Annotated in this window: 422 protein-coding genes, 12 tRNA genes, 6 rRNA genes, 2 pseudogenes and 1 riboswitch (2 of these 443 only partly in view); of the genes and pseudogenes, 151 read left to right on the top strand and 291 right to left on the bottom strand. The window is 60.3% G+C overall.

Features of this window, described 5'->3' with window-relative positions; genetic code table 11:
* From AC3WOY_RS18255 to AC3WOY_RS18245, 3 genes are all read right to left on the bottom strand, one after another.
* Positions 1–427, bottom strand: the beginning of a protein-coding gene (locus tag AC3WOY_RS18255; RefSeq protein WP_492426283.1) for a sigma-54-dependent transcriptional regulator. It extends 896 nt beyond the left edge of the window; only the first 427 of its 1,323 coding nucleotides appear in the window; its start codon is at positions 425–427; the stop codon falls past the left edge of the window.
* Between the two features lie 4 nt (positions 428–431).
* Positions 432–2,255 carry a sensor histidine kinase gene (locus tag AC3WOY_RS18250; RefSeq protein ID WP_492426281.1) on the bottom strand — a complete coding sequence of 608 codons (1,824 nt, stop codon included), beginning with the start codon at positions 2,253–2,255 and terminating at the stop codon, positions 432–434.
* Between the two features lie 133 nt (positions 2,256–2,388).
* On the bottom strand, positions 2,389–3,522 hold the full coding sequence (locus AC3WOY_RS18245; protein ID WP_492426279.1) for an ABC transporter substrate-binding protein: 1,134 nt from the start codon (positions 3,520–3,522) through the stop codon (positions 2,389–2,391).
* A 292-nt stretch (positions 3,523–3,814) separates the two neighbouring features.
* Here AC3WOY_RS18245 and ffh point away from each other — a divergent pair, with 292 nt between their 5' ends.
* Positions 3,815–5,185, top strand: coding sequence for a signal recognition particle protein (gene ffh / locus AC3WOY_RS18240; RefSeq protein ID WP_492426277.1), 1,371 nt, complete (start codon positions 3,815–3,817; stop codon positions 5,183–5,185).
* A gap of 489 nt (positions 5,186–5,674) precedes the next feature.
* On the top strand, positions 5,675–6,202 hold the full coding sequence (locus AC3WOY_RS18235; RefSeq protein WP_492426275.1) for an SWIB/MDM2 domain-containing protein: 528 nt from the start codon (positions 5,675–5,677) through the stop codon (positions 6,200–6,202).
* Positions 6,203–6,277: 75 nt separating this feature from the next.
* On the opposite strand, the gene AC3WOY_RS18230 is transcribed toward AC3WOY_RS18235, so the two are convergent.
* The 4 genes from AC3WOY_RS18230 to AC3WOY_RS18215 all read right to left on the bottom strand — a co-directional run bounded on the left by AC3WOY_RS18230 (position 6,278) and on the right by AC3WOY_RS18215 (position 9,790).
* The gene (locus AC3WOY_RS18230) at positions 6,278–6,733 is read right to left on the bottom strand and encodes a tetratricopeptide repeat protein (RefSeq protein WP_492426273.1); all 456 of its coding nucleotides are present in this window, start codon (positions 6,731–6,733) and stop codon (positions 6,278–6,280) included.
* An 87-nt stretch (positions 6,734–6,820) separates the two neighbouring features.
* Positions 6,821–7,162 carry a hypothetical protein gene (locus AC3WOY_RS18225; protein ID WP_492426271.1) on the bottom strand — a complete coding sequence of 114 codons (342 nt, stop codon included), beginning with the start codon at positions 7,160–7,162 and terminating at the stop codon, positions 6,821–6,823.
* A gap of 278 nt (positions 7,163–7,440) precedes the next feature.
* The gene (locus tag AC3WOY_RS18220; protein WP_492429353.1) at positions 7,441–8,046 is read right to left on the bottom strand and encodes a lytic transglycosylase domain-containing protein; all 606 of its coding nucleotides are present in this window, start codon (positions 8,044–8,046) and stop codon (positions 7,441–7,443) included.
* Positions 8,047–8,065: 19 nt separating this feature from the next.
* Positions 8,066–9,790 carry a proline--tRNA ligase gene (locus AC3WOY_RS18215; protein ID WP_492426269.1) on the bottom strand — a complete coding sequence of 575 codons (1,725 nt, stop codon included), beginning with the start codon at positions 9,788–9,790 and terminating at the stop codon, positions 8,066–8,068.
* A gap of 199 nt (positions 9,791–9,989) precedes the next feature.
* On the opposite strand from AC3WOY_RS18215, the gene AC3WOY_RS18210 reads away from it, so the two are divergent.
* Positions 9,990–10,577: an RNA pyrophosphohydrolase gene (locus tag AC3WOY_RS18210; RefSeq protein ID WP_492426267.1), complete on the top strand. Its 588-nt coding sequence runs from the start codon at positions 9,990–9,992 to the stop codon at positions 10,575–10,577.
* Entirely contained in the window at positions 10,577–11,116 is a 540-nt protein-coding gene (locus tag AC3WOY_RS18205) for a CNP1-like family protein (protein ID WP_492426265.1), read from the top strand. The genes AC3WOY_RS18210 and AC3WOY_RS18205 overlap by 1 nt, the downstream gene beginning before the upstream one ends.
* Before the next feature lie 27 nt (positions 11,117–11,143).
* Here the strand turns inward: AC3WOY_RS18205 and proB are convergent, their stop codons facing one another.
* The 4 genes from proB to rplU form a co-directional block, all read right to left on the bottom strand.
* Positions 11,144–12,262 (bottom strand): glutamate 5-kinase, encoded by a 1,119-nt coding sequence (gene proB, locus AC3WOY_RS18200; RefSeq protein WP_492426263.1) that lies wholly within the window; start codon positions 12,260–12,262, stop codon positions 11,144–11,146.
* A gap of 50 nt (positions 12,263–12,312) precedes the next feature.
* Positions 12,313–13,422, bottom strand: a complete 1,110-nt coding sequence (obgE, locus tag AC3WOY_RS18195) for a GTPase ObgE (protein WP_492426261.1) — start codon at positions 13,420–13,422, stop codon at positions 12,313–12,315.
* 126 nt (positions 13,423–13,548) lie between these two features.
* Positions 13,549–13,806 (bottom strand): 50S ribosomal protein L27, encoded by a 258-nt coding sequence (rpmA, locus tag AC3WOY_RS18190; protein WP_492426259.1) that lies wholly within the window; start codon positions 13,804–13,806, stop codon positions 13,549–13,551.
* Positions 13,807–13,843: 37 nt separating this feature from the next.
* Complete coding sequence (gene rplU / locus AC3WOY_RS18185; protein ID WP_057290114.1) at positions 13,844–14,155, bottom strand: 50S ribosomal protein L21; 312 nt, start codon at positions 14,153–14,155, stop codon at positions 13,844–13,846.
* A gap of 279 nt (positions 14,156–14,434) precedes the next feature.
* On the opposite strand from rplU, the gene ispB reads away from it, so the two are divergent.
* The 9 genes from ispB to yacG all read left to right on the top strand — a co-directional run bounded on the left by ispB (position 14,435) and on the right by yacG (position 22,506).
* A complete protein-coding gene (gene ispB, locus AC3WOY_RS18180; RefSeq protein WP_492429352.1) occupies positions 14,435–15,385 on the top strand; it encodes an octaprenyl diphosphate synthase in 951 nt (316 codons plus the stop codon).
* A gap of 20 nt (positions 15,386–15,405) precedes the next feature.
* Positions 15,406–15,482 (top strand) — tRNA-Pro (locus AC3WOY_RS18175).
* Positions 15,483–15,531: 49 nt separating this feature from the next.
* Positions 15,532–16,797: an HlyC/CorC family transporter gene (locus AC3WOY_RS18170; protein WP_492426256.1), complete on the top strand. Its 1,266-nt coding sequence runs from the start codon at positions 15,532–15,534 to the stop codon at positions 16,795–16,797.
* Positions 16,798–17,002: 205 nt separating this feature from the next.
* The gene (gene pilB / locus AC3WOY_RS18165; RefSeq protein ID WP_492429351.1) at positions 17,003–18,691 is read left to right on the top strand and encodes a type IV-A pilus assembly ATPase PilB; all 1,689 of its coding nucleotides are present in this window, start codon (positions 17,003–17,005) and stop codon (positions 18,689–18,691) included.
* Positions 18,692–18,708: 17 nt separating this feature from the next.
* Positions 18,709–19,932, top strand: coding sequence for a type II secretion system F family protein (locus AC3WOY_RS18160; RefSeq protein WP_492426254.1), 1,224 nt, complete (start codon positions 18,709–18,711; stop codon positions 19,930–19,932).
* Positions 19,932–20,798 carry a prepilin peptidase gene (locus tag AC3WOY_RS18155; RefSeq protein WP_492426252.1) on the top strand — a complete coding sequence of 289 codons (867 nt, stop codon included), beginning with the start codon at positions 19,932–19,934 and terminating at the stop codon, positions 20,796–20,798. Before AC3WOY_RS18160 ends, AC3WOY_RS18155 begins: the two co-directional genes overlap by 1 nt.
* Before the next feature lies 1 nt (position 20,799).
* Positions 20,800–21,432 (top strand): dephospho-CoA kinase, encoded by a 633-nt coding sequence (gene coaE, locus AC3WOY_RS18150; RefSeq protein ID WP_492426250.1) that lies wholly within the window; start codon positions 20,800–20,802, stop codon positions 21,430–21,432.
* A 124-nt stretch (positions 21,433–21,556) separates the two neighbouring features.
* Positions 21,557–22,312, top strand: coding sequence for a cell division protein ZapD (zapD, locus tag AC3WOY_RS18145; RefSeq protein WP_420476135.1), 756 nt, complete (start codon positions 21,557–21,559; stop codon positions 22,310–22,312).
* A gap of 8 nt (positions 22,313–22,320) precedes the next feature.
* Positions 22,321–22,506, top strand: coding sequence for a DNA gyrase inhibitor YacG (yacG, locus tag AC3WOY_RS18140; protein WP_492426248.1), 186 nt, complete (start codon positions 22,321–22,323; stop codon positions 22,504–22,506).
* A 9-nt stretch (positions 22,507–22,515) separates the two neighbouring features.
* On the opposite strand, the gene AC3WOY_RS18135 is transcribed toward yacG, so the two are convergent.
* From AC3WOY_RS18135 to nirB, 11 genes are all read right to left on the bottom strand, one after another.
* Positions 22,516–24,072 (bottom strand): sigma 54-interacting transcriptional regulator, encoded by a 1,557-nt coding sequence (locus tag AC3WOY_RS18135; protein ID WP_492426246.1) that lies wholly within the window; start codon positions 24,070–24,072, stop codon positions 22,516–22,518.
* 96 nt (positions 24,073–24,168) lie between these two features.
* Positions 24,169–24,705, bottom strand: a complete 537-nt coding sequence (locus tag AC3WOY_RS18130) for an Rrf2 family transcriptional regulator (protein ID WP_492426244.1) — start codon at positions 24,703–24,705, stop codon at positions 24,169–24,171.
* Positions 24,702–25,997 (bottom strand): D-amino acid dehydrogenase, encoded by a 1,296-nt coding sequence (locus AC3WOY_RS18125; protein WP_492426242.1) that lies wholly within the window; start codon positions 25,995–25,997, stop codon positions 24,702–24,704. Before AC3WOY_RS18125 ends, AC3WOY_RS18130 begins: the two co-directional genes overlap by 4 nt.
* A gap of 21 nt (positions 25,998–26,018) precedes the next feature.
* Positions 26,019–27,173 (bottom strand): alanine racemase, encoded by a 1,155-nt coding sequence (gene alr, locus AC3WOY_RS18120; protein WP_492426240.1) that lies wholly within the window; start codon positions 27,171–27,173, stop codon positions 26,019–26,021.
* A 265-nt stretch (positions 27,174–27,438) separates the two neighbouring features.
* Positions 27,439–27,858 carry an NUDIX domain-containing protein gene (locus AC3WOY_RS18115; RefSeq protein WP_492426238.1) on the bottom strand — a complete coding sequence of 140 codons (420 nt, stop codon included), beginning with the start codon at positions 27,856–27,858 and terminating at the stop codon, positions 27,439–27,441.
* A 12-nt stretch (positions 27,859–27,870) separates the two neighbouring features.
* Positions 27,871–28,746 (bottom strand): ATP-binding protein, encoded by an 876-nt coding sequence (locus AC3WOY_RS18110; protein ID WP_492426236.1) that lies wholly within the window; start codon positions 28,744–28,746, stop codon positions 27,871–27,873.
* A 1-nt stretch (position 28,747) separates the two neighbouring features.
* Positions 28,748–29,986 (bottom strand): bifunctional glutamate N-acetyltransferase/amino-acid acetyltransferase ArgJ, encoded by a 1,239-nt coding sequence (argJ, locus tag AC3WOY_RS18105; protein ID WP_492426234.1) that lies wholly within the window; start codon positions 29,984–29,986, stop codon positions 28,748–28,750.
* Between the two features lie 113 nt (positions 29,987–30,099).
* Positions 30,100–32,883, bottom strand: coding sequence for a nitrate reductase (locus AC3WOY_RS18100; protein WP_492426232.1), 2,784 nt, complete (start codon positions 32,881–32,883; stop codon positions 30,100–30,102).
* On the bottom strand, positions 32,880–33,233 hold the full coding sequence (nirD, locus tag AC3WOY_RS18095) for a nitrite reductase small subunit NirD (protein ID WP_492426230.1): 354 nt from the start codon (positions 33,231–33,233) through the stop codon (positions 32,880–32,882). The genes AC3WOY_RS18100 and nirD overlap by 4 nt, the downstream gene beginning before the upstream one ends.
* A gap of 10 nt (positions 33,234–33,243) precedes the next feature.
* Positions 33,244–33,366, bottom strand: coding sequence for a hypothetical protein (locus AC3WOY_RS18090; RefSeq protein ID WP_420476146.1), 123 nt, complete (start codon positions 33,364–33,366; stop codon positions 33,244–33,246).
* 50 nt (positions 33,367–33,416) lie between these two features.
* The gene (gene nirB, locus AC3WOY_RS18085; RefSeq protein WP_492426228.1) at positions 33,417–35,855 is read right to left on the bottom strand and encodes a nitrite reductase large subunit NirB; all 2,439 of its coding nucleotides are present in this window, start codon (positions 35,853–35,855) and stop codon (positions 33,417–33,419) included.
* A gap of 270 nt (positions 35,856–36,125) precedes the next feature.
* Between nirB and AC3WOY_RS18080 the strand changes: the two genes are divergently transcribed.
* Positions 36,126–37,340 (top strand): nitrate/nitrite transporter, encoded by a 1,215-nt coding sequence (locus AC3WOY_RS18080; RefSeq protein WP_492426226.1) that lies wholly within the window; start codon positions 36,126–36,128, stop codon positions 37,338–37,340.
* Between the two features lie 88 nt (positions 37,341–37,428).
* Complete coding sequence (locus tag AC3WOY_RS18075) at positions 37,429–39,132, top strand: bifunctional protein-serine/threonine kinase/phosphatase (RefSeq protein ID WP_492426224.1); 1,704 nt, start codon at positions 37,429–37,431, stop codon at positions 39,130–39,132.
* A gap of 52 nt (positions 39,133–39,184) precedes the next feature.
* Here the strand turns inward: AC3WOY_RS18075 and AC3WOY_RS18070 are convergent, their stop codons facing one another.
* The 4 genes from AC3WOY_RS18070 to AC3WOY_RS18055 all read right to left on the bottom strand — a co-directional run bounded on the left by AC3WOY_RS18070 (position 39,185) and on the right by AC3WOY_RS18055 (position 43,076).
* The gene (locus AC3WOY_RS18070) at positions 39,185–40,000 is read right to left on the bottom strand and encodes an ABC transporter ATP-binding protein (RefSeq protein WP_492426222.1); all 816 of its coding nucleotides are present in this window, start codon (positions 39,998–40,000) and stop codon (positions 39,185–39,187) included.
* 10 nt (positions 40,001–40,010) lie between these two features.
* Positions 40,011–40,928: a nitrate ABC transporter permease gene (gene ntrB / locus AC3WOY_RS18065; protein WP_492426220.1), complete on the bottom strand. Its 918-nt coding sequence runs from the start codon at positions 40,926–40,928 to the stop codon at positions 40,011–40,013.
* Between the two features lie 9 nt (positions 40,929–40,937).
* Positions 40,938–42,125, bottom strand: coding sequence for a CmpA/NrtA family ABC transporter substrate-binding protein (locus tag AC3WOY_RS18060; RefSeq protein WP_492429350.1), 1,188 nt, complete (start codon positions 42,123–42,125; stop codon positions 40,938–40,940).
* Between the two features lie 327 nt (positions 42,126–42,452).
* Positions 42,453–43,076: an ANTAR domain-containing response regulator gene (locus AC3WOY_RS18055; protein WP_492426218.1), complete on the bottom strand. Its 624-nt coding sequence runs from the start codon at positions 43,074–43,076 to the stop codon at positions 42,453–42,455.
* Positions 43,077–43,150: 74 nt separating this feature from the next.
* On the opposite strand from AC3WOY_RS18055, the gene tsaD reads away from it, so the two are divergent.
* Entirely contained in the window at positions 43,151–44,179 is a 1,029-nt protein-coding gene (gene tsaD / locus AC3WOY_RS18050; protein WP_492426216.1) for a tRNA (adenosine(37)-N6)-threonylcarbamoyltransferase complex transferase subunit TsaD, read from the top strand.
* A gap of 1 nt (position 44,180) precedes the next feature.
* On the opposite strand, the gene plsY is transcribed toward tsaD, so the two are convergent.
* The 3 genes from plsY to AC3WOY_RS18035 all read right to left on the bottom strand — a co-directional run bounded on the left by plsY (position 44,181) and on the right by AC3WOY_RS18035 (position 52,874).
* The gene (plsY, locus tag AC3WOY_RS18045; RefSeq protein ID WP_492426214.1) at positions 44,181–44,786 is read right to left on the bottom strand and encodes a glycerol-3-phosphate 1-O-acyltransferase PlsY; all 606 of its coding nucleotides are present in this window, start codon (positions 44,784–44,786) and stop codon (positions 44,181–44,183) included.
* 33 nt (positions 44,787–44,819) lie between these two features.
* Positions 44,820–45,311, bottom strand: coding sequence for a Cys-tRNA(Pro) deacylase (gene ybaK, locus AC3WOY_RS18040; protein WP_492426212.1), 492 nt, complete (start codon positions 45,309–45,311; stop codon positions 44,820–44,822).
* A 72-nt stretch (positions 45,312–45,383) separates the two neighbouring features.
* A complete protein-coding gene (locus AC3WOY_RS18035) occupies positions 45,384–52,874 on the bottom strand; it encodes an EAL domain-containing protein (protein WP_492426210.1) in 7,491 nt (2,496 codons plus the stop codon).
* Between the two features lie 442 nt (positions 52,875–53,316).
* On the opposite strand from AC3WOY_RS18035, the gene phaP reads away from it, so the two are divergent.
* Positions 53,317–53,880: a TIGR01841 family phasin gene (gene phaP, locus AC3WOY_RS18030; RefSeq protein WP_492426208.1), complete on the top strand. Its 564-nt coding sequence runs from the start codon at positions 53,317–53,319 to the stop codon at positions 53,878–53,880.
* Positions 53,881–54,241: 361 nt separating this feature from the next.
* Here the strand turns inward: phaP and AC3WOY_RS18025 are convergent, their stop codons facing one another.
* The 10 genes from AC3WOY_RS18025 to AC3WOY_RS17980 all read right to left on the bottom strand — a co-directional run bounded on the left by AC3WOY_RS18025 (position 54,242) and on the right by AC3WOY_RS17980 (position 63,336).
* Positions 54,242–54,625 (bottom strand): YbaN family protein, encoded by a 384-nt coding sequence (locus AC3WOY_RS18025; RefSeq protein WP_492426206.1) that lies wholly within the window; start codon positions 54,623–54,625, stop codon positions 54,242–54,244.
* Between the two features lie 17 nt (positions 54,626–54,642).
* Positions 54,643–55,548 (bottom strand): site-specific tyrosine recombinase XerD, encoded by a 906-nt coding sequence (gene xerD, locus AC3WOY_RS18020; protein WP_492426204.1) that lies wholly within the window; start codon positions 55,546–55,548, stop codon positions 54,643–54,645.
* Positions 55,545–56,045, bottom strand: a complete 501-nt coding sequence (locus AC3WOY_RS18015; RefSeq protein WP_492426202.1) for a methylated-DNA--[protein]-cysteine S-methyltransferase — start codon at positions 56,043–56,045, stop codon at positions 55,545–55,547. The genes xerD and AC3WOY_RS18015 overlap by 4 nt, the downstream gene beginning before the upstream one ends.
* Before the next feature lie 114 nt (positions 56,046–56,159).
* Positions 56,160–57,659: a tripartite tricarboxylate transporter permease gene (locus AC3WOY_RS18010; RefSeq protein WP_492426200.1), complete on the bottom strand. Its 1,500-nt coding sequence runs from the start codon at positions 57,657–57,659 to the stop codon at positions 56,160–56,162.
* Positions 57,660–57,671: 12 nt separating this feature from the next.
* A complete protein-coding gene (locus AC3WOY_RS18005; protein ID WP_492426198.1) occupies positions 57,672–58,133 on the bottom strand; it encodes a tripartite tricarboxylate transporter TctB family protein in 462 nt (153 codons plus the stop codon).
* 199 nt (positions 58,134–58,332) lie between these two features.
* Positions 58,333–59,307, bottom strand: coding sequence for a tripartite tricarboxylate transporter substrate binding protein BugD (locus AC3WOY_RS18000; RefSeq protein ID WP_492426196.1), 975 nt, complete (start codon positions 59,305–59,307; stop codon positions 58,333–58,335).
* Positions 59,308–59,648: 341 nt separating this feature from the next.
* Positions 59,649–60,074 (bottom strand): universal stress protein, encoded by a 426-nt coding sequence (locus tag AC3WOY_RS17995; protein WP_492426194.1) that lies wholly within the window; start codon positions 60,072–60,074, stop codon positions 59,649–59,651.
* A 48-nt stretch (positions 60,075–60,122) separates the two neighbouring features.
* On the bottom strand, positions 60,123–60,863 hold the full coding sequence (locus tag AC3WOY_RS17990; protein ID WP_492429349.1) for a TerC family protein: 741 nt from the start codon (positions 60,861–60,863) through the stop codon (positions 60,123–60,125).
* 285 nt (positions 60,864–61,148) lie between these two features.
* Positions 61,149–62,123, bottom strand: coding sequence for a tripartite tricarboxylate transporter substrate binding protein BugE (locus AC3WOY_RS17985; RefSeq protein WP_492426191.1), 975 nt, complete (start codon positions 62,121–62,123; stop codon positions 61,149–61,151).
* A 199-nt stretch (positions 62,124–62,322) separates the two neighbouring features.
* The gene (locus tag AC3WOY_RS17980; protein ID WP_492426189.1) at positions 62,323–63,336 is read right to left on the bottom strand and encodes a TRAP transporter substrate-binding protein; all 1,014 of its coding nucleotides are present in this window, start codon (positions 63,334–63,336) and stop codon (positions 62,323–62,325) included.
* Between the two features lie 187 nt (positions 63,337–63,523).
* Between AC3WOY_RS17980 and AC3WOY_RS17975 the strand changes: the two genes are divergently transcribed.
* The 3 genes from AC3WOY_RS17975 to AC3WOY_RS17965 all read left to right on the top strand — a co-directional run bounded on the left by AC3WOY_RS17975 (position 63,524) and on the right by AC3WOY_RS17965 (position 67,229).
* Entirely contained in the window at positions 63,524–65,569 is a 2,046-nt protein-coding gene (locus AC3WOY_RS17975) for a sensor histidine kinase (RefSeq protein ID WP_492426187.1), read from the top strand.
* Between the two features lie 97 nt (positions 65,570–65,666).
* Positions 65,667–66,257, top strand: coding sequence for a response regulator transcription factor (locus AC3WOY_RS17970; protein ID WP_492426185.1), 591 nt, complete (start codon positions 65,667–65,669; stop codon positions 66,255–66,257).
* An 81-nt stretch (positions 66,258–66,338) separates the two neighbouring features.
* Positions 66,339–67,229, top strand: a complete 891-nt coding sequence (locus AC3WOY_RS17965) for an AEC family transporter (protein ID WP_492426183.1) — start codon at positions 66,339–66,341, stop codon at positions 67,227–67,229.
* Here AC3WOY_RS17965 and queG read toward each other — a convergent pair whose 3' ends face one another.
* Positions 67,230–68,315, bottom strand: coding sequence for a tRNA epoxyqueuosine(34) reductase QueG (queG, locus tag AC3WOY_RS17960; RefSeq protein WP_492426181.1), 1,086 nt, complete (start codon positions 68,313–68,315; stop codon positions 67,230–67,232).
* Between the two features lie 69 nt (positions 68,316–68,384).
* On the opposite strand from queG, the gene tsaE reads away from it, so the two are divergent.
* From tsaE to AC3WOY_RS17940, 4 genes are all read left to right on the top strand, one after another.
* Complete coding sequence (gene tsaE / locus AC3WOY_RS17955) at positions 68,385–68,870, top strand: tRNA (adenosine(37)-N6)-threonylcarbamoyltransferase complex ATPase subunit type 1 TsaE (RefSeq protein WP_492426179.1); 486 nt, start codon at positions 68,385–68,387, stop codon at positions 68,868–68,870.
* Entirely contained in the window at positions 68,834–70,159 is a 1,326-nt protein-coding gene (locus tag AC3WOY_RS17950) for an N-acetylmuramoyl-L-alanine amidase (RefSeq protein ID WP_492426177.1), read from the top strand. Before tsaE ends, AC3WOY_RS17950 begins: the two co-directional genes overlap by 37 nt.
* A 316-nt stretch (positions 70,160–70,475) precedes the next feature.
* On the top strand, positions 70,476–72,185 hold the full coding sequence (locus AC3WOY_RS17945; RefSeq protein ID WP_492426175.1) for a methyl-accepting chemotaxis protein: 1,710 nt from the start codon (positions 70,476–70,478) through the stop codon (positions 72,183–72,185).
* 144 nt (positions 72,186–72,329) lie between these two features.
* On the top strand, positions 72,330–72,830 hold the full coding sequence (locus AC3WOY_RS17940) for a chemotaxis protein CheW (RefSeq protein WP_492426173.1): 501 nt from the start codon (positions 72,330–72,332) through the stop codon (positions 72,828–72,830).
* A gap of 66 nt (positions 72,831–72,896) precedes the next feature.
* Here the strand turns inward: AC3WOY_RS17940 and AC3WOY_RS17935 are convergent, their stop codons facing one another.
* Complete coding sequence (locus AC3WOY_RS17935) at positions 72,897–73,547, bottom strand: VTT domain-containing protein (protein ID WP_492426171.1); 651 nt, start codon at positions 73,545–73,547, stop codon at positions 72,897–72,899.
* 115 nt (positions 73,548–73,662) lie between these two features.
* Between AC3WOY_RS17935 and mutL the strand changes: the two genes are divergently transcribed.
* The 11 genes and pseudogenes from mutL (at position 73,663) to AC3WOY_RS17880 (ending at position 86,387) form a co-directional block, all read left to right on the top strand.
* On the top strand, positions 73,663–75,480 hold the full coding sequence (mutL, locus tag AC3WOY_RS17930; RefSeq protein WP_492426169.1) for a DNA mismatch repair endonuclease MutL: 1,818 nt from the start codon (positions 73,663–73,665) through the stop codon (positions 75,478–75,480).
* Positions 75,481–75,489: 9 nt separating this feature from the next.
* Positions 75,490–76,437: a tRNA (adenosine(37)-N6)-dimethylallyltransferase MiaA gene (gene miaA / locus AC3WOY_RS17925; RefSeq protein ID WP_492426167.1), complete on the top strand. Its 948-nt coding sequence runs from the start codon at positions 75,490–75,492 to the stop codon at positions 76,435–76,437.
* 73 nt (positions 76,438–76,510) lie between these two features.
* Positions 76,511–76,587: transfer RNA gene (locus AC3WOY_RS17920), tRNA-Met, on the top strand.
* A gap of 165 nt (positions 76,588–76,752) precedes the next feature.
* On the top strand, positions 76,753–77,205 hold the full coding sequence (locus tag AC3WOY_RS17915) for an Arm DNA-binding domain-containing protein (RefSeq protein ID WP_492426165.1): 453 nt from the start codon (positions 76,753–76,755) through the stop codon (positions 77,203–77,205).
* 3 nt (positions 77,206–77,208) lie between these two features.
* Positions 77,209–77,747, top strand: a pseudogene (locus tag AC3WOY_RS17910) (tyrosine-type recombinase/integrase); the annotation flags it as partial.
* 150 nt (positions 77,748–77,897) lie between these two features.
* The gene (locus AC3WOY_RS17905) at positions 77,898–78,470 is read left to right on the top strand and encodes a tyrosine-type recombinase/integrase (RefSeq protein WP_492429348.1); all 573 of its coding nucleotides are present in this window, start codon (positions 77,898–77,900) and stop codon (positions 78,468–78,470) included.
* 299 nt (positions 78,471–78,769) lie between these two features.
* Positions 78,770–79,627 (top strand): WYL domain-containing protein, encoded by an 858-nt coding sequence (locus AC3WOY_RS17900; protein ID WP_492426163.1) that lies wholly within the window; start codon positions 78,770–78,772, stop codon positions 79,625–79,627.
* Positions 79,628–79,638: 11 nt separating this feature from the next.
* On the top strand, positions 79,639–81,075 hold the full coding sequence (locus tag AC3WOY_RS17895; protein ID WP_492426161.1) for a Wadjet anti-phage system protein JetA family protein: 1,437 nt from the start codon (positions 79,639–79,641) through the stop codon (positions 81,073–81,075).
* Positions 81,072–81,770 carry a DUF4194 domain-containing protein gene (locus AC3WOY_RS17890; RefSeq protein ID WP_492426159.1) on the top strand — a complete coding sequence of 233 codons (699 nt, stop codon included), beginning with the start codon at positions 81,072–81,074 and terminating at the stop codon, positions 81,768–81,770. Before AC3WOY_RS17895 ends, AC3WOY_RS17890 begins: the two co-directional genes overlap by 4 nt.
* Complete coding sequence (locus tag AC3WOY_RS17885) at positions 81,757–85,209, top strand: SbcC/MukB-like Walker B domain-containing protein (RefSeq protein ID WP_492426157.1); 3,453 nt, start codon at positions 81,757–81,759, stop codon at positions 85,207–85,209. The genes AC3WOY_RS17890 and AC3WOY_RS17885 overlap by 14 nt, the downstream gene beginning before the upstream one ends.
* Positions 85,206–86,387 (top strand): Wadjet anti-phage system protein JetD domain-containing protein, encoded by a 1,182-nt coding sequence (locus tag AC3WOY_RS17880; RefSeq protein ID WP_492426155.1) that lies wholly within the window; start codon positions 85,206–85,208, stop codon positions 86,385–86,387. Before AC3WOY_RS17885 ends, AC3WOY_RS17880 begins: the two co-directional genes overlap by 4 nt.
* A gap of 517 nt (positions 86,388–86,904) precedes the next feature.
* Here the strand turns inward: AC3WOY_RS17880 and AC3WOY_RS17875 are convergent.
* Complete coding sequence (locus AC3WOY_RS17875; RefSeq protein WP_492426153.1) at positions 86,905–88,581, bottom strand: DUF6119 family protein; 1,677 nt, start codon at positions 88,579–88,581, stop codon at positions 86,905–86,907.
* Positions 88,582–88,708: 127 nt separating this feature from the next.
* Between AC3WOY_RS17875 and AC3WOY_RS17870 the strand changes: the two genes are divergently transcribed.
* A complete protein-coding gene (locus AC3WOY_RS17870; protein WP_492426151.1) occupies positions 88,709–90,361 on the top strand; it encodes a hypothetical protein in 1,653 nt (550 codons plus the stop codon).
* 85 nt (positions 90,362–90,446) lie between these two features.
* Here AC3WOY_RS17870 and AC3WOY_RS17865 read toward each other — a convergent pair whose 3' ends face one another.
* Both AC3WOY_RS17865 and AC3WOY_RS17860 read right to left on the bottom strand, forming a co-directional pair.
* On the bottom strand, positions 90,447–91,631 hold the full coding sequence (locus AC3WOY_RS17865) for a hypothetical protein (protein ID WP_492426149.1): 1,185 nt from the start codon (positions 91,629–91,631) through the stop codon (positions 90,447–90,449).
* Between the two features lie 12 nt (positions 91,632–91,643).
* Complete coding sequence (locus tag AC3WOY_RS17860; protein WP_492426147.1) at positions 91,644–97,979, bottom strand: hypothetical protein; 6,336 nt, start codon at positions 97,977–97,979, stop codon at positions 91,644–91,646.
* 718 nt (positions 97,980–98,697) lie between these two features.
* Between AC3WOY_RS17860 and AC3WOY_RS17855 the strand changes: the two genes are divergently transcribed.
* The 3 genes from AC3WOY_RS17855 (at position 98,698) to AC3WOY_RS17845 (ending at position 102,824) form a co-directional block, all read left to right on the top strand.
* A complete protein-coding gene (locus tag AC3WOY_RS17855) occupies positions 98,698–100,401 on the top strand; it encodes a serine/threonine protein kinase (protein ID WP_492426145.1) in 1,704 nt (567 codons plus the stop codon).
* Between the two features lie 346 nt (positions 100,402–100,747).
* Entirely contained in the window at positions 100,748–101,269 is a 522-nt protein-coding gene (locus tag AC3WOY_RS17850; RefSeq protein ID WP_492426143.1) for a P-loop NTPase family protein, read from the top strand.
* A 178-nt stretch (positions 101,270–101,447) separates the two neighbouring features.
* On the top strand, positions 101,448–102,824 hold the full coding sequence (locus tag AC3WOY_RS17845) for a transposase (RefSeq protein WP_492426141.1): 1,377 nt from the start codon (positions 101,448–101,450) through the stop codon (positions 102,822–102,824).
* Positions 102,825–103,178: 354 nt separating this feature from the next.
* Here the strand turns inward: AC3WOY_RS17845 and AC3WOY_RS17840 are convergent, their stop codons facing one another.
* A complete protein-coding gene (locus tag AC3WOY_RS17840; RefSeq protein ID WP_492426139.1) occupies positions 103,179–103,400 on the bottom strand; it encodes a helix-turn-helix transcriptional regulator in 222 nt (73 codons plus the stop codon).
* A 614-nt stretch (positions 103,401–104,014) separates the two neighbouring features.
* Positions 104,015–104,722, bottom strand: coding sequence for a hypothetical protein (locus AC3WOY_RS17835; protein ID WP_492426137.1), 708 nt, complete (start codon positions 104,720–104,722; stop codon positions 104,015–104,017).
* A gap of 1,023 nt (positions 104,723–105,745) precedes the next feature.
* Here AC3WOY_RS17835 and AC3WOY_RS17830 point away from each other — a divergent pair.
* Positions 105,746–105,871 carry a hypothetical protein gene (locus AC3WOY_RS17830; RefSeq protein ID WP_492426135.1) on the top strand — a complete coding sequence of 42 codons (126 nt, stop codon included), beginning with the start codon at positions 105,746–105,748 and terminating at the stop codon, positions 105,869–105,871.
* Between the two features lie 280 nt (positions 105,872–106,151).
* Positions 106,152–107,246, top strand: coding sequence for an integrase domain-containing protein (locus AC3WOY_RS17825; RefSeq protein WP_492426133.1), 1,095 nt, complete (start codon positions 106,152–106,154; stop codon positions 107,244–107,246).
* Positions 107,247–107,377: 131 nt separating this feature from the next.
* On the opposite strand, the gene AC3WOY_RS17820 is transcribed toward AC3WOY_RS17825, so the two are convergent.
* The 16 genes from AC3WOY_RS17820 to AC3WOY_RS17745 form a co-directional block, all read right to left on the bottom strand.
* The gene (locus AC3WOY_RS17820; RefSeq protein ID WP_492426131.1) at positions 107,378–108,430 is read right to left on the bottom strand and encodes an AcrVA2 family anti-CRISPR protein; all 1,053 of its coding nucleotides are present in this window, start codon (positions 108,428–108,430) and stop codon (positions 107,378–107,380) included.
* Positions 108,431–108,693: 263 nt separating this feature from the next.
* Positions 108,694–108,909: a hypothetical protein gene (locus AC3WOY_RS17815; protein ID WP_492426129.1), complete on the bottom strand. Its 216-nt coding sequence runs from the start codon at positions 108,907–108,909 to the stop codon at positions 108,694–108,696.
* 108 nt (positions 108,910–109,017) lie between these two features.
* Complete coding sequence (locus tag AC3WOY_RS17810) at positions 109,018–109,356, bottom strand: hypothetical protein (RefSeq protein WP_492426127.1); 339 nt, start codon at positions 109,354–109,356, stop codon at positions 109,018–109,020.
* 645 nt (positions 109,357–110,001) lie between these two features.
* Positions 110,002–110,238: a hypothetical protein gene (locus AC3WOY_RS17805; protein WP_492426125.1), complete on the bottom strand. Its 237-nt coding sequence runs from the start codon at positions 110,236–110,238 to the stop codon at positions 110,002–110,004.
* A gap of 20 nt (positions 110,239–110,258) precedes the next feature.
* Positions 110,259–110,585 carry a hypothetical protein gene (locus AC3WOY_RS17800; protein ID WP_492426123.1) on the bottom strand — a complete coding sequence of 109 codons (327 nt, stop codon included), beginning with the start codon at positions 110,583–110,585 and terminating at the stop codon, positions 110,259–110,261.
* Between the two features lie 77 nt (positions 110,586–110,662).
* Positions 110,663–111,169, bottom strand: coding sequence for a hypothetical protein (locus tag AC3WOY_RS17795; protein WP_492426121.1), 507 nt, complete (start codon positions 111,167–111,169; stop codon positions 110,663–110,665).
* A gap of 889 nt (positions 111,170–112,058) precedes the next feature.
* Positions 112,059–112,952, bottom strand: a complete 894-nt coding sequence (locus AC3WOY_RS17790; RefSeq protein WP_492426119.1) for a DUF5677 domain-containing protein — start codon at positions 112,950–112,952, stop codon at positions 112,059–112,061.
* Positions 112,953–113,242: 290 nt separating this feature from the next.
* Positions 113,243–114,190 carry a COG2958 family protein gene (locus tag AC3WOY_RS17785; protein WP_492426117.1) on the bottom strand — a complete coding sequence of 316 codons (948 nt, stop codon included), beginning with the start codon at positions 114,188–114,190 and terminating at the stop codon, positions 113,243–113,245.
* A 12-nt stretch (positions 114,191–114,202) separates the two neighbouring features.
* Entirely contained in the window at positions 114,203–114,979 is a 777-nt protein-coding gene (locus tag AC3WOY_RS17780; RefSeq protein WP_492426115.1) for an SMODS domain-containing nucleotidyltransferase, read from the bottom strand.
* Between the two features lie 4 nt (positions 114,980–114,983).
* Entirely contained in the window at positions 114,984–115,505 is a 522-nt protein-coding gene (locus AC3WOY_RS17775) for an SLATT domain-containing protein (RefSeq protein WP_492426113.1), read from the bottom strand.
* Positions 115,506–115,596: 91 nt separating this feature from the next.
* Positions 115,597–118,620 carry a type I restriction endonuclease subunit R gene (locus AC3WOY_RS17770; protein ID WP_492426111.1) on the bottom strand — a complete coding sequence of 1,008 codons (3,024 nt, stop codon included), beginning with the start codon at positions 118,618–118,620 and terminating at the stop codon, positions 115,597–115,599.
* On the bottom strand, positions 118,617–119,858 hold the full coding sequence (locus tag AC3WOY_RS17765) for a restriction endonuclease subunit S (protein ID WP_492426109.1): 1,242 nt from the start codon (positions 119,856–119,858) through the stop codon (positions 118,617–118,619). The genes AC3WOY_RS17770 and AC3WOY_RS17765 overlap by 4 nt, the downstream gene beginning before the upstream one ends.
* Positions 119,855–121,495, bottom strand: coding sequence for a type I restriction-modification system subunit M (locus AC3WOY_RS17760; RefSeq protein WP_492426107.1), 1,641 nt, complete (start codon positions 121,493–121,495; stop codon positions 119,855–119,857). Before AC3WOY_RS17760 ends, AC3WOY_RS17765 begins: the two co-directional genes overlap by 4 nt.
* A gap of 15 nt (positions 121,496–121,510) precedes the next feature.
* A complete protein-coding gene (locus AC3WOY_RS17755; RefSeq protein WP_492426105.1) occupies positions 121,511–122,014 on the bottom strand; it encodes a PIN domain-containing protein in 504 nt (167 codons plus the stop codon).
* Positions 121,995–123,062, bottom strand: a complete 1,068-nt coding sequence (locus AC3WOY_RS17750) for a helix-turn-helix domain-containing protein (protein WP_492426103.1) — start codon at positions 123,060–123,062, stop codon at positions 121,995–121,997. The genes AC3WOY_RS17755 and AC3WOY_RS17750 overlap by 20 nt, the downstream gene beginning before the upstream one ends.
* A 342-nt stretch (positions 123,063–123,404) precedes the next feature.
* Entirely contained in the window at positions 123,405–123,575 is a 171-nt protein-coding gene (locus AC3WOY_RS17745) for a hypothetical protein (protein ID WP_492426101.1), read from the bottom strand.
* Between the two features lie 476 nt (positions 123,576–124,051).
* Here AC3WOY_RS17745 and AC3WOY_RS17740 point away from each other — a divergent pair, with 476 nt between their 5' ends.
* The 14 genes from AC3WOY_RS17740 to AC3WOY_RS17675 all read left to right on the top strand — a co-directional run bounded on the left by AC3WOY_RS17740 (position 124,052) and on the right by AC3WOY_RS17675 (position 136,792).
* A complete protein-coding gene (locus AC3WOY_RS17740) occupies positions 124,052–124,390 on the top strand; it encodes a hypothetical protein (RefSeq protein ID WP_492426099.1) in 339 nt (112 codons plus the stop codon).
* Positions 124,391–124,392: 2 nt separating this feature from the next.
* Positions 124,393–125,733 (top strand): tRNA (N6-isopentenyl adenosine(37)-C2)-methylthiotransferase MiaB, encoded by a 1,341-nt coding sequence (gene miaB, locus AC3WOY_RS17735; RefSeq protein ID WP_492426097.1) that lies wholly within the window; start codon positions 124,393–124,395, stop codon positions 125,731–125,733.
* Positions 125,734–125,758: 25 nt separating this feature from the next.
* Positions 125,759–126,778, top strand: coding sequence for a PhoH family protein (locus tag AC3WOY_RS17730; protein WP_492426095.1), 1,020 nt, complete (start codon positions 125,759–125,761; stop codon positions 126,776–126,778).
* Positions 126,762–127,220: an rRNA maturation RNase YbeY gene (gene ybeY / locus AC3WOY_RS17725; protein WP_492426093.1), complete on the top strand. Its 459-nt coding sequence runs from the start codon at positions 126,762–126,764 to the stop codon at positions 127,218–127,220. Before AC3WOY_RS17730 ends, ybeY begins: the two co-directional genes overlap by 17 nt.
* Before the next feature lie 87 nt (positions 127,221–127,307).
* Positions 127,308–128,192 (top strand): CorC family transporter, encoded by an 885-nt coding sequence (locus AC3WOY_RS17720; RefSeq protein WP_492426091.1) that lies wholly within the window; start codon positions 127,308–127,310, stop codon positions 128,190–128,192.
* Between the two features lie 42 nt (positions 128,193–128,234).
* The gene (lnt, locus tag AC3WOY_RS17715) at positions 128,235–129,791 is read left to right on the top strand and encodes an apolipoprotein N-acyltransferase (protein ID WP_492426089.1); all 1,557 of its coding nucleotides are present in this window, start codon (positions 128,235–128,237) and stop codon (positions 129,789–129,791) included.
* A gap of 71 nt (positions 129,792–129,862) precedes the next feature.
* Positions 129,863–130,774, top strand: a complete 912-nt coding sequence (glyQ, locus tag AC3WOY_RS17710) for a glycine--tRNA ligase subunit alpha (RefSeq protein ID WP_492426087.1) — start codon at positions 129,863–129,865, stop codon at positions 130,772–130,774.
* An 84-nt stretch (positions 130,775–130,858) separates the two neighbouring features.
* Positions 130,859–132,943: a glycine--tRNA ligase subunit beta gene (glyS, locus tag AC3WOY_RS17705; RefSeq protein WP_492426085.1), complete on the top strand. Its 2,085-nt coding sequence runs from the start codon at positions 130,859–130,861 to the stop codon at positions 132,941–132,943.
* An 18-nt stretch (positions 132,944–132,961) separates the two neighbouring features.
* Positions 132,962–133,522 carry a D-glycero-beta-D-manno-heptose 1,7-bisphosphate 7-phosphatase gene (gene gmhB, locus AC3WOY_RS17700; protein ID WP_492426083.1) on the top strand — a complete coding sequence of 187 codons (561 nt, stop codon included), beginning with the start codon at positions 132,962–132,964 and terminating at the stop codon, positions 133,520–133,522.
* A 43-nt stretch (positions 133,523–133,565) separates the two neighbouring features.
* Positions 133,566–134,351: a lysophospholipid acyltransferase family protein gene (locus AC3WOY_RS17695; RefSeq protein WP_492426081.1), complete on the top strand. Its 786-nt coding sequence runs from the start codon at positions 133,566–133,568 to the stop codon at positions 134,349–134,351.
* On the top strand, positions 134,323–135,234 hold the full coding sequence (locus AC3WOY_RS17690) for a M48 family metallopeptidase (protein ID WP_492426079.1): 912 nt from the start codon (positions 134,323–134,325) through the stop codon (positions 135,232–135,234). Before AC3WOY_RS17695 ends, AC3WOY_RS17690 begins: the two co-directional genes overlap by 29 nt.
* 12 nt (positions 135,235–135,246) lie before the next feature.
* A complete protein-coding gene (gloA, locus tag AC3WOY_RS17685) occupies positions 135,247–135,636 on the top strand; it encodes a lactoylglutathione lyase (RefSeq protein ID WP_492426077.1) in 390 nt (129 codons plus the stop codon).
* An 8-nt stretch (positions 135,637–135,644) separates the two neighbouring features.
* Positions 135,645–136,220, top strand: a complete 576-nt coding sequence (locus AC3WOY_RS17680) for a chromate transporter (protein ID WP_492426075.1) — start codon at positions 135,645–135,647, stop codon at positions 136,218–136,220.
* Positions 136,217–136,792, top strand: coding sequence for a chromate transporter (locus AC3WOY_RS17675; protein WP_492426073.1), 576 nt, complete (start codon positions 136,217–136,219; stop codon positions 136,790–136,792). The genes AC3WOY_RS17680 and AC3WOY_RS17675 overlap by 4 nt, the downstream gene beginning before the upstream one ends.
* Here AC3WOY_RS17675 and rsmA read toward each other — a convergent pair.
* The 4 genes from rsmA to AC3WOY_RS17655 are packed head-to-tail and all read right to left on the bottom strand — an operon-like array spanning position 136,789 to position 142,055.
* A complete protein-coding gene (rsmA, locus tag AC3WOY_RS17670) occupies positions 136,789–137,556 on the bottom strand; it encodes a 16S rRNA (adenine(1518)-N(6)/adenine(1519)-N(6))-dimethyltransferase RsmA (RefSeq protein WP_492426071.1) in 768 nt (255 codons plus the stop codon). The genes AC3WOY_RS17675 and rsmA overlap by 4 nt on opposite strands.
* A 4-nt stretch (positions 137,557–137,560) precedes the next feature.
* Positions 137,561–138,583, bottom strand: coding sequence for a 4-hydroxythreonine-4-phosphate dehydrogenase PdxA (gene pdxA, locus AC3WOY_RS17665; protein WP_492426069.1), 1,023 nt, complete (start codon positions 138,581–138,583; stop codon positions 137,561–137,563).
* A gap of 8 nt (positions 138,584–138,591) precedes the next feature.
* On the bottom strand, positions 138,592–139,977 hold the full coding sequence (locus AC3WOY_RS17660) for a peptidylprolyl isomerase (RefSeq protein WP_492426067.1): 1,386 nt from the start codon (positions 139,975–139,977) through the stop codon (positions 138,592–138,594).
* A 14-nt stretch (positions 139,978–139,991) separates the two neighbouring features.
* A complete protein-coding gene (locus AC3WOY_RS17655; RefSeq protein ID WP_492426065.1) occupies positions 139,992–142,055 on the bottom strand; it encodes an LPS-assembly protein LptD in 2,064 nt (687 codons plus the stop codon).
* A gap of 205 nt (positions 142,056–142,260) precedes the next feature.
* Here AC3WOY_RS17655 and AC3WOY_RS17650 point away from each other — a divergent pair, with 205 nt between their 5' ends.
* From AC3WOY_RS17650 to AC3WOY_RS17635, 4 genes are read left to right on the top strand one after another with little or no spacing between them, the layout of a single operon-like run.
* Positions 142,261–143,286, top strand: coding sequence for an aminoglycoside phosphotransferase family protein (locus AC3WOY_RS17650; protein WP_492426063.1), 1,026 nt, complete (start codon positions 142,261–142,263; stop codon positions 143,284–143,286).
* 10 nt (positions 143,287–143,296) lie between these two features.
* The gene (gene murU / locus AC3WOY_RS17645; protein ID WP_492426061.1) at positions 143,297–143,992 is read left to right on the top strand and encodes an N-acetylmuramate alpha-1-phosphate uridylyltransferase MurU; all 696 of its coding nucleotides are present in this window, start codon (positions 143,297–143,299) and stop codon (positions 143,990–143,992) included.
* Between the two features lie 9 nt (positions 143,993–144,001).
* The gene (locus AC3WOY_RS17640) at positions 144,002–145,333 is read left to right on the top strand and encodes an aminopeptidase P N-terminal domain-containing protein (protein ID WP_492426059.1); all 1,332 of its coding nucleotides are present in this window, start codon (positions 144,002–144,004) and stop codon (positions 145,331–145,333) included.
* A complete protein-coding gene (locus AC3WOY_RS17635; RefSeq protein WP_492426057.1) occupies positions 145,333–146,472 on the top strand; it encodes a UbiH/UbiF/VisC/COQ6 family ubiquinone biosynthesis hydroxylase in 1,140 nt (379 codons plus the stop codon). The genes AC3WOY_RS17640 and AC3WOY_RS17635 overlap by 1 nt, the downstream gene beginning before the upstream one ends.
* Positions 146,473–146,524: 52 nt before the next feature.
* Here the strand turns inward: AC3WOY_RS17635 and pntB are convergent, their stop codons facing one another.
* Positions 146,525–147,949, bottom strand: coding sequence for a Re/Si-specific NAD(P)(+) transhydrogenase subunit beta (pntB, locus tag AC3WOY_RS17630; RefSeq protein WP_492426055.1), 1,425 nt, complete (start codon positions 147,947–147,949; stop codon positions 146,525–146,527).
* Between the two features lie 14 nt (positions 147,950–147,963).
* On the bottom strand, positions 147,964–149,553 hold the full coding sequence (locus AC3WOY_RS17625; protein ID WP_492426053.1) for a Re/Si-specific NAD(P)(+) transhydrogenase subunit alpha: 1,590 nt from the start codon (positions 149,551–149,553) through the stop codon (positions 147,964–147,966).
* Positions 149,554–149,979: 426 nt separating this feature from the next.
* Between AC3WOY_RS17625 and AC3WOY_RS17620 the strand changes: the two genes are divergently transcribed.
* The 3 genes from AC3WOY_RS17620 to AC3WOY_RS17610 all read left to right on the top strand — a co-directional run bounded on the left by AC3WOY_RS17620 (position 149,980) and on the right by AC3WOY_RS17610 (position 153,830).
* Entirely contained in the window at positions 149,980–150,465 is a 486-nt protein-coding gene (locus AC3WOY_RS17620) for an NUDIX hydrolase (protein WP_492426051.1), read from the top strand.
* The gene (mnmA, locus tag AC3WOY_RS17615) at positions 150,458–151,558 is read left to right on the top strand and encodes a tRNA 2-thiouridine(34) synthase MnmA (protein WP_492426049.1); all 1,101 of its coding nucleotides are present in this window, start codon (positions 150,458–150,460) and stop codon (positions 151,556–151,558) included. The genes AC3WOY_RS17620 and mnmA overlap by 8 nt, the downstream gene beginning before the upstream one ends.
* A 397-nt stretch (positions 151,559–151,955) precedes the next feature.
* Positions 151,956–153,830 carry a sigma-54-dependent Fis family transcriptional regulator gene (locus AC3WOY_RS17610; RefSeq protein ID WP_492429347.1) on the top strand — a complete coding sequence of 625 codons (1,875 nt, stop codon included), beginning with the start codon at positions 151,956–151,958 and terminating at the stop codon, positions 153,828–153,830.
* A 121-nt stretch (positions 153,831–153,951) separates the two neighbouring features.
* Here AC3WOY_RS17610 and AC3WOY_RS17605 read toward each other — a convergent pair whose 3' ends face one another.
* From AC3WOY_RS17605 to pedF, 9 genes are all read right to left on the bottom strand, one after another.
* The gene (locus tag AC3WOY_RS17605) at positions 153,952–154,530 is read right to left on the bottom strand and encodes a cytochrome b (RefSeq protein WP_492426047.1); all 579 of its coding nucleotides are present in this window, start codon (positions 154,528–154,530) and stop codon (positions 153,952–153,954) included.
* A complete protein-coding gene (locus tag AC3WOY_RS17600; RefSeq protein WP_492426045.1) occupies positions 154,509–155,453 on the bottom strand; it encodes a beta-propeller fold lactonase family protein in 945 nt (314 codons plus the stop codon). The genes AC3WOY_RS17605 and AC3WOY_RS17600 overlap by 22 nt, the downstream gene beginning before the upstream one ends.
* Positions 155,454–155,488: 35 nt before the next feature.
* Complete coding sequence (locus AC3WOY_RS17595) at positions 155,489–157,579, bottom strand: TonB-dependent receptor family protein (RefSeq protein ID WP_492426043.1); 2,091 nt, start codon at positions 157,577–157,579, stop codon at positions 155,489–155,491.
* A gap of 260 nt (positions 157,580–157,839) precedes the next feature.
* Positions 157,840–159,573 (bottom strand): PQQ-dependent methanol/ethanol family dehydrogenase, encoded by a 1,734-nt coding sequence (locus AC3WOY_RS17590; protein ID WP_492429346.1) that lies wholly within the window; start codon positions 159,571–159,573, stop codon positions 157,840–157,842.
* Between the two features lie 50 nt (positions 159,574–159,623).
* Positions 159,624–160,019, bottom strand: a complete 396-nt coding sequence (locus AC3WOY_RS17585) for a DUF779 domain-containing protein (RefSeq protein WP_492426041.1) — start codon at positions 160,017–160,019, stop codon at positions 159,624–159,626.
* Between the two features lie 51 nt (positions 160,020–160,070).
* Positions 160,071–161,591: an aldehyde dehydrogenase gene (gene adh / locus AC3WOY_RS17580; RefSeq protein ID WP_492426039.1), complete on the bottom strand. Its 1,521-nt coding sequence runs from the start codon at positions 161,589–161,591 to the stop codon at positions 160,071–160,073.
* 219 nt (positions 161,592–161,810) lie between these two features.
* Positions 161,811–163,880, bottom strand: a complete 2,070-nt coding sequence (locus tag AC3WOY_RS17575) for a 4Fe-4S binding protein (protein ID WP_492426037.1) — start codon at positions 163,878–163,880, stop codon at positions 161,811–161,813.
* A complete protein-coding gene (locus AC3WOY_RS17570) occupies positions 163,877–164,698 on the bottom strand; it encodes a substrate-binding periplasmic protein (RefSeq protein WP_492426035.1) in 822 nt (273 codons plus the stop codon). Before AC3WOY_RS17570 ends, AC3WOY_RS17575 begins: the two co-directional genes overlap by 4 nt.
* Before the next feature lie 75 nt (positions 164,699–164,773).
* Positions 164,774–165,241, bottom strand: coding sequence for a cytochrome c-550 PedF (gene pedF, locus AC3WOY_RS17565; RefSeq protein WP_492426033.1), 468 nt, complete (start codon positions 165,239–165,241; stop codon positions 164,774–164,776).
* 351 nt (positions 165,242–165,592) lie between these two features.
* Between pedF and hemP the strand changes: the two genes are divergently transcribed.
* From hemP to AC3WOY_RS17545, 4 genes are all read left to right on the top strand, one after another.
* A complete protein-coding gene (gene hemP, locus AC3WOY_RS17560) occupies positions 165,593–165,769 on the top strand; it encodes a hemin uptake protein HemP (protein ID WP_492429345.1) in 177 nt (58 codons plus the stop codon).
* 45 nt (positions 165,770–165,814) lie between these two features.
* Positions 165,815–166,030, top strand: coding sequence for a (2Fe-2S)-binding protein (locus AC3WOY_RS17555; RefSeq protein WP_492426031.1), 216 nt, complete (start codon positions 165,815–165,817; stop codon positions 166,028–166,030).
* 171 nt (positions 166,031–166,201) lie between these two features.
* A complete protein-coding gene (gene bfr / locus AC3WOY_RS17550; protein ID WP_492426029.1) occupies positions 166,202–166,672 on the top strand; it encodes a bacterioferritin in 471 nt (156 codons plus the stop codon).
* 128 nt (positions 166,673–166,800) lie between these two features.
* Positions 166,801–168,225: an IS1182 family transposase gene (locus AC3WOY_RS17545; RefSeq protein WP_492421647.1), complete on the top strand. Its 1,425-nt coding sequence runs from the start codon at positions 166,801–166,803 to the stop codon at positions 168,223–168,225.
* A 120-nt stretch (positions 168,226–168,345) separates the two neighbouring features.
* On the opposite strand, the gene AC3WOY_RS17540 is transcribed toward AC3WOY_RS17545, so the two are convergent.
* Positions 168,346–168,954, bottom strand: a complete 609-nt coding sequence (locus tag AC3WOY_RS17540) for a glutathione S-transferase N-terminal domain-containing protein (RefSeq protein WP_492426027.1) — start codon at positions 168,952–168,954, stop codon at positions 168,346–168,348.
* A gap of 198 nt (positions 168,955–169,152) precedes the next feature.
* Here AC3WOY_RS17540 and purB point away from each other — a divergent pair, with 198 nt between their 5' ends.
* The 5 genes from purB (at position 169,153) to AC3WOY_RS17515 (ending at position 172,922) form a co-directional block, all read left to right on the top strand.
* The gene (gene purB, locus AC3WOY_RS17535; RefSeq protein ID WP_492426025.1) at positions 169,153–170,520 is read left to right on the top strand and encodes an adenylosuccinate lyase; all 1,368 of its coding nucleotides are present in this window, start codon (positions 169,153–169,155) and stop codon (positions 170,518–170,520) included.
* Positions 170,521–170,717: 197 nt separating this feature from the next.
* On the top strand, positions 170,718–171,242 hold the full coding sequence (locus tag AC3WOY_RS17530) for a cytochrome b (RefSeq protein WP_492426023.1): 525 nt from the start codon (positions 170,718–170,720) through the stop codon (positions 171,240–171,242).
* A 22-nt stretch (positions 171,243–171,264) separates the two neighbouring features.
* Positions 171,265–171,825 carry a YceI family protein gene (locus tag AC3WOY_RS17525; protein WP_492426021.1) on the top strand — a complete coding sequence of 187 codons (561 nt, stop codon included), beginning with the start codon at positions 171,265–171,267 and terminating at the stop codon, positions 171,823–171,825.
* Between the two features lie 21 nt (positions 171,826–171,846).
* The gene (locus AC3WOY_RS17520; RefSeq protein ID WP_492426019.1) at positions 171,847–172,413 is read left to right on the top strand and encodes a YceI family protein; all 567 of its coding nucleotides are present in this window, start codon (positions 171,847–171,849) and stop codon (positions 172,411–172,413) included.
* A gap of 59 nt (positions 172,414–172,472) precedes the next feature.
* Entirely contained in the window at positions 172,473–172,922 is a 450-nt protein-coding gene (locus AC3WOY_RS17515) for a MarR family winged helix-turn-helix transcriptional regulator (RefSeq protein ID WP_492426017.1), read from the top strand.
* A 49-nt stretch (positions 172,923–172,971) separates the two neighbouring features.
* On the opposite strand, the gene secF is transcribed toward AC3WOY_RS17515, so the two are convergent.
* The 5 genes from secF to queA form a co-directional block, all read right to left on the bottom strand.
* Entirely contained in the window at positions 172,972–173,916 is a 945-nt protein-coding gene (gene secF / locus AC3WOY_RS17510; RefSeq protein ID WP_492426015.1) for a protein translocase subunit SecF, read from the bottom strand.
* Positions 173,917–173,946: 30 nt separating this feature from the next.
* Entirely contained in the window at positions 173,947–175,806 is a 1,860-nt protein-coding gene (gene secD / locus AC3WOY_RS17505) for a protein translocase subunit SecD (RefSeq protein ID WP_492426013.1), read from the bottom strand.
* Between the two features lie 76 nt (positions 175,807–175,882).
* The gene (yajC, locus tag AC3WOY_RS17500; RefSeq protein ID WP_492429343.1) at positions 175,883–176,149 is read right to left on the bottom strand and encodes a preprotein translocase subunit YajC; all 267 of its coding nucleotides are present in this window, start codon (positions 176,147–176,149) and stop codon (positions 175,883–175,885) included.
* A gap of 203 nt (positions 176,150–176,352) precedes the next feature.
* Complete coding sequence (gene tgt, locus AC3WOY_RS17495; RefSeq protein ID WP_492426011.1) at positions 176,353–177,480, bottom strand: tRNA guanosine(34) transglycosylase Tgt; 1,128 nt, start codon at positions 177,478–177,480, stop codon at positions 176,353–176,355.
* Positions 177,474–178,499, bottom strand: coding sequence for a tRNA preQ1(34) S-adenosylmethionine ribosyltransferase-isomerase QueA (queA, locus tag AC3WOY_RS17490; protein ID WP_492426009.1), 1,026 nt, complete (start codon positions 178,497–178,499; stop codon positions 177,474–177,476). Before queA ends, tgt begins: the two co-directional genes overlap by 7 nt.
* Positions 178,500–178,612: 113 nt before the next feature.
* Between queA and recG the strand changes: the two genes are divergently transcribed.
* Positions 178,613–180,676, top strand: a complete 2,064-nt coding sequence (recG, locus tag AC3WOY_RS17485) for an ATP-dependent DNA helicase RecG (RefSeq protein WP_492426007.1) — start codon at positions 178,613–178,615, stop codon at positions 180,674–180,676.
* Between the two features lie 116 nt (positions 180,677–180,792).
* Positions 180,793–181,740, top strand: coding sequence for a hydrogen peroxide-inducible genes activator (locus AC3WOY_RS17480; protein ID WP_492426005.1), 948 nt, complete (start codon positions 180,793–180,795; stop codon positions 181,738–181,740).
* Positions 181,741–181,743: 3 nt separating this feature from the next.
* On the opposite strand, the gene AC3WOY_RS17475 is transcribed toward AC3WOY_RS17480, so the two are convergent.
* From AC3WOY_RS17475 to ugpB, 4 genes are all read right to left on the bottom strand, one after another.
* Positions 181,744–182,820: a sn-glycerol-3-phosphate import ATP-binding protein UgpC gene (locus tag AC3WOY_RS17475; protein ID WP_492426003.1), complete on the bottom strand. Its 1,077-nt coding sequence runs from the start codon at positions 182,818–182,820 to the stop codon at positions 181,744–181,746.
* Between the two features lie 94 nt (positions 182,821–182,914).
* Positions 182,915–183,766, bottom strand: coding sequence for a sn-glycerol-3-phosphate ABC transporter permease UgpE (gene ugpE, locus AC3WOY_RS17470; RefSeq protein WP_492426001.1), 852 nt, complete (start codon positions 183,764–183,766; stop codon positions 182,915–182,917).
* Positions 183,763–184,455 carry an ABC transporter permease subunit gene (locus AC3WOY_RS17465; protein ID WP_492425999.1) on the bottom strand — a complete coding sequence of 231 codons (693 nt, stop codon included), beginning with the start codon at positions 184,453–184,455 and terminating at the stop codon, positions 183,763–183,765. Before AC3WOY_RS17465 ends, ugpE begins: the two co-directional genes overlap by 4 nt.
* Before the next feature lie 48 nt (positions 184,456–184,503).
* A complete protein-coding gene (ugpB, locus tag AC3WOY_RS17460; protein ID WP_492425997.1) occupies positions 184,504–185,814 on the bottom strand; it encodes a sn-glycerol-3-phosphate ABC transporter substrate-binding protein UgpB in 1,311 nt (436 codons plus the stop codon).
* Positions 185,815–185,928: 114 nt separating this feature from the next.
* Between ugpB and ubiA the strand changes: the two genes are divergently transcribed.
* From ubiA to AC3WOY_RS17440, 4 genes are all read left to right on the top strand, one after another.
* Positions 185,929–186,783: a 4-hydroxybenzoate octaprenyltransferase gene (ubiA, locus tag AC3WOY_RS17455; protein WP_492425995.1), complete on the top strand. Its 855-nt coding sequence runs from the start codon at positions 185,929–185,931 to the stop codon at positions 186,781–186,783.
* A 78-nt stretch (positions 186,784–186,861) separates the two neighbouring features.
* On the top strand, positions 186,862–187,179 hold the full coding sequence (locus tag AC3WOY_RS17450) for an ElaB/YgaM/YqjD family protein (protein ID WP_492425993.1): 318 nt from the start codon (positions 186,862–186,864) through the stop codon (positions 187,177–187,179).
* 4 nt (positions 187,180–187,183) lie between these two features.
* On the top strand, positions 187,184–187,549 hold the full coding sequence (locus AC3WOY_RS17445; protein ID WP_492425991.1) for a phage holin family protein: 366 nt from the start codon (positions 187,184–187,186) through the stop codon (positions 187,547–187,549).
* Positions 187,546–187,851, top strand: a complete 306-nt coding sequence (locus AC3WOY_RS17440) for a YqjK family protein (protein ID WP_492425989.1) — start codon at positions 187,546–187,548, stop codon at positions 187,849–187,851. The genes AC3WOY_RS17445 and AC3WOY_RS17440 overlap by 4 nt, the downstream gene beginning before the upstream one ends.
* Here the strand turns inward: AC3WOY_RS17440 and proC are convergent, their stop codons facing one another.
* Both proC and AC3WOY_RS17430 read right to left on the bottom strand, forming a co-directional pair.
* A complete protein-coding gene (proC, locus tag AC3WOY_RS17435; RefSeq protein ID WP_492425987.1) occupies positions 187,852–188,676 on the bottom strand; it encodes a pyrroline-5-carboxylate reductase in 825 nt (274 codons plus the stop codon).
* Complete coding sequence (locus AC3WOY_RS17430) at positions 188,666–189,370, bottom strand: YggS family pyridoxal phosphate-dependent enzyme (RefSeq protein ID WP_492425985.1); 705 nt, start codon at positions 189,368–189,370, stop codon at positions 188,666–188,668. Before AC3WOY_RS17430 ends, proC begins: the two co-directional genes overlap by 11 nt.
* 85 nt (positions 189,371–189,455) lie before the next feature.
* Here AC3WOY_RS17430 and AC3WOY_RS17425 point away from each other — a divergent pair, with 85 nt between their 5' ends.
* Genes AC3WOY_RS17425 through AC3WOY_RS17415 form a run of 3 tightly spaced genes read left to right on the top strand, consistent with a single transcriptional unit; the run spans position 189,456 to position 192,133 of the window.
* Complete coding sequence (locus AC3WOY_RS17425; RefSeq protein ID WP_420476794.1) at positions 189,456–190,499, top strand: type IV pilus twitching motility protein PilT; 1,044 nt, start codon at positions 189,456–189,458, stop codon at positions 190,497–190,499.
* A 15-nt stretch (positions 190,500–190,514) separates the two neighbouring features.
* Positions 190,515–191,651, top strand: coding sequence for a PilT/PilU family type 4a pilus ATPase (locus AC3WOY_RS17420; RefSeq protein WP_492425982.1), 1,137 nt, complete (start codon positions 190,515–190,517; stop codon positions 191,649–191,651).
* Entirely contained in the window at positions 191,648–192,133 is a 486-nt protein-coding gene (locus AC3WOY_RS17415; protein WP_492425980.1) for a glutathione peroxidase, read from the top strand. The genes AC3WOY_RS17420 and AC3WOY_RS17415 overlap by 4 nt, the downstream gene beginning before the upstream one ends.
* Positions 192,134–192,160: 27 nt before the next feature.
* On the opposite strand, the gene AC3WOY_RS17410 is transcribed toward AC3WOY_RS17415, so the two are convergent.
* The 6 genes from AC3WOY_RS17410 to AC3WOY_RS17385 form a co-directional block, all read right to left on the bottom strand.
* Entirely contained in the window at positions 192,161–192,283 is a 123-nt protein-coding gene (locus AC3WOY_RS17410; RefSeq protein WP_492425978.1) for a hypothetical protein, read from the bottom strand.
* A 116-nt stretch (positions 192,284–192,399) separates the two neighbouring features.
* A complete protein-coding gene (gene glcF, locus AC3WOY_RS17405) occupies positions 192,400–193,632 on the bottom strand; it encodes a glycolate oxidase subunit GlcF (protein ID WP_492425976.1) in 1,233 nt (410 codons plus the stop codon).
* A 2-nt stretch (positions 193,633–193,634) separates the two neighbouring features.
* A complete protein-coding gene (gene glcE, locus AC3WOY_RS17400; protein ID WP_492425974.1) occupies positions 193,635–194,702 on the bottom strand; it encodes a glycolate oxidase subunit GlcE in 1,068 nt (355 codons plus the stop codon).
* Positions 194,703–194,711: 9 nt separating this feature from the next.
* Positions 194,712–196,199, bottom strand: coding sequence for an FAD-linked oxidase C-terminal domain-containing protein (locus AC3WOY_RS17395; RefSeq protein WP_492425972.1), 1,488 nt, complete (start codon positions 196,197–196,199; stop codon positions 194,712–194,714).
* Positions 196,200–196,378: 179 nt separating this feature from the next.
* Positions 196,379–197,269: a LysR substrate-binding domain-containing protein gene (locus tag AC3WOY_RS17390; RefSeq protein WP_492425970.1), complete on the bottom strand. Its 891-nt coding sequence runs from the start codon at positions 197,267–197,269 to the stop codon at positions 196,379–196,381.
* Between the two features lie 152 nt (positions 197,270–197,421).
* Positions 197,422–198,831 (bottom strand): FAD-binding oxidoreductase, encoded by a 1,410-nt coding sequence (locus AC3WOY_RS17385; RefSeq protein WP_492425968.1) that lies wholly within the window; start codon positions 198,829–198,831, stop codon positions 197,422–197,424.
* Between the two features lie 139 nt (positions 198,832–198,970).
* On the opposite strand from AC3WOY_RS17385, the gene AC3WOY_RS17380 reads away from it, so the two are divergent.
* Complete coding sequence (locus AC3WOY_RS17380) at positions 198,971–199,531, top strand: cob(I)yrinic acid a,c-diamide adenosyltransferase (protein ID WP_492425966.1); 561 nt, start codon at positions 198,971–198,973, stop codon at positions 199,529–199,531.
* 45 nt (positions 199,532–199,576) lie between these two features.
* Here AC3WOY_RS17380 and dxs read toward each other — a convergent pair whose 3' ends face one another.
* Genes dxs through AC3WOY_RS17365 form a run of 3 tightly spaced genes read right to left on the bottom strand, consistent with a single transcriptional unit; the run spans position 199,577 to position 202,597 of the window.
* Positions 199,577–201,445 (bottom strand): 1-deoxy-D-xylulose-5-phosphate synthase, encoded by a 1,869-nt coding sequence (gene dxs, locus AC3WOY_RS17375; RefSeq protein ID WP_492425964.1) that lies wholly within the window; start codon positions 201,443–201,445, stop codon positions 199,577–199,579.
* Position 201,446: 1 nt separating this feature from the next.
* Positions 201,447–202,343, bottom strand: a complete 897-nt coding sequence (locus AC3WOY_RS17370) for a polyprenyl synthetase family protein (protein WP_492425962.1) — start codon at positions 202,341–202,343, stop codon at positions 201,447–201,449.
* Positions 202,343–202,597, bottom strand: a complete 255-nt coding sequence (locus AC3WOY_RS17365) for an exodeoxyribonuclease VII small subunit (protein ID WP_492425960.1) — start codon at positions 202,595–202,597, stop codon at positions 202,343–202,345. Before AC3WOY_RS17365 ends, AC3WOY_RS17370 begins: the two co-directional genes overlap by 1 nt.
* A gap of 408 nt (positions 202,598–203,005) precedes the next feature.
* Between AC3WOY_RS17365 and AC3WOY_RS17360 the strand changes: the two genes are divergently transcribed.
* The 3 genes from AC3WOY_RS17360 to AC3WOY_RS17350 all read left to right on the top strand — a co-directional run bounded on the left by AC3WOY_RS17360 (position 203,006) and on the right by AC3WOY_RS17350 (position 206,020).
* Positions 203,006–204,106 (top strand): aromatic ring-hydroxylating oxygenase subunit alpha, encoded by a 1,101-nt coding sequence (locus AC3WOY_RS17360; protein ID WP_492425958.1) that lies wholly within the window; start codon positions 203,006–203,008, stop codon positions 204,104–204,106.
* A 115-nt stretch (positions 204,107–204,221) separates the two neighbouring features.
* Positions 204,222–205,151 (top strand): DMT family transporter, encoded by a 930-nt coding sequence (locus AC3WOY_RS17355; RefSeq protein WP_492425956.1) that lies wholly within the window; start codon positions 204,222–204,224, stop codon positions 205,149–205,151.
* A gap of 14 nt (positions 205,152–205,165) precedes the next feature.
* Positions 205,166–206,020 (top strand): sulfurtransferase, encoded by an 855-nt coding sequence (locus AC3WOY_RS17350; protein ID WP_492425954.1) that lies wholly within the window; start codon positions 205,166–205,168, stop codon positions 206,018–206,020.
* Here AC3WOY_RS17350 and AC3WOY_RS17345 read toward each other — a convergent pair whose 3' ends face one another.
* A complete protein-coding gene (locus tag AC3WOY_RS17345) occupies positions 206,021–206,704 on the bottom strand; it encodes a ZIP family metal transporter (protein WP_492429341.1) in 684 nt (227 codons plus the stop codon).
* Between the two features lie 205 nt (positions 206,705–206,909).
* Positions 206,910–209,660 carry a DNA polymerase I gene (gene polA, locus AC3WOY_RS17340; protein ID WP_492425952.1) on the bottom strand — a complete coding sequence of 917 codons (2,751 nt, stop codon included), beginning with the start codon at positions 209,658–209,660 and terminating at the stop codon, positions 206,910–206,912.
* Between polA and AC3WOY_RS17335 the strand changes: the two genes are divergently transcribed.
* The 5 genes from AC3WOY_RS17335 to AC3WOY_RS17315 all read left to right on the top strand — a co-directional run bounded on the left by AC3WOY_RS17335 (position 209,661) and on the right by AC3WOY_RS17315 (position 214,015).
* Positions 209,661–210,398 carry an LOG family protein gene (locus AC3WOY_RS17335; protein WP_492425950.1) on the top strand — a complete coding sequence of 246 codons (738 nt, stop codon included), beginning with the start codon at positions 209,661–209,663 and terminating at the stop codon, positions 210,396–210,398.
* Positions 210,399–210,485: 87 nt separating this feature from the next.
* Entirely contained in the window at positions 210,486–210,884 is a 399-nt protein-coding gene (locus AC3WOY_RS17330) for a DUF2782 domain-containing protein (protein WP_492425948.1), read from the top strand.
* A gap of 55 nt (positions 210,885–210,939) precedes the next feature.
* On the top strand, positions 210,940–211,896 hold the full coding sequence (locus tag AC3WOY_RS17325; protein WP_492425946.1) for a homoserine kinase: 957 nt from the start codon (positions 210,940–210,942) through the stop codon (positions 211,894–211,896).
* Positions 211,897–211,898: 2 nt separating this feature from the next.
* On the top strand, positions 211,899–212,684 hold the full coding sequence (locus tag AC3WOY_RS17320) for a BPSS1780 family membrane protein (protein ID WP_492425944.1): 786 nt from the start codon (positions 211,899–211,901) through the stop codon (positions 212,682–212,684).
* A 104-nt stretch (positions 212,685–212,788) separates the two neighbouring features.
* Positions 212,789–214,015, top strand: coding sequence for an HD-GYP domain-containing protein (locus tag AC3WOY_RS17315; RefSeq protein ID WP_492425942.1), 1,227 nt, complete (start codon positions 212,789–212,791; stop codon positions 214,013–214,015).
* 3 nt (positions 214,016–214,018) lie between these two features.
* Here AC3WOY_RS17315 and AC3WOY_RS17310 read toward each other — a convergent pair whose 3' ends face one another.
* From AC3WOY_RS17310 to thiC, 7 genes are all read right to left on the bottom strand, one after another.
* Positions 214,019–216,292, bottom strand: coding sequence for a UvrD-helicase domain-containing protein (locus AC3WOY_RS17310; protein WP_492425940.1), 2,274 nt, complete (start codon positions 216,290–216,292; stop codon positions 214,019–214,021).
* A 111-nt stretch (positions 216,293–216,403) separates the two neighbouring features.
* Positions 216,404–217,015, bottom strand: a complete 612-nt coding sequence (thiE, locus tag AC3WOY_RS17305; protein ID WP_492425938.1) for a thiamine phosphate synthase — start codon at positions 217,013–217,015, stop codon at positions 216,404–216,406.
* Complete coding sequence (thiD, locus tag AC3WOY_RS17300) at positions 217,012–217,803, bottom strand: bifunctional hydroxymethylpyrimidine kinase/phosphomethylpyrimidine kinase (RefSeq protein ID WP_492425936.1); 792 nt, start codon at positions 217,801–217,803, stop codon at positions 217,012–217,014. Before thiD ends, thiE begins: the two co-directional genes overlap by 4 nt.
* Positions 217,800–218,600, bottom strand: coding sequence for a thiazole synthase (locus tag AC3WOY_RS17295; protein ID WP_492425934.1), 801 nt, complete (start codon positions 218,598–218,600; stop codon positions 217,800–217,802). The genes thiD and AC3WOY_RS17295 overlap by 4 nt, the downstream gene beginning before the upstream one ends.
* 25 nt (positions 218,601–218,625) lie before the next feature.
* Positions 218,626–218,994 carry an endonuclease domain-containing protein gene (locus tag AC3WOY_RS17290; RefSeq protein WP_492425932.1) on the bottom strand — a complete coding sequence of 123 codons (369 nt, stop codon included), beginning with the start codon at positions 218,992–218,994 and terminating at the stop codon, positions 218,626–218,628.
* A gap of 58 nt (positions 218,995–219,052) precedes the next feature.
* Entirely contained in the window at positions 219,053–219,253 is a 201-nt protein-coding gene (gene thiS, locus AC3WOY_RS17285; RefSeq protein ID WP_492425930.1) for a sulfur carrier protein ThiS, read from the bottom strand.
* A gap of 3 nt (positions 219,254–219,256) precedes the next feature.
* Positions 219,257–221,170: a phosphomethylpyrimidine synthase ThiC gene (thiC, locus tag AC3WOY_RS17280; protein WP_492425928.1), complete on the bottom strand. Its 1,914-nt coding sequence runs from the start codon at positions 221,168–221,170 to the stop codon at positions 219,257–219,259.
* A 54-nt stretch (positions 221,171–221,224) separates the two neighbouring features.
* Positions 221,225–221,323: riboswitch (TPP riboswitch) on the bottom strand.
* Positions 221,324–221,445: 122 nt separating this feature from the next.
* Here thiC and AC3WOY_RS17275 point away from each other — a divergent pair.
* Entirely contained in the window at positions 221,446–224,253 is a 2,808-nt protein-coding gene (locus AC3WOY_RS17275; RefSeq protein WP_492425926.1) for a valine--tRNA ligase, read from the top strand.
* A gap of 84 nt (positions 224,254–224,337) precedes the next feature.
* The gene (locus AC3WOY_RS17270; protein ID WP_492425924.1) at positions 224,338–224,784 is read left to right on the top strand and encodes a DUF2147 domain-containing protein; all 447 of its coding nucleotides are present in this window, start codon (positions 224,338–224,340) and stop codon (positions 224,782–224,784) included.
* Between the two features lie 58 nt (positions 224,785–224,842).
* On the opposite strand, the gene AC3WOY_RS17265 is transcribed toward AC3WOY_RS17270, so the two are convergent.
* The 3 genes from AC3WOY_RS17265 to ruvA form a co-directional block, all read right to left on the bottom strand.
* The gene (locus tag AC3WOY_RS17265; RefSeq protein ID WP_492425922.1) at positions 224,843–225,673 is read right to left on the bottom strand and encodes a 2-keto-4-pentenoate hydratase; all 831 of its coding nucleotides are present in this window, start codon (positions 225,671–225,673) and stop codon (positions 224,843–224,845) included.
* Positions 225,674–225,960: 287 nt separating this feature from the next.
* Positions 225,961–227,025, bottom strand: coding sequence for a Holliday junction branch migration DNA helicase RuvB (ruvB, locus tag AC3WOY_RS17260; protein WP_492425920.1), 1,065 nt, complete (start codon positions 227,023–227,025; stop codon positions 225,961–225,963).
* Positions 227,026–227,037: 12 nt separating this feature from the next.
* On the bottom strand, positions 227,038–227,613 hold the full coding sequence (ruvA, locus tag AC3WOY_RS17255) for a Holliday junction branch migration protein RuvA (protein ID WP_492429339.1): 576 nt from the start codon (positions 227,611–227,613) through the stop codon (positions 227,038–227,040).
* Positions 227,614–227,799: 186 nt separating this feature from the next.
* On the opposite strand from ruvA, the gene AC3WOY_RS17250 reads away from it, so the two are divergent.
* Positions 227,800–228,237: a hypothetical protein gene (locus AC3WOY_RS17250; protein ID WP_492425918.1), complete on the top strand. Its 438-nt coding sequence runs from the start codon at positions 227,800–227,802 to the stop codon at positions 228,235–228,237.
* Here AC3WOY_RS17250 and ruvC read toward each other — a convergent pair.
* The 9 genes from ruvC to tyrS all read right to left on the bottom strand — a co-directional run bounded on the left by ruvC (position 228,234) and on the right by tyrS (position 235,231).
* Positions 228,234–228,776, bottom strand: a complete 543-nt coding sequence (gene ruvC, locus AC3WOY_RS17245) for a crossover junction endodeoxyribonuclease RuvC (RefSeq protein WP_492425916.1) — start codon at positions 228,774–228,776, stop codon at positions 228,234–228,236. The genes AC3WOY_RS17250 and ruvC overlap by 4 nt on opposite strands.
* A gap of 78 nt (positions 228,777–228,854) precedes the next feature.
* The gene (locus AC3WOY_RS17240; protein WP_492425914.1) at positions 228,855–229,061 is read right to left on the bottom strand and encodes a GIY-YIG nuclease family protein; all 207 of its coding nucleotides are present in this window, start codon (positions 229,059–229,061) and stop codon (positions 228,855–228,857) included.
* Positions 229,062–229,192: 131 nt separating this feature from the next.
* The gene (gene purH / locus AC3WOY_RS17235) at positions 229,193–230,758 is read right to left on the bottom strand and encodes a bifunctional phosphoribosylaminoimidazolecarboxamide formyltransferase/IMP cyclohydrolase (RefSeq protein ID WP_492425912.1); all 1,566 of its coding nucleotides are present in this window, start codon (positions 230,756–230,758) and stop codon (positions 229,193–229,195) included.
* Between the two features lie 90 nt (positions 230,759–230,848).
* Complete coding sequence (locus tag AC3WOY_RS17230) at positions 230,849–231,082, bottom strand: Fis family transcriptional regulator (RefSeq protein ID WP_088707469.1); 234 nt, start codon at positions 231,080–231,082, stop codon at positions 230,849–230,851.
* 29 nt (positions 231,083–231,111) lie between these two features.
* Positions 231,112–232,128 carry a tRNA dihydrouridine synthase DusB gene (dusB, locus tag AC3WOY_RS17225; RefSeq protein ID WP_492425910.1) on the bottom strand — a complete coding sequence of 339 codons (1,017 nt, stop codon included), beginning with the start codon at positions 232,126–232,128 and terminating at the stop codon, positions 231,112–231,114.
* 62 nt (positions 232,129–232,190) lie between these two features.
* Complete coding sequence (locus AC3WOY_RS17220; RefSeq protein ID WP_492425908.1) at positions 232,191–232,847, bottom strand: histidine phosphatase family protein; 657 nt, start codon at positions 232,845–232,847, stop codon at positions 232,191–232,193.
* A 16-nt stretch (positions 232,848–232,863) separates the two neighbouring features.
* Positions 232,864–233,499: a YbhB/YbcL family Raf kinase inhibitor-like protein gene (locus AC3WOY_RS17215; protein ID WP_492425906.1), complete on the bottom strand. Its 636-nt coding sequence runs from the start codon at positions 233,497–233,499 to the stop codon at positions 232,864–232,866.
* Between the two features lie 41 nt (positions 233,500–233,540).
* On the bottom strand, positions 233,541–233,996 hold the full coding sequence (dtd, locus tag AC3WOY_RS17210; protein WP_492425904.1) for a D-aminoacyl-tRNA deacylase: 456 nt from the start codon (positions 233,994–233,996) through the stop codon (positions 233,541–233,543).
* Positions 233,993–235,231 (bottom strand): tyrosine--tRNA ligase, encoded by a 1,239-nt coding sequence (gene tyrS, locus AC3WOY_RS17205; protein WP_492425902.1) that lies wholly within the window; start codon positions 235,229–235,231, stop codon positions 233,993–233,995. Before tyrS ends, dtd begins: the two co-directional genes overlap by 4 nt.
* Positions 235,232–235,605: 374 nt before the next feature.
* Here tyrS and AC3WOY_RS17200 point away from each other — a divergent pair, with 374 nt between their 5' ends.
* Together AC3WOY_RS17200 and AC3WOY_RS17195 are read left to right on the top strand one after the other, a co-directional pair.
* A complete protein-coding gene (locus tag AC3WOY_RS17200; RefSeq protein ID WP_492425900.1) occupies positions 235,606–236,973 on the top strand; it encodes a M23 family metallopeptidase in 1,368 nt (455 codons plus the stop codon).
* 69 nt (positions 236,974–237,042) lie between these two features.
* A complete protein-coding gene (locus tag AC3WOY_RS17195; RefSeq protein ID WP_492425898.1) occupies positions 237,043–238,167 on the top strand; it encodes an anhydro-N-acetylmuramic acid kinase in 1,125 nt (374 codons plus the stop codon).
* An 8-nt stretch (positions 238,168–238,175) separates the two neighbouring features.
* Here AC3WOY_RS17195 and AC3WOY_RS17190 read toward each other — a convergent pair whose 3' ends face one another.
* The 7 genes from AC3WOY_RS17190 to rplM all read right to left on the bottom strand — a co-directional run bounded on the left by AC3WOY_RS17190 (position 238,176) and on the right by rplM (position 242,381).
* The gene (locus AC3WOY_RS17190; RefSeq protein WP_492425896.1) at positions 238,176–238,652 is read right to left on the bottom strand and encodes a DUF4399 domain-containing protein; all 477 of its coding nucleotides are present in this window, start codon (positions 238,650–238,652) and stop codon (positions 238,176–238,178) included.
* A 145-nt stretch (positions 238,653–238,797) separates the two neighbouring features.
* A complete protein-coding gene (erpA, locus tag AC3WOY_RS17185) occupies positions 238,798–239,148 on the bottom strand; it encodes an iron-sulfur cluster insertion protein ErpA (RefSeq protein WP_492425894.1) in 351 nt (116 codons plus the stop codon).
* A gap of 51 nt (positions 239,149–239,199) precedes the next feature.
* Entirely contained in the window at positions 239,200–239,589 is a 390-nt protein-coding gene (locus AC3WOY_RS17180; RefSeq protein ID WP_492425892.1) for a bactofilin family protein, read from the bottom strand.
* A gap of 12 nt (positions 239,590–239,601) precedes the next feature.
* Positions 239,602–240,246, bottom strand: coding sequence for a DUF6776 family protein (locus AC3WOY_RS17175; protein ID WP_492425890.1), 645 nt, complete (start codon positions 240,244–240,246; stop codon positions 239,602–239,604).
* A 123-nt stretch (positions 240,247–240,369) separates the two neighbouring features.
* Positions 240,370–241,413 carry an N-acetyl-gamma-glutamyl-phosphate reductase gene (argC, locus tag AC3WOY_RS17170; protein ID WP_492425888.1) on the bottom strand — a complete coding sequence of 348 codons (1,044 nt, stop codon included), beginning with the start codon at positions 241,411–241,413 and terminating at the stop codon, positions 240,370–240,372.
* 137 nt (positions 241,414–241,550) lie between these two features.
* Positions 241,551–241,943 (bottom strand): 30S ribosomal protein S9, encoded by a 393-nt coding sequence (gene rpsI / locus AC3WOY_RS17165; protein ID WP_420476851.1) that lies wholly within the window; start codon positions 241,941–241,943, stop codon positions 241,551–241,553.
* Between the two features lie 9 nt (positions 241,944–241,952).
* Positions 241,953–242,381, bottom strand: a complete 429-nt coding sequence (gene rplM, locus AC3WOY_RS17160) for a 50S ribosomal protein L13 (protein WP_492425886.1) — start codon at positions 242,379–242,381, stop codon at positions 241,953–241,955.
* A 518-nt stretch (positions 242,382–242,899) separates the two neighbouring features.
* On the opposite strand from rplM, the gene AC3WOY_RS17155 reads away from it, so the two are divergent.
* Positions 242,900–243,352, top strand: coding sequence for an OsmC family protein (locus AC3WOY_RS17155; protein ID WP_492425884.1), 453 nt, complete (start codon positions 242,900–242,902; stop codon positions 243,350–243,352).
* Here the strand turns inward: AC3WOY_RS17155 and coq7 are convergent, their stop codons facing one another.
* A complete protein-coding gene (gene coq7, locus AC3WOY_RS17150; RefSeq protein WP_492425882.1) occupies positions 243,353–243,979 on the bottom strand; it encodes a 2-polyprenyl-3-methyl-6-methoxy-1,4-benzoquinone monooxygenase in 627 nt (208 codons plus the stop codon). It lies immediately after the preceding gene.
* 428 nt (positions 243,980–244,407) lie between these two features.
* On the opposite strand from coq7, the gene AC3WOY_RS17145 reads away from it, so the two are divergent.
* On the top strand, positions 244,408–245,409 hold the full coding sequence (locus tag AC3WOY_RS17145) for a porin (protein ID WP_492425880.1): 1,002 nt from the start codon (positions 244,408–244,410) through the stop codon (positions 245,407–245,409).
* A 422-nt stretch (positions 245,410–245,831) separates the two neighbouring features.
* Entirely contained in the window at positions 245,832–246,827 is a 996-nt protein-coding gene (locus AC3WOY_RS17140; protein WP_492425878.1) for a porin, read from the top strand.
* Positions 246,828–246,901: 74 nt separating this feature from the next.
* Here AC3WOY_RS17140 and AC3WOY_RS17135 read toward each other — a convergent pair whose 3' ends face one another.
* The 10 genes from AC3WOY_RS17135 to AC3WOY_RS17090 all read right to left on the bottom strand — a co-directional run bounded on the left by AC3WOY_RS17135 (position 246,902) and on the right by AC3WOY_RS17090 (position 257,118).
* Positions 246,902–247,735 carry a DUF3025 domain-containing protein gene (locus tag AC3WOY_RS17135; protein ID WP_492425876.1) on the bottom strand — a complete coding sequence of 278 codons (834 nt, stop codon included), beginning with the start codon at positions 247,733–247,735 and terminating at the stop codon, positions 246,902–246,904.
* Positions 247,728–248,774, bottom strand: a complete 1,047-nt coding sequence (gene pyrC / locus AC3WOY_RS17130) for a dihydroorotase (protein WP_492425874.1) — start codon at positions 248,772–248,774, stop codon at positions 247,728–247,730. The genes AC3WOY_RS17135 and pyrC overlap by 8 nt, the downstream gene beginning before the upstream one ends.
* Positions 248,775–248,887: 113 nt before the next feature.
* Complete coding sequence (locus tag AC3WOY_RS17125; RefSeq protein ID WP_492425872.1) at positions 248,888–249,616, bottom strand: amino acid ABC transporter ATP-binding protein; 729 nt, start codon at positions 249,614–249,616, stop codon at positions 248,888–248,890.
* A gap of 10 nt (positions 249,617–249,626) precedes the next feature.
* Positions 249,627–250,313, bottom strand: coding sequence for an amino acid ABC transporter permease (locus tag AC3WOY_RS17120; protein WP_492425870.1), 687 nt, complete (start codon positions 250,311–250,313; stop codon positions 249,627–249,629).
* A complete protein-coding gene (locus AC3WOY_RS17115; RefSeq protein ID WP_492425868.1) occupies positions 250,313–251,038 on the bottom strand; it encodes an amino acid ABC transporter permease in 726 nt (241 codons plus the stop codon). The genes AC3WOY_RS17120 and AC3WOY_RS17115 overlap by 1 nt, the downstream gene beginning before the upstream one ends.
* Positions 251,039–251,226: 188 nt before the next feature.
* Positions 251,227–252,123 carry a transporter substrate-binding domain-containing protein gene (locus AC3WOY_RS17110; protein WP_492425866.1) on the bottom strand — a complete coding sequence of 299 codons (897 nt, stop codon included), beginning with the start codon at positions 252,121–252,123 and terminating at the stop codon, positions 251,227–251,229.
* A gap of 174 nt (positions 252,124–252,297) precedes the next feature.
* Positions 252,298–252,666 (bottom strand): hypothetical protein, encoded by a 369-nt coding sequence (locus AC3WOY_RS17105; RefSeq protein WP_492425864.1) that lies wholly within the window; start codon positions 252,664–252,666, stop codon positions 252,298–252,300.
* A gap of 131 nt (positions 252,667–252,797) precedes the next feature.
* Positions 252,798–254,084 (bottom strand): Glu/Leu/Phe/Val family dehydrogenase, encoded by a 1,287-nt coding sequence (locus tag AC3WOY_RS17100; RefSeq protein WP_492425862.1) that lies wholly within the window; start codon positions 254,082–254,084, stop codon positions 252,798–252,800.
* 160 nt (positions 254,085–254,244) lie between these two features.
* On the bottom strand, positions 254,245–255,219 hold the full coding sequence (locus tag AC3WOY_RS17095; RefSeq protein WP_492425860.1) for a LysR family transcriptional regulator: 975 nt from the start codon (positions 255,217–255,219) through the stop codon (positions 254,245–254,247).
* Between the two features lie 39 nt (positions 255,220–255,258).
* On the bottom strand, positions 255,259–257,118 hold the full coding sequence (locus AC3WOY_RS17090) for an ABCB family ABC transporter ATP-binding protein/permease (RefSeq protein ID WP_492425858.1): 1,860 nt from the start codon (positions 257,116–257,118) through the stop codon (positions 255,259–255,261).
* A gap of 97 nt (positions 257,119–257,215) precedes the next feature.
* Between AC3WOY_RS17090 and AC3WOY_RS17085 the strand changes: the two genes are divergently transcribed.
* Both AC3WOY_RS17085 and AC3WOY_RS17080 read left to right on the top strand, forming a co-directional pair.
* Positions 257,216–257,620 carry an acyl-CoA thioesterase gene (locus AC3WOY_RS17085; RefSeq protein ID WP_492425856.1) on the top strand — a complete coding sequence of 135 codons (405 nt, stop codon included), beginning with the start codon at positions 257,216–257,218 and terminating at the stop codon, positions 257,618–257,620.
* A gap of 91 nt (positions 257,621–257,711) precedes the next feature.
* Positions 257,712–259,298 carry an alkaline phosphatase D family protein gene (locus AC3WOY_RS17080; protein WP_492425854.1) on the top strand — a complete coding sequence of 529 codons (1,587 nt, stop codon included), beginning with the start codon at positions 257,712–257,714 and terminating at the stop codon, positions 259,296–259,298.
* Positions 259,299–259,355: 57 nt separating this feature from the next.
* On the opposite strand, the gene AC3WOY_RS17075 is transcribed toward AC3WOY_RS17080, so the two are convergent.
* The 3 genes from AC3WOY_RS17075 to AC3WOY_RS17065 all read right to left on the bottom strand — a co-directional run bounded on the left by AC3WOY_RS17075 (position 259,356) and on the right by AC3WOY_RS17065 (position 264,461).
* Positions 259,356–261,038 carry a long-chain fatty acid--CoA ligase gene (locus AC3WOY_RS17075; RefSeq protein WP_492425852.1) on the bottom strand — a complete coding sequence of 561 codons (1,683 nt, stop codon included), beginning with the start codon at positions 261,036–261,038 and terminating at the stop codon, positions 259,356–259,358.
* 249 nt (positions 261,039–261,287) lie between these two features.
* A complete protein-coding gene (locus AC3WOY_RS17070; RefSeq protein WP_492425850.1) occupies positions 261,288–262,376 on the bottom strand; it encodes an aminopeptidase in 1,089 nt (362 codons plus the stop codon).
* Between the two features lie 12 nt (positions 262,377–262,388).
* Positions 262,389–264,461 carry a molybdopterin-containing oxidoreductase family protein gene (locus tag AC3WOY_RS17065; protein ID WP_492425848.1) on the bottom strand — a complete coding sequence of 691 codons (2,073 nt, stop codon included), beginning with the start codon at positions 264,459–264,461 and terminating at the stop codon, positions 262,389–262,391.
* Between the two features lie 234 nt (positions 264,462–264,695).
* On the opposite strand from AC3WOY_RS17065, the gene AC3WOY_RS17060 reads away from it, so the two are divergent.
* Both AC3WOY_RS17060 and AC3WOY_RS17055 read left to right on the top strand, forming a co-directional pair.
* On the top strand, positions 264,696–265,886 hold the full coding sequence (locus AC3WOY_RS17060; RefSeq protein WP_492425846.1) for a M20 aminoacylase family protein: 1,191 nt from the start codon (positions 264,696–264,698) through the stop codon (positions 265,884–265,886).
* Entirely contained in the window at positions 265,871–266,908 is a 1,038-nt protein-coding gene (locus AC3WOY_RS17055) for a DUF2891 domain-containing protein (protein ID WP_492425844.1), read from the top strand. Before AC3WOY_RS17060 ends, AC3WOY_RS17055 begins: the two co-directional genes overlap by 16 nt.
* On the opposite strand, the gene AC3WOY_RS17050 is transcribed toward AC3WOY_RS17055, so the two are convergent.
* The 4 genes from AC3WOY_RS17050 to AC3WOY_RS17035 form a co-directional block, all read right to left on the bottom strand.
* Positions 266,885–267,739, bottom strand: a complete 855-nt coding sequence (locus tag AC3WOY_RS17050; protein ID WP_492425842.1) for a DUF3047 domain-containing protein — start codon at positions 267,737–267,739, stop codon at positions 266,885–266,887. The two genes, AC3WOY_RS17055 and AC3WOY_RS17050, sit on opposite strands and share 24 nt — an antisense overlap.
* A gap of 27 nt (positions 267,740–267,766) precedes the next feature.
* A complete protein-coding gene (locus tag AC3WOY_RS17045; protein ID WP_492425840.1) occupies positions 267,767–269,539 on the bottom strand; it encodes an ABC transporter ATP-binding protein/permease in 1,773 nt (590 codons plus the stop codon).
* A 63-nt stretch (positions 269,540–269,602) separates the two neighbouring features.
* A complete protein-coding gene (locus AC3WOY_RS17040) occupies positions 269,603–270,595 on the bottom strand; it encodes a Bug family tripartite tricarboxylate transporter substrate binding protein (RefSeq protein WP_492425838.1) in 993 nt (330 codons plus the stop codon).
* Between the two features lie 15 nt (positions 270,596–270,610).
* The gene (locus AC3WOY_RS17035) at positions 270,611–271,522 is read right to left on the bottom strand and encodes an NAD(P)-dependent oxidoreductase (RefSeq protein ID WP_492425836.1); all 912 of its coding nucleotides are present in this window, start codon (positions 271,520–271,522) and stop codon (positions 270,611–270,613) included.
* Positions 271,523–271,587: 65 nt separating this feature from the next.
* Between AC3WOY_RS17035 and AC3WOY_RS17030 the strand changes: the two genes are divergently transcribed.
* Both AC3WOY_RS17030 and AC3WOY_RS17025 read left to right on the top strand, forming a co-directional pair.
* The gene (locus tag AC3WOY_RS17030; RefSeq protein WP_492425834.1) at positions 271,588–272,478 is read left to right on the top strand and encodes an SMP-30/gluconolactonase/LRE family protein; all 891 of its coding nucleotides are present in this window, start codon (positions 271,588–271,590) and stop codon (positions 272,476–272,478) included.
* A gap of 93 nt (positions 272,479–272,571) precedes the next feature.
* Positions 272,572–273,120 (top strand): acyloxyacyl hydrolase, encoded by a 549-nt coding sequence (locus tag AC3WOY_RS17025; RefSeq protein ID WP_492425832.1) that lies wholly within the window; start codon positions 272,572–272,574, stop codon positions 273,118–273,120.
* Between the two features lie 137 nt (positions 273,121–273,257).
* Here the strand turns inward: AC3WOY_RS17025 and rrf (AC3WOY_RS17020) are convergent.
* The 11 genes from rrf (AC3WOY_RS17020) to AC3WOY_RS16970 form a co-directional block, all read right to left on the bottom strand.
* Positions 273,258–273,370, bottom strand: a 5S ribosomal RNA gene (gene rrf / locus AC3WOY_RS17020).
* Positions 273,371–273,522: 152 nt separating this feature from the next.
* Positions 273,523–276,397, bottom strand: a 23S ribosomal RNA gene (locus tag AC3WOY_RS17015).
* A gap of 284 nt (positions 276,398–276,681) precedes the next feature.
* A tRNA-Ala gene (locus AC3WOY_RS17010) sits at positions 276,682–276,757 on the bottom strand.
* Positions 276,758–276,766: 9 nt separating this feature from the next.
* Positions 276,767–276,843 (bottom strand) — tRNA-Ile (locus AC3WOY_RS17005).
* Between the two features lie 68 nt (positions 276,844–276,911).
* A 16S ribosomal RNA gene (locus AC3WOY_RS17000) occupies positions 276,912–278,442 on the bottom strand.
* A gap of 429 nt (positions 278,443–278,871) precedes the next feature.
* Positions 278,872–278,984 (bottom strand): 5S ribosomal RNA (gene rrf / locus AC3WOY_RS16995).
* 152 nt (positions 278,985–279,136) lie between these two features.
* A 23S ribosomal RNA gene (locus tag AC3WOY_RS16990) occupies positions 279,137–282,011 on the bottom strand.
* Between the two features lie 284 nt (positions 282,012–282,295).
* A tRNA-Ala gene (locus AC3WOY_RS16985) sits at positions 282,296–282,371 on the bottom strand.
* Between the two features lie 9 nt (positions 282,372–282,380).
* A tRNA-Ile gene (locus AC3WOY_RS16980) sits at positions 282,381–282,457 on the bottom strand.
* Positions 282,458–282,525: 68 nt separating this feature from the next.
* A 16S ribosomal RNA gene (locus tag AC3WOY_RS16975) occupies positions 282,526–284,056 on the bottom strand.
* The 16S, 23S and 5S rRNA genes sit together here with 4 tRNA genes alongside, the layout of an rRNA operon.
* 552 nt (positions 284,057–284,608) lie before the next feature.
* Entirely contained in the window at positions 284,609–285,385 is a 777-nt protein-coding gene (locus tag AC3WOY_RS16970; RefSeq protein WP_492425830.1) for an enoyl-CoA hydratase, read from the bottom strand.
* Between the two features lie 214 nt (positions 285,386–285,599).
* Here AC3WOY_RS16970 and AC3WOY_RS16965 point away from each other — a divergent pair, with 214 nt between their 5' ends.
* Positions 285,600–286,091, top strand: coding sequence for a bacteriohemerythrin (locus tag AC3WOY_RS16965; RefSeq protein WP_492425828.1), 492 nt, complete (start codon positions 285,600–285,602; stop codon positions 286,089–286,091).
* Positions 286,092–286,104: 13 nt separating this feature from the next.
* Here AC3WOY_RS16965 and AC3WOY_RS16960 read toward each other — a convergent pair whose 3' ends face one another.
* The 3 genes from AC3WOY_RS16960 to apaG all read right to left on the bottom strand — a co-directional run bounded on the left by AC3WOY_RS16960 (position 286,105) and on the right by apaG (position 288,818).
* Positions 286,105–286,923 carry a substrate-binding periplasmic protein gene (locus tag AC3WOY_RS16960; protein ID WP_492425826.1) on the bottom strand — a complete coding sequence of 273 codons (819 nt, stop codon included), beginning with the start codon at positions 286,921–286,923 and terminating at the stop codon, positions 286,105–286,107.
* A 158-nt stretch (positions 286,924–287,081) separates the two neighbouring features.
* The gene (gene mltA / locus AC3WOY_RS16955) at positions 287,082–288,287 is read right to left on the bottom strand and encodes a murein transglycosylase A (RefSeq protein ID WP_492425824.1); all 1,206 of its coding nucleotides are present in this window, start codon (positions 288,285–288,287) and stop codon (positions 287,082–287,084) included.
* A gap of 156 nt (positions 288,288–288,443) precedes the next feature.
* Positions 288,444–288,818 carry a Co2+/Mg2+ efflux protein ApaG gene (gene apaG, locus AC3WOY_RS16950; protein WP_492425822.1) on the bottom strand — a complete coding sequence of 125 codons (375 nt, stop codon included), beginning with the start codon at positions 288,816–288,818 and terminating at the stop codon, positions 288,444–288,446.
* A gap of 131 nt (positions 288,819–288,949) precedes the next feature.
* Between apaG and rpe the strand changes: the two genes are divergently transcribed.
* The 6 genes from rpe (at position 288,950) to trpC (ending at position 294,435) form a co-directional block, all read left to right on the top strand.
* Positions 288,950–289,615 (top strand): ribulose-phosphate 3-epimerase, encoded by a 666-nt coding sequence (gene rpe / locus AC3WOY_RS16945; RefSeq protein ID WP_492425820.1) that lies wholly within the window; start codon positions 288,950–288,952, stop codon positions 289,613–289,615.
* Positions 289,612–290,304, top strand: coding sequence for a phosphoglycolate phosphatase (locus tag AC3WOY_RS16940; RefSeq protein WP_492425818.1), 693 nt, complete (start codon positions 289,612–289,614; stop codon positions 290,302–290,304). Before rpe ends, AC3WOY_RS16940 begins: the two co-directional genes overlap by 4 nt.
* Before the next feature lie 207 nt (positions 290,305–290,511).
* Positions 290,512–292,008 carry an anthranilate synthase component I gene (gene trpE, locus AC3WOY_RS16935; RefSeq protein ID WP_492425816.1) on the top strand — a complete coding sequence of 499 codons (1,497 nt, stop codon included), beginning with the start codon at positions 290,512–290,514 and terminating at the stop codon, positions 292,006–292,008.
* 1 nt (position 292,009) lies between these two features.
* Complete coding sequence (locus AC3WOY_RS16930) at positions 292,010–292,573, top strand: aminodeoxychorismate/anthranilate synthase component II (RefSeq protein WP_492425814.1); 564 nt, start codon at positions 292,010–292,012, stop codon at positions 292,571–292,573.
* A gap of 14 nt (positions 292,574–292,587) precedes the next feature.
* Positions 292,588–293,625 (top strand): anthranilate phosphoribosyltransferase, encoded by a 1,038-nt coding sequence (trpD, locus tag AC3WOY_RS16925; protein WP_492425812.1) that lies wholly within the window; start codon positions 292,588–292,590, stop codon positions 293,623–293,625.
* A gap of 6 nt (positions 293,626–293,631) precedes the next feature.
* On the top strand, positions 293,632–294,435 hold the full coding sequence (trpC, locus tag AC3WOY_RS16920) for an indole-3-glycerol phosphate synthase TrpC (protein ID WP_492425810.1): 804 nt from the start codon (positions 293,632–293,634) through the stop codon (positions 294,433–294,435).
* Here the strand turns inward: trpC and AC3WOY_RS16915 are convergent, their stop codons facing one another.
* The 6 genes from AC3WOY_RS16915 to AC3WOY_RS16890 form a co-directional block, all read right to left on the bottom strand.
* Entirely contained in the window at positions 294,436–296,229 is a 1,794-nt protein-coding gene (locus AC3WOY_RS16915; RefSeq protein WP_492425808.1) for a M61 family metallopeptidase, read from the bottom strand.
* A gap of 7 nt (positions 296,230–296,236) precedes the next feature.
* On the bottom strand, positions 296,237–296,695 hold the full coding sequence (locus tag AC3WOY_RS16910) for a DUF3429 domain-containing protein (protein WP_492425806.1): 459 nt from the start codon (positions 296,693–296,695) through the stop codon (positions 296,237–296,239).
* A gap of 64 nt (positions 296,696–296,759) precedes the next feature.
* Positions 296,760–297,344: a nucleotidyltransferase family protein gene (locus AC3WOY_RS16905; protein ID WP_492425804.1), complete on the bottom strand. Its 585-nt coding sequence runs from the start codon at positions 297,342–297,344 to the stop codon at positions 296,760–296,762.
* Positions 297,337–297,795, bottom strand: a complete 459-nt coding sequence (locus tag AC3WOY_RS16900) for a (2Fe-2S)-binding protein (RefSeq protein ID WP_492425802.1) — start codon at positions 297,793–297,795, stop codon at positions 297,337–297,339. The genes AC3WOY_RS16905 and AC3WOY_RS16900 overlap by 8 nt, the downstream gene beginning before the upstream one ends.
* Before the next feature lie 203 nt (positions 297,796–297,998).
* Positions 297,999–298,718, bottom strand: a complete 720-nt coding sequence (locus AC3WOY_RS16895; RefSeq protein WP_492429337.1) for a DsbC family protein — start codon at positions 298,716–298,718, stop codon at positions 297,999–298,001.
* 31 nt (positions 298,719–298,749) lie between these two features.
* The gene (locus AC3WOY_RS16890; protein WP_492425800.1) at positions 298,750–299,940 is read right to left on the bottom strand and encodes a UbiH/UbiF family hydroxylase; all 1,191 of its coding nucleotides are present in this window, start codon (positions 299,938–299,940) and stop codon (positions 298,750–298,752) included.
* A 121-nt stretch (positions 299,941–300,061) separates the two neighbouring features.
* Here AC3WOY_RS16890 and AC3WOY_RS16885 point away from each other — a divergent pair.
* The 13 genes from AC3WOY_RS16885 (at position 300,062) to AC3WOY_RS16825 (ending at position 311,974) form a co-directional block, all read left to right on the top strand.
* Positions 300,062–300,137, top strand: a tRNA-Phe gene (locus AC3WOY_RS16885).
* 160 nt (positions 300,138–300,297) lie between these two features.
* On the top strand, positions 300,298–300,978 hold the full coding sequence (locus tag AC3WOY_RS16880) for a response regulator (protein WP_492425798.1): 681 nt from the start codon (positions 300,298–300,300) through the stop codon (positions 300,976–300,978).
* Complete coding sequence (locus tag AC3WOY_RS16875) at positions 300,959–302,359, top strand: sensor histidine kinase (RefSeq protein WP_492425796.1); 1,401 nt, start codon at positions 300,959–300,961, stop codon at positions 302,357–302,359. Before AC3WOY_RS16880 ends, AC3WOY_RS16875 begins: the two co-directional genes overlap by 20 nt.
* A 163-nt stretch (positions 302,360–302,522) precedes the next feature.
* Entirely contained in the window at positions 302,523–303,221 is a 699-nt protein-coding gene (locus AC3WOY_RS16870; RefSeq protein ID WP_492425794.1) for a TerC family protein, read from the top strand.
* 31 nt (positions 303,222–303,252) lie between these two features.
* Positions 303,253–303,699 (top strand): universal stress protein, encoded by a 447-nt coding sequence (locus AC3WOY_RS16865; protein WP_492425792.1) that lies wholly within the window; start codon positions 303,253–303,255, stop codon positions 303,697–303,699.
* Positions 303,700–303,785: 86 nt separating this feature from the next.
* Positions 303,786–304,457 carry a response regulator transcription factor gene (locus AC3WOY_RS16860; protein WP_492425790.1) on the top strand — a complete coding sequence of 224 codons (672 nt, stop codon included), beginning with the start codon at positions 303,786–303,788 and terminating at the stop codon, positions 304,455–304,457.
* A gap of 135 nt (positions 304,458–304,592) precedes the next feature.
* Entirely contained in the window at positions 304,593–305,882 is a 1,290-nt protein-coding gene (gene hemA / locus AC3WOY_RS16855) for a glutamyl-tRNA reductase (protein WP_492425788.1), read from the top strand.
* Positions 305,883–305,971: 89 nt separating this feature from the next.
* Positions 305,972–307,054 carry a peptide chain release factor 1 gene (prfA, locus tag AC3WOY_RS16850; protein ID WP_492425786.1) on the top strand — a complete coding sequence of 361 codons (1,083 nt, stop codon included), beginning with the start codon at positions 305,972–305,974 and terminating at the stop codon, positions 307,052–307,054.
* Positions 307,055–307,147: 93 nt separating this feature from the next.
* Positions 307,148–307,624, top strand: a complete 477-nt coding sequence (locus AC3WOY_RS16845; protein ID WP_492425784.1) for a disulfide bond formation protein B — start codon at positions 307,148–307,150, stop codon at positions 307,622–307,624.
* Complete coding sequence (gene prmC, locus AC3WOY_RS16840) at positions 307,624–308,451, top strand: peptide chain release factor N(5)-glutamine methyltransferase (protein WP_492425782.1); 828 nt, start codon at positions 307,624–307,626, stop codon at positions 308,449–308,451. Before AC3WOY_RS16845 ends, prmC begins: the two co-directional genes overlap by 1 nt.
* Before the next feature lie 92 nt (positions 308,452–308,543).
* Positions 308,544–310,889, top strand: coding sequence for a Tex family protein (locus AC3WOY_RS16835; RefSeq protein WP_492425780.1), 2,346 nt, complete (start codon positions 308,544–308,546; stop codon positions 310,887–310,889).
* Between the two features lie 175 nt (positions 310,890–311,064).
* Positions 311,065–311,376 carry a Grx4 family monothiol glutaredoxin gene (gene grxD, locus AC3WOY_RS16830; protein WP_492425778.1) on the top strand — a complete coding sequence of 104 codons (312 nt, stop codon included), beginning with the start codon at positions 311,065–311,067 and terminating at the stop codon, positions 311,374–311,376.
* A 16-nt stretch (positions 311,377–311,392) separates the two neighbouring features.
* Positions 311,393–311,974, top strand: a complete 582-nt coding sequence (locus tag AC3WOY_RS16825; RefSeq protein ID WP_492425776.1) for a UbiX family flavin prenyltransferase — start codon at positions 311,393–311,395, stop codon at positions 311,972–311,974.
* A 57-nt stretch (positions 311,975–312,031) separates the two neighbouring features.
* On the opposite strand, the gene AC3WOY_RS16820 is transcribed toward AC3WOY_RS16825, so the two are convergent.
* The 6 genes from AC3WOY_RS16820 to petA form a co-directional block, all read right to left on the bottom strand.
* Positions 312,032–312,107 (bottom strand) — tRNA-Thr (locus tag AC3WOY_RS16820).
* A 26-nt stretch (positions 312,108–312,133) separates the two neighbouring features.
* A complete protein-coding gene (locus AC3WOY_RS16815; RefSeq protein WP_492425774.1) occupies positions 312,134–312,622 on the bottom strand; it encodes a ClpXP protease specificity-enhancing factor in 489 nt (162 codons plus the stop codon).
* Positions 312,623–312,679: 57 nt separating this feature from the next.
* Complete coding sequence (locus tag AC3WOY_RS16810) at positions 312,680–313,291, bottom strand: glutathione S-transferase N-terminal domain-containing protein (RefSeq protein ID WP_088706144.1); 612 nt, start codon at positions 313,289–313,291, stop codon at positions 312,680–312,682.
* A gap of 87 nt (positions 313,292–313,378) precedes the next feature.
* On the bottom strand, positions 313,379–314,143 hold the full coding sequence (locus AC3WOY_RS16805; RefSeq protein ID WP_492425771.1) for a cytochrome c1: 765 nt from the start codon (positions 314,141–314,143) through the stop codon (positions 313,379–313,381).
* A 23-nt stretch (positions 314,144–314,166) separates the two neighbouring features.
* The gene (locus tag AC3WOY_RS16800; RefSeq protein WP_492425769.1) at positions 314,167–315,570 is read right to left on the bottom strand and encodes a cytochrome b; all 1,404 of its coding nucleotides are present in this window, start codon (positions 315,568–315,570) and stop codon (positions 314,167–314,169) included.
* A gap of 2 nt (positions 315,571–315,572) precedes the next feature.
* A complete protein-coding gene (gene petA / locus AC3WOY_RS16795) occupies positions 315,573–316,181 on the bottom strand; it encodes a ubiquinol-cytochrome c reductase iron-sulfur subunit (RefSeq protein WP_492425767.1) in 609 nt (202 codons plus the stop codon).
* Positions 316,182–316,430: 249 nt separating this feature from the next.
* On the opposite strand from petA, the gene mscL reads away from it, so the two are divergent.
* Complete coding sequence (gene mscL, locus AC3WOY_RS16790) at positions 316,431–316,850, top strand: large conductance mechanosensitive channel protein MscL (RefSeq protein WP_492425765.1); 420 nt, start codon at positions 316,431–316,433, stop codon at positions 316,848–316,850.
* 1 nt (position 316,851) lies between these two features.
* Here the strand turns inward: mscL and AC3WOY_RS16785 are convergent, their stop codons facing one another.
* Positions 316,852–317,556 (bottom strand): response regulator, encoded by a 705-nt coding sequence (locus tag AC3WOY_RS16785; protein ID WP_492425763.1) that lies wholly within the window; start codon positions 317,554–317,556, stop codon positions 316,852–316,854.
* Between the two features lie 79 nt (positions 317,557–317,635).
* A complete protein-coding gene (locus AC3WOY_RS16780) occupies positions 317,636–318,388 on the bottom strand; it encodes a Nif3-like dinuclear metal center hexameric protein (RefSeq protein WP_492429335.1) in 753 nt (250 codons plus the stop codon).
* A 27-nt stretch (positions 318,389–318,415) separates the two neighbouring features.
* On the opposite strand from AC3WOY_RS16780, the gene AC3WOY_RS16775 reads away from it, so the two are divergent.
* Both AC3WOY_RS16775 and AC3WOY_RS16770 read left to right on the top strand, forming a co-directional pair.
* Positions 318,416–319,564, top strand: coding sequence for a Do family serine endopeptidase (locus AC3WOY_RS16775; protein ID WP_492425761.1), 1,149 nt, complete (start codon positions 318,416–318,418; stop codon positions 319,562–319,564).
* Between the two features lie 23 nt (positions 319,565–319,587).
* A complete protein-coding gene (locus tag AC3WOY_RS16770) occupies positions 319,588–320,259 on the top strand; it encodes a DUF2461 domain-containing protein (protein WP_492425759.1) in 672 nt (223 codons plus the stop codon).
* A gap of 4 nt (positions 320,260–320,263) precedes the next feature.
* Here AC3WOY_RS16770 and tatC read toward each other — a convergent pair whose 3' ends face one another.
* The 32 genes from tatC to AC3WOY_RS16610 all read right to left on the bottom strand — a co-directional run bounded on the left by tatC (position 320,264) and on the right by AC3WOY_RS16610 (position 350,294).
* The gene (gene tatC / locus AC3WOY_RS16765) at positions 320,264–321,022 is read right to left on the bottom strand and encodes a twin-arginine translocase subunit TatC (RefSeq protein ID WP_492425757.1); all 759 of its coding nucleotides are present in this window, start codon (positions 321,020–321,022) and stop codon (positions 320,264–320,266) included.
* Complete coding sequence (gene tatB / locus AC3WOY_RS16760; protein ID WP_492425755.1) at positions 321,022–321,504, bottom strand: Sec-independent protein translocase protein TatB; 483 nt, start codon at positions 321,502–321,504, stop codon at positions 321,022–321,024. Before tatB ends, tatC begins: the two co-directional genes overlap by 1 nt.
* A 61-nt stretch (positions 321,505–321,565) precedes the next feature.
* On the bottom strand, positions 321,566–321,772 hold the full coding sequence (tatA, locus tag AC3WOY_RS16755) for a Sec-independent protein translocase subunit TatA (RefSeq protein ID WP_492425753.1): 207 nt from the start codon (positions 321,770–321,772) through the stop codon (positions 321,566–321,568).
* Positions 321,773–321,823: 51 nt separating this feature from the next.
* Complete coding sequence (locus AC3WOY_RS16750) at positions 321,824–322,195, bottom strand: histidine triad nucleotide-binding protein (RefSeq protein WP_492425751.1); 372 nt, start codon at positions 322,193–322,195, stop codon at positions 321,824–321,826.
* Positions 322,196–322,236: 41 nt separating this feature from the next.
* Positions 322,237–322,578, bottom strand: a complete 342-nt coding sequence (locus AC3WOY_RS16745; RefSeq protein WP_492425749.1) for a phosphoribosyl-ATP diphosphatase — start codon at positions 322,576–322,578, stop codon at positions 322,237–322,239.
* A 27-nt stretch (positions 322,579–322,605) separates the two neighbouring features.
* Positions 322,606–323,010 (bottom strand): phosphoribosyl-AMP cyclohydrolase, encoded by a 405-nt coding sequence (gene hisI / locus AC3WOY_RS16740; RefSeq protein ID WP_492425747.1) that lies wholly within the window; start codon positions 323,008–323,010, stop codon positions 322,606–322,608.
* Positions 323,007–323,771 carry an imidazole glycerol phosphate synthase subunit HisF gene (gene hisF, locus AC3WOY_RS16735; protein WP_492425745.1) on the bottom strand — a complete coding sequence of 255 codons (765 nt, stop codon included), beginning with the start codon at positions 323,769–323,771 and terminating at the stop codon, positions 323,007–323,009. Before hisF ends, hisI begins: the two co-directional genes overlap by 4 nt.
* A 2-nt stretch (positions 323,772–323,773) precedes the next feature.
* On the bottom strand, positions 323,774–324,559 hold the full coding sequence (hisA, locus tag AC3WOY_RS16730; RefSeq protein ID WP_492425743.1) for a 1-(5-phosphoribosyl)-5-[(5-phosphoribosylamino)methylideneamino]imidazole-4-carboxamide isomerase: 786 nt from the start codon (positions 324,557–324,559) through the stop codon (positions 323,774–323,776).
* A 49-nt stretch (positions 324,560–324,608) separates the two neighbouring features.
* Positions 324,609–325,247, bottom strand: coding sequence for an imidazole glycerol phosphate synthase subunit HisH (gene hisH, locus AC3WOY_RS16725; protein ID WP_492425741.1), 639 nt, complete (start codon positions 325,245–325,247; stop codon positions 324,609–324,611).
* Positions 325,248–325,283: 36 nt separating this feature from the next.
* Positions 325,284–325,880 (bottom strand): imidazoleglycerol-phosphate dehydratase HisB, encoded by a 597-nt coding sequence (gene hisB, locus AC3WOY_RS16720; protein ID WP_325019753.1) that lies wholly within the window; start codon positions 325,878–325,880, stop codon positions 325,284–325,286.
* A gap of 20 nt (positions 325,881–325,900) precedes the next feature.
* Positions 325,901–326,989, bottom strand: a complete 1,089-nt coding sequence (gene hisC / locus AC3WOY_RS16715) for a histidinol-phosphate transaminase (RefSeq protein WP_492425738.1) — start codon at positions 326,987–326,989, stop codon at positions 325,901–325,903.
* Positions 326,990–327,001: 12 nt separating this feature from the next.
* Positions 327,002–327,778 carry a DNA-methyltransferase gene (locus tag AC3WOY_RS16710; RefSeq protein ID WP_492425736.1) on the bottom strand — a complete coding sequence of 259 codons (777 nt, stop codon included), beginning with the start codon at positions 327,776–327,778 and terminating at the stop codon, positions 327,002–327,004.
* A gap of 25 nt (positions 327,779–327,803) precedes the next feature.
* Entirely contained in the window at positions 327,804–329,117 is a 1,314-nt protein-coding gene (hisD, locus tag AC3WOY_RS16705) for a histidinol dehydrogenase (protein ID WP_492425734.1), read from the bottom strand.
* A 4-nt stretch (positions 329,118–329,121) separates the two neighbouring features.
* Complete coding sequence (gene hisG, locus AC3WOY_RS16700; RefSeq protein WP_492429333.1) at positions 329,122–329,772, bottom strand: ATP phosphoribosyltransferase; 651 nt, start codon at positions 329,770–329,772, stop codon at positions 329,122–329,124.
* Positions 329,772–331,022, bottom strand: coding sequence for a UDP-N-acetylglucosamine 1-carboxyvinyltransferase (murA, locus tag AC3WOY_RS16695; RefSeq protein WP_492425732.1), 1,251 nt, complete (start codon positions 331,020–331,022; stop codon positions 329,772–329,774). The genes hisG and murA overlap by 1 nt, the downstream gene beginning before the upstream one ends.
* Positions 331,022–331,261: a BolA family protein gene (locus tag AC3WOY_RS16690; protein ID WP_492425730.1), complete on the bottom strand. Its 240-nt coding sequence runs from the start codon at positions 331,259–331,261 to the stop codon at positions 331,022–331,024. Before AC3WOY_RS16690 ends, murA begins: the two co-directional genes overlap by 1 nt.
* Before the next feature lie 10 nt (positions 331,262–331,271).
* Positions 331,272–332,027 (bottom strand): ABC transporter permease, encoded by a 756-nt coding sequence (locus AC3WOY_RS16685; RefSeq protein ID WP_492425728.1) that lies wholly within the window; start codon positions 332,025–332,027, stop codon positions 331,272–331,274.
* On the bottom strand, positions 332,024–332,935 hold the full coding sequence (locus tag AC3WOY_RS16680) for an ABC transporter ATP-binding protein (protein WP_492425726.1): 912 nt from the start codon (positions 332,933–332,935) through the stop codon (positions 332,024–332,026). The genes AC3WOY_RS16685 and AC3WOY_RS16680 overlap by 4 nt, the downstream gene beginning before the upstream one ends.
* 123 nt (positions 332,936–333,058) lie before the next feature.
* Positions 333,059–333,346, bottom strand: a complete 288-nt coding sequence (locus AC3WOY_RS16675; protein ID WP_492425724.1) for an STAS domain-containing protein — start codon at positions 333,344–333,346, stop codon at positions 333,059–333,061.
* A complete protein-coding gene (locus tag AC3WOY_RS16670) occupies positions 333,346–333,993 on the bottom strand; it encodes an MlaC/ttg2D family ABC transporter substrate-binding protein (RefSeq protein ID WP_492425722.1) in 648 nt (215 codons plus the stop codon). Before AC3WOY_RS16670 ends, AC3WOY_RS16675 begins: the two co-directional genes overlap by 1 nt.
* Positions 333,994–334,091: 98 nt before the next feature.
* Positions 334,092–334,853 carry an MlaA family lipoprotein gene (locus AC3WOY_RS16665; protein WP_492425720.1) on the bottom strand — a complete coding sequence of 254 codons (762 nt, stop codon included), beginning with the start codon at positions 334,851–334,853 and terminating at the stop codon, positions 334,092–334,094.
* Positions 334,854–334,954: 101 nt separating this feature from the next.
* Positions 334,955–335,428 carry an outer membrane lipid asymmetry maintenance protein MlaD gene (gene mlaD / locus AC3WOY_RS16660; RefSeq protein WP_492425718.1) on the bottom strand — a complete coding sequence of 158 codons (474 nt, stop codon included), beginning with the start codon at positions 335,426–335,428 and terminating at the stop codon, positions 334,955–334,957.
* Positions 335,429–335,528: 100 nt separating this feature from the next.
* The gene (gene mlaE, locus AC3WOY_RS16655) at positions 335,529–336,305 is read right to left on the bottom strand and encodes a lipid asymmetry maintenance ABC transporter permease subunit MlaE (RefSeq protein ID WP_492425716.1); all 777 of its coding nucleotides are present in this window, start codon (positions 336,303–336,305) and stop codon (positions 335,529–335,531) included.
* The gene (locus tag AC3WOY_RS16650; RefSeq protein WP_492425714.1) at positions 336,305–337,105 is read right to left on the bottom strand and encodes an ABC transporter ATP-binding protein; all 801 of its coding nucleotides are present in this window, start codon (positions 337,103–337,105) and stop codon (positions 336,305–336,307) included. Before AC3WOY_RS16650 ends, mlaE begins: the two co-directional genes overlap by 1 nt.
* Before the next feature lie 141 nt (positions 337,106–337,246).
* A complete protein-coding gene (locus AC3WOY_RS16645) occupies positions 337,247–338,710 on the bottom strand; it encodes a glutamate synthase subunit beta (protein ID WP_492425712.1) in 1,464 nt (487 codons plus the stop codon).
* Between the two features lie 64 nt (positions 338,711–338,774).
* Positions 338,775–343,454, bottom strand: a complete 4,680-nt coding sequence (locus AC3WOY_RS16640) for a glutamate synthase-related protein (protein WP_492425710.1) — start codon at positions 343,452–343,454, stop codon at positions 338,775–338,777.
* 175 nt (positions 343,455–343,629) lie between these two features.
* The gene (locus AC3WOY_RS16635; RefSeq protein ID WP_492425708.1) at positions 343,630–344,346 is read right to left on the bottom strand and encodes a transposase; all 717 of its coding nucleotides are present in this window, start codon (positions 344,344–344,346) and stop codon (positions 343,630–343,632) included.
* A 91-nt stretch (positions 344,347–344,437) separates the two neighbouring features.
* Entirely contained in the window at positions 344,438–344,977 is a 540-nt protein-coding gene (locus AC3WOY_RS16630) for a DUF2726 domain-containing protein (protein ID WP_492425706.1), read from the bottom strand.
* Between the two features lie 127 nt (positions 344,978–345,104).
* Entirely contained in the window at positions 345,105–346,568 is a 1,464-nt protein-coding gene (locus AC3WOY_RS16625) for an HDOD domain-containing protein (RefSeq protein ID WP_492425704.1), read from the bottom strand.
* A gap of 58 nt (positions 346,569–346,626) precedes the next feature.
* The gene (locus AC3WOY_RS16620) at positions 346,627–348,285 is read right to left on the bottom strand and encodes a putative bifunctional diguanylate cyclase/phosphodiesterase (protein ID WP_492425702.1); all 1,659 of its coding nucleotides are present in this window, start codon (positions 348,283–348,285) and stop codon (positions 346,627–346,629) included.
* A 264-nt stretch (positions 348,286–348,549) separates the two neighbouring features.
* Positions 348,550–349,047 (bottom strand): single-stranded DNA-binding protein, encoded by a 498-nt coding sequence (gene ssb, locus AC3WOY_RS16615; protein ID WP_492425700.1) that lies wholly within the window; start codon positions 349,045–349,047, stop codon positions 348,550–348,552.
* A 53-nt stretch (positions 349,048–349,100) separates the two neighbouring features.
* A complete protein-coding gene (locus AC3WOY_RS16610) occupies positions 349,101–350,294 on the bottom strand; it encodes an MFS transporter (RefSeq protein WP_492425698.1) in 1,194 nt (397 codons plus the stop codon).
* A gap of 144 nt (positions 350,295–350,438) precedes the next feature.
* Between AC3WOY_RS16610 and uvrA the strand changes: the two genes are divergently transcribed.
* Positions 350,439–353,291 (top strand): excinuclease ABC subunit UvrA, encoded by a 2,853-nt coding sequence (uvrA, locus tag AC3WOY_RS16605; protein WP_492425696.1) that lies wholly within the window; start codon positions 350,439–350,441, stop codon positions 353,289–353,291.
* Between the two features lie 14 nt (positions 353,292–353,305).
* The gene (locus tag AC3WOY_RS16600) at positions 353,306–353,584 is read left to right on the top strand and encodes an acylphosphatase (protein ID WP_492425694.1); all 279 of its coding nucleotides are present in this window, start codon (positions 353,306–353,308) and stop codon (positions 353,582–353,584) included.
* Here the strand turns inward: AC3WOY_RS16600 and AC3WOY_RS16595 are convergent.
* Together AC3WOY_RS16595 and AC3WOY_RS16590 are read right to left on the bottom strand one after the other, a co-directional pair.
* On the bottom strand, positions 353,581–354,489 hold the full coding sequence (locus tag AC3WOY_RS16595) for an AEC family transporter (RefSeq protein ID WP_492425692.1): 909 nt from the start codon (positions 354,487–354,489) through the stop codon (positions 353,581–353,583). The genes AC3WOY_RS16600 and AC3WOY_RS16595 overlap by 4 nt on opposite strands.
* A gap of 130 nt (positions 354,490–354,619) precedes the next feature.
* Positions 354,620–356,605: a monovalent cation:proton antiporter family protein gene (locus tag AC3WOY_RS16590; protein ID WP_492425690.1), complete on the bottom strand. Its 1,986-nt coding sequence runs from the start codon at positions 356,603–356,605 to the stop codon at positions 354,620–354,622.
* 243 nt (positions 356,606–356,848) lie between these two features.
* On the opposite strand from AC3WOY_RS16590, the gene AC3WOY_RS16585 reads away from it, so the two are divergent.
* The 8 genes from AC3WOY_RS16585 (at position 356,849) to AC3WOY_RS16550 (ending at position 363,515) form a co-directional block, all read left to right on the top strand.
* The gene (locus tag AC3WOY_RS16585) at positions 356,849–357,877 is read left to right on the top strand and encodes a KpsF/GutQ family sugar-phosphate isomerase (RefSeq protein WP_492425688.1); all 1,029 of its coding nucleotides are present in this window, start codon (positions 356,849–356,851) and stop codon (positions 357,875–357,877) included.
* Positions 357,877–358,401 (top strand): KdsC family phosphatase, encoded by a 525-nt coding sequence (locus AC3WOY_RS16580; protein ID WP_492425686.1) that lies wholly within the window; start codon positions 357,877–357,879, stop codon positions 358,399–358,401. Before AC3WOY_RS16585 ends, AC3WOY_RS16580 begins: the two co-directional genes overlap by 1 nt.
* Positions 358,402–358,410: 9 nt before the next feature.
* Entirely contained in the window at positions 358,411–358,992 is a 582-nt protein-coding gene (lptC, locus tag AC3WOY_RS16575) for an LPS export ABC transporter periplasmic protein LptC (protein ID WP_492425684.1), read from the top strand.
* A gap of 37 nt (positions 358,993–359,029) precedes the next feature.
* On the top strand, positions 359,030–359,578 hold the full coding sequence (gene lptA / locus AC3WOY_RS16570) for a lipopolysaccharide transport periplasmic protein LptA (protein WP_492425682.1): 549 nt from the start codon (positions 359,030–359,032) through the stop codon (positions 359,576–359,578).
* A gap of 1 nt (position 359,579) precedes the next feature.
* Positions 359,580–360,320: an LPS export ABC transporter ATP-binding protein gene (lptB, locus tag AC3WOY_RS16565; protein WP_492425680.1), complete on the top strand. Its 741-nt coding sequence runs from the start codon at positions 359,580–359,582 to the stop codon at positions 360,318–360,320.
* A gap of 19 nt (positions 360,321–360,339) precedes the next feature.
* Complete coding sequence (locus tag AC3WOY_RS16560; protein WP_492425678.1) at positions 360,340–361,827, top strand: RNA polymerase factor sigma-54; 1,488 nt, start codon at positions 360,340–360,342, stop codon at positions 361,825–361,827.
* 92 nt (positions 361,828–361,919) lie between these two features.
* Positions 361,920–362,267 carry a ribosome hibernation-promoting factor, HPF/YfiA family gene (gene hpf, locus AC3WOY_RS16555; RefSeq protein WP_492425676.1) on the top strand — a complete coding sequence of 116 codons (348 nt, stop codon included), beginning with the start codon at positions 361,920–361,922 and terminating at the stop codon, positions 362,265–362,267.
* A 156-nt stretch (positions 362,268–362,423) separates the two neighbouring features.
* Positions 362,424–363,515, top strand: coding sequence for an enoyl-CoA hydratase/isomerase family protein (locus AC3WOY_RS16550; RefSeq protein ID WP_492425674.1), 1,092 nt, complete (start codon positions 362,424–362,426; stop codon positions 363,513–363,515).
* On the opposite strand, the gene AC3WOY_RS16545 is transcribed toward AC3WOY_RS16550, so the two are convergent.
* The 8 genes and pseudogenes from AC3WOY_RS16545 to AC3WOY_RS16510 form a co-directional block, all read right to left on the bottom strand.
* On the bottom strand, positions 363,512–364,666 hold the full coding sequence (locus tag AC3WOY_RS16545; RefSeq protein WP_492425672.1) for a deoxyguanosinetriphosphate triphosphohydrolase: 1,155 nt from the start codon (positions 364,664–364,666) through the stop codon (positions 363,512–363,514). The genes AC3WOY_RS16550 and AC3WOY_RS16545 overlap by 4 nt on opposite strands.
* Positions 364,667–366,327, bottom strand: a pseudogene (gene aroKB / locus AC3WOY_RS16540) (bifunctional shikimate kinase/3-dehydroquinate synthase AroKB).
* The gene (locus tag AC3WOY_RS16535) at positions 366,324–368,279 is read right to left on the bottom strand and encodes an Ig-like domain-containing protein (protein WP_492425670.1); all 1,956 of its coding nucleotides are present in this window, start codon (positions 368,277–368,279) and stop codon (positions 366,324–366,326) included. Before AC3WOY_RS16535 ends, aroKB begins: the two are co-directional and overlap by 4 nt.
* 46 nt (positions 368,280–368,325) lie before the next feature.
* Entirely contained in the window at positions 368,326–370,425 is a 2,100-nt protein-coding gene (locus AC3WOY_RS16530) for a type IV pilus secretin PilQ (protein ID WP_492429331.1), read from the bottom strand.
* Positions 370,426–370,490: 65 nt separating this feature from the next.
* Positions 370,491–371,033: a pilus assembly protein PilP gene (locus AC3WOY_RS16525; protein ID WP_492425668.1), complete on the bottom strand. Its 543-nt coding sequence runs from the start codon at positions 371,031–371,033 to the stop codon at positions 370,491–370,493.
* The gene (locus tag AC3WOY_RS16520; RefSeq protein ID WP_492425666.1) at positions 371,030–371,698 is read right to left on the bottom strand and encodes a type IV pilus inner membrane component PilO; all 669 of its coding nucleotides are present in this window, start codon (positions 371,696–371,698) and stop codon (positions 371,030–371,032) included. Before AC3WOY_RS16520 ends, AC3WOY_RS16525 begins: the two co-directional genes overlap by 4 nt.
* 15 nt (positions 371,699–371,713) lie before the next feature.
* Positions 371,714–372,316 (bottom strand): PilN domain-containing protein, encoded by a 603-nt coding sequence (locus AC3WOY_RS16515; protein WP_492425664.1) that lies wholly within the window; start codon positions 372,314–372,316, stop codon positions 371,714–371,716.
* A complete protein-coding gene (locus AC3WOY_RS16510; RefSeq protein ID WP_492425662.1) occupies positions 372,313–373,395 on the bottom strand; it encodes a pilus assembly protein PilM in 1,083 nt (360 codons plus the stop codon). The genes AC3WOY_RS16515 and AC3WOY_RS16510 overlap by 4 nt, the downstream gene beginning before the upstream one ends.
* Before the next feature lie 372 nt (positions 373,396–373,767).
* Between AC3WOY_RS16510 and AC3WOY_RS16505 the strand changes: the two genes are divergently transcribed.
* Positions 373,768–376,056, top strand: coding sequence for a penicillin-binding protein 1A (locus tag AC3WOY_RS16505; RefSeq protein ID WP_492425660.1), 2,289 nt, complete (start codon positions 373,768–373,770; stop codon positions 376,054–376,056).
* A gap of 53 nt (positions 376,057–376,109) precedes the next feature.
* Here the strand turns inward: AC3WOY_RS16505 and cyaY are convergent, their stop codons facing one another.
* Entirely contained in the window at positions 376,110–376,448 is a 339-nt protein-coding gene (gene cyaY, locus AC3WOY_RS16500; protein ID WP_492425658.1) for an iron donor protein CyaY, read from the bottom strand.
* Between the two features lie 38 nt (positions 376,449–376,486).
* Here cyaY and lptM point away from each other — a divergent pair, with 38 nt between their 5' ends.
* Positions 376,487–376,651 carry an LPS translocon maturation chaperone LptM gene (gene lptM / locus AC3WOY_RS16495; protein WP_492425656.1) on the top strand — a complete coding sequence of 55 codons (165 nt, stop codon included), beginning with the start codon at positions 376,487–376,489 and terminating at the stop codon, positions 376,649–376,651.
* Between the two features lie 15 nt (positions 376,652–376,666).
* Positions 376,667–377,950, top strand: coding sequence for a diaminopimelate decarboxylase (gene lysA, locus AC3WOY_RS16490; RefSeq protein WP_492425654.1), 1,284 nt, complete (start codon positions 376,667–376,669; stop codon positions 377,948–377,950).
* Here lysA and msrQ read toward each other — a convergent pair.
* The 8 genes from msrQ to AC3WOY_RS16450 form a co-directional block, all read right to left on the bottom strand.
* A complete protein-coding gene (msrQ, locus tag AC3WOY_RS16485) occupies positions 377,921–378,589 on the bottom strand; it encodes a protein-methionine-sulfoxide reductase heme-binding subunit MsrQ (protein ID WP_492425652.1) in 669 nt (222 codons plus the stop codon). The genes lysA and msrQ overlap by 30 nt on opposite strands.
* Entirely contained in the window at positions 378,589–379,560 is a 972-nt protein-coding gene (msrP, locus tag AC3WOY_RS16480; protein ID WP_492425650.1) for a protein-methionine-sulfoxide reductase catalytic subunit MsrP, read from the bottom strand. The genes msrQ and msrP overlap by 1 nt, the downstream gene beginning before the upstream one ends.
* Before the next feature lie 64 nt (positions 379,561–379,624).
* Entirely contained in the window at positions 379,625–380,377 is a 753-nt protein-coding gene (locus AC3WOY_RS16475) for an anti-sigma factor family protein (RefSeq protein ID WP_492425648.1), read from the bottom strand.
* A gap of 1 nt (position 380,378) precedes the next feature.
* Entirely contained in the window at positions 380,379–380,879 is a 501-nt protein-coding gene (locus tag AC3WOY_RS16470) for an RNA polymerase sigma factor (protein WP_492425646.1), read from the bottom strand.
* Between the two features lie 12 nt (positions 380,880–380,891).
* Positions 380,892–381,275 (bottom strand): COG4315 family predicted lipoprotein, encoded by a 384-nt coding sequence (locus AC3WOY_RS16465; protein ID WP_492425644.1) that lies wholly within the window; start codon positions 381,273–381,275, stop codon positions 380,892–380,894.
* An 83-nt stretch (positions 381,276–381,358) separates the two neighbouring features.
* Positions 381,359–382,510: a c-type cytochrome biogenesis protein CcsB gene (gene ccsB, locus AC3WOY_RS16460; RefSeq protein WP_492429329.1), complete on the bottom strand. Its 1,152-nt coding sequence runs from the start codon at positions 382,508–382,510 to the stop codon at positions 381,359–381,361.
* 22 nt (positions 382,511–382,532) lie between these two features.
* A complete protein-coding gene (locus tag AC3WOY_RS16455; RefSeq protein ID WP_492425642.1) occupies positions 382,533–384,626 on the bottom strand; it encodes a cytochrome c biogenesis protein ResB in 2,094 nt (697 codons plus the stop codon).
* Between the two features lie 69 nt (positions 384,627–384,695).
* Positions 384,696–385,352 (bottom strand): c-type cytochrome, encoded by a 657-nt coding sequence (locus AC3WOY_RS16450; protein WP_492425640.1) that lies wholly within the window; start codon positions 385,350–385,352, stop codon positions 384,696–384,698.
* A 158-nt stretch (positions 385,353–385,510) separates the two neighbouring features.
* Between AC3WOY_RS16450 and yihA the strand changes: the two genes are divergently transcribed.
* The 3 genes from yihA (at position 385,511) to AC3WOY_RS16435 (ending at position 388,687) form a co-directional block, all read left to right on the top strand.
* Positions 385,511–386,209, top strand: a complete 699-nt coding sequence (gene yihA / locus AC3WOY_RS16445; RefSeq protein WP_492425638.1) for a ribosome biogenesis GTP-binding protein YihA/YsxC — start codon at positions 385,511–385,513, stop codon at positions 386,207–386,209.
* Positions 386,210–386,410: 201 nt separating this feature from the next.
* Entirely contained in the window at positions 386,411–387,424 is a 1,014-nt protein-coding gene (gene hemB / locus AC3WOY_RS16440) for a porphobilinogen synthase (RefSeq protein ID WP_492425636.1), read from the top strand.
* A gap of 159 nt (positions 387,425–387,583) precedes the next feature.
* On the top strand, positions 387,584–388,687 hold the full coding sequence (locus AC3WOY_RS16435) for a magnesium transporter CorA family protein (RefSeq protein WP_492425635.1): 1,104 nt from the start codon (positions 387,584–387,586) through the stop codon (positions 388,685–388,687).
* A 29-nt stretch (positions 388,688–388,716) separates the two neighbouring features.
* Here AC3WOY_RS16435 and dsbD read toward each other — a convergent pair whose 3' ends face one another.
* The 37 genes from dsbD to rpsL all read right to left on the bottom strand — a co-directional run bounded on the left by dsbD (position 388,717) and on the right by rpsL (position 411,867).
* A complete protein-coding gene (gene dsbD, locus AC3WOY_RS16430) occupies positions 388,717–390,498 on the bottom strand; it encodes a protein-disulfide reductase DsbD (protein WP_492425634.1) in 1,782 nt (593 codons plus the stop codon).
* Entirely contained in the window at positions 390,485–390,817 is a 333-nt protein-coding gene (gene cutA, locus AC3WOY_RS16425) for a divalent-cation tolerance protein CutA (RefSeq protein ID WP_492425633.1), read from the bottom strand. The genes dsbD and cutA overlap by 14 nt, the downstream gene beginning before the upstream one ends.
* Positions 390,818–390,845: 28 nt before the next feature.
* On the bottom strand, positions 390,846–391,631 hold the full coding sequence (locus AC3WOY_RS16420) for an ABC transporter permease (RefSeq protein ID WP_492425632.1): 786 nt from the start codon (positions 391,629–391,631) through the stop codon (positions 390,846–390,848).
* Between the two features lies 1 nt (position 391,632).
* Positions 391,633–392,565: an ATP-binding cassette domain-containing protein gene (locus AC3WOY_RS16415; RefSeq protein ID WP_492425631.1), complete on the bottom strand. Its 933-nt coding sequence runs from the start codon at positions 392,563–392,565 to the stop codon at positions 391,633–391,635.
* A gap of 152 nt (positions 392,566–392,717) precedes the next feature.
* On the bottom strand, positions 392,718–393,113 hold the full coding sequence (gene rplQ, locus AC3WOY_RS16410; protein ID WP_420474776.1) for a 50S ribosomal protein L17: 396 nt from the start codon (positions 393,111–393,113) through the stop codon (positions 392,718–392,720).
* Between the two features lie 132 nt (positions 393,114–393,245).
* Entirely contained in the window at positions 393,246–394,223 is a 978-nt protein-coding gene (locus AC3WOY_RS16405; RefSeq protein WP_420474775.1) for a DNA-directed RNA polymerase subunit alpha, read from the bottom strand.
* A 103-nt stretch (positions 394,224–394,326) separates the two neighbouring features.
* A complete protein-coding gene (rpsD, locus tag AC3WOY_RS16400) occupies positions 394,327–394,950 on the bottom strand; it encodes a 30S ribosomal protein S4 (protein ID WP_492425630.1) in 624 nt (207 codons plus the stop codon).
* 160 nt (positions 394,951–395,110) lie between these two features.
* A complete protein-coding gene (gene rpsK, locus AC3WOY_RS16395) occupies positions 395,111–395,515 on the bottom strand; it encodes a 30S ribosomal protein S11 (RefSeq protein WP_324898666.1) in 405 nt (134 codons plus the stop codon).
* A gap of 42 nt (positions 395,516–395,557) precedes the next feature.
* Positions 395,558–395,923 (bottom strand): 30S ribosomal protein S13, encoded by a 366-nt coding sequence (gene rpsM, locus AC3WOY_RS16390; protein ID WP_492425629.1) that lies wholly within the window; start codon positions 395,921–395,923, stop codon positions 395,558–395,560.
* Between the two features lie 27 nt (positions 395,924–395,950).
* Complete coding sequence (rpmJ, locus tag AC3WOY_RS16385; RefSeq protein ID WP_014004415.1) at positions 395,951–396,064, bottom strand: 50S ribosomal protein L36; 114 nt, start codon at positions 396,062–396,064, stop codon at positions 395,951–395,953.
* Between the two features lie 35 nt (positions 396,065–396,099).
* Positions 396,100–396,318 (bottom strand): translation initiation factor IF-1, encoded by a 219-nt coding sequence (gene infA, locus AC3WOY_RS16380; RefSeq protein WP_005663428.1) that lies wholly within the window; start codon positions 396,316–396,318, stop codon positions 396,100–396,102.
* 25 nt (positions 396,319–396,343) lie between these two features.
* Positions 396,344–397,675 carry a preprotein translocase subunit SecY gene (secY, locus tag AC3WOY_RS16375; RefSeq protein ID WP_492425627.1) on the bottom strand — a complete coding sequence of 444 codons (1,332 nt, stop codon included), beginning with the start codon at positions 397,673–397,675 and terminating at the stop codon, positions 396,344–396,346.
* Positions 397,676–397,700: 25 nt separating this feature from the next.
* Complete coding sequence (rplO, locus tag AC3WOY_RS16370; RefSeq protein ID WP_492425625.1) at positions 397,701–398,132, bottom strand: 50S ribosomal protein L15; 432 nt, start codon at positions 398,130–398,132, stop codon at positions 397,701–397,703.
* Positions 398,133–398,159: 27 nt separating this feature from the next.
* Positions 398,160–398,339 (bottom strand): 50S ribosomal protein L30, encoded by a 180-nt coding sequence (rpmD, locus tag AC3WOY_RS16365; protein ID WP_040039196.1) that lies wholly within the window; start codon positions 398,337–398,339, stop codon positions 398,160–398,162.
* Positions 398,340–398,349: 10 nt separating this feature from the next.
* Positions 398,350–398,871 (bottom strand): 30S ribosomal protein S5, encoded by a 522-nt coding sequence (rpsE, locus tag AC3WOY_RS16360; protein ID WP_420474770.1) that lies wholly within the window; start codon positions 398,869–398,871, stop codon positions 398,350–398,352.
* A 12-nt stretch (positions 398,872–398,883) separates the two neighbouring features.
* The gene (gene rplR, locus AC3WOY_RS16355) at positions 398,884–399,246 is read right to left on the bottom strand and encodes a 50S ribosomal protein L18 (protein WP_492425622.1); all 363 of its coding nucleotides are present in this window, start codon (positions 399,244–399,246) and stop codon (positions 398,884–398,886) included.
* 12 nt (positions 399,247–399,258) lie between these two features.
* Positions 399,259–399,792, bottom strand: a complete 534-nt coding sequence (gene rplF / locus AC3WOY_RS16350) for a 50S ribosomal protein L6 (RefSeq protein WP_492425620.1) — start codon at positions 399,790–399,792, stop codon at positions 399,259–399,261.
* 10 nt (positions 399,793–399,802) lie between these two features.
* Complete coding sequence (gene rpsH, locus AC3WOY_RS16345; RefSeq protein ID WP_492425618.1) at positions 399,803–400,198, bottom strand: 30S ribosomal protein S8; 396 nt, start codon at positions 400,196–400,198, stop codon at positions 399,803–399,805.
* A gap of 14 nt (positions 400,199–400,212) precedes the next feature.
* Positions 400,213–400,518, bottom strand: coding sequence for a 30S ribosomal protein S14 (rpsN, locus tag AC3WOY_RS16340; RefSeq protein WP_420474766.1), 306 nt, complete (start codon positions 400,516–400,518; stop codon positions 400,213–400,215).
* A 7-nt stretch (positions 400,519–400,525) separates the two neighbouring features.
* Positions 400,526–401,065: a 50S ribosomal protein L5 gene (gene rplE, locus AC3WOY_RS16335; protein ID WP_331940958.1), complete on the bottom strand. Its 540-nt coding sequence runs from the start codon at positions 401,063–401,065 to the stop codon at positions 400,526–400,528.
* A gap of 6 nt (positions 401,066–401,071) precedes the next feature.
* A complete protein-coding gene (rplX, locus tag AC3WOY_RS16330; RefSeq protein ID WP_420474765.1) occupies positions 401,072–401,386 on the bottom strand; it encodes a 50S ribosomal protein L24 in 315 nt (104 codons plus the stop codon).
* Positions 401,387–401,397: 11 nt separating this feature from the next.
* A complete protein-coding gene (gene rplN, locus AC3WOY_RS16325; RefSeq protein ID WP_088710704.1) occupies positions 401,398–401,766 on the bottom strand; it encodes a 50S ribosomal protein L14 in 369 nt (122 codons plus the stop codon).
* Between the two features lie 243 nt (positions 401,767–402,009).
* Positions 402,010–402,282 carry a 30S ribosomal protein S17 gene (gene rpsQ / locus AC3WOY_RS16320; RefSeq protein WP_324898694.1) on the bottom strand — a complete coding sequence of 91 codons (273 nt, stop codon included), beginning with the start codon at positions 402,280–402,282 and terminating at the stop codon, positions 402,010–402,012.
* Positions 402,282–402,473, bottom strand: coding sequence for a 50S ribosomal protein L29 (rpmC, locus tag AC3WOY_RS16315; protein WP_088710706.1), 192 nt, complete (start codon positions 402,471–402,473; stop codon positions 402,282–402,284). The genes rpsQ and rpmC overlap by 1 nt, the downstream gene beginning before the upstream one ends.
* 12 nt (positions 402,474–402,485) lie before the next feature.
* Positions 402,486–402,905, bottom strand: a complete 420-nt coding sequence (gene rplP, locus AC3WOY_RS16310; protein WP_492425613.1) for a 50S ribosomal protein L16 — start codon at positions 402,903–402,905, stop codon at positions 402,486–402,488.
* Positions 402,906–402,907: 2 nt separating this feature from the next.
* On the bottom strand, positions 402,908–403,744 hold the full coding sequence (rpsC, locus tag AC3WOY_RS16305) for a 30S ribosomal protein S3 (RefSeq protein ID WP_492425611.1): 837 nt from the start codon (positions 403,742–403,744) through the stop codon (positions 402,908–402,910).
* 9 nt (positions 403,745–403,753) lie between these two features.
* Positions 403,754–404,086 carry a 50S ribosomal protein L22 gene (gene rplV, locus AC3WOY_RS16300; protein WP_324898701.1) on the bottom strand — a complete coding sequence of 111 codons (333 nt, stop codon included), beginning with the start codon at positions 404,084–404,086 and terminating at the stop codon, positions 403,754–403,756.
* 6 nt (positions 404,087–404,092) lie between these two features.
* Positions 404,093–404,368, bottom strand: a complete 276-nt coding sequence (gene rpsS, locus AC3WOY_RS16295) for a 30S ribosomal protein S19 (RefSeq protein ID WP_088710709.1) — start codon at positions 404,366–404,368, stop codon at positions 404,093–404,095.
* Between the two features lie 10 nt (positions 404,369–404,378).
* On the bottom strand, positions 404,379–405,206 hold the full coding sequence (rplB, locus tag AC3WOY_RS16290; RefSeq protein ID WP_420474764.1) for a 50S ribosomal protein L2: 828 nt from the start codon (positions 405,204–405,206) through the stop codon (positions 404,379–404,381).
* Positions 405,206–405,523, bottom strand: coding sequence for a 50S ribosomal protein L23 (gene rplW, locus AC3WOY_RS16285; RefSeq protein ID WP_088710711.1), 318 nt, complete (start codon positions 405,521–405,523; stop codon positions 405,206–405,208). The genes rplB and rplW overlap by 1 nt, the downstream gene beginning before the upstream one ends.
* A complete protein-coding gene (rplD, locus tag AC3WOY_RS16280; RefSeq protein WP_492425607.1) occupies positions 405,520–406,140 on the bottom strand; it encodes a 50S ribosomal protein L4 in 621 nt (206 codons plus the stop codon). Before rplD ends, rplW begins: the two co-directional genes overlap by 4 nt.
* 3 nt (positions 406,141–406,143) lie before the next feature.
* Positions 406,144–406,812 carry a 50S ribosomal protein L3 gene (rplC, locus tag AC3WOY_RS16275; RefSeq protein ID WP_492425604.1) on the bottom strand — a complete coding sequence of 223 codons (669 nt, stop codon included), beginning with the start codon at positions 406,810–406,812 and terminating at the stop codon, positions 406,144–406,146.
* A gap of 155 nt (positions 406,813–406,967) precedes the next feature.
* Positions 406,968–407,279, bottom strand: a complete 312-nt coding sequence (gene rpsJ, locus AC3WOY_RS16270; RefSeq protein ID WP_019139724.1) for a 30S ribosomal protein S10 — start codon at positions 407,277–407,279, stop codon at positions 406,968–406,970.
* An 86-nt stretch (positions 407,280–407,365) separates the two neighbouring features.
* Positions 407,366–408,556, bottom strand: coding sequence for an elongation factor Tu (gene tuf, locus AC3WOY_RS16265; RefSeq protein ID WP_492425584.1), 1,191 nt, complete (start codon positions 408,554–408,556; stop codon positions 407,366–407,368).
* Between the two features lie 79 nt (positions 408,557–408,635).
* The gene (gene fusA / locus AC3WOY_RS16260) at positions 408,636–410,738 is read right to left on the bottom strand and encodes an elongation factor G (protein WP_492425601.1); all 2,103 of its coding nucleotides are present in this window, start codon (positions 410,736–410,738) and stop codon (positions 408,636–408,638) included.
* Positions 410,739–410,862: 124 nt separating this feature from the next.
* Entirely contained in the window at positions 410,863–411,333 is a 471-nt protein-coding gene (gene rpsG, locus AC3WOY_RS16255) for a 30S ribosomal protein S7 (protein WP_088710581.1), read from the bottom strand.
* A gap of 144 nt (positions 411,334–411,477) precedes the next feature.
* The gene (gene rpsL, locus AC3WOY_RS16250) at positions 411,478–411,867 is read right to left on the bottom strand and encodes a 30S ribosomal protein S12 (protein ID WP_088710582.1); all 390 of its coding nucleotides are present in this window, start codon (positions 411,865–411,867) and stop codon (positions 411,478–411,480) included.
* Between the two features lie 409 nt (positions 411,868–412,276).
* Between rpsL and AC3WOY_RS16245 the strand changes: the two genes are divergently transcribed.
* Complete coding sequence (locus AC3WOY_RS16245; protein WP_492425598.1) at positions 412,277–414,073, top strand: phosphoethanolamine transferase; 1,797 nt, start codon at positions 412,277–412,279, stop codon at positions 414,071–414,073.
* Between the two features lie 69 nt (positions 414,074–414,142).
* Here the strand turns inward: AC3WOY_RS16245 and rpoC are convergent, their stop codons facing one another.
* The 14 genes from rpoC to AC3WOY_RS16175 all read right to left on the bottom strand — a co-directional run bounded on the left by rpoC (position 414,143) and on the right by AC3WOY_RS16175 (position 429,366).
* Positions 414,143–418,381 carry a DNA-directed RNA polymerase subunit beta' gene (gene rpoC / locus AC3WOY_RS16240; protein WP_492425596.1) on the bottom strand — a complete coding sequence of 1,413 codons (4,239 nt, stop codon included), beginning with the start codon at positions 418,379–418,381 and terminating at the stop codon, positions 414,143–414,145.
* Positions 418,382–418,582: 201 nt separating this feature from the next.
* Positions 418,583–422,689, bottom strand: coding sequence for a DNA-directed RNA polymerase subunit beta (rpoB, locus tag AC3WOY_RS16235; RefSeq protein ID WP_492425594.1), 4,107 nt, complete (start codon positions 422,687–422,689; stop codon positions 418,583–418,585).
* 271 nt (positions 422,690–422,960) lie between these two features.
* Positions 422,961–423,338, bottom strand: a complete 378-nt coding sequence (gene rplL, locus AC3WOY_RS16230; protein ID WP_420474758.1) for a 50S ribosomal protein L7/L12 — start codon at positions 423,336–423,338, stop codon at positions 422,961–422,963.
* Between the two features lie 70 nt (positions 423,339–423,408).
* Entirely contained in the window at positions 423,409–423,906 is a 498-nt protein-coding gene (rplJ, locus tag AC3WOY_RS16225) for a 50S ribosomal protein L10 (RefSeq protein WP_492425592.1), read from the bottom strand.
* 292 nt (positions 423,907–424,198) lie between these two features.
* Positions 424,199–424,894, bottom strand: coding sequence for a 50S ribosomal protein L1 (gene rplA / locus AC3WOY_RS16220; RefSeq protein WP_492425590.1), 696 nt, complete (start codon positions 424,892–424,894; stop codon positions 424,199–424,201).
* On the bottom strand, positions 424,894–425,325 hold the full coding sequence (gene rplK, locus AC3WOY_RS16215; protein ID WP_040039168.1) for a 50S ribosomal protein L11: 432 nt from the start codon (positions 425,323–425,325) through the stop codon (positions 424,894–424,896). The genes rplA and rplK overlap by 1 nt, the downstream gene beginning before the upstream one ends.
* A 157-nt stretch (positions 425,326–425,482) precedes the next feature.
* Positions 425,483–426,076: a transcription termination/antitermination protein NusG gene (nusG, locus tag AC3WOY_RS16210; protein ID WP_492425587.1), complete on the bottom strand. Its 594-nt coding sequence runs from the start codon at positions 426,074–426,076 to the stop codon at positions 425,483–425,485.
* Complete coding sequence (gene secE, locus AC3WOY_RS16205) at positions 426,076–426,459, bottom strand: preprotein translocase subunit SecE (protein WP_420474754.1); 384 nt, start codon at positions 426,457–426,459, stop codon at positions 426,076–426,078. The genes nusG and secE overlap by 1 nt, the downstream gene beginning before the upstream one ends.
* Before the next feature lie 35 nt (positions 426,460–426,494).
* Positions 426,495–426,570 (bottom strand) — tRNA-Trp (locus AC3WOY_RS16200).
* 79 nt (positions 426,571–426,649) lie between these two features.
* Positions 426,650–427,840 (bottom strand): elongation factor Tu, encoded by a 1,191-nt coding sequence (gene tuf / locus AC3WOY_RS16195; protein WP_492425584.1) that lies wholly within the window; start codon positions 427,838–427,840, stop codon positions 426,650–426,652.
* A gap of 68 nt (positions 427,841–427,908) precedes the next feature.
* A tRNA-Thr gene (locus AC3WOY_RS16190) sits at positions 427,909–427,983 on the bottom strand.
* Between the two features lie 42 nt (positions 427,984–428,025).
* Positions 428,026–428,099: transfer RNA gene (locus AC3WOY_RS16185), tRNA-Gly, on the bottom strand.
* 37 nt (positions 428,100–428,136) lie between these two features.
* Positions 428,137–428,222: transfer RNA gene (locus AC3WOY_RS16180), tRNA-Tyr, on the bottom strand.
* Between the two features lie 121 nt (positions 428,223–428,343).
* A complete protein-coding gene (locus tag AC3WOY_RS16175) occupies positions 428,344–429,366 on the bottom strand; it encodes a gamma-glutamyl-gamma-aminobutyrate hydrolase family protein (protein ID WP_492429327.1) in 1,023 nt (340 codons plus the stop codon).
* A gap of 78 nt (positions 429,367–429,444) precedes the next feature.
* On the opposite strand from AC3WOY_RS16175, the gene arsC reads away from it, so the two are divergent.
* Positions 429,445–429,801: an arsenate reductase (glutaredoxin) gene (arsC, locus tag AC3WOY_RS16170; protein WP_492425582.1), complete on the top strand. Its 357-nt coding sequence runs from the start codon at positions 429,445–429,447 to the stop codon at positions 429,799–429,801.
* A gap of 5 nt (positions 429,802–429,806) precedes the next feature.
* Here the strand turns inward: arsC and AC3WOY_RS16165 are convergent, their stop codons facing one another.
* From AC3WOY_RS16165 to AC3WOY_RS16145, 5 genes are all read right to left on the bottom strand, one after another.
* A complete protein-coding gene (locus AC3WOY_RS16165; protein ID WP_492425580.1) occupies positions 429,807–431,435 on the bottom strand; it encodes a tetratricopeptide repeat protein in 1,629 nt (542 codons plus the stop codon).
* A gap of 119 nt (positions 431,436–431,554) precedes the next feature.
* Positions 431,555–432,967, bottom strand: coding sequence for a DHA2 family efflux MFS transporter permease subunit (locus AC3WOY_RS16160; protein WP_492425578.1), 1,413 nt, complete (start codon positions 432,965–432,967; stop codon positions 431,555–431,557).
* A gap of 65 nt (positions 432,968–433,032) precedes the next feature.
* Entirely contained in the window at positions 433,033–433,248 is a 216-nt protein-coding gene (locus AC3WOY_RS16155; RefSeq protein WP_492425576.1) for a DUF2905 domain-containing protein, read from the bottom strand.
* Positions 433,249–433,270: 22 nt separating this feature from the next.
* Positions 433,271–433,465, bottom strand: coding sequence for a DUF2905 domain-containing protein (locus AC3WOY_RS16150; RefSeq protein ID WP_492425574.1), 195 nt, complete (start codon positions 433,463–433,465; stop codon positions 433,271–433,273).
* Positions 433,466–433,509: 44 nt separating this feature from the next.
* The gene (locus AC3WOY_RS16145; RefSeq protein WP_492425572.1) at positions 433,510–434,649 is read right to left on the bottom strand and encodes a class I SAM-dependent methyltransferase; all 1,140 of its coding nucleotides are present in this window, start codon (positions 434,647–434,649) and stop codon (positions 433,510–433,512) included.
* A 106-nt stretch (positions 434,650–434,755) separates the two neighbouring features.
* Here AC3WOY_RS16145 and AC3WOY_RS16140 point away from each other — a divergent pair, with 106 nt between their 5' ends.
* From AC3WOY_RS16140 to ttcA, 3 genes are read left to right on the top strand one after another with little or no spacing between them, the layout of a single operon-like run.
* A complete protein-coding gene (locus AC3WOY_RS16140; protein WP_492425570.1) occupies positions 434,756–435,523 on the top strand; it encodes an SDR family oxidoreductase in 768 nt (255 codons plus the stop codon).
* Between the two features lie 10 nt (positions 435,524–435,533).
* On the top strand, positions 435,534–435,926 hold the full coding sequence (locus AC3WOY_RS16135; RefSeq protein ID WP_492425568.1) for a dihydroneopterin aldolase: 393 nt from the start codon (positions 435,534–435,536) through the stop codon (positions 435,924–435,926).
* Between the two features lie 14 nt (positions 435,927–435,940).
* Positions 435,941–436,867 (top strand): tRNA 2-thiocytidine(32) synthetase TtcA, encoded by a 927-nt coding sequence (gene ttcA / locus AC3WOY_RS16130; RefSeq protein WP_492425566.1) that lies wholly within the window; start codon positions 435,941–435,943, stop codon positions 436,865–436,867.
* Here ttcA and AC3WOY_RS16125 read toward each other — a convergent pair.
* On the bottom strand, positions 436,864–437,742 hold the full coding sequence (locus tag AC3WOY_RS16125; protein WP_492425564.1) for a DUF6279 family lipoprotein: 879 nt from the start codon (positions 437,740–437,742) through the stop codon (positions 436,864–436,866). The genes ttcA and AC3WOY_RS16125 overlap by 4 nt on opposite strands.
* A gap of 33 nt (positions 437,743–437,775) precedes the next feature.
* On the opposite strand from AC3WOY_RS16125, the gene glmU reads away from it, so the two are divergent.
* Positions 437,776–439,134, top strand: a complete 1,359-nt coding sequence (gene glmU, locus AC3WOY_RS16120) for a bifunctional UDP-N-acetylglucosamine diphosphorylase/glucosamine-1-phosphate N-acetyltransferase GlmU (protein ID WP_492425562.1) — start codon at positions 437,776–437,778, stop codon at positions 439,132–439,134.
* Positions 439,135–439,143: 9 nt separating this feature from the next.
* Here the strand turns inward: glmU and AC3WOY_RS16115 are convergent, their stop codons facing one another.
* Positions 439,144–439,617 carry an Lrp/AsnC family transcriptional regulator gene (locus AC3WOY_RS16115; protein ID WP_492425560.1) on the bottom strand — a complete coding sequence of 158 codons (474 nt, stop codon included), beginning with the start codon at positions 439,615–439,617 and terminating at the stop codon, positions 439,144–439,146.
* Positions 439,618–439,771: 154 nt separating this feature from the next.
* Here AC3WOY_RS16115 and glmS point away from each other — a divergent pair, with 154 nt between their 5' ends.
* Positions 439,772–441,589 (top strand): glutamine--fructose-6-phosphate transaminase (isomerizing), encoded by a 1,818-nt coding sequence (gene glmS / locus AC3WOY_RS16110; protein ID WP_492425558.1) that lies wholly within the window; start codon positions 439,772–439,774, stop codon positions 441,587–441,589.
* Positions 441,590–441,625: 36 nt separating this feature from the next.
* Here the strand turns inward: glmS and AC3WOY_RS16105 are convergent, their stop codons facing one another.
* From AC3WOY_RS16105 to AC3WOY_RS16065, 9 genes are all read right to left on the bottom strand, one after another.
* Positions 441,626–442,096 carry a host attachment protein gene (locus tag AC3WOY_RS16105; protein ID WP_492425556.1) on the bottom strand — a complete coding sequence of 157 codons (471 nt, stop codon included), beginning with the start codon at positions 442,094–442,096 and terminating at the stop codon, positions 441,626–441,628.
* 138 nt (positions 442,097–442,234) lie between these two features.
* Positions 442,235–445,570, bottom strand: a complete 3,336-nt coding sequence (locus AC3WOY_RS16100; protein WP_492425554.1) for a pilus assembly protein — start codon at positions 445,568–445,570, stop codon at positions 442,235–442,237.
* Between the two features lie 16 nt (positions 445,571–445,586).
* Positions 445,587–446,156: a hypothetical protein gene (locus tag AC3WOY_RS16095; protein ID WP_492425552.1), complete on the bottom strand. Its 570-nt coding sequence runs from the start codon at positions 446,154–446,156 to the stop codon at positions 445,587–445,589.
* A complete protein-coding gene (locus AC3WOY_RS16090) occupies positions 446,153–447,238 on the bottom strand; it encodes a PilW family protein (RefSeq protein WP_492425550.1) in 1,086 nt (361 codons plus the stop codon). The genes AC3WOY_RS16095 and AC3WOY_RS16090 overlap by 4 nt, the downstream gene beginning before the upstream one ends.
* An 11-nt stretch (positions 447,239–447,249) precedes the next feature.
* Positions 447,250–447,834 carry a type IV pilus modification protein PilV gene (gene pilV, locus AC3WOY_RS16085; RefSeq protein ID WP_492425548.1) on the bottom strand — a complete coding sequence of 195 codons (585 nt, stop codon included), beginning with the start codon at positions 447,832–447,834 and terminating at the stop codon, positions 447,250–447,252.
* Entirely contained in the window at positions 447,828–448,346 is a 519-nt protein-coding gene (locus AC3WOY_RS16080) for a GspH/FimT family pseudopilin (protein ID WP_492425546.1), read from the bottom strand. The genes pilV and AC3WOY_RS16080 overlap by 7 nt, the downstream gene beginning before the upstream one ends.
* Before the next feature lie 9 nt (positions 448,347–448,355).
* On the bottom strand, positions 448,356–448,775 hold the full coding sequence (locus AC3WOY_RS16075; protein WP_492425544.1) for a type IV pilin protein: 420 nt from the start codon (positions 448,773–448,775) through the stop codon (positions 448,356–448,358).
* Between the two features lie 192 nt (positions 448,776–448,967).
* Positions 448,968–449,216, bottom strand: coding sequence for a hypothetical protein (locus AC3WOY_RS16070; protein ID WP_492425542.1), 249 nt, complete (start codon positions 449,214–449,216; stop codon positions 448,968–448,970).
* 132 nt (positions 449,217–449,348) lie between these two features.
* Positions 449,349–450,593, bottom strand: a complete 1,245-nt coding sequence (locus AC3WOY_RS16065; protein ID WP_492425540.1) for a polyhydroxyalkanoate depolymerase — start codon at positions 450,591–450,593, stop codon at positions 449,349–449,351.
* A gap of 173 nt (positions 450,594–450,766) precedes the next feature.
* On the opposite strand from AC3WOY_RS16065, the gene AC3WOY_RS16060 reads away from it, so the two are divergent.
* Positions 450,767–452,668: a potassium transporter Kup gene (locus tag AC3WOY_RS16060; RefSeq protein ID WP_492425538.1), complete on the top strand. Its 1,902-nt coding sequence runs from the start codon at positions 450,767–450,769 to the stop codon at positions 452,666–452,668.
* Between the two features lie 150 nt (positions 452,669–452,818).
* Positions 452,819–456,178 carry an EAL domain-containing protein gene (locus tag AC3WOY_RS16055; protein WP_492425536.1) on the top strand — a complete coding sequence of 1,120 codons (3,360 nt, stop codon included), beginning with the start codon at positions 452,819–452,821 and terminating at the stop codon, positions 456,176–456,178.
* Here AC3WOY_RS16055 and AC3WOY_RS16050 read toward each other — a convergent pair.
* A protein-coding gene (locus AC3WOY_RS16050; RefSeq protein WP_492425534.1) for a sensor domain-containing protein crosses the window boundary here: on the bottom strand, positions 456,162–456,923 show its 3' portion. It continues 2,163 nt past the right edge of the window; 762 of the gene's 2,925 nt are visible here — the last part of the coding sequence; its start codon lies beyond the right edge, outside the window; its stop codon occupies positions 456,162–456,164. The two genes, AC3WOY_RS16055 and AC3WOY_RS16050, sit on opposite strands and share 17 nt — an antisense overlap.

Here is a 456,923-nt window from a genome sequence, read left to right as displayed (position 1 = left end):
TCAGTGCCGGCATGTCGGGGTGTGAAGCCCATGCCGCTTTCAGGCGCCGGTTCTCCATCACCAGCCGCCGCTTTTCCTGCGCGCGCCTGACCGTTTCCAGCAGGCGTTCGGCGGCAAACGGCTTTTCAATGAAATCGTAGGCGCCGGCGCGCATGGCATCCACCGCCATGCTGACGTCGCCATGGCCGGTCACGACAATCACCGGCAGGTCGGGATCGCTGGCAACCGCATCGGCCAGCAATTCCAGGCCGGATCGCCCCGGCAGGCGCACATCGGTCACCAGCACGCCGCCGAATCCTGCATGCAGCCATGATTGCGCCAGTTCCGCACTTTCGCAGGCACGCACCTCGAATCCGCCCAGCTCGAGCGTCTGCACGGTCGCCATGCGGACCGCCTGCTCATCCTCGACCAGGACGACTTCACCCATTGTTTCATGCAGCGACAAACTTGCCTCCCTCCTGATATGACACCTCCGCGGCCGGCAGCCGCACCACGAACTCGGCGCCGCCGCCGGCATGGTTCTGCGCGGTCAACTGTCCGTTCATGGCTTGCACGATCGACGATGAAATCGCCAGTCCCAGTCCCAATCCCTTACCCGATGCCTTGGTGGTGAAGAACGGTTCGAACAAGTGCGGCGCCACCTGCTCCGGAATGCCCGCGCCGCTGTCGCGGATCCGCACCAGCGCATCCCCTCCCTCACGCTCGAGGATCACCTCGACCTTGCGTACCGGCGCCGTTTCGACGGCATCGAGCGCATTGCGCAGCAGGTTGATCAGCACCTGTTCCGTCCTCACCGCGTCGCCGGTGATTTGCGCCGGCTGCCGGATGTCGACCTCGAACTGCACGTCGTGCCGGCGAAAATCGCTTTCAAGAAGGATGGCAGACGCCTGGACGGCCTGCGCCAGGTCGACCGTCGACACCGTTTCATGGCTCTTGCGCGCAAAGCCCTTGAGCTGCCCGATGATGGCGCCCATGCGGGCGCTGGCGGCGCTGATCTGCGCGAGGTTCTCGCCCGCCTTGTCGCCTTGCCCCCTTGCAAGGAAAGTCACCGCGTTGTCAGCGAAGGCGCGTATCGCAGCCAGCGGCTGGTTCAGTTCATGCGTCACGCCGGCGGCCATCTGCCCCAGCATCGCCAGCTTGCCAGCCTGCACCAGTTCGTTCTGCGTGGTTCGCAGCAGGTGTTCGGTTTCCTTCAGTTTTGCATACTTGGATTCCAGGCGCTGGTTGGCGTCGAGCAGCTCCCGGGTACGCTGCGCGATGTTCCTGTCGAGTTCCTCCGCCGCGCGCTGGAGCGCCTGGCGCGACGCCATGCGCTCCTCCAGACGCTTGCGCCGCTGGAGCACCGCCCAATAGGAAATCCCGGCGACGGCGGCCAGCAACGCTGCCGCGAGTGCGGCCAGTGCGGCCGGCCGCTGGATGCGTGCCTGCGACGGAAACAGCATCAGCTGCCAGCCCAGACGGCCGACCGGCTTGGCAAGATGCTCGTCGAAGCCGGCCTGCTCCGCTTTCGGCAAGGTGGCGATAGGAAGGATGTTCTGTCCGGCGTACTGCAGGGTGCCGCCCAGATACTTTCTTTCCTTTTCGTCCAGGGGACGCATGCTGTGGTAACGCCACGCCATCCTGTTGCTGAGGAAGACGACGCCGCTGGCGTCGGCGAGCGCGATCGGTTCTTCGCTGCTGCGCCAGGTTTCCTCGAACTCGGACAGACTGATCTTGACGGCGATAACACCTACCGGCACGGAAGGTTTCGACGCCCCGAGCGGATAGACCGGTTGCGCGATAAAGTACCCCGGCTCGCTGGTAGTGCTGCCGATGCCGTAGAAACGCCCTGCGCGCCCTTCCATCGCATCGCGGAAATACGGTCGGAATGCAAAGTTCTTGCCGACGAAGCTGAGCGAAAGGTCCCAGTTGCTGGAAGCGAGGGTGTTGCCGCTGCGATCCATCAAGTAGATGGCGCTGACCTTGGCCTGGCGCTGGATCGATTGCAGCGTAAGGTTCAGGCGCTGGATGAGCTCGCGGTCGTCCGGGCGCACGACGGCCGCCGGCACATCAGGATGGTAGGCCAGGGTATAGGGCAGGGTTTCGAACTTTTCCAGAACCGACTCCAGATCGAGCGCGATGATTTGCAGCTGGCGGTCGCCGGCGGCGTGGATGTCCTCGCGCGCCCTGTGCGCCGCCACCAGGTAGGCTGCAAGGACGACGGCGAGCACGCAGGCTGCCGCAAGGATGAGGAGCGCAGGGCGTTTGCTGAACATTCGGTCTTCCGTGCCGTCCTCTGAAAAGGAGATGCCTGTGCCGCCGTCCGCGGAAAACGGATGGCTGTCGTTCAATACATGGAAATCGTTCGTAATATTACCCCCTGCGAACATCCATCGGTGCCGCCGTCGGTCACCGTACAAAGCGGCCGCCCTTCCCGATCATGGTCAGCTCGACGAACTCGCTGCCCGTATGGTCGTCCGGCCCGTAGGTCACGAGCAGGCCACCCAGGTCGACCTTCCGCATCGATTCCATCGCGCGAATGAAGGATTCCCTGGTCAGGTTGCGCCCCGCCCTGCGCAACCCCTCGACCAGCACCTTCGCCGCGACAAAGCCCTCCATTGCGGCATAGGAAACGGTTGCGCCGCCGGCAGCTGCGACCGACTTGAACTCCTGGCCGAGCGGAGTCGACACCAAGTGCGGCGCCGGGGTCACCTGCGACACGATCACGCCGACGCCATCGGCGCCAAGGTTCCTGACGAAGGACTGCGAGGAATTGTTCGACAAGGTCATCACCTGCATCCTGCTGCCGGCAGCGCGCAGCCGCTTGATCAATTCGGTTGTCGTAGTCGCCGAACCGACAATGATGAGCGCCTGGGGATTGGCCTGGAGCGCCGCCCGCATGGTCGCTTGGATGTCTGGCCTGGCCCGGTCGAACTTCGCGACGAGCGCCGCCCGCAGTCCGTTCGCCTTCATCGCCGCGCCGAACCCGGCCAGCGCATCCCTGCCAAAGGAGTCGTCGACATGCACGATGCCGATCTCGCGCACGCCCACCGTGGAAAAGTGCTCCACCGCCTTGATGACCTCATCCTGGTATTTCGCCCTGACATTGAACAACAGGCGGTTGACCGGCGAATGGAAGACGGCGGCGCCTGTGCTCGGCGCTACCAATGGCACACTGCCAGGGAGCAGCACTGGAAGAATGGCCTCGGTGTGCGGCGTCGCGCGATTGAGGAACATGGCAAAGACGCGTTCCTCGCGCACCAGCCTGGCGGCGTTGGCGGCAGCGATGGCCGGATCGAACCGGTCGTCCAGTGTCCGCAGCACGATCTTTCGCCCATGCACGCCACCGGTACGATTGATGGAATCGATGTACGTCCGGGCTCCCTCGTTCATCTCCTTGACTGCTCCGGCGATCTGCCCGGTCAGCGGCACGGTTTGCCCGATCAGGATCATCTTGTCGGTGACGCCGTCCTCGGCCGCGGCGCTGGTTGCTGCAGCGAAGGCAAACACAGCGATAAGCGCCTTCGTCCAGTTTTCTGCCATGAATTTTCCTCGCAAAGTAACGGTCAAATGAACCTGGCAAACTTGCATCCGGTTAAGCGGACGCATTCCATGCAGCCTCTGTGCCACCATGTCCGGTACGACCACATCACGTGAAATCGGGCCGAGACAGCTTTCTGCGGACGAAAAACCGCACACCGCGACGACGGCTTATGCGGATTTCCGCCTTGGCACTGCCGCAGGGAATGGATGCGGCATCGGGTAAAATGGAGGCTGTCCCTGCGGCCAGGCTTTCCGCACCGGCCCTCCCCCTTTTCTTGATACATCGTCATCCATGCTCGACAACCTGACACAACGACTGGCGAAAGTCGTCAAAACGATGCGCGGCGAAGCGCGCCTGACCGAGACCAACACGGCAGAAATGCTGCGCGAAGTGCGCCTGGCCCTGCTCGAGGCCGACGTCGCCCTGCCCGCCGTGCGCGAATTCATCGCCAAGGTGAAAGAAAAGGCGGTGGGCGAAGAGGTCATCGGCTCGCTCACGCCAGGACAGGCTCTGGTCGGCGTGGTTCAGCGCGAGCTGGCCTCACTGATGGGCGCCGACCTCGGTCCCGAAGCATCGCAGCTCAATTTCGCCACCCAACCGCCGGCGATCATCCTCATGGCCGGCCTGCAGGGCGCGGGCAAGACCACTACCGTCGGCAAGCTCGCAAAGTACCTGAAGGAGGAAAAAAAGAAGAAGGTGCTGACCGTTTCCGCCGACGTGTATCGCCCTGCGGCGATCGGCCAGTTGCAGACTGTCACGGGCCAGGTCGGCGCCGACTTCTTCCCCTCCTCACCCACCGACAAGCCGGTCGATATCGCGCTGGCCGCCCTCGACTACGCGAAAAGGCACTATCACGACGTGCTGATCGTCGATACTGCCGGCCGCCTGGGCATCGACGAAGTGATGATGCAGGAGATTGCCGCCCTGCATGCCGCCCTGAAACCGATCGAGACCTTGTTCGTGGTCGACGCCATGCTCGGCCAGGATGCGATCAACACCGCCAAGGCCTTCAACGACGCCCTGCCCCTCACCGGCGTGGTGCTGACCAAGCTCGACGGCGACTCACGCGGCGGCGCCGCCCTCTCGGTGCGCCACGTCACCGGCAAGCCGGTCAAGTTCGCCGGTGTGGCAGAGAAGCTGGATGGCCTGGAAGCCTTCGATCCGCAGCGCATGGCCAACCGTATCCTCGGCATGGGCGACATCCTGGCCCTGGTCGAGGAAGCGCGCAAAGGCGTCGACGTCGAGGCGGCCAAGGACCTGGCGGAGAAGATCAAGGGCGGCGGCAAGTTCGACCTGAACGACTTCAAGGCCCAGCTTTCCCAGATGAAGAAGATGGGCGGCCTCTCCGGCCTGCTCGACAAGCTGCCCGCGCAACTGCAGCAGGCGGCAGGCAATGCCGACATGGGCCAGGCCGAAAAGCAGGTGCGCCGCATGGAGGGCATCATCAATGCGATGACGCCCCAGGAGCGCGCCAAGCCGGAACTCATCAAGGCCTCGCGCAAGCGCCGCATTGCTGCCGGGGCCGGTGTCCAGGTGCAGGAAGTCAACCGCATGCTGTCCCAGTTCGAGCAGATGCAGTCGATGATGAAGAAGCTCAAGGGCGGCGGCATGATGAAGATGATGCGCAACATGAAGGGCATGCTGCCCGGCGGAATGCGCTGATCCCCCTCTGACAACCACCCTCAATGATGCCCCTGTTGACCGGGGCATCCCTTCGAGGGAGCCGACGCTCCCTCTGAAGCACCAGACTCCATCCCCAATCCCCCCTCTGCGCAGCCCCCATTGGCGCGACGAAGACAGTCCTACAAGGACTGCATGGAGCGGTGCTTCCAAAATACCCCGTCGCTCGGAGAGCCAATGCCAGCAAGGCTCTCCGGCCCATTACATTATTCGACGACATCCGCGTGAAGGCGCCTTCGATGCTCTCTCCGAGGCCTACTCGAGGCGCCAGAGGGAAGCCCCTAGAGAGGAGTCCGCATGCTCAAAGAGGGTCACTCAGCGTTTTCTCCTATGAAGATCGCGTGGCACAGAGCACACAAATTCATGCGAAAACGATCAAAAAACACTTGCATCCCTATGAAAACCGCACCACTATTACCGGTGCGTGATTTGACGCAATTTCCCAACACATTCTGTGAAGGAGGCTCGAAGATGGCAACAGCCAAGAAACCCGCGGCCAAGGCAGCCGCCAAGAAGGCAGCTCCTGCAAAGAAGGCAGCAGCTAAACCCGCAGCAAAGAAGGCCGCTCCTGCAAAGAAGGCAGCAGCCAAGCCCGTAGCAAAGAAGGCAGCTCCTGCAAAGAAGGCAGCAGCCAAGCCCGTAGCAAAGAAGGCAGCAGCAAAGCCGGCAGCAAAGAAGGCCGCTCCTGCAAAGAAGGTCGCCGCCAAGAAGCCGGCAGCCAAGAAGGTAGCAAAGCCGAAGACCCCGCGTAAGCCGAACGCAGCGTTCATGAAGCCGATGACGCCGTCCGCCACCCTGGGTGCAGTGATCGGTGCAAATCCGCTGCCGCGCACGGAAGTGACCAAGAAGGTCTGGGACTACATCAAGAAGAACAAGCTGCAGGACCAGGCTAACAAGCGCATGATCAATGCGGATGACAAGCTGAAAGCTGTGTTTGGCGGAAAGAAGCAAGTGTCGATGTTCGAAATGACCAAACTCATTTCCAATCACCTGCAATAATCTGTCTTTCCGAAGGCCAAACAAAAACGCCCGCATCGCGCGGGCGTTTTTGTTTCCGGTTCCGGGGAATCTGCCTCAAGACTTGTTCTTTGCCTTGTAGTCGGCAATCCCCCTGCCGAGCTTCTCAACCTCCTCGCAGTTCTTCCCGCAAATCTTCTCCAGCCTGGCCAAGTGCTCCTCCGCCTTCGACAACTGGTTCGTCTTCAGGTAGGCCCAGCCGATGTACTCGTTCGCCCCGCGGTGGGACGGCTCCAGCCGCAGCGCCTCGTTATAGTGGCGGAACGCATCCTCCATGCGCTCCATCTGGCGATAGGCATAGCCCAGATAGTTATGGATGTCCGGATTGCGCGGATCGCTCCTTGCAGCCCGGCCGAACGCGTCAATCGCCGCCTGCCAGTTCTTCGCCTCCACGGCCTTCTTGCCGTTTACGAAGTCAGAGTTCTGCACGTTCACCTGGGGCAGCCATTCGGTGTCGGCGGCCAGGCAGGCGAAGGGAATGGCAAGCATGCATGCGATCAGCGTCTTTTTCATCTCGGCGTCTCCTGTGGTTGGGGGATGTACCGGAATATACGCATGGCGTGGACCGATTATTCCGGCCCTGAGAATTTTTGAGAATTGTCAGTTGGGGCAGTTGGTGGTCGTCAGCGCGGCGAGCTCATTTTCGGTGATGCCGGCACCCGGCTTGCGGCCAAGTACGCAATACGTGCCGGACGGCGTCACTACCTTTGTAATCCGACGCCCGTCGCCAAGCACGAGCTCCTGCATGACTGTTTCACGAGGCAATCCGGCCGATGCAATACTCCGTTCCAGAGGAGATGTCGAAGGCTGCGAGGGCATCGGCGCACGAGAAGGGAATGCCTGACGCAGTTCCCTGTCGATGTTGCCGATATTCCGCTTGGCGGCATCGATCATTGCGTCGACGCTGGGAGAGGGGTTCTGGGGCGTTTTCGATACCTCCACGGGCGAGCCCTCCTCCCGCCGGGGACGATCATTAGCGGAGGGCGACGGTACCATGGCCAGCCTGCCCGCTTGCCTCTCTGGGCGAGCGCGGGGAACCGAGGGAGGGTCGGACGGGACGACTGGCTGCGGATTAATAAGGCGGATCACGACCGGCGGCAGCTCGACGTCCACTTGCCGAGGCCCCGGGACGAGGTACCGGGACAGGCACAAGGCCGCTAATAGATGGAGGGCGCCTGAGGTCGCGACAGCGTGCCATGCGACTCGCCCGCCACCCGCGCTCACCCCTTGAACTCCCATTGCCTCCAGGCCGACAGGACCGCGTTCGGGTATTCAGGACGCCCGCGACTGCCGTTATAGCGGCCCAGCGCGAGAAACAGGTTGCCGTTCTCCATGTCCAGGTAAAGCCTGAGGATGGAGCAGCCATAACGGAGGTTGGTCTGCATGTGGAACAGCTTGCGCCGGTCGCCGTCGCCGATCACGCGCGTCCAGAACGGCATGACCTGCATGTAGCCATGGGCGCCGACCGGCGACACGGCGTATTTGCGGAAAGCGGATTCGACCTGGATCAGGCCGAGGACAAGGGAGGGATCCAGTCCCGCCCGTTTTGCCTCATACCATGTTGTCTCGAGGAATTCGCGCCGGACCTGCCAGTCCGGCAGGCGTTTCTTCAACCGGTTGGACATTTCGCCCAGCCAGTGAAGATACTGAATGCGTTCTTCGATATTGGCAAACTGCGGCTTGGGCGGCCGGGCATCGGCAATGGCGTTGGCCAGCGCCAGCCGGACACCGTCCGCCAGCGCCTCTTCCTTCTGGTTGCCGGCCTGTGCAAAGGCGGAACACAGCAATGCGGCGGCAAGCACGCCGCCGCGAACACCCCGCAGCATCACGTCGGTACGGGTCGCCTCAGGCGGCGATGCGCGCTTTGACAAAGGCTGCCATTTCCGCCACGGCAACCGTCGTCGCGGCGGTATCGCGGCGTCCCTGGTATTCCAGCTTGCCATCCTTGAGTCCGCGATCGCCGATCACCACGCGGTGCGGCACGCCGATCAGCTCCCAGTCGGCAAACATGGCGCCCGGACGCTCGCCCCGGTCGTCCAGGACGACATCCACTCCTGCGGCAAACAACGCATCGTAGAGTTTGTCGGTTTCGGTCTTCACTGCCTCGCTGCGGTCGTAGCCCATGGGGCACAGCACCACCTCGAACGGTGCAATCGCGGTCGGCCAGATGATGCCCTTGTCGTCGAAATTCTGTTCGATGGCAGCACCGAGGATACGGGTCACGCCAATGCCGTAGCAGCCCATCTGCATGAGCGCCGGCTTGCCGGTTTCATCCAGGTAGGTCGCCTTCATATCTTCCGAGTAGCGCGTGCCGAGCTGGAACACGTGGCCCACCTCGATGCCGCGCTGGATTGCGAGCACGCCCTTGCCGTCCGGCGAAGGATCGCCTGCCACGACGTTGCGGAGATCGGCTACCACCGGCTCCGGAAGATCGCGGCCCCAGTTGGCGCCGGTGTAGTGGTAGTCCTCTTCGTTCGCACCGCAGACGAAATCGTTCATGTTGGCGACCGTGCGGTCCGCCACCACCTTGACCGGTTTCTTCGTGCCGATCGGGCCGAGGTAGCCTGGCTTGGTGCCGAAGAACTCGAGGATTTCGCTCTCGCTGGCAAAACGGAAGGTCGACAGGCCGGATACCTTGCTGACCTTGACCTCGTTCAGGTCGTGGTCGCCGCGCAGCAGGAGCAGCCAGATTTCCGTTTCCGCGCCTTCCTTGTCGACGGCGAGGACGATGGATTTCACCGTCTGCGCAAGCGGCAGGCCCAGCAGTTCCGCGACGTGTTCGCACTTGGCCTTGCCCGGCGTGGGCGTCTTGACCAGTGACTGCGCCGCGGCGCCGCGGGCGGGGGTCAAGGCGACGGCTTCCGCCGCTTCGATGTTCGCCGCAAAGTCTGAATTGGGGCAGTACACCAGTGCGTCCTCGCCGGTATCTGCGATCACGTGGAACTCGTGCGAGCCGGAGCCGCCGATTGCGCCATTGTCGGCTGCCACTGCACGGAACTGCAGACCGAAGCGGCTGAAGATGGCCACATAGGCGTCGTACATGATCTTGTACGACTTCTGCATGCCCTCGACGTCACGGTCGAAGGAATAGGCATCCTTCATCGTGAATTCACGTCCGCGCATGAGGCCGAAACGCGGGCGGCGCTCGTCGCGGAACTTGGTCTGGATATGGTAGAAGTTGATCGGGAGCTGGCGGTACGACTTGATCTCGGTGCGCACCACGTCCGTGATCACTTCCTCGGACGTCGGCTGGATCGCATAGTCCCGTCCATGGCGGTCCTTCACGCGCATCAGCTCCGGCCCCATCTTGTCCCAGCGGCCGGTTTCCTGCCACAGCTCGGCCGGCTGCACGACCGGCATCAGCAGCTCGACAGCGCCAGCCCGGTTCATTTCTTCGCGAATGATGTTTTCCACCTTGCGGATGACGCGCAGGCCCATCGGCATGTAGGTGTAGATGCCCGAGCCGAGGCGTTTGATCATCCCCGCGCGCATCATCAGTTTATGGCTGACGATTTCAGCGTCCGACGGGGCTTCCTTGAGTGTGGAAATAAAAAAACGTGATGCGCGCATGGCGGTGAATTCTTTTTAAAAAGAGAGAGTTATAATCGACTCAATTTTAAAGGATTAGCTGGCTGATGCATCCTTTCCCGACATATTTGATTCACACCGGGTCCCTTTGCGGGGCACCGGATGATGGCTGCGTGTGATCACGCGTGCAAAATTTGTAACGATGAGGATCGTCTAGCCGCAGAAAGTTTTGAGGTGCAACATGCTGGATCGTGAAGGCTTCCGCCCGAACGTCGGCATTATCCTGCTTAACGCCAATAACGAGGTGTGGTGGGGCAAGCGGGTACGGGAACATTCGTGGCAGTTCCCGCAGGGCGGCATCAAGTTCGGCGAAACACCCGAGCAGGCCATGTATCGGGAGCTGGAAGAAGAAGTCGGCCTGAAGGCCGAGCACGTCAAGATCATCGGCCGCACGCGCGACTGGCTGCGTTACGAAGTTCCCGACCGTTTCATCAAGCGTGAGGTACGCGGGCATTACCGCGGCCAGAAGCAGATCTGGTTCCTGCTGCGCATGGTCGGCCGCGACTACGACATCAACCTGCGCGGCACCGATCATCCCGAATTCGATGCATGGCGCTGGCATGATTACTGGGTGCCGCTCGACGTAGTCATCGAATTCAAGCGAGACGTGTATCAGAGGGCGCTGCAGGAACTGTCGCGCTTCCTGACCCGTCCGTCGTCGGGGGGAAATTCACAACGCAACGGTGCGCGCTACCTGAGGCAGAACCATGGCACGCGCAGCTCGACACCTGCCCAGCCTGCCGCGGCCAAACCAAAGACAGAATCCTGATGGCTGAAAAACACGCGTTCATTTATACGGCTGCGGCCGTCCTGCTGTCCCTCGCCGCGACTGCGCAAGCGCAGTCGCGATTCGAAGAAGACTTCGACGACAAGGACAAGCCCTGGCAAGAGGTTGCCGTACAAATGCCGCCGGCACCGCAACAGGTTGACCTTGTACCGTTCTACGTCAGCGCGACAGCGACCCAATCCTTCGCGATCGATACCCGGTCATTGAGCCTCGGACAGGACGGCGTTATTCGTTACACCCTGGTTGCCACCAGCGACGCGGGCGCGAAGAACGTCAGCTACGAAGGCATCCGCTGCGCGACCTACGAACGGAAGCTGTATGCGTTCGGCCGTACGGACGGCAACTGGTCGCGCTCGCGCAGGGACCAGTGGGAAAGGATTCAGTCCAACGCCGCCAATCGTCAGCATGCAGCCTTGGCGAAGGATTTCTTTTGCGTGGAAAAGACGATTGCGGGCACGGCTGAAGACATTGTCAGCCGCATTCGCCAGGGTCAAACCCTGGCACCCCAAAGCAATCGCTGAAGAGAAGCCGGACAGCGTGTCCGGCTTTCAGAGCAGAACCAGGTTGTCCCGATGGATCAGTTCAGGTTCTTCCACGAACCCGAGGATTGACAGGATTTCCGTTGATGGGCGGCGCATGATGCGACGCGCATCCGAACTCGCGTAATTGCTGATGCCGCGGGCGATGGGGCGGCCTGCTTCGTCCGTGCAGGTAATGACGTCTCCCCGCCCGAATTCTCCCGATACTTCAATGACGCCGATCGGCAGCAGGGATTTTCCTTCCGCCGTCAGTTTCTGCACCGCCCCGGCATCCAGCACCACCTTGCCAGCCGTCTGCAGATGGTCCGCCATCCACTGCTTGCGTGCGGTGAGCTGAGCGGTCTGCGCGACCAGTTGGGTGCCGATGGTTTCGCCGGCAGCAAGGCGAGTCAGGACCTGGTCTTCCCTCCCCCATGCAATGACGGTGTGCGCGCCGGATGTGGCAGCCCGGCGTGCGGCCAGGATCTTGGTCAACATGCCGCCGCGTCCGATTCCGGTGCCCGCTCCGCCTGCCATCGTTTCCAGGGCAGGGTCGCCGGCCTTCGCTTCGCCTACCAGGGTTGCCGATGGATCCTTGCGCGGATCGGCCGTGTACAACCCTTTCTGGTCGGTCAGGATGATCAGGGCATCGCCCTCGATCAGGTTGGCGACCAATGCACCGAGGGTGTCGTTGTCGCCGAACTTGATCTCGTCGGTCACAACAGTATCGTTCTCATTGATGATCGGCACGACACCCAGGCGAAGGAGGGTGAACAATGTCGAGCGTGCGTTCAGGTAGCGCTCGCGATCGGCGAGATCGGCATGGGTCAGCAGAACTTGCGCAGTGCGCAGGTTGTGCTGGCGGAAGCTGGTTTCATAGATCTGCGCGAGGCCCATCTGACCGACAGCGGCACATGCCTGCAGTTCGTGCACCTCTGTCGGACGCTTGTCGAAGCCGAGCCGCTGCATGCCCTCGGCGATCGCACCGGAACTCACGAGCACGACCTGCTTGCCGAGCGAACGGAGATGCGCAATCTGTTCAGCCCACTTCGCAATAGCGGCGTTGTCCAGCCCCTTGCCGTCGTTGGTCACGAGGGAGGAGCCGACCTTGATGATGAGGCGCTTGGCCTTTTGGATGACGGAATTCATTGTTCTTTATCTGAAACCGCCATCATGCCAGAGGATGGCGCGACCTGTTGTTATTCCATGACCTTGAAACGCGGATCGTCGGGATCGATCGACACGATGCCGCGCGCCTCTTCCGCCATCTTTGTTTCTTCCGCGCGATATTCCTGCGTGCGCTTCTCGGCGAGATACTCGTAGATCGCGATAATCAGGTCTTCACAACCTTCCCGCGTCAGGGCGGAGATCTCGAAGACCGGCCCTTTCCAGCCGAAGCGCTTGACGAAATCCTTGACGCGCTTCTTGCGCTCGTCTTCCGGCACCACGTCCAGCTTGTTCAGGACCAGCCAGCGCGGCTTCTCGTAGAGCGATTCGTCGTACTTCTTGAGTTCCTTGACGATCGCCTTCGCCTCTTTCACCGGATCGACCTTGTCGTCAAAGGGCGCAATGTCGACGATGTGCAGGAGCACGCGGGTGCGCTGCAGGTGGCGCAGGAACTGGTGCCCCAGGCCGGCACCTTCGGCGGCGCCTTCGATCAGGCCGGGGATGTCGGCGATGACGAAGCTCTTCTCGTGGCTCACGCGCACGACGCCGAGGTTCGGGTGCAGCGTGGTGAACGGATAATCGGCGATCTTCGGGCGCGCGTTGGAAACGGCCGTGATGAACGTCGACTTGCCCGCATTCGGCATGCCGAGCAGGCCGACATCCGCCAGCACCTTCAGCTCCAGCTTCAGCTCGCGACGCTCGCCAGGCTTGCCGTCCGTCCTCTGGCGCGGCGCGCGGTTGGTGGACGACTTGAAATGGATGTTGCCCCAGCCGCCCTCGCCGCCCTTGGCCAGCATCACGCGCTGACCGTGCTCGGTCAGGTCGGCAAGGATTTCGCCGGTATTCAAATCGCTGATCAGTGTGCCGACCGGCATGCGCAGTTCGATATCGTCCGCGCCCTTGCCGTAGCAGTCGGAGCCACGGCCATTCTCGCCGCCGCGCGCCTTGTGCAGCTTGGAATAGCGATAGTCCACCAGGGTGTTGATGTTACGGTCGGCAGTCGCCCAGATGCTGCCGCCCTTGCCGCCGTCTCCACCATCCGGGCCGCCGAACGGCCGGAATTTTTCGCGGCAAAACGACGCGACGCCGTTACCGCCGTCACCAGCAATCACTTCAATTTTTGCTTCGTCGATGAACTTCATGTTTTGCCGCCGAAAATGGCGCTTAAAAGAGATGGATAAATATGATGCTACAAACTAAAAAGGCCCTACCATCGGCAGAGCCTTTTAGTCGAAGGCTTTCGCCTTTGCTGCGATCTCAGTCCTGCATCAGGCCGGAACGACGATCACGGTGTGACGCTGTTGCGGGCCTTTGGTGGTGAACTGCACCTTGCCGTCGATCAGGGCGAACAGGGTGTGGTCCTTGCCCATGCCGACGTTTTCACCAGCGTGCACGCGGGTGCCGCGTTGACGAATGATGATGCCGCCTGCATTGATTGCCTGGCCGCCGTAAACCTTGACGCCCAGTCGTTTCGACTCGGAATCGCGACCGTTGCGCGTAGTGCCGCCGCCTTTTTTGTGTGCCATTTCAGACTCCTTGGTATCCGGTTTGTTCGATCAGGAATTAAGCGTTGATCGAAACGATTTGCAATTCGGTGTAGTTTTGGCGATGGCCTTGACGCTTCTGGTAGTGCTTGCGGCGGCGCATCTTGAAAATTTTCACCTTATCGTGGCGACCGTGCGCCACTACCGTAGCCTGGACCTTGGCACCTTCGACCAGCGGGGCACCAAACTTGATGGTGTCACCAGCGCCCACTGCGAGCACTTGATCGAGAGTGATTTCGGAACCAATGTCAGCCGGTATCTGTTCTACTTTGAGTTTTTCGCCAGCAGCAACCTTGTACTGTTTGCCACCGGTTTTTATGACCGCGTACATGTGAAACCTCATCAAATGATTATGAATGAACTTTTCTCCCCGGCCCGCCCAAAAACCAGCTAGCGGAATCGGGAAAACCTCCAATTATACATGAACTTAGCTTCGGGGTCAAAACCTGATTTCAGGCACTCGAGAGGCTGCGCGAAGGGCGTTGACTGAACGGCAATTACCATATCCATGACAGAAGCGGGGGATTGTCAGCGTATAATTCACGAAATTCACGTTTTTCGCAGGTTTACCTTGTCTGCCGCCCTCCAACCCACTTCCCAGACCAACATCATTCAGCCCATCGGCACCGACATGGAAGCCGTTAATGCGGTCATCCGTCGCCAGCTGTATTCGGACGTCCCCCTGGTCAACCAGATCGCCGAATACATCATCAGCGCCGGGGGCAAGCGGATCCGGCCGGTCCTGGTCCTTCTGGTGGCTAATGCCTATGGCTACAAGGGCACGCACCATCACGACCTGGCAGCGGTAGTGGAGTTCATCCATACCGCGACCCTGCTGCACGACGACGTCGTGGACGAATCCTCGCTGCGCCGTGGACGCAAGACGGCAAACGCACTGTTCGGCAACGCAGCCTCGGTCCTCGTCGGCGACTTCGTCTATTCGCGCGCCTTTCAGATGATGGTCGCGGTGAAGAACATGCGCGTGATGCAAATCCTCGCCGACGCCACCAACGTCATCGCTGAAGGCGAGGTCTTGCAACTCCTGAACATGCACGACCCGGACGTGACCGAAGAACGCTACCTGCAGGTAATCCGCTCCAAGACGGCGAAGCTATTCGAGGCCGCCGCACAGTTGGGCGCATTGATCGCCGGCGCTTCCGACGATGCAATCGAAGCTGCCGCCGAATTTGGGCGCTCGATCGGCACCGCATTCCAGCTTGTCGATGACGTGCTCGATTACTCCGGCAATGCGGCCGACATCGGCAAGAATGTTGGCGACGATCTTCGGGAAGGCAAGCCGACACTGCCGCTGATTTACCTGATGCAGAACGGCACGCCAACGCAGCGCGACCTGGTTCGCGCCTGCATCGAGAACGGCGACGAGCAGCATTTCGATGAAATCCTGAACGCAATTACCAACTCGGGCGCACTGGAATACACCATGCAGGCAGCCGAAAAAGCGTCCGAACGCGCAGCCAATGCAATTTCCTCGATGCCGCATAGCCTTTTCAAGGATTCTCTGCTACAATTATGCGCTTTCGCGGTTCATCGGAATCATTGATCGTCCGTTGACACAGCAATCGGGGTGTAGCTTAGCCTGGTAGAGCGCTACGTTCGGGACGTAGAGGCCGGAGGTTCGAATCCTCTCACCCCGACCAATTTTGCATATGCAAACTTCCTGTATGCAGATTTCCTTACGGTGACCCTTTGGATGCCGTTCCCATATGGGCCCAGATTCTCGGGCTCGTCTTACTGTTACTGATCTCAGGTTTTTTTTCAATCTCGGAAACGGCGATGATGGCCTTGAGCCGTTACCGCATCCGGCATCTTGCCTCTGCGGGAAATCGCCGTGCTGCGCTTGTGCTTTCCCTGCTTGAGCAAACCGAACGCCTCCTCGGCGTCATCCTGCTTGGCAATAACATGGCCAACACGGCAACTTCCGCGCTGGCTGCGACGTTTGCGATCCACTACTTCGGCGAAAGCCAGTACGCGCTCGCCATTGCCTCAACGGCAGTAGCATTCGCCATCATCATCTTTGCAGAACTGACCCCGAAGGTCATCGGCGCGACCTATCCCGAACGCATCGCCATGCTGATCGCGCCGGTGCTGCGCCTGCTGACGGTCGTGATGAGCCCGCTGGTATGGCTGACCAACCTGCTTGTCAGGCGCTTGCTCCGCCTGCTGCGCGTGCCGGAAAAGCCTGCCGAGAACGCCATTTCCGCCGAAGAGCTGCGTACCATCGTCCTGGAAGGCGGCAACTTCATCCCGCAAAAGCACAAGAGCATCCTGCTGAACCTGTTCGGACTGGAACAGATTTCGGTGGAAGATGTGATGACGCCCCGCTCGCAGATCGAGGCACTCAACCTTGCCGTGCCCGTGGAAGAAATCGTGCGCCAGTTGACCACCTGCTACCACAACAAGCTGCCCGTGTACGAAGGCGAGATCAATCGCATCGTCGGCATTCTGCATGTGCGTAAAGCGATGGCGCTCTTCAATCATGAGGAGGCGTTGACGGTCGAGCATTTCCGGGGACTGCTGACGCCGCCCTATTACATCCCGGAAGACACAGGGGTCTTCACACAACTTCAGTATTTCCAGGAAAACCACGAACGTCTCGGCATCATCGTCGATGAGTACGGCGAAGTGCAGGGACTGGTGACGCTGGAAGACATCATCGAAGAAATGATCGGCGAGTTCACCACATCCATGCCGGGCGCGTCGCGTGCAGATTCATTTGGATGGAATGAGGATGGGGAATGCCTGCTTGAAGGCGCAACGCCGCTGCGCGAGATCAACAAACACCTCGGATTGGCCCTCCCCCTCGACGGCCCGAAGACACTCAACGGTTTGCTGCTGGAAGAACTGCGCGACATCCCGGAAGCCAATGTGAGCGTGAAACTGGAGGGATGCGTGGTCGAAACCATCCAGTCGCAAAATCAGGCAATCAAGGTCGTGAAAGTCATCCGAATCTGATACGACTATTACATACTGTTACAGCTTTTAGCCGAGAGCGTTTCCGTGGCGTCACACTCGTGCGCAATGATGATAACTGTTTGTCACAATATCTTTACAAATCAGATGCCTATAGGCATTATCTAACGCAACTTGGACGATTGTGACCCAAAATCCGGCTTACTAAATGGCGGCGGTTCTCCCCAATCAGGCGACTAGTTCGATGATGTCTGGCCTTGCACGCGCGTTGGTGCAAGCCGGGCGCCTGTCCGCCCAGCAAGCGGAGGCGCTTCACAAACAGTCTCAGGCCGACAAGAGTCCCTTCATCGATGTACTGCTCGGCAGCGCCAGCATCGATTCCCGTTCGCTCGCGGCTTTTTGCTCGGAGACCTTTGGTTATCCGATCATCGATTTTTCGGCGTACAACCTCAGCTACCTGCCCGAAAACATCATCGATGCGAAGCTGATGCAGAAGGAGCGCGTCATCGCGCTCGCCAAACGGGGAAACAAGGTATCGGTGGCGATCTCCGATCCGACCAATACCCACACGCTGGACCAAATCAAGTTCCAGACCGAGATGACGGTCGAACCGGTAATCGTCGAACATCCGGTCCTGCTGCAACTGATTGAAAAGCTGAGTCAGAGCGCTGAACAGCATCTCGACGAACTGATCGGCGATGACTCCGATATCGACTTCGGCGACGAGGAAGCGGCGGCCGCACCACAGGCGGATGCGGGCAGCGACATCGACGACGCGCCGGTGGTCCGCTTCCTGCAAAAGATCCTGCTCGATGCGATCAACATGGGTGCGTCGGACCTCCATTTCGAGCCGTTCGAAAAGTTTTACCGCATTCGTTTCCGCATCGACGGCGTGCTGCGTGAAATCGCCCAGCCGCCGCTGGCCATCAAGGAAAAGCTAGCCTCGCGCATCAAGGTGATCTCCAAGCTGGACATCTCCGAAAAGCGCGTGCCGCAGGACGGCCGCATGAAGCTGGTCGTGTCCAAGAACAAAGCCATCGATTTCCGCGTCAGCACCCTGCCCACCCTGTTCGGCGAAAAGATCGTGATGCGTATTCTCGATCCGTCACAGGCACAGATGGGCATCGATGCGCTAGGCTACGATCCGGACCAGAAGGAACTGCTGCTCAAGGCCATCGAACGCCCTTACGGCATGGTGCTGGTGACCGGTCCGACCGGCTCGGGCAAGACGGTGTCGCTCTATACCTGCCTGAACATTCTGAACAAGCCCGGCATCAATATTTCGACCGCGGAAGACCCCGCCGAAATCAACCTGCCGGGCGTCAACCAGGTGAACGTGAACGATCGCGCGGGCCTGACCTTCGCGGCCGCGCTGAAGGCATTCCTGCGCCAGGATCCGGACATCATCATGGTGGGTGAAATCCGCGATCTCGAAACAGCGGATATCGCGATCAAGGCCGCGCAGACCGGCCACATGGTGTTCTCGACGCTGCACACGAATGATGCGCCGTCAACACTCACACGTCTGATGAACATGGGCGTTGCGCCCTTCAACATCGCGTCATCGGTCATCCTGATTACCGCGCAGCGCCTCGCCCGGCGCCTGTGCACCTGCAAGCAACCCACGGTCGTTCCGGACGAGGCACTGCTCGAAGCGGGATTCAAGGAAGAAGAGCTGGACGGCACCTGGATGCCGTACAAGCCGGTCGGCTGCGACCGCTGCAACGGCAGCGGATACAAGGGGCGCGTCGGTATCTACCAGATCATGCCGATCTCGGAAGAGATTGAACGCATCATCCTTGCCCATGGAACAGCCCTGGAGATCGAGCACCAGGCCAAGGTCGAAGGCGTAAAGACGCTGCGCGAGGCAGGCCTGGTCAAGGTCAAGTCGGGGTTGACGAGCCTTGAGGAAGTGCTCGGCTGTACCAATGCATAATTTGTTAGGGGTAGAACATGGCAACTGGTGCCAGTAAGACCGCAGGCGCAAAAGAACTTATCTACACCTGGGAAGGCAAGGACAAGGCCGGAAAGGCTGTCAAGGGAGAACTCCGGGCTGGCAGCAAAACCATTGTCAATGTGACGCTCCGGAAGCAGGGAATCCTGGTCACGAAGGTCAAGAAGAAGTCGTTCAGTACCAGCAAAAAGATTACGGACAAGGACATCACGCTGTTTACACGGCAGCTCGCGACCATGATGAAAGCCGGCGTTCCGCTGCTGCAGTCCTTCGACATCGTCGGCAAGGGGCACGCCAATCCATCCGTGTCAAAGTTGTTGCAGGACATCAAAACGGACATCGAAACCGGCAGCAGCTTGAACCAGGCATTCCGCAAGTACCCGATATACTTCGACAGCCTTTTCTGCAACCTCGTCGCCGCCGGCGAACAGGCAGGTATTCTCGAAAGCCTGCTCGACCGCCTTGCCATTTACAAGGAAAAGACTCAGGCAATCAAGGGCAAGATCAAATCGGCATTGTTCTATCCGATCTCGATTCTCGTCGTGGCATTCGTTGTGACTTCCGTGATCATGATCTGGGTCGTGCCTGCGTTCAAGGAAGTCTTTACAAGTTTTGGTGCGGATTTGCCGGCCCCCACGCTCATGGTGATGGCGATCTCCGATATCTTTGTCGCCTACTGGTACATCATCTTTGGTGGCCTGTTTGCCGCTCTGTACCTCTTTTTCCAGTCATGGAAGCGTTCGGCAAAGGTACAGCGGGTCATGGACAAGGTGCTGTTGCAGGCGCCGATTTTCGGTGCAGTCATTCGCAAGGCAACGATAGCGCGCTGGACGCGAACCCTCGCCACGATGTTTGCTGCCGGCGTTCCCCTTGTCGAATCGCTCGATTCTGTAGGGGGCGCATCCGGCAACATTCTGTACATTGAGGCGACGAAAAAGATCCAGACCGAGGTCAGCACCGGCACCAGCCTCACAAGTGCGATGATCAACTCAAACGTGTTCCCGAACATGGTTACCCAGATGGTCGCCATCGGCGAGGAATCAGGCGCTCTCGACCAGATGCTCGGAAAAGTCGCCGATTTCTACGAAGCAGAGGTTGACGAGGCTGTTGCATCTCTTTCCAGCCTAATGGAACCGCTCATTATGGCGATCCTCGGCGTGCTAATCGGTGGCCTGGTGGTTGCCATGTACCTGCCAATCTTCAAGCTTGGAGCCGTTGTCTGATGCTCGACCTGATTATCTCTGCTCCACCCGCAAGCGTTTTTCCGGCGGCCGTCGCCGCCGTCTTCGGGCTGATGATCGGCAGCTTCCTGAACGTCGTGATCCATCGGCTGCCCAGGATGATGCAACGTGAGTCGGACAACTATGTCGCGCATGAAAGCGGCAAGGAATTACCGCATACGGACCGCTACAACCTGATGGTGCCGCGTTCCGCCTGCCCGCATTGCGGACACCGGATCACGGCCCTGGAAAATATCCCGGTCATCAGCTACCTCCTCCTTGGCGGGAAATGCCGCAAGTGCAAGACCCCGATCTCGATCCGTTATCCGCTGGTCGAACTGCTGACGGGGATCCTCTCTGCCATCCTGGTCTGGCGCTTCGGCAGCGGCATGGCAGGACTGGCAACGCTGCTGTTCGCCTACCTGCTGATCGCCATGACATTCATCGATGCGGACACGCAATTGCTGCCGGACGACCTGACCCTGCCGATGCTGTGGTGCGGCCTGCTGGTCAATCTGAACGGCACCTTCGTTCCGCTGCAGGAAGCCGTCATCGGCGCGGCGGCCGGCTACCTCAGCCTGTGGGCCGTCTACTGGCTGTTCAAGCTTGCGACCGGCAAGGAAGGCATGGGCTACGGCGATTTCAAGCTTCTTGCCGCCTTGGGCGCGTGGCTGGGATGGAAGATGCTGCCGATTATCATCCTGCTGTCCTCGGTCGTCGGAGCAGTGGTCGGCATCTCGCTCATCCTGCTGTCGCGGCTGGGCCGGCACAACCCCATCCCGTTCGGTCCCTACCTGGCGGCCGCCGGCGTGATCGCCCTGTTCTACGGCAAACCGCTGGCACAGACCTATCTCGGGTTCGCGGTCTAGCATGACGGCCTCCACGGGCGGCATCCGCAAGTTCTCCGTCGGGCTTACAGGTGGGATCGGGAGCGGGAAGACAACCGTTGCCGACATGCTGGCCGCCCGCGGTGCAGCCGTCGTCGACACCGACCAGATTGCCCACGCGCTGACCGCTCCCGGCGGCCTGGCCATTCCCGAAATCCGAGCGCAATTCGGCGATGCCTTCCTCACGCCGGAAGGTGCCATGGACCGGGCGAAGATGCGTGCCTATGTGTTCGCCGAACCCGCAGCAAAAGCGCGCCTCGAGGCGATCCTGCACCCCCTGATCCGCATCGAAACCGAAAGGGCCGCCGAGGCCGCCAATGGCGCCTACGTCGTATTTGCCGTCCCTCTGCTTGTCGAGTCCGGCTCCTGGAAACAGCGTGTCACCCGCGTGCTGGTGGTCGATTGCGCCGAAGAGACGCAGGTCCGCCGCGTGATGAGCCGAAGCGGACTGCCCGAAACGCAGATCCGTGCCATCATGGCTGCGCAGGCATCGCGCAGCGACCGCCTCGCGGCGGCTGATGACGTGATCGACAATGATGGGGACGTCATGACGCTCGTGCCGCAAGTCGATAAATTCCACGCACTGTATACTTCCCTGGCGGCGGCAAGCGAGTGACGCGACTGCAATGTCCGTCCCGTGGATGATTTGCTTGACCTGCAATATTTGTATTTTTTTATGGGTTCGTTCAGAATCACGTAATTATTTCCAGCCCAACCTTTATTGCTAAAGGGACGCCATTTTGATCATCTACGAATACCCATTCAATGAGCGTATTCGCACTCTGCTGCGGCTGGAAGACCTTTACGAGAAGTTCATCTTTTTCCTGCACCAGGAGCATCCGCAGCAACACCATGTTGCGCTCGCCACGATCTTTGAAATGCTCGAAGTCGCGGGCCGTGCCGACCTGAAATCGGATCTGTTGCAGGAACTCGAACGCCAGAAGCAGACCCTGCTCGGTTTCAAGTCGAATCCCAACGTGGCTTCCGAACGCCTCGACGAAGTGCTGTCCGACGTGGACCGCAGCCTGGTGGCGCTCATGGGTTCCCAGGGCAAGACCGGGCAGAACATCCGCGACAACGAGTGGCTGATGAGTATCCGCGGCCGGACCATCATTCCCGGCGGCGCCTGCGAATTCGACCTGCCCTCGTACTATGCGTGGCAGCAGCGCTCGCCGCAGCAGCGCTTCAACGACATTTCCGGCTGGTTTGCGCCGCTGGTGCCGCTGTTCGATGCGATCAGCGTGGTGCTGCGCCTGTTGCGCGAATCCGGCCGCTCCACCAAGACCATTGCGCAGGCCGGCAGCTACCAGCAGATGCTGCAGGGCAAGGTGTACCAGATGCTTCGCCTGGGCATCGACGATGCGCTGGGGGCGATCCCGGAAATTTCCGCCAACAAGTACATGCTGTGGGTGCGCTTCACCTCGCAGGACGGTGACATGAAGCCGAAATCGTTCGAGAACGATGTACCATTCGAACTGGCCCTGTGTAATTTCTGAGGTGTGTGATGCCAACCGTGGTTGATTGCCCCACTTGCGGCAAGAAGGTCGAGTGGACCGAGGCAAGCAAATACCGTCCGTTCTGCTCTGAACGGTGCAAACAGATCGACCTGGGCGCGTGGGCGGAAGAGAAATACAGCATCCCCGCCGTCAATCCGCCCAAAGAGCTCGACGACGGCGACCTGCCGCACTGATCTTCCAGCTTACCGGGACGAACCCGGAATCCCGTACTTCCGCAGCTTGTTCGCAATCATCGAATGCGAGGTTTTCAGCCGCGCAGCGAGCTTGCGGCTTGAGGGATATTGCGGATAGAGGCGCTCAAGGAAGGCGCGCTCGAAGGACTCCATCGAGCTGTCCCAGTCCTGTCCGTCATGGCCGTTGACGGCCGCCTCCGCTGTCATGATGCTTCCTTCGGCAAGGTCGAGGTCGGCGGCGTCGAGGACTCGCTTGTCGCTCATTGTGATGGCGCGGAACACCACGTTCTGCAGCTGCCGCACATTGCCCGGCCAATGGTTGGCCACCAATGCAGCGCAGGCCTCGGCGCTCAACCGGCAGATCGGTTTCTGTGCCTGCGCACAGGCGCGCTCGATAAAGTGCCGTGCCAGCAGCAGGATGTCGTCCGGACGCTCGCGCAGGGCCGGCACTTCCAGGTGCAGCACATTGAGACGGTAGAACAGGTCTTCGCGGAAGGCGCCCTCCGTCACCATTTTGGAAAGGTTACGATGCGTGGCGCTGATGATGCGCACGTTGACCTTGATTTCCCGGTCACTGCCGATACGGCGGAACTTGCCGTCATTCAGGAAGCGCAGCAGCTTGGCCTGCAGGTAAAGCGACATTTCGCCGATTTCATCGAGGAAAACCGTGCCGCCGTCTGCCATTTCGATCAGGCCGGGTTTGCCGCCGCGCTGCGCGCCCGTGAATGCCCCGGACACGTAGCCGAACAGTTCACTCTCCGCCAGGCTCTCCGGAAGAGCGGCACAGTTGAGCGCGAGGAAAGGCGCGCTGTTGCGCGGGCTTGCGGCATGGCAGGCCTGGGCGACAAGTTCCTTGCCGGTGCCGGTTTCGCCGGCGATCAGGAGCGGTGCATCGACAATCGCCACCCGGGCGGCGCGCGCCTTCAAGGCTCGAATCGGTTCGGACTCTCCAATAATCGCGTCGAAACCGCCGCCGCCGTGCTGGAGGGCGTGGAGACGGCCACCGAGGCGGCGCGGTGCGTGCAGCGTGATCACGCCGCCGATGGTCTGTCCGATGGCGGAATTGATCGGCTCCGAGACGGGCGTGACTTCAAGCAGGAAAGGCTGGCCCTGCAGGCGCACCTCGCGTGACGGCGCCTGGAAGCCGGTTTCCAGCAATTCCGACTGCAGGCTGGTTTCACCGAAGAGTTCATGCAGGGACTTGCCATTCAACTCGCTCTCGCTCATATCGGCGACTGCCGCTGCGGCGGCATTGGCGGCCACGATCCTGCCATCCGCATTCACCGCCATGACCGGATCGGCCAGCGCGGCCATGAGTGTGTCGAGATGCAGGCGGCGGCGGGCGCCAGGCAGCACATCGACCACCTTGACGTCGAGCACGCCGGCAACGCACATGAAATCGGCGCGCAGCGATGGCAACAGGTTTTCGGTCAGCTGGGGGATGTCGATGAAGACGTCGGAGGAGTCGACCTCCACCGCGACCACATTCATGTTGCGGCGCGCGAGCACGGCAAGGATTTCGTGCGCAATGCCTACGCGGTCGGCAAACTGAACATCGATACGCATGGTCGGTGGTACTCGTTTCTCGGGAAGCCAATAGACGCGGAGCCCCTCCGGGCTCCATCCACGACCACTTTACCCGCGCGACCGGCGGGCGACAAGTCAGACCGGTTCGGCGATATAGGACCGGGTGGAATATGGGAAGGGGTGCAGGCCGCCGGTGGAACGCAAGGCCTTCAGCCGGCCGAGGTCGAAGGCCTGCAGGTGCTGCAGCACGACCTGGTTGATGGACATGGTGGCCTGCATCAGCAGCAGGTCAACGCTTTGCTGTGCGGCCGAGCGGATTTCGTCCGCAGCCGGCTCGGCCTTTTTGCGCCGGGACTCCTCGGCGGCACCCGCCACGCTGCGAAATACGTCAGCCAGCGTGATGGTGCCCAAGGGAGACGCGCAATACCAAGCATCACGCGTCTTTTCGTCACGGCTGAGCAGGCCGGAATGGTGCAGGCTGCCCAGCAGTGCGCGTACCGAGCGCGCGCTTTGCCCGAGGGATTCCGCCAGCGCCGCCGTCGTTACCGCCCTTGGATTGGCGATGACGATGCGGGCCAGCAGCTCGATGGCCATGGAAAATCGTGCATGCAGCTGCTGGTCGCCGAAAATGAACTCCGGGATGCCAGGCGTCTCCATGGCGCGGGCGTTCATGCACGTGCCTCTTGCGGGACGGCAATCAGACGGTTGGCCTTGCCGTAGCGGTCCATGAACAATCCCTGCGTGTCGATTTCCGGCCGCTTGCCGGATACCAGGTCGGCCAGCACACGGCCCGCGCCACAGGCCATGGTCCAGCCGAGCGTGCCGTGGCCGGTGTTGAGGAAGAGGTTGCCATACGGCGTCGGCCCCATGACCGGCGTGCCGTCCGGCGTCATCGGACGCAGGCCGCACCAGAATTCTGCCTTCGCCACGTCACCGCCCTTCGGGAACAGATCGACCACCGAGTGCTCCAGCGTTTCGCGTCGGGCGTTGCGCAGCGTGAGGTCGTAGCCGGAGATTTCCGCGGTGCCGCCAACGCGGATGCGGTCGCCGAGACGGGTGATCGCGACCTTGTAGGTTTCGTCCATGATGGTCGATTCCGGCGCATGCTTCGCGTCATGGATAGGCACCGTGATCGAGTAGCCCTTGATCGGGTACACCGGGATGCGGATGCCGACGTCGCGCAGCAGCAGCGGCGAATAGCTGCCCAGTGCCAGCACATAGCTGTCGGCCTTCAGGTCACCTTCCGAGGTGCGGATGCCGGTGATCTTGCGTTCGTCGGCGAGCAGGCGCTGGATCGACACGCCGTACTTGAACGTCACGCCGGCCTGCTCGGCCATGGCGGCGAGCTGCTGGGTGAACTTGAAGCAGTCGCCGGTTTCGTCGTTCGGCAGGCGCAGCGCACCGACGAACTTTTCGCGCACATGGGCGAGTGCCGGTTCGACACGGACGCAGCCGGCCGGATCGAGGACTTCATACGGGACGCCGTAGCGTTGCAGGACGGCGATGTCGCTCGCGGACGCGTCCAGCTGTTTCTGGGTACGGAACAGTTGCAGCGTGCCTTGCGTGCGATGGTCGTAGCTGATACCGGTCGAATCGCGCAGCGCGATCAGGCAGTCGCGGCTGTATTCGGCCAGCCGGACCATGCGGCCCTTGTTGGTTTCATAGCGCGACGCCGTGCAATTGAGCAGCATCTGGAACACCCAGCGCCACATATCGGGATCGGTCCCCGGACGGATCACCAGCGGACTGTGGCGCATCAGCAGCCACTTCATCGCCTTGACCGGGATGCCGGGCGCAGCCCAGGGCGCGGAATAGCCGGGAGAGACTTCACCGGCGTTGGCATAGCTGGTCTCCAGGCCGGCCGCCGGCTGGCGGTCGATCACGGTGACCTCGTGGCCCTGCTGTGCCAGGTAATAGGCCGATGCGGTACCGATAACGCCGCTTCCCAATACGATTACTTTCACGATAGTCCCTCTGTCAGGTGGTCAGTTGCTGAATTCGGTTGCTTCCGGCTGCTGCGATGCGCGCGGAGTGTGCGAGTCGGCGTAGTCCCGGTGATAACGGGCGCCGAGGCTGGTCAGGATTTCGTAGCCGATGGTTCCCGCGAGGGCAGCAACGTCGTCCACCGGCTGCGCAGCGGAAATGAGGTCGACGAACGCGCCGGCATGCACGCGCTCAGGAGAAACGTCGGTCACGTCAAGCGCAAGGGTATCCATCGACACGTTGCCGACGAGCGGCACGCGGACGCCGCCGACCTGCGCGAAGCCGCGCCCGCTCAGGCTGCGCAGCCACCCATCCGCATATCCCGTAGCGATCGTTGCGATCCTGCGCCGCCCTGCTGCCCGGTACGTGCCGCCATAGCCCACGCAATCGCCGCGCTCGATGACGCGCGTCTGGATTACCCTCGCCTGCAGCGTCACGACGGGTTGCATCGGGTTGGATGCGCCATGTACAGGCGCAATCCCGTAAAGTGCTGCGCCGGGGCGGACGAGGTCGCCATGGTATGCATGGCCGAGAAAGATTCCCGACGAATTGGCAAAACTCGTGCGGCATTGCGGGAGCTTTTTCCGCAGTGCCTGAAATGTTTCCAGCTGCGCGGCATTCATCGGATGGTCCTGCCGCTCGGCACAGGCGAGGTGGCTCATCAGGTAGCGCAGGTCGATGCCGCGCAGGAAATCCGGGTCGTACAGCCAGTTCTCGACTTCCTGGGGCGACAGCCCGAGGCGCGACATGCCGGTGTCGAGCTGGACAACCGCGGGCAGGCGCCGGGCGACAATGCGGGCGGCCTGCCGCCAGCCGGCGACCTGCGATGCACTGTTCAGGACGGGAATCAGGCGATGCTCGACGAACTCGAGTTCGGTATCGGGCAGCGGACCGTGCAGCACGAAGATGTCCACGGAGGCGGGAAGGTGCGCACGCAGTGCGATGCCTTCGTCAAGATGGGCCACAAAGAAGTGGCGGCAGTCTTCCGCTGCGAGTGCCTTGGCAACGGGAATGGCACCGAGGCCGTAGGCGTCGGCCTTGACGGCGGCGCCGCAGCTTGCGCCGGCGAGCCGGGAACGCAGGAAGCGATAGTTGGCGCGGACCGCGCCCAGGTCGATGGTAAGTACCGCTCCGGCTTGTTTTTCCCGATCCGCCATTGTCCCCTCGTTGCGTGTCATCGACCGGAGGTGGGCCTGTACCGGTCATGTTTCGTAACGGTTCAGCAACTGGCGTGCCAGAATAATTAATTCAATTAATTCAAGGAGTTAACGGTATTTTGGCCAATATTGCGCATGGCTCAGGTGTACAAAAAAATGTACAGCCAATACTTGCGCGCAGATTAAGCCATTGAAATAAAAGAGAATTTTTAACTAAAAATACACTGTACAAAAATTTGTACAGTGTATTCAAATAAATACAGCCTCAGCAACCCGGCTTGCTGTAGCGCACTCGGTCCAGCCATTCAATCAGGGGAATGGTCGCCGGCAACAGCGGCTCGACGCCGAGCGTCCCCTGCCACGCGAAAGCCTGCCCTTCCAGGCTTTGCGGTTCGCCTGCCCATTCGCGGCTGATGTAGAAATGCAGGCGTACATGCGCATGGGGATAGACGTGCTCGACGCCGCACCACGGTTCGGCGGAGAGCACCCGGACGCCAAGCTCCTCGACGAATTCGCGCTTGAGCGCATCGAGGATATCCTCGCCCCGCTCCACCTTGCCACCGGGGAATTCCCAGTAGCCGGCATAGGGTTTGCCGTCGGGGCGCTGGCCGAGCAGCACGTCGCCGTTCGGTTTCATGAGGATGCCGACGGCGACGTCGATGGGTGTTGCAGTGGTTTTTGACATGCGGAGAAAGCCTTATTGCCGGATCTTGCCGGCATGGTCCTTGGCGAACTGCCATGCCACGCGGCCGGAGCGCGAGCCGCGCTGCAATGCCCAGCGCAATGCATCGGCACGCGCGTCCTCGATCTGCTGCGCGTTGCAGCCGAAGTGGCGCAGCCAGTGTCCCACGATGTCGAGGTAGTCGTCCTGCTTGAACGGATAGAAGGACACCCACAGTCCGAAGCGTTCGGACAGCGAGATCTTTTCCTCAACCGTTTCACCCGGGTGCAGGTCGCCGTCCTCTGTGTGCACGTAGGTCGCGTTGTCCGACATGCGCTCAGGCATGAGGTGACGGCGGTTGGACGTTGCGTAGATCAGCACATTGTCCGACTGCGCGGTCAGGCCGCCGTCGAGCGCTACCTTCAGCGCCTTGTAGCCGCCCTCGCCTTCCTCGAAGGACAGGTCGTCGCAAAAGATGACGAAGCGTTCGGGGCGTCCCGCGACGAGATCGACGATGTCGGGCAGGTCGCACAGGTCGTCCTTGTCCACTTCGATCAGGCGCAAGCCCTGGGACGCATACTGGTTCAGGCAGGCCTTGATCAGGGACGACTTGCCGGTGCCGCGCGCACCGGTCAGCAGCACGTTGTTGGCCGGGCGGCCTTCGACGAACTGCTTCGTGTTCTGCTCGATCTGCTGTTTCTGCGGCTCGATGTTGTGCAGGTCGGAAAAGGCGATGCGCGACATATGTGCGACCGGCTGCAGGTAGCCGCGGCTGCCCTTGCCGCCCGGCTTGCGCCAGCGGAAGGCGTTCGAGGCGTCCCAATCCACATTGCGCGCGGCATGGGGCAGGAAGGCTTCGATGCGCGTCAGCAGTGCTTCCGCGCGCTCGAGGAATTGATCGAGTTGCGTCATGTCAGGAACGGTAGTCGGCGTTGATGCTCACGTACTCGTGCGAGAAGTCGCAGGTCCAGATCGTGGCCGAGGCATTGCCGCGAGCCAGTTTCACGCGGATCGTGATTTCGCTCTGCTTCATCACGCGCTGGCCGTCTTCTTCCTTGTAGTCGGGATTGCGGCCGCCGTTCTTCGCCACCCAGACATCGTCAAGGTAGAGGTTGATCTTGCTGACATCCAGGTCGTCGATGCCGGCATAGCCGATCGCGGCCAGGATGCGGCCCAGATTGGGATCGGAGGCATAGAAGGCGGTCTTCACCAGCGGCGAGTGGCCGATGGAGTAGGCGATCTGGCGGCACTCTTCGACCGAGGTGCCGTCTTCCACCGTGATGGTCATGAACTTGGTGGCGCCCTCGCCGTCGCGCACGATCATCTGCGCCAGTTCCTGCGAGATCGCGGTGACGGCGGCGGCCAGCTCGGCGTATTCCAGCGAGGCGATGTCGTTCACTTCCAGCTGGCCCGCGCCGGTCGCGATCACCATGAAGGAGTCATTGGTCGACGTGTCGCCGTCGATGGTGATGCAGTTGAAGGATTTGTCGGCAGCCGCCTTCACCATGTGGTCGAGCACCGGCTGGGCGACCCTGGCATCCATCGCGAGGTAGCCGAGCATGGTGGCCATGTTCGGCTTGATCATGCCCGCGCCCTTGCTGATGCCGCTCAAGGTGACCTGCTTGCCGGCGATCGTCACCGTGCGCGAGGCGGCCTTCGGCTGCGTGTCGGTGGTCATGATCGCTTCCGCGGCGTTGTACCAATTATCGGCCTTGAGGTTGGCGATGGCGTTCGGCAGGCCGGCCTTGATGCGGTCGACCGGCAGCGGCTCGAGGATGACGCCGGTCGAGAACGGCAGGATCTGCGACGGTGCGCAGCCCAGCAGGGCGGCGAGCGCCTCGCAGGTCGCATTGGCGTTGGCCAGGCCGGATTCGCCCGTGCCGGCGTTCGCGTTGCCGGTGTTGATGACCAGCGCCTGGATCGGCGTGCCCGACATGCGAACACCTTCCAGATGCGCCTTGCAAACCTGGACCGGCGCCGCGCAGAAGCGGTTTTTGGTGAACACGCCCGATACGGTGGCGGTCGGCGCCAGCTTCATGACCAGCAAGTCCTTGCGGTTGGCTTTGCGGATGCCTGCTTCTGCAAAACCCAGTTCGATCCCTGCGACGGGTTTCAGGTTGGCGGCGATGGGAAGGGGGAGATTGACGGCCATGGCGTTCGGGTGCGTTGAGTGACGGAAAAGTGGGAACGCTATTTTAAACCCTCACGGGAGGCCGCGCTCCGTTGCGAGGACGGCAACGGAGCGGGAAGCTTTGGTGGCAGGATTCAGGCCGCAGCCTTAGCCGATGGCGTCTGGTGCAGGATGATCTTCTTCAGCTCCGGCACGCAGGAACCGCAATTGGTGCCGCATTTGAGCTGTCCCTGCAGGGTAGCCAGGACACCGTCCGGCGTCCCCTGGTTGATCCAGTCATGCTTCACCAGCGCCTCGTTGATTTCCGCCTCGGCAATGTTGAAGCAGTTGCAGACGATCCTGCCGCGCGCCTTGAAGCCCTGCGGCGCCTTGGTCGATGGCATCAGCAGGAGACGGCCGAGGGCGGCCACCGGTTGTTCGCCTTCCAGGTATTCCTTCAGCCAGTGCTCGGCCGACGTATCGCCGGCGAGCGATACCGCCGCCAGCTTGCCGTCGCTCACGCGGATATGGCGCGCATTGCCGCGACGGACATCGTCGTAGCGCAATACTTCCGCGCCGGAGATGCCGAACTGCGTTTCGATCTCCAGCACCAGTGCCGGATCGGCCGGATAGTCGTCCGCCGCACGGAAGAAAACGCCCACCTTGTCGCGCCCGAACAGGGTGCAGGATGCATAGCTGAAGCGCCGCATGAACGGCCGCAGCGCGGACTGGAGCGCGAGCGCCTTGTCCTGGTCGATCCAGCCGAACACGAGGAAGCGCCACGGCAGCTCCGCCTTCAGGATCTTGACGGCGGCATGCTTCAGTTCCGGTTGCTTGGAACTCGGGCAGAACGCCGGCAGGGTCAGCGCGTTGACGCCGAAGGTGCCGTTGCCGTCGCTGCCCCGGCCCGATACGTATTCCTCGCCCCAGTGCATGCCGATGAAGGCTTGCCCGGCGCGGATGTCGTCGCTCGCCACCGCGGGCAGGATCTGCGAACCCCGCTTGCTGGTCACGTGCACCAGGTCGCCGTTGGCGATCATGCGGCGGTCCATGTCGGCCTTCGACAACATGACCGCCGGTTCGGCGGCGTGCGAGAACAATTGCGCCACCGTGCCGGTGCGGCTCATGCCATGCCACTGGTCGCGCTGGCGCCCCGTGGTCAGGCGGAACGGGAAGCGCGCATCGACCGGTTCGGCGACCGGCTTGTAGACGGTGTTGACAAACTTCGCCTTGCCGCTGGCCGTCGGGAACACGCCGTCTTCGTACAGGCGCTTCTTGCCTTCGGCCGCGCCCTCCGGGAAGGGCCATTGTTGCGGCCCCTGCTCTTCCAGGATCTTGTATGAAAGGCCGGTGATGTCGAGGTCGCGGCCGCGGGTGGATTCGCGGTGCTCGTTCCAGATCTCTTCGGCGTTGGCGTAGGGGAAGATCGTCTTTTCCTTGCCCATCAGCGTTTCCAGCCGGCGGGCAAAGTCGATCACGATTTCCCAGTCGTGACGCGTCTCGGCAGGCTTGGGCAGGACAGGTTTGAAGCGCGTGATGCGGCGCTCGGAATTCGTGACCGTGCCTTCCTTTTCGCCCCATGTCGTGGCAGGCAACAGCACGTCCGCGTAATCGACGGTGACGGTGGTCTTGTAGGCTTCCTGCACGATCACCAGCTCCGCCTTTTCCAGCGCCTCGCGCACCAGCTTCTGGTCGGGCAGCGACTGTGCGGGGTTGGTGCAGGCAATCCACAGGATCTTGATTTCGCCGCTGCGCACCGCCTCGAACATCTCGACCGCCGTCTTGCCAGGCTTTGCCGGCACGTCCTCGACGCCCCACAGGCGCGCGATTTCCGCACGGTGTTCCGCATTGGCCATGTCTCGGTGGGCGGACAGCAGGTTTGCCAGTCCGCCGACTTCGCGCCCGCCCATCGCGTTGGGCTGTCCCGTCAGCGAAAACGGCCCTGCGCCCGGCTTGCCGATCTGGTGCGTCGCGAGGTGGAGGTTGATCAGTGCCGCATTCTTGGCGGTGCCGGAAGTCGATTGGTTCAGGCCCTGGCAATAGAGCGAGAGCGATGCCTTGGACTTGCCGAACCAGCGGGCGGCCGTCGCCAGGTCTTCCTCGGAAATGCCGCAGGTTTCGGCGACGAACTGCGGTGTGTAGTCGCGCACGGTGCGCTTCAGCTCGTCGAAGCCCTCGGTATGCGCGTTGATATAGTCATCGTCGATCCAGCCTTCCCATAGGCAGATGTGCAGCATGCCGTTGAACAGCGCGACATCCGTGCCGGGCAGGATGGGCAGGTACAGGTCGGCGTCTCGGGCCGTATCGGTCCGCCTCGGGTCGGCGACAATCATCTTCAGCGCACGGTTTGCCTTGCGCGCCGCTTCGATCCGCCGATAGATGATGGGATGCGCGTAGGCCGTGTTCGAGCCGACGATGAAGATCACTTCGGCGTGGTCGAAGTCTTCATAGCAGGCAGGCGGCGCATCGGCGCCCAGCGTCTGCTTGTAGCCGGCCACCGCGCTCGACATGCACAGGCGCGAATTGGTGTCGATGTTGTTGGTGCCGGCCAGGCCCTTGGAAAGCTTGTTGAAGACGTAATAGTCTTCCGTCAGCAACTGGCCGGAAATGTAGAAGCCGACGCTGTCCGGCCCGTGGTCGCGGATGGTGCTGGCAAATTTCCTCGCCATGAAATCCAGCGTATCGTTCCAGGATGCCTTGTCGCGTCCGCCATCGCGCGAGACGCGCATTTCGGGATACAGGGCGCGAGCCTGCTGCTGCAACACCGGGTTGGCAGTCAGGTGCAGCGTGCTGCCCTTCGTGCACAACCGTCCGAAATTGGCGGGATGGTCCGGATCGCCGCGGACGCCGGTGATCTTTTCGCCATCGCTCTCGACGATGACGCCGCAGCCGACGCCGCAGTAACAGCAGGTGGCTTTCGTTTCGCGTGATGCACTCATTCGGCCTTGACCTCGATCGCCAGGGAACTCAATTCTTCAGCGTCGAGGAAGACCTTGCCGTCTTCCACCTTGACGCTGAACCTTTGCGTGCAGCCTTCATCCGGCGTCACCGCGCAACCGGAGTCGAGCTGGATGTTCCAGTTGTGCAGCGGACAGGCAACGCGCTCGCCGAATACGATCCCTTGCGACAGCGGGCCGCCCTTGTGCGGGCACTTGTCGAGCAAGGCAAAAATCTTGTCTTCGCTGTTGCGGAAAATCGCCACATCAGGCTTCGCTGCCCGATTGACGACCCGTGCGCCGAGCACGGGGATGTCTGCGACGTTGCAGACGGCTTTCCATTGTTGCGGCATGTGCTTTCCCTTATTTGAGTTGGACGATGTGCACGGGAGCAGCCCGGTCGAACGATCCATGGAGCATGCAGGTGCCGAGGATGGCGGAAGTGGCCGCAACGGCCAGCACGATGGCTGCAAGATAGATGGTCATGGTCGTTCCTTTCAAAGAAATCAATCGGAACCGTCCGGCGGATTGGTTCGTTACACGCTCAACGGTTCGAACTGGCGCACGTCAACCTGAGCCTTTTCCTGTTCATGCCAGGGGTCCGGCTCGCCGTCGAGCGAGAACAGCAACCGCTCGTACAGTGCCTTGCGGTTTTCCTCGTCCTCCAGCACTTTCTTCTTCACATGGTCGAGGCCTACACGTCCAATATAGTGCACGGTGCGCTCGAGGTACCAGCCTTCTTCCCGGTAGAGCTGCAGGAAGGCGCCGGAATACTCCAGCACTTCCTCGTGCGTCTTCACCTTGGCGAAGAAGTGCGCCACCTCGGTCTTGATGCCGCCGTTGCCGCCGACATAGATCTCCCAGCCGGAATCGACGCCGATCACGCCCACGTCCTTGATGCCGGATTCGGCACAGTTGCGCGGGCAGCCGGAGACGGCGATCTTCACCTTGTGCGGCGCATACATTTTCCACATCGCGCGCTCGAGCTGCTTGCCCATCTCGGTGGAATCCTGCGTACCGAAGCGGCACCATTCCGAACCGACGCAGGTTTTCACGGTGCGCAGCGCCTTGGCGTAGGCATGGCCGCTGGGCATGTCGAGTTCTTTCCAGACGGCGGGCAAGTCTTCCTTCTTCACACCCAGCAGGTCGATCCGCTGGCCGCCAGTCACCTTGACCGTCGGGATCTGGAACTTGTCGACGACGTCGGCGATCCGGCGCAAATCTTTTGCGGTAGTCTCGCCGCCCCACATGCGCGGGATGACCGAGTAGGTGCCGTCCTTCTGGATGTTGGCATGCGCGCGCTCGTTGATGAAGCGCGATTGCGGATCGTCCTTCGCCTCGTGCGGCCAGGTGGAGATCAGGTAGTAGTTCAGCGCCGGACGGCATGTCGAGCAGCCGTTCGGGGTGCGCCATTCCATGAACTTCATGGTGCCGGCGATCGTCAGCAGCTTGTTGACCTTGATCGCGTCGCGCACTTCCTGGTGCGAATGGTCGGTGCAGGCACAAACCGGTTTCGCCTTGCTCGACGTGGAATAGTCGCCCCCGGCGGTCGCCATCAGGATCTGTTCGACAAGGCCGGTGCAGGAGCCGCAGGAGGCGGATGCCTTCGTATGCTTGCGCACGTCTTCCAGGGTGAACAGGCCCTTTTCCTTGATCGACTTGACGATGGTGCCCTTGCACACGCCGTTGCAGCCGCAGACCTCGGCGTCGTCCGGCATCGCTGCCGCGCGGGTGAAGCCTTCGTGGCCGGTATCACCCGGGCGACCGGTATTCGATTCGCCGAACATCAGCGTGTCGCGCATTTCGGTGATGTCCCTGCCTTCGCGCAGCAGCTTGAAGTACCAGGTGCCGTCGACGGTATCGCCGTACAGGCAGGCGCCGACCAGCTTATTGTCCTTGATGACCAGTTTCTTGTACACGCCGCCGATCGGGTCGGACAGAACGATTTCTTCCGTTCCTTCGCCGCCCATGAATTCACCGGCGGAGAACAGGTCGATCCCGGTAACCTTCAGCTTGGTCGAGGTCACGGACCCCTGGTAACGCCCGATGCCGAAATTGGCGAGATGGTTGGCGCACACTTTCGCCATCTCGAAAAGCGGCGCGACAAGACCGTACGCCGTGCCGCGGTGATTCACGCACTCGCCCACGGCATAGATGCGCGGGTCATAGGTCTGCATGGTGTCGTTGACAACAATGCCGCGATTGCAGAACAGACCGGCCGATTCGGCGAGCGTCGTGTTCGGGCGGATGCCGACCGCCATGACCACCAGTTCGGCGGAAACTTCGAGGCCGTCGGTGAAGCGGATGGCTTTCACATTGCCGTTTTCGTCGCCGACGATTTCCTTTGTGTTTTTATCAAGAAGGAACTTCAGGCCGCGGTCTTCCAGCGATTTTTGCAGCAGCTTGCCGGCGGTCGGGTCGAGCTGGCGCTCCATCAGCCAGGCCGGCAGGTGCACGACGGTGACGTCCATGCCGCGCAGCTTGAGGCCGTTGGCCGCTTCCAGGCCGAGCAGGCCGCCGCCGATGACGACGGCGTGCTTGTGCACCTTGGCGGCGTCGATCATCGCGTTGGTGTCCTGGATGTCGCGGTAGGAGATCACGCCCTTCAGTTCCTTGCCGGGCACGGGCAGGAGGAAGGGATTGGAACCGGTGGCCAGCAGCAGGCGGTCATATTCCGCAGTGGTGCCGTCTTCTGCGATGACCTGGCGCTTGACGCGGTCGATCTTCGCGATTTTCTTGCCGAGGTGGAGAGTAATGTTGTTTTCCGCATACCAGTCGACATCGTTGAGCATGATGTCCTTGATGGTCTGCTCCCCGGCGAGCACCGGCGACAGAAGGATGCGGTTGTAGTTGGCGTAGGGCTCGGCGCCGAATACGGTGATGTCGTAGATGTCCGGGGCGATCTTGATCAGCTCTTCGAGCGTGCGCACACCGGCCATACCGTTACCAACCATGACTAATTTCAGCTTCTTCATTAAAGCTCCTCCTCCACTCCGCTTCGCCATTGAAGCTACAAAAATGATCCTGGGAGTTTCTTAGCAAGAGCGGTGCCAATGCGGAATTCGGGTAAACGCACCGGGATGAAGAGAAAAGCGCACCGTTGCAGTGCAACATCTTCACATCGCTCGTGCAGGGAGCACGTTCGATATCTTCATGCCCTATTAATAGCGAGTTGACGCACGAAAACGCGTGGCACGGCGATTGCATAGTGCACACCAATTCCAACTTCGGTGCAAAGGCGCATCATGAAAACGACGTCGTTTTGGAAGGCGGGTCATACGCCGACCTTGCTTGCTTCCTTTTTCTATTTCGACCTGAGCTTTATGGTCTGGGTACTGCTCGGGCCGCTCGCCGTGCAAATCTCGAAAGATCTTGCTCTTACACCTGCCCAGAAGGGCCTGATGGTCGCGACCCCCCTTCTCGCAGGCGCGTTGCTGCGCATTGTGATGGGCGTGCTGGTCGATCACCTGAAACCCAAGAAGGCCGGTGCTATCGGCCAGGTCGTCGTGATTGCAGGCCTTACGTGGGCATGGCTGGGACAGCTGAACAGCTATGAAAGCATGCTCACGCTCGGCATCCTGCTTGGCGTTGCCGGCGCAGCATTTGCCGTTGCGCTGCCGCTCGCATCCCGCTGGTATCCGCCCGAGCACCAGGGTACGGCGCTCGGCATTGCCGGCGCAGGCAATTCCGGCACCGCTTTCGCCGCCCTGTTTGCACCGTCACTCGCCATCGCCTTCGGCTGGCAGAACGTTTTCGGCTGGTGCCTGATTCCGCTTGGCGTAGCCTTTATCGTGTACATGATCTTTGCGAAAGACTCGCCCACCGCCCCGCCGCCCAAGGCAATGGTCGAATACCTGCATGTGCTCAAGGACAAGGATGCTTGGTGGTTCATGTTCTTCTACAGCGTAACCTTCGGCGGCTTCTCCGGCCTGGCTTCGTCGCTGACGATCTACTTCAACAGCCAGTACGGCCTGTCCCCGGTGACAGCAGGCTACTTCACTGCCGCCTGCGTGTTTGCCGGTTCGCTGGTGCGCCCTGTAGGGGGGATCGTTGCCGACCGCATCGGCGGCATCAAGACGCTGTCGCTGATGTATGTGCTGGCCGCCCTGTTCCTGTTCATCGCCAGCACCGGGCTGCAATCCTATGAACTCGCCCTGGTCGTATTCGTGCTTGCCATGCTGTCGCTCGGCACGGGCAACGGCGCGGTGTTCCAGCTGGTTCCGCAGCGCTTCCGCAAGGAGATCGGCGTGATGACCGGCCTGGTCGGCATGGCCGGCGGCATTGGCGGCTTCTACCTCGCATCCAGCCTTGGCTATTCGAAGCAGATTACCGGCAGCTACCAGCTCGGCCTGACCCTGTTCGCTTCGCTGGCCATATTGGCCCTCGTGGGACTCACCGCGGTCAAGGGGCGCTGGCGTACGACCTGGGGCAGTGCTGCGATGACAACAGCGAAGATTTAACCCCGGAATTTGAGTAACATGGACGGCGGGAGCGGCGAATGCAGTTCGCCGCTCCCGCCGTTTTTTATCGCCTACACCAGACTCCATCATGCCCCTTTCCGTCAGCATCGGACACAGCACGCTCGCAGGCCTGCGCGAGAGAAACGAGGATTTCGTCGGCATGGTCACGCCGAACGAGCCCGAACTGTCGACCAAGGGCCTGATCGCGGCCATCGCCGACGGCGTTTCCGGCAACGAAGGCGGCCGCGAAGCATCCGAGTACACGGTGCGCGGCCTGCTCACGGATTACTACGCCACGCCCGATACCTGGCCCGTGACGCAGGCGCTCGACAAGGTCATCAAGGCCATCAACAGCTGGGTGCAGAAACAGGGATCGGTGCGGCCGGAACTGGCCGGGATGGCGACCACGCTGACCACGGTCGTCCTGCGCGGCAATTGCTATTACTTTTCGCACGTGGGAGACACGCGGCTGTACCTTTTGCGTGGCGGTGCGCTTACCCGTCTGACGACCGACCATGTGTGGGACCGCCCCGAGATGCAGCATGTCCTTACGCGTGCGATCGGCCTCGATACCCGCCTCGCGATCGACCACGGCATGGGGGAGCTGCGCGAGCGGGATGTGCTGCTGCTGGCATCGGACGGTGTGTGGTCGAGCATGACGGAGTACGACATCACCCATGCGCTGGCGGACGTGGCAATGGGAAGCTGGGATGCGGCATCCTGCGCCGACGCGCTGGTCAAGGCGGCGCTGGCGTCCGGCTCGACCGACAATTGCAGCGCGCTCGTGCTGCGCGTCGACAGCCTGCCGGAAGAGAACCTGCGCGACGCGCTATCCGTCTCCGCGCAGTTGCCGGTTCCGCCGAAACTGAAACCGGGACAGACCATCGACGGATACACCGTCGAAACCGTGATCCACAGTTCGCAGGCCACCCTGCTGTATCGCGTGCTCGATCCCAAGACGCAGCGTCAGCTCGTCCTGAAGACCTTGCATCCGGACCGTGCGGGCGATCCGCACGAGCGATCCGCCTTCGCCCATGAGGAGTGGCTGGCCAAGCGGGTCGTCGCCCGCTTCTTCCCGCAGGTGATCACGCCCGAGCAGAAGAACTATCTGTATTACCTGACCACCTGGCATGAAGGCGAAACACTGCAGCAGAAGCTGGATGCAGGCGCGCATTTCACGGCGCCCGAGACGGTCGCGATCGGCGAGAAGCTGGTGCGCGCCCTCGGCGCCCTGCACCGGCGCAGCATCATCCACCGAGATATCAAGCCGGGCAACGTCCACCTGGGAACGGATGGCGAATTGCGCCTGCTGGATCTTGGCGTCGCCATGTCCGGCCTGGAAGATGAGGTGCCGCTGAATGCACCGCAGGCCGGGACACCGTCTTTCCTGGCCCCCGAGCAGTTCGAGAACGCGCCGCCCTCACGCCAGACCGATGTGTATGCCGCCGGCGTGACGCTGTACCTGATGCTGACCCGTCACTATCCGTACGGCGAGATCGAACCCTTCCAGCGCCCCCGTTTCGTCGAACCGGTGCTGCCGAGCAGGTATCGCCCGGAAATTCCCTTGTGGCTCGAGAACGTGCTCCTGCGCGCGGTGGCCCGCGATCCTGCCGACCGCTTCGAAACCGCGGAGGAATTCCTGCTCGCGCTCGAACGCGGCGCCAGCAACCCCGTTCCGCCGCGGACGCCGGCGCCGCTGGCCAAACGCGATCCGGTGGCGCTGTGGCGTGCAATGGCGACCATCTCGATTGTGATCAACCTGCTCCTGCTTTATCTCGTCGTGGCACGATAAAAGACAACGGGGGCCGAAGCCCCCGCCGTCCTTCCACCCTCGTCATACCCTGTCAGGCAGCTTCCTTCATCGCCGCAGGATGTGCCTGGCGGTGATACAGGAATTCCAGCACCGCGCTGCGGTACTCGATGTACAGCGGATCGTGCGCCAGCGCCACACGGTCGCGCGGACGGTCGAGGCGCACATGAACGATGTCGCCGATGGTCGCGGCCGGGCCGTTCGTCATCATCACGATACGGTCCGACAGCAGCACGGCCTCGTCCACATCGTGCGTCACCATGACCACCGTGGATTCCGTCTTGGCAACGATCTTCAGCAACTCATCCTGCAGGTGGGCGCGGGTCAGCGCGTCCAGCGCGCCGAACGGCTCGTCCATCAGCAGCACCTTCGGCTCCATCGACAGCGCGCGTGCGATGCCGACGCGTTGCTTCATGCCGCCGGAAATTTCATGCGGGCGCTTCTGCTCGGCGTGCGTCAATCCGACGAGGGCGAGCGCGGCCTTGGTGCGCTCCTTCAGCTTAGCCTTGCTTTCGGTCGCGCCGAAGACGCGCTCCACCGCCAGATAGACGTTTTCATGGCAGGTCAGCCAGGGCAGCAGCGAATGGTTCTGGAACACCACCGCGCGCTCCGGCCCCGGACCGGCGATCTCGCGATTGGCGCACAGCAGGGTGCCGTCGGTCGCGGTGAGCAGGCCGGCGATCAGGTTCAGCAGCGTCGACTTGCCGCAGCCGGAGTGGCCGATCAGCGTGACGAACTCGCCCTTCTTCACGTTCAGGTTGATGTCGCGCAGTGCGTGGAAGGTGCCCTTGTTGGTGTGGAACACCATTTCCGCTTTCTGGATTTCGATGAACTTGCTTGTGTTGTCCATGATGCGCTCCTTAATTGCGGACTTCTTCGTAGGTGAATGCCTTGGCAATCGCGACCAGCGTCTGTTCCAGCAGCAGGCCGACGACACCGATCACGACGATGGCGATGATGATGTGCGGCACGTTCAGGTTGTTCCATTCGTCCCACACCCAGAAGCCGATACCCACGCCACCGGTCAGCATTTCGGCCGCAACGATCACCAGCCATGCAGTGCCGATCGCCAGGCGCACGCCGGTCAGCATGTAGGGCAGCACCGACGGGAACAGGATCTTGGTTACGATCTTCCACTCGGACAGGTTCAGCACCTTGGCGACGTTCATGTAGTCCTGCGGCACGCGCTGTACGCCGACGGCGGTGTTGATGATCATCGGCCAGATCGAGCAGATGAAGATCGCCCAGATCGCCGCCGGATTGGCGGCCTTGAACACCAGCAGGCCGATCGGCAGCCACGCGAGCGGTGATACCGGCTTCAGCAGGCTGATGATAGGGTTGAACATGCCCGACAGGAACTTGAAGCGGCCGATCATGAAGCCGAGCGGGATGCCGACCAGCGCCGCCATGCCGAAGCCGGTGCCGACGCGCTTGAGCGAGGACCAGAGGTTCCAGCCGATGCCCTGGTCGTTCGGCCCCTTCTGGTAGAACGGGTCGGAGAACAGCTTGATCGCGTGCTCCAGCGTCACCATCGGCGACGGAAAGCCGGTGCTCTTGGCGGCGACGATTTCCCATACGAGGACCAGCAGGGCCAGGCCGAGGATAGGCGGCAGGACTGCGAGGAAGAAGGGCTTCAACGAAACTTTCTTCTCGCTTGCAATCGCCGCAACGGGCTTTGCTTCCTTCTTGGCTTCTGCGTGTGCGTTCATTTTCTTGGGAGGAGATTCGGAGACCGGCTCGACCGGCTTGTTCAATACGTTGTCCATGACTGCGCTCATGATGCCCTCTTAAGCTTTGATCTTGAATGAACCCGCGTACACCTTCGGGTTCTTGCCGTCCCACACCACGCCGTCGATAAACTTGGAGGTGCGCATCGGATCCTTCGGCACGCTGACCTTGGCCATGTTGGCGGCGTCCTTGTACAGGTCGATCTGGTTGATCTGCTTGGCGACAGCCAGGTAATCGACGTCTTCCTTGAGCAACCCCCAGCGGCGGTGCTGCGTCAGGAACCACATGCCGTCCGACAGGTACGGGAAGTTCACGTAGCCGTCATTGAAGAACTTCATGTGGTTCGGGTCGTCCCATGTCTTGCCCATTCCGTTCTGGTAGCGGCCGAGGATGCGCTGGTTGATTGCATCGACGCTGGTGTTAACGTAGGACTTGTCGGCGACGGTTTCCGCCATCTTCAGCTTGTTCTGCAGGCCGGCGTCGATCCACTTGCTGGCTTCCAGCACGGCCGCGGTCATCGCCCGCGCAGTGTTCGGATACTTCTTTACCCATTCTGCGGTCGTGCCAAGGATCTTTTCAGGATGATCCTTCCAGATGTCCTGCGTGGTGACGCCGGTGATGCCGATGCCGTCCATGATTGCGCGGTGCCCCCAGGGTTCGCCTACGCAGTAGCCGTCCATATTGCCGACACGCATATTGGCAACCATCTGCGGCGGCGGCACGGTGATGATCTTCGCATCCTTCATGGGGTCGATACCGTGCGCCGCGAGCCAGTAGTACAACCACATCGCATGCGTGCCGGTCGGGAAGGTCTGCGCGAAGGTGTATTCGCGCTTCTCGGTCTGCATCAGCTTGGCCAGCGACGCGCCATCGACCGCGCCCTTGTCGGCCAGCTTCTTGGACAGCGTGATCGCCTGCCCGTTGTGGTTCAGGTTCATCAGCATGGCCATGTCCTTCTTGGGACCGGAGAGGCCGAGATGAACGCCATACACCAGGCCGTACAGCACATGGGCCGCGTCGAGTTCGCCGTTGACCAGCTTGTCGCGCACTGCCGCCCACGACGCTTCCTTGGTCGGTGTGATCTTGATGCCGTATTTCTTGTCGATGCCCAGTACGGACGCCATGACTACCGAAGCGCAGTCGGTCAGCGGAATGAAGCCGACTTTGACTTCTTCTTTCTCTGGCTTGTCGGAGCCGGCCGCCCATGCGCCTTGCGTGGCCAATCCTCCAAAGGCGCCCGCAGTCATTGCGGCACCTGCCTTGATCAGGCTGCGACGAGTCAGGTTCGTTTTGGATGCTTTTATAGTCATGATGTCCTCATGAGTGATTTCGAAACTGGCAAAAAGAAAGGCGTCCGTCACCACGAGTCGAGACTCGCGTGAACGGACGCCTTTGTCCAAACCATCCTCACCAACATTGGTCAGGACGGGGTATTCAATCGGTGCGCCGCCATTGGCGCTTGATCCCTAATTGCAAGTGGTGTGCCAACGTTTGTCAGCCAGTTTCCTACAGATTTGATCCAGATTAAGAGGGATCTACGCACTCATTTCGTGCACTGCATTAAAACAGGGCGCTCAGATGAGCAGATCGGCGACGTCGAGCATGCGCTGCGCCACTTCGGACAGTTTGAGGTTCTTGTCCATGGCGAGGCGGCGCAGTTTCTTGTATGCCTCGTCCTCGGTGCAATGATGGCGCTCCATGAGCAAGCCCTTGGCGCGCTCGATGACTTTACGTTCGGCCAGCTTGAGCTTGGTTTCGGAGAGTTCGTGGCGCAGTTTCTGGTCGACTTCGAAGCGGGCGATGGCCACGTCGAGCACCGCCTTGACCCTGTCCGCAGAGAGGCCTGCCACGACGTAGGCGGAGACGCCGGCCTCGATCGCCGCATGCATCTTTTCCCTGTCGTTGTCTTCGGTGAAGCAGACGATGGGGCGGCGCTCGTTGGCCGTGGCGGACACCACCTTTTTCAGGGCGGCGTCTGACTGTTCGTCGACGATGATCACGTCGGGCTGAAGCTGCGCGATCTGCTCTTCCAGGTCGGCGTCCGGCGGCAGCGCCGCGAGGATGTTGTAGCCGCTTTCGAGCAGGCCGATGCGGATCGCACGGGCACGCTCGGCCTGCAGTTGCGTCGCCCTGTCCGCCCCTTCCGGGACGACGAGGGAGTTGATGACAACGATCTTGAGTTGTTTGGAGTCGTTCATGGTATGAGAACCTCTGTGCGCTAATCCTATAAAATAGGGCTTTGCAAGAAGCTTGCCATCCATCCTCCCATCCCATGCTTGTCCTCGGCGTCGAATCCTCCTGTGACGAAACCGGCCTGGCGTTGTACGACACACAACGCGGCCTCCTTGCGCACGCCCTGCATTCGCAGGTCGCGATGCATGAGGAATACGGCGGCGTCGTGCCGGAACTGGCATCGCGCGACCATATCCGGCGCGCGATTCCATTGCTGGAACAGGTATTGGCAAAAGCGGAAGTCACGCGGCCGGCTATCGATGCGATAGCGTATACACAAGGACCGGGACTGGCCGGCGCGCTGCTGGTCGGCGCTTCGATTGCCTGCGGGCTGGGGCTGGCCATTGATCGGCCGGTGCTCGGGGTTCATCACCTCGAAGGCCACCTGCTCTCCCCGCTGCTGTCGAGCGATCCGCCTGCCTTCCCGTTTGTTGCCTTGTTGATCTCGGGCGGCCACACGCAACTGATGCGCGTGGACGGCGTCGGCCAGTACACACTGCTCGGCGAAACGATGGATGACGCCGCGGGTGAAGCTTTTGACAAGTCGGCCAAGCTGCTCGGCCTCGGCTATCCCGGCGGACCGGCGATCTCGCGCCTAGCCGAATTCGGCGATCCCGGCACTTACAAGCTGCCGCGGCCGATGCTGCACTCCAAGGATCTCAACTTCAGCTTCTCCGGCCTGAAAACGGCCGTCCTGACGCTGGTGAAGAACCATGTGGCCAATATCTGCGAACAGGACAAGGCGAACATCGCACGCGCCTTCGTCGACGCAATCGTCGACGTGCTGGTGGCGAAATGCCTGTCGGCGCTGAAGGAAACGGGCCTGAAGCGGCTTGTGATCGCCGGCGGCGTCGGCGCCAACCAGCAGTTGCGGGAAGCATTGAACGCGACTGCGCAGAAACGGCGCTTCCGCGTGTTCTATCCCGAACTGGAGTTTTGCACCGACAACGGCGCGATGATCGCGTTTGCGGGGGCCATGCGCCTGCAGATCAATCCGCAGGCGGCCAAGCGCGATTATGCGTTCAATGTTCGCCCGCGCTGGCCGCTGGACGAACTGCGGGTCGTGTAGCTTACTTCTTCTTGCTGCCGATCCGGCTTTCCTTGCCGGCCAGCAGGTTGGCGATGTTCTGGCGGTGGCGGTAGATCAGCAAGGCACTCATCACACCGACTGCCAGCAGTTGGGCGTTCACGCCAAACAGCAGACCGTAATAGAACGGCGCAAAGATGCTTGCCACCAGCGCAGCCAGCGAGGAATAACGGAAGGCATAGGCAATTACCAGCCAGGTCACCAGCGTCGCGAGTCCGAGCCAGCCGTTCAGGCCAAGCAGCACACCCAGCGCGGTCGCCACGCCCTTGCCGCCGACAAAGCGGAAGAACACCGGCCACAGGTGGCCAAGGAACACCGCCACCGCCACCAGCGCAATCCCGGTATCGCCCACGCCATACTGCTCGCCAAAACGCATCGCCAGCCAGACCGCCAGCCAGCCCTTGAAACCATCGCCCAGCAGCGTCAGCGCCGCCGCTGCCTTGTTGCCGCTGCGCAGGACATTGGTCGCGCCCGGATTCTTCGACCCGTAGGTGCGCGGGTCCGCCAGGCCGAACAGGCCGCTGACGACGACAGCGAACGAAATGGAGCCGATCAGGTAGGCGGCGATGGCAAACAGCACTGTGGACATTCTCTCCCTTTCAGATGGATGGGTGCGCGGCGCTCACTCGTCGAGCGCGCAATTGACCGTTTTGACCGGCAGGACATTGGCGAGGACTTTCGGGTCGATGCCGACCAGGTAGCCGCGCCTTCCGCCGTTGATGTAAATCTTGTCGAGCGCAAGGATGCTTTCCTCGACATAGACGGGCATGGCCTTGCGGGTGCCGAACGGCGAGGTGCCGCCGACCAGGAAGCCCGAATGGCGGTTCGCGACCTCGGGCTTGCAGGGCTCGACCGACTTGCAGCCGATCTGGCGCGCCAGGTTCTTGGTCGATACCTTGCGGTCGCCGTGCATCAGCACGACCAGGGGCTTGGCCGCTTCGTCCTGCATGATCAGCGTCTTGACCACATGGTGCTCGTCCACGCCCAGCTCGCGTGAGGATACGGCGGTGCCGCCGTGCTCCTCATACGTGTAGGGATGCTCGGTGAACGCGACGCCCTGCTTGCGCAGGAATTGCGTGGCCGGCGTTTCGGAAACGTGTTCTTTCTTTGCCATGGCGGGTGCCAAAAAAATTTGGCCACAATTATGCAGCAAGAACCGCGATTTTCGACCTTCCTTGCGCTTTTGTCATGCCGCTGAGAGGAGCGGCTGGCGGCGCAACAGTTCGCAGAAAGCGGCCGGCGGCACCGGCTTGCTGTAGTAATAGCCCTGTGCGAACACGCACTGCCGCGCACGCAGGAAGGCAGCCTGGTCGGCCGTCTCTACACCTTCCGCGATCACTTTCAGGTTCAGGCTGTGCGCCATCGCGATGATGGCGTTGGTGATTGCGGCGTCGTGCTGCGCCTGACCGATGCCGCGCACGAAGGACTGGTCGATCTTGAGCGCGTGGATGGGGAAACGTTTCAGGTAGGACAGGCTGGAGTAGCCGGTACCGAAGTCGTCCACCCACAACTGCACACCCATTTCGCTGAGCTGCGTGAGCGGCACCAGGTTTTCCTCGCTCGGATGCATCAGGAAGTTTTCCGTGATTTCCAGTTCCAGCGCGGAGGCCGGTATGCCCGTTTCGAGCAGGATACGCTCGACGCAGCCGACAAAATCCGGCTGCAGCAACTGCCGCGCAGACAGGTTCACGGCGATGCACAGGTCCGAGTGCCCCGCATCGCGCCAGCGCCGCAATTGCAGGCATGCCTCGCGCAGCACCCATTCGCCGATCTGCGTGATCAGACCCGTTTCCTCCGCAATCGGAATGAATTCCGCAGGAGGAATGAATCCGCGGTCCGGCTGCAGCCAGCGCAGCAGGGCTTCCGCGGAGACGATCTTGCCGCGCTCCATGTCGACCTGGGGCTGGTAGTGCAGGCTGAACTCGCCGCGCGCGATGGCCTGGCGCAACTGGTTGGCGATCGCGAGACGATACTGCGCCGCCACGTTCAGGCTTTGCATGAAGAACTGGTAGTTGCCGCGCCCCTTTCCCTTGGCATGGTACATGGCGGTATCCGCCGCGCGCATGAGCGTGTCGGCGTCCTCGCCGTCCTCCGGATAGAGGCTGATGCCGATGCTGCAACCGGCGTGCAGCTCGTGGCTGTTGACGTAGAAAGTGCTCCTGAGCTCGTCGAGGATTTTCTGCGCCACCGAGGCCGCGGCGTGGTCATCGTCGATGGACGGCAGCACCAGCACGAATTCGTCGCCTCCCAGGCGGGAAAGCGTATCGCCGCGGCGCAGGCACAGCTGCAAGCGTGCGGCAACCATCTGCAGCAACTGGTCGCCGACCTGATGGCCGAGCGAATCGTTGATGTGCTTGAAATCGTCCAGGTCGATGAACATGACGGCAACCGACTTCGAAATGCGCTGCGACTGCGCAACCGCCTGCCGCAGCCGGTCCAGCAGCAGGGCACGGTTCGGCAGGCCCGTCAGCGTATCGTGGTGTGCCATGTAGCTGATGCGGTGTTCGGCCTGCTTGCGCTCGATCGCGATGCCGGCAATGCGCGCGGCAAAATCGGCCAGCCGCAGTTCCGCCGGCGTCGGCGTGCGCACCTCGCGGTAGTGCATCGCGAACGTCCCCAGCACACTGCCCTGCTGCGACAGGATCGGCGTCGACCAGCATGCGCGCAGCCCATGCTGCAAGGCCGTTTGCCGGCAGTTCTGCCATAAGGGGTCATGTTCGATGTCGTTGACGACGACTCTCCGGCCGAGATGCATGGCAGTACCGCAGGAGCCGGCCGCCGGCCCGATGCGCACCTCTTCAAGAAGTTCAACGTAGGTGACCGGCAAGCTCGATACGGCACCGGCGCGCATACGCTGGCCGTCTTCAGCGAGCAGCATGACCGATCCGACCATGCCTTCGGACTGCGATTCGATCACGCCGACGAGACAGGTCAGCACATCATGCAGCGATGCGCCGGTGGCGATCATTTCCAGTACGCGGGCCTGGCCGACGTTCAGCGCCTCGGCCTGCTTCTGTTCGCTGATCTCCTTGCCGGTGCCGCGGTAGCCGCGGAACACGCCGTCATCGTCGAACAGCGGTTCGCCGCTGATGCTGAACCAGTGCCATCGGCCGTCCTCCGCATGCACCTTGTATTCGAGTTCGCGGAACGGCAGGTGTGCCTTGAGTATGCGCACATGCTCTTCCCAGGTTTGCGGATTGAGCGCCCCTTCATCAATCGCAAGCTCGCGCCGGGTCTTGCCGATCAGGTGCTCCGGCACCATGCCGCCAACGCGGCCGACGCCCTCCGACATCACGGTAAACCGGAAGTTCTCGTCCTGCTCCCAGTACCAGTCGGAGGACAGGTCGGTCAGGCTCCTGAATCGCTCCTCGCTCCTGATCAGTGCCTGCTCGGCGCGCTTGCGCTGGATGAATTGTCCGATCTGGCTGCCGATGATCTGCATCATGCCGATCATTTCCTCATCGGGCATCCGCGTTTCCCGGCTGAAGAAGGCCATGACACCGACGGCCTTGCCGGCCAGCAGTACCGGCACCGCAAAACTGCCATGCAAGCCAATCTGCGCTGCTTCACGCGGACGCCGGAATGCCGGCTCCGTCGTCACGTCCGGCACCCAGAGCGGTTTCTGCGAACGGACAATCAATGCGGGAAGCCCCGTGGACACGGACACGGCATTCTTCCTCGCCACTGCCACGAACTCGGTCGGCGCCACCGCGGGCGACTCCCACGCCTGCATCAGACGGAAGCTATCGGCTTTCTCATCGACATCCCACAGCTCGCCGATCTCCCAGCCGAAGTTTTGGCAGATGGCTTCAAGCAGCGGCAATGCCGCGTGCGTCAGCGACGTGGCATCGGCCAGCACGCGCGTGACCGCGAACTGGACTGCCTGGCGCTGCTCCGCGCGCCGCCGGTGCGTGATGTCGCGAATGTTGCACTGGATGACGCGCGCATCCTCGACCTGGTATGCGCTGCTGACAAATTCGACGACGAGCTCGTGCCCGTCGCGCGTCTGCAACGGCAGCGAATCGTGCCGTACCAGATCCTGTTCCTGCAACTCGTCGAAAAGCGCGTTGCATTCCGACCGGTTCCTGAAGGGCATCACGTCGCGGATGCACTTGCCGACGAATTCGTCATGGCGATAGCCAAGCATTTGAAGCAGGCAGGTATTCACGTCCGTCACCACGCCTGTCTCGGAATGCAGCAGCAGGATGCCGTCTTTCGCGGTCTCGAACAGCCGGCGGTAATGCGCTTCGGACAGCTGGAGTTCGCGTTCGATCCTGCGGCGCTCGGCATTCTCCTCTTCAAGGTCAGTGTAGAGCCGGGCGTTTTCGAGCGAGATGGCCGCCTGCGATGAAAGCAGCTCCAGCACACCGAGCGCATCGGCAGAGAATGCGCCGGCAATGAGGTTGTTTTCCAGATACAGCAGGCCGACCAGCTCCGCCTGCCGGAAGATCGGCTGACACAGGACTGACTTGAGGTGATGCGATGAAATATAGGGATCGTTGGAGAACCTGGCATCCGCCGCTGCGCTTTCGAGCAAGACTTTCTGGCGCGTACGCCAGACATAGTTGATCAGGGTAACAGGCAGTAACTGCGTCGACGCCGGTCGGAGCGAATTGAGACGACGCGCCTGCACCACCCCGTGCTCGTCCAGCACCGCTTCCGCCTCGATCGCCAGGTCGCCGCCATGCTGGAGGATCACATAGCCCTTCTGCGCGCCCGCCTGTTCGATCACGACCTGGAGCAGCTTCGACAACAGCCGGTCGAAGGCAATCTCGCCGGACAGCGCCTGCGATGCCTTGATGACGGCAAGCGCGTCCAGCTGCAAGGTGCCGCGCGGCAGGGATTCGTCGACGGCCACGGGGTCACTTCCCTGCAATTGCGGATACAGCGATTCGAGCTGGCGCACTTTCCCGGCGGCGCCCCAGCGCGCGTAGCAGGCATGCGCATGCCGCAGATAGGCGTCGGCGCTGCGCCCGGACCCGCGTGTACGGTAAAAATGCGCCGCCAGTTCATTGGCCAGCGCCTCGTCCTGCACGAATCCATGCAGCGCAGCGAGACGGATGGCCTGTTCGTAGCGTTGCATGGCGTCGAGGTCACGGCCTTCGATGCGTGCCATCTCCGCCGCCACCATTGCATATCGGTGCAGGAAGTTCTGCGGACAGTTTTTCGCCCACTGGCGCAAGCGTTTCTGATGCTCCTTCAGGGTAACGGAAAACTCCAGCTGCCGGTCCGCATCGACCTGGGTATAGATCGCGGTGAACGTCAGTGCCTGATAAAAGGTGCAGCTGGCCTCGATCGGCATCGACGTCATCACGTCCTGCATCTTCATGGCCAGCCTGGACGCATCGAGGGCATCGCCGTAGCGCCGGTACAGATAGCTCGCGATAAGCTTCATGACGTGGTAAAAGGCTGTGCCGGAGCGGAACCGCGTCCGCTCGAAAGATTGCAGGCACTCGGCCTCGTCGAAGCTGCCGTCGCTGAATCCTGCCTGCTCGCTCGTCGCCCCCTTCATGCTGGCAATGAACTGTTGCACGAGCCGGATGGCGCGCCATGCGGCATCGTTGTGACTTTGCTGCGCGAAGGCGGCGTAACCCTGCAATGCCTTCGACACTTTATCCAGGGCCTCCCCCTTCTCGATCATCTGCCAGGGTGTCCGGTACGAGGAATACCCCGCCCAGACGAGGTCGCCGACCTCGAGACAGGCGCGGAATCCCTCTTCCATGAGGAGGATGTTATCGGCGAAGGGCTTGTGCCAGAAGTTGAGGTAGTTGCCGTGCAGGAAAAGCAACGCGCCCCGCATGCGCACATCATTGAACTTTTCGTTCAGGCGCAGGCCCAGCTCGGAGAACGCATATCCGGATGCAAGATCGCCGAGCCGCGACGCGAGGATCATCCCGTAGCCGCTGTAGGCCACGCAGGATTTTGCTGTGTTTCCATATTCCAGCGACAGGTTCACCGCCTTGAATATAAGCAGCGGATAGAGCCTGTTGCGTGCGACGAAGGCACATGGAAGCATCTCCATCAGCAAGGCAATGATGGCCATCGCGGCCTCGTTCCCGGCAGACGGAAGGTCGAACAGGTCGGCCGGCGAACGTCCTGCCAGTCCGGCAGCGATGCGCTCACGCTCCTTGTCTTCCAGAGCGGCAATATCCGCGTCGTCCGACGGAATGACAAGGCCGAACAGTTGCAATCCGGCGCATCCCGCCTCCACCGCTTCGTCGAAACGGCCCGCTGTCTGGCACAGGCTCATGCGCAGTCCGTATACGCGCGCCCTGTCGAGCGGAGAAGAAACGCGCTGCAGGAGGAGTCCGAACAGTTCTTCAGCCCGCTCGCCATCTCCGCTCAGGTATTCGCATTCGGCAAGCTCGAAATGGAAGTCGAAAGCGCGTGCCGGGTCCGTCGCCCAGATCTCCGCCGGCAAGAGCGCGGCCGCATGCCGCAGATAATTGCGTGCGGCGGCATAGGCGATCGCCGATTTGGCCTTGCGCCCGGCGAGCCGGTTGAGCCGGCAAAGCAGTTCCCGTTCAGCGGCATCATGAATCGCATCCGGACACTGGTTGAACTGGTTGACCACATCGAACACCTGCTCCTCGGCCTGTTCCCGCGTGAAGGCGGAAATGCAGGCACGTCCGATCCGCAGGTGGAGTGCACCGCGCTCGCCTGCGTCAATCATCGAGTACGCAGCTTCCTGCACCCGGTCGTGCAGAAACTTGTAGTCGTCCCCGACACGCAGGACCAATCCCGCACGCATCGGTTCCGCAAGCACTGCCGGCAAGTCCTGTACGGCGCATTCGAGCGCTGCCGCCAGCAAGTTGGCGGCAGCACGCGTACCGAGGCAGGCAAAGCGTTGCAATGCTTGCTGCGCCTCAGGCGACATCCGCATCAGCTTGCCGATCATGAACTCGGCCACGTTATCCGTAAAACCATAGGCCTCGATGCGCGGCATATCCCAGCGCCAGGCCGACAGGCTCCGGTCGAACTCGATCAGGTGCTGCTCGTGCAATGCAGAGAGGAACTGGATGGCGAAGAAGGGATTGCCCCCGGTCTTTTCGCTGATCAGCCGTGCCAGCGGCAGCGTGTCCTTTTCGTCGCGGTGCAGCGCGTCCGCCAACAGCGCATTGATCGCCTGGTCAGGAAGCGCTTCCAGGACAATCTCGGTCACCGGCGCGCGCCCTCGGCGCAATGCATCGATACTCAGGCGGAAGGGATGCGATGCGCTCACCTCGCTGCTGCGGTAGGCGCAAACCGGCATGAAATAGCGCATGTCCGGATGCAGCAGCAGGCTCTCCAGCAGCGCGAGGCTGGCGGGATCGGCCCACTGGAGGTCGTCCAGGAACAAAACCAATGGGTGTTCCTGCCGCGCGAATACGCCGATGAACTGGCGGAAGACGATACCGAAGCGATTTCGCGCTTCCGTGGCAGGAAGCTCGGGCACAGGCTGCTGGGCGCCGGTGATCAGCTCCACCGGCGGAATGACATCGACGATCAGTTGCCCGTTGACGCCAAGCGCCTCCTGCAGTCTGCGCCTCCATTGACCGATGCGCTCCTCGCTTTGGGCAAGCAGTTCCAGCACCAGCGCAGCAAACGCCTGGACGATCGTGGAGTAAGGGATATCGCGCTTGTACTGGTCGAACTTGCCCGACGCGAAAAGCGCCTGCTCGCGGGCGATCGGTTTGTACAACTCGTTCACGAGCGCGGATTTTCCGATGCCCGAGTAACCGGTGACCAGCACCAGTTCCGGGCGTCCTTCGCCGGCCACCCGCTCGAACGCCTGGCGCAGCAACACGATCTCCTGGTCGCGGCCATACAGTTTCTGCGGCAGCTGGAAGTGCGACGGCACATCATGCCGGGCCAGGACAAAGGACCCGATGCTGCCATGTTCGGCCCATTGGCGGCCGCATTCCTGCAGGTCGTGCAGGAGTCCCTCCGCACTCTGGTACCGCTCTTCGGGCTCCTTGGCCAGAAGTTTCATGACGATTGCCGACAGGGCGGGCGGCAGGAGAAGATGCATGTCCGCCGGCGGCGTCGGTATGCGCGCGATATGGCAGTAAATCCAGCCCATTGCGTCGCCGGCATCGAAGGGCAGCCGCCCGGTGAGCATCTGGTAGAAAATGATGCCGAGGGCGTAAAGGTCGGTGCGCCGGTCCGGCACACGGTTCATGCGTCCGGTCTGCTCCGGCGCCATGCTGGCTTGCGGCACATCGGCATCCATGGCCGCATTCTGCTGCTGGCCGGGCAAGCTCTCGGCCAGGCCCAAGCCTGCAAGGCATGCCGCTCCGGTCGCTTCGTCCACGAAGATGCAGCCCGGCTCCAGCGCCTTGTGCATGATGCTACGCGCGTGCAGGTGGGCGACCGCTGCCGCCACGCCGGAGGCAATGGCAATGAAACGCTGCGGCTCCATGGGACTTCCGACCAGCTCGGATAGCAGTTCGCCGCGAGGCTCCTCGAGCATCAGGGCCGGACGCCCTTCGCACGTGTCGAGAGCAACCGGTCTGGCGACGAATGGAGAATCGATTGACTTGCCAAGTGCGAGTGCCTTCCGCAGCCAGTCTACGTGGCGGGATCCATAATGCTCCGGGGCGAGATGCATGAGAACTGCGCGTCCGTCATCCGCGCGCTGCCCCCGGCACAGAATCCCCATGCTGCCGACGTGCAGGATCTTGCTTACCGAATACATCCTGTCCCCGATAGTGCGCGGCTCTCCCATCTCGGGGTATTGCGCGCGTTTTCTTAAGCAGTCAACCCAGCTCGACCGATCCTGTTTCCATTTTGAAAGGCTCTTTTAACCAGCCTAATGGAGTATTTCTTCGGATACAAGTGCCAGCACGCACATCACTGCCCTTTGGAATGCACTCTCTATTGCCGAAATGCCAAGAGCTTCGGTGCGGCTTTTTATTTGAGCAGGCTCAACAGGATATTGAATAGTCGCTTGCGGAGGCTCCAGATTTCGGTGCGTGTGGTAAATAGGGCAAGGAATTCCAAAGCAGCTTGCACGAAAGTTTTTTGTGCGACGCACAAAAAACGCTTGACTTTGAAAATCCCATCCATAAAATAGGAATTGTTGCGGCGCACAATAACGTAGCCGTCCCTAATTCCCGCCAACTCTCAAGGAGCGAACCATGTTTACCATTCCCGAACAGTTTTCCAATGCTGCCAAAGCCAATTTCGAAGCACAGCTGTCCCTGATCACCAACCTGACCAGCAAGGCATTTGAAAGCGTCGAAAAGGTCGTCGACCTGAACCTGAATGTTGCGAAGGCTTCCCTCGAAGATTCTTCCATCGCAGCCCGCCAGTTGCTGAGCGCAAAGGACCCGCAAGAATTCTTCTCGCTGTCCGCCGCCCAGGCGCAGCCCGCTGCAGCCAAGGCAATCGCCTACGGCCGTCATCTCGCCGGCATCGCGACCAGCGCACAAGCTGAACTGACCCGCGCTACCGAAGAGCAGATCGCTGAAACCGGCCGCAAGATGACGGCGCTGGTGGAAGACGTGTCCAAGAACGCGCCGGCAGGTTCGGAAAACGTCATCGCCATCGTCAAGTCCGCGATCGGCAATGCCAACGCCGGTTACGAGCAGTTCAACAAGACTGCCAAGCAGGCTGCGGAAGTCATCGAAGCCAACGTGAATTCGGCCGTCAACCAGTTCACGCAAGCTGCGGAAAAGACCACCAGCCGCGCACGCAAGTAATCCTGCGCAGGTGCAGAAAGGAAAACGGGCCGTCGGCCCGTTTTTTTTTGCAGTTCAGCATCCCATCACAATGCTGTGCGATAGGACGCATCCTTTGAATTAGGTCAGTCCTGGCATGTCGTCGTCAATCTGGAAGACCGGGGCGCATGCTGTGCAATGGAAGTCAGATGTGCGTCACCAGATATGTAGCAGCGAAGGTAGCGGCAACGAGAAGAATATAAGAAATCGTACGCAAGCTTTCCATGGCAGTCATCCGGAAAAATTCACCACCCGACCAATGTACCAACATCCGCACAGGGCCAAATTGAGATAAAGCAATGGTTTCCTGCCCTGATTCTCTTTGCAGGAAAAATGCGCCGCCCTACTCCCTGTCCTGAACCGATTCCGTCACCTCCAGCGTTTTCATTCGCAGGATCATGATCGTGACGCCGACAGCAATTGCAAGCAGCATGCCTCTGAGCAGAACTGGCTTGACGAGGTAGATCGAGTAGATCATGGACGGCCACAGAAGCACGAGGCTGACCACTTTTGCACGCAGCGGCAGTGCACGCTTGTCCTCAAAATTGCGGAGATATTCGCCGAATATCGGATGATTCCGCAGCCATCGATGCATGCGGTCCGAACTGCGCACAAAGCATGCGGATGCAAGCAGGAGGAAAGGCGTAGTCGGCAGCAGCGGCAGGAATACGCCAAGAACCGCCAGTACGACGGCAATGCATCCGATGACGTTGAGCAGGATCTTCATATTGCCCCCGCAGACCGCTATCCGCGCGGATGGTGCGCCGCATGCAGTTTCTTCAGGCGTTCGCGCGCGACATGCGTGTAGATCTGCGTCGTCGAAATGTCCGCATGCCCCAGCAATAGTTGTACGACCCGCAGGTCGGCGCCATGGTTGAGCAGATGGGTGGCAAACGCGTGTCTCAGCGTGTGTGGTGACAAGGGAGCATTGATCGCAGCGCGAAGCGCATGCTTCTTGATGAGCGTCCAGAACATCTGGCGCGTCATGGCAGCTCCGCGCGCGGTAACAAACAGCGCATCATCCATCTGTCCGTTAAGGATCGCAGGCCGCCCCTCCTTCAGGTAACGCTCGATCCATGCACGCGCTTCTTCGCCAAACGGCACGAGACGTGTCTTGCTGCCCTTTCCGGTAATCCGGAGGACGCCCTCGTTCATGCCGACTTCGATAGTCTTGAGCAAAACCAGTTCCGACACCCGCAGTCCGCTTGCATACATCAGTTCGAGCATGGTCCGGTCGCGCAAACCCAGCGGAGTGTTTACATCGGGCGCAGCGAGCAGCGTCTCAACCTGCGCCTCCGACAGCGTCTTCGGATAGCGCGGGGGCTGCTTGGCCGACTTGATCTTGAGGCATGGGTCGGCACTGACCCGATTCTGCCGTAATGCAAACTGGTAAAAGCGCTTCAATACGGCAAGCCGCCTGTTCGCCGAAGTGGCCTTGGTTTCGGCATGCCTTGCTGCAAAATACGCATTGATGTCGGAATCGGCCGCCGCATACAGGCTCTTTCCCCTTTCCGCATCCAGCCAGGCGGCAAACAGGATCATGTCGCGCCGATAGGCATCGAGCGTATTCCTGGCCAAGCCGTCTTCCAGCCATAACGTATCGCAAAACTCGTCAATGGAAGCCTGGCTTGCAGTCGACACTTCTGTCATCGATAGCCCTTGACGCCCTCATGGGCAAGCAGCCATCGCTTGACGCCAATATGGAAGCCGGTTTCGTCGTCATGATTGGAAAAGCCGCCGAGGCCGCCTGAAGCTGTGACACGATGGCAGGGAATAATGAGCGGAAACCAGTTCGCCCCACATGCTTGTCCAACGGCACGCGGCGCCGAGCGGATCAGCTTCGCCACTTGTCCGTAGGTCAACACCTCCCCGCGAGGAATTCCCGAGATGGTTTCCCACACGCGACGCTGGAATGCGGTGCCAACTTCGGCCAGCGGGAGGTCGAACCGAAAATCCGCATCCTCCAGATATCGTTCAACCTGCCGGGCAATACGCTCTGACAACGCGTCCGCAGGCTCCTTTTCATTAAAGCTGCGAGGAAGATATACCAGTTCGCGTAACACGCCCGCGTCCGTGCGAATACCGACCGCACCAAAGGGAGCCTCGACAATGGCGGAAAACAAGTGGCTGTTCAGCTGTGAATGCATGGCGTTAGGATAAATCAAAATCCCTGACGTTTCCGCATCTGGGTGCTGAACAAGCCGCAAAGAAAATCGGCGTGTCCGTTTCCGGAACACGCCGATTGACGGGATGCTATCGAACTACTCTTCGAACGCTTCCTCGCGCTTCTTGCGCAGGTTCGGGCTGAGCACGACGATCATCGCCAACGCTGCGAGCACCAGCATGGTTGCCGAGATCGGCCGCTGCAGGAAGACCATCGGATCGCTGCGCGACAGCAGCAGCGCGCGGCGCAGGTACTCTTCCATCATCGGGCCGATGATGAAGCCCAGCAGCATCGGTGCCGGTTCCATTTCCAGCTTCGAGCAGATGTAGCCGAACAGGCCGAACAACGCCATCAGGTACACGTCGAACTCGCTGTTGTTCAGGCTGAACACGCCGATGGCGCAGAACACCAGGATGCCCGGGAACAGGAAGTGGTACGGCACCATGATCATGCGCACCCACAGGCCGATCATCGGCAGGTTCAGCACGATCAGGAAGAAGTTGCCGATCCACATCGAAGCGATGATGCCCCAGAACAAGGCCGGCTGCTCGGTCACCACCGCCGGTCCCGGCTGGATGCCCTGGATGATCATCGCGCCGATCATCAGCGCCATCACCGGGTTGGACGGAATGCCCAGGGTCAGCATCGGGATGAACGAAGTCTGCGCGCCGGCATTGTTGGCGGCTTCCGGCGCGGCCACGCCTTCGATGGCGCCCTTGCCGAAATTGGCCGCGTTCTTCGAGACCTTCTTTTCGATTGAGTAGGACACAAACGAAGCCAGCATCGCACCGCCGCCGGGCAGGATGCCCAGCACCGAGCCCAGGCCGGTGCCGCGCAGGATCGGCGCGACGATTCGCTTGAGGTCATCCTTGGTCGGCATCAGGCCGGTCACCTTCTTCATCACCAGCGAGCGCGATTCCTCATGCTCGAGGTTGGAGATGATTTCGCCCAGGCCGAACATGCCCATGGCCACCACCACGAAGTTGATGCCATCGGCCAGTTGCGGCAGGTCGAAGGTGTAGCGCGGCGTGCCGGAATTGACGTCGGTGCCGACCAGGCCCAGCAAGAGGCCGAGCACGATCATGCCGATGGCGCGCAGCAGCGAACCATGGGCCAGCACGACCGAAGCGACCAGGCCCAGCACCATCAGCGAAAAGTATTCAGCCGGGCCGAAGGTCAACGCCAAGTCGGCCAGCGGCGGCGCAAACAGGGCCAGCAGCACGGTGGCAACGGTGCCGGCGAAGAAGGAACCGATGGCAGCGGTGGCCAGCGCCTTGCCGGCATGGCCGTTCTTTGCCATCTGGTGCCCGTCAAGCGCGGTCACCACCGAGGATGATTCACCGGGCAGGTTAACCAGGATAGCAGTGGTGGAACCGCCGTACTGGGCGCCGTAATAGATGCCAGCCAGCATGATCAGCGAAGAAACCGGCGGCAGCGAGAAGGTGGCCGGCAACAGCATCGCGATGGTGGCGACCGGGCCGAGGCCGGGCAGCACGCCGATGGCGGTGCCGAGGAAGACGCCGATCAGGCAATACAACAGGTTGGACAGTGTGAGGGCGGTTTCGAAGCCGAGCGCCAGGTTGCTGAGAATTTCCATGACGTCTTCCCCTTAGAAACCGAGCCAGGGCCCGAACATGGGCATCGGCAAGCCGAGCGCCTTGACGAAAATCAGCACGCAGAACACCGCGAGTCCGACCGCAACCGCCAGGAAGGGGGCAACCTTGAACTTGATGCTCGCGTATCCGCTGATCATCACCACCATGATGACGCTGATTGCCAAGCCGGCGCCACGTACCAGGACGCCGAATACGGCGACCGACAGCATGACCAGGAGGATTTCACGAACGGCGAAACGCCCTACCGCGCCGCCGGATTTGACCATGGACCGGATAATCCCGATCGAACCGATCAGGGCAAGCAATCCACCGAGAATGGTCGGGAAATAAGCAGGTCCCATTCTCCCGGCAGAACCCATCGAGTAATCGCGCCCGATGATGACGGCAGCGAGGCCGAAGATGACAAATATGACCCCGGACCAGAAATCCTTGGGATCGCGAATGAACGATGGCAAAGCGAATCTCCTTCAACTTATTGGATCGATGGGAGTAATGCCTTCCTTATCACCGCAGTAACTGCCCGGAGTGAGTGGATGGCATCTTATCCCATTTTTGCAGCCGCGGGATTTGGATCCTGTTAGGCTGCGACGCACCGGGGAACAGTTTCCCCCGATGCGCCAGCTACAGCAATAGTTACTAAAAAATTTGAATCGATTAGTCAGCGTACACACCGGCCTTCTTGATGATCGGGCTCCACTTGTCGATTTCAGCCTTCAGGAAGGTCCGATGCACATCCGGAGTTGCACGGGACTCGGCGACCGGCTCCGTACCCAACTCGGCGAAGCGCTGCTTGACGTTCGAATCCTTGAGTGCCGCCTGGAGTGCCTTGGAGAGCGAATCGACGACCGGCTTCGGGGTGCCCTTCGGTGCGTACAGGCCATGCCACACGGCTACTTCAAAGTTCTGCAGGCCGGCCTCATGGAGGGTCGGCAGGTCGTTAAGCGACGGCACGCGCGACTTGGTCGTCACGCCGTAGGCCTTGATCTTGCCGCTCTTGATCTGGCTGGTGGTATTGGTGGTCTGGTCGCACATGAAGTCCACCTGACCGCCCAGAAGATCATTCATTGCCGGGCCGGTACCCTTGTACGGGACAGTGGTGATATCAGTGTCGATAGCACTCATGAAGAGCATGCCGCACAGGTGCGAGGCGGAACCCACGCCGGCGTTGGCATAGGTGACCTTGGTCTTGTTTGCCTTGACGTAGGCGAGAAGTTCCTTGAAGTCCTTCGCCGGGAAGTCCTTGCGTGCAACAAAGGTCATCGGCACATCGGTAATCAGGCCGACGGGCTCGAAACTGTCGATCGCGCTGTAGGTCAGCTTGCGATAAAGAGCGGGCGCAGTGGATTGGCCGATATGATGCAGCAGCAGGGTGTAGCCGTCCGGATCAGCCTTGGCAACACGCGCAGCACCGATCGTTCCGCCAGCGCCGCCAACGTTCTCGATGATCACCTGCTGGCCGAGCGTCTTGCTCATCGACTGGCCGACGAGGCGGGCAACGGTGTCGGTCGGACCGCCAGCAGCGAACGGAACGATCACGGTGATCGTCTTGGTGGGATAGGATTGTGCATATGCAGCAGTACTGGCAACCAGTGCGAGACCTGCGACAAAGCGCAATGACTTGATATTCATGAGCGTCACTCCTCCAATAATTAATATTTGACACACAAACATGGCGCCGGTGGAAAACCGGCCAGGAGATGCATTTGATGCGCACAGATCGACAGCAGCAAGTGTGCCTCCATGCACCATTATTGCCAGTAGCAATTCCATAAACAATTGTGGAAAGCCGCAGTGAAAATGCCTTTAATGCAAGGAAAAACCGCGCTTTGGCAAAAGGGTGAAAACAACTGGATTGCCAAAGAGGCAAGGGATAAATCGCGGGGGATTTACTGTGCGACCAGTTGGTGCGATAGGACGAATCTGCCGACTGCGAAACCGGCCGCATCGCGTGCGGCCGTAATGGAAACAGCTTACTTGACGAGCAGCACCGGCACCTCGGCCAGGTGAATGATCTTGGTTGCGACCGAACCCACCAGCAAACTCGATATGCCGGACAGTCCCCGGGTTCCGATGACAATTTCATCGCACCCCTGCTCTTTCGCAAAACGCGTGATCACTTCCGCCGGCTCACCGACAAACAAATGCACCTCGCAGGGAACGCCTGCCGCATCCAATTGCTCGCGGGCAGAAGCCAGTACCTTCATGCCCTCATCCTGGTGGTATTGCTTGATCTGAGCCGCTTCGACAAAGGCAGCAACGCTTCCGTGCAGTGGGTACTGCACATTCACCAGATGGACCTGATATCCATCCTTGGCTGCGCCTGCGCGCTTGGCCACATGCGCCGCCGCATGCAATGCACTTTCGGACCCGTCAACCGCCAGTAGTAGTTTCAGCATCGCTCTTCTCCGAGATGAGATTTATCAGTATGGTTGAATGGCATCGCATTACTGTGCGCCGCTGCCTTCGGATTTCTCGCCAGCCAGATCTTCAAGCGGCCCCTTGGCCCTTGCCTCTGTCCGCGCTGCGAGAAGCTTGCCGATGATGACCACGAAAACGGCGCCCACGACCGGACCAATCCACTTCGATGCAGGGAGCACCGATTCAAACCAGCTGCCTACGGCCACGTCGCTCACCGCCATGCCGCCCGCAATCCAGCCCAGCAAGGCGCCGCCGGCAACGATCACGATCGGGAAACGATCCATCAGGCGAATCACGAGTTGGCTGCCGAGCATGATGATTGGAATGCTGAGGAGCAGGCCGAAAACGATCAGGAACATGCTGTCTTTTGCCGCACCGGCAATCGCAATCACATTGTCCAGGCTCATGACGGCATCTGCCACGATAATGGTCTTGATGGCCGCTACCAGCGTGGCGCCCGCTTCAATGTTATGTCCACCCTCATCATCTTCGGGCAACAGCAGTTTCACACCAATCCACAGCAGCAGCGCTGCACCAACCAGCTTCAGGTAGGGAACTGCCAGCAGGGTGACAGCAAAGAAGATCAATACGACGCGCAGGCCAATCGCACCGGCCATGCCCCACAGGATACCCAACTTGCGCTGGTGGTCAGGCAGGCGTCGGCAGGCAAGGCCGATCACAACTGCATTATCGCCACCCAGCACGACGTCAATGGCGACGATCTGCATGAGCGCGATCCAGAACTGTGGATTAGAGAAGTCCATAATGATCCCAATAGGCTAGATTTGTTGAACACGGGAGGTCGGGGAGCAGAGAAGCCGCATCGGCACCTGCATGCGCGGCCGAACGGGCCCGAAAAACGCGCAACACTGGATATTGCCAACCGAACAAGCAGTTTTCAATCGAAAAAACCGAAGGAATACTGCGGTTCAGATTTGAAATTATTGCCTGCTTGTCCATGATTCTCAAGGGTGGATAATCACATTGGACAAAAAAGCCGCCGCTGCATGTTCTGCGAGGCGGCGGCCCGGGTACGATCAAAGCGGTATTAATCAGACACCGTCGAACTTGATGCCCTGTTTGGTGACGACGTTTTTCATCTTGTCGAGTTCAGCCTTGATCTCGGCGGCATGTTCCGCCGGTGTATTGCCTACCGGCTCTGCACCCTGCTGCTTCAGGCGATCCTTGACTTCCGGCATGTTCAACACCTTCACGGCCGCCGCATTGATCTTCTTGATGATGTCCTCAGGCGTCTTCGGCGGCGCGACAAGTCCGTACCACGCGGGATCGTTCACCTGCTTCAGGCCGAGTTCAGCAAAGGTCGGCACATTCGGCAGGGCATCCAGGCGCTTGTTCCACGCGATTGCGAGGGGTCGCAGCTTGCCGGCCTGGATATGCGACATCGACGAGGGCAGGTTGTCGAACATCATGTCGACCTGGCCGCCCAGGAGGTCGTTCAGTGCCGGGCCGGCACCGCGGTAGGGGATATGCAGGATAAAGGTTCCAGTCGATGCCTTGAACTGCTCGCCCACCATATGCTGGATGCTGCAGGTACCTGAGGTGGCGTAGTTCAGCTTGCCGGGGCTCTTTTTCACCTGATCGAGAAACTGCTTGAAATCCTGTGCGGGAAACTTGGCATTCACGGTCAGCACATTAGGCGTACGCGCCATGTTGGTGATCGGCGCAAAACCGGTGATCGGGTCGTAACCCAGCTTGGGGTTGCAGGCCGCGTTGACGGCGTGCGTGGAAACGGTCGATACGCCGATGGTATAGCCGTCCGGGGCCGCCTTGGAAATGGCTGATGCGCCGATGCTGCCGCCACCACCGCCGCGGTTTTCCACTACGACGGCCTGGCCGAGTTCCTTGCCTAGCTTGTCGGCAACAATGCGCGCGACGATGTCGGTCGTGCCGCCAGGGGCAAACGGAACAATGAGGGTAATGGGTTTGCTGGGGAAATTATCTGCGTACGCCGAGGCCGCAAAGGCAAAACCGGATACGAGTGCACACGCCAGCTTGTTCAACTTCATGTCTTATCTCCTCAACTTATTGGATTAAGGACGGCATCCATGCCGTCAGTGTAATGATGCTGATTCCTTCTTGCATTCTCCGTGCCAATGCAGCCAAAAAATGCAAAACGTTGATTTCATGCTGATTTTTGCAGAAATTCGTCTCTTGGGCGTGTGAAAAGCCAGAATCCGCAATTCGGACGTTCCGGATTTTCGCGTCTTATCTGCTGGAATACGCCGATGCTTCGCGATACACCTCGGCGAGCAGATCCTTGCCAATGCGCGGCTCCATTTCCTTGTGTACGCTGACCAGCGCACGTCGCCACTCTTCCCGTTCCTTTTCGGACAGGACATAAATCGAGGTCTTGCCGGATTTGCGAATCGCCTCCATGGCGTCCTCGTTCTCCTTCTGCGCGATGGCGTTGGCGTATTTTGTCGCCTCCTTCATTGCGCCCTCGAGGGCCGTGCGGATCCCGGATGGAAGCCCATCCCAGAATTTCTTGTTGACGATGACGGCGTACCCGAGGTAGCCATGATTGGAGACTGTGAGATGGCGCTGCAATTCATGCATGCGCTGCGTGTAGAAATTGGATGGCGGGTTTTCCGTCCCGTCGACCACGCCGCTCTGCAGCGCCTGGTAGACCTCATTGAAAGAAAGCGCTTGCGGACTGGCGCCCAGGGCACGCATCTGGGCGTCGAGAACTTTCGACGGCTGGATGCGCATTTTCATCCCCTTGAAATCGGCGGGCACCCTGAGCGGCTTGTTCGAGGACATGACCTTGAATCCGTTGTCCCAGAAAGCAAGGCCGGTGATCCCCTTTGACTCCAGCTTCTTCAGCAACCCCTGCCCGACCGGCCCTTCCGTGACCCGGTAAAGCACTTCCTTGGTCGGGAATATGTACGGCAGGTCGAATACTTCGAACTCGCGCACGCCGAGCGGACCGAACTTGGCGAGTGACGGAGCAAGCATCTGGACGGCACCCAGTTGCAAGGCCTCCAGCTCCTCCTTGTCCTTGTAGAGCTGGTTGTTGGGATATACGTCAATGCGGACCCGACCGCCGGTTGCTTTTTCCGCAAGCTGCTTGAACCGTTCAGCGGCCTTGCCCTTGGGGGTATCGCTGGCGACAACGTGGCTGAACTTGATGACGATCTGCACCTGCGCCGGTGCCTGCGCCTGTGTACAGTAACTTGCAAGAACTGCGGGAACTGCGAGAAACCATGCGGCCAGTTTCATGTGAATTCCGTGCTCAAGAGGGGGATAGACTTCTGGTTGGAACATTGTCATTGTGCTGATTGGCGGCTACAACTGTGGATAACCACAATCGAGAACCGGCAGCGTCGATTGACAGTCGGCTACACTGGAGCCTTGGCAATGTAGCCGGCAGCCTTTCCGGCCAGCGCCTACGCTAACTCGCCTGATCATGCTTAACAAACAACTTGCATCGCTGTTCAGCCTCGGATTCCCCGGCCGCAGGCGCATCTGGCACTGGCTGGTACCGATGCTGCTGGTATTGCTGTTCGTCTCGACCATGCTGTGGCTGCCATGGCAGGCGCAGCAGATGGAGGCGAACGAGCGCCAGGAACAGCTGATCGCCGACACCCTGTGGGTGGAACAGACCATCCGCTTCCAGCTGGACCGCAACGAAGACAGCATCCGGCTGATCGGTAACGAAATCAGTACCGGCTACCTGTCGGGCAAGCGCCTGCAGGAGCGCATGGCAATCCTGATTCGCAACAATCGCGAACTGAACCGCATCGTCTGGTTCGACCCGCTCGGCAAGACGGTGGTGTCGACCGACGATTCGTCCGTGGCGCTGACGGACCTTTCATCGAGTTCCCGCATCACAGCCGAGCGAGCACGCGCCACCAAGACGCCGCAGTACAGCCAGCCCGCGCCGCCGCCCGGCCTGAACGGCCCGATGCTGATGGATTACCATGTGCCTCTCTACTTGGGCGAACAGTACCTCGGCAGCCTCGTGGCAAGCTATTCCGTCACCAGCATCCTGGATGAAATGGTGCCATGGTGGTTCGCGCAGGATAACGAGATCGTGCTTACCGATGGCGACGACAACGTCATTGCGCGGCGCGCGGCGGGCGGCCCCGGACGAAACGTTTACACGCACAGCCGCGCGCTGGAAGTGCCTTACGCCAGCCTCACATTGCGCACCAACAGCGTCAAGAACGCACCGAAACTACTCCCCAACCTTCTGGTCGGCTCGGTCATTGCCCTTTCGGTCGGACTGATCTGGAGCCTGATCGCGCTGTGGCGCGACATCAACCGCCGGCTTGCGGCGGAGGGGGCGCTACGGCAGCAGGTAGTGTTTCGTACCGCCATGGAAAATTCGCTCATGACCGGCCTGCGGGCGCGCGACCTGGAGGGACGCATTACCTACGTCAACCCGGCGTTCTGCGACATGGTCGGCATCCCGGCCGAGGAACTGATCGGCAAGGCGCCGCCGATGCCTTACTGGGCGCCGGAAGCGATGGATGAGTACAAGCAGCGTTTCACCCAGGTGCTGGCTGGAACGGTGACCCCGCAATTCGAAACCATTTTCCAGCGGTCGAACGGGGAGCGCTTCCCGGTGCTGATCTTCGAATCGCCGCTGGTGGATGACAGCGGCAAGCAGACCGGATGGATGGGCTCCATCCTCGACATTTCCGACCGCAAGCGGGTGGAAGACCTGAACCGGCGCCAGCAGGAAAAGCTGCAGGCCAGCGCACGCCTGGCCACGATGGGTGAAATCGCATCCACCCTGGCGCACGAACTCAACCAGCCCCTGGCGGCAATCTCGAGCTATACGACCGGGGCCTTGAACCTGATCGAAAACAGCGCGGCAAAGGGTATCCGGTTCGATCCCGAAGTCCTCAAGCCGGCGCTGGAAAGGGCCAGCACCCAGGCGCAGCGGGCCGGACACATCATCCGCAGCGTCCATACCTTTGTGAAACGGCGCGAGCCGAGCCGCGAACCGATCGCCGTGCAATCGCTGATCGACAGCGTGATTCCCCTCGTGGAGCTACAGGCACGTCAGTTCTTCGTGGCAATACAGGTGAACGTTGCGCCGCATCTGCCCGCTGTCCTGGCCGATCGTGTCATGCTCGAGCAAGTGCTTCTCAACCTGACCCGTAACGCGATCGAAGCGATGCAGGACGTGGATCCCGAGCGCCGCATCCTGCGCATCGCCGCAGAACAGGATATCGACTCCGGCGCGCAGCATAGCGTAGTGATTTCCGTCATCGACCAGGGACACGGCATTCCGCAGGAAGTGGCGGAGCGGCTGTTCTCGCCCTTCTTTTCCACCAAGGCAGAGGGGATGGGCATGGGCCTGAACATTTGCAGGACAACCGTGGAGTTCCATGGCGGAACGCTGGTACACGCGAATAATCCCGCAGGCGGAACCATATTCCGGTTCTCGCTGCCGGTTCTGGCGGAAACTGTGGCTGAAGCCGCACCAGCGGAGCTCAAATAAGCTCAACGGAACAGCGTGAACTGGCTTTGCCGCACGACAACTCACTATAATGCAAACAAAACGGGCGGCTGCACACGTCCGGGGACGAGGAGACAGCATGCTGCACATCGTTGATGACGAAGAGGTAATACGCGATTCGCTCACGTGGCTCGCGCGTTCACGCGCCATCGAAACCAGTGTTTACGAAAGTGGTACCGCCTTCATGACGGCCCTGGAAGCGGAAAAGGACTTTGACCCGCAAGGCGAATGCATCCTGCTCGATGTGCGCATGCCGGACATGAGCGGCGCTGCTTTGTTCGACATCCTGTCCACGCGCGGCCTGACACGGCGCCTGCCGGTGATTTTCCTGACCGGGCACGGCGATGTGCCCATGGCGGTGGATACCCTCAAGAGGGGGGCGTTCGATTTCTTCGAGAAACCGTTCAACGACAACAACCTGATGGACCGTGTCGAGGAAGCTCTGGCAGCATCTCGCGACGCCGGCGCCGCAGCGGAAGTGCATACGCGCCTCGCGACGCTTTCCATTCGGGAGCGGGAAGTGCTCGACCTCATTCTTGCCGGCAAAATGAACAAGGTGATTGCCGACGAGCTCGGTATCAGCATGCGCACGGTGGAAGTGCATCGCGCGCACATCTTCGACAAGATGAATGTGAAAACCGCCGTGGAGCTGGCAAGGCTGCTGAAGTAACGCATCAGCAATTCCCGGACGGCGCGAAGACGGAATACTCGGTAAGATTGCCTGTTCTTCACCGAAATCCCGCCCCGTTCCATGTCGATCGCCACTATCCTCTTCCCCGACTTCGCCCTGATCCTGCTCGGCTTCCTGCTGATGCGCTTCACGGATTGGGGGCAGCAATTCTGGAGCGGGCTCGAAAAGCTGATCTACTACTTCCTTTTCCCGGCACTTCTGTTTTACACCACGTCCCGCACGCCTTTCGACTTCGGCACGACGGGGAAAATGCTGCAGGTGGCGCTGATCGGCGTAGCGTGCGGCATCGCGCTCGGCTGGCTGGCGAAACCGCTTTTCCGCAGCCCGCACATGATGTTCGAATCGGGCGTCCAGACTGCTTTCCGCTTCAACTCCTACATTGCGCTTGCGATCGCATCCCGGCTCTCGGGAGAGGAAGGGACCTCCCTGATGGCGCTGATCATCGGTTTTGCCGTCCCGATCTGCAACATGGCCGCGGTACACGCGCTCGTCCATCGCGGAGGCGGCCTGCTGCAGGAATTGGCGAAAAATCCGCTCCTGATGGCAACTGCGGCGGGCATGACCTTCAACCTGTTGGGCCTGCAAGTTCCGGAAGTGATCGGCGCCACGCTGTCGCGGATGTCGAATGCCTCCATCGCCGTCGGCCTGCTGACGGTCGGCGCCGGACTGCGCTTGTCGGGATTGCATGAAGCGAAAGGCCTGGCGATCTACTTTCTCGCGGTGAAGCTCCTGGCACTGCCGGCGATCGGGTACGTTCTCGGCCGCTGGATGAACCTGCCCCCTCTGCAGTTGCAGATCGCAGTCGCCTTCTGCGCCCTCCCGACCGCATCCAGTGCCTATGTGCTGGCTGCGCGCATGGGCGGCAATGGCCCGTTCGTGGCATTCCTGATATCCGCGGGAACCGTTCTTTCCGTATTTACCATCCCGGTCTGGCTGGCACTGGCGCAGTGATCACCGGTGCCGCGCAAGAGCCCATTCGACATGCTCGCGCACCAGCTCCGATGGGTGCGTTAATCGCGCAGACAGCGCTGCGACGATCGCCGCATCCCCCGGGCACTGCAGGGCAGCGTTGCCCAGGCCGACCGCCAGGTTGCGCAACCAGCGCTCATGCCCGATGCGGCGGATCGGGCTTCCCTCCAGGCGCTGGTTGAAATCGCCCTCGTCCCAGGCAAACAGGTCCACCATGGCCGCGTTGTCCAGTCCGTTGCGGACATCGAAGTCCGGCAGCGTCGAACGCTGGGCGAACTTGTTCCACGGACATGCGATCTGGCAATCGTCGCAGCCGTACACGCGGTTGCCGATCAGCGGGCGCAGCTCGACCGGGATGCTGCCCTTCAGCTCGATCGTCAGATAGGAAATACAGCGCCGCGCGTCGAGCTTGTAAGGCGCAAGGATCGCCTGCGTCGGGCAAACGTCGATGCAGGCCCGGCATTGTCCGCAGTGCGACTCGCCCGGCGGATCGACCGGCAGGGGCAGGTCGGTGAACAACTCGCCGAGGAAGAACATCGAGCCGGCTTCCCGGTTGAGCAACAGGGTGTGCTTGCCGCGCCAGCCGATGCCGGATTTTTCCGCCAGGGCTTCCTCCATCACCGGCGCCGAATCCGTGAACACGCGGTAACCGAATTCGCCAACCTCCGCCCGAATCCGGTCGGCCAGTTGCTGGAGCCGGGCACGCAACACCTTGTGATAGTCGCGGCCGCGCGCGTAGATCGAAATCACGGCTTGCTGCGGGTCGCGTGCGCGACGCTCCTCCGCTTCGCGCCAGTCGGCGGCGCCCTCTCGCGGAAGATAGTTCATGCGCGCGGTGATGACGCGAACAGTTCCCGGCACCAGTTCGGCCGGACGAGCGCGCTTCATCCCGTGCGCTGCCATATAATCCATCTCGCCGTGGAAACCGGCATCCAGCCATGCCCGCAGACCGGCTTCGGCGTGCCGCAGGTCGACATCGGCGATGCCGATCTCGGCAAAGCCGAGCTCTCGCCCCCATGCCTTGATGGCCAGTGCGAGGGCGGACAGATTGTTATCGAAAGCAGTCATGACAGGCGGGATTTCCCCGGCAATACGGGAAACGGTCGAGAAAAAACACCAAAGAAGCCATTTTACGAGATGCAGCACTTCCAGACTCATTTGCATGACGAAGCCGGCACAGCGGCGCTCGGCGCCGCGCTCGCGCGCGCACTGGCGCCGGGCCTGACGATCTACCTGCACGGCGACCTCGGGGCGGGGAAAACGGCGCTGACCCGTGCCATGCTGCACGCGGCCGGCCATGAAGGGCACGTGAAGAGCCCGACCTACACCTTGGCGGAGCCGTATACGGTCAGGGTTGGCGGGCATCCGGTAGAGATCATCCATTTTGACCTCTACCGCCTTGCCAGTCCTGAGGAATTCCTCGACGCCGGCTTCCGCGAGCATTTCAACGAAAACACTATCTGTATCGTCGAATGGCCGGAAAAAGCCGCCGGGGTGTTGCCCGCGCCAGACATAAAAGTGCTTTTGAGCATCTCCGGGGTCGGTCGTGATATAGAATTGCAAGGGTTGACCGACCAGGGTAGTCAATGCCTCGACCGTCTGAAATTCGCGCCAAATCTGTGACCTCAGGAACCCGCCGTACCATACTAAAAGCCGGCGGCACCCTCCTTCTCTCCGTTTTTGCCCCCTTGCCATCCCACGCGGCCCAGATACTGGCCGTGCGCGTCTGGCCGGCCGAAGACTACACCCGCGTCACGCTGGAAAACGACACCAACCTGAAAACCAGCCATTTCATCGTCAAGGACCCGGAACGGCTGGTGGTCGATATCGAGGGCCTCGAGCTCAACCCGACCCTGAAGGAGCTGGTGGCGAAGATCCAGCCGAACGATCCGTATATCAAACAGGTCCGCGTCGGGCAGAACCGTCCTAACGTGGTGCGCCTGGTGTTCGACCTCAAGGAAGAGGTCAACCCGCAGGTGTTCACGCTCGCGCCTATCGGCGAATACCGCCACCGCCTGATTTTCGACCTGTACCCAGTCAACCCGCCAGACCCCATCCTTGCGCTGATCCAGAAAGGCGAGTGGAACAAGCCTGCGGATATCAAGCCGCCTGTGGCCGAAGTCAAGCCCGAACTGCCGCCCGTCCAGCCTGAAGTGCAAACGGCAAAGGCCGAGGCCAGGGAAGACAAGGTGCCGGCGCTCACGCGCATGATCACCATCGCACTCGACCCCGGGCACGGCGGCGAAGATCCGGGCGCCATCGGTCGCGCAGGCAGCCGAGAGAAGGACGTCGTCCTCGCGATTGCAAAACGCCTCAAGGGCAAGATCGAGAGCCAACCCAACATGCGCGTGATGCTGACGCGCGACGGCGACTATTTCGTGCCGCTCCATGTGCGTGTGCAGAAGGCGCGCAAGGTGCAGGCCGACCTGTTCGTTTCGATCCACGCCGATGCATGGATCGAGGCGACCGCGCGCGGTTCTTCCGTGTTCGTCCTGTCCGAAAAAGGGGCATCATCCACCGCCGCCCGCTGGCTCGCCAACAAGGAAAACGCGGCGGACCTGATCGGTGGCGTCAACATCAAGTCGCACGACCGCCAGCTCGCACATGTACTGCTCGACCTGTCCACGACCGCACAAATCAACGACAGCCTGAAAGTCGGCAAGGCCGTTCTGAACGAAATCGGCGGCATCAACCGCCTCCACAAGAATGCGGTCGAACAGGCAGGCTTTGCCGTTCTCAAGGCCCCGGACATTCCGAGCATCCTTATCGAAACCGCATTCATTTCCAATCCCGAAGAAGAAGCCAAGTTGACCGACGATGCCTACCAGGACCAGATGGCCGACGCCGTCCTGAAGGGCATCAGGAAATACTTTGCGAAGAATCCCCCCCTCGCGAAGAATCGCATGACCTGAGTTGGCGCCAGCGCAATACGCCCAGCTTGCGCGCCTGTCGAACCGGTGCGAGGAAGACTGGCACGGCAATTCAATAAGTATTAATACGAAGGTGATCGCGCCCATGAACTGCGTTTTAATATAGATTAAAAGCAACAACGTACCGTCAGAGTACGAAGCGAACGAAGCATCAGACTTCAAGAAGAGACAACGTTGCGCACGGTTTTTGCATTGCACAAATTGCTCGTGCGCATATTCCCGCAGGCCTGCTTGCCAGCCTTATCCTGCAGCGCGTCAGAAACATCCGCAGTACATTCCCGTCAATCGGGGGGGACACATGAAAATTCGCAATCTGAACATCGGTACGCGCCTGGGCTTCGGCTTCGGCCTGGTATTGGTACTCCTGGTCGTCCTGGCAATCGCCAGTCTTTCGCGCATGTCGACCATCCATCTCAGCCTGGAAAAGGTCATCAACGAGAACAATGTCGTCATCAAGGAATTGAACGACATGCGCCAGGCCGTCATGCTGGTTGCCGTCGCGGTTCGCAATGCGTCGGTAATGACCAACGAGGATGAGGTCAACGCCGAGATCAAACAGATCAATGTCGCCAACGCGGAGTATCAGGAAAGCGCGACGGCACTTGGCAAGCTGATCACGGATGCATCCGGCAAGGCCGCGCTGGCGAAGATCGCCACCGCTCAGGCCGCGACCGCCCCCGGCGTGGAGAAGGCGACGATGCTCGCGAAGAAGCAGGGGGACGTGATTCCCGTCCTGCTCAGCAGCGTGGTACCGCACCAGCGCACCTGGCTTGAAGCCATCGATGAAATGATCGCGCAGCAACAGAAACTGGCCATGGCGACATCGGCCGAAGCGGACAGCATTTATGACAACGCCCGTCTCCTTACGATCGCGCTGGCAGGCGTGGCGCTGGCCGTTGGTGCGTTTGTCGCCTGGTATGTCACCCGCAGCATTACCGGGCCTCTACAGGATGCCGTGCATGTCGCCCGCCGTGTGGCGGACGGCGACCTGACGACAAGGGTGGTCGCCGAATCGCAGGATGAAACCGGCCAGTTGCTGGCGGCCTTGCGCGACATGAATGAAAGCCTTGTCCGCATCGTCGGCGAAGTCCGCGCAGGCACCGACACGATCACCATTGCATCAAATGAAATCGCGCACGGCAACATGGACCTTTCTGCTCGCACCGAGGACCAGGCCAGCTCGCTGCAAATGACCGCATCCTCCATGGAGGAACTGACATCGACCGTGAAGCACAATGCCGACAACGCAGCACAAGCCAACAAGCTTGCCGTGACGGCCTCGGAAGTGGCAGTCAAGGGTGGCACCGTGGTGTCGCAGGTCGTCGAGACCATGGGTTCGATCAATGAGTCGGCGAAGAAGATCGTCGACATCATCGGCGTCATCGACGGCATCGCCTTCCAGACCAATATCCTTGCCCTGAATGCCGCAGTGGAAGCGGCCCGCGCGGGCGAACAGGGACGCGGTTTTGCGGTGGTGGCGTCGGAAGTGCGCAACCTGGCCCAGCGCTCCGCCGCGGCCGCAAAGGAAATCAAGGCGCTGATCAGCGACTCCGTCGAGAAAGTGGGCGTCGGCGCCAAGCTGGTCGACCAGGCCGGGACGACCATGGACGAGGTCGTCTCCAGCGTTCGCCACGTCACGGACATCATCAGCGAGATTGCTGCCGCCAGCAACGAACAGACAGCAGGCATCGAACAGATCAACCAGGCCATCATCCAGATGGATAATGTCACCCAGCAGAATGCCGCCCTGGTGGAGGAGGCTGCCGCCGCAGCAGGCTCCATGCAGGAACAGGCACGCAACCTGTCGACAGTCGTCAGCGTGTTCAAACTCCACGACAGTCAGGCGCCAATGGCGCAGGCTCCCTTGAGGCAGGTGGTCCAACCGAAGCCGTCCGCCTTGCCAAAAGCAAAGACGCCTGAGCTTGCGGTCCGTGCATCGCGCGCCAAAATCCTGCCTCCGCACACCGTCAAGGCCGGACCGGATGGCGCAGACTGGGAAGAGTTTTAGTCGAAACGCCGGACACCTTTTACCGCAGTGCGGTATCGCAAACTGTGCGAGAGTCTGCTACTCTTTATTGCAATTGGGAAATCTCCTATCTCGCCTGGCAGCGCATAAGATGCGCCAGGGAGCTTGTTGAAAGGGACAAGGATCATGATGCAGACAACTGCCGCCACGGCATCGGAAACAGCCGACGATATTGCAGCACGTGAATTTCTAGCCTTCACGCTGGGCAAGGAAGAGTACGGAATCCATATCCTGAAGGTGCAGGAACTGCGCGGATACGAAGAGCCGACACGGATCGCGAACGCGCCCGACTTCATCAAGGGTGTCGTCAACCTGCGCGGCATCATCGTGCCGATCGTCGACATGCGCATCAAGTTCAATCTTGGTACGCCTACCTACGACCAATTCACGGTCGTCATCATCCTCAACATCAATGGCCGGGTTGTGGGTATGGTGGTGGACAGCGTGTCCGACGTAATCACGCTGTCCCCGGACCAGGTCAAGCCGGCGCCCGAAATGGGGACCGCGCTCAACACGGATTACCTGATCGGTCTCGGCACCGTCGACCAGCGCATGCTGATCCTGGTCGATATCGACAAGCTGATGTCGAGTGCGGAAATGGGCCTGATCGACAACATCGCCAAGTAAGCAGCTGAAAACGCTCAAAAAAAAGAAGCCGCGGAAGCGGCTTTCTTTTTTTCTGCATGAGCAATCCTAGCGTCGGCTTCCCGCCAGCTTTTGATATACCTTCCACAAACCGCCCAGAGCCACCGGGATCACCGCAGCTCCCACGCCGACAATGACAATCGTGTTGAGGTGGTTGCGGATGAAGGGGATGTTACCGAAGAAATAACCCGCCACGACCAGGCCGACAACCCAGATCAAGGCGCCAACAATATTGAAAAACTGGAATTTGGCGAACGTCATTGCCGACACACCGGCGACAAACGGCGCAAAGGTGCGCACGACAGGGACGAAACGCGCAAGGATGATGGTCTTTCCGCCGTGATTCTCATAGAACGCATGCGTCTTCCTCAAGGCATCCTTGTCCAGCCAGCGGTAGTCATGCGTAAAGACCTTCTGTCCGATCGCGCGCCCGATCCAGTAATTCACCGTATTCCCGGTGACCGCGGCAATCACCAGCAGTGTCATCAGCACCCACTCGTTCATTGCCCCCGTCGCGCAGAATGCACCTGCAATGAACAACAGGGAGTCCCCCGGCAGGAACGGCAGCACGACCAATCCCGTTTCGCAAAACACGATCGCGAACAGCACCACATACACCATCGTGCCGTACTCGGCGATGAAGGTGCCGAGGTATTTGTCGACATGCAGGATCATGTCGAAGAATTGCAGGAAATCCATACGTGCTCCACTTTCTGACCGGCGAATCATACACCACGGTTTTTCCCTGGATTAAGAGGTGGAACAAACATTTACAGCGCCGTGGCCCCCTGGTCCCCGGCGTTATAATTCCCGCATGAACGCTCCACACATCCCGCCGCGCCCGATCCAGGCGCTTCCCGACCACCTGATTTCCCAGATTGCCGCCGGCGAAGTCGTCGACAGGCCATCGGCTGTCGTCAAGGAATTACTGGAAAACGCGCTGGATGCCGGCGCCACGCAGATCACCGTCCGGCTTGAGGAAGGCGGCGTCAAGCGCATTGCCATCACCGACAATGGCCGGGGTATCCCGCCCGAGCAGATGCCGCTGGCCCTCGCGCGCCACGCGACGTCCAAGATCGCCTCGCTCGACGATCTCGAAAATGTCGGAACGCTCGGTTTCCGGGGCGAAGCCCTTGCGTCCATCGCATCGGTGGCGCAACTGACGCTGACCTCGCGCACGGCGCAGGAACCCCACGCCTGGGAGATCTCCGGCAGCCACACGGAACAGGTCACCCCCTCCTCCGGTGCGCCTGGAACAACGATCGATGTGCGCGACCTGTATTTCAATACCCCGGCCCGACGCAAGTTCCTCAAATCCGAACAGACCGAATTCGGCCATTGTGCCGAAGTAGTACGGCGCATTGCGCTGTCACGCCCGGACGTCGCCTTCTCGTTGACGCACAACGGCAAGACGATCGACCACTGGAATGTCAGCGCGGTGGACAAGCGCAGCGCGCATATCCTCGGCAATGAATTCGCTGGCGCCCGGATGGCGCTGGACGAGTCGGCTGGCCCGTTGCGGCTGCACGGCTTTGTCGGCCTGCCGACGGCGTCGAGAGCACGCGCGGATGCACAATATTTCTATGTCAATGGCCGCTTCGTGCGCGACAAGCTGTTGACGCATGCGGTACGCGCCGCCTATCAGGATGTGTTGCACGGTGATCGCTACCCGTCGTACGTGCTCGGTCTCGACCTCGATCCGGCGCTTGTGGATGTGAACGTCCACCCCTCCAAGATCGAGGTGCGCTTCCGCGACAGCCGCGCCGTGCACCAGTTTGTCTTCCATGCGATCAGCCGCACGCTGGCACAGACTGCCCCAAGCACTGTCGATGAAGCAGCGGCGCCAGTGGTATCGTCCTCCGCCGCCTTGCCCTGGATACGCGAGCAGCGGCAATCCTCGTTCGGCATGCAGTTCTCTTCCGGCATGGGCGTTGCGCAAACGACCGCAGACTACGGCGCGCTGTTTACGTCCTCCTCGTCCGCTCCGCTCCCGGCATTGCAGCAACCGCTGGCTACTGCACCGTCGCCGCAACCCTTGCCCGACGACGAGTTCCCCCTCGGCTTCGCTCTCGCGCAGTTGCACGGGATTTACGTACTCGCCCAGAACCGGAAAGGACTGGTGCTGGTAGACATGCATGCGGCGCATGAACGCATCCTGTATGAACAACTGAAGAACGCACTGGATGCGGATGCACTGCAAGTGCAACCACTGCTGATCCCCGTCACCTTCCATGCCGACCCGGTCGAGGTCGGCACCGTCGAAGAAAACCAGGATGCACTGAAATCGCTCGGCTTCGACATCAGCGCCCTGTCCCCGACCACGCTGGCGGTGCGAGCCATTCCGGCATTGCTGAAGAATGCGGATGCGCAGAGCCTGGCGCGGGATGTGCTGCGCGACCTGCGGGAATTTGGCGGTTCGCGCGTCCTGCTGGAACGCCGCAATGAAATGCTGGGAACGCTGGCCTGCCATACCGCGGTGCGCGCCAACCGGGCACTGACCTTGCCCGAAATGAACGCCTTGCTTCGCCAGATGGAAGCCACCGAACGCGCCGACCAGTGCAACCACGGCCGTCCGACCTGGGTGCAGCTTGCGCTTGGCGACCTCGACAAGCTGTTCCTGCGCGGGCAATAGATTGTGAGCATGCCGGCAAAGCCGCTCGCCGTGGCGATCATGGGTCCGACCGCGTCGGGCAAGACCGCCGCCGCACTGGAAATCGCGCGCCATATCCCGTCCGAAATCATTTCGGTAGATTCCGCCCTGGTCTACCGCGGCATGGACATCGGCACGGCCAAGCCGTCGCCGGAAGAACGTGCGGCCGCACCGCATCACCTGATCGACATCCTCGACCCGCTCGATGCCTATTCGGCCATGCAATTCAGGCAGGACGCGCTGCAGCTGGTGGGTGACATCGTACGACGCGGTCGCCTGCCGCTGCTGGTAGGTGGAACCATGCTGTATTTCAAGGTGCTGCGCGACGGGCTGGACGCGTTGCCGGAAGCCGATCCGGAGATTCGCGCCCGCCTCGACGCCGAAGCCGCCGCGATCGGCGTGCCTGGCTTGCACGCACGGCTGGCGGCAGTCGACCCCGAAACGGCCTCACGCCTCAAGCCCAACGATTCGCAACGCATCCAGCGTGCGCTGGAGATCCACGAGCTGACCGGACGCCCCATGTCGCAGTTGCTGTCCGGCGCATCGAAGGAACCGCTGCCCTTCGAACTGCTGCCGATCTCGCTGGAGCCGTCGGACCGCAGCGTGCTGCACGCACGGATTGCGGCACGCTTTGACGCAATGCTGGCCGGAGGCAGCCTGCTTGACGAAGTAACAAGGCTGCGCGCGCGTGGCGACCTGCACCTCGGTTTGCCGTCCATGCGCTGCGTGGGCTACCGCCAGGCATGGGAATTCCTCGACGGCACCGTGGACCATGCAACCATGCGCGACAAGGGAATCGCCGCTACCAGGCAGCTTGCGAAAAGGCAGCTGACCTGGCTGCGCGCCATGCCGGAACGGGTCGTCGTCGATTGCCTTGCCCCGGATGCGGCGGCACAGGTACTGCACCTTGTAAATAAGGCAGATACCGCCCTGGGTTAAATTTTTTCTGCCGGCAACGCGCAGGGATGTTGACAAGCGTTACGGGCCACGACATAATCTAGGGCTCTTTTCTGGTGATATAGCTCAGCTGGTTAGAGCACAGCACTCATAATGCTGGGGTCGGTGGTTCAAGTCCACCTATCACCACCAATACCATGTCCCAGGACATCCTGGAACAGCCAAAAACCCGCTTCTAGCCCAGTGCTGATGCGGGTTTTTCGTTTTCTGGTGCCTTTTGGCATCCGTTGACATCCCAAATCTGTGTTGGTACTTTTGCTGATACGCGCCGGCTCATCCAGATGAGATACCAGCAAAATGCCGAAACTCGCCATCCCCCTGACTGATGAGCAGATTGCTGGGCTTGCGCCGAGGGACCGCGCATACAAGATAAGCGACGGGCACGGCCTCTACCTGTTGGTGGAACCGACGGGCAAAAAACGCTGGCGAATGGATTTTCGTCTGCGCGCCAGGAAAAACACGCTTGCGTTTGGCATTTATCCCGACCTGTCGCTGGCGGACGCACGGCAGCAGTGCATCGATGCACACCGACTCATTCGCGATGGCATCGACCCGGTCGAATGGAAACGGCAACAGCGCCGGCAAGCGCAGGCCGCCACGCCAACCACGCGCAAATTCCGTCTGTCCATGAATGACCAGGGCGGCATGGTCATCGAAAGCCGATCCCATCGTATGGCATTGACCGCGCCACAAGTCGCCGCCCTGCGCGCCTTCTTGATCGCAACCGGCGACGAGACCCAAGGAGAATAAGCCTTGCCAAAACTCGCCACGCCACTCACCGACATCCAGCCACGTACCGCCAAGCGCAAAGACAAACCCTACAAGCTGGCCGATGGCGGCGGCCTGTATTTGCTGGTCAACCCGGACGGCTCAAAATATTGGCGCATGGTTATCGTTTCGGCGGCGTCCAGCGATTGCTTGCGTTTGGCAAGTACCCGGAAATTTCCCTGGCCGACGCCAGGAAAGCACGCGCGGCCGCCCGCGCCAAGATCAATGCCGGCATCGATCCGGCACAAGCCCGGCGCATCGAAAAGCGCCAAAGGGCGATCGAGGCCGCCAATACGTTCGAGGCCATCGCCCGCGAATGGCACCAGCACAAGGCCGACTCGTGGCAGCCCCGGACGTCCACCAATGTCCTGTACCGGCTGGAAAAGGATGTGCTCCCCCTGATCGGCAAGTACCCCATCAAGGAACTCAAGGCCCCCATCATTCTCGACATGCTGCGGCAGATCGAACGGCGCGGCGCAGTCGAGATGGCGAGACGGCAGGCGCAGGTATGCGGACAGATATTCCGCTACGCCGTCGCCACGGGCGTGGCCGAATACGACCCGGTGCCCAGCCTGCGCGGCGCGCTGCGGCCAACGCCAAGAGGACATCACGCGGCGATCACGCCGGATGAGCTGCCGGAATTCCTCCGCATCCTGGCAAAGAACGAAGTCCATATGTCGCCCCCGACCCGGATACTCACGCGCCTGATGCTGCTGGTGTTTGTGCGCACCAGCGAACTGACCGAAACGCCTTGGAGCGAAATCGACCTCGACAATGAAGTATGGGTGATCCCCTGGCATCGCATGAAGATGGGGAAGCGCAAGATCAACCCGCGCAAGGTCGACCATCATGTGTTCCTGCCGCGCCAGGGCTGGGCGCTGCTGCGAGAACTGCATGCGGTTACGGGCGGCGGCAAATATCTTTTTCCGAACCGTAATGACCATGAACGACCCGCCAGCAACTGGGGGATATTGGCGGCGCTAAAGCGCATGGGATACAGCGGCAGGATGACCGGACACGGCTTCCGTTCATTGGCGATGGGCGTGATCAAGGAGCGGCTTGGCTACCGCCATGAAGTAGTGGACCGGCAACTTTCGCACCAGTCCGGCGACACCTACGGCGAGGCGTACGATCGCGCCGAATTCAAGGAAGAGCGCAAGAAAATGATGCAGCAATATGCAGACTACCTGGATGCTATTGCAAGTGACCAGGCAGCTACCCGCGGACGCCAATCCATTACGACTTAACCGATGGCAGAAAGCAGCCTGTCCAGGTTGCTGGTCGAACGACTGCTATGTTTGCCAGCGGACGTTCGCGAAGACTTGCTAGTAGGTAGCAACCGGCCACAGAAGCGGTCTTAGGCAGATGACTTCTTTTGGAAAACATCTCTTCCAGACAGATATGTCGCATCGGTGTAGACCGGAGTGGGGTTCTTGGTTTGCAAGGCCTTGCGTCAAGCAGCGCGCTTCACTTCAGTAGGTATACATTTCAATATCATATATTTTAATATATGATATATCTTTCTATACCATCAATGCCGAATGCGATGAGTCTGGCCAATTTTCTCGAAAAAAACCGCTATAAGGTCATGCGTCGCATGGCTCTGTGGGAGGGGCGCCTGAGCCGAGGTCGGTTGATGGACGTCCTCGGTCTAAGCGGCATACGGGTGAGCCAGCTCCTCAGGGAAGTCCGCGAAGAAACTCCCGACTGGTTCGAATGGGACAGCAAAAGCAAGTCTTACTTTGTCACCCCCGCCGCCTACAAGAAGGCCCAGGTTGAGCTCAAGACTGGTACATCCGATCTGAGCCTAGCGGCCTACCTGGCAGAGGCGGACATTCATGCGGACCTCGCCCCGGGTGCCGGCCCGGTTACCGTGGCCCCTTGGAGCTTCTCCCAGGTCAACCCCAATACCTTCTCCCGCATCCGCCTGGCTATCGAACAGGGCACGCGACTGAGGCTGGAGTACCGCTCCATGCGCACCCCCGAGCCGCACCCGCGGAACGTGGAGCCGCACAGCCTGGTCCAGGCCGGCCGGCGCTGGCATATGCGTGGCTACTGCCTGGAAACCGGTGACTTCCGGGACTTCGTGCTGGGGCGTATTGCAAAGCTCACCATGCTGGACCAGAAGGCCGAGTCCACGGTCGCAGGAGACGCCAAATGGAACGCTGTGGTGAAAGTGTGCATCCAGGCGCATCCCAAGCTGACGCCCGGCCAGCAGGACCTGATTCGCAGCGAATATTTCGACGGGACCACGGCGCGCGTGCACAGCTGCCGCGGCGCCCTGCTGCCCTACCTGGTCCAGGAGCTGCGACTGGCCCTGGACGTAACCAAGGAATTGCCGCCTGAGTACCAGCTGGCGGTGGAGAACGTCGAGGAGGTGCGCAAATGGTTGTTCCCAGAGTAACCCCCGCTTCCATGGCGCTCTTCCAGCGCATCCCGGAACACCTGTTCGGTCCGCTGGCATCGCAGAACCGTCACGGGTACTGGGCGTTACTGTGCCATCTGCACCGTCGGCGATTCGGTCCCGACGCGCCTCTGCCGCCCAGCTATGGATTCCTGCAGCGCGAGATCACCCAGGAGATCGAAGACCACCTAAAGTATGCCGACGAATGGCAGCCGGAATCCGGCGACCAGCACGACACGCCACTAAACATTCGTGCCATTGGCATCTTCAACCGCTTGCTCGACGCGGGCTGGTTCCGCCTGGAGAAGTACGGTATCGAAAAAGTCGTCAGCATGGCGCCGTCCGTGGGCCAGTTGCTGACGCAGCTGATCAACTTTGCCGAGACGGGCCCGGTCTTCGTGTCGGGCAAGATCCGCTCGATCGACGCCGCCGTGGCGCAAGTACACAAGGGCGTTGCCAGCGGCGACCTGCTGCGTGAGGCGGCTGAACAGTGTCGCAACCTGTTGGTCTACATCCGGAACACCGGCACCAACGTGCGCGACCTCATGGCGGCCGTAGGCGCACAGCCCACCACCGCCCAATATGTCCGGACCTTCTTCCAGGACTACATCCAGCAGGTTTTCATCGGCGACTACCAGGAACTGCGCACGCGGGAGCATCCGCTGTCGAAGCGCCAGCAGATCCTGGACGCCGTCGCAGACATAGACACAGAGCCTGACCACCGTAGCCGTTTGCTGGACTGGTACGTGAACCGCCTTTGCAGCGGGGACGATAAAAAAGGACAAGCTGCGTTCCAGCGCGACCTGCAGCGCCTCTACGAACTCAACCGGATCGAGGAGTACCTGGAGCGCCTGGACGAAGAAATCCGCAGTGCCAACAGGCGCGCGCTGGCCTTCCTGGAATACAAGCTGCGCGCAATTCGCCCCATCGACAATCTGCTTCGTCACACCATGGACCGATTGATCGCCAATCCCGACCTCGATGTTGCGCCTGTGTTCCCCCCAGATACCCTGATGGGTGGCGGCCGCCTAGCGCAACCACGCAAGGATGTGCCGCGGCTGGCGCCGACGCCTTTGCGCCAGGTAATCATCTCCGACCGCACGCGCGCAATTGGGAATCTGGTGCGACGTGCCCAGGAGCGCCGGTCCATCACACCGATGAAGCTGCGTGCCTATGCAGAGAAAGCGCTGCAAGACACAGCCGCCACCAGCAGTGACGTCCTGCCTTGCGGCTCAATTGAAGACTTGCGTGCATTCCAGGCCCTGACCAGCGTGGCCATGGCGACCAACTCCCAGATCGTTAGGCTGAAAATGGAGGGCCGGGCGTCTGCCCCGGGCATAGAGCTGCGCTACACCAGCGACGAAACCGCCGAACATCCGTATTTGAGCGGCAAACCATTCACTCTGAGCTGGCGCAAACGCCGGACCAAAAACAGGGAGACCAAATGAGCAATCAACGGGATTGGGAGGATCTGGCCAGCCGGCTGGATGGTATCTATACCGTCGAAGACTTTGAGACCGCCGCCTACCGGCTGGTGGCCGAACAGGTGATCTACCACTCCGACCGCAACAGCCGAGTGACTTATGCCATTCTGGACCTCTACGAGCGCGAGTTCGTCAAGGTCCTGGCTCCATTTGGGGTGTCCTTGTCGATCAACCGGCAACTGCGATACGTCACGGCCCTGCCGCGGCATGCCAAGGCCGGTACCGCGACCGTGGCTCAGACGCTGTTTGCCCTGGTGCTGCGCGGCCTTTATGACGAAGGCGTGCGCGCCGGAGGGCTCACCGAAGACGGCGAGGTCTTGTGCGACTACATCGAACTGCAGGAGAAGTTTCATCTCATGACTGGGCGCGACCTGCCTACGCGCGGTGAGCTCGACACGTTGCTGCGCGCCGCCAAGCGTTGGGGCATCGCTCGACGCCTGGAAGAGGATGACAGCGGCCATCTGGCCCCCATTCAAGAGTTGGCGAATGGCGGCGTGGCCATCCGCCCGGCCATCGTCGACGTGCTGGGGGAGACCGCCTTAATACGGCTAGCACAGTGGGGAACAGCCAGGGATGAGGCGAACGCAGATGATGCGGCCGGCGCCGGCAAGTCTGTGGCGATCGAAGACAACCAGGAGATGAACGATGAAGCGGCTTGAGAGCGTCAAACTGGTGCAGTTCCTGCTGTACGAGCAGCAGGAATTCTGTCTGGAAGAGATCACGGGTCTGTTCGGTCGCAACGGCAGCGGAAAGAGTTCGGCACTCGATGCCGTGCAGATCGCCATGATGGGGGCTAACAAAAACCTGATGCATTTCAATGCCCAGGCCGATTCCAAGTCGCACCAGAGCCGCACCTTGCGATCCTACTGCCTCGGACAGTACGGCGACACCATTGAACAGTGCGCGCGGTCGCAGGCCACCACCTACATCACTCTGGTCTGGCGCGACACCGAGACCAATGAGCCGGTTTCCATGGGCGTGTGCATAGAGGCCTCACTTGGCAATGAGGTGGAGAAGGTGCTGGGGCGCTACGTCATTCGCGGCGTGGAACTGTCCATGTCCGATCACCTGCAGATGGTAGACGGGGCAACCATGCCGCTGCCGTGGAGCAGCTTTCGACACCGATTGCTGGAGCGGTCCAAGGTTACCGGTGAGGACCCTTTGTTCGATGACGGCGCAAGCTATGTCAAACAGGTGCTGTTCATGCTGCGTGGCAAGGCTGGCCCGGCGTCGTACGACGCATTTGCGCGGGCCTTCCGCTTCGCGCTGCGCATGAGTTTCTCCAAATCAGTGGATCAGATTGTTCGCCAGGATGTCCTGGAGGACCGGCCTACCAACATCGCCAAGTTCAAGCAGCTGGTGGAGACCTTCAAGCGGATCAACCAGCTGGTCGAAGGCGTCGAGCACAAGATCGCGCAGGGCTTGGAGGTGACCAAGAACTTTGACGCAGCACTGGTCGAAGCCCGGAAATCCGCCACCTGGGCCGGTCTGCAGGCATCCGCAGCGTACGAGCTAAGCAATGCAGCCTATGAGAAGCTAACTGCCGAGAAGTTTGAGCAGGAAGAAGTGGTCGCAATGTGCAATCAGGCCAGCGAAACCGCCGATAGAGCGTTGGAGGCCTGGAATCGCGAAGTCGAGCAGGCAAGCGCACTTCAGCTTGCCCATGCCGACCATGCCGAAAATGCGGGAGCGCAACAGGCCCTGACGCAGGCGCAGGAAAAGACCACCCGTCGGGAAGCTGACCTAAAGCGAGAGTTGCACACCTTCCAGCAGCTGCTTCAAAACGCTTGCTCCAATGATCTGCTGGCCCAGTGGCAGCCCGCGCTTGCGCTGGCCGCCCAGCAGCTTGGCGAGTTCTCGTGGGAGCAGAACCAGGTCGACCAGAATGGGCTGGCGCAGATCATCCGGGGCCTGACGGAGACCCTGAAGGCTGCGGCCAAACACTTGGAGGCAGAGCATGACGCAGTCAAGGAGCAGATCCGGCTCGCGACGGAGCGGCTCAAGACCATCGGATTAGGCATGGACCGCGCCAGCACTAACCGTGCGCAGGTCAGTGAACCGACGGCCCGGCTAATGCATGAGTTCTCGGATCACGGACTGCATCCCACCCCCGCCTGCGATCTGGTGAAGGTGACCGACCCGCAATGGCAACCGGCCATCGAAGCCTATCTGGGCAGGAATGTGGAGGCAATCCTGTTGCGGGACAAATACGAAGAGGACAAAGCGTTCGACATCTATCGATCCTTGCAGGGCAAGCGGACCATCTATGGCGTCAAGATCGTTCGTTCGGACAAAGCACGGCCTGGACAAAGCCAGCCGCCCGCCGACGCGGTGGCCAGCCTGATACAGGGCAGCAATCAGGTCGCAGTGGCCTACCTTCGTGGCAAGCTGGGCAACCTCAAGCGCGCGAACACTGCCCAAGAGGCACTGCGGGGCGAACGTACGCTGACCTTGGACGGAATGCTGGTGGGTCCCGGTGACTTCGAGCGGTTGAGGCTGGTGCCGGAAGCGGATTTGCAGATCGGCACTGGCGCCAAAGGCCAGGTCGATGGACTCAGGGCTGAGTCCCGTGACTTAAACAGGAAGGTTGTCGATCTTCAGACACGCGAAGGGTCCATCAACCGCATCCGACAGGCGGTACAAAGTTTGTCTTCGCCAGAGACCTTGCGCCTTCTGCTTGGCTTCGCGGCCCAGCTGGGTGAGGCGCTCACCGAAAAGGAGCTCGCCAACCAGCGCATCACAGGTAGCACCAGTGCCGAATACCAAGCTATCTGCGCAAAGCTACTTGCGCTGCAGGAGCGCAAACCACAGCTTGATGCTGATGCCCGAAGCGCCCGGGATGCCGTTGTTCGGTCTCAGACAGTCCTGGACAGATTGACCAAAGAATGCGAGGCCAAGATGCAGGAGCTCCAGAACAAGCGATCAGCCCACGAGACTATCCGCGGTCATGCCGACTATGACCCGGGCTACGCGTCGGATCGCTGGGACTCTCTACTGGAGCAATTCGGCGAGAACTACCAGGGCATGGCGGACCACTGCGAAATCCAATCCAAGCGCTGCAACACAGCCATGCTGCGCCACCTGGGCCCGGCACAGACGCTTCTGGGGACCTTCTTGACTGACCACCGCGAAGCAGTCAGCGATGAGGTGACGGCCGACTGGCGCAAGGCCAAGGCCTGGATGGAGCAGCAAATCACCAGGCTGCAGAACACGGAGCTGCCGCAGTACAAGGAGCAAGCGCAGGAAGCCTACGTGGCGTCGCAGAACACCTTCCGGCAAGACGTGGCTCTGGCCCTGCATGCCAACCTCAAGTACCAGACCACAACTTTCAAGCGCTTGAACGATGCGCTCAAGGCCTCCCCCGCCTTTACCAACGGGGAGCGATACCAATTCCAGGCCAAAGTCCGCCCGGCCTTGTTGCCGTTAAAGAAGTTCATTGAGAACATCGCCGACTTCGGGGCCGAAGGCGGACTGTTTGGCGAGCCCGGATCCATCCCTCCTCAGTTCGAGGAGCTGCTGCGAGAGAAGACCACCACGGGCAATGCGGCGGTCAAGAGTCCACTGGATGACTATCGGGAGTTCTTCGAATTCGACATAGAGATTGAAACCGACGATCCAGTCACGGGCGTCACCAAGACCATCGGGCATTTGAGCAAGCGCATTGGGCCCGGTTCCGGGGGTGAGCACCGGGCGCCGCTGTACGTAATTGCTGGCGCGGCCCTATCGTCCGCCTACCGTATGGACGAAAACAACCAGGACGGTTTGCGGCTCATCCTCCTGGACGAAGCCTTCGACAAGATGGACACGCCCAACATCGTGGCCACCATGCGCTACCTCGAAAAACTCGGACTGCAAGTGCTGCTGGCTAGCCCGGGCGAGAACCTGCCTACGCTGACCGCCTTTCTGCACCGTTACTTCGAGATCATGAAGGACGAAACCCGCCACGTGATCCAAGTGGAGGAACGCCGGGTCAGCGAAGCCATGCGGGAGCAGTTCCGAGAGGACATGTGGGAGTACCACCCTGAACTTCTGGAAGCGGAGCTGCTGGCTGTCCGTCAGGAGCCTATTGCTCGACCTGCTGCAGCCGCCACACCATGAGCGCAGACACCATCGCCAGGGATTTGTTAGCCAAGCTACTGGATGCGGGCAACAAATACGCCGCCGGCGCACGTGCGCGTGCACCCGCACTGACAGCCGCGCATTTGAAGCCCTATAGCGGGCTGCGGAGCCGGCAGCACAAACAGGAATGCGATGAGACGTTTCTGGCCGCGCGCGACGCTGGGGCCGTCACTTTGCAGCGTGACAAGCTGAACCCTAAAGATGGCCTGTTTGAGCGTATTGATCTGGTGGACGTACAGGCGCTGGCCAGATTTTTGGGGCGAAGTACCTATGCCGACCAGCTGACTCAGACCATTGGGCAGTTGGAGTCATTGAAAGCGGAGTTCCCAGTGATCCTGGAGGTAATTGGACGCTGGCGCGGCATGGCCAAGGTGCGCGGGCTGAGCCCGCAGGACGCGGGCGCCTGGATCGATGCAGCCAAGATCATCCGGGCCTGCGCAGCGCGCAGCCAGGACGCGATTGCCGCCCCGGTGCGTGAATTCAGCGCGCGACTGTTTCTGGACAGCAAGCGGATTGAGGCGCTCACACCCCAGCTCGACATCCTGCTGAGTGGCAGCATTGAGGACAGCCCAAGGACTGCGGCCCAGGTCTGGCAGGAGCTGGGCTTGTTCCGGGAAGAGCATCCAGTGCTGTTGGCCGGCCACGTGCACATCGCGCGGGATCGCTCCACCGGTTTGATTGACACGCCCTACATGGGCCTACCAGCGGCAACCATTCAGGGGGTGATCAGCAAGGTCCTTGAAGTCATCACCATCGAGAACAAGACCACGTTTCACAGCGCGGCTAAACGCCGGCAAGACGACAAGGTGCTTCTGATCTACACAGCGGGCATGCCTTCACCGGCCTGGCGGGCAATGTACGGGCGTCTGCTGGGGAGCCTGCCGCCGACCACGCCGATAAATCACTGGGGTGACGTTGATGAGGGGGGATTTCGGATCGCCTCCACGATCGCAGCCGTAGCTAGGACGGCGGGTTTTGCCGTGCAGCCCTACGGTATGTCGCCAGCGGATGTGCCCTTGGAAATGCGGGTTAAGGCCTCAGCACGGACCTTGGAGCGTATTCACCACTTCGCTTGTGCAGCAGGATGGTCCGAATTGGGACAGGCGATGCGTGAAGCCAAGTTCGTCGCCGAGCAGGAGGCGCTGGAACGGGAGTGATAAATGGCGCAACGTGGAATGTCATTCCGTCCTCGTGCTTTTGGAGGTGTGCAATCCGGCTGACCATCGTAGCCGCTTGCTGCACCAATCCTGGATATCAGCAATATGGCGCTAATTTCGATGGTCACTATGGCTGAAATGGGTGCTCCAGGTCACGGCAAAAACTCGAAGGTCTGGAACGCAGCCTATAGCCGTCGGTCTCGTCTGAAGACAAATAGGCTCGGTGGCCAAAAGCCGCCATACAGAGCACGATGTTCCTGCTCCATAGCGGCCATTCAATACGAGCCTGGCAGATCGATGGGGGACGATACTCCACGGCCGCCCTTATTCAGCACATGCGCGTACACCATGGTGGTCGACACATCGGCATGCCCAAGTAATCCGGTGAACTATTTCGGTAAAAGGATGTGCTCTACGAATCTCCGCTAAAGAGGCTGCGGTTACGGATCTGTTGCGCGTAGAACGTAATCCCAACATGATTGATGCGGATGCGGTGCAGTCCCGGCTTTAGAGACTCCTATCGCTTCTCGATCAGGTGCAGCTCAACGTGGTAGCCCATCAAGCTGATGCGATCAGCTGCAGCGCGCAACGCGACCTTGCTGAAGAACGGCAGATCCAATGTGCCTGAGCGTGCCCCCTTTTTCTTCAGTACGCCGAACACCACCGTCCATTCCGCCGGCACAATACGAGCTGCCGTAGGCAACAGGGCGACAAAGCCGCTGCGGCTAAATTCGGTTTCACGCTGGCCGGCTACCTTGCGAAACTTGGTGCGAACGATGCTATCGCGTCGCAGCGCTTCGGCTGAGACTAGGCCTTGGTTGAAGAGATGGCTGAGCGGGGCCGAGGAAGCAGAGTCCTTCAAGTGGATCAGCTGTTTGCTGTGCGAGACGAAGTCGCAGGCTTCCAAGTTGGCGTAGCTGACGCCGGCTGGATTGATCTTGGTCTTGTCGATGCACAGCAGATGGGGATAGGCTGCTGTGCACAGTTCGGCGATCAGTGCCTGCTCATTGGCTGCGCTTGACGCCGACAGAAATGGCGTCTTTTTCAGGTTCAGATAATATTGTTGGATATCCTGGTAGTAGACGCTGCTGACCTCGTACCACTGGCCGTCAAACAACACGTACTGGTTATTATTGTGCTGGGTCTCGAAGACCATGCAATCGTAGACCCTCATCTGGCCGAACGGTGCAGTAGGGTCGTTGCTGTGGCTGCAAACCAAGTGGGTTCGGATGTCGTTGATGTCGAAGCCGGCAGCAAAGCTACCGGCATTCAGTTCTGCGATATAGTCTTCGATTGCCAACGTGTCAAACTGTTGTTTGCTGCGCGGCATACGTGCTCCACGGTAGGACAGTTGCGAACCCGGGCCGGTCGGCAGAATGTCAGGTACGGCCAGGTGCAGCTCGGATGCTGCGCCTGCCGCCATGCTGGTCAATTCACTCACCAGCAAGGCATCAAGGGTATCGGTCAGCGTGCCTTTGTGGAGCGGCTTGATCTGGTCGATAAAGCCGAAATCCGTCTTGTAGTCGACAGCGTTATACAAGTCGAGTAACTGGTTGCACAACATAGGCAGGTCGGCAAAGGCCAGCTTTTTACGAATCTGCAGGGCGTCTTTGCCCGAGACTGCTTTGGCGATGTTACGGTCGTTGGGCGTGCCCGAGGCCAGACGCAGCAGTTCGCGGTTGGTGTCCAAGCCAAAGTCCTTGAGATCGCTATCGCGGCTGGCCTGGGTACGGCGTTGCATCACTGTGGAATCCAGGCTGGCGCTATCCAATACGCGCAGGTCTTTGCGCGAGACGCTGTTCAGCACGACGCGCATGCCGAACTGGCGCTCGACGAAATCATGCTCGATGGCGTGGTGGCCTTGGCCGAAGCAAAAGGCAAACAGGCGGCGTGCACTTGCCGGACCGGCTTCAAGCAGCAAGACCGCTGACGAGTGCTGGCTGTGGAGCAGTGGCTTGATGCCGGGTGCGCCGCGTTCGAGGAACTCAGCCCAGTCGGGCGTTTCTTGTGCCGTTGCGTGGTAGTACAGCTGGCCAATTGGGCTGGGGTGAATGAGCAGACCGTGGCCGGGTTTCAGCGCGTCAGTTGCCTGCACGCCAGAGCGCAGCAGACGCACAGACAGATCAGTAGTGGCGGGAAACAGGGCGCTGCCGGACAGCGCAGCGGGTAGTGCGGGGATCGCTATCGTAGTCATTGTGCTCCTTATTGTGGTCGTTAGTTGGTTGCGGCCAAAGTTTGGTGTGGAGCAACTGTATCCCTTCCTCAATTTTTGTTATAGGAGTACTATCGGAGTTCCTTTTTTTCAGGTATGTAATGAGCCCATGACAAGTCCGTTGGGCCTCCTATTCGGCCGTCTGGCCTATTTGTTGCCTCCGATGTTGGCCGAAGATGACGTGATGCAGGATGTGTCACGTAGCGCCTTGGCGACGGGCTTGATGGATGTGACGACGCTAGCGCAAGCTGAGGCAACGCTGGCAGTGGTTGAACGCCTGTTCTGTGCGCTGGCACTGCTGCATGAGGGGAGTTCAGCTCAAGGGCAATGGCGCTTCAATTCCTATTCGGCCTGGCTAATGGCGCGCTCGCTGCTGGAAACGTTGGCCACCGATCATCACACTCTGCTTGATCCGGGCTATTGGAGCCAGTTGCCGGCTGACATCGAGGTAGAGGAACAGCGCGCACTGCTAAGTCGGCTGGAAAATGGCCGGGTTACGTATCACCCAACCAACGCCGCGCGGCCGATCCGTTTTGTGTATGTCGCTTGGGCAGTGATACGGCTGGGCGACGACTTCCTGCTATACGCTAGGGAGGACAAGGTACGCCCGGATGCGCGCGGACATTTCGGTTTACCTGGGGGGCGCTTCAAACTAAGCGATGTGCCGCTGACAGATCGGCCGGCAACAGCCGAGCATGATTTCGCGTATGGGATCGGCCATTGGCCGATGGCGCACTTGCAGCGCTCGCTGTACCGTGAACTACGGGAGGAGTTGGAGCTGTCGGAGCGGGACCATTACAGTCTCGGGCCTGCCATCGATATCGCACCCTACAGTAGGATTGAAGGCGCGCGGAATCACCATGCCTATACCGAGTATCGCATGCGCTTGTTTCCACTCCAGCTGAATACTCATGGTGCGTTAAAGCTTTTCGAGCGCCTGCATCGCAGCCCGGAATTGTTTGCTCGGTTCACGGCGGCCGAATTGGGGACGGAGCGCAATGCCCGTGGTCAGCGGGCTTTTGTCACTGCGCTGGTGGAGCATTTTGGCCCTGAGCTCAAAGAACTCGTAGCGTTGCCGCAGGCGATAGAGGAGACCTATCTGCTGAATACCCCACATATAGGTGTCGATATCCCGTTAACAACGGAGCAGCCGATCACCAGCGGCCGTAGCGGAAAACCGCTGAAGGAGCATGCAGCACGTTTGACGGAGGCTGAGCTTCGCTGGCTTTGGGCGCTCGCCTGGCACGCGAAATCGTTGCCGCTCGCGGGTGCGGATAATATTGGCTTGCTGCCCTTGGGATGGGTTCGGATTGATGACATGGCCGTGCTGCTAAGTCTGCGGGACAAGCTGGATACCAGCGGCCTGCAACTGGTGGAGATTGAGGACGGCCGGTACGCGCGAATGTCTATTAATCCTCGAATGGTGTACTTTGATCCTGAATTTTTCCGCTATCGTCTGCATGGCGATGCAGTTAAAGGGAGCCTGGAACTGTTCTCAGTCGAGACTCGCACGCCGCTGGGTATACTCAGGCATGATTCGGTTTTCATTGAGTTAAACACCACGCTGGCCGGCGAGTTGCGCCATCTGGATGGAGTGGAGCTGCTTGCCGACAATACGCAAAGTTCCGAGCATCTTCGCCGCATGCTGGATGCGGCGATGAGCGATGCGACGAAGAATATGGGCGTCCGCCAGTTGATCGCACATGTGGATAAAGCTCGCCAATACCGGAGACTGTTGATCAGGAGAGATGACAATAATTGACAACGCGTGGCTGCAATTCGTGCCTTACGAAGTTGGTGTCTTGAAAATCGTAGTGGTACGTAATCCGGTAAGCGACATCGAATCGTTACCTTCCGAACCGTTCCTGGCAACTACAAAATTCGTTCCAGACAGTAAGGACGTCGCCGGCGTCAAGCGGTTTCATGTGCGCAAGGTGGTTCCGCGCTTCCTTCAGTGCATGAAGAAGCCGATAAAGCCCGTCGGGCATTCTGGGCAAGCGGTGTTTCCCGAAAATCCACAGAATCTTCCCTGGTTCAATGGCCGTGTATTGGTTGCCGTCCTCTTCAACCAAACGCTCCCATTCGTTCGTCGCATTAGCGGAGATCCATTGGCCGACGTGGCGCGTGAATTCCAGCAATGTCGGGAGCAATGACGTTACCTGCTCCTGCCAGATCAGCCGTTCTTCGTACTTGCGTGCCGCGCTCGGGGCGATGCTTTCCCATGGAATTTGCGGGCCTCGATCGAGCGTCATTCCAACCAGTTCGCCGCGTTCCCATCGCTGCCAGTATGCCTCCGGCACGTTCCACCTGTTTTCCGTGCGGGGCAATTCCATGTCATGGGGCAGACATTGTCCGTCTTTCTGCAGAGAGCCAAAAAACCCGGATCGCAGCCCCGCCAGTTGTCGCGGCGCCTCGGCGCAAATCTCCTTCAGAAGGAAGGGATCGCCGTTTGCAGCCCCGGTGTAACTCGAAATCTGCCACGCCCTGATAAGAGGATTGGTCGACTCACTTTCGAGCCAGGCAATGGCAAGACCTCGCATATCCTCCCAGCGCAGTGCGTTCCAGAGGTAGCGGTGCTTCACTGCAGGGGAATTCTTTGTGACAGGAATACGTTGGCCGTGGCAAAACACGATCAGTGGACGAAGGCTGCCCTGTTCCGAGCATTTTTCGTACAGGCGCTCGACTCTGCCAAAGAGTTTGATCCATGGCTGCGATGGTTCCTTGTCAAACGCCACTGATAACACAGCTGCCCTGCGCGAAATGAGCGATCCTTCGAGTGCTTCTTCAAGGCTGGTAGCGCTATCGTTCAGCTCGCGCTGAAAACTCTGTTCCGGCCTTGCGTCAGCCTGGTCAAGGAATACGGTGTTGACGCCCTCCCCGCGACGGCGGCTGATAGCGGCAACCAGCTCGGCTTCCCAATCTTGGCCGCGCGCGATCGGCGGCAGGTGGAAAAACACTACCTTGCCGCCGCGCAGATCGGTAACCGTATGCTCCGCGACACCGACAATCGAGGGCGCTGATGATATTTCCATCGTGCCTTTCCGCTAACAGCCGATAAAACAGTTTTTCGCCACGACAGAGGGCACCATGAATTCGTCGGCAGAATGCGACGTACCACGGAGCAGGCCGAGATGCGTCATCCACTGGATGAAGACATCTGTTGCCATATCCACACCCAGGTCGCCGAAAATCTCCCGCCACTGGTCGACGTCCAGTTCGGCCACGACGACGCTCATGGCGGCGCGGTTTGCCGTGTATAGGCCAGTCTTCTTGTCCTGTTCCAGCACCAGCGGGAACATGGCGTCGGTGACGCACCGCAACGCCTCGGGCATTTCGGTAATGCCGAACAGTTCGTGCACGTCGCTAGCCTCGATCCCGGTAAGCTTTTCCTCCAGCACCGGCAAGGCGGCGTCGGCACTGGTGATATCGCGCGTGCGGCATTCGCTGATCAAGTCCTCGATCAGGAAATGGAAGCCGCCCGTCTTGTCCAAAATCTCGCTGCTATACTGTTTCGCTTTGTTGCGGATTCCGGCCACTTCCAGCGCTTTCCAGACCGCCCCGTCACTCCAAGGCTGCAGGACGAGCTCACTGAACATGCTGGCACGCAGTTCCGCATGGGCGCGGCGCTCAGCTTGCGGGCTGCGTTCGGCGTGCACGCGCCGCTCCACCAACCAGGCCCAAAGCGCACTTGGCCCAGCCGTCAGGAACACTCGCCCCTTGGAGTTCTTACTGCAGGCGTTCTTGCAGTGGAACTGAATTTCCCGGACCACATCATTGAGTGGCATTTCGGTGGTCAAAAGTTCAGCCGGCGCGTTGATAAAGAAGTGCTTGCGCTCGCGGGGGCGGAAGAATTTCACCACTTCCGTGGAGAAGCGCTCCACATTGCCCATGAACTGCTCGCCCACTTCCTTGCGCGACCAGGCGTCCTGACCTTCCCCCAACCCTTTGGCAACACGCGAAATGTTGTCATCGGCTTTAGTCACGCCCAGAGCACGGCTGCCGAACACGAGCGTCACGCCGAAAGCTTCGGCGCGGCTAAACATTTCTGCTTCCTGTCCCATGCTGAATGCGCTGAAGTGCGCTCCCTTGCCTCCCTGGTAGTGATGGAACTCGCGCGGATTGGCCTTGCGGCGGGATTGCTGCGCGATCAGGCGCTCCATTTCGTGCTCGATGACGTCTCGGTTGCCCAGCAAGCGCAGCAGGTTCGGGCTACGCAGTTGATAGGTCCGGCTGCCGTCGGTGTCAGTACGTACTAGCACGCCAAGGCCTTCCATCTCCTCCAGCAGAGAGCGGATGCTCGCCAGGTCCATCGCCGCGAATTCCGCACCCCACCAGTAGGCGCCCAGTTTCCGGAACTCCGACTCGCTACGTGCATCGGTCGGATTGCCGCTCAAGACTAGTGCGTAGACCAGCACCTTGTACCGGTCATCGAGGTCCAGCGTCCAGTCGAACCGATCGCGGATATCCTCGGTGAGTTCGGGGTTGCGTTCCACCTCGCGCAGATCCTCGCGGGTGATCACGCGGACCGCGCCGCCGACCTTCTTCTGGCGCGTTGCCTTCTCGTAATACCGCGACAGCAGGCGGTGGCAGAAAATCTGCATCAGGCCGGGGTGGTAATTCACGGTCGACATGATCCGCAGCACCAGCTCCGGGCTCTCGAATTCGAAGCCGAGCGCCCGCATCGGGTTGACGACCAGCCGTTGCGCTGCTTCAGGCGGCAGCGGGCTGATGACGATCTCGCGACCAAGCTGAGCAAACGGATGGTTCTTCCAGCGCTGAAACTGTTGCACCGATTGCAAACCGGCGAATACGGCCTTGAACTGGCGGTTGGTATCGACCATCAAGCCGCGGATTGTCTTGATCAAGCCGAAGTCGTGCTGCGCATCGAGATTGATCAGATCGTCAGCCTCGTCTAGCAGAAGTGTCAGGCTCAACGAAGGGTTCTTCGCAAACGCTTCCTTGATCGCCTGCGTCACAGCGGCCTCGAGGCGGTGGCTCCCCTTGGCCACGGTCGAACGCAAATCAGCGAATTCGGCGAGCGTGACCTCGTTGGCAACATATTCCCAGAACATGCTGCGCACCTTTTCGTAGGCTTCCGTGCCGGCGCCCAGATCGTCGATGTCGCGGTACAGAATGAAACGGTGCGACTTCGGATCATGGTGCTTGTTCACCAGGTGGCGCAGCGTGGCTGATTTGCCGAGCTGGCGACCGCCGAACACAATGCAGGCGCCGTCCTTATCGAGCAGGCTGTTGACTTCCTTCTCCCTGCCCACAAACGTTTCTTCCGGCACATTCTCGCCCTTCATCTGATAGGGCTGGCAGTAGGCAAACGGCAATGTGACGTCGAACAAGGTCTGCTGGCGATTTGCGCGGCTCAGGATGAAGAGCAGGTTGACGAGGTCCACCATGAGCAATTGCATCTGGTCCTGCGCGCAGAGTGCACGCAGACGATGGCGCATGAGGGTCGAAATCGGGTGTAGCGACAGCACGAGCAGTGGCGACCGCTTCAGGCCCAGCTGCCCAACCAGTTCCCGGATCTCGTCCTCAGTGTACTTGCGGGTCAAGAGCAGAACCGTCAATTTCCGCTTCAATTCCGACCCGAACGCCGGCACCGGGCATGTGGGGTTAAAGCGCAGCGCGACATCGACTACGCGGTAGTCATTTCCACGTTGCCGAATTTTTACCTCGCCTACGGTTTCGACGCCGAGAGCGGCCACGATCAGAGGGACCAGCGTCGGCGTCGAGTCGGAAGCGGAACCTTCGCGCGCACGCTGGATTCCTTCCAGAGTCTTGGCAGCGGAGTCGCGCTGTGGCTTCTCAAGGATGTTATAGGGGAGCCCGAACGCTGGCTTACAGTCCTTGATGCTCTTGATCAGATCGTCAAGACGCAGGTCTGCCAGTTGCAGTGCTTCGGTGATTTGCGCTTCAGCCGCTTCAAACTCGCGGACGATGGGACACCCGCTTACTTGTGTCTGCGCCAGACGGCGATGTGCACGCTGGGCGTTTTCCGCCTGATGGATAATTTCGGCAGCGGCAACCTGGTCGCCGGCATCCGTGCTGGCCGAAAAATGCCGGACGAAATACTCCCTGTCTTCTTGCCCCTCTGGTGTTTCGGGGAATGCGTTCGCGATCTCGATACTGCGCTGCTGCATCTTCAGTTGCGATGCTTCCTTGATGCGGTCGGTAAAAGCGGCCACTTCACCGATCTTCGCAATCACTTCGAGCATGCGAGGCTCGTCGGCAGAGCGAATGCTGGTGAGCATTGCGCGAGCAGACATCAGCTTGCCGAGGATTCCAGAGCGTGTAACGTGCTGCGCGGTTTTGCCCGCTTCACCGTTACCGTCCTTCGCGGTGTCCGCTTTCTCGAATTCGGTCAGCTCGCCGAGGAGATAGGCGTCCTCGACGCGCGTCTCGAGGTCGTAGATCTGGAACAGCAAATCGCTGCTGGTTTTCTCCAGCATTTCGTCGAATTCGTCTCGCGCAGGTTCCGGTAAGCTAAAAGTGTCGATAAGGTACTTTGCCCGCACGAACTCGCTGCGGCGCAATGCTTCTTCGAAGGCCAATTCCGGATTGGGTTTCAGTCCGTACTGGAGCATGTTGACGAGATCGTCTTCAGCACCAACCACCGGCATGAAGTCGTCATCCAGGCGTACACCCGGATGCGGCGCGAGCATGGTGTAGATATCGCGTTCCACTTGCAGCGGCTCGCCGGCGAGGACGTTGCTGATGCGCTTGACGGTAAACGAAGCCGATTGCAATGCAGCGTCCATCATCGCGTTACCGCGCCCCACGTTGCCCTGAATCTCGGCGATTACGGCAGGGGCAGCCTTGCGGACATAGGTGCGCAACGCTTCAATTTCCTTGCGCCGAAAATTGTCCACGGTTCCGCTCGATTCTTCGGTCAGTTCGACCCACCGACGAGCAAGGCCCAGCGTGGTGTTGACGTAGCGCATGAACTTGGCGCGGGCCGGGCCGATCATCGGCGGACAACGTCCGGGCACGAGGCCTGGTGCCAGCTCGTAGCTCTCAGCCAGCAGATCGGGAGATATGGTTTCGAGAAGGTTCTTCGCTTCCTGAATCCGATTGCGCTCGTTGCCGGTGACAATGGCGTGCAAGCTGGCAAGTGGCATGCCGTCCCGATAAATGGCATGAATCAGGCATTCCCCCGGCCAGAACGCCATTTTGGAGACGCGTGCCTTATGCAGTTCGTTTGCGGATTCGGCCGCCAGTTCTTCCAGTTCTTTGGAATGATCGGTCGACGCGCCAGCGAGCATGACGTCGGACGGCGTCAGGTAAATGGCCTTGTTCATACCCAGATCGACCAGCGCGGTGAGCAGCTCATCGAACTTGGGCAGACCAGTCTCTGCCTGCTCGCGTAGCGCGTAGATACTTGCCGGCTTGTCCGCACAGAACAAAATGGGCGCCATCAGCGCTCCGGCGACCAGTACGCGGTTATGTGAGGCATCCGGGAACTCCTGTGCCAATGCCGACAAGCTGCTACCGAGTTCGCCACCGATGAACCCGCCCGGCAAGATCCGGTTGCCGAAGACGTAAGCAGTGAAGGCCTCATGGCTCCATTCCGGTTCATTGTTCCGGTGCGCCAACCAGGACAACCAAAATGCGACATCGTAACGACCTTCATCGCATGCGCTAAAGCATCCTTCGAGCGCTGAAACTGCGGGTTCGCCCAATGCGGGCAAAGCAGTATGTGGTTCTGCCGGACCGGCTGATTCGGGTTCAACGGCGAGGATCGGCTGAGTTGTGACGGCAGTTTCCACCGGCGCCACCGGCGTCTCCACGACAGTGGCAAGCGCTACCTCGTCGGTTGTTTCTGGCGACGCTGCCGCCTCCGCGTCCTGGTGCGGTGCCGCCGTCGCCGCCGCGGGTGTCATCGCCTCACTCGGGGCCTCTTCTGCTGCTACCGGAACGCTCTTTTTCGACTCTGCGACCAAGCCCGTCAATGACTCTTTCGGCAAGGCGGTTATTGTGGCAGTCACATCGTGGGTATTCCCCGGGCTGAGAATCGGGGTTACCGGAGTCGGTGCAGGCAGCTTGCCAAAGACGGTCGTGAGTGCGTCGCGCAAAGCGCCCGCTGCCACCTCTACCCTTTTCGGCTTTGCGTCTTCAGCCAGTGCGGTGGAAGGTCCAATCAGGGTGGGCTCATCGGTGGACTGTTCCTCTCCTTTGTCAGTAACCGGCGTGGACAGAATGGGAGGCTCAGCGGCAAGATCGAAATCGTCGTGTGACGTTGCCTGCGCCCGCTGGACCAGGGCTATGATGTATTGCGTATAGTTCCACTCTTCCGGAGCGTCCGGGATCGGTATCTTGGGTTGCGACGGAATCTCAAGGAGTTCCGCCATAGCCGTTTCAACGCCGGTTTTGGCCGTCTCTGCCTGAGAGATGAGTTCAGTCATCTTGGCGTATTGCCGCGCTGCCGTCGCTTCTTTAATCTGGGCCTGCACCTGCTTTTCCGCTTTGATCGCGGTAACAACTTTGCTGAGAGCGCCAGAAATCTGCTCCACTGCGCCTACTGCCAATGCCATCGCGTCGGAGTTCACTTCAACGAGCGAGTTGATGAACCAGTCGATTCGTTCGGCAAAGTCGGCGGCGCGGAGGCACGCGGTGATGTAGGAGAGTCCCTTGCGAATATCCTCGGTGCGGTCAAATTTCGCCAAGTACCCTAGTCCGACAAGGATCTTTGCGACGGCTTCGATTACCACGTTACTGTCATCGATCATTGCCTGTCTCGACAACGTTGAGAGATCATGAATCATTTGCTGAATGTCGCTGTACGCATCAGCCCCCTTTCCGGCAGACGCATAGGACGCGACCAGGTTGTCATCGAAAACGATGCCAAAGACACGGTCGTAAGCATCTTCCTCCCAACCGATAGGGGCGTCATTGTTGTCGTCAGGCCGATTAATTAAAGGTGCAAACCACTCGTAGCAGGTAATGAAGTCTTCGGCGCCAGGGATGTTGCGGAGATGCTGGCAAAGCCTGAGTGGACGTGCGTCGTTGCTGACGCTCTGGACATCATTGGAGATGTCATTCAGGGTTTTTTCTTCCCCTGTTGCGACCAACTCCATTCCGCGCTGGTACCAGCGCAGGGTCACAAAATATTTGAAGAGATTTTTGTCTTGATGGTTGCGCTCGCGATTGCGCGGATCGAAGGTCGTGGACTGAACAAACGCATGAAATTTTGCGAACGCCAGTGGATCGCTCAGTTTCTCGAAAAGCTGCGCGGTCAGTGTCACCGGGTCTTTCGACCATTCTCCCTCTGGCGGTTCCCAGAGCTTTTTTAGCCCGCTGCTTAACTTGTTGATGTGTTGCTGCTCCCAGCCCATTACTCGGCGGAAGATATCGGCGTTCATCATGGTCATTGTTATCCGGTCCCTGATTCGATATGGCGAGACGAAGAGCTATCATCTCATGCTGTTGCATTTCGGTAATATGTGAGTAGATCAAAAAAAATCGAACTACGGCCCCGGGGCTTCCCCGTATCTCATATTCATGGGATGTTCCACGGAAAGATGGGCGCGAGCCTGTCGAAAACTGTATCAAGGATGGGAGAGGGTCTCCTGAAGTCAGCTTGCAGAGGCAGGCTTCAAACCGCCCGGTGCTGCTGCGGTTGATTAAGGTCGTGCGAGACAAGAAGTATTGCCGCATCCTTGATGTGATCACAGTTTTGCAGATGGATGCGACATAACGTGTCGCTGAACCGCCCCGGCTTTTAAGGAGGCCGCTTTGGGTCGACTTCTCCAGATCCGGACTTGCGGGTGAACGTCTGCAACCTGGTGCGAAGTGGCCGGCGGCGGGAGCACAGCCAACCGGCGAGACCGGCCAAGAGCGGTCGTCGGACGCGGCCGAGCGACGACTGCGCGACTGGCGCCTTCGGCGCCTGCACCAGTCGATCGGGCACACGTTTTCAAGCGGCCTCAAAGCCATGGCTGGCCGCTCGCAATAACCAACGGCTCCGACTTATCAGCACGGTCTTCACTATTCAGCCGGCGTGAATGCACAGTCGAACACGCTGGTCTAAACCATCGAAATGCATCAAAATCGGCGAAATTACAACGTAGCTGAAAATAGCCGCAAAACATGACTGAAACGCGATCATCATGGGTAGATGACCAAACGTGGAAAACTCGTTGGGAGAAGCTTGAGGAACTGGATGGCGGCGGACAAGGTGAAGCGTATCGCGCGCAACGCCGGTCCGACGGAAGAATCGGATTCCTCAAAATCATCAAATCGAAGAATGTCGCTGAACGTCGAGCTCGCTTTTTCCGCGAGGCGACCGCCTATGACAGCTTTGGCATCGACGGCATTCCGAGGCTTATAGAAAGCAACGCGCATCGACACTCAGATGACAGCGTCACTCCCTTCATCGTAACCGAGTTCATCGAGGGGACCACGCTACGGTCGTGGCGCGAGTCGCAGGCTTCGGTATCAATCGAAACCGCGGTGACGATCACATCGCGCCTTCTCGATATCTTACAGGCCTGCCATGCGCAGGGGTGTGTCCATCGTGACGTCAAGCCCGATAACATCATCCTCGAAGGTGGCGCTGTGTCACGCGTCTGGCTGCTCGATTTCGGGATCAGCTATCACAATCTTGCTGACATCGACTTCCAGACCGAGCACTGGCAAGAGGTCGGCAACCGGTTTCTCCGGCTTCCCGAATTGTCAGCCGGGAGCGTATCGAAACAGGATCCCAGATCGGACATATGCTTTGCTGCGGGCATCCTCTTCTATCTGCTGACTGGCGACCACCCTGATGTGCTTGAAGACAGCGAAGGCCGATTACCGCACCAGCGAGCTAGGGCGATGGCACAGCTTCAACAGAGCGCATCAGCCCGACTGGCCCGGCTCCTCAATCTTTTTGATGAAGCATTTACCACCCGCATGGTGAACCGCTTCGCCAGCGTGCAAGCGATGCGCGAACGAATGGACAGAATGATGCAAGATCAATTACCACCCGGCTCGTCAGTGGACGAGGACCTAGCTGCGCTCCGAGAAGTACTTGTTACCAATGCCAGTCGTCGCCTGACCGAAACGATCGGGAAGTTCAATGCCGCGTTGAGTAACGTGCAGCAGGTCTTCAATCAGGTGCAGCAGTCTATCGGCGGCAGTTTGTCGATCAGTCAGACCGGCTGGGCCGTCACCGGCGAAAGTGGTCAGAACACATTGTACTGGTCGCACCAAGGATCAACCGATCGCGTGTTATCGGTCACCTATGAGGTCTTGCCCGCTGGAGAAGAGCTTCTACTTCGACTGTCGGGCGAGACTGTCTATCGCACCGAACTTGCGGAGCCCGTCTATGACGATAAATTCCAGAACGCGGTCCAGACCTGGCTGGTTGCAAGGCTCCGCACCGCCCTCACTGACCCCAATGCACTTCCATCTGAGGCAGACCTGTTCCGCGAGACCAAGCCGTTCGGATCGCTCGAAGCGGCCGCAGAGGAAGCCATGCGGCGCAATCGCGCTATTCTGGCCTTTGTCTATGATCCGACTATGCCGGAACGCGGCAAGCTGCGATGGGCACTCAATTACTTCTTGGAAAACCGCCGCACGCGCGACATCATGAATGAGACTTTCGTCACGGCGCTTGTGCCCCTCTCGGCCCTCTCTGCCATCTCCAATATCTTGGAGCAGCAATCGATGGAGCGATCACGCTGGGTGGTTTTGGACCAGCACCTTTGCCCGCTGAAGCAGCAGGTCATCCAAGCCAATCCGCAAGAGGCTGAGCGGATCGTGGGCGAGCTGGCCGATCACTACGGAGCCGGATCCGGAACGTCGACTTGATCTAGCGGAGACGGACTGTTTAGCGCCGCCTCGACGAGCTTCGCAACCTACTGCATGGTGAAGCGGTCGATCGACTGGCAGCGGCCTGCAAAAAGGGATGCCCAAGCATGGTTGCAAGCGCTCATCGACGTCTGACAATCGAAAGGGTGGTTAAGGCTCGTTCTCGTTGATTCGGCGCACTTCCGGGAATGACTCGAACCTGCTGTAAAGCAGCCAGCTGCCGCGGAGTCCAGCTCGCCTGTGCGCTGCCATGTTCAGATATTATGCACCGCCAATCCCCTTGGTATTGCTTTGACAACACGCCCATGGCAGCATCCCGTCCGTACACCCAATCCTTGTACGTCAAATGAAGATCGTCATTATTGGAAACAGTGGGAGTGGCAAGACTTGGCTCGCGAGCGCCATATCGAACGCGGTGGCTGCGCCCGTAATACATCTTGATGACATCTTCTGGGAGCCTGGCGGGTTCGATCAAAAACGCGCTAGCGAGACAATCAATGTCCTCATTGTGAAGGCGAAGGAAAAAGAGCGCTGGATCGTTGAAGGCGTTTTTGGCGAACTGGCGCAACCGTTTTTGCAGGATGCCGACCAATTGATTTGGCTGGACATGAAATGGACGGTTTGCCGAGAACGTCTGAATAACCGGGGCTCTGAAAGCAAGATGCACTTGGAGCGCGAACAGTCGGAAGACGGCTTGCGGCGACTCCTTGTATGGGCAGAAAAATATTATGAGCGCACTGACATGCGCTCTTACCAAGGCCATACGGCGATGTTTAATGCATTTAGTGGAGTGCGCCTTCGACTGCAGTCCGAACAAGATGTCGTCGGTTATGTCCGTGACATTGCGAACAGTGATCTAAATCCTTGAACACGGACCTTCGCAGGCGGGTTCCGCCTGTTGTTTCGGGCCGTCTTCGGGAATGTTGAACGTCAGCTTTCGGATTTTCCGAACGACAGCTTAGGGTCGATTCTGTTGAAAAACTCATCTTGACCTTCGTTTGAGGCGTCATATTGTGACGAGATGGCATGCCTTTGCGGAGGCCATCATGATGGGACGGAAACTTGTTCCGAGGGAACGCACTGAGATCATCAATCTTGAGGAGTTCGTGCCGCAGGATCATCTTTTAAGGGCGATCGATCGCTATCTCGATCTGGCGGAATTTCGCACGCACCTCAAACCCTTCTACAGCCATACCGGACGGCCGTCAGTTGATCCAGAACTGATCATCCGCATGCTTATTATTGGCTACTGCTACGGCATTCGCTCTGAGAGAAGATTGTGCGAAGAAGTCCACCTGAACCTGGCATACCGCTGGTTTTGCCACCTCGGCATCCATGATCGCGTTCCGGATCATTCCACCTTCTCCAAGAACCGGCATGGCCGCTTCCGAGACAGCGATGCCTTCCGCGAGTTGTTCGAATCTGTGCTGCGCCGGTGTATCGTCGAAGGTCTGGTTGGCGGCGAGGGATTTGCTACTGACGCGAGCATCGTCAAGGCAGATGCTCAGCGTCAGCGCGCAGTGCCCGGCACGCAGCACATTGCGTGGGGCGATCCGAACCAGGAAACCCGTCCGGTAAGGGAATATCTGGCGGCACTCGATGCAGCCAATCCTGCCGCTCCACCCAAGTATGTCTCCCTGACCGATCCTGCGGCATCCTGGTCAGCCGCTTCAGGGCCGGCGTTCTTTGCCTACTCCACCAACTACCTGATTGACGTGAAGGCCGGCATCATTGTCGATGTCGAACCATCGCCCTCGAATCATGCGGCAGAGTCGCAGGCGACACGGACCATGATTGATCGAGTGGAGCAGCGCCAGCATCTTAAGCCGCAGCGCCTCATTGGCGATACCGCCTATGGCACGGCAACCATGTTGGGATGGCTGGTCAAGCACAAGGGCATTGAGCCGCATGTGTCTGTCTGGGATAAGAGCGAACGCACGGACGGCACCTTTGCGATTAGTGCATTCGTCTGGAATGAGCAGGCTAATGAGTATCGCTGTCCTGCCGGACACGCATTGCGCAGCCAATGGCGGGCTTTTACCAGCCCGCGCTCCCACATTACCAAAGCGGGCACGATTAACTATCATGCAAGCCAGTGGGATTGCCAGCAGTGCAGCCTGAAAGCGCAATGTTGTCCGAATACGCCAACCCGCAAAATTGCGCGCAGCATTCATGAGGATGCACGCGATGTCGCTCGCCACATCATGGATACACCGGAATATTGGCAGTCGCGTCGTCAGCGCAAGAAAGTGGAAGTGCTGTTCGCGCATCTCAAGCGCATCCTGAAACTGGACCGCCTAAGATTACGAGGGCCATCCGGTGCACATGACGAGTTCTTACTAGCAGCCACGGCGCAGAATCTAAGGCGCATGGCAAAACGGCTTTGCCCAGGGAGCCTCAACTCGGCCGAATCTGCCACATAAGCCCGCAGCGAAAACACCTTGGCGCGCTTATGCAAAACCTCGAATCCGTCATATCGAATTAGGATTCGACACTACAGCAGGTTGCTTATCGACTATTTCAACAGAATCGGTCGGGTCCTGCCGATCATGCGTGAAACCTGAACGTCCGGTAACAGTTTTCGGCTGCCGGTCGAAACCAACAGCAATGCAGCGATCGCGGATATATCGACAAGCCGTCCCAAATGATCACCGCGTTGGACATTCTGGCGCATTCATTGGCGTCGAATGACGAGCCGGCGACCCGCTTCGGTAGCGGTGATAACCGTGCGCACGCATCCTGTATGGATAGGCAGGATGTGCGCGCATTTCACGACTTCATCTTTTTTCGGCACGGCTCGCCTTCACACGAGCCTCTGCCCATGCCGCGATCTCGCTTCGTATCCATGCAGACGAGCGGGTCGACAATTTCACCGGTGCCGGGAACTCCCCCTTCTTGATCGCAGCATAGATACTGCTTCTGGACTTTCCACACAGTGCCAGTACCTCCGGCAATCGCATGAAGCGGATTTCCTGCCGTGATGCCGATTCAGTTTCCATGTTTTTCTCCTTTCGATTTCAAATTAGATTAAATGAATGAATTGCGATATCAAGGGTGCACGTCGCTTGCCGCAAAGCGCTTGCAACCGCACGCCAACACCTTTCAAAACGGGATGCGTTGCGGCCGGATAAAACGTTCCTCAAGACACCGGGATGCACGGCGCAACGCGTCTGCGGGCCGTATCTCAGAATTGGAAACAGTTGGCACAGGCGGCGACTGTCGCGGAACGCGAACGCCAGTTCAAATGCATGAATGCGGCCACGCCAATGCCGATCGTCAGGTACTTTGGCCTGAAAAATACACGTAGCGCCGAACGCGATACTGTGAGAGGCAGCCGTGATGCCTGCTCCCCTACGCGAACAGGGGACGCCCGTATGACAATTGCACGCTGAACGTGCCTGTCATTTCTTCGTCTCTGCACGGGGATCTGGACTTCCCCGTGCCATGCATTGCCCTCCCCTCTCGGGGCGAGCTCGTGCCAACAGGGTTGACAACGTATGTCTTACGATGGGTGTTTTCACGGGCTGGCTTTACCGCCTGCGGCGGAGGGGACGCCAGCTCCCCGGGACTCTGGCGAGAAATGCGCGGCTAGCCGATCCCCGGATCGGTAAGTTCATCCGGGTGTCGCGCCCATCGCTGAAAAGATTGGTCCTTCCGTCACACGGTCTCCGTGACTGGCATCCGACATGTCGCGACTGCGTCGCCGCAGACTGCTCGGCCACCTGGCGTAATCCTGCGCGGTGCATATCGCTTTCCGCTCGGTTTCCCATGCCAGCACGGTACCGGCAATCTGCAGAACTGCCCGCTTGAAATGTTTCTTGCGCCGGTCGAGTGTCTTGCCGCCGAGGAGATTGACGGCCGCCAGCGTTTCCAGCATCACCATCAGTTGATCGATCGTCAGCACGAGCTTCAGATAACGCACTCCGACGCTTGAGATCACTTGTGCGCGGACCACGATGGGCTCGTCCGCGTATTCGACCATTCGCGCCACGCCGTTCTCCTCGCACAGCTTCCCTGCTGCCGCGATTTCCCGCTCCGCCTGATCCATGCATTGGGAGATGCTTTTCCGGATGTCCTGCTCGACGCTGTCGAGCACTTCCTGCGGAAACTGCTGGCGCGCCTGCGCCAGCATGATGAACATGTTCGCCTGAAAGCTGTTGAAGCTGCGCGCGAACACGCGCTTGATCTCCGGGCTGCGCAGTACGACCTCGAACGGGACATGACTGCCTTCATAACGGGTCAGGCGCGACTTTGCAATCTTCGCCAGCATCCGGGCGTTGAAGTCGTCCGGATCGTATTCGATTACCGTGCTGTATGCCATCTTCAATTCCCCCACTTGTATGCGCGCCAATGGATGTTCCCGGTAGCCCGAGGAACAGACTATATGCGCTGACGTTATTCCGACCGAACGGCTTGATCCAGTTGAATTAATGCGGTTCAGGGCGGGATTTCGGCATCAGCCACGCAGTTGCCGCCATACGCGACGGCCAGCGATGTCCCGGGATGGCTCGGACGGTTCAACTGCGTTTTCCGTTCACCCAATGACGCCTCGGGTATGACTGGAAAGCTGCTGTAGAACCACCAGGGTAATGCTGAAGAACGACTGACGAACATCCCGGCACCTGCCCTTCACAAACTCGCACCCGGCAACCTCTGCGTAACCACTGAGGAACGACGCACACGCGATCTTTTCTCGCCAGACCGCGTAGCGCAGAACCAGAGGACAGCCTTCGTCCCGGCCGGTCAGGTGCCGGCGCGGCGTGGCGGCCGACCAGGATTTTTCAGACATCACGTCGGCCACCAATTAGACCGTCATCCGGCGCTATTTCGCGTGGCGCATCAAGTCGCCGTCTTGACAGGGGCGCGCCTTTTTCACACACTGATCATGCACTTCGCGCTCATCGCGAGCGCACCCTCCATCGCGGAGGACCCGAGTCGAACTCGGGCGTTTCGGTCGTTACCCGAACCAACCATTACCCGGCGCGCTGTAATCAGCCGCCCATGGTGTTCCCATAGAAGTTCGGCGCGTTTTCGCCCTCCCCGGCGAAGGTTTGTCGCGTCGCCAACGTAGCCTCTTCACGGGCGAAGCAAGCGTGACGCCCGTGAGGGATCCGGCGTGCTCTCATTGGACGCCTTCAGATCAACACGGATTGACTTGTGTCGTGCCGACGGCCAGAGCGCATCTGCGCTTTAGCCTGACAAGTAGCCCTCGCAGGCGCCAACGCGTGTCCCGCGAGTGGCATCGGATATGGTGTGATGAACGATCCATATCCCTGTGCTGGCGCATCAACGCATTCGATGCGCCATTTTCTCTCTTGCCTGTTTCTTTGGAGTGCGCCTACGCATGGCATCTGCCCTGCGTGTTCGGCGTTGCGTCGCCCTTGAGGCGGCGCGCGCCGTCCTCAGCATTCACCCGATCGGCGGCCTGCTCATGGGGCCGATGGATGCTTTCGGAAAGGAGACCATATGAAAGCCATGAATTGTTTTACCCGGGTACGTGCCCGGGTGTCGCAGTGGCGCATTGACGCGCCCTGCGCCCGCCCTCGCGGCGGGGCCACGCACATCGGCGAAATCCGCTTGCGTGCTCACATGCATATTTTGAAGACCACTTCCATCCACGTTTCAGCGGCAACCGGGCCGGCGCTGAAACGACCTTGCGGCCCGCGCTCGGCAGCCGTTTCGGTCCGGGATTGCCGTGCGTGAATGAAAGGACCGCTTGATCAACGCTCACGTCACGTCAAGGAACCATCATGAGCAACAATCCCGATTGGAAAGCCAAGCTGCAAGCAATCATCGATATGCACAATCACCGACATGCAAAGCGGGCCAAGGATGTCTCGCACCGAACGCAGGCCGCGCGGGCGGAAGCCCTGTTCGTCCTGTTCAAGTTGTGGCGCGCACTCGGTTTTGAGCTCGATCCCAACAAACTCGACGGCACGCACGTCAAGTACATGTTCTGGTACCTGACCTGCGATCCCCGCATCAAGGCGCTGTGCGACCGTCGCCACGTGCCGATGCTGCCCAAACCTCACAGCGCGGCGTACCTGCAATTCCTGGCCAGCACGCTGCGCACATTTTCCGAATGGATCGGCAAATCCGGCCTGGTCTTGCCGCCCGAGCGCTACGGGATCGATCCCGCCCTGTTCGCGCGCACCTATGTCGCCCAGCAGGACAAGAGCTGGACCGCGCACGATGTCGATATCCCGCAGATGCTCGCGCGCGTGGCGCGCATCGACGAGCGCGTGGCCATCATGCTGGAACTGGTGTGGCGATTCGGCCTGCGCCGCAAGGAGGCGGTGATGTTCCAGCCGCATCTGGCGGTGGTGCCGGCGGGCCTCGTGCCCGTTGACGGACCGATGGCCGAGCACTACATCGCCTGCCTGTCGATCGAGCGCGGCACCAAGGGCGGACGCCTGCGCCTGGTTCCGCTGGTGTCCGATGCACAACGCGACGTGATCGAACGCGCCAAGCGTTTTGCGCCGTATCCAACGTCGTATCTGGGCCATCCCGGCAAGACGCTGCTGCAAGCGCTGGATCGGTACAAGAATGTGTTGAGCCAGGCCGGCATCACGAAGAAGGAACTGGGCATCACCGGGCATGGCTTGCGCCATCAGTTCGCCGGCGACAGGTATTTCGATCTGGCGAAAGTGGCGTGCCCGGTGCGCGGCGGCGACCCGCTGCAGGATCCGGAATTGACACAGCGTGTGCTGCAAGCTGTTTCGCAGCAGCTCGGGCACGACAGGCCGGCCATCAGTCAGGCGTATTGTGGTTCGTTCGCCGGGACCGGCAAGGGCGCCACGTCGCCATCTGCCGCAGACGCAACTCCGCAAAACCCAGGTCAGTGAATGGAAAAAGACCCCGGCAATATCGGAGGGACACCCAGGCGATCAGCACATACAAGAGCAGGCGCGATGAAGATGATTGTCGCCTGGGTCAAGGCGGTTCCATACTGCTCAGAACGAAAGTGCCCTCATCGTCAATGCACGACGATTCCCTTGCCCGGTTCGCAATGCAGGGTTGTCGCAGTCGCCGCATGTTCAGTAGCCGGCCCGACGATCACGTGATCGTAGAGCTTGCTGAGCTGTCGCCGTTTCTTTGCACGCTCGCCTGGCTTTTCCCTGGCCAGTTGCTGCAATGCTTCCGTGTGATGTAGTTGCGGTGTGAGTCGCGCTGCCTTGATCCCCATATAAATGAAAAGCCTGGCCAGGAACACAGCTTGCTGGAAAACCGCATACTGGGAGTGTCCCTCGTCACTTTCGTTATCCGGCGCATGGTAGCCGGCCAGGGCCGTCTCCAGCACCTCCTTCAAGCAATGCGATTCGTCGCCGATGTCGAAATGGAAATGCGTCGCTGTGATGGCACCGGTATGCGTAGGTCCGTTCAAAACGTGAATGGAAATGGTGCGCAGGTCTGACTTGGTCTGATCGGGGTAGACTTCAAAGCAGTAACATCCTGAGATGTCAGTGCTCTGATACAGGTCACCAAAAAATTTGGCCAGCGATGCCCCAAACGGGACATAAATTGCCGGACAAGGTGGTTTGAACATCGCCACCGGAATGTCATCCCCGATGCCGGCATGCGCCAGCAACGCGCCCAATTCGGGCGTCGGGACAACAATAGCACCGCGGCGTGCCTCAAAGGCAATGGCCGCCGCTTGGGCGAGCAGGGCATGACAAGGAACTACCCCCTCTTCCGGTAACGCCATGCCCACATCTGCCGCGATCTCCAGAAATGGGGTCTGCAGTGCATCGCCCATGGCGAGTGTCAGACGGGTGATGGTCTTGCTCGTGTCGCCGATCCACGCGACAGCTGCCGGTGCACTATGGTTGAGCAGACGCGTCCAGCGCGCCAAGACCCCGGCGTTGCGAAAGGCAACCGGTACCGGCAAATCGGCGTGGCGCGCGACTTCCATCTCTCCCGCACTCACATAATCATAAGTTTGCAGGAACTTCTCGAGGTATCGATGCCGTTCCTTGGCTTTGGTCGGTACGGTCAACGCAATCAATTCGGGAATAAAGGGTGCGTCCATGATGTCCTTTCCAATCAAGGGGTGGGGATAACCTGGAAAGAATCGCTTGGTGCACTGCATGTTGTCGACTCGGAATGGCCTGTCTGTTTAGGGGCTTTCGAAATCAATGTCGCTTTTCTTGTAAATGCTTGGGCGATTTCAAGGGCACGTCCATCCGATATCTAAAGAAATACGCGCGACGCAGTTATCCATATGAAACCGGCACGGTCTTACGCATCCCCTTCACGCTTACTAACGCACAAATTCCGACATGCCATCGTCCATCACTCATCGCCAAGGCAGCGGGCGCGTTCCTTGTCGATCAGCCAGTGGAGGAACCGTGTGTCCTCCGATACACCCCAGTAATAGCGCTTGCAGCGCGCAATGTAGGCATCGAGATCGTCGATGGTCTTCACATCGTCCGGCGCAAAACCGGTGATTTGCGTGAAGCGCGCGACTTCGCGTGCGGTCAGCCGGATATGGTTTCCAAGACGGATCATGGCGTGACTGCTCTCTCCTTTTTTGCACCGCGTGTGCGGACCGATGACGAATGACGGTACATCGCCGACCACGCGTGACACAGGTTCATGCCGGCTTGCCGGTCAAGTTCAAATGTGCATCGATCTTGTCAGCGAAACCCTCGGGGTCGTTGCGGTTACGTTCGATTTCGTCCAGCACCTGATGCCGGCCGCTGCAGCGAGCACCTGTTCCGCACCGGCCGTCAATGCCAGGTCCGGACGTGCCTGGACAATCGCGCGATCGGTGTCGTCGAACGGCCCGCTCTCCGTGACGCCGCGTTCGGACAGGCCTTTTGCTACGCGATAGTCGGCGACCAGCCTTGCCGGCGCCTTGATTCCGGTGCCAGACGCAATGCGCATCAGCCCTTCCCCGGGCAGCGTGGCGACGACGGGAAGTGTGTCCCGAAGGGCGTCAAGGGCGTGTTTCATGCAGAGGCTCCTGTGCAATGCGCGTGATCTCGCCTAACCAGCATCGCGCGGGAACCCGTTCGTTCAAGTCCGCATTCCGCCCCTGTTTCGTCGGGCAAGCTGGGAGCCGGCAAACGGCTGCTTCGCCGCTGCACGGACCGCCCGATACTGTCTCTTACTCGCCTGGACCGATTTCCTTCGACGGACGAGCCGTTTCCGGCATGCTCGGCCATGTCATGCGTTTGAGGGTGGAGGCGTTCGGCAATTGCCGTCAGGCGACGACACGACCTGATGCCATGGGCGCGATCTGCACGTTCCGTGTGTGCGGACACGCCTTGGGATGGTTGAACTGACACTGGAGAGCGACTGGGGAACAACTGGGCACGTACCGGGTTCGCGCATTTTCCGGGTACTCACACCCGGGAATGACTGCAGTGTGACTTGCACGCCGTATTTTCCGCCTGGTCCGCACCGCGCAGAACCAGAGGTAAACCTTCGGCCCGGCAGGTCAAGTCCTGGTGCAGCGCGGCGACCGGCTATGCGTTTTTAGACTTCACGCCGGTCACCATTTAGACATTTTGCAAGCGCGGGTCTGGCGCTGGCTGAAATTTCGTGAGATGAACGTACGCGCATCCTGCTCACAAAACCGGCGCCATCAGATATCCGCTAGTCCCGCCTGTTGCGTCGGGCGACATCCCGGCTTCCGCTCCCCGGACGCTGCACCTCCCGCAACGCGCGCTGTATGACTGCTTTACACCGGTGCCGGACGACGTAACGGACCATCACTGCCGTCAGCAAGTACGCCAAGGTGGCCGGCGGCTGGATCAGCAGGCCGACGCCCCCCAGCCAGCTTGCGAGTGCGATCAGCAATGCCGATGGCACCCACAGATCATACAGTCGCAACAGCGGGGATCATGGCCCGGCTACCTCTGTGTACGTCCTGCCAGGCGCAATTCCACCTCGATCTTGTCGACCAGGCCTTCCGGGTCATGGCAATAGCGGCCGATCTGGTCCAGCGCTTCATGCCGGCAATGTGCTTGCGTCGTCCAGTCGGGGCCCCAGCGCATTGCCGCATAACGGGCATAGCAGCCCCGGTCAATGCCGAGCGCGGCGGCGGCCTCAAGCACGTATTCGGCGCTCTGACTGTCCTGCTGGTGCGCACCGCCATCCTGCTGCAAGAAAACAGGACTCTGCCGTGCGATGGTGACGACAATGGATGCTTGTTGCATCACGGTGATCGAGAATTTCATGGTGCAGCTCCAGAACCATGCGAAAGATGTCCCAGCGTCCCACGCGAATTGGCATCTTCAAGTCCTCGCTAGTCGGGCTACCTGCGCGTGACCGAAGCGCACGCCTTACCCGCGCGTTGCGCATGCCGCAATGCATGTCCGGTGGTTGCCCCATGCCATAGTCGGATCACGCCGCGAAGCATTGGCACGATGAGGAAATACAACAGCGACGCCGCTAGGAAGAGCCGCAGCCCGGGTTCACCGCGCCAGGCCGAGAGTACGGCCAGCAGCACCGGCGGTGCCAGCAAATCGCGCAATCGCCACAAGGGTGGCGGATCGGCGCGCACATAGTTGACACTCTTCCCGGTCGACCAGTTGATGAGACCGCGTACACGGTCGGTGCCGACGAGCAACGTGATGTCGTGCCCGCGCCGCGCCGGCATGGTCCGGGTATGGATGATGAACTGGTGTTCGCCTCCGGCGGCGTCGCGCAGCCACAACTCGTAACGTTCGGTCGGACCGAGGCGGCCGCGCCAGTACAGGTGGACGTTGGTGTGGCGGCGCAGGTCGACCACGCGGCCGCGCATTTCATGCAGGACTGGCATCGCGGATTCCTCCACCGGACGATGAGGATCAGCGTTCCACAGCTTTTGCCACTGTCAAGCGCGCAGACGGCCTGCCCACGATCGCGGCTGAACTCGCCTGCAGCAATGTCCATATTGGAGGGCAACGAAAAACACCCCTACCAACGGCCGCGCCGGCACTTCCGACAGGCACGTTTTCTGGGAAATGCTGTCATTTTCGACGCGCGGTCCGTATAAAGACGTCCCGGATCAGTTACCGGCGACGTACCTACGACGTACCTGCGACGTACCTTTGCCAGGGCGATGCGCGTGCCGTACGCCTGATCCGTCGCGGTCGACGTACCTGCGACGTACCTGCGACGTCATCCCTTGCGTTTTCAGCGCGATCCACACGGCACCGTAGAACCAGAGGTAAGCCTGCGCCCCTGCAAGGCCAATCCCGGCGCGGGGCGGCGACGGGCCTGGCCTTTTTTAGACATCAGGTTGGCCACCATTTAGACAATTTTCAAGCGCTTCGGATCGGACGCACACAACTCCGCACGATTGAGAGACGAGCGAGCGCTCCATTCACAAACTCCCCCATACAACTCGTGCTCGTTGGGCGATCATGAAAATACCAAGGAAAAGGAATGACAGCGGTCCGCCTTACACCGCCGCAGGTATGGAACAAAGTGGAACCAGTTTCTGCGCTCCCCCCCCGGCGGGAATGACGATGGGGCAAAGTTCTTCTACTGAGCTCAGTAAATGCGTCGTGGAAAGACGGTTATTCGTCATAACCATGCAAGCGATTGCAGTGTTCGATAAGACATCCGAGAAAATTCGAGACACCGTTCAGGTACTCGTGTATTTTGCTGTCACGGCTCTAAATCTTTTGTAGGCAGTACGATAGCTTGGTTTCTCGCGCCAGCTTTCAACGTTCGCCGCTAACAGCGGAGAATTTTTTTTCGTCAATGGCGGAGCCCACTATTCGAGTATCTTCATCATGCTGAACAATGATCGAATTGACCGTAGATACCATTCTTAGTAGATCCTGAGCAGAGTCATTGTCTTGTAGTTTGACGGCAAGCCGATACAGTGCTTCCAAAAACAAACCGAGGCAAGTCGCGGCTAAATAGACAGCAAACGATCGTTTCTCGGCGAAATACACCTTAAATGCATCGTCTTGTGCTTCGGCCTTGAACGAGCTAAAAACTGTTGAATTAAAAATGTCTTCTGGGAACCCGTGAATTGCATCCGATGCTGTGGAAAATGCAGTTCGATAAAATGATTCCGCGCCTACCGCTTTGAACCGGTCTGCTGCATTTGGCCATGTCGGTAGGTCGTTGAATTGGTTGGCTGGCCCAAATCGATTTTTCCAATAATTAAGGACTTTCAACTTCTTTTGGGCCGCATCAATCGCGGTCTCTCGTTTCTTCTCTATCGAGTGCTTTAGCCACGATTCGGCATTCCGTGTTGTTGTCGATAGATAGTGGCGTAGGAGCGATTTTGCTCGTTCGTCGGTTTCTTCACCTACCACGTACATGAGATTGACAGCTTTCTCGATTGCAACGCGAGAGAGCGCCTCGACTGAACATAATCTGTCGCATTCTAGGGCCTCCACCAAGGTCTCATTGAGATCGCGAAGTGCATATAAACTGAAATCAACGTTGACGCGTGAAAAGTGCGGTAGTACGTTGACATTAGGCGTTAACTTCTCTGCTACTTGTCGAAGGTCAGATACCAACTGGCGAAGTACAGGAATATGCGTGACATGATGGTCAAAAACGCCGCGTACGTCCCAGAAGGAATGTCTCTTGGATTGCATTCGGAATCACGTTTCTTATTGAAGTTGAAAGCAAAAGAACAGCTTGACGGTCATATGAAGAAGTTACTCGGCGATCTTGAAGGTTGCGCCAACGAGACGGGCCAATAACCAAGCTCAGAAAAGAGTCAGTCGGTAGTTTCAGTAAGGAGTGATGCCAATGGAGCCGGCCATATTTGGTACCGTGGGAATAATGTGCCGATTTGAGGTTCTGTGCGATGCCGATGTAGTTTTGCGCAGTTCAGCGGGGCGAGCAGCGTATTGATGTCACCTGCCATCTCGAGTAGCGTTCCTCAGTCCGTCGTCTCGGGCACATCCCAATCCGCCAGCCTTGCTTCGCCGGTCTGGTAGAACTGCTTTACCAGCTTCACGTACTCCAGAAAGTCCCGGTTCTCGGTTGCCAGTCGGTTGGCCATGTCCCAATCGATCTCGTCCCTTTCGCGGGCTGGAATCAAGACCTGACTTTCAGCCGGGCTGTCGGCATCTAACTTAATCAGACCGATGCCGTGCGCCGCAAACAGCATCCGCAGTTCCTTGAGTGTGTCCTGCCCCTCGATCTCAGCTGCCACCAAATAGCCAAAATTGGCCCACGATGAGTTGGAGACCGCCTGGAAGAAGCACTCACGCACGTTCGACCGGTTGATCAACAACTTGGCCTCAAACGACCACAGCTTGGTACGTTTATCGGAATACTGATTTACGCAGTCCCGAACTTCCTGGTGCCATTCCGCACCCAAGTCCTCCATTCCGACCACATCCGGGTACAGCCAGCGATTGCCGTTAGGCCCTCGTTTATTCGATGAGCGCTTTTCGTCGATGCGCTTCGAATAGACACCAAACTCCTCCCACAGGTACAGCGAAAGCTGCGGGTACAGCGCGTGCTCGCCGAGCTTGACATCGTTAGTGTCAGCCGTGGGTGTGGCAAGTACGCCCTCAGCCGCTGCCACCTCGGCAATGTCGGATTTCTCAGAGTAGTAGTACTTGCGTGGGCGCCCCTCGGTCGTTTTCAGCTCTGGATGCCGCTTCTGCAAACGCGGACGCTGCGAGCTGATTTCTGCGACCAGTTGCTGCACCAAATCACCATCGGTTTTGATGTAATCGCCCCGACTATTGGATTTTTTCTCCTGACACTCGGCAGGATAGGTGCTAAAAATCCACTCGGCAATCTGCCGCGCAGTCAGCTTCTCTTCCGGCCGCGCCTTCAAGTAGCCAAGTACGGCCTTCGACAGATTCAATGCCATAGAAATTTTCCCTCAGAGCCTGAACAACTTCTTGATCTCGTTCTCTGCCGTTACCGACATCTCATCCTTCTCGTACTGCCTGACATTGGCTACGATATCTTTTGCACGCTTGATTTTATTGTTCACCCACTGCGAGTACGAAGAGCTGGTATTCAGGTTTTCGATGACCGCAAGGAAGTAGTCCTTCTGATTCGCCAGAAACCAGTAGCTCAGGCCGCAGATCCATTTCTCCATCTCGAAGGATTGAAACGGGAATCCTGCGGTTGCATTCCAATACTTAAACAGTCGAATGGTTGGCTTGATCAGCGATTTGTGTTCCTTGTTTTTCGCTTCCAGCGTGGCGTTGAAGTCGTTCGGATTCGTGGTCATCCAACCACCCGATCCATTGGGAATCTGAAGCTCGCCGAGCCAAGTTTTCGTTGCGGGAACCAAGTCGAACTTGATGTGGTTCAGTTCGAGAACGATAGTCGGACTGGACTGGTAGATTTCCGATGAGCCGTACCGCTTTTCGACGAAGGCCTTCAATCGATTCAGGTACGTCTGCGGCGTGGCGCTAATGTCGCTGAAGACAACCATGTAGTCAATGTCAGACTTCTCGTCCATGGAGCGAGGCAAGATCGTGCCCCGTGTTGATGACCCAAATCGGAAATGCTGCGCGATTGCGCTGCTGTCAAAGTGCAACGCCATCCGGGATTGCAGCGTTGTGATCGAGGTTGCAATTGACGACTGCTCGGTTACAGAAAGCACGGCACTGCTGGCCATGTTCGTCAGAAAACTCAATACCGACATCCCGTCAGCCCTCCCTGTCCACTTTGTGGGATGCTTCGCCTTCTTCGATTCCTTTGCGCGCAGCGACAAACGCTCGACGTGGAATGCTGGGGCTCTTCAAGTTCAACTCATTGCGCTTCGCCGAAAGTGCCTTCATTCTTTCGAGAAGCTCGTCCAGTCGATCTGACTGAAGCAGTTCGATCTCCCGGAAAAACCGAGCATCGTTCCGAAGGGCGAGGAACTGGCCAGCAGCGGTTCGGTGCATTGCCGCGCGCTCGTTGGGCTTGAGAAAAGTCATCAACCCAGTGAGCAACGATGCCAAAAGGGTGAAAGCTGTCGCCCATTCAGGTTGGCTCTTGATCAGCGTCGCTCCTGCGACCACTCCGAGAACGGTTGCAGGGACGCCTAGCCAGTAGTTGCGGCGCACCCACGTATCCTCGGCATTGAAATGTCCCTTACTGGAATAGGTAGCATCTTCTTCCAGTCGCTCGGCCTCTCTGCGCAATGCGGAGATCCTACCTTGGTCGGTTGTGGCGGCTCCGTTCATTGCGCGTTCTCCCATTCAATTTTTGTCACGCCGACGCTCCTGTCTGTGGCTGACATGCTGACACAGCGCAATTTATGATTCTCCACAACCATCAGGCCAACCCGAAATAACGCTCGAAGAACGCGGTGAGCTTGTCCAGGACAGTTTTCTTCTTCTCCGAATGGCCGTTGTTTTTCGAGAATCTTGAGACGGGCGGTAGAACCTTCGTAATGGCCGTGCCGGCGGTCGGGATCACTCCATCGCGGAATGCGTTGTCGACAAAAGCCTTTGTCTCATCGGCATTGAGGCCCTCATCGGCGATGATTTGATCGAGTTCTTCAGCCTTTCTGGCCGTAATGAAAGCGAGCCATTCCGCATCCACCTTGGCGGCAGTGGAGACTGAATCCACAAACTCCTCGATAAGGTCTTTCTTATTCCGCAGCGACGGGCTGGCATTGACCGCGCGCTCGATGGTCGAGCGGATTTCCTTGTCTGTACCGCCGCCTTTCGCCTTCAGGTACTTCTCGACCAGCATCAGGATGTAATCGACGTTGATCTCAACCTGCTTGATCAGTTCAATCTCGAATACCACATCGTCGTTGATGGCCTCCTTCTCTGCGTCCGACGCGCTGCGGAATTCGGCGTACAGGTTCAGGTATAGACTCTGGTAATCCTGGAAATCGCGCTCGCTCAGGATTTCGTTGCCCGCGAAATCGTCGAAGGCCGTGAGAATGTTCTTCAGCCGAAGAATTGCGCCAAAGAGCTTGATGAACGCCTTTTGCGCAGCCTCACCGATAATCGCCTTGTCGAGAGGGAAAGTCGCAACGAGTTCCTCGACCCGCTTCCGGTACTCCTCGTAATATTCGGTATAAGGTTTCAGCAGCACGATGCCCTTGGCATCCTTGTTACCGAACAGGGCCAAGGCATCGTTGGTTTCCTCTTCGAGATCGCGAAAGGAAACGATATTGCCGTAGGTCTTGACCGAATTCAGAATGCGATTGGTGCGCGAGTAGGCCTGGATCAGCCCGTGAGCGCGCAGGTTCTTGTCCACCCATAGAGTGTTGAGGGTGGTCGCGTCGAAGCCGGTCAGGAACATATTCACCACGATCGCTAGATCCAGCTCGCGCTTCTTCAGACGCAGCGATAAATCCTTGTAGTAATTCTGGAATTTATCGGCGGATGTATCGAAGCTGGTGCCGAACAGGGCGTTGTAATCCTTGATGGCGGCATCCAGAAAATCGCGCGAACTTTGATCCAGCCCTTCCGTCTCGAACTCCTCCTCGCCCAGCAATCCGTCGGATTCGTCCTCGTTGGCGGCAAAACTGTAAATCAGGCCGATTTTGAGGCGTTGCTCGGGCGGCAGTTCTTTCTGCTGGCCGGTGAATTCGGTGTAATAACGTTTGGCCGCTTCGATGGACGCCGTGGCGAACAACGAGTTGAACCCGGCCAATCGCTTGCCGTCGTGACGGTAGCTGGCGCTGCGCTTGGTTTTCTGATCGAAGTGCTCGCGGATATAACCCACAACTTGCGAAATGCGTTCCGGTGCCAGCAATGCCCGCTCCGTGTCGATGGCCGACACCTTCTTGTCCTTGATACTCGACGATGCCTTGATCGTGTTGATGTAGTCGATGCGGAAGGGAAGCACATTCTTGTCGTTGATGGCATCGACAATGGTGTAGATATGCAGCTTGTCGCCAAAGGCCTGCTCCGTCGTGCGTCGCAGCGGATTACCGCTACTGCCCGCGTTGCCGGCGAAGATCGGCGTACCGGTGAACCCGAACAGATGATAGCGCTTGAAGACCCTGGTGATCTCGGTGTGCATGTCGCCAAACTGGCTACGATGACATTCGTCAAAAATCACGACCACATGCTGGCCGTAAACGGGGTGCTTCTTGTTCTTGGCGACGAAGCGGCTGAGCTTCTGGATAGTGGTGATGATGATGCGGGCGTTCGGGTCTTCCAGTTGCCTTTGCAGCACGGCCGTCGAGGTATTGGAGTTAGCCGCGCCTTTTTCGAAACGTTCGTATTCGCGCATGGTCTGGTAGTCCAGATCCTTGCGGTCCACCACAAATAACACCTTGTCGATGTCCTCCAGCCCGCGCGCCAGTTGTGCCGCCTTAAAACTGGTTAGCGTCTTGCCGCTGCCGGTTGTATGCCAGATGTAACCACCGGCAGCGATGGTGCCTAGTTGCCGGTGGTTTGTGGCCGTGGCGATGCGTTGCAGGATACGTTCAGCAGCGGCGATTTGATAGGGCCGCATGACTAGCAACTTGCGATCCACGTCGAACACGCAATATCGGGTCAGGATGTTCAGCAACGTGTGCTTGGCGAAGAAGGTCTTAGTGAAGTCAGCCAGCTCGGTGATGGGCCGGTTCTTCGCATCTGCCCACCAGCTAGTGAACGAAAAGCTGTTGGAAGTTTTCTGGCGGGAGCGTTTGCTTCGCTGTTCCGCCAGATGGCCGTCGCGCACCGTATTGCTGTAATACTTGGTGAGCGTACCGTTGCTGATGATGAACAACTGCGCGTATTCGAACAAGCCGCAGCCGGCCCAGAAGCTGTCGCGCTGGTAGCGGTTGATCTGGTTGAAGGCCTCGCGGATGTCGACGCCACGGCGCTTGAGTTCCACGTGCACCATCGGCAGGCCATTGACCAGCACCGTCACGTCATACCGGTTGGCGCGTGCGCCCTCCACTTCATACTGATTGATGACTTGCAGGCTGTTGTTATGAATGTTCCGCTTGTCGATCAGGTAGATGTTCTTTGTGCTGCCATCGTCGCGCTTGAGCACCTGGATATGATCTTCCTGAAGGCGCGCTGTTTTCTCGATGATGCCGTCGTTGGCACCGGTAATGCAAGTGCTGAAAAAGCGCTCCCATTCGGCGTCGGAAAACTGAATCTTGTTAAGTTTCTCTAACTGGCCACGCAGATTGGCAATCAGCTCGGCTTCACTGGTAATAGAGAGATATTCGTAAGCCTGGGCCTGCAGTTGCTTGATGAACGCCTTTTCCAGCTCGGCCTCGCTCTGGTAGCAGGCTTCCCGCACGCCCTGGAATTCGGGCACAAACTCGGCAACGACAGTGCTCTCGTTAGAGAGCGCGATCGGCTCATAGCGATACGGCATGATGTCTTCGCTCATGCGATTTCCCTGAATGTGAGCAACCGATTGCGGTAGTGCTCGTATTGTTGGCGGCGGGCCGCCAGTTCCGCAGGCAGGCCCATGGTAAGGTCGTTTACCAAGGCATCGAATTTGTCGAGGATGGCGACGATGCGTTCTTGTTCTTCGAGGTGTGGGACTGGGATAGCAAGCTTGCCGAGATTTTCACCAGACAGACGTTTGACCTTTGCTCGCGCCACGAACTTGTTTTTCTCTGCGTGGAAGGCAGTGGTCTGGAAGTAATAGGAGACGAACTTCGGATTTAGCGAGTGACGGAATGCGAAGCAGTCATCGTGAATAGCCACTTCGCCGTCGCCAAGCCATGCCACGGCTTTTCCGACATCCTCGACCGTCTCTCCGACTCCGGCGATCACAAGGTCGCCCGGCTTCGCGAAGCGCAGGGTCGATGCCATGTCCGCGCGAACATGCGAAACTGTCGTCGTTGTGGCAGTGCCGTACTGCGTGTAGATGTCGCCATAGTGAATACAGGCAACGCCCTCGGGATCGAAGTCGTTTTTGGTGAAGCGGCGCCCGCGAAAGAACTCCCCGACCTCTGCCATAGTGGCCCAGCTAACATCCTGATCACCGAAGGCGAGCAGCGCCTCGCGGTAGTACTGGTACTGGCGCCGACGCGCCTCCAGCTCCGCCTCCAGCTCCGCTTCCAGCTTGGTGAAAGTGTCAAGCACATTCACGATTTCGCGTTGCACTTCGAGCGGAGGAATGGGGATGCGAACTTTCAAGAATCGTTTCTTGGATATATTGAATCGCGTCACCCCACTTGCACTCAGGACTATTTGTTGCCGAACGGCGTCACTGCGGAATACATACTTCGAGAATCCGGGGAGTAGTAATGTCCTATCTTTGAATCGGTATCCGAAACAGAAGCTGTTCAGATACATAGTTTCCTTCGGTTTTTCAACGACTACTGATGACATTCCGACTTCTTCAGGCGTTTCCGATGAACCCGTGAACAGAACATCACCAAGTTCCAGAAAGTTTTGACTTTCCCCTGTCTGTATACGAACGAAGTCATTTGCCTCAATATCCACGGCAAGATTGTTGAATATGTTCTTGTAGGAGACAAAGCGTGCATTGCCATTACTGAAATCGGCTTTGCTCTTTCCTGTAAGTCCGCCATAGGTCGAACCCAATTCGTCGAGGCTTTTGAATTCGATCACCCTTGGGCAATGTTCGGCCATCAACTCATCAATCCGGCTCACGCCTCTTCTCCTTCCAGATCAGCCACGATGGCATCGATCTGTTTTCTGAGTTCCAATTGCCGTCCCACAATGCGGGCAATCTCGGCATTGAGCGCCTGGATGTCCACCGCCTCGCTGTTATCCTGCTGTTCGACATACGACGAGGCGGCAATGTTGTAGCCGTTCTCCGCGATCTCGCCGTTGTCCACCAACCGCGCGAAGTGGTCGATGTCCTTGCGCCCGATGTAAGCGTCCAAGATCTTCTGCAGATGGACATCCTGCAGTTTATTCTTGTTGCCATTGCGCACGAATTCGGCGGAAGCATCGATGAACAGCGTCGCATTGTCGCGCTTGGATTTCTTGAGTACGATGATGCAGGTCGCGATCGTGGTGCCGAAGAAGAGATCAGGTGGCAACTGAATGACGGCATCGACGTAGTTGTTGTCGATCAGGTATTGGCGGATTTTCTGCTCCGCACCGCCTCGATAGAGTACGCCGGGAAATTCGACAATCGCCGCCGTACCATTCACCGCGAGCCAGCTCAGAATGTGCATGGTGAAGGCGAGGTCGGCCTTGCTCTTGGGTGCCAGCACGCCAGCGGGCGCGAAGCGCGGGTCGTTAATGAGCAACGGGTTGGCGTCACCCTCCCATCTGATCGAGTACGGCGGGTTGGAGACAATGGCTTCGAAGGGTTCATCGTCCCAGTGGGCAGGGTCGGTGAGCGTGTCGCCGTGGGCGATGTTGAACTTTTCGTAGTTCACGTCGTGCAGGAACATGTTTATCCGGCACAGGTTGTAGGTGGTCAGGTTGATCTCTTGACCGAAGAAGCCTTGGCGCACCTTGTCGTGGCCCAACACCTTGACGAACTTGAGCAGAAGCGAGCCGGAGCCGCAGGCCGGGTCATACACCTTATTGACTTCGGTTTTGCCGACTACGGTAATGCGGGCGAGCAGTTCGGAGACTTCCTGCGGGGTGTAAAACTCCCCACCGGACTTGCCGGCGGTCGAGGCGTACATCTGCATCAGGTACTCGTAGGCATCGCCGAATAGGTCGATGGTATTGTCCGAAAAGCTTCCGGATTCGCTGCTCAAGGGAAGATCACCAATGGCATCGAGCAGTTTAACCAGCTTTTCGTTGCGCTTGGCCACCGTGGGTCCGAGCTTGCTGCTATTGACGTCGAGATCGTCGAACAGGCCCTTGAAGTCGTCCTCGCTGTCCGCGCCGATAGCCGAGCGTTCGATGTCGGCAAACACCTGGCTGAGAGTTTCGTTGAGGTTGGGATCAAGGCGGGCACGGCTCCGGACGTTCTGGAACAGATGCGAGGGCAGGATGTAGAACCCCTTTTCCTTCACAGTCTCCTCGCGGCCAAATTCGGCATCGTCATCGTTGAACGTCGCGTAGTCGAAGTCTGCATTGCCCGCTTTGCGTTCCAGCTTGTTCAGATAGTCGGTAAGGTTCTCCGAGATAAAGCGGTAGAACAACATACCGAGGACATAGCTTTTGAAGTCCCATCCATCCACGCTGCCGCGCAGGTCATTGGCGATACGCCAGATGGTCTTGTGGAGCTCTGCTCGCTCGGTTTCCTTACGACGACCGCGGACTTCTGCCTCAAGGCGATTGTCCTCTCCATTTTTCATTGCCATTTCGATTTTGGCCATACTCTTTCTCGTTTGTTACGTCTTTGGGTGCGCCGCTGCATCGAGCGCTGCCAACAATTGTTCAGCCACGTCCCACGGCAATCGCCTGCCATTGAGACGCATTTTATTCAGCGCGGCCCTGGCGACCGCGACCGTGATACGCTGCTCGCGAACCATCTCGCCGATCAGCCAGATTGTGCCTTTCACCTCGACCTGCTCGGCTTCCGCCGCTTGTCTCAATGCGGCATCGCCTGTCAGCAGCGGGCACTTCTCGGCTTCCGCCAAGGCCAGTGCCAACAAGTCGTTACGCCCCGGCCTGGCGTAGGTCTGCGCCAGGGACTGCACTCGCTCGACGCTTTGCGCCGACAGCGTACGTATGTGCAGGCCCATGTCCCGCAAATGGGCGTGCTGATCTTCTAATTCCTCGTAATACAGTACGTCGGGAACGGCAAACCGGTACCCAAGACTGAACATAGGTGCAATCAGATCGCCAACCTCGACATCCATCAGAATGTTGGCATCACTGATCAACAGCAGCATCGCCGCCCTCCATCGAGCGGACACGCCGAAACTGTTGTAGTGGCATGTTCATGAGTTCCGCCGCCTTCGACTCGCCGATGTAATCCTCGGCGAGCGCGTGGAACACCAACTGCTCGAAGATGTGTGCCTTTTCCGAAGGATAGGGGTGACCTGGTTCCTTCCAATACCAGCCTTTGAAGCGGAACAGCTTGGCCTGTTCGTCACGATAGGCCGGCGAGATGATGCCGAGATCCCGGGCACGATAGAGAATGCCTCCCATCGACAAGCCGAACTCTTCCTTCAGCAACCCCAGCTCTTTGAGTTCGATCGCATTACGATGCTTGCCCAGCTCCTGCAGAACCGAGGCACGCGGGAACAGGAAAGCGCCGGCGAAGCGATTGCACGCCAATTCCTCATCCATGTCTTCAGGAAGATGACCTTCAAGCATCAAATGGCCCAGCTCGTGTGCGAGCGTAAAACGCTGACGATCCCCTGGCCAATGGCGACCCACGACCACGATCGGCATGTCATTGACGCGTGCGGCGAGGCCGTCAAATTTGTTCTCAGCGTCCGCCTCGATCATGAAGACACGGATGCCATTGGTCTCCAGAACATCAATCAGATCCGGGATCGGATCAAAGCCAAGGTTCCAGGACTCACGCACGCGCTCGGCAATGTCTTCAATCTGATCCATCGACGTGATCGATACCGGCAGCCCGTCCACGGGCGCGAAAGCCTTGACTGGCGGCTGCGGGAAAAGGTTTTCCAGTTCAATGCGTCGTTCGATGTGGTCAATTACCTCATGCGTGATCGCATCCAAACGCTTCTTGGGCAAAGAGCTGCGCTTGCGGTATTCGATGCCGTCGAGTGCGGCCGCTTCCGGCCGGAAGAAGTATTCGGTGCGTACGTGGAGTGCACGTGACAGTCCGAGTAGAACATCGCTCGATGGCGTCGCAAGTCCATCCTCGTATTTCTTGATGGCTGCATGCGTCACTCCGACCTGGGCACCAAGGTCACGTAGCGATAGACCAGCCGCCTTGCGAGCCCGATAAAGTCGTTGTCCGATCATGTCAGGTCTCTCTGTTGAGGTTTACATTTTCTTTAATTATAGTTGGTTTTGTAAACCAAGGTCCAGCGCATCATTGGACTCGCGTTGCGCTTTGGCAGACGAAGTTTCCTGAATGATACTTTTAGATTGGTTCAATATGGCAACAAAGCACTTCATCGAAGGTCTCACCTAGCGATTCGTCGGCGCGAAGTGCCAATGGGCGGGCCGACGCTCCGTCAAGCCGCGACTGTCCCTGCAGGCAGCACCCAGCGACCGTCTTACCCTCGGGCGATGACCGGAGCGGAACGTAATCGATGCAACATTGAACTGCTCGCCTGCGACCTCGGTTTTGGCCATTTTGCCCTACGTTACCTGCAACAGAGCCGCGACTTCCCCGGTGACTTCCCCGGTGACTTCCCCGGTGACTTCCCCGGTGACTTCCCCGGTGACTTCCCCGGTGACTTCCCCGGTGACTTCCCTGGTAACTTCCGCGGTGACATCCGTGGTGACATCCGTGGTCCACTGTTTCGCCATCGTAATCGAGTCACCCAAGTTCAGGGAAAGTTGAATGCCGTCAGGATTCTGAGCGGCGAAATGCCGCCACAGAAGCACCAATAGGTACAGAAGCGGAGGCGGACCGCAAACCTCTTTGACGGTATCAGTGACGGCATTTCTGATTTTCAAAAACCGTAGACCGTTCATCCATGCGGGTTTTCACGGATTGTTCAAGTCCACCTATCACCAAATACCGATGGGTTACGGGTTCGCTCGTAACCCATTTTGTTTTGGGCGAAAGGAAAGAAACGGGCTCTTGCAGAGCGATCTCGCCTTTCCCTCTCCACAAGGGGAAAGGAGGCCGAGTGGTATAATTCGCGCGCCCCCGGTGCACAATTTTCAATGTACGCGGGCCTCGCGCCTGCGGGACGCTCCGGAACCGGTTCCACCATGCGTCCCAGCGGATTCCAATCTTGTTCGCTGCTGCGCAGCGTTTCGACGAAACGGGGTATGAGATGTGGCGTCGACCCTTCCTCACCATTTGCCTATCCGCCGTGCTGTCCATTCCCGCGATGGCGTTCGAACGCCCCTTCCCGGCGCCGACCAAGCGCGGACAGCTGACTCCCGGCGCGTACCCGGAAGTCGCCATTGACGGCAAGCTGCGCAGGTTGGCCCCCGGCGCGCGCATCTGGAACGAGAACAACCTGATCGAGATGCCCGCCGCAGTGCGCGGCTCGGACCTGGTAGTCAACTACACGGAAGACAACCACAGCGAAATCGACCGCATCTGGATATTGACGCCGGAAGAGGCTCGTCAGCCGGTAGCGAAGCAAATCAATCCATTGCAACAATAGCCATGCCGAAAAAAGTATTCATCAAGACCTTCGGCTGCCAGATGAACGAGTACGACTCGGACAAGATGGCAGATGTCCTCAACGTATCCGAAGGTCTGGTCAAGACCGACACGCCGGAAGACGCCGACGTCATCCTGCTCAATACCTGCTCCGTGCGCGAGAAGGCACAGGAGAAGGTCTTTTCCGATCTCGGACGCCTGCGCGAGCTGAAGCTGGCCAGGCCGGATCTCGTCATCGGCGTCGGCGGTTGCGTAGCGTCCCAGGAGGGAGAAGCGATCATCAAGCGCGCGCCCTACGTGGACGTCGTGTTCGGCCCGCAGACGCTGCATCGCCTGCCCGATCTCATCAGCAAGCGTCGCGAAAGCGGCCGCTCGCAGGTCGACATCAGCTTCCCGGAAATCGAGAAGTTCGACCACCTGCCGCCAGCCAAGGTGGAAGGCGGCGTGGCTAACGTGTCGATCATGGAAGGCTGCAGCAAGTACTGCAGCTATTGCGTCGTGCCCTACACGCGTGGCGAGGAAGTGTCGCGCCGCTTCGATGACGTGCTGGCCGAGGTGGCGCTCATCGCTGACCAGGGCGTCAAGGAAATCACCCTGCTCGGCCAGAACGTGAACGCGTATCGCGGCGAAATGGCCGATGGCGAAATCGCCGACTTCGCGCTGCTGATCGAATATGTGGCCGAGATTCCCGGCATCGAGCGCATCCGCTTCGTCACCAGCCACCCGAAGGAATTCACGCAGCGGCTGATCGACACCTACGCCAAGGTGCCGAAGCTGGCGAACCACTTGTACCTGCCGGCGCAGCACGGCTCCGACCGCATCCTGATGGCGATGAAGCGCGGCTATACGGCGCTGGAGTACAAATCGGTGATCCGCCGCATGCGCGAAGTGCGGCCCGACATCTGCATCTCGAGCGACTTCATTGTCGGCTTCCCGGGAGAAACCGAAGCAGACTTCGAAGCGCTGATGAAATTCATCGGGGACGTCGGCTTCGACCGCAGCTTCAGCTTCCTGTTCAGCCCGCGGCCCGGCACGCCCGCCGCCAACCTGCACGACGACACGCCGTACGACGTCAAGCTGAAGCGCCTGCTGCGCCTGCAATCGACCATCGAAGAAAATGCGCGCCGCATCAACGACAGCATGGTCGGCAGCGTGCAGCGCATCATCGTTGAAGGCCCCACCACCAAGAATCCGAACGAACTCCAGGGACGCAGCGAAAACAATCGCGTGGTGAATTTCGACGGCGGCCCCAACGGCAAGCGCCTGATCGGCCAGATGATCGACGTCAACATCGTGCATGCCTATCCGCATTCGCTGCGCGGAGAACTAGTCATCAAACAGTGAATCTCAGCGAAACCGACAATTCATTTTGAAAACAAAAATTCCTGCTCAACCGCAACACTTCATCCCTGATCCGCTCGATAACAAGCGGCTCGCGCACCTGTGCGGGCCAATGGATGAAAACCTCCGCCAGATTTCCGCCGCACTCGACGTCACCATCTTCCGCCGCGGCGAAAAGTTCATCGTCAGCGGCGCCAATTCCCAGCGCGCACTGGACCTGCTGGAAAATTTCTACCAGATTGCCGACAAGGTGATCTCTGTCGAGGACATCCAGCTCGCCTTGGTCGAGCAGCGCGCCGTCACGCAGGTCAACGGCGAAGCGAAGGAAGAAAGCGACGAAGACGACGAGGAAGCCATTCCTGTCCTGAAGACGCGCCGCCACGACTTGCGCGGACGTACGCCGCACCAGAGTCAGTACATCAGGGCCATCCTCGAACACGATGTCACCTTCGGTGTCGGCCCCGCCGGTACAGGCAAGACTTATCTCGCCGTCGCTTGCGCGGTCGACGCGCTCGAGCGGGACGCCGTCAAGCGCATCGTGCTCACCCGCCCGGCCGTCGAAGCGGGCGAACGTCTCGGCTTCCTGCCAGGCGACCTGGCGCAGAAGGTCGATCCTTATCTGCGTCCGCTTTACGATGCTCTATATGACCTGCTCGGCTTCGACCGTGTGCAGAAACTGTTCGAGAAACAGGCGATCGAGATTGCGCCGCTTGCCTATATGCGCGGCCGCACGCTGAACCATTCGTTCATCATCCTCGACGAAGCGCAGAACACGACGCCGGAACAGATGAAGATGTTCCTGACCCGCATCGGTTTCGGCAGCAAGGCCGTCGTTACCGGCGACGTGACGCAGATCGACTTGCAGCGTACGCAGAAAAGCGGCCTGGTCGATGCCGTGCAGATCCTGCGCAATGTGCGCGGTATCGCCTTCACTCATTTCACCAGCGCCGACGTCGTCCGCCACCCCCTGGTTGCACGCATCGTCGACGCCTATGACGCATCCGGATCCGCCAAGAGCGCCGCCGCACGACATGCCGCAAAAAAATAAACTCACCCTGTCCGTCCAGTATCCCGATCCCCGCCTGAAAGAATCCATTCCGCGCAGCAAGCTGCGCCAGTGGATACAGGCGGCCCTGTTCGCCCCCGCGGAACTGACGATTCGGTTTGTCGACGCCGAGGAAGGCCGAGCGCTCAACCGCGAATACCGCGGCAAGGATTACGCCACCAATGTGCTGACGTTTGCCTATACCGAAGACGAGGAAAGCGAAGTCACCCAGGCGGACATCATCCTCTGCACCGACGTCCTGCAGCGCGAGGCGGATGAACAGAAGAAAACGGTGGAAGCGCATGCCGCTCACCTCGTAGTGCACGGCGTCCTGCACGCCCAGGGCTACGACCACGAAACCGACGAGGAAGCGGCGGAAATGGAAGCGCTGGAAGTTGAAATTCTTGCAAGCCTTGGCGAGGCAAATCCTTACGCGGAAAGTTAGACTTTTAACATGTTGCGCCCGGACTTCTGGGTTCGGGCCGGCATTTGTTGTATGCTTATATCCACTCCAACAACGGCTTCCCGCCATATGCAAGATCACCCTAGTGGTGCCAAATTCATTGACACCAAGCCGCAGCGTTCCCTCTTCGAGCGCCTGACCGCGCTGATTTCCCCTGAGCCTGAAAATCGCGAAGAACTCCTGAAGATCCTGCAGGAGGCGCATGAGCGCAACCTGATCGACGCCGATGCGCTGTCGATGATCGAAGGCGTGTTCCAGGTTTCCGACCTCTCGGCCCGCGACATCATGGTGCCGCGCCCGCAGATGGACGTCATCGACATCAACAAGCCGATTGAGGAATGGATGCCGCTGGTGCTGCAGACCGCGCACTCGCGCTTTCCCGCCGTGGACGGCGACCGCGACAGGGTGGTCGGCATCTTGCTGGCGAAGGACCTGCTGCGTTACTACGCGGAAGAATCGTTCGAGGTGCGCGACATGCTGCGCCCGGCCGTGTTCATTCCCGAATCCAAGCAGCTCAACGTGCTGCTGCGCGACTTCCGCGCCAACCGCAACCATATGGCCATCGTGGTCGACGAATACGGCGGCGTCGCCGGCCTGCTCACGATTGAAGACGTGCTGGAGCAGATCGTCGGCGACATCGAGGATGAATACGATTACGACGAGGAAGAAGACAACATCCTCCCGGTCAACGATGGTGCGCACGGATTGCGCTGGCGCGTGAAGGCGCTGACCGAGATCGAACAGTTCAACGAAGCCCTTGGCACCGCCTTTTCCGATGAGGATGTCGACACCATCGGCGGACTCGTTGCCAACCACCTCGGCCGTGTGCCGCGCAAGGCTGACGTGTTCGACATCGACAACGTGCGCTTCGAAGTCCTCCGAGCCGATGCACGCCAGGTTCATGTGCTGCTGGTGCAGAAACTGCAGGAGCCTGGCCTCGTCGCCGCGTCCTGAAACACCGCGATCCACTAAACAAGAACAACCACCGTCCACCGCGTGAAATTCAGCCTTCCGACGACTTCCCGATCGCCGCTGGTCTACTTTGTTGCCCTCATCGCGGGCGCGCTCAATGTATTCGCATTCGCCCCTTTCGGGCTGTGGCCGATCCAGATCGCAACGCTTGCGCTGCTGTTCTGGCTGATGGGGCGGGAAACCGGCTTTTCCCACGGAGCACTCCTCGGTTGGGCGTACGGGATGGGCTGGATCGTGGCCGGGGTGCACTGGCTGTACATCAGCATGCATCGTTATGGCGGCCTGCCGGGATGGATGGCGGTCGTGGCGGTAGTCCTGCTCGGCGCCGTGCTATCGGTCTTCACCGCGCTCGGCACCGGCACTGTCGCAGAGGCAAGCAAGCGATGGAAAATCGCGCCGCCGGCCTTCCTGCTGCTGGTCATGCCGGGCGCGTGGACACTGGTTGAATGGACGCGCGGCTGGATTTTCACCGGCTTTCCCTGGGTCAGTTCTGGTTATGCGCATACCGGCAGTCCGCTCGCGGGTTACGCGCCGGTTATTGGCGTGTATGGAATCGCGCTGGTGTCCGCTGTCATTGCCGGCTGCCTTGCGCTGCTTCCCTCGAAGAAAATCACGGTTGCACTTGCAGCGGCCCTGATCGCAGGCGGATTGGGCCTGCGCGGAATCGACTGGACGCAGGCGCATGGCAATCCGGTCACGGTCCGACTCCTCCAGGGAAACGTCCCGCAGGAAATGAAGTTCATGCCGGGCCAGATTGAAGCTGCGCTCTCCCTGTATCACGGGATGATCGTGGAAAAGCCGGCGGACCTGATCGCGACGCCAGAGACCGCGATCCCTCTTCTCTCGACCCAGTTACCTCCGGATTACCTGCAACTGCTCGGGGATTTCTCGACCCTGTCGAAAAGCCATCTCGTCCTTGGCATTCCCGTGAGTGACAGTCCTCGGCGCTATGCCAACAGCGTGCTTGGCATTGCACCCGGCGTCTCCGGCATGTACCGCTACGACAAGCACCACCTCGTCCCCTTCGGCGAATTCATCCCGCCGGGGTTTCGCTGGTTCGTGGAAATGATGAAGATTCCGCTGGGCGATTTCAGCCGCGGAGGCCTGCTGCAGGCACCGTTCAGCGTGCGCGACCAGTGGGTACTGCCAAACATCTGCTACGAAGATTTGTTTGGCGAAGAAATCGCCGCACAGCTCGCCGCCAGCCGCGGAGGCAAGATCGCTGAAGCCACGATCCTGCTCAACGTATCCAATATCGCCTGGTTCGGCGATTCCATCGCACTGCCCCAGCACCTGCAGATCTCGCAGATGCGTTCCATCGAAACCGGCCGGCCGATGCTGCGCGCCACCAATACCGGGGTGACGGCGGTCATTGGTCCGAAGGGCGAGGTGGCCGCCCAGTTGCCGCCTTTCGAGAAGGGCGTGCTGTCGGCTTCCGTCCAGGGATTTCGCGGCCTGACGCCGTATAGCCTGTATGGCAACACCCCGGCCGTCGGGCTCGCCTTCCTGCTGCTTTTTGCCGCCGGGATTTTGGTCTTAACCAGGCGCAACATTCCGCATAACCCCCTCGAAACCCGCTAAAATCTAGGGCTTTAGCGATTTTCCGTCATTCATCCTCAGCCCGCCCGACTGGCGGCGAAGGCAATCCTACGATGCTCACATTTCAACAAGTCATCCTGAAGCTGCAAGAGTACTGGGACGCGCAAGGCTGCGCCCTGCTCCAGCCCTACGACATGGAAGTCGGCGCCGGCACGTCGCATACCGCGACCTTCCTGCGCGCGATCGGCCCGGAGCCGTGGCGCGCCGCCTATGTGCAGCCGTCTCGCCGCCCGAAAGACGGCCGCTACGGCGAGAACCCGAACCGCATGCAGCACTACTACCAGTACCAGGTAGTGCTCAAGCCGGCGCCGGAAAACATCCTCGACCTCTACCTCGGTTCGCTGGAAGCGCTGGGCCTGAACCTGAAGCAGAACGACGTGCGCTTCGTCGAGGACGACTGGGAAAACCCGACGCTGGGCGCCTGGGGCCTCGGCTGGGAAGTGTGGCTCAACGGCATGGAAGTGACGCAGTTCACCTACTTCCAGCAGGTCGGCGGCCTCGACTGCAAGCCGGTGCTGGGCGAGATCACCTACGGCATCGAACGCCTTGCCATGTACCTGCAGGGCGTGGAAAACGTGTACGACCTCGTCTGGACCGAGTGGGAAGAGCATGGCGTAACCAAGCGCCTGACCTACGGCGACGTGTTCCACCAGAATGAAGTCGAGCAGTCGACCTTCAACTTCGAGCATTCGAACACCGAATTCCTGTTCTCGCTGTTCGGCAATTACGAAGCCGAAGCCAAGCGCCTGATGGAAGTGCCGCTGGCCCTGCCGGCGTACGAAATGATCCTGAAGGCGGCGCACACCTTCAACCTGCTCGACGCACGCGGCGCGATTTCCGTCACCGAGCGTGCCGCCTACATCGGCCGCATCCGCAACCTGTCGCGCGCGGTGGCGCAGGCGTACTTCGAATCGCGCGAGAAGCTGGGCTTCCCGATGTGCGGCGATTCCCGCCAGGCTGCTTGAACGAGACGCATTGACCGAAACCCATCCCCACCCCGGCCCTCCCCTTGAAGGGGAGGGTGAGAACGGGAAAAGCGCAGAATAAATATGAACCAGACACTGCTAGTCGAACTGCTCACCGAAGAACTGCCGCCGAAGGCGCTGGCCAAACTGGGCGAGGCATTTGCCGCCGGCATTTTCAACGGCCTGAAGTCCCGCGACTTCGTCGAAGCCGATTCCGTTGCGACCGCGTTTGCCTCGCCGCGCCGCCTCGCCGTCTCGATCACGAAGGTGCGCGCCACTTCGCCGGACAAATCGATCCGCGAAAAAGTGCTGCCGGTTACCGTCGCGCTCGACAAGGAAGGCCACCCGACACCGCCGCTGGCGAAGAAACTCGCCGCGCTCGGCTTCCCCGACCTCAAGCTGACCGACCTGGAACGCGCGTCCGACGGCAAGGCCGAGAGCTTCTTCTACACCTACACTGCACCGGGTTCCACACTGCATACCGGCCTGCAGGCAGCGCTCGAAGATACGATCACCAAACTGCCTATCCCGAAGCTGATGAGCTACCAGCGCCCGGATGGCTCGACGGTGCAATTCGTTCGCCCTGCACACAAGCTGATCGCGCTGCACGGCACCGATGTCGTGCCGGTCGCGCTGCTCGGATTGTCCGCCGGCCGCAGCACCCTGGGTCACCGCTTCCTGTCGCCTGGCGAACTCGCAATCACCAGCGCGGAAAGCTATGCCGCGACGCTGGAAGTGCAAGGCAAGGTCATCCCGTCCGTGAGCGACCGCAAGGAACGCATCCGCGCGTCCCTGCTCGACAAGGCGCAGCACGACAAGGTGCTGATGCCGGAAAGCCTGCTTGACGAAGTCACCGCGCTGGTCGAATGGCCGGTGGTCTACGAATGCAAGTTCGAGGATTCCTTCCTGGCGGTTCCGCAGGAATGCCTGATCCTCACCATGCAGACCAACCAGAAATATTTCGCGCTGACCGATGCCAACGGCAAGCTGCGCTCGCGCTTCCTGATCGTATCGAACCTGGAAACCGCCGATCCACAACACATCATCGGCGGCAACGAGCGCGTGGTGCGTCCGCGCCTGTCCGATGCGAAGTTCTTCTTCGAGCAGGACAAGAAAAAGAAACTGGCAGACCGCATCCCGGGCCTGGCCAATGTCGTGTACCACAACAAGCTTGGCACCCAGGGGCAGCGCACGGAACGCATCAAGACGCTGGCCGGCAAGATCGCGAAGGCACTGAACGCCGACGTGGCGCTGGCCGAACGCGGCGCACTGCTGGCGAAGGCCGACCTGCTGACCGACATGGTCGGCGAGTTCCCGGAACTGCAAGGCATCATGGGCACCTACTATGCGCGCCACGACGGCGAACATGACGAAGTCGCCCGCGCCGCATCCGAACACTACCAGCCGCGCTTCGCCGGCGATGCCCTGCCGGAGACGCAAACCGGCACCGCCGTCGCCCTCGCCGACAAGCTGGAAACCCTGGTCGGCATCTGGGGCATCGGCCTGCAGCCGACCGGCGACAAGGATCCGTTCGCATTGCGCCGCCATGCGCTCGGCGTACTGCGCATGCTGGTCGAGAAACGCCTGCCGCTGTCGCTTCAGTCCGTGCTGAACGACACGGCGCAACTGTTTGCCGGCAATGCCAATTTCAAGGACTCCACCGCGGAAGTCACCGAGTTCATGCTCGACCGCCTGCGCGGTCTGCTGCGTGACCGCGGCTACGCCCAGGGCGCGATCGAAGCGGTGGTCGCGCAGAACCCCGACCGCCTCGACAACATCATCGAGCGCCTGGATGCGGTGAAAGCCTTCGCCGCGCTGCCGGAGGCCGAATCGCTGGCCGCCGCCAACAAGCGCATCACCAACATTCTCAAGAAGACGGAAGTCGGTGCGGCGAAGATCAGCAAGGACCTGCTGAAGGAACAGGCAGAGGAAAGCCTGTACACCGCGATGACGGAACTCAAGCCCAAGGTCGACGCTGCATTCGCCAATGGTGATTTCACCGGCACGCTGAAGACGCTGGCGCACATCCGCGACAGCGTGGATGCCTTCTTCAATGACGTGATGGTGATGGCCGAGGACGAGCAGTTGCGCAACAACCGCCTCGCCCTGCTGTCCGACCTGCACGGCATGATGAACCGCGTGGCGGACATTTCGAAACTGGCGGCGTAAGCACGGAAGCAGGCGCGCATGAAACTGATCATCCTCGACCGAGACGGCGTCATCAACCACGACTCCGACCACTTCATCAAGTCGCCGGACGAATGGGTCCCCATTCCCGGCTCGCTCGAGGCGATCGCCCGCCTGCACCAGGCCGGCTACCGTGTCGTCGTCTGCACCAACCAGTCAGGCATCGCGCGCGGCCTGTTCAACATTGTCACGCTCAATGCGATCCACCAGAAGCTGCATGCCGCGGTGCGCATGGTCGGCGGCGAAATCGACGCCATCTTTTTCTGCCCGCATGCCGCAGACGACAACTGCGAATGCCGCAAGCCCAAGCCCGGCATGCTGCAGGAAATCGCCAAGCGCTTCGATGTCAGCCTCAAGGGCGTGCCGACCATCGGCGACTCCCTGCGCGACCTGCAGGCGGGCTTCGTGCTCGGCTGCACACCATACCTGGTCCAGACCGGCAAGGGCGAGAAAACACACGCCAAGGGCGGACTGCCGCCTGGGACAACCGTATATCCGAATCTGGCCGCCGTCGTCGACCAGCTATTGAAGTCAACGGCGGACGTCCCCGCCGCCGCATAACACATACATCCGCCGGGCCTCCTCCGGCGCTCCTGGAGATCTGATGTCTAGTTTTAATTTGTTCCTGCGTTCGCTCGTGTTCACGCTCCTCATGATCCTCGCGACGCTGATCTGGGCGCCCATGTGTTTCTTGTTCGCGCCACTGCCTTACAACAAGCGCTATCACCTGACTTCGTACTGGAACCGGTTCGTGATCTGGGCCGGCAAAGTCATCTGCGGCATGCGCTACCAGTTCAAGGGTTACGAGAATCTGCCGGATGCACCTGTCATCCTCCTGTCCAAACACCAGTCCGCATGGGAAACGATCTTCTATCTCTATGCGATGCCGCGTCCGCTGGTCTACGTGTTCAAGAAGGAACTGCTGTACATCCCGTTCTTCGGCTGGGGCATCGCGCTGCTGCGCATGATCCCGATCGACCGGCAGAAGGGCAAGGACGCTTTCGCGCAAGTTGTCGAACACGGACGCCGCCGGCTGGCGGACGGGCAGTGGGTCATCATGTTCCCCGAAGGCACGCGCTCGTTCGTCGGCAAGAAGGGCAAGTACAAGGCCGGCGGCACGCGTCTCGCCGTCGAAACGAATACCGTTGTCGTGCCGATCGCGATGAATGCAGGCGAGTGCTGGCCGAAGAATTCTTTCATCAAGAAGCCGGGACTGATCACCGTTTCCATCGGCAAGCCGATCTCCCCGGAGGGCAAGACTTCTGCTGAGTTACTGCAACAAGTTGAAAATTGGATAGAATCGGAGATGCGAGTCATTTCCTCGCCCGGCATTTATTCAAAAGACAACCTCCCCGAATCCCTTGAAGCTGCTACGCCAGACTCCGCCTGACCCTTCACAGCTCTCGCTGCAGCTCGACTTTTTCACTCCGGATTTCTCGGCACAACCTGCCATCGATCACCCCGCCCCGGCGCAAACACCGGGAGCGGCAGCGGTGCCGCAGGAAGCCTTTCCCGCTCCGACTCCCCCAACACGCGGCGTGCTTCCGACTGGACGCCGCCGCGTGCAGGTGCGCGACCATCTCCTCGAATACCGCCTGGTGCGTTCAAAGCGGCGCTCGATCGGTTTCCTGATCGACGAGGACGGCCTGCGCATCACGGCGCCGAAGTGGGTCACGATTGCCGAGATCGAAAATGCGATCCGCGAGAAGCAGCGATGGATCTTTAGCAAACTCTCGGAGCGCCGTGAACGCTCGGCCCGCCGCTTGCAGCCGCACATGCAATGGTGCGACGGGGCAACGCTGCCCTATCTCGGCAATGACGTCACCCTGCGCATCCTCGCCGGGCAGGCGTCGGGAATCACCTATGACGCGGAAACCCGCGAGCTGACCGTGAGCCTGCCGCCGGACGCCGGCGAACAACAGCTCAAAGACCGTGTCCAAGGATGGCTGCAACTGGAAGCCAAACGCATCTTCGCGGAGCGCCTCCCGGTGTATGCGGAAAAACTCGGCGTTACTTACCAATCCTTTTCCCTGTCATCGGCCACGACGCAATGGGGCTCGTGCACGGTGGAAGGCAGGATCAGGCTCAACTGGCGGCTGATCCATTTCGCCATGCCGATGATCGATTACGTGATCGCGCACGAGCTGTCCCATTTGCGCGAGATGAACCACAGTCCGCGCTTCTGGGCGACGGTGCAGTCGATCTTCCCGGAATTCGAAATGGCCAAGCGCGCGCTGCGCGAAAGCGGACCGGATACGCTGCCAATCTTCTGAACAGGAATACACATGCGCATTCTTCACACCATGCTGCGGGTCGGCGACCTGCAACGTTCCATCGACTTTTACACCAAGGTGCTCGGCATGAACCTGCTGCGCACGACCGACCGCCCGGAGCAGAAGTACACCCTGGCCTTTGTCGGCTACGGCACCAATCCCGATCACGCCGAACTCGAACTGACCTACAACTACGGCGTCGACAAGTACGACATGGGTTCCGCTTACGGCCATATCGCCATCAGCGTCGAGGATGCCTACAAGACCTGCGAGCAGGTCAAGGCGGCCGGCGGCAACGTGACGCGTGAAGCAGGTCCGGTCAAGGGCGGCTCGACGGTCATCGCCTTCGTGCAGGACCCGGACGGCTACAAGATCGAACTGATCGAGCGCAAGGGCGCGTAACGCGAAGGATGGAGTCAATCCCTACGCAAGACCGGCCGCAACCGCAGTCACTGTCCGACCTTTACATTTCATTCACGCTGCTGGCGCTGCAAGGTTTCGGCGGCGTGCTCGCCATCGTGCAGCATGAACTGGTCGAGAAAAAGCGCTGGATGACGCGCGAGGAATTCGTCGAGGAATGGGCGGTCGCGCAGATCATGCCCGGCCCCAATGTCGTTAACCTCTCGCTGATGATCGGCGCGCGCTATTTCGGCTTGCCGGGGGCGCTGGCCGCGCTGGCCGGCATGCTGACACTGCCGCTGGTGATCGTGCTGCTGCTGACCTTCTGCTACGCGCAGTTCGCCGATCACCCCGGCCTGGCGGGCGCCCTGCGCGGCATGGGTGCGGTTGCAGCGGGCCTCATCACCGCGGCGGGCCTGCGGCTGCTTTCCACGCTGAAGACCTATCCGCTCGGACTGCCGATCGGCATTGCCTTCGCCGTCGCCTGCTTCATTGCCATCGCCCTGCTGCGCTGGCCGCTGCTCTATGTGCTGCCCAGCCTCGGCGTCGCTGCATGCCTCCTCACCTACAGGAAGCTGAAACCATGAGCGGCATATCCCTCCAGTGGGCCGACTGGCTGCAGCTCTTCATGCAGTACCTGATGCTGTCCCTGCTGTCCGTTGGTGGCGCGATCACGACCGCCCCCGAGATGCACCGCTACCTCGTGGATGAGACGCGATGGCTGAGCGAGCAGCAGTTCACTGCGTCCATCGCCATCGCACAGGCAGCGCCCGGGCCCAACATTCTCTTTGTCGCGTTGATGGGATGGCATGTCGGCATCAATACCGGAAGCATCGTGATGGGCCTGTTCGGCGTCATGGTCACGATGGTGGGCATCATGTTGCCGAGTACTACGCTGACTTATCTTGCCGCCCAATGGGGGCATCGCAACCGCAATTTGCGCGGCGTAAGGGCATTCAAGCAGGGCATGGGGCCGATCGTGATTGCGCTGCTGATTGCGACTGGATGGGTGCTGACGAGCGCCCACAACGATGCGGCGAAAGACTGGCCGCTCTGGCTGCTGACCGCCGCCTCCGCGCTCGTCATCTGGCGTACGCGGCTGCACCTGCTCTGGATGCTGGGCGCGGGCGCGCTGCTGGGGTGGTTCGGCCTTGTCTAGAGACGATTGGCGAGGGCCACGAACTGCTCCACCGGCACCGCTTCCGGCCGCGCCTGCGGATCGATGCCGGCGTCAACGAGATCATTCTCGGTGAACATGCCTGCCACACAATTCCGGATCACCTTGCGGCGCTGGGAAAACGCCTTCGTCACGACCTGCTCCAGCTTCGCGACGTCGCATTCCAGCGGCTGCGCCAGCGGAATCATCCGCACGATGGCCGAATCCACCTGAGGCGGCGGATCGAAGGCCGACGGCGGCACCACGAACAGCAATTCCATGTAGTAGCGCCATTGCAGCATCACGGACAGACGGCCATAGGCCTTGCTGCCGGGTTCGGCGGCCATGCGCTCGACGACTTCCTTCTGCAGCATGAAATGCTGGTCATGCACGCGCGGCGCAATCTCGGCAAGGTGGAACAGCAAGGGACTGGAGATGTTGTACGGCAGGTTGCCCACCACGCGCAGCTTCTGCCCCTCCGGCACGGGAATCGATGCAAAGTCGAATTGCAGCGCATCGCCTTCATGGATCACCAGCCGGGCCGGATCAAACTTCTTCTTGAGGCGCGCAACGAGATCGCGATCGAGTTCGACAACATGGAGCCGGTCCAGCGATTCCAGCAGCAGACTGGTCATCGCCGCGAGGCCGGGGCCGATCTCGACCATCGCATCGTCCTTGCGCGGATCGATGGCGCGGATGATGTCGTGCAATACCGTCTGGTCGGTCAGGAAGTTCTGGCCGAAGCGTTTGCGTGGGATGTGTTTCATGAGGCTAATTCTGTTGAGATGCGGTTGCCATCTGTGCAGCCACCCTGACTGCCTCGATCATGCTGCCGTGGTCCGCCTTGCCAAGGCCGGCGGCGGCGAGATCGAGCGCGGTGCCGTGATCCACGGAAGTACGGATGATCGGCAGGCCGAGCGTGATGTTGATGCCGCGGCCAAAGCTGGCGTGCTTCAGCACCGGCAAGCCCTGGTCGTGGTACATGGCCAGCACGCAGTCCGCGTTTTCGAGGTATTTGGGCTGGAACAGGGTATCGGCCGGATACGGTCCGGTCGCGTCTATCCCCCTTTCCTGCGCCGCCTGGAGTACAGGCGTGATCACCTCGATCTCTTCGCGTCCGAGGTAGCCGCCCTCGCCCGCATGCGGGTTCAGGCCGGTGACGAGGATGCGCGGTTTCGGCAGGCCGAACTTGCGTTGCAGGTCTGCATGGACGATGTCGATGGTTCGCGACAGGCTGTCGAAGGTAATCGCCGCAGGCACATCCTTCAACGGGAGATGCGTGGTCGCCAGTGCCACGCGCAGCATCGGCCTGCCCCCGGCCAGCATCATGACAACCTGCGCGGTCTGCGTCTTCTCGGCGAGGTATTCGGTATGGCCGGTGAACGCAACGCCGGCGTCATTGATCGTGCTTTTCTGCAGCGGCGCCGTGACGATCGCATCGAACTGCTTCTGCATTGCGTAACGGATCGCCACATCGAGCGTCTGCAGGACGGCACGGCCGTTGCGCGCGTCGAGCTTGCCCGGGACGGCAGGCTCGGCCAGCGGACAATCGATGACGTGGATTTGCCCCACCGGCAGGTGCGGCAATCCGCTGTTGCGGAAGGCGAGCGTGGAAATCGCCACGAGACGGATCTGCGGATCGATGTCGGATGCTGTCATCGACAGCAGCGCGGCATCGCCGATCAGGACGGCGCGCACCTCGTTGCGCAGCTCCCAGGCGGCGCGAATCGAAATTTCAGGGCCGATCCCTGCGGGCTCGCCGCAGGTAATGGCAATGGTCGGCCGCTTGTCCATGATCAATCTCAGCGCGCTTCCGCGTTTTCAAAACGGTACTCGACGTAAGCGCGGTCGCGCAGCTGGCGCAGCCAGTCCTGCGATGCCTCGTCCAGCTTGCGCTCGCGGATTGCCTGGCGCGCGATCAGGCGCTGGCGCTCCTGGGAAACGTCATCCTTCTTGCGTTCCAGCACCTGGATCAGGTGATAGCCGAACGGCGACTCGATCGGCTCGCTGATTTCGCCCGGCTTCAGCGCATCCATCGCACGCTCGAATTCCGGCACCGTATCGCCCGGATAAATCCAGCCGAGGTCGCCGCCACGCGAGGCGGACAGGTCATTGGAGAACAATTTGGCCAGATCCTCGAACTTGGCCGCATTGTTGTCGAGGCGCTGCTTCAGTTCGACCAGCTTGCGCTTGGCATCGGCCGGCGAGACGATCTGGTTCACCTTGATCAGGATGTGGCGCGCGCGCGTCTGCTGTACGGAATTGCCTGCTGCCTTGACAACGCTGGCGCTGCGCTTGCCGTTAAGCTTGAGGATGTGAAAGCCGTTCGGGCTCTTGACGATCTGGGACACCTCGCCCTGCTTGAGGCCTTCGGTCGCGCTGACGAACAACTGAGGCAGGCGGTCCTGGTTGCGCCAGCCGAGGTCGCCGCCGGTCAGCGCATCCGTCGCATCGGAATAGGTGGCGGCAATCTTGGCGAAATCGCCGCCCGTTTTCACCTGCTGCAGCACTTCCTCGGCACGCTTGCGGCGCTCGGCGATCTGTTCCGCCGTTGCGTTTTCCGGCGTGCGGACCAGGATGTGTGACAGCAGGAATTCCTGTCCCTGCGGCGCTCCCTGCTCGGCGAGGTAGTTGTCGACTTCGGATTCGGTGATCTGGATCTTGTTGTCCACCTCGCGCTCGCGCAGGCGCTGCATCATGATCTCCTCGCGGATTTCTTCGCGGAAGCGCGTGAAGGGCGTGCCTTCGCGTTCCAGCGTGGTGCGGAACTCTTGCAGCGACATGCGGTTCTGTTCAGCGATGCGTGCCACGGCGCGGTCGAGCATGATGTCGTCGACGCGAATGCCGTATTCCTTCGCCAGTTGCAATTGTGCGCGGTCGATGATCATCCGCTCCAGGAGTTGACGCTGGAACTCGGCGGGCGGCGGCAACGCGATACCCTGGTTCTTCATGCGGCGCTCCACGAGGCGCAGGCGTTCGACCAGTTCCTGGCGCGTGATCACCTCGTTGTTGACGACGGCGATGATCGAGTCGGCGAGATAGACGCGCGGCGCGGCTTGCGGGGCTCCCGGTTTGACCTGTGCGGCAGCATCTTGCTGCAAGCCTGCACCCACGCAAAGGACCGCGGCAGCAATCGCAATACCACGGACCGGAAATTGTGCAATTCGCATGATCTGAAAAGTCTTCATGGATGAACGTTCATTTATGGTTGATTCACCAGCTGGTAGCCGGGAATGTTGGCGCGCAGCGCGTCGATCGGGTTCGATCCCAGGCGCGTCAGGCCATTGAGTTCGAGCTGGAAAAAGATGGCCGAGTTGGTCTGCCCGGTTGCCGTCGGCGTACGCTGGCCGACGATGCGAAACACCCAGCAGTCCGCCTTGTATTCCATGCCCAGCAAACCTTCCGCGACCTTGCTGTCGGGCAGCGAGTAGTTTACACGCGCCACGCCGTACCAGCGTTCCGCGAGCGGCCACTGTCCCGACACATCGACCTGCTCCAGGTTGTTCACGCGGGCGCGGCGGTATTGCAGGTTGAGCACGCGCTTGGGCGCCGGCTGCCAGCGCACACCGTAATTGGCGCGGCTCATGGCGTCGAGGGTCTGGCTGTATTGCACATTGCCTTCGACGCTGAAAGTCGGAGTCAGCTGGCCGTAGGCCGATACAAGCAGGTCCGAACGGCTCTCGTTGCGCGCCCCGCCCAGGGTCACGCGCTGCTCGGTGAAATAGAAGCGCTGACCGAGCGCAAAGCGCATGCGTTCGGCACCGGTCGGCTCGATGTAGCGGGAGATGACGGCAGCCGTCACCTGGTTGGCGTCGCTGATGCGGTCGTTGCCGACGAAGCGGTTCTCGCTGAACAGCTGCGCGAAGCTCAGGTCGGCTTCGGCGGTGTCGAAATTCGGGAAAGCCGACTGGTCCTTGTACGGCGTGTAGACATAAAACAGGCGCGGTTCCAGCGTCTGCGTCATGGTGTTGCCGAAGAACTGGGACTCGCGCTCGAACACCAGTCCGCTGTCGAGTGACAGCGTCGGCAACGTGCGCGAGAGATTGCTGGTCGCGACCGGGACGTTGTTATCCAAGTTGTATTTCGTCGTATGCAGCGACAGCCTGGGCGTGATGAAGTAGCCCGGCTTGATGATCGGATAGGCGATGCGCGGATTGACAAGGAAGCGGTCGCCACGCAGGAAGCTGGGATGCCAGAAGCGGGTAAGCTCCGAATCGACGTCCCAGTCGAAGCCGTTGACGTCCTGCTTGCCCGCGTGGAAGGATATCTGCGGCAAGCGGTCGTAAGGGCGCACGATGGGCACCAGCGGATCCTGCAGCACCTGGTAATTCGATGTGCGTGCCGATGCCTGCCACAACGGATTGGCGTAACTGAGCGCCATGTCGCGCAGCAGGAGGCGTTGCTTGGCCTCGGTAATGGTGCGCGAGAAGTCGGTCGGGTAATCGTCATCCGACGCGCTGTTGATATTCCAAGAGTAGACCAGACCCGGCGCCAGGAACTGCGTGTGCGTGGACGAGATCGCATAGCGGTCGGTCCTGGTCTGCTGGTCGTCGGGCAGGGCCTCGACACGCGTCTGCCCCCAGTAGCTTTCGCCGAGGTAGCGCGCCTCGGCGCCGAGCTGCAAGCCGCGCCGCGCATACAGCTTCGGATACAGCGTCAGGTCGCGGTTCGGCGCGATGTTGAAATAGTACGGAACGGTGATTTCAAGGCCGCCGCGGTTGGTCGTGCCGATGGTCGGCGGAAGCACGCCTGTCTTGCGCGCGTCCGACAGCGGAAAGGACATCGCCGGTGCGGCAAGGATGGGGACGCCCTTGAAATAGACAAGCGTACGGTGGGCAATGCCCTCGTCGCGTGCGTTGTCCAGGTCGAGCCTGCCCGATTTCAGGTACCAGTCCGGGTCGGGTCCTTCGCAGGTGCTGTACGAACCCTCATGCACCGTGGCTTGATCTTCCCCCAGGAAGTCGATGCGGTCCGCCCGCCCCTGCGCGTTGTTGCGCTCGAGATGATAGGTGGGCTTGAGGACGTAGCCTTCGCTGGCTTCGATCTTCAGCCGCAACTCTTCGCCCGTATAGGTATCGCCGAAGCGGCGCATGCGGATGTTGCCATGCGCTTCGACCTCGTCCTCCACGATGCGGTAGGTCGCCTTGTCCGCATTGACGGTTGTCGGGCCACGGATGATTTCGACGTCCCGCTCGAGGACGATTTCACGATCCGGCCTGCCGCTCATCTGCTCGGCGCTGATGGTCGCGGGAAGGTCCTTTTCCACGACGTTTCCGTCCCTCGCCGCCTGCGCCAAGACAGCGGGCGGCAATGCCATGACGGCAATGGCGGCAAGGATGCGGAGGCGAAGTTGTGAAGGGGGAAATGCGGGAAACCGGGTCATGAAAAGAAAGGTCGGCTGGCGCTTTTTTAGGTTTAATCCCTTATTATATGGGAACTCACCTCCCGCAAACCTTACCCCAGGTAGTTTCATGTCTTTTAATACCGGTTCCGATCTTCGTCTCGCACAATTGAAGGAATGGCTGGCCACCCTGTCGGCTGAAAAAGTATTGCCCGAATCCATCAGGCCGGCATCGGCCGACGCCAGCTTCCGCCGTTATTTCCGCGTCGATTCGCCGGACGGCACCACCTACATCGCCATGGACGCGCCCCCTCCGCAGGAGGACGTGCGCCCTTTCATCCACGTCGCCGAAGTGTTCGGCGAGGCCGGGGCATCCGTGCCCAAGGTGCTGGAGAAGGACGTCGAGCGCGGTTTCCTGCTGCTGTCCGACCTCGGCACGACAACCTACCTGCACCAGTTGAACCATGATACCGCGCACAAGCTCTATCTCGATGCGATCGACGCGCTGGTGCTGATCCAGGCGCAGAGCAAGCCCGGCGTGTTTCCGGAATACGACCGCGCGCTGCTGCACAGGGAGTTGATGCTGTTCCCGGATTGGTACATCGGCAAGCATCTCGGCATCACGATGACGGAGAAGCAGACGGCGCTGCTGAACAGCGTTTTCGAGACGCTGCTGGCGAACAACCTCGCCCAGCCGCAGGTGTACGTACATCGCGACTACCACTCGCGCAACCTGATGGTGACCGAGCGCGGCAACCCCGGCATCCTCGACTTCCAGGATGCGGTGTACGGCCCGATCACCTACGACCTCGTGTCCCTGCTGCGTGACGCCTACATCCAGTGGGACGAAGAAATGGTGCTCGACTGGGCGATCCGTTACTGGGAACGCGCCCGCCGCGCCGGCCTGCCGGTGTCGCACGACGTGGACGCGTTCTATCGCGACTTCGAATTCATGGGCCTGCAGCGCCACCTGAAAGTGCTCGGCATCTTCGCGCGGCTGTATCACCGCGACGGCAAGGATGGCTACCTGAAGGACCTGCCGCTGGTGATGGAATACACGCGCAAGGCGGCCGGCCGCTACAAGGCGCTTGCTCCGCTGATCGTCCTGCTGGATGAACTGGAAGCCAAGGGTCCGTCGGTCGGCTTCACCTTCTGAGGACTGCACAATGAAAGCGATGATTTTCGCCGCCGGACGCGGCGAGCGGATGCGCCCCCTCACGGACAACTGCCCCAAGCCCCTGCTGAAGGTGCGCGGCCGGCCGCTGATCGTGTGGCACATCCTGAACCTGGTCCGCGCCGGCATCAAGGATATCGTGATCAACCATGCGCATCTCGGCCACATGATCGAGGAAACGCTCGGCGACGGTTCGCAGTTCGGCGCGCGCATTGCCTACTCGGCCGAAGGGACGGCGCTGGAAACCGCGGGCGGCGTCGCCAAGGCGCGCCACCTGCTTGGCGAAGAACCGTTCGTCGCGATCGCAGCGGACATCTATTGCCCGCATTTCGATTTCGAGCAGGTCAAGGACGCGCTGCAGGACAACGACATGTGGGGCAATCCGCATCCGCACGACAAGCGCGATGTGGCATGGCTCTACCTGGTAAAGAATCCGCCGCATCACCCGAAAGGCGATTTCGCCCTGCACAGTTTCTCGGTGGCGAACGAAGGCGAACCGCGCTACACCTTCTCCGGCATCGGCGTCTATCGCACCGAGATCTTCGACTCGGTCAAGGCCGGCGAATCGGCGCAGATCGCCCCCATCCTGCGCGAATATGCGGCACGCGGGCAGGTTGGCGGCGAAGTATTCCGTGGCGACTGGACGGATGTCGGCACCCCGGAGCGTCTCGCACAACTGAACGGATAAGGAGTGTCGATGAAGTCCTATGCAGCCCGGCGCGCCGCCCTGATGGCGCAGATGAAGGCAAAAGGCGGCGGCGTGGCGATCATCCCCACCGCGCCCGAAGTCATGCGCAACCGCGATGCCGACTATCCATACCGGCACGACAGCTATTTCTACTACCTGTCCGGCTTCACCGAACCGGAGGCGGTGATCGTGCTGGTTGCAGGAAAAACCGACCAGGCCATCCTCTTCTGCCGCGAGAAAAACCTCGAACGCGAAATCTGGGACGGCTACCGCTTCGGCCCGGAAGCCGCGCGCGAAACCTTCGGTTTCGATGTCGCCCACCCCGTTGCCACCCTCGACGCCGAAATGCCGAAGCTGCTGGCTGATGCACCTGCCCTGTTCTACGCGCTGGGCAGCGACAGCAAGCTCGACATGCAGGTGAAGGACTGGCTGCAAGGCGTGCGCATGCAGGCGCGTGCGGGCGTCACCGCGCCGTCGATCGTGCATGACGTGCATGTGCTGCTCGACGAGATGCGCCTCTACAAGGATGCCGAGGAAGTGGCCATCATGAAGCGCGCCGCGGCGATTTCCGCCGGCGCGCATCGCCGTGCGATGCAAACAGCCCGCCCCGGCCTGCGCGAATATCACGTCGAAGCGGAATTGCTGCATGAATTCCGCCGGCACGGCTCGCAATTTCCGGCCTATGGCTCCATCGTTGCAACCGGCGCGAACGCTTGCGTGCTGCATTACCGCGCCAGCGAAGCCGAGATCAAGGACGGCGACCTGATCCTGATCGATGCCGGCTGCGAACTCGACAGCTATGCGTCGGACATCACCCGCACCTTCCCTGCGAACGGCAAGTTCAGCGGTCCGCAGAAAGCCTTGTATGAAATCGTGCTGGCCGCGCAGTACGCTGCCATTGCCGAAACCAAGCCCGGCAAGCGTTTCATCGACGGCCATGACGCCGCGGTGCGCGTGCTGGCGCAGGGCATGCTCGACACTGGCCTGCTCGACAAGAACAAGGTCGGCACGCTGGACGACGTGATCGAGAAAGGCGCCTTCCGTCAGTTCTACATGCACCGCACCGGCCATTGGCTGGGGATGGATGTGCACGACGTCGGCGAATACCGGGAGCTGAACGGCGCCAGCGAAGAAAAGCCGTGGCGCACGCTGCAGCCCGGCATGATGCTCACCATCGAGCCCGGCATCTATGTCCGTCCTGAACCCGGCGTTCCGGAGGCGTTCTGGAACATCGGCATCCGCATCGAGGACGATGCGCTGGTGACGGAGAGCGGTTGCGAGATCATCACCGAGGCGGCGCCCAAGACTGTTGCCGATATCGAAGCCGTCATGAAACAGTGATGGCGCAGACCGATTTCGACATTGCCATCTGCGGGGCCGGACCGGTCGGCCTGGCGCTGGCGCTGCTGCTGGTCAAGCGCGGCGCGGATGCATCGCGCATCGCGCTCATCGACGCCAAGCCGCTGGAGCAGGTCAACAAGGATCCGCGTTCGCTGGCGCTTTCCTACGGCAGTACACAGGTCCTGGAAGACATCGGCGCATGGCCGGTTGCCTCCGATCCTATCCACGACATCCATGTGTCGCGGCGCGGCCATTTCGGCCGTACCGTCATCGACCGCGAAGAGTATGGCGTGCCGGCGCTCGGCTATGTGACCCGCTATGGCGCCATCGTGACCGCGCTGGCGGCGGCCGCCCGCCAGACGGCCGTCACGATGTTGCGCCCCGCTCATGTCACCTCCTCCATGGAGCGCGACGACGCCGTCGAAATCCGGTTCGGCGACGGAAAATCGATCACCGCGGGCATCATGGTACAGGCCGAAGGCGGCGTGTTTTCGGAGCAGGATGCGAAGGCGGTGCGCCGCGATTACGAGCAGACGGCGATCATTGCACACGTGACGACGAGCGCGCCGGTTCCGTATCGTGCGTTCGAGCGATTCACCGAAGAAGGCCCGCTCGCGCTGCTGCCGCAGGACGACGGCTACGCGCTGGTCTGGTGCGCCCGTCCGGGGACGGCGTCGCGGTTGTTCGCACTTCCCGACGCGGACTTTCTCGCCGAACTGGGCACGACCTTCGGCACGCGCGTCGGACGGTTCACGAGTGCGACCCCGCGCATCACTTACCCGCTCGGCCTGAACGCCCATGCCGTTGCATCCATGCGTACCGTCGCCATCGGCAACGCCGCGCAGACCCTGCATCCGGTTGCCGGCCAGGGACTCAACCTCGGGCTGCGGGACGCCGCCGTGCTGGCGCGCATGCTGGCACGCGCACCGGTTCCCGACAACCTGCTGCGGTTCGTGAAGGAAAGGCAGACGGACCGTAAGGTCACGATCTCCCTCACCGACACGCTGGCGCGTGTGTTCGCCAGCGCGCCGGACGGTGCATTGACGCAATCGGCGCTCGGATTCTCCCTCGCGCTCGTCGACACCATCCCCCGCGCCAAACGATTGCTGGCCGAGCAGTTCATGTTCGGCGTGCGATAGAAATGAAAAAGCCGCGCACTGCGCGGCTTTTTCATTATTGCAATGCCCTGGATCAGGCAGTCTTCAACGCCACCAGCACTTCGTCCAGCATCTTCTTTGCATCGCCGAACAGCATGCGGTTGTTGTCCTTGTAGAACAGCGGATTGTCGACGCCAGCGTAGCCGGAAGCCATGCTGCGCTTCATCACGATGGAGGTCTTCGCCTTCCAGACTTCCAGCACCGGCATGCCGGCGATCGGACTGGTCGGGTCTTCCATTGCAGCCGGATTCACGATGTCGTTGGCGCCGATCACCATCGCGACGTCGGTGTCCGAGAAATCATCGTTGATCTCGTCCATTTCCATCACGATGTCGTACGGCACCTTGGCTTCCGCCAGCAACACGTTCATGTGGCCCGGCATGCGGCCCGCGACCGGGTGGATGCCGAAACGCACGTTGACGCCCTTCTCGCGCAGGTGCTTGGTGATTTCATACACCGTGTGCTGCGCCTGCGCCACAGCCATGCCGTAGCCCGGAACGATGATCACGTTCTTGGCTTCGCGCAGCAGTTCGCCGGTTTCCAGGGCGGACACCGGAACGACTTCACCTTGCGGTTCCGCCGCCGCGCCGCCGGCTGCCGCCGGCTTGCCGCCTTCGGAGCCGAAGCCGCCTGCGATCACGCTGATGAAGTTGCGGTTCATCGCGCGGCACATGATGTACGACAGGATCGCACCGCTCGAACCGACCAGCGCGCCGGTCACGATCAGCAGGTCGTTCGACAGCATGAAGCCGGTTGCCGCCGCCGCCCAGCCCGAGTAGCTGTTGAGCATGGACACCACCACCGGCATGTCCGCGCCGCCGATCGCCATCACCATGTGGATGCCGAACAGCAGGGCGATCACTGTCATCACGATCAGCGGGGTCATGCCTTCATTGATCGAATGCGCCTTCAGGAACTGCGCGCCGAAATAGATGACGATCAGCAGGCCGGCCAGGTTGAGCCAGTGACGCGCCGGCAGCAGCAGCGGCTTGCCGCCGATGCGGCCGGACAGCTTGCCGAAGGCGATGATGGAGCCCGAGAAGGTCACCGCGCCGATCAGGATGCCGATATAGATTTCCACTTCGTGGATGGCCTTTTCCGCTCCGGTGAAATTGGCCGACGCCGCCGGATCGATGTAGCTGGCATAGCCGACCAGCGTTGCCGCCAGGCCGACCAGGCTGTGCATCAAGGCGACCAGTTCCGGCATCTGGGTCATCTGCACGACGCGGGCGGCGTACAGGCCGATCGCGCCGCCGACCACCATCGCGCCGATGATCCAGGGGATGCCGATCGAGGTGACATGAGGCCCGAAAACGGTGGCCAGCACGGCGATCGCCATGCCGATCATGCCGTAGACATTGCCGCGCCGCGCCGTTTCCGGATGCGACAGGCCGCCCAGGCTCAGGATGAAGAGGATGGTCGCACCGAGGTAAGCGACGATTGTGAGACTTTCCGACATTATTATCGCCTCCCTTATTTGCGGAACATCGCCAGCATGCGGCGGGTCACGGCGAATCCGCCGAACATGTTGATCGTGGTGAGCACGATGCCGATCACGGCCAGCCAGCGGATCCAGTCACCCGGACGTTCGACGCCTGCAGTGATCGGCGGCGCGATCTGCACCAGCGCGCCGATGGCGATGATGCTGGAGATCGCATTGGTCACGCTCATCAGCGGCGTATGCAGCGAAGGCATCACGTTCCACACCACCATGTAGCCGACGAAGCAGGCCAGCACGAACACCGTGAAGTGGCCGAGGAAGGCCGCCGGTGCGTAGGCGCCGATGAACCAGAACAAGGCTGCCGCGACACCGAACATGATCGCGGCCTTGGTGCCGGAAGCGGGTTCGCCGCCGCCGCCGTGGCCGTGTCCCTTCGCCGGTGCGGCAACCGCCGGCTTGGCCGCGGGCTTGGCCGGCGCAGCCGGTTGCTTGGGCGCCGGCGCGGGCCATGTAACCTCGCCGTCCTTGATAACGGTAAGGCCGCGAATGGCGTCGTCTTCCATATTGACGTTGACGATGCCATCCTTGGTCTTGCACAGTTCCTCGGTCAGGCGCAGCAGGTTGTTCGAATACAGCGTCGAAGATTGCTTTGACAGGCGGCTGACCAGATCGGTGTAGCCGACGATGGTCACGCCATGCTTCACCACCGCCTGGCCGGGTTCGGTCAGTTCGCAGTTGCCGCCCTGCTCGGCCGCCATGTCGACGATGACGCTGCCCGGCTTCATGGACTTCACCATGTCGGCGGTGATCAGCTTGGGCGCCGGCTTGCCGGGGATCAGGGCGGTCGTGATGATGACGTCCACTTCCCTGGCCTGCTTGGCATACATCTCGCGCTGGGCTTGCTGAAAGCCCTCGCTCATGACCTTGGCGTAGCCGCCGCCGCCGGAGCCTTCTTCCTCGTAATCGACCTTGACGAATTCGCCGCCCAGCGACACGACCTGGTCGGCCACTTCGGCGCGGGTATCGTTGGCGCGCACGATTGCGCCCAGACCGGCAGCGGTGCCGATGGCCGCCAGACCGGCGACACCTGCGCCGGCGACGAAGACCTTGGCCGGCGGAATCTTGCCGGCGGCCGTCACCTGGCCGTTGAAGAATCGGCCGAAGGCGTTGGCCGCCTCGATCACGGCGCGATAGCCGGCAACGCCGGCCTGCGAGGTCAACGCATCCATCTTCTGGGCGCGGCTCAGCGTGCGTGGCAGCGAGTCGATGGCCAGCACGGTCGCCTTCCTGGCCGCCAACTGTTTCATCAGTTCAGGGTTCTGCGCCGGCCAGATGAAGGAAATCAGCGTGCCGCCTTCGCGCATCAGGCCGACTTCCTCGGGGCTGGGCGGGCGCACCTTGAAGACGATGTCGGACGTGGCCCACAGCCCGGCCGCACTGTCGACGATGCCTGCGCCGGCGGCGCGATAGGTGTCATCGCTGAAATTGGCGGCGTCGCCCGCACCGGTTTCGACCTGGACCGAAAATCCCAGCTTGACGAGCTTTTCGACCACATCGGGCACCGTCGCGACGCGCTTCTCGCCCGGGAAGACTTCCCGTGGTACTCCTATCATTAGAGGCATACGTTGTTCCCCTTGCTTATGGTTGTAGATTGGGTTGGACAGCTCATGGGACAGCCTCACCTGCCCCATTTCTGATTCATTTTCGGCAACAGAACATCTCGCGGCCGCGTACCGGCCGGCCGCGCGCGATTGCCGCTCATTGGTATTCTTACACCGATCTTACACGCAAAAGAAAAATTAGCACAACCGTTCTTTTTTGTTTCTTCTCGACGGGGCACTCTAAACCTTCCCATTCCTCTGCTTTTCAGCACATTCCTCCGTGCGAAATGACGAAAATTAAATGTAGCGGCTTTTTATGACAGAACGAAGAATGCGCTTCGTAAGAGTTGCGCGAAATCAAGATTCCACCCCTCATACATCCGATCATTCCTGTTTTCGCCGGTGGTTGCCATGCACGGTACAATGGCGGCCTCTTAAGGGAAACATATGTCTGAAGTCTGGAAACCCTCTGTCACCGTTGCTGCCATCATTGAACACAACGGCCGTTTTTTGCTGGTCGAGGAAGAAACCAGCGACGGCATCCGTTTCAATCAACCCGCAGGGCACCTCGATCCGAACGAATCCCTGGCTGAAGCCGTTGCACGCGAAACGCTGGAAGAATCGGCCCACGATTTCACCCCGACCGGCCTGGTCGGCGTCTACATGTCGCGCTACGTCTCGTCCCGCACCGGCAAGGAAGTCACCTACCTGCGCTTCGCCTTTTGCGGCGATCTTGGCGCACAGCATGACCGCGAGCTCGACGAAGGCATTTTGCGTGCCATCTGGATGACGCGCGACGAACTGCTCGCCTGCCAGGAAAAGCATCGCAGCCCCCTCGTTCTCCAGTGCATCGACGACTACCTCGCCGGACAGCGCATGCCGCTGTCGGTGATCTATACCCATCCCAGCGTCATCGGGGCAGTGAATGTCTAACAAGCGTGTAGTGATTGGCATGTCGGGCGGCGTCGACTCTTCCGTCTCGGCATGGCTGCTGAAGGAACAGGGCTACGAAGTGATCGGCCTGTTCATGAAGAACTGGGAAGACGACGACGATTCCGAATACTGTTCCACGCGCCAGGACTGGATCGACGCGGCCAGCGTGGCCGACGTGGTCGGCGTGGACATCGAGGCGGTGAACTTCGCCGCGGAATACAAGGACCGCGTGTTCGCCGAATTCCTGCGCGAATACCAGGCCGGCCGCACACCAAACCCGGATGTGCTGTGCAATGCCGAAATCAAGTTCAAGGCCTTCCTTGACCATGCGATGAAGCTGGGCGCGGATCTGATCGCGACGGGCCATTATGCGCGCGTGCGCCAGGCGGAATCCGGCAAATTCGAACTGCTGAAGGCGCTGGACCATACCAAGGACCAGAGCTACTTCCTGCACAGGCTGAACCAGGCCCAGCTGTCGAAGACGCTGTTCCCGCTGGGCGAAATCCCGAAGACGGAAGTGCGCGTGATCGCCGAGAAGATCGGACTGCCCAATGCGAAGAAGAAGGATTCGACCGGCATCTGCTTTATCGGCGAGCGCCCGTTCCGCGAGTTCCTGAACCGCTACCTGTCCTACAAGCCGGGGCCGATGAAAACACCGGACGGCAAGACGGTCGGCGAACATGTCGGCCTGAGCTTCTACACACTCGGCCAGCGCAAGGGCATCGGCCTCGGCGGCATGAAGTCCTACCAGAACGCCGACGGCAACAGCGACGCCTGGTACGTGGCACGAAAGGACGTGGAAAACAATGCCTTGTACGTTGTGCAAGGACACGACCATCCCTGGCTGCTGTCGTCGTCGCTGGCGGCGGGACAGGCAAGCTGGATTGCCGGCGAACCACCGTCCCTGGCCTCGCTCTCGGCGAAAACACGCTATCGCCAGGCGGACGTTCCCTGCGCCTTCACGGCAGAGGGCGCCGATCGCTTTTCCCTCACCTTCCCCGATGCGCAGTGGGCGGTGACCCCCGGCCAGTCGGCGGTGCTGTACGACGGCGAAGTATGCCTCGGCGGCGGCATTATCGACGCCAACGCATAACAGTTAGCACACACTCCCTCGCTTTCCCAGCGCAGCCATCCCCTCTTTGCAAAAGCCGTTTCCTTTCCGGGGAAGGAACGACTTTTGCACGTAGTCTCCCTCATAAATACAAACAGGACAGTGCTGTTCCCCTGCGTAAACCGTGTGCAAGAAGCATCGCCGCACGAGTCAAACGGGGTATGATGGGCCACATCCGCAGACAACTATAAAAAGCGCGCGGATCGCAGCCCTGTGACACAGTCGCTCTGCCCCAGAACGACACACCTGTCACAAAATGAGACAGCCCTGCGAGCAATACATATAACTTGCCGCAAAGGAGACGACGGTGGTACACGGAAAAGCAGACATGCCGGCTGCAGCCGGTTCGGGCATTGCGCCCGGCGCTTTGCAATTTGGCATGCTTCATGCTGACGAGCGCGGGACCATGGTAGAAAAATCGCACCAGCGCTCAGCCGCCCACGGCCTCGGCACCGCCGACAATCCCGACTTCGCCCCGCTCAACCGATCCGACCTGTCGCTCGTCATCGAGCAGAACCAGGCATTGCACAAGTACGCGCTGCCGGTCATGGAGACGCTGTACGAGCAGATCGTCAATACGCACAACATGGTCATCCTGACGAATGCCCAGGGCGTGATCATGCATACGCTCGGAGATGACGACTTCCTCGAAAAAGCCAACCGGGTGGCGCTCACGCCGGGCGTTGCCTGGTCGGAACAGCGCCGCGGCACCAATGCGATCGGCACCGCGATCGTCGAAGGCACACCGACGCTGGTGCATGCCACCGAACATTACCTGCATGCGAACCATATCCTCACATGCTCCGCCGCGCCCATCTTCGATCCGCGCGGCGCGGTCATCGGCGTGCTGGACGTGACGGGCGACTGCAACAGCTTCCACCGCCACACCATGGCGCTGGTGCGCATGTCGGCGCAGATGATCGAGAACCAGCTGTTTGCCGCCGCCTACCAGGACGGCATCACGCTCCACTTCCACAGCCGGCCGGAGTTCATCGGCACGCTGATGGAGGGCATCGTTTCCTTTACGCCTGGCGGACGTTTCATCGCGGCCAACCGCAGCGCGATGTTCCAGCTCGGACTGGCGCCGAATGCGTTGAGCACGCATACCCTGAACTCGCTGTTCGGACTGGGCGTGTCCGCCCTCTTCGACCACTACCGCACCGCCACGCCGGAACTGCTGCACATGTGCCTGCCGAGCGGCGTGCGCGTCTATGCGCGCGCCTCGGTGCGCCTCTCCAGCAGCATGATCTGCGGTGCCGATATCGTGCCGTCGCCCCGTCCGGCGCCCGAGAGCGAAGCGAACCACAGGCTCTCCAGCCTGCGCTACCTCAACACCGGCGATCCGCAGGTAGCAGCTCTCATCGCCAAGGTCACCAAGGTCAATGGCAAGGACATTCCCATCCTGATCAACGGCGAAACGGGCACCGGCAAGGAGCTCCTGGCGCAGGCCATCCACAACGATTCCCCGCGCGCGGGCAGCCCCTTCGTTGCCGTGAATTGCGCGTCGATCCCGGAAACCCTGATCGAGTCCGAACTGTTCGGCTACGAGGATGGCGCCTTCACCGGCGCGCGCAAGAAAGGCAGCATCGGCCGCATCCTGCAGGCCAATGGCGGCACGCTCTTCCTCGACGAGATCGGCGACATGCCGCTGAACCTGCAGGCACGCCTGCTGCGCGTATTGCAGGAACGCATGGTGACGCCGCTGGGCAGCGCGAAGTCGATTCCGGTCAATGTAAATGTGATCTGCGCGACCCACCGCAACCTGCGCGACATGATCGCCAAGGGCGAGTTCCGCGAAGACCTCTACTACCGCCTCAACGGCCTGGTCGTGAAACTGCCGCCGTTGCGCGAGCGGACCGACTTCGAGACCGTGGTGAACAAGCTGCTGTCCTGCGAAGGAAAGGGCATGCGCTACACCGTCGCACCGGATGTGATGCAGATGTTCAAGCAACACAACTGGCCGGGCAATTTCCGGCAGCTGACCAACCTGCTGCGCACGGCAATGGTCATGACCGGTGACGATGGTGAAATCCGCATGGAACACCTGCCGGATGACTTCCTCGACGATGTGAAGAACATGGGCAGCAGGGAAGAGTCACCGGCAGCCGTCGATACCGTTCCTGCGAACGCGACGCTGGAAGATGTGGAACTCAACATGATCCAGAAGGCCTTGCAGGCGCATGGCGGGAATGTGTCCGCCGCCGCAAGGGCGCTGGGGATTTCGCGGAATACGATTTACCGGAAGCTGGGTTGATTTCCTGAGCGCGGGCGCAGTCTTTCCCTAGTCGCCAATCTCTTCCCCTTCGTCCCCGCGAAGGCGGGGATGACAGGGGAAAGGGAATGATCTTTTGATCCATTCCCCCCGCATTCAACCATTACGGCAGCATCCGCCGAAGCGACCCCGCCCCCGATTTCGCCAGATGCAGCACCACCGCCAGCAGGTGCACCGCCACCAGCACGCACAGCAGCCAGACAAACGCCACATGCATGGTCCGGAAGAAGGCCTGCACCGCCGGGTTCTCCCAGCCCAACTGCGGCAGCGCATAGCCAAAGAACTTCACCGGATACTTGCCGAAATTCGATCCGACAAACCCGGACAGCGGGATCATCACCATGCACGCATACAGGAGCCGGTGAACCATGGCCGCAGCCCTTTCCTGCACGGCAGACGTGTGCAGCGCAGCCGGCGGCTTCGTCCGCGCACGCCACCAGAGCCGCACTGCAATCAGCATCAGTGCAATCACCCCAAACGACTTGTGCAGCCCGTAGAAATACGCCACCTCCGGCGTGCGCTTCGGCAGCTCGACCATGTACAGGCCGACCGCGACCTGCCCGACGAGCAGCACTGCCATTGCCCAGTGCAGCACGATCGCCGGCAAGGAATAACGTTCCGGCTTCGCCGCCTCGTTCCGTGACGCCAGCGCGTCCAGGCTTATTGAATGACTACGCCCCATGGCAGTTCTCCCACAGTGATTTCCTTGATGACCTGGCGCGCCGCGGTGTCGATCACCGAGACGGAGCCTGACCGGCCGTTGGCGACGTACAGTTTCTTGCCGTCGGGCGTGATCGCCATGTTCCAGGGGCGCTTGCCCACCGGGATCTTCGCGGTCACCTTGTTCTCGGCGACGTCGATCACGCTCACCGTCGCATCCTTGCCGTTGGTGACATACACGGTGCGGCCGTCGGGATGCACGGTAACGCCGTTGGAGAAATTGCCCGAGGGGATGCTCGCAATGACCTTCTGCGTCTTGGTATCGATCGCATAGACCGTACCGGCGATTTCCGCGGCAACATAGGCGCGGCTGCCGTCGGGAAGGAAGCCGATGCCGCGCGGTCGCATGCCCACCTTGATCGCGTTCACCTGCTTGCGCTGCTCGACATCGACGATGTCGACCATGTCCGCATCTTCCGCGCTGACGTACACCCACTTGCCGTCGGGGCTGAAGTTGGCGTGCTCGGGATTCTTGCCCTTGGTCGTCACGTTGAAGACGATCTTGTGCGTGGCCGGGGAGACGAAGTTGATGCTGTTGCTGACTTCGCTGGCCACCGCTACCCAATCGCCCTTGGGTGAAATGCCCACGCCTTCTGGCGATTCCTGCAGCTTGACGCGCTCGGCGACCTTGCGTTGCGCGAGGTCGACCACGAGGAGGGAGTTGGTGGATTCGTCGCTCACATACAGTGTCTTGCCGCCGTGGCCGACGACAATGCCGCGCGGCCGTCCGCCGGTTTCAATGGATGCGACGACGCTGTCGTTTTCCACGTCGATGACGGATACGGTGCCGGATTTTTCATTCGGCACATAGGCATAGGGCGCAGCCCAGGCAGTGCCGGCGCCCAGCAGGGCCGCAAGCAATACGGGGTGGTTGAATGGTTTCATCTTGTCTCCTTGCTTGTAATAAGGCGAAGTGCGTGCTACAGGGCCGCGCGCAAGCCGACGAACAGACGGCGGCCTGCGGCGGGTTCGAAGAAGCGGCGGTTGCCGTCATTGACGATCACGGAGCCGGCGTAATTGCGGTCGAAGATGTTGTCCAGGCGAGCGAAGAGGTACCACTTCGTCGCCCCGGTCCGGAACTCCTGCCCTGCGCGCAGGTTGAATACGGCGTAACCCGGCGCAGCATCGCTGTTCAGGTCATCCGCATAGACCTTGCTTTCCGTGCGCATTTCCACGGCCGTCGTCAGCCCCGGCGCGGGACGGTACTCGACCTGAGCGAACAGGCTGTGCTTCGGTGCGCCGGGCAGGCGGTTGCCTGCGGCGACGACGCTGCCGGAACCGGTCGTGAAGCGTTCGCGGAAACGCGCATCGAGCAGCGTGTAGGCAAGCTGCGTCGAGACGGCGCCCGACGTCATCCGCCAGCTTGCTTCAATGCCTCGGCGTTCCACCTTGTCGACATTCTGGAAGATCGAACGGCCATTCTCCGTCGTCAGCTGCGCGATCTCGTCGCGGCTGCGTGCATTGAACAGCGCGAGGTCGAGCGTATGGTCGCCGCGCTTCCACTTCATGCCGATCTCGCCCTGCAGGCTGCGCGAGGGTTGCAGGCCGAGGTTGGGACCGGTGCCACCGGGGCGGTAGGCGGACTCGTTGATCGTCGGCGTTTCGAATCCCCGGCCGAGATTGCCATAGATGTTCAGGTCCTCGTTCGCGAACCAGACGAGGCCCAGCACCGGGCTGGTATTGTGGTATTCCACGCTGCCGCTGTCATTCGGGCTGGCGGCGGTGATGTGGAGGTCGTCCACCGCAAGACGCACGCGACTTGCGCGCAGCCCCACAGTACCCTTCCATTGCGGCGCAAACATCCAGTCGACCTGTCCGAACACGTCGACGTTGCGCGCGGTATCCGTTTCGTTGCGCCGCAATGCGCCGGCCGTGCCATTGTTGTTGACGAAGCCGCGGCGCAGCTGTTCCAGCTCGTCCGCTTCGACGCCGACCGTCCAGTTGACCGGCATGCCGTTCACCTTGGTCGCATGCGTCCAGTTCATCCCGACACCGTAGAAATCGTTGTCGAGATCCACTACGCCGCCTGCCGAGTTGGCCGCGCTGCCGGTGAACGACAGCGTCTGCATCACCTTGCGTACCCCGGTGTAGGCGCGCGCATTCAGCGTGTTGCTGCTGTCGATCTTGTGTTCCACCACGAGTCCGGCCTGGCGCTGTTCGATGGTCTTGCGGGTGTCGAAGGTCAAGGCTACAGGGGCGACCTGACGGGGATTCTGTTCGAACTGCGCATGCGTCAAACCAAGCGGGTCCTGCGACAGCGGCTGGTCGAACAGATTGATCAGCCCGATCACCGTCGTCGAAGAGGATGGCCGCCACTTCAGCTTGCCGTTGAGTTGCGTGCGCTCCGCCGCACTGTGGTCGCGATAGCCATCGGTGCGGTAATGGGAAACATCCAGCAGCCCGCCGAATTCGCCGGTGCCGCGCGCCACCGTGAAACCCGCCTGGCGCTGTCCGTAGCTGCCCGCCCCGAGCGAGGCGCTGGCATATGACTCCTCGGGCGACAACGGCGGATCGGCGGTGAAGACGTTGACGACGCCGCCAGCGGCATTTCCGTAGAGCTGTGCGAGCGGGCCGCGCAGGACTTCGATGCGGCGCGCCGATTGCAGCGTGGCCGTCGCTGCCTGCCCCTGCCCGTCCGGCATGGTGGCGGGAATGCCGTCGATCAGGAGGCGCACGCCGCGCACGCCGAAGGTCGACCGCGTGCCGAAACCGCGCACCGACAGCTGCAAGTCCTGCGCGAAGTTCTGCCGGTCCCGGATCTGGATGCCGGGCGCGGCATTCAACAGCTCGGACATGTTCACCAGGGGCGACGGCGTGCGCAGCGGATCGACCTGCACGGCATCGATGGAGGCAGCGGCGTCGAAGCGCTTCTGCTCGGTGCGGTTCGCCGAGACGACGACGGGATCGAGCTGTTTTTCCTGCTGTGCGATAGCGTCATGGCAAAGCATCAGGAGCGGATTGGCCGACAGTGCAGCGACGATCGTGTGGCGGATGAAAAGCGGTTTTTGCATGGTGTGCCTCGAATGGATGGGGCGTCGTTGCCCTGCTTTCGGTTTTGCAAGTAGCGTGCCACTGGCTTGAACCGCCGTTGACTATGCCATGCGCTCCACGCTGCTGCATTTAGCAACATCATTGTTCCGTTTTGTGGCGTTCCATCCGAGGACAGCGCGCCGCAAACAAAAAAGGCCGGCGGTTTTCACCGCCGGCCAACACATCTCACCGGGTACAGGACAGGAGGCGTACAGGTTAGTGAGAATGAGGAGACATGACGTTAGATGGAAGACAGCTTGAACACCCAGACGGAACCGCCCTGCTCGAGGAAGTTCACGCGCTTGGCGACCTCGCCGCCCCACAGAGGCACCGCACCGCCCCAGCCGGAGACGACGGCGACGTACTGCGTGCCGCCTTCCTGCCAGGTGACCGGCGGCGGCGCCACGCCGGATCCGGTCTGGAACTTCCACAGTTCCTTGCCGGTCTTGGCATCCAGCGCCTTCAGGAAGCCTTCGGGCGTGCCATAGAACACCAGGTTGCCGGCGGTGGTCATCGCGCCACCCCACAATGGCGCGTTGTTCTTCGCTTCCCACACGATCTTGCCGCTCTTCGGATCGATCGCGCGCAGCACACCGATGTATTCCTCGTGCAGCGGCTTGATGGTGAAGCCGGCGCCAAGGTAGGCCGCGCCCTTCTTGTAGCTGATCGGCTCGTTCCAGATATCCATGCCCCATTCGTTGGCAGGCACGTAGAACAGGCCGGTCTTCGGGCTGTAGGCCATCGGCTGCTGGTTCTTGCCGCCGAGGAAGGACGGTGCGGAGAAGATCGTTTCGCCCTTCTTGCCGTCCGCGCCCTTGGTCGGATCGCCGGGACGGCCCTTCGGCGTGTAGTTGGGGCGGCCGGTCTTCAGGTCAATGTCGGTGGCCCAGGTGATCTTCTTGACGAAGGGGAAGGCATTCTCCAGCTTGCCGTTCTTCGCATCGATCACGTAGAAGAAGCCGTTGCGGTCGGCCTTGCCGCCGAGGCGCTTGCCGCCCTGGTCATAAGTGATGAACTCGTTGACGCCGTCAAAGTCCCAGCCGTCGTTCGGCGTGGTCTGGTAATGCCACTTGATCTGGCCGGTGGTGACATCGACTGCCACGGTGGAAGCGGAGTACAGGTTGTCGCCGGGACGCAGGTGGCTGTTCCAGGGCGCCGGGTTGCCCGTGCCGAAGTAGGCAAGGCCGGTCGACGGATCATAGGTGCCGCCGAGCCAGGTTGCCGCGCCGCCCGTCTTCCAGAGCTCGCCCGGCCAGGTCTTGCCGGCGGTGCCCGAAATGCCGTTTTCAACCTGCTTGCCGTCCTTGTCGTACTTGTAGCCCATGTGGCCCTCGACGGTCGGACGTACCCATACCAGTTGCCCGGTGCGCGGATCGCGTGCCTCGATGCGGCCGACAATGCCGAACTCGCCGCCCGACACGCCGGTCAGCAGCAGCCCCTTGGCGATCAGCGGTGCAGCGGTATTGGAATAGCCGGCGGCATAATCGTCGATCTTTTCTTTCCAGACCACGTCGCCGGTCTTCTGGTCGAGTGCGACCAGTTGCGCATCGAGCGTGCTGAAGATGACCAGGTTCTCGAACAAGGCGGCGCCGCGGTTGACCACGTCGCAGCAGGGCATGATGGCGTCGGGCAGGCGGTGCTCATACTTCCAGAGCTTGTCGCCGGTTTTCGCATCCAGCGCATAAATGCGCGAATACGATGCCGTCACGAACATGCGTCCCTCGTGGATCAGCGGCTGCGACTCCTGGCCGCGCTGCTTTTCGCCGCCGAAGGAGAAGGACCATGCCGGCACCAGCTTCGACACGGTCTTGGCATTGATCTGCGTCAGCGGGGAAAAGCGCTGGCCTTGCTGGCCCATGCCCCAGGACAGCACGTCGTTGGTGGACTTGGCATCGGCTTCGATCATGGCGTCGGTCACACCCGCCGCTTGGGCGCCGGCGGCGCCGGCCATGGCTGCCAGCAGCGACAGCCTCATCAGGTTGGTTTTCATTGCTCCTCCGTTTTTTCTTGAATGAATGGTTGCGGTCAGACTTTTGCCGACTCTCGCGCAGCCTGCCGCGCAAGCTGGTCGCACTCCTCGTCGGTGAACAGGCGCGAACGTGTCAGGAAGCGTTTTCCGGTGCCGTTCTCCAGCGAAAACATGCCGCCCATGCCGTCCACCACATCAATGATCAGCTGCGTGTGCTGCCAGTACTCGAACTGGTCGCGCCCGATGTAGAACGGCGCGCCGTGCAGCGCACCGAGCCAGACGTCGGTCGGGCTGATGTTGAAATCGCCCAGCGGGTAACACATCGGCGAGCTGCCGTCGCAGCAGCCGCCGGACTGGAAAAACATCAGCGGACCGTAACGCTGCGTGAGGGTATCGATCAATTGCGTCGCGGCCTCGGTGGCGACCACTCGTGGTGGAAGCGTGTATGCCATGTCTGTTCCTTTGTTGCTGCGGCGGTGCGGATGCACCGCCGTTTGCTGCTATCAGAAGAAGCCGAGCGCCTTCGGGCTGTAGCTCACCAGCAGGTTCTTGGTCTGCTGATAGTGCTCGAGCATCATCTTGTGGGTTTCGCGGCCGATGCCCGACTGCTTGTAGCCGCCGAATGCGGCGTGTGCCGGATACAGGTGGTAGCAGTTGGTCCACACGCGGCCGGCCTGGATGTTGCGGCCCATGCGGAAGGCACGGGAGCCGTCGCGCGTCCACACGCCGGCGCCGAGGCCGTACAGCGTGTCGTTGGCGATTTCCAGTGCGTGCTCTTCATCCTTGAAGGTGGTGACCGATACGACCGGGCCGAAGATTTCTTCCTGGAAGATGCGCATCTTGTTGTGGCCGGCGAAGATGGTCGGCTTGACATAGAAGCCGCTCTGGAGGTCGCCGCCGAGCTGGTTGCGCTCGCCGCCGATCAGCACCTTCGCGCCTTCCTGGCGGCCGATGTCGAGGTAGGACAGGATCTTTTCCATCTGTTCCTGCGACGCCTGGGCGCCGATCATGGTGCTGCTGTCGAGCGGGCTGCCCTGCTTGATGGCGGCGACGCGCTTGACGGCACGCTCCATGAACTTGTCGTAGATCGATTCCTGCACCAGCACACGGGACGGGCAGGTACAGACTTCGCCCTGGTTCAGCGCGAACATCGCGAAGCCTTCCAGGCACTTGTCGAAGTAGTCGTCGTCCTTCTCCATCACGTCGGCAAAGAAGATGTTGGGCGACTTGCCGCCGAGTTCCAGCGTGACGGGGATGATGTTCTGTGCGGCGTATTGCATGATCAGGCGGCCGGTGCCGGTCTCGCCGGTGAAAGCGATCTTGGCGATGCGCTTGCTGGTGGCCAGCGGCTTGCCTGCTTCGAGGCCGAAACCGTTGACGACGTTGATCACGCCCGGGGGCAGCAGGTCGGCGATCAGTTCCATCAGGACCATGATGGAGGCCGGGGTCTGCTCCGCCGGCTTGAGGACGACGCAGTTGCCTGCGGCCAGTGCCGGGGCCAGCTTCCACACCGCCATCAGGATCGGGAAGTTCCACGGGATGATCTGGCCGACGACGCCCAGCGGCTCATGGAAGTGGTAGGCATAGGTTTCGGAGTCGATCGGCGCGATGGAGCCTTCCTGTGCGCGGATGCAACCGGCGAAATAGCGGAAGTGGTCGATGGCCAGCGGGATGTCGGCAGCCATGGTTTCGCGGATCGGCTTGCCGTTGTCGATGGTTTCCGCGGTTGCCAGCAATTGCAGGTTGGCTTCCATGCGGTCGGCGATCTTGTTCAGGATGTTGGCGCGCTCGGTGGGAGAGGTCTTGCCCCATGCCTTTTTCGCTGCGTGGGCAGCGTCGAGCGCGGTCTCGATGTCTTCTTCGGTGGAACGAGCGACTTCGCAGAATGCCTGGCCGATGACCGGGCTGATGTTCTGGAAGTATTCACCCTTGGCCGGCGCAACGAATTTGCCGCCGATGAAATTGTCATAGCGCTGCTTGAATGGATTCTTGATGCCGAGCTTGGTGATGTCTGCGAGATTCATGCCGTCCTCCGATTGTGATTGTGGAAGTTGTGTGATCCGGCGCTCTTTGCCGGGACACATGACACTTCGCAATTGGCGTGCCATGCATGGAAAGCCCTGGATACCCGTGGAAATGGCGGGAATTCGACTTCGGAGATACATGCTGCTGTCACGTTTTTGAGCAATCCGGATCCGACTGTCACACTCTGCATCACAGTTGCTGTCCGCAAACCCGCCGGATCAAGCAGCCTTGACCGGAATGACGACGCGCCGCTTCTTCTCGAGGATCAGCGGCGCGCATCGCGCGTCGCTGCGATAGATCACGACACAATCCATGCACTGGAAACATTCGTCATAGCGGATCGCCCCGCCAGGCTCGATAGCCGTGTAGTCGCAACGATGGCGGCAGGTCTGGCAGGGTTTGCCGCATTGCGTGCGGCGCGGCAGCCAGTCGAACAGCCGAACGCGTCCGAACAGGGCAAGGCCGGCGCCCAGCGGGCAGAGATAGCGGCAAAAGAACTTGTACCAGACGGCGCTGGCGGCAAGCAGGGCCGCAGCGTACAGGACATAGGGCCAGTGGCGCTGGAAGCCGAGCGTGATCGCGGTCTTGAAGGGCTCGACTTCGACAAGGAATCCGCTGGCGCTGTCCGACACAAACACGCTGCAGACAAGGATGGCGAGCACCGCATATTTCACATTCCGCAGACTGGCGTCCGTCCGCCGCCGCAGGCGTACTTGCGGAAGCCGCGCCCACTGCCCGAGTTTTCCCGCCAGCTCCTGCAGGGCGCCGAACGGGCACAGCCATCCGCAAAATGTGCCGCGCCCCCACGCGAAAAGCGACACGCCCACGGCGGCCCAGACGAGGATGGATACCGGGTCATACAGCAGGAACGCAAGGCTGCTGCCCTCCTTCACGGCGTGGATGACGCCGGTAAGCGTGACGATGGACAGCTGGCCCTGCGCGTACCAGCCGATGAAGAACAGCGTAAACGCCAGGTATCCGATGCGGAACAAGGCAAAGCTGCGCGCGTCAGCGGCAAGGAGGGATGGCTTGGACAAGGCGGCAAAGAGAAGGACAAGCGCCGCAGCCAGAACAGCGAGCTCCGGCCAACGCTGCTTCCATGCGGGCATCCAGGATTTCTCCTCGCCGGCAGGCACTGTGATGAAGCGCTCGGGCAATCGGTAGGAGAAACGGAAGTCGCGCACAAAACGTTCCGGATAGATCATCCCCTTGAGCCGAGTGACGTACAGGGCAAGATCCAGCGGCTGCGCAGGGTCCAGGCCGGCCTGTGCAATCACGCGGAAGACCTTCACCTGATCCTGCGTGTTGCCATCCGCCAGCCGCAGTTCAAGGTTCAGGTCCCGCATTTCGATGGGAAGTCCGCCTTGCATCAACGTAAACCTGTCCGGCGGCGTGCCGGCGACGAATCGATCCGACACGGGCGCGTAGCGGCCGCGCCACCGCACCAGCAAGGCATGATCGCCCTCCTCCAGCCGTGCCGACAGGCGCGACCAGCTCTGCGCGTCCAAAAGGCTGCGCCCAATGGACGGGACGGATACGAGGGCGACCTGCATGTCGGCGAACGCATCATCCGGCCTTTGCAACGCAAGCTCGTCCAGCCCGGCGCCATCGGTGCCGGCGAACGCCTTCTCCACGTCGGCATTGCGCAACACGAAGGACCGGAGCAGGCCCTCCGCCTGCAAGTCCTCGATACTGATCGTCTCCAGCACATCCGGACGGACGCGCGCGATCCGGTCCGGGTCCTGCGCTGCCGAAAAGCCGAGTTTTTTGCGCGCGACCTTCAGCGCCGCGGACAACAGGGTCTGGTTGACGATGCGTACCGACGCGGTGGCCTTCGCCACGCCATCGATATGCACATTGGTGCCATCCTTGTTGACGGCAGAGTCGATCACGACATTCTGCTTGAGCGACAGACCCTGGTATTGACTGACGAACTTGTGAAGCGGCGCTTCGCCCAGACCGTCGAGAAACACAGGTTCGTGCTGGGACACGACCTGCACGTCGAGGAAAGTCCCCTGCGCATCGATCGCGATGAGCAGGTTGACCGGCACGCCGGCAAAGCCGGGCACGGAGACGAAGTCGATGGACTCGAAGAGATAGCCGACCAGGTCCGTCGCCGGGCCGTTCTGCTTGTATACAGGCCAAACCGGTACTGCCTCGTCCTTCTGCCCGATCTTCCATGGCGCGGGGTAAGTCTTTTCCAGTGCCTCGCGCGTGAGTACGCCGGCACTGCATGGCAGCAGGATGCAAAGCAGCAGGCCGGCGATCAGTCGTCGGAGCGTCGTCACGGCTTGGCCGGGGTGACTCCGTGTTTCGCAAAGATCTTCGCCAGCTCGCCGGAGGCTTCAAGCTCGTTGGCCGCCGCCTGCAAGGCCTTCGCCAGTTCCTCATTGTCTTTCTTGACCGCCATGCCGACCACCCACCCTTGGCGCGGAAGCCGCGGGAAGGACAAATCGCTGAGCGGAAAGTTGGCATCGCCTTTCACCGCCCCTTCGATCTCGGACTGGTTGGCGAACACGGCGTCGAGTTCTCCGGCCTTGAACGCAGCGAGCGCGGCAGCGGCGGTGTCATAAATCTTCACGCTGTCGCGCACCTTGCCATCCTGCTCTCCCAGCAGGAGGACAGCGGCGATCGACACCTTCTCGACACCGACCTTCTTCCCCTGGAGGCAATCCACTGACTCGCAGGACGGAATTTTGCGCACGTCGCGCACCAGGCGCACGCGATCCCGGTAGTACGGGGCGAAGATCGACACCCGCTTGTTCTCGGCCATCAGTTGCCTGTCGACCGGGACATGCATCATCACGTCAGCCGGCCCGTAGCCGAGGTAATGCCCCTTCCACACCATGTTGCGCAGGTCGTCGTTGAGGTTTTCTCCTGCTTCAAAGGGAAGCAAACTTACCTGCACGCCCAGCTTCGCGGCCAGCGCCTTGGCCAGGTCGACGTCGATCCCTCCCTCCTGCGACGAGAAGGGCTGCATGTCCTTGTACACCGCGACCTTGAGGACGCCGGATTGCCTGACCTTGTCGAGGTCCGCATGGGCGGACGGGATTGCGAGTGCGAATGCGAGCAGCAGCGCCGCCCGGAAGAAAGGGATATATGCCACGACGGTCTCCGTTATCGTTATGGGAATGCTTGTCGCGCCGGATGCAGCGGCCACCGGACCGCTGCCCCGGTGTTGTTACTTCACTTCACGGCGCGTATCGAGATAAGCGCGGATCGACCACATGGCTTCCTGGCTCAGCGTGCCTTCGAAAGGCGGCATGTAGACGGCGCCGTTGCGTACCTTGCCGCGGCGGGCCGAGGTCAGGTAGTACTGGTCCACGTCCTTGATGCAGGCCTGCTTCTTGGTTTCGATCTTTTGGTTCGCGCAATCCTTGTCGAGCTTGCGCAAGTCGGGCGCGATGCCGCCGGAGACAGCTTCGATGCCATGGCAGCGCGCACAGTTCTGGTTATAGGCAGAGCTGCCGATGCGGACCGCTTCGGTATTGCCCCTGAACGGATTCTCGTCGCGCCATTGGTCGCCCAGCTGCGGGAGCGATTTTGTATCGACGGCCTGCGGCGTGACGTCCCCGTGTGCGAACACAGCGGACGCCTGGAACGAAAGGGCGAGCAGCAAAGCGGCGGTGCGGATGGATGAAGCTTTCATGTTGTCTCCTTGGCTTATTGAGAAATTGCGTTTCCCCATAAGCGCAAAGAGCATGCCAATCTCGCGCCTACAGGCTTCGTAGGCGCGCGTCTTACGTATTTGCCCGGATCCGGCGTCGATGCCGGCGACGGGTGTCGCCGATCTCCGCCCCAGCCTGATCCAATTTGAGACACCACTGTTAAAAGCTGGCGCAACTGTCCGCCTTCGGTTTTCTACATTTGCCAGTGTGACAAGAAAAACATGCCACATACATGCGAAATCCCTTGCATTCCCTATCGCCTTGGTGAATAATCTAAATGAGAATTGTTCGTATTTACAAAAGGATCAATAATGGCCGGGACGATGCAGCACATGAAGGACGAGGACGGCAGGCCGCAAGCCAGTTCCGCCGCGCACGCTGCATCGCAGACGCCGCGCATCAAGAGTGAAGACCTCTTCCAGCAGCAGCGTGAAATCGAAATCGATCATCAGGGCCGGATCTACCGCCTGCGGCTGACCCAGATGAACAAGCTGATCCTGACCGCCTGACCGGCAACGACCGATTCGCTACATCAACCTTACGAAAGCAGTGCCATGATCGTCTGTGTCTGCAACAACATCTCCGAACGCCAGATCCGCCGCGCGGTGGATGCCGGCCATACGACCATGCCGCAACTGCGCGAAGAACTCGGCGTCGGCACCTGCTGCGGCAAGTGCCACTCCTGCGCCAAGACCGTGCTGCGCGAATACCTTGAAGACGGCGTGCGCGAGCCGCAGCCGATGATGTTCCAGGCCGCATTCGCCGCCTGATCTTTTCCCCCTCCCGCCAGTCCTTTCCCTCGCGCATCGGTTCGCCGATGCGAATGATTCGCGCTAACAAACCGCAGTGCCGCCATGGCAAACGCACCAGCGTGCGTTATCATTTCGCCATGCACCTGGCGCCGTTGCGCGCCGCTTTTCCACTTCACTGCAGAGGGCTCCATGAAAGGCGATCCGAACATCATCCGGCTGCTCAATGCGCAGCTCACCAACGAACTGACTGCGATCAACCAGTACTTCCTGCATGCGCGGATGTACCGGCATTGGGGCCTCAAGAAGATCGGCAAGAAGGAGTACGACGAATCGATCGAGGAAATGAAGCATGCCGACCGCCTGATCGACCGCATCCTCATGCTCGAAGGCCTGCCGAACCTGCAGGCGCTGAACAAGCTGCTGATCGGTGAAAACACGCAGGAGATGCTGGAATGCGACCTGAAGCTGGAACAGGCCGCGCACCAGACGCTGAAGGATGGCATCCAAGCCTGCGAAGCCGCCGGCGATTACGTGTCGCGGGATCTGCTGGAAGACATCCTCGAGGAAACCGAAGAGCATATCGACTGGATCGAGACGCAACTGGAACTGATCAACAAGGTCGGCATCCAGAATTTCCTGCAATCGCAGATGGACGATTGAGCGCACCGGCGGAAACGAAAAAGGGCAGCCAAGCAGGCTGTGTAAAAAGTCCTTGTAGCCGGTAAACCAAAGCAATCAATCCCCGTCCAATGTGAATTGGACGGGGATTTTGTTTTTGGGAGTCAGGCATGGGACATCGTGGCGGAGAGAGCCGGGATCAGGCAGTGTTGTTTCCAGTGAAGTTGGACGAGCTGATCGAGGAGGACGCGATGGCTCGGGTCATTGACGCCTGGGTGAACGCGCTCGATCTGCGAACACTGGGTTTTGGCAAAGCCCATGCGGGCATACTGGGGCGGCCGCCGTATGACCCGGGCGATTTGCTCAAGCTGTATCTGTGCGGCTATCTGAATGGCATCCGGTCATCGCGCGCGCTCGAGCGGGAATGCCGGCGCAATGTCGAATGCATGTGGCTGCTGGGACGACTGGTGCCGGACCACAAGACGATTGCCGATTTCCGGCGACACAACAGCGAGGCGTTGGTGGCAAGCTGCGCTGCGTTTGTGCAGTTTGTGAGGCGCGCCGGGCTGGTGGGCGGCACAGTGGTGGCCATTGACGGCAGCAAGGTTCAAGCCGTCGCCTCGCGCAAGGCGGTTGGCAAGGCGGCCGATCTGGAGCGCCAACAGCAGCGACTGGCGAGCGAAGTAGCGCACTATCTGGAGCAGCTGGAAGCCGCAGACCGGCAAGAGGAGCAAGGCAGCCCCGGCGCCGGCGCGTTCAGGCGGGCGCTCAAGCGCTTACGCGAGCGTCAGGATGAAGTGGGCGCAGAAGTGGCCCGGCTAGCCAAAGGCAAGGCCACATCGAGCGTGCTGACGGAGCCGCAGGCGCGCGCGATGAAATCGCTGCATGGGGCACCGGGCTACAACCTGCAAACAGCAGTCGACACCGACAGCCATCTGATCGTGCATCATGAAGTGTGCAATGACACGTCGGATGTGGGGCAACTGATGCCGATGGCGCAAGGCGTCGCCCAGGTGCTCCAGACCCAGCCTGAAGTAGTCGCCGACGCTGGTTACGCCAATGGCGAGCATTTGCAGGCGCTGCAGGACATGGGGATGACCGGCTATGTGGCGCCATCCCACACGCCGAACAATCAAGGTGATGGCACGCTGTACGACAAGGCGATGTTTCGCTACGACGCCAGTAGGGACTGTTTTACTTGCCCGGCCAACAAGATCCTCAGGCGCAAACAGGTGTGCCGCCAGGACAAGTCGGTGATCTATGCGGCCTCCCCGGATGACTGCGCCAATTGTCCGCACAAGGGGAAATGCACCGTCAGCAGCCGGCGCCTGGTCAGCCGTCACTGGCACGAAGAGGCTGTACAGGCCAATGCGGTACGCGTGGCAGCGGCGCCGCACATGATGGCCCTGCGACGCCAGACCGTCGAACACCCATTTGGGACCATCAAGCAGCAAATTCTGCGCAATGCCCGGTTGTTACTGCGCGGGTTAAAGGGAGCTCGCGCCGAATTGAGCCTGGCTGTAATGGCTTATAACCTCAAGCGCGTGGTGCACATGATCGGAAGTCAAACACTCACGAAGACACTGCGGGCCTGAGCCCGATTTCTACTTCAAAAAACAAATTGCCCCGCCAAAGCGGGGCAATTTGTTGAGTGCCAACGTCAGACTTTTTACACAGCCTGCAAGGCTACCCTTTTCATTTGATGCGTCGCGCTCTTATTGCGGCAGCGTATCCTTGAACGACTGGCGTTCCGACAGCTTGTCGAACAGCTTGCCGAGGTTGGGATGGTCGCTGCGCCAGTCGATCTCGGGGAACCGGAACGACAGCCAGCCGAGCGCGCAGCCGACGGACACATCGGCCAGCGTGTAATGGTTGCCGCTGCAGAATGCGGTGTCCTTGAGGCCGGCAGACATCGCCTTCAGGCCGTTGTTGACCTTGTCCATCTGTCGCTTGATCCACTCGGGGCTCTGCTGCACTTCCGGACGCTGGGTGCGTTCCAGGCGAATCGCCACGCCGGCGTCGAGCACGCCATCGGCCAGTGCCTCCCAGCATTTGACTTCGGCGCGCTCGCGGCCGTTGGGCGGGATCAACTTGCCCACCGGCGTCAGCGTGTCGAGGTACTCGACGATCACGCGCGAATCGAACATGGCGCCGCCATCTTCCATGATCAGGCACGGCACCTTGCCGAGCGGGTTGAACTGCATGATCGTGGTGTCGGCAGCCCAGACGTTTTCCAGGACCAGCTCATAGTCGAGCTTCTTTTCCGCCATCACGACGCGGACTTTGCGGACATACGGGCTGGCGAGAGAACCGATGAGTTTCATAGATGCGTATCGTAAGAATTGGTCTGGATTATAACATTGAGGAAGCGCACGATAAGGCGAGCCGGCGTCGTGGCGCAGCTCGCCGGACAGGCGATTTTGCGCGCGGAGCAAATGGTAAAATGACGGATTACCCCGGTTTTGCGCACGGTTTCCCGCACTTTGCGCAGCTTTTCATTTCATTCTCCGCATTTTCATATCATGTCGCTTTCCGCTCTCTCCGCCCTTTCACCGTTGGATGGCCGCTACGCCGCCAAGACCGACAAGCTGCGTCCCCTGCTTTCCGAAGCGGGTTTCATGCACCACCGCGTGAAAGTGGAGATCGCCTGGCTGCAGGCGCTCTCCAGCGCCGGCTTTGCGGAAATCAAGCCGTTCTCGCCGACAGCCAGCGCATTGCTGGACACGCTGGCGAATGAATTCACCGAAGCCGATGCCGAGCGCATCAAGGCGATCGAAGCCGTCACCAACCATGACGTGAAGGCGGTCGAATACTGGCTCAAGGAAAAGGTCAAGGACGTGCCGGAACTGGTAGCCGCCTCCGAGTTCATCCATTTCGCCTGCACCTCGGAAGACATCAACAATACCTCGCACGGCATGATGCTCAAGGCCGCGCGCAACGACGTGCTGCTGCCGGCGCTGCGCAACGTGATCGCCCGCCTGACCGAGATCGCGCACGACAACGCGGCGCTGCCGATGCTGTCGCGCACCCACGGCCAGCCGGCCAGCCCGACCACGCTGGGCAAGGAAATCGCCAACGTCGTCGCACGTCTGAAGCGCGCCGAGAAGCGCATCGCCGACGTCGAAATCCTCGGCAAGATGAACGGCGCCGTGGGCAACTACAACGCCCACCTGTCCGCCTATCCGGCATTCGACTGGGAATCCTTCTCGAAGAACGTGATCGAGCAGCGCCTCGGCCTGACCTTCAACCCGTACACCATCCAGATCGAGCCGCACGACTACATGGCAGAACTGTTCGACGCCGTCGCCCGCGCCAACACCATCCTGCTCGACCTGAACCGCGACATCTGGGGTTACATCTCCCTCGGCTACTTCAAGCAGAAGACCAAGGCCGGCGAAATCGGCTCCTCCACCATGCCGCACAAGGTCAACCCGATCGACTTCGAAAACTCCGAAGGCAACCTCGGCCTGGCCAACGCCGTGCTGAAACACCTGTCCGAGAAGCTGCCGGTGTCCCGCTGGCAGCGCGACCTGACCGACTCGACTGTGCTGCGCAACATCGGCGTGGCCTTCGGCTACGCAATACTGGCCTACGACAGCTGCCTGCGCGGCCTGAACAAGCTGGAAGTGAACCCGGCGCGCCTGGCGGAAGACCTCGACGCCACATGGGAAGTGCTGGCCGAGCCGGTACAGACCGTGATGCGCCGCTACGGCATCGAGAATCCGTACGAGCAGCTGAAGGAACTCACCCGCGGCAAGGGCATCTCGAAGGAAGCCCTGCGCGAGTTCGTCAACGGCCTCGCCATTCCGCAAGACGCCAAGGACCTGCTCCTGGCAATGACGCCGGCCAGCTACACCGGCCGCGCCGAAAAGCTCGCACGCGAGATCTGATCCTTCTTCACGGGGCGCCGGCGGCGCTCCGCCCTCTCCTTCCGTCTGCGGAATAAAACCCGCTCCCCAACCGTTTACATATCCGCACGGCCATACCCGCTATGGCCGTATTGCCACAGCCTTGCTTGGCAACACTGGTACATTTTTGCTGATATGATATTCGTCCTAATTAAAACTAATTGACAAATAGCAATTCCATGCATCGATATTCGCTTCCGGCGATCCTCCTGCACTGGATCACCGCGCTCCTGATCGTCTGTGCGTTCGGGCTCGGGCTGGTGATGGTGGACATTCCGGGCATCACGCCGACCAAGCTGAAGTACTTTTCCTGGCACAAGTGGCTGGGCGTGACGGTGCTCGGGATTACCTGCCTCCGCGTGCTGTGGCGCCTTACGCATGCCGCGCCGCCGCTGCCGGCATCCATGCCGGCCTGGCAGGTCCGGGCGGCGCACGCGCTGCATGTGCTGCTGTATCTCCTGATTTTCGCGGTGCCGGTTTCCGGCTATTTCTACAGCCTTGCCGCCGGCGTTCCGGTGGTGTATCTCGGCATCATTCCGCTGCCCGTGCTGATCGAGGCCAACGAGGTATGGAAGCCGATCCTCAAGCAAGTCCATTACGCGCTGAACATGACCCTGCTCACCTGCGTCGTGCTGCATGTCGGCGCCGCCGTGAAGCATCTCCTGATTGACCGCGACGGGGTTTTCCGTCGCATGCTGCCCTGATATCCGAGCACAGGAATCGACCATGAAGCCCTACGCCATTCTTCGCAACACCACTATCCTTGCGCTTGCGGTCGCGCTGCCGGCGCTTGCCGCGCAACTCAAGACCGACCCCGCGAAAAGCACCGTCTCCGCCGTGTTCAAGCAGATGAACGTCCCGGTGGAAGGCAAGTTCAAGCGGTTCAACGCGCAGATCGACTATAACGGCGCCAAGCCAGAAACCTCGAAGGCATCGATGGAAATCGACGTCGCCAGCTTCGACCTCGGCGACGCCGAGTTCAACAGGGAAGCGCAAAAAAAGGATTGGTTCAACGGCACGCAATTCCCGAAGGCGACCTTCGTGTCGAGCGCGCTCAAGCCGGCCGCCGGGGGCAAGCTCGACGTCAGCGGCAAGCTGACCATCAAGGGCAAGACGGCGGACGTCGCCTTCCCGCTCACGGTCAAGCAGGAAGGTGCAACACAGGTTTTCGAAGGCGCGCTGCCGATCAAGCGGCTGGCCTTCAACATCGGCGAAGGCGAGTGGAAGGACACGAGCATGGTCGCCGATGAAGTAGTGATCAAGTTCCGCGTCGTCGCGACGCAATAAATAACCCTGGGAGAATATTCAATGCAGATCAAGCACCTCATCGCCGCCGTTCTCGCTGTCAGCGCAGGTTCCGCCTTCGCGCAGACCTACAACATCGAACCGAACCACACCTATCCGAGCTTCGAAGCCGATCACCTCGGCATCTCGGTCTGGCGCGGCAAGTTCACCAAGACCAGCGGCGTGGTGAAACTGGACCGTGCGGCCAGGACCGGCACGATGGATATCACCATCGACGCCAGCACCATCGACTTCGGCCACGCCAAGATGAACGAGCATGCCAAGTCGAAGGACATGTTCAACGTCGAGCAATTCCCGGCCATCACCTACAAGGGCAAGTCGGTGAAGTTCGACGGCGACAAGCCGGTGTCCGTGGAAGGCGAGCTGACCATGCTCGGCGTCACCAAGCCGGTGAACCTGTCGATCGGCAAGTTCAAGTGCATCGAGCATCCGATGTTCAAGCGCGAAGTGTGCGGCGCGGACGCTACGGGGGAATTCAAGCGCACCGATTTCGGCCTGAGCTACGGCACGCCGCGCTTCGCGCCGGAAGTGAAGCTGGCAATCCAGGTTGAAGCGCTGAAGGCGGACTGATCGCCCAGCCAATCCAACAAGCCGGCCACTTCCAGGCCGGCTTTTTTATTGAGCCCATCATGAAGAGAGAGCGTTACCTGCGCAGCATCCGCCTGCTGGCCGAGTGCTACCACACGTTCGAGCACATTTCGTCCACCCACATCCGCACCCTCGACCTTACGCCGCCGCAGTTCGACATCGTCGCGACGCTGGGCAATACCGAGGGAATGTCGTTCAAGGAACTGGGCGAGAAGACGCTGATCACCAAGGGCACACTGACCGGGGTGGTGGACCGGCTGGAGGCGAAGGGGATGGTGTGCAGGATCGCCGATGCCAACGACAGGCGCAGCACCATCGTGCGGCTGACGGAGAAAGGCGAGCAGGAATTCCTCCGTGTTTTCCCGCCCCAGATCAAGCTGTGCAAAGAGCCGTTCCTGGCGTACGGTGAGGAGGATTTTTCCGCGCTCGAGCGGGAACTGGCCAAGCTCAAGCAGCATCTGGATGCGGCAGCGCGGCGCATGAAGAAGTGACGAAAAAAAACCGGCACGAGAGCCGGTTTTTTTTCATTAGACAGGAGAGTCAGACCACGGCGCCGTCGGTCTCGTCCTTTTCCTTGACCGGCTTGATCAGGTCTTCGCGGGTCACGCCCAGCCACATGGCAACGGCGGCGGCAACGAACACCGACGAATAGATGCCGAACAGAATACCGATCGTCAGCGCCAGCGCGAAGTAATGCAGCGTCGGGCCGCCGAATACCAGCATCGACATGACCATGATCTGCGTCGAACCGTGGGTGATGATGGTACGGGAGATCGTGCTGGTGATCGCATGGTTCATCACGTCCGCCGTGTCCATCTTGCCGTAGCGGCGGTCACGGAAGGTTTCGCGCACGCGGTCGAAGATAACCACGGACTCGTTCACCGAATAGCCGAGGATCGCGAGCACTGCCGCCAGCACCGTCAGCGAAAATTCCCACTGGAAGAAGGCGAAGAAGCCGAGGATGATGATCACGTCGTGCAGGTTCGCGATGATGGCTGCGACGGCGAATTTCCACTCGAAGCGGACGGCGAGGTAGATCACGATGCCGAAGATCACCATCGCCAGCGCAGTCAGGCCATCCTGCGCCAGTTCATCGCCGACCTGCGGGCCGACGAATTCGACGCGCTGCAGCTTGACCGCCTCATCCTGCGCCTTGAGCGTGGCCATGACCTTTTCGCTCTGCTGGGCGGAAGAAACGTCCTTGCGCGCCGGCAGGCGAATCATCACGTCCTGCGCCGTACCGAAGCTCTGCACCTGGGTGTCGGTGTAGCCCAGCCCTTCGACGGCCTTTCGGATGCCTTCCAGGTCGGCAGGCTTGGTGTAGGTCACTTCGATAACCGTACCGCCGGTGAATTCGATCGACAGGTGCAATCCCTTGTAGAACAGGAAAAACACGGCCGCCACGAAGGTCAGCGCCGACACCACGTTGAAGATCAACGCGTGGCGCATGAAGGGGATGTCCCTCTTGATGCGGAATAATTCCATTACATTCCTTTCGTTTGCCCGCTGTGGTCGTCAGGCGTTCGGTTTCCAGACCTGGCCGATCGACACGCTGGTCAGTTTCTTCTTGCGTCCATACCACATGTTGGCAAGGCCGCGCGACACAAAGACCGACGAGAAGATCGAGGTCAGGATGCCCAGGCAGTGCACCACGGCAAAGCCGCGGATGGCGCCCGAACCGAAGATCAGCAGCGCCAGGCCGGCGATCATCGTCGTCACGTTGGAGTCGAGAATCGTGGCCCATGCGCGGTCGAAACCGGCCGCAATGGCCGCCTGCGGCGAATTCCCCGCACGCAACTCCTCGCGGATGCGTTCGTTGATCAGCACGTTGGCGTCAATTGCCATACCGAGCGTGAACGCGATAGCGGCCATGCCGGGCAAGGTCAGCGTCGCCTGCAGCGTGGACAGCACCGCGATCAGCAACAGCAGGTTGACCGCCAGCGCAAACACGCTGAAGAAGCCGAACAGGTGGTAATAGATGACCATGAAGACGGCGATCGCCGCGAAGCCGTACAGCGTCGAGTTGAAGCCCTTCTGGATGTTGTCGGCGCCGAGCTGCGGGCCGATGGTGCGTTCCTCGATGATTTCCATCGGCGCCGCCAGCGAACCGGCGCGCAGTAGCAGCGCGAGGTCGTTGGCCGCTTCGGCGGAGCCCATGCCGGTGATCTGGAAACGGGAACCGAGTTCGTCGCGGATGGTGGCAACGGTCAGGACTTCGCCGCGGTTCTTTTCGAACAGCACGATGGCCATCAGCTTGCCGATCTTTTCCCGCGTCGCTTCGCGCATGCGGCGGCCGCCATCGCCGTTCAGGTCGATGCTGACGGCAGGCTGCTGGTTCTGGTCGAAGCTTGCGGAGGCGCTGGAAATGTAGTCGCCGGTGATGATCGGATCCTTGAACAGCACGACAGGCGCACCCTTGCCGACCTTGAACAGTTCGGAGCCGAAAGGCACAGCCGCGGTTTCTTCAGTGCCGCGCATGACGCTTTCATCCACCATCCGCACTTCCAGCGTGGCGGTGCGGCCGATGATGTCCTTGGCGCGCGACACGTCCTGCACGCCGGGCAGCTGCACCACGATGCGGTCGGCGCCCTGGCGCTGGATCACAGGCTCGGCCACGCCGAGTTCGTTCACGCGCTTGGACAGGGTGCTGATGTTCTGCTGGACGGCTTCTTCCACCGTCTGCTTGAGTGCTTCCGGCTTGTAGCTGGCGACCAGGGTGAGGTCGGTGCCGTTGGTGCCTTCCTGGAATACCAGCTCGGCCAGCTGCGACGCGAGCACTTCACGTGCCTTGGCGCGGGTCTCGGGTTCGCGGAACTTGATCTCGATGGCATCGCCCGCGCGGCCGATACCGGCATGGCGCACGTTCTTGTCGCGCAGCAGGCTGCGGACGCTGGACTGCAGGCCTTGCAGGCGCTTGTTCAGCACGCCCTTGGTATCCACCTGCATCAGGAAGTGCACGCCGCCGCGCAGGTCGAGGCCGAGGTACATCGGCAGCGCGCCGATGCGCTGCAGCCATTGCGGGGTGTTCGGCATCAGGTTGAACGCGACGATATAGGTCGGGTCTGCCGGATCGGTATTCAGTTCCTTCTCCAGCAGGGTCTTGGCCTTGAACTGGGTGTCGGTGTCGCGGAAGCGCGCGCGCACCGAGCCCTGGTTGCCGCTGACGTCGAAGGACATCCCTTCCGGCTTGATGCCGTTCCTGGTCAGCGCCTCTTCCACACGGGAAGTCGCGGACATGTCGACCTTCACGGTGGCCTTCGCACTGCTGACCTGGACGGCCGGCGATTCGCCGAAGAAATTGGGGATCGTGTACAGCACGCCGAACAGCAGCGCGATGCCGATCAGAATGTATTTCCAGAGGGGATAACGATTCATAGGGATTCAAGTTCCGGGGTGAACGGGCGATATGCCCGGGGAAGCATGCCGCCCTGCAAGGCGGCACGTCGTCCCTTTACAGCGACTTGATCGTGCCCTTCGGCAACAGCGTCGCGATCGCGGCCTTCTGCGTCACGATTTCGGTGCCTTCGGCGACTTCCAGCGTCACGTAGGCGTCGGTCACCTTGGTCACCTTGCCGAGGATGCCGCCGGCGGTCACGACTTCATCTCCCTTGGCCAGCGCCTCCATCATGGACTTCTGCTCTTTCTGGCGCTTCATCTGGGGACGGATCATCAGGAAGTACAGCACGATGAACATCAGGATGATGGGCAGGAAGCTCATGAAGCTGCTTTCCGGGCCAGCGGCCGCGGCTTGCGCGTATGCGTTGGAAATGAACACGTATTACTCCTTACTATGGGATGGATCAACCCGGCATTTTAGCATTGGCCGCCGGGTTTTCCGGGATCGTCGAATTGACCCGGGAACTAGGTGAATTCGGCACGAAATGCGCCGGTTCGGGAGACGAACCGGCGGAAGCGGGAAGCTCAGATGCCGCGGGCGCGGTCCGACTGGAACTGCACGACAAAGGCCTGGAAACGGTCGGCGTCGATGGCCGCACGCATCTCGCGCATCAGCTGCAGGTAGTAGTGCAGGTTGTGGATGGTGTTGAGGCGCGCGCCGAGGATCTCGCCGGCCCGGTGCAGGTGGTACAGGTAGGCGCGCGAGAAATTGCGGCAGGTATAGCATTCGCAGGTTTCGTCGAGCGGCTTGTCGTCGTCCTTATAGCGCGCATTCTTGATCTTCAGGTCGCCGAAGCGGGTGAACAGCCAGCCGTTGCGGGCATTGCGGGTGGGCATCACGCAGTCGAACATGTCGACGCCGTTCGCCACGCCCGCCACCAGGTCTTCCGGCGTGCCGACACCCATCAGGTAGTGCGGTTTGTCGGCCGGCAGGCGCGGGCCGACGTGCTCCAGCACGCGCATCATGTCTTCCTTCGGCTCGCCGACCGAGAGGCCGCCGATCGCGTAACCTTCGAAGCCAACCTCCTGCAATCCGGCCAGCGATTCGTCCCGCAGGTGCTCGAACATGCCGCCCTGCACGATGCCGAACAGCGCATTGGGATTTTCTCCCTTGTCGAACTCGTCGCGCGAGCGTTTTGCCCAGCGCAGGGACATGCGCATGGATTTTCCCGCTTCCGCTTCGGTCGCCGGACGGCCGTCGATTTCATACGGCGTGCACTCGTCGAACTGCATCACGATGTCGGAATTGAGCACGCGCTGGATCTGCATCGAGATTTCGGGCGAGAGGAAGAGCTTGTCGCCGTTGATGGGCGAGGCGAACTTGACGCCCTCTTCCGTGATCTTGCGCATCGCGCCCAGCGAGAACACCTGGAAGCCGCCCGAATCGGTGAGGATGGGCTTGGTCCAGCCGATGAAGCGGTGCAGGCCATCGAACTTGCCGACCACGTCCAGCCCGGGACGCAGCCACAGGTGGAAGGTATTGCCGAGGATGATCTGGGCGCCGACTTCATGCAATTCTTCCGGCGACATCGCCTTGACGGAACCATAGGTGCCGACCGGCATGAAGATGGGAGTCTCGACCACGCCGTGGTTGAGCGTCAGGCGGCCGCGACGGGCCTTGCCGTCGGTCTTGAGGAGTTTGAAGTTCAGCATTCTTTGTTTCTTGTGAGGAGCATGGCGTCGCCATAACTGAAGAAGCGGTAGCGCTTCTCGATGGCGTGCGCGTAGGCATTACGGATCTGCTGGTAGCCGGCGAAAGCCGATACCAGCATCAACAGTGTCGATTTCGGCAGGTGGAAGTTGGTGATCATGCGATCAACAGTCTTGAACGCGTAGCCCGGCGTGATGAACAGGTTGGTATCCGCGCTGCCCGCCACGAGTTCACCGGATTGCGACGCGGATTCCAGCGCGCGCATGCTGGTGGTGCCGACTGCCACGACCTTGCGTCCGTCGGCATGTGCCGCCCGCACCGCATCGACCGTCTCCTGCGGGATCGTGTACCACTCGCTGTGCATCTTGTGCTCGGCGAGGTTCTCGGTGCGCACCGGCTGGAAGGTGCCGGCGCCGACATGCAGCGTCACATAGGCAAACCGCACGCCCTTGTCGCGCAGCTTGTCCAGCAAGGGCTGGTCGAAATGCAGGCCTGCCGTCGGCGCAGCAACCGCGCCCGGTTCCTTCGCGTAGACGGTCTGGTAACGCTTCTCGTCGAATTCGTCGGCGCTGTGCTCGATATACGGCGGCAGCGGCAGGCGGCCATGCGCCTCGATCAGGTCGAACACATCGGCGGGAAATTGCAGCGTAAAGAACTCGCCCGCGCGCTCTCCCACCGTCACGTCGAAGGCATCGGCCAGGCGGATCGTGCTGCCGGCCTTGGGCGACTTCGATGCGCGCACCTGCGCCAGCACGTGGCGCGTATCGAGCACGCGTTCTACCAGCACCTCGACCTTGCCGCCGCTGTCTTTTGCGCCGAAGAAGCGCGCCTTCAGCACGCGCGTGTTGTTGAAGACCAGCAGGTCGCCGGGCGAAAGCAAATCGATGATCTCCGCGAACGAGCGGTCGATCAGCGTGTCACCGTCCACATGCAACAGCCGCGACGCGCTGCGCTCGGGCAGTGGCAATTGCGCAATCAGTTCCTGCGGCAGGTGAAAATCAAAGTCGGAAAGCGAATACATGCGTCAGAATGGCACGGAACGGCGTTGAAGTCGGCATCTGCGCTTGACAGAATTGCCATACAATCTTCAACCGAGATAAAACCCGCTATTTTACGCCCTGCAGCACGAATCACATGCCCGCCCCGAAGCGAAAATCCGCCGCACAGGAAAAAGCCAACACAACCGCCGCCAAACTGGCGCGGCTCGGGCTGCGCACCGACATGGACCTGGCGCTGCACCTGCCGCTGCGCTATGAGGATGAGACCCAGGTGCTGCCGATCAAGGAAGCAGGCTTCATGGGTGGCACGTCGGCGCAGGTCGAAGGCGTGGTGACGAATTGCGATATCCAGTACCGCCCCCGCCGCCAGCTGGTGGTGACCATCGCCGACGACACCGGCCAACTCGTGATGCGCTTCCTGAATTTCTACGGCAGCCAGGTCAAGCAGCTTGCTGCCGGCACGCGCGTGCGGGCACGCGGTGAAGTGCGGCACGGCTTCTTCGGCGCGGAGATGGTCCATCCCACGTACAAGGTAGTGGAAGAAGGCGCCCCGCTGCCGGACGCATTGACCCCCGTATACCCGGCGGGCGAAGGCCTGTCCCAAGCCTACCTGCGCAAGGCGATCGCCAATGCCCTGACCCGCGTCGACTGGCGCGACACGCTCTCGCCCGCGCTGCTTGCGGAACTGAAGCTGCAGCCCTTCGAGCCGTCGGTCCGCCTGCTGCACAACCCGCCGCCGGATGTCAGCGAGCACGCGCTGCTGGACCGTTCGCATCCCGCGTGGGTACGCATGAAGTTCGACGAACTGCTGGCGCAGCAGCTGTCCCTGAAACGGGCACAGGCCGCGCGCCGCGCCAAGGGCGCCGCCGCGCTCCCGGTCATCGGTGAGCTATCCCGCTCCCTGATGCAGGCCCTGCCCTTCACGCTGACCGGCGCGCAGCAGCGCGTGCTGGCGGAAATCCGCGCCGACCTGCGCGAGTCCTTCCCGATGCAGCGCCTGCTGCAAGGCGATGTCGGCAGCGGCAAGACCGTCGTTGCCGCGCTGGCCGCCGCCCAGGCAATCGACAGCGGCTTCCAGGCCGCCCTGATGGCGCCCACCGAAATCCTGGCCGAACAGCATTTCCGCAAGATCGCGCAATGGATGGAACCGCTGGGCGTGAAAGTCGCCTGGCTGACCGGCAGCCTGAAGAAGAAGGAAAAGCTGGAAGCGCAGGGCCGCGTGGAGTCAGGCGACGCGCAACTGGTGATCGGCACGCATGCGCTGATCCAGGAAGGGGTGGAATTCGCGAAACTGGGTCTCGTCATCGTCGACGAGCAGCACCGTTTCGGCGTCGGCCAGCGGCTGGCGTTGCGCAACAAGGGGCTGGATGCGGACACCGTGCCGCACCAGTTGATGATGTCGGCCACGCCCATTCCGCGCACGCTGGCCATGACGTATTACGCCGACCTTGAAGTGTCGGTGATCGATGAACTGCCGCCCGGCCGCACGCCCATCGTCACCCGCATCGTGGACCAGAACCGGCGCGACCAGGTCATCGAACGCGTCCACGCCGCCGCGCAGGAAGGCCGGCAGGTGTACTGGGTCTGCCCGCTGATCGAGGAATCCGAGGCGCTGCAATTGCAGACCGCCACCGACACCCACGCGACACTGGCCGCCGAGCTGGCCGACCTGCGCGTCGGCCTCGTGCACGGCCGCATGAAACCGGCCGAGAAACAGATCGTGATGGATGCCTTCTCGCGCGGCGAAGTGCACGTGCTCGTCGCCACGACCGTCATTGAAGTCGGCGTGGACGTGCCAAATGCCTCCCTGATGGTGATCGAACACGCCGAGCGATTCGGCCTGTCGCAATTGCACCAGTTGCGCGGCCGCGTCGGACGGGGTTCTGCCGCCAGCGTCTGCCTGCTGCTGTACCAGAGCCCGCTCGGCCCGGTGGCGAAGCAGCGCCTGATGACCATGCGCGAGACGACGGACGGCTTCGAAATCGCCCGCCGCGACCTCGAAATCCGCGGTCCGGGCGAATTCCTCGGGGCACGGCAGTCAGGCCAGGCCATGCTGCGCTTTGCCGACCTGCAGACCGACCAGTGGCTGGTGGAAAAGGCACGGGACCTTGCCCAGACCTTGCTCCGGGACGACCTTGCGACGGTCGAGGCCCATCTGGCCCGCTGGCTGGGCGGACGCGAAGAATTCCTGAAGGTTTAGTCCGCCTCCCCGCATTGCCGCATGCAATCCTTTGCTTTTTGGCATAGTCTTTATACTATGATCATTACCGGCAGCGACCAGACCTTGTCCTACACAGAAGAGGCGAGCGTACCCTTATGACACTTACCGAACTCAAATACATCGTTGCGGTCGCGCGGGAAAAGCACTTCGGGCATGCCGCCGAGGCCTGTTTCGTCGCCCAGCCCACCCTCTCCGTCGCGATCAAGAAACTCGAGGACGAACTCGGCGTCGTGATCTTCGAACGCGGCGGCACCGAGATTTCCATGACGCCGCTGGGCTCCCAGATCGTCGCCCAGGCCGAACGCGTGCTGGAGCAAACGGCCGCCATCAAGGAAATCGCCAAGCAGAACAAGGACCCCCTCGCCGGCCCGCTGCGCCTCGGGGTGATCTATACCATCGCGCCCTACCTGCTGCCGCCACTGGTCAAGACCATGATCGAGCGCGTGCCGCAGATGCCGCTGGTGCTGCAGGAAAATTTCACCACGCGCCTGATCGAACTGCTGCGCCAGGGCGAACTGGACGCCGCCATCATGGCCCTGCCGTTCGCCGACCAGGGGCTGGTTGTGCAACCGCTGTATGACGAACCCTTTGTCGTGGCGCTGCCCAAGCACCATCCCTGGGCCGACCGGTCGACGATCAAGGCGGAAGACCTGAAATCGGAAACCATGCTCCTGCTGGGCAACGGCCATTGCTTCCGCGACCAGGTATTGGAAGTGTGTCCGGAAATGTCACGCTTTTCGACCAGCGGCGACGGCATTGCCCGCACCTTCGAAGGCTCGTCGCTGGAAACCATTCGCCACATGGTCGCCTCGGGGATCGGCATTACCGTCCTTCCCAAGGCATCGGTGCCCGACATGCAATCGCGCGACGGCATGCTGCGCTACGTCCCGTTCGCCGAGCCGAGCCCGTCGCGCCGCGTCGTCATCGCCTGGCGCAAGAGCTTTACCCGCCGACCCGCCATCGAGGCCATCCGCGACGCCGTCCTGTCCTGCGACCTGCATGGGGCGACCATGCTGCAGGAGGCCGAAACCGCCGAAGCCTGAAGTTCAGGCTTCCAGCCGGTGCGTCGTCTTCGGGTCGAACCAGTGCACGGCCGTGGCGTCGTAACCGGCCTGGAGCGTCTCGCCGACTTGGGCATGTACGTTGGACGGCGCCCGGAGGACAAGCGGCAGTCCGCCCGCCGTGCCATGGACGAGCACGTCCGCCCCGAGCGCCTCCACCATCTCCACCTGAAAACTCAATCCCGGCTTCCCGAGCTGCATGTGTTCCGGCCGGATGCCGAGGATGCACTCCCGGTTCTGCATTGACCCCGCCGGCACCGGCAAGGCGGCACTTGCACCGTTCCCCAGCTCGAACCACGCTCCGTCGCTGCTGACCTTGCCCGGCAACAGGTTCATCGGCGGCGATCCGATGAACCCGGCGACAAAGGTCGTGGCCGGCCTGCCGTAAACCTCCGCAGGCGTGCCGATCTGCTCCGCGCGTCCCGCATTCATCACGATCATGCGCTGGCCCAGCGTCATGGCCTCGACCTGGTCATGCGTCACATAGAGGCTGGTGGTGCCGAGCGCGCGATGCAGTTTCTGGATTTCCAGCCGCATCTGCACGCGCAACTTGGCGTCGAGGTTGGACAAGGGCTCGTCGAACAGGAACACCGCCGGTTCGCGCACGATCGCCCGCCCCATTGCCACGCGCTGCCGCTGGCCGCCGGAGAGCTGGCGCGGTGTGCGGTCGAGCAGCGCGCCCAGTTCCAGGATCTTCGCTGCCTTCTGCACGCGGCTGTCGATATCGGCCTTTGAAAAGCGCCGGATCTTCAATCCGTAGGCCATGTTCTCGTACACGCTCATGTGCGGATACAGCGCGTAATTCTGGAACACCATCGCGATGTCGCGGTCTTTCGGTTCCAGTTCGTTGACGACGCGGTCGCCAATGACGATATCGCCGCCGGTAATTTCCTCCAGCCCGGCCACCATGCGCAGCAGTGTCGACTTGCCGCAGCCCGACGGACCGACCATGACGATGAATTCGCCGTCGGCGATATCGATCGAGATGCCATGGATGACCTCGACTGCCTTGGCGCCTTTGCCGTAGGTCTTGGTAATGTTTTTCAGGTGGACTTGTGCCATATGCCTAACAACTCATTAAACGCCACTGGATCCCGGCCTGCGCCGGGATGACGGCACTGTTTCCAATCGCGCTTTGCGCTCTTGGACATTGCCGTCACTTTTCCGAATCAACCAATCCCTTGACGAACCACTTCTGCATGATCACCACGACTAGCCCCGGCGGCAGCATGGCCAGGATGAGCGTTGCCATCACCATGTTCCATTCGGGTGCCGCGTCGCCGCCGGCAATCATCGTCTTGATGCCAATGCCGATCGGATACATGCCCTGCTCCGTCGCCACCAGCAGCGGCCAGAGATACTGGTTCCAGCCATAGATGAACATGATGACGAACAACGCAATCACATTGGTGCGCGACAGCGGCCACAAGACATCCCTGAAGAAGCGCAGCGGCCCCGCGCCGTCGATGCGCGCCGCCTCGGCCAGCTCGTCCGGGACGGTGAGAAAGAACTGCCGGAACAGAAAGGTCGCCGTCGCCGACGCGATCAGCGGAACGGTCAAGCCTGCGTAACTGTTGAGCATGCGCAGGTCGGAGACGACCTGGTAGGTTGGCGTGATGCGCACTTCCACCGGCAGCATCAGGGTGATGAAGATCATCCAGAAAAACATCGACCGCCCCGGGAATCGGAAGTACACGATGGCGAAGGCGGACAGCATCGAGATAGAAATTTTTCCTATCGCAATCACGAGCGCCGATACCAGGCTGACCCACATCATGCGTCCGACAGGTGGCGCCGTGATATAGCCGGATGCGCCTTCGACAATGACAGCGGAGTAATTGGCGAGGAACCGGTCTCCCGGCACCAGCGACAACGGCGCCATTGCCGCCTGCTCGGCAGTTTGCGTGCTGGCGACAAAAGCGACGTAAATCGGGAAAGCAACGATGGCGACGCCGAGTATCAGCACAAGGTGACTGATGAAATCAAGGACAGGGCGACGTTCGATCATGAGTACTGCACCTTCCGTTCAACATACTTGAACTGCAGCACCGTCAGCGTGATCACGATGGCCATCAGCACCACCGACTGCGCCGCCGCGCTGCCAAGATCGCCGCCCTTGAAGCCGTCATGGAACACCTTGTACACCAGGATCTCGGTCTCCTTGCCCGGGCCGCCGTGCGTCGTGGCCTCGATGATCGCGAAGGTGTCGAAGAAGGAGTACACGATGTTGATCACCAGCAGAAAGAAGGTCGTCGGCGACAGCAGCGGAAAGACGATGGTGAAGAAGCGCCGCACCGGCCCCGCGCCATCGATTGCCGCCGCTTCGATCAGCGATTTCGGAATCGCCTGCAGGCCCGCGAGGAAGAACAGGAAGGTCTTGTAGATCGCCGCCCCCTTGACGACGCGGTCGGCAAACACGGCCAGGACCAGCGACAGCGACAGCCCGATGCAGGCGACCAGCACGGAGAACATGGCCGTGGTCTTGAAGGACTCGAGGTAATTCCCGTCGTTGAACAGGTCGCGGAAGTTGTCGAACCAGACGAACTCGGAGGACACGCCGAACGCGTCCTGCATCAGCACCGACTGGTACAGCGCCTGGGCGGCCGGCCAGAAGAAGAACAGCAGGGTGATGAGGATCTGGGGCGCCACCAGTGCATAGGGCAGCCAGGCGGACCTGAAGCGCGCGCGTTTTTCCATTGCTCTCCGGACGGGACGGGATCCGCAGGACGGATCCCGCTGATCGCCTTACTTGTTGGTCTTCTCGAAGCGCACCAGCAGCTCGTTGCCGCGCTTGACGGCGGTATCGAGCGCCTCTTTGGCTGTCTTCTTGCCGTTCCAGACCTGCTCCAGTTCCTCGTCGACGATGGTACGGATCTGCACGAAGCTGCCGAGGCGGATGCCGCGCGACTTCGCCGTGGTCTTGACGATCATCTGCTGCACCGGCACTTGCGGTCCCGGCGACTTCTCGTAGAAGCCCGACTGCTTGGTCAGCTCGTACGCCGCGGTGGTAATCGGCAGGTAGCCGGTCTCCTGGTGCCATTTGGCCTGCACTTCCGGCTGCGACAGGAACTTGAAGAACTTCGCGACCGCCTTGTATTCGTCCGTCTTCTTGCCGCTCATCACCCACAACGACGCGCCGCCGATGATGGTGTTCTGCGGGGCGCCCTGCACTTCGCTGTAGTACGGCAGGGGCGACACGGCGAACTTGAACTTCGCATTCTTGTTGATGTTGGCGTAGGCCGAACTGGACGAGGTCAGCATCGCGCATTCGCCCGAATAGAACTTGGCTTCCGGCTCGTTCTTGCGGCCGGCATAGGTGAAGTAGCCCTGCTTTGCCCAGTTCGACAGGTTCTCGATGTGCTTGACGTGCAGCGGGCTGTTGAACGACAGCCGTGCATCCAGTCCGCCGAAGCCATTGTTCTTCGTCGCGAACTCGACGTTATGCCAGGCCGAGAAATTCTCCAGGTGCACCCAGGACTGCCAGCCGGTCGTATAGGCGCACTTCTCGCCGCTGGCCTTGAGCTTGGCGGCGGCGGACAGCACTTCCTGCCAGGTGGACGGCGCCTTGTTCGGGTCCAGTCCTGCCTTGGCGAACATGTCCTTGTTGTAATAGAAGACGGTGGTCGAGCTGTTGAACGGGAAGGACACCATGTCGCCCTTGGGCGAGGTGTAATAGCCGGCGACGGCGGGAACGTACACGGATGGGTCGAACTTCTCGCCGGCGGTCTTCATCACTTCGGTGACCGGCACGATTGCGCCCTTCGAGTACATCATGGTGGCGGTGCCGACCTCGAACACCTGCAGGATGTGCGGCGCGTTGCCCGCGCGGTAGGCGGCGATCGCGGCGGCCATCGCCTCGTCGTAGCTGCCCTTGAAGACCGGATTGACCTTGTATTCCGACTGGCTCTTGTTGAACTGGTCCGCGAGGTTGTTGACCCGTTCGCCGAGCGCGCCCTGCATGGAATGCCACCAGCTGATCTCGGTGGCGGCATGGGCAGTGGCGCCGGCCATGGCAAACATTCCCGCGGCAAAAAGCGGTTTCAATGCATATCGCATGGTTGTCTCCGTCCAAAATTTGTATGCTAGTCATCTCATGTGACCGTTGCATTACGATAACTTAAACCTTGTGCATGCCGCTTATAATTCGATTTTGCAGCGCAAAAACCGACCATGAACCGACTCGCCCTGTACGCCCGACTGATCCGCATCGACAAACCCATCGGCATCCTGCTCCTGCTGTGGCCGACCCTCTCGGCCCTCTGGCTGGCGTCGAACGGACATCCGGACTGGAAGCTGGTCGCCATTTTCACGGTCGGCACCATCCTCATGCGCTCGGCCGGCTGCGCGATCAATGACTTCGCCGATCGCGACTTCGACAAGCATGTCAAACGGACGGCGGAAAGGCCTTTGACCAGCGGCAAGATCGCCGCGTGGGAAGCGGTCATGGTGGCGGTGGTGCTGTCACTGGTTTCGTTCGCGCTGATCCTGCCGCTGAACACGCTGACCAAGCAACTGTCCGTGGCGGCGGTCCTGATCGCGGGCAGCTATCCGTACTTCAAGCGTTTCTTTGCCATTCCGCAGGCCTACCTGGGCATCGCCTTCGGCTTCGGCATCCCGATGGCCTTCGCCGCCGTGCAGGACACGGTGCCCGCCGCCGCCTGGATGCTGCTCATCGCCAATGTCTTCTGGGCCGTGGCGTACGACACCGAATATGCAATGGTCGACCGCGACGATGACTTGAAGATCGGCATCAAGACCTCCGCCATCACCTTCGGCCGCTTCGACGTCATGGCCGTCATGGTGTGCTACGCCGTGGCCTTTGTCATCATCCTCGTGGTCGGACTGGAATACGGCCTGCACGCGTGGTTCGTTGCCGGCATCCTCGTCGCGATCGGCTGTGCCGCCTACCACTACGTCCTGATCCGGGGCCGCGACCGCATGCGCTGCTTCACCGCCTTCCGCCACAACAACTGGCTCGGCGCGGCGATCTTTGGCGGCATTGCGCTCGACTACGCATTGCGATAGCGGGTTTGACCCCTCGCAAGATGCCGCTCGTCCTGTTGCTTACACTCAAAGTCGGTCTGACTAACACAGGAGTGCACGATGGAGACGATTGGATTGGGTGGCGATATCCGCGACCGCTTGCTTGAAGACCTGCGGCTGGTGATCAAGGATGCCGAAGACCTGCTTCGCAGCAGCGGGCAGCAACTGGATGATGGTTACCGCGTCGCGCGCGCACGGTTCGAATCGACGCTGAGTGATGCGAGGAGCAGCCTGTCCGGCCTGGAAGAGCGTGTCGCCGAAGGCGCGCGCGACGCGCTCGACACGACGCAGCAGTATGTGAAGGAAAATCCCTGGCAGGCCGTCGGCATCGGCGCACTGACCGGGCTGGCCATCGGCCTGCTGATCGGGCGCCGCTAAGCGCATGATGATCGCGGAATCCGCGTCGCGCCTCGCGGCGACCTTGCTTGCCATCGTCCAGAACCGGGTCGAACTGGCCTCCACGGAGCTTGAGGAAGAGTCGCTGCGCTATTTCTCCTGCCTCATGCTGTCGCTGGCGGCGATGTTCTGTCTGGGCATCGCGGTCGTGCTCGGCGTCATGCTTGCCGTCGTCCTGTACTGGGACTCGCATCGTGTCGCCATCCTGGCTGGTCTGATTGCGCTTTTCGGCGGTACGTCGGTGGCGATTGCGCTGCGGGTGCGGCGGCAGTACCGGTCGAAGCCGCGCTTGCTGGGGCATACGATGTCGGAGCTGTCGCGGGATTCCGAACTCTTGCAGCCGCGCGCATGAAGACGCGCGCGGAATTCCTGGCGTGGAAACGGCGGCAGTTGCTGGCCGAGAGCGGCGCGCTCCGCAGCGAGCTTGAACAGCAATTGCGCCCCTGGACCTACCGGCTTGAATCGCTGGAATCGGGTCTGCGCATCGTCGCGCGCATCCGCCAGCATCCGGGATGGATTGCCGGCGCGGCGGCGGCAATCCTGCTGTTGACGCCGCGCCGCCTGTCGTCGCTTTTCCGGCTCGGCGTATCCGGACTGCGTTCATGGCAGTCCATCGCGCCGACAGTAATGGCGATGATCGCGCGCCTGCGCTGATCAATCCTTGCCGAATTCCTCGCCCAGTTCCTTGCCGCGCGCTGCGGCCGCCTTCAGCGCCTTGACGATGGCCTCCTTCACGCCGCTGGCATCCATGCTGGTCAAGGCCGCATAGGTCGTGCCGCCTTTGGAAGTCACGCGCTCGCGCAGCACCGACACCGGATCGGTCGAGTTCGCGGCAAGCTGGGCTGCGCCGACAAAGGTCTCGATGGCGAGCTGGTTGCCCTGCTCCGCGGTCAATCCCATTTCCTGCGCGGCCTGCTGCATCGCTTCAATGAAATAGAACACATAGGCGGGACCGCTGCCGGATACCGCCGTCACAGGATCGATCAAGGACTCGTCGTCGAGCCAGACGGTCGCACCCACCGCACGCATGATGGAATCGGCGGCATCGCGCAGCTCCTTCGACACGCCGGACGTCGCCACCATGCCGGTGATGCCCTTGCCGATCAGCGCCGGGGTGTTGGGCATGGTGCGTACGATGACATCGTGGCCGCCGAGCCAGCGCGACAGGTCGACCGCGCGGATGCCCGCCGCGATCGACAGGACGAGTTGTCTGGAGACGTGCGGGCGCAACTGCTGCACCACGCCCTTCATCTGCTGCGGCTTCACCGAGAGCACGATGACGTCGCACTTCGCCAGCGCCGCATCGATCTGCTGCGCGGAGGTCACGCCGAACTGCGACTGCAATTTCTGCAATGCGTCCGCGTTCGGATCGACCACATGGATATTCGCGCCCGCGGTCAGTTTGCCGGCCAGTCCGCCAATCAGTGCCGACGCCATGTTGCCGCCGCCGATGAAGCCGATTTTCAAGTTATTTTGCATACGTCCTCTGTCCAAAAATAGCCGTCCCCACACGCACGATCGTCGCGCCTTCCGCGATCGCCGCATCCATATCCGCCGACATGCCCATCGAGAGCGTGTCCAGCGCCAATCCTTCCTCGTTCAGTTGGTCGAACAGCTGCCGCAGTTTCCGGAACGGCTCGCGCTGACGCTCGGCATCGTCAGCCGGTTCGGGAATCGCCATCAGCCCACGCAGCTTCAGGTTCGGCAGCCCGATGATCGCTTTCGCCACTGCCGCGACGTCGTGCGGCGCGACGCCGCTCTTGGTGTCCTCGCCGCTGATATTCACCTGCAGGCAGATGTTCAAGGCCGGCAAGTGCGCCGGGCGCTGCTCCGACAGTCGATGCGCGATCTTTTCCCGGTCGACCGAATGCACCCAGTCGAAATGCTCGGCAATCGGTCTTGTCTTGTTGCTCTGTATCGGACCGATGAAGTGCCATTCAAGCTTCAGGTCCGGACGGGACGCATGGATCGATGCCATCTTGTCCACGGCTTCCTGCAAGTAGTTCTCTCCGAATGCGCGCTGGCCGGCAGCGGCGGCGTCGACGACGGCATCGGCCCCGAAGGTCTTTGACACGGCGAGAAGCTGCACGGTTTGGGGATCACGCAACGCTGCGCGCGCCCCGGCCGCGATACGGTCCCGCACGGCTTGCAAGTTGTGGGAAATTGGAGACATAATCAATTTACTCAAGGCAATGCCGATGCCCGTGACCGGCATTGCTTATTTACTTACGGCATCCTCGCCGGCCCTGGGATTATAAATGGACATTTCCGAACTCCTCGCCTTCGCAGTCAAGAATAACGCGTCCGACTTGCACCTGTCGGCCGGCCTGCCGCCGATGATCCGCGTGCACGGCGACGTGCGCCGCATCAACCTGCCGCCGCTGGAGCATCGCGATGTGCACGGCATGATCTATGACATCATGAACGACGGCCAGCGCAAGGCGTATGAGGAAGTGCTCGAGTGCGACTTTTCCTTCGCCATTCCCGGCTTGGCCCGTTTCCGCGTTAACGCCTACAACCAGGACCGTGGCGCGGCGGCTGTGCTGCGTACCATTCCGTCCAAGGTGCTGACGCTGGAGCAATTGCACTGCCCCAAGATCTTCGCCGACCTCGCGATGAAGCCGCGCGGACTGGTGCTGGTCACCGGCCCCACCGGCTCGGGCAAATCGACCACGCTGGCGGCGATGATCAACCACCTGAACGAGAACGAATACGGCCACATCCTGACCGTCGAGGACCCGATCGAATTCGTGCACGAATCCAAGAAGTGCCTGATCAACCAGCGCGAAGTCGGCCCGCATACCATGTCCTTCCAGAACGCGTTGCGCTCCGCACTGCGTGAAGATCCGGACGCCATTCTCGTCGGCGAATTGCGCGACCTCGAAACCATCCGCCTCGCGCTGACTGCCGCGGAAACCGGCCACCTCGTGTTCGGCACCCTGCACACCTCGTCCGCCGCCAAGACCATCGACCGTATCGTCGACGTGTTCCCGGCGGAAGAAAAGGAAATGGTCCGCGCGATGCTGTCCGAATCGCTGCAGGCTGTGATTTCGCAGACGCTGCTAAAAACCAAGGACGGTGGCGGCCGCGTCGCCGCGCACGAGATCATGCTGGGTACACCCGCTATTCGAAACCTCATTCGCGAAGCGAAGGTCGCGCAAATGTATTCCGCCATCCAGACCGGCAGCAACATCGGCATGCAGACGCTGGACCAGAACCTCACGGACCTGGTGCGCCGCAATGTCATTTCCTCCGCCGCCGCACGCGCCGCAGCCAAGACGCCGGAAAATTTTCCCGGCTAACGCAAAGGATCAATCATGGAACGCGAACAGGCCACGAAATTCATGCACGACCTGCTGAGGCTGATGCTCAGCAAGAACGGCTCCGACCTTTTCATCACCGCAGAATTCCCGCCGGCATTCAAGATCGACGGCAAGATGACGCCGGTGTCGAACCAGCCGTTGACGTCCACGCACACCGTCGAACTGGCGCGCGCGATCATGAACGACAAGCAGGCCGCTGAATTCGAGGCGACCAAGGAATGCAATTTCGCCATCAGCCCCGGCGGCCTTGGCCGTTTCCGTGTGTCTGCATTCGTGCAGCAGGGCAAGGTGGGCATGGTGCTGCGTACCATCACCACCACCATCCCGAAGCTGGAAGACCTCGGTGTGCCGGAAGTGCTGAAGGAAGTCGCGATGACCAAGCGCGGCCTGGTGATCATGGTGGGCGCGACCGGCTCCGGTAAATCGACCACGCTGGCGGGGATGGTCGGCTATCGCAACGAGAACAGCTACGGCCACATCATCACCATCGAGGACCCGGTCGAATACGTGCATCCGCACAAGAACTGCATCATCACCCAGCGCGAAGTGGGCGTCGACACAGCGGACTGGTTCGCGGCACTGAAGAACACGCTGCGCCAGGCGCCGGACGTGATCCTGATCGGCGAAATCCGCGACCGCGAAACGATGGACTATGCGGTGGCGTTCGCCGAAACCGGCCACCTCTGCCTTGCCACCATGCACGCCAACAGCTCCAACCAGGCACTGGACCGCATCATCAACTTCTTCCCCGAAGAGCGGCGCGCGCAACTTTTGATGGATTTGTCGCTCAATCTGAAAGCGATGGTTTCGCAGCGCCTCGTCCCGCTGAAGGACACCAAGGGCCGTTGCGCGGCGGTGGAAGTGATGCTGAACTCGCCGCTGATTTCCGACCTGATCTTCAAGGGCGAAGTGCACGAGATCAAGGAAATCATGAAGAAGTCGCGCGAACTGGGCATGCAGACGTTCGACCAGGCGCTGTTCGACCTGTACGAACTGGGCAAGATTTCCTACGAGGATGCGCTGCGCAACGCCGACTCGGTCAATGACCTGCGCCTGGCAATCAAGCTCAACAGCAAGGAAGCGCAAGGCCGCGACCTGAGCAAGGGCACGGAACACCTGGGGATTGTATGACAACCGTTTACGATTTCAGGGCCAAGGGCCTGGACGGCAAGGATATCAACCTGAAGCAGTTCAAGGGCAAGGTGCTCCTGATCGTGAACACGGCCAGCGAATGCGGCTACACGCCCCAGTACAAGGGGCTGGAAGCCGTCTACGAACAGTTCAAGGACAAGGGCGTGGAAGTGCTGGGCTTCCCCTGCAACCAGTTCGGCGCGCAGGAGCCGGGGAGCAACGCGGAGATCGGCGCCTTTTGCGAACGCAATTACGGCGTCACCTTTCCCCTCTTCGACAAGATCGACGTGAACGGCGATGCCGCGCATCCGCTGTTCAAGCACCTCAAGAGCGAGGCCCCCGGGCTCATGGGCACCGAAGCGATCAAATGGAATTTCACCAAGTTCCTGGTTCGCAAGGACGGGCACGTGTACAAGCGTTACGCGCCGCAGACCGAGCCGAAGGAACTGATGAAGGATATCGAGAAGCTGCTGGCGGAGTGATCCGCCCAGCCAACTGCCTTACTCCGCTTACTCCGGTTGTGCGCGGCGGGCGCCGGGCAGGATCCTGTCCTTCATGACGAGATAGGCAACTGCTTCGACAACGCCGACAGCAACGACAGCAAACAGGACGACATAGGGTACGGCGGACATGATGCTCTTCCTTTCAGTGGTTCAATCTTTGTTGAACCCAGTATAGGGAGGCACCAGTTATAGATCCAATTCCGATTTCCGATAAGACCTATTCACGCCGCTGATACCGCAATCCGCTACGCGGCTTTCGATAACGCCCTGTCAATAAGTTCGATCCAGTGCGTGACCGGCGTGTCCGTTCCCGATTGCAGGTGCGTCTGGCAACCGATGTTCGCCGAGACGATGACATCCGGTTTTGTCGCCTGCAGGTTTGCCAGCTTGTTATCGCGCAGCTTGTACGACAGCTCGGGCTGCAGCACCGAGTAGGTACCGGCCGAGCCGCAGCAGAGATGGCTGTCGGCGCACAATTGCACATCGACGCCGGCGGCGCGCAGCACCCCCTCCACCTTGCCGCGGATCTGCTGGCCGTGCTGCAGCGTGCACGGCGGATGGTAGGCGACGCGCTCCTTGATCTTGCCCTGCAGCTTCTTCGCCAGATCCGCCTCGAAGGCGGGCAGGATTTCGCTCACGTCCTTCGTGAGTTCCGAAATGCGCCTGGCCTTCTCCGCGTAGTTCGCGTCGTTGGCCAGCAGGTGGCCGTATTCCTTGACGGTCACGCCGCAGCCGGACGCGTTCATCACGATCGCTTCCACGCCGGACTCCACATAGGGCCACCAGGCATCGATGTTGTTGCGCATGTCGTCCAGGCCGCCATCCTGGTCGTTCATGTGGTAACGGATGGCGCCGCAGCAGCCTGCCTTCGGCGCGACGACCAGTTGCACGCCGAGCGCGTCCAGCACGCGGGCGGTGGCCGTATTGATGTTGGGCGACATGGACGGCTGCACGCAGCCTTCCAGCAGCAGCATCTTGCGGACGTGCTGGGTGGAAGGCCATGCGCCGGCGTTCTGTTTCGCGGGCACCTTGTTCTTCAGCACTTGCGGCAGCAACGGGCGCACCAGCTGTCCTGCCGCCATCGCCGGCTGAAAGAGCCACTTGCGCGGCAGCGCCTCCTTCAGGGCGGTACGCACGATACGCTGCGACAGCGGCCGTTCCACCTGCTGCTCCACGATCTTGCGGCCGATGTCGACCAGGCGGCCGTACTGCACGCCCGACGGGCAGGTCGACTCGCAGTTGCGGCAGGTCAGGCAGCGATCCAGGTGGGTCATGGTCTTGAAGGTCGCCTTCTTGCCTTCGAGCACCTGCTTCATCAGGTAGATGCGTCCGCGCGGGCCGTCGAGCTCGTCGCCGAGCAGCTGGTAAGTCGGGCAGGTGGCGGTGCAGAAGCCGCAGTGCACGCACTTGCGCAGGATGGCATCGGCCTCTTCGCCTTCCGGCGTGTTCTTGATGAAATCAGCGAGATTGGTTTGCATGCTTAGAGATCGGTGTACATCCGTCCCGGATTGAAGATGCCGGACGGATCGAATGCGTTCTTGAGATTGCGGTGGATGGCGGCGACGGCCGGCGCGAGCGGATGGAACACGCCGGCGCTCTTGTCGCTACCGCGGAACAGGGTAGCGTGACCGCCGGCCTTTTCCACGACAGCGCGGATCGTCCCGGCGTCAACTTCGGTACGCAGCCAGCGCTGTGCGCCGCCCCACTCCACCAGTTGCTCGCCTTCCAGCGCCAGCGGCGGTGTCACCGGCGGCACAGACAGGCGCCAGAGCGAGGCAGGCGCCGTCGGCGCGGCAAAGAATTCATTTCCGTGGTTGCGCAGCTCTTTCCAGAAAGCTTCGGCCTGCGGTTCTTCCTCGCCGCCCATTTTCTGCATCGCCGCCTTCACGGCTGCGACAGCGCCGGACAGCCGCACGATGAGTGTGCCGCCATGCCAAGCGCTGGCGGAAATCGGCAGTGGCTGCCCGCCCCAGTTGTTGAGGCGCTCGATCGCTTCCTTCTGGCCGAGTTCGAAACGCAGCGTGGTTTCCATGAAGGGTTTCGGCAGGACCTTGAGCGACACGTCCACAATCAGGCCGAGCGTGCCAAGCGAGCCGGTCAGCAGACGCGAGACGTCGTAGCCGGCCACGTTCTTCATCACTTGCCCGCCGAAGCGGAGCACGTCCCCCTTGCCATCGAGCAAAGTCGCGCCAAGCACGAAATCGCGCACCGCGCCCACTGCTTGTCGCCGCGGTCCCGAGAGCCCCCCGGCAACAACGCCGCCGATGGTCGACGCCGGACCGAAGTGCGGCGGCTCGAAGGCGAGCATCTGGTTGCGCTCGTCCAGCGCCGCTTCGATCTCGGACAACGGCGTGCCGCAGCGGGCGACGATGACGAGTTCGGTCGGTTCGTAGGCGACGATGCCCGTATGGGCGCGGGTATCGAGGACCTCTCCCTGAAGCGACTGGCCGTACCAGTCCTTGGTGCCGCCGCCGCGGAGCCGCAGCGGGGTCTTGTCGACGGTCGCCGCGGTGATTCTGTCGCGGAATTGTTCCAGTACCTGTTCCATTCCAAACCCTTAAAAGCGCGGCAGGTGTGCGAACTTCATCTGTCCGCCCGTCACGCGCATCTTGCCGTTCTCTGCGCAGCGGTTGAGTGTGGGGATGGCCTTGTCCGGATTGAGCAGGAAGGCCGTGTCGAAGGCGCGCTTCACCGCGCGGAAGGCTTCCAGTTCCTGCGGCGCGAACTGCACGCACATGGAATTGATCTTCTCGATGCCCACGCCGTGTTCGCCGGTGATGGTGCCGCCGACCTTCACGCACAGTTCCAGGATGTCGGCGCCGAAGGCTTCCGCCCGCTCGAATTCGCCCGGCTTGTTGGCATCGAACAGGATCAGCGGATGGAGGTTGCCGTCGCCGGCATGGAATACGTTGGCGCAGCGCAGGCCGTGCTTCGTTTCCATCTCGGTGATGCTGGTCAGCACATGCGCGAGGTGCTTGCGCGGAATGGTGCCGTCCATGCAGTAGTAATCGGGAGAAATGCGCCCCGCCGCCGGGAAGGCATTCTTGCGGCCGGACCAGAATCGCAGGCGCTCGGCCTCGTCCTGCGACACCGCGATGGCAGTGGCGCCGGAGGATTTCAGCACCTCGCTCATGCGGCCGATTTCTTCCTCAACCTCTTCGGGAATGCCGTCGGATTCGCACAGCAGGATGGCTTCGGCATTGATGTCGTAGCCGGCCTTCACGAAGGGCTCGACCATGCGCGACGACGTCTTGTCCATCATCTCGAGGCCGGCCGGGATGATGCCGGCGGCAATCACTTCCGCGACCGCGTCGCCGCCCTTCACCACGTCGTCGAAGGAGGCCATGATCACGCGTGCGAGTTGCGGCTTCGGCACCAGCTTGACCGTGACTTCGGTGACGACGCCCAGCATGCCTTCCGAACCGATGAATACCGCGAGCAGGTCGAGGCCGGGCGCATCCAGCGCCTCGCTGCCGAGTTCGACCACGTCGCCGTCGATGGTCACCATGCGTACGCGCAACACGTTGTGCACGGTGAGTCCGTATTTCAGGCAATGCACGCCGCCGGAGTTTTCCGCTACGTTGCCGCCGATCGTGCAGGCAATCTGGGACGACGGGTCGGGTGCGTAGTACAGGCCATGCTTGCCCGCCGCATCCGAAATCGCAAGATTGCGCACGCCGGGCTGGACCACCGCGGTGCGCGAATAGGGGTCCATCTTCAGGATGCGGTTGAAGCGCGCGGTGGACAGCACGACGCCGTCGGCGATCGGCATGGCGCCGCCGGACAGGCCCGTTCCCGCGCCGCGCGGCACGATGGGCACGTTCAACTCGCGGCAGGTCTTCAGGATGCCGATCACCTGCTCTTCGGTCTGCGGCAGCACCACGACCATCGGCAGCTGGCGATACGCAGCCAGCCCGTCGCATTCATAGGGGCGCGTGTCTTCTTCGTTAAACAAAACACAACCCTCGGGCAGGACCCGGCGCAAGGCGGCGACCACTTCGCGCTGGCGCTCGAGGGTGAATTGGTTTTCGGAGGGGGCGTTCATAGGCGGTTCCAGGCTCGTTCAGCTAGCACGAAGAGTGTAGCGAAAAGCGCGCCTCCGGGTGAGAAAGCAGGCGTGAATTCTTTTCACGGCTGGAGAGATGAGGAATCGCGCAGGCGCCAAGGTGCAATGACGAACAGGCCGGGCGCGACGTGAATAGTTTTCAAGCGGCCGGCAAGGCCCTACAACTTGCCGATGGTCCCCATCAGCCATTCCACGAAGGCATTGACCTCGGGCCGGTCGCGCGCGGCCTTTTCGTAGACCACGTAGTAGCCGTGAGGCGGCGACTTCAGTTGCACGTTGGGGAAGAGGTGCACGATCTCGCCGGAAGCGATCATGTCCTGCACGAAATGCTTGCGGCTCAAGCCGACGCCGTGTCCATACCGTACGGCCTCAAGCAGGAGTCCGAGATCATCGACACGCAGTCCCGTCGACGGCTCCGGCCAATCCAGCCCCGCCACCTCGAACCACGGCTGCCACGGCTCCAGGGCCGAGCGCAGCAATGTCGCCTTCTGCAGGTCGGCCGGCGACTTCAGTCCGCCGATCTTTTCCAGGTACTTCGGGGTGGCGACAGCAAAGGTGGGCTCCTCGTACAGTTTCTCCGTGACGAGGTCGGGATACTTGCCTGCGCCGAAGCGTACCTCGACGTCGCTCTCCGACAGGCTGAGGTCATAGAGCGGCACCGAGAGGAACAACTCGATCACGGTATCCGGATACTGCGCCGTGAAGTCCGCCAGGCGCGGCACCAGCAGGCAGCGCGCAAATGTCGGCGGCACGGTCACCTTCACCCGCGGCTGCGCCGGGGCGCTGCGATGCGGCAGCGGGAAATCCGTCAGCGTCCGCAAGGCTGCCTTCACCACATCCAGGTAACGCCGCCCGAACTCCGACAGGGTGACGGTACGCCCATCCCGCAGGAACAGCCGCTCCCCGACAAAATCCTCCAGCAACCGGATCCGGTGCGACAACGCCGAAGGCGTGATGCACAATTCGTCGGCAGCGACAGCAAAGGAACCGTGACGGGCGGCCGCTTCAAATGCGGACAGAGCGTGAACCGGCGGGAGGCGGGTGGCCATAGAGAATCGATCCTAGAACGGAGAGCCGACGATTCGGCCCGAAAACCGTAGCGAGCGGCGCAAGGTCGAATCGAGAAGCGCAGCCGTACTGGGGTACGGCGAGCATCGCAGGTTCGAGATTGCGCTGCGCAGTAGGTTTGCGGGCTGAATCACTACCAGTGGAGGATTTTACCGGGGTTCATTATGTTTTTGGGGTCAAATGCGTGCTTCAACACCCGCATCGTCTCGATTGCCCCCTCCCCGTGCTCCTGCACGAGGAAATCCATCTTGTGCATCCCCACGCCATGCTCACCGGTGCAGGTGCCGTCCATGGAAATCGCCCGCGCCACGATGCGCGAATTGATGCTCTCCGCCTTCGCCACATCCGCCTCGTTTTGCGGATCGACCATCATGAGCACATGGAAATTGCCGTCGCCGACGTGCCCGACAATGCCGTAGATCATGTCATTCTTTTCACAATCGGCCTGCGTGTCGAGAATGCATTCGGCCAGGCGCGAGATCGGCACGCAACTGTCGGTCGTGATCGCGCGTGCGCCGGGGCGCATCTGCAGCATCGCAAAATAGGCATTGTGCCGGGCCGCCCACAGCCTGGTCCGGTCTTCCGGCCGCGTCGCCCATTCGAAGCCGACCGCATTGTGCTCGGCGGCAATCTCCTGCACCACCTGCGCCTGTTCCTGGACGCCGTTCTCGCTGCCGTGGAATTCGAACAGCAGTAGCGGCTTTTCCGGCAGGCTCATCTTGTCGTAGGCGTTGATCGAACGGACGCAGTTTTCATCGAGGAATTCCACCCGCGCAACCGGCACACCCATCTGGATGGTCTGGATCACCGCATTGACCGCATCCGCGGTGCTGGGGAACGAGCACACGGCCGCCGACACCGCCTCGGGCTGGGGATAGAGCCTGACCGTGACCTCGGTGATGATGCCGAGCGTGCCTTCGCTGCCGACAAAGATACGTGTCAGGTCGTAGCCGGCGGAGGACTTTTTCGCACGCGTTCCGGTCTTGATGATGCGTCCGTCCGACGTCACGACGGTCAGCGCCAGCACGTTTTCCCGCATGGTGCCGTAGCGCACGGCATTGGTGCCGGAGGCTCGCGTCGCGGCCATGCCGCCAAGCGACGCATCGGCGCCGGGATCGATCGGAAAGAACAGTCCGGTATCGCGGATTTCCTGGTTGAGTTGCTTGCGTGTCACGCCGGCCTGCACCGTCGCAGTCTGGTCTTCCGCATGCACGGCCAGCACCTTGTTCATCTGCGACAGGTCGATCGTCACGCCGCCGCGCAGAGCAAGGATGTGGCCTTCCAGCGAGGTGCCGGTGCCGTAGGGAATGATCGGGATTTCATGCGCGCTGCACAGCTTGACCACCTCTGCCACTTCCTCGGTCGTCTGCGCAAAGACAACGGCATCCGGCAGCATCGGATCATAGGAAGACTCGTCCCGACCGTGGTGCTCGCGCATGGCCTGCGCAGTGGAAACGCGGTCTTCGAACATGGACTGAAGCGCGGTCAGCAATTCGGCAGGCAGGGGCTTTTTGAGCGCCGCCAGTTGTGCGGGGTGGTTCATGTTGTCTCCGTTATCGCGGGGCATCTGGTTGTCATTTGATTCTACTCCGATGCCAAAAACACGCCTATTGGCGCCCGGATGACAGCGAAAGCAGTGTTTTTGCCGTATCCTCGCGTTTTCCCCTTTGCTTGGAAATGCCATGGGCAACAGACTTTCGAAAATCGCGACACGTACCGGAGACAACGGAACGACCGGACTCGGCGACGGCACTCGCGTCACCAAGGACAGCCTGCGCGTGCATGCGATGGGCGACGTGGACGAACTTAATTCCCACATCGGACTATTGCTGTGCGAAGAACTGCCGCCGGCCTTGCGCGACGAACTCTTCTCGATCCAGCACGACCTGTTCGACCTCGGCGGCGAGCTGTGCATCCCCGGCTATACGCTGATCACGGATGTGCATGTCGCGCGGCTGGATGCTCTGCTGGAAAAATACAATGCCGACCTGCCGCCGCTCAAGGATTTCATCCTGCCGGCCGGTTCGCGCGGCGCAGCGCTTGCACATGTATGCCGGACCATCTGCCGCCGTGCCGAGCGCGCGGTGGTTACCCTGGGCAACAGCGAAACGCTCAATGCCAATCCGAGGCAGTACCTGAACCGGCTGTCCGACCTGCTGTTCGTGCTGTCGCGCGTGCTGAACCGGTTTGCCGGCGGCAGCGATGTGTTGTGGGAGAAAGACAGGAAGCGCGACGTCGAATGACGAAAGCGCACACGAAAAAGCGACGCAGGTGCGTCGCTTTTTTCATCAGAGGTTGTTGACGACCAGTCTCGGCTCGCCCTTGTCGAAGCGCTTCCGGATCGAAGCAGCGATGCCGTTCCCGTCAAGTCCGCAACTCGCGAGCAACTGTGCCGCGTCGCCGTGATCAATGAACCGGTCGGGCAGGCCGAGGTGCAGCACCGGTTTCACGATGCCTGCTTCGGCCAGCGCCTCCGACACGGCGGAACCGGCGCCACCCATGATGCATCCTTCCTCGACCGTCACGAGCGCATCGTGCGTCTGCGCGAGCTGCTTGATCAGCTCGACGTCGAGCGGCTTGATGAAGCGCATGTTGGCCACCGTGGCATTGAGCGACTCCGCCGCAACCAGGCTCGGCGCGAGCATGGTGCCGAAGGCGAGAATCGCAATGCCCGTCCCTTCCCGGCGGATCTCGCCCTTGCCGAGCGGGATGGTCTTCAGGTCTTTTTCGATCGCTGCGCCGATACCCGCGCCGCGCGGATAGCGCACCGCAGCCGGCCCCTTGAACTGGTAGGCGGTCGACAGCATATGGCGGCACTCGTTTTCATCGGATGCCGCCATGACCACCATGTTGGGGATGCAGCGCAGGAACGCGATGTCGTAATTGCCCGCGTGCGTCGCGCCATCGGCGCCGACAAGGCCGGCGCGGTCGAGCGCGAAAGTCACATCCAGGTTCTGCAGCGCCACGTCGTGGATCAGCTGGTCGTAGCCGCGTTGCAGGAAGGTCGAGTAGATCGCCACCACCGGCTTGAGCCCTTCGCAGGCAAGGCCGGCGGCAAAGGTCACCGCATGCTGCTCGGCGATGCCGACGTCGTAGTAGCGATTCGGGAAACGCTGTTCGAACTGCACCATGCCGGAGCCTTCGCGCATGGCGGGCGTGATGCCGACCAGTTTCTCGTCCTGCTCAGCCATGTCGCACAGCCAGTCGCCGAACACCTGGGTGTAGGTCATCTTGGTCGCGGTTGCGGGCTTGATGCCTTCGGCGGGATTGAACTTGCCGGGACCGTGGTACAGCACCGGATCGGCTTCGGCCAGCTTGTAACCCTGGCCCTTCTTCGTCACGACGTGTAGGAACTGCGGGCCCTTCAGGTTCTTGAGGTTCTGCAGGGTCGGGACCAGCGACTCGAGGTCGTGACCGTCGATCGGGCCGATATAGTTGAAACCGAATTCTTCAAACATCGTCGCGGGCATCACCATGCCCTTGGCGTGTTCCTCGAAGCGCTTGGCCAGTTCCAGCATCGGGCCCGGCAGGACCTGCTTGCCGACATTCCTCGCCGCGGCGTAGAACTTGCCCGACATCAGGCGCGCGAGGTAGCGGTTGAGCGCTCCTACGGGCGGAGAGATCGACATGTCGTTGTCGTTCAGGATCACCAGCAGGTTGATGTCGTTGAATACACCGGCATTGTTGAGCGCCTCGAAGGCCATGCCGGCGGTCATTGCGCCATCGCCGATCACGGCGATCGAGTGACGGTTCTCGCCCTTGGAGCGGGCAGCCAGCGCCATGCCCAGCGCAGCGGAAATCGAGGTGGAGGAATGCGCGGTGCCGAAGGTGTCGTATTCGCTCTCGTCGCGCTTCGGGAAACCGGAGATGCCGTTCAGCTGGCGCAGCGTATTCATTTGGTCGCGGCGGCCGGTGAGGATCTTGTGCGGATAGGTCTGGTGCCCCACGTCCCACACGATGCGGTCTTCCGGCGTGTTGAACACGTAATGCAGCGCAATGGTCAGTTCCACCGTACCGAGGTTCGATGACAGGTGGCCGCCCGTCTTGGACACCGAGTCGAGCACGAAGGCGCGTAATTCGTCCGCCAGCGGCTTGAGCTGCATGCGCGGCAGCTTGCGCAGGTCCGCGGGTCCGTTGATGCTCTTCAACAAATCCATACTATGCTTTCCGTTGCACGATCAGGTCCGCGAGTTCGCGGAGGCGTCGTGCATTATCTCCGAACGGCGCGAGCGCGCGATGCGCGTCGTTCCGCAGTTTTTCCGCCAGCGCCCGGGATTCCTCCAGGCCGAGAATCGATACGTAAGTGGGCTTGTTGTCCGCCGCATCCTTGCCCGCGGTTTTGCCGAGGGTGGCCGAATCGGCCGTCGCATCGAGGACATCATCCACTACCTGGAAGGCCAACCCGATCGCCGCTGAATACGCATCCAGTGCTTCGGCCTCATCCGCCGTGAGCCGCTTTCCGGCCAGCGCCCCCAGCAGCACGGATGCGCGCAACAGCGCGCCCGTTTTCAGGCGGTGCATGTTCTCCAGTTCGCCCAGCGACAGCGACACGCCGACGCTGTCCAAGTCGATCGCCTGGCCGCCGCACATGCCCGTCGAGCCGGATGCGCGCGCCAGCAGGCGCAGCATGTCCAGCCTGCGCGCGGCATCGGCGGTCTCGCCTTCGGACAGCACGATGAACGCTTGCGATTGCAGCGCATCGCCGACCAGCAGCGCGGTCGCTTCGTCATACTTCACGTGCACCGTCGGCTTGCCACGGCGGAGCGCATCATCGTCCATGCAGGGCATGTCGTCGTGCACGAGCGAGTACGCGTGGATCATTTCCACCGCCGCACCCGCGCGCGCCAGCACAGCCCGATCGGCGTCGAACACCTCGCCGGCGGCAAACACCAGCAGGGGCCGCACGCGCTTGCCGCCATCGAGGGCAGCGTAGCGCATCGCCTCGTGCAGGCGCGAAGGAATGTGCGACGACGGCGGCAGGAACGAAGCCAGCGCGTCTTCCATCGTGGACTGGACGTCCTTCATCCAGTCCTGAAAACCCAGGGCAACTGTCATTATTCGTCCGCCTCGGGTGCGGAATCGGTGGTGAACGGCTTGAGCATGTCGCCTTCGAGTACTTTCACCTGGCTGTCGACCTTGTCGAGCTGCCCTGCACAATATTTGACCAGTTCGGAGCCGCGCTTGTAGGCGGCCACCGACGCTTCCAGCGGCAATTCACCGGCCTCCATCTGGGCGACAAGCTGCTCCAGTTCGGCCATCGCATCCTCGAAGGATGCGGGCTCGCCCGCCGGCGATGATTTCTTTGACATGGTGGACAAAAGTTAAGTGTAGCCCGATATTTTAGAACAAACCACCTCATGCAGTTGAGGCGCAGAAACGGAGAATTGCCCATCCGGTGCGAAAATGCGCCGTTTCTGCGCAAGATCAATCCTGATTCTGTCGAGAACGACGCCAGGCCTGCGCGAACATGGCACGCCAGCTTTCACGATCGGGAGAATTTTTCAGAAGAATTCGTTGCGAATTATTGCATTTTTAATAACCGACTCTTACTTTCGGTCCATCTTTTTTGCCAAATGGAACACGTGCGGCAGGGATTTGCGAGGCCCCTGAGGTATAATTCACGGTTCTGTCCAAAATTTCCGTTTCATCTTATTTGAATACTGGTTTTTGCGGATTCTTTCTCTCTTAGGTTGGTGCAAATTAATTTGGGGGTGGGGATGTCCGATTTGGCTTCTGTCGCCAAGCTCGCGCAGTCCAACGCGCAACTTCCGGTCAACGTCTACTTCGACGACGCGCTGTTACAGCAGGAAATCAAACAACTTTTTCATCAAGGGCCTCGTTACGTCGGCCATGAGCTCATGGTGCCCAACGCGGGCGACTATGCCACGCTGCCATGGGAAAACGAGGGCCGCATGCTGGTGCGCGGACCGCAGGGCATCGAACTGCTCTCCAACGTGTGCCGCCACCGCCAGGCCAAGATGCTCGACGGCCGGGGCAATGCGAACAATATCGTGTGCCCGCTCCATCGCTGGACCTACGATCTCAAGGGCGAGCTGATCGGTGCGCCGCACTTCGGCGAGACGCCCTGCTCCAACCTGTCGAAGACGCCGCTGCAGAACTGGAACGGCTTGCTGTTCGAGCAGAACGGCGTCGATATCGCAGCGGTGATGGCCAAGCTGGGCGTCACGAAGGACCTCGACTTCTCCGGCTACATGCTGGACCACGTCGAGGTGCACGACTGCGACTACAACTGGAAGACCTTCATCGAGGTCTACCTCGAGGATTACCACGTCGAACCCTTCCATCCCGGCCTGGGCAATTTCGTCACCTGCGACGACCTGCGCTGGGAGTTCGGCGCCAACTACAGCGTGCAGACCGTGGGCATCAACAGCGGCCTTTCGAAGTTCGGCTCGCCGAAGTACCGCAAGTGGCAGGAACAGGTCATGAAGTTCCGCAACGGCGTGGTGCCGCCGTACGGTGCGATCTGGCTCACGCTCTACCCGAACATCATGGTCGAGTGGTATCCGCATGTGCTGGTCGTGTCCACGGTGTGGCCGAACGGTACGCAGAAGACCACCAACGTTGTCGAGTTCTACTACCCCGAGGAAATCGTGCTGTTCGAGCGCGAATTCGTCGAGGCGGAACGCGCAGCCTACATGGAGACCTGCATCGAGGATGACGAGATCGGTATCCGCATGGATGCCGGCCGCCGCATCCTGCTCGACCGCGGCCAGAACGAGGTCGGTCCATACCAGTCGCCGATGGAAGACGGCATGCAGCACTTCCACGAGTGGTACCGCGCACGGATCTCCGTGTAATCGACTCCCGGGCGATGCGCCGCATCGCCCGCCTTCCTGCCTGCTCGGCGAATTCGGCGTATTATCGAGGGCTTCCTCGATCCTCCTCACGCAGTTCACCTGTCGGCACGCCCCCATGCAATCGCTCTGGATGTTGTTTGCAAGCTTCGTTTTTTCCATCATGGGCGTGTGCGTGAAGATCGCGTCGCAAACCTATTCCATTTCCGAAATCGTGATGTATCGGGGACTGGTCGGCACCGTCTTCCTCGGAGGGCTGATCATCGTCCGCGGCGGCACCTTCCGCACCGCGCTGCCCTGGCACCATGTCTGGCGCGGCGCCGTCGGCGTAACTGCGCTCTGGATGTGGTTCTATTCGATCGGAAAACTGCCGATCGCCACCGGCATGACGCTCAACTACATGTCGCCGATCTGGATTGCGGCCATTCTCTTCACTGCAGGATGGTGGCGAGGACAGAACAGGTTCGAGTGGGGCCTGGCGGCTGCCATCCTGTTCAGCTTCATCGGCGTCACCATGCTGCTGCAACCATCCTTCCAGGCCGACCAGTGGTTCGCCGGACTTGTCGGCCTCGCGTCGGGCATATTGTCGGCGCTCGCCTACCTGCAGGTGAAAAAACTGGGACAGATGGGAGAACCGGAATACCGCGTGGTCTTCTATTTTTCCGTGACCGGCCTCCTTGCCGGGCTGGCCGGTGCTTTCATCCCCGGAGGCAAGGGCATCGAACTGACTGCGCACAGCATGCAGGGCATCGCGCTGCTGCTGTCGATCGGCGTCACGGCGACCGTGGCGCAAATGGCAATGACGCGCGCTTACCGACTCGGCAAGACTCTCGTCACGGCCAACCTGCAGTACACCGGGATTGTATTCTCGAGCATCTGGGGTATCCTGATATGGGGCGATGTGCTGACGTGGACGGGATGGATTGGAATTTCGGTCATCCTGGCCAGCGGCCTCGCCGCCACCTATTACAATGCACGCAAAACTGCGGCACCGTCCACAAGCAGGTCGGTTGCGGACGCGAACGATCCGATAGCGACCGAAGTCTAGGAAACCAGGGGACCATGTATTACACCACGTTGATATCTGCCGAAGACCTTGCACGCCATGTCCATGACGCTGACTGGGTTGTGCTCGACTGCCGCCATGACCTGACCGCGCCCGATGCCAGCAGGACGGCCTACGAAAGCGGCCATATTCCCGGCGCACAGTTTGCCGGTATCGACGACGACCTGTCCGACAAGAGCCCGGGACCGCACGGCGAATTCCGCGGACGCCACCCCCTTCCCGAACGCAATGCCTTCGTCGAAACGCTTCGCCGCTGGGGTGTCAACCATGGCTCCCAGGTCGTCGCATACGATGCGCACGGCGGGATGTTCGCGGCGCGCCTGTGGTGGATGCTGCGCTGGACGGGACATGAAGCGGTGGCCGTCCTCGACGGTGGAATGCAGGCATGGCAGGCGCTGGGGCTGCCGCTGGCAACCACGCCGGTGTCACGCCCGCGCGGCAATGCGGAACCGCACTATCCGCTTGTATCGACAGTGAGTGCCGACGACGTGCTGGCCAACTTGAACAACCCGGTCTACACCCTCATCGACGCGCGCGCGCCTGACCGCTTCCGCGGCGAAAACGAAACACTGGATCCGGTCGGCGGCCACATTCCCGGCGCGAAGAACCGCTTCTTCAAGGACAACCTGCAGTCCGACGGACGCTTCAAGGCGGCCGGCCAGTTGCGCGACGATTTCGGCATGCTGTCGATCGCGCCCGAGAAAACCATCATGCAATGCGGCTCCGGCGTAACGGCCTGCCACAATCTGCTGGCCATGGAAATCGCCGGACTCAGGGGCGCCGTCCTCTATCCGGGCTCCTGGAGCGAATGGTGCTCGGATCCGGCCAGGCCGGTGGCGACAGGTAACTGATCAATGGCCGTGCGTCTGGCCGGTCAGGAACAGCACGATCAGCACGCCGACGGCAATCAGCACGACTTGTGGAATGGTTTCGCGCAGGGTTGCGCGGCGCTGCATTTGCGGCATCAGGTCGCTGACAGCGATGTAGATGAAGCCCGAAGAGGCAAAGACCAGCACGAAGGGAATCAGGTCAGTCGCGCGGTCGAGGGCGAGATAACCGACTACCCCGCCGAGCACCGCCATCAAACTGCATAGCAGGTTGTAAACGTACGCGCGCGTCCTGCTGAATCCCGCATTGAGCAGTACGATGAAGTCGCCGATCTCCTGGGGGATCTCGTGCGCGACGATCGCCAGCGCGGTAATCAGTCCAAGCCCCGGATCGGCAAGGAAAGCCGCGGCAATCAGGATGCCGTCGGTGAAGTTGTGCAGCCCGTCCCCCACCAGGATCATCCACCCGGCCTTGCCGGCCTCGTGCGCATCATGTCCATGCTCATGCCCGTGGCCGTCGCCTTCGTAATGATGCGAATGGCGCAGGATCGCCATTTTCTCCAGCAGGAAGAATCCGAGCAGGCCGGCGAGCAGCGTCGCGAACAGTGCATGCGCATCGGCGTCCGACTCGAATGCCTCGGGCAGCGCATGCAGCAGCGACGTCGAGAGCAGAATGCCGACCGACAGGCTGACCATGCGTTCGACCATTTTCGACAGGAGCGAAAACGAGAACACCGCCGCTGCGGTAATGCTCAGGACACCGGCGAGCGTCGTGGCAAGCAGGATGGAAAACAGCGGGGAGTCGATTTTGGGGCCTCGGCTAAAATGCAACAAAGTTGCAAATTAAAGCACAGACTGGCTTTTTCGGCAAACTCCCGCAGTGCAACTCACCCGCCCCGGAGGCCTTGCGGCGTCAATGCGCCTCATCCCAGTTCCTGCCGACACCCACTTCGGCAATCAGCGGAACCTTGAGCTTGCCGACACGGCTCATCAGCTCGGGAAGCTTCTGTTGAATAGTCGACAATTCCGATTCGCGCACTTCGAGCACCAATTCGTCGTGCACCTGCATCACCATCTTCGACTCCAGCCGCTCCGCTTCCAGCCAGTCCTGCACGGCGATCATGGACAGCTTGATGAGGTCGGCTGCCGTTCCCTGCATCGGCGCATTGATCGCCGCGCGCTCCGCTGCCTGGCGGCGCGGTCCATTCGGAGAATTGATTTCCGCAAGCCAGAGCCGGCGGCCGAACACGGTCTGCACATAGCCGTGGGCCTTGGCCTGGGTGCGCGTATCGGCCATGTACTGTGCGACCGACGGGTAACGCTGGAAATACTTGTCGATGTACATCTGCGCGGCCGAACGCTCGATGCCGAGGTTGCTCGCGAGGCCGAAGGCGCTCATGCCGTAGATCAGGCCGAAGTTGATCACCTTCGCGTAGCGGCGCTGCTCGCTCGTCACGTCAGCAGGCGCCGCGCCGAAAATTTCGGCAGCCGTGGCGCGATGGATGTCCTCGCCTTCCGCGAAGGCGCGCAGCAGGTTCTCGTCGCCCGAGATGTGCGCCATGATGCGCAGCTCGATCTGCGAATAGTCCGCCGAGACGATGACGCTACCGGGCGGCGCAATGAACGCCTCGCGGATACGCCTGCCTTCGGCAGTGCGCACCGGGATGTTCTGCAGGTTGGGATCATTAGAGGCGAGACGCCCGGTGACGGCGACGGCCTGTGCGTAATTGGTGTGCACCCGGCCGGTATCCGGGTTGACCATTTTCGGAAGCTTGTCGGTATAAGTCGACTTCAGCTTCGAGAGGCCGCGGTAGTCGAGCAGGACTTTCGGCAGCGGATAGTTTTCCGCAAGCTTCTGCAGCACCTCTTCGTCGGTCGATGGCGAACCCGATGGCGTTTTCTTCACGACCGGCAGCTGCAGCTTGTCGAAGAAAATCTCGCCGATCTGCTTCGGTGAGTTGAGGTTGAAAGGCTGGCCGGCAAGCTCGTATGCCTGCTTTTCCATCTCGAGGATGCGCAGGCCGAGTTCATGCGACTGGGTCGACAGCAATTCCTTGTCGATCAACACTCCGTTACGCTCGATCTTCTGCAACACGACGGAAGTCGGCACCTCGATCTTTTCGTAGATGTACTTCAGCCCTTCATCCTGATTGACGCGCGGCCACATGGCATTGTGCAGTTGCAGCGTGATGTCCGCGTCCTCGGCCGCGTACTCGGTCGCACGATCGATGGCGACCTCGTCGAAGCAGATCTGCGAGGCGCCCTTGCCGCACACTTCCTCGAACGTGATCGTCTTGCGGTTCAGGTGGCGCATGGCCATGCTGTCCATGTCGTGGCTCTTGTGCGACTCGAAGACATAGGACTCGAGCAGCGTATCGTGTTCGATGCCGCGCAGGCGAACGCCGTGGTTTGCAAAAATATGGCTGTCGTACTTGAGGTTCTGCCCGACCTTGCGCTTGCCGGCATCTTCCAGCCAGGGCTTGAGCTTTTCCAGCACGCGTTCGCGCGAGAGCTGCGCCGGCGCGTCCTGATAGTGATGGGCGACCGGAATGTAGGCGGCGACGCCGGGATTGCAGCATAACGAGATACCGACGAGCTGCGCGCGCATCGGCTCGAGCGACGTCGTTTCGGTATCGACAGAGGTCAGCGCGGCGGCATTGATCGTCTCGATCCAGCGGTCGAGCTGCGCTTCGGTCAACACTGTTTCGTATTCCGTCTTCTCCGGCGCGGCGGGCGCATCGAACAGGCTGCCCTGCGGCTCCGCGCTTTCCTGCGCCGCAGCCGGACGCGCCGGTACGGCGTCGTCGCCGGCCAGTTCGCGCAGCCAGGTCTTGAAGCCGTAGCGCTTGAAGAAGTCGATCATCGCGTCCTTGTCCATCGGCTTCGCGACGAGCGATTCGGGGATGGACACCATGTGCCTGGCGAGGTCGCAATCGTTCTTGATGGTGATGAGCTTGCGTCCTGTCGGCAGCCAGTCGAGTGCGCGGCGCAGGTTCTCGCCGACGGCACCGCCTACACTTGCAGCCTGGGCAATGATGTTGTCGAGCGTTCCATACTGGGTGAGCCATTTGACCGCGGTCTTCGGACCAACCTTGTCCACGCCGGGAACGTTGTCCACCGTGTCGCCGATGAGCGTGAGGTAATCGACGATGCGCTCCGGCGGCACGCCGAACTTGGCAGTCACGCCGGCAATGTCGAGCTTCTCGTTGGTCATCGTATTGATCAGGGTGACATGTTCATTCACCAACTGCGCCATGTCCTTGTCGCCCGTCGAGATGACGGCTTCCATCCCGTGCTCGACCGCTTGCGTTGCCAGCGTGCCGATGACGTCGTCGGCTTCGATGCCCTCCACCATCAGAATCGGCCAGCCCATTGCACGCACCGCTTCATGGATCGGTTCGATCTGCCGCGCGAGGTCTTCGGGCATCGACGGACGCTGCGCTTTGTACTCCGGATACAGGTCGTCGCGGAAGGTTTTTCCTTTTGCGTCGAACACGCATGCGATGTATGCTGCAGAGTAATCGTTACGGAGTTTACGCAGCATGTTGATCATGCCGTAGATCGCTCCTGTCGGCGCACCTTCGGCATTGCGCAGGTCAGGCATTGCATGGAAGGCGCGGTACAGGTAGCTGGAACCGTCAACTAACAACAGGGTTTTATTCATATGGTGTCAAAGGGAAAAAACGTGCCCCGTCTGCGGCAGATCGCGGACCTCAATCGCGCGACCGCGAAGAAGGCGCGCGAGTCGTGGCATATGCTCACGATTATGGCAGAGTTTATCGAGTCGACCGAACGCCTTGCCGAGTTGCGTCCGGCGGTATCGATCTTCGGCTCGGCACGCACCAGGCCGGACGATCCGTACTACCAGATGACCATCGACATCGCGCGCCGGCTGTCCGACGCCGGCCTCGCGGTCATCTCCGGCGGCGGCCCGGGCATCATGGAGGCGGCCAACAAGGGTGCCTTCGAAGGCGCGTCCTCCTCGGTCGGCCTGAACATCGAACTGCCGCATGAACAGACAAGCAATTCATGGCAGGACATCTCGATCAGCTTCCGTCACTTCTTCGCGCGCAAGGTGGCCTTCGTCAAGTATGCGGACGCATACGTCGTGATGCCCGGCGGCTTCGGCACGCTGGATGAATTCACCGAAGTGCTGACGCTGATCCAGACCGGCAAGTCGCGCCGCATCCCGGTCATCCTGGTCGGCACCACTTTCTGGGGCGGGCTGCTTGACTGGTTCAAGGACAGGCTGGTCGCGGACGGAATGATCGCTCCGCAGGACATGAACCTGATTCAGTTGATCGACGAGCCGGCCAACGTCGTCGAGGCGATTTTTGCCTTCTACGAAGCGCACCACGAACTCCTGTCCGAAGACAGCAAGGAACCCGGCGCTTATCTCTGACGGAAGGAAAGGGGTGGTTTGCTAGAATATTGCCTTGAGGCTTGATTGCTTTCGGGCCAAGGCATTCCAACAACCCCCTACCCTATCATGTGCATAAACAAGGCATGGCGCCTCATCATTGCAGGCATTGCCATCCAGGCAATCTCCCTGGCTGCCTCGGCCCAGCAGCCCCCGAAACTGGAAAAACTGGAAGAAGGCGAAGCCCCGGCAGTCACCATCCGCAAGCCGGACCAGAAAAGCAGGATCCAGGAAAAGCGCGCACCCGGCGGCAAGGTCACCGAAGTCAAGGTCACCACCGGCGGCAGCTCGTATGTGGTAAAACCGAACGAACCTGCCGGCAGCGCTCAGCCGGGCGATCTGCAGAGTAATACAATTCGTCCTGCGCAGTGGGAAGTGAAGGAATTCGACCTCGGCAGGCCGAAGACGAAGGAGCAGGAAGAAGCGCAAGCCGCCGACGTCCCTGCGCCGCCTCCCGCAAAGAAATAATCCGCGTACGAGACGGCACGCGTCCCGATTTTCGACAATTTAATCAATTCGACTCATGGCAGTATTCACCCCGGTCAGCCTGGATGACCTCAACCAGTGGCTCATGCAGTTTTCCCTCGGCAAACCGCTTGCGGTCAAGGGCATTTCATCCGGCATTGAAAACAGCAATTTCTTCCTGACGACCGAAACGGGCGAGTATGTCCTGACGATCTTCGAAAAGCTGACATTCGAGCAACTGCCGTTCTACCTGGAACTGATGCGCCACCTCGCCGACCGCGGCGTGCTGGTGCCGGCGCCGATGGCCAACCGCAACGGCGACATCCTGCATGCGCTGCACGGCAAGCCGGCAGCCATCGTGACCAAGCTGGAAGGGACTTCGCAACTGGATCCGAAGCCGGTGCACTGCGCCGCCGTCGGCGCCATGCTTGCAAAAATGCACCTCGCCGGACAGGATTTCCCGATCCAGCAGCCCAACCTGCGCGGACTGGAATGGTGGCGCGAGACGACACCGGTCGTCATGCCCTACCTGCCGGAAGAAGCGCAGCACCTGCTCCGTGCGGAAATCCATACCCAGGAAGCATTCGCCGCATCGGCCATCTATCACCAGTTGCCCCGAGGTCCGGTGCATGCCGACCTGTTCCGCAACAACGTGATGTTCGACGGCGAGCGCCTGACCGGCTTCTTCGATTTTTACTTCGCCGGTTGCGATACCTGGATCTTTGACGTCGCGGTGACGGTCAACGACTGGTGCATCAATTTGCAGACGGGCGAACTCGACGCGGCCCGCGTGCGCGCGATGCTCGACGCCTACCATGGCGTGCGGCCTTTCACGCTCGCCGAAAAGGCGGCATGGCGCCCCACGCTGCAGGCCGGTGCATTGCGCTTCTGGCTGTCGCGCCTGTATGACTTCTACATGCCGCGCGAGGCGGAAATGCTGACGCCGCACGATCCGACGCATTTCGAACGCATCCTGCGCGAACGCATCAACAAACCGGTTCCGGATTTATTCTGACGATGGACAAACTGCCCGCAATAGCCGGCTGGAACTGGGTCAAGGAAGGGTTCTCGCTGTTCCGCAAGCAACCGGCCGAAATTTCCACACTGTTCCTGGCCTACATGTTCCTGATGATGGCCATCGGCTTCCTGCCCCTCCTCGGACAGGTCTTGCCCCTGGTGCTCATCCCGGTGTTCTCCATGGCCTTCATGCAGGCCTGCCTGCAGATCGAACAAGGCAAGAAGGTGTATCCGAACCTGTTGCTGGCCGGCTTCCGCTCGCCTGCGGTGAAGCGCCTGCTCCAGCTCGGCGTCCTGTACCTGGTTGCCGCGGTCATCGCCGTCGCCGCGTCGGCGATTGTGGATGGCGGCGCGTTCTGGGAAATCATGTCGGGCCAGAAGAACCTGGACACGGACACCATCCGCGGCTCCAACCTGTCGCTTGCCATGATGTTCTCGGCGGCCGTCTATACCCCTGCAGCGATGGCGTTCTGGTATGCCGCGCCCCTGATCGCCTGGCAGGACATGGGCGTCGGCAAGGCCATTTTCTACAGCTTCTTTGCCGTCAAGCGCTCCGGCATGGCGTTCCTGGTATATGGCCTGTCGTGGATCCTGATCGGCGTGATCCTGCCCGCGGTGCTCAGCAGCATCGTGGCACTGGTCGTCGGCAAGGCGTTCGCGGTCATGGTGGTGCTGCTGACCGTATCGCTTGTGCTGACGGTCGTCATGTACTGCTCCTTCTACCCCACCTATACGCACGTCTTCGGGCGTCCGGAATCCCAGGCGGTGTCATCCATGCAGCAATAGAAAGTGCGCCGCAGGGCGCACTTTTGCACACCGACAACAAACCTCCTATACTCGCTGGATGCCGTCGCCCGGCTATCTGCAGGCGGCGCTAACCGGAGGCGTGGATGATCAAGAAAATCAGCGTTCGCCAGTTGAAGGTCGGCATGTTCGTGCACGACTTCAGTTGCCATTGGATAGACCATCCGTTCGCACGCAACCGCCTCCTGATCGCTTCCGATAACGAAATCCGGAAAATCGTCGAGGCCGGTATCCACGAGCTGTACATCGATACCGAAAAGGGCCTGGATGTTGCCGATGCGCCCACTGCGGAGCAAGCACAGAAAGCGCTCGAAAAGGAACTCGTCGCCATCGCCTCCCGCCAGCCAGCGACCATGGCACGCGTCACGCTGGCCGAAGAAATGAACCGGGCGAAACAGGTCAAGAACCAGGCGCACCAGCTGGTGCGCAGCGTGATGAGCGACGCGCGCCTGGGCAAGGCGATCGAGCTGGACCAGGTCGAACCGGTGGTGCAGAACATCACCGAATCGATCCTGCGCAACCCGGGCGCCCTGACCGGACTGCTGCGCATCAAGAACAAGGACGATTACACCTTCCTGCATTCGGTCAGCGTATGCACCCTGCTGGTGGCCTTTTGCCGCTCGGCCGGCGTCGATCCCGAATTGACACGCCAGGCCGGACTGGGCGGGCTGCTGCACGATACCGGCAAGGCACTGGTCCCGGACGAGGTGCTGAACAAGCCCGGCCGGCTGACCGAGGAAGAATTCGAGATCATCCGCAAGCACCCGAAGGATGGCTATGACATCCTGCTGAAGACGCCGGGTGTGGGCGAGGTCCCGCTCGACATCACCCTGCACCACCACGAGAGGATGGACGGCAGCGGCTATCCGGACAAGCTGCCCGGCGACAAGATCAGCACGGTCGCGCAAATGGCGGCCATCGTCGACGTGTACGACGCGATCACCGCTGATCGCTGCTACCACAAGGGCATGTCGGCGGCGGAAGCGCTGCGCAAGATTTTCGAGTGGAGCAAGTTCCACTTCAACCCGCAGCATGTGCAGAGTTTCATGCGCTGCGTGGGCATCTATCCGGTGGGTACGCTGGTGCTGCTGGAGTCTGGCCGGCTCGGCGTGGTGATCGAGCCGCACGAGACGAACCTGCTGGCGCCGAAGGTCAGGGCCTTCTTCAGCGCCAAGTCCAACACTTACATCAAACCGGTCGACGTGGACCTGTCAAAACCGCTCGGCATGGGCGGCGGCGACAAGATCCTGAGCCACGAGTCGCGCGAAAAATGGCGCGTCGATCCGATGAAGTTTTTCGACTTTGCCCAGTAGGGGTCAGTTCACGCGTTCCAGCTTCGCGATATTCAGGTCCAGCAGCTTCATGCCGTGGCGGCCGAAATTGATGTGCGCGCGCGTATTGGTGCCGCTGCCCTCGATGTTCACGATCACGCCTTCGCCGAACTTCTGGTGCGCCACCGATTCGCCGATGCGCCAGCCGGAATCCTTGCGGCTGAAGGTCTGCGCGATCTTGTTGGCGCCGGCTTCCGGTGCATCGTCCCAGGCCGACTTGCGCGTGTTGCCGAACCATTGCGGCTGCACTTTCGGGGACAGCCACTTGATCGCCTCTTCAGGCAGCTCGTCGAGGAAACGCGATTTCATGTTGTAGCGGGTCTGGCCGTGCAGCATGCGCGTCTGCGAGAAGCTCATGTAGAGCCGCTTCTTGGCGCGCGTGATGGCGACGTACATCAGGCGCCGCTCCTCTTCCAGCCCGCCCTCTTCCTGCGCGCTGTTCTCGTGCGGGAACAGTCCTTCCTCCAGGCCGGTGATGAACACGGCGTCGAACTCCAGTCCCTTGGCGGAATGCACCGTCATCAGCTGCAAGGCATCCTGCCCCGCCTGCGCCTGGTTGTCGCCCGCTTCCAGGGAGGCGTGCGAGAGGAATGCCGACAGCGGCGACATTACGGTGGGCAGCGGCGCGTCTGCATCCAGCACTTCATCGCCGTTTGGCAAAGGCATGCCGGCAGAAGCCTGTGTCTTCGGGCCAAGCAAGGCCGGCTGGTCGATGCCGAAGCCCTCTTCCGACACGAACAGCATGGCGGCGCTGACCAGCTGCTCCAGGTTCTCGATGCGGTCGGCGCCTTCCTTCTCCGTTTGGTAGTGCGTGATCAGCGTGCTCATGTCGAGCATCACCTGCACCATTTCCTGCAGCGGCAGGTTCTGCGTCTCGAAGCGCATGCCCTCCACCAGCTTCACGAAGGAACCGAGCGAGGTGCCCGCCTTGCCGGTCACATAGGGCACCGCCGCGTACAGTGAGATGCCGTACTGGCGCGCCGCATCCTGCAATTGTTCGAGCGAGCGGGCGCCAATGCCGCGCGTGGGGAAATTCACGACACGCAGGAAGGCGGAATCGTTGTGCGGATTGTCCATCAACTGCAGGTAGGCAATCGCATGCTTGATCTCGGCGCGCTCGAAGAAGCGCTGGCCGCCGTACACACGGTAGGGAATGCCGGCGGTGAATAGCGCATGCTCGATCACGCGCGACTGCGCATTCGAGCGATACAGGATGGCGATCTCGCTGCGCGCCGCGCCCTCGTTGATCAGACTCTTCGCCTCTTCGATCACCCATTGCGCTTCCTGGATGTCGCTGGTGGCTTCATAGATGCGCAGCTGCTCGCCGTGACCGGCGTCGGTGCGCAGGTTCTTGCCAAGCCGCTTGCTGTTGTTGGCGATCAGGATATTCGCCGCATCGAGGATGTGCCCGTGCGAGCGATAGTTTTGCTCCAGCTTGATCAGGTTCTGCACGCGGAACTCGCGCTCGAAAGCAACCATGTTGCCCACGTTCGCACCGCGGAAGGCGTAGATGCTCTGGTCGTCGTCCCCCACTGCGAACACCGCATTGTGCTCGCCGGCCATCAGCTTGAGCCAGGCGTACTGCAGGTTGTTGGTATCCTGGAACTCGTCGACGAGGATGTGCTTGAAGCGCGCCTGGTAATGCTCGCGCAGGGGCTGGTTGCGCGTCAGGAGTTCATAGGTGCGCAGCAGGAGTTCCGCAAAATCCACCACGCCTTCGCGCTGGCATTGCTGGTCGTAGACTTCGTAGAGTTCGACAAAGCGGCGGTTGTAATCGTCGTTCGCTTCGACGTCCTTCGCGCGCAGCCCCTGTTCCTTCGCATTGTTGATGAAGTACATCAGGTTGCGCGGCGGGTATTTTTCATCGTCCACATTCAGTGACTTCAGCAAGCGCTTGATGGCAGAAAGCTGGTCGGCGGAATCGAGGATCTGGAAGGTCTGCGGCAGTCCTGCGTCACGGTAATGCGCACGCAGCAAGCGGTTGCACAAGCCGTGGAAGGTGCCGATCCACATGCCGCGCGTATTGATCGGCAGCATCGCGGACAGGCGCGACATCATCTCCTTCGCAGCCTTGTTCGTAAACGTCACTGCCAGCACCCCTGCCGGCGATACCTGGCCGGTCTGGATCAGCCACGCGATCCGCGTCGTGAGCACACGCGTTTTGCCTGAGCCTGCGCCGGCGAGAATCAGTGCGGATTGGTTGGGGAGGGTGACCGCGGCAAGCTGTTCCGCGTTGAGGTTGTGGAGGAGATTTTGCATCCCGTGATTATAGCGGCGCAGGCCTCCGGATTGAGGGCAAGTTGGCGCTTGCCGAACGCACAACTATTGCCCATTCATCATCGGAATTCCCCTTTCGGGATATTGCGGCGGTTACGCAGCAAACAGCCTGGCGAAACCGCGTGCGGCGCTTTCCGGGTCATCCGTCATGTAAATGCTGCTGATCACGGCGACCATGTCCGTACCCTGTTGCACGAGCGGCGCTGAATTCTCCTGCGTCATCCCGCCGATCACGACATTGGGCAACGGAATTTCCTTCTTTGCCTGCGCGACGATTTCCGGCGGCGTTGACACTTCGTACTTCTTCACGCGCGACGGATAGAAGCCGCCGAACGCAACATAACTGGCGCCGGCCGCATGGGCGTCGCGCGCGAGCTGCAAGCTGCCGTAGCAGGACGACCCAACGATTTTCGCAGGACCGACCGCCGCGCGCACCTGGGCGACCGCCGCATCGGTACCGCCGACATGGATGCCGTCCGCATCCAGTGCCAGGGCCAGTTCCACGAAGTCATTGATGATGAACGGACGGCCATAGCGACGGCACAAGGCCTGCAGTTGCGCAGCCTGCTCGCGCCGCAGTTCGGGCGATGCGGTCTTGTGCCTGTACTGCACGATCGATGCGCCGCCGCGCAATCCGGCTTCCGTGACATCAAGCATCTTTTGCGTATCGTCCCAGTCCGGGGTAACAAGATACAGGCCTTTCATGGATTTTCCTCGATGGTGGTGCAGCGATTGGGGATCTGCTGCCCGCCTGCAATCGCATAGGCGGATTGCAGGGATTGATGACAATAGGCTTGCGCCTCTTCGACGGCTTCCACCAGCGTCTTGCCGCAGGCCAGCAAGGCGGCAATCGCGGAAGCCAGGGTGCAACCCGTTCCATGGAATCCGCCGGGGAGGCGCGGCCAGGTCCAGGTGCATTTATTCTCACGCGTGAACAGTCGGTTCACGATATCGGGACCGGTGCCATGTCCGCCCTTGATCAGCACGTTCGGGCAGTACTGGAGCAGGTTTTCCACCTGCGCGTCCATGCTCTGGTTGCCGCCGCATAGCGCCGCCGCTTCCGGCAGATTCGGCGTCACGAGCGTGGCGAACGGCAGCAGGGTCATGACGGCAAACGCCGGGTTGTCCTCGGAGAGCTTGTCGCCATGCCCGCTGGCGAGCACCGTGTCTAGCACGACATGCAGGCCGGGGTTGCGTTCCTTCATCCCGCGTAGCATGTCGGCGATGGCTTCCGCATTGGCGCGATTGCCGACGATACCGATCTTGACCGCAGCGATGTCGATCTTGTCGACCAGCGCCTGCGCCTGCTGCTGTACCAGCGCCGCCGGCACCGGATGCACTTTGAACACCCGGTCGTTATCCTGCACTGTCAGTGCAGTGACGGACGTCAGCGGATGCGCGCCGAGGGCGGCGATCACCGGGACGTCCGCCTGCAATCCTGCCCCGCCGCTCGGATCCGAGCCGGCGAAGACGAGGACGCTGGGGCGCATCATGTTGCGCGTCCCTCCATCGGGGAGGATGGCGAAGCGGCGAACTTCTTCGGAATGCGGCCGGCGAGATAGGCATCGCGGCCAGCCTCGACGGCCAGCTTCATCGCGCGCGCCATCCGGATCGGGTCCTTCGCCCCCGCGATGGCGGTATTCATCAGCACGCCGTCACAGCCGAGTTCCATCGCAATCGCCGCATCCGATGCCGTGCCCACGCCAGCATCGACCAGCACCGGCACCTTGGCCTGCTGGATGATGAGCGACAGGTTCCACGGATTGAGGATGCCCATGCCGGAACCGATCAGCGATGCCAGCGGCATGACCGCGCAGCAGCCGATCTCTTCCAGCATCTTTGCCTGGATCGGGTCGTCGCTGCAGTAGACCATCACGTCGAAACCATCCTTGACCAGGGTCTCGGCGGCCTTCAAGGTTTCCGGCATATTGGGGAACAGGGTCTTCTCGTCGCCCAGCACTTCCAGCTTGACCAGCTTGTGGCCGTTCAGCAGTTCGCGTGCGAGCTGCAGCGTGTAGACCGCGTCCTTGGCGTTGTAGCAGCCGGCGGTGTTGGGAAGGATGGTGTACTTCGTCGGTGGCACCACGTCCAGCAGGCTGGGTGCGTTCGGGTCCTGGCCGATGTTCACGCGGCGGATCGCCACGGTGATGATGTCGGCGCCGCTGGCTTCGGTTGCCAGGCGAGTCTGCTCGAGGTCCTTGTACTTGCCGCTGCCGACCAGCAGGCGGGAATTGTAGGTCTTGCCGGCAATGGTCAGGCCGGTGTCTTGGGTGTTTTGTTGTGTGTTCATGAGAGCTCCGTACACTCCCTCCCCTTCAAGGGGAGGGTGGGGGTGGGGATGGGGTTAAAGCATCCCAGATCGTTTGTACAACAGCGTCCGTTTCATCGAGTACTTCGTTGTTCCAGAAGCGGAGCACTGTGAATCCTGCAGCAGCCAATCTCGACGTTCGTTTCTCGTCATAGGAAGCATTCTCCATATGCTGAGAGCCGTCAATTTCTACGACCAGTCCTCGCTCAAGACAGACAAAATCCAGAACGAAATTCTCGAAAGGGTGTTGACGGCGGAATTTCACGCCAAGCTGCTTGCCTCGCAAACGTTGCCACAATCTCCGCTCCGCATCGGTTTGCGATTTGCGCAATTCCTTCGCTGCAGGTTTTGCAAAATCGTTGGTTTGGCCTTGCAACTGAAACCCATCCCCACCCTAACCCTCCCCTTGAAGGGGAGGGGACTTCCTTTATTAATTAACCGCCGCCGATCGCCTTGACGATGTCAACACGATCGCTCGGCTGCAGCACGCGCTCGGCCCATTTGCTTCGCGGCACCACTTCCCGGTTGATCGCCACCGCCAGCGACTTGTTCGCCAGGTCGAGGGAGGCGATCAGGTCCTGAACGTTCAGGTTCTCTTCAACCGGGTGCGGCGCACCGTTCAGTTCGATTTCCATGGCTTACTGCTTGCGATAGAGTTCCGCGCCGGTTTTCACGAACTCGACGGCCTTCACTTCCATGCCCTTCTTCAGCGCTTCGTCATCGGTGATGCCCTGCGAAGCGGCGAAGTCGCGCACGTCCTGCGTGATCTTCATCGAGCAGAAATGCGGACCGCACATCGAGCAGAAGTGCGCCACCTTGGCGGAATCCTTCGGCAGCGTCTCGTCGTGGAACTCGCGTGCCTTGTCCGGATCGAGACCAAGGTTGAACTGGTCTTCCCAGCGGAACTCGAAGCGCGCCTTGGACAGCGCGTTGTCGCGGATCTGCGCTCCGGGATGCCCCTTGGCGAGATCAGCGGCGTGGGCAGCGAGCTTGTAGGTGATGATGCCTTCCTTGACGTCGGCCTTGTTCGGCAGGCCAAGGTGCTCCTTCGGCGTCACATAGCAGAGCATCGCCGTACCGTACCATCCGATCATCGCGGCGCCGATGCCGGAAGTGATGTGGTCGTAGCCGGGAGCGATATCGGTGGTCAAGGGGCCAAGCGTGTAGAACGGCGCTTCCGCACAGTCCTTCAGCTGCAGGTCCATGTTTTCCTTGATCAGGTGCATCGGCACGTGGCCGGGACCTTCGATCATCACCTGCACGTCGTGCTTCCAGGCGATCTGGGTCAGTTCGCCCAAGGTCTTCAGCTCACCGAGCTGGGCTTCGTCGTTGGCGTCGTAAATCGAGCCGGGACGCAGGCCGTCGCCAAGCGAGAACGCGACGTCATACTGCTTCATGATTTCGCAGATCTCTTCGAAATGCGTGTACAGGAAGGATTCCTTGTGATGCGCGAGGCACCACTTCGCCATGATCGAACCGCCGCGCGACACGATGCCGGTCATGCGCTTGGCCGTCAGCGGCACGTATTGCAGGCGCACGCCCGCGTGGATGGTGAAGTAGTCGACGCCCTGCTCCGCCTGCTCGATCAGCGTGTCGCGGAAGATTTCCCAGGTCAGGTCCTCGGCCTTGCCGTTGACCTTTTCCAGCGCCTGGTAGATCGGCACCGTACCGATCGGCACGGGCGAATTGCGGATGATCCATTCGCGGGTTTCGTGGATGTGCTTGCCGGTGGACAGGTCCATCACGGTGTCGCCGCCCCAGCGGATCGCCCAGGTCATCTTTTCGACTTCCTCGCCGATGGACGAGGTGACGGCGGAATTGCCGATATTGGCGTTGATCTTGACCAGGAAGTTGCGGCCGATGATCATCGGCTCGGATTCCGGGTGGTTGATGTTGTTGGGGATGATCGCGCGGCCGCAGGCGATTTCGGAGCGCACGAATTCCGGCGTGATTTCAGCGGGAATCGCGGCGCCGAACGACTGGCCCGGATGCTGGCGGCCCATCAGGTCGGCCAGCTTCTGGCCCATGGGGCCGGAGGCCTTCAGGCCTTCGAGGTATTCCTTGCGGCGCAGGTTTTCGCGAATGGCGATGTATTCCATTTCCGGCGTGATGATGCCCTGGCGCGCGTAGTGCATTTGCGTCACGTTCTTGCCGGCCTTGGCGCGGCGCGGCTTGCGGTGCAGGTTGAAACGCAGTTCGGCCAGCTTGGGGTCGTTCAGGCGCTCGACGCCGTACTGCGAGCTCGGTCCGTCCAGCTCTTCGGTATCGCCGCGCTCGGCGATCCAGGCGGCGCGCAGTGCGGCGAGGCCGGAGCGGATGTCGATCTTGACGTTCGGGTCGGTGTACGGGCCGGAGGTGTCGTAGACGTAGATCGGCGGGTTCTTTTCCGCGCCCATGGAGGCCGGTGTGTCGGCCTGGCTGATTTCACGCATCGGAACGCGGATATCCGGGCGCGAGCCTTCGACGTAGATCTTGCGGGAATTCGGCAGCGGCTGGATCGCGGCTTCGTCCACCTTGGCGGTGGCGGCGAGGAATTGCGGATTGGCGTTCATGGTGCTCCTTTGCAAAGAGGGTATGCGAAGGAGCGGCGGAAAAAGGATGGACTGCAGGCTTTCCGGATGCTTCCCTTCGCTGGCATTACCCAGATCAGGTTCGAGGGTGTTTCTCACCCGGTCGAATGGCGACCAGGACCCCTAGCGTCGTACCGCACGGCCTCCGTTAGACGGAAGCCTCTAAAACGGCGATGGCGGAATTATACGCCGATCCCTGCCAATGTCAGCCGTTCCCTCCCGTATAATGCATAGTTTCGCAAAAACATATTGAAATCATGGAATTAGCCAAGTCTTTCGAGCCCGCCGACATTGAAAAATTCTGGCGTACCGAATGGGAACAGCGCGGTTACTTCACCGCCAGCACCGAACCGGGCAAGCAGTCCTTCAGCATCCAGTTGCCGCCGCCCAACGTGACCGGCACGCTGCACATGGGCCATGCCTTCAACCAGACCGTGATGGATGGCCTGACGCGCTACTACCGCATGCGCGGCCACAACACCGCCTGGATTCCCGGCACCGACCACGCCGGCATCGCCACCCAGATCGTGGTGGAACGCCAGCTCGACGCACAGAACATTTCCCGCCACGACCTCGGCCGCGAAAAATTCCTCGAAAAGGTCTGGGAGTGGAAGGAGCATTCCGGTTCCACCATCACCGGCCAGATGCGCCGCATGGGTGCCTCCACTGACTGGACGCGCGAATACTTCACCATGGACGAGAAGATGTCCAAGGCCGTGACCGAAGTCTTCGTGCGCCTGTACGAGCAGGGCCTGATCTATCGCGGCAAGCGCCTGGTGAACTGGGACCCGAAACTGCACACCGCCGTGTCCGACCTCGAGGTCGTCTCCGAGGAAGAAGACGGCTTCATGTGGCACATCCGCTATCCGCTCGCAGACGGCAGCGGCCACATCACGGTAGCCACCACCCGTCCGGAAACCATGCTCGGCGACGTCGCGGTCGCCGTCGATCCGACCGATGAACGCTACCAGCACCTGGTCGGCAAGATGCTGACGCTGCCGCTGACCGGCCGCGACATTCCGATCATTGCCGACGACTATGTGGACAAGGAATTCGGCACCGGCTGCGTGAAGATCACGCCGGCCCACGATTTCAACGACTATGCGGTCGGCCAGCGCCACCGCCTCGCGCAGATCAACATCTTCACGCTCGACGCCAAGATCAACGACAACGCGCCGGCCGAATACACAGGCATGGACCGCTACGCGGCACGCAAGAAGATCGTTGCCGACCTCGAAGCCAAGGGCTTGCTGGAATCGGTCAAGCCGCACAAGCTGATGGTGCCACGCGGCGACCGCACCGGCGTCGTGATCGAGCCGATGCTGACCGACCAGTGGTTCGTCGCGATGAGCGTGCCGGCACCCGACGGCACGCACTTCCCCGGCAAGTCGATCGCCCAGGTGGCGCTCGAAAAGGTGGCCGACGGCGACATCAAGTTCATCCCGGAAAACTGGACCACCACCTACAACCAGTGGCTCAACAACATCCAGGACTGGTGCATCTCGCGTCAGCTGTGGTGGGGCCACCAGATCCCGGCGTGGTACGACGAGGACGGCAACATCTACGTCGCGCGCAACGAAGAAGAAGCGAAGGCCAAGGCCGGCGGCAAGGCGCTGACGCGCGAGTCCGACGTGCTCGACACCTGGTTCTCGTCCGCGCTGGTGCCCTTCTCCTCGCTCGGCTGGCCGGAAGAGACGCCGGACTACAAGATGTTCCTGCCGTCGTCGGTGCTGGTCACCGGCTTCGACATCATCTTCTTCTGGGTGGCGCGCATGGTCATGATGACCACGCACTTCACCGGCAAGGTGCCGTTCGACACGGTGTACGTGCACGGCCTGGTGCGCGACGCCAGCGGCCAGAAGATGTCCAAGTCCAAGGGCAACACGTTGGACCCGATCGACCTGATCGACGGCATCGACGTCGAGTCGCTGGTCGCCAAGCGTACCACCGGCCTGATGAACCCGAAGCAGGCGGAAAGCATCGCCAAGGCGACGCGCAAGGAATTCCCGAACGGCATTCCAGGCTTCGGCACCGACGCGCTGCGCTTCACGATGGCGAGCTATGCCTCGCTCGGCCGCAACATCAACTTCGACCTGAACCGCTGCGAAGGCTATCGCAACTTCTGCAACAAGCTGTGGAACGCGACGCGCTTCGTGCTGATGAACACCGAAGGCCAGGACTGCGGCTTCGATCCCGCCACCTGCGGTCCCGACATGCGCGACTTCTCGCAGGCCGACCGCTGGATCGTGTCGCTGCTGCAGCGTACCGAGGCGGAAGTGGAGAAGGGTTTCGCCGACTACCGCTTCGACAACATCGCCTCCGCGATCTACAAGTTCGTCTGGGACGAGTACTGCGACTGGTACCTCGAAGTCGCCAAGGTGCAGATCCAGAACGGCACCGAAGCGCAACAGCGCGCCACCCGCCGCACCCTGCTGCGCGTACTGGAAACCGTGCTACGCCTGGCGCATCCGGTCATTCCTTTCATCACCGAGCAGCTGTGGCAGAAGATCGCGCCGATGACAGGTCAGGCACTGAATCCGGCCGGCGACTCCATCATGGTCCAGTCCTATCCGCGACCGAACCTGGAGAAGCTGGACGAGCAGGCCGAAGCCTGGATGGCGCAGCTCAAGTCCATGACCGACGCCTGCCGCAACCTGCGCGGCGAGATGCAACTGTCCCCGGCGCAGCGCGTGCCGCTGTTCATCGAGGCCGGCGACAAGGCGCAAGCCGAGTCCTTCGGCCGCTACCTGCAAGCATTGGCCAAGCTGTCCGACGTGCAGATCGTCGACAGCCTGCCGGAATCCCCGGCACCGGTGTCCGTGGTCGGCACGGTCAAGCTGATGCTGAAGGTCGAGATCGATGTCGCCGCAGAGAAGGAGCGCCTCTCCAAGGAAATCACCCGTCTCGAAGGCGAAATCGCGAAGGCCAACGCAAAACTCGGCAACGAAAGCTTCGTCGCCCGTGCACCGGCGCAAGTCGTGGCACAGGAGAAAGAGCGTCTGTTGACCTTCGGAGCCACACTCGAGAAACTGCGCGAGCAATTTGATAAATTGCAAAAGAGCTAATTGCGGCTCGGTCGAAACTTCTGGACAGTTCGGACCGGGTCGCCCCGGTTCGAACAGATTACCCAATCCCCAGGAGACAAAACGATGAGACGATTAGTGACCCTTTCCCTGGCGGCCAGCGCGCTGGTCGCTGCAAGCGCGATGGCGCAGGATGCCACCCCGATCGGCGTCTGGAAAACCATCGACGACGAAACCGGCAAGCCGAAATCGCTGGTCCGCATCACCGAAAGCAACGGTGAATTGCGCGGCAAGATCGAGAAGCTGTTCCGCGATGCCGGCGAAGACCCGAATCCCAAGTGCGAAAAGTGCGAGGGCACCCTGAAGGACCAGCCCGTCATCGGCATGACCATCATCACCGGCATGAAGAAGGACGGCAGCGAGTACAACGGCGGTCACATCCTCGATCCGAACAACGGCAAGGTCTACAGGAGCAAGCTGACTGTCGTCGAAGGCGGCAAGAAGCTCGATGTGCGCGGTTACATTGGCGTGCCGATGCTGGGCCGTACGCAGACCTGGCTGCGCCAGGAGTAATCCGGCCGCACAAAACAAAAAAGGCGCCATCCGCGCCTTTTTTATTGATCCAACCGACTCAAACGAACGATATCGTCAGCCCCGGCAGCGAAATGCCGGAGAACGCCGACGTCCATGTCTCGCCCGGCTTGATCGGGCATACGTCCGTCCATGTGCCGGTCGTGACGATTTCGCCCTTCGCCAGCTGCGGGAACTGCGGCTGGATCTTCAGCAACTGGTGCAGGTGCCAGAGCGCGTGCATCGGACTGCCCAACACGTCGCTGCCGAAACCGGCAGAGCGCAATTCATCGCCGCAGGACAGCGACAGGCTCGCATGCGGCAACACTTCGGCGAGGCTGCGGCGGCTTGCGGCCGACAGCATCTTCGGCTCGCCGACAATCAGCGAACCATGCAGACCGAATGCCGCGATCGAATCCGCCATCTCGAACTTCCATTCCGGGAAGGGGCAGACCACGATTTCGAAGGCATGCGCCATCCATTCGATGCATTCCGCGAGTTCTTCCAGCGTAGCGTCGGGGGACGGCGTCCGGTTGAGCTTGAACACAAGCTCCGGCCCGATGCGCGGCTGGAGTGCACCATCGAGGCTTTGAATACCGCGATTGTCTTCCGTGAATCGGACAGTTGCGTCGAAAATCGGGGTCCAGATCGGCGTGCGGATCGGCTCGGATACGCCGTACTTCGGCCAGATCTTGCGGTTGGTGAATCCAACCTTGCGCCCGACCATGGTTTCGCCTTGCGCCGTGCGGATGTCGATCATGCTCCGCGCGATGTCGTATCCGTCGGCCACCGAAAGCGGCCCGTTCGCGGACAGCGGCGGGATCAATTGCACCTGCGCTCGCGCGTCAAGCAGCTGGTGCGCGTAGCGGTTGGCTTGCGTGGACATGAGCATGATGACGGGGACTCGAAAAGAAGGGGCGCAGACCTCGGCAGTTCTGCGGCTCGCCGTGTACTTTACGCAGGCGGCAGGCCGCGGGATTGCGGAGAGTCAAACAAAAAAGCGCGACCGTGCTTAAAAGAAGCATTATAGGAGCATCTTTGTCGTTTTCTTGATAAGTAAATGCAAGTACCGTAGTTTTACGGATGACAACAAGACAACTTTTCGCAAAAAAGGTTGCGAATGTTATTTTATTTGCAACGAAAGATGCCAGGCCATCAGCCAGCACCTAGTGGACCAGCTCAGCCCGGCGGCTGTTCCCACAAATCGCCGATGGCGCCGGTGCGGGGAGCGGTAAGGCCGAAATGCGTATACGCGGTGGGCGTGGCGATACGTCCGCGCGGCGTGCGCTGGAGGAAACCTTGCTGGATCAGGTAGGGTTCCAGCACGTCCTCGATGGTGTCGCGCTCCTCGCCGATTGCAGCGGCAAGGTTGTCGAGGCCGACAGGGCCGCCATTGAACTTGAACAGCACCGCTTCGAGCAGCTTGCGGTCCATGACATCGAATCCGACAGGGTCGACATCCAGCATCTTCAGCGCGGCATCCGCGATCGCCTTGGTGATCTCGCCGTTGCCCTTCACTTCCGCATAATCGCGCACGCGGCGCAGCAGACGATTGGCGATTCGCGGCGTACCGCGGCTGCGCTTGGCGATTTCCAGCGCGCCTTCGTCGACGATCTTTGCGTTCAGCAGTGACGCACTGCGCATCACGATCTTCGCCAGTTCCTGCGGCGTATAAAACTCGAGGCGGGCAACGATGCCGAACCGGTCGCGCAGCGGATTGGTCAGCATGCCGGCGCGCGTCGTGGCGCCGACCAGCGTGAAAGGCTGCAGGTCGAGGCGCACCGAGCGCGCGGCAGGACCTTCGCCGATCATGATGTCGATCTGGTAGTCCTCGAGCGCGGGATACAGGATCTCTTCCACCACCGGCGACAGGCGGTGGATCTCGTCGATGAACAGCACGTCGTTCGGCTCGAGATTGGTGAGCAGCGCCGCGAGGTCGCCTGCGCGCTCCAGCACCGGACCGGAAGTCTGGCGCAAGTTCACGCCCATCTCGCGCGCAATGATGTGTGCCAGCGTCGTCTTGCCCAGGCCGGGCGGACCGAACAGCAGCGTATGGTCCAGCGCCTCTTTCCGCTGGCGGGCGGCAGTGATGAAGATTTCCAGCTGGCCGTGGATCTTCTCCTGCCCGACGTATTCGTCGAGCTGCTTGGGGCGCAGCGCGCGTTCGATCGCCTCTTCATTGGGCGACGCGGGTGTGGCCGAGATGATGCGCTGTTCGCTGAAATTGTCGGTCTGAATGCTCATTGCTTTGCTTCCTTACTTCGACAGTGCCTTCAGTGCCAGCTTGATGCCGTCCGAGACGCTGGTCCCCGCCGGCACCTGCTTCAGCGCCAGCGCAGCCTCCTTGTCGGAATACCCCAGCGCCAGCAGCGCATTGAGGATGTCGGAGGTCGCATCATTATGCGCCGTACCCGCAGGCGCGCCCAGATCGGCGCCGAGCTTGCCCTTCAGTTCGAGCAACAGGCGCTCCGCCGTCTTCTTGCCGATACCCGGAATGCGGGTGAGCCTGCCGGCTTCCTGCAAGGTGATCGCCTGCGCCAGATCGGCCACCGACATGCCCGAGAGGATAGAAAGGGCCGTACGTGCGCCAATGCCGGAAATCTTGATCAGTTGCTTGAATACATTGCGCTCCTCCACCGTGCCGAAACCGTACAGCAGGTGAGCATCCTCGCGCACCGCAAGATGCGTCAGCAGAACCACCTTTTCTCCCATGCCGGGCAGGTTGTAGAAGGTGCTCATCGGGACATCGATCTCATAGCCGACACCGTTGCAATCGATCAGCAATTGAGGCGGGTTTTTCTCAAGCAGGATTCCGGAAAGACGGCCTATCATGATGAATAAAGACAAGAAAAGTTAGCTGCATCATACAGGACATTGCAGGCTCGCCGGCGCAGGATTTTTTCCCATGAAAGAGGCTCTAAAGAACCATTTCGCTGCCGACACGGCGTGCCTCGCGGAACGCCGCAAGGGCAGCACGCGTGGAGTATGAGAGAGATGCGCAATCGGTTGCACCTGTTCATGAACAACCGCCTTGTACAGCGCCCGCTGTTCTGGCTGGGCACAGTCCTGGGCGTCATCTGGGCCTCACCGCTTACTGTCTTCGGACTGCTGCTGGCGGCGCCGGTGATCCTCTACCGCGGCAAGATGCAGGTTGTTCGCGGCCACACCTTCGCCATCCTCGCGCGCGGCCCGTTTGCCGATGCCATGTTGAGCCGGCATCCTTTCGGCGTGATGAATGCGATGGCCCTCGGTCATGTGGTGATCGCGATGCACGACGGATTGTCATCGCGCGTGCTGGTCCATGAACTGGCGCATGTGCGGCAGGCTGCATGGTGGGGGCCCATATTTCCCTTCGCCTACCTCGCCTCCAGCGCCTGGGCGGTAATACGCGGAAAGGACGCCTACTGGCACAACCGCTTCGAGATTGCGGCGCGCAAGGCGGAGAAGCACTTCTAGCCGATCAAGCGTCCGCGTCGTACCCGCACGCCCTTCTTCGTCAATGTCGGTGCAATGTCCCCGAGGGCAGACAGGGCTTCCGCGCTGTGCGCATGGCAGATGGCGACGCCCAGTGCGTCGGCGGCATCGGTGCCCGGCGTCCCCGACAGCATCAGCAACCGCTGCACCATGTCCTGCATCTGGTGCTTTTGCGCCTGTCCGTGTCCCACGACCGCTTTCTTGATCTGCAGCGCGGTGTACTCGGCCACCGCAAGGTCGGCGCTGACCAGCGCGCAGATCGCCGCGCCCCGCGCCTGTCCAAGCAGGAGCGTGGATTGCGGGTTCACGTTCACGAAGACTTTTTCGATGGCGGCGCAGTCGGGGGAATAGGTGCGGATGATTTCCGACACGCCCGACAGGATCACCTTCAGCCGCTGCGGCAGGTCGGCATCCGGGGTTTTGATGGTGCCGGACGCGATGTAGCCGAGCTTGTTGCCCTGCTTGTTGATGAGACCGAAGCCGGTGGTGCGCAGGCCTGGGTCGATGCCGAGGATTTTCATTGGTTACACGATACTGGCATACAGGTCATTCCAGTATGGGTTCGTCTCTTCGATCAGTTCGATTTTCCATGCGCGCTTTCATTCCTTGAGTTGCTTTTCGCGCGCGATAGCTGATTCTATCGAATCGGACTGCTCGAACCAAACCAGTTTGTCGACGTTGTAGCGTGCGGTGAAGCCCTTTACAAGCTTGGTCTTGTGCTCGTAGACGCGCTTCACCAAATCGCTGGTTACACCGACGTACAAGGTTCCGTTTCTTGCGCTCGCCAGCATGTAAACGTATGCCAAGTCCAACTCGCTCCAACCGATCACCGTCATCCCGGCAAAAGCCGGGATCCAGCGTCTTTCAACCAGCGCTTAACGCCACTGGATTCCGGCTTTCGCCGGAATGACGGCTAAGTACAAACGCAGTCAGCCACTTAATGACGGAAGTGGCGCGTTCCGGTGAACAGCATCACCACGCCGCGCTCGTCCGCTGCGTCGATCACTTCCTGGTCGCGCATCGAGCCACCCGGATGAATCACGCAGGTTGCGCCTGCATCGACCACGACGTCGAGACCATCGCGGAACGGGAAGAAGGCATCCGACGCCACGGCGGAACCTGCGAGAGTCAGACCGGCATTCTGCGCCTTGATGGAGGCAATGCGCGCGGAATCCACGCGGCTCATCTGGCCAGCACCGACGCCGAGCGTCATGCCGTTGCCGCAGAAAACGATCGCATTCGACTTCACGAACTTGGCGACGCGCCATGCAAACATCAGGTCCTGCATCTGCTGCGGGGTCGGCTGCTTCTTGGTCACGACCTTCAGTTCTGCCACGGCGACGTTCTTGGCATCAGGCGATTGCAGCAGCAAACCGCCGCCCACGCGCTTGAGGTCATAGGCATTGACGACATTACCCAGCGGGATTTCGAGCAGGCGGACATTCTGCTTCGCTGCGAAGATCTGCTTCGCTTCGGCAGTAAACGACGGGGCGATCAGCACTTCGACAAACTGCTTGGCCACCGCTTCCGCTGCCTTGCCGTCCAGCTCGCGGTTGAAGGCGATGATGCCGCCGAATGCCGAGGTCGGGTCGGTCTGGAATGCCTTGCTGTACGCGTCCAGCGGATTCGCGCCGATGGCAACACCGCACGGGTTCGCATGCTTGATGATCACGCACGCGGTTTCATCGAAGGTCTTCACGCATTCCCACGCTGCATCCGCGTCGGCGATGTTGTTGTAAGAGAGTTCCTTGCCCTGCAGTTGCTTGTAGTTCGCGAGCGAACCTGCGACCGGCGCGAGGTCGCGGTAGAACGCCGCGCTCTGGTGCGGGTTTTCGCCGTAGCGCATTTCCTGGACTTTTTCGAAATGCAGGTTGAGCGTCTGCGGGTAGGCGCTGCGGGTCGCATGCTGCTTGTCTTCGCCGAGCGCGGTCAGGTAGTTGGTGATCGCGCCGTCGTACTGCGCGGTATGCGCGAACACCTTCTTCGCCAGCGCGAACTTGGTGTCGTAGCCGACATCGCCCTTGCCGGCCTTCATTTCATCCAGCACGCGGCTGTAATCGGCCGGATCGCAGATCACGACCACATCCTTGTGGTTCTTCGCGGAGGAGCGCAGCATGGTCGGCCCCCCGATGTCGATGTTCTCGATCGCGTCTTCCAGCGAGCACTGGTCCTTGGCCACGGTCTGCTGGAACGGGTACAGGTTCACCACCACCATGTCGATCGTCGGGATGCCGTGCTTCTCGAGCGCGGCGACATGCTCGGGCAGGTCGCGGCGGGCGAGGATGCCGCCATGCACTTTCGGATGCAGGGTCTTCACTCGGCCATCGAGCATTTCGGGGAAGCCGGTGTAGTCAGCGACTTCCGTCACCTTCACGCCGTTGTCCGCCAGCAGTTTGGCAGTACCGCCGGTAGACAGGATATTGACGCCCATGGCAGCGAGGGCCTTGGCGAAATCGAGGACACCGGTCTTGTCGGAGACCGAGATAAGCGCTTGTTTGATCATGATGATGGACTAGCTAAAAGTGATGAATAACGAAAAAACAGTGCGGACCTCCCGGCGCGCACTGTTTTTGCGTTATCGATCACGGCAAGATCAGAGCAGCCCGTGCTGCTGCAGTTTCTTGCGCAAGGTATTGCGATTGATGCCCAGCATTTCCGCTGCCAGCGACTGATTGCCGTCGGCACGCGCCATCACCACTTCCAGGATCGGTTTCTCAACGGTAAAGACGACCATTTCATAGACGTTTGAAGGCTGCTGTTCGCCGAGGTCCCTGAAGTACTTCTCAAGGCTTTTCTTGACGACGTCCTGGATATTGTCTTTGCTCATTGCTTGGGGATGGGTGTTTTTATAGTAGGTCAGGCAGCCAGCTTTTCCGCGGCAAGGCCGTATTGTAACCGTTCGCCGAGCGCAAATTGCGATTCGAAGAAGGTATCGACGGCTGCAAGTTGTTCTTCGCAACTTTCCAGACGGTTCATGCGTTGGCGGAATTCCTCGCCACCTTGCAGGTCGCGCACGTACCACCCGATATGCTTGCGCGCGGTACGCAATCCCATGTACTCGCCATAGAACGCGTAGTGCGCTTGTAAGTGCTCGCTCATCAAGGTGCGGACCTCGCTGACGAGGGGCGCGGGAAGGTATTCTCCAGTGCGCAGGAAGTGGTCGATCTCGCGGAAGATCCAGGGGCGGCCCTGTGCCGCACGCCCGATCATCACCGCGTCGGCACCGGTCACCTGCAACACATGCTTCGCTTTCTCCGGCGTAGTAATGTCGCCGTTGGCGACGAGCGGAATCGATACCGCCGCCTTCACTGCGGCAATCGTGTCGTATTCCGCATCACCGCTGTAGCCGTCGGCACGAGTGCGTCCGTGCAGGGTCAGCATTGCAATGCCGGCCTGTTCGGCCATGCGTGCGATGGTCAGCGCATTCTTGTTTTCGCGGTTCCAGCCGGTGCGGAATTTCAGCGTCACGGGCACATCGACAGCGGAGACGACTGCGTCGAGGATCTCGCCTACCAGCTTTTCATTCTGCAGTAGTGCCGAGCCGCACCAGCTATTGCAGACTTTCTTGACTGGACATCCCATGTTGATGTCGATGATTTGCGCGCCACGGTCGACGTTGAATTTTGCGCACGTCGCCAGGACCGCCGGATCGGCACCGGCGATCTGCACTGCCTTCGGCTCCATCTCGCCATCGTGGTTGGTGCGGCGCGCCGTCTTTTCGCTGGCCCACAGACGCGGATCGGAAGCAGCCATCTCGGAAACCGCATAGCCAGCGCCCAACTGCTTGCATAGCTGCCGGAATGGCCGGTCCGTCACTCCCGCCATGGGGGCGACGAAAACGTTATTGCGCAGGATGTGCGAGCCGATCTTCACGTGAATGGGAGGTATTGCGCGGGGAAACCGTTATTTTAGCCGGTCTGGGGCCGGACGGGCATTCAGGTCCGGTCGAGTTCGTCGAGGGCATCCTCCTCGAGCTCCTGCAAGTGGGTGACGTCACCCCAATGGACGATCTTCAAGGCAGACCCGTCCCAGGAAAACCGGTTGACGCTTGCATTGAAAATATCGAAATCGCGGGCATGCGAAAAACCCAGTCCTTGCGCCGCACGGTAGGCGCACTCAAGCACGCCGCCATGCGCGACCATGGCGACGCGGCGGTATGTGTTCTCCATGACGATGCGCGTAATGGCAGCGACCACGCGTTGCGAAAATTCACGCAAGGTTTCCGCAACATGCACGCCTTCCGGAAAACGCGCATCGATATCGCGCGCCTGCCATGCCTTGTATGCATCGGGATAACGCTGGCTGATTTCCCCATACAGCATGCCTTCGAAAGCACCATAGCAACGCTCGCGCAGGCCCCGGTCAAGCTGAATCTGCATGCCGCGCGGCGCAGCGATCGCTTGAGCGGTCTGGCGCGCGCGCTGCAGGTCGCTGGAAAAAATCGCGTCCAGCGACTCCTCCCGCAAGGCTCGGCCAAGCGCAGCTGCCTGGCGCTCGCCTTCCTCGTTCAGGGGAATATCGAGATGCCCTTGCAGCCGCCGCTTGGCGTTCCACGCAGTTTCGCCGTGGCGGATCAACAGGATTTCAGTCACACATGCTCCATTTTTCTCATCCCTGCAGTTTCGGGTTGAGGGTATAGGTTCCGGTTATTTTTGCTTCCGCGAGGACATGCCCCTTCAGCGCGTCGCGCACCGCCTGGCCGGTGAACCTGCCCTCGACGGCGAGGCCTTCAACATTTAGCGCATACAGCGTGAATACATAGTGGTGCACGATGGAATCATTCCACGGAGGGCACGGGCCGTCGTAGCCGAAATAGTCACCCGACATGTCCTTGTCGCCGGCGAACCAACCGGTGTAATCATTGATGCCATGGCGGCCGGGCAAGCCGCCGCTAATCGCAGGGCCGGGCTTGCCGCGTGCGCTGACTTCCTTGCTGTACTGGCCTGCAGCAATCGAATTCAGGTTCGGAGGCAGGTCGACCATCACCCAATGAAAAAAATCCACGCGCGGCAAATCCGCCGGCACGGTCTTGCCATCCTGGTTCACATCGTCGCCGCGCGACGGCACGTCATAGTCGTGGCAAACCAGCGCGAAGGACTTTGTGCCGGCTGGCACCTCGCTCCAGGCGAGATGCGGATTCTTGTTGGAAGACAGCGCGACATGCGTCTTCGGGTCGATCACGCAAAATGCAAACTCGCCGGGAATGACACCACCATCCTTGAATGAATCGCTCCAGAGTTTCATCGAGGCCTCCTTATTGGTTGGGTTGTGATGCGTATTGTGCTTCAGGACAGGTTTTGCGGTTTGATCTGCAACCAGAAGGTGACAGGGCCGTCATTGGTCAGAGAAACCTGCATGTCGGCGCCGAATTCACCTGTCTCCACGGTTGCATGCCTTGCCCGCGCTTTCTCCACGAAATAGTCGAACAGTCTTTTCCCTTCCGCAGGCGGCGCGGCCGGCGTAAAGGAAGGCCGCGTTCCCGACTGCGTATCCGCCGCGAGCGTGAACTGCGGCACCAGCAGCAGGCCGCCCTGTACGTCGGTGACGCTGCGATTCATTTTCCCCGCATCATCCGAAAACACGCGATACGAGAGCAGCTTCGCGAGCAAGGCGTCCGCCTCCTTCTCGGTATCGTTGCGTTCGGCGCAAAGCAGCACCATCAGCCCTTGCCTGATCGCACCGACGGCGGTGCCGCCGACAACGACATTCGCCTCGCGCACACGCTGCAACAGCGCAATCATGCGAGCGTGACGCGCGCGAACTTGCGCTTGCCGACCTGCAGCACGAAGGTGCTGGCTTCGACTTTCAATGCCTTGTCGCTCACCGTCTCGCCATCGATGCGCACGCCGCCCTGCTCCACCATGCGCAACGCCTCGGACGAAGATGCGCACAGGTTTGCCTGCTTGAGCAGCTGGCCAATGCCGATCGGCGCGCCGCTGATGCTGACTTCCGGAATGTCGTCCGGAATGCCGCCCTTGGCGCGGTTGTTGAAGTCTGCCAGCGCATCTTCGGCCGCCTTGTGCGAATGGAAGCGCGTGACGATTTCCTGCGCGAACATCACCTTGATGTCGCGCGGGTTGCGGCCGCCTTCGACATCCTTCTTGAACTGCTCGATTTCGGCGATGGAGCGGAACGACAGCAGGTCGTAGTAACGCCACATCATGGTGTCCGAGATACTCATCAGCTTGGCGAACATCGTGTTACCCGGTTCGGTAATGCCGACGTAGTTGCCCTTGGATTTCGACATCTTTTCGACGCCATCCAGGCCTTCCAGCAAGGGCATGGTCAGGATGCACTGCGGTTCCTGTCCGTAATCCTTCTGCAGCTCGCGCCCGACGAGCAGGTTGAATTTCTGGTCGGTACCTCCGAGCTCCAAATCGGACTGCAGTGCGACGGAATCGTAGCCTTGCATCAACGGGTAGAGGAATTCATGCACCGAAATGGGGGTGCCGGCTTTGAAACGCTTTGTAAAATCGTCACGTTCCAGCATGCGCGCAACGGTATATTTTGCTGCGAGCTGAATCATGCCGCGCGCGCCCAGCGGATCGCACCATTCGGAGTTGTAACGGATCTCGGTACGCGCCGGATCGAGCACCAGGCTGGCCTGGGCAAAGTAGGTCTTGGCGTTTTCCTCGATCTGCTCCTTGGTCAGCGGCGGACGCGTTGCGTTGCGGCCGGATGGATCGCCAATCATCGAGGTGAAATCGCCGATCAGGAAGATCACGTTGTGGCCCAGATTTTGCAACTGCCGCATCTTGTTCAGCACGACGGTATGGCCGAGGTGCAGGTCCGGTGCGGTCGGGTCGAGACCGAGCTTGATGCGCAGCGGCTTGCCGGTTTTCTCGGAGCGCGCCAGTTTTTGCGCAAATTCGGCTTCGATCAGCAGTTCATCAACACCGCGTTTGGTCACTGCCAGGGCTTCCAGCACGGAGTCCGACAAAGGCAGCGACTCGACCGGCTTATTGTTCGTTTGCAAATTCTGGGAGTCGTTCATGGGCTGAGGAAAATTAAGGAATGGCGGTGAAAATTCAATACCATGTGTTTGGTATAATTGCTGCTCATTTTCAACCTTGCAGCAGAGCAACATAGCAGCAAATCGAAAAAGCGGAGTTTGCAACGCGGCACCGCAACCTGTCTGGGACCTTTGTGCAGCCATCCGATTCCACGGCAGCACCCCAAACCGGCTTGTCCGCAATGACTACTTGCAAGCTCACGGGCATTTTCAGAAAACATGTCGATCGCCTTATGGCCGGTGACAGAAGCGTTTTTGTGCGCTCATCACCGCAGCAACCTGGCTGATCCGCCTTCTGGCAGCGCCCTCGGTCAAAACAGCAGATTTTAACTTATTGCATGCTCACTACAGACAAAATCCTGAAACTGGGCTCGAGCAGCAAGCAACTCTTCGCATCGTCGCGCAAAACGCGCGTCGTCTACGCGTCCGCGATCTTCCTCGCCGTCATTGCATTTGGCGCCGCTGGCGTCGCGCCGATGGCGCCGGACGCAGCCGACCTCCCGGTGAAGTCGATCGTCGAAGAACTTGCCATACCCAGCCTGTCGGAGCAGATCGCCAAGCTGCAGTCCGACGACCAGTTTTACCTCCGCGAAGAAAAAGTCCGCCCGGGCGATACGCTGGCAACCCTGCTTTCCCGCCTTGGCGTCCACGACGATGCAGCCGCGAATTTCATCAAGGCCGACCATGTCGCCTACGGCGTCCTCAAGCTCAAGGCCGGCCGCCGCGTCCAGGCGCAGACCAACAGCGAAGGACAGCTCCAGCGCCTGACCGCGGTGCTGAGCGAAGGCAGCGGCCAGCCAGTCCGCAACCTCGTCATCACCCGTGAAGCAAACGGTTTCACCGCTGCCGAAAACTCCGCCGCGGTCGAACGCCGCATCGAAATGCGCACCGGGGAAATCCGCTCCTCCCTGTTTGCAGCCACCGATGCCGCGCAGATCCCGGACCATGTCGCGATGCAGATTGTTGACATGTTTTCCACGAACATCGACTTCGCGTCGGACCTTCGCCGCGGCGACCGGTTCAATGTTGTCTACGAAACATTCTGGCAAAACGGCGAAATCATCCGCACCGGCCGCGTGCTGGCCGGCGAGTTCGTCAACGGCGCCAACAAGTACCAGTCGGTGTGGTTTGATGAACCGGGCAACAAGCAGGGTGGCGGCTATTACACCTTCGACGGCAAGGCCCTCAAGAAAGCCTTCCTGAAGTCGCCGCTGGAATTCAGCCGCGTCTCGTCGGGCTTCTCGATGCGCGTGCACCCGATTTCCGGCAAATGGAAGCAACATAAAGGTGTCGATTTCGCTGCCGCGACCGGCACGCCGATTCGTGCCGCCGGCGACGGCGTGATCGATTTCGTCGGCACCCAGGGCGGCTACGGCAATGTGGTGGTAATCAAGCACTGGAACAACTATTCGACCGCCTACGCCCACATGAGCCGCTTTGCGGCCGGCATGCGCAAAGGCACGAAAGTCAACCAGGGCGAAGTCATCGGCTACGTCGGCAGCACCGGCTGGTCCACCGGACCGCACCTGCACTATGAATTCCGCGTCAACAACGAACCGCGCGATCCGATGTCGATCAACATCCCGAACGCCCAGCCGCTCGCGGGGGCCGACCTGCAGCGCTTCAAGTCGGTCGCAGACGACATGCGCCATCGCTTTGCACTGCTGAACCCGCAAGACAACAGCATCAAGCTGGCGTCGAAGTAATTCGGACTGCCGCATCATCAAACCGTTCAAGGGCCGGTACAATCCGGTGAACCCTTGAACGGTTTTTTTATGCCAGATCTCCAGACCAAGCGTTATATCGGACTGATGTCCGGCACCAGCCTCGATGGCGTCGACGGCGTACTGGCCGGTTTTTCGGCCGATGGGTCGATCAGGACGATCGCTACCGCCTACCTGCCCTTTCACCCCGCCCTTCGGAATGACCTGCTTCGCCTGCAGGCCCCCACCGACAACGAGATCCACGTCGAAGCACTGGCCGCCAACGGACTGGCGCAGGTGTACGCCGAGTGCGTGTCGAAGCTCCTCGCCGAGTCAGGCATCCCGCAAGGAGAGGTGGAAGCAATTGGCGCCCACGGCCAGACCATCCGCCACCGCCCGGAACTTGGCTACACATGGCAGACCGGCAATCCGGCGCTGCTGGCGGAACTGTCCGGCATCGACGTCATTGCGGATTTCCGCCGCCGCGACATTGCCGCCGGCGGCCAGGGTGCGCCGCTCGTGCCGGCCTTCCATCAGGCGGTGTTCGGCAATGAAGCCGAAACCCGCGTCGTCGCCAATATCGGCGGCATCGGCAATATCAGCGTGCTCGACCGCGGGCAGACCACCTTCGGCTTCGACACCGGCCCGGGCAATGTGTTAATGGATGCCTGGATCGGAGAACATGAAGACAAGGCCTACGACGCCAACGGGGCATGGGCCGCAAGCGGCAATGAAATTCCCGCCCTGCTTGCCAACCTGATGGCCGAGCCCTATATCGCGCTGCCGCCCCCCAAAAGCACGGGGCGCGACTTGTTCCACGCAGACTGGCTGAAGCACAAACTGACGGGCCACACATCTGCACATCCGGCAGATGTGCAAGCCACCCTTGCCGCATTTACGGCTGAGACATTGGCAGATGCAGTGGCCAGGCATGCCCCGAGAGCGACTGCCGTTTACGTGTGCGGTGGCGGCGCCTACAACGGACACCTGCTGCAACGCCTTCGTCAATCGCTGCAACACCGCCATCATCCGGCACAAGTGCAATCGACCGATGCACTGGGCATCTCGCCCAATCATGTGGAGGCCCTTGCATTCGCCTGGCTGGCGGAACGTTTCGTCGAGCGCAAGGCGGGCAACCTGCCCGCCGTGACAGGGGCCAGGGGATCGCGCATCCTCGGCGCGCTGTACCCGGCCTGACCGGCGGTTTACTGCTTTTTGCCGAGATCGTTGCGTGCGATCACTTCGACAGTGATTTCCTTGCTGGAAATGTAATAAGGCTTGTGCTCGGCGTCAGCAAAGAGGAGTCGCAAGGTGTGCTTCCCGGGCGGCAGGTCCAGCGTGGCTTCCGTTTCGCCCTTGGCATAGTGGCGATACTTGTCCGTGAAGGGAATCGGCTTGATCAGCATCTCGTTGGTGAGCTTCTGGTTGATCAGCAGATGATGATGGCCGGTGTTTTCCATGCGAATGCCGGCGGGTGCGATTCCCATGCCGACAAGCCCGAATGCAATCCGGAACGGGGAACTAACCTTGTCGCCATCACGCAGATTCACGAAATAGACCGCCTTGGCCTCGGTCACGTAGGGACGGGTGCGTTCGGCGGCGGAATTCGACGAGCAGATGTCCGCTTCAGGCGTTGCCGCTTCCTTCGCCGCAGATGCAGGAAAACTGGCTGCAAACAGCACTAAAAGTGCGTATCGGAGGAGAACCTGCATGATCGGGAGATAGCGAAAGAAAACGGAACATTATATTCCCCCACATTTCATGCAGAATCCGGAAACAAAAAAAGCGCAGGAATAAGCTGCGCTTTTTTGACCTGGGACAAGCTTGTCAGGCGGTGAACGACGATCCGCAGCCGCAAGTCGTGGTGGCGTTGGGATTCTTGATCACGAACTGCGCACCTTCGAGGTCGTCCTTGTAATCGATTTCCGCGCCGACCAGGTACTGGTAGCTCATCGAGTCGATCAGCAACTGGACACCGTTCTTGGTCATCGTCGTATCGTCTTCGTTGACAATTTCATCGAAGGTGAAACCGTACTGGAAACCGGAGCACCCGCCGCCCTGCACGAACACACGGAGTTTCAGGTCGGGATTGCCTTCCTCCTCGATCAGTTGCGCCACCTTCGAGGCAGCACTGTCGGTAAAGACGATCGGATCGGGCATTTCGGTCACTGCATTCATTTCAAGCTCCTGCTAATTTCTAATGGCTTAATTATAGACGCTTGACGGAGATCACGTATTCGACAGCGCGAGTTTCAACACCGGCTCGCCGACCTGATCGTGTGTAAGCTTTCCTGCCACCAATGCACCTGTATGCATTTCCAGCGCCTTGTAGTTCACATCTCCAGTTATGCGGGCGCGTGGCTGCAATTCAAGGAGTTCCGAAGAATAAACCGGACCGACGATCTCGCCGTTGACAACGACGTGCGCCGCACGCACTTCGCCTTCCACCCTGGCGTGCTCGGAAATGACGAGCATGCAGGGCTCGTCCCCTTCGGCGACGACATTCCCCTTGACCTGCCCGTCGATGCGCAAACCGCCCTGGAAACGCACATTACCCTCAATCCTGGTCGAAATCCCGATGAGGCTGTCGATCGTGCCCTTGTTCTTGCGGCCTAACATGCTGGCTCTCCTTTACAAATTCGCGGCTTGTTGTGCGCGGACCTGGCCATTTTCGAGTACGCGTGCCTGGACCTGTTTGGTCGCAGCGCCTTCCGGCAGGGTGAGAACCCCTTCGACACGCTGGTAATGCATGAAGCTGAGTTTGAACTTATCCTGGTCGGCAGGGACTGCCGGGAAGGTCATCATAGCACTTTTGCCGTCCTGCAGAGTTGTCACCATGAGTTGCAAACTGCCAACGAAACGGCGATCTCCCTTGCCGCCTTGCATGATGAGCAAGCGATAACGAAGCTGGTTTGGCGCAACGTGATCTATCTTCAGGCGCCGGATCGAGACACCCACCGGCCCGGTGGCGTTGGGTAGGAGACTTTCAAAAAATGCAAGATCTTCCTTCAGGCGCGTATTCTCGGCCTCCAGCATCTTTACCTGTGCCGCGAGCTGCTTTTGGGCAGAGCGCTCGATATTGAGCTGGCTTTCGGCGGCGTTCGAGGTCGTGGAGAGTTGGTCGCGCTCCACGGTGATCTGCTCGAGCCGCTCCTTGAGCTCGACGAGTTGCGCGCGCGCATTGTCGGGATTGACGGGCAAGAACTGGCCGGTACCATAAAACCACATTGCAGCAGCGCCGGCGATCGCTGCGACGAGGACAATCAGGATACGCATCGGCCATGGCGTCCGCGTCCTAATTGTCATCCTTGGCGACGACACGGACATGCGCCGCCGCCAGAGCCGTAACTTCATTGAATTGAAAAACGACGTCGATTGGGTCATGCAGAATCCGGTTGCTTAGGGCAATACCGGAATGTGCATCAAACCTGCCGTTTCATCAATACCGAACATGATGTTCATGCACTGCACGCCCTGCCCTGCCGCGCCCTTGACCAGGTTGTCCTCGACCACGAGGATCACCAGCAGGTCGCCGCCATCGGGACGATGGACGGCGATGCGCAGCTTGTTCGACGCGCGCACCGAACGTGTTTCGGGATGGCTGCCGGCGGGCATGACGTCGACGAACTTTTCGCCCTTGAAGTGGTTTTCATACAACGCCTGGAAATCGGTGTCGCGCGCCTCGGGCAGGATGGTCGCGTACAGCGTCGAGTGAATCCCGCGGATCATCGGCACCAGGTGCGGCACAAACGTCAGGCCGATCTTGCGATCTGCAATCGCCTGCAGGCCCTGGGTGGTTTCCGGAAGATGGCGATGCCCCTTCACGCCATACGCCTTGAAGTTATCCGCCGCTTCAGCGAGCAGCGTGTGCACTTCCGCCTTGCGGCCTGCGCCGGAGACGCCGGACGTGCAGTCGGCAATCAGGTTCGACTCATTCACCAGCGGCTTGCCCTGCGCGAGCAAGGGGGCATAGCCGAGCTGCATCGAGGTCGGATAGCAACCGGGCAGGCCGATCACGCGGGCTTTCTTGATCGCTTCGCGATTCACCTCAGGCAGGCCGTACACCGCTTCCTCAAGGATATCGGTGCAGGAGTGCGGCATGCCATACCACTTCTCGAATACCGCCGGATCCTTCAGGCGAAAATCCGCGGCGAGGTCGATCACTTTCACGCCGGCTGCGAGCAGCTCGCGCGCCTGCGCCATCGCCACGCCATGCGGCGTCGCGAAGAACACGACGTCACACTCGGTCAGCTTCGCCTTTTCGGGAGTGGAGAACGCCAGATCGACGTAGCCGCGCAAGGAAGGATACATGTCGGCGACCGGCATGCCATCTTCCTTGCGGGACGTGATGGCGGTGAGTTGTACATGGGGATGCGCAGCCAGGAGACGGAGCAATTCCACGCCCGTGTACCCTGTGCCGCCGACGATGCCGACCTTGATCATGATTTTTCCTTGCCGAAGTGATTGAACCTGAATCCAAAATTTTAACAGCGGCGCCCCGCATATCGCTGCGGCGCACCAGAAAACAAAAAGCCGCCAGGCGCAAACCTGGCGGCTTTTCGATGTTCTGAAAACGCAGATTAGCGCTTGGAGAACTGCTTCGCGCGGCGTGCTTTGCGCAGACCGACTTTCTTACGTTCGACTTCACGTGCATCACGGGTGACGAAGCCAGCCTTGGACAGTTCTGCCTTCAGGCCTGCATCGTAGTCGATCAGCGCACGGGTGATGCCGTGGCGAACCGCACCTGCCTGGCCGGACTCGCCGCCGCCATGCACGTTAACCAGGATGTCGAAACGCTCGACATTGCCAGTCAGTTCCAGCGGCTGACGGATGACCATCAGACCGGTTTCGCGGGAAAAGTATTCCGCTGCCGGCTTGCCGTTGACAACGATATTGCCGCTGCCTGCCTTGATGAAAACGCGAGCCACTGCACTCTTGCGACGGCCGGTTCCGTAGTTGTAGTTACCGATCATGTCCGTTCCTTAGATTTCGAGTGCCTTGGGTTGCTGGGCGGCGTGCGGATGGTTGCCATCTGCGTACACCTTCAGCTTCTTGATCATTGCGTAGCCGAGCGGGCCCTTGGGCAGCATGCCCTTGACGGCCTTCTCGAGCGCGCGGCCCGGAAAACGCTGTTGCATTTTCAGGAAATTCGTTTCGTAGATACCGCCCGGATAGGTCGAGTGACGGTAGTAGGTCTTGTCCAGAGCCTTGTTGCCGGTCACGCGCAGCTTGCCTGCGTTGATGACGACGATGAAGTCGCCCGTGTCGACGTGGGGAGTGAACTCAGGTTTGTGTTTGCCGCGCAGACGGAGTGCCACTTCGCTGGCGACACGTCCGAGAACTTTGTCCGTAGCGTCAATCACGAACCACTCGCGCTTCACCTCATGGGCTTTGGCGGAAAAGGTCTTCATGATGATGTCCTAAATTAAAAAATACTCGCTCAAATTAGCGGCGGTTCCGCTTGTGAATCCAGCGGACTCAACCTTGTTATCTTTTCCTGAGCGAACGGAAAGCCTTAAATTTTAGCCTTTTCAAGGACTTGGCGTCAATTCGAATCTTCGCATCGCACCCGCCAGGCGAAAAAAAAACCCGACGCGGCTACGCATCGGGTTTGAATCCACACCAAAGGAAGAGGGTGGAGGAGACATCTTTTGGCCGCCTCGCGCTCGCGAGAAATTAACGACCAGCAACTAAATTCTAGTCAATTTTATTGTGCAATGCAAGATGAAATCCCAAGGAAACGATTTCCACGAGCAAGAAATTCCAAGAAAAACCTATTTAAATTCAAAGAACTACGCACATTTCCATGATGCCGCCTTTCTGATCAAGGTATGCACTTCTGCCGCAGGCTCGCATCCGCGATCTGTTGCCAGACCAGCCATTTTCAAACCAGTTACAATGAGCGCCTTCAGAATCAAGCGAGAACATCATGGAATGCACTGTACGTTGGACCGGTCTTTCCGGCATGACCTTTGTGGCAGAAACGGGATCGGGCCATGTCGTCGCGATGGACGGCGCCCCTGAAGGCGGCGGCCGCAATTTAGCGCCACGGCCGATGGAAGTAGTCCTGGCGGGCACCGGCGGCTGCACCGCCTATGATGTCGTACTGATCCTCCGGAAGAGCCAGCAGGACGTGCGCGGATGCGACGTTACGCTGAAGTCGGAGCGCGCGGAGAAGGATCCCAAGGTTTTCACCAAGGTCCATTTCCATTTCACGGTACGCGGGCGCAACCTCAAGCCGAGCCTTGTCGAGCGTGCGATCAAGCTGTCCCATGAAAAGTACTGCTCAGCGTCGATCATGCTCGAGAAGACCGCAGAGATGACGCACTCTTTCGAGATCGTGGATGATCTCGCAGACAACACAAGCGTGACGGGACAGTAACTATATATAGTAAGCAGTCGTGGTCATGACCTTGGCCATGGCGCGCATTGCCGCCTGCACCGGTGCGGGCGTCGCCGCCGCCCCCATCGCCTGGGCTGCCGCACCGTGCTCAACCTCATCCACGCGCATCTGCTCCACGATAGCCCGCGACTTTTCATCGGATGGGGGCAGGAGGGCGAGGTGGCTCGCCAAGTGCGCCTCCACCTGCCGCTCGGTTTCCACGACGAAGCCAAGGCTCTGCGCATCGCCGATGCGCGCGGCCACGGCGCCGAGCGCATAGGCACCCGCATACCAGAACGGGTTGAGCAGGCTCACGCGGGATCCCAGTTCCTGCAGTCGCTGCGCGGTCCAGGCAAGATGATCTTCTTCCTCACGTCCTGCCTGGTGAAACTGGCGCTTCAATTCATCGCTTCTTGAAAATGCGCCCTGCGCATCGTAAAGCGCCTGCGCGCACACCTCGCCTACATGGTTGACGCGCATCAGGCCGGCACTGCGGCGCCGCTCCGCTTCATCGAGCCGCCCATCCGCGATTTTTGCCGCGGGATTAGGACGGGAGGCAGAGGCAACGCCTGACACCACGCGGACGACCTTGTCCATGCCGGAAATAAACTCATCGATATTCCACATCAGTTGATCCCTGTCCCTAAAGAATCGGCACACTGCAAAAAGCGCGAAACAAAAACAAAAAAGCCCAAATACCAACAAATTGAAATTCAAAAGTTTGCCAGCAACACCGTGCAAAATTTTGCCAAGACAATACCTGTAGTAAAAAATTTACAAAACAAAAACAGAATTACCGTCCAAGCCCACCTTTTATTGCCCTAACAACATTAATTTTCATCTCGATGTTGTTACAAAGCCACATGATCGGCGGCGATGTCTCAGAATCACCAAATTCTCTTTGCCCAAAATGGGGACATTTGATGAAATCGCTAATAGCTTCTTGACCAAAGCGTTCGGAAGTGTCGGCGGGGACGTTACCACTAGTGGCTTCGCTGAGTGCATTAATAGGCAATTCAAAAAAATTTTAGCACGCCAACCCTTGGAGATAATTAATGAAGAAATCGCTTCTCGCACTGGCAGTTCTGGGTGCATTTGCAGGTGCAGCACAAGCTCAATCCAACGTGACCATCTACGGTTCGTTCGATGGCGGCGTCCGTCACACCACCAACGTGAATGCAGCCGGCGACAACAACCTGACCATGGGCTCGAACGGTACGTACAACTCGAACCGTATCGGCTTCAAAGGCGTTGAAGACCTCGGCGGTGGCCTGAATGCCCACTTCACGCTGGAATCCGGCTTCAACACCGGCACCGGCGCACTCGACGCAGCGAACACCCTGTTCAACCGTACCGCTGCTGTCGGTCTGGGCGGTGCCTGGGGCTCCCTGGACTTCGGCCGTCAGTACACGGTTCCGTTCAAGACCATCGCTGCCTACGATCCGTTCGGCTACAAGTATCCTGGCATCGCTGACGCTGTTGCTTCGAGCGCCGGCGTTCGTTACAACAACGATGTCCAGTACATCGGTACCTTCGGTGCGGTGACGGTTCGCGCTGAATACGCACTGGGCGAAGTCCCCGGCGACACCGGCGCCAGCTCCGCGAAGTCCATCGGCGGCACCTTTGCATCCGGCCCGCTGTCTGTCGGCGGCGCATACAACCAGCGTGAAAACGCAACGGGTACGCTCGACACCGACTACTGGACCCTCGGCGCAGCCTACAAGTTCGGCCCGGCTCGTGTAACCGCAGGCTACGTGAACCAAGAGGCTGAGGCAGCTGCAGGCGCGGATGCCAAGACCCGCTGGATGTGGGCTGGTGTCAACTATGCAGTTTCCCCGGCTGTTGAGCTGACTGGCGCGTTCTACAAGACCAAGCTGAGCGGTGCGACCACTGGCGACAAGGACAACCTGATGCTCGGCGCAACCTACGCTCTGTCCAAGCGCACCAACCTGTACGGCCTGATCACGAACAAGAAGTTTGACGGTGCCGCCACTGCTCTGTCTGCTGGCAACCGCCGCCAGCGCGACATCGCTGTTGGTGTGAACCACCTGTTCTAATCGGGTTGCGCGGCCAGCGGCTGGCCGCCAATTCAATTGGGTATGAAACGGGCTCGAAAGAGCCCGTTTTTTTATTGCCCGCCGATTAAAGCGGCAGGCAATACCTGCCGTTATTGCGCAGCCATGCGATTATCCTGCGGCTCCTTGCAGCTTCCGAATATTTGCACCATTTAGGTGCAAATCATTATCACTGCGCCATTGCTCATGCGCCACTTCGTTGCAAGAACACCACAGAAGCGCCTAGAAGCAGCTGCAAAACCGAAATTCTCTTTGTGGTCAGTCCCGATATTTGATGAAATATCCACCAGCTACCCGGTTAAATAAATGATCAGGAAGCTTCCTTCGGCAGGGACGTTCTCACTAGTGGCCTTGTCGAACGCACTACAAAAATCTTAGCTCGATAAACCTTTGGGGATTATTCAATGAAAAAATCGCTTCTCGCGCTCGCAGTTCTGGGTGCCTTCGCAGGCGCAGCTTCCGCACAAACCAACGTCACCATCTACGGTGTTGCTGACGTCGGTATCGCACGCACTGACACGAACGCACCGGGCACCGAGGCAACCTGGAGCCTGAACAGCGGCATCCAGTCCGGCAGCCGCATCGGCTTCAAGGGCACGGAAGATCTGGGCGGTGGTCTGTCCGCAATCTTCCAACTGGAAAACGGCTTTGCAATCGACACCGGCGCCCTGGGCACCGCTAACACCCTGTTCAACCGTCAGGCTTTCGTTGGCCTGAAGGGCGGCTTCGGTGCTGTGACCTTCGGTCGTCAGTACTCCCCGTTCCACATCGCTGTGGACACCATCGACCCGTTTGAAACCGGTCTGGCAGGCGACGCTTCCGGCCCGTTCGGCACGCTGGCCGGCTACCCGATCCGCGTTAGCAACGCTATCGCTTACTCCGCTCCGGCAATGGGCGGCATCTCCGCTTCCGCCATCTATGGCCTGGGCGAAGTTGCTGGCAGCCAAGGCGCTGGCCGTCAACTCGGCGTCGGCGCTGGCTATGCTAACGGCCCGCTGAATGTTCAGTTCGCGTACCACGCTTCCGACCTGCGCGCTACCGCAGCTGCAGCTGATGCAGACAACACCAAGCTGTTCCTGGGCGCGAAGTTCAACTTCGGCGTTGCAAACCTGCACGCAGCATTCGGCAACAGCGAAGCTGAAACCGCAGCCGGCTCCACCAAGGCTCGCAACTACCTGCTCGGCGTTTCCGCTCCGGTTGGCGCTGGCACCGTTCTGGCTTCCTGGAACCGTACCGACTTCCGCACCGCAAATGCTGAGGCAGACCTGTTCGCGATCGGCTACACCCACGCACTGTCGAAGCGTACCAACCTGTACACCTCCTACGGCCGTCTGGATCAAGACGCAGTTGTGGGCGCAGACGCAAACGTGTTCAACGTTGGTATCCGCCACAAGTTCTAATCAACCGCGGGCGTAAGCCTGCCTTGATTTGAATGCAGTATCGAAAAGGCACCTTCGGGTGCCTTTTCTTTTTATCAGCCTCGTTCCTGCCGTTTTGGCCGGAAGACGGATGTGTCGGCATAAAAGGCGGCATCCTGCCCTTCCTGCCATCCGGGCACGCCAAGGATAGGCAAGGGCGTGAAATCCGCGCTGGCCAGCCCTTTTTGAAGTTGTGTGGAAACGATGACGTCCAGGCGGGCCATCCTTTCCGCCGCCGGCAGCTCGAAGAATGAAGCGTCGACCAGCACCGGCCATGCGTGTGCGGTAATTGCCTTGTACGGGCGCACAAGTTTTTCCATCAGCGCGTGGCCGAACAGGCACACGTCGCAGTCACGCCAGAAGGTATCCCGACACTCCATGAACGCCTCAGTCCACCGATGCGCGCGGAGCGCGTCCAGCAGGCTTGGGTTGCTGGTGACAAGCAGGGCGGCATTCTCATCGAAGAGCGTCGCCGCATCGCGCACCCTGCCCCTTACCTTGCCCCCTTGCGACGTACCCTGGTCCTGAGCACGCGCAATTTCGGCCGCCTGCAGTGCATTGAGCTGAACCTTGATCTTTGGAAAAGTGAGCCAGACGAGGGCGTTGAAGAAGTCGTGCAGATTGTCGCGCGTCGGTACACCGCCGCTGGCACTGATGAACGCCTCATAGGCCATGCCGTCCGGCAGGCTGGCTTGGGGAACGAAGCGGACCGGTTTGCCGAGGTGATTGCGAAGACCGGCGCGCTGTGCTGCCTGGTTCAGAGCTTCTCGCCAGCCTTCGGCCTGCAGGAGTGGTTGCGCCGCTTCCCAAATGTTCCCCAGCCAGGGGCGCCGCCAATCGATCTCTGCGAGGAATGGCGCCCCTTCAACGGAGCCGACAACGTCAGGCAAGCTTCCAGCCAATCGGCTCGCCGCCATTCAGCGGCACGACGGTCGTTTCGCCCATCGGCACTTCCGTGGGGAGAGTCCAGGTTTCACGATGCAGCGTAATGGTGCCGTTGTTGCGCGGCAGGCCGTAGAAGGCCGGACCATTAACGCTGGCGAAGGCTTCCAGCTTGTCCAGCGCGCCGGCTGCGTCGAATGCCTGGGCATACAGCTCCATCGCATGCAAGGCGGTGTAGCAGCCGGCGCATCCGCAGGCGTGCTCCTTGAGACCCTTAGGATGCGGCGCGGAGTCGGTGCCGAGGAAGAATTTCGCGCTGCCGGAGGTAGCCGCACGCACCAGCGCCTGACGGTGCTCTTCACGCTTGAGGACCGGCAGGCAGTAGTAATGGGGGCGGATGCCGCCCTTGAAGATTTCATTGCGGTTATACAGCAGGTGGTGCGCGGTGATCGTCGCACCGACCGGCCCGTCGGCGTCGGTCACGTACTGGGCGGCATCCTTGGTGGTGATGTGCTCGAACACCACCTTCAGCGCAGGCATGTCACGGCGGAGGGGTTCCATTACCTTGTCGATGAAGACGGCTTCACGATCGAAGATATCGACCGCCGGGTCTGTCACTTCGCCATGCACGAGGAAAGGCATGCCGACTTCCTGCATGACTTCGAGCGCTTTGTGGCATTTCGACAATTGCGTTACGCCGGCGTCGGAATTGGTCGTCGCGCCGGCGGGATACAGCTTTACCGCATGCACAAAGCCGCTATCCTTGGCGCGGCGGATTTCATCGGGCGGCGTGTTGTCCGTGAGATACAGCGTCATCAAGGGTTCGAACGCCATGCCGGCAGGCAGCGCGGCCAGGATGCGGTCACGATAGGCGGAGGCCTGGGCCGTCGTCGTGACCGGCGGCTTGAGGTTCGGCATGACGATCGCGCGGGCAAACTGGCGCGCGCTATGAGGCAAAACGCTGGCCATTGCCGCGCCATCGCGCAGATGCAAATGCCAATCGTCGGGACGAGTGAGGGAGATGCTGGAAATGATTTGGGTAGGCATGGCGGTACTTTCTTGAGAGTGCCGTTATTTTACCCGCCGCGCACGCCCCATCGGGCACAAAAAAGCCGTTTCGGCCGGACGGCGGAAACGGCTTCGGGGCTGCGATGAAGGTGTCAGTGCGTAATGATCTTCGCCAGGAAATCCCGCGCACGGTCGGAGCGCGGCGAGCCGAAGAACTCGTCCTTGGTGCAATCCTCGACGATGAATCCCTTGTCCATGAAGACCACGCGGTTGGCGACCTTGCGGGCAAAGCCCATTTCGTGGGTCACCACCATCATCGTCATGCCTTCCTGCGCGAGGCCAACCATGACGTCGAGCACTTCATTGATCATTTCCGGGTCGAGTGCCGAGGTCGGTTCGTCGAACAGCATCGCGATCGGGTCCATCGACAGCGCGCGGGCGATTGCCACACGCTGCTGCTGGCCGCCGGACAACTGGCCGGGAAATTTGTCCTTTTGCGCGATCAGGCCGACGCGGTCAAGATACTTCAGTCCCTTCTCGGCCGCCTCTTCCTCGCTGCGTCCCAGCACCTTGACCTGGGCCAGCGTCAGGTTCTTGCGGATCGTCAGGTGCGGGAACAGTTCGAAATTCTGGAACACCATGCCGATGTTCGAGCGCAGTTTCGGCAGGTCGGTCTTCGGATCGCCGACGGACACGTTGTTGACCAGAATCTCGCCCTTCTGGAACGGTTCCAGTCCGTTGACCGTCTTGATGAGGGTCGATTTTCCGGAGCCGGACGGGCCGCAGACCACCATCACGTCACCCTTGGCAACGCGGGTCGTACAGTCGGTCAGTACCTGGAAGCTTCCATACCATTTGCTGACATTTTTGATTTCAATCATTTCGTTATCCTTAGCGAATGATGGCGATACGCTTCTGCAGGCGCTTGACCAGCGTGGACAGCATGAAGCAGAGTGCGAAATAAACGATGGCGACGAACAGGTACATCTCGACCACGCGGCTGTCGCGCTGCGCGATCTTGACCGATGCACCGACAAAGTCCGTGACGTTGAGCAGCGATACCAGCGACACGTCCTGGAACAGCACGATGGTCTGTGTCAGGAGAATCGGCAGCATGTTGCGGAATGCCTGCGGCAGGATCACCAGCTGCATCGACTGGCGATACGTGAGTCCCAGCGCATAGCCGGCGTAGACCTGTCCCTTCGGGATACTCTGGATACCGGCACGCATGATCTCGCAGAAATACGCTGCTTCGAACATGATGAAGGTGATGTATGCCGAACGGTCAGCGCCGAGCTGGATCGGCCGCTCCGAACCGGTAATCGCCTGCAGCACCACCGGCACCAGGAAGTAGAACCAGAAGATCACCAGCAGCAGCGGGATCGAACGCATCAGGTTCACGTAACCGGCGGCCAGCATCGAGAGCGGCTTGAAGGCCGACAGGCGCGCCATGGCGAGCAAGGTACCGAAAATTGTTCCACCGATAGCGGCTACCACCGTCAGCTGCAGGGTGTATTGCAGGCCGGTCAGCAGGTAGGGCCAGGTGCGTACTACGACGTCAAAATCGAGATCACCCATTATTTGCCTCCTGCGATGTAACCGGGCACGGCGACCTTGCGCTCGATGAATGCCATCACGCGATTCGCCGTCATTGCGATCACGACGTAAATCAGCGTCGTTGCGGCGAAGACTTCGAAGTACCGGAAGGTCATCTCGCCCATTTCACGCGTACGGAAGAAGAGTTCGACGAGGCCGATGGAATACGCCACCGCGGTATTCTTGATCAGATTCATCACCTCCGACGTGAGCGGCGGGATGATGATGCGATAGGCCATCGGCAGCAGCACGTAGCGGTAAGTCTGGATCTGCGTGAGCCCCAGTGCATAGCCGGCATTGCGCTGCCCGCGCGACAACGACTGGATGCCGGAACGCACCTGCTCCGCGATACGCGACGAGGTAAAGAAGCCCAGGCAAACGACGGCCGTGACGAACTGATGTTCAGTCGGATCCAGCGTCACTACCCATGCCTTGACCGCCGGAATGATGCCTGGAATAACGAAGTACCAGACGAAAAACTGGACGATCAGCGGAATGTTGCGGAACAGCTCGACATATGCGTTGCCGAGCTTGACCAGCCATGGCTTGTCCGTGGTGCGCGCCACGCCGATGATCGAACCGAGTACGAATGCCATGATCCAGGCGAGTGCCGCGGTGGACAGCGTCCAGCCCAGGCCGGAAAGCAGCATCTCGATCCAGGTTCCGTCGCCGTCAGGCACCTGCTCGAAAAAAATCCCCAAATTCATTATTGTTTCTCCCAGCTTGCGCAGCTTTGCGCCGCACAATGGGCCGGCGCGTTTGCCCCGGCCCCAAATCGAAGTTTCTGCGCAGGTCAACTTGCGCAGAAAATTAAGCAGCTTCAGCTGCGGCCGCAGCTAAAAAAAAGCCGGAATGGCGATGACGCCCGTCCGGCCCTGCTTCTCATGCGAAGCGATTACTGAACGCCCTTGTCGTTCGGGTTCTTGAATGCCTCGCGGATTGCCGGGGTCATCGGGAAGTTGATGTTGATGCCCTTCGGCGGAACCGGGCTCTGGAACCACTTGAAGTAGATCTTCTCGATCTCGCCCGACTTCATCACGCCGCCGACGGTCTTGTCGACCAGCGCCTTGAACTGCGGGTCATCCTTGCGCAGCATCATGCTGTACGGTTCCTGGCGCAGCGATTCCTGGATGATCTTGAAGTCGCTCGGGTTGCGCGAGTTGGCGATCTGGCCAGCCAGCAGGATGTCGTCCATCACGAAGGCTTGCGAACGGTCGTCGGCCATCAGCAGGAAGGATTCCGCATGGTCCTTGCCGTAGATTTCCTTGACATCGACGGCCTTGGTCTTTTCGTAGGCCTTGAGCAGCGGAACCGAGGTGGTGCCGGACGTGGTGGAGATCGTCTTGCCGCCGAGGTCGGCCAGCGAGTTGATATTGGACGTCTTCTTGACCGCCGCGGTCACGTTGACCACGAAGTAGGTCGGGCCGAAGGCGACTTGCTGCTGGCGCACGACGGAATTGGTGGTGGAACCGCACTCCAGGTCGATGGTGCCATTCTGCAGCAGCGGGATACGGTTGCTGGACGTCACCGGCTGCAGGTTCACCTTCAGGTTGGGCAGCTTGAGTTCCGTCTTCACCGCGTCGACGATCTTCATGCACAGGTCCATGGCATAGCCGATGGGCTGCTGCTTGTCGTCGAGGTAAGAGAACGGTACGGAAGACTCGCGGTGACCAACGGTAATGGTGCCGGTATCCTTGATCTTCTTCAGCGTTCCGGTCAGGTCTTGCGCTTGAGCCGTGCCGGCGATTGCTCCGGTGGCGATCAGGACGGTGATGAGCTTCGATAGTTTCATATTGTCTCCAGGAAAATGTTGCGAGGCCTAGTGTACCAAAAGGAATGCTTTAAAAGCTGACTAGAAGGCATTCCCCAAGCCGGCTTTCAAAGTGAATCCCTTCATTGCGAAAAACGTGCCTTAGCGACGTCACGTTGACTGCCTGCGATTCGCATCACGATGGTGCGCGAACCCTTACGTGGTACTACGCACCCGCACCCTGCACTGACGACCATGCCGGGAACGGGATTCTTGAACCAAGTGCGGAACTGCTGTAGATCTGCCCTTCGTTGACCGCCGCCCCGTATCGCGATCGATCAGGGCCTGGAAGGGAGCGATGTCCTTGCGCGGCTGGATGGCGTAAGGCTCGGCGGAGAAAGCATCGCCTGCCGCGACGAAGCCATTGGAATTCTGCGCATGGGCACGCAGACCAAACAATAGCACGTCATTCGGCGGAAATGCTTCGGCTTGTTGTTGCCGTGCACGCGGGAAGCTGCTCTGGCGCTTCGCTGCACGCGAGGGTGACGCCCCGCCTTTCGGGGCTGCCGGGGATAAGGCATGCATAAGGTCTCCTGCTCATGCTGTGCTGCAACCAAGCGCCGCCTGCTTGTATTGTATTTGTGGCGGCAGCTTGTTTTCCATGCGGCGGGTCCGTTGCCCGCCGCTCTTTTCTTACTATAGTCCTTCGGGCGCGATCAGGGATAGAGGCCGCGCATCTCGCGCGCCTGCAGGACCCGGGTACATGCCACGATGAACGCGGCCGTGCGCAGCGATACTTTCTTTTCCTCGGCGAGCTGCCAGACGGCGGTGAAAGCTTCGCGCATGATGCGCGTGAGCCGCTGGTTGATCTCGTCTTCGGTCCAGAAGAAGCTCGAAAAATCCTGCACCCATTCGAAGTAGCTCACCGTCACACCGCCCGCGTTGGCGATAACGTCGGGCACGACCAGAACGCCTTTTTCGTGCAGGATGTCGTCCGCCGCCGGTGTCGTCGGGCCGTTGGCACCTTCAAGGATGATCTTCGCGCGGATCTTGTCGGCATTGGCCTCGGTGATCTGCTGCTCGAGCGCGGCCGGGATCAGGATGTCGCAATCCACTTCCCAGAAACTGCCGCGATCGGAAATGGCTTCCGCTCCGCCGAACCCGGCGACGCTGCCGTGCTGCTTCACATGCGCCTGTAATGCGGCGACGTCGATACCGGTGTCGCGCACGATAGTGCCGATGTGGTCCTGGACAGCAACGACCTTGGCGCCCGCCTCCGCGAACAGGCGCGCCGCGATGCCGCCCACGTTACCGAAGCCCTGCACGGCGATACGCGCACCCTTGATATCCAGCCCGCGCTTTGCCGCCGCTTCGCAGCCGACAACGTACACGCCGCGGCCGGTCGCCTCGTGGCGTCCCAGGCTGCCGCCGAGGGAAATCGGCTTGCCGGTGACGACGCCGGTGGCGGTGCTGCCCTGGTTCATGGAGTAGGTATCCATCATCCACGCCATCACCTTCTCGTTGGTGTTGACGTCCGGCGCCGGGATATCCTTGTTGGGGCCGATGATGATGTTGATTTCGCTGGTGTAGCGGCGCGTCATGCGCTGCAGTTCGCCGGTCGACAAGGTGCGCGGATCGACGCGGATGCCGCCCTTGGCGCCGCCGTACGGCACGTTGACCGCGGCGTTCTTGACCGTCATCCAGGCGGACAATGCCATCACTTCCGACAGCGTCACATCCTGGTGGAAACGCACACCGCCCTTGCCCGGGCCGCGCGACGTATTGTGCTGGACACGGTAGCCTTCGAAATGCGCGATGGTGCCGTCGTCGCGCTCGATGGGCACGTCGACGATCAGGATGCGCTTCGGGCGCTTCAGGGTTTCGACCCAGCGTGCGAGGGTGCCGAGGTGCGGCGTGACGCGGTCGATCTGTTCGAGGTAAACGCCCCAGGGGCCGATTTCGTGCGGTGTCAGGTAAGACGGCACTTCGTGTTTGCTGGACATGCTGCCACTGCTCCTTGTAGGTTCAGTCGCCCTCATCGGATATCGATAGGTGCGATACGAATGGCATGCTATTGCAACGCGTTGCAGCAAATCCAATGCTTTGTGCGCATGTAACTATGCATGAAATGCATAGTTTAAACATATCGGGAAATGGAGGGGATCAGGCGCCTGCGCGGCTCGTGCTGCGCTTGCGCGCCCGTGCTTTTGCCTGCGCCTGGCTGCGCTGCACGAGATAATCCCACAGGCGCGAAACGACCGGCTTGCCCGGGCGCTGCGCGGTCGGACGCTCGCGGTAGAGGCGGATTTCCATGTTGACCTCCCACTCTGCGTTTCCGCCGTCGGCGCGTGCAAGCTGCTTCTGCTTGAGCTCGCGCGTGACGGCCGATTCCGGCAGGAACACGACGCCATGGCCCTCGAGCGCCATCATTTTGAGGCCTTCTGCCATGTCGGTCTCGTAGCGTTTTTCGAGGTGCAGCGGACGCTTGGCATCGGTGAGGATCAGCTCGACCATGCGGCCGAGATAGGCGTTGCTTGTGTAGGACAGGAAAGGCAGCGGCGACTTCGCGCTGCCGGGCAGGGAAAACTCCGGTGTACCGCTGCGGTCGCAACGTGCATAGGCCCGCAAGGCTTCGTTGCCAAGGGTAAGCATCTCGTAGCGGCTGGCATCGAGCTGCACCGGCTGGCGCGGATGGTGGTAGCACAGCAGGAGGTCGCAGCCACCCTCCACCATCGTCATCACCGCATCATGCACGTTCAGCGCGATCAGGCGTGTACGGAGCGTGCCGAAGCCCTGCTCCAGCTCCGTCATCCACTTGGGCATGAAGGTGAGCGAGAGCGTGTGCGGCACGGCAAAGTCGACGGTGGTTTGCGCGGTGGGGCGCTTGCCACGCAGGAGTGCGCGCGCGTTGTTGATCTGGCCCAGCATTTCCAGCGCCTGCTCGTAGAACACTTCCCCCGCAGGCGTCAGCCGGGTCGGATAGGAGGTGCGGTCGATCAGGTCGGCGCCCAGCCATGCTTCCAGCGACTGGATGCGGCGCGAAAATGCCGGCTGCGTCACATGGCGCAACTCGGCCGACCGGCTGAAGCTGCGGGTCTCGGCCAATGAGATGAAGTCTTCCAGCCACTTGGTTTCCATGGCGCTATGTTAGTCGCGTTCGGCGGCGAAGCAAAGCGCTTACGCGACCGCCGGCTCCTCCCCGAGCGGATCGGAACGCGGTGAAGAGGATTGCACCTCCTGGCGGGCCTGCTGACGCTCCCACATCTGGGCATATGCGCCGCCGGCAGCGAGCAGCTGCGCATGGGTGCCGCGCTCGATGATGCGGCCATGGTCAAGCACGAGGATCTGCGCCGCATCAGCAATGGTCGACAGGCGGTGCGCGATCACCAGCGTAGTCCGGTTCTTCGCGATTTCCTTCAGCTGTGCCTGGATGGCCTGTTCCGATTTCGAATCGAGCGCGGAAGTCGCCTCGTCGAAAATCAGGATGGCCGGGTTCTTGAGCAGCGTGCGCGCAATGGCGACACGCTGTTTCTCGCCGCCCGACAACTTCAGGCCGCGTTCTCCGACCATGCTGGCATAGCCGTCGGGAAGGCTTTCGATGAAATCGTGGATGTACGCCGCCTTGGCCGCGGCAACGATCTCGGCCTTGCTCGCATCCGGCTTGCCGTAGGCAATGTTGTACTCGATCGTGTCGTTGAACAGCACGGTGTCCTGGGGCACGATGCCGATTGACTTGCGTAGCGATACTTGCGTCACTGCACGCAGGTCCTGGCCGTCGATGGTAATGCTGCCCTTGTTGATGTCGTAGAAGCGGAACAGCAAACGCGACAGAGTCGACTTGCCCGATCCGCTGTGGCCGACCACCGCTGTCGTCGTGCCGGCGGGAATCGTGAAATCGACGTCGAAGAGAATCTGCCGCTTGGTCTCGTAACTGAAATCGACATGCGAGAAGCTCACCTCCGCCCCCTTGATGTCGAGCGGTTTCGCATCCGGGCTGTCGGCGACTTCCTTGTGCTGGTCGAGCAGCGTGAAGAGCCGTTCCATGTCGGCCAGGCTTTGCTTGATCTCGCGATAAATCACGCCGAGGAAATTCAGCGGAATGTAGAGCTGGATCATGAAGGCATTGACCAGCACCAGGTCGCCGAGCGTCATCGTGCCGTCGATCACGCCTTGGGTCGCGCGCCACAGGATCAGCGTCACGGCGACGGCGATGATGAGGGATTGGCCGGTATTCAGGAGCGACAGGGACGTCTGCGACTTCACGGCGGCCGTTTCCCAGTTCTGCAGGCTCTTGTCGTAACGGCGGGCCTCGTAATCTTCGTTACCGAAGTACTTCACCGTTTCATAGTTGATGAGCGAGTCGATCGCACGCGTGTTCGCCTTGGAATCGAGGTCGTTCATGGTCCGGCGGAATGCGGTGCGCCATTCGGTGACGGCAACGGTATAGGCGATGTAGACAATGAGCGCGCCGAAGGTGATGACCGCGAACCAGATGTCGTAGTGCAGCACCAGGTAGCCGATCACCAGCGAAATTTCGACCAGCGTGGGGAGGATGCTGTACAGCGTATAGGACACCAGCGAGGAGATGCCGCGCGTGCCGCGCTCGATGTCGCGCGTCATGCCGCCGGTCTGACGGTTGAGATGGAAGCGCAGCGACAGCGCATGCAGATGCCGGAATACCTTCAGCGCAACGGTACGCACCGCACTCTGCGTCACCTTGGCGAACACGAATTCGCGCAGCTCGGTAAACATCGTCGTACACAAGCGCAATATGCCGTACGCGATCAGGATGCCGACCGGCAAGACCAGCAATGCGCGGGGATTGTCCGGGCTGATCGTCATGTGGTCGACCAGCGCCTTGAGCACGATCGGCACGCCGACGTTCGCCAGCTTGGCGCCGACCAGGAAAGTCAGGGCCAGCAACATGCGCCACTTGTAGGCCCAGAGATAGGGAAACAATGTCTTGAGCGTCACCCAATCATTGCGTGTTCCCTGGTTGGCTGGCGGCTCGGGTGATGATACGGGATGACGTCTCATGAAAAATGATCAAGAAGTTTGGTTTATGCTGTTGCTTTAACGATTGTAGCCCAGCCCGTTTTTCGGGGCGGCTACCCGCAACAGAGAGGAGAAGAAAATGACTGACCACCAAACCACCCTGCCTACAGGGAAGGTACCGCAACTGCGCGTGATGCCGATGCCCGCCGATGCCAATGTGCACGGCGATGTCTTCGGCGGATGGATCATGGCGCAGGTTGACATCGCCGGCGCGCTGCCGGCAGTGCGCCGCGCCAACGGTCGCGTGGCGACGGTGGCCGTGAACTCCTTCGTATTCAAGCAGCCGGTGTTCGTGGGCGACCTGCTTTCCTTCTATGCGGAAGTCGTCAAGGTGGGCAACACATCGATTACGGTGAACGTCGAGGTCTACGCGGAACGCAACCGCCTGCAGGTGGAAACCGTGAAGGTGACCGAAGCTACATTGACCTACGTCGCGACCGACGAGGAGCGCAAGCCCCGGCAACTGCCGCCGTTGCAAGCATGACCGGCAACAACAGTTTTCGTTCCTGATTTGACTGGCAACCACCGGAACGGTTCATGCCCATGCATGCACCGTTTCCGCGCCTCACTTCGACATGCATCCTGACCGCAGAAGCTTTCTCGCCCTCTCGGCGCGGCTCCTTTCACTGGCCGCGCTCTCGTCGGCATTTCCCTCAGGCGCGGCCACCCGCATCAACGCCTACCCGTTCAGCCTGGGCGTCGCGTCAGGGTCGCCCAGGCCGGACAGCGTGGTTCTCTGGACCCGCATACTGCCCGACCCGCTCGATGCACAGTCCTCGGGGCAAAAGCCGTATTCGGTGCAATGGGAGATCGCGGAGGACGAGGCCTTTCGTCAGGTCGCAGCAAAGGGCAACGCAACAGCGCTGCCCGAACTGGCGCATAGTATCCACGTCGATGCGGCCGGCTTGCATCCTGACCGCTGGTATTGGTACCGCTTCATGCTCGGCGATGCGGTGAGCCCGGTCGGCCGTACCCGCACCGCACCGGCAGCAGACACCATGCCCGCCTCGCTGCGCCTTGCTTTTGCCTCCTGCCAGCACTGGGAGTTCGGCCAGTACGCTGCACACCGGCACATCGCGGCCGAAGCTCCCGATCTTGTCGCCTTCCTCGGTGATTACATTTACGAGTGGGGCGCGTACGAACTCACCCACCCTGCTTCGCCACGCCGGCGCAGCAACGAGTCGATCACGCTGGCGGATTATCGCGCACGCTACGCACAGTACAAGTCCGATCCCCATCTGCAGGCATCGCACCTTGCCGCGCCATGGATCGTGACCTGGGACGATCATGAAGTGGCGAACGACTACGCAGCCGACCGCGACGAGCGGCTCGATACGAATTTCCTCGCGCGCCGGGCGGCAGCCTACCAGGCCTTCTACGAACACATGCCGGTCCGGCTCTCCGCACTCCCCGAAGGTCCGCAGCGATTTGCCCACCTGCGGATTTACGACCGCGTCGACTGGGGGCGCCTGGCGCGCTTCCATGTGCTGGACGACCGCCAGTACCGCTCCTACCACGCATGCCAGCGTGCGGATCGTGGCGGATCGGCGTCCGTGACAACAGCTTGCACCGAACTTGCCGATCCCGCCCGCACACTGCTCGGACAGGAACAGGAAGCGTGGCTGATGGAAGGGTTTGCCTCGTCGGCGGCACGGTGGAACATCCTCGCGCAGCAGACATTCATGGCGCAGGCCTCGCAGGTCCCGGTGATCAACGAGGGAGACGGCCGTTTCTGGAACGATGGCTGGGATGGCTATCCCGCCGCACGCAAACGCCTGCTCGATGGGCTGGCCAGGCACGAGGTCGCCAATCCGGTCGTCATATCGGGCGATGTGCACACCTTTTATGCAGCCGACGTCAGGGCCGACTTTTCCAGGAATGCCTCGGCCGGCAATCCGGTGATCGCTACCGAGTTCTGCGGCACCTCGGTAACGTCCAGTTCGCGTCCCCAGTCACGCATCGACCAGTACGTCGCGCAGAATCCGCACATCAAGTACGGCCGCAGCGACCGGCGCGGATACGCGATGATGGAAGTGAAACCGTCAGGGGCAACGGTGCGGTTCCAGGCGCTGGATGATGTCCGGCTGGCGGACTCGGGCGCCTCGACCGCCGCAAGTTTTGTCGTCGAAAACGGCCGGCCCGGCGTCAACCGCAACGGCTGAGCAGACGAAAAAAAACCGCCTGGCGCGCAGGCGGTTTCTGTCGGAAGGAACGCCTGATCAGGCGGCCTTCTTCTCGTCGCGCAGTTCGCGGCGCAGGATCTTGCCGACGTTGGTCTTCGGCAGCTCGTCGCGGAACTCGATGTACTTCGGTTTCTTGTAGCCGGTGAACTGCTCCTTGCAGTAGTTCATCAGCTGGTCGACCGTCAGCGACGGATCCTTGCGAACCACGAACAGCTTCACGGCTTCGCCCGAGTTGGCATCCGGCACGCCGATGCATGCGCACTCCAGCACGCCCGGATGGGCCGCCACGACGCCCTCGATCTCGTTCGGATACACATTGAAGCCCGACACCAGGATCATGTCTTTCTTGCGGTCGACAATGCGCACATAGCCACGCTCATCCATGATACCGACGTCGCCCGACTTGAAGTAGCCGTCCGGCGTCATGACCTTGGCGGTCTCGTCAGGACGGTTCCAGTAACCCACCATGACCTGCGGGCCGCGGATGCCGATTTCGCCGGGCTGGCCGAGCGGAACAGGCTTGCCGTCGTCGTCGAGGATCGCGATGTCGGTGGACGGGATCGGCAGACCGATCGCGCCGGAGAATTCGGTCGCGGTTGCCGGGTTGATGGTGGCCGACGGCGAGGTCTCGGACAAGCCGTAGCCTTCCACGATCGGGCAGCCGGTAACCTTCAGCCACTTGTCCGCCACCGCCTTCTGCACTGCCATGCCGCCGCCGTTGCAGATCTTCAGGCTGGAGAAGTCGAGCTTGCAGAAGTCGGCATTGTTGAGCAGGCCGTTATAGAGCGTGTTCACCGCAGGCAGCAGGTTGAACTTGTACTTGCCGAGTTCCTTCACGAAGCCGGGAATGTCGCGCGGATTCGGGATCAGGATGTTCATGGCGCCCCAGCGCGTGCCCATCAGGCAGCAGGCTGTCAACGCGAAGATGTGGTACAGCGGCAGCGCGCAGACGATGGTCAGCGGGTCGATCTTCGGCTCTGCCTTCAGCGCCGGCTGCGCCCATGCGTCGTTCTGCAGCACGTTGGCAATGATATTGGCATGCGTCAGCGTCGCGCCCTTCGAGACGCCCGTGGTGCCGCCGGTGTACTGCAGGAAGGCGATGTCTTCGTGCCTGAGGTCGACCGGCTTGAGCGCACTGCGCGCGCCTTCCGACAGGGCCTGCTTGAAGCGGGTCGCATTCGGCAGGGAGAAAGCAGGCACCATCTTCTTCACGTTGCGCACGACGAAGTTGACGATCATGCCCTTCACGCCGCCCAGCATCTCACCCATGCTGGCCACGACGACATGCTTGACCTTGGTTTTGCCGATCACCTGCTCCAGCGTGTGGGCGAAGTTCTCGAGGATGATGATGGCTTCCGCACCCGAATCGTTGAGCTGATGCTCGAGCTCGCGCGGGGTGTAGAGCGGATTGACGTTGACGACGGTGTACCCGGCGCGCAGGACGCCGGCGATGGCGATCGGATACTGCAGCACGTTCGGCATCATGATGGCGACGCGCGCGCCCTTCTTCAGGCCGCGGCCCTGCAGCCATGCGCCGAGCTGCTTGGAATACTGGTCGACGTCCGCGTACGTCAGGAACTTGTCCATGCAGACATAGGCGTTGCGTGACGCGAACTTGCGGAAGGATTCTTCCAGCAGGTGCACCAGCGAGCGGTACTGGGTGTAGTCGATCTCGGACGGAACGCCCTCGGGATAGGACTTCAGCCAAATTTTTTCCATTGTCTGCCTCTTGTCTTGATTGGTGGGATGGTTCGGCCCGTCGAAATAATCGAACGACCGGTTTTTTTTATCATCTTAGATGCTATCGGGGGCTGCGATTGCTGGCAAGTCTTTTACACAAGATCAGAATGGTTTTTCTATAAATTGCGCATTGCAACGCAGCAAAGAATTGACGGCACAGCGCCAAAAATGACAACGCGACCACCAAGGGTCGCGTTGTCATTTTTCCGGTAAACCGTCCATCGAGAATTATTGTGCCTGCTCCGCTGTGTGGATATTTTCAGCAGTCAGCGGCGTCACGTTGCCGAACTGCGCCAATTGGCGATGGCGTTCGTCCTTGTCCAGCGTTGCAAGCTGCCGGACCGCTTCATAGAACTTGTCCATGGTTTTCTGCTTGGCCAGCATGGCTTTGAACCCGGGGACGAAGTCGTGATACGTCGCGATGGCCGACAGATGGGCATTGGAGAGCGGCTCGGCGAACCAGCGGTCATAGCCGGCGTAGCCGCCCCACGACTCCTTCAGCACCAGGTACTCGTCCTTCAGCGACTTGAAGATCGACGCCTTTTCCTGGCGCTTCTCGTCATCGCTGACATCGCGCTCGTAATTTTCCTGCAGCTGCTTGCGATGCTTCATCAGCAGGGCAAGGAAGTCGCGCTTGCGGCCTTCGTACGCCGCGTAGGCCTTGCGCGTTTTCTCGTCGCCGTAGACAGCCATCCAGCGCTCGACGCCGGCTTCTTCCACGGCCACCGCAAACGACTCGTTGAAGCGCGAATCGCCCGGCACGTACACGACCTGGTGCGCGAGTTCATGGAACACGAGGCGCGCGAGTTCGCCGTCCGGGTACTGGATGAAGGTGGAGAGCACCGGATCCTTGAACCAGCCGAGGGTCGAGTAGGCCGGTACGCCGGAGACTTCCACGTCGTACTTTTCCGCGCGCAGCTCGGCCGCATAGGCCTGTGCGTCTTCCTTGCTGTAATAGCCGCGGTAGTTCACGCAGCCGGCGACCGGGAAACACCATTGCAAGGGCTTCAACGACAACTCGGGCGTCGCGACAATGTTCCACATCACGAAGGGACGCTTGAGGTCGGCGTAGGTGGTGAAGGTGTCATTATCCGGCAGGGCCAACTCGCGCGCGGCGAACTGGCGGATCTGCTTGACGCGGGTGAGCTTGCCCTTGAGCTTGTCCTCGACATCCGGGCTGGAGAGCCAGTCGTCGATCGGGCGCGCCTCGGAAAGCAGCGACAGTTGCCCTTGCGCGGCCTGCACGAAATACCCCAGTTGCGCGCATCCCGCAACCAGTCCAGCCACACCGCAAAAGATCAACGCCCGCCACTTCATCTTCATTCCTGCCTACGCTTTTTCCACCTGCACCAGGACGTCATAGAACGTTGGCGCCTTGCCCATGTCGGTCAGCTGCTGGCTGGTGACTTCATTGGCGTTCTTGCCATCGGCGGCAAACTTCTTCCACCAGATCGACAAGCCTACCACCAGCCCGCGCCGTGCTTTGTCTGTCACGCGGACCTTGGCGACGTAGGAACCCCGGTCGTTGAAAATCCTGACCATATTTCCGTCTTCGATGCCGCGTGCAGTCGCGTCGGAAGGATGCATGTCGAGATGCGGTTCGCCTTCCGTATCGCGCAGACTCTGCACATTGACGAATGTGCTGTTGAGAAAGTTCCTTGCCGGCGGAGAAATCATGGCGAGGGGATATTTTTTTCCCAACTCCGGATTGCTGGCCACGGATTCGTACGGCGGGATATACGTAGGCAAAGGATCAAGGCCGGCTGCCTTCATCTGCTCGGAATAGAACTCGCACTTGCCGGAGGGCGTGGGGAATCCGCCGTTGGCAAAGGGCGCGTCGGGCGCGTTGAGCTTCTGCCATCCCTTTCGCTTGAGCGAATCCCAGTCGAAATGCACGGCGCGTACGTCGCTGCGCTTGAAGGCCTGCGCTGCGATGTCGTCATCGCTCTCGCGGAAGCAGGGATCGTCGAAACCCATGCGCGCGGCAAGCAGGCGGAAGACTTCGGTATTCGGCTTGGCTTCACCCAAGGGCGCGACGGCGGCATTGTTGGCCATCATGTAGAGATGGCCATAAGTGGAATGGATATCGACGTGTTCGAGCTGCGTGGTCGCCGGCAGGAGGATGTCGGCGTAATCCGCAGTATCCGTCTGAAAATGCTCGAGCACGACCGTGAACAGGTCCTCGCGCGCGAATCCCAGCGCGACTTTCTGCGATTCCGGCGCCACCGCGACAGGATTCGAGTTGTACACGACCAGCGCCTCGATCTTCGGCCCGAATTCCTGTGAGCTTTCACGCAGCAGGTCGTCGCCGATAGTACTCATGTTGATGGTGCGCGGTTGCCGTTGCAGCAAGTCGGGGCGCTGCAATGCCTGCGGATTCTTCGGGAAGGTGTCGGACGACGATAGCTGGATGCCGCCCGCCGCATGCCGCCATGTCCCGGCCAGCGCCGGCAGGCAGGCAATGTTGCGCACCGCCATGCCGCCGCCATGGACGCGCTGCACGCCGTAATTGACGCGAATGGCCACCGGCTCTCCGCGCTGTGCGGTTCCACCGTATTCGCGCGCCAGCTGCACCACTTCCTCGACCGTGATGCCGCAGGTTTGCGCCGTCCTTTCCGGGGTCCACTCCGCCGCACGTTCCTTCAGCTGTTCGAAGCCGAAGGCATGCTGTTCGATGTACGCCTTGTCGAGCAGTTCTTCGGCGATCATTACGTTCATCATGCCGAGGGCAAGGGCGGCGTCGGTGCCGGGCAGCAGCGCGATGTGCTGGTGGCACTTTTCCGCCGTGAGCGAGCGGTAGGGATCGATCGCGATCAGCCTCGCCCCGCGCCGCTTCGCCTCCTGTGCGCGCATCCAGAAGTGCAGGTTGGAGGCAATCGGGTTGCCGCCCCAGATCAGGATCAACTTGGCATTCTGGAATTGCTCGACGTCAGTGCCGATGCGCGCGCCGATCGTGTACTTGTACCCTTCCCCGCCGGCGGACGCGCAAATGGTGCGGTCGAGCAGTGACGCCCCCAGTTTGTGGAAAAAGCGCGCCGCCATCGACTCGCCCTGCACCAGGCCCATGGTACCTGCGTAACTGTATGGCACGATCGCCTGCGGATTGCGCGCTGCTATGTCGGCCAGGCGGGAGGCAATCGTCTCGATCGCCTCGTCCCAGGTAATGCGCTCAAAACGCCCCTCCCCCTTCCTTCCGACGCGTTTCATCGGGTGCAGCAAGCGGTCCTTGTGGTACGTCCGCTCGGTGTACTTCGACACCTTCGTGCACAGCACGCCGGCAGTGGTGGGATGATCGGGATCGCCCTTCACCTGGACGGCAACGCCGTCTTCCACGGTGACGAGGAGCGCGCAGGTATCGGGACAATCATGGGGACAGGTGGCGCGGACAATTGAAGTGGTCATAACACATCCGAAAAGCCGCCGGACGCTCGCTTGTGGCAAGTGTCCGGCGCGATAAAAAATGGGCAGGGGCCGCTCGCGTGCACCGCAGCATAATTCCATGCCGCAGCGGCGTTTGCAGTAGTTAAAATATACCCTCTCGGCCTAAGCGTAATATACCTATATCGCAGGCCGCTCGCATGCCGCAAAGCAATAATCGCTTTATCACATCCCCGGCATGCGCTCCCGGAGGCAAACATGAAGTTGATCGACCCGATTCTCGAATTCCAATCCGAACTGCGCCAGATCCGACGCGATATCCACGCGCATCCGGAGCTCTGTTTCGAAGAGCGGCGCACCGCTGAACTCGTCGCGCAAAAACTGGCCGGCTGGGGCATTCCCGTCATTCGCGGCATGGGCACGACCGGCGTCGTCGGCATTATCAGGAATGGCACCAGTCACCGCGCCGTCGGCCTGCGCGCCGACATGGACGCCCTGCCCGTGCAGGAAATCAACACCTTCCCGCATGCCTCGCGCCACGCCGGCAAGATGCATGCATGCGGACACGACGGACATGTCGCCATGCTGCTCGGCGCGGCACGTTACCTGTCGCAGCATCGCAATTTCGACGGCACCGTGTACCTGATCTTCCAACCCGCGGAAGAAGGCGGCGGCGGCGCACGGCGCATGATGGAAGACGGCCTGTTCAGGGAATGTCCGATGGAAGCCGTGTTCGGCATGCACAACTGGCCCGGCGTTCCCGTCGGTACCTTCGGCGTGACCGCCGGGCCGATGATGGCTTCGTCGAATGAATTCGAAGTCATCGTCAAGGGCAAGGGCGCGCATGCCGCGCAACCGCACAAGGGCATCGATCCGATCATGGTGGCGGTACAGATCGCGCAAAGCTGGCAAACCATCGTCACGCGCAACAGGAACCCGCTCGATGCGGCCGTGCTGTCGATCACGCAGATCCACGCCGGCAGCGCCACCAACATCATCCCCGACGAAGCGATGCTGGTCGGCACGGTTCGCACCTTTACCACGCCCACGCTGGACCTGATGGAGCAGCGCATGCAGGCGATCGCCGAACATACCGCGGCGGCCTTCGACGCCACGGTGGATTTCCGTTTCAAGCGCAATTATCCGCCTTTGGTGAACCATGCGAAGGAAACGGCGTTCGCCGTCGATGTCATGCGATCCATCGTCGGCTCGGACAGGGTCGACGCGCAAGTAGAGCCGACCATGGGCGCGGAAGATTTCGCGTTCATGCTGCAGGAAAAGCCGGGCTGCTACGTCTTCATTGGCAACGGCGAAGGTGCCCACCGCGACAGCGGCCACGGACTGGGCCCCTGCAACCTGCACAACCCGAGTTACGACTTCAACGACGACCTGCTGCCCATCGGGGCGACCTACTGGGTGCGTCTGGCCGAGGCGTGGCTGGCAAAGTGACCACCGCACAGGAACGCCATTCCTTGCAGCGATACGCGTCGCCATTCGCACGCGTCGCCCTTGAAAATGTCCTGCGCGAATATCCTAACAAACCGGATCATCTCCTGACCGGCAGCGCCGACCTGCGCAGTCCGCGCGAGTTGCACCCGGCTTTCTATGGCAGCTACGACTGGCACTCGAGCGTGCACATGCATTGGCTGCTGGCGCGTCTGCTGCGCGAGATGCCCGAACTGCCCGAGCGTGCGCAGGTGCAGGATGTTTTCGACCGGCACTTCAGCCCGGAAAATATCGCCATGGAAACGTCCTATTTGCGGCATCCGGCACGCCGCACTTTCGAACGCCCCTACGGCTGGGCCTGGCTGCTGAAGCTGCAGGCAGAGCTGCATATGCTCGCGTCCACCGAGGGCGTCGCGGCCAGATGGCGTGACAATCTTCAGCCGCTTGCCGAAGCCGTTGTCGACAGCTATCAGGAATTCCTGCCCCTGGCGCAATATCCCGTGCGCGCCGGCACGCACGCCAACAGCGCCTTCGGACTGTTGCTGGCGCTCGATTACGCGGAAACCGTCCAGCACCTGGCCCTGCGTCGCCTGATTTCCGCCAAGGCGAGTGCCTGGTTCGGCCGCGACCGACGTTATCCCGCCGCCTATGAACCGGGCGGCGACGATTTCCTGTCAGCAGGATTGGTGGAAGCTGCACTCATGCTGCGGCTGGTCGACGGCTGCAGCTATGCGGATTGGTGGGAGCTGTTCTGCCCGACGCAGAGCGACCTGGCGACCTGGCTGCTGCCGGTGCAGGTGACCGACCGCAGCGATCCCAAGCTGGCTCACCTGGACGGCGTGAACCTGTCACGCGCATGGTGCTGGAAGAGGATACGCCCGCAACTGGATGCTGCCTTGCGTGCAAAAGTCGACACAGCCATCGATGTGCATCTCGATGCCGCGCTGCCCGGCACCGTCAGCGGCGACTACGCCGGCACGCACTGGCTGGCAAGTTTCGCCTTACTTGCGCTGACTGAGGGATAAGGACGGCTGCGCCGCGCCCGGACCGGAATGATGCGCAAAGCGTTCGCGCAGCAGCTGGATATCGCCATACCACGCTTCCGCCGATTCACCGGTGTTGTCGGTGTCGGTGAGCACGCCCACGCCGATCAGGCGTCCCGGCTTTTCGCCGAATGCCTTCTCGTAATCCTCGACGATATTGCGCGCGAAGTTGCGCCACTCGCCGATCCCATCCGATCCGCTTTCAGCGACCATCATCTTGATGCGGCTGGTATAGGTGCTGCCGATCACCGTACCGGTCGGTTTGTTGTTTTCCCAGATGTACATCAGCGTCGCATACGGGAATTCGTAGCCCGTCATCACGCGCGCCGTCTCGAACAGCACCTGGTCGGTAAAAGGCATGGTGTCCTTGTCGCCATCGAAGCCAAGGATGACGCGCACGGGCGAATCCTCGGTCGCGCGCTTGGTGTTGTCCGCCGAATTGACGAGGCTGGTGATCTGCCAGCTCCAGTGCAGCCACGGCTGTTGCTGCGCGTTGATGTCGACCTTGTGCATGAGCCCGGACGACGCGCTGTCGGCGCGCGCATGCAGGACCGTCGTGCTGTCCTTGTTCACCAGCTCGTAAAGAGTCTGCTTCTTGTTTCGCAGCAGGATCATCGGCTCCCAGCCTTGCGGCAGGCCGCCGGTGGGATTTGACGAGAAAACGGAGAGTGTCGTATCCGCCTGAGCACGGACCGCAGGAGCATCCGGCTTCACGGATTCCTGTTGCGAAGCGCAGCCAGCGAGGGACAACAGCATTCCGAGCGGAATGACGAAGCGTTTCATGTCGATCCAATCCAGTGTTGCGATCGACATGACCGGCATGTGCGTCGCGCCGCCCGATTACGGGCTGGGGAGTTGAGATGCTCGAATTGTATAGCGTGACATCCCCGTAGCGTGCGCTAACCTGTCCAAAACCGGCGATTCATGGACAAACTGCCAACGAATCCCGTGATATTTGGCCACCGCCTCGCGGTGGGCGATGCTCACCAGTGCCGCTTCCGGCAACTCGCGCAGGATGGCCTCGTACAGCGCGGCTTCGGAATCCGGATCAAGCGCGCTGGTCGCCTCGTCGAGGAACAGCGCATCCGGCCGCATGAGCAGCGCGCGCACAAACGCCAGCCGCTGCTGTTCGCCGGGAGACAGGCGCTGGCTCCAGTTATCGGCTTCATCCAGCTTTTCCACCAGGTGCGGCAGCATGCACAGCTCCAGGTAATGCCCTATCGCACGGTCCTTGTATGCGTGCTCTTCGGCCGGATAGGCGATTGCCGCACGCAGGGTGCCGATAGGCAGATAACTCTTCTGGGGCAGGAAAAGCAGCCTGGCCTGGTTCGGAATCTCGACGCTTCCCGCACCATAAGGCCAGATCCCGGCCAGTGCCCGGAACAAGGTCGATTTTCCGCAGCCGGAAGGCCCGGTGACGAGAATGCGCTGCCCCACCCGCACCTCGCCGGAAATCGGCGCGGTGAGCGGTGTGCCTGCCGGCAGATGCAAGGCGACCCCGTCAAGCAGGATGGCACCGACATTGTTGCGTGCCACGCCAATACCCGCACTTTGCATGCGGGCGGACGTGACGGCGGCATGGAATCCGGCAAGACGATTGACGCTGGCCTTCCAGCTCGCCAGCGAGCTGAAGGCGTTGATGAACCAGGAAAGCGCCTCCTGCACATGCCCGAAGGCTGAACTGATCTGCATCAGCCCGCCCAAGGTGATCGCCCCCGAAAAGTAGCGCGGCGCCCCGACAAGGAACGGAAAGATGATGGCGAACTGCGCATAGAAATTGGATGCCACGTTGAGCCGCTTGGTCGTGCGCATGATTTCCCACCAGTTGCGGCGGATTCTTTCAAAGCGCCCATCCAGCTGCGACTGCTCCTGCACTTCGCCGCGGTACAGCGCAACGGCCTCCGCATATTCACGGATACGCACAAGGCCAAAGCGGAAGTCCGCCTCATACCGCTGCTGGTTGAAGTTCTGCAGTACCAGCGGTTTGCCGATCACCCACACCAGCATGGAACCGATGAGCGCGTATGCCACCGCGAACCAGACCATGTATCCGGGAACGGTGACTTCCTGCGCGCCGAGCATGAACGACAACGGCCCGCTCACCGACCACAGGATACCGACGAAGGACACCAGCGTCACGACCGCGGACAACAGCCCGAGCGACAGGGTCAGCGTGCCGCTGGTCAGGAAGTTCAGGTCTTCCGCAATCCGCTGGTCCGGGTTGTCCGCGCTGCGCGTCTGTTCGATCCGGTAATACGCCTGGTTGGCCAGCCACTCATCAAGATACTGCCGCGTCATCCAGGCACGCCAGCGCATTTCCAGCGCCTGGGTCAGGTAGACGCGGTAGATCGCCACCGCGATGTAAATGAAAGCGAGGTAGGAAAATCGCCAGAGCTGTTCCTTGAACGCGTCGTACTCCTTGTTTTCCAGCGCATTATAGAAGTCGCGGTTCCATGCGTTGAAAAGCACATCGAGATACACCATGCCCAGCGCGAGGGCGATCACTGCAGCAAGCAGTCCGCGCGCGCGCCACTTTTCCTCTGAACTCCAGTACGGTTTGATGAGATGCCATACCGCGCGCCAGTCGGTGCGCACATGAACATTGGCTGTCATAGAAATAGGTATTCGGGAAATGCCGGCGATGGCCACCAATGCATCGCCGGCAGGAATGCAGGATCAGTCGACCTTCGCGCCTGAGTCCTTGACGACCTTGGCCCATTTCCGGGTTTCGGCCTGGATGTGGGCGGCGAATTGCTCGGGTGTGTTCCCGACCGGATCCGCGCCCTGCGCAACAAGCTTTTCCTTGACGGCTGGACTGGACAGCGCCTTGGCAATTTCCTGCTGCAGCTTGTTGACGATATCCGGCGGCGTGCCGGCTGGAGCCAGGATGCCAAACCAGGAGCTCGCCTCAAAGCCTGCAAGGTCTCCGCCCGCCTGAGCGATCGGCGGAACGTCGGGCAGTGCCGGCGACGGCTTCGCGCTCGTCAGACCCAGCGCCTTCAGCCGTCCGGCCTTGATGTACGGCATCGCCGACGGCAGGTTGTCGAACATCAGGTCGGCCTGCCCCCCAAGCAGGTCCGTGATCGCCGGAGCTGACCCGCGGTAAGGGATGTGCACCATGAAGGTCTTCGTCTGCGTTTTGAAAAGTTCGCCGGCGAGATGGATGGACGTGCCGTTACCGCTCGATGCCATGTTCAGGCGCCCGGGATGGGCCTTCACATAGTCGACGAAGCTCTTTACATCGGTGATCTTGTTTTTCTCTGCAAGCGCCGCATTCAAGACGAGGACGTTCGGCACAGCTGCGACCAGCGTCACCGGTGCAAAATCCTTGACCGGATCGAAGGACAGCTTCGAATACAGCGACTGGTTGATCGAATGCGTCCCCACCGTTCCCATCAGCAGGGTGTATCCGTCCGGCGGCGATTTCGCCACGATTTCCGAGCCGATGTTGCCGCCGGCTCCCGGCCGGTTATCGATGATGACCTGTTGTCCCCATGCTTTCGACAGCTCGCCTCCCACCGCGCGCGCAAGGATGTCTGTCGTACCGCCCGGGGGAAATGGCACAACGAGTTTGATCGGCTTGCTCGGATAAGCCTGGGCCAGGACAGCGCCGCTGCCCGCTACGGCGACTGCGGCGGCAACAATGGAAAACCAGTGTTTCAACTTCATCGCATCTCCTTCGTCTCATGGTAGTTTGTCCGGAGCATCGCCGACACGCTTGCCGGGATTGAGGCGTTCCAGTGCAAGCAGGGCAGCTGATTGATCCGCGTTGGGTACTGCATCCAGAATACTGCGATAAGTCTGCGTAACAAGTTCGGCAACGGGCAGCGTTACCCCGGCCGCGGCCGCAGCGACCAGGACATTGTCGAGATCCTTCGCCTGGCTCTTCACCTGTCCACCGGGAAGAAAATTTCGATCGAGCATGCGCTGGCCATGCACCTCGAGAATCCGGCTTTCCGCAAAGCCCCCGCGGAGTGCGGTGCGCACTGCGGCGGGGTCTGCACCTCCGGCCTGCGCCAGGAGCAATGCTTCGGCCACGATGCACAACGTGCCGCCAACGATCAGCTGATTGCACAATTTGGCAACCTGCCCGCTCCCAGCAGGCCCGACCAGCGTCGGCCGCCCCATTACATTCAGCACAGGCTCCGCACAAGCAAAGTCTTCCGAATCGCCACCCGCCATAATGGCAAGCGTCCCGGCCTCGGCCCCCAGCACGCCGCCCGATACCGGCGCATCAATAAAGTGGAGCCCGAATCCTTTCAAATATGCATGAAACTCCTGCGCTTCCGATTGCCGCGTCGAACTCATGTCGATGACCATAGTCCCAGGTCGCATCGCAGGTGCAGAGGCCTGCAGCACATCGCGGACAATCGGCCCGGCTTCCAGCATCGTGATCACGATATCCGCCTGCTTTACAGCATCAGAAACCCGCTCTTCCACGACTGCGTTCATTGCCTCGAGCGGCATTGCCTTTGCTCGCGTACGATTCCATGCGACCAATGGAAATCCAGCCTGCAACAATCGTGTCGCCATCGGCTTCCCCATCAGCCCGATACCCAAAAATGCGATGGTCGGCAGCGTAGCATTCGCGCTCAAGTCGGTCTCCTGTTGATTCAGTTTGTCGGATAATGATGCATCATCATCTCAAAAAACCAACTTTCATGCCCGCAATCGACATACAGGTGGTTCCGGATTCATGCGTGCTGCTTGGCGAATGTCCGTTATGGCATCCGGAAGAACAGGCGCTGTACTGGATCGACATCGCTGGCCTTGCCGTGCATCGGTTTGATCCTGCAAGTAAAGCACGCGCGTCCTGGCCCCTGCCCTCCGAACCCGGATGCATTGCATGGAGCATTGGCGGCGGACTTGTTGTCGCAATGCGCTCCGGAATCGCCATGCTCGACACGCGCAACGGTGATTTGCGCCGTATCGTCGATGCACCTTACGACGCGTCGCGTATCCGCTTCAACGACGGGCGATGCGATGCTGCAGGGCGTCTCTGGATAGGCACGCTCTCCGATGACCGCAGCCAGGCGCTGGGGGCACTGTATTGCCTCGAACGAGGCATCATCCGCAAGGTCGGCAATCCTGTAACAGTCTCGAATGGCCTCGCATTCGGGATCGATAACCGCAAGATCTATCACGCAGACACGACTGCACACCGGATTTCTGTGTACGACTACGACCTTGCTTCCGGCTCTCTGGACGGCGGCCGTCTTTTCAAGCAATTCCCTGATGTCCGGGATGAAAATTATGGCGGCCGTCCCGACGGCGCGGCGGTGGACAATGGGGATTCCTACTGGTGCGCGATGTATGAAGGGAGCAAATTATTGTGCATTTCCCCCAAAGGAGACATCCTGCAAGATATCGCGCTTCCCGTTACTTGTCCCACGATGCCCGCCTTCGGTGGCGCGGATTTGCGAACGATATATATCACGACAGTAAGGCATAAGCGCACGGACATCGAGTTGAATGCCCGCCCGTTTTCTGGATACGTGTTATCTCTTCAGGTCGACATTCCTGGCCGCGCGGAACATGCGTATATCCCATAAGGCCAGTATTTAAATTGCCATCCGGACAAATTTCGGTTTTTGCGTAAAATAGAAACTTGTCATTTCTGACTTCAATGCGAAAGGGAATAACGGATGAATGCAATCCGCACAAGCACTACGGCACTTGTTATCGGCTGCTTGCTTACCACGCTCTCTCCGGCAAGCCTTGCTGCGGACTCTATATCCGTTGAATTTGGAACTGGCGACAAGACAAAAATGGTGCGCCTCGGCGCCCAATGGAAGTGGAACTCGACGTGGTGGAACACTAACGGAACGCATATTGGCGGTTATTGGGAACTGACAGCAGCCCATTGGAGAGGCAATCGATTCCAGAACATCCCCGGCAATACGCAAAATATTACTGCAGTAGGCATCACGCCAGTTTTCCGCTTCCAGAACAACAGCTTGAAGGGTTTTTACGCTGAAGCCGGCATCGGTGCCCACCTGCTATCCGAGCTCTACGATAACAACAACAAGCAGCTTTCGACACGCTTCCAGTTCGGCGACCACATCGGCATCGGGTATGTCTTTACCAACAATGCCGATGTCAGCCTGAAGATTCAGCATTTCTCGAACGGAAGCATAAAGAAACCAAACGATGGCGTGAACTTCGCTGTCGTGCGAGTCAGCTATCCGTTTTAGGTAGCCGATCGACATCTGCGGGGATCGCTGCACTCCCCCTCGTCGCCATCTGCCACCTGCCGGCACAGTCACGATTCTGCCGGTGCAAAGCAAAAAGCCCCGCCTTCGTTCGAAGGAGGGGCTCATGCGAATAACAAGCCTGACGATTACCTACTTTCACACTGGTTGCAGCACTATCATCGGCGCGACGTCGTTTCACGGTCCTGTTCGGGATGGGAAGGGGTGGGACCAACGCGCTATGGTCATCAGGCATAACTTGTAGCGTTGCATGTATTGCCGTTGCTGCTGGCGGATACAAACAACTCAATCTGGGAAGAAGCAGTAGTTAGGGGTACTACAAATTGGCGGGTGTGATTGAACAGTCATTCACACGCTTACTTGCCTATACCTTGCTAAGGTTATAGGGACAAGCCGCACGGGCAATTAGTATCAGTTAGCTTAACGCATTACTGCGCTTCCACACCTGACCTATCAACGTCCTGGTCTCGAACGACCCTTTAGGGAGATCAAGTCTCCGGGAAGTCTCATCTTGAGGCAAGTTTCCCGCTTAGATGCTTTCAGCGGTTATCTCTTCCGAACTTAGCTACCCGGCAATGCCACTGGCGTGACAACCGGTACACCAGAGGTTCGTCCACTCCGGTCCTCTCGTACTAGGAGCAGCCCCCCTCAAACTTCCAACGCCCACGGCAGATAGGGACCAAACTGTCTCACGACGTTTTAAACCCAGCTCACGTACCACTTTAAATGGCGAACAGCCATACCCTTGGGACCGGCTACAGCCCCAGGATGTGATGAGCCGACATCGAGGTGCCAAACTCCCCCGTCGATATGAACTCTTGGGAGGAATCAGCCTGTTATCCCCAGAGTACCTTTTATCCGTTGAGCGATGGCCCTTCCATACAGAACCACCGGATCACTATGTCCTACTTTCGTACCTGCTCGACTTGTCAGTCTCGCAGTTAAGCACGCTTATGCCATTGCACTATTAGCACGATGTCCGACCGTACCTAGCGTACCTTCGAACTCCTCCGTTACACTTTGGGAGGAGACCGCCCCAGTCAAACTGCCTACCATGCACTGTCCCCGATCCGGATAACGGACCAAGGTTAGAACCTCAAACAAACCAGGGTGGTATTTCAAGGTTGGCTCCACGGCAACTGGCGTCACCGCTTCAAAGCCTCCCACCTATCCTACACAGATTGGTTCAAAGTCCAATGCAAAGCTACAGTAAAGGTTCATGGGGTCTTTCCGTCTAGCCGCGGGTAGATTGCATCATCACAAACACTTCAACTTCGCTGAGTCTCGGGAGGAGACAGTGTGGCCATCGTTACGCCATTCGTGCAGGTCGGAACTTACCCGACAAGGAATTTCGCTACCTTAGGACCGTTATAGTTACGGCCGCCGTTTACTGGGACTTCAATCAAGAGCTTGCACCCCATCATTTAATCTTCCAGCACCGGGCAGGCGTCACACCCTATACGTCCACTTTCGTGTTTGCAGAGTGCTGTGTTTTTATTAAACAGTCGCAGCCACCAGTTTATTGCAACCCCTTCACCCTCCTGGCGCAGGCCAGTCAAGCTACAAGGGCGTACCTTATCCCGAAGTTACGGTACCAATTTGCCGAGTTCCTTCTCCCGAGTTCTCTCAAGCGCCTTAGAATACTCATCTCGCCCACCTGTGTCGGTTTGCGGTACGGTCTCGTTAGACTGAAGCTTAGAGGCTTTTCTTGGAACCACTTCCGATTGCTTCGCGGCATAAAGCCGCTCGTCCCAACCCCTTGAATTACGCGCCCGGATTTGCCTAAGCGCCTTCTTTGAGTTAGGAACCGGGACATCCAACACCCGGACAACCTTCCGCGATCCGTCCCCCCATCGCATCTAACGACGGTGCAGGAATATTAACCTGCTTCCCATCAGCTACGCATCTCTGCCTCGCCTTAGGGGCCGACTCACCCTGCTCCGATGAACGTTGAACAGGAAACCTTGGGCTTACGGCGTGCGGGCCTTTCACCCGCATTATCGCTACTCATGTCAGCATTCGCACTTCTGATACCTCCAGCATCCTTTACAAGACACCTTCGCAGGCTTACAGAACGCTCTCCTACCATATGCTTACGCATATCCGCAGCTTCGGTGACTGGCTTAGCCCCGTTACATCTTCCGCGCAGGACGACTCGATCAGTGAGCTATTACGCTTTCTTTAAAGGATGGCTGCTTCTAAGCCAACCTCCTGACTGTTTTAGCCTTCCCACTTCGTTTTCCACTTAGCCAATCTTTGGGACCTTAGCTGGCGGTCTGGGTTGTTTCCCTCTTGACGTCGGACGTTAGCACCCGGCGTCTGTCTCCCAAGCTCGCACTCATCGGTATTCGGAGTTTGCAATGGTTTGGTAAGTCGCGATGACCCCCTAGCCATAACAGTGCTCTACCCCCGATGGTGATACTTGAGGCACTACCTAAATAGTTTTCGGAGAGAACCAGCTATTTCCAAGTTTGTTTAGCCTTTCACCCCTACCCACAGCTCATCCCCTAACTTTTCAACGTTAGTGGGTTCGGACCTCCAGTACCTGTTACGGCACCTTCATCCTGGCCATGGGTAGATCACTTGGTTTCGGGTCTACACCCAGCGACTGAACGCCCTATTCGGACTCGATTTCTCTACGGCTTCCCTATGCGGTTAACCTTGCCACTGAATGTAAGTCGCTGACCCATTATACAAAAGGTACGCAGTCACCCCTTGCGAGGCTCCTACTGTTTGTATGCACACGGTTTCAGGTTCTATTTCACTCCCCTTCCGGGGTTCTTTTCGCCTTTCCCTCACGGTACTGGTTCACTATCGGTCGATATCGAGTATTTAGCCTTGGAGGATGGTCCCCCCATGTTCAGACAGGGTTTCACGTGCCCCGCCCTACTTGTCGCAAGCTTAGTTCCACACCAGGGATTTCGTGTAAGGGGCTATCACCCTCTATGGCCGCACTTTCCAGAGCGTTCCACTATCGCTGATGCTAAATCTTGCAGGCTGTTCCCATTTCGCTCGCCACTACTTTGGGAATCTCGGTTGATTTCTTTTCCTGCAGCTACTTAGATGTTTCAGTTCGCCGCGTTCGCTTCCACACACCTATGTATTCAGTGTGGGATGACCCAAAGGGCCGGGTTTCCCCATTCGGAAATCTGCGGATCAAAGTGTGTTTGCTCACTCCCCGCAGCTTATCGCAAGCTACTACGTCCTTCATCGCCTGATATCGCCAAGGCATCCACCATGTGCACTTATTCGCTTGTCCCTATAACGTTAGCTTCTCTTGCGAGAAACGCTATAGAGCTTGAGTTTGCGTGCCGTATTCCAGACTACTCGCATTGCTGCGAGAACTCTTTCATACATATGATTGATACAATCACAACCCACCAGTCGCAACCAACACGTCATCACAACGCATCAGCTACAACTGATAAATTCTTTACTACTTCTTCCAGATTGTTAAAGAACAAAACAGCCTATTGATCGTAAAAGATCAAACCTAAATCTCGTCGCCTGCGCTGTGCACGCGATGACTTAGGTTTGATGTTTTGGTGGAGGTTGACGGGATCGAACCGACGACCCCCTGCTTGCAAAGCAGGTGCTCTCCCAGCTGAGCTAAACCCCCGAAACTTGATGGTGGGTCTAGTTGGGCTCGAACCAACGACCCCCGCGTTATCAACACGGTGCTCTAACCAGCTGAGCTACAGACCCATTTGTTGCTGTTCTGTTTTACTAACACACCGATAAGTGTGAACGCTTGATTTGGATGCGAACTCTAGAAAGGAGGTGATCCAGCCGCACCTTCCGATACGGCTACCTTGTTACGACTTCACCCCAGTCACGAATCCTACCGTGGTAAGCGCCCTCCTTGCGGTTAGGCTACCTACTTCTGGTAAAACCCGCTCCCATGGTGTGACGGGCGGTGTGTACAAGACCCGGGAACGTATTCACCGCGACATGCTGATCCGCGATTACTAGCGATTCCAACTTCATGCAGTCGAGTTGCAGACTACAATCCGGACTACGATACACTTTCTGGGATTAGCTCCCCCTCGCGGGTTGGCGGCCCTCTGTATGTACCATTGTATGACGTGTGAAGCCCTACCCATAAGGGCCATGAGGACTTGACGTCATCCCCACCTTCCTCCGGTTTGTCACCGGCAGTCTCATTAGAGTGCCCTTTCGTAGCAACTAATGACAAGGGTTGCGCTCGTTGCGGGACTTAACCCAACATCTCACGACACGAGCTGACGACAGCCATGCAGCACCTGTGCGCCGGTTCTCTTTCGAGCACTCCCAGATCTCTCCAGGATTCCGACCATGTCAAGGGTAGGTAAGGTTTTTCGCGTTGCATCGAATTAATCCACATCATCCACCGCTTGTGCGGGTCCCCGTCAATTCCTTTGAGTTTTAATCTTGCGACCGTACTCCCCAGGCGGTCAACTTCACGCGTTAGCTGCGTTACCAAGTCAATTAAGACCCGACAACTAGTTGACATCGTTTAGGGCGTGGACTACCAGGGTATCTAATCCTGTTTGCTCCCCACGCTTTCGTGCATGAGCGTCAGTGTTATCCCAGGGGGCTGCCTTCGCCATCGGTATTCCTCCACATATCTACGCATTTCACTGCTACACGTGGAATTCTACCCCCCTCTGACACACTCTAGCCGTGCAGTCACAAATGCAGTTCCCAGGTTAAGCCCGGGGATTTCACATCTGTCTTGCACAACCGCCTGCGCACGCTTTACGCCCAGTAATTCCGATTAACGCTTGCACCCTACGTATTACCGCGGCTGCTGGCACGTAGTTAGCCGGTGCTTATTCTTCCGGTACCGTCATCCACCCAGGGTATTAGCCCAGGCGATTTCTTTCCGAACAAAAGTGCTTTACAACCCGAAGGCCTTCTTCACACACGCGGCATTGCTGGATCAGGGTTGCCCCCATTGTCCAAAATTCCCCACTGCTGCCTCCCGTAGGAGTCTGGGCCGTGTCTCAGTCCCAGTGTGGCTGGTCGTCCTCTCAGACCAGCTACTGATCGTCGCCTTGGTAGGCTTTTACCCCACCAACTAGCTAATCAGATATCGGCCGCTCCAGGAGCATGAGGTCTTGCGATCCCCCACTTTCATCCGTAGATCGTATGCGGTATTAGCTAGTCTTTCGACTAGTTATCCCCCACTCCAGGGCACGTTCCGATATATTACTCACCCGTTCGCCACTCGCCGCCAGGATTGCTCCCGCGCTGCCGTTCGACTTGCATGTGTAAGGCATGCCGCCAGCGTTCAATCTGAGCCAGGATCAAACTCTTCAGTTCAATCTCTGTTGTGGCATTGCTGCCAGGTTCCGAAGAACCGTCGCTCACTCAAAATACTGACAGGTATGTTCTTGCGAACTTACCTATATTTTTTTGTGAGCACTTAATGTTTTAAGTTCTACGCTGAGTCACCCCAGCGCCGCACTTCCACCAAGCGCCCACACTTATCGGCTGTTATTTTTTAAAGAACTTACTCCGCCAGGCACCCTGTCGAGCACCTCGCCGCGAATCGTTTTGTTCGTCAGCAGCAGAGAAACGAGATTATTAAGCACTTTCAGTTTCGCGTCAATACCTTTGTTTTAAAAGTTTTGACGCCGCTTCTTGTTAGCTCATCACCTCAATGCACTACGTTATAGATCATTGAAATTATGGGCTGACACTTAAAGCAAAAGGCCCTAGCGATTAGGCTAGGGCCTTTGCGAATAACAAGCCTGACGATTACCTACTTTCACACTGGTTGCAGCACTATCATCGGCGCGACGTCGTTTCACGGTCCTGTTCGGGATGGGAAGGGGTGGGACCAACGCGCTATGGTCATCAGGCATAACTTGTAGCGTTGCATGTATTGCCGTTGCTGCTGGCGGATACAAACAACTCAATCTGGGAAGAAGCAGTAGTTAGGGGTACTACAAATTGGCGGGTGTGATTGAACAGTCATTCACACGCTTACTTGCCTATACCTTGCTAAGGTTATAGGGACAAGCCGCACGGGCAATTAGTATCAGTTAGCTTAACGCATTACTGCGCTTCCACACCTGACCTATCAACGTCCTGGTCTCGAACGACCCTTTAGGGAGATCAAGTCTCCGGGAAGTCTCATCTTGAGGCAAGTTTCCCGCTTAGATGCTTTCAGCGGTTATCTCTTCCGAACTTAGCTACCCGGCAATGCCACTGGCGTGACAACCGGTACACCAGAGGTTCGTCCACTCCGGTCCTCTCGTACTAGGAGCAGCCCCCCTCAAACTTCCAACGCCCACGGCAGATAGGGACCAAACTGTCTCACGACGTTTTAAACCCAGCTCACGTACCACTTTAAATGGCGAACAGCCATACCCTTGGGACCGGCTACAGCCCCAGGATGTGATGAGCCGACATCGAGGTGCCAAACTCCCCCGTCGATATGAACTCTTGGGAGGAATCAGCCTGTTATCCCCAGAGTACCTTTTATCCGTTGAGCGATGGCCCTTCCATACAGAACCACCGGATCACTATGTCCTACTTTCGTACCTGCTCGACTTGTCAGTCTCGCAGTTAAGCACGCTTATGCCATTGCACTATTAGCACGATGTCCGACCGTACCTAGCGTACCTTCGAACTCCTCCGTTACACTTTGGGAGGAGACCGCCCCAGTCAAACTGCCTACCATGCACTGTCCCCGATCCGGATAACGGACCAAGGTTAGAACCTCAAACAAACCAGGGTGGTATTTCAAGGTTGGCTCCACGGCAACTGGCGTCACCGCTTCAAAGCCTCCCACCTATCCTACACAGATTGGTTCAAAGTCCAATGCAAAGCTACAGTAAAGGTTCATGGGGTCTTTCCGTCTAGCCGCGGGTAGATTGCATCATCACAAACACTTCAACTTCGCTGAGTCTCGGGAGGAGACAGTGTGGCCATCGTTACGCCATTCGTGCAGGTCGGAACTTACCCGACAAGGAATTTCGCTACCTTAGGACCGTTATAGTTACGGCCGCCGTTTACTGGGACTTCAATCAAGAGCTTGCACCCCATCATTTAATCTTCCAGCACCGGGCAGGCGTCACACCCTATACGTCCACTTTCGTGTTTGCAGAGTGCTGTGTTTTTATTAAACAGTCGCAGCCACCAGTTTATTGCAACCCCTTCACCCTCCTGGCGCAGGCCAGTCAAGCTACAAGGGCGTACCTTATCCCGAAGTTACGGTACCAATTTGCCGAGTTCCTTCTCCCGAGTTCTCTCAAGCGCCTTAGAATACTCATCTCGCCCACCTGTGTCGGTTTGCGGTACGGTCTCGTTAGACTGAAGCTTAGAGGCTTTTCTTGGAACCACTTCCGATTGCTTCGCGGCATAAAGCCGCTCGTCCCAACCCCTTGAATTACGCGCCCGGATTTGCCTAAGCGCCTTCTTTGAGTTAGGAACCGGGACATCCAACACCCGGACAACCTTCCGCGATCCGTCCCCCCATCGCATCTAACGACGGTGCAGGAATATTAACCTGCTTCCCATCAGCTACGCATCTCTGCCTCGCCTTAGGGGCCGACTCACCCTGCTCCGATGAACGTTGAACAGGAAACCTTGGGCTTACGGCGTGCGGGCCTTTCACCCGCATTATCGCTACTCATGTCAGCATTCGCACTTCTGATACCTCCAGCATCCTTTACAAGACACCTTCGCAGGCTTACAGAACGCTCTCCTACCATATGCTTACGCATATCCGCAGCTTCGGTGACTGGCTTAGCCCCGTTACATCTTCCGCGCAGGACGACTCGATCAGTGAGCTATTACGCTTTCTTTAAAGGATGGCTGCTTCTAAGCCAACCTCCTGACTGTTTTAGCCTTCCCACTTCGTTTTCCACTTAGCCAATCTTTGGGACCTTAGCTGGCGGTCTGGGTTGTTTCCCTCTTGACGTCGGACGTTAGCACCCGGCGTCTGTCTCCCAAGCTCGCACTCATCGGTATTCGGAGTTTGCAATGGTTTGGTAAGTCGCGATGACCCCCTAGCCATAACAGTGCTCTACCCCCGATGGTGATACTTGAGGCACTACCTAAATAGTTTTCGGAGAGAACCAGCTATTTCCAAGTTTGTTTAGCCTTTCACCCCTACCCACAGCTCATCCCCTAACTTTTCAACGTTAGTGGGTTCGGACCTCCAGTACCTGTTACGGCACCTTCATCCTGGCCATGGGTAGATCACTTGGTTTCGGGTCTACACCCAGCGACTGAACGCCCTATTCGGACTCGATTTCTCTACGGCTTCCCTATGCGGTTAACCTTGCCACTGAATGTAAGTCGCTGACCCATTATACAAAAGGTACGCAGTCACCCCTTGCGAGGCTCCTACTGTTTGTATGCACACGGTTTCAGGTTCTATTTCACTCCCCTTCCGGGGTTCTTTTCGCCTTTCCCTCACGGTACTGGTTCACTATCGGTCGATATCGAGTATTTAGCCTTGGAGGATGGTCCCCCCATGTTCAGACAGGGTTTCACGTGCCCCGCCCTACTTGTCGCAAGCTTAGTTCCACACCAGGGATTTCGTGTAAGGGGCTATCACCCTCTATGGCCGCACTTTCCAGAGCGTTCCACTATCGCTGATGCTAAATCTTGCAGGCTGTTCCCATTTCGCTCGCCACTACTTTGGGAATCTCGGTTGATTTCTTTTCCTGCAGCTACTTAGATGTTTCAGTTCGCCGCGTTCGCTTCCACACACCTATGTATTCAGTGTGGGATGACCCAAAGGGCCGGGTTTCCCCATTCGGAAATCTGCGGATCAAAGTGTGTTTGCTCACTCCCCGCAGCTTATCGCAAGCTACTACGTCCTTCATCGCCTGATATCGCCAAGGCATCCACCATGTGCACTTATTCGCTTGTCCCTATAACGTTAGCTTCTCTTGCGAGAAACGCTATAGAGCTTGAGTTTGCGTGCCGTATTCCAGACTACTCGCATTGCTGCGAGAACTCTTTCATACATATGATTGATACAATCACAACCCACCAGTCGCAACCAACACGTCATCACAACGCATCAGCTACAACTGATAAATTCTTTACTACTTCTTCCAGATTGTTAAAGAACAAAACAGCCTATTGATCGTAAAAGATCAAACCTAAATCTCGTCGCCTGCGCTGTGCACGCGATGACTTAGGTTTGATGTTTTGGTGGAGGTTGACGGGATCGAACCGACGACCCCCTGCTTGCAAAGCAGGTGCTCTCCCAGCTGAGCTAAACCCCCGAAACTTGATGGTGGGTCTAGTTGGGCTCGAACCAACGACCCCCGCGTTATCAACACGGTGCTCTAACCAGCTGAGCTACAGACCCATTTGTTGCTGTTCTGTTTTACTAACACACCGATAAGTGTGAACGCTTGATTTGGATGCGAACTCTAGAAAGGAGGTGATCCAGCCGCACCTTCCGATACGGCTACCTTGTTACGACTTCACCCCAGTCACGAATCCTACCGTGGTAAGCGCCCTCCTTGCGGTTAGGCTACCTACTTCTGGTAAAACCCGCTCCCATGGTGTGACGGGCGGTGTGTACAAGACCCGGGAACGTATTCACCGCGACATGCTGATCCGCGATTACTAGCGATTCCAACTTCATGCAGTCGAGTTGCAGACTACAATCCGGACTACGATACACTTTCTGGGATTAGCTCCCCCTCGCGGGTTGGCGGCCCTCTGTATGTACCATTGTATGACGTGTGAAGCCCTACCCATAAGGGCCATGAGGACTTGACGTCATCCCCACCTTCCTCCGGTTTGTCACCGGCAGTCTCATTAGAGTGCCCTTTCGTAGCAACTAATGACAAGGGTTGCGCTCGTTGCGGGACTTAACCCAACATCTCACGACACGAGCTGACGACAGCCATGCAGCACCTGTGCGCCGGTTCTCTTTCGAGCACTCCCAGATCTCTCCAGGATTCCGACCATGTCAAGGGTAGGTAAGGTTTTTCGCGTTGCATCGAATTAATCCACATCATCCACCGCTTGTGCGGGTCCCCGTCAATTCCTTTGAGTTTTAATCTTGCGACCGTACTCCCCAGGCGGTCAACTTCACGCGTTAGCTGCGTTACCAAGTCAATTAAGACCCGACAACTAGTTGACATCGTTTAGGGCGTGGACTACCAGGGTATCTAATCCTGTTTGCTCCCCACGCTTTCGTGCATGAGCGTCAGTGTTATCCCAGGGGGCTGCCTTCGCCATCGGTATTCCTCCACATATCTACGCATTTCACTGCTACACGTGGAATTCTACCCCCCTCTGACACACTCTAGCCGTGCAGTCACAAATGCAGTTCCCAGGTTAAGCCCGGGGATTTCACATCTGTCTTGCACAACCGCCTGCGCACGCTTTACGCCCAGTAATTCCGATTAACGCTTGCACCCTACGTATTACCGCGGCTGCTGGCACGTAGTTAGCCGGTGCTTATTCTTCCGGTACCGTCATCCACCCAGGGTATTAGCCCAGGCGATTTCTTTCCGAACAAAAGTGCTTTACAACCCGAAGGCCTTCTTCACACACGCGGCATTGCTGGATCAGGGTTGCCCCCATTGTCCAAAATTCCCCACTGCTGCCTCCCGTAGGAGTCTGGGCCGTGTCTCAGTCCCAGTGTGGCTGGTCGTCCTCTCAGACCAGCTACTGATCGTCGCCTTGGTAGGCTTTTACCCCACCAACTAGCTAATCAGATATCGGCCGCTCCAGGAGCATGAGGTCTTGCGATCCCCCACTTTCATCCGTAGATCGTATGCGGTATTAGCTAGTCTTTCGACTAGTTATCCCCCACTCCAGGGCACGTTCCGATATATTACTCACCCGTTCGCCACTCGCCGCCAGGATTGCTCCCGCGCTGCCGTTCGACTTGCATGTGTAAGGCATGCCGCCAGCGTTCAATCTGAGCCAGGATCAAACTCTTCAGTTCAATCTCTGTTGTGGCATTGCTGCCAGGTTCCGAAGAACCGTCGCTCACTCAAAATACTGACAGGTATGTTCTTGCGAACTTACCTATATTTTTTTGTGAGCACTTAATGTTTTAAGTTCTACGCTGAGTCACCCCAGCGCCGCACTTCCACCAAGCGCCCACACTTATCGGCTGTTATTTTTTAAAGAACTTACTCCGCCAGGCACCCTGTCGAGCACCTCGCCGCGAATCGTTTTGTTCGTCAGCAGCAGAGAAACGAGATTATGAAGCACTTTCAGTTTCGCGTCAAGCATTTTTAATTTAACTTGTTCGCGTAACTACTTCTTTTTGCTCAACTTTTCAGTCTTGCAAATGCGCCGTCGAATCGTTTTGTTCGTCAGCAGCAAAGAGATGGGATTATGCGGCGATTTCCAAATATCGTCAACTACCTTGCTTCGAATATCTGAAAAACTTTTCCCCGCCGACACCACTCATTACTCTCCCGCCACACTTCGTTGCACAAGCGGGTTACCACTTTTTCCTGCATCGTTTTGCGACGGGAGGCGCACTATATCAAAGGTTGCGGAAGGCTGGCAAGCGCTTCTCGATAAAAGCCTTCATTCCTTCCTTTTGATCTTCGGTCGCGAAGGTGCTGTGGAACAGGCGGCGTTCATATTGCACACCTTCGTTCAGCGTGGTTTCGTACGCACGGTTGATGCTTTCCTTGACCATCATGACGATGGGGAGCGACATGCCGGCAATCGTGGCGGCAGCGGAAACCGCCTCTTCCATCAGCTTGTCTGCGGGGACGACGCGCGAAACAAGGCCGGCCCTCTCCGCCTCTGCCGCATCCATCATGCGGCCGGTAAGGCACATGTCCATTGCCTTGGCCTTGGAGACGGCACGAGGCAGCCGTTGCGTGCCGCCGGCGCCGGGAATGGTGCCCAGCTTGATTTCCGGCTGGCCGAACTTGGCAGTTTCGGCCGCGATGATGAAGTCGCACATCATTGCCAATTCACAGCCGCCGCCAAGGGCGTAGCCAGCAACGGCAGCAATGACGGGTTTGCGGATTCGACGGATCTGCTCCCAGTTACGGGTGATGTACTCCCCTTTATATACGTCCATGAACGTATAACCGGCCATGGCGCCGATATCCGCACCGGCGGCAAATGCTTTTTCGCTGCCGGTAATGATGATGCAGCCGATGCTATCGTCGGCATCGAATGCCGTCAGCGCGGTGCCAAGTTCGTCCATCAGCTTGTCGTTCAGCGCGTTCAGCGCCTTGGGACGATTGAGCTGAATGACTCCTACCTTTTCACGGGTTTCAACCACGATATTTTCATAGTTCATTTTTATGGGCTCCTGGACAAAAAGGGGTGGGCGCAATTGTACCCCTCCTGCTTCGAAACCTCCTCGATACATCTAAACCGGCGAGTATGGACTGCGCCCCTTTGAGGCAAGTCAAAGGTCGGCAGTCGTGAGGAAGTAGCATGAACTTGCGGCAAGAGATCTCACCGTAGCCCCGCTCCTCTTCATACCCCCTCTTTAAAAGGAAAGGTCGCCAATGATTCCTTCGAAACCAGCTGGCTCCTCTGATTTCCGCAGCGCAGATTGCCATGGGCTGACAGTTGGAACGTGTTTGCCTTCCGCTTGGGTTTCAGACATTTCTTCGGGTGTACCGGCCATGGATCGACTGCATCACGGCCTTTTCAGTGCGCTGGACAAACTGTCGGGCAGCGAGGATGCGGATTTCTGCACGGAATTCGCTGCATTTGTCCAGCAGGTGGAGCGCGCATTCCGCAAAGAGGAAGCGTGGATGGATGAACTGGATTTCCCTGAAATGGCCGCGCATCAGGAGCAACACGCACGGGTACTTGGAGCGCTTCACCACATCCACGCGCAAGTCATGGGTGGGGATGTGGGCATAGGAAGGCATGTTGCCGACGATTTGTTGCCGCAGTGGCTGCTGCTCCATATATCGACGATGGATACGCCCTTTGCACTGGCCATGCAGCTTGCACGAAGCGAAGGCGCGCTATTCCTTCAGCCTTTGTAAATAACACGACCCTTCATCGATCGCCGAGCGGGTCGTACCACAGTTCCTTGCGCGCCAGAGGCGTCTCCTGGGAAAGGTGGGGATTCGGTATCCGGAAGATCCTCCGATGGCGGAGGTTCGCGCGCTCGATCAGGGGTTCCTTGTACTTTTTGAAGAGGATGTCGAAGGTGCCGTCCTTGATCATCAGGTTCAGCCCCCGCTCGACGCGCGCGGCAAGTCTTTCCCCTTCTTGGCCCCGCTGCAGGAAGAAGTAGCGTGTCGTTGGGAAATATAGAAGCAGGCCCTCCTCTACCTTCATGGTCGGCAACAATTCCTTGCGCTCTTCGTATTCCCGATAGGCTTCATCGACACTGCGCGAAAAGAAATCGAACCTGTTTGCCACCAGCATCCGGAAGAGTCCCTCGTAGCTCTCGCCGGTGACCACGTTGAACCCGTTGTCGCGAAAGACCTTCGTATCCGTCCATGTCGGGAACGATCCGACGCTTAGCTTGCGCAGGTCATCCAGCGTACGGACCGAGGCAAAGCGCCATTGGTCGTCGCCCCGGATCAGGAACACGCGATAGCTGATCAATCCCTTGTCCAGCGGAATACGTACAGGGAGCATGCGTGTTTCATGCTCGATAGCGGTCGAACGGGCAAAGATATTGACCTTGCCCGATCCGGAATGAATTTCTTCCGCGGCGCGCGCTTGGGACATTCCCACTTCGGATGAGCGAAGCTCGTAGGGGCCGTACTCTGCGCGCGTTTTTTCCAACGCCAGTCGCAGCAGGTCGTAGTCATACATGTACTGACTATCGACGGACGATACCGACTTTGGGTATACATAGACCATGGGAGCCGCTACCACGGTCCCACAATACAAGAAGAAAACAGCGCAAATCTGCAACAGGCGGCGAATAGACATTCCAGGGATGAATATTAATATCCGGCGAAAAAGTTGCCGTATTTACCATCATATCCCGTGTCGCACTGGTTTCCAGAAGAAAATCGTTATCTAACTGCTACCGGAGGTGGAACAAGCCTGGGCATCAGGATCCAGAGCTGGCCGCGCTGCTTCATCTTGCCCGCCTTTTCGCCGGCGTCAGCGCCAAATCCCCAGAAAAAATCCGCCCGTACCGGGTTCCTGATGGCGCCGCCAGTGTCCTGCGCGAGCATGAGGCGCTGCAACGCAATTTCTTTCCCCGGCTGTGTCGTAGACAGAAATACCGGCACACCGAGCGGAATGAACTGAGGATCGACCGCAATCGATCGCTGGGGCGTCAAAGGTACGCCAAGCGCACCTTTTGGGCCCTTGTTGGGATCGGCCAGCTTTTCTTCCTTGAAGAATACATAGCTGGGGTTGGCATTGAGCAACTCTTGCTGGCGCGCGGGGTTGGAGGCAAACCAGGCCTTGATCGACTGTGCGGACGCCTGATCAAGCGTCATTTCGCCTTTGTCGACAAGGTAGCGGCCGATCGATTTGTACGGATGGCCGTTCTGGTCAGCGTAGGCTACCCGGACGGTCTCCTTGGTGTCGGCCAGTTGCACGCGCCCGGAGCCCTGCACCTGGAGGAAGAATGCTTCCACGGCATCGTCAACCCAGACAAGCTCCTTTCCGGCAAGCATATTCGATTGCATCATTTCGCCGCGCGACAAGTAGGGAATGACCTTGTTGCCGACGACGCGTCCGCGCAGGCGCATGTTCTTCAATTCAGGATAGACAGAAGAAAGATCGATCGTCAGCAAGTCTTCGGGGGCGCGGTGCAGGGGGATCTGGTAAGGGCCGCCGCGTTTGCGCGCTCCGCGCAGCAGCGGTTCGTAGTAACCGGTCACGAGTCCCGTATCTGACCCGTCCTGATTGAAGATCTGGTAGGGGATGAAAAACGATTCGAAGAAGGTGCGTACCGCCTTTTCGCTTCGCGCGTCGACGTCGGACGCCACCTGGCAGGGCTCTTTCCAGTCAGGCTTGCGCACCAGGACTTCGCACGACGTGAGGAAAGCCTGCCATGCCTCGCGCAAGTTATCCTTGTCCCAACCCGGAAGCGCGGCGAATGTCGTTGCCCGGAACAGTTCTTTCGGCGCCTCGACTGGTTTCACCGGCTGCACCGGTTCAGGCATGACCGGCGGCTTGGCCGGCGGTGCGGGGGGAAGCGAGGTACATGCGGCAGTGAGTACTGCGGCAGCGGATGCGAGTAAACTTGTGCGGATGACTGACATGAGGAAAAGCGAATATGTGGCTGTTGATGCTTGAAGCGGGAATTGCTCTGTTCCTGCTGGTTTTTATTGTCTGGTGGACCATGCCTTCGAGCAAGAATAAGGACCAGGCAAATCCACAGAAACCCTTACCGCCAAAGGATGATGCGCAACCTTAATTCAATGCAGCGTGCGGGGCAATGACAGGATGAATTCCGGGATGACGGCCTCGAATTGCTCGCCATCCTCCGCCACGCAGAAGTATGCGCCCTTCATCGAGCCTTGCGGCGTAGCGAGCGCGGTGCCGCTGGTGTACTCGAACTGTTCTCCAGGCTGCAGCAGGGGTTGGTGGCCGACGACGCCAAGCCCCCTCACCTCTTCTACATGGTTGTTTGCGTCCACGATGGTCCAGTGACGCGAAATCAGCTGGGCGGCGACCTTTCCCGTGTTCTTGATGGTAATCGTGTAGGCGAAAACGTAATTTCCGCGGTCCGGTTCGGATTGCTCCTCCAGGTACTGGGTTTTCACGGACACGCTAAATTCGTAGGCAGCCATTCGGGTTCCTTGTTGTTCTTGCCATATTGCGAGAGCGACCAGGTGATTGCACCTGAAAACTTACGTGATTGCAATACTTCCGTGCGCAGTCGAACAGGTAAAATAGCGCATCCATTCCAACATTGCTTGTCATGCCTACCTATCGTATCGCTCCCAGCATCCTTTCCGCCGATTTTGCCCGCCTGGGCGAAGAAGTCCGCAACGTTGTCGCGGCCGGCGCCGACATCATCCACTTTGACGTGATGGACAACCATTACGTGCCGAACCTGACCGTCGGCCCGCTCGTCTGCGAAGCCATCCGCCCGCATGTACAGGTTCCGATCGACGTGCATCTGATGGTCAAGCCTGTGGATCGCATCATTCCGGACTTTGCCAAGGCTGGCGCGAATATCATTACCTTCCATCCGGAAGGATCGGAGCATATCGACCGCTCACTGCAACTCATTCGCGACAACGGCTGCAAGGCGGGGCTGGTGTTCAATCCCGCGACGCCGCTGCATTACCTCGACCATGTAATGGACAAGCTGGACATGATCCTGATCATGTCAGTCAACCCTGGCTTTGGCGGTCAATCCTTTATTCCTGAAGCGCTGAAGAAGATCGCCGCCGTGCGCAAGCGCATTGACGAATCCGGCCGCGACATCATGCTCGAGGTGGATGGCGGCATCAAGATCGAGAACATTGCGGCGGCGGCACGCGCGGGCGCCGATACCTTCGTGGCCGGTTCGGCGATTTTCGGCAAGCCGGATTACAAGGCGGTGATCGACGCCATGCGCGAGCAACTGGCGCAGGCATGAACGCACCGGAACGCATTGCGCTGACCGGGATTCGCGCTGCCATCGTCGACCTCGATGGAACGATGGTGCATACCGCGCCGGATTTCCATGTCGCGATCACCCGCATGCGCAGCGACCTCGGCCTGTCGCCGATTGACATCGAAACCATCACGCATTTCGTGGGGAAAGGCACCGAGAACCTCATGCGTCGCGTGCTCGCGGTCGACTACGGCCCGGACGATGTGGAGCGGCATTTCGAAGCGGCGCTGGCTTCGTACATGAAGCACTACGTCGCGATCAATGGCGAATATTCGAGCGTCTACCCGGGTGTTCGCGAAGGTCTGGATGCCTTGCGCGCCAAGAGCATCCGCCTCGCCTGCGTGACCAACAAGCCGATCGGATTCGCCGTGCCGCTGCTGGAAAAAGCCGGGCTTCGCGACTATTTCGAGATTGTGTATGGTGGCGATTCGCTCCCCAGGAAGAAGCCCGATCCCCTGCCCCTGCTCACCGTGTGCGAAGATTTCAAATTGCAGCCGGCCGAGGTGGTGGCCATCGGCGATTCCTCCAACGATGCGCAAGCCGCCCGTGCAGCAGGCTGCCGGGTGCTGAATGTGCCCTACGGCTACAACCATGGTGAATCTATACACGACGTCGATTCCGATGGTATAGTCTCCACGCTGCTTGACGCAGCACATCTTGTTTCCGCATAAATCCATCGACATGTTTCTCGACAAAAAACGTGACGTGACTGCAGTGGGCCGCTATGAGGCCTGGCTGTGGCGACGCTGGCAATCCTGGACTGAATAAGCCCACATTGCCGCTGACCGCATTTGTCCCGCATTTGCCTGGTTAGCAACGTTTTTTGACAATCCCCCCGCTATTGGCCTCCCGTTCTACAATAGCGCCCGGAGAGAAACATGACCGAACTCGAATTCAAATCGCTGGCCGCGCAGGGCTACAACCGCATTCCGCTGATCGCTGAAGCCTTCGCGGACCTCGAAACGCCGCTCACGCTGTACCTGAAGCTGGCGCAACCCCACAACACCGGAAAGAACACCTTCCTGCTCGAATCCGTCGTCGGCGGCGAGCGTTTCGGACGCTATTCCTTCATCGGCCTGCCGGCTTCGACGCTCATGCGCAGCTACGGCACGAAGACGGAAGTCGTGAAGAACGGCGCCGTGGTCGAGACGCACGAAGGCAATCCGCTCGAATTCATCGCCGAGTTCCAGTCCCGCTACAAGGCGGCGCTGCGTCCTGGCATGCCCCGTTTCTGCGGCGGCCTGGCCGGCTATTTCGGCTATGACACGGTACGGCATATCGAAAAGCGCCTGGCGCACTCGACGCCGCACGACGACCTCGGCCTGCCGGACATCCAGCTGCTGGTGACGGAAGAACTGGCGGTCATCGACAACCTGTCCGGCAAGCTGTACCTGATTGTCTATGCGGACCCGACCCAGTCCGAGGCGTACTCGAAGGCCCGCCAGCGGCTGAAGGACCTGCGCGCCATGCTGCGCCGGGCGGTCGATGTGCCTGTCACGTCGGCATCGGTGCGCACCGACACCATCCGCGAATTCGACAAGGCCGATTATCTGAAGGCGGTCGAGAAGGCGAAGGAATACATCATGGCGGGCGACCTGATGCAGGTGCAGGTGGGCCAGCGGCTGAAGAAATCGTATGTGGATTCGCCGCTGTCGCTCTACCGTGCGCTGCGCTCGCTGAATCCATCGCCTTACATGTACTTTTACAACTTCGGCGACATGCAGATTGTCGGCGCGTCGCCGGAAATCCTGGTGCGCAACGAGCAGACCAACGAAGGCAAGCGGAAAGTCACGATCCGCCCGCTGGCCGGCACCCGCCCCCGCGGCGCCACGCCGGAGAAGGATGCGCAACTGGCCAAGGAACTACTGGCCGATCCCAAGGAAATCGCGGAACACGTGATGCTGATCGACCTGGCCCGCAACGACATCGGCCGTATCGCGGAAACCGGCAGCGTCAAGGTGACCGACAAGCTGGTGATCGAAAAGTATTCCCACGTGCAGCACATCGTGTCGAATGTCGAAGGCACGCTCAAGCCTGATCTGTCGAACCTCGACGTGCTCAAGGCCACCTTCCCCGCCGGCACGCTGTCGGGGGCGCCGAAGGTGCGCGCCATGGAAATCATCGATGAACTCGAGCCGATCAAGCGCGGTATCTATGGCGGCGCATGCGGTTACCTGTCATTCGGCGGCGAAATGGATCTCGCCATCGCCATCCGTACCGGCGTAATCAAGGACGGCATGCTGCACGTGCAGGCCGCGGCAGGCGTGGTTGCCGATTCGATACCCGAGATGGAATGGCAGGAAACGGAAAACAAGGCGCGCGCGGTACTGCGCGCGGCCGAGCAGGTGCAAGACGGACTGGATGGGGAGCTGTGACATGTTGCTGATGATCGATAACTACGACTCCTTCACCTATAACCTGGTCCAGTATTTTGGCGAGCTCGGTGAAGACGTGCGGACTTTCCGCAATGACGAAATCACGCTGGAACAGATCGCGGCGATGAAACCGGACCGCATCTGCATTTCGCCCGGGCCCTGCACGCCGCATGAAGCAGGCGTGTCCGTGCCGCTGCTGAAGGAATTCGCGGGCAAGGTGCCGATCCTCGGCGTCTGCCTCGGCCACCAGAGCATCGGTGCCGCATTTGGCGGCAACGTGATCCGCGCCAAGCAGGTCATGCATGGCAAGACCTCCGTCATTACCCACACTGGCGTGGGCGTATTCAAGGACCTGCCCAGCCCGTACACCATCATCCGTTATCACTCGCTGGCGATCGAGCGCGAGACGCTGCCGGATTGCCTGGAAGTGACGGCATGGACCGACGACGGCGAGATCATGGGCGTGCGCCACAAGGAGTTCAAGGTGGAAGGCGTGCAGTTCCATCCGGAATCCATCCTGTCCGAACACGGCCACGCGCTGCTGAAGAACTTCCTGAATACCTGACACGGAGCCACGCAATGCCGATAACGCCGCAAGAAGCGCTGTTGCGCTGCATTGAACACCGCGAGATCTTCCACGACGAAATGTTGTCGCTGTTCCGCAAAATCATGGGCGGCGAGATGTCGCCGGTGATGATCGCGGCGCTCACGATGGGCCTGCGCGTGAAGAAGGAAACCATCGGCGAGATTGCCGCCGCGGCGCAGGTGATGCGCGAATTCGCAACGAAGGTGCCGCTGGACGATACCAGCAACCTGCTGGACATCGTCGGCACCGGCGGCGACGGCGCCCATACGTTCAACATTTCCACGGCGACGATGTTCGTGGTGGCTGCGGCAGGCGTGCGCGTGGCCAAGCATGGCGGCCGCAGCGTGTCCTCGTCGTCCGGCAGCGCGGATGTGCTGGAGGCCCTCGGCGCCAACATCAACCTGAAACCGGAGCAGGTTGCGCAATCCATCGAGCAGACCGGCATCGGTTTCATGTTCGCGCCGAACCATCATGCAGCCATGAAACACGCCGCGCCGGTACGCAAGGAACTCGGTGTGCGGACCATCTTCAACATTCTCGGGCCGTTGACCAACCCTGCAGGTGCGCCGAATATCCTGATGGGTGTATTCCATCCTGACCTCGTCGGCATCCAGGTGCGCGTGCTGCAGCGACTCGGCGCAAAGCACGCCCTGGTGGTCTGGGGCCGAGACAACATGGATGAAGTCTCCCTCGGCGCAGCAACGATGGTCGGCGAACTGGTGAATGGTGAAATCCGCGAATACGAAATCCACCCGGAAGATTTCGGCCTGCAGATGGTCGCCAGCCGCAACCTGAAAGTATCCGGCGCGGAAGAATCGAAGCAGAAAATCTTCGAGGCGCTCGACAATACTCCCGGGCCGGTACGTGACATCGTCGTGCTCAACGCCGGCACCGCGCTCTATGCGGGCGGCGCCGTGAAGTCGATCGGCGATGGCCTGATGAAGGCGCGTGAAGTGCTCGCCTCCGGTGCGGCCCGTTCGAAGCTGAACCAATTTGTGAAAGCGACGCAGCAGCTCGGCGCCGCGAACTGATTCATCATGTCTGATATCCTCAAGAAAATCCTCGACGTCAAGGCGGATGAAGTCGCTGCGGCGAAAAAGCACCGCGACCTGGCGAGCCTGCGCCGTGATGTGGAGAGCAATACCGAAGCGCGCAAGGACCTGCGCGGCTTTGAAGCGAGCCTGCGCTCGAAGATCAAGTCGGGTCACGCCGGTGTGATTGCTGAAGTGAAGAAGGCCTCGCCGTCGAAAGGCGTGCTGCGTCCCGATTTCCACCCGGCCGATATCGCCGCGAGCTATGCAAAACACGGCGCTGCCTGCCTGTCTGTCCTGACCGACGTGCAATTCTTCCAGGGCGCGCCGGAGTACCTGCGGCAGGCCCGCGCAGCGTGCGAACTGCCGGTGCTGCGCAAGGATTTCATGATCGACGTGTACCAGGTGTACGAAGCGCGCTCCTGGGGCGCGGACTGCATCCTGCTGATCGTATCAGCGCTCGATCACGGCCTGATGGCCGAGCTCGAAGCCTGCGCGCACGAACTCGGCATGGGCGTGCTGGTCGAGGTGCATGACGGCGACGAACTGACCGCCGCATTGAAGCTGAAGACGGCAATGGTCGGCATCAACAACCGCAACCTGCGCACCTTCGAAACCTCCCTGCAGACCACGATCGGCCTGCTGCCGCGCATCCCGGCGGACAAGATGGTCGTTACCGAGTCGGGCATCCTCGCGCCTGACGACGTGAAGAAGATGCGCGACGCCGACGTGCATGCCTTCCTCGTTGGCGAAGCCTTCATGCGCGCGCCCGATCCGGGCGTGGAACTGAACCGGCTGTTCGCCGGCTGATCAGTCTGCCGTTCCCAGCCAGGCGGCGCGCACGCGCGCTGCCGCCGCCGGCTTTTCCAGCGCCTTCAGCTCCACCTGCGGCGCATCGTCAGGCGCAAGCGCCGCCGTGAAAACCATCAGTTCATCGCGGCGGAACACATGCAGCACGACTTCATCCCCTGCCTTGTAGCGTGCCAGCAGCCCGTCGAGATTGGTCGCCGTCACGCGCAATCCATCCACGGCGACAAGGATGTCGCCGGCCGACACGCCTGCCGCATGCGCCGGGCCGCCCTCGTACACATTGGCGAGTTTGCAGTCGTTGCCCTCGCGTGAAGTGCGAACGCCGAGTGCGGGCTTCCGGGTTTTCCGGTTGTCCGCCAGTTCGACGCCGAAGGGGGCAAGCAGCTTGCCGAGCGGCAGGTCCTCAGTGCCACGCACATAGCGATCGAAGAATCGCTTGAGCCTGAGTCCGGTCACTTCGTCGAACAGCGCCTCGGCATCCGCTTCCGACACGCCGATCCCCTCGCCTTCGTAGAAATCGCGGCCGTAGCGATCCCACAGGGCGCGCATTACATCGTCGAGGGATTTCCTGCCCTTCGTTTCGGCGCGTATCGTCAGGTCCAGCGCAAGGCCGACATGCGAACCTTTTGCGTAATAGCTGACGATCGCGTTCGGAGAATTCTCGTCCTGCCGATAATACTTGGTCCACGCATCGAAACTCGATTCGGCGACGCTCTGCTTGGCACGTCCGCTGCCGCGCAATACGCTGTTGACCGACTTGGCCACGAGTTTGAGATAGGCGGCTTCATCGATCAGCCCGCTGCGCACGAGCATGAGGTCGTCGTAGTAGCTGGTGAATCCCTCGAAGAGCCAGAGCAGCGTCGTGTAGCCCTCGGCGCGCAGGTCGTACGGCGCGAACACGTCGGGCTTGATGCGCTTGACGTTCCAGGTATGGAAATACTCGTGGCTGCACAACCCGAGATAGGTGCGGTAGCCTTCGCTCATCTCCTTCTGGCCCTTGACCGGCAGGTCGTTGCGCGAGCAGATCAGCGCCGTCGACGCGCGATGCTCGAGGCCGCCGTATCCATCGCCGACGGCCAGCGTCATGAACACGTAGCGGTCCATGGGCGCGCGCCGTGTCTTCGGCTCGAACAGGGCGATCTGCGCTTCGCATACCTTCCTGAGATCGTTGACGAGGCGGGCCATGTCCAGGTTGGGGACACGGCCGGTAATGACAATGTCGTGCGCCACGCCGTGCGCCTTGAATGTCGCCAGCTCGAACGTCCCCATTTCAACCGGCGAATCGATCAGCTCGTCGTAATCAGTCGCGATGTAGGTGCCGAAGCCATAGCGGCGCGCTTTCAGTTCTGGCAGCGCCGTTGCTACGCGCCATGCCTTGTAGAGGTCGCCTTCGGGTCGCTTGATGTCGACCACGTGCGGCAACTGTTCCTGACTTGCCACGGCCAGGAAGACGCTGGTGCCGTTGAAGAAACCGTGCGTCTGGTCGAGGTGGGCGGCGCGGACGGAGAGGTCCCATGCATAGACTTCATAGGTCAGCGTGAGCTTCTTCCCGCAGGGTGCGGCCTGCCAGGTGTGCTTGTCCAGCTTGTTCAGCGCGACGGGCTTGCCTCCCGACTGCGCGGTGAGGCGCACGATGTTGCGCGCGAATTCCCGGATCATGTAGCTGCCGGGAATCCACGCCGGCAGCGTGAACACCTGTCCGTCAACGGCAGGATCCTGCACGGTAAGCGTCACCTCGAACAGGTGGGCTGCGGGGTCCTTGGGGACGATGTTGTAGTGAACGGCGTTTTTCATGCGACTCCTATCCTCTGACGTTGGCGGCGATAACGGACAATGCGAGCGCGGCGACCACCGCGCAAGTCAGCCTGAAGCGTAAGTGCAGGAACCAGTCCGGCATGCGGTACCAGGCAAGCAGATGCTTGTCGACCCGGTAGGCGATGATGAATCCGGCCATCAGCACGGCGAATCCGAAGCCGCCCATGAGCGTGGCCGACCAGGCGAGTAGCGGCGGCAATACGCTCCAGACAAATGCCTTGCGGGTTTGTTCCTCCGACAATCCTGTCGACAGGATGGCGGCGCTCATGTGCATGCCGCCGAGGAAGGAAAGGATGGCAATGCCATACGCAAGCTGGCCGCGGATGAAGTAGCCCAGCCAGTCGGGCGGCACCATCCAGCAGGCGACCATGAGGAGCAGGAAGGGCATCGTGCCGGCGATACCGAGCAGGTGGGCGAAGTGTTTGTTCAGGAATTGGCTGTTCATGCGGAGGACGGTTGGAGCGCAGAAGGCGACAGCCGCATAGTGTAGCCGGATTGTTCGCTGCGGCTCAATTCCGGGCGAGCAGGTCCGGCGGCGTATCGATGTCTTGCAGGATGCCCGGGTCATCGACGGCGATCGCCGTCACCGGATGCGCCTGAAGCAGCCTGCGGGCGCCTTCGTCACCGCACAACTGCAGCAGTTCGTCGAGGTGCATGCGGCCAAATGCGACCGGGTTGCCCCGCCTGCCGCCGATCGTGGGCGCGGCAATGCCGGCACCCGCCGCCACCGCTGCAGCAAGCGCCGCGGCTGTCGCCGGCTGAACAAACGGCATGTCGGCCAATGCGATGACCCAGCCCCGCGCCATCCGCTTGCACGACAAGGCATGCACAAGCGAGGCGGCCATGCCTTCGTCCGCATGGTCGCAGACGGTTACCTCGCACCCGGCTCCATTCAGTTTTGCAGCGAGCTTGTCATTGCCGGGACGGACAACCGCGAGGACGGATGGCAGTGCCGCAAGCAGGTTGCGCGCGGCGGCAACGGCGACCTCTTCACCGTCTGCGAGCGGCTGCAGCAGCTTGTTGCGCTGCCCGGTGGCGTCGAAGCGCGCGCCGCGACCGGCTGCGAGCAGGATACCGACGAGTGCGTCAGACAAGGCTTTTCGCTGCGTCCTTGATCGCAGTCCGGATGCGCTGGTAGGTACCGCAACGGCAGATGTTGCCGCTCATGGCCGCATCGATGTCCGCGTCGGTCGGCGCCCTGTTGATTCGCAGAAGCGCGGTGGCCGTCATCACCTGCCCGCTCTGGCAATAGCCGCACTGCGGGACATCATGCTTGACCCATGCGTCCTGCACAGCCTTGCCGACGCGATCGGACTCCATGGCTTCGATGGTCGTGATCTTCTTGCCGGCGACGCTGGCAATCGGCGTCACGCAGGAACGGATCGGCTGGCCGTCGAGGTGCACCGTGCAGGCGCCGCAGAGCGCCGCGCCGCAGCCGAACTTCGTGCCGGTCATGCCGAGGTTGTCGCGCAGCGCCCAGAGCACTGGTGTCGAAGGATCGGCGTCCACCTGGACGTCGCGGCCGTTGATGTTGAGTGTGACCATGGTTCTCCTTTTATGCGTTGACGTTCACCACCAGCCTGCCGCGCACCTTTCCTTCGATGATGTCCCGTGCCGTCTTCTTTCTTGTTGAGCAGGATCGCGTTGAACATCGCTCGCCTCCTTGATGGGCTGCGGACATATTGTGATGTAAAAAATGGCGCGCCTCTTGCGAGTGCGCGCCATTCGAAGGATTCCTCTACTGCGTCTTACTTGATGGAAGCAAGCTTGGCCTCCAGCGCCTTCTGGTCGACCGCGCCGGGAATGCGCGTGCCATCGGTGAAGAAGACGGTCGGGGTGCCGGTCACCTTCATCTTCTGGCCAAGGGCGAGGATCTTGTCGTTGGGCGCGGTGCAGTTGGCCGGCGCCGCCTCGGGCTGTTTGCCTTTCAGCATCCAGTCATCCCAGGCCTTGACGCGATCGGTGGAGCACCAGATGTTGCGCGACTTGACCGTGGAATCCTCGGACAGGATGTTGTACATGAAGGTGTAGACCGTCACGTTGTCCATCTCGTTGAGGGTCTGGCGGAAGCGCTTGCAGTAGCCGCAGTTCGGGTCCTCGAAGACCGCGATCACGCGCTTGCCGTTGCCCTTGACCATCTTCAGCGCGGAATCGAGCGGCAGGTCGGAGAACTTGATCTTGTTGATCTCGTCCAGGCGGGCCTTGGTGTGGTCCTGGAAGGTCTTGGTATCGACGATGCGGCCGATGAACAGGAAGTCCCCTTTGGCGTCGGTGTAGAAGATGTCGCCCGCGACGCGCACCTCGTACAAGCCTCCGAACGGAGTCTTGGTGACGCTCTCGATCTTCGCGCCGTCACCAAGACGGGGCTCGATCGCCTTGCGGATCGCGGCCTCCTGTGCCGATTGTGCCACTGCGGTACCGGCAGCGAGGGTGAATGCAGCGAGTGCCGCGAATTGTTTCAGTTTCATCATGGTGTCGGGGATACCCTTTGGAGAGTCTTTATGACCGCTTTCCCAATGCATGGGAAATCAGCGCTCGTTTTATGACAGGCAATTTGTTGACAAAGTTCAAGCCCAGGTTGCGCGCAATCCGGACCGGCTCGAAGTCGGCGGAAAACAGTCGCTCCAGTCCATCGGTCGCCAGTTGCATGAGGAAGATGTCTTCCTTGCGCGCCCGGGCATAACGGCCCAGCACCCGTTCATCGCCGCAATCCCGATGCGATTCACGCTCCGAAACAGCCTTGATGAGCGCCTCGACATCGGCAAAGCCGAGGTTCATGCCATGGCCGGCCAGCGGATGCACGACATGGGCGGCATCACCGATAAGCGCCACGCGGGGCGCAACAATCGCATGCGGCCGCATCAGGGTCAGGGGGAAGGCCTTGACCAGTTCAGGCTGCACCGGACGCAGTTGTCCAAGCTGGCCGCCGGAAAGCGTCGTCAGGCGTTCGGCCAATTGGGTGAGCGATTCTCCCAGCAAGGTCTGTGCGAGCGCTTCGGGCGCCGACCAGACCAGCGAAACGCGCTGCCCCGGCAACGGCAGCAATGCGACGATGCCTTCGCTGGAAGTGAACCACTGGAAGGCCGTACCGTGGTGCGGCTTGTCGCATTCGAAATTGGTGACGATGGCGCGCTGGCCGTACGAACGGTAATCGATGCCGATATCGCATTGCCCGCGCACCCAGGACTGGGCGCCGTCGGCGCCGACCACGAGCGAGGCTTCCAGCACATCGCCGTTGTCGAGGCGGACGCTGGCGCCCTGCAGATCGGTTCGCAGTTCAACCGCTCGTCCGGTGACGACCCGGAGGTTGGGCGCGAACTTGAGGGCGGCATCGAGTGCGGAGCCGAGGTTGCTGTCCTCGACGATCCAGGCCAATGCGCCAGTGCGTGCGCCATAGGCGTCGAAGGTAAGGTTGCCGGCCTGCGCGCCGTCGCCCTTGACGTCCATGGCATCGACCGCCGCAACGCGGGATGCGTCCAGCGCCTGCCAGACCTTAAGGGAGGTGAGCAGGTCGTGCGCAACGTGGTTCAGGGCATAGACACGGACGTCCCAGCTTGCCTGGCCGGAGCCAGGACGGCTTTCCGGCGGACTGAGCAGCGTCACCGACAAGCCGGCTTGGGCGAAGCCAAGCGCAGCGGCCTTGCCGACAGCGCCGTTTCCGATGACACAGATATTGCTTTGGATTTGCATGAAGCAGGCACCCGGAAGTGACAAAAACAGTAGATTCCGGGGTCATTATAGCGGTTCAAAAAAGTCCCGGCTGCAAAAAGGTCTTGCATATTCCGATAGCTTTGCTATACTTGCGCGCCTTGGCCTGGTAGCTCAGTTGGTAGAGCAGAGGATTGAAAATCCTTGTGTCGGTGGTTCGATTCCGCCCCGGGCCACCAAGAAAAATCAAGGGCTTACAGCGAATTCGTTGTAAGCCCTTTTGTTTTTCCGTCCACGCCGATTTCTGCAAGCATTCCCCCCGCATTGACCGGAAAGGCTGAATAGTCAGTTAGAATCCCCGGCATTGCCCTCCCCCGAGCAATCGGATACCCCAACACAATGCGAATTCTCCTAGTCGAGGATGACGAGACCCTCGCCGACGCCCTGTACCGCGCGTTCGTGCAATCGGCTTATGCGGTGGATCTTGTCGCCAACGGCGACCAGGCCGACAAGGCGCTGACCATCCACACCTATGACCTGGTCGTGCTCGACATCGGCCTGCCCGGGATGAGCGGCTTCGATATCGTCCGGCGCCTGCGCTCTCGCAAGTCAGGTGTGCCGGTCCTGATCCTTACCGCGCTCGACGCGCTCAGTGACCGCGTGCGCGGGCTGGATCTCGGCGCCGACGACTATCTCACCAAACCTTTCGACCTGCCCGAACTGGAAGCACGGGTGCGCGCCCTGCTGCGCCGGGGGCATGGCAATTCCACGCCCGACCTGGTCCACGGCAAGCTGCGGCTGGATACCGCAGGCCGCCGCCTGTACCACGACAACCAGCCAATCGAACTGTCCGCGCGCGAGCTCGCGCTGTTCGAACTGCTGCTGATGAAGGAAGGCCGCGTAGTCAGCAAGGAGCAGATGGTCAACCATCTCTATGGCTGGGGCGACGATGTCGGCCCCAATGCGATGGAAGTCTACGTCTACCGCGTGCGCAAGAAGCTCGAGACGTACGGTTGCCGCATCCGCACGATTCGCGGCATGGGATACCTGCTGGAACACGATGACAGTGCGGCTGACTGATTCCACCCTGCGGCGAACGCTGCTTGCATGGCTGCTGGGGCCGCTCGTCGTTCTGCTGCTGCTCGATGTCGCCGTTACCTATTCCTCTTCAGTCCGGTACTCGAACCAGGCATACGACCGCGCGCTGCATGAAATCGCCCGCGAGGTATGCCTGCACGTGCGCTACGACGGCGACCGGCCTCGCCTGGAGATGCCTCCCGGCACCGAACGGCTGCTGATGGTCGACCAGGACGACCGGATCTTCTACAAGGTCGTGGCGGAGGACGGCAGTCTCGTCGGCGGCGATCCCAGCGTGCCGGCACCGCAGAAGCTGTACGACGGCAGGCCGGCGTTCTACGACGACATGCTGGGCAACGAACGCGTACGGATGGTTGCCGCCCACATGAAATGCGACGAAAAGGGAAAGCACGGGAGCGTGCTGGTGCAAGCGGCCGAAACCCTGAACAAGCGCAGCCGCCTCGCCGGCGATATCCGCGCCAGCGTCTTCATTCCCCAGCTGCTCCTGATTGCGCTGGCGGCGATCGTCGTGTACTACGGCGTCGCGCGCAGCCTGCATCCGCTGCAGTTGCTCAAGCGCGCCGTGTCCGACCGCTCCCACCTCGACCTCAGCCCGATTCCGACTACCGGCGTCCCCGGGGAGGTGAGACCGCTGGTAGAGGAAGTGAACGAGCTGATGCTGCGGCTCGGCACGACGCTGAATTTCCAGAACCGCTTCATCGCCGACGCGGCTCACCAGCTCAAGACTCCGGTGGCCGGCATCAAGGCGCAGATCGAAGTCGCCCTGCGGGAGCAGAATCTCGGCGAAATGCAGCGCTCCCTGGCACAGCTCTACATGAGCGCCGACCGCCTGTCTCACCTGGTCGGACAACTGCTGTCGCTGGCCCGCAATGAACCGGGCGCGGTCGAGGCCCTCGCCCTGCAGCGCCTGGACCTGAACGCACTGGCGCTCGATGTGACCATGGAGTGGGTGCCGGAAGCCTTGAAACGCAATGTCGACCTGGGCTTCGAAGGCGACCAGGCGATCATGATCAAAGGCGATCCGCACCGCCTGCGCGAGCTGATCAACAACCTGATCGACAATGCGGTGCGCTATAGCCAGGACGGCGGACATGTGACGGTACGCGTCGGCCGCGAAGAACAGCCGCAGCTTTCCATCAGCGACGATGGCCCGAAGATTCCGGTGGAAGAGCGGCAGCGGATTTTCGAACGCTTCCATCGCCTGCTCGGCACCCACACCGATGGCAGCGGCCTCGGTCTGGCCATCGTCAGCGAAATCGCTTCCCTGCACAAGGCGCGGATCACGCTGGAAGAAGATGCCGACGGCATCGGCAACACATTCACGGTCGAATTCCCGAACCCGGACAGCCCTCCGCCGGATTGAAAAAGCACGTCCTTTCACCGACTTCCTCCGCTGTAAGCTTCGTGAAAGGATCGGTTCAGCCTGGCGTAAGGAAGCAGACAGGGAGGAGACAGGCCCTCTCCTTATCCTTGTTGACAGTCGAAGACAGCTGGTCTTCATCGGTCATCATAAACAAGGAGATATCATGTCGTTCCTCACGAGCCCGGAATTCTGGGTAGCCCTTTCGCAAATCATCCTGATCAACATCGTCCTCAGCGGCGACAATGCGGTCGTCATCGCGCTCGCGTCCCGCTCGCTGCCGCCCAAGCAGCAGAAGATGGCGATCATGTGCGGCAGTGTCGGCGCGATCGTCCTGCGGATCGTGCTGACGTTCTTCGCGGTCTACCTGTTGTCCCTGCCCTACCTGAAACTCGCCGGCGCCGTCCTGTTGCTGTGGATCGGCGTGAACCTGCTCAAGGGCGAAGATGAAGAAGAAGAGCTCGAAGGGCACTCGAACCTGGCCGCCGCCATCAAGACCATCGTGATCGCCGACCTGGTCATGAGCCTGGACAACGTGATCGGTGTGGCGGCAGCGGCCAAGGGCAATGTCGTCCTGCTGGTCGTCGGTCTTGCCGTCAGCATTCCGCTCATCATCTACGGCAGCACGCTGATCCTGAAATTGATGAACCGCTTCCCGGTCATCATCACCATCGGCGCCGCCCTCCTTGGCTGGGTCGCAGGCGAAATGGCATTCTCCGACCCGGCGGTCAAGGCCTTTGCCGAAGCCAACCACAACCTGCACCTGGTTCCGCCGGTCGCCTGCGCCCTGCTGGTGATCGCGGTTGGCAAATGGCTGCAAAGCCGGGCCCCCAGTTCTTCCGAGCCGCTCGAACAACTGAACTAAGCGAGCATCCGTCCAATTACAGGGAGAAAACATGGGGCTGAAACAGGTGCTGATCCCGGTCACCCTCCACACGACCGAGCGGCAGCTTCAAAGCGCACTGGCCGAGGCGATCGTCATTTACCGGATGGACCCGGACGTGCGCGTGCACTTGCTGAACGTTCAAGTGCCTGTGTCGCGCCATGTATCCGACTTTTTCGACAGCGCGGAACTGCGCCGCATCCATATGGAAACCGGTATGGAGGAACTGACCGAAGCAAGGTCGCTGCTGGATGCTGCGGCCGTTCCCTACAAGGTGCACATCGAGATCGGTCGCACGGCGGAAACCATTGTACGGGTCGCGCAGGAGTTCAACTGCAGCAAGATTCTCATGGGGCACGCTACGCAGCCGGGACTGCCGGAAAGGATCTTTGGAACCGTCGTGAGCCAGGTGCGGCACCTGCTCCAGCCCGCCTCCAACTGCCAGGTCATCGGCTCCTGACGAAACCAATTCCACCGCCCGCGGCATTATCCTCGCCAGCAAGGCGCCCGGATACGCTACCATCCTGATCCATGCGAATAACCGTCATGGATCAGGACAAGGACCTGGCTGAAGCGATCTGCACAATTCTTCGCGCCAGTGGTCACCTCCCCTCACAGGCTACCGATGCCGCAGCGCTGCTGGAACAGCTTCACCATGGAGACACGGATCTGCTGGTCCTCGACGCCGCTTCACATCCCGCTACGGTAAAAAAACTGGTCCATGCCGCAAGGCACTCTTCGCAATCCATCCCTGTCCTGCTGCTCAGCTCCCGTTCCGCGGAGGATGAGCTCATGACCGCGCTGGAGGCAGGCGCCAGCGATTACCTGGTCAAGCCCGTTCGGCACGGTGAGCTTGCCCTGCGCATCCAGGTGCTGCTCAGGCGCGCCTACCCGGACCGGCATGCCGGCGAGTCGCTGCGCTTCGATGCGTATGCCTTCGACACCGCGTCGGCGCGCGTCATGAGGGAGGGCAAGACCGTTGAAGTGACGCAGAAGGAATTCGACCTCGCACTGCTGTTCTTTCGCCATCTCGGCCGTCCGCTGTCGCGCGCTTACATCCGTGAAGCGATCTGGCCAGGGGAATCGGAACTGCCGTCTCGCACGCTGGACACCCACGTATCTCGCGTGCGCAGCAAACTCGGCCTGCGTCCTGAAAACGGCTACCGGCTGGCACCGGTCTACAGTTTCGGCTATCAGCTGGAGCAGTTGTCCGCGTGAACGAAGCCTGCACCGGCACTGTCCTACACATGTCGCTTCGCGCACAGATAGCGTTTTATCAACAAAAATCCCTCAACTTATGCTAGGACGCAACAAGCTATAATAGAGGGTCAGGAATTCCCGCACTTAATCCGAATGCAGCTTCTAGCCGTCGGTCTCAACCACACCACAGCGCCCGTCTCGCTGCGCGAAAAAGTCGCCTTCCCTGCCGATACGATCGGCGAGGCAGTCGCTTCCGCGCGCGCCTGGTTCGGTCGCGCCACTGCCTCCGGGACCTCTGACGAGGCTGCAATCCTGTCGACCTGCAACCGCACCGAACTGTACGCGGCCAGTCATATTCCCGGCGGCGTCGATGCCGCGATCGACACGACGGCGCGCTTCCTCGCGGAATACCACAAGCTGTCGTACGCGGAACTGCGCCCCTACCTGTACACCCTGCCGCAGGACAATGCGGTGCGCCACGCCTTCCGCGTCGCCTCCGGCCTGGATTCGATGGTGCTCGGCGAAGCACAGATCCTCGGCCAGATGAAGGATGCCGTTCGCCGCGCTGAAGCCGCAGGCGGACTCGGCACCTATCTGCACCAGATGTTCCAGCGCACCTTTGCCGTGGCAAAGGAAGTGCGCACCACGACCGAGATCGGCGCGCACAGCGTATCGATGGCTGCAGCGGCTGTCCGCCTGTCGCAGCGCATTTTCGACAAAATCTCCGAGCAGAATGTCCTGTTCATCGGCGCCGGCGAAATGATCGAACTGTGCGCGACGCACTTCGCTGCGCAGAACCCGAAATCGCTGACCGTTGCCAACCGCACCATGGAGCGCGGCGAAGCGCTGGCCCACCGCTTCAGCGGCAAGGCAATCCGCCTGGCCGACCTGCCGGACCAGCTGTCGCGCTTTGATATTGTCGTTTCCAGTACCGCATCCTCGCTGCCGATCATCGGCCTGGGCATGGTGGAACGCGCGATCAAGGCGCGCCGCCACAAGCCGATGTTCATGGTCGACCTCGCAGTGCCGCGCGATATCGAATCCGAAGTCGGCCGTCTCGACGATGTCTTCCTGTACACCGTCGATGACCTCGGCTCCGCAGTGCAGACCGGCATCGAGAACCGCCAGGCCGCCGTCGCGCAGGCCGAGGCCATCATCGAGACGCGCGTGCAATCCTTCATGCACTGGATCGAGAGCCGCGCCGTCGTTCCGGTCATCCGCGAACTGCACGACAACAGCGAAGCCATGCGCATCGCCGAGCTCGAGCGCGCAAAGAAACTCCTGGCCAAGGGCGAGGACATCGACGCCGTGCTTGAAGCACTCTCCAAGGGCATCACCGCCAAGTTCCTGCACGGCCCGCAACAGGCGCTGCACAATGCGCAAGGCGACGAACGCGCACGCCTGGCGGCCCTCCTCCCGCAGCTCTTCCGCACCAAGCGCTAGCTGCCGCCCACCTCCGGGGACTGCCCGCAGTCCCCGCCCGCGCGCCGCATCCATGCGGCGCTCCGAAGACTTCACGACCGCATAACGCCATGAAACCATCAATGCTTGCCAAGCTCGACCAGCTTGCCGAACGGCTGGAAGAACTCAACAACCTGCTGATGCAGGAAGGCGCGACGAACGACATGGACCAGTACCGCAAGCTGACGCGCGAGCACGCCGAACTGGGTCCGCTGGTGGCGCTGTACAAGGATTACAAGCAGGCGCATGAGGACATCGGGACTGCAAACGAGATGCTCGCCGATCCCGACATGAAGGATCTCGCTCAGGAAGAAATCGCGGCGGCGAAGGCCCGCATCGAAGAGCTGGAAGCAGAACTGCAAAAGATGCTGCTGCCGAAGGATCCCAACGACGAGCGCAACATCTACCTCGAAATCCGCGCCGGCACCGGCGGCGATGAAGCGGCGCTGTTCGCCGGCGACCTGCTGCGCATGTACACCCGCTATGCCGAGCGCAACCGCTGGCAGGTGGAGATGGTGTCGGAATCGCCGTCGGAAATCGGCGGCTACAAGGAAGTCATCGTGCGCATCATCGGACACGGCGCTTACTCGCGCCTGAAGTTCGAATCGGGCGGCCATCGCGTGCAGCGGGTGCCGGCGACAGAGACCCAGGGCCGCATCCACACCTCCGCCTGCACGGTGGCGGTGATGCCGGAAGCCGACGAGGTCGAAGATGTCGACATCAATCCGGCGGACATCCGCATCGACACCTACCGCGCCTCGGGCGCGGGCGGCCAGCACATCAACAAGACAGACTCGGCGGTGCGCATCACGCACATCCCGACCGGCATCGTGGTCGAATGCCAGGACGACCGCAGCCAGCACAAGAACAAGGCCTCGGCATTGAAGGTGCTTGCAGCGCGTATCAAGGACGTGCAATTGCGCGAGCAGCAAGCCAAGGAAGCAGCGACCCGCAAGTCGCTGATCGGCTCCGGCGACCGCAGCGAACGCATCCGCACCTACAACTTCCCCCAAGGCCGGATGACGGACCACCGCATCAACCTGACGCTGTACAAGCTGGATTTCATCATGGACGGCGACCTGGTAGAACTCACGAACTCGCTGCTTGCCGAACATCAGGCAGAATTGCTGGCGGCGCTCGCCGACGAGGCATAATTGCGGGCGGCGGCAGGAAGGACACTGTTGCCATTCCGGAACTTTCTTCGCCGTCACGACTCTGAAAGCATTTCCACCTTACAACAAAGACCCATGAAAACATCCAAACCGGTGCTGATTGCAATTGGCTTCATCGCCCTCGGGCTGGTCGGTTTTGCGCTCTACTTGCAGCATGTAAAGGGCCAGATGCCCTGCCCGCTGTGCGTGATCCAGCGTTACATGTTCATCCTGCTTGCCCTCGTGTGCTTCGTCTTCGCCGCCTTGCCGCGCGGCGCCACCAAGGCCGGCGCCAGCCTCGGCGCACTTGCTGCATTGGGCGGCGCGGGCGTGGCCGGCTGGCATGTGTGGGTGAAGGCCCACCCGAGCGTCTCCTGCGGCATCGACCCGCTTGAAACCGCGCTCAACCGCTATCCGACGGCGGAACTGCTGCCTTTCGTGTTCAAGGCGGACGGCTTGTGCTCCGCGGAATATCCGAACATCCTCGGCCTGTCCAATCCGCAGTGGTCGCTGATCTGGTTCCTGGCCTTTGCCCTGGTCCTGATCTGGGCCGCGCTGCGCCGTAGCCGCTGATGCAGGGTTTTACCATCGCGACCGGCACGACCGTCTCCAGCCTGTTGCGGCAGCCGCCGCTCGATGCGCTGGAAGCACGCATCCTGCTCTCCCATGCGCTGCAACTGTCGCGCGTGCAGCTCATCACCCAATCGGAAAGGACGCTCACCGAGCAGGAATGCACCGCCGTCGCGACGCTGTTCAACCGGCGGCTGCAAGGCGAACCGGTCGCCTATATCCTCGGTGAACGCGAATTCTTTGGGCTCCCGCTGCATGCCAGTCCGGATGTCCTGATTCCCCGCCCCGAAACCGAATTGCTTGTTGAACTGGCACTCGACCGATTGCCGGACAAGGCGCGCGTGCTCGACATGGGCACCGGCTCCGGCGCGATTGCGATTGCCATTTCGCATACCCGTGCCGATGCAATCGTCGCCGCCCTCGATGCCAGTGAAGCTGCCCTCGCCGTCGCCCGCCGCAATGCCGAGCGCCATCACGCGGCGGTACGGCTGGTCCACAGCGACTGGTACAGCGCACTTGGCGGTGAGCAATTCGACATGATCGTGTCCAATCCGCCCTACATCGAGGCCGGAGACCCACACCTGTCGCAGGGCGACCTGCGCTTCGAACCCGTCGATGCGCTGACCGACCACGGCGATGGCTTGACCGCCATTCGCTCCATCGTGGAAGGAACAGCATCCCACCTCGTGTCCGGCGGCTGGCTCCTGATGGAACACGGCTACGACCAGGCCGCCAAGGTACGCGAATTGCTGATCCGGCAAGGTTTCCGCGACGTGCAAAGCTGGCAGGACCTGGCCGGCATCGAACGCGTGACGGGAGGCGTGCGATAGTGCGTCAATCCTCGCTTTTTTGACTGTCAAGACTGGCGCAAACGCCCAATTTGCGTATCATCACCCGCTTGTTTTTACCTTTCTGATTCTCCATGCTGCCATCCATCGAACAACGTCTCGCCCTTGAACTCGCCGCCAAGCCGGCGCAAGTCGCCGCTGCCATCGCCCTGCTGGATGAAGGCGCCACGGTTCCCTTCATTGCACGTTACCGCAAGGAAGCCACGGGCGGTCTGGACGATACGCAACTGCGCCTGCTGGAAGAGCGCCTGCGCTACCTGCGCGAGCTCGAAGACCGCCGCGCGGCGATCATCGCCTCGATCGAGGAGCAGGGAAAGATGACGCCGGAACTGCTCGATGCCGTCACCCATGCCGAGGACAAGACCCGCCTCGAAGACTTGTACCTGCCGTACAAACCCAAGCGCCGCACCAAGGCCCAGATCGCAGCCGAAGCCGGCCTGACTGAACTGGCCGACACGCTGCTCGCCAACCCGGCGCTGAACCCGGAAGAGGAAGCCGCCAAGTACATCAAGCCGGCCTTCACGACCGACAACGGCGACAATCCCGGCGTGCCGGATGCGAAGGCGGCACTGGACGGTGCCCGCCAGATCCTGATGGAGCGCTTCGCCGAAGACGCGACGCTGCTGCAATCCCTGCGCGAGTACCTGACCGACCACGGCGTCGTCGAATCCAAGGTGGTCGAGGGCAAGGAAGACGCCGGCGCCAAGTTTGCCGACTACTTCGATTACTCCGAAACGATTGGCACCATCCCGTCGCATCGTGCGCTGGCCCTGTTCCGCGGCCGCCGCGAAGAAATCCTGAACGTTTCCCTGCGCCTCGACAGCGAGGAGGAAAAGCCGAAGTGGGATGCCCCCCACAATCCCTGCGAGAGCCGCATCGCTGCCCGTTTCGGCGTCAGCAGCAAGGGGCGCCCTGCCGACAAATGGCTGGCCGACACGGTGCGCTGGGCATGGCGCGTGAAGGTGTTCATGCACCTCGAAACCGAACTGATGACCAGCCTACGCGAGCGCGCAGAAATCGAGGCGATCAACGTTTTCGCACGCAACCTGAAGGACTTGCTGCTGGCCGCGCCCGCCGGCCCCCGCGCCACCATGGGCCTGGACCCGGGCCTGCGTACCGGCGTCAAGGTCGCCGTGGTCGATGCCACAGGCAAGGTGGTCGACACCGCCACCATTTACCCGCATCAGCCGCGCAATGACTGGGAAGGCTCGCTCCATACGCTGGCACTGCTCGCGCGCAAGCACAACGTCGCGCTGATCTCGATCGGCAACGGCACCGCGTCGCGTGAAACCGACAAGCTGGCGCAAGACCTGATCAAGCAGCAGCCGGAACTGAAACTCACCAAGATCGTCGTGTCCGAAGCCGGCGCATCCGTGTATTCGGCATCCGAATTCGCGTCGCGCGAACTGCCTGAGCTCGACGTATCGCTGCGCGGCGCCGTTTCCATCGCCCGCCGCCTGCAGGATCCGCTGGCCGAGCTGGTGAAGATCGATCCGAAGTCGATCGGTGTCGGCCAGTACCAGCACGACGTCAGCCAGTCGCAGCTCGCGCGTTCGCTGGATGCCGTGGTGGAAGACTGCGTGAACGCGGTCGGCGTGGACGTAAACACCGCTTCCGCACCGCTGCTGGCCCGTGTATCCGGCCTGAATGCAAGCGTGGCGCAGAGCATCGTCAACTACCGCGACATGAAGGGCATGTTCGCCTCGCGCGCCGCGCTGCTGTCGGTACCGCGCCTGGGCGAAAAAACCTTTGAACAGGCAGCCGGCTTCCTGCGCATCATGAACGGCGACAATCCTCTGGACGCTTCCGCGGTCCACCCGGAATCCTATCCGGTCGTCGAGAAGATCCTGGCCGACATCAAGAAGGATGTGAAAGGCGTCATCGGCGACGCGAAGCTGCTGAAGTCGGTCATGCCATCGAAGTATGCGGACGAAAAGTTCGGCGTGCCGACCATCACCGATATCCTGAAGGAACTGGAAAAGCCCGGCCGCGACCCGCGTCCCGAATTCACCACCGCGACCTTCAAGGACGGCGTCGAGGACATCAAGGACTTGCGTCCGGACATGATCCTCGAAGGTGTGGTCACCAATGTCGCGGCGTTCGGCGCCTTCGTCGATATCGGCGTGCACCAGGATGGCCTCGTGCATATCTCCGCACTGTCGAACACTTTCGTCCGCGATCCGCACACGGTCGTCAAGGCCGGCCAGGTGGTCAAGGTAAAGGTGCTGGAAGTGGATGAAAAGCGCCGTCGCATCGCCCTCACCATGCGCCTGAACGACACGGCGCCGGCACCCGGCGCCCGCCCGGAACAGCGCGGCGACCGCAACGATGCGCGCCGCCTGTCGCAGCACCAGCAGCGCGCTCCGCAGCCGGCGGTGAACAACGCAATGGCAGCGGCATTCGCCAAGCTGAAAGGCTGACGCTCCCTTTCCGTAATGAACAGGCGGGACCCGTCCGTCACGGGATCCCGTCTTTTATTTTTTCGGCAAGTTTACGCCGCTTGTCCCTGCAATTTCTCCAGACTTCGCGGCATCGCACCACCCTTTTTCATATAATGGTGGAATTCCCCATTTTTTTAGGCGTAGAGGTAAAACCATGAGCGATGTACAAGCCTGGATCAAAGAAACCGTCACTTCCCACCCCGTCGTGCTGTTCATGAAGGGCACGGCGCAGTTTCCGCAGTGCGGCTTTTCCGGCCGCGCGGTGCAGATCCTGAATGCGTGCGGCATCGAGAACATCACCACCGTCAACGTGCTGGAAGATGCGGAAGTCCGCCAGGGCATCAAGGAGTACTCCAACTGGCCGACCATTCCGCAGCTCTTCGTCAAGGGCGAGTTCATCGGCGGCTCCGACATCATGACGGAGATGTACGAGTCGGGCGAGCTGCAGAACCTGCTGAAGGCCTGAGGCGTCCCCCTTCCCAATGCCTGGCCAGCGCCTGATCGTCGCCATCACCGGAGCAACCGGTGCGATCTACGGCGTGCGCCTGCTGCAGGTGTTGCGCGAGACACCCGGCATTGAAACCCACCTGATGATTTCTGATGCAGGCGTACTGAACCTGCATCAGGAACTCGACCTCGGGCGCAAGGAAGTCGAAGCACTGGCGCATGTCGTGCATAACGTGCGTGACGTGGGCGCGTCGATTGCCAGCGGTTCGTTCCAGTCCGACGGCATGGTCATCGCGCCCTGCTCCATGAAGACGCTTGCCGCTGTAGCGCACGGCCTGTCGGACAACCTGATCTCCCGCGCCGCGGATGTCATCCTCAAGGAAAGGCGCCGCCTGGTTCTGATGGTCCGCGAGACGCCCTTCAATCTGGCCCATCTCCGCAACATGACCGCCGTCACCGAAATGGGCGGCATCATCTTTCCCCCGCTGCCCGGCTTCTACCAGCGCCCGAAGACGATCGAGGAGATGGTGGACCACACCGTTGGCCGCGTACTCGACCTGTTCGCCATCCCCCACACACTGACGCCACGCTGGAACGGGCTGAAGGGCGAAACCTGAGGCAGGCGTGAATGCAAAAAAAAGCCCACGGTCATCGCTGACCGTGGGCTTTTTCATTGGTGCCGGCTGCAGGACTCGAACCCGCCACCTGATGATTACAAATCAACTGCTCTACCAGATGAGCTAAGCCGGCGTAACTTGAAAGTCCCGTATTGTACTTTATTTGATTCGGGTTAGTGTCGGACGCCCGCCTTTTTTTGGCGGACCGCCATTGTCATCGGGACCTCCCTCGGATTCGGTTTCCGAGGCACTGTCCTGCTGTGAGGGAACAGCGGCGAGCGCGGGGCCGCCATGCTTCTCCTCACTGCTCTCATCTTCCTGCTCTTCGGATGCCGCTGGCGTCACTTCAAACGCCATGCCCTGTCCGTTTTCACGAGCATAGATCGCAACGACATTGTCGACCGGAATCGATATCTCGCGCGACACGCCGCCGAAGCGTGCGTGGAAGTTGACGAAATCGTTGTCCATCTTCAATCCGCTGGTCGCGGTAAAGCTGATGTTCAGGACGATCTCTCCATTCTTCACGAACTCGCGCGGCACGAGCGTGCGGTTATCGACCGCGGCGGCAAGATAAGGCGTGTAGCCGTTGTCCGTACACCATTCGTAAATGGCGCGCAGCAGGTAGGGCTTGGTCGAGATTTCAGACATGATTTCCGGTCTTTGGGCAACGCGGCGCCAACGCATCGCGCCGGCGCCCTGCTCGTCTTAACGACGCATGACCTTTTCGGACGGCGTCAGTGCTTCGATGTAGGCGGGGCGGGAGAAAATCCGTTCCGCATATTTCATCAGAGGCGCGGCCGTCTTCGATAGTTCGATGCCATAGTGATCCAGGCGCCAGAGCAACGGGGCAATCGCCACGTCGAGCATGGAAAACTCGTCGCCAAGCATGTATTTGTTCTTGATGAACAACGGCGCCAGCGTCGTCAGGCGGTCACGGATTTCTGCGCGGGCCTTTTCATGCGCTTTTTCCGAACCCTTGGACTTGTCGTTCTCCAGGGTGTGGACGTGGACAAACAATTCCTTTTCGAAATTGAACAGCATCAGGCGCGCGCGCGCGCGCATGAGCGGGTCGGCCGGCATCAGTTGCGGATGCGGGAAGCGCTCATCGATGTACTCATTGATGATGTTCGATTCGTACAGGATAAGGTCGCGCTCGACCAGGATGGGAACCTGGCCGTAGGGGTTCATTACCGAGATATCTTCCGGCTTGTTGAACAGGTCGACGTCACGGATTTCGAAGTCCATGCCCTTCTCGAACAGCACGAGACGGCAGCGTTGGGAAAATGGGCAGGTCGTGCCCGAGTAGAGAACCATCATGTTGTAGTTCCTTAGAAACAAAAGGGTGAGACGTCGTACGGCTCACCCTAAAACAATTGCCCGCACCTTGCGATGCGGGCAGAGACTTTACTTGATTTCTTTCCAGTACGACTTGTTCAGCAACCAGGCAAGAACCATGAAGAAGCTGAGGAACAGCAGCACGATGACGCCGAGGCGCTTGCGTTTGTTCTGTGCCGGTTCTCCCATCCACTCGAGGTAGGCGACCAGGTCGGCCGTTGCGCTGTCAAAGTCGGTCGCGGACAGCTTGCCCGGCTTGACCTGCTCGAAACCGGCAAACTTGTGCACGGTCTTGCTGGCGTCGTGCGGATCCTTCTCTTCGGCGAACTTCGCAGCGCGAACACCTTGCAGTTCCCACATCACGTGCGGCATGCCGACGTTCGGGAATACAAGATTGTTCCAGCCGGTCGGACGGGTATCGTCCTTGTAGAACGTACGCAGGTAGGTGTACAGCCAGTCCGGACCGGAGCCTTCACCCGATGCTTTCGCACGCGCGATGACCGACAGGTCCGGCGGCACTGCGCCGAACCATTCCTTTGCGTCCTTGGCAGCCATCGACACCTTCATCAGGTCGCCGACCTTGTCGCCGGTGAACAGCAGGTTGTTCCTGATCTGCTCTTCAGTCAGGCCGATATCGGTCAGGCGGTTGTAGCGCATGGCCGACGCAGAGTGGCAGTTCAGGCAGTAGTTGACGAACAGCTTGGCGCCGTTTTGCAGCGCGGCCAGGTCCTTGGTGCGGTTTGGAGCCTGATCCAGCGGGAAAGTCGCTTCACTGGCGAACGTAACCGCCGGAACGAGTGCCAGGACCGCAATCAGTTTTTTCAACAAGTTCATGGTTCTTATATCCCTTTTGCGGCTTAGTGCGGGTGGAACGTGACACGGTCGGGCGCGGCCTTGAACTGGCCCATCTTGCTCCACCACGGCATCAGCAGGAAGAAGCCGAAGTAGATGAAGGTGCAGATCTGGGCAACGAGGGTGCCCACCGCAGTCGGCGGTTGCACGCCGAGGTAGCCGAGGATCACGAACGCGACACCGAACACCAGATAGACGTAGCCGTGGGCAGCCGGACGATAGCGGATCGACTTGACCGGGGAATGATCAAGCCACGGGAGGCCGGCCAGGATCATTACGGACACGCCCATCAGCACAACGCCCCAGAACTTCGCATCGAACACGAACATGCCGATCAGCGCGGCAACGCCGACGATCAGGATGCCGAGCTTGGTCGAACCGTTCAGCTTCGACTTCAGCATGACCAGCGCGAGGTACGCTGCCAGGCCGATTGCCAGGTACAGCATGAACTCGGAGGTCGTTGCACGCAGGATCGAGTAGAACGGCGTGAAGTACCAGACCGGTGCGATGTGCGGCGGGGTCTTCAGCGGGTCAGCCGGGATGAAGTTGTTGTACTCGAGGAAGTAACCACCCATTTCCGGTGCGAAGAACACGATGGCGCTGAACACGATCAGGAAGACCGCGGCACAGAACACGTCGTGCACCGTGTAGTACGGATGGAACGGGATGCCGTCGAGCGGAACGCCGTTGGAGTCGGTCTTTTCCTTGATTTCCACGCCGTCCGGGTTGTTGGAACCCACTTCGTGCAGCGCAACGATGTGCGCAACGACCAGGCCCAGCAGCACCAGCGGGATGGCGATCACGTGGAAGGAGAAGAAGCGGTTCAGCGTTGCATCGGAAACGACGTAGTCACCGCGGATCCACAGCGACAGGTCCGGGCCGATGAACGGAATCGCGCCGAACAGGTTCACGATCACCTGTGCGCCCCAGTAGGACATCTGGCCCCAGGGGAGCAGGTAGCCGAAGAAGGCTTCTGCCATCAGGCACAGGAAGATGCCGACGCCGAACAGCCAAACCAGCTCGCGGGGCTTGCGGTAGGAACCGTAGAGCAGGCCGCGCAGCATGTGCAGGTAGACGACGATGAAGAAGGCGGATGCGCCGGTGGAGTGCATGTAGCGCACCAGCCAGCCCCAAGGCACGTCGCGCATGATGTACTCGACGGAAGCGAACGCGAGGTTGGCGTCCGGCTTGTAGTGCATCACGAGGAAGATGCCGGTCACGATCTGGATCACCAGCACCAGCAGTGCGAGCGAACCGAAGGCATACCAGTAGTTGAAGTTCTTCGGCGCGTAGTACTCGGACAGGTGCGCCTTCCAGGTCGAGGTGACCGGGAAGCGGGCATCGAACCAGTTCAGGGTCTTGGCGGACAGCGGAGCGTCAGCGGGAAGCTTTTTTTCTTGGAATGCCATGGTTATGCTTCACCTTTCTCATCTTTGCCGATGATCAGCTTGGTATCGCTGAGGTACATGTGCGGCGGAATCTCGAGGTTGTCCGGTGCCGGCTTGTTCTTGAACACGCGGCCGGCGAGGTCGAACGTGGAACCGTGGCACGGGCAAAGGAAACCGCCCTGCCAGTCGTCCGGCAGAGACGGCTGTGCGCCCGGCTGCAGCTTGGTGGTCGGGGAGCAGCCGAGGTGGGAGCAGATACCGACGGCAACCAGGATCTCCGGCTTGCGCGAACGATAGGCGTTGCGTGCGTATTCCGGGGTCAGTTCGTTCGGGTTGCGTTCGGACTTGGGGTCGGCAACCTGGCCGTCGGTCTTCTTCAGCGACTCGACCATTTCCGGCGAACGCTTCAGGATCCAGACCGGCTTGCCGCGCCATTCGACGGTCTTCAATTCACCCGGCGCGAGGCCGGCAATGTCAACTTCAACCGGAGCGCCGGCGGCCTTGGCCCGCTCGGACGGCTGGAAGGTCGACACAAAGGCCCCCGCTGTGGCCAGGCCAGCCACACCGCCCGCCGCACACGTCGCGACGAGCAAGCCACGTCGACCGGAATCGACCTGCTTTTCGTTACTCATACCAACCCCAATCAGTGAAAAAGCGAAAATCTGTAGGAAAGTTCAGCAACCTTAGATTATAGCTGACGGGACATTTGAATTAAAGTGAATATGAAAGACTTTGCGCGGCTTTCGGGAACTTTTTCATGCAATTTCGTACACTCGCGCAAGCATAGCGGCAAAAGTCGTCCAAAGTCTGTCATAGTCGCAGGAGCCCACGCCATCCAAGTGCGGCAATTGCGTTTTTAACAACAATAAAGGGGTAATTCGATGGGAATGATGCAGGAATTCAAGGCGTTTGCCATCAAGGGGAATGTGATCGATCTTGCGATCGGCGTGATTATCGGCGCCGCCTTTTCGAAGATTGTAGACTCGATGGTCCAGGACCTGATCATGCCGGTGGCAGGCAAGCTGTTGGGCGGACTGGATTTCACCAACTACTACCTGCCACTCAACAACCAGGGGACACACCTGGCACTGGCCGAGGCAAAGAAGGCGGGTGCAGTGTTCGCCTATGGCAGCTTCATCACGATCCTGTTGAACTTCATTATCCTGGCCTTCATCATCTTCCAGATGGTACGCGCACTGAACAAGGCGAAGAAGGAAGAGCCGGCCCCCGCAGCCGAGCCGGCTCCCACGCCGGAAGAAGTTGTGCTCCTGCGCGAAATCCGGGATTCGCTGAAGAAGTAAGCTAGCGCTTCGCGAGCGGCCGGCCGATCTGCAGCAGGCCGCGGCGATGCGCTTCGTACACCGCCTCGCCGCGAGAATGGACGGCCAGCTTGCCGTAGATATTTTTGATGTGGGTTTGCACCGTGCCGACAGAGACGGAAAGCGTCTTTGCCACGTCGCCGTAGCTTTCGCCCTGCGCGATCAGATCAAGGATGGCGGCTTCACGCTTCGTCAGTGTCGTGGCATCGCCGTTCTGGGCGGTTTGCGTTGCTGCCGGCTTCTTCCCATCCCTCACCTTTGCCAGCACCATCCGCGCAATCGCCGGACTCATCGGCGCTCCGCCTGCACGAAGGTCGAGTACCGCACGGGCAATGTCCATCTTGCCGGCATCCTTGAGCACGTAGCCCGAAGCGCCAGCCTCGATGCAGGCAAGCACATTAGCCTCGTCGCTCATCATGGTCACCACCATGATGTCCGTATCGGGATAACGACGTGTGCAAGCATGGATGATGTCGATTCCGGAACCGTCAGGCAAGCCGAGATCGGTCATCAGGACGTCGGGCGCCCCTGACTCCAGCCAGGCAAGTGCCGGCTGGACGCTGTCGAAGGCGTCCAGCAGCTTCAGGCCGGGATCGGATTCAATGGCCAGGCATAGCGTTTTCCGTGTTACGGCATCGTCTTCGACGATCAGCACTCCCACTGGAGTGCGCGGTGTTTCTTGGAGCATATTCATTCCCTCACTGCCAGTAATGATACATTGTCCATCGTGCATTGAGGAAAAATGACCGACTCTTGGTAGACACGTTCTATACAGGGTTGGCGATATCGATAAAGCGGTGCTCGATGTCGAATTGTTGCGCCAGGTGGTTCCCCAAGGCTTGCACTCCGAATCGCTCCGTCGCATGGTGCCCGCACGCAAGGTAGGCTACCCCCGCTTCGCGCGCCAGGTGGACGGTGGGTTCAGACACCTCTCCGCTGAGATAAACGGACGCACCCGCGGCAATGGCGTCCCCGAACATGTTTTGGGCCGCCCCCGTGCACCAGCCTATGCGCGCCACCGGCTGCTCGGGATCTCCGATGAGCAGCGAAGCGCGGCCCAGACGCTCCTCAACCACTTGCGCAAGCCTGCCCACCGTCGTCACTGCAGCATCGGCAGGCACGCCGAGCCAGCCGAGGTCGTTTTCGCCAAACCGGCCATCCGGAACCAGGCCGAGTTGGCGGGCCAGTTGCACGTTATTGCCGAATTCAGGATGCATGTCCAATGGAAGATGATAGGCGAACAGATTGATGTCCTGCCCCAGGAGCAGCTTCAGGCGCCGGTGCTTCGGTCCGATCACGCGCGCGTCCTCACCGCGCCAGAAGTAGCCGTGATGAACCAGGACGGCGTCGGCATCCGCATCGGCTGCGGCCTCCAGCAGGGCGAGGCTGGCAGTAACGCCGGTAACGAGTTTCTTGATGACGGGACGCCCTTCCACCTGCAGGCCGTTTGGGCAATAGTCGCGAAAGCGGTTAATATCGAGCGTTTGCTCGAGATATCTGGCAAATTCTTCCCTGTTTATTGATCCACGGCTCATTTCTTCACCTCTATGCAACGTCTCTGGCTTCTGTTTGCGCAAACCGTCACGGTCGGTCTGGCGATCTGGTTCATTGTAGCGACCTTGAAGCCGGAATGGGCCGCCAGCGGCCGCCCCTCACGCGTTGCATCGTCCGTGCCGATGATGGAGGCGCCCGCCTCGGCCAGCCCAGGGCAAAGTTCGTATCGTGATGCGGCAAGGCTCGCGATGCCGGCCGTCGTGAACATCTTCACGACCAAAGGTGCTCGCCAGCCGAAGACGCCGTTCATGGATGATCCGCTGTTCCGCCGCTTCTTCGGCGAGCAGGAGGACCGCCAGTTCAGTCTGGGTTCCGGCGTCGTGGTCAGCCCCGAAGGTTACATCCTGACCAACAACCACGTGATCGAGACGGCGGACGAAATCGAGATTGCACTGGCGGATGGACGCAAGGCGGTAGCGAAAGTGGTCGGCACGGATCCGGAAACGGACCTCGCGGTGGTCAAGATCAATCTCCAGAACCTCCCTGCCATTACGCTGGGACACGCGGACCAGGCCAAGGTCGGCGACGTGGTGCTCGCCATCGGCAACCCGTTCGGGGTCGGCCAGACGGTGACCATGGGGATCATTTCGGCACTGGGGCGCAATCATCTCGGCATCAATACCTTCGAGAATTTCATCCAGACGGATGCGGCGATCAATCCGGGCAATTCGGGCGGCGCGCTGATCGATGCAAACGGCAACCTGCTTGGCATCAATACCGCAATCTATTCGCGCAGCGGAGGTTCGCTTGGCATCGGCTTCGCCATCCCGGTCACTACGGTGAAGTCGGTGATGGAATCGATCATCAGCACCGGACAGGTGGTGCGCGGCTGGATCGGCGTGGAACCGCAGGACATCACGCCGGAACTCGCGGAGAGCTTCGGACTCGCGAAAAAATCCGGCGCCATCATCGCCGGTGTCCTGAAGGGCGGTCCGGCGGACAAGGCCGGCATGCGTCCCGGGGACATCCTTGTGGCAGTGGAAGGCAAGCCGGTCAGCGATACGACCGACATGCTGAACCTGATCGCCCAGCTCACGCCGGGCAACAAGGCGAAAATGACTTTGCTGCGCAAGGGCCAGGAAGCGAGTGTCGATGTGATTGTCGGCAAGCGCCCGCGCCCCCGCCGGGAAGACCAGGAATAACTGTCGAGAGCGAGGTTGATCGCATGCATACACGCGACCTGATCCAGTTTCTGTCCGAGCTGTCGGAGAACAACAATCGCGCGTGGTTCGTGATGAACAAGCCGCGCTACGACATCCTGCGCGCCGAGTTCCTCGAACTGGTCACGCAGCTCATCGCCGATATCAGCAAGTTCGATCCGGCGGTGGCCGGTTGCAATCCGAAAAAGGCCCTGTTCCGCATCAACCGCGACATGCGCTTTTCGAAAGACAAGAGCCCCTACAAGACGACCTTTTCCGCGGCGATCACCGCGAGCGGACTGAAGAAGCCCAGCCAGGGTGGTGGCCCCGCCTACTACTTCCATATCGATGCGAATGGAATGCTGCTCGTGGCGGGCGGTGAGTACAGGCCTCCGTCGGGGCGGCTGAAAACGATTCGCGACCATGTGGTCGCGGATGCCTCCGGGTTTGGCAAGGTTCTGAAAAACAAGAAGCTGAAGGAACGCTTCGGCGATCTTCAGGACGAGGGCAAGCTGGTGCGCCCGCCAAAAGGATTCGATGCCGATGCGCCGCACATCGAATACATCAAGATGAAGAGCTTTATCGTCTGGACGGAAACTGGCATCAAGAAAAAGATTCCGACGGATCTCGGCAAGGAAGTGGCTGCCGGATTCAAAGATGCATATCCACTGGTTGCCTGGCTACGCCAGGCAAAATAAGGGATCAGGCCGTCTCTTCCGGGGCCTGCGTCGCGCGGGCAAATATCGGCGCGACAAGCAGGCCCAGCTCGTACAACAAGCACAGCGGAATCGCCAGCAGCAGCTGGCTGACCACGTCGGGTGGCGTGACGATCGCGGCAATGACAAAGGCGGCGACGATCATGTAGGGGCGGAATTCCTTCAGCTTTTCCACCGACACGATTCCCATCCGCACCAGCACAATCACCACAATCGGCACCTCGAACGTGATGCCGAACGCAATGAACATCGTCATCACGAAGCCGAAATAGCTTTCGATATCCGGCGCCACCGCCACTGAGGCCGGAGCGAATTCGTTGACGAACTTGAACACGGTGCCGAACACGAAGTAGTAGCAGAACGCCACGCCGGCCAGGAAAAGCAGGGAAGACGAAACCACCAGCGGCGCGACGAGCTTCTTCTCGTGCTCGTACAGGCCGGGCGCAACGAAGGCCCATGCCTGGTAAAGCACGACAGGCAAGGCAATCAGGAAGGCCACCAGCAAGGTTACCTTCACCGGAATCAGGAACGGGGTGATGACGCCGGTGGCAATCATCTTGCTCCCCACGGGGAGCGCGGACATCATCGGCTGCGCCAGCAGATCGTAAATCTTGCCCGCGAACGGCATCAGCCCCAGGAACACGACAATGACGGCCACCAGCGCCTTCATGAGGCGGTTGCGCAGCTCCACGAGGTGCGAGACGAAGGTTTCTCCCGGAGGAGTCGAGTTTTGGTCGTCGGTCATCAGTGGAAGGATGCGGGTGTCTTGCGGGCGCCTGCGGGCCGGTATTTCGCGACGCGCGCGGCGCCGGAAATCACGCGGGTCCTGCGGCCGCTCTGTTTTTTGTACCAGGAGGGAATCGCGGAGGTGCGGGCCAGTTTCTTCTTGCGGAAGTCCTTGGCCTTGACCGCCATCTGGTTGGGCTCTTCAGGTTCGAGCAGCGGATTGCGCAGGGCTTCCTGCACGTCGGATTCCAGCTCCGCGAAGTTCGAGGCGATGGACTGCTCGACATCGCTGGCGGCCTCCTGCACATCCTTGTGCATCTTGCGCAGCTCCTCCAGCTCGATCTCGCGGCTGACTTCGGCCTTGACGTCGCTGATATAGCGCTGTGCACGGCCGAACAGGGTACCCGCCATGCGCGCCACCTTGGGCAGGCGCTCGGGGCCGACAACGACCAGCGCAACGACGCCGATCAATGCGAGTTTGGAAAGACCGAGATCAATCATGACGAAAAGGCAAGTGCCGGTGCGTGCACGGCGTCAGGGATGCAATGCGAAACCGCGTGCATCAGCTCTTCTTTTCCTTTGCGTCGACATCGATGGTCGCCTTGTCGGTCGCGGTGGCGGACTTGTCTTCCTCGCCCTTGACGCCGTCCTTGAAGCCCTTGACGGCCTTGCCGAGGTCAGAACCGATATTGCCGATCTTCTTGGTACCGAAGATCAATACGACCACAACCAGCACGATCAACCAGTGCCAAATGCTAAACGAACCCATTACTTTCTCCTAAGCGGACGCTTGCGTCCTTCAAACAAATAAACTGCCGGCTTACCGCTGCCCGCGCCATGGACGAGGACCGCCGATGACATGCAAATGGAGATGGTACACCTCCTGACCGCCATCCGGTCCGGTATTGAACAGCGTCTTGAAACCGCCGCTGCCCGCACCACCATCCACCGAGGTGTAACCGCATCCCTGCTCCTGCGCCAGTTTCGGTGCAAGGAGCATCATCTTGCTCAACAGGGCCGCATGACTGTCATTGCAATCCGACAGTGAAGGGATATGTTGTTTCGGTACGATCAAGACATGTACCGGCGCAGCAGGATTGATGTCATGAAAGGCGATGAGATCGTCGTCTTCATACACGGTCTTTGACGGAATCTGCTTGGAAGCGATTTTGCAGAAGATGCAGTTTGTCATGGCTTTCCCGTTGATGGATCAAAGAATTTTCATCAATCTGGTCAATCAGGCTGACGGCTCGCCTTTTCCTCGATACCAGAGAGTCCTTCCCGCCGGGCAAGTTCCCTCAGAACATCTTCCGGCGTCAAATTGAATTGTGCCAGCATGACCATGGAATGGAACCAGAGGTCGGCGCATTCGTAGAGGACCTTGGATTTGTCGCCGCTGGCGCGCGCATCTTTCGCGGCCATGACGGTTTCTGTCGCCTCTTCGCCGATCTTCTTCAGGATGGCGTCGTCACCCTTGCTGAACAGACGGGCAACATAGGACTTGTCAGGGTCGCCACCGTTGGCGGGTTTGCGGGACTCGATGACGTCGGCCAGGCGTTTCAGGATTTCACTCATGGGGTGGTCGGGCGAGGCCCGCCGTGTTTATTTGTAGATGCTTTCCGGGTCCTTGAGAACCGGGTTGACGGCTTGCCAGTCGCCCTTGTCGCCGCTGCCCTCGAACTTCTGGAAGAAGCAGGAATGCCGCCCGGTGTGGCAGGCGATGCCGCCGGTCTGCTCGACCTTCAGCAGGACGACGTCCTCGTCGCAATCGAGGCGGATCTCATGCACTTTCTGGATGTGGCCGGACTCTTCGCCCTTGTGCCACAGCTTCTTGCGGGAGCGGCTCCAGTAGACAGCCTCGCCGAGCTCCACCGTCTTCGCAAGCGCGTCGCGGTTCATCCAGGCGAACATCAGGACATCGTTGCTGCCGACTTCCTGGGCGATCACCGGCACCAGGCCGTGCTCGTCCCATTTCACCTTGTTCAGCCATTTGGCACTGATGCTCATGCAAGCCTCATCGGAATACCTTGCCCGGACATGAACTGCTTGGCTTCCTGCACCGTGTGCTGGCCGTAATGGAAGATGCTTGCGGCAAGCACGGCGTCAGCCTTGCCGAGCTTGACGCCGTCCGCGAGGTCCTGCAATCCCCCGACACCACCGGAAGCGATGACAGGAATCGACACGGCATCGGAGACAGCGCGGGTCAATGCAAGGTCGAAGCCGCTCTTGGTGCCGTCGCGGTCCATGCTGGTGAGCAGGATTTCGCCGACGCCAATGCTTTCCATTTTCTTAGCCCATTCGACTACGTCGAGGCCGGTCGGCTTGCGGCCGCCGTGGGTGAAGACTTCCCATTTGCCTTCGCCGCTCTTCTTGGCATCGATCGCCACGACGATGCATTGCGAACCGAACTTGTGCGCGGCTTCCTGCACCATCTGCGGATTGGCCACGGCAGTGCTGTTGACGCTGATCTTGTCGGCGCCGGCATTAAGCAGGCGGCGCACGTCGTCGACGGTGCGCACGCCACCGCCAACGGTCAGCGGAATGAAGACCTGGGAGGCGACATCTTCGATGATGTGCAGGATCAGGTCGCGGTTGTCGGAGGTCGCGGTGATGTCGAGGAAGGTGATTTCGTCCGCGCCCTGCTCGTCATAGCGGCGCGCGATCTCGACCGGGTCGCCGGCGTCGCGCAGCTCGACGAAGTTGACGCCCTTGACGACGCGGCCATTGGTCACGTCGAGGCAAGGGATGATGCGTTTTGCCAAAGTCATGCTTACTCTTCTTCCGCCTCTTCGAGGCCGCTGAGCTCGTCAGCGCGTTGTTGCGCGGCACGCAGGTCGAGCGTGCCTTCGTAGATGGAGCGGCCGCAGATCACGCCTTCGATGCCTTCGTCCTGCACTGCGCACAGGGATTCCACGTCCTTGATGTTGTGCACGCCGCCGGAGGCGATGATGGGGATCTGGACAGCTTGCGCCAGCTTGACGGTGGCGTCGATGTTCACGCCGGCCATCATGCCGTCGCGACCGATGTCGGTGTAGACGATGGCTTCGCAGCCGTAGTCTTCGAACTTCTTCGCGAGGTCGATTACTTCGTGGCCGGAGAGCTTGCTCCAGCCGTCGGTGGCGACCTTGCCGTCCTTGGCGTCAAGGCCGACGATGATCTGCCCCGGAAAGGCGCTGCAGGCATCGTGCAGGAAACCGGGATTCTTCACGGCAGCCGTGCCGATGATGATGTAGGACAGGCCGTCGTCGAGGAAGCGTTCGATGGTGTCGAGGTCGCGGATGCCGCCGCCGAGCTGCACGGGGATTTCGTCGACGTCGTTTTCGAGCGCGTAATCGCGGACTGCCTGGATGATGGCCTTGACCGCAGGTTCGTTCTTGGGCTTGCCGGCGAACGCGCCGTTCAGGTCCACCAGATGCAATCGTCGTGCGCCTTGGGCGAGCCAATGTCGTGCCATCTGTCCCGGATCATCCGAGAACACGGTGGCTTGGTCCATATCGCCTTGTTTCAGGCGCACGCAATGACCGTCCTTGAGGTCGATGGCAGGTATGAGCAGCATGGCTACATTAGGTGGGTGTGGTTGTGGTCAAGGGGTTGAACAATAACGACTATGGATTCCAGTCTACAAAGTTCTTGTACAGGCGCAATCCCGCCGCCGCACTTTTTTCCGGGTGAAACTGGGTAGCAAATATATTGTCTTTTGCCACGGCGCACGCGAAAGGGGCGCCGTAGATGGTTTCGCCGGCCACGTTTGCCGGGTCGGCGGGAACTGCGTAATAGCTGTGCACGAAGTAGAAGTAGCTGTTGTCAGCAATGCCATTCCACAACGGGTGGGACAATGTCTGTTTCACACGGTTCCAGCCCATCTGGGGCACCTTGAAGCGCGAACCGTCCTCTTGCACCAGTCCGTCGAGACGGAAACGCACGACCTTGCCGGGCAGCAAACCGATGCCGGGGGTATCGCCTTCTTCACTCCAGTCGAACAGTAACTGCTCACCTACGCATACGCCGAGCATCGGCTTGGTGCGCGTCGCTTCCACAACGGCATCCTGCAGGCCGGATTCGCGCAGGCAGCGCATGCAGTCGGGCATCGCGCCCTGCCCCGGCAAAACGAGCCGGTCGGCAGATTTGATGTCGGCCAGTTCGCCGGAAATGCGCACATCCGCTTCCGGCGCGACATGCCGCAGAGCCTGCGCGACGGAACGCAGGTTGCCCATGCCGTAATCCACTACAACAATCTTTTTCATGTCAGAGGGGGTTGTCAGTCCGCGAAGCCGTCGCGGTTAAAGACTGCCTTTCGTCGAAGGAATCGTTCCTGCAGCACGCGGATCGAGTTCGGCGGCCATGCGCAGCGCGCGGCCGAATGCCTTGAACACGGTTTCGCACTGGTGGTGTGCGTTCTCGCCGCGCAGGTTATCGATATGCAGGGACACCAGGGCATGGTTGACGAAGCCCTGGAAGAATTCATGGGTCAGGTCCACGTCGAAGGCACCGATCATCGAACGCTTGAAGGGGACGTGGAATTCCAGGCCGGGACGGCCGGAGAAGTCGACGACAACGCGCGACAGCGCCTCGTCGAGGGGTACATAGGCATGGCCGTAACGGCGGATGCCCTTCTTGTCGCCGATGGCCTTGGCGAAAGCCTGGCCAAGCGTAATGCCGACGTCTTCGACGGTATGGTGGGCGTCGATATGCAGATCGCCTTTCGCTTCGATGTCGAGGTCGATCAGGCCATGGCGGGCGATCTGGTCGAGCATGTGGTCGAGGAAAGGCACGCCGGTGTTCAGCTTTTGCTGGCCGGTGCCGTCGAGGTTGATCGCAACGCGGATCTGCGTTTCGTTGGTATTGCGAGTGACCTCGGCAATGCGTGACGTGGACATGTTAATGGGGACTACCAAAGTTACGAAGCAAGCGATGCCTTCATGGCATCGAGGAATATCCGGTTCTCTTCCGGAGTGCTGACTGTCACCCGAAGGCAGTTTTCCAGCAATGGATGCATTTTACCGACATTTTTGATCAAAACCTTACGATCCAATAATGCAGAAAATACACCGTCGGCCGAAATCGCCGGATTTTTCACGCGGATGAGCAGGAAATTCGCTGCCGAGGGGAAAACCTCGACGCCTTGCAGGGCCGCCAGATCCGCGATCAGCTTGGTCCGCTCCCAGCGCAGCGAGGTCGCCTGGGCATCCAGCACATCGACGTGATCGAGCACGAATTCGGCTGCCGCCTGGGTCAGCACATTCACATTGTACGGCGGGCGCACTTTGTCGAACTCGGCCAGCAGCGCGCCGCTGCAGGACATGTAACCCAGGCGAATCCCCGCGAGGCCGAGCTTGGACACGGTGCGCATGACGACGAGATTGTCGAAATCCGGCAGGCGCGGCATGAAAGTCGCCTGTGCGAAAGGCTGGTACGCCTCATCCACGATCACCACGCCCGAATCGCCAACCGCACGGATGATCTCGACCATATCGTCGGCATCGAACAGGTTGCCCGTCGGATTGTTGGGGTACGCCAGATAAGTGATCGCTGGCTTATGTTCCTCGATCGCTGCAAGCATGGCAGCCTTGTCCAGGGTGAAGTCCGGCTTGAGCGGAACGCCGACGAATTCCATGCCCGCGAACTTGGCGGACATGGAATACATGACGAATCCCGGAGTCGGCGCCAGCACTTTTGCCCCCGGCTTGGCGCAGGCGACCGAGACAATGGTAATGAGTTCGTCGGAGCCGTTGCCGAGGATGACATCGAAGCCGGCGGGCACGCCCAGCTGTGTGCAGATCTTCGCCTTGAGCTCGGTATAGGACGGCACCGGATAGCGGTTCAGCGCCACATCGGACAGGCGGCGGCCGAGTTCTTCCCGCAGCGTTTCCGGCAGGACGTAGGGATTCTCCATCGCGTCCAGCTTCACGAAGCCGCCGGCGTCCGGCACATGGTAGGCGGAAAGCGCGCGGACTTCGGGACGGATGATGTTTTCGATCAGGGACATGGTGTTCTGCTTTCAGGCTGCTTCGGGCTCGGGCTTGTCGACCTCGGCCAGACGGTTTTCGATCAATGCACAGTAATCCGGATTCAGTTCGAATCCGACGAAATTCCTGCCGCTGCGCTTCGCCGCGACGGCGGTCGTGCCGCTGCCCATGAAAGGATCCAGCACGACACCATCCGGCGGGCAGGATGCCTTGAGCATGCGCTCGACGATCTCCAGCGGCTTCTGCGTGGGATGGTCGGCGCGCTCGCGGTGTTCTCGGTGCAGGCGGGACACGCTCCACACATCCTTCGGGTTGTAGCCGATTTCCAGCCATTTCGCGCCGACAAAGATCGAGCGGGAACGCGCCTTCTTGGTCTCGGCGTCATACGGGATACGCACCGCGTCGAGGTCGAAATAGTAGTCTTTCGCCTTCGCGAAAAAGCCGATGGTGTCGTGCACCGACGAAAACTTGCGGGTGCTGCCCCCCATCGACGGCACGCGGCGGTCCCAGATGATTTCGTTGACCATCGTCATGCGCTTTTTCAGCATGACGAAGATTTCCGGCGAGTAGCGCCACGTCAGGAAGATGTACAGGCTGCCATTGGGCTTGAGCTTGGGCAGCGCCGCATCGACCCATTGTTCGGTCCAGCGCAGGTAGGCTTCGGCGTCGAGCTTGTCGGAGTCGTTGCCGTAGTCCTTGCCGAGTCCGTAAGGTGGATCGGCGATCAGCAGGTCAATGCTGCCGTCGGGAATGCGGGCAAAGCCCTGCAACGCATCTTCACAGAAGACACGATTGAGCCAGGACGTCACAACTGCACCCGCAAGCCGAGGGCTTTCATTTCAGGCGGTACTCGGCAGAACCTGCATGTGCCTGCAGGCCTTCGCCATAGGCGAGTTCGGCGGCGACCTTGCCGAGCGTACGGGCACCGGCCTCGCTCACGTGGATGATGCTGGAGCGCTTCTGGAAATCGTAGACACCCAGCGGTGACGAGAAGCGCGCGGTGCGGGAAGTCGGCAGCACGTGGTTCGGGCCGGCGCAGTAATCGCCCAGCGATTCGGAGGAGAAGCGGCCGAGGAACATCGCGCCGGCATGGCGGATCTTGTCGGCCCACTGTTGCGGATTCTCGGTGGAGATCTCGAGATGCTCCGCGGCGATCATGTTGGCGATCTCGCAGGCTTCTTCCATGTCGCGCACCTTGACCATGGCGCCGCGATTGACCAGCGAGGTGCGGATCACGTCCTTGCGCGGCATGGCATCGAGCTGGCGGTTGATGCTGGCTTCGACCTTCTCGATGTACGCGGCATCCGGGCAGACGAGGATGGACTGCGCAAGTTCGTCGTGCTCGGCCTGCGAGAACAGGTCCATGGCGATCCAGTCGGGATCGGTCGTGCCGTCGCAGACCACGAGGATTTCGGACGGGCCGGCGATCATGTCGATGCCGACGATGCCGAACACGCGGCGCTTGGCAGCGGCGACGTAGGCATTGCCGGGGCCGACGATCTTGTCGACCTGGGGAATCGTTGCGGTGCCGTATGCGAGTGCGCCGACTGCCTGCGCACCGCCGATGGTGAATACGCGATCGACGCCGGCAATTGCCGCGGCGGCCAGCACCAGCTCGTTCTTCACGCCACCGGGGGTGGGAACGACCATGATGACTTCCTGCACGCCGGCGACCTTGGCCGGGATCGCATTCATCAGCACGGACGAGGGATAGGCCGCCTTGCCGCCCGGGACATAGATGCCGACGCGGTCGAGCGGCGTTACCTTCTGGCCGAGGACAGTGCCGTCGGCTTCGGTGTAGGTGAAGCCGTCGCCGCCGGTTTCTGCCTTCTGGCGCTCGTGGTAGGCGCGCACGCGATCGGCTGCAATTTGCAGAGCGTTGCGACGTTCTGGACTTAGGCTTTCGAGGGCGCGCTGCAGTTCGGGCTTGCCGATTTCGAGGCTTGCCACATCGGTTGCACTGAGCTTGTCGAACCGGTTGGTGTATTCGATCACAGCAGCATCGCCGCGCGCCTTCACGTCCGCGAGGATTTGTGCGGCTGCGCGGTCGATTGCCTCGTCTTCGCTCGCTTCGAACGCGAGCACGGCGGAGAGCTGCGCCTTGAAGTCCGGCTGGGTGGAATCGAGTTTGCGAATCTGGATGGTCATGGCCTTATTCCGCTTTCGATGCCTTTTCGAAGGCTTCCAGGATGGGCTGCAGGCGTTCGCGCTTGAGCTTGAGCGCAGCCTGGTTCACGACGAGGCGCGAGGAGATGTCCATGATGTGCTCGACTTCGACCAGGTTGTTCGCGCGCAGCGTGCTGCCGGTGCTGACAAGGTCGACGATGGCATCGGACAGGCCGACCAGCGGGCCGAGCTCCATCGAGCCGTACAGCTTGATCAGGTCGACGTGTACGCCCTTGGCGGCGAAATGCTCGCGTGCGCACTTCACGTACTTCGTCACCACACGCAAACGCGCGCCCTGGCGGACGGCATTGGCGTAATCGAAACCGGAGGGTACGGCGACCGAGAGGCGGCATTTCGCGATGTTCAGGTCGATCGGCTGGTAAAGTCCTTCGCCGCCATGCTCGAGCAGCACATCCTTGCCGGCAACGCCGAAGTCGGCCGCGCCATACTGGACGTAGGTCGGCACGTCAGAGGCGCGCACGATGATGACGCGCACAGCCGGATCGTTGGTCGGCAGGATCAGCTTGCGCGACTTTTCCGGATCTTCGGTGACGGTAATGCCGGCTGCCTGCAGCAGCGGCATCGTCTCTTCGAAAATGCGGCCCTTGGACAGCGCGAGGGTCAGTTGCTGGCTCATCATTTCACCCGCTGGATGTTGGCGCCGACGGCGGAGAGCTTGGCTTCCATGCGGTCGTAGCCGCGGTCGAGGTGATAGATGCGATCGACCAGCGTCTGGCCTTGCGCGGCCAGCGCGGCGATCACCAGCGATGCCGATGCGCGCAGGTCGGTTGCCATCACCGGCGCACCGACGAGCTTGTCCACGCCCTGCACCACCGCGGTGTGCCCGTCGATATCGATTGACGCGCCGAGGCGGTTCAGCTCCTGCACGTGCATGAAGCGGTTTTCAAAGATGGTTTCCGTTACGCGGCTGCTGCCGTCGGCGATACAGTTGAGCGCCATGAACTGCGCCTGCATGTCGGTGGGGAAGCCGGGGTATTCGGTCGTGCGGAAGCTGACTGCCTTCGGACGTGCCGCCATCTGGACGCGGATCCAGTCCGGGCCCGTGGTCAGGATGGCGCCTGCTTCGCGCAGCTTGTCGAGGGCGACGTCGAGGATGTCGCTGCGGGTGTTCTTCAGCGTGACATCACCACCGGCTGCCGCAACGGCGCAGAGGAAGGTGCCGGTCTCGATGCGGTCCGGGATCACGTTATGGGAAGCGCCATGCAGCTTGTCGACACCCTGGACCACGAGGCGGTCGGTACCGATGCCTTCGATCTTCGCGCCCATCTGCACCAGCAGGTTGGCGAGGTCGGTCACTTCCGGTTCGCGCGCAGCATTTTCCAGGACGGTTTCGCCTTCGGCCAGCACTGCGGCCATCAGCAGGTTCTCGGTGCCGGTCACGGTGATCATGTCGGTGACGATGCGCGTGCCCTTGAGCTTCTTCGCCTTGGCATGAATGTAGCCTGCCTCGATGGCGATATCGGCGCCCATGGCCTGCAAGCCCTTGATGTGCTGGTCGACGGGACGCGAACCGATCGCGCATCCGCCCGGCAGGGACACCTTGGCCTCGCCGAAGCGCGCAACCAGCGGGCCGAGCACGAGGATGGACGCGCGCATGGTTTTCACCAACTCATACGGAGCCTCGAGTTTTTCGATGGCACCGCCGTTGAGCGACATGCGGTCGCCGTCCTGCTCGACGCGCAGGCCCATCTGGCGCAGCAGCTTGAGCATGGTGTTGACGTCCTGCAGGTGCGGGACGTTGGACAGCTGCACGGTGTCGGCGGTGAGCAGGCCGGCACACAGGATGGGCAGGGCCGCATTCTTGGCACCGGAGATATTGATTTCACCCGACAGGCGATTGCCGCCGGTAATAAGCAGTTTGTCCATTACTGTTGCTGGAATTCTTCAGGGGTCAGGGTTTTCATCGACAGCGCGTGGATTTCCTGGCGCATGCGATCGCCGAGTGCGGCGTACACGAGCTGATGGCGCTGGATGGGACGCTTGCCTGCAAAAGCCGGCGATACGATCACCGCGCTGAAATGTTGGCCGTCGCCTTCAACGTCGAGATGGGTACATTCAAGGCCGGCGGAGATATAGCTTTTGACAAGCTCGGGAGTGGGAAGCATGGTTCTACCTTTAGTGGCGCAGTTTGTAACCGCTCTTCAGCAGGCGGATGGCAAAGCCTGCGAGCAGAAGGAAAAATACGCTGACGATGATGAAACTGGTCGATGGGTCAACGTCGGACTGGCCGAAAAAGCCATGACGGAAGCCATCAATCATATAAAAAAACGGGTTGAAGTGCGACACCGTTTGCCAGAACGCGGGCAGCGAGTGGATCGAGTAGAACACGCCGGACAGGAAAGTCGCAGGCATGATCAGGAAGTTCTGGAAGGCGGCGAGCTGGTCGAATTTTTCCGCCCAGATACCGGCGATCAGCCCCATGGTGCCAAGGATAGCCGCGCCCAGCAGGGCAAAGATGACAATCCACCACGGCGCGTGGAACGAAATATCCGCCACCCACGCTGTTACAGCGAACACGCCAGTTCCCACTGCAAGGCCGCGCACGACCGAAGCGAGCACATACGCACCAAACAATTCCCAGTGCGAAAGCGGCGGCAGCAGCACGAACACGAGGTTGCCGGTGATTTTGGACTGGATCAGCGAAGATGAGCTGTTGGCGAACGCATTCTGCAGCACGCTCATCATCACCAGGCCGGGGATCAGGAACGAGGTGTAGCGCACGTCCGGGTAGACCTGCACATGATCTTCCAGCACGTGGCCGAAAATCAGCAGGTACAGCATCGCGGTCAGGATCGGCGCAGTGATGGTCTGCATCGCCACCTTCCAGAAGCGCAGCACTTCCTTGTAGAGCAATGTGCGGAAACCGGTCATTTCTCGCCCTCCATGATCTGGATGAACACGTCTTCCAGGTCGGCCTGCTGCAGCTGCATGTCTTCGATCACCGCGCCGGCCTCGCGCAGGCGGGCGAGGATCGGTTCGACTTCCGTGTATTCGTTGACGCGCAAGGTGTACTTGTTGCCTGCAATGAGCTCGTCGGGGTGCGAAACCAGGGGCTTGAGGCCGTCAGGCAGCGCGCCTTTCGCGAGCCGGACAACCAGCTGCGAACCGGAAATGCGCTTGATCAGCGCGGAGGTGGAATCGAGTGCCACCACCTTGCCGGCCTTCAGCATCGCAATGCGGTTGCAGAGCGCCTGCGCTTCTTCGAGATAGTGCGTGGTCAGCACGATGGTGTGTCCCTCGCGATTGAGGCGCGCGATGAACTTCCACAGCGTCTGGCGCAATTCAACATCGACGCCGGCGGTCGGCTCGTCCAGCACGATGACCGGCGGCTTGTGGACCAGCGCCTGGGCGACCAGGACGCGGCGCTTCATGCCGCCGGACAGCGCGCGCATGTTGGTGTCGGCCTTGTTCGTCAGGTCGAGGTTGGCCATCACCTCGTCGATCCACTTGTCGTTGTTCTTCAGGCCGAAATAGCCGGATTGCATGCGCAATGTTTCGCGCACGGTGAAGAACGGGTCGAACACAAGTTCCTGCGGAACGACGCCCAGACGCTTGCGTGCCTCGCGATAATCGCGCACGACATCGTGACCATGGATGGAAACGCTGCCGGAATCAGCGCGGTTGAGGCCGGCGACGATCGAGATCAGGGTTGTCTTTCCGGCGCCGTTCGGGCCGAGCAGTCCAAAAAATTCACCCTGTTCGATGGACAGCGTCACGCCGCCAAGCGCCTGCAGCGACTTGTAGCGTTTTTCGACATTGACGATTTGGAGAGCAGCCATGCTGGCTTGATTTTCCTGAAGGGCTGGCGACGGATCGCGGAAAGGTGCGATGCGAGCGGCGAAACCCTTGATTATATTGGATTTCCCGGCAGGAAGCCGGATCTGGAGACTGACCTGTCGGGGTCAATGATGCGGAAGGTCTGCGCGGGGTGAAGTATGGAGCAGCTCGTCCACGTCATACAAGTGGACCAGGCTTTGGAGATTGGCGGGAAGATTGCTGAATACCAGCGATTTGCCGTTGCTGCGCGCCGCCCGTTGCCAGGCCAGCATGGTGGCAACGGCGGCGGAATCGACCACGGTCAGCTCGCCGAGGTCGATCTGCGTCTGCCCGTCGGCGATCGCGCGTAATCCGGCGTCAAGCACGGATTTCGCATTGTGCACGGTCAGTGTCAGGGCGGGACGGTAGGTCATCAGGACTTGGCGGTCTTGGCCGCACTGGCGGCGAGGCGCTTGTTGCGGTCGGACAGGGTCTTGATCAGGCCGTCGATGCCGCCCTTGCTGATTTCCGCCGCAAAGTTGCCTTTGTAGGTCTCGACCAGCCATGCGCCCAGGACGTTGACGTCGTAAATCTTCCAGCCGGAAGGCGATTTTTCCAGGCGATAGTTGAGCTGGATGGGATCCCCGCCACGCGGTTGCAGGACCTGCGAGCGCACTTCAACTTCGGTATCGCCGGCGTCGCCCCGCATCGGTTTGAACTCGAGCTTCTGGTCCTTGACCTGCGAAATGGCGCCAGAATAGGTATAGACCAGCAGGGTGCGGAATTCATTGGTCAACTGCTTCTGCTGCTCGGGGCTCGCTTCACGCCAGAATCGGCCGGCGGCCAGTGCGGTCATGCGCTGGAAGTCGACATGCGGCAGGATCTTGGCTTCGACGAGTTCGAGCACACGCTTCTGGTTGCCCGACTGGATATCCTTGTCGCTCTTGGCGGTCTCGAGCACTTCCTGGCTGATGCGCTTGACCAGGGCATCCGGGGCTTCCTGCGCCACTGCTGCCGGCGCAAACGCCAGGCCTGCGAGCGCAAGACCGGCAACTGCAAACAATTTCTTGAAAACGTTCATATCTTCCTGGGTAGTAAAGGCGGACTGGCTGAGTGTCCGTGACAGGTCGGTACAGCCCGATAACCGGTATCGTACCAAACGGCGGCAAAACGGGTCGGCTATTGCTTTGATTCCTTTTCAACAACCTTGTCGCTTGTTGCGCCAGTACCGTTTTGTTCCACTTTGACAACCGCTCCTTGAGCAGGTTCCACATTTGTTGCCATAACACCATTCTCCGCTGCAGCGGCATTGTTGGCAGCGGAATCGCCGCTGGCCTCGCTCGGCCCGACGTCGAACTCGTACGCGCTGCTCGGCGGATCGCCATCGTAGACTTTGCTCTGGCGGCGCTGCAAATAAGCGTCACGCACGAACTCATAGCGGTCAAGCGCAGCCTCTTCGATCAGGTTGGATGCGTCAAGCACGGCAGCGCGCAGATCGACGGCGCGCACGACCGAGCCGATGTTGCGCGTGTGCGCCGGACGGATGTGGTGCCACGGATCGGCCTCGATATCGACCGGCAGGACAGCAACGTCGCGCAACGTAGACGAACCCAGGATCGGGAGCACGACGTAGGGGCCAGACCTGATGCCCCATTTGCCGAGCGTCTGGCCGAAATCTTCCTTGTGCTTCTGCAGCCCCGCTTCCGAGCCGATATCCAGCAAACCGCCGAGCCCGAAGGTGGTGTTGAAGGTAAAGCGCATGACGTCCGACAAGCCGTCCGCCATCTTGCCCTGCAACAGATTATTGACCGCCGTCCAGCCGTCCTCCAGGTTGCCAAAGAAGTTGCCGATTCCGATCTGCACGAAATCGGGCAAGGTCTTGTACATCTGCGCCGCCGGCTTCACTGCGGCCTGATCCACCACGTCATTGAACTGGAACATGGCGCGGTTGAATTTTTCGAACGGGTCCTGGGGATGCGTGGTGGCGCAGCCTGTCAAGGCAAGCGCCGCCGTCAGCATCAAGATTCGTAACGCAGGGCCCATTATTTCTCGCCTTCCTTTCCTTCGGCTGCTTTGCTGTACAAGAATTGACTGATGAGGCTTTCCAGCACCACGGCGGATTGCGTCATCTTGATGCGATCGCCGGCTGCGAGGTTATTCGTATCGCCACCGGCTTCAAGACCAATGTATTGTTCGCCAAGCAGACCGGATGTCAGGATCTTGGCGGACGTGTCCTTGGGGAATTTGTAACCGGTTTCCAGCTCGAGCGTCACGACGGCCTGGTAAGACTTGTCGTCGAACGAGATATTTCCCACGCGGCCAACCACCACGCCCGCACTCTTGACCGGCGCGCGCGGCTTCAGCCCGCCGATATTGTCGAACTTGGTAATGACCGGATACGTTTTCTCGAAGGACAGTGAACTCATGTTCCCCGCCTTCATCGCCAGGAAAAACAGGGCGGCCGCGCCAAGCAGCACGAACAAGCCCACCCATAAGTCTAGAGATTTTCTTTGCATGACCCAATACCCTAAATATAGGATGCGGAACCGCTTTGCGGTGCCGTAAAACGAATAACCTTATTGCGCATGTGTCCTTTCGGCATGTCCTCGCCCTGCTTCAGTTGAACATCAGCGCAGTGAGCAGGAAGTCCAGCCACAACACGGACAGCGACGCGATCACGACTGTGCGCGTTGTCGCCCGTGCGACACCTTCCGGCGTCGGCTGCGCCTCATATCCCTGGAAGAGGGCTGTGAAGGTGACTGCAAATCCGAAAACGATGCTCTTGATGACACCGTTGGCAATGTCCTTCCAGACGTCCACACCTGCCTGCATTTGCGACCAGAACGAGCCTTCGTCGACGCCGATCATCAGGACGCCGACGACGTACCCGCCGAGCACGCCTACCGCGCTGAAAATCGACGCCAGCACCGGCATGGCAATCACGCCCGCCCAGAAACGCGGCGCGATCACGCGCTCCAGCGGATTGACCGCCATCATTTCCATCGCCGCCAATTGCTCGCCGGCCTTCATCAGGCCGATTTCCGCCGTGAGGGAAGTCCCCGCGCGGCCTGCAAACAGCAAGGCGGTGACCACGGGGCCCAGTTCGCGTGTCAGCGACAATGCCACCAGAAGGCCGAGCGCCTCTTCCGAGCCGTAGCGGTTCAGGGTGTAATAGCCTTGCAGGCCGAGCACAAAACCGACGAACAGGCCCGAAACCGCAATGATCACCAGCGAATAGTTGCCGATGAAATGAATCTGGTCGGTCACCAGGCGCGGGCGGCGCAACACCCCGCCGGATGAAGCCAGGATTGCAAAAAAGGCACGCGTCGCAAAACCGACGTTGACGACTGATTCTTGCACCCAGCGTCCAAGGGAAGCGATGGCGCCGATCATTACTGCACCTCCCGGAACAGGTCTTCCTCGAGCGAGCGCCCCGGATAATGGAAAGGCACCGGACCATCCGCTTCCGCGTGCACAAACTGTTTCACGTACGGGTCCTCGGACGCCAGCATCTCTTGCGGCGTGCCATGCGCAACGATTTTCCCTTGCGACAGGAAGTACACGTGGTCCGCGATGAGGAAGGTCTCGTGCACATCGTGCGACACGACGATCGAGGTGGAACCGAGCGCATCGTTCAGGCGGCGGATCAGGTTTGCGGCAACGCCCATCGAAATCGGATCGAGGCCCGCGAACGGCTCGTCGTACATGATGAGTTGCGGATCCAGCGCGATCGCCCGCGCAAGCGCAACGCGGCGCGCCATGCCGCCCGAGATTTCGGACGGTTTCAGATAGGCGGCATTGCGCAAACCAACCGCATGCAATTTCATCAACACCAGGTCGCGGATCAGTTCTTCCGGCAGGCGGGTGTGCTCGCGCAGGGGAAACGCGACGTTCTCGTACACCGTGAGGTCGGTGAACAGCGCGCCATGCTGGAAAAGCATGCCCATGCGGCGGCGCATTTCATACATCAGTTTCGAGTCGCGCGCGTTGACGGTCTGTCCATCAAACCGGATGCTGCCCTTCTGCGCCTCCAGCTGGCCGCCGATCAGGCGCAGGATGGTCGTTTTGCCCGAGCCGGAGCCGCCCATGACCGCCACCACCTTCCCGCGCGGGAAGTCCATCCGGAGACCGGAGAGAATGGAGCGTGTTCCATAGGAAAAATGCAGGTCGTGGATTTCGACGAGGTTAGGCACAACGATTTATTTGACTCAAAAGTTAGATTGTAGTGCAAAACGTTCATCCGGGCCGGAATGTCCGCCCGGAATGCATGTTGAAAAACGACAAAACCCGCCTGACCTTGCGGCCTGGCGGGTTTTCTGCGCAATCGAGAGAAATCAGCGCGGGAGGACCGAGGACCCCATCAGGAATTCGTCCACGGCACGTGCGCACTGGCGGCCTTCGCGGATCGCCCACACCACCAGGGACTGGCCTCGGCGCATGTCGCCCGCAGCGAACACCTTGTCGACCGAGGTCTTGTAGCAGCCTTCTCCGTCAGTGGTTGCCTTGGCGTTGCCCCGTACATCCTTGTCAACGCCGAAGGCATCCAGCACCTGCTGCACCGGCGATACGAAGCCCATGGCCAGCAGGACCAGGTCGGCCTTGAGTTCGAACTCGGAGTTCGGCACTTCGACCATCTTGCCATCCTTCCATTCGACGCGGGCAGCGATCAGCTTCTCGACCTTGCCGTTCTTGCCTTCGAGGCGCTTGGTCGCCACAGCCCAGTCACGCTCGCAGCCTTCCTCATGCGAGGAAGAGGTGCGCAGCTTGGTAGGCCAGTACGGCCAGACCAGCGGCTTGTTTTCCTGCTCCGGCGGCTGCGGCAGCAGTTCGAACTGGACGACAGAAGCCGCGCCATGACGGTTGGAGGTGCCCACGCAGTCGGAACCGGTATCGCCGCCACCGATGACGATGACGTGCTTGCCGGTTGCCATGATCTGGTCCTTCACCTTGTCGCCGGCGTTGACCTTGTTCTGCAGAGGCAGGAATTCCATCGCAAAGTGCACGCCCTTCAGCTCGCGGCCGGGAACCGGCAGGTCGCGCGGCTGCTCGGCGCCGCCGGTGATGATCACCGCGTCGAAATCCTTCTTCAACTGATCGGGGGAAATCGTTTCCTTCGCCCAGTTGTAGACGTTCGGCGTGAAGTCCTTGCCAACGAAGACGCCGGTGCGGAAGGTCACGCCTTCAGCCTTCATCTGCTCGACACGGCGGTCGATGTGCGACTTTTCCATCTTGAAGTCGGGAATGCCGTAGCGCAGCAGGCCGCCGACGCGGTCATTCTTCTCGAACAGGGTCACATCATGGCCGGCGCGCGCAAGCTGCTGCGCCGCTGCCATGCCTGCGGGGCCTGCGCCGACCACGGCAACTTTCTTGCCGGTCTTGGTCGCGGGCACTTGCGGCTTGACCCAGCCGTTTTCCCAGCCCTTGTCGATGATGAAGTGCTCGATCGACTTGATGCCTACCGGGTCGCTGTTGATGCCGAGCGTGCAGGCAGCTTCGCAGGGTGCCGGACAGATGCGGCCGGTGAACTCGGGGAAGTTGTTGGTGGAGTGCAGGTTGTCCAGCGCTTCCTTGTAGTTGCCGTGATAAACGAGGTCATTCCAGTCCGGAATGATGTTGTTGACCGGGCAGCCGTTATTGCAGAAGGGGATGCCGCAGTCCATGCAACGCGCGCCTTGTACCTTGGCGTCGGCGTCGGACAGGTGCATCACGAATTCCTTGTAATGCTTCTTGCGCAGTTGGGGTGCTTCGCTCGCCTCTTGCAGGCGTTGGTATTCCAGAAAGCCGGTTACTTTTCCCATTTTTTACTCACAATCTTGGCAGCAGGGGTCGCTTGCGGGATCCCTGCTGCCTTGGTTTTATCAATTAGGCTGCGATCTTTTCCTTGGACTGCTTCGCTGCATTCAGCTCGCCCAGTGCCCGCTTGTACTCGGTCGGGAACACCTTCACGAACTTGCTGCGTGCATTCGCCCAATCATCCAGCAGGTTACGCGCGCGCGTGCTGCCGGTGTACTTGAAGTGGCGTTCGATCAGCCCCTTCAGGATCGCTTCGTCAGTCTGGCCTTCGCCGCCACGGGTGGTGGCGTGCCAGATGGCCCGATCGATCTTCGCTTCCTGGTCTGCGCTGGCGAGAACCGGATCAAGTGCGACCATCGCCATGTTGCACTTCTTCGCGAAGTCGCCGTCCGGGTCGTACACATAGGCGATACCGCCCGACATGCCTGCCGCAAAGTTGCGGCCGGTGGCGCCGAGAACGACGACAGTGCCGCCGGTCATGTATTCGCAACCGTGGTCGCCCGTGCCTTCTACGACGGTGATCGCGCCGGAGTTGCGCACCGCGAAGCGCTCGCCCGCCACGCCGTTGAAGAAGGCCTCACCGGAAATCGCGCCGTACAGCACGGTGTTGCCGATGATGATGTTGTCGACCGCCCAACCGCGGAACTCGGTGTTCGGACGCACGATGATGCGGCCGCCCGACAAGCCTTTGCCGACGTAGTCGTTGCCCTCGCCAACCAGGTCCAGCGTGATGCCGTGCGCCAGGAACGCGCCGGCCGACTGACCCGCGGTGCCTTGCAGCTGGATGTGGATGGTGTCATCCGGCAGGCCTTCGTGGCCGTACTTCTTCGCGACCTCACCCGACAGCATGGTGCCGACGGTGCGGTTGAGGTTCTTGACCGGGGAGATGAAGGACACCTTCTCGCCCTTGTCCAGTGCCGCCTTCGCCTGTGCAATCAGCTTGTGGTCCAGTGCCTTTTCGAGGCCGTGGTCCTGCTCTTCCACCTGGAAGCGCGGCTCGGAAGCCGGGACTTCGGGCTGGTAGAAGATCTTGCTGAAGTCGAGGCCCTTCGCCTTCCAGTGCGAAATCGCCTTGGACTTGTCGAGCAGGTCGGAGCGGCCGATCAGTTCGTTGAAGGTGCGAATGCCGAGTTGCGCCATGATCTGGCGGACTTCTTCAGCGACGAAGAAGAAGTAGTTCACGACATGTTCCGGCTTGCCGGAGAACTTGGCGCGCAGCACCGGGTCCTGGGTCGCAACGCCGACCGGGCAGGTATTGAGGTGGCACTTGCGCATCATGATGCAGCCTTCGACGACCAGCGGAGCGGTGGCGAAACCGAATTCGTCCGCGCCCAGCATCGCGCCGATGACGACGTCGCGGCCGGTCTTGATCTGGCCGTCGGTCTGCACGCGGATACGGCTGCGCAGACGGTTCAGCACCAGGGTCTGCTGGGTTTCGGCCAGGCCGAGTTCCCACGGCGAACCGGCGTGTTTGATGGAGGACAGCGGCGATGCGCCGGTGCCGCCGTCGTGGCCGGCGATCACGACGTGATCGGCCTTGGCCTTGGCAACGCCCGCGGCAACCGTGCCGACGCCGACTTCGGACACCAGCTTGACCGAGATCGAAGCCTTGGGATTGGCGTTCTTCAGGTCATGGATCAGCTGTGCCAGGTCTTCGATCGAGTAGATGTCGTGGTGCGGCGGCGGGGAGATCAGGCCGACGCCCGGCACGGAGAAACGCAGCTTCGCGATGTACTCGGATACCTTGTGACCCGGCAGCTGGCCGCCTTCGCCCGGCTTCGCGCCCTGCGCCATCTTGATCTGGATCTGGTCGGCGGAGGTCAGATACTCGGTGGTCACACCGAAGCGGCCCGAAGCCACCTGCTTGATCTTGGAACGCAGCGAATCGCCGGCCAACAGCGGCAGGTCGACTTCGACACGGTCCTTGCCGATCACGGATGCGAGCGTCTCGCCCTTCTTGATCGGGATGCCCTTCAGTTCCTGGCGGTAGCGGTTTTCGTCCTCGCCGCCCTCACCGGTGTTCGACTTGCCGCCGATGCGGTTCATCGCGATGGCCAGGGTGGCGTGCGCTTCGGTCGAGATCGAGCCGAGCGACATCGCGCCGGTGGCGAAGCGCTTGACGATTTCCTTCGCCGGTTCGACTTCGTCGATCGGGATCGCCTTGGACGGGTCGATCTTGAATTCGAACAGGCCGCGCAGCGTCATGTGGCGCTTGGACTGGTCGTTGATGATCTGTGCGTACTCTTTGTACGTGTTGAAGTTGTTCGAACGGGTCGAATGCTGCAGCTTGGCGATCGCATCCGGCGTCCACATGTGGTCTTCGCCGCGGACACGGAAGGCGTACTCGCCGCCCGCATCGAGCGCGTTGGCCAGAACCGGGTCCTCGCTGAATGCCAGCTTGTGCAGGCGCAAGGCTTCTTCGGCGATTTCGAACACGCCGATGCCCTCGACGTTGGACGCCGTGCCCTTGAAGTACTTGTCGACCAGCGCCTTGTTCAGGCCGATGGCTTCGAAGATCTGCGCGCCGCAGTAGGACATGTAGGTCGAGATGCCCATCTTGGACATGACCTTCATCAGGCCCTTGCCGATCGCCTTCTGGAAGTTGTAGATCGCCTTTTCAGCGGACAGGTCGCCCGGCAGGCCCTTTGCCATTTCGACCAGCGTGTCCATTGCAAGGTACGGATGGACAGCTTCCGCGCCGTAGCCGGCGAGCAGTGCGAAGTGGTGCGTTTCGCGTGCGGAACCGGTTTCGACGACCAGGCCGGTCGACGTGCGCAGGCCCTTGCTCACGAGGTGCAGGTGAATGGCGGAAGTCGCCAGCAGTGCCGGAATCGCTACCTGGTCCGCATCGAACTTGCGGTCGGAGATGATCAGGATGTTGTGGCCGGACTTGACGGCGTCAACAGCCTTCGCGCACAGCGACGCCAGGCGCGCTTCGATGCCTTCCTTGCCCCAAGCGACCGGATAGCAGATGTTCAGTTCGTACGACTTGAACTTGTTGCCAGTGTGCTTGCTGATGTTGCGCAGCTTCGCCATGTCGGCGTAGTCGAGCACGGGCTGCGACACTTCAAGACGCATCGGCGGGTTGATGTTGTTGGTGTCGAGCAGGTTCGGACGCGGGCCGATGAAGGACACCAGCGACATGACCATCGCTTCGCGGATCGGATCGATCGGCGGGTTGGTCACCTGGGCGAACAACTGCTTGAAGTAGTTGTACAGCGGCTTGTTCTTGTTGGACATGACAGCCAGCGGCGAGTCGTTGCCCATGGAGCCAATGGCTTCCTCGCCACCCGCTGCCATCGGCGCCATCAGGAACTTGATGTCTTCCTGGGTATAGCCGAATACTTGCTGGCGGTCCAGCAGCGGCAGCGCAGACTTCGGCTCTTCCGCTTCCTTCTCGAGTTCGTCGAGCTTGATGCGGACGGAGTCGATCCACTGCTTGTAAGGCTTGGCGTTGGCGTAGGTGTCCTTCAGTTCCTTGTCATCGATGATGCGGCCAGCGTCGAGGTCGATCAGGAACATCTTGCCCGGCTGCAGGCGCCACTTCTTGATGATCTTGGATTCCGGAATCGGCAGCACGCCGGACTCGGAGGCCATGACGACGAGGTCGTCATCGGTCTGGATATAACGTGCCGGACGCAGGCCGTTACGGTCGAGGGTACCGCCAATGTGACGGCCGTCGGTGAAGGCCATGGCGGCGGGGCCGTCCCACGGCTCCATCATCGCGGCGTGGTATTCGTAGAAGGCGCGACGGTTGTCGTCCATCAGCGTGTGGTTTTCCCACGCTTCCGGAATCATCATCATCATTGCTTGCGCAAGCGGGTAGCCGGCCATGAGCAGCAGCTCGAGCGCATTGTCGAAGCAGGCGGTGTCGGACTGGCCTTCATAAATCAGCGGGAACAGCTTCTGCAGGTCGTCGCCCAGCACGGCGGACTTCATCACGCCTTCGCGGGCGCGCATCCAGTTGAAGTTGCCTTTGACGGTGTTGATTTCGCCGTTGTGCGCGATCAGGCGGTACGGGTGGGCCAGCGGCCATTCCGGGAAGGTGTTGGTGGAGAAGCGCTGGTGCACGAGCGCCAGTGCGGATACGCAGCGCGGATCCTGCAGGTCCTTGTAGTACACGCCGACCTGGTCTGCGAGCAGCAGACCCTTGTAAACAATGGTGCGTGCCGACATGGACGGCACGAAGAATTCCTTGCCGTGCAGGAGGTTCAGCGCCTGGATGGCGTGACCGGAGGACTTGCGGATCACGTACAGCTTGCGCTCCAGCGCATCGGTGACCATGATGTCCGGGCCGCGGCCGATGAAAATCTGGCGGATGACCGGCTCTTTGGCGCGGACGGTAGGCGACATCGGCATGTCGAAATCGACCGGCACGTCGCGCCAGCCCAGAACGACCTGGCCTTCAGCCAGGACTGCGCGCTCGATTTCCTGTTCGCATGCGATGCGGGAAGCGTTTTCCTTCGGCAGGAAGACCATGCCGACGCCATATTCGCCAGGCGGCGGGAGGGCAACGCCCTGCTTCGCCATTTCTTCACGATAGTACTGGTCCGGGATCTGGATCAGGATACCGGCACCGTCGCCCATCAGCTTGTCGGCGCCGACCGCACCCCGGTGGTCGAGGTTTTTCAGGATCAGCAGGCCCTGCTCGACGATCGAGTGGCTTTTCTTGCCTTTGATGTGGGCGATGAAACCGACGCCGCAGGCGTCGTGCTCGTTGATGGGATCGTAAAGACCTTGCGCGTGCATAAGCGTTCTCCGCTACTTTGGTGATATCGAGCTAGAAGGATAGTGCAGTGCAATACTTAGTTCAACTTAAATAAATAGGGTCGGAGTTAATTTAATACGCGCACAGTTTTCGTGCATTATTAATTGGGGACAGAGTAAAAAAGGGCGAAAGAGCACGTGCCCAATCATGTGATTCTTAAAGGGAAGAAGCGGGCTTGGCACCGTCCCGCCCCTTGTGGGGCCGCCCACGCTTCCCTGGAGCGACGCGACGGTTAACCTGTTTGGCGAGGGCCTCCTTGAAGCGATCGGACCCAAGCGGCCACCCCTTGAGGGTGGCCTGCGTCAGCGCCTCGGCCTCGCGCTGGCTGATGCCGAGATCCAGCAAGGCCTTGTAGTTTGCCTCCCGGTCAAAGGGGGTGTTACCCAGCGCCCAGAACACCGGATGGTCGGTAATGAGCGGGTCGGGCTTGACGCCGATATGATGGGAAATACTCGACCAGGGATACTCCTCTGCCGAGGAAACCAGTCCGGCGCGGGCCGGGTGCGATTCAATGTACCGGCTGCACAAAAGAAAATATTGCTCGGATTCGATGACCGTTGCACGGTAACGCCCCTGCCACAGCGTACCGCTCCGCCTGTATTTTCCGTTGAAGTAAGGCACGTAATGGCGCCCGACCCACTGCATCATCTTTCCAAGCCCCGCCTCATCTGCGGGCGTTACAAGCAAATGGAGATGGTTAGGCATCAGGACATAGGCATGTATAGCGACCTTGTACTGCCTGGATGCTTCTTTCAGCCAGCCGAGGAAGGCTGTGTAATCATCCGGCTCCCGGAAGACAGCCTGCCTGTCATTCCCGCTCTGGATGATGTGGTGTGGCTGGTTTGGAACGACAAGTCGCGGAAGTCTGGCCATGTTGGTATCGTCAGTGCGCCGGCTCGACCGCCGGCGGCAAGGGCGATTTTATCCTGCGGCACGGCTACCCGCAGAATTGCGAGGTGCCAAATCAGATATGGGCATTGACAGTATTGCGCCACGGGGATTTGCGAAACTCCAGCTCCCCTTCTGGATCCAGATGTTGGCGCGAAGCAGACCTTGCCGACCTGCGATCGAAGATGCTCGCCCGGATCTTGCCTTCGGACGGCAGACGCTTTGCCTGAAAGCGCACTGTCCGGATTCCCGCACTGGCGAAGCAAGCCTCACGCGCCCGCTCGAGCCGGGCCGGGCGGGCGCGGTGCGCCAATTCCACGACGGCCAGCAGGTCCATGTCCTGGTCGAAGACGGCGTACCCTACGCGCTTGCCTCCCAGCGCACTGATCGCACGCTGTCGCACTTTCCCCATGCCGGCCGGTTCGATCAGGGCGGATGCGGCAACCTGCGGACAGACATGACACTCGGGAAGGGCTTGGCACAGCCTGAAATAGAGATCCCTCTCCCTGCCCGTCAGAACGGTCTTTTTTCGATAGCGCGCGGGCTTCACCCGCGTCATTGCAAACCACCCGAGCAAGCCGGCGAGAATGATCGCTACGAAAACAAATGTCTCCATGTTATGTATCCCTTTGTTTTCAAAAGGACAATAACTTTACCATTTGTTAACATTTTTGCAGCAAAAATTTGCAAATCCGGTAACGCCTCACTGGAAGGTTTGCGCTATCGCAAATATCTGGGGGAACTCAAAAGATTTTCCGAGCCCATGCCGGCTCATTCTGGCGGCGCTGTTCAATCATGCGCGTCACCAGCGTCCTGATTTCATTGAGCGGTCCGATCTCGGCCTGTTCAATGCGCGCCGGAGGGGTGCTGTGATCCCAATCCCCATAGATGAAGCCGACCGGATGACGGTTGACCGTCAGCGGCAACACCGTGAAGCTGCGCACCGTCGGCAGGGCTTCCTTCCACCACCGCGGCACCTTGCTGACGAACGCCGGGTCGAGTGCATTTTCGACAAAGATCATCTTGTCGTTGGCAAGCGACGCGTGGAAGACATCCGGCTGGTAAGCATCGCTGAACACAAGGCGCGGAAGCAGTTCCTGACCACCTTCGCCAAGGCACATGTGTGCGGCATAGGTGGAATGCTCCGTGTCGCGCAGAAAGGCGACGACCCGCGTAAAGGCAAGTCCCTGATAGACGGTCTCGAGCGCCATGGACATGAACTGGCTTGCGGTCGCGCTCTGCAGGACGCCGTGCATGTCGGCGACGCCGCGCGTGAGGATGCTCGCCGCGTCGGCGGGCTTGCCGGCAACTGCCGGCTGCGCTGCAGCCCTGCCCCCCGCACGTTTGGCGGGCTTGATCGTCACAATGTCTTCTTCGGCGGCAGTCTGCTGCGCAGTTTCCACGGCCGAGACGAGCTGCGCCGTTTCGAGACCCAGCATGTCGGCATAGCTTCCGGCGAGGCGCGTCAGCGTCGCATGGCCCGCCTCGCCTTCATCGCATAACGCGTCGGCGCAACGAGAGGACAGCGTGGAAACGGCAGCAAGCCAGTCCTTGTGATCCAGAGGCTCGCCGACAGGTTTCGGCGGCATATCCTTGAGGGTATCGACAAGCCCGGCCGGCAGGCCCCATTGCTGGGCAGCCAGGCGGCCGACCTCATCGAGGCCGACACCCAGCACATCGAGCGCGGCCCGGTTTTCGTCCATCCCCTTGCCTGCGGCATCGGACTTGATGCGCAGCCAGTACTCCGTCAGGTAGAACGTGACGAGCATGCGCCCCAGGGAATGCAGCATCGAACAGACAACAGCCTCCTCGACGTCGCGCGAACTCGTCGTCGACACCACCTGACGCGCGATGTGTCCGGCCATCACGGACTTCTCGAGTTCGGCGCGCGCCAACGCGGATTCGCCCGAGGCTGCTGTCAGGCCATCCACCAGCTTCAATCCCAGTGCGAGATGGCCGATGGCTTCTGTGCCCAGGACAATGACGGCCTTGGACACGGTGTTGATTCCCTGCCCGAACACCGAATACATCGCACTGTTGGCAAGCCGCAGAACCTTTTGCGTGAGCGCCGGATCCTGCAGCACCGTCCTGGTCATGTTGAACTCGCGGTCGTCGTCGCCGCGCATGGCGCCGATGATGGCAGTGACGACCTTGGAGAAGCCAGGCAGGTCGCCGCGCTGGCGCACCCGCGCCCAGATGAGTTCCATTGTTTTTTCAGGGGAGACCAAGGCGGCCTGGGGAAGTGCTGTCATTCGCTCTGTTCCGCTATTTCATTGCAACGGCTTGCTGGACAACAGGCCGTCCACTCTTGAGAATTTCGATCGCGTGTTCCGGCAGCAGGGGCCGCCCGGTGAGGTACCCCTGAATCATGCCGCATCCATGGGCGGCGAGGAATTTCAACTGTTCCTCGTTTTCGACACCTTCGGCGACGGTAGTCAGGTTCAGGTGGTTCGCCAGGCTGAGCACGACATTGCAGATGGCAACGTCCTTGACCGATGCAGGCAAGTCCTTGATGAAGGCGCGATCGATCTTCAGTGTGGCGATCGGGAAGCGCTTCAGGTAGGCCAGCGACGAATACCCGGTTCCGAAGTCGTCGATGGCAATCCGGACATTTCTCGTTGCCATGGCATTCAGCAGTGATTCGGCATGCTCGGGATCCGACATGAGGATGCCTTCAGTGATCTCCAGGAGAAGCTGCTGGCCATCCAGTCCGGACAATCGCATCGCCTCGTCCACCACATCGAGAAACTGATCATTGCGGAACTGGCGCGGACTGACGTTGACCGACACGTAGAGCGGCCGGCCCGCAGCCTCCTCGAAGCGCTTGATCTGGACACAGGCAGCCTTGAGCGCCCAGGCGCCCAGCAGGTTGATCAACCCGTTGCTCTCGGCCATGGGGATGAATTGCGCCGGCGACACCATGCCCTGCTCGGCCCGCCCCCATCGCATCAATGCTTCGAACCCGACGATCTGGCGCGTCCGCGCATCGACGATGGGTTGGTAATGCAAGAGGAACTCGCCGTCGCGCACCGCCTGGAACATGGCAGCTTCCATGGACACGTCGTGCTCGGGCTGCGTGAATTTCTCATGGCTGTAGACGACGCACCGCGCCTTGCCGGTTTCCTTGGCGCGGTACATGGCGGTGTCCGCATGGGCCAGCAGCTTGACTTCGCTGTCACCGTGCTCGGGAAACACCGCGGCGCCGATCGACGTGCCCACATAAAGGATGTGGCCCTGGATATCGAACGGCAGCTGCATCGTCGAGATCATGCGGCGCGCAATGGCCTGGATTTCGGTTTCGGAAACGGCTCCGGGCAGCACTGCGACAAATTCGTCGCCGCCGACACGGGCGAGGGTATCGACATTGCGCAGCGTTTCGGAAAGGCGCATTGCCGCGACGCGCAGCAAGGCATCGCCGACCGGGTGGCCCAATGCGTCGTTGACTTTCTTGAATCCGTCGAGGTCGAGCGCAAGCACGGAAAACCCGCGCCCTGTACGCCGCGCCTGGGCAATCGCCATGCGGATGCGATCGGAAAGGAGGGAACGGTTCGGCAAACCCGTGAGCGCGTCGTGGGTGGCCATGTGGCGCAAGCGCTCTTCCGTCGCCTGCTGGCTGGAGATGTCGCGCCCGACTGCCAGAAGTTCGGTTTCGCCATTGGCCGAGGTGAACGCGGAAACCTGCAATTCGATCCAGATCACGCCGTGTACGGTCTGGATCCGCACATTCGACTTGCTCGGCATGCTTGCTTGGGCCGCCTGCGAAATCAGGATTGCGACGGCCGGCCGGTCCGTCGGCTCGACCAGGTCGGCCAACTGGCGGCCGGTCATATCCAGGCCACCGGTCAATTCGGCGGCTCGCCGGCTCGCATACACGACAGAGCCTTCCGCATTCAGACGGAACACGGCATCGCCGGCTGCCTCCATGAGGCTTTCCAACGGGTTTTTGGCTAATGCATCTGGCCGGTCACGACGAATGGAAAACATTGGCAGAGACTGATGTTGGAAAAGACCACGGACGCCTGGATGTCAGCGTCGACCATTGGTTGGTTGATCTTAACAAATTGTAGAGAAGAAAATAAATCGCAGTAGAAATCTTATGGCAGAAAATGCAGAAAAAGTCACAAACACATATTCAAGAAGCAAAAAACCCCGCGCATGGCGGGGTTGACTGGTTGCCTCAGGCGGACATCAGAACGGGATATCGTCGTCCATGTCGCTGAAATTAGGCGCCGGACGTGAGGCGGGACGCGCTGCGCCGCCACCGCCACCGCCACCCGAGCTTTGACGCGGTGCCGGCGCGCTGCCGTAGTCGTCGTCCATCGAACCGCCGCCGCCACCGCCACCCATGCCTTGGCGGCTGCCCAGCATCTGCATCGTGTCGGCAATGATTTCGGTGGTGTAACGCTCCACGCCATCCTTGTCCGTCCACTTGCGTGTCTGCAGGCGGCCTTCAACGTAGACCTGCGAACCCTTCTTCAGGTACTGGCCGGCGATTTCGGCAAGCTTGCGATAGAAAGTGATTCGATGCCATTCGGTCAATTCTTTCTTCTCGCCCGAGTTCTTGTCTTTCCAGCTTTCGGTTGTCGCAACCGCGACGTTGGTGACCGCCTCGCCGTTCGGCATGTAGCGCGTTTCCGGGTCGCGTCCCAGATTGCCGACAATGATGACTTTGTTAACGGATGCCATAAATTTCTCCTAAAGCTGAATCAAACAAACGAGTTGTATACGGGTAAAAAGGATCAGGCGGCGGCAGTCGCCGCCCCTCGACGCGGTAGGTTCTTCATGCCGGCGGCAATTATAAGCCAGGCAACTGTAAGCACTGCGCACAATACAAACACTGACGGCGCCCCGGCATGCTGCTGCAGCCAGCCTCCCAAAGCTCCGCCGCAAAACAGGCCAAGCGCCTGCAAGGTGTTGTACACACCCAGTGCCGCGCCTTTCGCGGCCGGCGGCGCAATGCGGGAAACCAGCGATGGCTGGCAGGCTTCCAGTATGTTGAAGGAGATGAAGAACATCAGCAACAGGAGAATCAGGATGGCAGACGGCATCGTCGGCCGGGACAGGAACATCCAGAGCCCAGCCTGCACAATTGCCATCAGCCCGATTGCGCCGAGGAACACCTGCTTCATCATGCCGCGCTTTTCGCCCGCGAGCAGCGGCGGCATCATCACGGCAAACGAAATCAGGACGATCGGCAGGTAAACCTTCCAGTGCGTGGAAAGCGGCAGGTCCGCATATTGCACCAGAGCCGAAGGCACGATCACGAACATTGCCATCTGCGTCACATGCAAGGCGAACACACCGTAATTCAGGCGCATCAGTTCACGGTTGGCGAGCACTTCAGAAAACGGCACAGCCTTGACCGGCGGCTTGGGCGGCGCGGGCGGCACGACGTACAACACGACCAGGATGGCCAGCGTGGACAGGATACCGGTCAGCGCAAACAGACCTTCCATCCCGACCAGCCTGTACATGGCCGGCGCGGCGACGAGCGAAATGGCGAAGGTCAGGCCGATCGATCCGCCCACCATGGCCATGGCCTTGGTCCGGTGTTCGTCCCGCGTCGAGTCGGCGATGAAGGCCGTGACTGCAGCCGAGATTGCACCGGCGCCCTGGATGGCGCGGCCGATAATGACCCAGGTCAGGTTGCTGGCGGCTGCGGCGATAAAGGAGCCGATGGCAAACAGGATCAGGCCGATGATGATGACCCGCTTGCGCCCGTACTTGTCCGACGCCGCCCCGAACGGAATCTGGCCGAACGACTGGGTCAGCCCGTAAATCCCCATTGCCAGTCCGACCATGGTGGCGCTGTCACCGCCCGGCAGCGACTTTGCATGGACGGCAAACACGGGAAGGATCAGGAACATGCCGAGCATGCGCAGCGCGAAGATCGACGCGAGGGATGCGCTGGCCCGGATTTCCAGGCGCGACATGCGCGGGCTCGGTTCGGCGGAGGGAATCGATGACATCAGGCAGAAAGACAGAGTGAATCGGGCGGATACGGCAGGCCCCAAAACCCGTTATAGTATCAGGTTGACCCGTATACAGCCCAGTTGGGCGCAAGTTGAAAGCAGTTCATGGAAGAAATAAGAATTCGCGGCGCTCGCACGCACAACCTGAAGAACATCAATCTGGAATTGCCTCGCAACCAATTGATCGTCATTACCGGGCTTTCCGGCTCGGGAAAGTCTTCACTGGCATTCGATACCCTGTATGCGGAAGGCCAGCGCCGTTACGTCGAATCGCTGTCGGCCTATGCGCGCCAGTTCCTGCAATTGATGGAAAAGCCGGACGTGGACCTGATCGAAGGCCTGTCCCCGGCAATCTCGATCGAGCAGAAGGCGACCTCGCACAACCCGCGCTCCACCGTCGGCACCGTCACCGAGATCCACGACTACCTGCGCCTGCTGTACGCTCGCGTGGGCACGCCCTATTGCCCCGACCATCCAGAGAATCCGCTGGCGGCGCAATCGGTGTCGCAGATGGTGGATGCCGTGCTTGCCATGCCGGAAGACACCAAGCTGATGATCCTCGCGCCCGTGGTCGCCAACCGCAAGGGCGAGCACGTCGACCTGTTCGAGGAAATGCAGGCGCAAGGCTTCGTGCGCTTCCGCATCCAGAGCGGCACGCACGCGGCGCGCATTTACGAAGTCGATGACCTGCCCAAGCTGAAGAAGACCGAGAAGCACACTATCGATGTCGTCGTCGACCGCCTGAAGATCAAGGCAGACGTGAAGCAGCGCCTCGCCGAGAGCTTCGAGACCGCCCTGCGCCTGGCGGAAGGCCGCGCAATCGCGCTCGAGATGGACAACGGCAAGGAGCACCTGTTTTCCAACAAGTTCGCCTGCCCGACCTGCGGCTACTCGCTGCAGGAGCTGGAACCGCGCCTGTTCTCGTTCAACAATCCGATGGGCGCCTGCCCGGAATGCGACGGTCTCGGCCATATCGAATTCTTCGACCCGAAGCGCATCGTTGCCTTCCCCAACCTCTCGCTCGCCAGCGGCGCGATCAAGGGCTGGGACCGGCGCAACCAGTTCTATTTCCAGATGCTGTCGAATATCGCCGAGCACTACGGCTTCGACATCGACATGCCGTTCGAGAAGCTGCCCGAATCCGCGCAGCAGGCCGTGCTGTACGGCTCCGGCCGGCAGACGATTCCGTTCACGTATATCAACGAACGCGGCCGCACGGTGGTGCGCGAGCATACCTTCGAAGGCGTGGTGAACAACCTGCAGCGCCGCTATCGCGAAACCGATTCGATCGCGGTGAAGGAAGAGCTCGCAAAGTTCATCAACCAGAAGGAATGCCCGACCTGCAAGGGCGCGCGCCTGCGCGTGGAAGCGCGCTACGTGAAGGTCGGCACCGGCAAGCAGGAACGCTCCATCCATGAAGTGGCGATTACGCCGCTGCGCGACACGCTCGAATTCTTCGAAAAGCTGAAACTGACCGGCGCAAAGAAGGAAATCGCCGACCGCATCATCAAGGAGATCGTGTCGCGCCTGAAGTTCCTGAACAACGTGGGCCTCGATTACCTGTCGCTGGAACGCAGCGCGGACACGCTTTCGGGCGGCGAAGCGCAGCGCATCCGCCTCGCCTCGCAGATCGGCTCCGGCCTGACGGGCGTCATGTATGTGCTGGACGAGCCCTCCATCGGTTTGCACCAGCGCGACAACGACCGCCTGATCAATACCCTCAAGCACCTGCGCGACATCGGCAACAGCGTGCTCGTGGTCGAGCACGATGAAGACGCAATCCGTTGCGCCGACTACATTGTCGACATGGGCGTGGGCGCCGGCGTGCATGGCGGCGAAGTGATCGCCAAGGGGCCGCTCAACGACATCCTCAAGAACAAGAAATCGCTGACGGCGAAATACCTGAACGGAACACTGGCCATCCATGTCCCGAAGAAGCGTACCGCTGCCGATCTGGAGCGTCAGCTCGTCATCAGCGGCGCGTCGGGCAACAACCTGAAGAACGTGAAGCTGGAACTGCCGGTCGGCCTGCTGACCTGCGTCACCGGCGTGTCCGGATCGGGCAAGTCGACGCTGGTCAACGACACGCTGTACCACGCTGCCGCACGCCACCTGTACGGCTCGCAGACCGAACCTTCGGCCTATGAAACGATCAGCGGACTGGAGCATTTCGACAAGGTCATTTCCGTCGACCAGGCGCCGATCGGCCGCACGCCGCGCTCGAATCCGGCCACCTATACCGGCGTGTTCACGCCGATCCGGGACCTGTTTTCCGAGGTGCCGTCAGCCAAGGAGCGCGGATACAGCGCGGGCCGCTTCTCGTTCAACGTCAAGGGCGGCCGCTGCGAAGCCTGCCAGGGCGACGGTGTGCTCAAGGTGGAGATGCACTTCCTGCCCGATGTGTACGTGCCCTGCGACGTCTGCCACGGCAAACGCTACAACCGCGAAACGCTGGAAGTCCAGTACAAGGGCAAGAACATCCATGAAGTACTGGAAATGACCGTCGAGGAAGCGCACGAGTTCTTCAAGCCGGTGCCGGTCGTGGCGCGCAAGCTGCAAACACTGCTCGATGTCGGCCTCGGCTACATCAGGCTGGGACAGAGTGCGACCACGCTCTCGGGCGGCGAGGCGCAGCGCGTGAAGCTGTCGCTCGAATTGTCCAAGCGCGACACCGGGCGCACGCTCTACATCCTCGACGAACCGACCACAGGCCTGCACTTCCACGACATCGACCTGCTGCTGAAGGTGATCCACCGCCTGCGCGACCAGGGCAATACGGTGGTGATCATCGAACACAACCTCGACGTGATCAAGACGGCGGACTGGATCGTCGACCTCGGGCCGGAAGGCGGCGCGGGCGGCGGCCGGATCATTGCGGCGGGCTCCCCGGAAGATGTGGCAAAGAATGCGGCGAGCGTGACGGGCAAGTATCTCGCGCCGATGCTCAAGAAAAAGTAAGGCCAGGAGGAACCATGGCGACCCACCTGCATATCGTCGGACTTGTACAAGGCGTAGGTTATCGCGCGTCCTTCGAAGCGCAGGCGCGCGCCCTTGGCCTGGCAGGTTGGGTACGCAACCGCGCGGATGGATCGGTGGAAGCGATGGTTCAGGGCGCGCCGGACGCCGTGAAAAAGATCGTCGCCTGGTCGAAGCGCGGTCCCTCTGCTGCCAGTGTGAAGGAAGTCGTCGTCAGTGACGCTGAAGACGCATCGCTGTCTTCGGGCCGTTTCGACGTGCGTCCGACCGCTTAACGCGGCAATCCCATCCAGAGGCCGAGCGGCACGAACGCCAGCGCGGCGAGATTCCCAAGCAGCACGATGGAAGCCACCTTGTCCGGTTCCTGCTTGTACTGCTCGGCCACCATGAAGCAGAACACCGCCGGCGGCAGCGAAGCGAACAGGTACATCTGTCCGCGCTGCGCCTCGGTCAGGTTCAGCACGCCATCCAGCAGCCAGGCGACGATCAGGCCCGCGACCGGGCAGACCACCGCGCCGACCAGTCCGATGTGCCAGCTCTTGAAATTGACATCGAGCATGCGCACGCCAAGCGCAAACAGCATGATCGGAATGCACGAGTCGCCCAGCATCTTCAGCGCCATCATCAGCGGCACGGGCAGCGCGATCTTGAAGATGGCGAACAACATGCCGATCACCATCGAAAGCATCATCGGGCTGACGAGGAATTTCCACATCGGCGTGTGATAGCTGCGCCCGCTTTCGATGATCTTGATGCCGACGGAGAAATAGATCAGGTTGCACGCCATGAACAAGGCCACGGCGGCGGACAGCCCCGAGGTGCCGAAGGCCAGCACCGCGAGCGGCAGCCCCATGTTCCCGCAATTGTTGTACATCATCGGCGGGATGAAGGTGCGCACGTCGTAGCCGAGCAGGCGCGCCACGGGCCAGGCGATCAATCCCGATCCCAGCGCGATCAGCACACCGGCCAGGATCAGCATGCCGTTGTGCACCAGGTCGAAGTCCTTTGCCGCCAGCGCGGTAAAAACCAGAAGCGGGCACAGCACATCCATGCTCACGCGGTTGACCGATGCCATGTCGTTGCGGACCCGCTCGCCCCTGATCCGCGCATATCCATATCCCACCGCGATGATGATGAAGACCGGCAGGATGATGCCGAGGATGCGCTCAAACACTTGCATGGCGAGATTCTTTCGGAAAGGGCAAAGGCTATCCAGGCATTGTAGCGAGATATGCAGGATCGCGTTTCTACGCGACAATGATCGACATAAGGCCCGGTGCCTGCCGGCGGACGGACTCCGTGCTCACGGTTTACTTGAGCAGGCGTTCCTCGGCACGCGCCACACCTTCTGTCGTGCCGCGCAACACGATGATGTCGGCAGCATGCAAAACCGTCTCCGGCTTGACATCGATCCGGTTCTTGCCTCGCCGCACGATCGTCACTTCAGCGCCGGCGTCAGCGAGCCTGAGCGCGGACAGCGGCTTTCCGATGGCGTTCGCCCCTTCGGGCAGCGTCACGGAATGCAGGCGCACATGCAGGTGCTCCGCATCTTCAGGCGCATCGCTGGCGCCATGGAAATAGCCGCGCAAGGAGGCGTAGCGTTCATCGCGAGCCGCCTGCACGCGATGCACCACGCGGCGTAGCGGCACACCCAGCATCACGAGCGCATGGGAGGCCAGCATGAGGCTGCCTTCAATGGCTTCCGGGACGACTTCGGCGGCACCGGCTTCGCGCAGCTTGTCGAGATCCGAATCGTCGTGGCTGCGCACGATTACCGGCAATGCGGGCGCCAGTTCGTGCGCGAAGTGCAGCACCTTCAATGCCGAAGGTGTGCTGGCATAGGTCACGACCAGCGCAGCCGCGCGATGGATACCGGCCGCAACCAGGCTTTCCCGGCGTGCGGCATCCCCGAAGGAGACGTTTGCGCCGGCCGCCTGCGCCTCGCGGACGCGGTCGGGATCGAGGTCGAGCGCGTGATATGCAATGCCCTCCTCTTCCAGCAATTTCGCGAGGCTTTGTCCGGAACGCCCGAAGCCGGCAATCAGCACGTGCTTCTGCGTGCTCATGGTGCGCGTCGCGATTTGGGTCAACGCGAGGGACTGCATCATCCATTCATTCGCCGACAGTTTCATGACGATGGCGTCGGATTTGGCGATGATGAACGGCGCCACCAGCATGGACAGCACCATCGATGCCAGGATGAGCTGGATCAGCAGCGGATCCATCAGATGCAGGCCGCCGGCCTGGTTCAGCAGCACAAAGCCGAATTCGCCTGCCTGGGCGAGGCCGAGGCCGGTTCGCAACGCCGTACCCGTCGAAGCGCCGGTCATCCTTGTCAGCGCGGCAATCAGGCCGAACTTCAGCAGCACGGGCCCGGTCAGCAGCAACAGCACCAGCCACCAATTTTCGAGCACCAGCCGGACATTGAGCAGCATGCCGACCGTAATGAAGAACAGGCCCAGCAGGACGTCGCGGAAAGGCTTGATGTCCTCCTCCACCTGATGCCTGTATTCCGTTTCGGAGATGAGCATGCCGGCAACAAAGGCGCCCAGCGCGAGCGACAGCCCGGCCTTTTCGGTAATCCATGCCGCCCCGAGCGTGATGAGCAGCAGGTTGAGCATGAACAGTTCCTGCGACCGTCGCTTGACCACAACATGGAACCAGCTGCGCATCAGGCGCTGTCCGATCACGAGCAGGAGCACGAGCACGATGCCTGCCTTCATGGCCGCAAGCGCCAGCGTCGGAAGCAGGTCGCTGGTGTTCTTGGCCAGCGCGGGCACGAGGATCAGCAGCGGCACCACGGCCAGATCCTGGAACAGCAGGATGCCGAAAATCTGGCGGCCATGCGGACTGTCCAGCTCCAGGCGCTCTGTCAGCAACTTGGACACGATGGCGGTAGAGGACATGGCGAGCGCCCCACCAAGCGCGAACGCCGCGCGCCAGCTGATATCGACGAGCTGCGGAAGGAAATGCGCCATCAGCCAGCCGAACAGCATGGTCGCCGCAATCGTCAGCAGCACTTGCGCCATGCCGAGCCCGAACACCGTGCGCCGCATGGATACAAGTTTCGGCAGAGAGAATTCCAGCCCGATCGAAAACATCAGGAACACGACACCGAACTCGGCCAGTACATGCGTGGTCGCGCTCTGTTCCGCCATGCCGAAGCCGAACGGGCCGATCACGATGCCGACGACAAGGTAGCCCAGCATCGGCGGCAGATGCAGCATGCGGAACGCCACCACACCGAGCACGGCGGCGCTCAGCAGGATCAGCGTAAGTTCGAGGGCCGAAAACATGAATTGTTATTCAATTGGTCGAGTCTGGTGCAAGGCAGGCCCCATCCGCGCGCGCCCGGCAATGCGGTGTAGCGACAACGGCTGGACCGTTCCGCAGTCCGACCACCTCACTTGCCCGATTGCACGATTGCTTTAAGAATGAAGGACTTACGAAACGAAAACAGCCATTGACGGCCCTCAAAGTCAAATTTTTTGTTATGACTGGCAGATTTTTTGCTTTCGTAATTCGTTTATACTTCCGGCATGAGTGTAACCGATGCAAAAACCTTGCCGAAAGACTTCGACGCGAAAAATGCGCTGCGTGCGCTCGAGCTCGCCCGCGAGACGATCCAGATCGAAGCCGACGCCCTGCTTGCGTTGAAGAGCAGGCTCTCGGACAGCCCCGACGACAGCTTTGCCCGAGCCATGGGACTGCTGATGCAATGCACGGGACGCGTCGTCGTCTCCGGTATCGGCAAATCCGGGCATATCGCCCGCAAGATCGCGGCCACGCTTGCCTCCACCGGGACGCCGGCGCTGTTCGTGCACGCCGCGGAAGCCTTGCACGGCGACCTCGGCATGATTACCGAGAACGATGCCGTCATCGCGATTTCGTACTCGGGCGAAGCCGCCGAGTTCGTTTCCATCATCCCCATCATCAAGCGCATGGGCGCCAAGCTGATCGCCATTACCGGCAATGACGCTTCCCGCCTGGCGCAGCTCGCCGACGTCCATCTCAACGTCCGCGTAGACAAGGAAGCCTGCCCGCTCAACCTGGCGCCGACCGCCAGCACGACCGCGACGCTGGCACTGGGCGACGCGCTCGCCGTGGCCCTGCTCGACGCCAGGGGCTTCCGCGAAGAGGATTTCGCGCGTTCGCACCCCGGCGGCGCGCTTGGCCGCCGCCTGCTGACCCATGTGCGGGATGTCATGCGCAGCGGCGCTGCGGTTCCCATGGTCAAGCCGGACGTATCCTTGCCGGCCGCCCTGCTCGAAATCACCCGCAAAGGCATGGCAATGACCGCCGTGGTGGACGATGCCGGACGCGCCATCGGCATCTTCACCGACGGCGACCTGCGCCGCCTGATCGAAAACGTCCAGGATTTCGGCAAGCTGAAAATGTCCGATGTCATGCATGCCAATCCGCGTACCATCCTCCCCGACCAGCTCGCAGTCGAGGCAGTCGAGCTGATGGAACATTTCCGGATCAACCAGTTGCTGGTGGCCGATGCCGACGGCAAGCTGGTCGGCGCGCTGCACATCCACGACCTGACCCGCGCAAAGGTGATCTGATGCAAGACATACTGGCAAGGGCAGCGCAGGTCCGGCTCATGATTTTCGATGTCGACGGCATCCTCACCGACGGCAGCCTGCATTACGCGCCGGACGGCGAAATGATCAAGACATTCAACGTGCTGGACGGGCACGGCATCAAGCTGCTGCAGCAATCGGGCGTGGCCACGGCGATCATCAGCGCGCGCAAGTCCGCCATCGTCGCCAAGCGCGCGGCGGATCTCGGCGTGCAGCACCTGTATCAAGGCGTGCATGACAAACTGGAGGCCTTCGAGGAACTGCTCGCCAGGACCGGCATCGCCAGGGGAGCATGCGGCTTCGTCGGCGATGATGTGATCGACCTGCCCATCCTGCTGCGCGTCGGATTTGCGGCCAGCGTTCCGAACGGACATGGCGAAGTGAAATCGCGGGTGCATTACGTGACCAAGGCCAGCGGCGGCCAAGGCGCGGCGCGCGAACTGTGCGACCTGATCCTGCGCGCCCAAGGCAATTACGAGGCGGCGCTGGCGCCTTACCTGAAGTAGGGATCGATCATGCGGCCATGGCGCATCCGGTTGTTCATGACGCTCGCGCCGCTGGTTGTGCTGGCGCTGGCAAGTTTCTGGCTGTATGAAGTCATGCGCCGCGCGACGGACACGGTTGTTCCGAATCCGGAACGCAATGAGCCGGATTTCTACGTTGAAAAGTTCAGCTACGTGAAGTTGTCGAAGACAGGTTCTGCGCAATACCACTTTGCCGGCGAAAGGCTCACGCACAATCCGCAGGATGACTCGTACGATATCGTCAATCCTGTCGTAAGCAATATCAGCAATGCGGATGCGCCAATGACGATCCGGGCCGAGCGTGCGCGCGTCAACAGCGACAACAGCCAGGTGCACCTTTACCAGAACGTGCGCATGGACCGGCCGGCGTCGGCAACGGCAGAACCGATCCGCATCCGTACCGAGTACATGCTGGTGCTTCCGGACGACGATGCCATGAAGACCGACAAGCCGGTCGAAATCACGACGGATCGCGCAAAGCTGACGGGCACAGGCATGGTGGCAAACAATGCAACGCGGGAGTTCAACCTGACGAGCAATGTTCATGGCACGTATCAAGCCCGCGTACGCTGATTCGGTATAACTTGATGCATCCTATTCGAGATCTTTCATGAAACATTTTTTCTTGTTGCTGTTGACGCTGTTCGCGATGGTCGCAGGCAATGCGCACGCGGAAAAAGCCGACTCCGACAAGCCGACCAATGTCGAGGCCGACCAGATGGCCTACGACGACATCAAGCAGGTCAACACCTTCACCGGCAACGTGATCCTGACGCGCGGCACGCTGATCATGCGCGCGCACAAACTGGTGGTGTCGCAAGATTCCGCCGGCTACCAGTTCGCGACGCTGCTTGCGCCGCCCGGCGGCCTGGCCACCTTCCGCCAGAAGCGCGACGCCGGCCCGAACCAGTGGATCGAAGGACAAGCAGAACGCATCGAATACGACGGCAAATCCGAGATGGTGAAACTGTTCTCGAAGGCAAAAATGCGCCGCCTCGAAGGCAACAAACCGACCGACGAAGTCGAAGGCGAATTCATTTCCTACGACAGCCGCGCAGAATTTTTCACTGTGAACAATACAGCGACCGGTGCGAACAAGCCCGGCGGCGGCCGCATCAAGGCCATCATCCAGCCACGCTCCGAATCGAAGGACAAATGAGATGACGAGTACGCTGGTAGTCAACGGTCTGCAAAAGAGCTACGGCACGCGCCAGGTGGTGCGCGATGTCTCGCTGCAGGTGGCGAGCGGCGAAGTGGTCGGCCTGCTCGGCCCGAACGGCGCCGGCAAGACGACATCGTTCTACATGATTGTCGGACTGGTGCCTTCGGATGCCGGGGACATCGATCTCAATGGCGTGGCGATTTCCCGCCTGCCCATCCACCGTCGCGCCACGCTTGGCTTGTCCTACCTGCCGCAGGAGGCATCGGTCTTCCGCAAGCTCAGCGTCGAGGACAATATCCGCGCAGTGCTGGAACTGCAACGCATCGACGACAAGCCTCTTGCCAAGGCTGAAATCGAAAAGCGGCTGAATACGCTCCTTGCCGAATTGCAGATCGAGCGCCTGCGCGAAAACCAGGCACTCTCGCTCTCGGGCGGCGAACGCCGGCGCGTCGAAATCGCGCGCGCCCTCGCGACCAACCCGCGTTTCGTGCTGCTCGACGAACCGTTCGCGGGTGTCGATCCGATCGCGGTCATCGAGATCCAGCGTATCGTACGCTTCCTCAAGGAGCGTGGCATCGGCGTGCTGATCACAGATCATAATGTGCGGGAGACCTTGGGCATCTGCGACAGAGCCTATATCATCAACCAGGGCTCTGTCCTGGCAAGCGGCCGTCCTGACGACATCATTGCGAACGAGTCGGTGCGGCGCGTGTATTTGGGTGAACACTTCCGGATGTGATGGAAGAAGACCAGAACGTATGAAACAGACACTCCAACTTCGAATCTCGCAACATCTGGCGCTGACGCCCCAGTTGCAACAGTCGATCCGCCTGTTGCAACTGTCGACGCTCGAGCTGCACCAGGAGCTGGAACAGATCCTCTCGGACAACCCGATGCTGGAACGCGTCGACGACCCGCTCGACCATTCCGTCCGCCTGCTCGCGGATGGGGCGATCAGCGCGCCGGCAAGCGCGAATGGCACCACGCCGGAAGCGCCCGCAGCCGAAAGCAGCGCCCCCGCTTCTTCCGAAGAGCCCGAGGGCGGCTTTGAAGGCGGCGAAGGTTCGGATGCCGGCTCGGGCGACAGCGACTGGAGTTTCGACGATGTCGCACGCACCTCCAAGGCACCGGAAGACGACGACGCACGCCCTCAGCTCGAGGCGCATGAAGTCACCCTGCGTGAACATCTGCTGGAGCAGATGCGCGTCACCGTGCGCGAGCATCGCGACCGCGCCCTCGTCGAACTGATCATCGACGCGCTCAACGACAACGGCTACCTTGACGAACCGATCGAAGAAATCCATGCACGCCTGCCGGAAGAACTCGGGATCGAACTCGAGGAACTCGCCGTCGCACTGAAACTCGTGCAGAGCTTCGAGCCCGCGGGCGTCGGCGCGCGCAACGCCTCCGAGTGCCTCGCGATCCAGATCCGCCGCTTCCCGAAGATTCCGCTTGTGACGCGTCGCCGCGCACTGGAGATCGTCGAGAACCATCTTGCGCTGTTCGCGCAGCGCGACTTCAACAAGCTGAAGAAGGCGCTCGACTGCGACGAAGAAGACCTGCGCGAAGCGCAACATGTGATCCGCCAGTGCAATCCGCACCCCGGCGCCCTGTTCGCCTCGGATGCCTCCGACTACGTCGTCCCCGACGTCATTGTCAAGAAAACAAAGAACGGCTGGCAGGTATTCCTCAACCATGACGTCATGCCGCGCCTGCGCGTGAACGCCCTCTACGCCAACATCCTCAAGCAAAGCAAGGGTGAGGGGTCGCTTACTTCGCAGCTGCAGGAAGCCAAATGGCTGATCAAGAACATGCGCCAGCGTTTCGACACGATCCTGCGCGTGGCGCAGGCGATTGTCGACCGTCAACGCAATTTCTTCTCCCACGGCGCGGTCGCCATGCGCCCTCTTGTCTTGCGTGAAATTGCTGATACACTGGGTTTACACGAAAGTACTATTTCTCGTGTGACAACTCAAAAGTACATGCTGACCCCCCACGGCATGTTCGAGTTGAAGTACTTCTTCGGCAGCCACGTCGCCACAGAAGCGGGGGGCGAAGCTTCATCGACGGCGATCCGCGCGCTGATCAAACAATTGATAGGAGCAGAAGACCCCAAGAATCCATTCTCAGACAGCAAAATTGCGGATATGTTGGGGGAGCAAGGCATGGTCGTGGCACGACGCACCGTCGCGAAGTATCGCGAAGCTTTGAAAATCCCTCCAGTCAATCTGCGCAAATCCCTGTAGCTTTCATGTTGTAGTGTAGTTGCTGTGTTCGGCGTAGCTCGACTACGCGGGCACGTGCGAACCTCCAGCGACGCCATCCATAGGAGCGCTGTATGAATCTCACAATCAGTGGACATCACCTCGAACTGACACCGGCCATTCGTGAATACACGGAAAACAAGCTGGAACGCATCATCCGCCATTTCGACCATGTCATTGATATCGCAGTCATCTTGGGTGTGGAAAAACCTTCAGAAAAGGAAAAGAGACAGAGAGCAGAAGTGAATCTGCGACTACGTGGCAATGTCATTCATGTCGAGAGTTTTGCGGAAGACCTGTATGCAGCCATTGACACACTGATTGACAAACTGGACCGTCAGGTACTGAAGTACAAGACAAAGATCCAGGACCACCAGCACGAATCCTTCAAGCGCATGCCGGACACTTCGGCCGCTACGTGACATCTACCCGGCCCTTCAGGGCCAGTACTATCAAGGGCGCATCGAATGCGCCCTTTTTATTTACTGTTCGCCGCCAAGGATGAATGTCGGGCACGCGACTGCGGCGTTCAGGCAATGCCGATACAATAATCCGCTTTCCGCACACATTTGCCGGCCATGACTGAATTCGTCCAGACCCATATCAAGAACAACATCGGCTTCATCACACTTGATCGTCCGAAAGCCTTGAACTCCCTTTCGCTCGACATGGTGCGTGCGCTGACGGCGGCCCTGCTCTCGTGGCGCAATGACCGCGAGGTGCGTGCCGTCGTGATCCGAAGCAGCAGCGAGCGCGCATTTTGCGCAGGCGGTGACATCCGCTTCTTCTACGATGCAGGACGCGCGACACCGCAAGGCGGAAGCGCGCTGCTGGAAGACTTCTTCACCGAAGAGTACGCACTGAATCACCTCATCCACTTCTATCCCAAACCCTATGTCGCCATCATGGATGGCATCGTGATGGGGGGCGGGATGGGCGTTGCACAAGGCGGAGAATCCAACCGCATGCGCATCGTCACGGACCGCACGAAGATGGCCATGCCCGAGGTGAACATCGGCCTGTTCCCCGATGTGGGCGGCGGATATTTCCTGTCCCGCATAGCAGGCGAAATCGGGACTTACCTCGGTGTCACGGGCGAGATCATCGGCGCCGCCGATGCGCTGTATGCCGGCCTCGCCGACGTGTTCGTGCCCGCCGCCGAACTTGCCGCGCTCTCCGCCATGCTCGAGTCGGCAGATTCCTCCAGGTTGCCGCACGCCATTCGTGAATTCGCGTCGCGATTCGCATCGCAGGTTGATCCGGCGACGAGCGTGCTCGCCGCCGAACGCGACGCAATCGATCGGCATTTCGCGCATGACGATGTGCTGTCGATTGCGGACTCTCTCGGGAAGGACGACAGCGCATTCGCACGAAAAACGGTCGACACCATGAACAAGCGCTCACCGCTGATGATGTGCGTGACCTTGTCGCAGCTGCGACGTGGGAGAACGATGGGGGTTGCGGACAACCTGCGCATGGAGCGCACGATGGTGCGCCGCAGTTTTGAAAACGGAGAAGTGCTGGAAGGCATCCGGTCGGTGGTCATCGACAAGGACAATGCGCCCAAGTGGTCACCGGCGCAACTGGCCGATGTCGGCGAGGAGATGATCGAGCGTTTCTTTGAACCGGCCTGGCCGGCGCATGCGCATCCGCTGCGCGCGCTTGACTAGATTTCTTCGACGGTGAACAACCGGCGAAACTCGCGCATCGCGTAACGGTCCGTCATGCCCGCAATATAGTCGGCAACCTTGCGCGCCTGCGCACGTACCTGGTCTGCAGTCGCACCGTCGCGCAGGCCGGTCTGGTAATCCGGGGGCAGCAGGCGTGGTTCACGCATGAACGCTTCGAACAGTTCGCGAATGATGCGCCGCGCCTTGCTGGTCATGCGGTTGACCTGATAGTGCTGGTACAGGTTGTGGCGCAGGAAGCGCTTCAACTGTGCGGCCTCCCTGTTCATCTCTGCGGAGAACGCGATCATGGGAGGAGCATTGCGCACGTCATCGACCGACTTCGGTTGCGCAGCATCAATGCGTGCGCGTGAGGTATCGATCAGGTCGACAATCAAAGCGTTGATCATGCGCCGGATCGTCTCATGGATGGCTCGGCGCCCGGTAATGCCGGGATAGGTGCGCTCCACTTCCGTTCTGTGCCGCGCATAGAAATCCACCTCGTCCAGCTGCGCAGTAGTCAGCAGGCCGGAACGCAAACCGTCATCAATGTCGTGGTTGTTGTAGGCGATCTCGTCGGCGAGGTTTGCCAGCTGCGCCTCCAGCGTCGGCTGCTTCTTGTCGAGGAAGCGCTGGCCGATATCGCCCAGCATCTGTGCGTTGGAAGACGCGCAGTGCTTGAGGATGCCTTCACGCGTTTCGAACATCAGGTTCAGGCCATCGAACGCGCCATAGTGCTCCTCGAGCTTGTCGACGACGCGCAGACTTTGCAGGTTATGTTCAAAGCCGCCATATTCCTTCATGCAGGCGTCCAGCGCCTCCTGTCCCGCATGGCCGAAGGGGGTATGACCAAGGTCGTGCGCAAGTGAAATCGCCTCGACCAGGTCTTCATTGAGGCGCAGGTTGTGTGCAATCGAACGTGCAATCTGCGCCACTTCGATGCTGTGCGTCAGGCGGGTGCGGAAGAGATCACCCTCGTGGTTGACGAATACCTGAGTCTTGTATTCGAGCCGGCGGAATGCGGTCGAGTGGATGATGCGGTCACGGTCGCGCTGGAACTCCGTGCGGGAAGCCGGGGCCGGTTCCGCGAAACGCCTCCCCCGCGATGCCGCGGATCGTGCGGCATAAGGTGCGAGGTTGGCTTCGAAGTCCATTTACCGGACGCAGGCTTTCAGGGTTTCAACCAAGGTTTCCTGCGGCACCGGCATGATGACCGATGTGCCGAGGGGCTTGAGGAGGATGAACTTGATCTGCCCGCCCTCGTTCTTCTTGTCCACCTGCATCAGCTCAAGCCAGCGTTCAATGCCGAGATCCGGCGCGACAACCGGCAGCCGCGCGGCCTTCACCAGCGCCGTCAACCGGGATGCAGTGGCAGCATCGATGAACCCGAGGCGATGGGACAAGTCGGCGGCCATCACCATGCCGCATCCGACCGCCTCACCGTGCAGCCATTCGCCATATCCCATGCCAGCCTCGATCGCGTGGCCGAATGTATGGCCGAAGTTGAGGATCGCACGCAGCCCGCCTTCACGTTCATCCTGGCGCACGACATCCGCCTTGATCTCGCAGGATCGTTGGATGGAATACGCCAATGCTTCAGGGTCACGTTCCACCAGCTTCCCGATATTCGCCTCGATCCAGTCGAAGAATGCAGGATCGATGATCGCGCCGTGCTTGATCACCTCCGCCAGTCCGGCAGACAGTTCGCGGTCCGGAAGCGTGTTCAGGGTCGACGTATCCGCAATCACCGCTTGCGGCTGGTAGAACGCGCCGATCATGTTCTTGCCGAGCGGGTGATTGATACCGGTCTTGCCGCCGACGGAGGAATCGACTTGCGCCAGCAGCGTCGTCGGCACCTGGATAAACGGCACGCCGCGCATGTAAGTCGCTGCGGCAAACCCGGTCATGTCACCGATTACGCCGCCGCCCAGGGCAACCAGGGTCGTCTTGCGGTCGCACTTCTGCTCCAGCAGCACGTCGAACACACGCATGAGACTGCCCCAGTTTTTCTCCTCTTCACCGTCCGGCAGCACAACCGTCGTGACCTGTTTGCCGGCGCCTTCGAGAATGCCAACCAGGCGATCGAGGTAAAGGGGACCGACGGTGGTGTTCGTGACAACCGCCACTCGCTTGCCGGCAATGTGCCGTGTGACCAAGGCAGGATCGGCCAACAAGGATTGACCGATCGCAATGGGGTAACTGCGATCACCCAGGTCGACTTGCAAGGTGATCGGCGATGAATGCTGCGCGCTCATAGATTTCAGGAAGTCTGGTTCGGCTTGTCGTTCCCTGGCGAGGCCTTCTGCGCCATTTCCAATTGGGAAACGATGGTTTGCACCAGAGATTGTACGTTAGGACGGCCGGTTTCGATGACAAAGTCGGCAACTTCCAGGTAAAGCGGCTCGCGTTCGCGTGAAAGCTGCTCGAGGCGGCCACGGGGATCGGCCGTCTGCAATAAGGGCCGGTTCTTGTCGTGGCTGGTGCGCTGGAGGATGCTGTTGATGCTGGCCCGCAGGTATATCACGGTGCCGCGTGTCTTGAGGTATTCGCGGTTTTCCGGTTTCAGGATAGCACCGCCGCCGGTTGCCAGGACAAGGTCGGATTGCGAGGTCAGGTCGCGAATTACTTCCGATTCACGTTGACGGAAACCCGCTTCCCCTTCGATTTCAAAGATCAAAGGAATCGAGGCGCCTGTGCGCGCCTCGATTTCATGGTCCGAATCGATGAACCGTTTGTTAAGTTTCTTGGCCAGGGCGCGACCGACTGTCGTCTTGCCGGCGCCCATGAGGCCTACTAAGAAAATATTGGTAGTCAATCTGGCGAATTGCAATCGTTCGTTCCATAAGGGCTAATGGCCAATGTACCCCTTATCAAGCTCGGAGGCGCAATGCTCTGATCGGTCAAATCCGAAGCAGCGACAGGCAAAGTGAATATTGGTGTCGTGTATGTACCTTCCGTGCCTGCCGCAGTGCCATTAATGGTCAGGCGCACATTGGTCCAATTGCCGCGGTCTTGCGGATACAGGATCGATATTTGCGTGATGCCCGAGGAGTCGGTTTTACCACTCGACGTCGTACTGAACGGCAGTCCGGGTTCCAAGCTGTTATTGCCATTCCGATCCTCAAGCGGGGCAAGCACGCCATCACGGTTGCTATCTTCATTTGTACAGGTGTAGTTAATGACGCGCACCCAGCCATTTGCCGGCGTGGAAGAGTCAGAATCAAACACGTAATAACCTTTGATGTAGGAATCAGCATCAAGTGTAGCAGTGACCGTAACTTCAGGAACCGGATTCCCACCTGCATCGGTTACAAATACAGTGTAGTCCTTACGGTACGTCGAGTTTGTAGGTTCCACAATGGTATTACCTGTACCGGTCGTAATGAACAGTGATCTCCGGGCAACTGTCAAGTTTGCGGTCGCCGTCTTGGATGTCCCTTGGATACGAGCCTGAATCTGCACACCATTCGTCGCGGTCGTTGCCGGGCCTGCGGCGAACGTTACCTTCGCAGTGCCATCGCTTCCGGTAGTGACGACCGATGGATTGGAAAGCGTACCGCCGCTCTGGTCGGACGCAATGGAAAATTCAACCACTGCGCCTTTCACCAGATTGTTGTTCACTGTGCCATCCCTGACAACAACAGTTAACACACTCACATTGCTTTGCCCGGTTCCGCTAGGGCTTACTACTGCAGGGTCGGGTTGCATGCTAATCGTTGCTGATCCTGTCAGAGACGCAACAAACTCAAGGCTAGCTTGAGCGGTGGGGCCGCTAACAACGGTCGCCGAGATTGTTGCAATACCAACCGTGTCGGATTTGATGTAGACGTCTTGGGAGTTTCCCGAATTCACCGGGATACTGCTGCTTCCCAACGCTGTGCTGCAAACACTGTCAGTGTAAATCAAGCCGCGCGACGCGCTAATGTTGATTGTGCCGTTCTGTCCGACTCCGGCATTCTCGTACCGCGCGCTTATCTTTGTACACGCTCCCACGTTTGCCTCAGACACCGCAGTGGATACCCTCAGGCTGATGGAATTGACGTTGTAGGCATAAGTAAAGCTGTGTCCTTGCGAGGTTGCCGTTAATGTATCGCTGCCAGCCTGTGTGCCTGTCACTGTAACGACAACCTGTCCTTGCGCGTTCGTCAATGGCAAGCCGCCCGAAGTGCCGCCCGAAGTTTTTATCGCGACGGCATTGCCTTTTGCCGACGTAATAGAAACAGGCACTGCGGGAATCGCCGTTCCAGCCTGATCACGGACAGTAATTGCGAAATCTCCTGTACTCCCTGATGTCACAGTTGCGGGGCCGGTAATCGCCACTGCGGTACCAACTACATTAACCGTACCAGTCGCAGTAATGTTCCCCGCCTTCGCCGTCACCGTAATATTTCGATTGGTATGATCCCCAGACGTGGTAAGTGTCGCTGTCGCTTTGCCGTTTGAATCGGTGTTTGCAGCAACGCCAGTAAGCGCACCGGAGCTGGCTGTAAACGTTACCGGTACAGAAGCAATGGCATTGTTATTTGCATTCTTCACGAGAGCTGTAACCGTAACCTCAGTGCCCGCGACACCAGAAGACGGTAGTTCGGTACTGCTGAACAGCAATGAAATAGACGACGGCGTGGTAGCGGTCGACCCGCTGGAGCCAGAAACTGTACCCGCCGAACCGCCGCCACCACCGCATGCCACGAGCGTCACTGCCATCAAGCCGCCTGCTGCAAATTGCACAAACTTTTGGACCGAGGTCCCGATATCCCCTAATTTCATAAGCCCTACCCTTAACGTTATTCGAATTCTTGCTTATTGCTCTTGGTTAGCGTGCTACCACGCGGTCGGCAACTATTTTAGGTGTAATGAAAATCAAAAGCTCCGTCTTGTCATTGGTACGTCCCTGCGTCTTGAACAGATGGCCGACAACAGGAATGTCGCCAAACACCGGCACCTTCGATACCTGCTCACGCTCGACTTGCTGGAAAATACCACCGAGGACAACCGTTCCGCCATTTTCCACAAGCACCTGCGTCTTCACGTGCTTGGTATCGATCGCAAAACCTGCCCGGGTTTCGACACCAACACTGTCTTTGTTGACGTCGACGTCGAGGATGACGTTTCCGTCCGGTGTAATTTGGGGCGTAACTTCAAGCTTGAGGTTCGCCTTGCGGAACATGATCGACGTAGCTCCGCTCGAGGTAGCAACCTGATACGGGAGTTCCGTACCCTGTTCGATTACGGCCTTTAACTGGTCAGCTGTAACGACGCGCGGGCTGGAAATGATCTTGCCTTTGCCGTCCGCTTCCAGTGCGGAAAGCTCGAGGTTCAGGAAACGGTTCGCGGCAGCCGAAAACAGGCTGACAGCCAGCGTTCCCGGAGCTATGCCATTGATGCCGGCAGCCGGAAGATTGATGAACTGGCTGTTGTTGTATCCGCTGTCTTCTTCCTCGACCTGTCCCGTCTGCTCGCCGACGCCCGTCAGGTTGCCGGTGACGGCCATCCTTGCATTGCTTCTGCGCGAAATCTGCCAACCGGTATCGCCGCCACGCAGCGTGCGCAAGTCGGTGAAGCCGAGCTTTGCGCCCAAGTTCTTGCTGAACTTGTCGTCAGCCTCGACGATTCTCGCTTCAATCAGGACCTGCTTCGAAGCGATATCGGTCTTCTGGACAAGTTTGCGGATTTCCTCAAGCTTGGATGCGATGTCCGTCACGAACAGCTGGTTCGTGCGCGGGTCGATGACCGCGCTACCCCGCTTGGAAAGAATACTCTTCTTGGAATCCGTCCCCTCGACACCGAGCACCTGCTTGAAGGACTCGGCCTTCTGGTAATTCAGCTGGAAGGTTTCCGTCTTGAGCGGCTCCAGTTCGGCAATCTGGGCCTTCTGTTCCAGCTCAAGCTTCTCCTTCGTCAATAGCTCGTCCTTGGGCGCGATCCACAGCACGGAGCCGTTCTTGCGCATGTCCAGGCCCTTCGCCTGCATGACGATGTCGAGCGCTTGGTCCCAAGGCACATCTTTCAGGCGCAAGGTGACATTGCCGCTCACCGTGTCGCTGGTGATGATGTTCAAGCCGGTGAAATCCGCAATCACCTGGAGAACAGCGCGGACTTCGACGTTCTGGAAATTGAGCGACAGGCGTTCGCCACGATATCCCTGCGTCCCCTGGACCAGCTTGTTGGGATCTTCCTTGATGGGTTTGACCTCGACCACCAGCTGGGTATCGCTCTGGTACGCACTGTGCTCCCACAGCCCCTTGGGCTCGATGACCATGCGGACATTTTCGCCTTGCGGGGATGTCGTGATGGTCTGCACCGGCGTGCCGAAATCGGCAACGTCAAGACGGCGGCGCAATACTTCGGGCAATCCGGTCTTCACAAAATCAACAACGATCGATTGTCCTTGCTGGCGCACATCGACTGCCACCTGATTGCTGGGCAGGTCGACGACAATGCGGCCTTCTCCGAGTACGCCCCTCCTGAAATCGATATCGCGCAACACCTGCTTGACCGGGACAGCCGGAGCGGTCGCAACCGGAACGCCGGCAGCATTCACCCCCGACGCGATCCCGCCGGAGCCGTCGATGGTGACAATGACAATGTCGCCTTCCACGACGGTCGCATAGTTGAGCGGCCGCAGCAGGTTAAAGACAATGCGCGAACGCTCGCCTGCCTGTACAACATTCACGCTCCGCACGTCGCCCAACCCGATGTCCTGGGATATCTTCCCGGTTGCATTCGATGTACCGGAAAAATCGAGGGCGATTCGCGCCGGGTTGGTAATGGAAAAGCCGATCGGCGACTTGGCCAGCGGCTTCTTCAGCTTCACCTTCACGATGACGTTGGCGCCCTGCTGATTGGCGCCGATCGATTCGATCGCGTTTTCCTGCGCGTAGGCAATGCAGCAGGCGAGCGACAAGCCTGCCATCACGAGTCGACGCAACACACTGCGCACGTCGGCACCAAAGCCTCTTAGGTATGTATGTGCGGCCATCATTTCTTATTCTCCTGCAACTCTAACTTGGCTTTGCGTTCGGTCCACTCGCCCGCGGCATCCCGCACGATCTCCTTGATCTCGACTTCCGTGTCGGTAATCCTGGTGATCATGCCGAAGTTCTGGCCGACATAGTTGCCGACCTTTGCTTGAAACACTACCTTGTCCACCTGCAGGAGAGCGTAGCTCAATCCTGGCTTCTCCAATGTGCCGACCATCTTGATGCTGTCGAGCGGATAACTCTCCAATGGCTCTTTCCGGCGTTCGAGATCGGGTTTGAGGCCGCCGCCGGTATTCGCTTGCAGCTTGGCCAAGGCGACCGAGAGCTTTGCCGGATTGTACGGGTCGAACTCGTCCTTGCCGCTATAGGAAAATGGCACGAATTTTTTCGGCTCGGATATCTTCGGCACGGACACGGGCGTCTGCGACCGCACTTCCTTCATCCAGTCCTTCACTTCCTGCAAACCGCCGTCCCCGCATCCCGCGAGCACGCTCAAGGCCGCCAGCGAGACGGCCGTCATCAAGGCGCGTGGAATCATCATTTCTTCGCCCCTTTCGCCTTCTTGGCCTTTTCCTCAGCCACCTTGCGCTGTGCGGCGACTTCATCCTTGTCCAGGTAGCGGAAGGTCTTCGCGACGGCTTCGAGCGTCAGGGTGCCGTCCTTGCCTGTGACAAGGTTCAGGTTGTTCAAGGTAACAATCCGCGGCAGGTTGGCAATGTCGCTGGTAAAGGCGCCGATGTCGTGATAACTGCCGGTCACCTTGATGTCGATCGGCAGCTCCGCGTAGTAGTCCTTGACGACGACCTGTCCGGGCTTGAACAGCTCGAACTGGAGGCCGCGTCCAAGTCCGGCCTGGTTGATGTCGGAAAGCAGCGCATCCATCTCGGCCTTGCTGGGCAATTGCTTCTCCAGCGTGGAAACGTACTCGTTCACCTGGTCCCGCTGCTTGCGCAGTCCCTCCAGGTTGATCGCCTGCCGCACCTTGGTCTTGTACTCTTCGCGCAGCTTGACTTCTTCCTGCTCGCCAAGCTCGAGTTCGTCCTGCTGGCCGCTAAGGTAAAGGAACCACCCGAGCACAATGACGCCCACGAGGGTGCCGAACGCGCACAGCAGTTGCGGAATGATGGGCCACTGTCCCGGGTCGCGTCCGTTGAGGCCGCGGAACTGGCTGGCTATCGTATCCCCGATTTTCTTTAGATCTGCCATAGTGCGTCTTTCCTGTCAGGGCTGCTTCTTCGGGGGAGTTGCGGCGGCCTGTTCCTTTTCGCGCGGGCGCTTGATGCCGACGTTCACCGTGAAGTCGAATACCTTCTTGGCGTCCCTGCCCTGGCCAAGGTTGGCCAAGCGGATTTCGATCAGGTCCGGACGTTCCAGCCACGGGGAATTGTTGCCGAGGTTGCGCAGCAGTTCCGATACGCGCTCGTTGGACTGCGCGTAGCCGCTGACTGCGACGCGTTGATTGTCCTGCTTGAACGCGCGCAGGTAAATGCCTTCCGGAACCTGCTTGACCAGCTCGTCCATCAGGTAGACCGGCTGGTTGCGGTCGCTCTGCAAGTCTTCCACGGCCTGCTGACGCGCCTGCAAGGCTTCGATTTCCTGCTTGAGCGTTGCGATTTCCTTGATCTCGGCGTCCAGCTTGGCGTTCTCCGTCTTGATGAAGCTGTTCCGCTGGTTCTGGTTGGCAATCTTGGCGCCGATGAAGGCTGCGTACGCGACGGAGATTGCAAGGCCCATCGCCGACGCCAGGACAAGCAAGCGCACAAAGGCAATTTTCCGCTGCTTGCGCTTTTCCTCGCGATGAGGGAGAAGGTTGATACGAATCATTCTTCAAACCTCCGCATCGCCAGGCCGCAAGCAACCAGATACGCCGGCGCTTCGGCACGCAACTGCTTTTCACGGATGGTCGACGCGAGCTGCATTCCCTTGAAGGGGCTGACAACAGAAGTCGACACCTTGGCCCGCTCGGCGACGATCTCAACCAGCCCGGGAATGGCTGCACAACCTCCCGCCAGGAAAATCTGGTCGATGTGCGTGTAGGGGGTGGACGTGAAGAAGAACTGGATGGCGCGCGTCACTTCAAGTGCAGCGTTTTCCAGGAAGGGTTCTATCAGTTCCCGGTCATAGCCGTCGGGCAGGTCGCCGGAGCGCTTCTTGGATTCGGCGTCTTCGAATGACAATCCATAGGCGCGTACGATGTCCTGCGTCAGCTGGTTGCCGCCAAAGGGTTGCTCGCGCTCGTAGATGGTTTGTCCGTCCTGCAGCACGGACACATGCGTTGCCTGCGCGCCGATCTGGAACAGGGCGACAATCTGCCCCTGCCCGCCTTTCGGCAGTTGCGCCGTAATCCTGTCCACTGCGGTGCGTGCCGCATACGATTCGATGTCCATGACAACTGGCTTGAGGCCGGCGGCTTCAGCCACGGCGACCCGGTCTTCCACCTTTTCCTTGCGCGTTGCGGCGATCAGGACCTCGACGTCGTCCGGCGAATTCTGCGCCAGGCCGATCACGCAGAAATCGAGGCTGACCTCTTCGAGGGCAAACGGAATGTACTGGTTGGCCTCGCTCTCGACCTGGACTTCGAGCTGGTCTTCCGACAGGCCGGCGGGCAGGATGATTTTCTTGGTGATGACCGATGCAGGTGGCATGCCGAGCGCCACGTGCTTGGCCTTGGTGCCGCTTTTTTTCCAGACACGGCGAACCGCCTCGGACACCTGTTCGATGTTTTCGATGTTGCCGTCCACGACGGCGCCGCGCGGCAAGGGTTCATTCGCGATGCGTTCCAGCCGATATTCGCTCTTGCCCGTTTCAGACAGTTCGACGAGTTTGACGCCCGAGGTACTGATATCCAGCCCGATCAACGGTGGATTCTTCTTGCCGAGTAACGATCCGAGATCAATGGCCAAGGGTTTTACTCCCCGAAAATGTGGCTTATTGCGTGAACGCACCACTTATTTATATGTCGAAGCAACGGATATAGTGGTACTTCAACAAAAAATCCGTTTAAAAACCAATATTTAGGTGATATATATCCAACGTTACATTAAATCCTAGCAATAAGCTTCGAGCGATGTAAAGCGATTTCCGTACAGGAATTTGTAACCAGTTGCCAAAAGCCGACGCGTTGCGGTGAGAAACATTGAAATTCTACTAATATCCGATAATGTTGCCCACCGTTATAATCCAGAAGTCCAATTTTCTCCTTCTCATCCCCCCGCATGTCCAGCAATAAACCTGAAGGTGACGCCCCCAAAGAAGCGTCGAAGCCCCGCTTTTCCATGCTTACGCGCCTCATCCTCGGCCTGTTCGGAGCAGTAGTCGGTCTTGCCGTCATCGGCGTATTGATCATCTGCTTCGCGCTGGCCATGGCCTACCCGAACCTGCCGGCACTGGATACCCTGACCGATTACCGGCCGAAAATCCCGCTGCGGATCTATTCCGCCGATAACGTGCTGATCGGCGAGTTCGGCGAGGAGCGCCGCAATCTGGTGCGGATCAAGGATGTGCCGGACATCATGAAAAAGGCCGTCCTGGCCATCGAGGATGACCGTTTCTACGACCACAGCGGCGTCGATTACCTCGGCATCATGCGGGCGGCCATCCACAACCTGACCAACAGCTCGAGACAGGGCGCGTCGACCATTACGCAGCAGGTCGCCCGCAATTTCTTCCTGTCCAGCGAACAGACCCTCAAGCGCAAGATCTACGAGATGCTGCTGGCCTGGAAGATCGAGCAGAACCTGTCGAAGGACCAGATCCTTGAGGTGTACATGAACCAGATCTACCTGGGACAGCGCGCCTACGGATTCTCGTCCGCGGCGCAGATCTACTTCGGCAAGAAGCTCGCGGACATCACGGTGGCCGAAGCCGCGATGCTGGCCGGCCTGCCGAAAGCGCCGTCGGCCTACAACCCGGTGGCCAATCCGAAGCGGGCACGCATCCGCCAGCAGTACATCCTGCAGCGCATGCTCCAGCTGGGCTACATCACGGATGCCCAGTACGAAGCGGCCAAGGACCAGGCCCTGAAAATCAAGACCAACAGCAGCGAGTTCGGCGTCCATGCCGAATACGTCGCCGAAATGACGCGCCAGCTGGTCTACGACCAGTTCAAGGATGAAACGTATACACGCGGCCTGAACGTCTACACGACGATCACCAAGGCCGACCAGGATGCGGCCTACCTGGCGCTGCGGCGCGGCGTAATGGACTACGAGAAGCGCCACGGCTATCGCGGCCCGGAAGGCTACATGGAGATTCCGGCATCGAAGGAAGAGGCGGACCACGCCATCGAAGTCGAGCTGGCCGAGCATCCCGACAGCGACGACATCGTCGCGGCCGTGGTCCTGGAAGCTTCGCCCAAGAGCGTGAAGGCTGTGCTCTCGTCGGGCGAAGAAATCACCATTACCGGACCTGGACTCAGCTTCGCAACCAATTTGTTGAGCGACAAGGCGCCGCCGGCCAAGAAAGTGCGCCGTGGTGCCATCGTACGTGTGACCCAGGATAACAATGCCTGGACGATCACCCAGATGCCTGAAGTGGAATCAGCATTTGTCGCGGCCAATACCGAAGACGGCGCCATTCGCGCGCTGGTCGGGGGCTTCGACTTCAACCGCAACAAGTTCAACCATGTCACGCAGGCATGGCGTCAGCCGGGTTCCTCGTTCAAGCCGTTCATCTATTCGGCTTCGCTCGAAAAGGGTATGTCGCCATCCACGATCATCGCCGACTCTCCGATCAGCTTCGACGCGGGCCAGACCGGCGGGCAAGCATGGGAACCAAAGAACTACGACGGCAAATACGAAGGCCCGATGCCGATGCGCAAGGGCCTGGCCAAGTCGAAGAACATGGTGTCGATCCGCATCCTGCACAAGATCGGCGCGAAGTACGGCCAGGAGTATGCGACCCGCTTCGGCTTCGAGGCAGAGAAGAATCCGCCCTACCTGACGCTGGCGCTAGGTGCTGGAGCGGTAACGCCGTTGCAGATGGCGGGTGCATATGCCGTGTTCGCCAACGGTGGCTACCGAGTCAGCCCGTATATCATCTCCAAGGTAACAGATACGACCGGCCGGGTCCTGTCCACCGCCGCCCCCGACCGCGCCGGCGAAGAGCAGAACCGGGTGATCGACGTGCGCAACGCCTTCCTGATGGACAGCATGATGAAGGACGTGGTCAAGCAAGGGACGGCGACGCGCGCCCTGGCGATGAAACGGCCGGATATCGCCGGCAAGACCGGCACCACGAACGACTCGATCGACGCGTGGTTTGCCGGCTACCAGCCGAAGATCGTGGCGGTGGCGTGGATCGGCTTCGACCAGCCGAAAAACCTCGGCAACAAGGAAACCGGCGGCGGACTCGCCCTGCCGATCTGGATCAGTTACATGAGCAAGGCGCTCAAGGATGTACCGGTCGAGGAACGGCCGGTTCCGGAAGGGGTCATCCAGTCCGGCGGGGAATACTATTACATCGAAAATCCGCCAGGCACCGGCGTCCGTAGTCTCGGGCTTGGCAACAGCATGGGAACGGAAGAAGAGAAAGGGAAGGACGATGTGAAGAACGAGCTGTTCTGACCATACGCCTCATTCAGTCCGGGCCGGAATCTCCCAAAGGGATTCCGGCTTTTTTATCCGTTCTCGCTCAACGACACGGCAACACCGCCCTGCTCCGTCACCATCGTCGACAGCGAGGCGAACATTTCGGACTGATCGCGCGTGTTTCGCCACTGCCCGTCGACCCGCTTGTAATGGAAACCGCCCGAACGCGCCGCAACCCACATCTCCTGCATCGGCGCCTGGCTGTTGACGATGATTTTCGAGCCGTTGTCGACGAATTCGATCTCGAGCACATTGCCGCTGCGGCTGCACTCGACGTCCAGGTCAATCTCGTTCGCGGCGCGCTCCAATGCTGCCTCGATGGCGCCCAGCGTCTCGTCCGCCAGCGCCAGGAATTCGGATTCAGTCATGCTACACTCCATGGGTTCCCAAAACCGTGATTCTAATCGTGAAGTCAGTTCTTGACCTGTCGCGTGTTGCCGGTCTGTCCATGGCAATCCTGCTTGCCGGATGCGGCCAGAAAGGCCCGCTCTACCTGCCCGCCAAACAGCCCGCGGCAACACCCGCTCCGCCGGCGGCGCCTGCACAAGGCACGGCGCCCGCTTCCAAATAGTTGTCTGCTCATACCATGCCCCACTTTTCCTACAAGAACGGCGCGCTTTACGCCGAAAACGTTCCGCTGACCGAGATTGCCCGCCAGTTCGGCAGCCCGACCTACGTCTATTCCAAGGCGGCGCTGGTCGAGAATTTCTCCGCCTACTCGAATGCCTGCCGTGAAAACCGGCGCGACGAAAGCACGGCGCTGGTCTGCTATTCGGTCAAGTCGAATTCCAATCTGGCGGTGCTGGACCTGCTGAGCAAGCTCGGCTCCGGTTTCGATATCGTGTCCGGCGGCGAACTACTGCGCGTGATCGCGGCGGGCGGCGATCCGAGCAAGGTCATCTTCTCCGGCGTGGGCAAGACCCACGAGGAAATGAAGCTGGCGCTGTCGCACGACATCCTGTGCTTCAACGTCGAATCGACCGCCGAACTGCATCGCCTGAATGAAGTGGCGGGCGAGATGGGCAAGCAGGCGCCGGTTTCGCTGCGCGTCAATCCCAACGTCGACGCGAAGACGCATCCCTACATTTCCACCGGCCTGAAGGAAAATAAGTTCGGCATCGCCTATGACGAGGCGCTGACCGCTTACCGTACCGCGGCGACGCTGCCGCATATCCGCGTCGCCGGCATCGACTGCCATATCGGTTCGCAACTGCTGGACGACGCCCCGCTGCTCGAAGCGCTCGACCGCCTGATCGAGCTGGTTGATCGCCTGACGCAAGAAGGCATCGTGCTGCACCATCTGGACATCGGCGGCGGCATCGGCATCACCTACGACAAGGACAAGCCGGTGGCGATCGGCGATTACCTCGGCCGCCTGTTCGCGAAGATCGACAAGTGGCGCCTGCACCAGTACAAGGGCAAACCGATCCAGGTGATGTTCGAACCCGGCCGCTCCATCGTCGGCAATGCCGGCCTGCTGCTTACGGAAGTCGAATACCTGAAGCATGGCGCGGCGAAGAACTTCGCCATCGTCAATGCGGCCATGAACGACCTGATGCGCCCGGCGATGTACGAGGCATGGCATGGCGTGCAACCGGTCGTGCAGCGCGTGGGGACACAGAAGACCTACGATATCGTCGGCCCCGTGTGCGAGTCGGGCGACTGGCTGGCGCGCGAACGCGCGCTGGCGATCGAGCAAGGCGACCTGCTGGCGATCATGTCGGCCGGCGCGTACGGCATGACGATGTCGTCCAACTACAATACGCGCGGCCGCGCGGCTGAAGTGATGGTCGACGGCGACCAGGTACATCTGATCCGCCGCCGCGAAACGCCGGGCGAGCTATTTGCGCTCGAGACGCTGCTCCCGTAATCCGCATCCCGGCGCCAGGCTCGTCCGGCGCCGCTCCAGCTGCGGCTGGATCACATTCCACCACAGTCGCACGAGCAACAGCACAGCGACGATGCTTCCGAACAGGATAGGCTGGGCAAAGTCGTTCTTGCCCGCCTTCATCCACCAGAAATGCAGGATGCCCAGCGGCGCGATCAGGTAGACCAGCCTGTGCAGCCACTGCCAGCGCTTGCCGCCTAGCCGTTTCACCATCCCGTTCGTACTCGTTACTGCCAATGGAATGAGCAGCACGAAAGCCGTGAATCCCACCGTGATGAAGGGCCGTTTCACCACGTCCTTCAACATCTCATTGATATCGAAGAAATGGTCGAACCAGAGGAAGGTGGCGAAGTGCAGCGTCGCGTAGAAAAACGCGAACAGCCCGAGCATGCGCCGCAACCTGATCAGCCAGTGCATCCCCGTCAGTTTCCGCAGCGGTGTCACGCTCAGGGTCAAGCACAGGAAGTACAAGGTCCAGTCGCCGGTATTGCGCGTGATGAATTCGATGGGGTTCGCTCCCAGGCGGTCGGTGAACGCGAACAGCACCAGCCGTGCAAAGGGAAGCAGCGAAGCCGCGAACAATACAGTCTTCGCGAACGTGATTTGTCTCGACGTGATCATCAGTAGAGCTTCTTCAGGTCCATGCCGGAGTACAGCGATGCCACGTCGCTGTAGCCATTGAACATCAGCGTCTTGCGCTTGCGCGTGAGAAAGCCATCCTCGCCGATGCGCCGTTCGGTCGCCTGCGACCAGCGCGGGTGATCGACCTCGGGATTGACGTTGGAATAGAAGCCGTATTCCTGCGGTGCCGAAATATTCCACGCGGTTTTCGGCTGGTCCTTCACGAAGCGGATCTTGACGATGGACTTGGCCGACTTAAAACCATACTTCCATGGCACGACAATGCGCACCGGCGCGCCGTTCTGGTTCGGCAGGACTTCGCCGTACATGCCGAGCGTCAGCAGGGTCAGCGGGTGGCTGGCCTCGTCGAGACGCAAGCCTTCCACATAGGGCCATTCGAGCACCGGGCTGCGCAGGCCGGGCATCTGCTTGCGGTCGGCGAGCGTGACGAACTCGACATACTTTGCATTCCCGGTCGGCTCTACCCGCTTGATGATTTCCGAAAACGAGTAGCCTATCCAGGGAATCACCATCGACCAGCCCTCAACGCACCGCAGGCGGTAGATACGCTCTTCCAGTGGCGCCAGCCTGAGCAGGCTGTCGATGTCGAGCGTCATCGGCTTCTTGACCTCGCCCTCGATGGCGACCGTCCAGGGGCGCGTGAGCAGCGATCCTGCTGCACGGACAGGATCGTCCTTCTCGGTGCCGAATTCGTAGAAGTTGTTATAGCTCGTCGCATCCTTGTAGGATGTCGGCTTGTCCATCACGACGAAGGCTGAATTCTGTTTCGCCGGAAGCTTCGGTCCGGTCTGGGCGAACGCCTCCTGCACAAGCAGGCTGGGCGCGGCCGCGGCAATCGAGCCGAGGGCAAGCTGCTTGATGAAGCTGCGGCGCGCTTCGAATACGTGGCGCGGTGTAATTTCGGACGGAAAAGGAATATCCAGTCCGTTGGCATTGCGCTTGATTAACATGAATTCCCCGCAAGAGTGATGTCACTGCTTGGTCTGCGCTGATCGGGAAAACCTTACATCAATTTCACGGACGGCGCAGTTGGGCATCCACCGCCCTGGCGACTTCCATCATGCGGTTCTTGCCCACGCCGCCGGAAAGGGCATAACCGTAGTCCCGGTCTACCCAGTAGAAGACACTGTTGCCGTTTTGTTCCAGCACCTGGAAGCGAGTGTCGCCGGAATCGCGGCCCGTGCGCCGCACCACAAGCGTCAGCCGTTCGCCGTCGGAAGATTCGTACATCAATTGCGCCAGCGGCCCTTCGTCGCCCGGCAACAGGCGGCCGCCAAGCAGCGCGAATCCGTGCGCATGCAACGCCGGCGCGCGGATCGGCGCATCCAGGCGTTTGGACAGCCAGGCGACGAGATGCGCTTCCTGCTCCGCCGGCACCTCGACCGGGTGCCGCTTTTCACTGGCGTACAACAGGTGGGCGCGCAGGGCGCGCTCGGCGAATACCGCCGGCCCCGGCGACGGTTGCATCATGTCGCGCGCAGCCCAACCGGCGACAAGGCCGATAGCAAGGGCAGCGACACTGGCCGCCCATGCAAGGGGCAAGGGTTTGCGTCGTAAGGCAGCGGCCATGCGCATGGGAACCGGCTCGTTGAGCACCGTATCGTAGGCCTCATGCAACAAATGGTTTTGCAGGCGCAGATCCTGGACGAGCGCGGCCGCTTCCGGTTGCACCGCGAGAAACGCCTCGACCTGCGCGCGCCTTTCGGCGTCGAGCTGGTTGTCGACGTAGGCATGCAGGTCCTGTTCGCTGATCGGTTCGTTCTTCATGTCACTTGATCCGTGAAAGCCGCGCGGCGCCGGCAACGGACGCGCCGGAGAGCAAGGCGCGCAATTGATCCCGCGCGCGCGACAGGCGCGACATCACGGTTCCGAGCGGGATATCCAGCACTGCCGCAGCCTCCTGGTAGGAGAGCTGCTCCAGCCCGATGAGGACGATGACGGCACGGTGCTCGGGCGTCAGCCTTGCCAGGGCTCGCTGCATGTCGATCTGCATCGGCAAGTCCGGTGTCACGGCCGGCTCCGGCACGTCGCTGTCGTCGGGCACCTGCTTGCCGCGGCGCGCAACGTCGTTCAGGAACAGTCGGTACAGGATGGTAAACAGCCATGACGTCATGCTGCTGTCGAAGCGGTACTGCCAGCGCCGTTGCAACGCACGTTCCAGCGTGTCCTGGACCAGGTCGTCCGACCAGGCCGGATCGTGCGTCAGCGCGCGCGCATACCGCCGCAAGCGGGGAATGTGCTGCGCGAGCTGGTCGGCGAAATCGGCCATGGCGGAAAAAAGTTACGGCTGGGCTACACGCCACACATTGTTCACCCCGTCGCCGGTCTTGTCACCTGGTTTCTGGTCCTTGATCCAGAGGTAGAGCGGCTTGCCCTTGTAAGCCCATTGCTTGCCGCCATCGTCGCGCGTGACGATGCTGTAGTCGCCTGCGGCCTTGTCGCCCTCCTTGACCATCAGCGGCGGCCAGTTGACGGCGCACTGGCCGTTGCAGACGCTCTTCCCGCTGCCGGCAGCATCCTTGTCGAAGGTGTAGAGGGTCATGCCGGCGCTATTGGTCAGCATGCCGTCCTTGGCGGTGGCCGGCATCTGGGCAGTCGACATGCCGGCGCAGCCGATCAAGCCGAGCGCCAGGAGGGGCGCGGCAAACAGGGGGGAGAGTTTCATGGAATCCTCGCTTGGCTGGTTAGTGCGCTGCACGTGCAGCACATGCGGTTAACCGTCGGCAGCGAGGATTTATTCCAACCGATTTAAAGCTGGCCGTAGGAGTGCAGGCCGGAAAGGAACATGTTGACGCCAAGGAAGGCAAACGTCGTGACCAGCAGACCCACCAGTGCCCACCATGCGGCGACTTGCCCGCGCAGGCCTTTCATCAGGCGCATGTGCAGCCAGGCAGCGTAATTGAGCCAGACGATCAGCGCCCAGGTTTCCTTCGGATCCCAGGACCAGTAACCGCCCCAGGCTTCCGCCGCCCACAGCGCGCCGAGGATGGTGGCGATGGTGAAGAAGGCGAAGCCGACCGCGATTGCCTTGTACATCACGTCATCCAGCAATTCGAGCGCGGGCAGGCGATCGACGAGGAAGCCTTTCAGCTTGAGCAGATAGGCGACCGCCACCATCGCCGCAAGCGCGAAGGTGCCGTAGCCGACGAAATTGGCCGGGACGTGGATCTTCATCCACCAGCTTTGCAGGGCCGGCACCAGCGGCTGGATCTCGGCCGCATCGCGGCTCACCGTGTACCAGAGCAGGAAGCCGACCGCAGCCGAGATGATCAGCAGCACGAAGGGCCCCAGCTGGCGCGTCGCGTAATGCTCTTCGTAATACAGGTAGAACAGCGCGGTAATCAGGCAGAACAGGATAAAGACTTCATACAGGTTCGACACCGGGATATGCCCGACGTCGGGACCGACAAGGTAGGACTCGTACCAGCGCACCAGCATGCCGGTGAAGCCGAGCACCACCGCCGCCCATGACAGCTTGCTGCCGACCGCGCCGCCGAAATCGGATCGCATCGCAAGACCGCCCCAGTAGAACAGCGTCGACAGGAAAAAGAGCGTGCTCATCCACAGGATCGCCGACTGGCTGGACAAGCCGTACTTGAGGAAGAACTTCGTGTTGGCCGCATCGAGGGCGCTGCCATAGAGCGAAATCGAGGCCAGCGACAGCGCCGCCAGCACGGCCATCAGCCAGCGCACCTGCTTCCACTGCCAGCCGAGCCACGCGAACGTTGGCGCGGACAGCAGCAGGATGCCTTTTTCGTACACGTCCATGTACTCGCCGAAGCGGTTGAGCGCGAACAACGCGCCGGCGAGCAGGGCTGCGCCATACAGCCAGTCGATCATCGTCAGGCGCTTGAAGTAGCCCGGGCGGGGACGGTAGGTTTGCGATTGTGCCAGTTCCATCATTTTCTCCAACAGCGCGCGTCTATTTCTGGACTTGCGCTTTCAATGCTTCGAATTCCTTTTCGAAGTCGAGCGTCTTGCGCTGCGTGCTCATGGCCATCAGCGCATGCGTGCGGCCTTCCGCATCCGGCTTCAGCCAGATCCACAGGCGGCGCTCGCGAATGTAAAACATCGCGAACACGCCGAGCACCAGCAGCAGGCAGCCAAGGTACACCACATTCTTGCCCGGCGAGCGCGTCACTTGCAGCACGGAAGCTTTGACTTCCTCGAACTCCTGCAGTTGCAGGTAGACCGGCGCGCCGTAGAAGTTGGCGTCGGACATGGCATTCATGGCGAGCTGCAGGAAACGCTGGTGCTTTTCGTCCACCTCGACCGGCTTGAGCCCGCCTTTCTCGCGCGCGGCCTGCCACAACTCCCAGAGTGTACCGTTGAGGATCTTCATGAAGATCTCGGCCGCCTTCTGCTGCTCCGCCTGCGGGACCTGTTCGAGGAATTTCGTCACGGCGACGTAGCCGGCTTCCCTGCCGTCGCCGGCAAAGATTTCCAGGCCGCGCAAGGCGGAAGCCCGCAGCTGGTCGCGCAGCGCCTCCTTTCCCTGCGGCATGGCCTGCATGGCATATCGCTGCGCCGCCGCCTCGCGCAAGGCGGGAACGTACAGTGCGGCGCGCAGGCGCACCCATTCATCCACCGAGTCCTTGTCGTCCGCGGGAATGCGCAGGTAGCGGAATTGCTCGCTTGGCGTATCACGCATGCCAGTGAGGAACACATAATCCCCCTCAAGCAGGACCGGTTGCATGTAATTATGGAATTCACGCGCCTGGCCAGTCTTGTCACGCAGCTTGTATTGCACGCTCGGGCCGACGTTCTTCAAATCCTTGTTGTCCGCATTCTTTGCCGCCGAGCCGAGCTGCCTGTCCAGGCCGGCGGCGAATTTTTCGTTGAAGCTCTTGCTTGCGTCCACAGCACGCAGGTCCTGCCCGCCCTGCGCCATGTTCTCGACGTTGAATGCCCGGAAGCCCGACCATTCAATCGTGTACTCCGCCGCTTTCTCATTACCCAGCGGCGTCGAGCCGCCGACCTCGCCTGCCAGCTGGAACGGCGTGTCCTGTGCGCCGGCCATCGGATAAGCGGCCAGCTTGAGCTTGCTGCCGCCGTCGTCGAAGCTCGACTGGTAGACGGCAATGCCTTTGTAGATCAGCGGCTGGTTCACCTTGATCGTCGCCTCGAAGGTCTTGCCGGTCTCGCTGTCGCGCACCACGACATCGCTGGCAAAAAGTTTGGGCATGCCCGTCGAGTAATGCTCGATGATGAATTTCTTCAACTGGATGGAGAACGGTAACTCCTGCACCAGAACGCCGGTCTGTTGCGGAATCATCGCGGTATTGCTGGTGGCACCTTCCGGAATGAAGGTGTTGGCACGGAAGGTCGGGTTGCCGATTCCCAGCCTGTGCTGCTGAGGAATTTCCGAGATCAGGCCCGAACCGGCATAAGGCACCTTGCCATGGAACCATTGCTGGAAACGGATCGGCAGGTCCGAATCGAGCAACCCGCCGATGCAGATGATGACGATCGCGCTGTGCGCGAGGATGTAGCCCCACTTGTTGGCGGCGCCGTGCTTGGCAGCGATCAGCATGCCGTTTTCCTTGGGCACGGTCAGCGATTTGTAGTCGCTGTCGCCGATGCGCAACGCCAGTTCGCGTGCCATCGCATCCATCGGCTTCGAGGAACTCCACTCCACCTTGTGATGGAAATTGCGCAAAGACTGTTCGCGCACATTCTCGCGCCAGCTGCGCATGTCGCGCAGCATCTTCGGCGTGTTGCGCACGATGCACAGCGTGGTCGACACGACCAGGAAGGCCATGATCAGCAGGAACCACCACGCGGAGTAGACCGCATACAGGCCCAGCTTGTTGAATATCTCGAACCAGAACGGGCCGAACTGGTTGACGTAGTTAGGCATCGGCTCGTTCTGCTTGAGGACGGTACCGATGACCGATGCAATCGCAATCAGCGTCAGCAGGCTGATCGCAAAACGCATCGACGAAACCAGTTCGACCGCGTCCGCCAGCCAGCGGCGTTCGGTCTTCAGTTGCAATCCGGATGTATTTACATTCATGAATCTGCGCCTGGAAATGAAAAGGGGGTGGCATCTGCCACCCCCTCCATGTATTTGTTGCTGCTGGTCTTACTTCAGGCCGGCGATGTAGTCGGAAACCGCCTGGATTTCATCGTCGGACATGCGCTTGGTGATCGTCGTCATCTGCACGCTGTTCTTGCGTGCCCCCTGGCGGAATGCGGTCAGCTGGGCCGTGGTGTAGTCCTGGTGCTGGCCGGCCAGGCGCGCGAATTGCGCCGGGATGCCCGCGCCGCTGGCGCCGTGGCAGCCTGCGCATGCCGGAACGTTCTTCTCGGCGATGCCTGCACGGTAGATCTTCTTGCCGGCTTCAACGGTGTCCTTGTTCTTTGCTGCGCCCGGCTTGGATTCCTGCTTGTCGAGGTAGGCAGCCACGTTCTTCATGTCCTGTTCCGACATGCCCTTGGCGATGCCACCCATGATCGGGTTGTTTCGCTGGCCGGACTTGAAGTCGACGAGCTGCTTGGTGACGTATTCCGCGTGCTGGGCACCCAGTTTCGGATTTTGCGTAATGGTGGAATTGCCTGCTGCGCCGTGGCAGCCGACACAGGCGATCACGCCGCGGGCAGCGTCGCCGCTGTTGTACAGCTGTTCACCCTTGGCGGCGTCGGCCGCGGGCGCCTTTTTCTCTTCTGCATAAGCGATCGAGGAAACCGCCAGCATCGCGACAAACAAGGACTTCACAAACGGGGAAAACACACGGTTCATTCACACACCCTGAGGACTTGGATATTTTAAAATTCTGGCCAACGGCAGAGGTCAAAGCTAATGCGTTGTGCTTTTGCGGCGCAACAACACAATAACCCCTTATTGTACAATAGCTTTCGAGCATTTCCCTCTACTTTTGCTGCATTTCCCCCCTCTATATGTCCCTACTTTGGCAAGCCCGCTTTTTCACTACGGTGAACCACCTTCGCGATTTGCCAAAAACGCAAGTCCCCGAAATCGCTTTCGCCGGCCGCTCGAATGCAGGCAAGTCGACTGCGATCAACCTGCTGTGCAACCAGAAACGGCTCGCTTTTGCATCCAAGACGCCGGGCCGCACGCAGCACATCAACTATTTCTCCATCGGCGGCGCCCATGTCGGGCAGCACCGCAAGGATCCGACCAAGGTCGATGAAATCCGGGCACTGCTGGTCGACCTGCCAGGCTACGGCTATGCCGAGGTTCCCGGCGAGGCGAAGAACCACTGGAACGAATTACTCGGAACCTACATCCAACGCCGCGAACAGCTCGCCGGACTGGTGCTGATCATGGACGCGCGCCGCCCGTTCACGGAACTCGATGTGCAAATGCTGGAGTGGTTTGCCCCGAGCGGCAAGCCGGTCCATTGCCTGTTGACCAAGGCCGACAAGCTGAACCGCAACGAGTCCACGAATGCCCTGCGGCAAGCGAAGACCGTGCTGCAAAGCTATGTGGACGAGCAAGGCCAGCCCTTCCCCTTTACCGTACAGTTGTTCTCGGCCTTGAAACGGATCGGCCTGGAAGAAGCAAATGACAGGATTCTTGATCTGCTTGCCTTGACCGACGAGGCCGGCAGTGGGGATGATAGCGATCAACCATAAAGATCGCGGGCAAAAAAAACCCTGGAGAAAGGGGAAGATCTCCAGGGTAGTAACGCCATATCGCTAATGCCACGATAGGCCCCGCTCAGGGAGGAGAAGCGGGAGGTGAATGATCACCTATCGCTAAGAGTAGCCGCCCCACGAAAAGTTTCAGGAATTTATACAATTTAACGATCGCGTCCCCATTTTCCATACATTGCCATGTCACAGACCCTGCCGCCGAACCATTTTCCCGCCGTCCGCATGCGCCGCATGCGCAAGGATGCCTTCTCCCGCGCGATGATGCGCGAGCACGTGATCACGACGTCCGACCTGATCTATCCGGTCTTCATCCTCGATGGGAAGAACCAGCGGGAGAAGGTCGCGTCGATGCCGGGCGTGGAACGCCTGTCGGTCGACCTGCTGCTGGGCGTCGCCGAGGAATGCGTGGCGCTCGGCATCCCGGTCATGGCGTTGTTCCCCGTGATTAATTCTTCGCTGAAGACCCCAGACGGCATTGAAGCCGTGAACCCGGATGGTCTGGTGCCGCGCGCCGTGCGCGAGCTCAAGCAGCGCTTTCCCGAGCTGGGCATCCTGACCGACGTCGCGCTTGACCCGTACACCAGCCATGGCCAGGACGGCGTCATCAACGCCGACGGCTATGTGCTCAACGACGAAACCAGCGCCATCCTGACCAGGCAGGCGCTCACGCAGGCAGAAGCCGGCGTGGACATCGTGGCGCCCTCCGACATGATGGACGGCCGCATCGGCGCCATCCGCGCAGCCCTGGAATCGCGCCATTTCATCCACACACGGATCATGGCGTACTCGGCGAAATACGCGTCCGCCTTCTACGGTCCGTTCCGCGACGCGGTCGGCTCCGCAGGAAACCTTGGCAAAAGCGACAAGAGCACCTACCAGATGGACCCTGCCAACAGCAACGAAGCGCTGCGCGAAGTTGCGCTCGACCTGGCCGAAGGCGCCGACATGGTGATGGTCAAGCCCGGCATGCCCTACCTGGACATCGTGCGCCGCGTGAAGGACGAGTTCAAGGTCCCGACTTTCGCCTACCAGGTCAGCGGCGAGTACGCGATGATCAAGGCCGCCGCGCAGAACGGCTGGATCGACCACGACAAGACGATGATGGAAGCCATGCTATCGTTCAAGCGCGCCGGCGCCGACGGCGTGCTGACCTACTTTGCGCGCGACATCGCACGCCGCCTCAAGCAGATCTGATCCCCTCCGCATCGCGCCGGCTTCGTCATGAGCCGGCGCGCCCTTACCGGTCACGCACCGCGACTCTGCCGATTGCCATACCGCTCTTCGTTTTCGCACGCAGCATCCGGTTCTGGCCTGTTATGCTTCCGATGCCCGCCAAAACTCTGCCATCTCGACATGGATATCTTTCACGTCAATAGCAATCACGTCGCCCAGCTTGAACAGATCGACGCAGGACTGCCGCCGCACGGCTTCCTGTGGATCGATGCCACCCACGATGAAGTCGCCGCCGATCCTGCGACATGGCGCGAAACGATTGCAAAGGCAACGGGAACACAGATCTACGACCCTCACATGACGGACGTGATCAACCTCAGCCATCCGTCGTATTTCGACTCGACGCAAGACTACGCGATGGTGGTGTTTCGCAAGCTGGCGCTCGACGGCACGGGCATACCTGCCGAGTCCGATGATGCCGCCGGCACGGAGGCAAAACGGAAGATACCGCCCGCGTTGACCAAACTCGCCACCAAGCCGGTCGCCTTCCTGCTGATGGAACGCGCACTGGTGACCGTACACATGGCAAACAGCCGCACGATCGAAGCAACCCGCACCCGCCTCCTCGAAATCAAGAACAAGCGGGATGGCGGCCCGCACACCGTACGCCCGCCGGCCTCGCCAGAGGAACTGATGCTCCGGCTGCTCAATGCGATGGTTGACCAGTATCTTGCGCTGCGCCAGCCCCTTACCGCGCAGATCGATCGCTGGCAGCGCGCGCTGCTCAATCCCCGCAGCCCGTTCAATGACTGGAATGCCTTGCTCGACGCGCGCATCGAGCTGCGCAAGCTCGACCATTTATGCGAGGGACAACGCGACGCGATACAGGAATTGCGCGACTACCTGGTCGACACGATGGACAGCTCGCACAATAGCCGCACCAAGGACTTGATGCTGGTGCGCATCAACGACGTAATGGAACACATTACGCGCGTACTCAACCACGCGCAGCGCCTGGAATCGACCATCGAGTCCGCGGTGCAAATCCACTTCTCCGCCATGGCGCACCGGACCAGCGAAATCATGCGCACGCTGACCGTGATCACGGCGCTGTTCATGCCGCTGACGCTGATCACCGGCATTTTCGGCATGAACTTCGCTGCCATGCCCTTGCTGAAAGATGACTTGGGATTCTGGATCGCGATGGGGATGATGGCGGCCATCGTCGTCGTGCTGCTTGTCTTTTTCTGGCGCAAGCGCTACCTCGAAGACAACGACCGATAAAAAAAGCGCCCGGTGCCGGGCGCTTTTTGTCAGAAGCTGGAGACCAGCGACAGAGAGTTCAGGAACTTCTCCGCATTCTGGTAACCGATCACGCGCCCTCCCTGAATCTCGCGCCCCTGCTTGTCGAAGAAGATAATGCCTGGCGGGCCGAACAGCTTGAACCGCTTGAGCAGCTCCTTGTCGTCCGCATTGTTGGCGGTGACATCGGCCTGCAGCAGGACCATGTTCGCGAACTGGGCCTGCACGCGCTTGTCCGAGAAGGTCAGTTTCTCCATCTCGATGCAGGACACGCACCAGTCTGCATAAAAATCGAGCATGACAGTCTTGCCGGCGGACCGGGCAATCACCGCATCCAGTTCCGCCACCGATTTGACACGCTTGAATTCCGTCTTGTGAACGCCACCGTTCAAGTGCGCAATCGGCGCCAGCGGATCGCGTCCGCCTGTTGCCGCACCGGCAAGCTGCACCAGCCCGAATGCCGCGAAAACCAGTCCCGCCACCTTGGCCAGGTTCCCCCCCTTCCAGAGCAGGTAGCCGCCGTAACCAATCCCCAGCGCCGCCCAGCCCACCATTGGCACCCAGCCGGGAATCACCGGCGTGACGATCCAGATGGCCAGGCCCAGCATCAGGACGCCGAAGAAGAATTTCACCGAATCCATCCACGCGCCAGCACGCGGCAACAAGGCACCGGCGGACACCCCTACCAGCAGAAGAGGCACACTCATGCCGACCGCCATGGCGAACAGTGCACTGCCGCCGATCAGCACGTCTCTGGTCTGGCTGATGTAAAGCAGCGCGCCGGCAAGCGGTGCCGCGACGCACGGCCCGACAATCAGGGCCGAAATGGCGCCCATGGCAAACACGCCCGCCATTTTGCCCGCCGACTGGCGGCCGGATGCGTCCGCCAGTTTGGCCTGGAGGGATGCCGGCACCTGGAGCTGGTACACACCGAACATGGATAGTGAAAGGATGGCCATCAGCACGGCAAATGCTCCCAGCACCCACGGATTCTGCAATGCGGCCGCCAGCCCCTCGCCCGCCAGTCCGGCAGCCACGCCGAGCGCGGTGTACACCAGCGCCATGCCGAGCGAATACGCCGCCGACAAGGTGAAGCCCCGGCCTCGGCTGACGCCCGTGCCTTCGCCAACGATGATTGAAGAGAGGATCGGCACCATCGGCAGCACGCATGGCGTAAACGACAGGCCAATGCCGAGCAGCAGGAACAGCGGCAGGATCACGAGCAGCTTGCCGCTTTGGAGAGACGCTTCGATCCTCCCCATCTCCGTATCCGGGGATGACAACTGCCCCCCTGCGGAACTCGTTCCTGCCATCGATATCGCCGGAGCGCTTCCGTCAATCGAAAGCCTGACCACCGATTCCATCGGCGGGTAGCACAGGCCCTTGTCCGCACATCCCTGGCCGGTCGACTTGAGCGTGAAGGCGCCGCCCGCCGTCACCGGAATGGTGATGGCGATAGTCTTCCTGTAGGATTCGACATCCTTCTGGAAAGTCTCGTCGAACTTCACCTTTCCCGGCGGAAGCAGCGGCTCGCCGAGCGTTGCCCCTTCCGCCTTGAACTTGAACGCCTCGCGGTACATGTAATAGCCGTCGGCGATCCTGTAGGTGACTTCGGCGGTTTTTTCATCAATCATGCGCGCCGAGAACTTGAACGCAATCTCAGGTTCGAGAAAATCGTCGGCAGCGTGAGAAAGCGGCGCAAGCAAGACCAAGGCGACAAATAGCAGGCCCGTGGCCATCCAGCCAACGGACGAAAGCAGCGCGTGCGAACGGTAAGACTTAAACATCCACATCCTTTTTTGTTTCCGAAACAACCCAGTTCAAGTAAGCCGGCAGTCCCGCCGCCACCGGCATGGCAATGATTTCGGGCACATCATAGGGATGCGCCTTCCTGATCGCTGCTTCCAGCGCAGCATACCTGTCCTGTGTGCTCTTGATCAGCAGCGTCACCTCGACAGTCTCCTCGACCTTGCCCTCCCACTGGTAGATCGAGCGGACAGCGGGCAACACATTGACGCAAGCTGCAAGCCTGTCGCCGACTACCCTGCGCGCCATCGTGTGGGCAGTCACTTCATCGGGAACATTCGTCAGGACAAGCAATACATCCTGCATAGTCGAATCCTGTCTTCAAAACTGACATTCATTTCAGCAGCCGGCGACGCGTCAGGACGGTCGCCGCATAGAACCCGCCTGCACAATAAGCAACCAGGATCATGATATCCACCCATGGCATACGCGGCCACTCCCCGAGAACCAACGGCCGGATCAGGCTGACAGCCGCACCCAACGGCAGGATCTTGGCAACGACCTGCAGCCAGCCGGGAAGCTGCGTAGTCGGATAATACACCCCCGAGAGAAACACCATCGGCGTCAGCACGAGCGTGAAGTAATACGTAAAAAAATCATACCCGCGGGCGAGCGCATTGATGATCAAACCTATCGATGCAAAAGTCATGCCGATAAGAAACAACAATGGCGGCACGATGAGGACAGTAGGATGCAATCCGATGCCAAGCATGAAAATGACGATCAGGATGGCGACACCGGAAAACATTGACTTGGTCGCCGCCCATAGCATTTCGGCAAGCACCACGTCGTCCAGAGCCAGCGGCGCGTTGAGCAGCGCATCCCATGTCTTCTGCACATGCATACGGGAAAAGGCCGAATACAAGGCCTCGAACGACGCCGCCATCATCACGGACATGCAGATGGATCCGGATGCCAGGAAATGGATATAGGGAATCCCGTTAATGCTATGCAAAAGGCTCCCCAGGCCATACCCGAACGCGACCAGCGTAATGAGCGGATCGGCGATATTACCAAGGATGCTAGCTCCCGCCAGCTTTCTCCAGACGAGGAAATTGCGGCGCCAGATCGGGAAGAAACGGAATGAAAACGCCGGCAAGGCGAAGACGGCAGCACTCATCTCAATCCCTCATTTCCCTTCCGGTCAGCTTCAAGAACAAGTCCTCCAGATTCGCGGGCCGGTGAAGATAACGCACGCCTTCCGTCGTGTGCAGGCTTGCCAGCAATGACTGCGCATCGTTGGTATAGCAGAAGACCGTCTCCCCGCTGACTTCGATGCGCGCCGCCTTCGCACGTCCTTCCCTCTCGCCCCAGGCCACGGCATTGTCGCCATACACTTCGACCACTTCCGCCTCGATATGTTGCCCGATGAGATCGCGCGGCGACCCCTCCGCAATCATCTGGCCGTGATCGATGACCGCAAGCCGGTCGCACAGGCGCTCGGCCTCATCCATGAAATGCGTGGTCAGGACGATCGTCTTGCCCTCATTCAGGAGCGTCTTCAGCCGATCCCAGATCATGTGCCGCGCCTGTGGATCCAGTCCGGTGGTCGGTTCGTCCATAAAGATCAGGTCCGGATCGTTCACAAGCGAGCGCGCGAGCGTCAGGCGACGCTTCATGCCCCCCGACAGTTCGATGATGTGCGCATCCTTCTTGGCTGTCAGGCTGGCGAATTCCAGCAGCTTCGGGATGCGAGCCTTGATTTCCTGGTCACTGATACCGAAGTAGCGCCCGAACACCAGCAGGTTTTCCTCAACGGTGAAATCGGGATCGAGATTGTCCGCCTGCGGCACAACCCCCACCCGCAACCGGGCCGGTCGAGCATCTTGCGGGATGCTCCGCCCCACCAGTCGGATCTCGCCACTATCAGGAGCCGTCAGGCCCAGGCACAGCCTGAGCGTAGTCGTCTTGCCGGCGCCGTTCGGCCCCAGCAATCCATAGCATTCGCCGCGTCGCAGACTGAACGACAATCCATCCACAACCACGCTCTTCGATTCGCCGTTGCCATACGACTTGCGCAGGTTAGCCACAGAGAGAATGTCGAATTCACTCATCCCGAAACGGTACCTCAGCCCAAAAGAAGACATCTTGCCACAAACGAAAAGTCAGCACCGGCGCTGCTGAACAAGATTGAACAAGGCATCAGCCGGTAAAAACAAAAAAGCCAGGCAATGCCTGGCTTTTTTTGCGATTGACGCGATCCCAATTACTCGGCGCTCGGCACTTCTGCCTCATCGCTGATTTCCGGACGGTCGACCAGCTCGACAAATGCCATCGGCGCATTGTCGCCCTGACGGAAACCCATTTTCAGGATACGCAGATAGCCGCCGTTGCGGGCTGCATAGCGCGGGCCGATTTCAGCGAACAGCTTGACCACGATTTCGCGGTCGCGCAGACGGTTGAAAGCCAGGCGCTTGTTGGACAGGCTGTCGGTCTTGCCCAGGGTGATGATAGGCTCGACGACGCGGCGCAGTTCCTTCGCCTTCGGCAGCGTGGTCTTGATGGCTTCGTGGCGCAGCAGGGAAACGGTCATGTTGCGCAGCATCGCGAGGCGGTGCGACGAAGTACGATTCAGTTTACGGAGGCCGTGACGGTGACGCATGGTAGTTCCTTTCAGTTTGAGTTTGAATCCAGCTCTTCTATCGATCGGCACAGGCCGATCGCGGGCCGGTAAGTCTTGTTGTTACGATACTGCTTGATATGGGAAGGAGCGGCCGCAGCCGCTCCAACCGAATTACTTCTCCAGGCCAGCCGGCGGCCAGTTCTCGAGCTTCATGCCCAGGGTCAGACCACGGGATGCCAGCACTTCCTTGATTTCGTTCAGGGACTTGCGACCCAGGTTCGGGGTCTTGAGCAGTTCGTTTTCGCTGCGCTGGATCAGGTCGCCGATGTAGTAAATGTTCTCGGCCTTCAGGCAGTTTGCGGAACGGACGGTGAGTTCGAGGTCGTCGACCGGACGCAGCAGGATCGGATCAACAGCCGGAGCACGCGACGGTGCTTCCGCGGTTGCTTCCGTGCCTTCCAGTGCAGCGAACACGTTCAGCTGGTCAACCAGCACGCGTGCGGACTGGCGGATCGCCTCTTCCGGCGAAATCACGCCGTTGGTTTCGATGTTCATGACCAGCTTATCGAGGTCGGTACGCTGTTCCACACGAGCGGACTCGACAGCATAGGAGACGCGACGAACCGGCGAGAACGATGCATCCAGAATGATGCGGCCGATGGTCTTGTTCGCGTCTTCCGACAGGCGGCGAACGTTGCCCGGCACATAGCCGCGGCCCTTTTCAACCTTGATCTGCATGTCCAGCTTGCCACCAGCGGTCAGGTGCGCAATCACGTGATCCGGATTGATCAGCTCAACGTCGTGCGGGAGATCGATATCCGATGCCATTACCGCGCCTTCGCCTTCCTTCTTCAGGGTCAGCGTAACTTCATCGCGGTTGTGCAGCTTGAACACCACACCCTTGAGATTCAGCAGCATGTCGACGACGTCTTCCTGCACACCGTCCAGCGACGAATACTCGTGCACGACACCGGCGATCGTCACTTCGGTCGGCGCATAGCCAACCATCGACGACAGCAGGACGCGGCGCAGCGCGTTGCCGAGCGTATGGCCGTAGCCGCGTTCGAACGGCTCCATCACCACTTTTGCTTGGCCGGCAGCAAGTGCCTCAACTTCGATAATACGGGGTTTCAACAGACTGTTTTGCATGAAATGTCCTTTTCAATACCCTCGGCTCGTTACACCGATAAGGCTGATGGCATTACAAAGAAACCCGCCCTGCCAGATGACAGGGCGGGCGAAGAAAAGCGAATTAACGCGAGTAAAGTTCGACGATCAGCGATTCGTTGACGTCGTTGGCGATCTCGGTGCGATCCGGCATGGACTTGAAGGTGCCTTCCATCTTCTTGGCATCAACAGCGACCCAGGACGGCATGCCGCTCTGCTCTGCCAGGGACAGTGCCTCGACGATACGAGCCTGTTTCTTGGCCTTTTCACGCACAGCAACGACGTCGCCCGGCTTGACCAGATAGGAAGCGATGTTGACGACGGTGCCGTTGACGGTCAGCGCCTTGTGGCTGACCAACTGGCGTGCCTCAGAACGGGTAGAGCCAAAGCCCATGCGGTATGCGACGTTGTCCAGACGGGATTCGAGCAGCTTCAGCAGGTTCTCGCCGGTATTGCCTTTGCGGCGGTCTGCCTCGGCAAAGTAACGACGGAACTGGCGCTCAAGAATACCGTACATACGCTTGACCTTCTGCTTTTCGCGCAGCTGGTTGCCGTAGTCGGAGGTACGCGCACCGGAAGTGCGGCCATGCTGGCCCGGCTTGGAGTCCAGCTTGCACTTGGAGTCCAGCGAACGACGCGCGCTCTTCAGGAACAGGTCGGTGCCTTCACGGCGGGAGAGTTTTGCTTTCGGTCCGATATAACGTGCCACGTTGATTTCCTTTTATTGAATGACGCCCCGACCAGTTCATTTCAGCGAAACAAGCTGCCAGGCGCTAGTCTGATCTGCCTGCAATCAGACGGTGGTCTTAAGTACAAAGCCCGCCATAGTATATGGCGGGCAGCTTTACTGCAACTACAGCGTCGAGCAATTAGATGCGACGGCGCTTCGGCGGACGGCAGCCGTTGTGCGGAACCGGCGTCACATCCTGGATTTGGGTAATCTTGATACCGAGGCTGTTCAGCGCGCGAACTGCAGACTCGCGACCCGGGCCCGGGCCCTTAATGCGAACTTCCAGATTCTTCACGCCGCACTCGATGGCAACCTTGCCTGCCGCTTCGGCCGCAACCTGCGCTGCGAACGGGGTCGACTTACGCGAACCCTTGAAGCCAGCACCACCGGAAGTTGCCCACGACAGAGCGTTGCCCTGGCGGTCGGTAATGGTGATGATGGTGTTGTTGAAGGACGCGTGGATATGCGCGATGCCTTCGGCAACGTTCTTTTTAACTTTCTTACGCACGCGTGCTGCTGCGGCGTTATTCGGGGCTTTTGCCATGTTGATTTCCTTGAATCCGACTACGAGTCAAACTGCGCTGGATTACTTCTTCAGCGACTGCGCTGCCTTGCGCGGACCCTTGCGGGTGCGGGCGTTGGTGCGGGTACGCTGGCCACGGACCGGCAGACCCTTGCGATGGCGCAGGCCACGATAGCAACCCAAGTCCATCAGACGCTTGATGCTCATCGAGACTTCACGACGCAGGTCACCTTCAACGACGAACTTGCCTACTTCGTCGCGCAGCTTTTCCAGCTCGTTATCGTCCAGATCCTTGACCTTCTTGGTGGTCGGGACACCCGTCTTTTCGCAGATGTCTTCCGCGCGCGGACGGCCAATACCATAAATCGCTGTCAAGCCGATAACGGTGTGTTGGTGATTGGGGATATTCACCCCTGCAATACGTGCCATTCGTTATTCCTCGATCAATAACGTTAATTAACCTTGGCGCTGCTTGTGACGCGGTTCGGTGCAGATGACACGAACAACGCCCTTGCGCTTGATGATCTTACAGTTGCGGCAGATCCGCTTGACTGATGCGAGCACTTTCATTTTTGCCCTCTTTCTAGCTTTTGGTTACTTGTTACTTACTTCGTACGGAACACAATCCGTGCCCGGCTCAAATCATAGGGCGTCAATTCCACCGTGACCTTATCGCCAGGCAGGATGCGGATATAGTTCATCCGCATCTTGCCGGAAATATGTCCGAGGACAACGTGCCCGTTTTCCAACTTGACTCGAAATGTTGCATTCGGAAGATTCTCGAGAATCTCACCCTGCATCTGAATTACGTCGTCTTTTGCCATTCGCTCTGTCGCCTTGGGCTTCCGATCACCGCGTCGGCATGCCGCCCTTGAAATTCGCTTTACGAAGCAGTGATTCGTATTGCTGCGACATCACGTAATTCTGAACCTGCGCCATGAAGTCCATCGTCACCACAACGATAATCAGCAGCGACGTACCGCCAAAGTAGAACGGCACCTTCCAGCGAGCGATCAGGAATTCCGGCAGCAAGCACACCAGCGTGATGTACACCGCACCCACCAGCGTCAGACGCATCAGGATCTTGTCGATGTAACGTGCCGTCTGGTCGCCCGGACGAATACCCGGAACAAACGCACCACTCTTCTTCAAATTGTCTGCGGTCTCTTTGCTATTGAATACCAGAGCGGTATAGAAAAAGCAAAAGAACACAATCGCACCTGCATACAGCAACGCGTGAATCGGTTCACCCGGAGCCAGCGATGCCGCCAGGTCCTTGAGGAAACGAACAAAAGGATTGCTCGTATCACCCGTTGTAAACCAGCTCGTGATCGTCGCCGGAAACAGAATGATCGACGATGCGAAAATCGGCGGGATCACACCGGCCATATTCAACTTCAGTGGCAGGTGACTGCTTTGACCACCGTAAATCTTGTTACCAACCTGGCGCTTCGCGTAATTAACCAGGATCTTGCGCTGGCCACGTTCAATGAACACGACCAAGAACGTCACGGCCGCCACGATCACACAGATCAGAATTGCCGACAGTGCATTCATCGATCCGGTACGTACCAACTCGAAGAGTCCGCCGATTGCACTCGGCAAGCCCGCCGCGATACCAGCGAAGATGATGATCGAGATACCATTCCCCAATCCGCGCTCGGTGATCTGTTCACCCAGCCACATCAGGAACATCGTACCCGTCACCAGCGTCACTACAGTGGTGAAGCGGAAAGCCAGACCCGGATCAATCACGAGACCTGCCTGCGACTCCAGCGCGACTGCAATTCCAAGCGCCTGGAACGTTGCCAGTACCAGCGTCCCATAACGCGTGTACTGCGTAATCTTGCGACGGCCGGCTTCGCCTTCCTTCTTCAGTGCCTCCAGTTGCGGCGACACGATCGACATCAGCTGCATAATGATCGATGCCGAGATGTACGGCATGATACCCAGCGCGAAGATCGTGAAGCGCGACAGCGCACCGCCGGAGAACATGTTGAACATCCCGAGGATGCCACCCTGATTCTGCCGGAACAGCTCTGCCAGCTGATCGGGATCAATCCCCGGAACGGGAATGTGAGCGCCGATACGATAAACAACTAACGCAGCAAGCAGGAACCAGAGTCGTCCCCACGGAAAACCGCTTGCTGCACTTTTTGCGAGTTGCGGTGTCGTCGCCAATTATTGCTCCGAACTAACCGGCTGCTTAAGCAACCGTACCACCAGCAGCTTCAATGGCAGCCTTGGCACCCTTGGTCGCGATCAAACCCGTGACCGTGACTTTCTTGCTGATCTCGCCGGCCTTGATGATGCGCACGACGCGAGCCAGCTCGGAAACCAGACCTGCCTGCTTCAGTGCCAGCATGTCGATCTCTGCGACGGGCAGCTTTTCCAGGTCGCCCAAGCGCACTTCAGCCTTGAACGGCGTTGCCAGCGACTTGAAGCCGCGCTTCGGCAGACGACGCTGCAGAGGCATCTGACCGCCTTCGAAACCGACCTTGTGGAAACCGCCGGAACGCGATTTTTGACCCTTGTGGCCGCGGCCGGCAGTCTTGCCCAGGCCCGAACCGATACCGCGACCGACGCGACGCTTAGCGTGCTTGGCGCCGTCAGCCGGTTGAATGTTGTTCAATTCCATGATTTGCTCCGTTCGCAAGCCGTCGGCTTACGACACCACTTTCACGAGATACGAAACCTTGTTGATCATGCCGCGGACTGCCGGCGTGTCTTGCAGCTCCGAAACCGAATTCACACGACGCAGGCCGAGGCCGCGTACGGTGGCGCGATGGTCCTGGCGAGTGCCGATCAAGCCTTTGACCAGTTTCACTTTGATTGTGTTTGCCATTCGGATCACCTTAACCCAGAATTTCTTCAACGGACTTGCCACGCTTGGCAGCAATTTCCGACGGGGTGTTCATGTTTGCCAGACCGTTCAACGTGGCGCGAACCATGTTATACGGGTTGGTCGAGCCGTAGGACTTTGCCACGACGTTGGTCACGCCCATCACTTCGAAGATCGCGCGCATCGGGCCGCCGGCGATAACACCGGTACCATCCTTAGCCGGCGAAATCATCACGGTAGACGCGCCATGCTTGCCGGTCACGGTATGCTGCAACGTGCCGTTCTTGAGCGTTACCTTGATCATCTTGCGGCGGGCTTCTTCCATTGCCTTCTGCACAGCAACCGGCACTTCCTTCGACTTGCCCTTGCCCATGCCGATACGGCCATCGCCGTCACCGACCACGGTCAGCGCTGCGAAACCCATGATACGGCCGCCCTTGACCACTTTGGTCACGCGGTTGACCGCAATCATCTTTTCCCGCATGCCGTCGTCGCGCTCTTCGCCTTGCTGCGTCTTTGCTTGCATTTTTGCCATGACGATTCTTCCTTAGAACTTCAGACCGGCTTCACGTGCCGCATCCGCCACGGCCTTGACACGGCCGTGATAGCGGAAACCGGAACGATCGAACGCAACTTCGGAGATACCGGCCTTCAGGGCCTTCTCTGCGACGCGTTTGCCAACCAGGGCAGCCGCTGCGGCGTTACCGCCCTTGCCCGACTTGCCAGCCAATTCCTGACGCACTTCCGCTTCCAGCGTGGAGGCAGATGCCAGAACCGTGGCGTCCGGACCAATGATGTTTGCGTAAATGTGCAGGTTGGTGCGATGCACGGCCAGGCGATTTACCTTCAACTCTGCGATCTTCGCGCGAGTTTGGCGTGCGCGGCGCAGACGTGATTGTTTCTTGTCCATCGTCAACCCCTATTACTTCTTCTTGGTTTCTTTGATCACTACCACTTCGTCCACATAGCGGACGCCCTTGCCCTTGTACGGCTCCGGGCTGCGGTAGGCGCGGATTTCGGCAGCGGTCTGACCGACCTTCTGCTTGTCGACACCCTTGATCACGATTTCGGTCTGCGACGGCGTTTCAACCTTCACACCGGCGGGCATCTGGTGCACGACCGGGTGGGAGAAACCGAGCGACAGGTTCAGCTTGTCGCCTTGAGCCTGAGCACGATAACCCACGCCAACCAGCGAAAGTTTGCGCTCGAAGCCCTTGGTCACGCCATTGACCATATTGTTCACGAGTGCACGCAGGGTGCCCGACATTGCGTTGGCTTCGCGGCTGTCATTAGCCGGCGAAAACTTCAGCGTGCCGTTGTCGTTTTCAATCTTGACCAGGCCGTTCAGGGACTGGCTCAGCGTGCCCAGCGGGCCCTTCACAGTGATTTGCTCTGCAGCGATGGACGCTTCCGCGCCCTTCGGCAGTGCAATCGGCATTTTACCTACACGAGACATCTTGCACTCCTTAGGCCACGTAGCAAATGACTTCGCCACCGACACCGGTCGCGCGCGCTTTGCGGTCTGTCATCACACCCTTCGGCGTGGAGACAATCGCCACACCAAGGCCGTTCATCACTTGCGGAATATCATCCTTGCCCTTGTAAATACGCAGGCCGGGGCGGGATACGCGCTCGAGACGCTCGATAACCGGACGGCCGGCATAGTACTTCAGGCCGATCTTCAGTTCTGCCTTGCCGTCTGCTTCGGAAACTGCGTAATCTTCGATGTAACCCTCGTCCTTCAGGACGTTGGCAATCGCCACCTTGACTTTGGACGACGGCATTGCAACCGTGGTCTTCTGCACACCTTGGGCGTTGCGGATACGGGTCAGCATATCGGCGATAGGATCGCTCATACTCATTGCTTGTTCTCCTATTACCAGCTAGCTTTGGTTACACCCGGAATCTCGCCGCGCATGGCGATTTCACGGATCTTGATACGGGCCAAACCGAACTTGCGGAAAGTGCCGCGGGGACGACCGGTCAGAGCGCAACGATTGCGCTGACGGGTCGGATTCGCGTTGCGCGGCAGCGCCTGAAGCTTCAGGCGCGCTTCATAGCGCTCTTCTTCCGATTTCGATTGATCGTCGATGATTGCCTTCAACTCGGCACGCTTGCCTGCATACTTCTTTACCAGGGCAGCGCGCTTTTGTTCACGGTTAATCAGTGCCAGTTTTGCCATGGCAGCCTCAGTTTCTGAACGGGAATTTAAATGCGGCGAGGAGCGCTTTCGCTTCGTCGTCGGTCTTCGCAGTCGTGGTGATGCTGATGTTCATGCCACGCAGCGCGTCGATCTTGTCGTACTCAATTTCGGGAAAAATGATCTGCTCTTTCACACCGATGTTGTAGTTGCCACGACCGTCGAACGCACGACCGGACACGCCACGGAAGTCACGGACGCGCGGCAGCGCGACGGTGATCAGGCGATCCAAGAATTCGTACATGCGCGCACCACGGAGGGTCACCATGCAACCGATCGGATAGCCTTCGCGAATCTTGAAGCCTGCGATCGCCTTGCGAGCCTTGGTCACAACCGGCTTCTGGCCAGCGATCTTGGTCAGGTCGCCGACAGCGTGCTCGATGATCTTCTTGTCCGCAACCGCTTCCGACAGACCCATGTTCAGGGTAATCTTGGTCAGGCGCGGGACTTCCATCACCGACTTGTAACCAAACTTGCTGGTCAGGTCGGAGACGACTTTATCTTTATAGAATTGTTGGAGACGGGCCATGATGTCTTACACCTTAACGACTTCGCCGCTGGACTTGTAGACGCGAACCTTCTTGCCGTCCACGATCTTGAAGCCCACGCTATCTGCCTTGCCAGTCGCCGCATTGAACAATGCAACGTTGGAGACGTGAATTGGCATCAGCTTGTCAACGATGCCGCCAGTAGCACCGGTCATCGGGTTCGGGCGAACGGCCTTCTTGGCAACATTCACACCCTCGACAACCACGTAATCAGCGCTGACGCGCTGCTTGACCAGGCCACGCTTGCCCTTATCCTTACCGGTCAGGACGATGACTTCGTCATTCTTCCGAATCTTATCCACGACTGGACTCCTTACAGAACTTCAGGCGCGAGCGACACGATCTTCATGAAGCGCTCGGTACGCAGCTCGCGCGTCACCGGCCCGAAAATACGGGTGCCGATCGGCTCAAGCTTATTATTCAGCAACACTGCAGCGTTGCCATCGAACTTGACCAGCGAGCCATCCTGACGACGCACGCCCTTAGCGGTACGAACGACGACAGCGTTGTAAATCTCGCCCTTTTTCACGCGACCACGCGGAGCAGCGTCTTTTACCGTCACCTTGATGACGTCGCCGATGCTGGCGTAACGGCGCTTGGAACCACCCAGCACCTTAATGCACAGGACTTCACGCGCACCCGTGTTGTCGGCCACTTCGAGCCGGCTTTCAGTTTGAATCATAGTATTTTCTTTCCCAACTTAATCCGCTCATCCGCCCAACGCGGGATCGCGGTCAGTCTTGGTCCTGTCAGCCGACCTTGCTAAGCCGAGCCGATTAGGTGGACGGTTACAAAAACTACTGCTGCGCAATTACCAACTGCGCGAATCTTTCGAACTGCAGGGCACTGCAAATGGCCTCGTTAATACTTAACAAGAACCAAGCCCAGCATTATGACACCAAAATGCCGGGCCCGCAACTACTATTTAGACGATTTGCGCGGTCTGGACCACACGGGTCACCGACCAGGCCTTCGTCTTGGAAATCGGGCGACCTTCCGTGATTTCCACGGTATCGCCTTCTTTCACCTGGTTGGTTTCGTCGTGAGCATGGTACTTGTTCGACTTCACGACGATCTTGCCGTACAGCGGGTGCTTGACGCGGCGCTCAACGAGCACGGTCACGGTCTTGTCCATCTTGTCGGACACAACCTTGCCAATCAGGGTGCGCTTGAGCGACTGTTTCACTTGATCGTTCATTATTTGGCGTCCTTCTGATTCATGACCGTCTTCACGCGCGCGATGTCGCGGCGCACCTTCTTGAGTTGCGCGGTGTTGTTCAGTTGCTGCGTTGCGACTTGCATACGCAGGCTGAATTGCGCCTTGAGCAACTCGTTCAGCTCTTTTTGCAGAGCCGCCTGATCCTTGCCGCGGAGTTCAGATGCTTTCATGTTTCACTCCTATTATTGGCCGACTTGGCGCAGAACGAAGGTCGTTGCCAGCGGAAGCTTGGCAGCTGCCAGGCGGAACGCCTCGCGAGCCAACGATTCATCAACACCATCCATCTCGTACAACACCTTGCCCGGCTGGATTTCGGCCACGTAGTACTCCGGGTTACCCTTACCGTTACCCATACGGACTTCGGCGGGCTTCTGGGAGATCGGCTTGTCCGGGAAAACGCGGATCCAGATACGGCCGCCGCGCTTGATGTGACGCGTCATTGCACGACGTGCCGCTTCAATCTGGCGGGCCGTGATACGGCCGCGACCGACCGCCTTCAGGCCAAATTCGCCGAACGAGACGGCAGTGCCGCGCTCGTGCGAAATGCCCTTGTTGCGGCCTTTTTGCTCTTTACGATACTTCCTGCGTGCTGGTTGCAGCATGGTTATTCTCCTGCTTTCTCAGCCGGTGCAGCGCCGTCAGCCTTCTTCGGGGCACGAACACGCTTCGCAGCCGGAGTAGTGGCTGAAGTTCCTTCGGAACCCTCAGCCTTCTTGGCGCGCGGACGGCCGCCCGGTTTGCCATCGTCACGACGCGGGCCGCGACGCTTCTTGTCGTCTTCAACCGGTGCCTCGATGGTCGGTGCTTCGCCGCTTGCCAGACGATCGCCCTTGTAGACCCAGACCTTGATACCGATGATGCCGTAGGTCGTTTCCGCTTCGCCAAAACCGTAGTCGATGTCGGCACGCAGGGTGTGCAGGGGCACACGGCCTTCGCGATACCACTCTTTACGAGCGATTTCGATGCCGTTCAGACGACCAGACGACATGATCTTGATGCCCTGGGCGCCGAGACGCATGGCGTTCTGCATCGCGCGCTTCATTGCGCGGCGGAACATGATGCGCTTTTCGAGCTGCTGGGCGATCGAGTCAGCGATCAGCTGAGCGTCGACTTCCGGCTTGCGGATTTCTTCGATATTGACGTGAACCGGCACGCCCATCATCTTGGTCAGGTCGGACTTCAGGACTTCGATGTCCTCGCCCTTCTTGCCAATCACAACGCCCGGACGGGAGCTGAAAATGGTGATGCGTGCGTTCTTCGCCGGACGCTCGATAACGATGCGGCCAACCGAAGCGTTCTTCAGTTTCTTCTTCAGGTAGGTGCGGACGGTCAGGTCTTCGTTGAGCATGGAGGCAAAGTTGCCATTGCCAGCATACCAACGGGAACCCCAGTTACGCGTAACCGAAAGACGGAAACCGGTCGGATGAATTTTCTGTCCCATCGTGACTCCTTAGTTACCGACAGTCACGTAGATGTGACAGGTTTGCTTCGAGATGCGATCGCCACGACCCTTTGCGCGTGCAATGAAGCGCTTCAGGAAAGCGCCACGTTCGACGTAGATCGTCTTGACGCGCAGTTCGTCGATGTCAGCACCATCATTGTGTTCGGCGTTCGCGATTGCGGACTCGAGCACACCTTTGATGATCGCAGCACCTTTTTTCGGGCTGAAGGCCAGGATATTCAGTGCCTGGTCAACCTTCTTGCCACGAATCATGTCTGCAACAAGGCGGCCCTTCTGTTCCGACAGGCGTGCGCCACGGAGAATAGCTTTAGTTTCCATCATCGCACCTTATTTCTTGGCCTTCTTGTCGGCGGCGTGACCCTTGAACGTACGGGTCAGCGCGAATTCGCCGAGCTTGTGACCAACCATGTTTTCAGACACATAGACCGGCACGTGCTGCTTGCCGTTATGCACCGCGATCGTCAGGCCAATGAAATCCGGCATGATCGTCGAACGACGGGACCAAGTCTTGATCGGCTTCTTGTCTTTCGACGCTTGCGCAGCTTCGACCTTCTTGATCAGGTGGGCGTCACAGAACGGCCCTTTTTTCAATGAACGTGTCATGTGTTACCCCTTATTTCTTGCCACGGCGCGAGACGATCATCGAAGTCGTGCGCTTGTTGCGACGCGTCTTCTTGCCCTTGGTCTGCTGGCCCCACGGCGATACCGGGTGACGGCCTGCAGAAGTGCGGCCTTCGCCACCACCGTGCGGGTGGTCGATCGGGTTCATGACGACGCCACGAACCGTCGGGCGGATACCGCGCCAACGCGTTGCACCGGCCTTGCCGATCTTGCGCAGGTTGTGCTCACCGTTACCGACTTCGCCAACCGTTGCGCGGCACTCGATGTGCACGCGGCGGACTTCGCCGGAACGCAGGCGAACCTGGGCGTAAGTGCCTTCGCGGGCCATCAGGACGACGCCTGCACCTGCGGTACGCGCCATCTGCGCGCCCTTGCCAGGCAGCATTTCGACGCAGTGCATCGTGGTGCCGACCGGGATGTTGCGGATCGGGAGGCAGTTACCGGCCTTGATCGGCGCTTCGGAGCCATTCATCAGCTGATCGCCGACAGCAACGCCCTTCGGGGCGATGATGTACTTGCGCTCGCCGTCGGCGTAGCACAGCAGGGCGATATGCGCGGTACGGTTCGGGTCGTATTCGATACGCTCGACCTTGGCCGGAATGCCATCCTTGTTGCGACGGAAGTCGACAACGCGGTAATGCTGCTTGTGGCCACCGCCGATGTGGCGGGTGGTGATGCGACCGTTGTTGTTACGACCAGCGGTCTTGGACTTCTTCTCGACGAGGGCGTCAAACGGGCGGCCTTTGTACAGGTCGGGATTGACGACCTTGACCATGCCACGGCGACCGGCCGACGTCGGTTTCATTTTCACGAGTGCCATTATTTAGCCTCCTCGGTGAAGTTGATTTCCTGGCCGGGCTTCAGGCAGACATATGCCTGACGCGTATGGTTGCGGCGGCCAGTGAAACGACCGGAGCGCTTTTGCTTGCCCTGGCGGTTCACGACTTGCACCGAATCCACTTGCACCTTGAACAGCAACTCGACAGCCGCCTTGATTTCCGGCTTGGTTGCGTCCGGAGCGACGCGGAAAACAACTTGTTCATTACGTTCTGCGACGAAGGTGGCCTTCTCCGAAATTACCGGAGCCAGCAGCACTTTCATCAGGCGCTCTTCGCTGTGCTTAACGACTGCGTTCATGCCAGCATCTCCTCAATCTTGGCCAACGCCGGCTTGGTGATCAGAACCTTCTTGAAGAACACCAGCGAAACGGGATCGGCATGACGCGGCTCGACGACCAGCACGTTCGGCAGATTGCGCGAAGCGAGCAGCAGGTTTTCGTCGAGGTTGTCGGTAATTACCAGCACGGAGTCCAGACCCATGCCCTTGAGCTTTTGCGCGAGCAGCTTGGTCTTCGGCGCATCAACCGACAGGCCTTCAATAACCGACAGGCGGTCTTCGCGAGCCAGCTGGGAGAGGATCGAGCAGACACCTGCGCGATACATCTTCTTGTTGACCTTGTGCGAGAAGTTCTCGTCGGGGCTGTTCGGGAAGATGCGACCACCACCACGCCACAGCGGCGAGGACGACATACCGGCACGAGCGCGGCCCGTACCCTTTTGACGCCACGGCTTCTTGGTCGTGTGACTGACTTCTTCACGGTCTTTTTGCTTGCGGTTGCCGCTGCGAGCGTTTGCCTGGTAGGCAACCACGACCTGGTGAATCAGCGCTTCGTTGTAGTCACGGCCGAAAATGGTATCCGGCGCAGCGACGTTGGAAGCAGCTTGACCCTGGTCATTCAGGAGCTTGAGTTCCATCGATTAGGCTCCCTTCTTTGCTTTGACTTTGACAGCGGGACGAACGATCACTTCACCGTTCTTGGCACCCGGCACCGCACCCTTGACCAGCAACAGCTGGCGCTCAGCGTCAACGCGAGCGATTTCGAGGTTTTGCACGGTGGTGGTAACGTCACCCATGTGACCGGTCATGCGCTTACCCGGGAAAACGCGACCCGGATCCTGCGCCATACCGATGGAACCCGGCACGTTGTGCGAACGGGAGTTACCGTGGGTTGCGCGACCGGAACCGAAGTTGTAGCGCTTGATCGTACCGGCGTAGCCCTTACCGATCGACACGCCTTGCACGTCGACCTTCTGGCCAGCTTCGAACATGGTGACGGCGATGGTGTCGCCGGCCTTCAGTTCGGCAGCTTTCGCTGCATCGATACGGAATTCTTTGAGGACGGTACCAGCTTCAACACCTGCTTTTGCGAGGTGACCGGCTGCCGCTTTATTAACGCGGGAAGCACGGCGCTGACCGAAGGTGACCTGAACAGAGGTGTAGCCGTCTGTTTCGTCGGTTTTGATTTGCGTCACGCGGTTGTTCGACACGTCCAGCACGGTAACAGGAATCGTATCCCCGTCATCCGTGAAGATGCGCATCATACCAACCTTGCGACCAACAAGGCCTAGGCTCATTGTTTTCTCCATTCCCGCCTGCGATTGGGCGGGGCTGATGTTTGTACTACAAAAACGTATTGGCACGGATTGCCGCGCCAATACCGAAGCCGAGCATTATAACCCGCATTTTTTCATTCCACAATCCACCAAATCGGAAAATTGTGGTATGTGCGGGGTTACAACGATTACTGCAGTTTGATTTCGACGTCCACGCCAGCCGGCAGGTCCAGCTTCATCAGGGCGTCAACCGTCTTGTCGGTCGGGTCGACGATGTCCATCAGGCGCTGGTGGGTGCGGATTTCGAACTGGTCGCGCGAAGTCTTGTTGACGTGCGGCGAACGCAGAATGTCGAAACGCTGGATGCGGGTCGGCAGCGGAACCGGGCCCTTGACCACTGCGCCGGTACGCTTCGCGGTGTCGACGATTTCCAGTGCGGACTGGTCGATCAGGCGATAGTCGAATGCCTTCAGGCGGATGCGGATTTTCTGGTTTTGCATGGTTTTGTCCTTAAAAGAGCGAGCCGCGGGCGAGTGCTCACCCGCGGCAGTATTTAGTCAAAGAGCGGTTAAATCCTGCAACCAAATTACTCGATGATCTTGGCAACGACGCCGGCGCCGACGGTACGGCCGCCTTCGCGGATTGCGAAGCGCAGACCCTCTTCCATCGCGATCGGGTTGATCAGCTTCACAGTGATCGACACGTTGTCGCCCGGCATGACCATCTCTTTGCCTGCCGGCAGTTCGATCGCGCCGGTCACGTCCGTGGTACGGAAGTAGAACTGCGGACGGTAGTTGTTGAAGAACGGGGTGTGACGACCGCCTTCATCCTTCGACAGAACGTAGATCTCGCCCGTGAAGTGGCTGTGCGGCTTGATCGAACCCGGCTTGGCCAGAACCTGGCCACGCTCAACGTCTTCACGCTTGGTACCGCGCAGCAGCACGCCGACGTTGTCGCCCGCTTGACCCTGGTCCAGCAGCTTGCGGAACATTTCCACGCCGGTGCAGGTGGTCTTCTGGGTGTCGCGGATGCCGACGATTTCGATTTCTTCGCCGACCTTGATGATGCCGCGCTCGACGCGACCGGTCACCACGGTGCCGCGGCCAGAGATCGAGAACACGTCTTCCACCGGCATCAGGAAGGCGCCGTCAATGGCACGCTCCGGCGTCGGGATGTAGGTGTCCAGCGCTTCGGCCAGCTTCATGATCGCGCCTTCGCCCAGGTCGCCCTTGTCGCCTTCCAGCGCCAGCTTGGCCGAACCGCGCACGATCGGCAGATCGTCGCCAGGGAATTCGTACTTGGACAGGAGCTCGCGCACTTCCATTTCGACCAGCTCGAGCAGCTCGGCGTCGTCGACCATGTCGCACTTGTTCAGGAACACGATGATGTACGGCACACCGACCTGGCGGGCCAGCAGGATGTGTTCGCGGGTCTGCGGCATCGGGCCGTCAGCAGCGGAGCACACCAGGATCGCGCCGTCCATCTGCGCTGCGCCGGTAATCATGTTCTTGACGTAGTCGGCGTGGCCGGGGCAGTCAACGTGGGCGTAGTGGCGGTTGGCGGTCTCGTACTCGACGTGCGCGGTGTTGATGGTAATGCCGCGTGCCTTTTCTTCCGGCGCCGCATCGATTTCGTCGTACTTCTTCGCTTCGCCGCCGAACTTGGCCGACAGCACCGTCGCGATTGCCGCGGTCAGCGTGGTCTTGCCATGGTCAACGTGACCGATCGTGCCTACATTCACGTGCGGCTTGGTCCGCTCAAACTTGCCTTTTGCCATTTTAGATATCCTTCAAAAAGAACGATTTATTGAGTTTTCGATTCGGTCTCCGGCGCTGGCCGGAGACCGCATTGCCTTATTACTTGGCCTTGGCGTTGATGACGGCGTCAGCAACGTTCTTCGGCGCTTCGGAGTAGTGCTTGAATTCCATCGTGTACGTCGCACGACCCTGGGTCAGCGAACGCAGCGTGGTGGAATAGCCGAACATTTCCGACAGCGGGACTTCGGCGCGAATGATCTTGCCGCCGCCCGGGATGTCGTCCATGCCCTGGATCATGCCGCGACGGGAGGACAGGTCGCCCATCACGTCGCCCATCTTCTCTTCCGGCGTTTCAACTTCGACGGCCATCATCGGCTCGAGCAGAACCGGGTTAGCCTTGCGGCAGCCATCCTTGAACGCCATCGAACCGGCCATACGGAACGCGTTTTCGTTCGAGTCCACGTCGTGGTAGGAACCGAAGATCAGCGTAACCTTGACGTCAACGACCGGATAGCCGGCCATCACGCCCGTCGGGAGGGTGTCGATAATGCCCTTCTCGACTGCCGGGATGTATTCGCGAGGAACGACACCGCCCTTGATGGCGTCGACGAACTCGAAGCCCTTGCCCGGCTCTTGCGGTTCGATCTTCAGAACGACGTGACCGTACTGACCACGGCCGCCGGACTGCTTGACGAACTTGCCTTCGATTTCTTCGCAAGTCTTGCGGATGGTTTCGCGGTACGCAACCTGCGGCTTGCCGACGGTTGCTTCGACGTTGAACTCGCGCTTCATGCGGTCGACGAGAATTTCCAGGTGCAGTTCGCCCATACCGGAAATAATGGTCTGGCCGGATTCTTCGTCGGTCTTCACGCGGAACGACGGATCTTCCTGCGACAGGCGATTGAGCGCGATGCCCATCTTTTCCTGGTCAGCCTTGGTCTTCGGCTCGACAGCCTGCGAAATCACCGGCTCCGGGAACACCATGCGCTCGAGGGTGATGATCGCTTCCGGATCGCACAGGGTTTCACCGGTGGTCGCTTCCTTCAGGCCCACTGCAGCAGCGATGTCGCCTGCACGGACTTCCTTGATTTCTTCACGCTGGTTGGCGTGCATCTGCAGCAGACGGCCGATACGCTCCTTCTTGCCCTTGACCGGGTTGAAGACGGTGTCGCCGGAGTTCACGACGCCAGAATACACACGGAAGAAGATCAGCTGGCCGACGAACGGGTCAGTCATGATCTTGAATGCCAGTGCGGAGAACTTCTCGCCGTCGTCTGCCTTGCGCTCTGCCGGCTCGTCGTTTTCGTCCGTGCCCTTGACCGGCGGAATATCGGTCGGCGCCGGCAGGTATTCGATCACGGCGTCGAGCATGGCCTGCACGCCCTTGTTCTTGAACGCGGTGCCGCACATCATCGGGACGATTTCGCCGGCGATGGTACGGGTACGGATTGCCTTCTTGATTTCGGCTTCGGTCAGGTCTCCCTCTTCGAGGTACTTGTTCATCAGTTCCTCGGTGGCTTCGGCAGCAGCCTCAACCATCTTTTCGCGCCATTCGTTCGCCGCATCCTTCAGGTTGTCCGGAATGTCGCGATAGTCGAACTTCATGCCCTGGGAAGCGTCGTCCCAGTAAATCGCCTTCATCTTGACGAGGTCGATCACGCCTTCGAAGTTTTCTTCCGCGCCGATCGGCACCTGGATGGGCACCGGGTTCGCCTTCAGGCGAGTGCGCATCTGGTCATAGACCTTGAAGAAGTTTGCGCCGGTACGGTCCATCTTGTTGACGAATGCCAGACGCGGCACGCCGTACTTGTTGGCCTGACGCCAAACGGTTTCGGATTGCGGCTGCACGCCACCCACTGCGCAGTACACCATGCAAGCGCCGTCCAGGACGCGCATGGAACGCTCCACCTCGATGGTGAAGTCCACGTGACCCGGAGTGTCGATGATGTTGATGCGGTGCTCGGGGAAGTTGTTTGCCATGCCCTTCCAGAAGCAGGTCGTCGCAGCGGAAGTAATGGTAATGCCGCGCTCTTGTTCCTGCTCCATCCAGTCCATGGTCGCAGCGCCGTCGTGCACTTCGCCGATCTTGTGGTTAACACCGGTGTAGTACAGGATACGCTCGGTAGTCGTTGTCTTACCGGCATCGATGTGAGCGGAAATACCGATATTGCGGTAGCGCTCGATGGGGGTCTTGCGAGCCATATTCAATCCTAAGTCTTTTAATGGTCGAAAACCGGGCGCCGCTTTTTGTCAAAGATGCACCCGGTTTGGACCGTTTTACATTGCAGTGCCTTCAACGATGCGAAGGCGACTATTCAAACTACTATTAGAAACGGAAGTGGGAGAACGCCTTGTTGGCTTCTGCCATGCGGTGCACTTCGTCACGCTTCTTCATCGCACCGCCGCGGCCTTCCGCGGCTTCCATCAGCTCACCGCCCAGACGCTGCGGCATGGACTTTTCGCTGCGCTTGTTGGCAGCTTCGCGCAGCCAGCGCATGGACAGCGCCATACGGCGAACCGGGCGAACTTCGACCGGCACCTGGTAGTTAGCGCCGCCGACACGGCGGGACTTGACTTCGACCATCGGCTTGCAGTTGTTGATTGCAGCGGTGAAGACTTCCAGCGGATCCTTGCCGGACTTGGTCTTGATGTGGTCAAACGCACCGTAGATGATGTTTTCGGCGACCGATTTTTTACCGGACAGCATCAGGACGTTGACGAACTTCGCTACTTCAACATTGCCGAACTTCGGATCCGGCAGAATTTCCCGCTTGGGGACTTCACGACGACGTGGCATTTCGATTCCTTTCACTCTTCAGTTGAGCGTCGGCACAGAGTGATTTGCCGCTCGCTCGCGGATGGCCATCAGAACCATCCACTTACTCGACCCGTTCGGGGCCGACTCACAATCCGCGCGGTGAAGCACCTGCGGAAAACCTGATTACTTCTTGGCTGCGCCAGCCTTTGCACGCTTCGCACCGTACTTCGAACGCGCTTGCTTACGATCCTTGACGCCCTGGGTATCCAGTGCACCGCGAACCATGTGGTAACGCACACCCGGCAAATCCTTCACACGACCGCCGCGGATCAGCACGACGCTGTGCTCTTGCAGGTTGTGGCCCTCACCGCCGATATACGAAATGACTTCGAAACCGTTGGTCAGGCGCACCTTGGCGACCTTACGAAGCGCCGAGTTCGGCTTCTTCGGGGTCGTGGTGTAAACACGGGTGCAAACACCGCGCTTCTGCGGGCTGTTTTCCAGCGCCGGCGATTTGCTCTTGGCGTGTGCGGAGACACGCGGCTGGCGAATCAGTTGATTGATGGTTGGCATCGGTCTTTAATCCAACAAAATAACTGCGTTAATAAAAATACAGTCCCGAAATCGATTGTCCGGGACCAGGAGGAAAACTGTGCGATGGACACTTGATCCAGCGCCTCGATTCAGACGAGGGATAAGCGTTACAGAAGGCGGGAATTCAGACCAAAGAACGCTTAGACCATGGAAAGCCTAAAATCGAGAACTCGCGAGTATATCCCTGTTGCTGTGCTTCGTCAATCGAAGCGTCGGATGGAAATGTTTGTGGATATGCGGGTGACCACAGCCCCCCTGTCAGGGTAGATCATTGTAAGCAAGCATTTACACACTCAGAAGATGTTCACTTTCTGTAGCGATATATGGTTTCCGGACATAAACTTGAGCTCAGCGAAACCTTTCGCCGTCCTTTTGCCTCCGGAAAGCCATGCGCTCGCTGCTGCGCCCTCCCGCTCTGTTTGTTATTTTTACCTACCTGGCGCTATCGGCGATTCCATTTGCGCCGCTGCTCTTCGGTCGGTCCGTGGAGGGCATCGGTCGCATCTTGTCCGTTGAATTCGCTGCATGGCTGACGATGTGGGCGGCTTTCGCACGCCCTGCTCGGTTTCACTGGCTTCTTCTTCCGGCATTCCTTCTCCTGCCCGTCGAACTGTATCTGCAAGCCTTCTATAACCAAGGCGTGTCGGCACACCATCTCGGCATCATCGCGGAGACAAGCCCGCGCGAGTCACTCGAGTTTTTGGGCAGCAAGGTGTGGCTGCTTCTCGCTGCATTCGGCACTGTCGTCACATGGTGGGCATGGAGTTGGAAAGCCACCTTCCGCGCCCAAGCGCTGAATTGGGCTGACGACTCGCGATGGGTCACGATTGCACTGCTTTCCATCGCGCTCGGGGTGTGGATGTACGGCGACCATTTCGGGGTCGAGCAAGACACCAGTTCGGAGGTTGCCAAGGCTTCAGCCGGATCTTCTTCGGCCTCGCACTCCTCGGCGCTTCCCAAACTGCCTGCCTGGCTGGAAGTGCCGTTTGATGCGCAGGTGTTTGGGAAGTCGTGGCCCTTTGGCCTGGCAATGCGCGGACATGAGTTCTGGAAGGAGCGGCGCTATCTGGCCGAACTGTCGCGCCGAAGCGGGGCTTTTTCCTTCGGCGCACAACAGGCGACGCCTGGCGACACGCCTCAAGTGGTGGTCATGGTCATTGGCGAGTCGTCACGTTACGATCGCTGGAGCCTGAACGGATACAAGCGCGAAACAAACCCGTTGCTGAAGAAGGAAACAAACCTTGTCAGCCTGTCAAATGTCGTGACAGCCGTCTCTGCCACACGGCTGTCTGTTCCGGTACTCGTCTCGCGCAAGCCGGCGAGGCTGAGTTTGCAGGCGGGATTTGCGGAAAAGTCGTTTCTTACCGCGTTCAAGGAGGCAGGATTCAAGACGTGGTGGCTATCGAACCAGATGACGTTCGGGCAGTTCGACACGCCGGTGTCGGTGTTCGCGAAGGAAGCGGATGTCACGCAATTCCTCAACCTCGGTGGCTTTTCGGCACATTCTAGCTTCGATGATGTCCTGCTGGCGCCCCTGCAGGCAGCGATACAGGATCCCTCGCCGAGGAAGCTGATCGTGCTCCATACCCTTGGAAATCACTGGAACTACAGCCACCGCCACCCAAAGGAGTACGACAAATGGCAGCCGTCGCTCTTTGGCGTGGTCAACCCTGCTTACAGCGATCGGGCGATCAAGGAGCAGTTAAACAACAGTTATGACAATTCGATCCTCTACACCGACTGGTTTCTGTCGGAAGTCATCCACACACTGAAGTCATCTCCGCTGATGGGCTTGATGATGTACGTGTCAGACCATGGACAAACGCTATATGACGGCAACTGTGGATACGCATTCCACGGGCACAACACGCAGTTCGAGTTCCATGTGCCGGCGCTGGTCTGGTACTCCGACCTGTACCGCGCCACTCACCCTGCGAAGGTCAATCAGCTTCTGCGCAACAAGCGGGCGAAGCTGGCGACGGAAAACGTGTTCCATAGTCTGGTCGACATGGCAGATATCCGCTACGAAGGCGAGCAACTGGAGCGCAGCTTCGTCAGCAAGCACTTCAAGCAGCACAAGCGCTATGTCGACAGTTATGGCTGGACCGATTACGACAATGCGATATTCAAGGGGGATTGCCGCGAAGTGATCGACAAAGGCAAACCGCTCGCTCAGGAAAAGTAACGATGCCGGAAACAAAAACGGCACCAAGGTTTCCCCTGGTGCCGTTTTGTTTTATCGACTGAAGATCGATCAGCCTTCGTCGCCTTCCGGAGCGCCGTGGCTGCCGGCAGTTGCTTCCTCGGTCTCGGCCGCACGGGCCTGTTCCTCGGCTTGCAGCAGCGCGGTGCGCTCTTCGGCTTCCCAGGTTTCCTTTTCCTTGCGGGCACGGTGGTAAGCCAGACCGGTACCAGCCGGGATCAGGCGGCCGACGATGACGTTTTCCTTCAGACCGCGCAGGCCGTCCTTCTTGCCCATGATCGCGGCTTCGGTAAGCACGCGAGTGGTTTCCTGGAACGACGCTGCGGAAATGAACGAATCCGTAGACAGCGATGCCTTGGTAATACCGAGCAGCACGTTCTCGTACGTTGCCGGACGCTTGTTCTCGGCAATGACGCGATCGTTTTCGTCCAGCAGTTCCGAACGCTCGACCTGCTCGCCCGGGATGTAGGACGTATCGCCTGCATCGACAACCTGTACGCGGCGCAGCATCTGGCGGACGATCACTTCAATGTGCTTGTCGTTGATCTTCACGCCCTGCAGACGGTACACGTCCTGCACTTCGTCGACGATGTAGCGGGCCAGCGCTTCGATACCCAGGAGGCGCAGGATGTCTTGCGGGTCGGCCGGGCCGTCCACGATCATTTCACCCTTGTTCACCACTTGGCCGTCGTGCACCAGCACTTGCTTGTCCTTGGTAATCAGGAACTCGTGCTTGTTGCCGTCCATGTCGGTGATTTCCAGACGCTGCTTGCCCTTGGTCTCTTTACCGAATGCGACCGTACCGGTGACTTCCGCCAGCATGCCGGCATCCTTCGGCGAACGCGCTTCGAACAGTTCGGCAACGCGCGGCAGACCACCGGTAATGTCACGGGTCTTTTGCGATTCGGTCGGGATACGTGCAAGCACTTCACCCACCGACACTTGCTGACCGTCTTTCACGGTAATCAGCGCGCCGACCTGGAAGCCGATCGTCACGGCGTGTTCGGTGCCGGCAATCTTCACTTCCTCACCCTTTTCGTTCAGCAGTTTCACCTGCGGACGAACCACCTTGCTGGAGGAGCCGCGACGCTTGGCGTCGATGACCACCAGGGTGGACAGGCCGGTCACTTCGTCGATCTGCTTCGCAACGGTCACGCCTTCTTCAACGTTCTCGAACTTCACGGTACCGGAGTACTCGGTAATGATCGGACGGGTCAGTGGATCCCAGGTTGCCAGCGCAGTACCGGCCTTGATGGTCAGACCATCCTTGACCAGCAGGGTTGCGCCGTACGGCACCTTGTGACGCTCGCGCTCACGGCCGTGGTCGTCGGTGATCAGCACTTCGCCGGAACGGGAAATGACGATCTGCTCGCCCTTGCCGTTGGTGACGTAGCGCATGGTCGCGGTGAAGCGCACCGTACCGTTCGACTTGGCTTCCACGGAGGATGCAACCGCTGCACGCGATGCCGCACCACCGATGTGGAAAGTACGCATCGTGAGCTGGGTACCCGGTTCACCGATCGACTGCGCTGCCACCACACCGACTGCTTCGCCGGCGTTGACCAGCATGCCGCGGCCGAGGTCGCGGCCGTAGCACTTGGCGCACAGACCGTAGCGAGTGTCGCAGGTCAGCGGCGTGCGGACCTTCACTTCGTCGATGCCGAGGCGTTCGATTTCTTCGACGGCGTCTTCATCCAGCAACGTGCCGGCTTCGAACAGGGTTTCCTGGGTTTCCGGATTGATCACGTCATTGGCAGCGACGCGGCCGAGGATACGGTCGCGCAGCGCTTCGATGACTTCACCACCTTCGACCAGCGCCTTCATCGATGCGCCGTTGGCAGTGCCGCAATCGTCTTCGATCACAACCAGATCCTGGGTCACGTCGACCAGACGGCGGGTCAGGTAACCGGAGTTCGCGGTCTTCAGCGCGGTATCGGCCAGACCCTTACGGGCGCCGTGCGTCGAGATGAAGTACTGCAACACGTTCAGGCCTTCGCGGAAGTTCGCGGTAATCGGCGTTTCGATAATGGAGCCGTCCGGCTTCGCCATCAGGCCGCGCATACCGGCCAGCTGGCGGATCTGCGCAGCGGAACCGCGGGCGCCCGAGTCGGCCATCATGTAAATCGCGTTGAACGATTCCTGGGTGCCCTTGGTGCCGTCGCGCTTGACGACGTCTTCGACCTTGAGCTGTTCCATCATGGCCTTGCCGACTTCGTCACCGGCCTTGCCCCAGATGTCCACGACCTTGTTGTAGCGCTCACCCGCGGTGACCAGACCGGACGCGTACTGCTGTTCGATCTGCTTCACCTCGTGCTCGGCCTGGGCAATGAGGGTGACCTTCTGCGGCGGCACCAGCATGTCGTCCACGCAGATGGAGATACCGGCGCGGGTCGCGAGGCGGAAGCCCGACTGCATCAGCTGGTCGGCGAACACTACGGTGGCGCGCAGGCCGCACTTGCGGAAGGACGTGTTGATCAGCTTCGAGATTTCCTTCTTCTTCAGGGCGCGGTTCAGCACGGTGAACGGCAGGCCCTTCGGCAGGATTTCCGACAGGATGGCGCGACCGACGGTGGTCTCGTAACGCTTCACCGTTTGCACGAATTCGCCAGTCGCCGGATCTTTCGGGAACTCGACGATACGAACGGTGATGCGGGTTGTCAGCTCGACTTCCTTGTTGTCGTACGCGCGGATGACTTCCGACACGTCACGGAGCATCATGCCTTCGCCCTTGCCGTTGATCTTTTCACGGGTGGCGTAGTACAGACCCAGCACGATATCCTGCGACGGCACGATCGACGGTTCGCCGTTCGACGGGAACAGGATGTTGTTGGAGGCCAGCATCAGGGTGCGGGCTTCCATCTGTGCTTCGATCGACAGCGGAACGTGGACAGCCATCTGGTCGCCGTCGAAGTCGGCGTTGAACGCCGCGCAGACGAGCGGGTGCAGCTGGATTGCCTTGCCTTCGATCAGGACTGGCTCGAACGCCTGGATGCCGAGTCGGTGCAGCGTCGGTGCGCGGTTCAGCAGGACCGGATGCTCGCGGATGACTTCTTCCAGGATGTCCCACACCACAGGCTCTTGCATCTCGACCAGCTTCTTCGCAGCCTTGATGGTCGTTGCCAGACCCATCAGTTCCAGCTTGTTGAAGATGAAGGGCTTGAACAGTTCGAGCGCCATCAGCTTCGGCAGACCGCACTGGTGCAGCTTGAGCTGCGGGCCCACCACGATGACCGAACGGCCGGAGTAGTCGACGCGCTTGCCCAGCAGGTTCTGACGGAAGCGACCGCCCTTGCCCTTGATCATTTCAGCCAGCGACTTCAGCGGACGCTTGTTGGCGCCGGTCATGGCCTTGCCGCGGCGGCCGTTGTCGAGCAGCGAGTCGACGGCTTCCTGCAGCATGCGCTTTTCGTTGCGCGTAATGATTTCCGGAGCGCGCAGTTCCATCAGGCGCTTCAGGCGGTTGTTACGGTTGATCACGCGGCGATACAGGTCGTTCAGGTCGGAGGTCGCGAAGCGGCCGCCGTCCAGCGGAACCAGCGGACGCAGTTCCGGCGGCAGCACCGGCAGCACTTCCATGATCATCCAGTCCGGCTTGATGCCGGAACGCTGGAATGCCTCGAGCACTTTCAGGCGCTTGGCGTACTTCTTGATCTTGGCTTCGGACTTGGAATCCTTCAGTTCCTGGCGCAGCGTTTCCACGTCGCGGTCGATGTCGATCGAGCGCAGCAGTTCGCGGATACCTTCGGCGCCCATGAACGCGACGAAGTCGTCGCCGTACTCTTCGTACTTGGCGGCGTAATCGTCTTCCGACATGATCTGGCACTTCTTCAGCGGAGTCATGCCGGGATCAGTCACGACATATGCTTCAAAGTACAGGACGCGCTCGATGTCGCGCAGCGTCATGTCGAGCACCATGCCCAAGCGGGACGGCAGCGACTTCAGGAACCAGATGTGCGCGGTCGGCGAGGCCAGTTCGATGTGGCCCATGCGCTCGCGGCGCACCTTGGCCAGCGTGACTTCGACGCCGCACTTTTCGCAGATGACGCCACGGTGCTTCAGGCGCTTGTACTTGCCGCACAGGCACTCGTAATCCTTGATCGGGCCGAAAATCTTGGCGCAGAACAGGCCGTCACGCTCCGGCTTGAACGTACGATAGTTGATGGTTTCCGGCTTCTTGACTTCACCGTAGGACCAGGAACGGATTTTTTCGGGCGATGCGAGGCCGATCTTGATCGCATCGAATTGTTCGCTTTGCTGTACTTGCTTGAATAGATCGAGCAGTGCTTTCATTTCTCTCACTCCAGTGTGGTGTGAATGACGCTTGGCAGCGCGGTGTGAACTTGGTGAATCGCCATTACCCTGATCGCACCGCCGGGAGAGCCTTCCCCCACTACAGGGAGAAAGTTCCGACGATACCGGGAACGTTTACCGCATTCCCACGCTGCCGAAATCTGTTTGCCCACCGACGCAAGTCGGTAGGCACTTCCTTCCTTAGTCCCTCTCGAGATCGATGTCGATACCCAGCGAGCGGATTTCCTTCACCAGCACGTTGAAGGATTCCGGCATGCCGGCGTCGATAACGTGATCGCCCTTGACCAGGTTCTCGTACACCTTGGTACGGCCTGTGACGTCGTCCGACTTGACGGTGAGCATTTCCTGCAGCACGTAGGATGCGCCGTAGGCTTCCAGTGCCCAGACTTCCATCTCGCCGAAACGCTGGCCGCCGAACTGCGCCTTGCCGCCCAGCGGCTGCTGGGTAACGAGCGAGTACGGACCGGTGGAGCGCGCGTGCATCTTGTCGTCGACCAGGTGGTGCAGTTTCAGCACGTGCATGTAGCCGACGGTGACGGTGCGCTCGAAGGCTTCGCCGGTACGGCCATCGTACATCGTGACCTGGTTCTTCGACGGCGTCATGCCGAGGTTCTTCGCAATGTCATCCGGATAGGCGAGGTCGAGCATGCGACGGATTTCGTCTTCGTGCGCGCCGTCGAACACCGGGGTCGCGAACGGCACACCGTGCTTCAGGTTGTTCGCCAGTGCCAAGATCTCGTCGTCGCTGAAGCTGTCGAGGTCTTCGGACTTGCCGGACTCGTTGTAGATCGTGGTCAGGAACTTGCGCAGTTCAGCGGCCTTCGCCTGCTGCTGCAGCATCTCGCCGATGCGCAGGCCCAAGCCCTTGGAGGCCCAGCCCAGGTGCACTTCGAGAACCTGACCGACGTTCATACGCGACGGAACGCCCAGCGGGTTCAGCACGATGTCGGCCGGCGTACCGTCTGCCATGTACGGCATGTCTTCCACCGGAACGATGCGCGAAACCACACCCTTGTTACCGTGACGGCCTGCCATCTTGTCGCCAGGCTGCAGGCGACGCTTCACAGCGAGGTACACCTTGACCATCTTCTGGACGCCCGGCGGCAGTTCGTCGCCCTGGGTCAGCTTCTTGCGCTTCTCTTCGAAGGCGAGGTCGAACTGGTGACGCTTCTCGGCGATGGATTCCTTGATCGCTTCGAGTGCGGCAGCGAGGTCGTCATCAGCCGGACGGATGTCGAACCAGTGGTACTTGTCCAGATCGTCCAGGTATTCCTTGGTCAGAGCGGTGCCCTTGACGAGCTTCTTCGGACCGCCGTTGACGACTTTGCCGATCAGCATCTTCTCGAGACGCTGGAAGGCATCGCCTTCCACGATACGCAGCTGGTCGTTCAGATCCAGGCGATAGCGCTTCAGTTCATCGTCGATGATCTGCTGAGCGCGCTTGTCGCGGGGGATGCCTTCACGGGTAAACACCTGCACGTCGATGACGGTGCCGACCATGCCGGACGGCACGCGCAGCGAGGTGTCCTTCACGTCGGAAGCCTTTTCGCCGAAGATCGCGCGCAGCAGCTTCTCTTCCGGCGTCAGCTGGGTTTCGCCCTTCGGCGTCACCTTACCGACCAGCACGTCGCCGGCTTCGACTTCCGCACCGATGTACACGATGCCGGATTCGTCGAGGCGGGCCAGCTGGTTTTCAGCCAGGTTCGAGATGTCGCGGGTGATTTCTTCCGCGCCAAGCTTGGTGTCACGGGCAACGACGGACAGTTCTTCGATGTGGATCGAGGTGTAACGGTCGTCCGCAACTACGCGCTCCGAGATCAGGATCGAGTCCTCGAAGTTGTAGCCGTTCCACGGCATGAACGCCACCAGCATGTTCTGGCCGAGCGCGAGTTCGCCGAGGTCGGTCGATGCGCCGTCAGCGATCACGTCATGCTTGGCAACACGATCGCCAACCTTCACGATCGGACGCTGGTTGATGTTGGTGTTCTGGTTGGAACGGGTGTACTTGATCAGGTTGTAGATGTCCACACCGACTTCGCCCGCTGCCGCTTCGTTGTCGTTCACACGAATCACGACACGGCCTGCATCGACGTAGTCAACCACGCCGCCACGCAGTGCCTGCACGGTGGTGCCGGAGTCGACTGCCACGGTGCGCTCGATGCCGGTACCGACGAATGCCTTTTCCGGACGCAAGCAGGGAACCGCCTGGCGTTGCATGTTGGCACCCATCAATGCGCGGTTCGCGTCATCGTGCTCGAGGAACGGAATCAACGAAGCTGCGACCGACACGACCTGGCCCGGCGCCACGTCCATGTACTGGACGCGTTCCGGCGACACTAGGATGGTTTCGCCAGCCTGACGTGCGGATACCAACTCATCGGACAGCTTTCCTTCCGGACTGATGGTCGCGTTCGCCTGGGCGATCACATAGCGGCCTTCTTCAATCGCGGACAGGTAATCGATCTGGTTGGTAACGCCGCTGTTATCGACCTTGCGGTACGGCGTTTCGAGGAAGCCGTATTCGTTCAGGCGGGCATACAGCGCCAGCGAGTTGATCAGACCGATGTTCGGACCTTCCGGCGTTTCGATCGGGCACACGCGGCCGTAGTGGGTCGGGTGCACGTCGCGGACTTCAAAGCCTGCTCGCTCGCGGGTCAGGCCGCCCGGGCCGAGTGCCGAGACGCGGCGCTTGTGGGTGATTTCCGACAGCGGGTTGGTCTGGTCCATGAACTGCGACAGCTGGGACGAACCGAAGAACTCACGGATGGCTGCCGAGATCGGCTTGGAGTTGATCAGGTCGTGCGGCATCAGGTTGTCGGCTTCCGCCTGGCCCAGACGCTCCTTCACGGCGCGCTCGACACGGACGAGGCCTGCGCGGAACTGGTTCTCGGCCAGTTCGCCGACGCAACGCACACGACGGTTGCCGAGGTGGTCGATATCGTCCACTTCGCCACGACCGTTGCGCAGTTCAACCAGGATCTTGATGACTGCGAGGATATCTTCGTTCGACAGCGTCATCGTGCCGGTCAGTTCATCACGGCCGATGCGGCGGTTGAACTTCATGCGGCCGACAGCCGACAGGTCGTAACGCTCTTCGCTGTAGAACAGACCGTTGAACAGGGCCTCGACCGATTCTTCGGTCGGCGGCTCGCCGGGGCGCATCATGCGATAGATCGCAACGCGTGCGGCCATCTGGTCGACGGTGTCGTCCATGCGCAGGGTCTGCGAGATGTACGCGCCCTGGTCGAGGTCGTTGGTGTACAGCGTCTGGATATCGCTGACGCCGGCATCGCGCAGGCGAGCCAGTGCTTCTTCCGTCAGTTCATCGTTGGCGTTGGCAATCACTTCGCCGGTTTCGGCGTCGACGATGTTCTTCGCCAGCACACGACCGAGCAGGTAGTCTTCCGGCACGGAGATGTGCTTGATGCCTGCGCCTTCGATTTCGCGCACGTGCTTGGCGTTGATACGCTTGTCCTTGGCGACGATGACCTTGCCGGACTTGTCGGTGATGTCGAAACGTGCGACTTCACCGCGCAGACGCTCGGAGACGAACTCCATCTCGCCGCCTTCCGCACGGAGAGTGAAGTTGTCGAACACGAAGAAGTTCGCGAGGATCTGCTCCGGCGTCATGCCGATGGCCTTCAGCAGGATCGTGACCGGCATCTTGCGGCGGCGGTCAACGCGGAAGAACAGAATATCCTTCGGGTCGAATTCGAAGTCGAGCCAGGAGCCGCGGTAAGGAATGATGCGCGCGGAGAACAGCAGCTTGCCGGACGAATGCGTCTTGCCGCGGTCATGCTCGAAGAACACACCCGGCGAACGGTGCAGCTGCGACACGATCACGCGCTCGGTACCGTTGATGACGAATGAACCATTCGCAGTCATGAGCGGGAGTTCGCCCATGTACACTTCCTGTTCCTTCATTTCCTTCACGACGGGCTTGGTCGGCGATTCCTTGTCCAGGATGACCAGGCGCACCTTCGCGCGCAGGGGCGACGCAAACGTCAGTCCACGCTGTTGGCACTCTTTTACGTCAAACGGAGGATCACCCAACACATACGACAGAAACTCTAGCCGTGCGAAACCGTTGTGGGATACGATGGGAAAAATCGAGGTGAAGGCGGATTGCAAGCCCTCGTTCTTGCGTTGCTGTGCTACTTTATCGGCCTGCAGGAAGCTCGTATACGACTCGAGCTGGGTCGCCAGCAGGAACGGAACGTTGTGGACGTTAGCGCGCTTCGCGAAGGACTTGCGAATGCGCTTCTTCTCAGTAAATGAGTAGTGCATGGACACTCCGTGAGTGACAGGAAGGATGGAGAATTCAGGACTCGCTGGTGACACTCATGTCACCCCTTGCAATCTGCGAAACCTCAAGTCTCGGTCCTTCGGACCTAACTAGACTACTTTCTGCGCCGATTTCTCCGACTGGCATACCCGCATAGGGAAAAAGGCTAACCAAAATTACAAAACGACAAAGGAGCCAAAGCCGAACCCTTCCTTTCGGAAAGAGTTCTGAGCTTTGACTCCGGCGATACAAACTCGCCCTGGCAAGCCGAAATTACTTGAGGTCGGCCTTGGCGCCAGCTTCTTCCAGCTTCTTCTTGGCAGCTTCTGCATCTGCCTTGGCGATGCCTTCCTTGACCGGCTTCGGTGCACCGTCAACCAGGTCCTTGGCTTCCTTCAGGCCCAGGCCGGTAATTTCACGGACTGCCTTGATGACGCCAACCTTGTTCGCGCCCACTTCGGACAGAACAACGGTGAACTCGGTCTGCTCTTCAGCAGCCGGAGCAGCAGCGCCGCCGCCAGCCGGGCCTGCGACTGCCATTGCAGCTGCGGACACGCCAAACTTTTCTTCAAAAGCCTTGACCAGGTCGTTCAGGTCCATCACGGACATCTGACCTACTGCTTCAAGGATATCTTCTTTGCTGATTGCCATTTGAAACTCCTAAATTTTGATTCGGTAATTACATCTGATCGGTATTGACGCGAAAAGGGTCGAGGGCGGATTACGCCGCTTCGGATTCCTTCTTGGCTGCGAGAGCAGCCAGCGCGCGGGCAAAGCCGGAAACCGGAGCCTGCATCACACCCAGCAACTGGGAGATGAGGACTTCGCGGCTCGGAATGCTTGCCAATGCAGTCACACCCGCTTTGTCGAGCGACTTGCCTGCATAGTTACCTGCCCTGATAACCAGTTTGTCGTTACCCTTGGAAAAGTCGTGAACGACTTTCGCTGCGGCAACGGCGTCTTCGGAGATCGAGTAGATCAACGGACCGGTCATTTCAGAGGCGAGGCTGGCAAACGGCGTGCCTTCGACGGCGCGACGTGCGAGCGTGTTTTTCAACACGCGCATGTACACACCCTGGGCACGCGCTTTGGCGCGCAGTTGCGTCAAGGAACCAACCTGGATGCCACGGTATTCGGCCACGACGATAGTCTGCGCAGTTGCTACCTTTGCGGAGACTTCGGCGACGACGGCCTTCTTGTCATTCAGATTGAGACTCAAGATCAACCTCCAAAAGTGATGCTCGACGAAATGTCTTGCATCGGTTCGAACACGGCGTCCGAAGTTCAGGAGTTCAGGCTAGCGAACTAGCTTTGAGACTACAAAACTTTTCGGGTTCACCATCTGCGTTGGGTATCGGCGCTTGCGCTGCCGCTGTTTAACTTCGCGCACTGCCTGCATGCACTAGGCCCAACGGTCTTTGACAATCCGGCCCCTCTTCAAACCTGCCGAAGCGGGACCAGCCCAAAGATGCGCCCCGCGCGATACTGCTGCGCGAGGACTTGATTCTTACTTAAGCAGCCAGGCTGGACTGGTCTACACGGACGCCTGCGCCCATGGTCGACGAGATTGCAACCTTGCGCAGGTACACACCCTTGCTGGTTGCCGGCTTGGCCTTGTTCAGTGCGTCGATCAGAGCCATCAGGTTGGTCTTCAGATCAGCGTCGCTGAACGACTTGCGACCGATGGTCGCGTGAATGATGCCTGCCTTGTCGGTACGGTACTGGACCTGACCTGCCTTGGCGTTCTTGACCGCAGTCGCAACGTCCGGGGTCACGGTGCCGACCTTCGGGTTCGGCATCATGCCGCGCGGGCCGAGGATCTGACCGAGGGTACCGACGATACGCATGGTATCCGGCGATGCGATAACGATGTCGAACGGCATGTCGCCGGCCTTGATACGCTCTGCCAGGTCGTCCATACCAACGATGTCAGCACCGGCCGCCTTGGCAGCTTCAGCCTTGTCGCCGGAAGCGAACACGGCGACGCGAACGGTCTTGCCGGTGCCTGCGGGCAGAACGACGGAACCGCGAACAACCTGGTCCGACTTCTTGGCGTCAACGCCCAGTTGCACTGCGACGTCGATGGATTCATTGAACTTGGCGGTGGCGCACTCTTTGATCAGGGAAACTGCCTGGTCAAAAGGATACTGCTTGGTGCGGTCAACTTTTGCCTTGATTTCTTTTGCGCGCTTGGACAGCTTAGCCATTACAGACCCTCCACCGTGATACCCATGGAACGAGCGGAACCGGCGATCGTGCGCACGGCTGCGTCCATGTCAGCTGCCGTGAGATCCGGCATCTTGGTTGTTGCGATTTCTTCCGCTTGCTTGCGGGTGATCTTGCCGACCTTGTCGGTATGCGGCTTGGCCGAACCCTTCTGGATGCCAGCAGCCTTCTTGATCAGGATCGTTGCCGGCGGGGTCTTCATCACGAAGGTGAAGGACTTGTCCGCGAAGGCGGTGATCACAACCGGAATCGGCAGACCCGGCTCGACGCCTTGCGTCTGGGCGTTGAAGGCCTTGCAGAATTCCATGATGTTCAGACCGCGCTGACCCAGGGCCGGGCCAATCGGGGGGGACGGGTTTGCTTTACCAGCCGGCACTTGCAGCTTGATAAAACCGATGATTTTCTTTGCCATGATGGCTCCTACGTTGATTGAGTGTTAGCGCCTGTTCGCCCGCCTTGCGGCCGACTATTGAGGCTCCTCCAGGTACTACTTTCCGGGATTCCACAGGCCATCAGGCGTGCGACGCTCCAAGGGGCGTGTGCTGCGAATCTTTTAAAGGACGGCAGGCTTAAACCTTCTCGACCTGGCCAAATTCCAGTTCGACCGGCGTGGCGCGGCCGAAGATGGTGACGGAGACGCGTACGCGCGACTTCTCGTAGTTGACTTCTTCAACGTTGCCGTTGAAGTCAGTGAATGGACCATCCTTGATGCGGACCAGCTCGCCCACTTCGTACAGGACCTTGGGACGCGGCTTTTCCACACCTTCCTGCATCTGGTGCAGGATCTTGTCGACTTCGTGCGGCGGAATCGGGGTCGGCTTGTTGGACTTGCCGCCGATAAAGCCGGTGACCTTGCTGGTGTTCTTGACCAGGTGCCAAGTCTCGTCGGTCATTTCCATCTCGACCAGCACGTAGCCCGGGAAGAAACGGCGCTCGGTGACGGACTTCTGGCCGTTCTTGACTTCGATGACCTCTTCGGTCGGCACCAGAATCTGGCCGAACTTGTCCTGCATGCCGGCACGCTCGATGCGCTCCGTCAAAGCACGTTGCACGCTCTTCTCCATGCCGGAGTAGGCGTGCACCACGTACCAACGCTTGTTGCCGGCCGAGGATTGAGCTGCGACCGGGGCGCCAGTTGCGCCGTCTTGCGTGTTCTCGCTCATTACTTTTTCCAGCCCAGGATCAGGTCGTACAACACAAATTCAAGAAGCTTGTCGGTGCCCCACAGGAAGATCGCCATGACCAGCACAAAGCCGAAAACGACCGCAGTAATCTGCATCGCCTCCTTGCGCGTGGGCCAGACGACTTTCTTTGCTTCGCGGATGGATTCCTTCGAAAAACCGAGGAAATCACGGCCAGGCTGGGAAGTCCATGCGACGGCAATCGCGACGAGCAAACCAGCAACCAGCGCAGCGGCGCGCACGATGGTCGGCTTGTCGGACAAGAAATAAAAACCGACAACACCGGCAACAACGGCACAAATAGCAAGAGCGACCTTTACCTTGTCGCTCGATGTGTTGACGGTTTCTACCGGTTGGTTAGACATACTTGTTTCTTTCGGTGCCCTGCACCTGAATCAGGTGGCAGGGGCAGAGGGAATCGAACCCCCAACCTTCGGTTTTGGAGACCGACGCTCTGCCAATTGAGCTATACCCCTACGCGAAAACTTCGCTTGAATTGACAACGCCGCGGCGCCGGGAGATCTGCCCGACAGCCGCAGCGCAGCGATTCATGGATTACTCGATGATCTTGGCAACGACGCCGGCGCCGACGGTACGGCCGCCTTCGCGGATTGCGAAGCGCAGACCTTCTTCCATCGCGATCGGGTTGATCAGCTTCACAGTGATCGACACGTTGTCGCCCGGCATGACCATCTCTTTGCCTGCCGGCAGTTCGATCGCGCCGGTCACGTCCGTGGTACGGAAGTAGAACTGCGGACGGTAGTTGTTGAAGAACGGGGTGTGACGACCGCCTTCATCCTTCGACAGAACGTAGATCTCGCCCGTGAAGTGGCTGTGCGGCTTGATCGAACCCGGCTTGGCCAGAACCTGGCCACGCTCGACGTCTTCACGCTTGGTACCGCGCAGCAGCACGCCGACGTTGTCGCCCGCTTGACCCTGGTCCAGCAGCTTGCGGAACATTTCCACGCCGGTGCAGGTGGTCTTCTGGGTGTCGCGGATGCCGACGATTTCGATTTCTTCGCCAACCTTGATGATGCCGCGCTCGACGCGACCGGTCACCACGGTGCCGCGGCCGGAGATCGAGAACACGTCTTCCACCGGCATCAGGAAGGCGCCGTCAATGGCACGCTCCGGCGTCGGGATGTAGGTGTCCAGCGCTTCGGCCAGCTTCATGATCGCGCCTTCGCCCAGGTCGCCCTTGTCGCCTTCCAGCGCCAGCTTGGCCGAACCGCGCACGATCGGCAGATCGTCGCCAGGGAATTCGTACTTGGACAGGAGCTCGCGCACTTCCATTTCGACCAGCTCGAGCAGCTCGGCGTCGTCGACCATGTCGCACTTGTTCAGGAACACGATGATGTACGGCACACCGACCTGGCGGGCCAGCAGGATGTGTTCGCGGGTCTGCGGCATCGGGCCGTCAGCAGCGGAGCACACCAGGATCGCGCCGTCCATCTGCGCTGCGCCGGTAATCATGTTCTTGACGTAGTCGGCGTGGCCGGGGCAGTCAACGTGGGCGTAGTGGCGGTTGGCGGTCTCGTACTCGACGTGCGCGGTGTTGATGGTAATGCCGCGTGCCTTTTCTTCCGGCGCCGCATCGATTTCGTCGTACTTCTTCGCTTCGCCGCCGAACTTGGCCGACAGCACCGTCGCGATTGCCGCGGTCAGCGTGGTCTTGCCATGGTCAACGTGACCGATCGTGCCTACATTCACGTGCGGTTTGGTCCGCTCAAACTTGCCTTTTGCCATTTTCGACTCCTAACGTTTTGATGGGAATGTCCAGGCACGAGCCCGACTGCTTGCCATTTCAAGAAAACTGGTGCCCTTGACGTGGATTGAACACGTGGCCTCTCCCTTACCAAGGGAGTGCTCTACCACTGAGCTACAAGGGCATCTTTGCCGTCCGCACTGAACTGCTGCGTCCAGCCAAAAACTGGAGCGGGTGAAGGGAATCGAACCCTCGTCGTAAGCTTGGAAGGCTTCAGCTCTACCATTGAGCTACACCCGCAAGGACCTTCAACCGCAATACTCACCTGCTTAGACACTGGTGGAGGGGGCTGGATTCGAACCAGCGTACTCGTAAGAGGGCAGATTTACAGTCTGCTGCCATTAACCACTCGGCCACCCCTCCGCAGGGAACCTCAAACTATAGTAGAGACCCCCGGGGGCTGTCAACCAAAAAATCTGGTCGCGAAGTAATTTTTGCATTTTCCAGCTGAAAAACCGGCTTGGGAATGTGGTTTTCCGGCAGATCAGAATCTGGTTTCCCGTGCCGCTGCAAGGAACTCATCCAGGATTGGCGTGCAATCGAGCAACTCCGAACTGCCGCCTCGATGGAATTCCGGATGCCACTGCAGCCCCATCACGAAGCGAGCCTTCCGGTATCGGACCGCCTCGACAATGTTGTCCTTGCCAGAAATGGCCTCGACAACGAGATCGCGGCCGAGATCCTTCACCGCCTGATGGTGGATGGAGTTCACGAGGGCCTCAGGCTTGGCAGGGAAAAGCCCGGCAAGTGCCGATCCCTGCTGAAAATGGATTACGTGGTAGTGACTGTCGTACAGGTCGCTTACGTGCTGGATCGCGGTGGGGACGTCCGATGCGATGTCCTGGTAGAGCGTTCCGCCGAACGCGACGTTGATCAGTTGGCAGCCGCGGCAGATGCCGAGAACCGGTTTGCCGGCCTCAATGAATTCGTGCAGGAGTTCCAGTTCATACATGTCGCGCGCGCGATCCCCGCTCCACTCCGGCCGCGTCGCCGCTTCAGAATAGGTCTGCGGGGAAACATCCGCACCTCCCTGCAGGACGAGCCCATCCAGATGCTTGGCGTAGTCGCGCAATCGGATGTTGCTCGGGTGGAGAAGGCCGCTGTTATTGACGGTCGGAATCATGAATACCATGACGTCGCGTGACATGACCCATTGCGCGATCGATTCCTCGAGGTATTGCAGGGTCTTGCTGCGCAATCCCTTGGCACCGGCTTCCGGATGGAAAATCCTGGCCGAGATGCCAATCTTCAGGGTGCGTTGGGTGATGCGGCGGAGGATGCGATCGGACAGGGCGCGCACACGCGCGCCAATGATCCGTTGCGTCTGCATCCACGGAGAATCCTGCCGCCGGAATTGGCGCAGTCGGTCGAGTGCCGGATCATGAGGCGATGCGGTCTCGGAAGAGGCTGAAGAACCGGTTGCTGCTTGCGTGGTGTTCTTTTCTGGCATGGGGTTGATTGGCAAGGCGGGTAACACTCTGACCGTGCTGTTGCATGGCAGGTTCATCGCCGCCCTGCCGAGCGGGCACACGTTCGGCATGTACAGGATTACAATCGCCTCCTTCTCTTTACGGCAATGACACTCATGATCACGATTTATCACAACCCGCGCTGCTCGAAGTCGCGTGAAGCGCTGGCCCTTGTGGATGCATTCGCCACGCGCAAGCAGATTCCGGTCAATGTGGTGGAGTACCTGAAGTCACCTCCCAATCTTGCGCAGCTCGAGGAGTTGCAGGCCATGCTGGGATGTGCAGCATCCGACATGACGCGGAGCAATGAAGATGAGTTTGCCGCGCTCGGCCTGACGCAAGCCGCTGATGCCGATTTGCTGCGGGCAATCGCCGCGCATCCCAAGCTGTTGCAACGGCCGATCGTGGTGTTCGGTGGGCGGGCTGTCATTGGCAGGCCGCCTGAGCTGGTTTCCAGCCTGCTGGAAGGTTGAGTCACCTAGCTGGCGCTGGGCGGCTTGATTCCGTATTTCTTCAGGATGCTTTGGTAGAGGTCGGATAGCGGCACCAGGCGGGGGTTATTGGGATCGAGCCGGCGAGCGGCTTCGATGTAGACTTTGACCTGGTCACCCAGCTTGCCTTCCCAGCCGACGTTTTCCAGATATTTAAGGACGGCGACGGCGGCGTTGAAGACGACCTGCGGATTTTGCGGCAGCTTGTGGACAGCCGCAGTCATGAGCTGCACTGCACCCTGGTAGTCGCCCTGGCGCGCCTTTTCCGCACCGCCGGACACGAGGTCGACCACGTGGCGGCGGCTTTCCTTGGCCACGGTTTCGGCCAGATCTTTCTTGCCGGCCTTTTCGAACACGCTCATGGCCTTGGCCATGGCCGCGTCGTTGGAGGCATTGCTCATGACGTCGCGCATGACTTCCGCGGCGCCGTTGTCGAGGGATTGTTCGAGGCAATTCCTGGCCAGTTCCATCTTCAGATCGTTGGAAATGCCGACTGCATCGCGGCATGCCGCGACGGCTGCACTGAGTTCCTCTGCAGCCTTGTCATCGTTGCCCAGTTCCTTCTGCACCAGTGCGGACGACAAGGCCCGGCAGGCGGGTGTCTTTTCCAGGTTGCCGAGCGATTTTTCCATGTCCCTGATCACGGAGGACGCCTGCTGGGTGTCCCCCTTCTTTACGAGCGTTCGCACCAGCCGGACATGATCTTCCGGATCGCGGAATTCCGAGTACTTGGCCTTGGTCACGACCTTCTGGAAGGATTTTTCCGCTGTTTCGACGTCGCCGGTTTCCAGTGCGACATCGCCGAGCTTGCGCAGGCGGCGCACGGCGTGCGGCGAGATGGCGACGGCGTCGGCGAGAATCTCCTTTGCCTGCGGCAGCTGATCCATCGCCTCGTGCGTCTTGGCGAGCCAGTCGTAGGCATCCATATACCTGCTGTTTTCCTCGACCAGCGTTTGCAGCAAGGCCTCGGCCTCACCGAACTCGCCTTGCATGAAGAGGGTTTTGGCGAGGCCCAGCCTGGCCCAGGCGACGGCCTTGGTCTGCAACAGTTCCTGGTAAATCTTCTCCGCCTCGGCTGCCTCGCCAAGGATGACGTGCAGCTCGGCACGCAGGCGCATGAAGTCGATCGCCCACTTGGGATACTTGCCCTCGCCTATCCTGCAGATGTCGATGGCTTCGAGCAGGTTGCCGTGCTCCATGAGATGGTAGGCGGGCAGGAAGGCCGTGCGCTTTTCGATGGCGCGTGCGATCCGGTCCATGAGTGTGTCGGCGGTGAACGGCTTGAGGATGTAGTCGGTCGGGGCAAGTTCGGCGGCGCTCACGACCTTTTCATAGGCACGCTCGGCGGTGACGATGATGAAAACCGTCCACAGCGGAATCAGCTTGTTGTGGCGCAGGTCTTCGAGCAGTTGCTGGCCGTCCTGGCCGTCGCCGAGATCGTATTCGCACAGGATGAGGTCGTAGGACTTGCCCTTGAGCGGGCGGATTGCGGTGCCGGAGCTGACGGCATGGTCGATCTTCGTGATGCCGCACAGGTTGAGCATGTTGTGCATGCTGGCGCGCATTCCCGAGTGCGGCTCGACGATCATTGCGGTCAAACTACGAAGCGAAGTCATTTATCCCGGTTCCGTGCAGCGCCAACTGAGGTATGCGGGCCGGCTTTCCCCGACCCAAGAATGCCAAAATACCACTGTCGGGGAGAAAAGCAAACCTGTCCGGCGCTGGCGCTTCGCGTTTACCGCTCGGGCGAACGCATCCGGATCGCCGCCAGCACGGCCAGCGCGCAGAACAGCGCAACCAGGAAGAAGGTTTCGTTGAATGCCTTGAGGCTGGCATCAGGGTGCGGCACGGCTGCGCCTTGGTAAACCGCCAGCCGCCACTCGAGAACGATGCCCACCAGGCTGACGCCGATCGCACCGCCGAGCTGGCGAAGGAAATTGATGATGCTCGCCCCCTGCGCGATCATGCCCGTCTCCAGTCCGCGCATGGCGCCGAGGCTGAGCGATGGCAGGACGAATCCGAGGCCGATGCGCCCGATGATCGCCCACGCCATGAACGTTGTGTAGCTGGTCGACGCAGAACCGACGGCCATCAGCCCGAACGACAGCGCCAGCAGGGAAAGGCCGATGGAGACCAGCACGTTGGGCGGCAAATGGTCGGCCATCTTGCCGGCGACGATGATCGTCACCGCCAGTACGACGCCGGCGGGAAGCAGTACCAGGCCGGCCTGGGACGGTGCGTAATGCAGGGCCATCTGCATGTAGACCGGCAGCAGGTAGGTGGAACCGAACAGCCCGGCGCCGTAGATGAAGGCGACCAGGGCGCCCGCTGCGAACTGGGGATAGCCGAACAGGCGCATGTTCATCAGGCCGTCCTCGGCGCGGACCTGATAGAAGACGAAACCGCCCAGCGCGGCAAGGCCGACCACGATCATCGGCACGGACTGAAGCAGGCCGTCATGCAGGTGGACCAGTCCGTTCAGCAGGCTGGTGGTGCCGACGCAGGCCAGCAGGAGGCCTTTCCAGTCCAGCGGGCGGGCTTCGCCCATCAGCCGGGAATTCACGGCCAGCAACCGCTGGACCATGGCGAGCACGATCAGGCAGAACGGCACGACCACGAAGAAGATCGAGCGCCAGCCGAACTGTTCAACCAGGAAACCGCCGACGCTGGGCCCGATCGCGGGAGCAAGGACGACGCCGAAGCCGAAAATGCCCATCGCCTTGCCCTGCTCGTGCTTGTCGAAGGCGCGCAGCACCACGATGGACGGAATCGGTTGCAGGATGCCGGCCGCCAGCCCTTCCACCACCCGCATCGACAGCAGCATCGGATAGTTGACGCTGAAGCCGCCGACGACACCGCCGAACAGCAGGAGCAGGATGGCCCCCGCGTAGGTGCGGCGCAGGCCGTAGCGCAGGAGGAACCAGGGCGTGGTCAGCATCGACAGTGTCATTGCCAGCATGAAACCGGCCGACACCCATTGCGCGCGCTCCTGGCCGAGCACGAAATGCCGGCTGAGGTCGGGGACGGCGACGTTGACGATCGTGGAGGACATGATCGACGCCATCGTGCCGATCATGACGGTGAGCAGCACCAGCCATTTGTAGCGGCTGCCGTAACGCTGGCTGAGCTGTTCGAAGGTGGGCTGCATCCGGGAACATGACAGAAGGAAGCCGACAGTATAGGGTGTCGCGCACTCCCCTGCCGGATGCTGCCTCAACAGTTCGGACAGGTCAGGCTGACGATCTCGGCGATCACGAACACGACGGCCGACCAGACGACGGTGGAGCCGAAAGGCAGGCAGAAAACGACGCCGCGGAATGTGAACAGGACATCGCCGGGCAGCCGGCCGACGCGCAGGCGGTCAAACCAAGGCAGCAGCGGGTAGAAGATGAACAGTCCGATGAAAATCACGGCAACCCAGCGGATCACGGCGCGCCTCCGGTGGCAACGTTCAGAGCAGCTTGCCGATGCCGATGGCAATCATCGACAGCAACAGTGTCGAGGCAAACGGCAGGAAAACCTGCCGCCCGAAGAGCTTGAAGCGGACGTCGCCCGGCAGGCGGCCGATGCCGAGCTTTTCCAGCCAGGGCATTGCCGCCGAAAAGACGATCAGCGCGAGGAAAATGGTGAGTACCCAACGAATCATGCTGCCTCGCGGAATTCATGGAAAATTTGACAAGCACACAGCCATCATAGGCGATGGCTGCGGTCGTTGCGCGCGAACTGCCCGGGAAGCTCGGCATTCTTGCCGACGACCAGCACCTTGAAGAGTTCGCCCATCTCGGCCGGGGAAATCAGTTTCTGCATGGCGCTCGCCTGCTTCAGGTAGCGCAGCTGGTCTTCCGGCGAAGTGCGCAGCAGCAGGTCGCCGATGCCGGCATCGAGCAGGAAGGCGGCTTGGGTGGTGTAGCCCAGCAGGTCAAGCCCGCCATCGATGGCGGCGCGCGCCATGGCCGTGAAGTCGACGTGGGCGGTGACGTCCTGCAAGCCGGGCAGATAGAACGGGTCGGGGTGCGCATGGTGGCGGTAGTGGCACATGAGTGTACCCTGCCCGCGCTGGTCCAGGTAATACTCGTGCGCCGGGAAGCCGTAATCGATGAGGATGGCCGCGCCGCCGGCGCCGAGCATCGCGGCGAGCGAATGCATGAAGCCCGTCGCGACGGGATGCACCTCGGTCAGGTAACCGTCGGGCAGGCCGTCCGCTTCGGGAATCTGGGCCACCAGTTCGGGGCTGCAAGGCTGGTCGACGAATGTGAAATGCCCGTCCGACAGACCGACGCCGCGCTCCATCCAGCCGCTTGCCGTCTTGACAACGAGATGGACGGGCATGGCGTCGAGCACTTCGTTGCCGATGACGACACCGGAAAAGGAGGCAGGCATTGCATCCAGCCAGGACACTTGAGGGAAGCCGCGCAGGGTTTCTTCCTGCCGTGCGCGCAGTTCGCCCGAAAGGTCGACGATCTGGTAGCTTTCAACCGGGATGCCGGCGGATTCGAGTTCGGTGAGAATGTCGAACGCCAGCTTGCCGGTGCCGGCGCCAAATTCCATGATGCGCGACGCCGTTTGATCCATCAAACCGGCGGCGACATGGGCCAGCGTTGCGCCGAAAAGCGGCGTAATCTCGGGCGCGGTTGTAAAATCTCCGTCTTTGCCGAGTTTTGCCGCCCCGCCACTGTAATAGCCCAGCCTGGGCGCATACAGCACCTGCTCCATGTACCGGGCGAACGGAATCCAGCCGGAATGGGCTTCGATGTCGCTGGCGATGCGTTTGTGGAGGGCGCGTGACGCGCTCTGCGCGTCCAGTGAGGGTTCAGGCAGGTGAAGTTGCATGCTCGGTATTGTATTGAAATCGGCCCTGCGCTTGTGAACAAATCCGGGCCGCAGGATCCTTGTCCGTGGATGGAATGACAATATCCGCCGGAGCCAGAACACTTCTATGACCACAGGAAACAGCAAAGTTGCATTCGTGACCGGTGCCGCCAGGCGCATCGGGCGCAGTATCGCGCTCGCACTGGCGCAGCGCGGGTGGGATGTGGTCGTGCATTACGGCCGGTCTGCGGATGAGGCGAGGGCAACTGTGCGCGAGATCGAAGCCCTCGGCCGGCGCGCGACGGCTCTGCGATGCGACCTGGCGGATGAACAAGCGGTGAACCGTTTGCTGGATGAGGCCTCTGCTGCGCTTGGCCCGGTTTCTTGCGTGGTGAATAACGCATCGCTGTTCGAGGGCGACACGGCTGTCGATTTTTCCTTTGCATCCCTCGACAGGCACATGCATGCCAACCTGGCAGCGCCCGTGATCCTGGCTCGCGCACTCCATGCGGCGACGCCGGAGGGCGCCCAGTCGGTCGTCATCAACCTGCTCGACCAGAAACTGTTCAACCTGAATCCCGATTTCCTGTCCTATACCTTGTCCAAGGCCGGCCTGCAGACGGCGACCTCGGTCCTTGCGCAGGCCTTGGCGCCAAAGGTGCGTGTCGTGGGCGTCGCCCCCGGCCTGACGCTCGTTTCGGGCAACCAGACCGAGGAAGGTTTCGCCAAGGCGCACAGGATGACGCCGCTCGGTCGTGCCAGCACGCCGGAAGATGTCGCCAGTGCCGTCTGTTTTGCCGCCGAAAATCAGTCGATGACCGGCACTACTTTGCTGGTCGACGGCGGCCAGCATTTAATCCCCCTGCAACGCGACGTCATGTTCGTTGCGAAATAAAGTTGAAATCATGCTCTCTTCCCTTTCGCACCCCAGCCTGGCCGATTGCCGGCGCCTCTTCCTCCGCAACTACGAGGTGATGATCAATATCGGCGTCCACGAATTCGAAAAGAAAGGCGAACAGCGCGTGCTGGTCAATGTCGATCTCTTCATCCCATTGTCGGAATCGACGCCGAAGGGAGACCATCTGTATGAGGTTGTGGATTACGACTTCATGCGCGACACCATCGCCAAGCGCATGGCGCAGGGCCACATCCACCTGCAGGAAACGCTGTGCGACGACGTGGCGCGCGCGATGCTGTCGCACCCGAAGGTGCGTGCGGTGCGCGTATCGACCGAAAAGCCCGACGTCTATCCGGATTGCGACGCGGTCGGCGTGGAAGTCATCCACATCAAGCAGTAAGGATGGAAAGTGAAATGAGCGAAGTGGTGCAAAACGAAGTCGCGACCAGCGCAAAGAAGGCGGAAAAGATCGCCTACGAGAACAACAAGCTGCACAAGCGCCTGTGCCGTCTGGTCGGCCAGGCGATCGGCGACTTCAACATGATCGAGGATGGCGACAAGGTGATGGTCTGCCTGTCGGGCGGCAAGGACAGCTACGGCCTGCTCGATATCCTGCTGACGCTGCGCGAGCGCGCACCGATCCATTTCGATATCGTCGCGGTCAACCTTGACCAGAAGCAGCCGGGCTTTCCTGAAGATGTGCTGCCGGCCTACCTGACGAAGATCGGGGTGCCCTTCCACATCGAGAACCAGGATACGTACAGCATCGTCAAGCGCGTGATCCCCGAAGGCAAGACCACCTGCTCGCTGTGCTCGCGCCTGCGCCGCGGCATCCTGTATCGCGTGGCGGACGAGCTCGGCGCGACCAAGATCGCGCTCGGCCACCATCGCGACGACATCCTCGAAACCTTCTTCCTCAACATGTTCTTTGGCGCCAAGCTGAAGGGCATGCCCCCCAAGCTGCAGTCGGACGACGGCAAGCACATCGTGATCCGTCCGCTGGCCTATGTGAAGGAAACGGACATGGAGCGCTTTGCGGAAGTGCGCGAATTCCCGATCATTCCCTGCAACCTGTGCGGCAGCCAGGAAAACCTGCAGCGCAAGCACATCAAGGCGATGCTGCGCGAATGGGAAAAGAAGCACCCGGGACGCGTGGAGAACATCTTCTCCGCCCTGTCGACGGTTGCGCCCTCGCACCTGATGGACAGCAAGCTGTTCAACTTCGTCGACCTGAAGGTGACCGGTGAAGCATCGCCGGACGGCGACATCGCCTTCGACGAGGAGCCATGCGCACCGCCGGCAAACAATGTGGTGAGATTCAGCGGGCTGGACGACGACTAACCCTTCGCCGCGAATTCGTGGCAATCCTCGATCAATTTCTGCAGGCGCTTGACCGCATGCGCCTTCTGCTCGGGGGTTGCCACGTTGATGATCGTGGCGATCAGTTGCGCCATGCCTTCCGATGATCCGTCGAAGAAGGCCTTGTGTTCGGCATAGGTGAAGTTGTCGAAGCCGTGCGAGACGAAGTCGCGGATCATTTTCGACACCACCTCCCTGGCCGGCTTTTCCGCATGGACCTTGCGCAGCATCTGCAGCATTTCCTGCTGGCGGCGCAGGCGCTCCGTCATCCATATGTCGTTATCCAGCGGCCGCGCGTCGGACGCCTTGCGGATTTGCGCCTCCTGCTCGTCGCTGAAATTGCCGAACCAGTATTCGACCTGTTTCATGACCTTCTTGAATCGCAGCCGTTGACGGTCATCAACATTTCCCCGTAAATACTCCCTACGATACTTCTCATTGTTGGAAGCGAACTTCCGTTCAAGATGGGCGATCTGCCCGGGCTCGATGGAGAGCGCGAGGTCGGTGAGTTCCGGGACGGATTTCTCGAGAACAGTCGCGGCGCGCTTGCGGATGGCGTCGAAATCCTCGCGGATCTCCGCCGGCTGGACCGGACCGCGTTGCAGGCGCAGCTGTGCGTGGCCGAAGAGTTGCGTATAGTCCCGCAACTGCGTCTTGCGGTGCCAGTCGAAGAGACGGTCGATGTGCGCCCTGACCCAGGGTTTCTGCTCGTTCGTGAAATCGACATAGCCGTCCAGCCACCAGTAAACGAAGGTGTCACCGTTGGCGTAGCCGAGGCGCAAGGCACTGCATCCCGCCAGCAGGATTGCCAGCAGGACCAGGGTCACACGGGCGAGAAAAGCGCGTTGGGGTTGCATGCTAAACTTTTGCAAACTTTACACCTATCATCCATGAATATTGTCATTCTTGCTGCCGGCATGGGAAAGCGCATGCAATCCGCATTGCCGAAGGTCCTGCATCCCCTCGCGGGCAAACCCTTGCTATCGCATGTCATCGACACCGCGCGCACCCTTTCACCGCAACGCCTTTGCGTGATCTACGGCCACGGCGGCGACGCCGTTCCCGAAGCCTGCAAGGCAGACGACTTGAGCTTTGCGAAACAGGAGCCGCAACTGGGCACCGGGCACGCGGTCATGCAGGCGGTTCCCCATCTCTCTGACGACGTGCCGACGCTGGTGCTCTACGGCGATGTGCCGCTGACAACGAAGGATTCATTGCAGCAATTGTTGGACAGCGCCGGACAGGATAAGTTGGCGATCCTCACTATCGATCTGGAAGATCCCACCGGTTACGGCCGTATCCTGCGTGAAGGCGGCAGCATCGTCGGCATCGTCGAGCAAAAGGATGCAAGCGAACAGCAACGCGCGATCCGCGAAGTGAACACCGGCATCATGGTCGCGCCGACGGCGAAGCTGAAGAAATGGCTCGCCACCCTGTCGAACGACAATGCGCAGAAGGAGTACTACCTGACCGACATCGTCGCCCGTGCCGTTGCCGATAGCGTGCCCGTCGTGTCAGCGCAGCCGGCGGCCGTGTGGGAAACCCTGGGTGTCAACAGCAAGGTACAACTGGCGGAACTGGAGCGCATCCACCAGCGCAACATCGCCAACGCGCTGCTCGAACAGGGCGTGACCCTGGCCGATCCGGCGCGCATCGACGTGCGCGGCTCGCTCGTGTGCGGGCGCGACGTCAGCATCGATGTCGGCTGCGTGTTCGAAGGCAAGGTGGAACTGGAAGACGGCGTGAGCATCGGTGCGCACTGTGTCATCCGCAACGCCCGCATCGCGAAGGGCGCGAGCATCAAGCCGTTCTGCCATATTGAGGATGCGATTGTCGGCCCCTCCTCCGCCATCGGCCCGTACGCGCGTTTGCGCCCAGGCACCGAGCTGGGCGAGGACGTGCACATCGGCAACTTCGTTGAAGTGAAGAACAGCAAGGTTGCCGCCCACAGCAAGGCGAATCACCTTGCCTATGTCGGCGACGCCGACGTTGGCTCGCGCGTGAACATCGGCGCCGGCACGATTACCTGCAACTACGATGGCGCGAACAAGTTCCGCACGGTGATCGAGGATGACGCCTTCATCGGCAGCGACACCCAGCTGGTCGCGCCGGTGCGCGTCGGCAAGGGGGCAACCCTCGGCGCAGGCACGACGCTGACGAAGGATGCGCCGGAAGGCAAGCTGACCGTCTCGCGCGCGAAGCAGCTGACCATCGAAACCTGGAAGCGTCCGGTCAAGATCAAGAAATAAATCCGCGCATCAGACGGCGATGCGCGTCTCGAACTTGCTGCGGTGGATGGAAAAAAAGCTGCGAACGTTACGTACGTTCGCATGTGACGCAAACAGCCGGTGCGCCAGCACGTGGTAGGCCGGCATGTCGGCCACCTGCACGATCAGCACGAAATCTGGGCCGGGTGAAACGCGGTAGCACTGCAGGACCGCGGCTTCACCGGCCACCAACTCCTCGAATTCCTGCATTTTTTCAGCCCCCTGGCGGTCCAGCGTGATTTCCACGACGGCCGTCAGGGCGGCGCCGACCTTCTCCGGCGCCACGATGGCAACCTGGCGCGCGATGATGCCGGCATCCGTGAGGCGCTTCACCCGGCGCAGGCAGGTGGGTGCCGACGCGTGCACCAGGGCGGCAAGTTCATTGTTCGTCCTGGAAGCATCTTCCTGCAAAGCATTCAGGATGCGCCGGTCCAGCTCATCGAGTATCAAGTCCGCAACTTCCATTTTCCAATCCATCAAAAATACGATATATATGAAATTATATTTCACATGACTTAGGGCTCGATGTTTTTATTCATTTTTACTTAAATTTCGCAAACTTTTTTCACCCACCATCTTCTACGATACAACGGTCCTCAACTCATCGTAGGGAGTCCCCATGTGTGGCATCGTCGGCGCGGTCGCGCAGCGCAATATCACCCCCATCCTTCTGGAAGGTCTGAAACGGCTGGAATACCGTGGCTATGATTCCTGCGGCGTCGCCCTGCATGTGGACGGCATCCTCCAGCGTTCACGCAGCACCTCGCGCGTTGCCGACCTGGAAGCGCAAGTCGACAAGGCCGGCCTGGCCGGCTTTACCGGTATCGCCCACACCCGCTGGGCCACGCACGGTGCGCCTGCCTCCCACAATGCCCACCCGCATTTCTCGCGCGAGCGCATTGCCCTCGTACACAACGGCATCATCGAGAATCATGACGAACTGCGTGCCGAACTGACCGGGGCCGGCTACGTCTTCGAAAGCCAGACCGACACCGAGGTGATCGCCCACCTGGTCGACCATATGTATACAGGCGACCTGTTCGAGACCGTGCAGCAGGCCGTGAAGCGCCTGCATGGCGCCTACGCGATTGCCGTGTTCTGCCGGGACGAGCCGCACCGTGTGGTCGGCGCGCGCCAGGGTTCGCCGCTGATCGTCGGCGTGGGCAAGGGCGAGAATTTCGTTGCCTCCGACGCGATGGCGCTGGCCGGCACGACCGACCAGATCATCTACCTTGAGGAAGGCGATGTGGTGGACCTGCAATTGCAGCGTTACTGGATCGCCGACGTGAACGGCAAGCCTGCCGAGCGCGAGGTCCGCACGGTGCATGCGCATACGGGCGCGGCTGAACTCGGCCCTTACCGCCACTTCATGCAAAAGGAAATTTTCGAGCAACCGCGCGCCATCGGCGACACGCTTGAAGGCGTCAACAGCATCATGCCCGAGCTGTTCGGCGACAAGGCCTACAACGTGTTCAAGAAGGTCGACTCGGTGCTGATCCTTGCCTGCGGCACCAGCTACTATGCCGGCCTGACCGCGAAATACTGGATCGAATCGATCGCCAAGCTGCCGGTCAATGTGGAGATCGCGAGCGAATACCGCTATCGCGACAGTGTGCCGAATCCGAATGCGCTGGTAGTCACCATCTCGCAGAGCGGCGAAACCGCCGATACCCTGGCCGCACTCAAGCACGCGCGTGCGCTGGACATGGTCAATTCGCTGACCATCTGCAACGTCGCCACCAGCGCCATGGTGCGCGAGTGCATGCTGTCCTACATCACGCGCGCCGGCGTGGAAGTCGGCGTGGCATCAACCAAGGCCTTCACTACGCAGCTGGTCGCCCTCTTCTTGCTCACGCTGACGCTGGCGCAGGTTCGCGGCCGCCTGACCGACGAACAGGAAGCGGCACACCTGAAGGCCCTGCGCCACCTGCCGCTCTCCATCGGCGCGGTGCTGGCGCTGGAGCCGCAGATCATTGCATGGGCGGAAGAGTTTGCACGCAAGGAAAATGCGCTCTTCCTCGGACGCGGCCTGCACTATCCGATCGCACTGGAAGGCGCGCTGAAGCTGAAGGAGATTTCCTACATCCACGCCGAAGCGTATCCAGCGGGCGAACTGAAGCACGGACCGCTGGCGCTGGTGACGAACGAAATGCCGGTGGTGACCGTGGCGCCGAACGACACGCTGATCGAGAAGCTGAAGTCGAACATGCAGGAAGTGCGCGCGCGCGGCGGCCAGCTCTATGTGTTCGCTGATGCCGATTCGCGCATTTCATCAAGCGATGGCGTGCACGTGATCCGCATGCCGGAGCACTACGGCCACCTGTCGCCGATCCTGCACGTGGTGCCGCTGCAGTTGCTGGCCTACCATACGGCGCTGGCGCGCGGCACCGACGTCGACAAGCCGCGCAACCTCGCGAAGTCGGTGACGGTCGAGTAAGGCACTTTCACGGCCGGGGCGTCCGCCTCGGCCGGCTTACCCTTTCCCCATATGCGCGACCACCTGCTCGCGCAACTGCGCAGGGCTGAACTGCGTATAGTCCTTGTTGATCTCCAGTTTCACGACGGATTCCAGCTCCGGCGCCAGCAGCTTGCGCAGCATGCCGAGGAATTGCGGCGACACGACCAGCGTCAGCTCCTGGAAGCGGCCTTCCTGATGGGCCTTCTGGAGGAAACCGGCGATGTCTCGCGCGAACAGTTCTGCCTGATGCACGTCCGGTGTCACGGCCGGCTCATACAGCTTGGTCGGCGCAGCGCCGCCGGTGCCATGGGTGCTTTTGGTAGCGGCCGTTGGCCCCAGCTTGTCCGTTTCCGTCGCATCCAGTATGCGCTCGTGGGCGGCGTCGTTGACCATGTCATTGATTTCTTCCAGCTGGTCGGAAGGCTGCTCCTGGGAAAAGAACCTTGCCCGGCTGGCATTGGCTGAAACAATCCAAGTGGTGTTCATGGCATCCCCAATTGTTGCCTTGGTAAGCAACTTCGATGCGCATGAAAGGGGAAACGTTCCGTACGTCTTGCATGTGCCGGCGGATAATGAAAAAGGGAGGAACATGTCCTCCCTTTTTCATTCCTGCAGTATTGCCTGTCAGTTGCCGATTTGCGTCGAGAAGTAGACCTGCTTGCGCTTGGACTTGATCGGCGGGTCGACACGCTGCGGAGCGATCGGTGCATTGGTGCCGCGGGACTTGCGCTGTACCGCGCCGATGACCACGGTGACAGCTGTCTCCTTGCCGCCGATGGCAATCTTCACGCCCCGCGTAATCACCGGGGACGGTGGCAGGCCGCCGCCGACGAAGGTCGCGGAACGCGAACCGTCGCAACTGCCTGCCACGCCGATGGCGCCAGAAGCGTTCAGCAGGTTCACCCAGTATCCGCGCGCTTCACCCAGCGTGGTCGAACAGGTGCCGATTGCGGCGGGAATCGGGCGGTTCGTGCTGAACGTGATCATGCCGCCGGCGATCAGTGCCGATGTTACGGTTTGCTCGCCTGCACCATTGGCACTCAAGTCCATGAACCAGCCTTTCTTCTCACCGCCGGGAACAATGGGCGTCGTGTTGCAGGTGGTCGCAGTCGTGTAGTTCGCCATGTGCTCCGTGCTGTCCATGTTGGTGGCGTCGCCGGTCGTGGTCGACAGGTTGTCCAGGTACATGTAGAAGCGGTTGGTCACGCTGGAGTACGGGTAATCCGTCTGCAGCGGATGCTCGCGGTCGCCGGAGCCGATGGCGATGTAGACATAGCCACTGTTGGCGAGGACCGAGGGCTCGAACAGGAACTTGCGGCCTGCACCATTGGTGTAGGCGACACGCCGCATGGTCCAGCTGGCAGCAGCCAGCGGATTCCTGGTTGTCGGGCCATCGATGAAGGAGATGCGGTAGAGGTTGCCGCCGGTGTCAGCCACGTAGGCGTAGTCGGGGTAGCCATCGCCGTCGATGTCGACATAGGAAGCATCGCCGACAACGCTGCGCGTCGTTTCGAACGATCTCAGCACTTCTCCCGTGTCGGCATCCAGCACATACACGGCACGGCCCTTCGACGCTGCGCAGGAAGGCGCCGAGCTGTTGGCGTCTTCGCAGCTGTCATAGCCGCCGCCTACCACGAGTACCGGGGTCGAGGTGGAGTATCCCTTGATGAAGCCCACGCGCGGCACCGACCATGTCTGGCCGATCGCGGACATGCCGGAGGTGCAACCGGTGTCGTCGGTCAGGTTCGGGCAGCCGACGCGCCACTTCAGGACCGGCGAATTGGGATTGGTCACATTCAGCGCGTAGATCATGCGGCCGCCGCGGCGCATGGTCGGGTAAATCCAGACCTTGGAATTGTCCAGGTTCTGATAGAGGCCCATCGTCCCGTCGAAAAAGTAATCCTTGGCCTTGGGCGCGGGCGTGGTGCTCGCGGACAGGTTCGGATAGGTCACGAGCGGGCTGTTGTCCATCAGGCGCTGGAAACGCGGGAAGAACTCGGGGGCGATCAGCGCCCACTTCTCCTTGCCGGTATCGGAGTCGACTGCGCGGAAGGTGCCGTCGTTCGCGCCGTAGTAGACCACCACGCCGTTGCTACCGCCGTAGTTGACGGGGAAGGGACGGGAGTGGATGACGTCGCCGTGGATGGACGGACGCGTCGTGGTCAGTACGCCGGTTCCCTTTTCATCGTTGACATCCTTGCCCATGATGAAGTCGACCAGGGTGCTGGACAAACCCGAAGACCCGCTCGTGAAAGGCGTGAGGGCTCCGCCGGAAACCGTGTACATGGTGCGGTTGATGCCCCAGGTCGGCGTCGTGTTGGTGCTCGGCGGGTTATTGCCCTTGCGCAGTACTTCCGCGACCGCGCCCTTCTCCACCTGCGGTCCGTCCGGTGCGTCGGAATAGAGGCTGTTCGTGGTGGTGGTGCAGGCGCCGATCGGACTCGGGTTGATGGTGATGCTCTGCCAGTAGGTGCCGGAATCCGTCGTCCAGTAACTGTTGGCGCAGTTGGTCACGAAGCCGGTCAGCGAGTTGATCGCCAGCGCGCCGGTGACGTCGCCGAGTTCGATGGAGCCGCCCGACTCGACCAGCTGGTAGCGCTTCAGGTTACCGAACCAGCGCGGCTTGGCATCCGGGTCCGGACGGAACATGCCGATGAAGACCTGGTTTTCGGTTTGCGAACGGTTGGTGGCATTCACCGGCAAGCTGGCGGAGGCGAAGGTGGTGTTGACCGCCTGGATTTCCGCGAAGATTTCCTTCAGCGCATTGACGATCTTGCTCTCGTCGGTGGCCGCGAAATACTTGCCGCCGCCGACCTTCGCCATGTTGCGCAGGAGTGCGGTCTGGTCGGCATCCTGCTGCGCGTTGAAAACGTCGACGGTGTACGTCGACACGTTCTGCTGTCCGATCGCCCCGTTCACGTCGGTCTGATACAGGAAACGCGTCCATTCATCGGCCAGGCGCGGCCTTGCCGGCATGGAATAGGTGCCGGTCGGCGTGGCGGTCGTCGTGGTCGAGACGCCGCCGACTGTATACTTTTTCTTGCTGCCCGTGCAACCCGCTGTGGACGTGGTGCTGGTATTGCAGGCGCATGATGCGTAGGTGCCATCGGTACACGCTGGGAAGTCCGTCGAATCGCACGTCCCGATATTGCTGTAGCAGGCGCTCGTCAGGCCAAGATTGGTCGTCGTCGATGTGGACGTGGTTGTATAGGTCGGCATTGCGATCGATGTGGTATCGCCGCCGACGTTGGTCAGGTAGACGGGATTTTCCTCGTTCGGGAAGCCGTTGCCGATAAAGATGATGTAGCTCTTCGAGCAGCTGTTCGCCGTCGAAATCGGCGTTGAATACGCAGTGAATCCGCCGCTTGTATAGCCGCTGACATCCGCCTTCGACGTCGGCGTCAGGTCATTGAAGACTGCCGTGCCGAAATGCGTCTTGTCCGTCGGGGTGCCGGCCACATCGTCCTTGGCATGCGTCGGGCTGGTGTAGCCACCGAAGTACTTGAATGCGTCGAACAGCACATCTCCGTAGGTCGCATTGCTGGCGACGCCCTCGTCGTTGTAATTGATGTACATCGTCGTCAGCACGCTCATGAGGGCGGCCTTGTTCGCATCGTCCATCGGCTTGATCGCCGAGCGGATATATCCGCCGCGGTTGCCGGTGCCGTTCGGCGTGATCAGCATGAGGCCGACATTGACGTTGCTGCCGAGGGATGCCACGACTGTCTTGATGGCGTTGATTTCCGCCTGCGCCTGGGTGATCGCGCCCGGCCAGTGCTGCGACTGCCGGTTCCAGTTGGTCGTGTTGTCGAGCACGATCAGCACGTTGGCATTGTTGGCGGTGCCGCCGGAAGAGCCGATGAAGATATCAATATCTTCAGCGGATGCCCCCATGGGAGCCATCGAAAGCACCGCCATAAAGGCCAGTGCGGCGGATTTCAGCATGCGTAAAGCGTTCATGGCGGTCTTCCCTAGGTTACAGAGGGCACGATGTGTCGATGGCATCCGTGGGTACGGTTACGGCAATGCCTTGTATAGCGGTGGAGCGGGCTTGCGTGACCATGTCGATGGCTTGCGCCTGGATGTCCCATACGCTTTCGGCACACGACGAGTTGCCGGGGGAGCCGCCCTGACCAAACAGGCGTTGGTCATCCTGAGTGGCGCAATTGGCCTCTTCCGGATTGCTCATGAGTAGACGCTGAGTGCTCATCACCGTGGCCTTGACGCACACTGGGTCGCGCACCAGCGAAACGACGATGTCCGGCGAGCTGTCGGCGTCCAGGTTGAAGCACTTCTTGTTATATGAGCCGGCGCAGGGCTCGCTGAATACTGTCGAGGGCGTCTCGAAGAAGCGCTTGGTGCTGATGACCTCCTGCAGCGTCTCTTCCGCGGCAGCTGCCGCCTGGTTCTTCGCCTGCATGTTGCTGACCGTTTGCACGCTGCCACTGCCGAGATTGACCGTGTTGATCACGAGTAGCGTGATCAGCACCAGCATGATCATCGCCACCAGCAGCGTGGTTCCTGATTGTCGTTTTAGCGTTCTCATGGTTCTCTTCGTCCTGCCGGGTTGTTCAGGCGCACGGAAGATTGATAAACGTGGCGCTTGTAGGCGTCGTTAAACGGCCCGAGCGTCTGGTCTGCGCCATTGGCATTCAGGCCGAGCGTGTAGGTCTTGGTGTCGGTGTAACCCGTGGTCTTTTCGGTGTTGCGCGCGAGCACATGTACCTTGATCGACACCACGTTGTACCAGTTAGTCACGCACGCTGCGCCGATGCAGGCATTGAAGCTGTCGGGATCGGCGGTGTACGCGTTGGGGCTGCCTCCGTTGGGGTCGCCAACGGCATCGGTATCGATGCCATACTCGAACTGCAGGTTCTCTATCCCCTCAACCAGCGGAACGATGGTGAATTCCGAGCTCCCCTCGTTTCCGCCGAGTACGGCCCGCTTGAGAGTGGGGATGCCATCGGATGGCGTATTGTTGTTCGCCACAAAATAGATATGCGTGACGAAACGCCTGAGGTCCGCGACGTCTGTGCAATTCCGCTTGTGCAGGTTGAGCGAGCCGGGAACGGTGTCGATTGCGAAGTGATCCAGCACGCTTGTCGATGACAGCTCTGGGATCGGCGCGCCGGTCGCCGGCTTGCACAATGAAGTCTGGAAGTACGGTCGCCCCGCTGAAGCTGTATCGCAGTCGGCAGTACCCGCGATGCAGGTGCTGGCTCTACGGATTACAACGATGTCGGTTCCGCTGCGTACGTCCGACAGACAGCTTGGTACCGCGTCGCCGTTGTCGGAACCTTGCACATGCAGCGCCATGGCGGTCCTGAGGTCGGCCACCGCGGTCTGGCATGGATCGGGCATGACGGCCGGCGGAGCCAAGAGGCCCGCGTTAAGTTCACCGAAATAACCTGCCAGCTTCAAATCGTCCGTCAGCAACTGCACAGCGTAGCGGCCGTTTTCGATCTGTCGGTTGGCGCGCTCGACCTCGCCGCGCGACTTGCTGGTCGTCGAGAACACGCCGGACAGGCCGGCAAGGATCAGCAGGCCGATCGTCACGGCGATCATCAGCTCGGCGAGCGAAAAGCCGCCTTCCCTTTTGTTGATCCGAGTGCTGGTGTTGATCTTCATGATCGCTCGCATCAGAGTGGAGAGCAGGTCGGCGTGCCGATGGCGACCGTCACGGAGATCGCACGGCGGTAGGCGTCGTCACCGTACAACCCCTTGCCGCAGGTATTGTCGGGTTCCTTGGTCTTGTGCAGCCCTTGCCATGCGACCGTCACCTGGTAGATGCCAGGCGTACATGAAACGTTGTTTACCGGCTGCAGCTGCTCCACGCAGCCGCGCGCATTCGTCATCGCACCGGTGTTGACGTCCGCTTTCTTTTCGGCGGCACCCTTCAGGGCATTGCTGACTTCGCACTTGTCGCGCGCCGGTCCGGCGGCAGCGACGGAGCAATCCGCCGGCTCGGCGTCGTCGGTGCCCAGCGGCGTCGGCGTTACATAACTGGCCGCCTGGGCGCGGTTGGCGTTGATGCGCTCGCTGAGGTCGTTCAACAGCACGATGGCCTGGGCGCGCTGATAAGACTCGGCAGTCGTCAAATGCAGCTTGCTCTGCATGCCCGCCAGTCCGAGCAGGCCGAATGCGAGGATGACCATGGTGATCAGCACTTCAATCAGGCTGGTGCCGGATTGCCTGCGATGACGGATTTGCGTGTGCGTCAGCATGATGAGGACTTCTGAGTAGGAAGGCCGCTAAGATCCACCTTCACGCATGCCGCGGCATCCGATCCGGTGAAGGAAAAACCGAAGACTGGCTGGGTATTGCCCCGCACCCGTCCGGTCGACTGGTACACCACCGAGGCCGGACCGGTGATGGCCGCACCGCTGATTGGATTGTGCTCATCCAGCATGATGTCCGGGTCGCCAGGCGTTACCGCAGGCCCGACAACCTCCCAGCCGTTATGCCAGGCGCCACTCTTGGGCGACAGCGTGACATTGGCATTGCGCTTGATCGCTTCGCTGCGCGCCTTGGCCAGCGCGAGATAAAGGTCCGTCGCGCCGGCGCGCGCACGCTGGGAGGCAATCAGGTTGGAAAACGATGGCGCGGCCAGCGCAGCCAGGATGGAGACGATGCCGACGGCGACCAGCAGCTCGGGCAGCGTAAAGCCGGCAATGCGCATGCGCGCCCGACGGGAGCCGGCCGGCAGATGCGTATTGTGAGGAAGTACGTTGCCCATGGCTGCCACCTACCATTTTTCCGCGGGAGTCTTGTTGCCTGCCTGGTTGATGGTCAGCGTGACGTCGCTGACCTGCGGCGTTCCCGCCTTCGGCGTTGCCGTGGCCGTGAAGGTGGGCGGCGGACCGGAAGTCACGTCGATCGTGATCGTAAAGTACTTGGATACCTTGTCCGGCGTCGTCATGCCATTCAGCTCGGCCAGCGTGGCGGCGTACGCCCTGTTGTCGGCGATGAACTGCTGCTGCGCCTGGGCGATGTCCATCAGGTGCGCCTGTGCCGCGCTTCGGTTTGAAGAGATCACGTGCTTTTGGTACGACGGGATCGCTATGGCCGCAAGAATGCCCACGATGGCAACGGCGACAAGGACTTCGATGAGGCTGAAGCCGCGCATCCGCCGCAGTGCTTTCGCCATCCCGACTGAGGTAAACATGATCATCTTCCGGATCCGTGATTAAAAAGAATTGCCTCACAGCAATACCTGCAGAATACACTTTGCTTTGCGTTATGCAATGCCATGCCGTCAAGCAAGCGGGGTAGACCGCCCGCTTTCGGACAAGTGGCATTTTTGGACAGACGAATGGAAGATTTTTATAGCCGTTTGCGCAACAACTTGCGCAAACGGCTATGAGTTGCTTTTGCTGGCCGAACGGCCGATCTTGGCGACAGCCACTTCGCGGGCGCGTTCCGCTGCCGCTTCCTGCGTAATGAAGACGGTGTCCAGGCAGACACGGTGTTTGGGGAAAATGCTGGCGCGGAAGGCAGGGTTGCGGTTTACATCATAAATGGCGAGGTAGGCAGCCCACCCCTTGCCGATGCGCAAGGGCTCGCCGCTGTATTCGACGAGGTACTCTCCAATGTATTCAGTAGGCATTCTTCCCGCTTTCCGGAATCGCTGATGATGACTGGCACGGGCGGACGCGCCGCCGTGCGAAGCGTCCCCAAGGATCAAGGATAGCCTCCGCAGGCGGTTCCTGTCTCGTCCAGCAACGTTCTGGTCCTGCCGTCAGGCTTTCCTCGCTCCCGAATTGGCCTTGATGAAGTCCGCGATCTTGGGACAGACGCGTTCATGCCAGCGGCGGCCGGAGAAGATGCCGTAATGCCCGACGGCAGGCGCCGTGTAGTGTTCCTTCCGGGTGCGCGGAATGCCGCTGCACAGGGTGTGCGCCGCCCGGGTCTGGCCGCGCCCGGTGATGTCGTCCCATTCGCCCTCGATGGTGAGCAGGGCGACGTTCTTGATATCCTCGGGCCGCACCGCCTTGCCTTCGACTTTCCACGTCCCCGTGGCGAGGCTGGATTCCTGGAATACGGTCTTCACCGTCTCAAGGTAAAACTCCGCCGGGATGTCGAGCACCGCGTTGTATTCGTCGTAGAAGCGCCGGTGATGCTCGGTCACCTTGTCGGCGCCGTTCTGCGCGAGATGCTCGTAGAACTCCTGGTAGCTCTTCGCATGGCGTGCCGCATTCATCGAGACAAAGCTGAAATGCTGCAGGAAACCCGGATAGACGCGCCGCCCGGCTCCGGGATAGTTGGGCGGAACCTTGTGGATCACCGTGGTTTCAAACCATTCCAGATCGCGCTCGGTGGCCAGCTGGTCGACGATGGTCGGCGACTTGCGGGTATCGATCGGACCGCCCATCATCGTCATCGTGCGCGGCACCAGCGGGTCCTTTGCCGTCGACATCAGCGCCACCGCCGCCAGCAGCGGAACGGAGGGCTGGCACACTGCGATCACATGCAGGTCCGGCCCCAGCAGGCGCATGAAGTCCTGCAGGTAGTAAACATAGTCGTGCAAATGGAATTCTCCCTTCGACAGGGGCACCAGCCTGGCGTCGATCCAGTCCGTGATGTAGACGTCGTGCTCGGGCAGCAGGGTGATCACTGTATCGCGCAGCAGGGTGGCGTGGTGGCCGGACAGCGGCGCCAGAAGCAGGACCTTGGGTTGCTTCACCCTGGCGGCACCGAACTCCTTCCTGAAGTTCAGCAGGTGGCAGAACGGTTTGCCGGCCACGATTTCCTTCACGATGGGTACCGCGACATCACCGATCATGGTCGAACCGATCTCGAACCTGGGCTTCTCGTATTCCTTGCCGAGGCGGTAGAGAAGTTCGAACCCCGCGGCCAGGCGCTGCGCAAAAGGCGTATAGGCAAACGGCGACGCGGGATTGGTGAGGAAGATGTACGACAAGTGCGCCGCGTTGACGATGGGCGCCATCCATATCTTGTTGTTTTCGTGAATCTGGTAAAGCATGAGCAGTCCTGTCCACTAAATCAACCCTGCCGGAATTCCGACAGGAAACCGTGGGCAAATGTTGACGGGTTTAACACAGGCGCAACAAGGATCTATATCAAAGAAGCGGCATAACGGCCGGAGCGAGAGGGTGTCTTGTGACGATGCAAATACGCTAGAATTCCGTTTTTGCAATGCAGCATCGACAGGAGGCCGCCTTGGCGCCACAACCACACAAGAGCAGTCTAGCCGCCCTCACCCTCGCCGCCATCGGCGTCGTCTACGGCGATATCGGAACCAGTCCCCTATACACGATGAAGGAAGTCTTCGCGCCTGCCCATGGGGTGCCGCTGAACGAAGGCAACCTGTTCGGCGTGACCTCGCTGATTGTCTGGTCGCTGATCATCATCGTGTCCCTGAAATACGTGACGCTGATCCTGCGTGCCGACAACCGCAACGAAGGCGGCGTCATGGCATTGGTGGCGCTGGCCCTGTCCTCGGTCGGGCCGAAGTCGAAATGGTTCCAGCCGCTGGTCATCGTCGGCCTGCTCGGCACCGCGATGTTTTTTGGCGATGGCGTCGTCACTCCGGCGATTTCAGTGCTCTCTGCCATTGAAGGCCTGGAAGTGGCCACGCCCGCCTTCAAGCCTTATGTGGTGCCGCTGACCGTCGTAGTGCTGGTCGCCCTGTATACCTTGCAGAGCAAGGGCACGGGCGGCATCGGCAAATGGTTCGGGCCGATCGTGGTGGTCTGGTTCACGGCGCTGGCGGTGATGGGCATCGTCAACATCGTGGAAAACCCGGCCATCCTCGCCGCACTCAATCCCATCCACGCCTTCCGCTTCCTGCTGCAGAACGGCTGGCTGGCCTTTGTGGCGCTAGGCGCCATCGTGCTGGCCGTCACCGGCGCGGAAGCACTCTATGCCGACATGGGCCATTTCGGCAAGCGGGCGGTACGCCTGGCATGGTTCGCGGTCGTGTTCCCGTCCCTGATGCTCAATTATCTCGGCCAGGGCGCACTCCTGCTGGGCAATCCGGAAGCGGTGTCGAATCCGTTCTACCAGCAGCTCGGCGCATGGAGCATCTATCCGCTGGTAGTGCTGTCGACCATGGCTACCGTGATTGCCTCGCAGGCAACCATTTCCGGCACCTTCTCTATCGCCCAGCAGGCGATCGCGCTCGGCTTCCTGCCGCGCATGCGCGTGATGCACACCTCCGACCGGGAAATGGGCCAGATCTACATCCCGCTCGTCAACTGGATGCAGCTGGCCGTGGTGCTGCTGGCCGTGATCGGCTTCGGCTCCTCGTCCAACCTGGCCTCTGCCTACGGCATCGCGGTGACGACGAACATGCTGATGACGACCATCCTCACTTTCTTCGTCATCCGTTACCGCTGGCGCTACAACCTGTTGCTGTGTTTCGGTGCAACCGGTTTCTTCCTGATCATCGACGTCGTCCTGTTCTCGGCCAACACGCTGAAGATCTTGCATGGCGGCTGGTTCCCGCTGGTGCTCGCGGCTATCCTGATGCTGATCATGCTGACCTGGCGCGACGGCCGCCACCTGGTCTACGAAAACCTGCGCAAGCACCTGGTGCCGCTGGAAGACTTCCTGCAGTCGCTGTTCATCAGTCCGCCCGCCCGGGTCGAAGGCACGGCCGTTTTCTTCCGGGCCGAGGGTGACGGCGTCCCGCACGCCATGCTGCACAACCTGCTGCACAACAAGGTGCTGCACGAGCGCACGGTATTCCTGACGGTGTACAACGCCGACATCCCGACCGTCCCCGAGGAAGAGCGCACCAAGGTGACGCCGCTGGGGCACCAGTGCTACCAGGTCAACATCCACTACGGATTCAAGGATGAGCGCGACATTCCCGCCGCGCTGGAACTGTGCAAGGACGCCGGGTTGGAAATGGACATGATGAGCACGTCCTACTTCATCGCCCGCCAGACGGTCATTCCCAAGGTGGGCAGCGGCATGGCCCTGTGGCGCGAATCGCTGTTCGCCACCATGTCCCGCAATGCCCGCGATGCGGCCGACTACTACCGCGTACCGACCAACCGCGTCATCGAACTGGGGACGCAAGTAGAAATCTAGGTTTCCAAAGGGAAAATGTTTCCAAGCCAAATACACCTAGTATACTTAGGGTTATTCCTGCTCCCCGCCTGAACGCTCCGTTCGCGCTACGGGGCGGGAAACGGCCTTACGGCCGCTGTCATCGAACCATCGCTTCGTTCGATTCATTACATGCGCCCACAACACGTCACCGCCTTCCTGTCCACCCTGCTCGACAGGGAGCGGCTACCGGTCCTCAAGCTCAAGCTGATTGCGCTGACCGTCGGTCTGTTCGCCGTCTTCCTCTGGGTCATGGCGACGGTATCGGTGACGGTACTCGAAACCCAGTTCGAGAAAGTGCTGTCGGACCAGCAGTTCGCCGCGACGCGCCAGATCGCGGCGCAGATCGATACCAAGCTGGAAGAGCGCGTCGAAAGCCTGTCGAAAGTCGCGGCCGGCGTGCCGACGGACCTGGGCGCCGCGTCGCTCGACGCATTCCTGGAACGTTTTCCCGCCCTGCACCTGATGTTCCCGGCGGGCGTCGCGGTCATCGGCCTCGACGGGCGGGCGATTGCCGACTATCCCGTGGTGCCGGGACGCCGCGGCACCTACTTCGGCGACCGCGGCTACTTCCGCAAGGCGGTCGAAACCGGGAAGCCCTACATCGACAAACCCATCATCGGCCGCACGCTCAAGCGGCCGGTGCTGACAATCTCGGTCCCTATCGTTGACGCCGGCGGCGGGCTGCGCGCGGTCATGACCGGGATCACCGACCTCACCGCGCCGAATTTTCTCGGTATCGTCTCCCAGCCCGAGATGGCCGGCAAAGGCGAAATCTTTGTCCTCTCCCCGCACGACAAGCTGCTGATCGCGGCCACGGACAGCGCGCGCGCCATGACACCGATGCCAGAGCGCGGCCGCAATCCGATGCTGGACCGTTTCAGCGACGGCTTCGAAGGTTCCGGCATCGGCGTCAGCGCGGCCGGCGTGCCCCACCTCTATTCCGCCAAGCGCGTCCCGCTGTCGAACTGGATCGTGATGTCCGCGCTGCCCGTGAATGTCGCCTTCGGCCCGCTGGAAACCATGCGCAGCTCGCTGTATGTCGCCGCGGCGCTCATGACGCTGGTCGCCATCTTCGCCATTCAGTGGCTGGCGCGGCGCATGCTTTCGCCGCTGGACAAGGCGGGCACCGCCATGCGGGAAATGGTTGGCGGCCAAGCTGCGCTGGCGCCGATTCCGGTCGAGCGCAATGACGAGATCGGACACCTGATCAACAGCTTCAACCTGCTGGTGAAAGACCGCCATCGTTACGAGCAGGCACTCAAGGACAGCGAATATCGCCTGCGCAAGCTGGTCGAAAGCGCGCCCGACGCCATCATCGTCCAGATGAAAGGCAGCTTCTCCTACATCAACGGCGCCGCCATGCGCCTGTTCGGCGCGCAGTCGCGCAGGCAGCTGTTGGGCACACCGGTCCTCGACCGCATCCACCCGGATTTCCGCGAGGCGGTCGAGCAGCATATCCGCGACATCGGTGCCGACAAGGCGGTCATCTCTCCGCAATACGAAAAATTCCTGCGTATGGACGGCAGTCCCGTGGACGTCGAGGTATCGGCGGTGCCGTTCCGCTACGAAGACGAGGACGGCGCGCTGGTGTTCGCACGCGACGTGACCGAACGCAAGCGCGCTGAGCAGAACCAGAAAAAGCTCAATCGCGCGCTGCGCATGCTGAGCGACTGCAACATGACGCTGGTGCATGCGGAACGCGAGCAAAACCTGCTCGACGAAATCTGCCGCGTGGTGGTGTTCCGGGGCGGATACCGGATGGCCTGGGTCGGCTACGCAGAAAACGACGATGCAAAAACGGTGCGGCCTGTCAGCCAGTCCGGCGTCGACGATGGCTACCTGGAAAACATCCGGCTGTCGTGGAGCGGCGACACGGAATACGGCCGCGGTCCGACCGGCACCGCCATCCGCGAGTCGCGGGTGCAAATCGTCCAGGACTACATGAACAATCCCTCCACCGGTCCCTGGCGCGAGGCGGCGCGGTCACGCGGCTACCTGTCCTGCATCGCGCTGCCGCTGATCAGCGCGGGACGCACTTTCGGCGCGCTGTCGATCTACTCCCCCGATCCGGATTCCTTCGGCCAGGACGAAGTACGGCTGCTCTACGAACTGGCAACCGACCTCGCATTCGGGATCGAAACCCTGCGTACCCGCTCGCAACGCGTCGTGGCCGAAGAAAAGCTGGCCTTCCTCGCGCACCACGATCCGCTCACCCACCTGCCCAACCGCGTGCTGCTGCGCGACCGATTCGACCGCGCCGTCGCCGTCTCGGGCCGCGAACAGTCGGGCGTGGCGATACTGGTCCTCGACGTGGACAATTTCAAGCAGGTCAACGACGGGCTGGGCCACGAGACCGGCGACAAGCTGCTGCTGGCCATCGTGGACCGCCTGCGGCGCTGCATCAGCGACAGCGACACCATCTGCCGCCAGGGCGGCGACGAGTTTGTCCTCCTGCTCAATGGCGTAGGCGATTCGAGCGTCGCCAGCCGCGCGGCGCAGTCCATCCTGGACGCAGTCGCCGAACCGTTCGAGATCGGCCCGCACACCGTCAACACCAGCTTCAGCATCGGCATCAGCCTGTACCCGGACGACGGCCGCGATTTCGACACCCTGCTCAAGAATGCCGATACCGCGCTTTACCATGCCAAGGACAACGGCCGGGACACTTACCACTTCTTCGCCGCCTCGATGAACGTCGATGCGCTGGCCCGGATGGAGCTGCACGGCAACCTGCGCAAGGCCGTGAAGAACAGCGAATTCGTCCTGCACTACCAGCCGCAGATCGACATCGCTTCCGGCGCCATCATCGGCGTCGAGGCGCTGGTGCGCTGGCAGCGCGGCGACGAGGAGCTGATTCCGCCGGGACGCTTCATTCCGCTGGCCGAAGAAAGCGGCCTGATCGTGCCGATCGGCGAATGGGTGCTGAACGAAGCCTGCCGGCAGGCGGTCGCCTGGCAGAAAGCCGGGATGCCGGCCTTGCCGATGGCGATCAATCTCTCGGCACAGCAGTTCAAGCGCAGCGACATTCTCGATACGCTCCAGAGGGCGCTCCAGCGGTCCGGCCTGCGGCCGGAACTGCTGGAACTCGAACTGACGGAATCGCTGCTGCTGCACGATACCGCGAGCGTCATGGAAACCTTGCATCAACTGAAGAAGATCGGCGTGCAGCTGTCGATCGACGACTTCGGCACCGGCTATTCCAGCCTCGCGTACCTGAAGCGCCTCGCGGTGGACAAGCTCAAGATCGACCAGTCCTTCGTGCGCGACGTGCCCGGCGCGGCGGAAGGCGCGGCGATCGTCAAGGCCATCATCCAGCTCGGTCACGCCTTGCAGCTGACCGTCATCGCGGAGGGCGTGGAAACGCGCAGCCAGCTCGATTTCCTGCAGGCGCACGGATGCGACCAGGCACAAGGCTACCTGGTCAGCAGGCCGGTGCCGGCGGAGAATTTCGCCGCGTTTGTGGCGGATGATTTCAATGTAATCCGTTGAAAGCCACCGAATCGTTCAGCTGCGGCATGCGGTTCAAGCGCGACCAGGTGCCGTTGAGCATCAACTCCTCGAATTTCTGCGCAGGCACCGGCGGGCTGAAGATGAAGCCCTGGGCGCTGGTGCAGTCGCGCGCCTTCAGGTAGGCCAGCTGTTCCGCGGTTTCGACGCCGCCCGCCACCACCCGCACCCCGAGGTTGTGCGCCAGGCTGATGATGGCCGAGGTGATCGCGGAGTCCTCCCGTCGGTGCGGCAGGTGCTGCACGAAGGCCTTGTCGATCTTGAGCACGTCGATCTCGAATTCCTTCAGGTCGATCAGCGCCGTGGCTCCGGTCCCGAAGTTGTCGATGGTCAGGCGGATGCCCTGTGCGCGCAAGTCCGACAGGTGCTCCTTGATCTCGGGATGGCGCGCCAGCATGGATTCGGGCACCTCCAGTTCCAGCGAGTCGGCGCTGATCCCGGCGTCGCGCAGGATGCCTGGAATCGCCGCCACAAACTTGGGATCGTTGAACTGGCGGGCGGAACAGTTCAGCGCCAGCCGCAGATCGCTCATCCCCTGCGCCTGCCAGCGCCTGACCTGGTGGGCCGCCTCGCGCAGCGCCCATTCGCCGATCTCGACGATCATCCCGTTCTGCTCGACGATGTCGAGGAATTCGTTGGGCAGCACCATTTCCATCTCCGCCGCATTCCACCGCAGCAAGGCTTCGACGCTGGAAATCCGCCAGCTGCCCAGGTCCACCTGCGGCTG

The organism is Noviherbaspirillum sp. FW303-A3 (assembly GCF_058788695.1).
Note: the sequence above shows the minus strand (reverse complement) of the source record. Positions and strands in the feature narration are given on the sequence as shown.

What these genes read in the sequence shown, in the direction of transcription:
- AC3WOY_RS18250 (WP_492426281.1), bottom strand. Translation starts at nt 2,255, where the DNA reads ATGTTCAGCAAACGCCCTGCGCTCCTCATCCTTGCGGCAGCCTGCGTG.
- AC3WOY_RS18245 (WP_492426279.1), bottom strand. Translation starts at nt 3,522, where the DNA reads ATGGCAGAAAACTGGACGAAGGCGCTTATCGCTGTGTTTGCCTTCGCT.
- ffh (WP_492426277.1), top strand. Translation starts at nt 3,815, where the DNA reads ATGCTCGACAACCTGACACAACGACTGGCGAAAGTCGTCAAAACGATG.
- AC3WOY_RS18235 (WP_492426275.1), top strand. Translation starts at nt 5,675, where the DNA reads ATGGCAACAGCCAAGAAACCCGCGGCCAAGGCAGCCGCCAAGAAGGCA.
- AC3WOY_RS18230 (WP_492426273.1), bottom strand. Translation starts at nt 6,733, where the DNA reads ATGAAAAAGACGCTGATCGCATGCATGCTTGCCATTCCCTTCGCCTGC.
- AC3WOY_RS18220 (WP_492429353.1), bottom strand. Translation starts at nt 8,046, where the DNA reads ATGCTGCGGGGTGTTCGCGGCGGCGTGCTTGCCGCCGCATTGCTGTGT.
- AC3WOY_RS18215 (WP_492426269.1), bottom strand. Translation starts at nt 9,790, where the DNA reads ATGCGCGCATCACGTTTTTTTATTTCCACACTCAAGGAAGCCCCGTCG.
- AC3WOY_RS18210 (WP_492426267.1), top strand. Translation starts at nt 9,990, where the DNA reads ATGCTGGATCGTGAAGGCTTCCGCCCGAACGTCGGCATTATCCTGCTT.
- AC3WOY_RS18205 (WP_492426265.1), top strand. Translation starts at nt 10,577, where the DNA reads ATGGCTGAAAAACACGCGTTCATTTATACGGCTGCGGCCGTCCTGCTG.
- proB (WP_492426263.1), bottom strand. Translation starts at nt 12,262, where the DNA reads ATGAATTCCGTCATCCAAAAGGCCAAGCGCCTCATCATCAAGGTCGGC.
- obgE (WP_492426261.1), bottom strand. Translation starts at nt 13,422, where the DNA reads ATGAAGTTCATCGACGAAGCAAAAATTGAAGTGATTGCTGGTGACGGC.
- rpmA (WP_492426259.1), bottom strand. Translation starts at nt 13,806, where the DNA reads ATGGCACACAAAAAAGGCGGCGGCACTACGCGCAACGGTCGCGATTCC.
- rplU (WP_057290114.1), bottom strand. Translation starts at nt 14,155, where the DNA reads ATGTACGCGGTCATAAAAACCGGTGGCAAACAGTACAAGGTTGCTGCT.
- pilB (WP_492429351.1), top strand. Translation starts at nt 17,003, where the DNA reads ATGTCTGGCCTTGCACGCGCGTTGGTGCAAGCCGGGCGCCTGTCCGCC.
- AC3WOY_RS18160 (WP_492426254.1), top strand. Translation starts at nt 18,709, where the DNA reads ATGGCAACTGGTGCCAGTAAGACCGCAGGCGCAAAAGAACTTATCTAC.
- AC3WOY_RS18155 (WP_492426252.1), top strand. Translation starts at nt 19,932, where the DNA reads ATGCTCGACCTGATTATCTCTGCTCCACCCGCAAGCGTTTTTCCGGCG.
- coaE (WP_492426250.1), top strand. Translation starts at nt 20,800, where the DNA reads ATGACGGCCTCCACGGGCGGCATCCGCAAGTTCTCCGTCGGGCTTACA.
- yacG (WP_492426248.1), top strand. Translation starts at nt 22,321, where the DNA reads ATGCCAACCGTGGTTGATTGCCCCACTTGCGGCAAGAAGGTCGAGTGG.
- AC3WOY_RS18135 (WP_492426246.1), bottom strand. Translation starts at nt 24,072, where the DNA reads ATGCGTATCGATGTTCAGTTTGCCGACCGCGTAGGCATTGCGCACGAA.
- AC3WOY_RS18130 (WP_492426244.1), bottom strand. Translation starts at nt 24,705, where the DNA reads ATGAACGCCCGCGCCATGGAGACGCCTGGCATCCCGGAGTTCATTTTC.
- alr (WP_492426240.1), bottom strand. Translation starts at nt 27,173, where the DNA reads ATGGCGGATCGGGAAAAACAAGCCGGAGCGGTACTTACCATCGACCTG.
- AC3WOY_RS18115 (WP_492426238.1), bottom strand. Translation starts at nt 27,858, where the DNA reads ATGTCAAAAACCACTGCAACACCCATCGACGTCGCCGTCGGCATCCTC.
- AC3WOY_RS18110 (WP_492426236.1), bottom strand. Translation starts at nt 28,746, where the DNA reads ATGACGCAACTCGATCAATTCCTCGAGCGCGCGGAAGCACTGCTGACG.
- argJ (WP_492426234.1), bottom strand. Translation starts at nt 29,986, where the DNA reads ATGGCCGTCAATCTCCCCCTTCCCATCGCCGCCAACCTGAAACCCGTC.
- AC3WOY_RS18100 (WP_492426232.1), bottom strand. Translation starts at nt 32,883, where the DNA reads ATGAGTGCATCACGCGAAACGAAAGCCACCTGCTGTTACTGCGGCGTC.
- nirD (WP_492426230.1), bottom strand. Translation starts at nt 33,233, where the DNA reads ATGCCGCAACAATGGAAAGCCGTCTGCAACGTCGCAGACATCCCCGTG.
- AC3WOY_RS18090 (WP_420476146.1), bottom strand. Translation starts at nt 33,366, where the DNA reads ATGACCATCTATCTTGCAGCCATCGTGCTGGCCGTTGCGGCCACTTCC.
- nirB (WP_492426228.1), bottom strand. Translation starts at nt 35,855, where the DNA reads ATGAAGAAGCTGAAATTAGTCATGGTTGGTAACGGTATGGCCGGTGTG.
- AC3WOY_RS18080 (WP_492426226.1), top strand. Translation starts at nt 36,126, where the DNA reads ATGAAAACGACGTCGTTTTGGAAGGCGGGTCATACGCCGACCTTGCTT.
- AC3WOY_RS18075 (WP_492426224.1), top strand. Translation starts at nt 37,429, where the DNA reads ATGCCCCTTTCCGTCAGCATCGGACACAGCACGCTCGCAGGCCTGCGC.
- AC3WOY_RS18070 (WP_492426222.1), bottom strand. Translation starts at nt 40,000, where the DNA reads ATGGACAACACAAGCAAGTTCATCGAAATCCAGAAAGCGGAAATGGTG.
- ntrB (WP_492426220.1), bottom strand. Translation starts at nt 40,928, where the DNA reads ATGAGCGCAGTCATGGACAACGTATTGAACAAGCCGGTCGAGCCGGTC.
- AC3WOY_RS18060 (WP_492429350.1), bottom strand. Translation starts at nt 42,125, where the DNA reads ATGACTGCGGGCGCCTTTGGAGGATTGGCCACGCAAGGCGCATGGGCG.
- AC3WOY_RS18055 (WP_492426218.1), bottom strand. Translation starts at nt 43,076, where the DNA reads ATGAACGACTCCAAACAACTCAAGATCGTTGTCATCAACTCCCTCGTC.
- tsaD (WP_492426216.1), top strand. Translation starts at nt 43,151, where the DNA reads ATGCTTGTCCTCGGCGTCGAATCCTCCTGTGACGAAACCGGCCTGGCG.
- plsY (WP_492426214.1), bottom strand. Translation starts at nt 44,786, where the DNA reads ATGTCCACAGTGCTGTTTGCCATCGCCGCCTACCTGATCGGCTCCATT.
- ybaK (WP_492426212.1), bottom strand. Translation starts at nt 45,311, where the DNA reads ATGGCAAAGAAAGAACACGTTTCCGAAACGCCGGCCACGCAATTCCTG.
- AC3WOY_RS18035 (WP_492426210.1), bottom strand. Translation starts at nt 52,874, where the DNA reads ATGTATTCGGTAAGCAAGATCCTGCACGTCGGCAGCATGGGGATTCTG.
- phaP (WP_492426208.1), top strand. Translation starts at nt 53,317, where the DNA reads ATGTTTACCATTCCCGAACAGTTTTCCAATGCTGCCAAAGCCAATTTC.
- AC3WOY_RS18025 (WP_492426206.1), bottom strand. Translation starts at nt 54,625, where the DNA reads ATGAAGATCCTGCTCAACGTCATCGGATGCATTGCCGTCGTACTGGCG.
- xerD (WP_492426204.1), bottom strand. Translation starts at nt 55,548, where the DNA reads ATGACAGAAGTGTCGACTGCAAGCCAGGCTTCCATTGACGAGTTTTGC.
- AC3WOY_RS18015 (WP_492426202.1), bottom strand. Translation starts at nt 56,045, where the DNA reads ATGCATTCACAGCTGAACAGCCACTTGTTTTCCGCCATTGTCGAGGCT.
- AC3WOY_RS18010 (WP_492426200.1), bottom strand. Translation starts at nt 57,659, where the DNA reads ATGGAAATTCTCAGCAACCTGGCGCTCGGCTTCGAAACCGCCCTCACA.
- AC3WOY_RS18000 (WP_492426196.1), bottom strand. Translation starts at nt 59,307, where the DNA reads ATGAATATCAAGTCATTGCGCTTTGTCGCAGGTCTCGCACTGGTTGCC.
- AC3WOY_RS17995 (WP_492426194.1), bottom strand. Translation starts at nt 60,074, where the DNA reads ATGCTGAAACTACTACTGGCGGTTGACGGGTCCGAAAGTGCATTGCAT.
- AC3WOY_RS17985 (WP_492426191.1), bottom strand. Translation starts at nt 62,123, where the DNA reads ATGAAGTTGAACAAGCTGGCGTGTGCACTCGTATCCGGTTTTGCCTTT.
- AC3WOY_RS17980 (WP_492426189.1), bottom strand. Translation starts at nt 63,336, where the DNA reads ATGAAACTGGCCGCATGGTTTCTCGCAGTTCCCGCAGTTCTTGCAAGT.
- AC3WOY_RS17975 (WP_492426187.1), top strand. Translation starts at nt 63,524, where the DNA reads ATGCTTAACAAACAACTTGCATCGCTGTTCAGCCTCGGATTCCCCGGC.
- AC3WOY_RS17970 (WP_492426185.1), top strand. Translation starts at nt 65,667, where the DNA reads ATGCTGCACATCGTTGATGACGAAGAGGTAATACGCGATTCGCTCACG.
- AC3WOY_RS17965 (WP_492426183.1), top strand. Translation starts at nt 66,339, where the DNA reads ATGTCGATCGCCACTATCCTCTTCCCCGACTTCGCCCTGATCCTGCTC.
- queG (WP_492426181.1), bottom strand. Translation starts at nt 68,315, where the DNA reads ATGACTGCTTTCGATAACAATCTGTCCGCCCTCGCACTGGCCATCAAG.
- tsaE (WP_492426179.1), top strand. Translation starts at nt 68,385, where the DNA reads ATGCAGCACTTCCAGACTCATTTGCATGACGAAGCCGGCACAGCGGCG.
- AC3WOY_RS17950 (WP_492426177.1), top strand. Translation starts at nt 68,834, where the DNA reads ATGCCTCGACCGTCTGAAATTCGCGCCAAATCTGTGACCTCAGGAACC.
- AC3WOY_RS17945 (WP_492426175.1), top strand. Translation starts at nt 70,476, where the DNA reads ATGAAAATTCGCAATCTGAACATCGGTACGCGCCTGGGCTTCGGCTTC.
- AC3WOY_RS17940 (WP_492426173.1), top strand. Translation starts at nt 72,330, where the DNA reads ATGATGCAGACAACTGCCGCCACGGCATCGGAAACAGCCGACGATATT.
- AC3WOY_RS17935 (WP_492426171.1), bottom strand. Translation starts at nt 73,547, where the DNA reads ATGGATTTCCTGCAATTCTTCGACATGATCCTGCATGTCGACAAATAC.
- mutL (WP_492426169.1), top strand. Translation starts at nt 73,663, where the DNA reads ATGAACGCTCCACACATCCCGCCGCGCCCGATCCAGGCGCTTCCCGAC.
- miaA (WP_492426167.1), top strand. Translation starts at nt 75,490, where the DNA reads ATGCCGGCAAAGCCGCTCGCCGTGGCGATCATGGGTCCGACCGCGTCG.
- AC3WOY_RS17915 (WP_492426165.1), top strand. Translation starts at nt 76,753, where the DNA reads ATGCCGAAACTCGCCATCCCCCTGACTGATGAGCAGATTGCTGGGCTT.
- AC3WOY_RS17905 (WP_492429348.1), top strand. Translation starts at nt 77,898, where the DNA reads ATGTCGCCCCCGACCCGGATACTCACGCGCCTGATGCTGCTGGTGTTT.
- AC3WOY_RS17900 (WP_492426163.1), top strand. Translation starts at nt 78,770, where the DNA reads ATGAGTCTGGCCAATTTTCTCGAAAAAAACCGCTATAAGGTCATGCGT.
- AC3WOY_RS17895 (WP_492426161.1), top strand. Translation starts at nt 79,639, where the DNA reads ATGGCGCTCTTCCAGCGCATCCCGGAACACCTGTTCGGTCCGCTGGCA.
- AC3WOY_RS17890 (WP_492426159.1), top strand. Translation starts at nt 81,072, where the DNA reads ATGAGCAATCAACGGGATTGGGAGGATCTGGCCAGCCGGCTGGATGGT.
- AC3WOY_RS17885 (WP_492426157.1), top strand. Translation starts at nt 81,757, where the DNA reads ATGAAGCGGCTTGAGAGCGTCAAACTGGTGCAGTTCCTGCTGTACGAG.
- AC3WOY_RS17880 (WP_492426155.1), top strand. Translation starts at nt 85,206, where the DNA reads ATGAGCGCAGACACCATCGCCAGGGATTTGTTAGCCAAGCTACTGGAT.
- AC3WOY_RS17875 (WP_492426153.1), bottom strand. Translation starts at nt 88,581, where the DNA reads ATGACTACGATAGCGATCCCCGCACTACCCGCTGCGCTGTCCGGCAGC.
- AC3WOY_RS17870 (WP_492426151.1), top strand. Translation starts at nt 88,709, where the DNA reads ATGACAAGTCCGTTGGGCCTCCTATTCGGCCGTCTGGCCTATTTGTTG.
- AC3WOY_RS17865 (WP_492426149.1), bottom strand. Translation starts at nt 91,631, where the DNA reads ATGGAAATATCATCAGCGCCCTCGATTGTCGGTGTCGCGGAGCATACG.
- AC3WOY_RS17860 (WP_492426147.1), bottom strand. Translation starts at nt 97,979, where the DNA reads ATGACCATGATGAACGCCGATATCTTCCGCCGAGTAATGGGCTGGGAG.
- AC3WOY_RS17855 (WP_492426145.1), top strand. Translation starts at nt 98,698, where the DNA reads ATGACTGAAACGCGATCATCATGGGTAGATGACCAAACGTGGAAAACT.
- AC3WOY_RS17850 (WP_492426143.1), top strand. Translation starts at nt 100,748, where the DNA reads ATGAAGATCGTCATTATTGGAAACAGTGGGAGTGGCAAGACTTGGCTC.
- AC3WOY_RS17845 (WP_492426141.1), top strand. Translation starts at nt 101,448, where the DNA reads ATGATGGGACGGAAACTTGTTCCGAGGGAACGCACTGAGATCATCAAT.
- AC3WOY_RS17840 (WP_492426139.1), bottom strand. Translation starts at nt 103,400, where the DNA reads ATGGAAACTGAATCGGCATCACGGCAGGAAATCCGCTTCATGCGATTG.
- AC3WOY_RS17835 (WP_492426137.1), bottom strand. Translation starts at nt 104,722, where the DNA reads ATGGCATACAGCACGGTAATCGAATACGATCCGGACGACTTCAACGCC.
- AC3WOY_RS17830 (WP_492426135.1), top strand. Translation starts at nt 105,746, where the DNA reads ATGGCATCTGCCCTGCGTGTTCGGCGTTGCGTCGCCCTTGAGGCGGCG.
- AC3WOY_RS17825 (WP_492426133.1), top strand. Translation starts at nt 106,152, where the DNA reads ATGAGCAACAATCCCGATTGGAAAGCCAAGCTGCAAGCAATCATCGAT.
- AC3WOY_RS17820 (WP_492426131.1), bottom strand. Translation starts at nt 108,430, where the DNA reads ATGGACGCACCCTTTATTCCCGAATTGATTGCGTTGACCGTACCGACC.
- AC3WOY_RS17815 (WP_492426129.1), bottom strand. Translation starts at nt 108,909, where the DNA reads ATGATCCGTCTTGGAAACCATATCCGGCTGACCGCACGCGAAGTCGCG.
- AC3WOY_RS17810 (WP_492426127.1), bottom strand. Translation starts at nt 109,356, where the DNA reads ATGAAACACGCCCTTGACGCCCTTCGGGACACACTTCCCGTCGTCGCC.
- AC3WOY_RS17800 (WP_492426123.1), bottom strand. Translation starts at nt 110,585, where the DNA reads ATGAAATTCTCGATCACCGTGATGCAACAAGCATCCATTGTCGTCACC.
- AC3WOY_RS17795 (WP_492426121.1), bottom strand. Translation starts at nt 111,169, where the DNA reads ATGCCAGTCCTGCATGAAATGCGCGGCCGCGTGGTCGACCTGCGCCGC.
- AC3WOY_RS17790 (WP_492426119.1), bottom strand. Translation starts at nt 112,952, where the DNA reads ATGCAATCCAAGAGACATTCCTTCTGGGACGTACGCGGCGTTTTTGAC.
- AC3WOY_RS17785 (WP_492426117.1), bottom strand. Translation starts at nt 114,190, where the DNA reads ATGGCATTGAATCTGTCGAAGGCCGTACTTGGCTACTTGAAGGCGCGG.
- AC3WOY_RS17780 (WP_492426115.1), bottom strand. Translation starts at nt 114,979, where the DNA reads ATGTCGGTATTGAGTTTTCTGACGAACATGGCCAGCAGTGCCGTGCTT.
- AC3WOY_RS17775 (WP_492426113.1), bottom strand. Translation starts at nt 115,505, where the DNA reads ATGAACGGAGCCGCCACAACCGACCAAGGTAGGATCTCCGCATTGCGC.
- AC3WOY_RS17770 (WP_492426111.1), bottom strand. Translation starts at nt 118,620, where the DNA reads ATGAGCGAAGACATCATGCCGTATCGCTATGAGCCGATCGCGCTCTCT.
- AC3WOY_RS17760 (WP_492426107.1), bottom strand. Translation starts at nt 121,495, where the DNA reads ATGGCCAAAATCGAAATGGCAATGAAAAATGGAGAGGACAATCGCCTT.
- AC3WOY_RS17755 (WP_492426105.1), bottom strand. Translation starts at nt 122,014, where the DNA reads ATGCTGCTGTTGATCAGTGATGCCAACATTCTGATGGATGTCGAGGTT.
- AC3WOY_RS17750 (WP_492426103.1), bottom strand. Translation starts at nt 123,062, where the DNA reads ATGATCGGACAACGACTTTATCGGGCTCGCAAGGCGGCTGGTCTATCG.
- AC3WOY_RS17745 (WP_492426101.1), bottom strand. Translation starts at nt 123,575, where the DNA reads ATGGCGAAACAGTGGACCACGGATGTCACCACGGATGTCACCGCGGAA.
- AC3WOY_RS17740 (WP_492426099.1), top strand. Translation starts at nt 124,052, where the DNA reads ATGTGGCGTCGACCCTTCCTCACCATTTGCCTATCCGCCGTGCTGTCC.
- miaB (WP_492426097.1), top strand. Translation starts at nt 124,393, where the DNA reads ATGCCGAAAAAAGTATTCATCAAGACCTTCGGCTGCCAGATGAACGAG.
- ybeY (WP_492426093.1), top strand. Translation starts at nt 126,762, where the DNA reads ATGCCGCAAAAAAATAAACTCACCCTGTCCGTCCAGTATCCCGATCCC.
- AC3WOY_RS17720 (WP_492426091.1), top strand. Translation starts at nt 127,308, where the DNA reads ATGCAAGATCACCCTAGTGGTGCCAAATTCATTGACACCAAGCCGCAG.
- glyQ (WP_492426087.1), top strand. Translation starts at nt 129,863, where the DNA reads ATGCTCACATTTCAACAAGTCATCCTGAAGCTGCAAGAGTACTGGGAC.
- glyS (WP_492426085.1), top strand. Translation starts at nt 130,859, where the DNA reads ATGAACCAGACACTGCTAGTCGAACTGCTCACCGAAGAACTGCCGCCG.
- gmhB (WP_492426083.1), top strand. Translation starts at nt 132,962, where the DNA reads ATGAAACTGATCATCCTCGACCGAGACGGCGTCATCAACCACGACTCC.
- AC3WOY_RS17695 (WP_492426081.1), top strand. Translation starts at nt 133,566, where the DNA reads ATGTCTAGTTTTAATTTGTTCCTGCGTTCGCTCGTGTTCACGCTCCTC.
- gloA (WP_492426077.1), top strand. Translation starts at nt 135,247, where the DNA reads ATGCGCATTCTTCACACCATGCTGCGGGTCGGCGACCTGCAACGTTCC.
- AC3WOY_RS17680 (WP_492426075.1), top strand. Translation starts at nt 135,645, where the DNA reads ATGGAGTCAATCCCTACGCAAGACCGGCCGCAACCGCAGTCACTGTCC.
- AC3WOY_RS17675 (WP_492426073.1), top strand. Translation starts at nt 136,217, where the DNA reads ATGAGCGGCATATCCCTCCAGTGGGCCGACTGGCTGCAGCTCTTCATG.
- rsmA (WP_492426071.1), bottom strand. Translation starts at nt 137,556, where the DNA reads ATGAAACACATCCCACGCAAACGCTTCGGCCAGAACTTCCTGACCGAC.
- pdxA (WP_492426069.1), bottom strand. Translation starts at nt 138,583, where the DNA reads ATGGACAAGCGGCCGACCATTGCCATTACCTGCGGCGAGCCCGCAGGG.
- AC3WOY_RS17660 (WP_492426067.1), bottom strand. Translation starts at nt 139,977, where the DNA reads ATGAAGACTTTTCAGATCATGCGAATTGCACAATTTCCGGTCCGTGGT.
- AC3WOY_RS17650 (WP_492426063.1), top strand. Translation starts at nt 142,261, where the DNA reads ATGTCTTTTAATACCGGTTCCGATCTTCGTCTCGCACAATTGAAGGAA.
- murU (WP_492426061.1), top strand. Translation starts at nt 143,297, where the DNA reads ATGAAAGCGATGATTTTCGCCGCCGGACGCGGCGAGCGGATGCGCCCC.
- AC3WOY_RS17640 (WP_492426059.1), top strand. Translation starts at nt 144,002, where the DNA reads ATGAAGTCCTATGCAGCCCGGCGCGCCGCCCTGATGGCGCAGATGAAG.
- AC3WOY_RS17635 (WP_492426057.1), top strand. Translation starts at nt 145,333, where the DNA reads ATGGCGCAGACCGATTTCGACATTGCCATCTGCGGGGCCGGACCGGTC.
- pntB (WP_492426055.1), bottom strand. Translation starts at nt 147,949, where the DNA reads ATGTCGGAAAGTCTCACAATCGTCGCTTACCTCGGTGCGACCATCCTC.
- AC3WOY_RS17625 (WP_492426053.1), bottom strand. Translation starts at nt 149,553, where the DNA reads ATGCCTCTAATGATAGGAGTACCACGGGAAGTCTTCCCGGGCGAGAAG.
- AC3WOY_RS17620 (WP_492426051.1), top strand. Translation starts at nt 149,980, where the DNA reads ATGTCTGAAGTCTGGAAACCCTCTGTCACCGTTGCTGCCATCATTGAA.
- mnmA (WP_492426049.1), top strand. Translation starts at nt 150,458, where the DNA reads ATGTCTAACAAGCGTGTAGTGATTGGCATGTCGGGCGGCGTCGACTCT.
- AC3WOY_RS17610 (WP_492429347.1), top strand. Translation starts at nt 151,956, where the DNA reads ATGCTTCATGCTGACGAGCGCGGGACCATGGTAGAAAAATCGCACCAG.
- AC3WOY_RS17605 (WP_492426047.1), bottom strand. Translation starts at nt 154,530, where the DNA reads ATGGGGCGTAGTCATTCAATAAGCCTGGACGCGCTGGCGTCACGGAAC.
- AC3WOY_RS17600 (WP_492426045.1), bottom strand. Translation starts at nt 155,453, where the DNA reads ATGAAACCATTCAACCACCCCGTATTGCTTGCGGCCCTGCTGGGCGCC.
- AC3WOY_RS17595 (WP_492426043.1), bottom strand. Translation starts at nt 157,579, where the DNA reads ATGCAAAAACCGCTTTTCATCCGCCACACGATCGTCGCTGCACTGTCG.
- AC3WOY_RS17590 (WP_492429346.1), bottom strand. Translation starts at nt 159,573, where the DNA reads ATGAGGCTGTCGCTGCTGGCAGCCATGGCCGGCGCCGCCGGCGCCCAA.
- AC3WOY_RS17585 (WP_492426041.1), bottom strand. Translation starts at nt 160,019, where the DNA reads ATGGCATACACGCTTCCACCACGAGTGGTCGCCACCGAGGCCGCGACG.
- adh (WP_492426039.1), bottom strand. Translation starts at nt 161,591, where the DNA reads ATGAATCTCGCAGACATCACCAAGCTCGGCATCAAGAATCCATTCAAG.
- pedF (WP_492426033.1), bottom strand. Translation starts at nt 165,241, where the DNA reads ATGAAAGCTTCATCCATCCGCACCGCCGCTTTGCTGCTCGCCCTTTCG.
- hemP (WP_492429345.1), top strand. Translation starts at nt 165,593, where the DNA reads ATGAAGGACGAGGACGGCAGGCCGCAAGCCAGTTCCGCCGCGCACGCT.
- AC3WOY_RS17555 (WP_492426031.1), top strand. Translation starts at nt 165,815, where the DNA reads ATGATCGTCTGTGTCTGCAACAACATCTCCGAACGCCAGATCCGCCGC.
- bfr (WP_492426029.1), top strand. Translation starts at nt 166,202, where the DNA reads ATGAAAGGCGATCCGAACATCATCCGGCTGCTCAATGCGCAGCTCACC.
- AC3WOY_RS17545 (WP_492421647.1), top strand. Translation starts at nt 166,801, where the DNA reads ATGGGACATCGTGGCGGAGAGAGCCGGGATCAGGCAGTGTTGTTTCCA.
- AC3WOY_RS17540 (WP_492426027.1), bottom strand. Translation starts at nt 168,954, where the DNA reads ATGAAACTCATCGGTTCTCTCGCCAGCCCGTATGTCCGCAAAGTCCGC.
- purB (WP_492426025.1), top strand. Translation starts at nt 169,153, where the DNA reads ATGTCGCTTTCCGCTCTCTCCGCCCTTTCACCGTTGGATGGCCGCTAC.
- AC3WOY_RS17530 (WP_492426023.1), top strand. Translation starts at nt 170,718, where the DNA reads ATGCATCGATATTCGCTTCCGGCGATCCTCCTGCACTGGATCACCGCG.
- AC3WOY_RS17525 (WP_492426021.1), top strand. Translation starts at nt 171,265, where the DNA reads ATGAAGCCCTACGCCATTCTTCGCAACACCACTATCCTTGCGCTTGCG.
- AC3WOY_RS17520 (WP_492426019.1), top strand. Translation starts at nt 171,847, where the DNA reads ATGCAGATCAAGCACCTCATCGCCGCCGTTCTCGCTGTCAGCGCAGGT.
- AC3WOY_RS17515 (WP_492426017.1), top strand. Translation starts at nt 172,473, where the DNA reads ATGAAGAGAGAGCGTTACCTGCGCAGCATCCGCCTGCTGGCCGAGTGC.
- secF (WP_492426015.1), bottom strand. Translation starts at nt 173,916, where the DNA reads ATGGAATTATTCCGCATCAAGAGGGACATCCCCTTCATGCGCCACGCG.
- secD (WP_492426013.1), bottom strand. Translation starts at nt 175,806, where the DNA reads ATGAATCGTTATCCCCTCTGGAAATACATTCTGATCGGCATCGCGCTG.
- yajC (WP_492429343.1), bottom strand. Translation starts at nt 176,149, where the DNA reads ATGAGCTTCCTGCCCATCATCCTGATGTTCATCGTGCTGTACTTCCTG.
- tgt (WP_492426011.1), bottom strand. Translation starts at nt 177,480, where the DNA reads ATGCTGAACTTCAAACTCCTCAAGACCGACGGCAAGGCCCGTCGCGGC.
- queA (WP_492426009.1), bottom strand. Translation starts at nt 178,499, where the DNA reads ATGTATTCGCTTTCCGACTTTGATTTTCACCTGCCGCAGGAACTGATT.
- recG (WP_492426007.1), top strand. Translation starts at nt 178,613, where the DNA reads ATGCCCGCCCCGAAGCGAAAATCCGCCGCACAGGAAAAAGCCAACACA.
- AC3WOY_RS17480 (WP_492426005.1), top strand. Translation starts at nt 180,793, where the DNA reads ATGACACTTACCGAACTCAAATACATCGTTGCGGTCGCGCGGGAAAAG.
- AC3WOY_RS17475 (WP_492426003.1), bottom strand. Translation starts at nt 182,820, where the DNA reads ATGGCACAAGTCCACCTGAAAAACATTACCAAGACCTACGGCAAAGGC.
- ugpE (WP_492426001.1), bottom strand. Translation starts at nt 183,766, where the DNA reads ATGATCGAACGTCGCCCTGTCCTTGATTTCATCAGTCACCTTGTGCTG.
- AC3WOY_RS17465 (WP_492425999.1), bottom strand. Translation starts at nt 184,455, where the DNA reads ATGGAAAAACGCGCGCGCTTCAGGTCCGCCTGGCTGCCCTATGCACTG.
- ugpB (WP_492425997.1), bottom strand. Translation starts at nt 185,814, where the DNA reads ATGCGATATGCATTGAAACCGCTTTTTGCCGCGGGAATGTTTGCCATG.
- ubiA (WP_492425995.1), top strand. Translation starts at nt 185,929, where the DNA reads ATGAACCGACTCGCCCTGTACGCCCGACTGATCCGCATCGACAAACCC.
- AC3WOY_RS17450 (WP_492425993.1), top strand. Translation starts at nt 186,862, where the DNA reads ATGGAGACGATTGGATTGGGTGGCGATATCCGCGACCGCTTGCTTGAA.
- AC3WOY_RS17445 (WP_492425991.1), top strand. Translation starts at nt 187,184, where the DNA reads ATGATGATCGCGGAATCCGCGTCGCGCCTCGCGGCGACCTTGCTTGCC.
- AC3WOY_RS17440 (WP_492425989.1), top strand. Translation starts at nt 187,546, where the DNA reads ATGAAGACGCGCGCGGAATTCCTGGCGTGGAAACGGCGGCAGTTGCTG.
- proC (WP_492425987.1), bottom strand. Translation starts at nt 188,676, where the DNA reads ATGCAAAATAACTTGAAAATCGGCTTCATCGGCGGCGGCAACATGGCG.
- AC3WOY_RS17430 (WP_492425985.1), bottom strand. Translation starts at nt 189,370, where the DNA reads ATGTCTCCAATTTCCCACAACTTGCAAGCCGTGCGGGACCGTATCGCG.
- AC3WOY_RS17425 (WP_420476794.1), top strand. Translation starts at nt 189,456, where the DNA reads ATGGACATTTCCGAACTCCTCGCCTTCGCAGTCAAGAATAACGCGTCC.
- AC3WOY_RS17420 (WP_492425982.1), top strand. Translation starts at nt 190,515, where the DNA reads ATGGAACGCGAACAGGCCACGAAATTCATGCACGACCTGCTGAGGCTG.
- AC3WOY_RS17415 (WP_492425980.1), top strand. Translation starts at nt 191,648, where the DNA reads ATGACAACCGTTTACGATTTCAGGGCCAAGGGCCTGGACGGCAAGGAT.
- AC3WOY_RS17410 (WP_492425978.1), bottom strand. Translation starts at nt 192,283, where the DNA reads ATGTCCGCCGTACCCTATGTCGTCCTGTTTGCTGTCGTTGCTGTCGGC.
- glcF (WP_492425976.1), bottom strand. Translation starts at nt 193,632, where the DNA reads ATGCAAACCAATCTCGCTGATTTCATCAAGAACACGCCGGAAGGCGAA.
- glcE (WP_492425974.1), bottom strand. Translation starts at nt 194,702, where the DNA reads ATGGAACAGGTACTGGAACAATTCCGCGACAGAATCACCGCGGCGACC.
- AC3WOY_RS17395 (WP_492425972.1), bottom strand. Translation starts at nt 196,199, where the DNA reads ATGAACGCCCCCTCCGAAAACCAATTCACCCTCGAGCGCCAGCGCGAA.
- AC3WOY_RS17390 (WP_492425970.1), bottom strand. Translation starts at nt 197,269, where the DNA reads ATGGCCACCCGCCTCCCGCCGGTTCACGCTCTGTCCGCATTTGAAGCG.
- AC3WOY_RS17385 (WP_492425968.1), bottom strand. Translation starts at nt 198,831, where the DNA reads ATGAACCACCCCGCACAACTGGCGGCGCTCAAAAAGCCCCTGCCTGCC.
- AC3WOY_RS17380 (WP_492425966.1), top strand. Translation starts at nt 198,971, where the DNA reads ATGGGCAACAGACTTTCGAAAATCGCGACACGTACCGGAGACAACGGA.
- dxs (WP_492425964.1), bottom strand. Translation starts at nt 201,445, where the DNA reads ATGGATTTGTTGAAGAGCATCAACGGACCCGCGGACCTGCGCAAGCTG.
- AC3WOY_RS17370 (WP_492425962.1), bottom strand. Translation starts at nt 202,343, where the DNA reads ATGACAGTTGCCCTGGGTTTTCAGGACTGGATGAAGGACGTCCAGTCC.
- AC3WOY_RS17365 (WP_492425960.1), bottom strand. Translation starts at nt 202,597, where the DNA reads ATGTCAAAGAAATCATCGCCGGCGGGCGAGCCCGCATCCTTCGAGGAT.
- AC3WOY_RS17360 (WP_492425958.1), top strand. Translation starts at nt 203,006, where the DNA reads ATGTCCGATTTGGCTTCTGTCGCCAAGCTCGCGCAGTCCAACGCGCAA.
- AC3WOY_RS17355 (WP_492425956.1), top strand. Translation starts at nt 204,222, where the DNA reads ATGCAATCGCTCTGGATGTTGTTTGCAAGCTTCGTTTTTTCCATCATG.
- AC3WOY_RS17350 (WP_492425954.1), top strand. Translation starts at nt 205,166, where the DNA reads ATGTATTACACCACGTTGATATCTGCCGAAGACCTTGCACGCCATGTC.
- AC3WOY_RS17345 (WP_492429341.1), bottom strand. Translation starts at nt 206,704, where the DNA reads ATGGTCGAACGCATGGTCAGCCTGTCGGTCGGCATTCTGCTCTCGACG.
- polA (WP_492425952.1), bottom strand. Translation starts at nt 209,660, where the DNA reads ATGAATAAAACCCTGTTGTTAGTTGACGGTTCCAGCTACCTGTACCGC.
- AC3WOY_RS17335 (WP_492425950.1), top strand. Translation starts at nt 209,661, where the DNA reads ATGGTGTCAAAGGGAAAAAACGTGCCCCGTCTGCGGCAGATCGCGGAC.
- AC3WOY_RS17330 (WP_492425948.1), top strand. Translation starts at nt 210,486, where the DNA reads ATGTGCATAAACAAGGCATGGCGCCTCATCATTGCAGGCATTGCCATC.
- AC3WOY_RS17325 (WP_492425946.1), top strand. Translation starts at nt 210,940, where the DNA reads ATGGCAGTATTCACCCCGGTCAGCCTGGATGACCTCAACCAGTGGCTC.
- AC3WOY_RS17320 (WP_492425944.1), top strand. Translation starts at nt 211,899, where the DNA reads ATGGACAAACTGCCCGCAATAGCCGGCTGGAACTGGGTCAAGGAAGGG.
- AC3WOY_RS17315 (WP_492425942.1), top strand. Translation starts at nt 212,789, where the DNA reads ATGATCAAGAAAATCAGCGTTCGCCAGTTGAAGGTCGGCATGTTCGTG.
- AC3WOY_RS17310 (WP_492425940.1), bottom strand. Translation starts at nt 216,292, where the DNA reads ATGCAAAATCTCCTCCACAACCTCAACGCGGAACAGCTTGCCGCGGTC.
- thiE (WP_492425938.1), bottom strand. Translation starts at nt 217,015, where the DNA reads ATGAAAGGCCTGTATCTTGTTACCCCGGACTGGGACGATACGCAAAAG.
- thiD (WP_492425936.1), bottom strand. Translation starts at nt 217,803, where the DNA reads ATGATGCGCCCCAGCGTCCTCGTCTTCGCCGGCTCGGATCCGAGCGGC.
- AC3WOY_RS17295 (WP_492425934.1), bottom strand. Translation starts at nt 218,600, where the DNA reads ATGAACACACAACAAAACACCCAAGACACCGGCCTGACCATTGCCGGC.
- thiS (WP_492425930.1), bottom strand. Translation starts at nt 219,253, where the DNA reads ATGGAAATCGAACTGAACGGTGCGCCGCACCCGGTTGAAGAGAACCTG.
- thiC (WP_492425928.1), bottom strand. Translation starts at nt 221,170, where the DNA reads ATGAACGCCAATCCGCAATTCCTCGCCGCCACCGCCAAGGTGGACGAA.
- AC3WOY_RS17275 (WP_492425926.1), top strand. Translation starts at nt 221,446, where the DNA reads ATGGAATTAGCCAAGTCTTTCGAGCCCGCCGACATTGAAAAATTCTGG.
- AC3WOY_RS17270 (WP_492425924.1), top strand. Translation starts at nt 224,338, where the DNA reads ATGAGACGATTAGTGACCCTTTCCCTGGCGGCCAGCGCGCTGGTCGCT.
- AC3WOY_RS17265 (WP_492425922.1), bottom strand. Translation starts at nt 225,673, where the DNA reads ATGCTCATGTCCACGCAAGCCAACCGCTACGCGCACCAGCTGCTTGAC.
- ruvB (WP_492425920.1), bottom strand. Translation starts at nt 227,025, where the DNA reads ATGAGCATTCAGACCGACAATTTCAGCGAACAGCGCATCATCTCGGCC.
- ruvA (WP_492429339.1), bottom strand. Translation starts at nt 227,613, where the DNA reads ATGATAGGCCGTCTTTCCGGAATCCTGCTTGAGAAAAACCCGCCTCAA.
- AC3WOY_RS17250 (WP_492425918.1), top strand. Translation starts at nt 227,800, where the DNA reads ATGAACAACCGCCTTGTACAGCGCCCGCTGTTCTGGCTGGGCACAGTC.
- ruvC (WP_492425916.1), bottom strand. Translation starts at nt 228,776, where the DNA reads ATGAAAATCCTCGGCATCGACCCAGGCCTGCGCACCACCGGCTTCGGT.
- purH (WP_492425912.1), bottom strand. Translation starts at nt 230,758, where the DNA reads ATGATCAAACAAGCGCTTATCTCGGTCTCCGACAAGACCGGTGTCCTC.
- AC3WOY_RS17230 (WP_088707469.1), bottom strand. Translation starts at nt 231,082, where the DNA reads ATGAGCAAAGACAATATCCAGGACGTCGTCAAGAAAAGCCTTGAGAAG.
- AC3WOY_RS17215 (WP_492425906.1), bottom strand. Translation starts at nt 233,499, where the DNA reads ATGAAACTCTGGAGCGATTCATTCAAGGATGGTGGTGTCATTCCCGGC.
- dtd (WP_492425904.1), bottom strand. Translation starts at nt 233,996, where the DNA reads ATGATTGCGCTGTTGCAGCGTGTGCGCGAGGCGAATGTCGTTGTCGGC.
- AC3WOY_RS17200 (WP_492425900.1), top strand. Translation starts at nt 235,606, where the DNA reads ATGCTCACTACAGACAAAATCCTGAAACTGGGCTCGAGCAGCAAGCAA.
- AC3WOY_RS17195 (WP_492425898.1), top strand. Translation starts at nt 237,043, where the DNA reads ATGCCAGATCTCCAGACCAAGCGTTATATCGGACTGATGTCCGGCACC.
- erpA (WP_492425894.1), bottom strand. Translation starts at nt 239,148, where the DNA reads ATGAATGCAGTGACCGAAATGCCCGATCCGATCGTCTTTACCGACAGT.
- AC3WOY_RS17180 (WP_492425892.1), bottom strand. Translation starts at nt 239,589, where the DNA reads ATGTTAGGCCGCAAGAACAAGGGCACGATCGACAGCCTCATCGGGATT.
- AC3WOY_RS17175 (WP_492425890.1), bottom strand. Translation starts at nt 240,246, where the DNA reads ATGCGTATCCTGATTGTCCTCGTCGCAGCGATCGCCGGCGCTGCTGCA.
- argC (WP_492425888.1), bottom strand. Translation starts at nt 241,413, where the DNA reads ATGATCAAGGTCGGCATCGTCGGCGGCACAGGGTACACGGGCGTGGAA.
- rpsI (WP_420476851.1), bottom strand. Translation starts at nt 241,943, where the DNA reads ATGATCGGTAACTACAACTACGGAACCGGCCGTCGCAAGAGTGCAGTG.
- rplM (WP_492425886.1), bottom strand. Translation starts at nt 242,381, where the DNA reads ATGAAGACCTTTTCCGCCAAAGCCCATGAGGTGAAGCGCGAGTGGTTC.
- AC3WOY_RS17155 (WP_492425884.1), top strand. Translation starts at nt 242,900, where the DNA reads ATGGAATGCACTGTACGTTGGACCGGTCTTTCCGGCATGACCTTTGTG.
- coq7 (WP_492425882.1), bottom strand. Translation starts at nt 243,979, where the DNA reads ATGTGGAATATCGATGAGTTTATTTCCGGCATGGACAAGGTCGTCCGC.
- AC3WOY_RS17145 (WP_492425880.1), top strand. Translation starts at nt 244,408, where the DNA reads ATGAAGAAATCGCTTCTCGCACTGGCAGTTCTGGGTGCATTTGCAGGT.
- AC3WOY_RS17140 (WP_492425878.1), top strand. Translation starts at nt 245,832, where the DNA reads ATGAAAAAATCGCTTCTCGCGCTCGCAGTTCTGGGTGCCTTCGCAGGC.
- pyrC (WP_492425874.1), bottom strand. Translation starts at nt 248,774, where the DNA reads ATGCCTACCCAAATCATTTCCAGCATCTCCCTCACTCGTCCCGACGAT.
- AC3WOY_RS17125 (WP_492425872.1), bottom strand. Translation starts at nt 249,616, where the DNA reads ATGATTGAAATCAAAAATGTCAGCAAATGGTATGGAAGCTTCCAGGTA.
- AC3WOY_RS17120 (WP_492425870.1), bottom strand. Translation starts at nt 250,313, where the DNA reads ATGGGTGATCTCGATTTTGACGTCGTAGTACGCACCTGGCCCTACCTG.
- AC3WOY_RS17115 (WP_492425868.1), bottom strand. Translation starts at nt 251,038, where the DNA reads ATGAATTTGGGGATTTTTTTCGAGCAGGTGCCTGACGGCGACGGAACC.
- AC3WOY_RS17110 (WP_492425866.1), bottom strand. Translation starts at nt 252,123, where the DNA reads ATGAAACTATCGAAGCTCATCACCGTCCTGATCGCCACCGGAGCAATC.
- AC3WOY_RS17105 (WP_492425864.1), bottom strand. Translation starts at nt 252,666, where the DNA reads ATGCATGCCTTATCCCCGGCAGCCCCGAAAGGCGGGGCGTCACCCTCG.
- AC3WOY_RS17100 (WP_492425862.1), bottom strand. Translation starts at nt 254,084, where the DNA reads ATGTCCAGCAAACACGAAGTGCCGTCTTACCTGACACCGCACGAAATC.
- AC3WOY_RS17095 (WP_492425860.1), bottom strand. Translation starts at nt 255,219, where the DNA reads ATGGAAACCAAGTGGCTGGAAGACTTCATCTCATTGGCCGAGACCCGC.
- AC3WOY_RS17090 (WP_492425858.1), bottom strand. Translation starts at nt 257,118, where the DNA reads ATGAGACGTCATCCCGTATCATCACCCGAGCCGCCAGCCAACCAGGGA.
- AC3WOY_RS17085 (WP_492425856.1), top strand. Translation starts at nt 257,216, where the DNA reads ATGACTGACCACCAAACCACCCTGCCTACAGGGAAGGTACCGCAACTG.
- AC3WOY_RS17080 (WP_492425854.1), top strand. Translation starts at nt 257,712, where the DNA reads ATGCATCCTGACCGCAGAAGCTTTCTCGCCCTCTCGGCGCGGCTCCTT.
- AC3WOY_RS17075 (WP_492425852.1), bottom strand. Translation starts at nt 261,038, where the DNA reads ATGGAAAAAATTTGGCTGAAGTCCTATCCCGAGGGCGTTCCGTCCGAG.
- AC3WOY_RS17070 (WP_492425850.1), bottom strand. Translation starts at nt 262,376, where the DNA reads ATGAAGTGGCGGGCGTTGATCTTTTGCGGTGTGGCTGGACTGGTTGCG.
- AC3WOY_RS17065 (WP_492425848.1), bottom strand. Translation starts at nt 264,461, where the DNA reads ATGACCACTTCAATTGTCCGCGCCACCTGTCCCCATGATTGTCCCGAT.
- AC3WOY_RS17060 (WP_492425846.1), top strand. Translation starts at nt 264,696, where the DNA reads ATGAAGTTGATCGACCCGATTCTCGAATTCCAATCCGAACTGCGCCAG.
- AC3WOY_RS17050 (WP_492425842.1), bottom strand. Translation starts at nt 267,739, where the DNA reads ATGTCGATCGCAACACTGGATTGGATCGACATGAAACGCTTCGTCATT.
- AC3WOY_RS17045 (WP_492425840.1), bottom strand. Translation starts at nt 269,539, where the DNA reads ATGACAGCCAATGTTCATGTGCGCACCGACTGGCGCGCGGTATGGCAT.
- AC3WOY_RS17040 (WP_492425838.1), bottom strand. Translation starts at nt 270,595, where the DNA reads ATGAAGTTGAAACACTGGTTTTCCATTGTTGCCGCCGCAGTCGCCGTA.
- AC3WOY_RS17030 (WP_492425834.1), top strand. Translation starts at nt 271,588, where the DNA reads ATGCCCGCAATCGACATACAGGTGGTTCCGGATTCATGCGTGCTGCTT.
- AC3WOY_RS17025 (WP_492425832.1), top strand. Translation starts at nt 272,572, where the DNA reads ATGAATGCAATCCGCACAAGCACTACGGCACTTGTTATCGGCTGCTTG.
- AC3WOY_RS16970 (WP_492425830.1), bottom strand. Translation starts at nt 285,385, where the DNA reads ATGAACTATGAAAATATCGTGGTTGAAACCCGTGAAAAGGTAGGAGTC.
- AC3WOY_RS16965 (WP_492425828.1), top strand. Translation starts at nt 285,600, where the DNA reads ATGATTCCTTCGAAACCAGCTGGCTCCTCTGATTTCCGCAGCGCAGAT.
- AC3WOY_RS16960 (WP_492425826.1), bottom strand. Translation starts at nt 286,923, where the DNA reads ATGGTCTATGTATACCCAAAGTCGGTATCGTCCGTCGATAGTCAGTAC.
- mltA (WP_492425824.1), bottom strand. Translation starts at nt 288,287, where the DNA reads ATGTCAGTCATCCGCACAAGTTTACTCGCATCCGCTGCCGCAGTACTC.
- apaG (WP_492425822.1), bottom strand. Translation starts at nt 288,818, where the DNA reads ATGGCTGCCTACGAATTTAGCGTGTCCGTGAAAACCCAGTACCTGGAG.
- rpe (WP_492425820.1), top strand. Translation starts at nt 288,950, where the DNA reads ATGCCTACCTATCGTATCGCTCCCAGCATCCTTTCCGCCGATTTTGCC.
- AC3WOY_RS16940 (WP_492425818.1), top strand. Translation starts at nt 289,612, where the DNA reads ATGAACGCACCGGAACGCATTGCGCTGACCGGGATTCGCGCTGCCATC.
- trpE (WP_492425816.1), top strand. Translation starts at nt 290,512, where the DNA reads ATGACCGAACTCGAATTCAAATCGCTGGCCGCGCAGGGCTACAACCGC.
- AC3WOY_RS16930 (WP_492425814.1), top strand. Translation starts at nt 292,010, where the DNA reads ATGTTGCTGATGATCGATAACTACGACTCCTTCACCTATAACCTGGTC.
- trpD (WP_492425812.1), top strand. Translation starts at nt 292,588, where the DNA reads ATGCCGATAACGCCGCAAGAAGCGCTGTTGCGCTGCATTGAACACCGC.
- trpC (WP_492425810.1), top strand. Translation starts at nt 293,632, where the DNA reads ATGTCTGATATCCTCAAGAAAATCCTCGACGTCAAGGCGGATGAAGTC.
- AC3WOY_RS16915 (WP_492425808.1), bottom strand. Translation starts at nt 296,229, where the DNA reads ATGAAAAACGCCGTTCACTACAACATCGTCCCCAAGGACCCCGCAGCC.
- AC3WOY_RS16910 (WP_492425806.1), bottom strand. Translation starts at nt 296,695, where the DNA reads ATGAACAGCCAATTCCTGAACAAACACTTCGCCCACCTGCTCGGTATC.
- AC3WOY_RS16900 (WP_492425802.1), bottom strand. Translation starts at nt 297,795, where the DNA reads ATGGTCACACTCAACATCAACGGCCGCGACGTCCAGGTGGACGCCGAT.
- AC3WOY_RS16895 (WP_492429337.1), bottom strand. Translation starts at nt 298,718, where the DNA reads ATGAAACTGAAACAATTCGCGGCACTCGCTGCATTCACCCTCGCTGCC.
- AC3WOY_RS16890 (WP_492425800.1), bottom strand. Translation starts at nt 299,940, where the DNA reads ATGCAAATCCAAAGCAATATCTGTGTCATCGGAAACGGCGCTGTCGGC.
- AC3WOY_RS16880 (WP_492425798.1), top strand. Translation starts at nt 300,298, where the DNA reads ATGCGAATTCTCCTAGTCGAGGATGACGAGACCCTCGCCGACGCCCTG.
- AC3WOY_RS16875 (WP_492425796.1), top strand. Translation starts at nt 300,959, where the DNA reads ATGACAGTGCGGCTGACTGATTCCACCCTGCGGCGAACGCTGCTTGCA.
- AC3WOY_RS16870 (WP_492425794.1), top strand. Translation starts at nt 302,523, where the DNA reads ATGTCGTTCCTCACGAGCCCGGAATTCTGGGTAGCCCTTTCGCAAATC.
- AC3WOY_RS16865 (WP_492425792.1), top strand. Translation starts at nt 303,253, where the DNA reads ATGGGGCTGAAACAGGTGCTGATCCCGGTCACCCTCCACACGACCGAG.
- AC3WOY_RS16860 (WP_492425790.1), top strand. Translation starts at nt 303,786, where the DNA reads ATGGATCAGGACAAGGACCTGGCTGAAGCGATCTGCACAATTCTTCGC.
- hemA (WP_492425788.1), top strand. Translation starts at nt 304,593, where the DNA reads ATGCAGCTTCTAGCCGTCGGTCTCAACCACACCACAGCGCCCGTCTCG.
- prfA (WP_492425786.1), top strand. Translation starts at nt 305,972, where the DNA reads ATGAAACCATCAATGCTTGCCAAGCTCGACCAGCTTGCCGAACGGCTG.
- AC3WOY_RS16845 (WP_492425784.1), top strand. Translation starts at nt 307,148, where the DNA reads ATGAAAACATCCAAACCGGTGCTGATTGCAATTGGCTTCATCGCCCTC.
- prmC (WP_492425782.1), top strand. Translation starts at nt 307,624, where the DNA reads ATGCAGGGTTTTACCATCGCGACCGGCACGACCGTCTCCAGCCTGTTG.
- AC3WOY_RS16835 (WP_492425780.1), top strand. Translation starts at nt 308,544, where the DNA reads ATGCTGCCATCCATCGAACAACGTCTCGCCCTTGAACTCGCCGCCAAG.
- grxD (WP_492425778.1), top strand. Translation starts at nt 311,065, where the DNA reads ATGAGCGATGTACAAGCCTGGATCAAAGAAACCGTCACTTCCCACCCC.
- AC3WOY_RS16825 (WP_492425776.1), top strand. Translation starts at nt 311,393, where the DNA reads ATGCCTGGCCAGCGCCTGATCGTCGCCATCACCGGAGCAACCGGTGCG.
- AC3WOY_RS16815 (WP_492425774.1), bottom strand. Translation starts at nt 312,622, where the DNA reads ATGTCTGAAATCTCGACCAAGCCCTACCTGCTGCGCGCCATTTACGAA.
- AC3WOY_RS16810 (WP_088706144.1), bottom strand. Translation starts at nt 313,291, where the DNA reads ATGATGGTTCTCTACTCGGGCACGACCTGCCCATTTTCCCAACGCTGC.
- AC3WOY_RS16805 (WP_492425771.1), bottom strand. Translation starts at nt 314,143, where the DNA reads ATGAACTTGTTGAAAAAACTGATTGCGGTCCTGGCACTCGTTCCGGCG.
- AC3WOY_RS16800 (WP_492425769.1), bottom strand. Translation starts at nt 315,570, where the DNA reads ATGGCATTCCAAGAAAAAAAGCTTCCCGCTGACGCTCCGCTGTCCGCC.
- petA (WP_492425767.1), bottom strand. Translation starts at nt 316,181, where the DNA reads ATGAGTAACGAAAAGCAGGTCGATTCCGGTCGACGTGGCTTGCTCGTC.
- mscL (WP_492425765.1), top strand. Translation starts at nt 316,431, where the DNA reads ATGGGAATGATGCAGGAATTCAAGGCGTTTGCCATCAAGGGGAATGTG.
- AC3WOY_RS16785 (WP_492425763.1), bottom strand. Translation starts at nt 317,556, where the DNA reads ATGCTCCAAGAAACACCGCGCACTCCAGTGGGAGTGCTGATCGTCGAA.
- AC3WOY_RS16775 (WP_492425761.1), top strand. Translation starts at nt 318,416, where the DNA reads ATGCAACGTCTCTGGCTTCTGTTTGCGCAAACCGTCACGGTCGGTCTG.
- AC3WOY_RS16770 (WP_492425759.1), top strand. Translation starts at nt 319,588, where the DNA reads ATGCATACACGCGACCTGATCCAGTTTCTGTCCGAGCTGTCGGAGAAC.
- tatC (WP_492425757.1), bottom strand. Translation starts at nt 321,022, where the DNA reads ATGACCGACGACCAAAACTCGACTCCTCCGGGAGAAACCTTCGTCTCG.
- tatB (WP_492425755.1), bottom strand. Translation starts at nt 321,504, where the DNA reads ATGATTGATCTCGGTCTTTCCAAACTCGCATTGATCGGCGTCGTTGCG.
- tatA (WP_492425753.1), bottom strand. Translation starts at nt 321,772, where the DNA reads ATGGGTTCGTTTAGCATTTGGCACTGGTTGATCGTGCTGGTTGTGGTC.
- AC3WOY_RS16750 (WP_492425751.1), bottom strand. Translation starts at nt 322,195, where the DNA reads ATGACAAACTGCATCTTCTGCAAAATCGCTTCCAAGCAGATTCCGTCA.
- AC3WOY_RS16745 (WP_492425749.1), bottom strand. Translation starts at nt 322,578, where the DNA reads ATGAGTGAAATCCTGAAACGCCTGGCCGACGTCATCGAGTCCCGCAAA.
- hisI (WP_492425747.1), bottom strand. Translation starts at nt 323,010, where the DNA reads ATGAGCATCAGTGCCAAATGGCTGAACAAGGTGAAATGGGACGAGCAC.
- hisF (WP_492425745.1), bottom strand. Translation starts at nt 323,771, where the DNA reads ATGACTTTGGCAAAACGCATCATCCCTTGCCTCGACGTGACCAATGGC.
- hisA (WP_492425743.1), bottom strand. Translation starts at nt 324,559, where the DNA reads ATGCTGCTCATACCTGCCATCGACCTCAAGGACGGTCATTGCGTGCGC.
- hisH (WP_492425741.1), bottom strand. Translation starts at nt 325,247, where the DNA reads ATGAAAAAGATTGTTGTAGTGGATTACGGCATGGGCAACCTGCGTTCC.
- hisB (WP_325019753.1), bottom strand. Translation starts at nt 325,880, where the DNA reads ATGTCCACGTCACGCATTGCCGAGGTCACTCGCAATACCAACGAAACG.
- hisC (WP_492425738.1), bottom strand. Translation starts at nt 326,989, where the DNA reads ATGTCCCTGATCGAAAACATCATCCGTCCCGAAGTCCGCGCGCTTTCC.
- hisD (WP_492425734.1), bottom strand. Translation starts at nt 329,117, where the DNA reads ATGACCATCCAGATTCGCAAACTCGATTCCACCCAGCCGGACTTCAAG.
- hisG (WP_492429333.1), bottom strand. Translation starts at nt 329,772, where the DNA reads ATGAGCCAGCAACTGACCCTCGCGCTGTCCAAGGGCCGCATTTTCGAA.
- murA (WP_492425732.1), bottom strand. Translation starts at nt 331,022, where the DNA reads ATGGACAAACTGCTTATTACCGGCGGCAATCGCCTGTCGGGTGAAATC.
- AC3WOY_RS16690 (WP_492425730.1), bottom strand. Translation starts at nt 331,261, where the DNA reads ATGCTTCCCACTCCCGAGCTTGTCAAAAGCTATATCTCCGCCGGCCTT.
- AC3WOY_RS16685 (WP_492425728.1), bottom strand. Translation starts at nt 332,027, where the DNA reads ATGACCGGTTTCCGCACATTGCTCTACAAGGAAGTGCTGCGCTTCTGG.
- AC3WOY_RS16680 (WP_492425726.1), bottom strand. Translation starts at nt 332,935, where the DNA reads ATGGCTGCTCTCCAAATCGTCAATGTCGAAAAACGCTACAAGTCGCTG.
- AC3WOY_RS16675 (WP_492425724.1), bottom strand. Translation starts at nt 333,346, where the DNA reads ATGACCTACCGTCCCGCCCTGACACTGACCGTGCACAATGCGAAATCC.
- AC3WOY_RS16670 (WP_492425722.1), bottom strand. Translation starts at nt 333,993, where the DNA reads ATGAACGTTTTCAAGAAATTGTTTGCAGTTGCCGGTCTTGCGCTCGCA.
- AC3WOY_RS16665 (WP_492425720.1), bottom strand. Translation starts at nt 334,853, where the DNA reads ATGTTCCAGTTCAATGACGTGGTGGATCAGGCCGCAGTGAAGCCGGCG.
- mlaD (WP_492425718.1), bottom strand. Translation starts at nt 335,428, where the DNA reads ATGCAAAGAAAATCTCTAGACTTATGGGTGGGCTTGTTCGTGCTGCTT.
- mlaE (WP_492425716.1), bottom strand. Translation starts at nt 336,305, where the DNA reads ATGATCGGCGCCATCGCTTCCCTTGGACGCTGGGTGCAAGAATCAGTC.
- AC3WOY_RS16645 (WP_492425712.1), bottom strand. Translation starts at nt 338,710, where the DNA reads ATGGGAAAAGTAACCGGCTTTCTGGAATACCAACGCCTGCAAGAGGCG.
- AC3WOY_RS16640 (WP_492425710.1), bottom strand. Translation starts at nt 343,454, where the DNA reads ATGCACGCGCAAGGTCTTTACGATCCCATCAACGAGCACGACGCCTGC.
- AC3WOY_RS16635 (WP_492425708.1), bottom strand. Translation starts at nt 344,346, where the DNA reads ATGGCCAGACTTCCGCGACTTGTCGTTCCAAACCAGCCACACCACATC.
- AC3WOY_RS16630 (WP_492425706.1), bottom strand. Translation starts at nt 344,977, where the DNA reads ATGGAGACATTTGTTTTCGTAGCGATCATTCTCGCCGGCTTGCTCGGG.
- AC3WOY_RS16625 (WP_492425704.1), bottom strand. Translation starts at nt 346,568, where the DNA reads ATGGAACTCATCTGGGCGCGGGTGCGCCAGCGCGGCGACCTGCCTGGC.
- AC3WOY_RS16620 (WP_492425702.1), bottom strand. Translation starts at nt 348,285, where the DNA reads ATGGAGGCAGCCGGCGATGCCGTGTTCCGTCTGAATGCGGAAGGCTCT.
- ssb (WP_492425700.1), bottom strand. Translation starts at nt 349,047, where the DNA reads ATGGCATCCGTTAACAAAGTCATCATTGTCGGCAATCTGGGACGCGAC.
- AC3WOY_RS16610 (WP_492425698.1), bottom strand. Translation starts at nt 350,294, where the DNA reads ATGTCGCGCCTGGAAATCCGGGCCAGCGCATCCCTCGCGTCGATCTTC.
- uvrA (WP_492425696.1), top strand. Translation starts at nt 350,439, where the DNA reads ATGGAAGAAATAAGAATTCGCGGCGCTCGCACGCACAACCTGAAGAAC.
- AC3WOY_RS16600 (WP_492425694.1), top strand. Translation starts at nt 353,306, where the DNA reads ATGGCGACCCACCTGCATATCGTCGGACTTGTACAAGGCGTAGGTTAT.
- AC3WOY_RS16595 (WP_492425692.1), bottom strand. Translation starts at nt 354,489, where the DNA reads ATGCAAGTGTTTGAGCGCATCCTCGGCATCATCCTGCCGGTCTTCATC.
- AC3WOY_RS16590 (WP_492425690.1), bottom strand. Translation starts at nt 356,605, where the DNA reads ATGTTTTCGGCCCTCGAACTTACGCTGATCCTGCTGAGCGCCGCCGTG.
- AC3WOY_RS16585 (WP_492425688.1), top strand. Translation starts at nt 356,849, where the DNA reads ATGAGTGTAACCGATGCAAAAACCTTGCCGAAAGACTTCGACGCGAAA.
- AC3WOY_RS16580 (WP_492425686.1), top strand. Translation starts at nt 357,877, where the DNA reads ATGCAAGACATACTGGCAAGGGCAGCGCAGGTCCGGCTCATGATTTTC.
- lptC (WP_492425684.1), top strand. Translation starts at nt 358,411, where the DNA reads ATGCGGCCATGGCGCATCCGGTTGTTCATGACGCTCGCGCCGCTGGTT.
- lptA (WP_492425682.1), top strand. Translation starts at nt 359,030, where the DNA reads ATGAAACATTTTTTCTTGTTGCTGTTGACGCTGTTCGCGATGGTCGCA.
- lptB (WP_492425680.1), top strand. Translation starts at nt 359,580, where the DNA reads ATGACGAGTACGCTGGTAGTCAACGGTCTGCAAAAGAGCTACGGCACG.
- AC3WOY_RS16560 (WP_492425678.1), top strand. Translation starts at nt 360,340, where the DNA reads ATGAAACAGACACTCCAACTTCGAATCTCGCAACATCTGGCGCTGACG.
- hpf (WP_492425676.1), top strand. Translation starts at nt 361,920, where the DNA reads ATGAATCTCACAATCAGTGGACATCACCTCGAACTGACACCGGCCATT.
- AC3WOY_RS16550 (WP_492425674.1), top strand. Translation starts at nt 362,424, where the DNA reads ATGACTGAATTCGTCCAGACCCATATCAAGAACAACATCGGCTTCATC.
- AC3WOY_RS16545 (WP_492425672.1), bottom strand. Translation starts at nt 364,666, where the DNA reads ATGGACTTCGAAGCCAACCTCGCACCTTATGCCGCACGATCCGCGGCA.
- AC3WOY_RS16535 (WP_492425670.1), bottom strand. Translation starts at nt 368,279, where the DNA reads ATGAAATTAGGGGATATCGGGACCTCGGTCCAAAAGTTTGTGCAATTT.
- AC3WOY_RS16530 (WP_492429331.1), bottom strand. Translation starts at nt 370,425, where the DNA reads ATGGCAGGCTTGTCGCTCGCCTGCTGCATTGCCTACGCGCAGGAAAAC.
- AC3WOY_RS16525 (WP_492425668.1), bottom strand. Translation starts at nt 371,033, where the DNA reads ATGATGATTCCACGCGCCTTGATGACGGCCGTCTCGCTGGCGGCCTTG.
- AC3WOY_RS16520 (WP_492425666.1), bottom strand. Translation starts at nt 371,698, where the DNA reads ATGGCAGATCTAAAGAAAATCGGGGATACGATAGCCAGCCAGTTCCGC.
- AC3WOY_RS16515 (WP_492425664.1), bottom strand. Translation starts at nt 372,316, where the DNA reads ATGATTCGTATCAACCTTCTCCCTCATCGCGAGGAAAAGCGCAAGCAG.
- AC3WOY_RS16505 (WP_492425660.1), top strand. Translation starts at nt 373,768, where the DNA reads ATGCTTACGCGCCTCATCCTCGGCCTGTTCGGAGCAGTAGTCGGTCTT.
- cyaY (WP_492425658.1), bottom strand. Translation starts at nt 376,448, where the DNA reads ATGACTGAATCCGAATTCCTGGCGCTGGCGGACGAGACGCTGGGCGCC.
- lysA (WP_492425654.1), top strand. Translation starts at nt 376,667, where the DNA reads ATGCCCCACTTTTCCTACAAGAACGGCGCGCTTTACGCCGAAAACGTT.
- msrQ (WP_492425652.1), bottom strand. Translation starts at nt 378,589, where the DNA reads ATGATCACGTCGAGACAAATCACGTTCGCGAAGACTGTATTGTTCGCG.
- msrP (WP_492425650.1), bottom strand. Translation starts at nt 379,560, where the DNA reads ATGTTAATCAAGCGCAATGCCAACGGACTGGATATTCCTTTTCCGTCC.
- AC3WOY_RS16475 (WP_492425648.1), bottom strand. Translation starts at nt 380,377, where the DNA reads ATGAAGAACGAACCGATCAGCGAACAGGACCTGCATGCCTACGTCGAC.
- AC3WOY_RS16470 (WP_492425646.1), bottom strand. Translation starts at nt 380,879, where the DNA reads ATGGCCGATTTCGCCGACCAGCTCGCGCAGCACATTCCCCGCTTGCGG.
- AC3WOY_RS16465 (WP_492425644.1), bottom strand. Translation starts at nt 381,275, where the DNA reads ATGAAACTCTCCCCCCTGTTTGCCGCGCCCCTCCTGGCGCTCGGCTTG.
- ccsB (WP_492429329.1), bottom strand. Translation starts at nt 382,510, where the DNA reads ATGGAACTGGCACAATCGCAAACCTACCGTCCCCGCCCGGGCTACTTC.
- AC3WOY_RS16455 (WP_492425642.1), bottom strand. Translation starts at nt 384,626, where the DNA reads ATGAATGTAAATACATCCGGATTGCAACTGAAGACCGAACGCCGCTGG.
- AC3WOY_RS16450 (WP_492425640.1), bottom strand. Translation starts at nt 385,352, where the DNA reads ATGAACCGTGTGTTTTCCCCGTTTGTGAAGTCCTTGTTTGTCGCGATG.
- yihA (WP_492425638.1), top strand. Translation starts at nt 385,511, where the DNA reads ATGTCCCTACTTTGGCAAGCCCGCTTTTTCACTACGGTGAACCACCTT.
- hemB (WP_492425636.1), top strand. Translation starts at nt 386,411, where the DNA reads ATGTCACAGACCCTGCCGCCGAACCATTTTCCCGCCGTCCGCATGCGC.
- AC3WOY_RS16435 (WP_492425635.1), top strand. Translation starts at nt 387,584, where the DNA reads ATGGATATCTTTCACGTCAATAGCAATCACGTCGCCCAGCTTGAACAG.
- dsbD (WP_492425634.1), bottom strand. Translation starts at nt 390,498, where the DNA reads ATGTGGATGTTTAAGTCTTACCGTTCGCACGCGCTGCTTTCGTCCGTT.
- cutA (WP_492425633.1), bottom strand. Translation starts at nt 390,817, where the DNA reads ATGCAGGATGTATTGCTTGTCCTGACGAATGTTCCCGATGAAGTGACT.
- AC3WOY_RS16420 (WP_492425632.1), bottom strand. Translation starts at nt 391,631, where the DNA reads ATGAGTGCTGCCGTCTTCGCCTTGCCGGCGTTTTCATTCCGTTTCTTC.
- AC3WOY_RS16415 (WP_492425631.1), bottom strand. Translation starts at nt 392,565, where the DNA reads ATGAGTGAATTCGACATTCTCTCTGTGGCTAACCTGCGCAAGTCGTAT.
- rplQ (WP_420474776.1), bottom strand. Translation starts at nt 393,113, where the DNA reads ATGCGTCACCGTCACGGCCTCCGTAAACTGAATCGTACTTCGTCGCAC.
- AC3WOY_RS16405 (WP_420474775.1), bottom strand. Translation starts at nt 394,223, where the DNA reads ATGCAAAACAGTCTGTTGAAACCCCGTATTATCGAAGTTGAGGCACTT.
- rpsK (WP_324898666.1), bottom strand. Translation starts at nt 395,515, where the DNA reads ATGGCAAAAGCCCCGAATAACGCCGCAGCAGCACGCGTGCGTAAGAAA.
- rpsM (WP_492425629.1), bottom strand. Translation starts at nt 395,923, where the DNA reads ATGGCACGTATTGCAGGGGTGAATATCCCCAATCACCAACACACCGTT.
- rpmJ (WP_014004415.1), bottom strand. Translation starts at nt 396,064, where the DNA reads ATGAAAGTGCTCGCATCAGTCAAGCGGATCTGCCGCAACTGTAAGATC.
- infA (WP_005663428.1), bottom strand. Translation starts at nt 396,318, where the DNA reads ATGGCAAAAGACGACGTAATTCAGATGCAGGGTGAGATTCTCGAGAAT.
- rplO (WP_492425625.1), bottom strand. Translation starts at nt 398,132, where the DNA reads ATGGAATTGAACAACATTCAACCGGCTGACGGCGCCAAGCACGCTAAG.
- rpmD (WP_040039196.1), bottom strand. Translation starts at nt 398,339, where the DNA reads ATGGCAAACACAATCAAAGTGAAACTGGTCAAAGGCTTGATCGGCACT.
- rpsE (WP_420474770.1), bottom strand. Translation starts at nt 398,871, where the DNA reads ATGGCAAAAATGCAAGCAAAGACGCAGCAAGGCGAAGAGCGCGACGAC.
- rplR (WP_492425622.1), bottom strand. Translation starts at nt 399,246, where the DNA reads ATGGACAAGAAACAATCACGTCTGCGCCGCGCACGCCAAACTCGCGCG.
- rplF (WP_492425620.1), bottom strand. Translation starts at nt 399,792, where the DNA reads ATGTCTCGTGTAGGTAAAATGCCGATTGCACTGCCGAAGGGCGCGGAA.
- rpsH (WP_492425618.1), bottom strand. Translation starts at nt 400,198, where the DNA reads ATGAGTATGAGCGATCCTATCGCCGATATGCTGACCCGTATCCGCAAC.
- rpsN (WP_420474766.1), bottom strand. Translation starts at nt 400,518, where the DNA reads ATGGCAAAACTGGCACTGATTAACCGTGAACAAAAGCGCGCTGCCCTG.
- rplE (WP_331940958.1), bottom strand. Translation starts at nt 401,065, where the DNA reads ATGGCCCGTCTCCAACAATTCTATAAAGATAAAGTCGTCTCCGACCTG.
- rplN (WP_088710704.1), bottom strand. Translation starts at nt 401,766, where the DNA reads ATGATTCAAACTGAAAGCCGGCTCGAAGTGGCCGACAACACGGGTGCG.
- rpsQ (WP_324898694.1), bottom strand. Translation starts at nt 402,282, where the DNA reads ATGAACGATCAAGTGAAACAGTCGCTCAAGCGCACCCTGATTGGCAAG.
- rpmC (WP_088710706.1), bottom strand. Translation starts at nt 402,473, where the DNA reads ATGAAAGCATCTGAACTCCGCGGCAAGGATCAGGCGGCTCTGCAAAAA.
- rplP (WP_492425613.1), bottom strand. Translation starts at nt 402,905, where the DNA reads ATGCTGCAACCAGCACGCAGGAAGTATCGTAAAGAGCAAAAAGGCCGC.
- rpsC (WP_492425611.1), bottom strand. Translation starts at nt 403,744, where the DNA reads ATGGGACAGAAAATTCATCCGACCGGTTTCCGTCTTTCGGTTACGCGT.
- rplV (WP_324898701.1), bottom strand. Translation starts at nt 404,086, where the DNA reads ATGATGGAAACTAAAGCTATTCTCCGTGGCGCACGCCTGTCGGAACAG.
- rpsS (WP_088710709.1), bottom strand. Translation starts at nt 404,368, where the DNA reads ATGACACGTTCATTGAAAAAAGGGCCGTTCTGTGACGCCCACCTGATC.
- rplB (WP_420474764.1), bottom strand. Translation starts at nt 405,206, where the DNA reads ATGGCACTCGTGAAAATGAAACCGACGTCGGCCGGTCGCCGTGGCATG.
- rplW (WP_088710711.1), bottom strand. Translation starts at nt 405,523, where the DNA reads ATGAACGCAGTCGTTAAGCACAGCGAAGAGCGCCTGATGAAAGTGCTG.
- rplD (WP_492425607.1), bottom strand. Translation starts at nt 406,140, where the DNA reads ATGGAACTCAAGCTCCTGAATGACCAGGGTCAAGCTGCTTCCAACGTC.
- rplC (WP_492425604.1), bottom strand. Translation starts at nt 406,812, where the DNA reads ATGGAGAAAACAATGAGCCTAGGCCTTGTTGGTCGCAAGGTTGGTATG.
- rpsJ (WP_019139724.1), bottom strand. Translation starts at nt 407,279, where the DNA reads ATGCAAAACCAGAAAATCCGCATCCGCCTGAAGGCATTCGACTATCGC.
- tuf (WP_492425584.1), bottom strand. Translation starts at nt 408,556, where the DNA reads ATGGCAAAAGGCAAGTTTGAGCGGACCAAGCCGCACGTGAATGTAGGC.
- fusA (WP_492425601.1), bottom strand. Translation starts at nt 410,738, where the DNA reads ATGGCTCGCAAGACCCCCATCGAGCGCTACCGCAATATCGGTATTTCC.
- rpsG (WP_088710581.1), bottom strand. Translation starts at nt 411,333, where the DNA reads ATGCCACGTCGTCGTGAAGTCCCCAAGCGGGAAATTCTGCCGGATCCG.
- rpsL (WP_088710582.1), bottom strand. Translation starts at nt 411,867, where the DNA reads ATGCCAACCATCAATCAACTGATTCGCCAGCCGCGTGTCTCCGCACAC.
- AC3WOY_RS16245 (WP_492425598.1), top strand. Translation starts at nt 412,277, where the DNA reads ATGCGCTCGCTGCTGCGCCCTCCCGCTCTGTTTGTTATTTTTACCTAC.
- rpoC (WP_492425596.1), bottom strand. Translation starts at nt 418,381, where the DNA reads ATGAAAGCACTGCTCGATCTATTCAAGCAAGTACAGCAAAGCGAACAA.
- rpoB (WP_492425594.1), bottom strand. Translation starts at nt 422,689, where the DNA reads ATGCACTACTCATTTACTGAGAAGAAGCGCATTCGCAAGTCCTTCGCG.
- rplL (WP_420474758.1), bottom strand. Translation starts at nt 423,338, where the DNA reads ATGGCAATCAGCAAAGAAGATATCCTTGAAGCAGTAGGTCAGATGTCC.
- rplA (WP_492425590.1), bottom strand. Translation starts at nt 424,894, where the DNA reads ATGGCTAAGCTGTCCAAGCGCGCAAAAGAAATCAAGGCAAAAGTTGAC.
- rplK (WP_040039168.1), bottom strand. Translation starts at nt 425,325, where the DNA reads ATGGCAAAGAAAATCATCGGTTTTATCAAGCTGCAAGTGCCGGCTGGT.
- nusG (WP_492425587.1), bottom strand. Translation starts at nt 426,076, where the DNA reads ATGAGCGAGAACACGCAAGACGGCGCAACTGGCGCCCCGGTCGCAGCT.
- secE (WP_420474754.1), bottom strand. Translation starts at nt 426,459, where the DNA reads ATGTCTAACCAACCGGTAGAAACCGTCAACACATCGAGCGACAAGGTA.
- tuf (WP_492425584.1), bottom strand. Translation starts at nt 427,840, where the DNA reads ATGGCAAAAGGCAAGTTTGAGCGGACCAAACCGCACGTGAATGTAGGC.
- AC3WOY_RS16175 (WP_492429327.1), bottom strand. Translation starts at nt 429,366, where the DNA reads ATGAACCTGCCATGCAACAGCACGGTCAGAGTGTTACCCGCCTTGCCA.
- arsC (WP_492425582.1), top strand. Translation starts at nt 429,445, where the DNA reads ATGATCACGATTTATCACAACCCGCGCTGCTCGAAGTCGCGTGAAGCG.
- AC3WOY_RS16165 (WP_492425580.1), bottom strand. Translation starts at nt 431,435, where the DNA reads ATGACTTCGCTTCGTAGTTTGACCGCAATGATCGTCGAGCCGCACTCG.
- AC3WOY_RS16160 (WP_492425578.1), bottom strand. Translation starts at nt 432,967, where the DNA reads ATGCAGCCCACCTTCGAACAGCTCAGCCAGCGTTACGGCAGCCGCTAC.
- AC3WOY_RS16150 (WP_492425574.1), bottom strand. Translation starts at nt 433,465, where the DNA reads ATGATTCGTTGGGTACTCACCATTTTCCTCGCGCTGATCGTCTTTTCG.
- AC3WOY_RS16145 (WP_492425572.1), bottom strand. Translation starts at nt 434,649, where the DNA reads ATGCAACTTCACCTGCCTGAACCCTCACTGGACGCGCAGAGCGCGTCA.
- AC3WOY_RS16140 (WP_492425570.1), top strand. Translation starts at nt 434,756, where the DNA reads ATGACCACAGGAAACAGCAAAGTTGCATTCGTGACCGGTGCCGCCAGG.
- AC3WOY_RS16135 (WP_492425568.1), top strand. Translation starts at nt 435,534, where the DNA reads ATGCTCTCTTCCCTTTCGCACCCCAGCCTGGCCGATTGCCGGCGCCTC.
- ttcA (WP_492425566.1), top strand. Translation starts at nt 435,941, where the DNA reads ATGAGCGAAGTGGTGCAAAACGAAGTCGCGACCAGCGCAAAGAAGGCG.
- AC3WOY_RS16125 (WP_492425564.1), bottom strand. Translation starts at nt 437,742, where the DNA reads ATGCAACCCCAACGCGCTTTTCTCGCCCGTGTGACCCTGGTCCTGCTG.
- glmU (WP_492425562.1), top strand. Translation starts at nt 437,776, where the DNA reads ATGAATATTGTCATTCTTGCTGCCGGCATGGGAAAGCGCATGCAATCC.
- AC3WOY_RS16115 (WP_492425560.1), bottom strand. Translation starts at nt 439,617, where the DNA reads ATGGAAGTTGCGGACTTGATACTCGATGAGCTGGACCGGCGCATCCTG.
- glmS (WP_492425558.1), top strand. Translation starts at nt 439,772, where the DNA reads ATGTGTGGCATCGTCGGCGCGGTCGCGCAGCGCAATATCACCCCCATC.
- AC3WOY_RS16105 (WP_492425556.1), bottom strand. Translation starts at nt 442,096, where the DNA reads ATGAACACCACTTGGATTGTTTCAGCCAATGCCAGCCGGGCAAGGTTC.
- AC3WOY_RS16100 (WP_492425554.1), bottom strand. Translation starts at nt 445,570, where the DNA reads ATGAACGCTTTACGCATGCTGAAATCCGCCGCACTGGCCTTTATGGCG.
- AC3WOY_RS16095 (WP_492425552.1), bottom strand. Translation starts at nt 446,156, where the DNA reads ATGAGAACGCTAAAACGACAATCAGGAACCACGCTGCTGGTGGCGATG.
- AC3WOY_RS16090 (WP_492425550.1), bottom strand. Translation starts at nt 447,238, where the DNA reads ATGAAGATCAACACCAGCACTCGGATCAACAAAAGGGAAGGCGGCTTT.
- pilV (WP_492425548.1), bottom strand. Translation starts at nt 447,834, where the DNA reads ATGCTGACGCACACGCAAATCCGTCATCGCAGGCAATCCGGCACCAGC.
- AC3WOY_RS16080 (WP_492425546.1), bottom strand. Translation starts at nt 448,346, where the DNA reads ATGGGCAACGTACTTCCTCACAATACGCATCTGCCGGCCGGCTCCCGT.
- AC3WOY_RS16075 (WP_492425544.1), bottom strand. Translation starts at nt 448,775, where the DNA reads ATGTTTACCTCAGTCGGGATGGCGAAAGCACTGCGGCGGATGCGCGGC.
- AC3WOY_RS16070 (WP_492425542.1), bottom strand. Translation starts at nt 449,216, where the DNA reads ATGCCTACTGAATACATTGGAGAGTACCTCGTCGAATACAGCGGCGAG.
- AC3WOY_RS16065 (WP_492425540.1), bottom strand. Translation starts at nt 450,593, where the DNA reads ATGCTTTACCAGATTCACGAAAACAACAAGATATGGATGGCGCCCATC.
- AC3WOY_RS16060 (WP_492425538.1), top strand. Translation starts at nt 450,767, where the DNA reads ATGCAGCATCGACAGGAGGCCGCCTTGGCGCCACAACCACACAAGAGC.
- AC3WOY_RS16055 (WP_492425536.1), top strand. Translation starts at nt 452,819, where the DNA reads ATGCGCCCACAACACGTCACCGCCTTCCTGTCCACCCTGCTCGACAGG.